Below are 457,440 nucleotides of genomic sequence, written 5' to 3'. Positions count from 1 at the left end.
TCGAGAACGTCGAACGCATCATGACCGAGGAAAAACTGCCACCCAAGCAGGCAACGCAGAAGGCGATGACCCAGATCACCGGTGCGGTGGTGGCTATCACCGTCGTGCTGGCGGCGGTGTTCATTCCGTCGGCCCTGCAGGGCGGTGCGGCTGGTGAGATCTACAAGCAGTTCGCGCTGACCATCGCCATCTCGATGGCGTTCTCCGCGTTCCTCGCACTGGGCTTCACCCCCGCGCTGTGTGCCACGTTCCTGAAGCCGACGCACAACGACAACCCCAACATCGTCTATCGCACCTTCAACAAGTACTACGACAAGATCAGTGGCACCTACGTGGGCCACATCACCTCGGCGGTGAAGCATGCACCGCGCTGGATGATTCTGTTCGTGGTGCTGGGTGCGCTGTGCGCCTTCATGTTCACCCGCATACCGGGCAGCTTCCTGCCTGAAGAGGACCAGGGCTACGCACTGGCCATCGTGCAGTTGCCGCCGGGGTCGACCAAGGGCCAGACCAACGAAGTGTTCGCGCAGATGCGTGGCATCCTGGAGAAGCAGGAGGGCTTCGAAGGCCTGCTGCAGATCGCCGGCTTCAGCTTCGTGGGTTCGGGCGAGAACGTGGGCATGGGCTTCATCCGCCTCAAGCCATGGGCCGACCGCGAGGTCACCGTACCCGAGCTGATCGGCAACATGAACGGCGCGTTCTACGGCATCAAGGAAGCACAGATCTTCGTGGTCAACCTGCCGACCGTGCAGGGTCTGGGCCAGTTCGGCGGCTTCGACATGTGGTTGCAGGATCGTGCCGGTGCCGGCTTCGACCAGCTGACCAGCGCGCGCAACACCCTGCTGGGTGCGGCGGCACAGAAGAGCGACCTGCTGACCGGCGTGCGTCCCAACGGACTGGAAAACGCCCCGCAGTTGGCCTTGCACGTGGATCGTGTGCAGGCGCAGGCGATGGGTATGTCGGTAACGGACGTGTACAGCACCATCCAATTGATGCTGGCCCCGGTGTACGTCAACGACTTCTTCAGCGAAGGCCGCATCAAGCGCGTGACCATGCAGGCCGATGCGCCGTACCGCACCGGCGAAGAATCGCTGAAGAGCTTCTACAGCCCATCGACGCTGACCCAGAATGCCGATGGCACCAACTCGATGATCCCACTGAATACCGTGGTGCGTTCGGAATGGGTGTCGGCACCGCCGTCGCTGAGCCGCTACAACGGCTATTCGGCGGTGAACATCGTCGGCTCGCAGGCGCCGGGACGCAGTTCCGGTGAAGCGATGACGGCGATGGAAGACATCGTCAGCAACGAGCTGCCGGCCGGCTTTGGTTACGACTGGTCTGGCATGTCCTACCAGGAAATCCTGGCGGGTAACGCGGCGACCCTGCTGATGGTGCTGTCCATCGTGGTGGTGTTCCTGTGCTTGGCCGCCCTTTATGAAAGCTGGTCCATCCCGGTGGCGGTGCTGCTGGTGGTGCCGCTGGGCGTACTGGGCTCGCTGGTGTTCTCGATGGCCCGTGGCCTGCCCAACGATCTGTTCTTCAAGATCGGCCTGATCACGGTGATCGGCCTGGCGGCGAAGAACGCGATCCTGATCGTGGAGTTCGCAGTGGAACAGCGTGCGGCCGGCAAGACGCTGCGCGATGCGACCATCGAGGCGGCGCGCCTGCGCTTCCGCCCGATCCTGATGACGTCCTTCGCCTTCATCATGGGCGTCATCCCGATGGCGATCAGTACCGGTGCCGGCGCCAACTCGCGTCACGCCATTGGTACGGGCGTTATCGGCGGCATGGTGTTCGCCACGTTTTTGGGCCTGCTGATGATCCCGGTGTTCTTCGTCGTGGTCCGCCGCATGCTGGGCGACAAGATCGACGAGCCGTCCAAGGAGTTCCTGCAGAGCCAGAGCGAGGCCAATGGCCCGCACCGCCCGGATCGTTGATGCGCTGCGGTTGAGATGAAAAGGCCCCGGAGCGATCCGGGGCCTTTTTCATTTTCGGGTGACACTCAACGTACGGCGGCGACTACCGCACAGACGACCACGATGGCCAACGAAGGCCACTGCATGGGCAGGTAGAAGAAATGATGCTTCGCCGGCTCGCCTTCCGCCCGCACGCCACGATTGAGCACGAAGCCCAGCAGCGTATTGATCGCCGCACCGATGCCGCAGCCCAGCAGGAACTGCGGCAACGTCATGTTGCCCTTGGCCACGGTCGGATCCTGTTGCAGCCACATCAGCAGCAACACAGCCACGATGGGAGTGAGCAGGGTGAAGAACCCTGCGCCGCGGTAAATGATCATGCCCGTACCTGCTTTGAAAGGACGGGCATTCTAGGTGATCAGCGACACGAAGCGGGTCATGGACCCGCTTCAGCGCGCTCGCCACTGGGTCAGCGCAGGCCCGTTTCGTTGCGGGCGATCACCAGCCGCTGGATCTCCGACGTGCCTTCGTAGATCTCGGTGATCTTGGCATCACGGAAGTAACGCTCCAGCGGCATTTCCTTGGAGTACCCCATGCCGCCATGGATCTGCACGGCCTGGTGGGTGATCCACATCGCAGCTTCCGATGCAGTCAGCTTGGCGATGGCCGCTTCGTTGCTGAAGCGCTTGCCCTCGCCCTTCACCCACGCCGCGCGCAGGGTCAGCAGCAGGGACGCGTCCAGCTTGCACTTCATGTCCGCGATCTTGGACTGGGTCATCTGGAAGGTGCCGATCGGCGCGCCAAAGGCCTTTCGCTCCTTCACGTATTCCAGCGTGGCTTCGTACGCCGCACGCGCGATGCCGATGGCCTGCGACGCAATACCGATACGGCCCGCGTCCAGTACGCCCATCGCGATCTTGAAGCCCTCGCCTTCCTGGCCGAGCACGTCGTCTGCCTGCGCAACGTAGTCATCGAACTCGATTTCGCAGGTGGCCGACGCGCGGATGCCCAGCTTCGGCTCGGTCTTGCCGCGGCCGAAGCCGGCGTTGTCGGTGTCGATCAGGAAGGCCGTAATGCCCTTGGCACCTTTGTCCGGGTCGGTCATCGCGAAGAGCACGATGTACTTTGCCACCGGACCGGACGTGATCCAGCTCTTCTTGCCGTTGATCACATACGTGCCGTCAGCCTGCTTCACCGCGCGGCAGCGCATGGCGGTGGCGTCCGAGCCCGACTGCGGCTCGGTCAGCGCGAACGCCCCGATGGCCGTACCTTCGGCGATGGCGCGCACGTACTTCTGCTTCTGCGCTTCGGTGCCGTAGGTCAGGATGCCGTTGCAGAACAACGAATTGTTGACCGACATGATGGTCGAATGCGCGGCATCACCCGCGGCGATTTCCACCATCGCCAGCACATAGGCGATCGGGTCCATGCCCGCGCCGCCGTACTCCGTTGGCACCTCGATCCCCATCAGCCCGTTCTCACCGAGCAGCTGGATATTGGCCAGCGGGAACTCGCCGGTCTGGTCATGGTGTTCGGCGCTGGGGCCGATCTTTTCCTGCGCAATGCGGCGCGCAACGTCCTGCAGCATCAACTGCTCTTCGGTAAAGCTGAAATCCACAACAACCCCTCCCGGGTAACGAATACGGGATTGTACTGGGGGCGCCGTGATTGCAGCTGACTGCGCGGCGACAACCCCGTCCGGTAGCGCCGAGCCACGCTCGGCGGAATCTTCCTGCCCACGGCCCGCTGCGCTCGCCGACCGTGGGTCGGCGCTACCGACCCCAGGCGCGCTGGCGGAATCCCTCCGGTCACTGCCTCCCTGCCACCTCGGTAGCGCCGAGCCACGCTCGGCGGAATCTCTCCGCCCACAGCCCGCTGCGCTCGCCGACCATGGGTCGGCGCTACCGGTCCCGGATGCTGGTGGAATCCGTCCGGTCACTGCCTGCCTGCCACCTCGGTAGCGCCGAGCCGCGCTCGGCGGAATCTCTCCGCCCACAGCCCGCTGCGCTCGCCGACCATGGGTCGGCGCTACCGACCCCGGATGCTGGTGGAATCCGTCCGGTCACTGCCTGCCTGCCACCTCGGTAGCGCCGAGCCACGCTCGGCGGAATCTCTCCGGTCACAGCCCGCTGCGCTCGCCGACCATGGGTCGGCGCTACCGACCCCGGATGCTGGTGGAATCCGTCCGGTCACTGCCTGCCTGCCACCTCGGTAGCGCCGAGCCGCGCTCGGCGGAATCCCTCCGCCCAGAGCCCGCTGCGCTCGCCGACCATGGGTCGGCGCTACCGGTCCCAGGCGCGCTGGCGGAATCCCTCCGGTCACTGCCTGCCTGCCACCTCGGTAGCGCCGAGCCGCGCTCGGCGGAATCTCTCCGCCCACGGCCCGCTGCGCTCGCCGACCATGGGTCGGCGCTACCTGCGCTGCGCTTTTCACGGATGCAGGGGCCAGCGGCACCAGGCGTAGGGGTAGTCGCCGAGGTTCTCGGATAACCCGGCGCGCACAGGATTGGCCACGATGTAGAGGGCCTGCGCACGCAATGACTCTTCCGATCGCAAGGCGTGATCGAAGTAGCTGGGCTGCCATAGCCGCGCTCCGTATCCAGACGTCCTGCCGATCAACCGGCTGCTTCGGGATTTGAATCGCTGCATGCAGGCGCCCAGGGTGCCTTGACGCAATTGCAGCAGCCAATGCACATGGTCGGGCATGACGACCCAGGCGAACGAGCGGCTGATCGCTGCCCGCTCCACGTCACGCAGCGACTCGATAACGATCCGAGCGTTGCAAGGGAACTCGAAGACCGGGCGGCGGCAGTGGGTGACTGTGGTCAAAACGTAATACCCACCGGGGATGGACGCACGACCGCGCTGGAGATGACGGCTGGACATGGGTCCAGTGTCCGGGGATGCACCACACGTCACGATCAGGGAACGCGATTTGCAGGCGTGGGAAATGCTCCCGGTGGCGCCGAGCCGAGCTCGGCGGATCCCTCCGCCCACGGCCCGCTGCGCTCGCCGACCATGGGTCGGCGCTACCGGTCCCGGACGCTTCCCGGACGCTGGGTTTCACTGAACACCCGTTTCGTTACCGCCTTGACCGAGAGACGGTTGGCGGTGAAAATATCTCTCTATCGCGATAGGTGGATATTTATGGATCTCGAGGATTGGTCGGTTCGGCTGAAGGTGTTTGCCGACGCCACCCGGGTGCGGCTGCTGGCGCTGCTGGAGCAGGAAGAACTGACGGTGGCCGAGCTCTCGGCAATCACCCGTCTGGCGCAGCCGCGGGTGTCGACCCATCTGGCCCGGCTCAAGGAAGCCGGCCTGGTGCGCGACCGCCGTGCAGGCGTTTCGGCGTACTACCGCTTCGATGACGCGCAGCTGGATCCTGCGCAGCGCGCATTGTGGCATGCCTTGAGCACCGGCAGCGATGACCCGCTGCTGCGTCAGGACGCCGAGCGCGTGGCCTCGGTGCTGGCCAGTCGTGCGGCTGACCAGAACTGGGCGGACAGCGTCGCCGGCGACATGGAACGCCACTACTCCCCCGGCCGGACCTGGGAAGCACTGGCGCGCACCGCGCTGCCACTGCTGGAAACCGGAGATGTGCTCGACATCGCCTCGGGCGATGGCGTGCTGGCCGAGTTGGTGGCCCCCCATGCCAGCCGCTATGTCTGCATCGATACCAGCGCGCGCGTGGTCGCTGCTGCGAGCGAGCGCCTGCGCCGTCTGCCGAACGTGGAAGTGCGTGAGGGTGATATGCATGCCCTGCCCTTCAAGGACCGCAGCTTCGACCTGGTCGTGCTGATGCACGCGCTTACCTATGCAGCCAAACCGGCGCAGGCCGTCACCGAGGCAGCGCGCGTCCTGCGTCCCGGCGGTCGCCTGCTGCTGTGCAGCCTGGCCCGCCATGAACACAAGGCGGCGGTTGACGCGTATGGCCACGTGAATCTTGGCTTCAGCGACAAAGAACTGAAGAAGTTCGTCGACAAGGCCGGCCTGCAGGTATCCAGCCTGGAAACGGTGACACGTGAAAAACGGCCACCCCATTTCGAAGTCATTTCGCTGATTGCCAACAAACCCTGAGGTTGCCGTGCCCGCCCTACCCTGGTTGCATCCCGAACGTGCTACGTCCCTGCTTGCCGCACTCGGCGAGCGCATCCTGATCATCGACGGTGCAATGGGCACGATGATCCAGCGCCACGGCCTGCAGGAAGCGGACTACCGCGGTGAGCGCTTCAGCGACGGGAGCGACACGCACGCGGACCATCACGTGCACGGTGCCGGTTGCGATCATGGGCCGGTGGAGGAGCAGGATCTGAAGGGCAACAACGATCTGCTGCTGCTGACGCGGCCGGAGATCATCGCCGGCATCCACACCGAGTATCTGCAGGCGGGCGCGGACCTGGTGGAAACCAACACGTTCAATGCAACGTCGGTCAGCCAGGCGGACTACCACCTTGAGCATCTGGTTTACGAGTTGAACAAGGCAGGCGCAGCTGTTGCCCGTGCCTGCTGCGATGCGATGACGGTGACCACGCCGGACAAGCCACGTTTCGTCATAGGCGTGCTCGGACCGACCAGCCGGACGGCCTCCATCAGCCCGGATGTCAACGATCCCGGCTTCCGCAACACCAGCTTCGACGAACTGCGCGGCACCTACCGCGAGGCCATTGAAGGGCTGATCGATGGCGGCGCGGACACCATCATGGTCGAGACCATCTTCGACACGCTCAACGCCAAGGCCGCTTTGTTCGCGGTGGAAGAAGTCTTCGATTCACGCGGCGGCCGCTTGCCGGTGATGATCTCCGGCACGATCACCGATGCGTCCGGACGCACCCTGTCCGGCCAGACGGCAGAGGCGTTCCATGCTTCGTTGGCGCATGCCCGCCCGCTCTCCATCGGCCTGAACTGTGCGCTCGGCGCGGACGCGATGCGTCCGCACGTGGAGACCTTGTCCCAGGTAGCGGACTGCTTCGTCAGCGCTCATCCGAACGCCGGCCTGCCCAACGCCTTCGGCGAGTACGACGAGACGCCGGAGGAAATGGCGGCGACGCTGCGTGGATTCGCCACCGACGGCCTGCTGAACCTGGTAGGCGGCTGCTGTGGCAGCACGCCCGCGCATATCCGCGCCATCGCCGACGCCGTGTCCGGGCTGCCACCGCGCGCCCTGCCGCGCGAGCGGGAGCAGGCGGCATGAGCACCCACGGCCCGTACACCCGCCTGTCCGGCCTGGAGCCGCTGGTCATTACCCCGGACCTGCTGTTCGTCAACATCGGCGAGCGCACCAACGTGACCGGCAGCGCGCAGTTCCGCAAGCTGATCAAGGAAGAGCGCTACGAGGAAGCCGTGGACGTGGCACGCCAGCAAGTAGCCAGCGGCGCGCAGATCCTCGACGTCAACATGGATGAAGGGTTGATCGATTCGGAAGCCGCGATGACGCGCTATCTGAACCTGATCATGTCCGAACCGGATATCGCGCGCATCCCGGTGATGGTCGATTCGTCCAAGTGGAGCGTGATCGAGGCCGGCCTGAAGTGCCTGCAGGGCAAGAGCGTGGTCAACTCGATTTCGCTGAAGGAAGGCGAGGCGCAGTTCATCGAGCACGCACGCAAGGTGCTGCGCTATGGCGCCGCGGCCGTGGTGATGGCCTTCGACGAGGAAGGCCAAGCCGATACCTGTGCACGCAAGGTGGAAATCTGCACGCGCGCCTACCGCATCCTCGTCGATGAGGTCGGCTTCCCGCCGCAGGACATCATCTTCGACCCCAATATTTTCGCCGTAGCGACCGGCATCGAAGAACACGACAACTACGCCGTCGACTTCATCGAAGCCACCCGCATCATCAGGCGCACCTTGCCGCACTGCCATGTCTCCGGCGGCGTATCGAACGTGTCGTTCTCGTTCCGCGGCAACGAAACCGTGCGCCAGGCGATCCATTCGGTGTTTCTGTACCACGCCATCGGCGCGGGCATGGACATGGGCATCGTCAACGCCGGTGCCATGCCGATCTACGACGATCTGGATCCCGAACTGCGCGAGCGCGTCGAGGATGTGGTCCTCAACCGCCGACCCGATGGTACCGAGCGACTGCTGGAGACCGCCGAGCGCTACAAGGGAAAGAAGGGAGCGGCGCGCGTAGAAGATCTTGCGTGGCGCGACAAGCCGGTCACCGAGCGTCTTGCACATGCACTGGTGCACGGCCTGGATGCCTTCGTAGAGCTGGATACCGAGGAAGCGCGACAGGCCTCGACGCGGCCGCTCGATGTGATCGAGGGGCCGCTGATGAATGGCATGAACGTGGTCGGCGATCTGTTCGGCGCCGGCAAGATGTTCCTGCCCCAGGTCGTGAAATCAGCGCGGGTGATGAAGAAAGCCGTGGCCTACCTGCTGCCCTACATCGAGGCAGAGAAGGCGCGCAGCGGCGACACCGCACGCAGCAACGGCAAGATCATCATGGCCACCGTCAAGGGCGACGTGCACGACATCGGCAAGAACATCGTCGGCGTGGTCCTGGCCTGCAACAACTTCGAGGTGATCGATCTGGGGGTGATGGTGCCCGCGCAGAAAATCCTGGATGCCGCGCGCGCCGAGAACGCCGACATCATCGGATTGTCCGGCCTGATCACCCCGTCACTGGAGGAGATGAGCCATGTCGCCCGTGAGATGGAACGCCAAGGCTTCGACCTGCCTTTGATGATCGGCGGCGCGACGACGTCGCGCGCGCACACCGCGCTGAAGATCGATCCGCATTACAAAGCGCCCACGGTGTGGGTGAAAGATGCGTCGCGTGCGGTCGGCGTGGCGCAGTCGCTGATTTCGCGCGATCTGCGTGCGGATTTCGTGGCCGCCAACGAAGCGGATTATGCGGAGATCCGCAAGCGCCATCGCAACCGCGGCGATGCAAAACGACTGGTGAGTCTGACCCATGCGCGGGGGCAGCGCTTTGACGGCGGCTGGACGGATTACACGCCGCCGGCACCGAAGCAGCCCGGCCTGCACGTGTTCGACGACTACCCCCTGGCCGAACTGGTCGACTATATCGACTGGACGCCGTTCTTCCAGGCATGGGAGCTGGCCGGCAAGTATCCCGCGATCCTGACCGATGACATCGTGGGCAGCCAGGCGAGCGGGCTGTACCGCGATGCGCGCGAGATGCTGGCGCGGATCGTCGATGAGAAGTGGCTGCAGGCCCGGGCGGTGTTCGGTCTGTGGCCGGCCAACAGCGTTGGTGACGATGTCCGCGTGCAGCACCCCGACGGTGAAGCCACGCTGCATTTCCTGCGTCAGCAGGTGGACAAGCCCGTCGAAAGGCCGGACTTCTGCCTGGCGGACTTCATCGCCCCGGCCGACAGTGGTCGGCAGGACTGGATCGGTGCGTTTGCGGTTACCGCCGGCATCGGTATCGACGCGCATGTGGCGCGCTTTGAAGCGGCGCACGATGACTACAATTCGATCCTGCTGAAGGCACTGGCAGATCGGTTCGCCGAAGCCTTGGCCGAGCGCCTGCACCAGCGCGTGCGCAAGGAATTCTGGGGACATGCCAGCGCGGAAACGCTGGACAACGAAGCGTTGATCGCCGAGAAATACAGCGGGATACGGCCCGCACCGGGTTATCCGGCGTGTCCGGAGCACAGTGAAAAAGACACCCTGTTCCGGTTGCTGGATGCGCCGGGAAATGCAGGCATGCAGTTGACTGAAAGTTTCGCGATGCTGCCGACGGCGGCGGTATCCGGGTACTACTTCAGTCATCCTGGCAGCCAGTATTTCGTTGTCGGGCGCGTGAGCCGTGAGCAGGTCACCGATTACGCCAAGCGCAAGGGCGTGGATCGCATCCAGGTTGAACGCTGGTTGGCCTCGAACCTGGATTACGATCCGGAGTAAGGCCGGGTCTTGAACGTGGCCCCCTTGTCGGTAGCGCCGAGCCGTGCTCGGCGGATGCCTTCCGCGTAGAGCCCGCTGCGCTCGCCGACCATGGGTCGGCGCTACTCCTTGATGCGTCGCGCGGTAGCGGGGATGTGTTGCGCGGTAGCGGGCGTTGGTGCCGTCACGGTGTGCGGGTTAGGCTCGGGGTACGTCTTGAAAAAGGAATCGCCGATGCGCCTCAATCGCCTGTGGTCTGTGCTGCTTGCCGCGATCGCCCTGCCCGCTGCCGCCGAGCCGGTGTTGCTGGAGCATGCCCGCGTCTTCGATGGCACGCGCGATCTCGGTGTGACGCCGGTGCTCATTGATGGGACGCGCATCGTGCATGTCGGCGCGCCGCTGCCTGCGGCGGCAACCGGTGCCCGCCGCGTTGATTACAGCGGCAAGACCCTGCTGCCGGGACTGGTCAGCGACCATGCGCATGTCGGCAATACCGAAGGCCTGCAGCACGGCGATCGCTACTACACGCGCGACAACGTGGTGCGTGACCTGCGCCAGTTCCAGCGCTTCGGCATCACCACCGTCCCTGCGCTGGGCATGAACGGCCACGAATTTTCCGCCATCCGCACCGAGGTCAATGCCGATCCGACGCTCGGCGCGCAGTTGTACGGCGCAGGTGGGGGCATTGGCGCGGTGGACGGTGCACCGCCTGCGGCGGCGATGGGCCTGCAGCGTGATGCGGTGGCCCGCCCGCGCAATGCCGAGGAAGCCCGTGCCGCCGTTGCCACCCAACAGGCCGCCGGGGTGGACCTGATCAAGCTGTGGGTGGACAACCTCGGCGGTAAGGTGCCGATGATGCCGCCGGAGATCTATCGCGCCGCCATTGCCGAAGCGCACGCCCGCGACCTGAAGGTCGCCGCGCATATCCACGATCTGGACCAGGCCCGTGACCTGATCGATGCCAAGGTCGACATCATCGCCCATGGCATCCGCGACCGCGCGATCGACCCGATGCTGGTGCGGAAGATGCGCGAGCAAGGCACCGGCTACATCGCCACCGTCAACATCGACGAAGCCAATTACTGGTATGCGGAAAACCCGCAGCAACTGCAGACACCGTTCCTGCGTGCCGCCCTGCCGGCCGAGGTGCTTGCCCGTTGGCAGCAGCCGCAGTGGCAGAGCGAACAGTTGGCAGGCGCGAACATTGCCGGCGCACGCAAGGCGGTGGAGATGAGCCTGGAAAACCTGCGTCGGCTACATGCCGGCGGGGTCAGACTGGGCTTCGGTACGGATTCTGGCGCAATGCCGCAGCGGGTGATCGGCTTTGCCGAGCATCGTGAGCTGAAGCTGCTGACCGAAGCCGGCTTGACCCCGGCGCGTGCGCTGCAGGTCGCCACCGCCGATGCAGCGGATCTGCTGGGGCTTGCCGATCGCGGCAGGATTGCTGCAGGCAAGCGCGCGGATCTGCTGGTGCTCGATGCGGATCCGCTGGCGGATATCGACAAGACGCGGCAGATCCGCGCGGTGTGGCAGGCCGGTCGGGAAGTGAGCGGCCCGATCATCGAGTGATGCAAGAGGTGCGGGAAGATTGTCGCAGTAACGCCGAGCGCTGCTCGGCGGTTGGATTCCTGCGAAAGGCCCGCTGCGCTCGCCGACCAGGGGTCGGCGCTACCGCAACCGCTACTACCAGACCAGGTCGTCAGGCACCTGGTACTGCGGGTCCGCATAGGGATCGTCTTCGGCAGGCGCGTTCGGATCTACCTTCAGCGCGACAGCCTGGGCGAAGATCGCCTCGGTCTGCAGCACCAGTTCGGCGGTGACCAGGATGTAACGCCCCGCCACCTGCACGACGCCCAGTTCACCGGCATTGAGGGCCTTCAACTGATCGGCGGTGACGTAGATGCGCTTGATCTTGCCACCGTACGGGAAGTGTCGTGCGATGTCGGCTTCTTCGGCATTGAGCGACTTGTCCTTCAGCAGCTCTTCCAGCTTCGCCTTCGCCTCGCGGCGCACGCGTGCTTCTTCCTGCTTCAGGCGCTCGCCTTCGATGCGCTCTTCCTTCTCGCGTTGCGCACGGATGGCGTAGGCCTTGGCCAGATCCATTTCTTCCTGCGAACGCGGTTTGCGCGCACCCTGCGGACGGTTGGCGTTCGCACGGTTGCCAGGGTTACCGGCATTGCCCGGGCGAGAGGCCGGCGAGCGGTTTTCGCCCGGCTTGCCGCCGGGACGGGCACCGGCATGTGCCGGCTTGCCGCTGCCCGGTCGCGCATCGCGGCGCGCGTCCGGTTTGCGGTCCGGCTTGCGCTCATTGCTGCGTTCAGGCTTCGGCGCAGGCTTGAAGCCCAGGCCCATCAGCTGGTCGCGGAGGGAATCGGTCATAAGGGGGACGTCAGTAGTGCGGCGGTGGCGGCTCATCCACCGGATCAGAGGAATGCAGCGCATTGCGGACCTTGCCCAGGTCCTCCAGCAGCACGCGCATCAGGCCCGCGTTGCGGGTACCTTCCATGCGCGCGTCAGCCAACGCCTCGCTCAGCTCGGCCAATGCCTGCTCCTGGAAGGAGACACGCATTTCCAGCTCGACCAGACGCGCTTCCAGCGCCTGCTCGCGTTCGCTTGACGGAATATCAGACATGCAGTGAGGATCCCCGGCCAATGCCGAATCAGGCCAGTCCCGCCGATGCTGCACCGGCGGGCTTGGCAGGGCGCCTGCGTGCCTTACGGCTGCACGGACAGAAGTTCAACGTCGAAGGTCAGCGTGGCGTTCGGGCCGATCGGACCGCCCTGGGTGCCGTTTTCGCCATAGGCCAGCTCGCCGGGAATCCAGAAGCGGTACTTCGAGCCCACCGGCATCAGCGACACGCCTTCGGTCCAGCCCTTGATCACCTGGTCCAGGCCGAACTCGACCGGCTGGCCACGCTGGTAGCTGCTGTCGAACACGGTGCCGTCCAGCAGCTTGCCTTCGTAGTTGACCTTGACCTTGCTGGTCGGCATCGGACGTTCGCCGCTGCCCGGACGGATCACCTGATACTGCAGGCCCGATGCGGTGGTGACCACGCCGGGCACGGTCTTGTTCTTGGACAGGAACGCATTGCCTTCCTGACGGTTGGTCTGGCCCAGCTGCGCGGCCTTGGCCTGCATTTCCGCCTGCTTGCCGGCCATGAAGGACTGCAGGATGGCTGCGCCCTCTTCCTGGCTGATCTTCGGCTGGCCACCGGCGAAGGCGGTCTTCACCGAATCAAACAGCGCATCGAGCTCGATGTCACCCTTCAGCTCGGCCAGCGACGGACCGACCATGTAGCTGCCCAGCATCAGGCCGACCTGGCGGTTGTCCACCTTCGGCGCTGCGCTGCCCGGGGCACGGCCCGGTACCTGCTGGCCGCTGGCGATGGCCATCGACTCGCGCAGGGCGGCGTCGGTCTTCTGCGCGTCGGCCTGGGTGATCAGCGGCTGCTTGCCGTCGAAGGTGGCCTGCACGGCTTCGCGCATGGCGGCCAGATCGATGTGGGCCTTGATCGCTTCAAGCGAACGGGCGACGTCGGCGCCGATGGCGTAGCCGAGCTTCTGCTTTGAATTCAAACTGCTGGTCTCCTTGGCAGCTGCCGGGGCGGCAGCCGGTTGCTGCGAGAGCGCCACGCCCGTGGTGCCCATCGCCAGAATCAGAACCGACGCCGCGGCGCCACGCATTCCCATCTTCATGTGTTGCATTCCTGGAAGTGAAAAGACGCCGACGTCGGCGCTAAAACGTTCATTGTCGCACGCACGCTGGATATGTCGAGGCGCGCGCGCTGGTTTCAATGGCCCGCTGGCGCAGCCAGTGCGCGCTCGATGGCAGCGACCAGCTCCGGTGCATCCGGCTTGACCTTGCTCGGGAACTGGGCAATGACCTTGCCGTCCCGGCCAATCAGGTACTTGTGGAAGTTCCAGCCCGGCGCGACGCCGGTGGCGGCGGTCAGGCCCTTGTACAGCGGGGTAGCCTGGTCACCGATCACATGCACCTTCTCGAACATCGGGAACTTGACGCCATAGGTCAGCGTGCAGAAGTCCTGGATATCCTTTTCATCGCCCGGCTCCTGTCCCTTGAAATCATTGGACGGGAAGCCCAGCACGCTCAGGCCGCGCGGGGAGTAGTTCTTCTGCAGCGCCTCAAGGGCCTCGTACTGCGGGGTAAACCCACACTTGCTGGCCGTATTGACCACCAGCAGCACGCGACCGTGGTAACGCTGGGCCAGATTGACCTGCTCCTTGCCCGCCAACTGGCGGTAAGAGACATCCAGCAGGCCGGCGGCGGAGGCCACCAACGGCAGGGCCAGGCTGCCCGCCACGAGGAACGCGCCAAGCACGGAAGAAAGCGCGCGGGGAGTGCGGCGCTGGGAGGTTACGGAACGCAGCATGGCGGATGATCCTGGTGGGAAGTTTCGGGCCGGACGCGGGGCCCGGATTTCGCCGCGAACTATAGCACCGGGGCTTTCGCCGCCTTGCCCGGAGCACCGCGCGGTACGCCAGACAACACCGATGACGGGCGTCGAATCCAGAGCAGCACGCCGCCGACGCACGGCGCCCTGAACGCGCCGTCATCGAGGTGAAGCCTACGCGATGAGAGCGTCCTGTTTATATTCAACAGGTTACGTGGCCAAAGCGGCGGCGTCCGTCCTATTCCATCAGTTGGTCATACAGAAGGCTTGCACTCTGAATCGGTGGTGTTATAGTTGACTACAACACCAGTCACCTGAGACAGGGGCAGCCGATGAATACGTCATACCGACGTCGTACCACCCGCACAGCCGCCACCGCGGCGGGTCTGCTGCTGTTCTCATTGTGGTTTGGTGCAGCGCCGGGGGGCGCCGGCAACGTCGACACCTCCCCCGCCCTTCAAAGCCTGCAGGATGCGGGCGTGCCGGAAGCTGGGAAAGCACCGCCGGCACCCTCCCCCCCGCGGCGGCTGAACAGCTCTTTGTCCATGCCGTATTTTTCTTTCGCACAGTCGCTGAATTCCCGGAGCTGACCATGAGCGATATCCAGTGGAGCGATGGCGCTCCTATCTACCGTCAGCTGAAGGAGCGCGTGATCGCCATGATGCTTGACGGAATAATCAAGCCGGGCGACGCCCTGCCCTCGGTGCGCCAGGTGGCCGCCGATTACCAGTTGAATCCCATCACCGTGTCCCGTGCCTACCAGGAGCTCGCCGATGAGGGCCTGGTCGAGAAGCGCCGCGGTCTGGGCATGTTCATGACCGAAGAAGCGGCCACGCAGCTGCGCAGCAGCGAACGCGACCGTTTCCTCAACGAAGAATGGCCGGCCGTGCTCGAGCGCATCCAGCGCCTGGGCCTGAACGTCAACGATCTGCTGACCCAGGGGAAAATCCAATGAATGCCGTAGCAACCCAGGATGTGGATGTCATTACCGCGCGGGGCCTGCGCAAGGCCTACAAGCGCACGCTGGCCCTGGACAACACCAGTTTCAGCATTGCGTCCGGCCGCATCGTCGGCCTGATCGGACCCAACGGTGCCGGCAAGACCACCGCGCTGAAGGCCCTGCTCGGCCTGACCGCGGTGGAGGGCGAGCTGAGCGTACTGGGCAAGGATCCGCGCACCCACCGCGATGAGCTGATGAATGACATCTGCTTCATCGCCGACGTTGCCGTGCTGCCGCGCTGGCTGAAGGTGCGCGAGGCGATCGACTTTGTCGCCGGCGTGCACCCGCGCTTCGACCGTGCCCGCTGCGAACGCTTTCTGTCCACCACCAAGCTGCAGCCGAAGCAGCGGGTACGCGAACTGTCCAAGGGCATGATCGTGCAGCTGCACCTGGCCCTGGTGATGGCCATCGACGCACGCGTGCTGGTGCTCGACGAGCCCACACTTGGCCTGGACATCCTGTACCGCAAGGAGTTCTACCAGCGCTTGCTGGAAGACTATTTCGACGAACAGAAGACGATCATCGTCACCACCCACCAGGTGGAAGAGATCGAGCACATCCTTACCGACGTGATGTTCATCCGTGATGGCAAGGTCGTGCTCAGTGCCGAGATGGATGAAGTGGGCGAGCGCTACACCGAGGTGCTGGTGAACGCCGACCAGGTCGACAACGCCCGCGCGCTGAAGCCCATCGACGAGCGCGCGCTGCCGTTCGGCAAATCCGTGCTGTTGTTCGACAACGTACCGCGCACGCAGCTGTCCACCCTGGGCGAAATCCGCAGCCCCGGCCTGGCCGATCTGTTCGTTGCCATCATGAAGGGAACCTACGCATGAACGCCGTGAACCATCCCATCAGCAAGGTCTCCACGCTGCGCTGGCTGCTCAAGCGCGAATACTGGGAAAACCGCGGCGGTTTCCTGTATGCCCCTTTCATCGCGGGCATCGCCTCGCTGGTGATGAGCACGGTCGGCATCGTCATCGGCCTGTTCGTCCTGCGCCGCGCCGCCTCGCAGGGCGACCTGCACATCAACAACAGTGACATCCAGGTCAATGGCCTGGACCTGGACCTGCTGACCCGCCAGCTCGATCCGAAGGACCTGGTCGAACTGGGCAACGGCCTGGACGCCACCCTGGCCCTGAGCTCGGCATGGCCCTTCGTGGTGCTTGGCTTCGTGGTGTTCTTCTACTGCCTGGGCGCGCTGTATGACGACCGCCGCGACCGCAGCATCCTGTTCTGGAAGTCGCTGCCACTGTCCGACACCCAGACCGTGCTGTCCAAGCTGATCAGTGCCGTGCTGGTGGCGCCGATCATCGCCGTAGTGGCGTCGATCGTGACCATGCTGTGCTTCCTGGTGGTGATCTCGATCGTCGCCCTGACCCATGGCGGTGATCCGATGGCGCTGATCTGGGGGCCCTCCAGCCCGCTGCTGCTCGCCGCCGGCCACCTCAGCTGGATCCCGGTGTTCATGCTGTGGTCGCTGCCGACCGTGGGCTGGCTGCTGCTGTGCTCGTCGTGGGCCAAGAGCAAGCCCTTCCTGTGGGCAGTGATGCTGCCGCTGTTCGCCGGCATCGTGGTCAGCACGACCAAGGTGATGGGCCTGTTTGACATGACCAGCGGCTGGTTCTGGCAGCACATCGTCGGCCGCCTGCTGCTGGGCACCATCCCGGGCGTGGAACTGGCCTACCGGCCCGAGGCTGCGATGTCGCGTGATTCGATCGTCGAGCTGCTGTCGCCGTCGCATCAGCTGGGTGCACTGGCCCTGCCGGAGATCTGGATCGGCGCCGCCGTCGGCATCGTCTTCATCTTCATCGCCATCCGCCTGCGCCGTCGCGCTGGCGAAATCTAACTCCAAGGAGCCACCCGCCATGCGTACCCTGCTCGCTTTCACCACGCTGATGCTGCTGCCGCTGTCCGCCCTGGCCAACGACGCGCCCTGCAAGTTCACCGAGACCCGGGACCTCACCCTGCAGCTTGACGGTGCGAAGACGGTCGTCTTCGAGGTCAACCAGCACGACCTGCATCTGCTGGCCGGCAAGGGTCCCGCCCAGTTGTCCGGCCGGGCCTGCGCCTCCAATGCCGACTGGCTGCGCGAGTTGACGCTGAGCCAGCAGCGCAGTGGCGACAAGCTGGTGGTGAGCCTGCGCCGCGAGGGCAAGCAGTCGTGGTCGATGGGATCGGACAGCTATGCCTGGCTGGATATCCGCGGCAGCGTGCCGGCCGATGTGATGGTGCAGCTGAAGGTGGGTTCCGGTGATGCACACGTCGATGGCGCCAGGTCGCTGAGCGTGGACGTGGGCTCCGGCGATGCCGATGTCCTGCGCACGCAGGGCGCAGTGCACGCGACGGTGGGCTCGGGCGATCTCATGATCGACGGCGCCGAGAGCGTGAACCTGCTGTCGGTCGGCTCTGGCGACGCCAAGGTGTCGCATGTTCGTCGCGACCTGCGCGTGGGCACCATCGGTTCCGGCGATGCGGACCTGCGTGATATCGGCGGCAACGTGCGCATCGACACCATCGGATCGGGCGACGCGGACGTGCGCGTGGTAGGCGGCAATGCGGACATCGGCGTGGTCGGCTCTGGTGACGTCGAGCTGCGCGACATCACCGGCAACCTGAAGGTCGGCGCACACGGCTCGGGGGATGTACGCGTAAACGGTGTCGGCGGCAACCTGACCGTCGAACGCAGTGGCAGCGGCAGCATCCGCCATGACGGCGTGCGCGGCACTGTCAGCCTGCCGCGTGGCAAGTAACCCCTGATCCTTTGACACGGAATCCCATCATGAACCTGCGTCCCCTGCTCCTGCCTGCCCTGCTCGCCCTGTCCCTCACCGCCTGCGACCGGGCAGGGAACGATGCAGCCAAATCGGTCACCGACTCCACCAGCACCATCGGCCGCACGGTGCAGGAAGCCACCGACACGGCGCGCAAAGAAATGGCGACCACCAACTTCAAGCTGACCGTCGACGGGCTGCCGACGGCGGAGATCACCCCGCAGGGGGGCTTGCTGATCCAGGGCAAGGACGTGGTGACCACCGCCGAACAACGCGCCCAACTGCTGGAGTACCGGCACCAGATCGAACGCATTGCCGAAGCCGGCATGCAGATCGGCGTGTCCGGGGCGAACCTGGGCGTCAAGGCAGCCGGTGAGGCGTTGAAAGGGGTCTTCAGCGGAAAGACCGACGGCATCGAAGAGCGCATCAACGCCGAGGCCGAAAAGATGAAAGAACAGGCAAAAGGCATCTGCGACCAGCTGCCGGCGATGATGGCGTCCCAGCAGGCCCTCGCGGCGACGCTGCCCGAGTTCGCGCCTTACGCGAAGATGGACCACAACGACATCGTCGACTGCGGCAAATGAGCGCACCCGGCCGCCACCGCCCCTGCGGCGGCGGCCGGAGCGCGTTGCCGGTATTACACTAGGGGGCTCCCCTCCCCCTCTCTGGACCGCCATGAAGAAGCTGTTCCTGCTGCTGGCCGCCCTGTCCTGCCTGATGCTCGCTGGCTGTGACCAGGAGTACCGCAACCACCGCGTGGAGCGCAGCAAGCCCAAGATCACCGTCAGCGACACGATGGTCACCGTGCGCCGCGCGCCAGCGCCCAACATCATCATCCTGGCCAACGGCCACATGAAAGTGGACGAGATCGAGATACCGTTGCAGCCCAACCAGCAGCAGATGCTGCAGCAGATGTTCGGCCACCTGCAGGTACTGCGGCAGAACACGCTGGTCGATGCGCCGGCCGACCCGGACAGGAAGCCGGTGAAGATCGTGCCACCCGAAGGGGGCAATCCGATCCCGGCCGACCTGGTGCAGGTGATCCCGGAGTTCAAGGATTACACCGAGACGTTCGGCAACCTGCAGGCCGACCGCCGCTGAGGGCCCGCCGATCACGCAGGATCCGGACAGTCTGGAGCGCCGAGCCACGCTCGGCGACGCAGACCGTCCGGCGCCGGTAAATCAACCGCCGGCGGGGATTCCGCCAGCGGTCAAGGCCTTCGGATCCAGCAGCCGACGCAGCTCGGCTTCCTCCAGGCCGCTGTCTTCCAAGGCGACGTCCAGCACCGGACGCTGCTCCTTGTACGCGCGCTTGGCGATCGCCGCCGCTTTTTCATAGCCGATGATCGGATTCAGCGCGGTGACCAGGATCGGATTGCGGTCCAGCGCCTCACGCACGCGGTCCTCGCGCACGGTCAGTCCGTCGATGGCGCTGTCGGCAAGCAGCCGTGACACATTCGCCAGCAGATTGATGCTGTCCAGCAGGTTCACCGCGATCAGCGGCAGGGTCACGTTCAACTGGAAGTTGCCCGTCTGCCCGGCCACGGTGATCGCCGTGTGGTGGCCGATCACCTGCGCGCAGGCCATTACCGTCGCTTCCGGAATCACCGGGTTGACCTTGCCCGGCATGATCGAGCTGCCAGGCTGCAGCGCGGGCAGCTCGATCTCGCCCAGACCGGCCAACGGACCGGCATTCATCCAGCGCAGGTCGTTGGCGATCTTGATCAGCGCCACCGCGAGGGCGTTGAGCTGGCCGGAGATTTCCACCGCATCATCCTGCGCGGCGAGCCCTTCGAACTTGTTGGCGGCGCTCTCGAACTTCACCCCGGTACTGCTTTTCAGGACCTTGGCCACGCGCTCGCCGAAACGCGGGTCGGCGTTGATGCCGGTACCGATGGCGGTGCCTCCCAACGGCAGGCGGCGCAGACGCTTCAGGCTGTCGTCGAACCGGTCCTGTGCCGAAGACAACTGCGCCGACCACGCCGAGAATTCCTGCTCGAAGGTCAGCGGCATCGCATCCATGAGATGGGTACGGCCCGTCTTGACCACCTTGCGCAGGCTGCGGCCCTTGCGGTCGATGACCTTGCGCAGGTGGGCCAGCGCGGGCAGCAGGTCTTCCTGTGCCGCCAGCGCGGCAGACACCCGCAGCGCCGTGGGAATCACATCGTTAGAGCTCTGGCCCTGGTTGACATGGTCATTGGGGTGCACCGTGATGCGGCCCGCCTTGCCGGCGCGGTTGGCCAGCGTGGCGATGACCTCGTTAGCATTCATGTTCGAGGAGGTACCCGAGCCGGTCTGGTAGACATCGATCGGGAAGTGCGCGTCCCACTCGCCACCCGCCACTTCGGCCGCCGCCAACTGCACGGCCTTGGCGATGTTCTTCGGCAGGTGGCCCAGATCGGCATTGACCTCGGCGGCCGCGCCCTTGACCAGGCCGAGTGCGCGGATGAAGCCCCGCGGCATGCGCTGGCCGGACACCGGGAAGTTGTCCACGGCACGCTGGGTCTGCGCGCCCCACAGGGCGTCCGCGGGCACCTGCAGCTCGCCCATGCTGTCATGTTCGGTCCGGAAACCGGTGCTGGAAATGGTGCTGGAACGCTTGCTCATCGATCAACTCCGCAATCTTTCAGGGGGAAAGGGACACTGCGGCTGGCATCGGGCAGAGTCCCTGGCTGGCGTCTGCTTTCAGGATACCGCGTGGGGATGGCGACGGGCCGTCAACGCACGGGCGGCGGCAACCGGCGGCGGCCTGCGGGGCATGCCGTATGCCCAGCTGGATTAGACTATGCCCCCCGCCGTTTCCCAGCTGCCTGCCGACATGTCCGAATCTGCCCTGCTCGCCCTGTCCCCGCTCGATGGCCGTTATGCCGGCAAGGTCGATGCCCTGCGCCCGATCTTTTCCGAGTACGGCCTGATAAAGGCGCGCATCAAGGTAGAAGTGGAGTGGCTGCTGGCGCTCGCTGCCGAGCCGGCCATCGTGGAGCTGGCACCGTTCTCGGCAGCCGCCACCACCCGCCTGCGCGCGCTGGCCGATGGCTTCAGCCCCGCGCAGGCCGCACGCGTGAAGGACATCGAGCGCACCACCAACCATGACGTCAAGGCGGTGGAATACTTCATCAAGGAACAGCTGAAGGACGATGCCGAGCTGGCCCCGGCGCTGGAGTTCGTGCACTTCGCCTGCACCAGCGAAGACATCAACAACCTCAGCTACGGCCTGATGCTGGAGCAGGCCCGCCGCGAGGTGCTGCTGCCGACCCTCGATGGCATCGCGGCATCGCTGCGCAGCCTCGCCCATGCACAGGCCGCGCAGCCGATGCTGTCGCGCACCCACGGCCAGACCGCCTCGCCGACCACCCTGGGCAAAGAGCTGGCCAACGTGGTTGCCCGCCTGGAACGCCAGCGTCGTCAGATCGCCGCGGTCGAGCTGACCGGCAAGATCAACGGCGCAGTGGGCAACTACAACGCGCACGTGGTCAGCTACCCGGACGTGGACTGGCCGCTGTTCGCCCAGCGTTTCGTCGAAGGCCTGGGCCTGGTGTTCAACCCGTACACCACGCAGATCGAGCCGCATGACAACGTGGCCGAGATCGGTGATGCCGCACGTCGCGCCAACACCATCCTGATCGACCTCTCCCGCGACGTGTGGGGCTACATCTCGCTGGGCTACTTCAAGCAGCGCCTGAAGGAAGGCGAGGTCGGCTCGTCCACCATGCCGCACAAGGTCAACCCGATCGACTTCGAGAACGCCGAGGGCAACTTCGGCATCGCCAACGCGTTGTTCGAGCATTTCAGCGCCAAGCTGCCGATCAGCCGCTGGCAGCGTGACCTGACCGACTCCACCGTGCTGCGGGCACTGGGCACGGCGTTCGGCCACACCCAGGTGGCGCTGGATTCGTTGGCCAAGGGCATCGGCAAGCTGGAAGTGAACCCGCAGCGTCTTGATGCGGACCTGGACGGTGCGTGGGAAGTGCTGGCCGAGGCCGTGCAGACGGTGATGCGTCGCCATGGCCTGCCCAATCCGTACGAGCAGCTGAAGGCGCTGACCCGCGGCCAGGGCATCACGGCCGAGTCGATGCGCGCGTTCGTGGAATCGCTGGAACTGCCGGAAGACGCCAAGCAGCGCCTGCGCGAACTGACCCCAGGCGGCTACGCCGGCCTGGCGGCCGACCTCGCCCGCGCGATCTGAGTGTGTGCCGGGCTGCGCCCGGCACGTGCTTTCCAAGCAACGTCAAAGTCCAGAGCGACGGCTGCAGGGCTGTGATTGGGCGGGGCGCGGTAGGTTCGCGGGGGACGGCAAGAACCGCTCCTGCGTGCCTCGTTTCGCGCCATCCATGGCGGGGTCCACGTCATCGCATTCGCGCTGCCGCTCCCACGCTTTGCTGCGCAAACCGCGGGCCCCGTCTCACCAGCACCCACACCCCGCCGCTTCGCGGCCGCCCCTGACTCAGGGGCTCCCTCCACCGGACGGGATATCGTCATCGGTAGCGCCAATCCATGGTCGGCGAACGGTTCCCGCCAACGGCCCGCTGCGCTCGCCGACCATGGGTCGGCGCTACCGCTTTTCTTTTTTTTCATACGCGGCGGGCGGCCACGGAACCTGTCAGGGGCCGGGCGGTGGGGCTGGGCGGGGGCGTTGAGTGCCATGGATGGCACGAAACGAGGCACGCATGGATGCGGCTCTTGCCGTCCCCCGCACAGCCCCACCGCCCGGCCCCAAGCACGTAACCCGCTTTCGCAGCCCCCACCGCGAGGGGGTTCCACCCGTTCGACACCACCCCGCCCGAGCGCGGACAATAGGCCATCAGCGGCCCGACAGGCCGCCCCTGTTTCCGCTGCAAGGATCTCACCCATGGCCGCACGCACACCCGCCCCCCGCCCCAAGCCCTTCGCCATCGAAGTCCACGCGACCGCCGCCAAGCCGCTGGGCATGGCCCCCGCGACCTTCCTGCGCGACTACTGGCAGAAGCGCCCGCTGCTGATCCGCAACGCCTTCGCTGATTTCCAGACCCCGGTGACCCCGGAAGACCTGGCGGGCCTGGCCTGCGAGGACGGCGTGCTGGCCCGCCTGATCGAACACGACCGCGGCACCGACGGCTGGCGCGTGCGTACCGGCCCCTTCCAGGAAGCGGTGTTCCCTGCCCTGCCCGAACAGGACTGGACCCTGCTGGTGCAGGACGTGGACAAGTGGGACCCGGACGTGCGGGCGCTGATCGCACGGTTCGACTTCCTGCCCCGCTGGCGGATGGACGACGTGATGATCAGCTTCGCTGCCGCCGGCGGCTCGGTGGGCGCGCACGTGGACCAGTACGACGTATTCCTGCTGCAGGGCCACGGCCACCGGCGCTGGCAGATCGACGCCAGCGAATCGACCAAGGGCAAGCGGCCAGCGCTGGATTTCCGCCCGGACATCGAGCTCAAGCAGCTCACGAAATTCAAGCCGACCCATGACTGGGTGCTGGCGCCGGGCGACATGCTCTACCTGCCGCCGAACGTACCGCACAACGGCGTGGCCGAGGATGCGTGCCTGACGTTCTCCTTCGGCATGCGCGCGCCGGCCTCGGCCGAGCTGATCAGCGATTACCTGGATACGCTGGTCGTGGACGCCGACGAGTCCATCCGCTATCAGGACCCGGACCTCAAGCTGCCGGAAGATCCCAACGAAATCGACGTGGCGGCCATGAACCGGGTCGTCGCCGCGCTCAATGCCATCCGCATGAATGACCCGGACAAGCTGGGTGACTGGTTCGGCCGGTTCATCACCACCTACCGGGCCGCCGGTGAAGTCATGCCCAGCGGGCCGGCACCGTCGTTGGACGAGGTCGACCAGGCGCTGGCGCATGGGCTGCTGCTGGAGCGGCACCCCTGGGCGCGGCTGGCATGGCGTCGTGCCAAGCGCGGTGCCAGCCTGTATTGCAGCGGTCTGGACCTGAGTGTGCCGGTCAAGGACGCGCAGCGCATCGCGGCGGCCGAACGGCTGGACGAGGCAGCTTGGCGCGGCCTGTCGGCGAAGGGGCGCCAGGCGCTGCAGGAGCTGATGGTGCTGGGCTTCTACCAGCTCACCGATCCCCGCGATACGGACGACGAGCAGGACGACGTGCTGGATGCGAGCGCGGAGGTGGTCGAGGCGGTGGAAACGGTCGAGACCATCGAGGTCGACGACTTCTCCGACGATGTGCGCGAAGTCAACGTGCACGAAGACGGCGTGGAAGTGGTGGTGAGCTTCGACGAGGACGATGAAGAAGATGAGCAGGAGGACGGCGCCGGCCAGCGCCGCCACTGAGCATGACGGCCTTCCACGTCGAGCGCGCTGACTATGCGCTCCACCACGCCGACCTTCACCGCGTGCGCCAGCAGGTGTTCGTCGTCGAGCAGAGCGTGCCCGCTGATCTGGAGCGCGACGAACTGGACGCGGTCTGCGTGCAAGTGCTGGCCCGCGACGCCGACGGCGCGCCGATCGGCACCGGCCGTCTGCTGCCCGATGGCCGCATCGGCCGGATGGCGGTGCTGCCGGGATGGCGCAGCCGCGGCGTGGGCGAAGCGCTGCTGCAGGCCTTGGTGCAGGCAGCCATGGACGCCGGCCTGCCACAGGTCAGCCTGCATGCGCAGCTGCCCGCCTGCGAGTTCTATGCGCGGCAGGGCTTCGTGCCAGAGGGCGGCCGGTTCGAAGAGGCCGGCATCACCCACCTGCAGATGCGCCGCGCGCTGGGTGCACCGATGGCGGTCGACGGTCGAGAAGCCGCGCTGGCGGTGACCACGGCCATCATCCATCGCGCGCGCCGCCGCCTGTGGATCCACAGCCGCCAACTGGACCCCGGCCTGCTGGACGCACCCGCCGTGCAGCAGGCGCTGCGACGCTTTGCCACCCGTACGCACGACAAGCAGGTGCGGGTGATCGTGCACGATGCGGCCGCGGTGCAGGCGGGGGGCGCACCGCTGCTGGCGCTGGCGCAACGACTGCCCAGCGTCTTCCAGTTCCGCGAGGTCAGCGACCCGGTCGATCGCGCACTGGCATCGGCCTGTGCCTGCAATGACAGCGGCGACTACTACTTTCGTCTGATGGGCCATCGACTGGACGGCGAAGCGGGCATTGCCCTGCCATCACGTTCGCAGCCGTTCGAGCAACAATTGCAGCGGGTCTGGGACCGTTCGCGCGAATGCAACGAGCTGCGGGCTCTCGGGATCTGAGCCTGGCACCCCACTGCAACCTGTCTGCCAGCGGCACGGCAGGCCACCCAAAGCACCCCGCAGCGCCCCTTCATTCGGCGGATAGGGGTACAATTCAAGTGTTTGAACGCGCCCGTGCATGGCTATTCATCCAGTCGGCCGGGTACTTCCAGAGCCCTACCCCACAAGCGAATAATCACTCTCCATCGTGGACAATCTACTGAAGCAGTTTGCGCAATCATCGCAACTCGCCGGCGGCAACGCCTCCTATGTCGAGGATCTGTACGAGCAGTACCTCGTCTCGCCGGACAGTGTCGATCCCAAATGGAAGGCCTACTTCGATGGCTTCCAGGGTCGCGAAGCCGGTGACATCCCGCACTCGGCCGTCATCGCGCACATCGCAGACGCCGCCAAGGGTGCGCTGAAGAGCGGTACGGGCGAAGGTGCCGGTGACGAGCGCGAGCGCAATGTCGGCCGCCTGATCACCGCCTACCGTTCGCGCGGCCACCTCGGTGCGCGCCTGGATCCGCTTGGCCTGGCCGAACCGACCAACCCGCCGGACCTTGGCCTGCCCTTCCACAGCCTGTCCGATGGTGACCTGAACGCAGAGTTCAGCACCGGCGGCGTGGGTGGCCAGCCGCGCATGAAACTGCGTGACCTGCTGGCGCGCCTGAAGGCGACCTACACCGGTTCGATCGGTGCGGAGTTCATGCACATCTCCGAGGTCGAGCAGCGCCAGTGGATCTACAAAAAGCTCGAGCTCGCCGGTGGCGACTACGCGCTGGATGCAGAGACCAAGCGCCGCACGCTGGAGCGCCTGACCGCTGCGGAAGGCCTGGAACGCTACCTGCACACCAAGTACGTGGGCCAGAAGCGCTTCTCGCTGGAAGGCGGCGACGCGCTGATCCCGATGATGGACACCATCATCCGTGATGCCGGCAAGGACGGCGTCAAGGACGTAGTGATCGGCATGGCCCACCGTGGCCGCTTGAATGTGCTGGTCAACACGCTGGGCAAGAACCCGCGCAAGCTGTTCGACGAATTCGAAGGCAAGTTCGAGCACGACAACCATGCCTCCGCCGGTGACGTGAAGTACCACATGGGCTTCTCCGCCGATGTCAGCACTGACGGCGGCCCGGTTCATCTGGCGCTGGCGTTCAACCCGTCGCACCTGGAAATCGCCGATCCGGTGGTGGCCGGTTCGGTGCGGTCGCGCCAGGAACGCCGCAGCGACACCGAGCGCAAGCAGGTGATGCCGATCCTGATCCACGGTGATGCGGCGTTTGCCGGTCAGGGCGTGGTGATGGAGCTGTTCCAGATGTCGCAGGCGCGCGGTTTCGCCGTCGGCGGCACCGTGCACATCGTGGTCAACAACCAGGTCGGCTTCACCACGTCGAACCCGGAAGACTCGCGCTCCACGCTGTACTGCACCGATGTGGCCAAGATGATTGCCGCACCGGTCTTCCACGTGAACGGTGATGATCCCGAGGCCGTGGTGTTCGCTGCCAAGCTGGCCTTCGAGTTCCGGCAGAAGTTTGCCAAGGACGTGGTCATCGACCTGATGTGCTACCGCCGCTGGGGCCATAACGAAGCCGACGAACCGGCCATCACCCAGCCGTTGATGTACCAGGTGATCCGCAAGCACAAGACCACCCGTGAGATGTACGCCGAGCAGCTTGAGCAGGCCGGCGTGATCGAATCCGGTGGCGGCAAGGCACTGGTGGATGGCTACCGCGTCAAGCTGGACAGCGGCGAGTACACCACCGAGCTGGCCAAGGTGGAGAAGACCCCGCCGACCAGCCCGCTGTTCGTGGACTGGCCGAAGCTGCTGGACGGCAAGCTGTCGGACAGCATCAGCACTGCGGTAGGCATGGAGAAGCTGACCGATCTGGCCAAGCGGATCACCACCATCCCGGAAAGCGTGCAGGTCCATTCGCGCGTGGCCAAGGTGTATGACGACCGTCGCAAGATGGCCGCCGGCGAGATCCCGGGCGACTGGGGCTTTGCGGAAAACCTGGCCTACGCCACCCTGCTCGACGAAGGCCATCGCCTGCGTCTGGTCGGTCAGGACGTCGGCCGCGGTACGTTCACGCACCGCCACGCGATCCTGCACGACCAGAACACCGACAACTACTACCTGCCGCTGCGGCAGCTGGTGGACGCGCCGGAAAAAGCCACCATCATCGATTCGCTGCTCAGCGAAGAAGCCGTGATGGCATTCGAGTACGGGTTCTCCACCACCGACCCGGGCACCCTGTGCATCTGGGAAGGCCAGTTCGGCGATTTCGCCAACGGCGCCCAGGTGGTGATCGACCAGTTCATCGCCGCCGGTGAAGCCAAGTGGGGCCGCCTGACCGGTCTAACCCTGCTGCTGCCGCATGGGTATGAAGGCCAGGGTCCGGAACACAGCTCGGCGCGCCTTGAGCGCTTCCTGCAGTTGTGTGCGCTGGAAAACATGCTGGTGGTGGTCCCGTCCACGCCGGCGCAGGCCTTCCACATGCTGCGTCGCCAGCAGCACCTGACCACGCGCAAGCCGCTGATCGTGATGTCGCCCAAGTCGCTGCTGCGCCACAAGCTGGCCGTGTCGACGCTGGAAGAACTGGCCAATGGCGAGTTCCAGCACCTCATCGGTGATGCCAAGGCAGATCCGAAGAAGGTCAAGCGCGTGGTGCTGTGCTCGGGCAAGGTCTACTACGACCTGCTGGAAGACCAGACCAAGCGGGGCCAGGACGACGTGGCGATCATCCGCGTGGAGCAGCTGTACCCGTTCCCGCGCGCGCTGCTGGCTGCCGAACTGAAGAAGTACGGCAATGCCACCGACGTGGTGTGGACGCAGGAAGAGCCGCAGAACCAGGGTGCGTGGTACCAGATCCGCCACCACCTGCAGTTCTGCGTCGGCGAAGGCCAGAGCCTCCATTACGCAGGTCGTGCACGGTCGGCATCGCCGGCAGCCGGCCACATGGCTGACCACGTCATCGAGCAGCAGAAGCTGGTCGCCGATGCGCTGGTCAACCCGTTCGACGACTCGGTCGCCGAATAACCTCCCCATTCCACGAAAAAAGAACCCAGGAAGCCCCCGCATGGCCACCGAAGTCAAAGTCCCGGTACTGCCCGAATCCGTCTCCGACGGCACCATCGCCACCTGGCACAAGAAGGTCGGCGACGCCGTCAAGCGTGACGAGAATCTGGTTGACCTGGAGACCGACAAGGTCGTTCTGGAAGTCCCGTCGACCGTCGACGGCGTGCTGAAGGAAATCAAGTTCCAGGAAGGTGACACCGTCACCAGCTCCCAGGTGCTGGCGATCATCGAGGAAGGTGCAGTGGCTGAAGCCGCAGCCCCGGCCCCGGCCGCTGAAGAAAAGAAGGCCGAAGCTGCACCGGCACAGGCCACCGACGCACCGAAGGCCGCTGCCGCTCCGGCACCGGCTGCGAAGTCCGCCGCCGATTCGCTGCCCCCGGGCGCCCGTTTCTCGGCGATCACCGAAGGTGTGAACCCGGCTGACGTGGACGGTACCGGTCGTCGTGGCGCGGTGACCAAGGAAGACATCGTCAACTACGCCCGCAACGGCGGCGCTGGCAAGGCCGGTGGTGCGCGTCCGGAAGAACGCGTGCCGATGACCCGCATGCGCAAGCGCATCGCCGACCGCCTGATGGAATCCAAGAACGGCACCGCGATGCTGACCACCTTCAACGAGGTCAACCTCGCCAAGGTATCGGCCGCGCGCAAGGAACTGCAGGAAGAGTTCCAGAAGGCGCACGGCATCAAGCTCGGCTTCATGAGCTTCTTCGTCAAGGCCGCCGCCAACGCGCTGCAGCGCTTCCCGCTGGTCAATGCGTCCATCGACGGCAGCGACATCATCTATCACGGCTTCTCGGACATCTCCATCGCGGTGTCCACCGAAAAGGGCCTGGTCACTCCGGTGCTGCGCAACGTCGAACGCCAGTCGTTCGCCGATATCGAAAAGGGCATCGCCGAGTACGCCAAGAAGGCGCGTGACGGCAAGCTGAGCCTGGACGACCTGCAGGGCGGCACCTTCACCGTGACCAACGGCGGCACCTTCGGTTCACTGCTGTCCACCCCGATCATCAACCCGCCGCAGAGCGCCATCCTGGGCATGCACGCGATCAAGGAACGTCCGATCGCCGAGAACGGCCAGGTCGTGATCGCGCCGATGATGTACCTGGCCCTGTCCTACGACCACCGCATCATCGACGGCAAGGATTCGGTGCAGTTCCTGGTGGACATCAAGAACCAGCTGGAAAACCCGGGCCGCATGCTGTTCGGCCTGTAAGACCCGCCGACCCCTCCCGCCCGCGGGAGGGGTCTGTCGATTCAGGGGCACGGCCACCGCCCTGCCCGCCTCCCGGCGCCTCGCGCCACCGATCCGTTCCACGGGTCGAGGAATGCAACAAGGAACCTTCAAATGGCTGAACAATTCGACGTCGTCGTCATCGGTGCCGGCCCGGCCGGTTACCACGCCGCCATCCGTGCCGCGCAGCTGGGCCTGAAGACGGCCTGCATCGACGCGGCGCTGGGCAAGGACGGCAAGCCGGCGCTCGGCGGCACCTGCCTGCGCGTGGGCTGCATCCCGTCCAAGGCGCTGCTGGATTCCTCGCGCCAGTACTGGAACATGGGCCACATCTTTGGCGACCACGGCATCAGCTTCAAGGATGCCAAGATGGACGTCGAGGCGATGGTTGGCCGCAAGGACAAGATCGTCAAGCAGTTCACCGGTGGCATCGCCATGCTGTTCAAGGCGAACAAGGTGGCTGCGTATTACGGTTTCGGCGAGCTGCAGAAGGACAACGTGGTCAAGGTGACCCAGCACGACGGCTCGATCGTCGAGCTGAAGGGCACCAACGTGATCATCGCCGCTGGCTCGGACTCGATCGAACTGCCGTTCGCCAAGTTCGACGGTGAGACCATCGTCGACAACGTCGGCGGCCTGGATTTCACCGAAGTCCCGAAGCGCCTGGCCGTGATCGGCGCCGGTGTGATCGGCCTGGAACTGGGCAGCGTGTGGAAGCGCCTGGGGTCGGAAGTGACGATCCTGGAAGCACTGCCGGACTTCCTGGCCGCCGCCGACGCCGAAGTGGGCAAGGTCGCGTTGAAGGAGTTCAAGAAGCAGGGCCTGGACATCAAGCTGGGCGCCAAGGTGTCCAAGGCTGAAGTCACCGGCAAGGGCAAGAAGGCCGAAGTCGCGCTGACCTACACTGACAGCGAAGGCGAGAAGTCGCTGACCGTGGACAAGCTGCTGGTGGCCGTCGGCCGTCGCGCAGCGACCAAGGGCCTGCTGGCTGAAGGCACCGGCGTCAAGATCAACGAGCGTGGCCAGATCGAAGTGGACGCGCACTGCCACACCGGCGTCAATGGCGTGTGGGCGGTCGGTGACTGCGTGCGCGGCCCGATGCTGGCACACAAGGGCTTCGAGGAAGGCATCGCCGTGGCCGAGCTGATCGCGGGCCTGCCGGGCCACGTCAACTTCGACACCATCCCGTGGGTCATCTATACCGAGCCGGAGCTGGCCTGGGTCGGCAAGACCGAGCAGCAGCTGAAGGCGGAAGGCATTCCGTACAAGGCTGGCAGCTTCCCGTTCGCCGCCAATGGCCGTGCGGTTGCGATGATCGAGCCGACCGGCTTCGTCAAGGTGCTGGCACACGCCGAAACCGATCGCATCCTGGGCATGCACCTGGTCGGCGCGAATGTGTCCGAGCTGGTGCACGAAGGCGTGCTGACCATGGAGTTCAGCGGTTCGGCCGATGATCTCGCGCGCATCTGCCACGCCCATCCGTCGCTGTCGGAAGTGGTGCACGACGCCGCGATGGCGGTCAGCAAGCGCGCGATCCACAAGGCGAACTGATACCGCTTTGGTGGCGTAACGAAAAACCCCGCTTCGGCGGGGTTTTTTTGTGGCCTCAGGGGGCCGGCCGGCTGCTTTGCCCTGGGTAGAGCCGACTTCAGTCGGCTGCGGGCTACATGACCTACGACCGCCAGCCGACTGAAGTCGGCTCTACCGAGCGGCGGCTGGCTGTCGCCCACCGCCGAGCAGGCGCGCGGGCAGCATCAAGACCGCCGACAGGAACGCGAACACGGCCGACAGGGTCACTCCCACCAGGCGGAACGGCAGGCTGATCAACCACACGAACGGCCACGCGATCAGGGCGAGTATCGCCAGCGGCCAGCACAGCACGAACAGCAGGCACCACACGCCGAGCGCGAACAGGGTCTTCATGACAGGGGCTCCTACGACGGCACCGCGCCGCCTGGAGACCATCCTTCCCTCCCGCTGTGCGCGGTGCAAGCGGAATGCGACGAAACGCCGGATGCGCCGACGAACCCCGCGCGCGCATCCATGATGCTGGTAGCGCCGAGCAGGGCTCGGCGCTACGTCCCTTACTCGAACGACCCCACCGAATCGTGCGACAGGTTGTCGAACCGGGTGTACTCACCGAAGAACTTCAGTTTGCACGAGCCGGTGGGGCCACCACGGTGCTTGCCGATGATGATCTCGGCCAAGCCCTTGTCCGGCGAGTTTTCTTTGTTGTAGTAATCATCGCGGTAGATGAAGACGATCATGTCCGCATCCTGCTCGATAGCGCCGGATTCGCGAAGATCGGCCATCACCGGGCGCTTGTCGGTACGCGTTTCCAGCGATCGGTTGAGCTGGGACAGCGCGATCACCGGCACGTTGAGCTCCTTCGCCAGGCCCTTCAGGCCTCGCGAGATTTCGGAGATTTCCGTCGCGCGGTTTTCGCTGTTGCCCGGCACGCTCATCAACTGCAGGTAGTCGATCACGATCAGGCCCAGGTCATGCTCGCGCTTCAGACGACGGCATTTGGACCGCAGGATCTCCGGCGACACGCCGGGCGTATCGTCGATGAAGATCTTGGTCTCTTTCAGCATGCGGATGGCGCCGGTCACCCGGCTCCAATCCTCATCTTCCAGCTGACCGGTGCGCAGGCGCTGGGCGTTGATGCGGCCATTCGATGAAATCAGGCGCATCGCCAACTGCGAGGCCGACATTTCCATCGAGAAGATCGCGACGCCCTTCTTCGACTTGATTGCTGCGTACTCGGCGATGTTCAGCGCCAGGGTTGTCTTGCCCATCGCGGGACGAGCCGCGAGGATGATCAGGTCGGTCGGTTGCAGGCCGGCGGTCATCGCATCGAAATCGTTGTACCCGGTCGGCAGTCCGGTGATGTTGCCGCCGTTCTCGAAGCGGTTGCGCAGCTCCTCGAAGGCGTCCTTCAGCGCACCCGGCATCGCCACGAAATCCGTCCGCCCGCGAGCGCCCTGCTCGGCGATGGCGAACACGGATTTTTCCGCGCTGGCCAGCAGTTCGCTGCTTTCGCGGCCTTCGGGCTGGAAGCCGTCGTTGACGATGTCCGTGCCGACCTGGATCAACTGGCGCAGCACCGCCTTGTCACGCACGATCTCCGCGTAGGCCACGATGTTCGCCGCCGATGGCGTGGTGCTGGCCAGCTCGATGAGGTAGGCACCGTCGCCGACCAGCTCCATCTTGCCCTGCGATTCGAACCACTCGCCCAGCGTGACCGCATCGAACGGACGGTCACGCTCGGACAGCTCGCGGATGGCGCGGTAGATCATCTGGTGGTCGCGCCGGTAGAAGTCTCCCTCGGCCAGTTGCTCGTTGACGCGGTCGAAGGCCTCCGGCGCGAGCATCAGGCCGCCCAGCACGGCCTGCTCGGCTTCCACCGAATGCGGCGGCACACGCAGCGAATCAATGCGCGAGTCATCGCGGTCGTGGCGGTCGGAACGCTCACGACGGTCGGAACGGAAGCCGGAACGGGCAGACATACGGCGGAATTTCCTACGGGTTGGCGAGATCAGTGTAGGCACGCGCGAACCCCTGCCGCCATGGACAAGCCTGTGGATAAGCCGTGGGCAAACGGGGGATATCCACCGGTGCATGACCAACGTGGCGCTGCGATGTCGTGGTGCCGATGGCAGGCATCGTTGCGACGCCCGCGTGGTGCATTATCGCAGATCGCGGCCGCCAGCCGGCGACCGCGACCGGGGTGTTCAGACAGCCTTGGCGTGGACCTGCACCAGCGCGATGAAACGGTCGACGAAGTCCTGCAGGAACTTCTGCGTCCCTTCGTTGGTGATCGTGCCGTTGTCATCGATCAGCCCTTCCTTGAAATGCAGGAAGGCCTCTGGCTGACCCAGCACCTGCATGTCCAGGTAGGCCAGGATGTTGCGCAGGTGCTGCTGGGCGACCGCCGTCCCGATGACGCCGATGGAGGCACCGATCACGGCGGCGGGCTTGCCAGCGAACGCGCTGTGTCCATACGGCCGGGAGCCGATGTCGATGGCGTTCTTCAGCACACCGGGCACCGAGCGATTGTATTCAGGGCTGACGAACAGCACGGCGTCCGCCTGCTTGATCTGGTCCTTCAGCCGCTTGCCTTCGGCCGGATAGTCGCTGTCGAAATCCTGGTCATACAGCGGCAGGTCGCCGATCTGCACGAAGTCGAAGCGCGCCTTGCCCGCTGCCAGTTTTTCCAGCGCGCGCGCCAGCTTGCGGTTGATCGACTCTTTTCGAAGGCTGCCGACAAGGACGGCAATGGTGAACTCGGCCATGGGATGGTCTCGCGTTGGGGATGTTTCACCCTAGTGGCGGCCGCCTTGTGGCTGGGTGAAGGCACGCGAGCAGGCCCATGTTGCCCGCTCGCCCAGTCACACAGATCCGCCCTGCCGACTGGCTGCACGGATGCTGTCGCGTGTCTCGCGCCAGTGCGCCTGCCAAGCCTGGAACATCAGCACGTTCCACAGGTGGGTATGCCACTTGCGCTGGCCGCCGATGAACTGCTGCCACAGCGGCTGGATGGCCGCAGCGGACAGCACGCCCTCACGCTGCAGCCGGCCCGGATCCAGCAGCGCCTCGGCCCACGGGCGCAGGTCGCCACGCAGCCAGTCGCTGACCGGCGCGCCGAAGCCGCGCTTGGGTCGGTGCACCATCGACTGCGGCACATAGCGTCCGAGTACGCGCTTCAGCAGTACCTTGCTCACATCGTCCTGACGCTTGAACGCCAGCGGCAACGACCACGCAAACTCAGCCACCCGCCAGTCCAGCAGGGGCGCACGCGCTTCCAGGCTTACCGCCATCGAAGTGCGGTCGACCTTGCACAGCAGGTCATCGGGCAGATAGCTCACGAAGTCGGCCAGCATCATCGCGTCGGCGGGTGTGCCGGCGCCATGCAGCGGATCGGCCAGGTCATAGAAACTCCCCGCCCCGCGGGCACCCTGCACGGCAGCCAGCGGGTCGCGCCAGCGTGAGATCCGGTTGCGGTACACATCGCCGATGCCGCGCGCGCCGGTCTCGGCGAGCAATGCCGCAAGCCCCCCCGTGCGCGAGGCCTCGCCCTGCCCCGTCGAACGCGCACCCAGCCAGCGCCGCAGCGGGGCCGGGACACGGCCGAGCATCTGCCAGTTGCGCAGCGCGCGCACGTAGCGCATGTAGCCGAAGAACAGTTCATCGCCGCCATCACCGGACAACGCCACGGTGACACCCTGCCGCGCCAGTCGGGCCACCAGGGCCGTCGGTACCTGCGAGGCGTCGGCGAAGGGTTCATCGAACATCGTCGGCAGCTGCGGCACCACCGCCAGCGCATCGGCCCCACTGACATACAGCTCGGTGTGGTCGCAACCCAGGTGCGCGGCCAGCTCCTTGGCAAGCGGCGCTTCATCGTGGTGCGAATCACTGAAGCCGATGCTGAAGCTGTGCACCGGCTTGCTGCTCTGCGCCTGCATGAGCGCGGCGACCAGTGAAGAATCGGTGCCGCCGGACAAGAACACGCCGACCGGCACGTCGGCGACCATGCGCAGGCCAACCGCATCCTGCAACAAGGTATCGAGCTGCTGTTCGGCGTCGTCGATGCTGCCGCGGAAGGGGTTGGCCAAGGCAGCCTGCATGCGCGCACGCGCGTCCCAGAACGGACGTTGCGCCTGCTCCGGCCGATGCGCGGAGGCGCCCGCCTCCACCATGGCCGCATCCAGCCGCAGCACACGGCCCGGCATCATCTTGAAGCATGCCTGGTGGATGCTGTGCGGCGCGGGAATGTAGTCCAGCCGCAGCAGCAGGGTCAGCGCGTCGCGGTCAATGTCGTTGTCGAAATCGGGATGCTGCCACAGCGCTTTCAACTCCGATCCGAACACCAGCGTGCTACCCGCCCAGCCGTAATACAGCGGTTTCTTGCCGACGCGATCGCGCGCCAGCCACAGGCACTGCTCGTGGCGATCCCAGAGCGCGATGGCGAACATGCCGTTGCAGCGCTGCAGGGTATCGTCCAGCCCCCATTGCAGGATCGCCGCGAGCAGCACTTCGGTATCGGAGTGACCCCGGAACGGGTGACCATGCGGCTCCAGCTCGGCACGCAGCGCAGCGAAGTTGTAGACCTCGCCGTTGTAGGCCATCACGTAGCGGCCATCGGCCGAGGCCATCGGCTGGTGGCCCAGCGGTGAAAGATCGAGGATGCTCAGGCGACGATGTGCGAGGGCCACGCCCGCCGCTTCATCAGCCCACACACCGCGATCATCCGGTCCCCGATGCAGCAACGCATCGCCCATCCGCCCGGCCAGCGCCTGCAGGGGTCCGGCCTCCATCGAAGGTGCCGGCAACAGCATTCCCGCCAATCCACACATGCATCTGCTTCCTGCGCCCAGGGCGATGGGACGCTACCTGCACATTGTCGCCCGTGGCGCAGGGCGGGTCCATGACCGGCCCGGCTATTGCGCGTCGAACCGCGCCTGCACCTCGGCCGTCACCGCAGGCATCGGCACGAACCCAGGCTGCGCGCGGACACGGTGCAGCCATGCGCTGATCAACGGAAACGCCTGCAGGGAAATGCCGCCATCGCCCGCGACGTGCGTATAGGCGAACAGTGCGATGTCGGCGATCCCGTACTGGCGGCCACTGAACCACGATGCGCCGGCCAGGTGCTGCTCCATCACGGCGAGCGACTGCGCCGCGCGCTCGCGCAACTGCGGCAGCTCTGCATGCCGCGGCGAATCCGCAGCCACCCATCCGCGGATGAAGCGCGCCACGGCGACGTACGGTTCATGACTGTACTGTTCGAAGAACATCCAGCGCAGGGTCTGTGCGCGCTCCCAGCCATCACTGGACAGGAACGGCGTGCCTTCCGCCAACCAGAACAGAATGGCGTTGGACTCGGGCAGTACCCGCCCGTCATCGCGTACGACGACGGGTACCTTGGCATTCAAGTTGAGCGCCAGAAACCCGGGCTCGTGGGTCTGTCCGTGCGCGCTGTCCACCTCTACCCAGCGATAGCGGGTGCCGAGCTGCTCCAGCAGCAGGCGCACCTTGTGGCAGTTGCCCGATACGGACATCCCATGGACTGTCAGACCTACCCGCTCATCCGCCATCACTGCACTCCCTCTGGGCCGCCAGCCACGCCGGCGCGTGCTGGGCAGTCTGGCAACTGTGCGCCGCCTTGCCAAGCGGGCTGCGGCCACCGCTGGATACGGAAAAGGCCGGCTTGCGCCGGCCTCGTCCTTGCAGCGACTGCGGTCAGTGAAGCGCGTTACTGGTGGTTGCTCGCGGCTGCAGCGGTCTGGGTCACCAACTGGCCATCGACCACCGGCAGACGATCGCTGGCCGGCTTGTCGTTCATGCGGATGGTCTTCTCAGCGCCGTCGTAGCGATACGTCACGTCGTAGCCCTTGACCACATCGGAAGTCCCCATGGCGATCCGGGTGCCCGGCTTGCTGTCCATGCGCATCGTCCCGGTGGTGCCGTCTTCGTTGCGATAGGTCACGTTGTAGCCGGTGACCTGGCTGGACTCGGAGGTGGTGGTTTCGGTGTGGCACTGGCGCTCGGTGCGATTGACCACGCGACCGCCGACGTGGCGCTTGTCGACGTTGTTGCCGATCATGCCACCCGCCACGGCGCCCGCTGCGGTGGCGACCTTGCGGCCATTGCCGCCGCCTACCTGGTTGCCCAGCAGGCCGCCGATCACCGCACCGGCGACCGTGCCACCCACGTTGCCGTCGCGCTCGGGCAGTCGTTCCTGCACCACGACGTCTTCGCAGACTTCATGCGGCGTCTGGGTGCTGGAGGTCTGGCGCACCGCCTCGGTCCCGATCACGGTCGCATAGGCTTTTTCTTTCTGGGTGATCGGGGCGACTTTCATCACGTCGGCATATTCCAGGCCGCGCTTGGCATCGACATCCAGCGCGTCGGTGCGCGCGCCGTCATCGGCCAGCGCAGCGTCCGGCAGCACCGTTCCATCGGCGGCGGTCACGTAACCCGGGCTCTTGTCGCCGCTTTTCATGAAGGCAGCCGTGGCAATGCCACCGACCAGCAATGCACCTGCAGCGACCAGGACCGTAGTAGTAGTAGTTTTCATGACCTGCTCCTTGCGGACCACCCGCAACGTTCACAATGCGGATTGCAGCACGCGCTCCCTGAACGGAATCTCGACAAGACCTTTATCTTTCCGCCTCCCATTCAGGAAACGGCCATCCGGACGCCGTGGTAGCGTTTGCAGCCTGTCCTGCGAGGAAATCCAAGATGGCCAATCCGATGCTGCTGCCCGTGCTGGGCTGGGCGCGCCGCCTGCGCTTCCCCACCCTGTTCAAGCTCACTGCCGGGCTGTTTGCGATCACCTTGGTGGTGCCCGATCCGATTCCCTTTGTCGACGAACTCCTGCTGGGCATGGGCACGCTGTTGCTGGCGAGCTGGAAAACGCGCAAACCTGCGGCGCCGCCGTTGGAGCTGCGCTGACCGTGCTGATCGACAGCCATTGCCATCTGGACGCGGGCGAGTTCGATGTCGACCGCAGCGCGGTAGTGGCGAGGGCACGCGCGGCCGGGGTGCGGCAGCAGGTGGTACCCGCCGTCACCGCCGCCAGCTGGCCGAAGCTGCGGGCGGTCTGCCAGCAGGACACGGGGTTGTTCCCCGCCTATGGGTTGCATCCTGTCTTCCTCGCCGACCACGCCCCTGCCGATCTGGCGACGCTGCGTCAGTGGATCGAGCGCGAGCGTCCTTGTGCCATCGGCGAGTGCGGGCTGGACTTCTTCATCGATGACCTGGACCGCGAGCAGCAGCAGTTGTACTTCGTGGGACAGCTGGAGTTGGCACGCGCGTTCGATCTGCCGGTGATCGTGCACGCACGGCGCGCCGTCGATGCGGTGATCGCCGCCATTCGACGGGTCGGCGGGCTGCGCGGTGTGGTGCACAGCTTCTCCGGCAGCCCCGAGCAGGCCGCGCTGCTGCACAAGGCCGGCTTCCTGCTCGGCCTGGGTGGACCGGTCACCTACGACCGCGCGCAACGGCTGCACCGCTTGGTGCAGAACATGCCGCTGGAACAATTGCTGCTGGAGACCGATGCGCCCGATCAGCCGGACAGCGGCATACGCGGCGAACGCAACGAACCGGCGCGGTTGCATCACATCGCCAGCGAGATTGCGGCGCTACGCGGCATTTCGCTAGATGTCCTTGCGGAAGCGACCACGGCCAACGCGCAGCGACTGTTCGGCCTGCCTGTGGTGTAACCGGCATGGGATAGAGCCGACTTGGTAGAGGCGGCTTGGTAGAGCCGACTTCAGTCGGCTGCTGTCCTGCGCATTCGTATCGTGGCCCGGACCGCGCATCGTGATGACGCTGCCGCTGCGCTCGCCGAGCGTGGCTCGGCGCTACGGGGAAGGTCGTCCGAGCCGCCGGGGCGGTCGCACAAGCAGCCGACTGAAGTCGGCTCTACCTGGATCACCCCAACTGGATCACGCCGCCTGGCTCGCGCCGCCGATGGCGGCGGTCGTTAAAGCTTTGCCGGGGCCAGCAGCATCTCCAATGCCTTGGCCACGGCAACGAAGGCGAAGGCGCCGGTGATGTGGGTGGCTGCACCCAGCCCAGCACCGCAATCGAGCTTCATCGCCGCATCGGCGCCCAGGTTCGGGCGGATCCCGCAGACACTGCCATCGGCCTGCGGGTAACGCACGTTCTCCAGCGAATACACCGCCGGGACGCCGAAGTAGCGCTTCGCGTTCTTCGGGAAATTGAACTCACTGCGCAGCTTCTTGCGGATCATCGCCAACATGGCATCGTGCTCGGTGCGCGACACATCACGCACGCGCACCAGGGTGGGGTCGGTGCGTCCACCGGCCGCGCCCACGGTCAGCAGCGGCAGCTTGCGGCGGCGGCACCAGGCGATGGTTTCCACCTTCACCCGGAAGCTGTCACAGGCATCGATCACCAGATCGAATCCGTGGTCCAGCAGGTCCGCCATGTTCGCAGGCGTCAAGAACGACTCGACCGCGGCCGCGTCGATGGCGGGATTGATGGCGCGACACCGTTCCGCCATCGCGACCGCCTTGTTACGGCCGTAGTTGCCCTCCAACGCGGGCAGTTGCCGGTTGGTGTTGGAGACACAGATGTCATCGGCGTCGATCAGCGTCAGGTGGCCCACGGCCGACCGCGCCAGTGCCTCCACCACCCACGACCCCACCCCTCCCATGCCGACCACCGCGACCCGGCGTGCCTGCAGCGTCTCCAGTGCCCCCCGCCCATACAGCCGTTCAACGCCGGCGAAGCGCTCTTTGATCGATTCATTCATCGGCATAGTGTAAAGCGGCTCGCGCGTTCCCCCGCATCCCGCTCATTCGAGGGGTCGAGCTGAAACGGTTCATCCGCCAGCCATCTAAACCTGGCGTGGTTGGCGCTCCGTTCACGTTCAAAGCAGGACGATCCCCCCACGCGCACCAGACGCTCCACCACCTCATTCTGGCCAGGAGAACCACCATGAAGATCCAGCTCATCGCCGCAAGTGCTATTGCCACGCTCGCCCTGGCCGGTTGTGCCACCTCCCCGGGTTACGGCGGCGGCGGTTACAACAACAACAACAGCTACGGCAACAGCGGCGGCAACTACAACACCAATCGCTGTGCGGACTGCGGCATCGTGACCCGCATCAACACCGTCGCCTCCGGCCGCGCTGCACCGACCGCCACCGGCGCCGTGCTGGGTGGCATCGTCGGCGCCGTTGCCGGCCATGAGATCTCCGACCACACCGGCGGCAGCCGCGGCAACAAGAACATCGCCGCTGCAGCAGGCGCGGTCGGTGGTGCCCTGGCAGGCAACCAGATCCAGAAGAACGTCACCAGCGATACCTACGACATCTCGGTGCGCATGGACGACGGGCGCACCATCGTGGTCAACCAGCGTGACCTGGCCGGCATCCGCGAGAACACTTACGTTCGCGTGGTGAATGGCCGCGTGATCCTGCGCTGATCGTCCGCCTGCTCTGCATTCCAAGCGGATGAAAGCAAAGAAGGGCCCGCGCGAGCGGGCCCTTCTGGTGTCTCTCCCGCAGGATGTGCGGTGCGCGCTTAGAGCGGCTTCACCTTGTCCGCCTGCAGACCCTTCTGGCCGGTCACGACTTCGAACTCGACCTCTTGACCTTCCTTCAGGCTTTTGAAGCCTTGGGATTCGATCGCACGGAAGTGCACGAACACATCTTCGCCGCTCTCACGGCTGATGAAACCAAAGCCCTTGGCGTCGTTGAACCACTTGACGGTGCCCTTCTCACTCATCTTGCCTACTCCCTGACTGTCTTGTTGTTGGATACGCCCTGGCAGGCGGCTGACAGCAAGGGGGAAGCGAGGTGCAACGATGCAGCGGTTCGTGACGATCCACCAACACCAGGCCACGATCCACGGTGACCTTGCCAAGCTCAGCGAGGTCAACTTAACCCGAGCAAAACGAATTTGCAACGGGTAGATTTGCCGGGTGTCAAGACCATTTCGACCTCCCTACGGATAAGCATGGACCTTTCATTCATCTTGTACCTGCTAGCGGCACTCCTCGTTGTTGTCGGCATCGCGGGCATTGCCCTGCCCGCCCTGCCGGGTATCCCGCTGGTCTTCCTCGGCCTGCTGCTTGCCGCGTGGGCTGACGGATTCGTCCATGTCGGCTGGCCCACCCTGCTCGTGCTGGCCCTACTGACCGTACTGTCCTTCGTGGTCGACATCCTGGCGACGGTCGTCGGTGCCAAGCGGGTGGGGGCCAGTCGCAAAGCGCTGTGGGGCACCTTCGTCGGCAGCATCGCGGGGCTGTTCTTCATGCCGATCGGCCTGTTCCTCGGCCCGTTGGTCGGTGCGCTGCTGGGCGAGTACTGGCACACCCGCGAACTCGGCCGCTCTACGCGCGTGGGGCTGTCCACTTGGCTGGGTATCCTGCTGGGCCTCGCGCTCAAGCTTGCGTTGGTGGTGGCGATGCTGGGCCTGTTCGCCTTTGCCTGGTTCCTCTGAACGCGCCGCCTTCACGGTCACCTCACGATAGTGGCGGGCATATCGCCGCCGGTACTGGCCTGCATGCATCGCAGGCAGCACACTGTCGCCCATTCTCCTTACTTCGCATCCTGTGCAAGGGCCCGCAGCAATGACCCTCACCTCTCACTTTCCCCGCATCGCCCCGCTGGTGCTCGCCATGGCCAGCGCGCCGTTGGCCGCGCAGGAGTTCACTTCCTCTGCAGCGACCACGCCCACCGGTTGCGCCGCCATCACCGTCGATGCCGCGCGCCTTGCGTGCTATGACCAGCTGTTTGGTCCGACCCAGGAAACCACCGCGCAGGCCGACGCGGCTGCCGAAGCGGCCAAGCAGGACCGGCGCGAAGAACGCCAGACCGTGCGGGTGAGCGAGGGCGAGGAAAAGATCCGCTCGCGCGTGGGCGATCTGTTTCGCCCCGCCCCGCACGATGAAGCGGTGGCCAATGCCGGTCGCGGCTCGCTGCTGGACAGCCGCTGGGAACTGGCGGAGGCCTCCAAGCTCGGCCCCTTCCAGCTGCGCGCCTACAAGCCGGTCTATCTGCTGCCCGCCTTCTGGACCAGCGACAAGAACCTGATGCCGCAGTCGCCGAACCCGGCCAACACGGTGACCACGCCGCAGCTGCTGGACAGCAACGAGCTGAAGTTCCAGCTCAGCTTCAAGACCAAGATCGTCGAGAACCTGTTCGGCGACAACGGGGATATCTGGGCCGGTTACACGCAGAGCTCGCGCTGGCAGGCCTACAACGCGGACAACTCGCGACCGTTCCGCGAAACGAACTATGAGCCGGAGGTCATGGCCGTGTTCCGCAACGGTTACTCCATCGGCGGCTGGCGTGGCCGGATGAGCACGATCGGCGTCAACCATCAGTCCAATGGACGCTCCGATCCGTTCTCGCGCAGCTGGAACCGGGTGATCGTCAGTGTCGGCCTGGACCGCGAGAACTGGGCCCTGACCCTGCGTCCGTGGTACCGCATTCCCGAGTCGCGCAGCGAAGACAACAATCCGGACATCGAAGATTACATGGGCCGTGGCGATGCCACCTTGGTCTGGAACCACAAGGGCCACGAGGTCGCGCTGCTGGCCCGCCACTCGCTGCGCGGCGGCGACCGCTCGCACGGCGCGCTGCAGCTGGATTATGGCTTCCCCATCAGCAACCTGCTGCGCGGCCATGTGCAGGTGTTCGACGGCTATGGCGAGAGCATGATCGACTACAACCACAAGGCCACCTACATCGGCGTGGGTGTTTCGCTGCTGGAATGGTTCTGATGGCGGTGACGATCTGGCACAACGCGGCGTGCGGCAACTCGCGCGGTGCGTTGAAGCTGATCCGCGATGCCGGCGTGGAGCCGGTCATCGTGGACTATGTGGCGACACCGCCCGATGCGGCGACGTTGCGCCGGGTGCTCGACGATGCCGGGCTGGGCGCGCTGGAACTGGTGCGCAGCAAGGAGCCGCTGTTCACCGAATTGGGGCTGTCCGGTGCGGACGAGGCTGCTCTGGTGGCGGCAATGGCCGCCCATCCGCGGCTGATCAACCGGCCCATCGTGATCACCGACAAGGGCACGCGCCTGTGTCGCCCGCCGGAACGGGTGCTGGACATCCTTTGAGTACTCGCGGGTAGAGCCGACTTCAGTCGGCTGCCCTGGCTCTGCAAAACCCCGCTGCGCTCGCCGAGCATGGCTCGGCGCTACCGTGCGGATCCTTGCCGTGAGGCCGCTGCGCTCGCCGAGCATGGCTCGGCGCTACCGTACCGATCCTTGCCGGGAGCCCGCTGCGCTCGCCGAGCGTGGCTCGGCGCTACCGTGGAATGCACGCGCATTGCGGGCGTGGTGGCTTACACCACCACGAGCGGGATCTTGCCGATGCGGGCCTGCCACTCGCGCGGGCCGGTGACATGCACCGATTCGCCGGTGGAATCCACCGCCACGGTCACCGGCATGTCCTCCACCGTGAACTCGTAGATGGCTTCCATGCCCAGGTCGGCGAAACCCACCACCCTGGCAGCCTTGATCGCCTTGGACACCAGGTACGCCGATCCGCCCACGGCCATCAGATAGGCCGACTTGTTGTCACGGATCGCCTCGATCGCCGCCGGGCCGCGCTCGGCCTTGCCCACCATGCCCAGCAGGCCGGTCTGTTCCAGCACCTGACGGGTGAACTTGTCCATCCGCGTTGCGGTGGTCGGGCCGGCCGGGCCCACGACTTCGTCGCGCACCGGATCCACCGGGCCGACGTAGTAGATGAAGCGTCCCTTCAGGTCCACCGGGAGCGGCTCGCCCTTGTCCAGCATCTCCACGATGCGCTTGTGCGCTGCGTCGCGCCCGGTCAGCAGCTTGCCGTTGAGCAGCAGAGTCTGGCCCGGCTTCCAGCTGGCCACGTCGTCCGGGGTGATCGTATCCAGGTCAACGCGCGTGCCCTTCGACGCGTCATAGGTGATCTGCGGCCAGTCGGCCAACGACGGCGGGTCCAGCATCACCGGGCCGCTGCCATCCAGGGTGAAGTGCGCATGGCGGGTCGCCGCGCAATTCGGAATCATCGCCACCGGCAGATTCGCCGCATGGGTCGGGAAGTCCTTGACCTTGATGTCCAGCACCGTGGTCAGGCCGCCCAGGCCCTGCGCGCCGATGCCCAGCGCGTTGACCTTGTCGAACAGCTCAAGGCGCAGTTCTTCGGCGCGGTTCGACGCTCCGCGTGCCTTCAGTTCGTTGATGTCGATCGGCTCCATCAGCGACTCCTTCGCCAACAGCATCGCCTTTTCAGCCGTGCCGCCGATGCCGATACCGAGCATGCCCGGCGGGCACCAGCCAGCCCCCATGGTCGGCACCGTCTTCAGCACCCAGTCGACGATCGAGTCGGAGGGATTGAGCATCGCGAACTTGCTCTTCGCTTCCGAGCCACCGCCCTTGGCCGCGACGATGACGTCCACCGTATTGCCCGGCACCACCTTGACGTTGACCACGCCCGGAGTGTTGTCCTTGGTGTTGGTGCGCTTGCCCGCGGGATCAGCCAATACCGAAGCGCGCAGCTTGTTGTCTGGATGGTTGTAGGCACGGCGCACGCCTTCGTTGGCCATGTCTTCCACGCCCATCGTGGCGTCGTCCCAGCGCACGTTCATGCCGATTTCCAGGAACACGGTGACGATGCCCGTGTCCTGGCAGATCGGCCGGTGGCCCTCGGCGCACATCCGCGAATTGATCAGGATCTGCGCCATCGCTTCCTTGGCCGCCGGCGATTCCTCGCGCTCGTAGGCAGCGGACAGGCTCTTGATGTAGTCGACCGGGTGGTAGTACGAAATGTACTGCAACGCGTCGGCGATGGACTGGATGAGGTCTTCCTGCTTGATCGATGTCACGGGCTGCTCGCTTGCTGGGGGCTGGCGGGGTAATCCGCCCATTTTACCCCCGCGCGCCCGCGCATGTGGCTTCAACCGTTCGCGCCGCCGGTAGAGCCGACTCCCGCCATCCCGCAAACGCGAACCGTGCTTCACTTGCCGCCATGGCTGTCACACCGCATGCCGCCGCCGCGTCCTGGGTCCATGAGCACCGAATCCGCTTTCCATGAGCACCGCCCCCGCCTGCTGGCGCTGGCCTATCGCCTGCTGGGCAGCCGTGCCGATGCCGAGGACGTGGTGCAGGATGCGTGGCTGCGCTGGGCCGGCGCCGATCATGCCCACATCGTCGATCCGCTCGCATGGCTGGTGACCGCAACCACCCGGCTGGGGCTGGACCGCCTGCGCGCCGTCAAGCGGCACCGCACGGACTATGTGGGCCCTTGGTTGCCCGAACCCCTGCATATCGCCCTCGACCTGCCACCTGAGCCCGATCCGGCACAGGTGCATGCCGTGGCCGAAGACGTCTCACTGGCCTTCCTCGCGTTGCTGGAGCAACTGGCCCCGGAAGAGCGCGCGGCCTTTCTGCTGAAGGAGGTCTTCGACCACGACTACCCGCAGGTGGCCGCCCTGCTGGGGCACAGCCAAGCCAACTGCCGGCAGATGGTGCATCGGGCGCGCAGGCGCCTGCAGGAAGGCCGGCCGCGCTTCAGCGCCGATGCCGGACAGCATCGCCGCCTGCTTGCGCGCTTCCTGGACGCGTCCCAGCGCGGCGACAGCGAGGCGATCCAGGCACTGCTGCATGCCAATGCACGTCACGTTTCCGACGGCGGCGGCGTGGTCACCGCCGGTATCCGCCCGCTGCTGGGCGCCGAACGCATCGGTCGCTTGTACTGGGCGATCGCGCGTCGCGGTGGTGCGTTGCCGGCGCGGTTGGGGACGGTGAACGGCGAGCCGGCCATCCTGCGTTTCGACGGTACGCGGCTGCAGTCGGTCACCACCATCGTGGTGGACGACGGACGCATCAGTGCGGTGTACAGCGTGCTGAATCCAAACAAATTGCGCGGGGCTGTCACAGCGCGCGATGGCGACGCGTCTTTGGCATGAGAGGCGGCCATTCCGGCTCGCCCTTGGAGCTTTGACATGAGTAACACCACCCCGCGCGTGCCCTACACCCGCCTGTCGGCCGACGCCTATAACGGCCTGCTGGCGGTCAGCCGTACGGTCCATGGCAGCACCTTGGACAGTGAGCTGCAGCAGCTGGTGTTCCTGCGCGTTTCGCAGATCAACGGCTGCGCTTACTGCCTGGACATGCACGCGTCAGCGCTGCGGAAAGCTGGCGTCGAACCGCGCAAGCTGGATACCGTTGCGGCGTGGCGCGAGAGCCGCTTCTTCGATGCACGCGAGCGCGCGGCCCTGGGCTGGGCCGAGGCCCTCACCCGGCTGCCCGACGGTGCCCCGTCCGATGCCGCGTTCAATGCGCTGGCACCGCATTTCGATGAGCAGGCGATCAGCGACCTGAGCATGGCAGTGGCCGTGATCAACGCATGGAACCGGCTGGGCGCCGGGCTGCTACCGCCGCTGGCATAAGCCCGCTGCGATGCCCGCCGGTTGCGCCGACGGGTTGCGCCGACGGGTTGCGCTGACGGGTAGAGGCGGCGGGTAGAGGCAACGGGTAGAGCCGACTTCAGTCGGCTGTGGGCAACGCAGCCGACTAAAGTCGGCTCTACCGGTCGGCTCTACCCGGCGGCTCTACCGTCGGCTATACCCTCGTCACGCCATGACGGCGCACACTACCGGCATGCCCGATATCCCCGCGTCCGCCCGCCCCAGCCTGCGCCAGCGCTTCTCCGCCATGCGCAACCTGCCACCGTTCCTGCGCCAGGTGTGGCAGACCAGTCCGGGCCTGGCCAGTGCCAGCCTTGGCCTGCGCATCATCCGCGCGCTGCTGCCGGTGGCGATGCTGTACGTCGGCAAGCTCATCATCGACTCGGCGGTGCAGCTCAGCCAGCACGATGCCGGCTTCCCGCCTTTCGGTGATGCCCTCGCCAGCGGCCTGCTCAATCCCCTGTTGTATCTGCTGGCGCTCGAGTTCGGCCTGGCGATCGCGTCGGACCTGTTGGGGCGCATCGTCAGCTACGCCGACGCCCTGCTGTCGGAGCTGTTCACCAATGTCACCAGCGTGCGCCTGATGGAGCACGCCGCATCGCTGGACCTGGAAGACTTCGAAGACCCGGAACTGCAGGACAAGCTGGACCGTGCGCGGCGCCAGACCATGGGCCGGATGAACCTGATGAGCCAGCTGTTCGGCCAGGTGCAGGATGCGATCACCGTGGCCAGCCTTGCCGTGGGCCTGCTGGTGTATGCGCCCTGGCTGATCGTGCTGCTCGCCCTCGCCCTGGTGCCGGCGTTCATCGGCGAGTCGCACTTCAACGCCGCCGGCTACAGCCTCAATTTCCAGTGGACGCCCGAGCGCCGTCAGTTGGATTACCTGCGTCAGGTGGGCGCCAGCGTCGAGACCGCGAAAGAGGTGAAGATCTTCAACCTCCACCGCTTCCTGATCAACCGCTACAAGCTGCTCGCCGACCGCTTCTTCCTGGCCAACCGGACGCTGGCACGGCGCCGTGCGATATGGGGCACGCTGCTGGCCGCGCTGGGTACGCTGGGCTACTACACCGCCTATGCGTACATCGCATGGCGCACGGTGCGCGGCGATTTCAGCATCGGCGACCTCACCTTCCTCGCCGGCAGCTTCCTGCGCCTGCGGCAACTGCTGGAAGGGCTGCTGATCGGCTTCTCGCAGGTCGCCAGCCAAGCGCTGTACCTGGATGACCTGTTCACGTTCTTCCAGATCCAACCGGAGATCCACAGCCGCGCCGATGCCGTGCCGATACCGCGCCCGATCCGCCAGGGCTTCGTCTTCGAAGACGTGGGGTTCCGATACCCGGATGCAGAGACCTGGGCGGTGCGCCATCTGGATATCCAGCTGCACGCTGGCGAAGTGTTGGCGCTGGTGGGTGAGAACGGGGCAGGCAAAACCACGCTGGTGAAACTGCTGGCCCGTCTGTACGACCCCGATGAAGGGCGCATCCTGCTGGACGGACGTGACCTGCGCGACTACGACCTGGACGACCTGCGGGCGAACATGGGGGTGATCTTCCAGGACTTCGTGCGCTACAACCTGACCGCCGGCGAGAACATCGGCGTGGGCCAGGTCGACGCGCTGGATGACGAACAACGCATCCGCGAGGCCGCCCGCCGTGGCATGGCCGCCGATGTCATCGAGGCACTGCCGGGCGGCTACCAACAGGTCATCGGCCGGCGCTTCAAACAGGGTGTGGACCTGTCGGGCGGCCAGTGGCAGAAAATCGCCATTGCCCGTGCATACATGCGCCAGGCGCAGGTGATGATCCTCGACGAGCCCACCGCGGCGCTGGATGCACGGGCCGAGTACGAGGTGTTCCAGCGCTTCCGCGAACTGTCCGAACAACGTACGGCAGTGCTGATCTCGCATCGTTTCTCGTCGGTACGCATGGCCGACCGCATCCTGGTGCTGGCCGATGGTCGGATCGAGGCCAGTGGCAGCCATGCGCAGCTGATGGCCGAGGGTGGCCGCTATGCCGAACTGTTCGAACTGCAGGCTGCGGGCTACCGCTGAGCGACCATCACGAACGACTCTCATTTCCCTCAATGAGAACCTGTCTCATTTGAGGTAGAATGGCGCGGACGATTTCCTGGATACGCTACCCCCATGTCTGCTGCTTTCGGCGCCGAGACGGTGCTTGAGGTCCGCCACTGGACCGATGCCTACTTCAGTTTCACCCTCACCCGTGACAGCGGGTTCCGCTTCGAGAACGGCCAGTTCGTAATGATCGGCCTTGAAACCGAAGCGCGCCCGCTGCTGCGTGCGTACTCGATCGCCAGCGCGAACTGGGAAGAGAACCTGGAGTTCTTCAGCATCAAGGTGCAGGACGGCCCCCTGACCTCGCGCCTGCAGCACATCAAACCGGGTGACAAGGTGCTGGTGGGCAAGAAGCCGACCGGCACGCTGCTGATCAGCGACCTGCACCCGGGCAAGAACCTGTACCTGCTGGGCACCGGCACCGGCATGGCACCGTGGCTGTCGATCATCAAGGACCCGGAAACCTACGAGCGTTTCGACAAGGTGATCCTGACCCACGGCGTGCGTTACGAAAAAGACCTCGCTTACCGCGATTACTTCGAGAAGGAGCTGCGCGAGCATGAGTTACTGGGCGAGATGATCGGCGACAAGCTGCTGTATTACCCGGCGGTCACGCGCGAACCGTTCGCGAACCAGGGCCGCCTGACCTCGCTCATGGAGAGCGGCGAAATGCAGCGCACGCTGGGCCTTGCGGAACTTGATCCGGCCAATGATCGCGCCATGATCTGCGGCAGCCCGCAGATGCTGGCTGACCTGCGTACGGTGCTGGATGCCAAGGGCTTCCAGGTCTCCCCACGCATCGGCAGCCCCGGCCACTACGTCTTCGAACGCGCCTTCGTCGAAAAATAAGCAGAAGCTGGCTGAAGCGGCCGGCCGGCTCTGAAAAAGGGGACGGAGGGGATTAAGTCGCATCTGGCCCATGGGCCAGATGCGACTTAATCCCCTCCGTCCCCTTTTTCACGTTTCAGAAGATCTGCTCCGGCTTCGTGGTCGGGGCAAAGCGTGCCTCGACCTGGCCCTCGCGGTCGATGAGGAACTTGGTGAAGTTCCACTTGATACGCGCGGTGCCCAGCACGCCACGCTTCTGCGTGGACAGCCATTGCCAGAGCGGGTCGGCGTGCGGACCGTTGACGTCGATCTTGGCCGACAGCGGGAAGGTCACCGGATACTCCAGCGAGCAGAAGGCACGGATCTGCGCGGCGTCGCCCGGTTCCTGCGCGCCGAACTGGTTGCACGGAAAGCCGATGACCACCAGCCCTTGTCCGCGCCGCTCCTGCCACAGCTGTTCCAACCCCGCGTATTGCGGGGTGAAGCCGCAGCGGCTGGCCACGTTGACCAGCAGCAAGGGCTGACCGCGATACCGGGACAACGCGTACGTTTCCCCCTCCAGGGTCGTGATGTCGAAGTCGTAGGCACTGCCCATGGCGGTCCGGTCCGGAAAGGAGACAGCCCAGCCTGAACGTCCATGCCTTTCGACACAAGCCGCCCCGTTCAACGCCGGGTTACCCTCGGGGACTTGTTTTCGTGGAGTACTGACCTTGACCACCCGCCTTGCCCTTGCCGTGGCCATGACCCTCGGCCTTGCCCTGCCCGCCTATTCGGCCGGCGCCGCCACCCCGGCAGCCAGCCCTGCCGCACAGCAGGCCAACCCGTTCTTCGCTGACAGCCCCCTTGCGCTGCACTACCCGCAGTTCGACAAGATCACCGATAGCGACTTCGCCCCGGCCTTCGACGCCGGCATGGCGCAGCAGCTGAAGGAAGTGGAGGCGATCGCCAACAACAAGGCCAAGCCGACCTTTGAAAACACGCTGATCGCGCTGGAAAAGAGCGGTGAGACGCTGGATCGTGCCACCACCGTGTTCTTCTCGCTGGTCGGTGCCGATACCAACGATGCGCGCAAGAAGCTGCAGGCTGACTACTCGGCCCGCTTCGCCGCGCACAGCGACACCATCGCACTGAACGGCAAGTTGTTCGCCCGCATCCAGGCGCTGTACGACGGCCGCCAGAAGCTGGGTCTGGACGCCGAGGGCGTGCGCCTGGTCGAGAAGTACTACGAGAACTACGTCCGCGCCGGGGCCAAGCTGTCCGAGGCGGACAAGACCAAGCTCAAGGAAATGAATGCCGAGCTGGCCAACCTGGGCACGAAGTTCAGCCAGAACGTGCAGTCCGAAGTGAACGCCTCGGCGCTCACCGTGGATGACGTCAAGGAACTCGACGGCCTGTCGCAGGAGCAGATCAGCGCCGCTGCCGAAGCCGCCAAGGCACGCGGCCTGGACGGCAAGTACGTGATCACCCTGCTCAACACCACCGGCCAGCCGCCGCTGACCAACCTGGCCAACCGTGCGCTGCGCCAGAAGATCTTCGAGGCATCGACGACCCGCGGCAGCCGCGGCGGTGAGTTCGACAACACCGCGCTGGTATCGCGGATCATGCAGCTGCGTGCCGACAAGGCCAAGCTGATGGGCTTCCCGAATTTCGCTGCCTACAACCTGACCAACCAGACCGCGAAGACGCCGGAAGCGGTCAATGCGATGCTGGGCCAGTTGGCACCGGCCGCCGTGGCCAATGCCAAGCGCGAAGCCGCCGACCTGCAGGCGATGATCGACCAGGAGCAGAAGGCCGCCGGCAAGCCGACCTTCAAACTGGAAGCCTGGGACTGGGCGTTCTACAGCGAGAAGGTGCGCCAGGCGAAGTACAACTTCGACGAATCGCAGCTGAAGCCGTACTTCGAGATGAAGAACGTGCTGGAAAACGGCGTGTTCCATGCCGCGCAGCTGGAGTTCGGCCTGACCTTCAAGCAGCGCACCGACCTGCCGGTGTACCACGACGATGTCACCGTGTATGACGTGTTCGATGCCGATGGCAGCCAGCTGGCGATCTTCATCTTCGACCCGTATGCGCGCGCGTCCAAGCGCGGTGGTGCGTGGATGAACTCATATGTGTCCCAGTCCGAACTGACCGGCTTCAAGCCGGTGGTGGCCAACCACCTCAACATCCCCAAGCCGCCGGCCGGCAAGCCGACGCTGCTGACCTGGGACGAAGTGACCACCACCTTCCATGAGTTCGGCCACGCCCTGCATGGCATGTTCTCCGATGTGAAGTACCCGTACTTCTCCGGCACCGCCGTGCCGCGCGACTTCGTCGAGTTCCCCTCGCAGGTCAATGAAATGTGGGCCGACAATCCGGTCATCCTGAAGAACTACGCCAAGCACTACCAGAATGGTTCGGCGATGCCGCAGGCGCTGCTGGACAAGGTCGTGGCGGCTGCCAAGTTCAACCAGGGCTTCGCCACCACCGAGTATCTGGGTGCGGCCATGCTCGACCAGCGCTGGCACCAGATCAGTGCCGACCAGGTGCCGGCGCCAGCGGATGTGATGAAGTTCGAAGCCGATGCGCTGGTCAAGGACGGCATCTTCTACGCGCCGGTTCCGCCGCGCTACAAGACCCCGTACTTCAGCCACATCATGGGCGGCTACTCGGCCGGCTATTACGCCTACATCTGGTCGGAAGTGCTGGATGCCAACACCCAGAAGTGGTTCAACGAGAACGGCGGCCTCAGCCGCAAGAACGGTGACCATTTCCGCAAGACCCTGCTGTCGCGCGGCGGTAGCGTCGATGCCATGCAGCTGTTCCGCGATTTCGCGGGCCACGAGCCGCAGATCGAGCCGCTGCTGGAGAAGCGTGGCCTGACCGGCGCTGGCAACTGAGCGACTCAGCGTAAAACGTAACGTGTGACCAGAATCGCCCGGGAAACCGGGCGATTTTTTTTCAACGTGCCGCGGTGTAACCGCCTGGCACGCCATCAGGCGACAGGACCAGCTGCCACAACTGGGCGTGGCGACAGCGGAAGCTGGCCATCGACGCCGCAAGATAGAATCGCCACATCCGCTTGAACCGCTCGTCGTAACGCCGGGGATCCAGCGACGCCCACGCGCGTTCAATGTTGCTTCGCCACGCCTGCAGGGTGAGGTCGTAGTCCGCGCCGAAACCGTGCCAGTCCTCCAACACGAAGCGTCCTTCGAATGCGCGGGTGATCTGCGCGGCGGATGGCAGCATCGAGTTGGGGAAGATGTAGCGGGCGATCCAGGGATCGGTGCGATAGCGGCTGACATTACCGCCGATCGTGTGCAGCAACAGCAATCCGTGCGGTGCCAGGCAGCGCCGTGCCACGTCGAAGAAATGCCGGTAATTGCGCACGCCGACATGCTCGAACATGCCGATCGAAAACACCGCGTCGAAGCGTTCGTCCAGTTGGCGATAGTCCTGCAGGCGGATCTCCACCGGTAGCCCCGCACACAGCTCGCGTGCGTGCGTCGACTGCTCCTCGGAGATGGTCACCCCGACGCCGCTCACGCCATACCGTTCACTGGCGAACTTCAGTGCCTCGCCCCAGCCACAGCCGATGTCCAGCACACGCTGCCCTGGGCGCAGGCCAAGCTTGCGGCACACCAGGTCCAGCTTGGCCTCCTGCGCGACATCCAGGTCGCGCGCCTTTGTCCAGTAGCCACAGCTGTAAACCAAGCGTCGGCCCAGCATCGCCTGGTAGAGATCATTGCCCAGATCATAATGTCGCCGACCGACCTGGTAGCTGCCCTGCCCCGCCTGCGCATTGAGCACCCGTGCACGCACTGCATCGGCCAGGTCGCGCCATCCCTGCACGCGCTGGTCCAGATGCGCCTGCATCAAACGCAGCAGCAGACCGTCAAGCTGGCGCGCGTCCCACCAGCCGTCCATGTAGCTTTCGCCCAGCGCCAGCGAACCACCGGCGATGACCCGCGCGAAGAAGCGCCGGTCATGCACCTGGATATCGTGTCCACATGGCCCGCCGACCTCGATGCCGGCGTCATGCAGGAGGGTGGTGACACGTGCCTGCAGCGCCGCGTCCACCCCGTCCCCCGGTCAGCTGTGCGCGAACAAGGGGGCGTACTCCGGCGCGACCAGCGGCGCGAGTACGGCCGCCGGCACGTCGGCGGTCTGCGTGCCTTCGGAATACGGTCCCACCTGATAGGGCGGGAACACGAACCGCAGCGCGGTGACCTTGCCGCTGGCGTCGGTCAGCGGTTCGAACTGACGGAAATTGTCCGCCTTCGCGCCGGTACCATCGGCGATCATCCGCGATGCGCTGCGCAACGACTCCTGCAGTTCGCCGGGCTCCATATCCTCGCTGCTCAGGCGGGTCGCCACGCGCTCGCGCAGCTGGTCGGCCACGTGATCGCTGATCGCCTTCCATCCCTTCGCATCGGCCACCAGCTCATCGGCAGTCAGCATCCGGCCCTGCTGCGGCAGCCAGACGAAGCGTGCCACCAGGGGTTCACCGTGAGCGCCACCGGTGTACCGGCTTCCCTCCGCTTTGACCACAACCAGGTCAGCGGTCTCCAACTGCTTCTCGAAGGCCAGTGACAGCTCGTACGGCATGCTCGGTTTGTCATTGCCCAGCCCGTCCACCGCCTGCTGCAGCTCGCCACGCGCGGCGGCGGCGTAATCCTGCAACGCCTTGGCCAGACCGGGGTAACGATCCAGCCCGGCGGCATAACTGATGCCTACCACCGCTTGTCCGCTGGTCTCGATGACATCGGTCAACGCAACCGGTGCGTCGGCCGGGGCCTCGGCCACCGGTGCAGGCAGGGCGCTCTCCGCCGACGACGCCGGTGCCTGCGCGGTGCCGTCTGCATCGCTCTGCCGACCGCAGCCGGCCAGCAGCACGACGGTGACCGCCAGGCTCAGCAGCGAGGCGGTGAGAATTCGGCGCGGTGCCGGCTCCATGCATTTCCCCTGATTTTCAGACAACATCACTGTGGTTCCCTTGCTAGAACGGACCCTGCCGGGTCATCCGGCCAACAGGTCATGAAACTCCTCGTGGCGGTCGAAGAACGCCTCTGCGTATGCGCAGGCGGGGACCACCTTGTATTTGTTCTCGCGCGCCCAGCGCAGCGCCACCCTGGTCAGCTCGCCGGCAACACCGCGGCCCCCGATCGCCTCGGGCACTTCCGTATGGGTGATCACCATGCGGCGGCGCTTCAGCTGGTACTCCAGCAACGCCAGATGCCCGCGGACACGGGCGGTGAAGCGGTGGCCGGCCAGATCATGGTCGACCTCATAGGCCAATCCGGGGGGCGTGACCGAAGCCATGGACCGTACTCCTTGGGCGGCACTGCCGATGGTGCGCAGCCAGCCGCCATGATCGTGTGAAGCCTGAACAGGGGCAAGGGATTTCGTGGGGTCGCAGGCGGCCACGCTAAAGAAAACCGGCGCGCGGCCGCTTACAGGGTCGATGGGGTGGCTTGCCGCTGCACCCCGCCCCCGTACCAAGGAGGTTCTGATGCGCCACTACCCCACCCCGGCCCCCGACGGAACAGCCAGCGATGCCACCCTGCTGGAAGGGCTGCTGCAACTTGCCGTGGAAGGCCATACCGACGACCGTCAGTTCCAGCAGATCGGCGAGGAAGTCTTCACCCGCCTGCTGGACACCTATGGCGTAGACACCGTCTCACGGTAGCCGCCAGCCCCGGGAGGTAGAGCCGACTTCAGTCGGCTGATGTTGCACGCGCCCTGCCCTGGTAGAGCCGACTTCAGTCGGCTGACGTTCCACGCGCTCCGCCCAGCCGACTGAAGTCGGCTCTACCCGCGCGCGTGTCAGCCGCCGAGGCCGAAGCGCGGGTTCGCCAGTTCGGTCAGGAAGTGGTTGAAGATGCTCGGCTGCATCGCGAGCATGAACAGCACGCCGAACGCGGCGCCGGCCAAGTGGGCACTGTGGTTGACCTGATCGCCACCGCGCTTGTCCATCCAGATGCTGTAGCCGACATAGAAGACCGCGTAGAGGATCGCCGGTGCCGGGATGAAGAACACGAAGATGAGTGTCCACGGGCTGAGCAGGATGAAGGCGAACAGCACCGCCGACACCGCGCCCGATGCACCCAGGCTCAGGTAGTTCGGGTTCTTCTGGTTCTTGATGTAGCTCGGCAGGATGGAAATCACCAGCGCACCCAGATAGAACGCCGGATACGTCAGATAGCTGCCTGACAACTGCACCATCAAGCCTTCGATCTGACCACCAAAGAAAAACAGCGTGATCATGTTGAAGATCAGATGCGGCCAGTCCGCATGCAGGAAGCCATACGTGATCAGGCGGTCGTACTGACGATGGCGGTCAACCGCCGGCGGCCACAGGATCAGCCGGTCCGCCAGCTTGCGGTTGTTGAATGCCATCCAGGACACGATGACGGTGATGGCGATCAGGAGAAGATTTACGGGCGTCATGTCAGGCTCAGGCAGCGCGGTAGTTGTCGACCATGCGGTAACGGCGTGCATACCAGCCGAAGGCCAGTGCCGCCACGAACGCAAAGCCAGCGAAGAAGAACATCAGGAAAGCGGCTTCGCTCAAGCCTGTACTGGCAATCCGATGGGTCACCGTATCGTTGCGCACTGCGGCGTTGGACAGCAGCACCCACAGGTTGCCGATTGTCGTGGTCAGGTTCCAGAAGCTCATCACCACGCCCTTCATCGCCTGCGGGGCCTGGCTGTAGGCGAACTCCAGGCCGGTGGCCGAGACCAGCACTTCGCCGAAGGTCAACAGCGCATACGGCAGCATCTGCCAGAAGATGGACATCGCGTTGCCGCCGTCCATCACCACCTGGATGCCACCCACCACGATCCACGCCAGCCCACTGAAGGCGATGCCCACGGTCATCCGGCGCAGCGCGGTCGGCTCGAAACCGAAGCGACGCAGTGCCGGGTACAGCACCAGGTTGTTGAACGGGATCAGGATCATCACCAGCAGCGGATTCAACGCCTGCATCTGCGAGGCGGTGAACCAGCTCGGCATGTCCATCTGCTGCCCCTGCAGCACCCACGTGGATGCTTTCTGATCGAACAGCGAGAAGAACGGCGTGGTCAGCGCGAAGATCACCAGCACGCGCAGGACCGAGCGCACGCCCTCCACCGCCTCGGCCGGATGCACGCTGCGTGCGCGATCCAGCTGCATCCACGTACCGCCGCCGATGCCCGCCAAGATGGCCACCAGCGCCAGGCACAGGCAGATCACGATGCCCAGCGATCCCACCAGGCCGAACGAGGCGACCGCGAGCACGATGCCGGCCACCGCAATGGCCAGGCCGGGGCGACCGCGGCCCGGTACGCGCGCGGTCAGTGCCGTGCGCACCACGTTGGAGAAGGAATGCGGGTCCTTCGGCGGCAGCGGAGTCAACACGTAGCGCTTGCGCCCCAGCCAGAACACGAAGGTCGCGATGAACATCAGGATGCCGGGGATGCCGAAGGCCCACTGCGGGCCCCAGTTCTTCAGCACCAACGGAATCAGCAGCGAGGCGAACAGCGAGCCGAAGTTGATGATCCAGTAGAAGGCATCGAACACCAGTTTCGCCAGGTGCTTGTTGCTCTGGTCGAACTGGTCGCCCATGAACGAGGCAACCAGCGGCTTGATGCCACCGGCACCGAGCGCGATCAACCCAAGGCCGAAGAAGAAGCCTTCGCGGCTGCCTTCAAACAGCGCCAGGCACAGGTGCCCCAGGCAGTAGATAAGGCTGAACCACAGAATGGTGTGGTACTTGCCGAAGAACTTGTCGGCCAGCCAGCCACCGAGCAGCGGGAAGAAATACACGCCGATCATGAAGCTGTGCATGATGTCTTTGGCCTCACCGGCGCGCCCTTCCGCGGTGAGCTCCTGCAGCAGCAGCGAGGTGATCAGGAACTGCACCAGGATGTTGCGCATCCCGTAGAAACTGAACCGTTCGCAGGCCTCGTTGCCGATGATGTAGGGAATCTGGCGCGGCATGGTGCCCTTGCCGGCGGGGGCGGCTGCGTTATGGCTCATCCTGTGATGCTTTCCTGCGGACACGAAAGCGCCAAGGTTACCGGAATGGGCCAGCCCTGCGCACGCTGCAGGGCTGCATGACACGCACATGAAAGCGTGGCAGGCGCAGCTGTGGTGGATCCGGGGTCACGATACCTGCACGGCACAAGCGTAAACTTATCGTTATGCGCGCCCTGCCCTCCCCCGTGTTGCTCTGCCTTGGCCTTCTGCTGACTCCGTTGGCATTACGTGCGCAGCCTGCCGCGTCCGCGCCGGTTCCCGAGCTCACTGTGGCCACCCTGCATCTTCCCGCACAGGACGATCCGGCCTGGCTGGCGCGCCGGGAGGCCATCGCGCAGTTGCTGTCCACGCTGCGGCCGGATGTCATCTCGGTACAACAGGTACTGCAGGAGGGTCGACGCAATCCGGCCTGCTGGTTGGCCAGCCGCCTGCGTTACAGCTGCGATTTCATTACCGCCGATCCGCCCAGCCAGGCAGAACGCCATGGCAGTGCGCTGCTCAGCCGCCTGCGGGTCGAAGAAGACGGGGTGACCCTGCTGCATCCGCCGGGGCCCTACAGCGCGGCCGGCATGATGCGGGTGGCACTGGGCGAGACCCAGGTCAACATCTATGCGGCGCGGCTGCGTACGGATCCGGACTCGGCCGCCAACCGGCAGCACCAGGCCAACGACCTGATGGCCTGGATCGCGGCCACGGCGGAAGGACATCCGAGCCTGATCGTGGGCGACTTCGGCGCAGGCAGCAGTGAAGTGGTGCGGGGTATGCCCGGATTCCAGCCCTCGCGGCGAAATCCGTCCGCGCATCCGGACAGAAACAATGGCAGCCAAGGCAGCCATGGCCTGGATGTGTTGTTCCAGGTGAAGTCGTTCAGTGGCCAGCGTCAACAACGCGTTGAACTTTCCGCGGAGGGCGAGCAGCCCCTGTTGCCGCTGGGCGTCATGGCGGTGCTGAGGCTGCAGAGTCCGGCAGGCTGATGCATCGGCAGTGACCTTCGCTGCCCGTCAAACAACAAAAAAGGGCCGCGCATCGCTGCACGGCCCCTGCATTTCACCCAGCCACTGCGATCAGGCGATCGCGGCCTGGTAACGGCGCTCGACTTCGTTCCAGTCGATGACGTTGAAGAACGCGCCGATGTAATCGGGGCGACGGTTCTGGTACTTCAGGTAGTACGCGTGTTCCCACACGTCCAGGCCCAGGATCGGCGTGTTGCCTTCCATCAGCGGGCTGTCCTGGTTGCCGGTGCTTTCCACCACGACCTTCTTGTCCGGGGTGACGCTCAGCCACGCCCAGCCGCTGCCGAAACGGGTCAGCGCGGCCTTGGTGAAGGCGTCCTTGAACTTGTCGAAACCACCGACATCGGCGTCGATCGCCTTGGCCACGTCGCCCACCGGATTGCCACCGGCATTGGGGGCCATCACGGTCCAGAACAGCGAGTGATTGGCATGGCCGCCGCCGTTGTTGCGCACCGGGCCCTGCAGGTTTTCCGGCAGCGACTTCAGCTTCTTCACCAGCTCTTCAACCGGCAGATCGGCGAACTCGGTGCCTTCCAACGCCGCGTTGACGTTGTTGATGTAGGTCTGGTGATGCTTGGTGTGGTGGATTTCCATGGTGGCCGCATCGATATGCGGTTCCAGGGCATCGTAGGCGTAGGACAGCTTGGGCAGGGTGTAGGCCATGGTGCATCTCCTTGTAGCTTGGGGACCCGGCGACTGCCGGGCGGTGCGCAGTAAAGGATGGGGACAGGCGTGAAGATTACCAAGTGGGATGTAAAGGAAACTTCGTCCTGCAGGTGACCGTGGTGCGACAGCCGCCGTCTCATCCCCGGTGCAGCGGACAGACGCTACGATATTCCCCTTCCTCCCTTTCTCCGTCGCCACCATGCGCAACCCCCGGCTGTTGATCACCGCCATCGGCCTGCTGCTGCTGGGCCTGATCGGCAATCACTACCTTCAGCGCCCGGCCAAGCCGCAGTTCGCGCCCTCCTTGTCGGCGCCTGGCGCGCCGACCGCCTCCGATGCAAAAGCGAGTGGCAGTACACACGACGCGTTTCCGTCGTTCCTGCCGCCCGAGGCGCGGGACACCATCGCACTGATCCAGCGCGGAGGCCCCTACCCGCATGCGCAGGATGGCAGCACATTCGGCAACCGCGAGCAGCAGTTGCCGCAGCGTCCGCGCGGCTATTACCGCGAGTACACGGTGCGCACGCCTGGCGCCTCGAACCGTGGCGCGCGCCGCATCATCACCGGCGGTGATCCGCCAGACGCCTGGTATTACACCAGCGACCACTATGCGTCGTTCCGCAGCTTCAGCGTCCCGGCGCGGGAGACCACACGATGAGCCAGGATGCATTCGGCCTCGGCCTGCACGACATCAACAACGCCGGCGTCTATGCGATTGCCGAAGGCGACGAAGCGGCACTGGCTGCGGCGATGCGCGATGCCGGGTTGCAGGTGCGCCGCATCGATCTGCAGGGTGTGGCAGACAAGCGCACGCTGCTGGCGCGGCTGTCGGCCCAGCTGGATTTCCCGGCCGGCTTCGGTGGCAACTGGGATGCGCTGGCGGACAACCTGCGTGACCTGCAGTGGTTGCGCTCGGAAACGGGCCATGCCCTGTTCTTTGACCGCATCGATGCACTGCGCGCACAGGACAGCAAAAGCTTCGACACGTTGCTGGATATCCTGGACGAGGCCAGCCAGTTCTGGCTGGGGCAGGATGTGCCGATGTGGGTGTTTCTTTCCGCCGCGCCGGATCCCGACGCAGGGTGACGACACCCTCGTGTGCTCCGGTAGCGCCGAGCGGTGCTCGGCGGAACAGCAAAGGCGCCGCGCTGCGCGCTCGCCGAGCGTGGCTCGGCGCTACACCGGCCCGATCACCGTAGCCAGGTAGTGACGGCCGCTGGCCGTCAGCGGCTGCCGTTGTCTTCCTGCAGCTCTTTCTTGAACGGGATATCCGGCGGCGGGCGGGCGATGGCGGGCTGCTCCTGCATGTTCGGATCGTTCAGGCCGCAGCCGCCACCGAACTGCAGCACCGAGATGACGCACGATATCTTGGTGCTCGTGCCGGGAATCGGGATCTCCACCGACTGCACCCCCTTGCGTACCCACTCCGCCAACAACGATTCCTGCGGCACCCAGTACTTATCGAACGAGGTCGGCGTGTAATCGTACGGCGGCCGTTTCAGCCATGTACCGGAGGCGGCGATGCGCTCACGCGACCAGCCGTCGCTGTCACCGCCCGGCGCGCCCCGTTCGCTGTCGCCCTTGCCGTCCTGGCCCGGCACGCGGGTGCTGCCATCGGCGTTGAACAGACCGTCGCCCTTGCCGGCTGCGCGGCCCGCCTGCGCGCCCGCTGGAGCACCTGCCTGGTTGCGATTGGACGCGCCCCAGTCATCGCCGCGCGCCGGTGTCGCCCAGTTGCCCGGCGTCGGGCTGGGCTGAGCGCCAGCGCGCGCCGGCGCAGCGGCAGCACGGTCACCCGTGCGCTGCTGTGCAGCGGTCTGGGAGGCGGCATTCGATGACGACGACGAGGAGGCGGATGACGCGGCAGGCGATGGGCGTGACGGAGACGGCGCCACTGCGTTGGCCACGCTGCGCTCGCGCACCGCCGCCACAGTGGCGGGGCGCGGCTGCACCACCGGCTCATTGCCCTTCAGCGTCGGCAGCGTGATGGTCGGTGCCGTCACCGTCGTGACCTCGCGCTCGCGCACAGGGGCAGGCTCACGCACCGGCACGCGAACGGTCACCTCGGCCGGTGCAACACGCAGGGGCGTTGGTGCCTGTACCGGCAGCGTCACTTCCCGCTCGCGCACCGTCGGCGCGACCTCGCGCGGTACGACCGTGACCTCGGTACGCGGCACAGTGACCGGCGGCACGATGAAATCGGTTGTCGGCTCGACCACCGTGGTGGCCTGCACCGGGGGAGCGGGATCGGCCGGCACAGGCGGAGCGGGCGCAGGCTGTGGCGGCAACGGTTGCGTCTCGGCCGGCGATGCTGCCGAAGCAGACGCCGGCGCGGTCTCGGCCGGCGGCGGGGACGCATCGGCGGCAGCGTTCGACGCAGGCGACGGCTCAGCCGCGGCCTGCGCTGCGCTGGCGGCGGCGGCCGCAGCGGGATCGCCACCCGGCTGGTCTCCTCCGCCTTCCTGCGCGCCCTGCCCGACGAACTCGACCTGCACGCGCTCGCCATCACCGCCCTGTGTTTCAGGCGTAGGCGACCGCACCAGGGCGACCCACAGCAGCAGGAATGCGAAGAGCAGATGCAGCAGGACACTGACGGCCGCCGAGGTCCAGCGCATCCAGCGCTGGTCGCGGGGTGCCGGTTCCCATTGCTGCCACGCCAGCCGACGCAGGGCCGTCCACGCACCGAGTTGCGGCAACCGGCCGGGCGGTGCCGGCAGCGGTCGTGGTACCAGGACGGCGACGATCTCGCGTGCATGCTGCGGACGCGGCAACGGAGACAACGCACGGAACCAGATCGCCCAGCCATAAGGCAGGCGGGTCTTTTTCTCCAGGATGGGCGGCTCCTGCTGGCGTGCCAGCAGGGCGTCGATCAACTGTGTCGCCCGGGCTGACGGCACGCAGCGGGCGTCAGGCGGCGTTGCCGCGGGGGATGTACGGCGCCTGGCCACTTTCGTGGTCGGTGGCGTCGCGCACTGCGGTGATGCCCGGCACGCGGCCCATCAACGTCTTTTCAATGCCCTGCTTCAGGGTGACATCGGCCATGCCGCAGCCCTGGCAACCGCCACCGAAACGCAGCAGGACGACCCCTTCGGCCGACACCTCCTGCACCGCGACTTTGCCACCATGCGAGGCAAGCTGCGGGTTGATCTCGTTCTCCACGACCCAGTGCACGCGTTCGACCAGGGAAGCCGCATCGCCGGGCGCTTCGCCCTTGATGCGCGGCGCCTTGATGGTCAGCTGCTGGCCGCCGGCCGCACCGGTGACGATGTCGATCTCCGCGCCATCCAGCCAGCCCACGCTGTCTGCGGCGACGTACAACGTAAAGCCATTACAGTCCACGGCCCACTCATCGCCCTGCAGGTCGCTGGGGTCAGCGAACTCCAAGCGCGCGTCGGCACGCGGCGTACCGGGATCGACCGCGCTCAACCGCACGCCCATTCCGGGCACGCCTTCGCGTTCGATCAATCGACTGAAATGGGTCTGGGCAGTGTCGGATATCTGGATCATCGGGCTATTCTAACCAAGTACCCTGTCAGGCGATCATTTCGCGCTCATTCGGTTTATACACCTGACCGCGCACTGTTCAGTCAACTTTTTCACACGTGGAGCGTCCCATGAACGACCTGGTCCCCTTGGCACAGGCCCACTGCATCCCGCGCCGCGGCAACGAACACCGCTTGGGCCAGGCCCGGGTGACGGAACTGCTGCCGCAGATCCCCGGGTGGGAACTGGTGGAGAACGGCCAGGCCCTGCAGCGCACGTTCCGTTTCAGCGATTACCACCGCACGATGGCCTTCGTGAACGCGCTTGCGTTCGTGGCCCACCGTGAAGACCACCACCCGGACCTGGGGGTTCATTACGACAGGGCCGTGGTGCGCTTCTCCACCCATGACGTGGGCGGCCTCAGCGAAAATGATTTCATCTGCGCCGCCAAAGCATCGGCCCTGACGGAGTGAGCCCCATGAAACTGCGCCTGTTGATCGTCCCCTTGGCCACCGCGGCGCTGTTGGCGGCGTGTGGTGGCACCGGCACCGCGGAGGCGCCGGCTGCACCCCGTACGCCCCCGACGGAGGTGGCCGCGGTGAAGACCCCGCCGCCGCAATACCCCATCGAGCTGGCCTGCACCGGCGTCGGTGGCACCAGTACGCTGAAGGTCGTCGTCGGTGTTGAAGGCAAACCGACCGAAGTGACCGTGCTGACCGGCAGCGGCAATGCGCAGCTGGATGAAAATGCCCGCACCGCCGTGCTGGCGTGGCAGTTCAATGCGGCCAGCCGCAACGGCCAGAAGGTGCCGGCGACGATCCAGGTACCGGTCAGCTTCAACCCGCCCGAACCGCGCCCCACCGAATGCTTCGCGGTGGAAGAGCGCCTGCGTCGCGGCGGCTGACGTCCTTTCCTGACACCCAAGGCCAGCCAGCGCCCGCCTTCCCTGCCCATTGCGTCCCGCCTCTGCGGGGCGCGCACTCCCTGAAGGATCGCGCTGGCCCATGTTGCAGATTTCCACTGAAAACGTCTGGATGGCGCTGGGGGTCACCCTCGCCGCCGGATTGGCGACGGCCCTCGGCAGCCTCATGGTGCTGTTCGCCAAGCGGCCGAACCCCCGACTGCTGGCATTCGGCCTGGCATTCGCCGGCGGTGCCATGGTGTATGTGTCGTTGTCGGAGATTCTCAACAAGTCCATCGACTCGTTCACCCAGGCCTACGACGCGCGGCTCGGCTTCACCTTCGGCACGTTCGCCTTCCTGCTTGGCATCCTGCTGATCATGGGCATCGACCACCTGATCCCGAATCCGCACGAAAGCCTGGACAAGAAAGACCCGGCGTTTCGCGACGACAACAAGGCCTACATCAAGCGGGTCGGGCTGCTGACCGCCGTTGCGATCACCGCGCACAACTTCCCCGAAGGCCTTGCCACGTTCTTCGCGACGCTGGAAAGCCCCTCGGTCGGGATGCCACTGGCCTTCGCCATCGCGATCCACAACATCCCGGAGGGCATCGCGATCGCGATCCCGGTGTACTTCGCCACGCAGAACAAGTTCTATGCGTTCGCCGCGAGCCTGCTGTCCGGCCTGGCCGAGCCGATTGGCGCGGCCATCGGGTATTTCCTGCTTTCCGGGTCACTCAACCACGCGACCTTCGGCTGGGTGTTCGGCCTGATCGCCGGCGTGATGGTGTTCCTGGCCTTGGACGAGCTGCTGCCGGCCGCGAAGCGCTACGCCAAGGGTCACGAAACGGTCTACGGGCTGGTGGCCGGCATGATGACGCTGGCGTTGAGCCTGGTGCTGTTCAAGTGGTGAGTGGGTAGGCGAACGGGTGAGATCCCCTCGCGGCTGGCTGGAGTGCATCTCGGGCTGGGCCGGGCGGCGGGACTGGGCGGGGGACGGCAAGAGCTGCGTCCTGCGTGCCTCGTTTCGCGCCATCCATGGCGCTCAACGCCCCCGCCCAGCCCCACCGCCCGGCCCCTGACAGGTTCCGTGGCCGCCCGCCGCGCATGAAAAGAAAAAAAAGCGGTAGCGCCGACCCATGGTCGGCGAGCGCAGCGGGCCGTTGGCGGGAACATTACGCCGAGCACGGCTCGGCGCTACCACAGGCTGCATTGATCGGTCAGGCGGAGGGAGCCCCTGAGTCAGGGGCGGCCGCGAAGCGGCGGGGTGTGGATGCTGGTGAGACGGGGCCCACGGTTTGCGAAGCAAAGCGTGGGAGCGGCAGCGCGAATGCGATGACGTGGACCCGTGCCGTTCGCTGCCCCTACTTCAGCCGATCCAGCGCCTCGACCAGCTCCTCGGCCAGCGGCGCAGTGAGCAGATAGGGGGTCTTGCCGGCGTCCAGCGAGAACTCCAGCGACGCGGCGTGCAGGAACAGCCGCTTCAACCCGATCTGCTCACGAAAGCGCTTGTTGACTGCAGGATCGCCGTACTTGTCGTCACCGGCTACCGAATGCCCGAGATGCTGGGCGTGCACGCGGATCTGGTGGGTGCGGCCCGTCTCGATGCGCACCTCGCAATATGAATGGCCACCGCGACGCTCAAGCACCTTGAAGTGGCTGATGGACTCCTTGCCGATCGCATTCACCTGCACGTGACGCTCCCCGCCTTGCCGCAGGCCGACGTGCAACGGCGCATCCACGGTCATCGTGCCATCGGGCATGCGCCCGACCAGCAGGGTCAGGTACTTCTTGCGGATGCCCGCGCCATGGTCTTCCCGCAGCAGGGCCTGCAGCTCGCTCAGTGCCGAGCGCTTCTTGGCCACGATCAACAGGCCGGAAGTGTCACGGTCCAGTCGGTGCACCAGCTCCAACGTCCTGCCCGGGCGCAGGGCCCGCAAGGTCTCGATGGCGCCGAAGCTGATCCCGCTGCCGCCGTGGCTGGCCACGCCGGACGGCTTGTTCAGTGCGAGCAAACGCTCGTCCTCGTAGACGATGGCCTGTTCCAGCCGCCGCATGAACGATTCCGGTGGACCGGTCTTGTCGCCCTCCTCGCTGAGATGAACCGGCGGGATGCGGATCACCTCACCGCCCTCCAGCTTGCGCTCGGCCTTGGCGCGGCCGCCATTCACCCGCACCTGGCCGCTGCGGACGAGCTTGTAGACCAGGCTGCGCGGAGCGCCCTTCAGTTGTCCGAGCAGGAAATTGTCCAGCCGCTGTCCCGCCCGGTCATCGGGAACGGTGATCATGCGCACGGAAGGCTTGTCGGAATTGGGGCTTGCGGGGTCTTGAGCAGTCATCAGCCTGTTTATTCTGTTACACTCGGGCGGCGAGATAAGGGATTGATTTCGTTGGAAGTTACTCCAGGCCAGAAGCCTGTCTTCCGACGAATCCGGCACAGTGCGCGACCACCGCCCCCGGGGCGGCCATGTTAGCGGCTCATCGGCACTCCCGGCCATCGCCGATTGCCTGACACGTAATCGCGCTGAACTTGTCCCGCGTGGCGCTCCAGTTTTGGCTGACAGCTGCCGCCGGTCCCGTACTACCAAAACCAGATAAGAAGAGCGCTCCCGCGGCCTGCCGTGGTGTCGTAGCGCTGGAAACCCGGGCCTCCCTCCCCGCGCCTGCGCGAATGGGCGGCCAGCCGTGTCCAGAGGCGAAACTCCATGGCGTTCCGCGCGGTAGCCGCTTGCGAGGAACGCAACAATGAAGCGAATGCTGATCAACGCTACGCAGGCTGAAGAGCTGCGCGTCGCCATCGTGGATGGCCAGTCGTTGTATGACATCGACATCGAGCAGCCGGCCAAGGAACAGAAGAAGTCCAACATCTACAAGGGCCGGATCTTCCGCATCGAGCCCTCGCTGGAAGCGGCTTTCGTTGAATACGGCGGTGGCCGTCATGGCTTCCTGCCGCTGAAGGAAATCTCCCGCGATTACTTCCAGGCCGGTGTGGACCACAACAAGGCCGGCATCAAGGAGCTCCTGCGCGAAGGCCAGGAAATCGTGGTGCAGATCGACAAGGATGAGCGCGGCAACAAGGGCGCCGCCCTGACCACGTTCATCTCGCTGGCCGGCCGCTACATGGTGCTGATGCCGAATTCGCCGAGCGCCGGTGGCGTGTCGCGTCGGATCGAAGGTGAAGACCGCGCCGCCCTGAAGGACGCGCTGGACAAGCTGAACATTCCCGACGAAATGGGCGTGATCATCCGTACCGCCGGCGTCGGCCGTGATGCCGAAGAGCTGCAGTGGGATCTGGATTACCTGCTGAACGTGTGGCGCGCCATTGCCGAAGCCGCACTGAGCAAGCCGGCCCCATTCCTGATCTACCAGGAATCGCGCCTGATCGTACGTGCCCTGCGCGATTACCTGCGTGCGGACATCGGCGAGATCCTGGTCGATACCGAAGAAATGTACGAGCACGCCCGCGAGTTCATGCAGCAGGTGATGCCGCAGACCCTGCGCAAGCTCAAGCATTACACCGACGACATCCCGCTGTTCAACCGCTTCCAGATCGAATCGCAGATCGAGGGCGCCTACGAGCGCAACGTGCGTCTGCCGTCGGGCGGATCGATCGTGGTCGACCAGACCGAAGCGCTGACCGCCATCGACGTCAACTCCTCGCGCGCCACCAAGGGCAGCGATATCGAGGACACCGCGTTCCAGACCAATCTGGAAGCGGCTGACGAAGCGGCCCGCCAGTTGCGCCTGCGCGACCTGGGCGGTCTGGTCGTGATCGACTTCATCGACATGTCGTCCAACAAGCACCAGCGCGAGGTCGAGAACCGCCTGGCGCAGGCCCTGAAGTACGACCGTGCCCGCGTCCAGGTCGGCCGCATCTCGCGCTTCGGCCTGCTGGAAATGAGCCGCCAGCGCCTGCGTCCGAGCTTGGGCGAATCCAGCCAGTTGGTCTGCCCGCAGTGCGACGGCCATGGCCGCATGCGCAGCGTCGAATCGCTGTCGCTGTCGATCATCCGCGTCGCCGAAGAGCACGCGATGAAGGAGAACACCGGACAGGTGCTGGTCCAGGCCCCGGTGGAAATCGCCAACTACCTGCTCAACGAAAAGCGCAGCGCATTGCGCGAGATCGAGGCGCGTCACGAAGCCCCGATCGTCATCGTGGCCGACGAGCAGCTGCACACGCCGCACTACACCGTCACCCGCCTGCGTGAGAACGAGCTGGGTGAAGAAAGCGGCAAGCCGAGCTACCAGCGCGGCACCCCGCGCAAGCTGCCGGTGCATGCCCTGACCAAGGGCCAGCTGAACATCCCGCCGCCGGCCGTGACCCAGGTGCAGCACAACTCGCCCGCCCCGATCCGCGACGAAGCCGCACCGCAGCCGACCCCCGCGCCCGTCGCGGCTCCGGTTGCTGTCGCACCGGCCGCTACCGGCGGCGTGGTCGGCTGGTTCAAGCGCATCTTCGGTGGTGAACCGGCCGCCGCGCCGGCACCGGCACCGGCCGCGCGTTCGAACGGCAACGACAGTGGCCGCAAGGACCGCAGCGGCAAGGATCGCAACGGCAAGGACCGCAAGGACCGCCGTGATGAAGGTCGCAACGGCGCGGCAGCCGGCAACGCTGCTGCACCGGGCCAGGGTCGCAACAAGGACCGTGGCGAGCGCGGTGAACGTGCCGAACGCGGTGAACGCCGCCAGGGCAACGCGCAGGGTGGCAATGCGCAGGTCGCCGCCCAGCCGGTTGCCGGAAACGGTAACGGCAATGGCCAGCAGCAGCCCAAGCAGCGCCAGGAACAGGGCAAGCCGCGTGGCGAACGCAGCGAGCAGGCCGCAGGCCAGGCGCCCGCACAGGGCCAGCAGCAGCCGAAGGTGAAGCAGCCGCGCCAGCCGCGTCAGCAGGATGGCGAGCGTGCCAATGGCGAGAAGCCGCAGCGTGATGCGGCCGAGCAGATCGACACGGCCGCCATCGCCGCCACCGTTGCGACCGCGACGGCAGGCGTTGCTGCCGCATCGACTGCGGCCGACCCGTCCAGGCCGGACGTGGCGGCAACGCCGGTCATGCCGGCCGCACAGGACATTGCTGCGGTTTCCCATGCTGTTGCCGACAACGCAGCGGACACGGACGAAACCAACGCGGTCACCCAGGCCGACGGCGAACTGCCGCCCGCCGGTGATGAAGGTGCAGGCGAAGGCGGCTCGCGTCGTCGTCGTGGTCGTCGTGGTGGTCGTCGCCGTCGTCGTGGCAATGCCGAAGGCACCGCCACCGATTCGCTCGGCCAGGATGATGCGGACGAGGATGACAACGAGGACGGTGACGTCGCCCAGGGCGCTGAGGCGCAGGACGGCGATTCGGCCGAACCGCGTGCACCCAGGTCGTCGCGTCCGCAGCCGGAGTTCGACTTCGATGACGAAGGCGATGCGCCTGCGCCCGCCGAGCGCGAGAAGCGTGCGGCAGCGGTGATGACCACGGCGGCGATCGTGCCGGTCGCGGCCAGCCCGGCAGCCAGCAGCGCACCGGTCGCCTTCGTGGCTCCGGCCGCGCCGAAGGTCGAGGCGCCGAAGGAAGTAGCACCGAAGGCTGAACTGCCCAAGGTCGAGACGCCGATCGTTGCCGCAGCTCCGATGGCCCCGCCGGTCGCGGCCGTCGAGGCACCGAAGGTCGAAACGCCGGTCGAGGCTCCGAAGGTTGAGGCTCCGAAGGTTGAGGCTCCGAAGGTTGAGGCCAGCAAGGTTGACGCCCCGTTGGCTGCTGCGACGCCGGCAGCTGCTACCGACACCGCCCCGACCTGGCAGCCGGCACCGTCGGCTCCCGCCCACGTGCCTGCCGCCGAACCGGAAGCCGTCAAGCCTTCCCCGGTGGCATCGCCTGCCCCGGTGCAGACCACCATGCTCGACGCGGTGAACGCACCTGCCGCCCGTGCGCCGGTGGCTGCACAGGAAGCTGCCGCGGTTGCACCTCCGGTCGCCAGCACGCCGGCCGTACAGCCGACGGTTGAGCCGGCTGCGGATCCGCTGCCTGCAGCGGTCGCCACCCCGGCCGTGGTCGAAGCCGTTGCGGCTGCCGAACCGGCGATCCTGGCCGGCGGCACCGACGCCGCCGAGCAGGCCGCGATCGTCAGCCAGACCAACGCACAGGCTGCCGACGCGGATGAAGAGAAGGCCAAGCCGGACAATCTGCCCCAGGGCTGATCTCCAGCGGTGACGCAAACGAAAACAGCGGCCCTCGGGCCGCTGTTTTTTTGTGGCCGGCGCAGCCGATATCCCCGGTAGAGCCGACTTCAGTCGGCTGAGCATCGGGTAGACCCGCGGGTAGAGCCGACTTCAGTCTGCTTGCGGCATGAGCCGACTGAAGTCGGCTCTACCAACGGAATGCGCCCAGCCGACTGAAGTCGGCTCTACCAAAAGCCAGCCGACTGAAGTCGGCTCTACCCGCGGCTCTACCCGGCGCTCAGCGCGGGGGATCCGGCGCGAACTGGAGGCGCGTCCACACGCCATAGTGATCCGACGCCCAGCGGCCGCCTTCGTCGGGCGTGTCGAACAGGATCCGCGCCTCGCGCGCCAGCATCACGTCCTGCTGGAAGAAGATATGGTCGATCCGCGACGGCGATTGGAAGTAGTGGCGGTTGAGCGTGCTCACCGTGCTCAGGTCATTGTTGACGTGCACGCTGCCGTAGCTGTCGCCGTAGTGGCTGCGCAGCTCACTGAGATCGCCCGCGTCCACCAGTGCGTTGAAGTCACCGGCGATCACCACCGGCGCTCCGGCCGAGGTGGCGCTGATGAAACGCAGCAGGTCTTCCACCTGCTCGCGACGGATCCGCTTGCCTGCGTCGTCCGCCCGTTCGTTGAGATGCGTGGCGTAGACGTTCACCGGCCGTCCGTCCACATCGATGCGGATATGAGCCACCGTGCGGTAGTCACCCAGCGGCGCCAACAGGTGCTCGCCACGCGCCAGTACCGGACGCCGTGTCAGCAAGGCATTGCCATAGCGCTTCACCGACCCGGCGGGATCAGTGGAAACAAACTGGTAGCTGTAACCGAGTTTCGCCGCCAGCCATTCGGCCTGGTTGCGCACGTCGCGCTTCTGGATGACCTCCTGCAGTGCGATCGCATCGGGCTGCAGGCGCTTCAGCCCGGCGAGGATGGTCTTCCGGCGTTCCGGCCAATCCTCGCGATCATGATGCAGGTTGAAGGTCACCATGCTCATGCCCGCATCGCGCGTGGCGTCGCCCGCGACGGTGGGGTTGGCTGCAGCGATGGCGCGCGAAGGCGGATCTGCCGCTCCTGCAGCACCGGGCAGCAGCAACGCCAACCCCACCACCCCGCCCAGCGCGCGCCCGACGAGCGGATGCGCGACCTTCGTTTCCCTCACCCGCATGCTGTTACCCCTTGCGCTCGGCCCGGCGCACGGCCGCCGGGACCTCGATCTCGATCTTCGCCGGCACCTGATGCACGTGCAGTTCGCCGTCAACCCATTGCACCGGCTCGCCATTGAGGGTGGCCGCACCGGGCTCACCGGCATACGGCCAGGGCAGTACCAGACCGCCGGCGGGCGGCACGATGCCGGCACGCACCTCCAGCACCAGTTGCTTGTCGCTGCGCTGCAGGCGGTAGTCCAGCTGGCCCTGCGGCGTGCGCAGGCCCTTCACCGCGATGCCCTGCCCTTCGAACCAGCGCACCGGGACGCCGGCAGCCAGCACCAGCGACTGATCGATGTCGCGGTTGTAGGCGAACATGTCCAGCGCGGAGCGGACGAAGTCCGATGCCACCCAGGCGTGCGGCAGGTCGCCGACAAAGAACGGCTTGCGCGGGGTGCGCGAGACGACTTCGGCCCACTGGTTCCAGGCCTGCGGCGAGCGATCCTTGAAGAAGAATTCGGTGGCCTGCCAGGCGCGGTCGCGCCAGCCCAGCCGCACGAAGGCCGCCACATTGCGCCATTCGTAGGGGGTGTAATCCTTCCACTCGCGCGTGCCGTCGCGACGCGCGACGAACTCGGTCCAGTAGCGCTGGAAGGTGTTATCCAGCTGCGGTTGCGGCAAGCGACCCTGCTCGCCGCCCGGTGCCAGCGCGATCGTGGTCGAGGTAGCGTCGAAGTCGCCCAGCTCGGCCGAACCGGGCAGGTAATCGATGTGATGCTGCTCCATCGCCGAATACAGCGACGCCTGCAGGTCGGCGCGGAATTCATCGCGCGCGCCGGTGATCGCCAGCACTTCCATCTTCTGCAGATGCTCGGCGATGATCGCCGCGTCCTTGTAGCCACGCAACGCCCAGAAGTTGTCCCAGTACGAGTGCATCGGCTTGGCCGAATACCCTTCGTGGCTGATGGACGCCGGCATCATGCCGTAGAACGCCGGATTGAGTGCGCGGTTCTCTTCCGTGCGCTCGCTGGCGCGCAGACGCTCCATGTAATGGAAGGCGCCGGCCACGTGCGGCCACATGGCCTCGAGGAACGCGTCATCGCCGGTGTAACTCCAGTACTCGGCGATGTTGTAGATCAGCTCGCCATGGCTGTCGTTTTCCGGTACCGGATCGCTGCCGCGGTCGTCCACGCAGCACGGCACCTTGCCGTTGTCGAACTGGAACGGGGCATACCACTGCACGTAATCGCGCACCGCATCGCTGCGGCCCATGCGCAACAGGCCTTCGGAAATCATCGCGCCGTCGCGGATCCAGCTGCGTCCGTAGGAACGCGTGCCGGGCTGCAGGCGCGGACCCACGCGCGATATCAGCATGTGGGCCAGCGCCGTGCGCAGGGTATCGGCCAACGGCTGGCCTTCGCGGGGCAGCTGCAACTGCAGGCCGTCCAGCTTCTGCCGCCACATCGCCGCCACCTGCGCCTGTGCCTTGCCGGCATCGAAGCCGCGCGGATTGAAGTTGCCGACCTGCGGCAACACCAGCGCGATCTCGCGGCTCTGGCCCGGCTCGAGCTTGATGGTGTACAACAGCGCGCCGGACGCCATGCCCGTCGGGTCCTTGACCGAGGTGGTTGTCGGCAGCTTGCCGTCGGCCAGGTGCATCACCTCCAGCTTGCCGTCGAACGGGGTGGCGAAGCGTGCGTCCGGCACCTGCAGCGGATACAGCCGCGGCTCGCCGTTGACCTTCACCAGGCCCTCTTCCACGTCCAGACTGTCGATCCGGCTGAAGCCACCCACCGTATTGAGGAACTGGGTGGGCGGGTTGACCTGCCACGGACGGATCGCCAGCGCGAGCGTGTACTCGTGGGCCACCTTGTCGGGATTCTTCAGCGAGTAACGCGCCACCAGCTGCGAAGCATCCGGCGTGCCCTGCACGAAGCCGGTCACCGCCAGCGATGCCTTGTCATGCTGCCAGTCCACGCTGGCCACGGGCAGGTAGCCGTCCTGCAGTGACTGGATCGGCGTGGTGTCGGCCCAGCTGATCAGCTTGCCGTCGAGCTTCAGGAAGGGCTCGACACTGAAGCTGCCGCGTGCCATTTCGAGCGCGCCGTCTTCGCTGATCAGCGCCTGTTCGCGGCCGCCGTCCAGGCCCAGCAGGGTCCACGTCGGCTGCTCGCCCACATAGGCACGGGGCAGTGAACCGCGCGGCAGATCGGCCGCCACCGAGGACAGGAATGCGTTGGGCGTGGCGGCGAACGCCAGCGGCTTCAGCGCGATATCGCGGATGCCGTAGCGCCAGTTCGGGCCGCCCTGCAGGTCGAAACGCAGGTAGCGGGCATCGGTTTCCGGCAGGGCCAGCCAGTCACGGCCGCCACTCCCGGCAGTGACTTCGCGCACGGTGTGCCAGTCACGTCCGTCCTGCGATGCGCGCACGGTGTAGCGCGTGGCCTCCAGGCCGGGCAGCCAGTCGATCACCGCCCCGCCGACTTCGCGCGGCTTGCCCAGGTCCAGGCTGATGGTCTGCTCCTTGACCCCGCCACTGACCCAGAAGGTATCGGATTTACCGTCGATCATCCGGTCCTGCAGCGCAGTCGCCGTATCGGTCAGCACCTGCGGATGCAGCGGCGAATCATCCTGCGCGGGCAAGCCCTGCAGGGTCAGCTTGTCGAAACAGACCGAGCCCCGACCACCGACCTTGCTGTAGACGGTGAACTCCATCGCCGCGCTGCGCTTGAGCTCCTTCTCCGGCGAAGGGCCCCATGCCTTGTCGATGTGCCGTTTGCGGAATTCCACCGGCGTCCACGCCTTGGGGAAGCGGTAGGCCGGGCGGTTGACCCACCAGACGTTGTCGCCGCTGGCGTCGATCAGCTTGAACTGCAGGTCGTTGGACGGCGAATCACCGCGCAGCTGGAAACCGAACCGGTAATTGGCCGGGTACTCGATGTTCAGCGCGCGGCGCACGCCGACGTAGCCGGACACGTCGTGAAAATCGTAATCCAGGCACATCGCACGCACGCCGCCAGCACCGGCGACGTTGCGCAGGGAACCACTGACCTGGTCGGACAGGACCAGTTTCCACTGGCCCATGTCGTCGAAATCATCGATGACCTTCGGTGCAGGTGCGGCAGGAGGCGGGGCAGCAACTGCCACGCAGGACCACAACAACGCCAGGCCAGCGATGATTTTCCGGTTCACCCTTTGACACTCCCCAACATCAGACCTTGAATGTAATAGCGCTGCAGCAGCAGGAACAACGCCAGCACCGGAATCACGGTGACCACCGCGCCGGCCATCATCATCTCAACATCCATGATGTGTTCGCGTGACAATGTCGCCAGCGCCACCGGCAGCGTGTAGTGCTCCTGGTCGGTCAGCACGATCAGCGGCCACATGAAGTCGTTCCAGGCGCCCATGAAGGTGAAGATCGACAGTGTCACCAGCACCGGCTTGAGCATCGGCAATACGATCTGGAAGAAGATCCGCAGCTCCCCTGCCCCGTCCATGCGCGCTGCTTCCAGCAGCTCATCCGGAATGGAGCGCGCGTACTGGCGCACCAGGAAGATGCCGAACACCGTGGCCAGCGCCGGCACGATCACCCCGCCGAAGCTGTTGACCAGGCCCAGCTGCTTCATCAGCAGGAACAGCGGCAGCATCGCCACCTGTGCCGGGATCACCAGGGCCGCCATCAGCACCTGGAACAGACGCTCACGGCCAACGAACCGCAACTTGGCGAAGGCATACCCGGCCATCGTGTTCATCAACAGCGAACCGAGGGTGATGGACACCGACACCAGCAGGCTGTTGGCGAAGTTGACGCCCATGCCGGTCCGTGCGAACAGCTCGTGGTAGTTGGCGAAGGTGATGTGGGACGGGGTCAGCGGCGGCGGGAACGTGGTGGCCTCGCCAGCCGGCATCACCGACACCGAGACCATCCACAACAGCGGCGCCAGGCTGACCAGCGCCAGCACCAGCAGCCCGCCGTTGATCCACCATCCGTGCCAGCGTGACTGGCCGATTTCGCGACTCATACCATCTGCCTTTTGCGCCCGAAGCGCAGCATCACCGACGTCACCGCCAGGATGATCAGGAACAACAGGAACGCCACCGCCGACGCGCGGCCGAGGTTCCACCACTTGAAGCCTTCTTCAAACATGAAATACAGCACGCTGACGGTGCTCTGCAAAGGATCGCCGCGGGTCATGACGTAGGGTTCGGCGAACAGCTGGAAGTAGCCGGACACCGTGATCACCCCCACCACCAGCAGCACCGGGCCGAGCATCGGCAGGGTGATGTGCAGGAACTGCTTCCAGCGCGATGCGCCATCGATGCGCGCCGCCTCGTACAGGTCATGCGGGATCGCCTGCAGGCCGGCCAGGAAGATCACCATGTTGTAGCCGAAGTTCTTCCACACCGCGAACAGCATGATGGTCGGCATGGCCCAGTTCGGGTCGCCCAGCCAGTCGATCGGGCTGATGCCGATGTGGCCCAGGCCGTAGTTCACCAGCCCGTAGCTGGTATGGAACAGATAACGCCAGATCACCGCCACCGCCACCAGGGTGGTCACCACCGGGGCGAACAGCGCGGTGCGGAACAGCGCCTTGAAGCGGGCGGCCGGTGCATTGAGCAGGATGGCCGCACCCAGCGACACCGCGATGGACAGCGGCACGCCGATCACCACGAAGTAGGTGGTATTCCACAGCGACTTCCAAAACATCGGGGTCTGCAGGAGGTCGATGTAGTTGCCCAGCCCGACAAAGCGCAGGTTGCTGCTGTCGGCCAGCGAATACAGGTCGAAATCGGTGACACTCAGCGCCAGCGCCGAAGCCACCGGCAGGCCGAAGAACACGCCCAGCACGATCACCGCCGGTGCGGCGAAGATCCAGCCGGCAAGGGAAGAACGGTTCATGGCAGGCCTCCTTCGACCGCCGATGCATCGCCCTGCGGCGGTGCCTCCTGCAACGATTGCTCATGCATCCAGCGACGCTTGGCCAACACCTTGTCCACGCGATCATCCAGTTCGGTCACGGCCGCATCCTGCGCCTGTCCACCGCGGACGACCTTCTCGGTCACGATGCGCATTTCCTGCACGATGCGCTCCCACTCCAGCACCTTCGGCGTAGGCTTCACGCGCTCGAGCTGGTCACGGAACGCAGCCGCCAGCGGGTCATTGGCCAGCGAGGGCGCTTCCCAGGTGCTGCGACGCGGCGGCAGGTCACCGATGATGGAATGGAAGCGGGCCTGGATTTCCGGACGCGACAGGAACTCGATCAGCTTCCATGACGCCTCCTTCTGCTGCGACTTGCGGAAGATCACCAGGCTGGTGCCCCCGGCGATGCCAGCACCCAGGCCGTCCGGACCCGGCAGCGCGGCCGTGCCCCACTGGCCCGCCAGCTCCTTGGGTTCGAGCTTCTTGAACTCACGGATGTTCCAGGGACCAGAGATGTAGAACACATTGAAGCCGCGGAAGAACTCATCCCAGACATTGGAGATCTGGGTTTCGGACATCTTCGGCGCCCAGCCCATCTCGAACATGTTGGCGTAGAAGCCCAGCGTGCGACGGAAGCCCGGGCTGCGGAAATTGCCACGGGTATCATCGTCGCGCAGCAACGGATCGGGCTGCTGCAGGGCGAAGGACAGCTGCTGCTCGAACTCGTTGATCGGCATCAGCACCGCATAGCGGTTCGCGCCCTGCATCTTCTTGATGTCGGCCATCTGCTGCTCGAACTCGGCCCAGGTGCGCGGCGGCGCATCGTGCCCGGCCTTGGCCAGCAGGTCCTTGCGGTAATACAGCAGGCGCGTGTCCACGTACCACGGCACGCCGACCACTTCGTCGTGGATGACGTTGGTGTCCCAGATGCCGGGGAAATAGTCATCCGGCTTAACCACGCTGGAGCGGTCGATGTAGGGCTGCAGCGGGACCAGCGTATTGAGTTCGGCGAACTCGGGGATCCAGGTGTTTCCCAGCTGGCAGACGTCGGGCAGCCCATCGGCGGCGAACGCGGTCAGCAGCTTTTCATGCGCCGCCGTCCACGGGATGTTCTGCACATCCACCTTGATACCCGGGTTTTCCGCTTCGAACTCATGGATCAGCTCGGCCACTACTTCGGCTTCGCGCCCCATTGCCCAGAAGCGCACCGTGGTGCCCTCGTCCTGCCGACCGCAGCCGGCCAGCGCCAGCATGGCGACCAGCACGGCGGCACGGCGCCAACGCCGGGCGACGGATTTCACTGCGGCCACCGGCTTACTTGCCGGGGTTGTTGTTGCGGGATGCATTCTTCTGTTCCTGTGCCGCGGCAGCGCGCGATTCTGCAATACCAACAGCGCGTGCGCCGGCGGCCTGTTCGTCCTTCTCCAGCTGCAGCGGTTGCTGCTCGCCTTCGGGGGTCAGCCAGCCGCCGCTGAATCCAGCGCGCTCCAGCCCCTTGCGGATGTGGGGGTTCTTCTTCATCACCTCCCACACGAAATCATTACGGTAGTTGGCGATCATGGTCAGGATCGGGCCCTGGTCGATGCCGATGTAATCACTGGCCACCCAACCGCGATCGGGCACCATCCGCCCGGTCTTGATCGGGATGTCGTAGTTGAAGCTGGGGTTGAACGAATCCAGGAACCCGTAGCTGGAATAGATGTAGTCACCGAAGCGCTTGTGCATTTCCTGGGTGGCCGGGATCACCTCTTCGGGGGCGAACACGATCGACGAGATCGCAGCAGTCGGGGCGATCGTGCCGTCGTCGAAATTCTCGCGCAGGCCCGCGCCACGCGAAGAGTAATGGCGGAACTGGCGCTGCTCGCCGCGATACTCCTGCGTGGTGTTCTGCGGCCCGTCGCTGGCCGTCAGGCCCCACACGTTCTGGCCGTATTCCTTCCAGTTCATCGGGTTGCTGATGGCGTACTCGCGCTGCGCCAGCGCCGCCGAACGGCTGTTAAGGAAATAGGTGCTGCCACGCTCGCGCATGTACGCATCCTGGATATCACGGAAGTCGATCCAGACGTGGCTGTACTGATGACCGAACAGCGGGCCGAAGGACAGGTACTCCTGGCCCTGATACACGCCCCAGTCGTTGTCATAGGTCCGTGTCCACACCGTCCACGCGTCCGGGCTGACCGGATGGGTGGGCGACCCCAAGGCCAGGATGTAGACGATCATCGCCTCGTTGTAGCCCATCCAGTCGTGTTCGATGGTGCCGCTTTCCGGGAACCAGCCCATCGAGATCAGCGGGGCGCGTTCCTGCAGCCACGGCCAGTCCACCCGCTTGTACAGGGTGTCGGCGATGTCACGGATTTCCTTCTCACGGCTGTCGCCACCGTCGTAATACGACTGCGCGAACAGCACGCCCATCATCAGCAGCGCGGTATCCACCGAGGACAGCTCGACCCAGCTGTCGTAACGCTGCCCCTGCTGCATGTCCAGGAAGTGGTAATAGAAGCCCTTGTAACCGCCCTTGCCGGTGCGCTGCGGGCCCATCGGCACGTCGCGCAGGAATCGCAGGGTGGTCAGCGTGCGCTCGACCGCCTGGTTGCGGCTGACCCAGCCATTTTCGATGCCGATCGGGTACGCCGTCAGCGCGAAACCGACCGAGGCGATGCTGGCGAACGGACGCGAAGGATAGCGATCCGGGGTGAGCCCGTTGATCTCGTTGGTGGTATCCCAGAAGAACTGGAACGTGCGGCGCTCGATGTCATCGAACAGCGGCGGCAGTTCCGGCTTCATCGGCCGCGGCGGCAGGTCCGCCTCGACCAGGATCACCTGGGGGGCTGGCTTGACCGGCTCCGGCGCCGCTTGTGGCTTGCAGCCGACGGTGGCCAGGCCGAACAACGCGACAGTCAACACGTGGCGTACCCGCATCGGCCCCTTCCTTTTTTGCTGTTCAAGAGTACAGAGCATAACGTCCCATGACTTGAAATCGTTTACATATCTGCCCCGAAAAAAACCACCTGCGGTGGTCGGGACCGATGGATCATTGCCCAGCCCGCTGCCCCCTCACTGGCAGCGGGCTGGACAATGGACGGATCCGAAGATCCGCCATTGCCTGCCCACGGTACCGCCCGAAGGCGGCACCGCGGTTCCTCTCAACTCCCCTGGATCAGAAGCGGAAGCCGACTTCGGCCTTCACCTGACGCGGGGTACCGACGATGTCGCCGGTCTCGTTGTAGCTGGCCAGCAACTTGCCGTTGGTCTTGGTGTAGTTGTAGTTCGAGAAGTTGTCGAAGTTGAACACGTTGATGATGTCGATACGAGCGTACAGCTCGGTCTCGTGCGCCATCTTGAACGTCTTCGTCGCCTGCAGGTCGACCGAACGGTAGCCGAAGATCTTGCCACCGAGCAGGAACTTGCCGTTGCCGTTGGGCACTGCGGCGCCCGGGGTCGGCAGGTCGAAGCCCGTCGACTGGGTCACCGGGTACCAATCGTTCACCGCGGTCGGCGTGGCCAGGGTGACCTTGCCGCCGAAGGTGATGCCCCAGAAGCCGGCATACGAACCGGTGACCACCAGGCGGTGACGCGGGGCGCCGTTGGAGCGGATGGTCGGGTAGTCCTCGATCAGGCCACGGTCGAACGCGTACTTCTCATTGATGTCGCGGTTGTGGCGCGCGGTGGTCCAGGTGTAAGCGATCGAGGAGCCCCAGCCGCTTTCCTGGGTGAACGGCTTCTGCGCCGACAGCAGCAGCTGGGTCGCGCGGGTCTTGATGCCCTGCTGGCCGATGATCAGGCTGCCGAAGCCCGGCACGTTGCAGCTCCAGGCCTGGCTCAGGCCCGGGTCGGAGCCACCGCACAGACGCGGGTCATCGAAGAACTGACCGGTCGGGTAACGGTTGCCCAGCGTGAAGGCGAAGCCGTCGTAGCTCAGGGTGCGGGAGATGGTCGCATCGGTCAGCCAGTCACCGACCTGGTTGCTCATGCCGAAGCTGAACTGATCGGAGTACGGCACCTTCAGATTGTTGTTCAGCAGGTCCACTTCCAGGCCGGCATTGCTGGTCGAACCGACCAGCGACTGCAGGTTGCCGATGCCGTTGAGCAGGTTCGGGTTCCAGTCATAGCAGGCGGCCTGGCCATTGAGGCAGGTGCCGGTGTTCGGATTGCGGAAGTAGATGGTCGGCTGCGGCAGGGCCAGCTTGGTGGTTTCCAGCTGCAGGTTGTCGAACAGGTCGCGATCGTACGAACGACCGGCACCGCCGTGGAACACGTGCTGCTCGTCGGCGTTGATGTCGTACGAGAAGCCGATGCGCGGCTGCCAGGCATCCTTGAACGCCTTGCGGTTCTTGCCGGTGCTGATGTACTGGCTGATGTCCAGGCCACCCAGCGCCAGCGAATCGGCGTAGGTCTGGCCAGCAGCAGCGCGCGGATCCTGCGAGTAGATCGCGTCGACCACTGCCTGCGGGGTCACGAAGTCCAGGTAGGCCGGGGTCTTTTCGTAGTCCCAGCGCAGGCCGAGGTTCAGCTGCAGGTGGTCGTTGACCTGCCAGTCGTCCTGGATGAACAGGCCGATCTGCTTGGACTTCGAACGCACTTCGCCGGACACGCCCGACACGCCGGTCACCGGCTTGACGAACTGCGCCTTGTACGGAATGTCGGACGGGAAGTCCGGATCGCCCAGCGTATAGGTGAACGCCGGGTTGATCTGTGCCGCATCCGATGCGTACAGGTCGATTTCCTTGTACTTGGCGCCCATCTTGATGGTGTGGTCACCATTCCAGGTGATGCCATCCAGGGTCAGGTTGTCTTCAATCGCCCAGCCCTTCTGGCCCTTTACCTGCGAATCCAGCGCCGATGCGCCACCGATCTTCACCAGGGTGCGGTCTTCGGTGCCGTCCGGTGCGGTGTAGGTGAAGCCGTTGGCCAGCGTCAGCGGGGTCGGATTGTTGAACGAGTCTTCGTGGGTGAGCATCATTTCGTTGTAGAAACGCTCACCGCTGTGGTTCCAGCGCAGCGCATAACGACGGTCGGTGTTGACCACTTCACGGCCGGCTTCCGGCGCGGTCTGACCACTGAACTGCTGCTGGGTCTCGTCGCGATCCTGGAAGCTCAGTTCGATGCGATCGTTATCGGTCGGCTCGAAGTCGATCTTGGCGAAGATCAGGTCCTGCTGGAACGGCTGGCTGGCCGGGCCGAGGCCGGCGGCGGCGTCTGCCGGCAGCAGGCCGACGCGGTTGGTGACCGAACCTTCCGGGGCGATGGTGACCGGCAGGTCGAAGCGCTTGGCTTCATAGGTCACGAAGAAGTGGGCCTTGTCCTGGATGATCGGGCCACCCAATGCAAAGCCGTATTCCTTCTCGGCCGACGCTTCCTTGCTCTGGCCCGGCTGACGCTCCGCCGGGGTCTTGGCGCGCATGTCTTCGTTGGTGTAACGGTAGAAGGTTTCACCCTTGAACTCGTTGGTACCGGACTTGGTCGCTGCGGTCACGGCCGCGCTGGAGACCTGACCGTATTCGGCCTTGTAGTTGCCGCTGATGACCTTGTATTCACCGATCGCCAGCTGCGGGAACGGGTTGCCGGCGCTGCCGGACTGGCCGGCCACGCCGCCGCCCTTGACGTAGCTCTTCTGGCCCACGCCGTCGATGTACACGTTGGTGCCGTCGGAGTTGGTGGCACCGCCGCGCAGCGAGGTGTTGCCCTTCGCATCACGGGTGAAGATCAGGCCCGGAACCGCGTCGGCGAATTCCAGGAAGTTGCGCGACACCTGCGGGGTGGTCTGGATCTGCTGCAGGCTGACGGTCTTGCCGACTTCAGAGGTGCGCACTTCCTGCAACAGGGTCGGTGCCACGACGGTGATCGCATCGAGGTTGGTCGCGCTGCCATCGGCCGGCGCAGCCGCCTGGGCGCCGCTGAAGTTCAGCGTCGCGGTCGAGGCCACGGTCACGGTGACCTTCTGCGTCTGGCCGTTGGCCACCACGTCATAGGTGCCCGGGTCCAGGCCCATCAGCGAGTAGCTGCCGTCGGCGCGGACAGTGCCGCGACGCACGGTGCCGGTGGCCACGTTGGTGGCGACCACTTCGCTGCCGGCCTGTGCCGAAGCGACCTGGCCACGCAGGCTCGCGTTGGCCGACTGGGCCATCACGTCCGGGGCAGCGGCGAACACCAGGCAACTGGCCAGGGCACAGGTCAGCAGGCGGCGAGCCGGCATCCGACGATGGTTATTGAGATGCATCATGAAAATCTCCGGGGGTGGTGGCGACCGTCATGGCCGCCCCTTTCATGTCAAACAAAAAGGTAATGCCTCCGGCTTCAGCGGCCGGATGGCGTCTCGTTCCTGGGCTTGCACTTACTTGAATCACGCACGATCAGTCGCGGCACCAGCGTCTGCTTGTCGCCCGCTCCTTCCGTGGTTTTTGAATCCATCAACTGCATCAGGCGCGTCATCGCCATGTCACCAAGCTCGGCGATACTCACCTGCATCGTCGTCAAAGACGGGTGAACGAAACGGGCCAGCGGAATGTCATCGAATCCGGCCAACGCCACATCGTCCGGCACCTTCAGTCCTGCCTGCGCGAACGCATACAGACACCCCAGCGCCATCATGTCGTTGGCTGCGAACACCGCGTCGGGCAGCGTCCCCGCTGCCAGCAACTCCTGACCGGCACGATGGCCGGAAGCTTCGTCGAAATCACCGGGCAACTCGATCCCCTGCGCCTGCGCGCCGAAGGCAGTGAGCGCGTCACGGAAGCCTCGCAGGCGTTCGCGCGCATCGTAGTTGGAGTCCGGGCCTGAAATGAATGCAATGCGTCGGTGACCGACGTCCAGCAGATGGCGGGTCATCGCCACCGCACCGGCATGGTCATCGATGCTCAACACAGGGTGGTCCTGGTCGGGCAGATAGGTGTTGATCAGAACGGTGGGCAACGACTGCGGCAGATTGTCGGTCAGGAAACCCGGGCTTTCGGCATACGGCGACAGCACCAGCAGGCCATCCACGCGGCCGCGCATCGCGCGCAGCGCTGCACCCTGCTGTTCCTGGTCACCGTGGTAACTGGACACCAGCAGATGCTGGCGGCGCACACGGGCGATCTGGTCGATGCCACGCATCAATTCGGAGAAGAACTCGCCGTAAAGATCAGGCAGCACCACGCCCACCGTATTGGTGCGGCGGCTGCTGAGACTGCGCGCCGCCGCATGCGGGGTGTAGCGCAGGCGCGCAGCCACCTCCAGCACCAGCTGGCGAACCGGCTCGGCGACATTTTCGTGTCCGTTGAGCGCGCGCGAAACCGTGGCCACTGAGACCTTGGCTTCCCGTGCGACATCCTTGATGGTGATCGCTGCCTTGTTCACGAAGTCGCCCTCCACGACTTGAGCCATTCGGCTTGGCGCGGAATGTAAGCGTTTCCAATGTCCAATGTAAACACTCCGTTAGTCCTGATTGTCATTCGACGTCCGCCCGCTGTCCTGGCGGGACGTCACCACGACGCCACGGGACAAGAGCGGACAGGGATCAGCCAGCCTCGGCCGGGGTCTGTGCGTTGATCGACAACGCATGGATATCGGTATCCATCATGCTGCCAACGGCAGCGTACACGGCCCGATGCCGCGCAAGTGCGCCCATGCCTTCGAAGGCGGTACTGACCACGTGCACGTTGAAGTGACCGCGCCCGTCACGGGCCCCTGCATGGCCCGCATGGCGGTGGCTGTCATCCTCGACATCGAGGTGCACAGGGGCCAGCGATTGCTGCAGTGCCGCACGAATACGCTCCACCCGTTCCGCATTGCTCACGGCAGCACCTTCCGGAACGGGCGGACATCGGTCCGCGCATACACGCCAGCGGCCACGTAAGGATCGGCATCGGCCCACGCGCGCGCCTGCGGCAGCGAATCGAACTGGGCGATCACCACGCTGCCGCTGAATCCTGCCGGGCCGGGATCTTCGCTGTCGATTGCCGGGCACGGGCCGGCCACCAACAAGCGCCCCTGCTCCACCAGGGCCTGCAGCCGCGCAAGATGCGCAGGCCGCGCCTCCAGACGCGCCGGCAGGACATCCGGAGCGTCATAGCCTTCGATCACGTACCACATGGTTGTCTCCTCACTGTCCCGGGACGGGAATCGCCGGTGATTCTAGCCCCAGCGGGAACAGCGCCGCCGACCACGGCGCGGCGCCACCGCCTTATCGCTCTATCGCTTTTTTTATTCTTCATCCGCGACCGGCGGCGCCCGTAGCCGGTCAGGGGGCCGGGCGGGTGGGGGCAGGGGGACTGTTGGAGCCCATGGATGGGCGGAAACAAGGCTACATGGATGTACTTGCGCCGGGTCCCCCTGCCCCCACCCGCCCGGCCCGCCCCCATAACCCGCTTCTGCTCCAGCCAGTCGCGAGGGGGCTCAGCCCGTTCGCCCCCCTGCCCCGCGCACGCTGGACAGCAGCCAGGCAAAGCCGTAACCTACTTCCATTGCACGTGTTGCACGTGGCTGGACGCAGCGTCCCGTCGGATCAGTGGCCCTACAAGCCCCCGATGATCGATCCGCTGCCCCCGACCAGACCATGTAGACGACCTCCCCGTAGTTTCGTCGCTTCCGCAGATGCGGTGCGTCCTGCTTCATTGATGTGTGGAATCGCGCCGACTCCGGCGTGTCCTGGTTCCCGCGATCGCCTGTCAGGTCATCTCCTGTTGGCGCTGCGCGGTACCGCGACCGGTCCGTTGCAATCCTGATGTCCCTAGATGACCTCTGAAACCGCGCCCAGCGCGAATCCGTCAACCCGGCCGCCCCATCCACAGCAGCAGGAAATGCCGCTGGCCGTGGTGCATGGGCAGCCGGTCCTGCAGATACCGCAGGACCTGTACATCCCGCCGGATGCACTGGAAGTCATCCTCGACGCGTTCGAGGGACCACTGGACCTGCTGCTGTACCTGATCCGCCGCCAGAACCTTGACGTGCTGGACATCCCCGTCGCCGAGATCACCCGGCAGTACGTGGAATACATCACCGTGATGCGCGAGCTGCGTTTCGAGCTGGCCGCGGAATACCTGGTGATGGCGGCGATACTGGCCGAAGTGAAGTCGCGGATGCTGTTGCCGCGGCCGATCAGCGAGGACGGCGACGAGGCCGATCCGCGCGCGGAGCTGGTGCGTCGGCTGCAGGAGTACGAACGTTTCAAGCAGGCGGCCGAGGATATCGACAGCCTGCCCCGGCAAGACCGCGACACCACCGTGGTGCATGCCTTCGTCCCCGATCGTGCAGCGATAAAGCTGCCACCGCCGGTGGACCTGAAGGAAATGCTGATGGCGCTGCATGACGTGCTCAAGCGCGCCGAGCTGTTCAGCGGCCACGCGATCAAACGCGAGGCGCTGAGTGTGCGCCAGCGGATGGGCGACCTGCTGGGCCGCATGGACGAAGGCGTGTTTTACCGGTTCGAGTCGTTGTTCGGCGCCGAGGAAGGAAAACTCGGCGTGCTGGTCACCTTCCTGGCAATGCTGGAACTGGCCAAGGAGCAACTGCTGGATATCGTGCAGGAAGCCCCGCTGGCGACGATCTACGTCAAGTCGCTGGCGGCGGGAAACACCAATGAGCCGCTGTCCTTCAGCAGCGAATTCGACGACAACGACGCTGAGTGAGCCCGAACTGCCGATGGATCAACCGCTGATCAACCGTATCGTCGAAGGCGCCCTGCTGGCATCTGCGCAGCCGCTGACCCTGGTGCAGCTCAAGGAGCTGTTCCCGGAAGACGAGCCGGCACCGGCCGGCAGTGTCGAGCGCGCGCTGGAATACCTGCGTGAGGCCTGTGCGGAACGCGGCGTGGAACTGGTGGAGGTCGCCTCCGGCTTCCGTTACCAGGTCACCGCTGAAGTCCACAGCCATATCAGCCGGCTGTGGACCGAACGCAAGACCCGTTACACGCGTGCCACGCTGGAAACCCTGGCGTTGATCGCTTACCGGCAGCCGATCACCCGCGGCGAGATCGAGCAGGTGCGCGGCGTAGCGGTCAGCAGCAATATCATCCAGGCCCTGGAAGAGCGCGAATGGATCCGCGTGGTCGGCCACCGCGACGTGCCCGGCAGGCCGGCCCTGTTCGGCACGACCAAGGGATTCCTGGATTACTTCGGCCTGAAGCGGCTGGACGAGCTGCCGCCGCTGTCCGAGCTGCGCGACCTGGCCGACCTGGAACCGCAGTTGCCGCTTGGCGCGGATGGGCAGCCCGACGCGCCCCTGACGGCCAGTGCAGGCAGCCCGGACCTGGCCGCAAACGATGACACTGCCGCCGATGGCAGTGACGACCAAGGCACCCTGGCCGCCGATGGCGCCGATGCCGCACCCGATTCATCCGACGCTCCCGTGGCGGCGGACCCTGATGAGCAAGCACCTTCGCCCACCGAAAACGGGCACCCCGAAACCGCGCCGGGAACGCGCGCGGCGCCAGTGAACGAAAGCGAAGACAACGCCGTCGCGATGACGACCGTGGCTGTTGACCTAGCCGATTCCGAACCAGAGGCCGATGACGAAACGTCGGCTGGAGCCAAAGTTAATGAGTGACACCCCCCGTAAGCCTTCGTTGAACAAGCTCTCGCTGAAGCGTGAAGCCACCTCCGAACAGTTCAAGCTGGAAGAGCGCCTGCACAAGGTGCTGGCGCAGGCCGGCCTGGGCTCGCGCCGCGCGCTGGAACAGCGCATCGCCGAGGGCCTGGTCAAGGTCAATGGCGAAGTCGCGCAGACCGGCATGTCCGTGCGCAGCGGCGACCGTATCGAGCTGGATGGCCGCGGCTTCGTCGCCACCGCCCTGGCCGAGCCATCGCGCGTGCTGGTCTACAACAAGCCGGAAGGCGAAGTGACCACCCGCGAAGATCCCGAAGGCCGCCCGACCGTGTTCGAGTCGCTGCCGGCACTGAAGGGCGCACGCTGGATCGCCGTCGGCCGACTGGACATCAACACCACCGGCCTGCTGCTGGCGACCACCGACGGTGAGCTGGCCAACGCCATGATGCACCCGTCCTTCGAAGTCGAGCGCGAGTACGTGGTGCGCGTGCGTGCCCCGGAAGGCCAGGACAAGGTCGACGACAACACCATCCTGCGCCTGCAGCGCGGCGTGGCACTGGAAGATGGCCCGGCCAAGTTCGACGAAGTCGAACGCATCGGCGGCACCGATTCCCACGACTGGTTCCGCGTGGTGGTGAAGGAAGGCCGCAACCGCGAAGTCCGTCGCCTGTGGGAATCCCAGGGCTGCCAGGTGAGCCGGCTGAAGCGCACGCGCTACGGCAAGGTCAGCCTGCCCCGCGAACTGGTCCGTGGTCATTCCGTGGAGCTGACGACCGCACAGGTCGACGCCCTGCGCGCCGACCTGAAGCTGGAAGAAGGCGCGCCCTCGGCGCTGACGCTGCAGCCGGTGATCGGTCAGCGTCGCGCTGCCAAGACCACGGTGCGCATCGGCCGTGACGGGGGTCGGGGTACGGCCTACGTCAATGGCCACAACACCGCCGATGAAGGCCGCGAACTGCGCCGCTTCGACAACGTGCGCGAAGACCGCGGCCGCGGTCGCGGCGGCAAGCCGGGTGGCGGCTTCAAGGGCGGCCTGACGGTCAGCGGTGAAGCGGCTGCCAAGCAGTCGCAGCGCCCGTTCAAGGCCCGCCCGCAGAAGAACGACCGTGGCCTGCCGGAAGGCAACCCGGCTGCGTTCCGCAGCTGGTATGTGCCGGACGGCGTCAGCACCGGCCCGAGTGGACACCGCAATGCCGGCCCGGGCGCTGCCCGCGGTCCGGGTGCCCGTGGTCCCGGTGGCCCCGGCGCGCGCGGTCCCGGTGGTCCGGGTGCCCGGGGTCCGGGTGCGCGCGGTCCAGGCCAGGGTGGCGGTTACGGCCAGGGCCAGGGTGAAGGCGCTCGTGGCGGTTATGCCAAGCCGAAGTCACCGGGTGCCGGCGCCGGTGGCAACCGCGGCGGCCAGGGCCAGGGTGGCCAGGGCAACAAGCATCCCTACGGGCATCCGGGCAACGCCCCGTCATTCCCGTCCGATCATGCCAACCCAGGCTTCAGCCCGTACGGCAGTGCCCGTCCGGCCAGCGGCAACCGTGGCCCGGGCGGTAACCGCTCGGCGGGTGGCCCCGGCGGCAACCGGGGGCCGGGTGGTCCCGGTGGCGGCAATCGTGGTCCCGGCGGCCCCGGTGGCGGCAATCGCGGTCCCGGCGGCCCCGGTGGCGGCAATCGCGGTCCGGGTGGCCCCGGTGGCAACCGCGGACGTGGCGGCGGCCCGCGCGGCGGCTGATCAATAAAAAACCCGGCCTCGCGGCCGGGTTTTTTGTGTCGGGTAGTGACGGCCGCTGGCCGTCAAACGATCCCATCTTGACGGCCAGCGGCCGTCACTACCGTGTCTTTCAGCGGCGCTCGATGGTGAACGCGGTGCCGTCGATGCCCAGGTCCCAGCCCTTGCCGGTGCCGGCCAAGGCAAGCGAGATGTCGCCCTTGGTCATCGCCGCTGCACCGCTGGAGCGGATCACGCCCGCATGTGCGCCAACGGCGGCATAGGTGCCGAACAGATCATTGGGCGAGTACGCGCCGCTGAAGCGGCCGGTCCCATCGACGATCTTCGATTTGCCGATCGTCAGCCCGCCGCCCTTGACCTTGAGCTTGACCGGCATCGTCATGCCGTTGTCGCAGGTGATCGTGCCGGTACCGGACGCCGTCTTGTAGAACACCGACCAACCGGACATGTCGTAGCGCAGGTTGCATTCGATGTTGCCCGCTGCCTGCGCGGCGGGCGCGACGAAAGCAGAGGCAGCGAGCACGAGCAGCAGGGAAACGGTGGACTTCATGATAGGGGTGCTCCGCGTTGTGGAATGCGCGAAATCTAGCAGTGCCCCCCTCCTCCGGACAGGGGCAGCTGCGCCATCCGCGTCCTGTGGTTCAGTCAGCCGTCGGCTGCTCCAGCACGAAGGCATCGGCATCGAGCATCGCCGGGAAACGGGCGCGGTGTGCCGCCAGCGCACCGGCCGACAGCGTGGTCGTCACGACCTGTTCGACCTCACGCACCTCCACCTGCGCCTGGCCCAGGAAATCGATCACCGCGCTGTCGCCGGCATAGTGCAGATCGTTGCCGTCCACGCCCACCCGGTTGACCGCGGCGACGAAGCAGAGGTTTTCGATCGCACGCGCACGCAGCAGGGTCTTCCAGGCATAGGCACGCGCCGAGGGCCAGTTGGCCACGAACAGCTGCAGGTCGAAGTCCAACTGCCCTGCCCGCTCCACGTCGTACCGGTTGCGGCAGAACACGGGGAAGCGCAGGTCGTAGCAGACCTGCGGATTGATCCGCCAGCCCTTCCACTGCACGCTCAGGCGCTCGCGGCCGGCGGCATAGCGCTCATGCTCGCCGCCGTAACGGAACAGGTGGCGCTTGTCGTACTGCTGCACCTCGCCATCGGGCGTGGCGAACAACAACCGGTTGTAGACCGCCTCGCCTTCGCGCAGCTGCACGCTGCCGGTCACCGCCGCATCCAGCTGCGCGGCCTGCTGGCGCATCCAAGCGACGGTCGGCCCCTGCATGTCTTCGGCCTGCGCAATCGCCTCGTTGGAGAAGCCGCTGGTGAAGGTTTCCGGCAGCACCACAAGGTCGGTGCGGCCCGCCAGCGGCGACAGCAGGTCACCGTAATACGTGCGGTTGCCGGCCGGATCGTGCCAACGCGTGTCGCCCTGCACCAGGCTGATACGCAGGTCCTGCACAGCACCCTGTGCGTTCGTCGGCACCGCGCTCACAGCCGTGCCAACCGTTCGATGGCCGCATCCAGCGTCGTTTCGTTCTTGGCGAAGCACAAACGCACGATGCGCTGGCCGGCCGGCGGCGTTTCGTAGAACGGTGACAGCGGAATCGCCGCCACGCCTTTTTCGATCGTCAGCCACTTCACGAATTCATGGTCCGGCAAGTCGCTGATCGCCGAGTAATCCACCAGTTGGAAGTAACCGCCCGGCACCGGCAGCGCCTGCAGGCGCGTCTGCGCCAGCTGCTCACGGAAGCGGTCACGCTTGGCCTGGTAGAACGCCCCCAACTGCAGGTGGTGTTCCGGCTCGTCACGGATCATCGCCGCGAAGCCATACTGTGCCGGGCCGAAACTGGTGAAGGTGTTGTACTGGTGCACCTTGCGGAATTCCGCGCTCATTGCGGGCGGGGCGATGGCGTAGCCGATCTTCCAGCCGGTGCAGTGGTAGGTCTTGCCGAAGCTGGAGATCACGAACGCGCGCTCGCGCAGCTCCGGATGCCGCAGGGCGGACTCGTGGCGACGGCCATCGTAGATGATGTGCTCGTACACTTCATCGGAAATCAGATAGATGTCCGTGCCGCGCAGCAGATCGGCCAGGGCCTGCATGTCCGCCGCATCGAGCATCGCGCCGGACGGATTGTGCGGTGTGTTGACCATCAGCATCCGCGTGCGCGGGGTGATCGCCGCACGCACGCGATCCCAGTCGACGGCGAAGGTATGCGGATCCAGCGGCACGTGCACCGCGCGCGCGCCGGCAAGATCGATCGCCGGCTCGTAGCAGTCATACGCCGGGTCGAGCACGATCACCTCTTCGCCGGCACGCACCACGGCGTGGATGGCGTTGAAGATCGCTTCGGTGGCACCGCTGGTGACGGTGATTTCCGTATCCGGGTCCACCTCCGCGCCGTACAGGTCCAGCGATTTCTGCGCGATGGCCTGGCGCAGCGGCGCCACGCCGGTCATCGGCGGATACTGGTTGAGACCGTCGGCCATGGCCGCCGTGGTGGCATCGATCAGCCGCTGCGGCGCGCTGAAGTCGGGAAAGCCCTGGCCGAGGTTCACGGCGCCGTGTTCGGCTGCCAGCTGGGACATCACGGTGAAGATGGTGGTGCCCACCTTGGGCAGCTTGGTCTGCGGTTGCATCGGCCTGTGCGGGGTTGGAAGACAGGCATGTGAGTGTAGCGCCTTGACGGCCAGCGGCCGTCACTACCGACGCGCGGCCGTCACTACCCTTTACAATCGGGGCCCGTGTTCGGCGCAGAGAATCGCCCCTTGGATACCCCTGCGCTGCTGGCCGCCCGTGGCCTGTGTTTTTCCCGCGACGAAGAAACGGTGTTTGGTCCGCTCGACTTCCATGTCGATGCAGGCGAGGCCCTGCTGGTGCAGGGCGACAACGGCGCCGGCAAGACCACCTTGCTGCGTGTGCTGGCCGGGCTGCTGCGCCCGGCGGCAGGCACGGTCGAGATCGATGGACGCGCCGCAGGCATCGCCGAACGTGCGCACTTCGTCGCCTACCTGGGCCACCTTCCCGCGCTGAAGGCGGATCTGGATACCCTGGAAAATCTGCACTTCCTGTGCGGGCTGCATGGGCGGCGCGCGCGCCAGATGCCGGGCAGTGCGCTGGCCGTGGTGGGCCTTGCCGGATATGAAAACACCCTGGTGCGGCATCTTTCCGCTGGGCAGAAGCGCAGGCTGGCGCTGGCCCGCATGTGGCTGTCGCCGGCACCGTTGTGGCTGATGGACGAGCCCTACGCCAACCTCGATCTGGAAGGCATCAACCTGGTGAACCGGATGATTTCCGCCCACCTGCGCGGCGGTGGCGCGGCGCTGGTCACCACCCACGGTGCCTACGCTGCGCCGCCGGTGCGGACGCGCCAACTGCAGTTGCCGCTGCAGGTGATCGCATGATCGCCCCGGGCACCGAACCTGGCCTGTGGCAGACCGCGCGCGCCCTTGCCAGCCGCGACCTGCGTCTGGTCTGGCGGCGGCGGGGGGATGCGCTGCAACCGGTGCTTTTCGCCCTGCTGGTCGTCGTGCTGTTCGCGTTGGCGCTGGGCCGCGATCCGCAGGTGCTGGCGGCCAATGCGGTGGCCGTGTTGTGGCTGGCGGTGCTGCTGGCAGGCCAGTTGGCGCTGGATTCGCTGTTCCGTTCCGATGCCGAAGACGGCTCGCTGGAGCAATGGCTGCTGGCCCCGGTACCGCTGTCCTGGCTGGTGCTGGTCCGCGTGCTGATGCACTGGCTGACCACCGCCCTGCCGTTGATCGTAATCAGTCCGCTGCTGGCGGAAATGCTGCATCTGCCACATGACCAATGGCCGATGCTGCTGGCATCGTTGCTGCTGGGAACCCCCCTGCTGAGCCTGATCGGTGGCATGGTCGCCGCACTGACGGTGGGCATCCGACGCTCTGGTATCCTCGTTGCACTGTTATCGTTGCCGCTGTACGTACCGGTGCTGGTGTTCGGTGCAGGCAGTGTCGCCGCCGCCGCACGCGGCCAGGATCCGCTGGGTGCGCTGCTGATGCTCGCCGCCGGCCTGGTGGTCGCGCTGGTGCTGGCGCCCCTGGCCACGGCAGCGGCGATCCGCATCTCGTTGAGCTGATTGTTCTTGAGCCGAGCCACACCGACCACCCGGGATAGCCGCTACCGCATGCAACCGATCGTCCGCTGGTTCCACCAACTCGGCTCGCCGCCCACCTTCGACCGCTTCGCTCGTCGCTGGTCCCGTCTCTTCCTCATCGCCTCGTTGCCGGTGCTGGCCCTGGGCCTGTGGCAGGCGCTGTTCGTGGTGCCCGCCGACTACCAGCAGGGCGACAGCTTCCGCATCCTGTTCGTGCACGTGCCCAGCGCGTGGATGAGCCTGTTCGTGTTCGCGCTGATGGCCCTGTATGCCGCCATCGCGCTCATCTGGAAGATCAAGATCTGCGAAGTGCTGGCCATGGCCTGCGCGCCGATCGGCGCCGGTTTCACCGCCGTCACCCTGCTCACCGGCAGCATCTGGGGCCGGCCGATGTGGGGTACGTGGTGGGACTGGGATCCGCGGCTGACCACCGAACTCATCCTGCTGTTCCTGTATTTCGGGGTGATCGGCCTGTACATGGCCATCGAAGACCGGCGCAATGCCGCGCGCGCCGCGGGGCTGCTGGCCATCGTCGGCGTTGCCCTGTTACCGGTAATCCGCTATTCGGTGGACTGGTGGGGCAGCCTGCACCAGGGCCAGACGATCCGCCTGTTCGGGCCGTCCACACTGGATGCGAGCATGCAGTTGCCGCTGTGGCTGATGGTCATCGGCACCAAGCTGTGGTTCGTCGGCTCGCTGCTGGCCAAGGCGCGTGCGGACAACCTGCAGCGCGAGGCCGGCAAGGACTGGGTACAACGCCAGCTGGGAGGCGCGCCATGAGCTATCTCGGTTACGTCGTCGGCGCCTATGCGGTATTCGTCGGCCTGCTGGTCGTCGATGCCATCGGCTCGCGCCTGCGCCTGCGCCGGGCCCTGCAGGTCGCACGGCAGCGCCAGCAACGCCAGGACGCGCGGCGCAGTGCCGCGACCGGGCCGCTGGAGCTGGAGCGATGAACCCGCAGCGCCGCCGTCGCCTGCTATGGGTAGTGCTGTTGCTGGCCGCTTCGGGGCTGGCCACCGCGCTGGTGGCGATGGCCCTGCAGCGCAACGTGGCCTATCTGTATACGCCGGCCGAAGTGCTGCGTGGCGAAAACGGCAATGCCGAGCGTTTCCGACTGGGTGGCATGGTCGCCAAGGGTTCCCTGACCCGTGAGCCTGGCTCGCTGGTCGCCCATTTCACCGTGACCGATGGCGATGCGGACCTCGTCGTGCGCAGCGACCAGATCCTGCCCGATCTGTTCCGCGAAGGCCAGGCCGTGGTGGTCACCGGACGTCTGCAGGGCGGCCAGTTCGTCGCCGAAGAAGTACTGGCCAAGCACGATGAAACCTATATGCCGAAGGAACTGGCCGACAAGATGGGCGAGGCGCACGTGAAGCACGATGTGCCCGTGCCCGTGCCCGAGGTGCGCTGAGTGCTGCCCGAACTCGGACAGATCCTGATGCTGCTGGCCCTGCTGGCCGCGCTGCTGCAGTCCAGCCTGCCGCTGGTGGGTGCGCATCGCCGCATCGGCAGCTGGATGCAGGTCGCCCGGCCTGCCGCGTTCGCGCAACTGGTGCTGGTGCTCGCGGCGTTCGCGGTGCTGACGGCCGCCTTCGTACAGCAGGATTTTTCCGTCCGCTACGTCGCGGAGAACTCCAACAGCCTGCTGCCGATGGTGTACCGCTGGTCCGCAGTGTGGGGTGCCCATGAGGGCTCGCTGCTGCTATGGGCGCTGGTGCTGGCGGCATGGACCGGTGCGGTGGCGCTGGGCTCGCGGCAGCTGCCCGACGACGTGCAGGCGCGCGTGCTGGCGGTGATGGGTCTGGTCAGCGTGGGCTTCCTCGCCTTCCTGATCTTCACCTCCAATCCGTTCACCCGGTTGATTCCGGCGCCGCTGGAAGGCCGCGACCTCAATCCGCTGCTGCAGGACCCCGGATTGATCATCCATCCGCCGATGTTGTATCTGGGTTATGTCGGATTCTCGGTACCGTTCGCCTTCGCGGTCGCTGCGCTGCTGGACGGTCGCGTGGACACGCGCTGGGTGCGCTGGACGCGGCCGTGGACCAACGTCGCTTGGGCGTTCCTGACCCTGGGTATCGCACTGGGCAGCTGGTGGGCCTACTACGAACTCGGCTGGGGCGGCTGGTGGTTCTGGGACCCGGTGGAGAACGCCAGCTTCATGCCGTGGCTTGCCGGCGCGGCGCTGATCCATTCGCAGGCAGTGACCGAGAAGCGCGGAACGTTCGCCAGCTGGACGCTGCTGCTGGCGATCACCGCCTTTGCGCTGTCCTTGCTGGGTACGTTCCTGGTGCGCTCCGGCGTGCTGACCAGCGTGCACTCGTTTGCTGCCGATCCGTCGCGCGGCATGTTCATCCTGCTGTTCCTGGCCATCCTGGTCGGCGGTGCGCTGCTGCTCTACGTGCTGCGCGCCGGCCGCATGGGCGTGGACAGTGCCGATCCACGCAGAGGCTTCACCGCGACCTCGCGCGAAACCCTGTTGATGGCCAACAACCTGCTGCTGGCCTGTGCCTGCGCCATGGTGCTGCTGGGCACGCTGTATCCGCTGCTGGCCGATGCCTTGGGCATGGGCAAGATTTCCGTGGGTCCCCCCTACTTCGGCAGTCTGTTCCTGCTGTTGATGGCGCCGCTGGTGCTGCTGCTGCCGTTCGGACCGCTGGTCAACTGGCAGCGCGACCAGCCGTCGCGCGCACTTGCGCTGCTGGCCCCGTGGCTGCTGCTGGCCGTGCTGCTGGCGGCCGTCGCCTGGTGGCACGCACCGCAGAATGGCTGGAAGGTCGGGCTGGGCGTGGGCGCGGCCGCCTGGGTGGGACTCGGCACTGCACGCTTCATCTGGCAGCGGCTGCGCGGCAACGGCCGCTTTACTGCCGAGATGGTCGGCATGCTGCTGGGCCACGCCGGGGTCGCGGTGTTCCTGGCCGGCGCGTTGCTGGTAGAGGCGCTGAACGTGCAACGCGAGGTGGCCCTCGCACCGGGACAGACCGTGGTGGTGGGTGACCACGAAATCCGCTTCGAAGGCGTGGACCACCGCGAGGGGCCGAACTTCAGCGCGGACCGCGGCCACCTGCGCGTGTTCCGCGATGGGCGTGAGCTGGCCCTGCTGCACCCGGAAAAACGCCTGTACGCCAGCGGCGGGCAGGTGATGACCGAAGCCGGCATCGATGCGCGGCTGTCGGGTGACGTGTACGTAGCAATGGGCGAACCGCTGGGCAACAATGCATGGGCCGTACGCGTGCATATCAAGCCGTTCGTACGCTGGATCTGGCTCGGAGCGCTGTTGATGGCGCTCGGTGGCCTGGTTGCTGCGGCTGATCGTCGTTTCCGTCGTCGTTAGGAGTTGTGTTGTCCATGTCCGAATCCCCTGCCCCCCGCCCCTCCCGCCCGCTGCCGCCGGTAGCCATCGTGATCGGCGTGCTGTTCTTCTTCGGCCTGCTCGGGCTGATGGTGTACGGGGTGATGAAGAGCGACGATCCACAGCGTGATGTGCTGCCCTCGCCGCTGATCGGCAAGCAGGCACCGGCGTTCAGCCTGCCGGTGCTGCATGACCCGGACATTAGGGTGCGCAGCGAAGAACTGCGGGGCGCACCGTACCTGTTGAACGTATGGGGGAGCTGGTGTGCGGCCTGCCGCGAAGAACATCCGGTGCTGACCCGCTTTGCCGAAAGCAAGCGCGTGCGCGTGATCGGCTACAACTGGAAGGACGAGCCCACCGATGCACTGCATTGGCTGGAGCAGCTGGGCAACCCGTTCATGGTGGTGCTGAGCGATATCGAAGGCCGCACCGCGATCGACTGGGGCATCACCGCCGCACCGGAGACCTTCCTGGTGGACGGCAGTGGCGTGGTGCGCTGGAAATACAGTGGTGCGATGACCCAGGCCGTCGTCGACCAGAAGCTGATCCCGGCACTGGAACAGATCGAAAAGGCCCAGGCCGATGCCGGTAATGCGCTGCGCGCCACGCCCTGACCGCCGCGGCCTGGGCCTGCTCGCCAACGGCCTGCTGATGGCCGTGCTGCTGGTGGCCTCGCTGTTCTGCACCGCCACGCGTGCGCAGCAGCCGGTGCACGATGCGCGCCCGCTGCAGTTCGCCGATGCCGCCGAAGAGGCGCGCTTCCATGCCTTGGCCGCGCAGTTGCGCTGCGTGCAGTGCCAGAACCAGTCGCTGGCCGATTCCAACGCGCAGATCGCGCAGGATCTTCGCCGCGAAGTGCTGGAGCTCATCCACCAGGGCCATGACGATGCCGAAGTGAAGCAGTTCCTGGTGCAGCGCTACGGTGAGTTCGTGCTCTATCAACCCACCCTGCAACCGGGCACCTGGTTGCTGTGGGGCGGGCCGCTGCTGTTCCTGCTCGGCGGCGGCGTGCTGTTGTGGCGGCTGGTGCGCCGTCGCGGCAGCGCCGTGGTGGTGGATGACGCACGCGGAGATGGCTGGTGACGCTCTGGCTTGTCCTGCTGTCCGGGCTGGCCGGCGTCGTGCTGGCCGCCTGCGTGCTCTGGCCGTTGCGACGGCGCGGGCGCACCGGCTTCATGGCGGCGTGCCTCAGTCTGGGTATCGTCAGCGCCAGCCTGTACCTGCTGGTCGGCGATCCACGCGCGGCGCAGCAGCCCGCCGCACCGTCCATGGCCGATCTTCGACAAGGCGTGGAAGCGTTGGAGGCATCGCTGCAGCGCGAGCCACAGCGCGCCGACGGCTGGGCACTGCTGGGCCGCTCACGCAGCGAGCTTGGCCAGAATACGGCGGCGGCCGATGCGTTCGCCCGTGCGGCCGCCCTGGCACCGGATGATGCCGGTCTGCTGGTCGAAGCGGCACAGGCACGCGCGCAGGCCGACGCCGCGAAGCGGTTCGATGACACGGCACTGCAGTGGCTGCAGCATGCACTGACGGTGCAACCCGACGCCGAGCGCGCCGCCTGGCTGCTGGGCATCGCGCTGCGCCAACGCGGGCGCGATGCAGAAGCGGTCGAGGTGTGGGCGGCGTTGTTGCCGCGGCTGCAGCCCGGTGCGGCCACGGCACTGGAACAGCAGCTGGCGATCGCACGCGCCGCGGCCGGCACCGAGGCACCCGCTACCAGCCCGGACCCGGCACAGCGAAACGCCGATCCGCTGCTGAGCGTGCGCATTGCGCTGCCCGCTGGCTTCGATCCCGCGCAGTGGCCGCAGGGCACGGCCCTGTTCGTACTGGCGCGTGCCCCCGGAGGCCCGCCGATGCCGGTGGCGGTGCGCCGTTATCCCCTTGACGCGTTGCCGTCCAGCGTCACGCTCAGCGACGCCGACAGCCCGATGCCGACCCAGCCGCTGTCTGCCCACGCACGCGTGGAGGTATTGGCCCGCCTGTCGCGCGCAGGGACGGCGTCGCACACCGAGGGTGACCTGGAAAGCGAACCGGTGACCGTGCAGCTGCCGCAGTCCGGCGAGCTGCAGCTGCAGCTGCGGTGACACGGTCCGCCGACGGCCCGCTGCGCTCGCCGACCGTGGGTCGGCGCTACCCTCGCCTGATACCGCACGCGCGGTAACGGCCTGCGCCGAAGGCCCGCTGCGCTCGCCGACCATGGGTCGGCGCTACCCTCGCCTGATGACGCACGTGAGCCTCGCCTGGTAGCGCCGAGCCGTGCTCGGCGGAATCCTGCCGCCCACGAAAAAGCCCGGCGTGAGCCGGGCTTTTTGATTCCGCTTGCGCAGGCAGGGCTTAGTCGCCCTGCTGCTTCTGCATGTGTTCCCAACGTTCCTGGGCGTCGATGGTGCGCTCAGCGGTCAGGCGCGCCTCAAGGCGATCCAGGCCGATTTCTTCACCGGTATCCACGCAGTAACCGTAGTCACCGGCTTCCAGGCGCTTGAGCGTGCTGTCGATCTTGCCGATCAGCTTGCGGTAGCGGTCGCGGGTACGCAGTTCCAGCGAGTTCTCGGTCTCGCGGGTCGCGCGCTCGGCTTCATCGCCGATGTCACGCACTTCCTCACGCAGGTTCTCGATGGTCTGCTTGGATTCTTCCACCAGGTCGGCGCGCCAGTCCTGCAGGCGCTTGCGGAAGTACTCCTGCTGCAGCGGGCTCATGTATTCCTCTTCCGCACCCGGCTTGTAACCGGTGGGCAGGATCGGACGGCCGGTGGCTTCGTCGGTCTTGTACTCGACCACCTTGTACTTGCTGCGCGGCGCGGGAGCGGTCGAGCGGGCGGTCACTGCCACGGCAACCTTGCCCACCGGGCGGGTTGCGGTCTTCGGGGCGGTATCGGATTTCACTGGAGTTTTCGCGGGCGATTTCGAAACGGGCACGGGATTCTTGATTTGCGGGGCCTTCTTGGCAGTTGCGTTGGCAGCCTTTGCAGGTGCCGCAGCGACCGCGTTACTGGCCGGGACAGACTTGGCCGGAGCCGGCGGGGCCGGCTTCGGTACGGACTTCACTGCGGGCGCCGCCGCCGGCTTGCCTGCCGGCTTGCTCGCGGCCTTGCCCACCACCGGCGAGGCCGGTGCGGACTTCTTCACCGCCGGACGGGCCGACGGCTTGTTGACGGACGCCTTGCCGGTAACCGGTTTGGCGGCCTTGGTCGCCGTGGCGACCTTGGAAACCTTCTTTGCCGGGGCCGTACTGGCCGCGGTCTTCTTTGCCGCCGACGTGCTGACGACGCCCTTGCCGGCCGTCGTTCTGCCGGTCGACTTCGCAGGCTTGGAGGCCACCTTGGCCGCCTTCGCCGGCGTGCTGGCCGTCTTGACCGCCTTGACGGGTGCTGCCTTGACGGGTGCTGCCTTGGCCACCGCCTTCTTTGCCGGCGCCTTCGCTGCCGGGGCCTTTTTTGCCGCCGTCCTGGCTGTTCCCTGCTTGCTCGCTGTCTTCACTACCGGCTTGGCCGGCTTCTTCGCTACAGACTTGGCCGCCGTTTTCTTCGCAACAGGGCTGGCGGTTTTCTTGGCGGCCTTGACGGCCTTCTTTGCAGTTTTTTTAGCAGCCACGAAACGCTCTTCCTTGGATTCCCCGGGGCCCGGGAAAGCGGGCCTTTATAGCCTACCCGGCCGACAGCAGCAACCGCGTGACAGGACGCACACACGGCCCTCCCACTGCAGGACCCCATGCTGTCCCTGACCCGCTTCACCACCCGCGCGGCACGGAACGTGGCCGGCGGATCATGCCACCGGCATGGCTGCGGCGCAGGACGCGCGCGGCAGCCAACGGCCCATCCTGCGACAAATCCTCGCCGCTGCCAACCATGCCGGCTGCGTCGCCTCTACTGAATGGGCGACATCGTCCTTGTGGGGGGCCTGAGGCCGCCGACTGCCATGCCGCCGCGATTCACCCCAAAGGACGGACCACGTTTTACTATGAACGGGTGATCTCCCACCTGCTCATCGCCGTGCTGCGCTTCTACAAGCGCTTCATCAGCCCGTTGCTCGGGCCGCGTTGCCGCTTTTTCCCCAGCTGTTCCGAATATGCCATGCAGGCCATCGCCGGCCACGGGCCGCTGCGCGGCAGCTGGCTTGCCGTGCGCCGCATCGGCCGCTGCCATCCCTTCCATCCCGGCGGATTCGATCCGGTGCCCGAGCGCACCGACGACCCTGCCTGCCGCTGCAAAGGAAACCACTGACATGTCGTCCACCCTGATCACCAATGCCCGCCTGGTCAACGAAGGCCGGGTCTTCACTGCCGATCTGCGCATCGAGAACGGCCGCATCGCCCGCATTGACGGCAGCCTGGCCGCCCGCGATGGCGAACAGGTCGTCGACGCCGCTGGCCGCTGGCTGCTGCCCGGGATGATCGATGACCAGGTGCATTTCCGCGAACCCGGCCTGACCCACAAGGGCGACATCGCGACCGAATCGGCGGCGGCCGTGGCCGGTGGACTGACCACCTTCATGGACATGCCGAACACCAATCCGCCCACCTTGAACGCCGATGCACTGCAGGCCAAGTACGATGCCGCCGCAGGCCGCGCGCGCGCCAATTACGGCTTCTACATGGGTGCAAGCAACGACAACCTGGAGCACATCCAGCGGCTGGATCCGAAGACCGCGCCGGGCATCAAGGTCTTCATGGGCGCATCGACCGGCAACATGCTGGTGGACAACCCGGACACGCTGGATGCGATCTTCCGCGATGCGCCGACGCCGATCATCACCCATTGCGAAGACACGCCGATGATCGACGCGCTGGCCAAGCAGTTCCAGGCGCAGTACGGCGATACGCTGAGCGCTGAACAGCATCCGGACATCCGTTCGCGCGAAGCCTGCCTGAAGTCATCGCAGCTGGCGGTGGCGCTGGCGAAGAAACACGGCACGCGCCTGCACGTGCTGCATATCTCCACGGCCGACGAATTGATGCTGTTCGAGCGCGGACCGATGATCCGTGCCGATGGCAGTCGCAAGCAGATCACCGCGGAAACCTGCATCCATTTTCTGCGCTTCGACCGCACCGATTACGCGCGGCTGGGCAACCTGATCAAGTGCAACCCGGCCATCAAGGACGTGGCCGACCGAGAGGCACTGACCCGCGCTCTGGTGGAGGACATCATCGATGTGCTGGCCACCGACCACGCCCCGCACACTTGGGAAGAAAAGCAGAAACCCTACCCGCAGGCACCGTCCGGCCTGCCCCTGGTGCAGTACGCCCTGACGGCCGCGCTGGAACTGGTGCACGAAGGCAAGCTCGACATCACGCGCGTGGTGCAGAAGTTCGCGCATGCGCCGGCGCAGCTGTTCGACGTGGCCGAGCGCGGGTTCCTGCGCGAAGGCTATTTCGCCGACCTGGTGCTGGTGGAAGACAAGCCGTTTACCGTGAAGCGCGAAGACGTGCTGTCCAAGTGTGGCTGGTCGCCCTTTGAAGGCACCACGTTCCAGTCGCGCATCGCGTCCACCTGGATCAATGGCCAGCTGGCCTGGGACGGTAGCCAGATTGTCGGTGCGGCCAACGGCCAGCGTCTGGCGTTCAGCCGCTGATGCGCGGGACGTTGCTGGCGTCGATCCTGGCCGGCGCCCTGCCGCTCGTGCTTGCATTTCCGATCTCGCCGGCCGCCGCGCAGTCCGCCGAGGCCCGGGTGGTGTTCCCGGCAAGTGCATCGCAAGGCGCGATGGTGATCGGGAAAGTGCCCGCGGGCAGCACCGTGCGTTTCGGCGGACGCACGCTGCGCGTGAGTGGTTATGGCAGCGTGGTGTTCGGCATCGGTCGTGACGAGAAGGGTCCGCTGCAGGTGGACGTGCAGCGCCCCGACGGCGGCAGCGAGACCGTGCGTATCGCCGTCACGGCCCGCGACTGGCCGGTGGAGCGCGTCAACGGCGTCCCGCCGAAGACGGTCAATCCGCCCGCCGCCATTGCCGAGCGCATCAAGCGGGAGCAGGCGCAGGTCACTGCCGCCCGCGCCCGCGATGACAACCGCGCCGACTTCGCGCAGCCGTTCACGTGGCCGGTGCAGGGGCGCATCAGCGGGCGCTTCGGCAATGCACGCGTGTACAACGGTCAGCCCGGTTCGGGCCACTCCGGCATGGACATCGCGGTGCCCACCGGCACCCCGGTGAAGGCACCAGCCGCAGGTGTGGTCACATTCGCCGCGCCTGACCTGTATCTCACCGGCGGCACCTTGCTGCTGGACCATGGTTTCGGGGTCAGTTCGAATTTCCTGCACCTGTCACGCATCGACGTAAAGGTGGGGGACCGTGTCGAGCAGGGTCAGGTGATCGCCGCCGTCGGCGCGACCGGGCGAGCGACCGGTCCGCATCTGCATTGGGGCATGAACTGGTTCGACACCCGCATGGATCCGCTGCTGGTGCTCGAACGGAAATAACGGTTGCGCCGAGCCACGCTCGGCGGAATCGTCCAGGCAACGGCCCGCTGCGCTCGCCGACCATGGGTCGGCGCTACGGATTACGGACGTCGCGGATTCTGCATCGGTAGCGCCGAGCCACGCTCGGCGGAATCGTCCAGGCAACGGCCCGCTGCGCTCGCCGAGCGTAGCTCGGCGCTACCGTCGACGCGCTGGCATCAGCCCCGCGCGGCCCACCACACACGCAACAAGGTGCGCACCGGGGTCGCTTCTATCGGCTTGCCATCGGCCTGTGCCTGCAGCCGGGCACGGGCCAATGCCGCCCAGATCCGACGCGGCCGCGGGCCGGCAACGCGCCGACGCCACGGCTTCAACAGCATGCTGGCCCAGCGCTGGGCTGCCCCCGTCGCGTCCTGCTCCAGCAGTGATCGCGGGATGCCGGCAACACCGGCATCGAACAGCCGCTGCGCCATTGTCTGCGTCAGCACGGCCTGCCCTGCCCCACTGCGCAATCGATCTTCGAACAGCACCGCCTCCACGCCTGCCACGGCGTTGGCGTAGTCGCCCAGCGCGCGTTCCGCGGCCGGCGCATCCGGCGCAACGGCACGCGCATCGACCAGCGACGGCAGTGCATCAGCCAGCTGCGCCCACGGCGCACGCACCGGCTCCAGCACGCGCCCCAGCGGATGCCGTGAGCGCTGTGACGCCCAGCTGCGCAGCTCCTCGCCCCACCAGGCCAGCTTGGCATCGGCCGGCAGCGGGTCGCCGCTGGTGTTGAGCATGTCGTCGAATTCCTGCAGCAGCGCGAACCACGCCACCGTGCGCGCGCGAAGGTCTGGCGCCACGAATGGCTCGGCGACCGACCATTCCGGCCAGCGGGCTCGCCATTTGTCGAGGAAACTGTCCAACGCACTGCTGTTCACTACACGTCCTTCAAATAGAACCCGGCATGGCCGGGAAAGTGGGCCACTGCGAGGCCTGTTGCAGGGAGACCGCATCTTCAACGTTGGTGTCGGCCTGCCAGGTCGCTGGATCGTCCTCGGCGAGGCGGTAACCCCAGAGCGCGGCGATTGATCGCATGCCCGCCGCGCGTGCCGCGATGATGTCGCGCTCGTCGTCGCCGACATAGACGCAGTGCGGGGCGCTGACGCCCATCAGCTGCGCGGCGTGGAGCAGCGGCAGAGGATGCGGCTTGCGCTGCGGCAGCGAGTCGCCGCCGACCAACACCGCACACCGGTCCTGCCAGTGCTGCTGGGGCAGGATCAGTCGTGCCAGGTACTCCGGCTTGTTGGTGACGATGCCCCAGCGCGCGCCATCGGCGTCCAACGCATCGAGCATGTCCGCCACTCCGTCGAACAGCACGGCATGCTGGCCGATCAGGCCTTCATAGCGCTGCAGGAACTCCGGCACCAATCCATCGCGTGCGGTGTCGGGCAGCTCGGGGAACGCAACCGCCAGCATGGCGCGCGCGCCCTTGGACACCACGGGACGAAGCTGCTCCAGCGACACCGCCGCGCGGCCGCGTGCCGCCAGCATCGCCGTGGTGGCGGCCACGAAATCCGGCGCGCTGTCCAGCAGGGTGCCGTCCAGATCGAACAGCACCGCGCGCGGGAAGCGCGCTGCGGTCATGCGGGCTTGACCGCGTGGGCGAGGTAATTGATGTCGGTACGGCTGCTCAGGCGCGCACGGTTGCGCCACGGCTCGTAGGCCATGCCACTGACATCCTGCAACTGCAGGTCCGCTTCGCGCAGCCAGCGCGAGAGCTCGGCCGGCTTGATGAATTCCTGGTAGTGATGCGTCCCCTTCGGCAGCAGGCGCGCCACGTACTCGGCACCGACAATCGCCACCGCGAACGCTGCCGCGGTGCGGTTGATCGTGGACAGGAACAGCTGCCCGCCCGGCTTCAGCAGCTGCTTGCAGGCCTCGATGATGGCGGCGGGATCGGGCACGTGCTCCAGCATTTCCATGCAGGTGACCACGTCGAAACCTGCCGGCTGCTCGGCCGCCAGGTCCTCGGCTGCCTGTACCCGGTAGTCGACGGTCACTCCACTTTCCAGCGCATGCAGCCGGGCGACCTTGACCAGCTCCGGGGCAAGGTCGATCGCGGTGACTTCCGCACCGGCCTGGGCCAATGCTTCGCTCAACAGGCCACCACCGCAGCCGATATCCAGCACGCGCAGGCCGCGCAGCGGAGCGCGCTCGGCCACGTACTGCAGGCGCACCGGATTGAGTGCGTGCAGCGGTTTCTGCGGGCCGTCGGCATCCCACCAGCGGGTCGCCAGCGCGGCGAATTTGTCCAGCTCGGCCTGGTCGAAATTGGAAGAAGGATTGGGGGCATTCATGTCGGGAGTCCTTGCGGCGCTAGACGCACGCGGATGGGCAGTTCAGGCACGTACGTGGCGGATGCGCTCGCGCCACTGGCGTGCGTTGGCGATGATGCCCGGCAGGTCCATGCCAACCAGCTCGCGCTGCACCAGCTTGGGCTGTCCGGCAATCCAGACGTCGCTCACCTGCTGCCGGCCGGTGGCATACACCAGCTGGGACAGCACGTTGTGCAGCGGCTGGGTTTCCAGTGCGGACAGGTCCACGCAGACCAGGTCGGCCTGCTTGCCGACTTCGATCGAACCGATGCGCTCGCCGAAGCCCAGCGCGCGCGCACCGCCCAGTGTCGAGGCACGCAGCGTGGTCGCCGCGTCCAGTGCGGTGGCATCGTTGGCGACGGCCTTGGCCAGGATCGCCGCGGTGCGGTTCTCGCTGAACATGTCGAGGTCGTTGTTGCTGGCGCAGCCATCGGTGCCGATCGCGAGATTGACGCCGGCCCGCTCAAGCGCGCACGCCGGACAGAAGCCGGACGCCAGCTTGAGGTTGGATTCGGGGCAGTGCACCACGCTCACGCCACGTTCGGCGCACAGGTGGATCTCCGCCTCGGTCAGCTGGGTCATGTGCACGGCGATCAGGCGGTCGTTGACCAGGCCCAGGCGATCGAGTCGCGCGAGCGGACGCTGGCCATGCAGCTTGATCGAATCGGTGATCTCCTGAGCGGTTTCATGCGTGTGCAGGTGCACCTGCATGTCCAGCTGGTCGGACAGCATGCGCACGCGCTCGAAGTTCGCATCGTTGACCGTATACGGCGCGTGCGGGGCGAACGACGTGCCGATCAGCGGATCGTTGCGCCACTGGTCATGCAGCTCGCCGGCCTTGGCGAAGTACTCGTCATCGGACTTCGCCCACGCCGTGGGGAAATCGATGATCACCGCGCCGACCAGCGCGCGGAAACCATGTTTCTTGTAGACAGCCGCCTGCACGTCACCGAAGAAATAGTTCTCGTTGGCGCACGTGGTGCCGCCGCGCAGCATCTCGGCGATGGCCAGCGTGGTGCCGTCGGCCACGAATTCCGGCCCGATCACCGCCGCTTCCACCGGCCAGATGTGCTGCTGCAGCCAGGTCATCAGCGGCAGGTCGTCGGCCACCCCGCGCAGGAGCGTCATCGGATTGTGCGTGTGGGCATTGACCAGCCCGGGCATCAGTGCAGCGTCCGGACGGCTCACTACCTGGGCGGCGCTGAAGCGCTCGCGGGCATCGGCGCGCGGCAGGACGGCGATGATCTCTCCGTTGCGGATGGCCACCGCATGGTCTTCCAACACAACCGCATGCGGCTCGATCGGGACCACGTAGCCGGCTTCGATCAGCAGGTCACAGGCTTCGGGGGTGCACAGGGTATCGGTCATGCGGGCTCACTTGGCTGGGGGCGGCGGGCCTGCCGTGGGGGCGGCCGTTGGCCGTCCACCCTGTAGAGCAGGTAGCAGACTGCCGGCGGCCGTCTGCCAGGTGGAGCAGCAGCAGACGGCCAGCGGCCGTCTCTGCCGTAATCCGGCTTGGCCGGATTACTTTACGCGTGCGGAGTATTCGCCCGAACGCGTATCGACCTTGATGATTTCTTCCTGGTTGACGAACAGCGGCACACGCACCACTGCGCCGGTTTCCAGCGTGGCCGGCTTGCCGCCGCCGCCGGAGGTGTCGCCGCGCACGCCGGGATCGGTCTCGGTGATCTTCAGCTCGACGAAGTTCGGCGGCTGCACGAAGATCGGCGAACCGTTCCACAGGGTCACGATGCAGGACTCTTCGCCCTTCAGCCACTTCTCCGCGCCGCCCATGCCGGCCTTGTCGGCCTGGACCTGCTCGAAGGATTCCGGATCCATGAAGTGCCAGTACTCGCCGTCGCTGTACATGAAGTCCATGTTGGTGTCGACGACGTCGGCCACTTCCACGTTGTCGGTGGCTTTCATGGTCAGTTCGACCGTACGGCCGGACTTGATGAAGCGGTAGCGCACGCGGGTGAAGGCCTGGCCCTTGCCCGGCTTGATGAATTCGGTTTCCGAGATGACCGCCGGTTCATTGTTGACCAGGATCTTCATCCCGTTCTTGACATCGTTCATGCCCGCAGTGGCCATGCTCAAGCTCCTCAAATGGCGAAACCGCCGCATGTGCGGCGAGCCGGATAGAATGGAACGCCCACCGGAGGCCGGTGGGCGCTGATTTATATCCCCATGATAACCGCAGGCCCCCTGTCCATGCAGCTCTCTGCCGCTCCCCGCCCCGTCTCCGCCCGCTGGCAGCAGCTCTGGCGCCAGGCGATCCGCGACCCGGCCGAGCTGTTGTCCCGGCTGGGGTTGGATCCGGTGGCACTGGGCGTATCCGAGGCCGCGCTGCAGCAGTTCGCGCAGCGTGTGCCGGAGGGCTTCGCCGGGCGCATGCGCCATGGCGATCCGCACGACCCCCTGTTGCGCCAGGTACTGCCGATCAACGAGGAAATGCGGCAGGTCGAAGGATTCAGTTTCGATGCCGTGGGCGACGGTGCCGCAAAGAAGGCCACCGGCGTCATCCAGAAGTACCGCGGGCGGGCGCTGCTGGTCACCACCGGCAGCTGCGCGATCAACTGCCGCTACTGCTTCCGTCGCCACTTCGACTACGGCACGGAAAACGCGGCCAAGGGCGGATGGCAGGATGCGGTGCAGGCAATCGCCGAAGACCCGTCCATCGATGAAGTCATTCTGTCCGGGGGTGACCCGCTGTCGCTGGCCACGCACAAGCTGGTCGAATTGACCGACGCCCTGCGTGCCATCCCGCACATCCGCCGCCTGCGCATCCACAGCCGCCTGCCGATCGTGCTGCCCGAGCGCGTGGATGACGAACTCATCGCCTGGCTCGGCAGCCTTCCCTGGCCGCTGGCCTTCGTGGTGCACGCAAACCATGCCAATGAGTTCGACGACAGCGTGGACACCGCGATGGCGCGACTGCGTGCGGCCGGCGTCCAGCTGCTCAACCAGGCCGTGCTGCTGCGCGGCGTCAACGACAGCGTCGAAGCCCTCGCCGCGCTGAGCGAACGCAGCTTCGCCGCCGGCGTGCTGCCCTACTACCTGCACCAGCTGGACAAGGTGGAAGGCGTAGCGCACTTCGAAGTCGACGACGCCCGCGCCAAGGCGCTGCTGGCCGCGCTGACCGCCCGCCTGTCCGGCTACCTCGTGCCCAAGCTGGTCCGCGAACTCCCCGGCGACCCCAGCAAGCGCCCGCTGTAGAAAAAAGGGGACGGAGGGGATTAAGTCGCATCTGGCCCACGCGGGCCAGATGCGACTTAATCCCCTCCGTCCCCTTTTTTCAGGCGCCGGAGTCGATCATCTGCACGATCGCCGTGGCGGTGACCGGGTGACTCAGCCAGTAGCCTTGGGCGAGGTCGCAGCCGCGCTGGCTCAACAGCTCGAACTGCACTTCCTGTTCGATGCCTTCGGCGACCACGGTGATGCCCAGCGCATGGGCCATGGCGATGATCGCAGTAGTCAGGGCCAAGTCGTCCGGGTCGCGCTGCATGTCGGCCACGAAGCTCTTGTCGATCTTCACCCCGTCCACCGGCACTTGGCGAAGATGACTCAGGCCAGAGAAACCCGTACCGAAATCGTCCAGCCAGACTTTGACGCCTGTCCGGTGCAGCTTGTCCAACAGCTGTGCGGCGAGCATTTCATCGCCGATGACCGCGGTTTCGGTCAGCTCCAGGTGCAGGCGCGAGGCGGGCAGACCGGATTCATGCAGGCACTGCGCGACCAGATCCGGCAACTCGCCCCCGCGCAGCTGCCGCGGCGACACGTTGACCGACACGAAGAGACCCTCGTCATCCACGTTGCGGGGCCACTGCGCCGCTTCCATGCAGGCCGCGCGCAGGACTTTCGGGCCGATGACTTCAATCAGCCCACTCTGCTCGGCCACTTCGATGAACACCGAAGGCGGAATGGTGCCCATCGTCGGGTGCTGCCAGCGCAGCAGCACTTCCACGCCGACCATGCGGCGATCCCGCGTGCGGAAGATCGGCTGGTAGGCCAGCCGCAGTTCACCGCGCTCCCATGCACCGCGCAGCTCCTGCTCCATGTGCACGCGACGCTCCACCGCATGGTCCATCGCGCGGCTGTAGTACCGGTGGCAGTTCTTTCCCGCCATCTTGGCCTGGTACATCGCCACGTCCCCGTTCTTCAGCAGCGCGGTGGCATCGGCTGCATCATCGGGGAACAAGGTGACGCCGATGGAGGCGCCCAGAAACAGTTCCTTGCCGTGCACCCGGAGCGGCTTGCCCAGCTCGTGCACCAGACGGTCGGCCAGCTCGCGCGCACGTGCCGCCACGTCGCCCTCGCCAAGCAGGATCACGAATTCATCGCCGCCGAAGCGGGCAAGCAGCGCATCGTCGCCCCCCGCCTCTGACACGGCATCGCCGATACGCTGCACGAACTGCAACAGGGCCTCGTCACCGGCATCGTGACCCAGCGTGTCGTTGACCCGCTTGAAATCATCCATGTCGGCGAACAGCAACGCCAAGCGCTGGCCCGACGCACGTGCGGCCATCAGGCGATGGTCCAGCGCTTCGCGGAAGGCGAGCCGGTTGGTCAGGCCGGTCAGGGCATCGGTGTAGGCCATGTGGCGGACCTCGCGGTCGTGCCGCGCAATCGCATCCCGCATGCGGGCGAAAGCGCGCACCAGCTCACCTACCTCGTCATCGCGATGGTTCTCGCGCAGTGGCACCTGGTAATCGCCGGCTTCGATCTGCCGTGCGGCAAGCGCCAGCCCTCGTATCGGGGCGACCAGCGTGCGCTGTACATACATCACCACGGCCACGCCGATCGCCAGCAGCAGCCCCAGCATCAGCAGCAGCCAGCCGAGGTGGCGCGTGCCTACCTGCTGCAGACGCTGGGCCAGGGTCTGGCTGGCCTGCGCCTCCAGCGCCTGGATCTCCTGCAAGGCCATGCCGACGCGCACGCCCCCAAGGCGCTGGTTGCCGATCATGATGGGCATGCTGTTTTCCAGCACTTTCGGCGACTCCTGCACCAGCGGACCGGTGGCCGCGATCGCGCCGGCCGCCAGCGGATCGGACATCGCCCGCCCGTAGCCGGGCACCGCGACGGTGCCGTCGTGCAGCAGACGGCCCTTGCCATCGAACACCAGCACATACCCCACCGCGCGTTGGCGGGCGATGTTGCGCACCAACGCGCCGACCTGCTCCAGGTCGTTGTAGTAGATGGGATTGGCCAGCGCATCCGCCAGCTCGCGCGCCATGATCTCGCCACGGCTGCGCGTGCTGCGATCGAACAGCTCATGGATCACCGTGCCGCTCAGCCGCGTTACCTCCCGCTGCGACGCCGCCTGCCGCCCCAGCAACACACCGAGGATCGCCACCACCACCAGCATCGCCCCGCCCATCGCGAGCACGAAGCGCGCCTGCATCCCAGACCCTAGCCGCCTCATTCCACTTCCATCCGCACGCGTACCAAGCCTCGTTTCAAATCATCCAGGCGCTGCTGCATCCGCGCATCGACGCGATGGAAGCCGGATGTACCAAAAAACCGTTGAAGCGCACCGCGCGCAGCGGGATCGTTCGCTGCATCCAGCAGCACCTGCTGCAGCCGGTCGCGCACGCGCACGTCCAGGTCGGCGCGCACCACTTCCACTGCGCGCGGATACGGCGCGGTGCGGAAGATCACCCGCAGGTCATGCTTGAACGCCGGCGGCACGCGCCGCTCGTCGTCCCAGTCCACGCTGCTGACCACGCCGCCGTCCACCATTCCCTTCTGCACGAAGGTCGCGATGTTCAATTCGGTACGGGCGAACACATACCCCACCGCGTCAGCGGTCGGCACATCGTCGGGCGACTGCAGGATCTGCGGCACCATCCCGTGCTCGAGCAGGGTCATCGCCGGCACCAGGTACGCGCTGGTGGAGGCCACGTTCTGCAAGGCCACCGTGTGGCCGCGCAGATCGGCGAGCTGGCGCACCGGGCTTTCCTTCCGCACGAAAAACACGCTGTGGTAATCGCGCACGCCACTGCGCTCGGTGAGCAGCAGCGGGCGCGCGTCGGCACGCTGCCCGAGCGCGACGGCGGTGCCGGCGGTTTCTGTGACCCAGTCGACCCGACCCCGGCGCAGATAGCTGGCCATCTGCTGGGCATCGCGTGCCATCAGCACGCGGCCCTCGCGGATGCCAAGGTCGTGCATGTGCGCTACCACGTAGTCCAGCAACGGCTGCAGCTGTGGGTAATGCGCCTGCGGGTCATCGGTGATGCGCCCCAGCACCAGCACATGGCTGTCGCCCTGGCGGTTCGTGGGCACGGGTGCGGACGCAGCAAAGCACGTGCCTGCCGACAGCAGACACGCCAGGCCCAGCAGTCCCCACTGCATGCGTCCCAGCCAACCGATCACGATGACCCCCTTGGTGTAGGGGAAAGACTACCCGAAAAAGTGAGAACTGCGTCAGGCTATTTGTCGCCCTCGTGGGCGATCCGGGCCATCCGCTGGGCGTCGGCCAGGATGCCGCGCAGCAGGCGGACTTCCTGTTCGCTCGGCGCACTGCGCAGGAACAGGCGACGCAGCTTGCGCATCGCCGATTCCGGCGCCCTGCCCTTGTGAAACTCGATCTCTTCCAGCGTCTCACCCAGCTGACCGAAGAAGCTCTCCATCTGCTCGTGGCTGGCAGGCTGCTCGCGCAGGCCGGGCTCGACCACCGGCGCGGCGGCATCGCCCAACAAGCGCATGCGCACTTCGTAGGCCAGCACCTGCACTGCGGCAGCCAGATTGAGCGAACTGAAGGCCGGATCGGACGGAATGTGCACCGCGACGTGGCACAGCTGCAGCTCCTCGTTGGTCAGGCCGGTGCGCTCCCGGCCGAACACCACCGCCACCTCGGCCCCTTCGGCCGCCTTGCCAGCCACCCGTTCGGCAGCCAAGGTGGGCAGCAGCTCTTCCAGCTGCACCCGGCGGGCGCGGGCCGTGCAGCCGAGCACCAGGGTGCAGTCCGCGACGGCGTCCGCCAGGGTCGCCACCACCGGCGCGTCGCCCAGCACGTCCTCGGCCCCGGCCGAGCGGCGGAAGGCTTCTTCATCAAGCGGCTTTTCCGGGGCGACCAGGACCAACCGGCTCAGGCCCATGGTCTTCATGGCACGTGCGGCGGCACCCATGTTGCCGGGATGCTGGGTGCCCACCAGGACAAAACGGATACGGGGAGCTAGGGATGGATCGGACATGAACGCAGTAGTCGAGCTGGACGGCCTGCAATGGTAAACTGTGCGGCCGGCCACTGCGCCGGACCTGCTCTTTTCCCCCGCCAATCCCCCCCTCTGCCCTCCCGGGAGCTATTACCATGCAGAAACCCGCCGTCACCGTCATGGTCAAGGCCGCCCGCCTCGCCGGCAATGTATTGCTGCGCAACATCAACAAGCTCGAGACGCTGAACGTCGTTCAGAAGGGCCGCATGGATTATGCGAGCGAGGTGGATGGCGATGCGGAAAAGGTCATCATCAAGGAACTCAAGCGCGCCTACCCCGAGTACGGCGTGATCGGCGAAGAGGGCGGCATCCAGGGCGCCAACCGCTGCATGTGGGTGATCGATCCGCTGGACGGAACCAGCAACTACCTGCGCGGTTTTCCGCACTACTGCGTGTCCATCGCACTGGTCGAGAACGGCGAGCCGATCGATGCGGTCATCTTCGACCCGCTGCGCAATGAGCTGTTCACGGCCAGCCGTGGCGCCGGCGCGGTGTTCAACGATCGCCGCATCCGCGTGTCGGACCGCAAGGACCTGGAAGGCACGATGATCCACACCGGCTTCGCGCCGCGCGAGCGCGCCCGCGCCAGCGTCCAGCTGAAGACGCTCGATACGCTGTTGGTGCAGGCCGAAGACGTGCGCCGTACCGGCTCGGCGGCACTCGACCTGGCCTACGTGGCCTGTGGTCGCGCCGATGCCTACTTCGAAGCCGGCGTGAAGTCGTGGGACATCGCGGCGGGTGTGCTGCTGGTACGCGAGGCGGGCGGCAAGGTCTGCGATTACAAGGGCGCCCCCCTGGGCCGCATGGACAACCGCGGCCCGGAAAACCACCAGGTGGTCGCCGGTAACCTGAAGGTAGCCGAGGCGCTGCAGAAGGTGCTGGTCAACACCGGCTACGCCGCCGAGTTCGACGCGAAGTTCTAACGCTTCGCTTCAACATCCGGCTGGTCGAACGGCGCCTGCGGGCGCCGTTCTGCTGTCTGGTGCAACAGCAGGATCGACACATCCATGGTGGCCAAGGAGCCGCCAGGCATACCTACATGGGTAGCGCCGACCCGTGCTCGGCGGAATCTTCCCGCCAACGGCCCGCTGCGCTCGCCGACCATGGGTCGGCGCTACCGCTTCAACATCTGGCAGTTCTGCTGTCTGGTGCAACAGCAGGATCGACCGGTCCCTGGCGGCCAAGGAGCCGTCGGGCATACCGACATGGGTAGCGCCGAGCCGTGCTCGGCGGAATGTTCCCGCCAACGGCCCGCTGCGCTCGCCGACCATGGGTCGGCGCTACCGCTTTTCCTTTTTCTTCATCACGCGGCTGGCGGCCACGGAACCTGTCACGGGGCCGGGCGGTGGGGCTGGGCGGGGGCGTTGAGCGCCATGGATGGCGCGAAACGAGGCACGCAGGAGCGGCTTTTGCCGTCCCCCGCCCAGCCCCACCGCCCGGCCCCCAGCTGCAGCGTGAAAGCAGCCAGCCGCGAGGCGGTCTCACCCGTTCGACCAACCCGCCTCAGACGGCAGTAGAAGCACGCAGTGCGGCAATGCGCTCGTCCAGCGGCGGATGGCTAAGCATCAGCTTGCGCATGCCCTGCCCGATGCCACCGGCGATGCCGAAGGCCGCCACCTGCGTGGGCAGCGTGCTCTGGCCATGATTGGCCTTCAGACGCTCCAGCGCCGCGATCATCTTCTGGCGACCGGCCAACTGCGCACCGCCCGCGTCCGCACGGAACTCGCGGTGACGCGAGAACCACATCGCGATCATCGTGGCGAAGATGCCGAATACCATTTCCAGCACGAACACGATCACGTAATACCCGATGCCACGCCCACCGCCTTCGCGGTTGCCCGACATCGCACTGTCGATCACGCCGCCGACCACGCGGGCCAGCACGATCACGAAGGTGTTCAACACCCCCTGCAGCAGCGCCATGGTGATCATGTCACCGTTGGCCACGTGGGCGATTTCATGGCCCAGCACCGCTTCGGCCTCGTCCTCGCTCATGTTGTGCAGCAGGCCGGTGGACACGGCGACCAGCGCCTTGTTGCGATTGGCACCGGTGGCGAACGCGTTGATTTCCGGACCGTCGTACACCGCCACCTCCGGCATGCCGATGCCGGCTTCGCGCGCCTGGCGCTCCACGGTCTTCAGCAGCCAGCGCTCGGTTTCGTTGCGCGGCTCGGTGATCACCACTGCGCCGGTGGAGCGCTTGGCCATCCACTTGGACAACAGCAAAGAGATGAAGGAACCACCAAAGCCAAAGATCGCGGCCATCACCAGCAGGCCGCTCATCTGGTTGGGGTTGACCCCCAGCACCGACATCACGATACCGGCCAGCACCAGCACTGCGAGGTTGGTCAGAAGGAACAAGCCAATACGACTGAACATGGGGAAGGTAAGCTCTGATGAGGATGTCGACGCTCAATCTGCGGTGACTTCAGCTTGAATTCAAGCGCCAACCTGACCGACGATTCAGCCTCCATGACGCCCCCTATTCACTGCGGCCGCTTCGCGCCCTCGCCTACCGGCCCCCTGCACACCGGATCGCTGCTGGCGGCGTTCGCTGGCTGGCTGTTCGTTCGCCAGGCCGGGGGACGTTGGCTGGTGCGCATCGAGGATGTGGATCCCCCCCGAACCGTCGTCGGCGCAGCCCAGGCGCAGCTGCGCGTGCTGGATCATTTCGGCCTGGGCAGCGATGGCCCCGTGCTCTGGCAAAGCCAGCGCGCCCCGGCCTATCAGCAGGCCCTGGATGCCTTGCTGACCAGCGGCGAGGCGTTCATCTGTCACTGCAGCCGCTCCGAGCTGGCCGCCAACGGCGGCATCCACCATCGCTGCATCAGCCGCCGACCGCGACATGATCCCGCCGTGCGCCTGCGCGTGCCGCCTGGCAGCGTGGTGACGTTCAACGACGCCGTGCGTGGACCGCAGCAGCAGGACGTCCACACGGAGGTCGGCGATTTCGTGCTGCGCCGGGCAGATGGCTGCTGGGCGTATCAGCTGGCCGTCGTGGTGGACGATGCGGCGCAGGGCATCACCGACGTTGTCCGCGGTGCCGACCTGCTCGAGTCGACCGCAAGGCAGGTGCTCCTGCAGCGCGCGCTGGGACTGCACACCCCGCGCTATGCGCACCTGCCGCTGCTGCTGGGTACAGACGGCCGCAAACTGTCCAAATCAGATGCCGCACTGCCGGTGGACGCAGGCGACCCTGTCCCTGTACTGAGGCAGCTTTGGCATCTGCTCGGCCAGGCACCGGAGGCCCTTGTCGATGCAACGGATCGGGATGATCTGCTGCGGCGCGCGGCATCGGCGTTCGATGCCGGGCGGATTCCCGATCACGACATTCTGCTGACCTGAAGGCGCACGCGGTGCGCTGATCATGCAGAATCCCCTTTCCCCTCCTGAATCGGAAGCGCAGCATGACTCCACGCGTCGCACTGGTCACCGGTGGTACCGGCGGCATCGGCACGGCCATCTGCCAACGCCTGGCCGACCAGGGCCACCGGGTCGCCACCAATTACCGTGACCACGAAAAAGCCTTGGCCTGGCAATCCGCCATGGCAGCGCGCGGCTTGTCGATCGGCATTTTTCCCGGTGATGTTTCCACCCCGGACAGCGCAGAGGCCATGGTGCGGGCAGTGGAGGCCGAACTGGGCCCGGTGGAGATCCTGGTCAACAACGCAGGCATCACCCGCGACACCACTTTCCACCGCATGCGCGCCGAGCAGTGGCACGAGGTCATCAACACCAACCTCAACTCGGTGTTCAATGTCACCCGCCCGGTCATCGAGGGCATGCGCCGCCGCGGCTGGGGCCGGGTCATCCAGATCAGCTCGATCAACGGCCTGAAGGGCCAGTACGGCCAGGCCAACTATGCGGCTGCCAAGGCCGGGATGCACGGCTTCACCATCTCGCTTGCGCGCGAGAATGCTGGGTTCGGCATCACGGTCAACACGATTTCGCCCGGTTACGTCGCCACCGACATGGTGATGGCCGTCCCCGAGGAAGTGCGGGCGAAGATCATTGCCGACATCCCCACCGGGCGGCTGGGCAAGCCTGGGGAGATCGCGTACGGCGTGTCCTTCCTGGTAGCCGAAGAGGCGGCGTGGATCACGGGCAGCAACCTGGACATCAACGGCGGCCATCACATGGGCTGGTGACGAGGGGATGCCCGCCGCGCAGCGGCAGGTGGCCCGCCATGGGGGCCGCCGCCGTGGCAACGGGCATCAAATGTTGCGCAACATGAAAACCCTTGTTGCGCAACATTGTTAGACGCATCCGGCACGTTTGAGGGGCATTCGGCCGTTGCAACAGCTGCTGCGCTGCGCCATGCTGCGCATCTATTGTGACGAGTGCTTGCTTCATGGCTGCTACACGCATCATCAAGAAGTATCCCAATCGCCGTCTCTACGACACCGAGATTTCCAGCTACATCACCATAGAGGATGTGCGCCAGCTGATCCTGGATGGCGAGGACTTTGAAGTCCGCGATGCCAAGACCGGCAACGACCTGACCCGTTCGGTCCTGCTGCAGATCATCGCCGACCAGGAGCAGGACGGTGAGCCGATGCTCTCCACCCAGCTGCTCAGCCAGCTGATCCGTTTCTACGGCGATTCCCTGCAGGGCTTCATGGGCAATTACCTGGAGCGCAGCATGCAGGTGTTCCTCGACCAGCAGCAGCAGTTCCGCCAGCAGATGGGCAACCTGCTGGGCCAGACGCCCTGGGCCATGATGAACCAGCTGACCGAGCGCAACCTGGAACTCTGGCAGGAGTTCCAGCGCAGCATGGGCACCGGTTTTGGTGGCCCGCGTCCGGGCGGCACCGCACCGAATCCCGGCCCCGGCCTGGGCCCGCGTCCGGGCCAGTCCTCCGGCCCCACCGCGCACAAGCCCGGCGAAGCGCCTGGCCCGACGGGCAGCAAGCCGCGCGGTCGCTGACAGCTCCGCTGCGCAGATACGAACGGCGCGTCCTGGCAGGCGCGCCGTTTTTCGTGCGGCCATCACGCAGCAGGCGACGTCGACTGACGTCGGCCCTGCGGGTTACACGCCAGCAGCTCAGCGCTTGGCGCGCACCCGCTCCACCTTGTACCCCTTGGCACGCAGCTTCTCGACCACGCCATCACTGCCCAACAGATGCAGGGTGCCCACCACCACCAGGGTACCGCCCTGCCCCGCCTGCAGGTATGGCTGCAGCTTGGGCAGCCACGCGTCGTTGCGATCGGTGTTGATGCGCTGGTAGAGCTGCGGGTACTGGCGCTTCATGTCCACCGCCATGCGGTTCCACATCAGGGCATCGTCACCGCGCCGCCACGCGTCGTGCAGCGCGCGGATCTCCGCATTGCCCTTGTCCGACAATTCAAGCGCTTCTTCCACCATCTGCCGCTGCTCGGTGATGCTCATGCCGGCGAGCACCGCGATCTGCGTGTCGATGCTCTCCAGGCCGGAAATCGGCTTTCCGGCCTTTGCCGCGCGCTCCATGAAATGCTTGTCCAGCCCAAGGGCAGGATCCAGGCCCATCGCCTGCATCTGCCCGATGCTGATGCTCAAGCCCACGAACCAGGGCTTCATGCCCTGCATCTGCGCAAGCGGCAGCGGGTGCTTGGTCGCATAGTCCTGCAGCTTCGCCCAGGTCGCATCGCCCAGGTCACTGCGCAGCTCCGTGCCGTCGGTCCGCACGGCGGCCTGCACCATCTTCTTCGCCAGATCGGGCGACTCGATATCCGCCGCCGACAGCTCGAAGACCACGCGGTTCGCGGCGTCGAACGCGTTGTCCGCCTCCGCAGCGAGGGGGTAGTCGTCAGCGCGCAGCAGGTGAAACGAACCCAGCAGGTAGAGCCGCGCATCGCCTGCGCCGGTCACCTTCCACAGCAACGGTACGGGCGGGGCTGGCCAGGTGGTGCCGGCAGGCTTTGCTGCTGTTGCCGGGGCCGCTACCGCCCCTATGCTGCAGCAGGCCGCCAACATCAGCAGCGATGCACTCATCCAGCGGGAAACAGGTCGCTTCACTCAGCACTCTCCTTGGGCAGGTGGTAAGCGCGCTCGCCCGCCTCGACACGCAGGTCCAGCCGGTTCTCCGGTGGCGCCAACGGACAGGTTGCGAAAGGGGTGAACGCACAGGGGGGATTGTAGGCGTGGTTGAAATCCACCAGGACATGGCCATCCGCCCCCGGCGCGTCGGTATCCAGATAGCGTCCGGCGGGATAGCTGCCGTGGCCACTGGTCCGGTCGGCGAAGATCAGGAACAACGGCGCGCCGGGCTCGCCGATCGCCTCCAGCCGATACGCTTGCCCGTCGCGCTCGAAGGTCACCGTGCCGGCGTTGGGCATGGCGGTGGTCAGGCCGGTGATGTCCACGATCGGCAGGGTGCGGCCGGGGGGGTGCGGCAGGAACCGGGCACGCACCTGCCAGTCGGCACCTCCCGGCCAGTACTCCAGTCCGGTGAAGCCCGTGCGCGATGCCGCCTCGGCGTGCTTGATGCGCAGCGCGAAGCGTTCACCGCGATGGATGAGGCTGAGCTGGCCTTTACCCTGGTCGAAGGCGATGCGCGTGGGCTGCGCGTCGTGGTCGCTGTTGAAGGCGATGCGCCCCGTAAGGGGCTTGCCGTCCACGCTCAGCGCCACCCCGCGCTCGGGTGTGAATGACCAGCGATCGCCCTGCCGGCTGACCATGCCCAGCTTGTCTGGACCGACGGCGAGGCGAATGCCGCTGCCGGGCCCGCGACCGATGTAGTGCGCTTTATGTTCCAGCCAATGCAGTCCGACCAGGGCGGTCCAGCCGTCAGCGGCGGTGAGCTCGGTGTAACGCTGCATGCGCCATTGCTGTTGCTGTGCGGCGAACGCGGGATCGTCCGGCACGGCGGCAGCCGGTTCCGGTGCCTTGCCGCCGCACCCTGCCAGAAGCATCGCCATCGCGATGACCGCCATGGACGCCACTCCCCGCGGCCTCCCCTTGTGCTGCATCCCCATTGCCGCCCCCTTCAACGACCGCGCAGGAACCAGCGGTCGATTTCTGCCAGTGAAAAACGCGCCCAGGTCGGGCGTCCATGGTTGCACTGCCCCGAGCGCTCGGTGACTTCCATGTCGCGCAGCAGGGCGTTCATTTCCGGTACCGTCAACCGCCGATTGGCACGTACCGCACCGTGGCAGGCCATCGTGGACAGCAGCTCATCGCGGGCCGTGGCGATGCGGCGCGACTGCCCGTGCTCACGCAGGTCGCCCAGCACATCGCGCAGCAGTCCTTCCGGCTCGGCGTTGGCCAGCAGCGCGGGAATGCTGCGCACGTGCAGCGCGCCGGGGCCGGCGCGGGTGATGTCGAAGCCCAGCGCGACCAGCGTATCGACTTCGCGCTCGGCGGTGTCCGCTTCGCGCTCTCCTACGGCCAAGGTGATCGGCACCAGCAGCGGCTGCGCGTGCAGGCCGATCCCATCGTGCGCGGTCTTCAACCGCTCGTAGCCGATGCGCTCGTGGGCGGCATGCATGTCCACCACGATCAGGCCTTCGGCGTTCTCCGCCAGGATGTAGATACCGTGCAACTGCGCGATCGCGTACCCCAGCGGCGGCACGCCCGCGTCGGCGCTGGTCACCGGCAGACCGTATTCGCTGGAACGGGTCTGCAGCATCGTGTCGCCCTGCGGGCCCATCCCCGGCCCCGCAGGCCCGCCATACAGGGCAGCGTAGGCGGCCGGCGCATCAGCGACCTGCAGGCCGAGCGGTGATTGCTGCGCCCCCCAGGAGCCGCCGCCAGCGCCCGATCCACTCCGCGCCAGACCCCACCCTGCGCCTTGCTGCAGCGGCGCACCTGCTGCGATGGCCGCACCGCCGCCAGCACCGATCTCCTGCACCGACATGCCAGCGCGGGTGTCGGCCAACGCGTCCTTCAACGTGCGGTAGACGAAGTCGTGGATCAGGCGCGCATCACGGAAACGCACCTCATGCTTGGCCGGATGCACATTGACGTCCACCCGGGTGGGGTCCAGCTCCAGGAACAGCACGTACGCCGGCTGCCGGCCGTGGAAAAGCACATCGCCATAGGCCATCTTCACCGCATGGGCGACGCTGCGGTCGCGCACCGAGCGGCCGTTGACATAGAGGTACTGCTGATCCGTGCTGGCGCGCGAATAATGCGGCTGGGCGATCCAACCGTGCAGGCGCAGGCCGGCGCCACTGTGATCGACACGCACCGCCTGATTGGCGAAGTCCTCGCCCAGTGTTTCGCCAATGCGCGCGTCGGAATACAGATCACCCGGTTTGTACCGGCGCGAGGCCTTGCCGTTGTGCGACACGCGCAGTTCCACGTCCGGGCGGGCGAGCGCCAGCGAACGCAGCCATTCTTCGATGTGGCCCAGCTCGGTGCGCTCGGCGCGCAGGAACTTGCGCCGCGCCGGCACGTTGTAGAACAGCTCGCGCACCTCGACCGTGGTGCCCGGTGCGTGCGAGCGCGGCATTACTTCGCCCAGCTTGCCGCCTTCGATCTGCAGCGCGGCACCGTGTTCGTCATCGGCGCGACGCGAGGACAGGGTGAAGCGACTGACCGAGGCTATCGACGGCAGGGCTTCCCCCCGGAAACCAAGCGTGGCCACGGCTTCCAGGTCGTCGAGGCTGAATATCTTGCTGGTGGCGTGGCGCGACACGGCCAACGCCAACTGATCGGCCGCGATACCGCTGCCGTTGTCGCGGATGCGGATCAGCCGCACACCGCCTTCTTCGAGGTCGATGTCCACCCGGGTCGCACCGGCATCGATCGCGTTTTCGACCAGTTCCTTGACCACCGATGCCGGCCGCTCGACGACTTCGCCGGCGGCGATCTGGTTGATCAGGATGTCCGGCAAGGGCCGGATGGTGGCGCTCATGCAGGCCCCCGGCGGCATGATGCGGGCGGGAACGAAAAAGAGGGGAAACGGAGATCTGACTTCATCTGCTGATGATAGCGGATGCCTGACGCAGGCCGCGCTGCGCGCTCGCCGAGCATGGCTCGGCGCTACCGGGGGGTGCGAATGCCTGACGCAGGCCGCGCTGCGCGCTCGCCGAGCGTGGCTCGGCGCTACCGGGGGGTGCGGATGCCTGACGCAGGCCGGGCTGCGCGCTCGCCGAGCGTGGCTCGGCGCTACCCGGGGATGCGGATGCCTGACGCGGGCCGCGCTGCGCGCTCGCCGAGCGTGGCTCGGCGCTACCTGCGTTGTCGGGTGTTACTTGCTGCCGCCGGCGACGGTGCTGGCTGCTTCCATTTCCGCCTGTGCGCGTGCGGCGTACAGCGTGCCCGGGGGCGGCTGGCGGGTAAAGAACACATTGACACCGTCCAGCACCGCTGCGGCGATCTTGCGCTGGTAGGCCGGGTCCATCAGCCGCCGCTCTTCGTCCGGGTTGGAGATGAACGCGGTTTCCACCAGCATCGCCGGCATGTCCGAGGTGCGCAGCACCGCGAAGTTCGCGCGCTCGATGTTCGGCTTGTGGTTGTTGCCGATGCGCTTCAGGCCACCCAGTACGTGGCTGGCCGCATCTTCGGATGCCTTCATGTAGCCGCTCTGTGCCAGGTCGAGCAGCACGTTCGCGAGCGTGCCTTCGGTACGCTGCAGGCTGACGCCACCGATCAGATCCGCCGCGTTCTCCTTGTCGGCCAGCCAACGGGCGCGTTGCGAGGACGCGCCCTTGGTCGACAGCACGTACACCGACGAACCGCGCGCTGCGCGGTTCTCCGCGGCATCGGCGTGGATCGAAATGAAGATGTCCGCTTTCGCAGCGCGTGCTTTCTGCGCGCGCATCGGCAGCGGGATGAAGACGTCGCTGTCGCGGGTCATGTAGGCCTTCAGCCCCGGCATGGCGTTGACCTGGCGCGCCAGTTCACGGCCTACCGCGAGGGTGATGTCCTTCTCACGCTTGCCACTGGGTCCGACGGCACCCGGATCCTGGCCACCGTGGCCCGGATCGATCGCCACCACCAGCGGGCGCATGCCCGCCTGCATGCGCACACGCGATGCCTCGCTCGGCATCGCCGGGCGCGGCGGTGGTGCGGCGTCCGGGGTGGGTGCAGGCGGTGCAGTGGCCACGGCGGCCGCGGCCGCGCCGGTGCGGGTCGGCATCGTACCGGCGATGGTGGTGTTGGGCGGTCGCTGGCCGGTGGGCTGGCCGGCGAGAATGGCAGCCGGCGATGCGGCGGCAGTGCCGCTGCTGGCAGTAGTGCCAGCCGCGACCACGTTGGCGGTCGCGGCAGTGGGTACCGGCGCCGGTGCGGCGGAGACGGCCGCCGTGGCGCTCGCCTGCTGCTGTACCTGCGCGGTCAGCAGGGCCGTGGCCCGGGCGGCATCGCTGCGCGACTGTGCCGGGGTGACGGCGCCTGAAACGGGAACCGTGGCCGCAGGGGCAGGTGCCGGTGCCGGTGCCGGTGTCGGGGTCGGCGCAGCCGACGCCACAGGCGCAGACGTGCTGCCCGGCGCATCGCCTGGCCATTCGATGACCAGCTTCGACTCGTTGCCCTGCTGCAGCATCTGCGGCTTGAACGGTGCCACGTTGTCGGCCAGATCAAACACCACACGGAACGTGCCCGGCACGGGCTGGCCCGTACGCACGGCAGTCACCACGCCCTGCGCGGCAGGCAGCTTCAGCCCCCGCACCGCGCTGGAATCCGGAAAGTCGACCACGAGCCGGTTCGGCGCGGACAGGGCGATGGTCTTGTAGCCGCCCTTGCCCGCCAGCGCGATCTCGGCGCGCGTGCCGGTAGAGCCGGTGTCCAGCCGAACCTGATGAATCTCGCCCGCCCACGCGGCTGCGCTCGCCAAAGCGAAACCGATGGCGGCACAGACGGCAAGAGAGAGGGGTCCAGATCGCATGCTCAGGATTCAATCACTGCGCTGAACGAAATGCAAACCTTTTCCCTTAATAATCCGTAACTTTCATCGGTTTGTTCTGGTTAATCGACAGAAAGGACACGCAACTGATCCTGCTCGCGCAAACGCGTCACCCAACCTTCACCTGAATCGCTCAGCGGAATGAGACGGGCATGCCGCCCGGCCCCTTCAATACGCAGCTCGACGCGCAGATCGGTGGGTGGCAGCGAGCCTGCACCGCGTTCGGGCCATTCCACCAGCCACAGCGATGCGGCGTCGTCGTCCAGACCCAGGAAATCCAGTTCGCCGGCGCCACCGATCCGGTACAGATCCATGTGCCACGCCTCGCGGCCGTCGGCCAATGGGTAGCGCTCCACCAGCGTATAGGTCGGGCTGCGAATGGCGCCGGTGACGCCTAGCGCGCGCAGCAGGGCGCGGGCTGTGGTGGACTTGCCCGCTCCCAGGTCGCCCTGTAGTTCCAACAGCGCGTGGGCTGGGCGCGTGGTGGCCAGCGCCGCACCGAGCAGATCGGTGTGGTCAGGGTCGGGAAGATACAGTTCAAACATCACGCGGGTCCGGGTTGCAGAGCCGGCGCAGGGGCGCCAGCAGATCAGTGGGAAGCAGGCCCCGCGCGCCGTCGCGTGCCGCGACATCGCCGGCCAGGCCATGCAGGAGGGCGCCGCCCGCCGCCGCAGAGAAGGGCTCCAGGCCTTGCGCACGCAGGGCGGCGATGATGCCGGTCAGCAGGTCTCCCATGCCGCCCACGGCCATGCCGGGGTTGCCGGCGGCAATCACCGCAGGGCACCGACCGGGCGCGGCGACCAGGCTGCCTGCCCCCTTCAGCACCACAACGGCGTGGAAGCGGTCGGCCAATGCGGCGGCGGCGGCGAAGCGATCGGCCTGTACCGCCGCCGTCGTCGAGTGCAGCAGGCGTGCCGCCTCACCGGGGTGCGGGGTCAGCACGGCCTGCGGCAGGGGCTGCGGATCCTGCGCGAGCAGGTTCAGTGCATCGGCGTCCACGATCAGCGGCTTGCCGCTGTCACGCACGCCACGCCAAAGGGCGCGCGCCCAGTCGTCCTGGCCAAGGCCGGGGCCGATCGCGACGACGCTCGCGCGTTGCAACACGTCCTGCAGTGCCGCGTCGCTGTCCACGGCATGACACATCGCTTCGGGCAGGCGGGCCAGGGCCGCCGCCACGTGCTCGGCCCGCGTGGCCAGGCTGGCCAGGCCCGCACCCGCTCGCAGCGCTGCATGCGCGGTCAGCAGAAGCGCGCCACCGCTGCCATGATTCCCGCCCACGCACAGCACGTGGCCCGAACTGCCTTTGTGGGCGTTGAGGCGGCGTGGGGGCAGCAACGCAGCCGCACGGTCCTGGTGCCAGAGCGCCGCAGCCGCCGGCACGCTGGCACGCACGCTGTCGGGCACCGACAACGGCGCCAGCCTGCGTTCGCCGGCGTGCTCGAGCCCGTCCCCTGTATAAAGCCCACGGTGGGCCACGATGAACTGCAGCGTCAGCGTTGCGCGCACCGCTGCACCGGGCGCGCTGCCGCGGTCGGCGTCCACGCCACTGGGCACGTCCAGCGCGAATACCGGGGCCGGATGCGCGTTCATCGCCTCGATCAGCGCGGCGGCATCGGCGCGCGGCGCGTCCTGCAGGCCGATGCCGAACAACGCATCCACCAGCACGTCGGACACGGGTAACGAGCCGGAAAACGCGTTGATCACACCGCCTGCTTCGAAGAACGCGGACGCCGCCCACGCAGCCAGGACGGTCGCTGGCGGCTTTCCGCTCAGCCCCATCACCGTGACGTGGTGCCCGGCCTGCAGCGCATGCAGGGCCAGCACCAGGCCATCGCCGCCGTTGTTGCCTGCGCCGACCACCACGCAGACGTGCCGCGCTTCCGGCCATTGCTGCATCAGGCATTGCCAGGCGGCGTGTCCAGCAGCCGCCATCAGCGTCTGGCCATCGTCGCCCGCCATGGCGGAAGCGCGTGCGTCCAATGAACGGGCCGCAGCGGAATCGAACAGATCGGAAAGCTCATGCATGCAGGGATTCTATACTTGCCCCCATGTCGCCCGCCCCTGCCCCCGTCGATCCCCATCTGGCCGTACAGCGCATCCGCGCCCTCGCCCGCGCGCATGGCTTCCAGCGCTGTGGCATTGCGGGCGTCGATCTGGCCGAAGACGAAGCGCATCTGGCGGACTGGCTGGGCCAGGGCCTGTACGGCACGATGGACTGGATGGCCCGCCACGGCACCCTGCGCGCGCGCCCTGCCGAGTTGCTGCCGGGCACCGTCCGGGTGATCTCGCTGGGCATGGATTACAGCCACAAAGATGACACCGAAGCCTGGGCGACCCTGGCCGACCCGGGCCGCGCCTATGTGGCGCGCTATGCACTGGGGCGTGATTACCACAAGCTGATGCGCAACCGGCTGCAGAAGCTGGCAACGCAGATCAGCGATGAGGTCGCACCGCTGGGATTCCGCGTCTTCGTGGATTCGGCGCCCGTGCTGGAACGCGCCCTGGGCCGCAATGCGGGGCTGGGCTGGATCGGCAAGCACACCTGCCTGATCGACCGTAACGGCGGCTCGTGGTTTTTCCTGGGCGAGATCTACATCGACCTGCCGCTGCCCATCGATATACCCGCGAGTGCGCACTGCGGCACCTGCACCCGTTGCATCGAGGTCTGCCCCACCCAGGCGATCATCGCGCCGCAGCGGCTGGACGCGCGCCGCTGCATCTCCTACCTGACCATCGAGCATGACGGTGCGATACCAGAGGACATGCGTCCGCTGATCGGCAATCGCATTTACGGCTGTGACGATTGCCAACTGGTCTGTCCCTGGAACAAGTTCGCCAAACGTACCGACGAAGCCGATTTCCGTGCCCGCAACAATCTCGACCGGGCGCGGTTGGACGAACTGTTTGCCTGGGACGAAGCGGAGTTCCTGCAGCGTACCGAGGGCAGCCCGATCCGTCGCAGCGGCCACCAGCGCTGGCTGCGCAACATCGCCGTCGCGCTGGGCAATGCGCCCACCTCCGCGCCGGTGGTGGACAGCCTGCGCACGCGCGCAGCCGACCCGTCCGAGATGGTGCGCGAACACGTGCACTGGGCGCTGGCCCAGCACGGCGCGGGATGATCCACGCGGGGTGACGTGCGACCATGAGCGCCTGATCCACGCTGGTCCGTGATTCCCATGCAACAACGCAGCATCGATGTGCTTACTCCCAGCCAGCTGAACACGCTGGCGCGCGACCTGCTGGAAGGCAGCTTCCCGGCCATCTGGGTGGAGGCCGAACTGGGCAGCGTGGCGCGGCCGTCATCAGGCCATATGTACTTCACGCTGAAGGATGCGCGGGCGCAGCTGCGCGCGGCGATGTTCCGCATGAAAGCCAGTGCGCTGCGCTTCGTGCCGCGCGAGGGCATGCGCGTGCTGGTGCGTGGCCGGGTGACGCTGTACGACGCGCGCGGCGAGTACCAGATGGTGCTCGATCACATGGAGGAAGCCGGCGAAGGGGCCCTGCGCCGTGCGTTCGAGGAACTGCAGGCGCGGCTGGAAGCCGAAGGCCTGTTCGCCAGCGAACGCAAGCGCGCGTTGCCCGCGCACGTCGGCCGGCTGGCGGTGATCACCTCGCCCACCGGAGCCGCGGTGCGTGACGTGGTCAGCGTGCTCGCCCGCCGCTTCCCGCTGTTGCAGGTGGATGTTCTGCCCAGCCTGGTGCAGGGCGCGACGGCAGCAGCGCAGATCGCTCGCCTTCTGCAGGCAGCCGATGCCAGTGGCCGCTACGACGTGATCCTGTTGACCCGCGGTGGCGGATCGCTGGAAGACCTGTGGGCGTTCAACGACGAGGCGCTGACCCGTGCGGTGGCCGCCAGCACCACGCCCGTCGTGTCGGCGGTCGGCCACGAAACCGACTTCAGCCTGACCGACTTCGCCGCCGATCTGCGCGCGCCCACGCCGTCGGTGGCGGCCGAGCTGCTGGTACCTGACCAGCAGGACCTGGCGCGACGCCTGCGCCGTGATGCCGCGCGCCTGCAGCAGCTGCACCGGCAGACGATGACGCAGGCCATGCAGCGCGCGGACCGGCTGATGCTGCGGTTGAATGCATGCAGTCCACAGGCCCGCCTGCAGTTGCTGCAACGTCGCCATGCCGACTTGGGGCGGCGCCTGCAGGCGGTAGCGGCGCAGCAGCGGCACCAGCGCACGGCGCGTCTACGCCACGCATCCGCAGTGCTGCGCGGTCATCACCCGCAGCGCCAGCTTGATGCCCTGCGCCAGAGACTGCTCGCACTGCGCGGACGTCCGGATGCGGCGATGCAGCGCCAACTGCAGCGCGACGCGCTGCGCCTGCGGGGACTTGCGCGTTCAATGGAGGCGGTCAGCCCGCTGGCGACTGTTGCGCGTGGCTACAGCATTCTGACCCGCCACGACGATGGCACGCTGGTACGCAGCGTGGAGCAGGTGCAGGTCGGCGACGCGCTGCAGGCGCGCGTGGGCGATGGCGTGCTGGATGTGCAGGTGACCGCCGTCAAGCGCTGAGTCCAGATCGACGGCAAGGATTGACGGCAAGGATTGACGGCCAGCGGCCGTCACAACCCGGTCATTTCTGTTCGCAGAACGTCTGCCGGTATTCCATCGCCTTGGGCATCAGCGCCTGCAGGTTCTGGATACGGGTGCCGGGATTGGGATGGGTGGAGGAAAACTCCGGTTGCGACTGGCCGCCGCTGGCCTGCCCCATCCGTTCCCACAGCGGCACGGCTTCGCGCGGGTCGAAACACGCGGCTGCCGCCAGCATCAGGCCCACTTCGTCGGCCTGTGTTTCATGGCCACGCGCATACGGCAGCAGGTAACCGTAGCCCATCGCCGCCATCACCATCTGCTGTTGCTGCGGGTCCATGCCGCTGGCTGCGCCGGCCATCTGCCCGATCTGCGTCAGCTTCTGCTGCGCCATGCGCTGTGCGCCATGACGCAGCAATGCGTGGGCGATTTCATGGCCCATCACCACCGCCATGGCATCGCGCGTCTGCGCGACCGGTACCAGCCCGGTGTAGACCGCCATCTTGCCGCCGGGCAGGCAGAACGCATTGGCCTGCTCGGACTCGATGACGTTCACTTCCCAATCAAACCCGCGCGAAAAATGACCCGGCTGCAGGCCGTGTTCCTGCGCCAGCGCGGTTTCCACCACGTCCACCTTGGCGATCAGGCGCTGAGCGATGTCACGCACGTCGCGCGACATCGGCGCGTTGGGATCCAGCGGCCGCTCCTGCGCGAGGATCTGCTGGTAGGCCTGCAGACCGAGGGCCTTTTCCTGATCGGCATCCAGCGCGCTGTCGATCAGCACCGATTCGCCGGTGTACGGATCCACCGTGCGGTTGGAAAACCAGTAGAACGCCGCGTAACCAGCGAAGGCCAGCAGCACCCACCAGCGGATGTTGCCGAACAGGCCGCGACGCGGACGCTGCTGCGGGGATCGGGAAAAGGGATCGTTGCGCATCACCGAGCGTCCTGGCCAAGACCCGCCGGAACGGGCGGGAACGCCGCCATCCTAGCTCAGATGCCGCGCACCAGGCGGAAGCCGATACGCGCGCTGGTGGTGTCCGAATCCTGGGACTGCCGCCATGCCGCACGGGTCTGTTCAGGCGAGTTGGCCCAGTTGCCGCCGCGTATGACGCGTGCCCGGCAGCCCGGGTTGTACCAGGCCGCGCCATCGGCGGGCGCGCGGCGGTAACTGGCGTGCCAGCAGTCGGCCACCCACTCGCTCAGGTTGCCCGCCATGTCATGCAGACCCCAGGCGTTGGGCTTGAACATTGCCACCGGCGCCGCGCCCCAGTACCCGTCGCCGTACCCGATGAACGCATTCGCCCAGCGTCGACCGGACGGCGACACGTCCAGGCTGCCGGTGAAGTTGCCCGAGTCCTCCGGCGGCTTCCCGCCATCGCCCCAGGGATAGCGCCCGGCGTTGCCCGCACGCATTGCATACTCGAACTCGGCCTCGCTGGGCAGCCGATACGAGCGGCCGGTCTGTTCGCTCAGCCAGCTCGCATAGGCTTCTGCGTCGCGCACGCTGACGTGCATCACCGGCTGGTTGGCCAACGCGCGGCCGCCATCGTAATCGGACTGCCAGTCCACGCCGCTGCGGCGGATGAAGTTGCCACTGCGCTCGTCATAGACGATGGAATGGCCGCGCCGGGTCGCACGCGGACGTGCATTGGCCGATTTCACGAAGCGCGCAAAATCGTCCACCGTGACCTCCGTGATCGCCATCGCAAAGCCGCGCTCGAAGCGGACGTAATGCGACGGGCGTTCGGCATCGGTGGCACCGGGCTCGGTCGGCCCGGCGCCCATCTGGAAGCCGCCATGCGGCACGACGGTCATCTGCGGCCCGCGCCCCCCATCCCGCAGCGCGTCGCTGAACACCTGCCCCGGGCGGAAGCTCCCGTAGTGGGTGGCCAGTTCAATGCGCTCGCGCAGCAGGGCTACCGCCGGGTCACCGGGCAGCGCGATGCGCATCGCGGCTTCCAGCTTCTCCCGTGCCGGCTTCAGGCCCTGCGGGGTGACCAGGTCACGCAGGCCCTGGTCGCGCAGCGTGGCCAGCGTGGCGGCGCGGATCGCCTCGATCCGCTCGAAGGCGTCGGAAATGGTGGGGGACGCGTCATGGACCTTGCTCGCCTCGGCCAGCCAGCGCCCAGCAGCGGCGAAGTCCGCTGACCGGGCGGCACGCTCGGCACGGCCGATCAGCCCGCTCTCCGCCGCGGCGAGACCCTGGCGAGCGCGTCCATTGTCTTTGTCCAGGGCCAGTGCCTCGCGGAAATTGACGATCGCGCCGTCGCCGTCTTCGCCGATCTGCCCGGCCCGCAGGTCATCCTCGCCCGCGCGGTTGAAGGCCACGACACGCTGGGCACGCTCTACACGCTGCTGCAGCGCGCGCACCTTTTCATCATCGGGCGCGATGGTCATCAGGACCAGCGCCAGCTGGGTGGCTTCGGCCAGGGCCATGCGCTGCTGCAGCGGCTGCGCCAACAGCGCATCGGCCTGCGCCAGCAACGCACCACGTGCACGCTGCAGTCCCTGCCGCGCACGGCGGTCGTCCGGATCCTGTTGCAGAAGCGCCAGCCAGATCGGAATGGCATCCTCGGCGGATTCGTACAGACGCCCCTCACGCAGGGCCTCATCGGCGGCCCGGCGCGCCGCAGCGCCATCGGCGGCATCGATCTGTACCGACGGCGGCGTCCAACGCTGCACCGTCTCAGCCTCGTCCTCGCCCCCTATGGTGACCGTGCCGCTGCTGGCCTCCTGCGCATCCGGCGCCGGGGCAGCCGGTGCGGCCTTGCCCGGCGGCGTCTGCGCCGGGGGCGGTGGTGGCTCTCCGCAGCCGGTCGCGCCCAGCAGCCACAGGGCGGTCAACAGCAGGTGCAGGCGCGGCAAACGCAAAACCATCTCCTTCATGCCGGGGGTGACGGCCGACGTTAGGCTATTCTCCCCTGCCTGAGCAAACGCGAGAAGTCGAACGCCCCGTGGCAATCTGGATCACCACCCCCGCAGACCTGCAGGCGCGCCATGCGCAGCGCCCCACCCGCATCGGCCTGGATACCGAGTTCATCCGCGAACGCACCTTCTGGCCCCAACTGGCCCTGGTGCAGATGGCGGTCGGCGAAGAGATCCTGCTGATCGATCCGCTCGCCCCCGGCATGGCCGAGGCCCTTGCGCCGTGGCTCACCGATACCTCCATCGTGAAAGTGATGCACAGCGCCAGCGAAGACCTGGTGGCGTTCAAGCACACCTGTGGTGCCCTGCCCCGACCACTGTTCGATACCCAGATCGGCGCCTCACTGGCGGGCATCGGCGGTGGCATGGGCTACCAGAAACTGGTGCAGGAAATCACCGGCGTGGCGTTGGCGAAGGGCGAAACCCGTTCGGACTGGATGCGCCGCCCGCTGTCGGACTCCCAGCTGCAGTACGCCGCCGACGATGTGGAGCACCTGTTCGCCCTGCACGATGCCATCAGCGCCAAGCTGGAGGCACAGGGTCGCCTGCAGTGGCTGGCTGACGACGGCGAGCGCCTGCTGGCCAGCGTGGCCAACGACGAAGACCTCTGGCCGCACCTGGGCATGCGCTCTGCGCAGTTCCTCGATGTGGCTGCCCAGCATCGGCTGCTGCGCCTGCTGCGTTGGCGTGACGTGCAGGCCCGCGCAAGCGATCGCCCGCGCAGCTGGATCCTGGACAACGAGCTGGCGGCCACGCTGGCACGCGTCCCGCCTGTCGACGAAGCGGCGCTGGGCCGGCTGTTCGACCAGTTCCCGAAGGCGCCGCGCAAGCTGGCCAGCGCGGTGTGGCAGGCATTGAATACCCCGCTGGCAGATGAAGCCGAGGCACCGCGGATCCTGCCGGCCACCGACACCAACAAACAGGCGCTGAAGAAACTGCAGGATGCCGTTGCCGAATGCAGCCGCGAACTGGACCTGCCGGACGGCGTGCTGGCATCGCGCAAGCACCTGGAAAGCTACCTGGAACGCCGCACCTGGCCTGCCCCGCTGGCCGGCTGGCGCCAGCAGGTGCTGGAGCCGAAGCTGCAGCCGTTGCTGCCCTGACGAACCCGGTAGTGACGGCCGCTGGCCGTCAAGCAGTGGTAGTGACGGCCAGCGGCCGTCACTGCCGGTTATCCGTTACCAGTTCATGTTCAACGACACGCCGATGGTGCGCGGCTCGTTGTACACCGCAGCCATGTAGTTCTCGATCACACCCTTGAGATTCTTCTCGTTGGTGATGTTGCGCGCGAACAGCGCCACTTCGTACGCGCCGTAGTTGCCGGAGTAGCCCAGCTTCAGGCCGCCTTCGAAGTCGCCCTTGGAATTGAACTCCGCCGAGTCATACAGCACGAAGCTGGTGTAGCCCTGCTTGTTCCAGTCCGTCGATACGAACAGCGTGTCGGCGTCGTTGAGCGGGATGTCATAGCGCGCGGCAAGGTTGATCCCGTACTTCGGCGCGTTCGGCAGCGGATTGCCGTTGATCTGCGCGAACGTGTTGGCCCCCACCTTGATCGTCGGGTCGGCCAACGTACACACCACCACGCCGTTCAGGGCGCAGACCTGTGCATACACACGGTCGTCCTGGATCTCGCTGTGCAGCAGGCTCAGGCCGGCACTCAGGGTCAGGTTCGGGATCGGGCGCAGCTCCATGTCCGCCTCCAGGCCGTAGGCGCGCGCCTTGTCGGCGTTGAACAGCACGCCGTTGCCGTCCGAATCGTTGCCGTTGAGCTGGATATCGTTGACCGCGTAGGTAAAGGCCGTGGCGTTCAGGCGCAGGCGGTTGTCCCACAGGCTGCTTTTCACGCCGGCTTCCCAGGACAGGATGGTTTCCGACTCGGCGGTGGTGAAGTCCGAGTTGAACACCGCCGAGCGACCCTGGATCGTCGGGCCCCGGAAGCCCCGCGCGACCTTGGCGTAGACACCCACCTGGTCGTTGACCTGGTACATCGCACTGAGGTCCCAGCTGGGCGTGGTGTCGCTCATTTCCACGTCGGTGCGGCCACGATAGGTGACCAGCCCGGCCGCCGTCTCGGCGGTCTTCAACAGGCGTGTGCGCTTTTCGTCACGGGTCTGGCGCAGGCCGGCGGTGAGGGTCAGCTTGTCGGTAGCGGCATAGCTGAGCTGGCCGAAGCCCGCGAAGGACGTATTGGTATTGCGCAGGCGCACCCAGTTGTTCGGGTTGCGCGCCGCACCCTGCAGGAACCAAGCCCGCTGGTAGAAATCGGTGGTGTCACGGCCATCGAAGTAGAACGCACCGACCTGCCACTTCAGGCGGTCTTCGCCGACGCTGGCCAGCCGTACTTCCTGGGTCCACTGGTCCAGGTCGCGCACCTGGCCCATCGACTGGCCAAAGCCGTTGGGCACGCCGTTGACCGGGAAGTTGGCCGCCGCACCGCCATCGGTGTCGCCACGGCTGTAGCCGGAGGTGGTTTCGTAGGCGGTGATCGAGGTCAGTTCGATATTGCCGAAATCGTAGGTGGCCTTCACCGATCCGCCGTACGTCTTGTACGCCTGCGGATTGTTGGCGGCCTCGTCATACGCCACCCGATCGCGCGGCGCGGTGGGCTGGTTGGAGCCCTTGCTGATCGCATTGCGCAGGAACAGCGTGGAGGTACCTTCGTAATCACGCGCATGGGCCGAGGCCAGCACCGAGAACGCCTCGGTCGGGTTCAGCAGCAGCTGCGCGCGCACGTTGCGATCGTCGAAGCCTCCCATCGCGTTCTTGCGCGGCGCTACCGTGCCATCCGCACTGGAGCCGGCGTAGGTGTTGTCGACGTAGTCATCGCGGTGCTGGTAAAGCGCCGACACGCGGAACGCCGCGATGTCGTTGATCGGCGCCCCGAAGCCGGCATCGACGGCCACGCTGTTGTGGGTGCCGTAGCTGGCATTGACGCGCCCGCTTGGATCCTGGCTGGGCTTGATGGTATCGAACTTGACGATGCCGGCGGTGGTGTTGCGGCCGAACAAGGTACCCTGCGGGCCGCGCAGCACCTCGATCTGGTCCACGTCGTAAACCGGATTGGACTTCAGCACCACGTGCTCCAGCACCACGTCATCCTGGATGATGGATACCGGCTGCGAGGCACCCAGGTAGAAGTCGATGTTGCCCAGGCCACGGATGTAGAAGCGCGGGAAGATGCGGCCCGTGGTGGTTTCGGCATAGAAGCTCGGCACGCGGCCGGACAGCGCCAGCAGGGTGTCATCGCCACCGGCGGTGTAGTCGCGCAGCTTCTCGCCCTGCACTACGCCCACCGATACGGGCACCTCCTGCAGGTTCTGCTCGCGCCGCTCGGCGGTCACGGTGATGGCGTCCAGCGCCGTGGCGCTGGGGGCCCCGCCGGCCTGCTGGGCGAAAGACGGTGCCGCCATGCCCAGTGACAATGCAGCGCAGGCCAGCGCCAGCGGGTGGCGACGGAAGGATCGGTAATTGGGGTGCATGGAGAGGATTCGAGTGAGCGTCCGTGCGGCCTGCGCGAGCCGGGCGGATGAGGAAATCAAAGCGCGCAGGCGCACAGTATGGCGATTGCGTTTCAATTTGGTGGCAACCCCGCCCCCTGAGGGCGCCGCGCTGGGCGCGGCGCCGCCTGTCGTGCCGGAACTACGCCGCCGCCATGCTCCCGCGCGCCAGCATGAAACGTGCGGTCGCCTCGCGAAGGGCCTGCGCCTGCGCCGTCATCGCCTGCGCGGAAGCGGAGGTTTCCTCCACCAGCGCGGCATTCTGCTGGGTCACCCCGTCCATCTGCACGATGCTCTGGTTGACCAGTTCGATGCCCGCGGCCTGCTCCCGCGAGGCGGCGGCGATGCCGCCGATCACACCGCCCAACTCACCCACCGCGGCGACGACCTGCTGCAGCGTCTGCCCGGCCTGCGCGGCAAGCGTGGTGCCCGTGCCCACCTGCTCCACTGAATCATCGATCAAGCCCTTGATCTCGCGCGCGGCCTGCGCCGAACGCTGTGCCAGGGTGCGCACCTCGCTGGCCACCACGGCGAAGCCCCGTCCCTCTTCGCCGGCGCGGGCGGCCTCCACCGCTGCGTTGAGTGCCAGGATGTTGGTCTGGAACGCGATGCCGTCGATCACCGTAGTGATATCGGCGATCCGCCGCGACGACGCCTCGATCAGCGCCATCGTCTGCTCCACCTGCGATACCGCCTGCCCGCCCTGGGTCGCCACGGCCGATGCCTGCAGCGCCAACCGGTCCGCGCGCGCGGCATGATCGGCGCTCTGCCGCACGGCCGCCGTCATTTCTTCCATCGACGCGGCCGACTCCTCCAGGTTCGCGGCCTGCTGTTCGGTACGCCGCGACAGGTCTTCGCTGGCGGCTGCGGTTTCCGCTGCCGCCGCCGATACGCCGTCGGCCGAGCGCTGGATGCCGGCAATGATGCCGCCCAGGCTGTCCACCGTGGCATTGGCATCGTCGCGCATCTCGGCGAACACGCCCTGGAAATCGCCTTCGATTCGGCTGCGCAGGTCGCCACGTGCCAGGTTGCGCAGCAGGTCCGACAGCGCCGACAGGTTGTGGTCGGCGGTGGTCATGAGCGTGTTGAGGCCTTCCACCATCTCGCGGAAATCGTTCTCGAACGCCTGCGCATCACCGCGCGCACTGAAGTCACCGGCCGCCGCGGCCGCGACCAGGCGCTTGATCTCACCGTTGATGGACAGCAGCCGTGAACGCACGCCGTTGACGGCCGTACTGATCTTTGCTTTTTCACCCGGCAGTTCGGCCATCGACGCAGACAGGTCACCGGCCGCGTACTGCTGCACCAGTTCGACCATGTCCAGCTTGGTGCGCACATGGGAATCCACCAGTGCATTGGTGCCTTCCACCATGCTGCGGAAGGCGCCCTCGAACGGGGCGGCATCGATGCGATAGCTGATGGTGCCGTCGGTGTGCTGCTGCGCCATCTGGTCCTGCGCGGCGGAGACGGCGCGCAGGGTGGACTGCATGCGCTGCATCGACGCCAGCAGGCGCCCGACCTCGTCGGCACGGCGTTGCGGGATGTGGCGGTCCAGACGCCCGGCGGACACATCGACAGCGACCTGTTCGGCCTCCTGCAGCGGGCGTCCCAGCAGGCGGCGCATGGCCAGCACGGTGGCCGCGATCACCGCCAGCAGGGCCAGTGCGGAAATGCCGGCGATCTGCAGCAGCAGCGTGCGCAGCACGTCCTGCAGGACCGACACCGGTTCCAGCCCCAGCACCATCCAGCGCCACGGCCCATGCGCCTGCGCGGAAACGAAATAGTCGCGCGTGCCGGCACCATCGGCGGTGCGCAGGCGCAGCGTCGCCGAGGCCTCGCGGCCTTCCAGCAGCGCCTGCAGCACGGGGCGGTCCTCCACAGCCACCCGCTCGCTGAGCGCGGTGCCTTCTCCGGCAGCCGCAGCGATCACCTTGCCGAAGCTTTCGCCCGGGCGGGTGTCGACCGCCATGAAGTAGCCTTCGCGGCCCAGGGTGGATTCGCGCAGGCTGGATTTGAGGGCGGCAAGGCCGGCGGACTGGTCCTGGCCGACGAAGGCGATGCCGACGACCTCGCCTGCGGCGTCCTTCATCGGCATGTAATACGTCATGTAATCGGTGCCGAACAGATGCGCCGGGCCGCTGAAGGCCTCACCGGCCATGATCTTCGGGTAGGCCAGATGGGCGTGGTCCAGCTTGGTACCCAGCACACGCTCGCCCGCCGCATTGCGCAGCGAGGTCGCCACGCGGATGAAGTCATCCCCTTCGCGCACGAAGATGGTGGCGACGCCGCCGGTGGAGGAGGCAAATCGGTCCACCGATGCGTCATCCAGGGCCAGCGGCGTAGCGCCGAAGCGCAGCTGCGGCGCGGACTGGCCGGCCACCTCGACACGCTGCTCGGCGTCGACCGAGGGATCGCCGGGCGGCAACGCACTGCGGAACAACTCGGCCATATGGCGCGTGCTCTCACCCAGGCTGCGGTCATACAGCGCCACGGAGTCGCGCATCAGGCTGGCCGACGTGGTGAGTCCCGCCTCTACCCGCTGCTGGTAGCTGGCTGCTGTCTGCCGGTAGATCAGCAGGGCGAGCAGGATGAAGGCCGTGGCCGTGATCGCGGCGAGCAGAAGCGCCAGGCGGCTGGAAATGGACATCGTGGAACCGGTGGCGGCAGAAGTCGTCATCGAGAGGCACTTTGGTTGGAAGGGGAAGGCGCGTGTTGCGCGTCACACTTCTATCGGCACCATTTCGGTCCTCTTAAGCCTTGGATCGATCCAAGGAGTCTGCGATTCATCTGCAAGCTGTTGATCGGAATCGAAATAGCCGTGTAACCGGTTACATCACCGCGATGTGCGCCCTTCCGGGTGAGGTGTGGATGCTTGGCAAGTATTCAGCAGTTGGATAGACTCGACCACGCCATGGGGCCATAGCTCAGCTGGGAGAGCGCGTCGTTCGCATCGACGAGGTCAGGAGTTCGATCCTCCTTGGCTCCACCATGATTACAACGAAAAACCCCGGGAGCGATCCCGGGGTTTTTTGTTGTCGCGGCCGGCACGGCTCAGGCCGGCTCGCCGCCGCCATCCTTGCGCTCCGGTTTCTTCGAGTGCGCGTCACGCACTTTCTCGTCCTGCTGGCCTGGGCGCTGCTTGGCCACGTCGTCGTGGCGCTGGTCCTGCTGGCTTTCCTGCACGCCGGCCTTGTCGTCCTGGTTCTGCTTGTCATCCACCATGAGTGCTGCCCTGTGCTGATGCGGCGGCACGATGCCCCCGCCTGCCGACCACGCTAGCGACGTGCTCGTGAGCCGCACATCACGACGACGCGATGGCGCCGTGCAGCGCGCTTGGCGCGGCAGCATGACCGCGTCACACTGGGCGCCTGCCATCGAACACGGACGTCCCATGCGCATCACCCTGCTGCTCCCTACCCTGCTGCTGTGCGCCAGCTGTGCCCATCACGGCAGCGTTGCGCCGCCACCGCCGCCAGCGATGGCTGGCTGGATCACCCCTGCCGAAGCGGTGCACGCCGCCAACGATGATCCGCAGCGCGGCATCAGTGGCACCTTCGTGATCCACGTGCGCACTGTCGATCTGACCGACCACGGGTTGTACCTCAACAGCGAAACGGACTACCGCCACCAGGCCAACCTGACCGTGTGGCTGGCGCCCGACCAGGCCGATGCGCTGCGCGCACGGCTGGACAATCTGCCGCTGGACCGGCTGGTCAACCGCCGCCTGCTGGTACAGGGCACCGCCCGCCGCGAGAAGATCGTCTTCAGCCGCGATGGCGTGCCCAGCGACAAGTACTACTACCAGACGCAAGTGCGCCTGAGTGACCCGCGCCAGGCCCGCTTCGCCCCCTAAACGCGGCGGCTGATCAATCCAGCTTCACCACCAGCTTGCCGAAGTTGCGTCCCTGCAGCAGTCCGAAGAAGGCATCCGGGGCCGCATCCAGCCCCTGCACGATGTCTTCGCGGTACTGGATGCGGCCTTCGCGCAGCCACTGCGCCATGTCCTGTTCAAAGCGCGGGAACAGATCGTTGAAGTCGGACTGGATGAAGCCGCGCACGTTCAAGCGCTGACGCAGGACCTGGCTGAAAAAGCCGGGCAGCCGGTCCGGTCCCGGCACCTGCACACCGCGCGCGTTGTAGGTGGCGATGGTGCCGCACACGGGCACGCGGGCGAAGTCGTTGAGCAGCGGCAGCACCGCATCGAACACTTTGCCGCCGACGTTTTCGAAATAGACATCGATGCCGTCGGGCGCAGCGTGGCGGAGCTGCTCGGCGAAGTCATCCGCACGGTGGTCCAGTGCCACATCCGCGCCCAGTGTTTCCACATACGCGCGCTTGGCCTCGCCACCGGCGATGCCCACCACGCGCGCGCCCTGCTGCTTGGCCAACTGCACCACCGTAGCGCCCACCGGGCCACTGGCGGCGGCAACCACCAGGGTTTCGCCGGGCTGCACACGGCCGATTTCCTGCAGCCCCGCGTAAGCGGTGAAACCCGGCATGCCATGCACGCCCAGCGCGGTGCTCAGCGGCAATCCCGCGGGATTCAAGCGGCGGCTGATCGATGCGGCATCCACCACGGCATGGGTCTGCCAGCCACCGGGCGCGATCACCAGCGTGCCGACCGTCAGCGCATCGTCGGCTGACGCCACCACCTCGCTTACCGTGCTCCCCTCCATCACGGCATCCAGCGCAACCGGCGGTGCATACGATGGTCCCTCTTCCATCCGACCGCGCATGTACGGATCCAATGAGAGATAGCGATTGCGCAACAGCACCTGCCCCGGTTGCAGCGGAGGAAGTGCGGCCTGCTCACGACGGAAGTTGGCCGCCACCGGCGCCCCGTTGGGTCGCGAGGCAAGCACGATGCGGTCGGTACTGCTGACAGAAACGCTCATCGTTCATATCCATTTTCTGAAAGGAGACCACCGACGTTACGCTCCTCGGCCGCAGCAGAGTGCGACACGAAAACAGCGTTCCATGGCGTGCTGTGCATCTGCACGCGTGCGGCGCCTGTCACAGCAGCATTGCCCACGCACGCGTTGCGACAGTTTTCCACGCAGGGCATCGCACGCGCAGAAGGCGGGTTGCAGCGACGCAGGATCAACCACTTGCATGCGCATCCGCAGCGCGCAGACACGAATGTGAAGTTTTTTCTGCAAAAGGCTTGCCGAACTGCTTCGACGTCCGTAATATGCGCCTCCTCGGCAGCGACATCGCTGCAACGAAACAAGTGGCCGAGTAGCTCAGTTGGTAGAGCAGGGGATTGAAAATCCCCGTGTCGGCGGTTCGATTCCGTCCTCGGCCACCATTAGTTTCGAAGGGTCTGCGTACATGCAGGCCCTTTTTTTTTGCCCGTTGCTTGAGATATACGATACATATACGATACATATACGATTCGTATATTCCGTAATCAGGTACTTCCATGGGCATCGTCAACATCGACGACGAACTGCACGATCAGCTGCGTCGCGCGTGCACCGTCAGCCACCGCTCGATCAATGCGCAGGCCAACTTCTGGATCAAGGTGGGCATGCTGTGCGAAATGCACCCGGAGACGAGCTTCCAGGACATCGTCGCCAGCGAGCTGCGCGCTGCCGGCGTGCAGCCGAAGCGACTCAGTGAACCGCGCACATGATCAAGAGTGCGCAGGAAATCGCCTTGATGGGCACGTCCGGCGCCCTGCTCGCGCAGGTGTTCGATCGCCTGGACCGGCTGCCCCTCGAGGGCCGCAGCACGATGGAGATCAATGATCTGGTCGAACGGATGATCGTCGACGACCTGCAGGCGCGACCGGCCAGCAAGGGGCAGTACGATTTCCCGTTCGTGCTAAATGCGTCCATTGACGACATCGTCTGCCACGGCATGCCGTCAGCAGATGACGTGCTGCGCAGCGGGCAGATCGTCAACCTCGATATCACCCTGGAAAAAAATGGCTACATCGCCGATTCCAGCACGACGTATCTGGTGGGCGAAGTTGCCTATCCGGCGCGTCGCCTGGTGCGCGCGACGTACCTGGCGATGTGGAAAGGCATCGCGGCGGTGCGGCCGGGTGCACACACCGGCGACATTGGCCACGCCATCGCCCGCTTCGCGCGCGAAATGGGCTACAGCGTGGTCAAGGAATACTGCGGTCACGGCATCGGTACGGAGATGCACGAGGAACCCCAGATCCTGCATTACGGCCATGCCGGCACCGGCGTGGAACTGGAAGAGGGGATGGTGTTCACCATCGAACCGATGCTCAACCAGGGCAAGGCCGCGATCCGGCACCGCCCGGACGCATGGCCCGTGCATACGCGCGACGGCAAACTGTCAGCGCAGTTCGAACACACCGTGGCGGTGACACGCGAGGGTGTGCAGGTACTGACCCTGCGACAAGGCGAGAGCGCTCCCGCCTGAGCGCAGCGCCCGCACCTGCCGGCAGTTCGCGCGGATCAGGTCGGCGCGAAGCTGCGGGTTGCCTTCTTTTCGGTCTTTTCCGCCTTCTTTTCCTTGGCCGTCTTCGCCGGCTTCTTCTTCTGGTCTTTCTTCTGGTTCATACCCTTGCTCATTACGGCATTCCCTTTGTCGGTAGCGACGGCCGGAGCATGGCACATCCGGGGCGGAGGCGGATCGCGCACTTCACATCGGTGGAGCTGCCGGCATGGCTAAGATCGACCCCTACGACCTTGGGCCCCCACCATGAAAAATCGTCATGCCCTGCCTCGCCTGCTGGCATCCGCTGCGCTGCTGTGCCTCACCGTGAGCGCATACGCGGCCGAGCCGGTGCGCTCGGTTGCAGCGCTGGATATCGACCGCTACGCCGGCCAGTGGCATGAGATCGCGCACCTGCCCGTGTCGTTCCAGAAAAAGTGCGTGGGTGACATCACCGCGACCTACAGCCTGCGCAGCGACGGGCGCATCAGCGTGCTCAACGGCTGCCGCGTGGAAGATGGCAGCCGGCTGCAGGCCGAGGGCGTGGCGCGCCCGGTCACCGGCGAGCCCGGACAGCTGCAGGTGCGCTTTGCGCCAGACTGGCTGTCGTGGGTACCGCTGGTATGGGCGGATTACTGGGTGATCGCGCTGGACCCGGACTACCAGTGGGCGGTGGTCGGCGAGCCGGATCGCAAATACCTGTGGATCCTGTCGCGCTCGCCAAGCATGCCGCGGGCGCAGTTGGACGCCCTGAAGGCACGTGCCGAATCGATGGGCTACGACCTGGCGCCACTGCGGGTGTTGGCGCCCATCGAATAACGGGCTCGCCACGATGATCCAGGGGCCGGATACCGCTTGCGGCACTGCAGAGGGCGCTGGCCCCGTCGTCGTGCGTACCGATTAGGATTGGCGTTCAGCCGAAGCCCTGTGCACGGCACCATACGCCGTAGTATCTTCCTTCCCACGCACTCTCTTCCGCGAGGACCTGCGCCCATGTTCCGCCGCTTCCGTACTGCCCTGATTCTGCTTTCCCTGCTCGCCCTGACCGCCTGCGGCGAGGGCGTGGTGAAGCGCGTTTCCGAACCCGCCACGCGCCTGCAGCAGCTCACCGTCAATGCCGACGGGAGCTGGAAGATCGCGCTGCGCCTGCAGAACTTCAGCTCGATGCCGATGCACTTCGATGACGTGGAACTGAAGCTTTCGGTCGGCGACGCCGACGCCGGGACGCTCAGCGCCAAACCCGGCGTGTCCATCGGCGGCACATCGGCCGACGTGATCGAACTGCAGGTACAGCCCGCTGCACAGGCGCGCCTGATGGTGGCCGATGCACTGGCCGGCAACCACACCCTTTCCTACACGTTGGAAGGATCGGTCTCAGCCACGCCGGAAGAGAAAAAGCAGCGCACGTTCCAGATCAACAACCGCAGCACCCTCAACCCCGCACCGGGCCTGCCCGGCGTGCTGCGCTGATTCCCGCCTTCCCTGCCCCCCGCCCCTGATCGAGACGCTTCACGATGAGCAGCTATACCGCACCGCTTTCCGACCTGCGCTTCGCCCTGCATGACGTGCTCAAGGTGGAGGCACTGTTCGCCCGCCTGGGCTTCAGTGATGCCACCGCCGACGTGGTGGATGCCGTACTCGAAGAGGCAGGCCGCTTCAGTGGCTCGGTGCTGGCGCCCTTGAACAGCGTCGGCGACGAGGTGGGCTGCGTGCTCGACCAGGCAAGCGGTGAAGTCACCACGCCGCCCGGCTTCAAGCAGGCCTACGACCAGTTCGTCGAGGGCGGGTGGACGGGCCTGACCGCGTCGCCCGACGTTGGCGGACAAGGTCTGCCGCATACGCTGGGGGTCCCGCTCAATGAAATGATCAACGCGGCCAACCTGGCCTGGGGCAATTTCCCGCTGCTGTCGCACGGTGCGATCGAGGCGCTGAAGCACCATGGCGAAGCGTGGCAGCACCAGGCGTTTCTGAAGCCGCTGATCGAAGGCCGCTGGACCGGCACCATGTGCCTGACCGAACCCCACTGCGGCACCGACCTGGGCCTGCTGAAGACCAAGGCCGAGCCGAATCCGGATGGCAGCTACGCGATCACCGGCACCAAGATCTTCATCACCGCCGGCGAGCACGACCTGACCGACAACATCGTGCACCTGGTGCTGGCCAAGCTGCCCGGCGCACCGGCCGGCGCGAAGGGCATTTCGTTGTTCGTGACGCCCAAGTTCAAGGTCGACCGCGAGGGCCAGGTTGGCGAACGCAACGCGCTGCGGTGTGGCTCGATCGAACACAAGATGGGCATCAAGGGCTCGGTCACCTGCGTGATGAACTTCGATGGCGCCGAAGGGTATCTCGTCGGCCAGCCGCACAAGGGCCTGCAGGCAATGTTCACCATGATGAACACCGCGCGCCTGGGTGTGGGCCTGCAGGGTATCGGCCTGTCCGAGCGCGCGTATCAGAATGCGCTGAAGTATTCGCGTGAGCGGCTGCAGTCGCGCTCGCTGAGCGGCGCGAAGTTCCCGGACAAGCCGGCTGATCCGATCATCGTGCACCCCGATGTGCGCCGCCTGCTGCTGACCATCAAGTCGCTGCTGGAAGGCAGCCGCCTGCTCGCGCTGCATGCCGGCACGTTGATCGACATCGCCCACGGCGCGCAGGACCCCGCAGAGCGCGAGCGTGCCGACACGCTGGTGAGCTTCCTGACCCCCATTTCGAAGGCATGCCAGACCGAATGGGGCATCGAGAATACGTACAACGCCCTGCAGTGCTTCGGCGGCCACGGCTATATCCGCGAACACGGCATGGAGCAATTGGTCCGCGATGCCCGCATCACCACGCTGTATGAAGGCACGACCGGTATCCAAGCCCTTGACCTGATCGGCCGGAAGACCGCCTCCAGCCAGGGCGCAGGCCTGAAACTGTTCCTGGCAGAGATCGAAACCTTCGCGCAGGCGCACCAAGGGGATGACGCGTTGGCGGAGTTCATCGCACCGCTGCGTGCGAAGGCCAATGAGTGGGGCGCATTGACGATGGACGTCCTGCAGCGTGCGGCCAGCAATCCCGACGAACTCGGCGCAGCCAGCCACGACTACCTGTTCTATTCCGGGTATGTGGTGCTGGCGTACTGGTGGGCCCGCAGCGTGGCCGCCGCTGATGCCAGCGCACAGAGCGATGCGTTCAAGCAGGCCAAGCGCGAAACGGCACGTTTCTACTTCGCGCGCGTGCTGCCACGCACCCTGGCCCACGCCGCCGCGATCCAGGCCGGCGCCGACACGCTGATGGCGATGGACGACGCGCGCTTCGGCTGACGGCCAGCGGCCGTCACTACCCGGTAGCGCCGAGCCATGCTCGGCGAGCGCAGCGGCCGTCATGACCGTGCGGGGGGCTGTTACACAAAGCGTCATCTTTCGGGTATAAGCTGTTATTCCGATGGAGACAGACACTACACGCCTGGGTCTGATCACGACCGGAGCTGCCTCATCCGCTCCGGAGGCCGGGTCATCGCCGCTCGCCAGCGCACTGCATCGCCCCGGCACCGTCCGCCTGCTTTCCCTTGATGCCCACGGCCGGGTTCTGGACTGGATCAACTGGCAGGACGCGTCGTGCCTGTATGCCCGCGGTGCGGTGTCGTGGACGCTGGGCGACCCCTGCCTGCACATTCACGGCGGCGTCAACCGGCTCAGCGGCCTGCGCAGCGGGATGGACCTGCACCCCATCATCGCCACCCGCGGGCACGCGCGTTCGCGGTCGCCCGCTCCCACGCCCAACCTCACCAATGCCGCGCTGTTCGCGCGTGATGCCCATCTTTGCCTGTACTGCGGGCAACAGCATTCACGTCCGGTTCTCACCCGCGACCATGTGATGCCGCTGTCCAAGGGCGGCCTGGATGTCTGGGAAAACGTGGTCACCGCCTGCTTCCATTGCAACTCGCGCAAGAGCAACCGCACCCCGCAGCAAGCGGGCATGCCCTTGCTGGCCGTGCCTTTCCGGCCGAGCTGGATCGAACACCTGATCCTGTCCAACCGCAATATCCTGGCCGATCAGATGGCCTTCCTGAAAGCGCAGCTGCCGAAGAAATCCAAGCTCTCGGCGTGAACCGGCAGGCATCAGAACTCACTGGGCGATCACGGATGTCGGCGTCTGCTTGCTCCACCTTGGAATGAGCGCGAAAATAGACGGTCAGCACAAGTACGAACATGATGATCGACTCTGCCCGCTATCCCCGTCTCTCGCGCATCCAGACACCGGATGACCTGCGCACGTTCGAAGAATCCGAACTGAGGGCGGTCGCCGACGAACTGCGCGCCTATCTGATCGAATCGGTAGGCCGCAGCGGGGGGCATTTCGCCGCCGGCCTGGGCGTGATCGAGCTCACTGTCGCCCTGCATTACCTCTATCAGACGCCGCACGACCAGTTGGTATGGGACGTGGGCCACCAGACCTATCCGCACAAGATCCTGACCGGACGGCGCGATGAGATCCATACGGTAAAGCAGAAAGACGGCGTCGCTCCGTTCCCCAAGCGCGAAGAGAGCGAGTACGACACCTTTGGCGTCGGCCATTCGTCGACCTCGATTTCGGCCGCGCTGGGCATGGCGATCGCCCGCCAGCGTGAAGGCGATGATCGCCGCGTGGTGGCTGTGATCGGTGATGGCGCGATGACGGCAGGCATGGCCTTCGAGGCCCTGATGCACGCCGGCGGCATGGAACCGGAGCCGAACCTGCTGGTGATCCTCAACGACAACAATATGTCGATCTCCGAAGCCGTGGGCGGACTGACCAAAGTGCTTGGCCGCGCAACGGGCAGCCGCACGCTCAATGCCCTGCGCGAAGGCGGCAAGAAGATCCTCGGCGACAAACGCAACAATCCCGCGCGCTTCGTCAAACGTTGGGAAGAACACTGGAAAGGCATGTTCGTGCCGTCCACGATGTTCGAAGAGATGGGCTTCCATTACACCGGCCCCATCGATGGCCATGACATGCCAGCGCTGCTGTCCACGCTGAAGACCCTGCGCACGCTGAAGGGCCCCAAGCTGCTGCACGTGCTGACCACCAAAGGCAAGGGCTACGAGCCAGCCGAGGGTGACCAGATCGGTTACCACGCAGTGGGGCCGTTCGATCCGGTCAAGGGCCTGGTGGCCAAGGGCGGCGCGAAGAAGCCCACCTACACCGATGTCTTCGGCGACTGGCTGTGCGACGCCGCCGCCGCAGAGCCGCGCCTGCACGCCATCACCCCGGCCATGCGCGAGGGCTCCGGCCTGGTGCGTTTCAGCCGTGAGTATCCCGACCGCTACAACGACGTAGCGATCGCCGAACAACACGCGGTGACACTGGCAGCCGGCATGGCTACGCAGGGCGCCAAGCCGGTGGTGGCGATCTATTCCACCTTCCTGCAGCGCGCCTATGACCAACTGGTGCATGACGTGGCGATCCAGAACCTCGACGTGCTGTTCGCCATCGATCGCGCCGGCGTAGTGGGTCCGGACGGTGCCACGCATGCCGGCAACCTGGACCTGAGCTTCCTGCGCTGCGTGCCGAACATGGTGGTGATGGCGCCGTCCAACGAAGCCGAATGCCGGCAGATGCTGAGCACGGGCCTGAAACACGCGGGTCCCGCCGCCGTGCGTTACCCGCGCGGCAGTGGCACCGGCGTGGCCGCCGGCACCGATCTGTCCACCCTGCCGATCGGCAAGGGCGAGGTCCGCGTGGAGGGCAGCCGGATCGCGTTGCTGGCCTTCGGCAGCACGGTCAGCGATGCCGAGGCCGTCGGCAGCGCACTGGGCCTGACGGTGGTCAACATGCGCTTCATCAAGCCGCTGGACCGCGATCTGCTGCTGCAGTTGGCTGCGCGCCACGAGGGCTTCGTGACCATCGAAGACAACGTGGTGGCCGGTGGTGCCGGGTCCGCCGTGGCTGAGCTGCTCAGCACAGAAGAGGTGCTGAAGCCGTTCCTGCACCTCGGGCTGCCGGATGCCTTCCAGCATCACGCCAGCCGCGAAGATCTGCTGGGCGAAGCCGGCATCGATGCCGCCGGGATCCGGGCGGCGGTGCTCAAGCGCTGGCCGACGTTGGCGGCGGGCAGTACGCCGCTGAGCGCGGCAGGCTGATCGGGTAGCGCCGACCCCGGGTCGGTGGCGTGTCGCGTGGCTCCCGCCGAGCATGGCTCTGCGCTACACGCATTTCGATGGATCGTCACGCCGCCCGTAGCGCCGAGCCATGCTCGGCGGGCCCCTGTATCCGCTGGCTCAGCGGACCTGGAACTGGCCGCGGCAGCCGTTGCTGACCCACACACCGTTGCGATCCCAGCCCCAGCTTTGCCCTTCGATGCAGGCGGTACCGGATTTCTGCTTGATCAGGCGCGCGTCCTGCCGGATGGTGACGTTGCAGCGGCGCTGGCGGCGATCATTCGAGTCGCAGTCGATCACCTGCCCTGCCGAGCCCCAGCCGTTACCATTGCCATTGCCGCCGCCCCAGTTGCCGCCGCCGTGGCCCGGGCGTGAGGGACGTCCCCGCTCGCCAACGAACTCTGCACGGCACCCATTGCTGACCCACACGCCGCCGCGCGACTGGCCCCAGCTCCGCCCTTCAACGCAGGCAGCGCCGGACAGCTGGCGTACCAGCCGTGCACGGCCGTCGAGTCGGCATTCCTTGTTGCGGTTTTTCACCGATTCGCAGCGGATGGTGGTGTTGCTGTTGCCATACCGATCCTCCGCGTAGCGATCATTGTCACGATACTGCGCGTGTGCCGTGCCGGCGATGCCGGCACCGACCAGCAGCGGCAGGCAGATCGCCCACAAGGAGGCCACGGGGCGGCGTGAGGAAGACAGTTCCTGGGTCATGTGAAGCGTCCTGATCGATCGGTAGGCCGAGCATGGCGCAAGTTCAGCCCGACGCAAAGCCTCCACGGGCGGAACCGGTCAGCCTCCGTTGTACTACCCCTACGCCCTGTTCAGCCTTGGGGCACGCCTGCCTCACGCTGCACTGCGATTTCAGCCGTAGCGGACGGTGTCAACGTAACTGTCGGGGGTCTCCACGCGTACCGCGCAGGCCTGGCCGGTGCGTGCGTGCAGATCGCGCGCAAGCGCATCGGCGAAGTCGAACGCGGCCGTGCCTTCGTGGAACGAAACGGTTTCAGTCTTCTGGGGATGGAGCACGCGCCAGTGGCGCTGCTCGTTCTGGACGCGGATCAACATGTCGGTCTCTCTCCATGAGCAAACGGGATGCCACGACATACGGCACGGGAGGGAAGCCTTCGCGCTGCCCTCGCCGTCCTGCCCTGTGCCTGGCACCAATGGCCCCCGCCAACCACCGAGACTAGGGGATGTCTGTCTCGGACTCCATCAGGGTTTTCTGATTTTCAGGCGCGGCCACTGCCACTGATACGCAGCGCCTCCACGCCCGCCTGGAACGCTTCGACACGCACCACGACATCCTGGCCACCCTCACGGTGGCAGGAGCGGGCCAGTGCAGCCGCCACGTCGAATGCATCGCTGCCGCTGGCGAAATCCTGGTGCAAGGGATGCTGGGGGTGGACGACACGCCAGCGGCGTTCGACCTTTTCTACGACGATGACCATGGGGGAGCTCCTGGCAGGTAGGTGTGGGTCGGGTCAAGGCTGATGACGACAGCCCAGCCGTTGAGCAGATGCTAGGCGCCGGGCTTCCCTGACCCCATCGGTCCGGTCTGAAAGGCCCGCCCTGCCGGGAAATCACATCCCTGAGTCCGTTCACCGTGAACGCTACGTGATGCTTGTCACGTACCGGTGTTTTATTTCACACTGCGTACACCACAGGGGGCCCCTTCCACATGCGCACCTACTTCGCTCAACGTCCGTCCTTGATCAAGTTCTACTTCGTCGCCAGCTATCTGGTCCTGGTCGAAGAGCTGCTGCGCGCCACGGTGTTCTAACCCGCGATGCAACCGCAGTGGACGTGGTGACCGGGCCGTTGAACAATCCCGGTTCTTCCCCGTTGACCGGTGCCGCCATGTCCGACCTCCCCGCCCTGCCTCACCTGACACCGGGGCGCTATCGTCATTTCAAGGGCGGGCTCTATGAGGTGGTCGATGTCGTGCGCAGCAGCGAGTCGCTGCAGCCGATGGTGTTGTATCGCGCCCTGTACGGCGAAGGCGGTCTGTGGGTACGCCCGTACGACATGTTCGTCGAAACGATAGCCGGCGCAGAGGGTCCGCAGCCCCGCTTTGCCCGCTTGGTCGATTGACCCGGGTATCGCGGCGGTCGCATCATCCGCGCACCGTTCCTGCAGGACATCCCATGCGCACTCCCCTGTTCGTCGCCTCCTTGCTGGGCCTGCTGCTGAGCGGCACCGCCGCCGCGCAACAGGCAGACGATGAGGAGGTCCCCGCGTTCGATCGTCCGGGTCTCGGGCTGGGGACCGGTATCGTGCCGCGTGGCGCCATGGCACTGGAACTCGGCCTGCCGTCCTACACGCGCGATACTGATCGCGACGGCGTCCGCAGCGAACAGTTCGGCAGCGAGGTCACCCTGCGCACGGGGCTGGCGCCACGGCTGGAACTGCAACTGTCGGGGTCACCCTGGCAACGCGAGCGCATGCGTGCACCGACGGAACCGAGTCTTCGTGAGCGCGGCACCGGCGATACCCAGGTCGCACTGAAGTGGCTCGCCCCTCTGCGCACCGAGAACGACCGCTTTGCCGTGCTGGCGTATGCGACCCTGGCGCGGGGGAATGCCGCGTTCAGTGAGGGCAGGCAGTACGCGCTGGCCGGCAGCTGGGAACATGATTTCACTGAGGATCTGACCAGCGATCTGTATGTCAGCCACAGTAGAGGCGACGGGCAGCGCGCTACGGTGTGGTCACCCAGCCTGTCACTGGCCTTGGGGCCGCGCTGGTCAGCTTTCATTGAAGCGGGTTTCACTCATACGCGTGGCGAGCCCAATGAATCGGTCGCGGGCGGCGGTGTCACCTTCCTGTGGAGCGAACGCATCCAGCTGGATGCGTCACTCGATGCCGGTCTGGACGCTGACAGCCCGGATCTGCAGGCAGGTGTGGGGCTGGCGGTCTACTTCGACTGAAGGAGACCGCGCGTTACCAGGGATTGAACATGGTGATGAACACGATCACCAGTACGACTGCAAAGGCGACCCAGAGGTAGCGGCCCTGACGCCACGAAGGCTTGGGCTTGCCGGGAGTATTCATGTGGCTCCGATCAGATGAAGGACATTCCCAGAGTGCGTGAGTGGCAGCATCCGCAAGGTGCACGCCGCGTGCAGGGCGCGTCAGCATCGACGAGCCACACCTGTCCGCTCCGCACCCCAAAAAAGGGCCCGCGCATCGCTGCACGGGCCCTTCTCATTTCATCACTGCTGGCTCAGCGCGGTCAGCTGCGTGTGCCATCCAGCCAGTTCGGGCCCTTGTTCTTCAGGAAGAAGATATAGACCACCAACGACACGGCAATGACCGCCGTGATGTAGATGATGAATTCATCCACGCGGCCCGTCGCGAGCGCGCCCTGGTACAGCAGCGGCGCGGTGCCACCGAACAACGAGTTGGCCAGTGCATAACCCAGGCCGACGCCCAGCGCACGGATGTGTGCCGGGAACAGCTCGGCCTTCACCACGGCGTTGATCGAGGTGTAACCGGTCAGGATGACAAAGCCGGTGGCCAGGATCAGGAACGCCGACAGGGCCGAGGTCTGCTGCGGCAGTGCCGTGATCAGGTACCAGGTGTAGAGCACGCCACCGATGCCGAAGAACACCAGCAGGCTCTTGCGGCCGATCCGGTCGGACAACAGCCCGCCCAGTGGCTGCAGCAGCATCAGGAACGTCAGCACGCCCAGGTTGATCAGCGTACCGGTGATCACGTCATCGCCAGCGAAAGCGGTCTGGATCATCTTCGGGCCATTGATGGTGTAGGTGTAGAACGCCACCGTACCGCCGGCCGTGATCAGGAAGCACAACAGCAGCGGACGCCACTGGTTGACGAACAGCTCACGCATGGAGCCCGTGGCCTTCGCCTTGCCGTCCTTCGCCGCTTCGATCGATTCCGCGCTCAGCGATTCGTCCATCGTGCGTCGCAGCCAGAACACGACCAGCGCGCCGATGCCGCCGATACCGAAGGCCACACGCCAGCCCCATTCAGACACGTGCGTCGCGTCCCAGGACAGCAGCATCACCAGCAGTACCGCCTGTGCGAGCACATGGCCGCCGACCAGGGTGACGTAATGGAACGAGGACAGGAAACCGCGCCAGCCGGGAACGGCCGCCTCGGACATGTACGTCGCACTGGCGCCGTATTCGCCGCCGGTGGCGAAGCCCTGCAGCAGGCGGGCAAACAACAGGATCACCGCCGCCCAGATGCCGATGGAGGCCGCCGTAGGCGCGATGGCGATCAGGAACGAACAGGCGGCCATCACGCTGACCGACACGGTGAGCGCAAGCCGGCGGCCGTAACGGTCGGCGAAACGACCGAAATACCACGCGCCGATCGGGCGCATCAGGAAGGTCGCGGCAAAGATGCCCCAGATGTACATGTTGGAGTTCTTGTCGTCGGCCGAGAAGAACTGGGATTCGAAATACTTGGCAAACACCGAGTAGACGTAAACGTCGTACCACTCGACCAGATTGCCGGCAGAGCCTTTCAGGGTATTGGATACCGAGCGCCGGAGAGCACCGGGCGCCAGGGGGATGGGGGAATTGCTCATGGGTGGATCATGCCCTCGGATGAAAAACAGATGGTCCTTTCGGCCCACGTCACACGTCGTTTCAAACGACACAGGTGAGCGCAGGCAACGCGGTACCTTACCTCACGTCAATAACACCTGTCCGGTGAAGCCCCTGAATACGCAGCACTTTCTGATCTGGACTATCGGCGTGACGCGGCGTTGATGTCGCAAGGTGCACGCTGTGCGCATGGCACCGGGACGTGACGGGGGGTGGCGGGATGCTGCAGCGGAACACTCGGTCCGGGTCTGCACCACGCCTGTGTACTGAACGATTTAGCCGGCTTGCCGATGATCTGAGCATGCATCTGCCGCTTCTGCCCTCAGTGCGGCACTATCGAATCGTTCCTTGCAGTCCAAGAGCCTTGCACCACCCATGACGCCGATGTCAGAGGAACTGAAAACCCAGGAACGGATGACCGCAGTGGGTGCCCTGCAGGTGCTGGATGCGGCGGCGGGCGCATCCCTGGACCGCATCACGCAGCTCGCCGCATTCGCGTTCAATGCGCCGGTCGCGTTCGTTTCTATCGTGGGTACGGACTCCCAGCGCTTCATCTCCAAAGTCGGCCTGGACATTCCTGGAACCGATATCCGCTCTTCTGTCTGCTCCTACACCATCACCGCTGCCGACGTCATGGTAGTGCCGGACCTGCGCGCAGATCCCCGTTTTGCGGGTAACGGCCTTGTGTGCGGTCCGCCGCACCTGCGCTTCTATGCCGGTGCCCCGCTGGTGGCCAAGAACGGGGTGCCGATCGGCGCGATCTGCGTGATGGCGCGCGAGCCGCGCGAGCTGAGCGAAGACGACCGCCAGCACCTCAAGACTCTCGCCGCCATGGCCATGAGCCAGTTGGAGCTGCGGCGCCTGTCCGGGCGGCAGGATCCGGTCAGCGGCCTGCCCAACCGGCACCAGTTCCATATTGATTACGACGGCCTGGTATCGCGTGCGCGGGGCCCTGTGCACGCCGTGCTGCTGGATGTGCTGGATGTACCGCGGCTGGAAGAAGCAGGCCAGGCGTTGGGCATGCCGCCGCTGGAGGCGATGATCCACCGCTCCGGGGTTCGCCTGCGCGTCGCCCTGGAGGACATCGCCGATATCTACCACGTCGGCACCAGCCGCTTTGTTTTTCTGGTCGATCAGCCGTTGGCGGAGGATGTAGAGACGCTGCTGCTGGAACTGAAGCAGCGCATCACCCGCCCGGTGATGGCCGCCGCCGTGCCCATGTCACCGCAGTTCCATGCCGGCATCTGCACGTTCGATCCGGCCAAGGACAGCAGCAACGATGTGCTGCGCAAGCTGCTGGTCAGCCTGCAAGCGGCCATCACCGGGCGCCTGGACTTCTGCTGGTACTCCGAGCGCCGCGATGAGCTGCTGCGGCGTGGTTACCGTCTGGCAGCGGATGCGGAGCGCGGCCTGCGGCGCGAGGAGTTCTACCTGTTGTTCCAGCCACGCGTGGAGGCGATCACGCAGAAGATCGTTTCGGCCGAAGCGCTGATCCGCTGGAACCATCCCCGCCTGGGGCCGGTAGGGCCGGCCGAGTTCATTCCCGTTTTCGAGCGTACGGCGCTGATGCCGGCGGTCAGCGGCTGGGTCGTCGATGCGGCGCTGGACCAGCTGGCGGCGTGGCAGCTGGCCGGCCTGTCGCTGTCGGTCAACCTGGCCGCGTCGGACCTGTCCACCGAGGGCATGGCCGAGCGCCTGCTGCAGAAACTGGCCGCGCGCGACCTGGCGCCTTCGCTGTTGGAAATCGAGATTACCGAGGGAGAATGGCTGCGAGCCAATACCGTGGCGGGCGAGCAGTTGGCGCGCCTGGCGGGCGTGGGCGTGCGGATTGCAATTGATGACTTCGGTAGCGGCTACAGCAACTTCGGGTATCTCTCACGGCTGCCCATTTCCACGATCAAGATGGACAAGTCGCTGGTGGATCACCTGGCGGATGATCCGGGTGCACGTTTGAAGGCGAAGGCGATCATCGAGCTCGCCAAGGGCCTGGGTTATACAACCGTGGCCGAAGGCGTGGAAACCGCAGCGCAGCGGGACGTGCTGACTGACCTGCACTGCGACCAGCTGCAGGGATTCCTGTTTGCCGCCCCCCTGTCGGCTGATGAGCTGGCGACGATGGTGGGCATCGGCGGGTAACGCCCCCGCTGATCACCGGGTAGCGCCGCGCCATGCTCGGCGAGCGCGAAGCGCGGCCTGTGTCCCACATCGCGGTGCCGGACGAAGTCCACCGAGCAGGGCTCGGCGCTACATGCACAGGCTGCCGGTCCGGTAGCGCCGAGCCATGCTCGGCGAGCGCAGCGGTAGTAGAAACTCCGAAAACGAAAAAGGCCCGCGCATTGCTGCACGAGCCTCCTCGTTTACATCAACAGTGGTCGGGACGGCCGGATTCGAACCGACGACCCTCTGCCCCCCAGGCAGATGCGCTACCAGGCTGCGCTACGCCCCGAATATCTGCGATGTTGCCCCGCCGTTGATGCGGGCCGTGAAGTATAGCGGATCAGCGCGAAAAAGGAATCAGCGGCGAAGCAGTTGCAGCACTTCTTCCAGTTCCACGCGTACCTGCTTGATGATCTGCTGGCTCAACGCGGCTTCGCCGCGCGCATCGGCGCCATCCAGCCGCAGCCGCGCGCCGCCGATCGTGTAGCCCTGTTCGTACAGCAGGCTGCGGATCTGCCGGATCATCAGCACGTCATGGCGCTGGTAATATCGGCGGTTGCCCCGTCGCTTGGCCGGCTCCAGGCTGGGAAATTCCGTCTCCCAGTAGCGCAGCACATGCGGCTTGACGTCACACAGCTCGCTGACCTCACCAATGGTGAAGTAACGCTTGGCCGGTATCGGCGGAAGTTCTCGGTTACTGCCCGGATCCAGCATACGCTTCCACCCTTTCCTTGAGCTTCTGGCCTGGACGGAAGGTGACTACCGTGCGGGCGGAAATCGGAATTTCCTCACCGGTTTTCGGATTGCGACCGGGGCGCTGGTTCTTGCGCCGCAGATCGAAATTGCCGAAGCCGGACAGCTTTACCTGACGTCCCTGTTGCAAGGCGTCACGCAGCACATCGAAGAACGCATCGACGAATTCCTTGGCTTCACGTTTGTTCAAGCCCACTTCGTCGAACAGTTTTTCGGCCATTTCGGCCTTGGTCAGTGCCATCGCCTGCTTACCCCTGGATGCTGCCCGCTCAACCGCGGATCCGGGCGTGGTGTTCACGCTCGATGGCGGTGACCACCTCGGCCACCACCGCGTCCACGTCGCGGTCCGTCAGAGTGCGCGACTTGTCCTGCAAAATCAAGCCCATAGCGAGACTCTTGAAGCCCGGCTCTACCCCCTGTCCGACGTATCGATCAAACAGGTTGAGCTCGCGCAGCAAGGGGCCGGCGGCCCGTCGCACGGTGGCCGCCAGATCGGCCCAGTCGACAGCGTCGGGGGCCAGCACGGCCAGGTCGCGACGCATCGCCGGGAAGCGCGACAGCTCGCCGGCACGCGGCAGTTCACGGGCCGCCAAGGGCGCCAGATCCAGCTCCAGACCGTAGACGTCCACGTCGATCTCCATTGCCTTGGCCAGACGCGGATGAATCTGCCCGATCCACCCCAGCCGCACCTCACCGCGGTACACATCGGCCGATCGCGCCGGGTGACCGAAGGGCTGCACGGACGGCTTGAAGGTCAGCTCAGCCCCGCTGGCAGCGGCCAGCGCTTCCAGATCGCCCTTCAGGTCGTGGAAATCGACCTTGCGCGCCGCCACGCCCCACTGCTCGGCATCGGCGTCGCCGCACACCGCAACGGCCACGCGCTGCGTTTCCAGAGGTGCGGGAGCGCCCTCGCCGGCCTGCGCGGCGAACGCGCGGCCGATTTCGAACAGCCGTACGCGACCGGCCTGACGCGCCACGTTGCGGCCCAACGTGGCGACCAGACCCGGCAGCAGCGCCGGACGCATGATCGCCAGCTCGGCCGACAGCGGATTGGCCAGCGGCACCAGACTGTCATTGAGCTGCCACTGCTGCAGCAGCTGCGCATCGACAAACGCGAAATTGATGGTTTCCTGCAGTTCGCGCGCCAGCAACTGGCGACGCACGCTCAACTCTTCCAGACGGGTCTCGCTGGGCATCGCCACGCGCGCGGCGCCACCGGGCAACGTGGTCGGGATCTGCTCGTAGCCATGGATGCGCGCCAGCTCTTCGATCAGGTCTTCTTCGATGGCCACATCGAAGCGGCGGCTCGGCGAAGTAACCTGCCAGCCATCGGCTGCGGCGGCGACCTCCATGCCCAGCGCGCGCAGGATACGCTCTACTTCCGCATCGGAGATGGTGATACCAAGCACGCGGGTAATGCGCGCACGGCGCAGGCCGATCACCGCCGGCGACGGCAGGTCGGACGCACGCACCGCTTCGGTCACCGGGGCGGCCGTGCCACCGGCCAGCTCCAGCACCAGCGCGGTGGCATGCTCGATGGCGGTGCGCGGCAGCGCCGGGTCCACGCCGCGTTCGAAGCGGTGCCCGGCATCGGTATGCAGGCCGAGCTTGCGGCCGCGGCCCATGATGGCGGCCGGCGCGAAGTGCGCGGCCTCCAGGAATACGTCGGTGGTGGTGTCGGTAACGCGCGTGTCGAAGCCGCCCATCAGGCCGGCCAGGCCGACCGGACGGTCTGCATCGGTGACCACCAGGAAGCTGTCATCCAGCGCGGCGTCACGACCGTCGAGCAGCTTCAGGGATTCGCCGGCACGCGAGCGACGCACGGCGATGCTGCCCTGCAACGTGCCCAGATCATAGGCATGCATCGGCTGGCCCAGTTCCAGCATCACGTACTGGGTGATATCGACCAGCAGCGACACCGGCCGCACACCGCTGCGACGCAGGCGCTCGGCCATCCACAGCGGGGTCTTGGCGGCCGCGTTGACGCCTTCGATGACACGACCCAGATAACGCGGCGCTTCGGCACCGGCATCCAGCGAGATCGACAGCTCGCGCGTGGCGGTGGCCGGTACCGCATCAGCGGCAAACGGCACTACGTCGCTGCGGGTGGCAGCGGCCACGTCGAAGGCAATGCCGCGCACGCTGAAGCAGTCGGCACGGTTCGGGGTCAGCTTGATCTCGATGCTGGCGTCGGGCAGACCCAGGTACTCGACCAGGCCTTGGCCGATCGGTGCGTCATCAGGCAGTTCAAACAGGCCGGACGCATCGCTGTCCAGGCCCAGTTCCTTCGCCGAGCACAGCATGCCATTGGAGTCGACGCCGCGCAGTGTGGCGGCACTGATCTTCAGGCTGCCGATCTGCGCACCGACCAGCGCCAGCGGCGCGACCAGGCCGGGGCGCGCGTTCGGCGCGCCACAGACGATCTGCAGCAGTCTGCCCTGCCCCGCATCGACCTGGCAGATCTGCAGCCGGTCGGCTTCGGGATGGCGCACGGCCTCGACGATGCGGGCCACGACCACGTGGTCCAGGCCCGCGCCCAGCGCGTCGACCGCTTCCACTTCCAGGCCGATGGCCGTCAATACCGCGCTGAGCTCATCGCGCGATGCGGCGGTCGGGACGTGGCTGCGCAGCCAGTTTTCGGAGAATTTCATGAGGTTCAACCTGGTTGAATGGAGCAACCGAGCAACAGCCGCCGAGCATGGCTCGGCGCTACGGATCGGGATTACGCGAACTGCTTCAGGAAGCGCACATCGTTCTCGAAGAACGCGCGCAGGTCGTTGACGCCATAGCGCAGCATCGCGAATCGCTCCACGCCGAGGCCAAAGGCGAAACCGGTATAGCGCTCCGGATCAATCCCGACACTGCGCAGCACGTTCGGGTGCACCATGCCGCAGCCCAGCACTTCCAACCAGCGCGTGCTGCCATCGGGCTGCTGCCAGGCGATGTCGACTTCCGCACCCGGCTCCACGAAGGGGAAATAGCTCGGCCGGAAGCGCATCTCGAAGTCACGCTCGAAGAAGGCGCGCACGAACTCGGACAGCGTGCCCTTGAGGTCGGCGAAGTTGGAATGCTCGTCCACCAGCAGGCCTTCCACCTGGTGGAACATCGGCGAATGGGTCTGGTCGCTGTCGCTGCGATAGACCTTGCCGGCCGCGATCATCCGCAGCGGCGGTGCGTGGTCACCCATGTAGCGCACCTGCACACCGGAGGTATGCGTGCGCAGCAGGCGGCCATCACCGAAATAGAAGGTGTCGTGCATGGCGCGCGCCGGGTGGTGCGGCGGGAAGTTCAGCGCCTCGAAGTTGTGCCAGTCGTCTTCGATCTCCGGCCCTTCGGACAGCTCGTACCCCAGCCGCGCGAAGATCTCGGTGATGCGCTCCAGCGTGCGGGTCACCGGGTGCAGGCCACCGCGACCACTGCGACGGCCCGGCAGGGTGATGTCGATGGCTTCGGCGGACAGGCGCGCGTCCAGCGCAGCGTCTTCCAGCACGGTCCTGCGCGCAGCCAGCGCAGCGCCCAGTGCGTCACGTGCGAGGTTGATGGCTTCACCGGCGGCCTTGCGCTCGTCGGCCGGCAAGGCGCCGAGCTGCTTGAGCTGCGCGGTGATACTGCCACTCTTGCCCAGCAGGGAGACGCGCAACTGCTCCAGCGCCTCGGGACTCTGCGCGGCAGCCACATCGGCCAGTGCCTGGTGGGTCAGGGATTGGATGTCACTCATAGGGTGCCGAAACCTCGGGTCGGATGTGCCCTCGCGATGCGCGAAGGGCCGACCCCCGTCGCCACCGCCGTCCGGCCGCCGCGCATTGCGCTGGCCACCGCACAAAAAAGAATGGGGAAGGACTTGCGCCCTTCCCCATGCATTGCCTCAACCACCACCGTTGCGCGCGAACGGCAACGGCGGGGATGGGGACTTATGCCGCCAGTGCGCCCTTGGCCTTTTCAGCCAACGCGGCAAAAGCTGCCTCGTCGTGCACGGCGATATCAGCCAGGACCTTACGGTCAAGGGTGATGCCCGCCTTCAGCAGACCATTCATGAAACGGCTGTAGCTCAGGCCGTTGATGCGGGCTGCTGCGTTGATACGGACGATCCACAGCGAGCGGAAATTACGCTTCTTCTGCTTACGACCGATGTACGCGTACTGCTGGGCCTTGATGACGGCCTGCTTGGCAACGCGGAAGACCTTGCGACGGGCATTGTAGTAGCCCTTCGCCAAAGTCAGGATTTTCTTGTGGCGGCGACGCGCCTGTACGCCACGTTTTACTCGTGCCATGTGTCAGTTCCTCAGAGGTAAGGGAGCATGCGGTCCAGACGGCCGGCGTCTTCTGCGCGGACGTGATTCGTCTGCCGCAGGTTACGCTTCCGCTTGGTCGCTTTCTTCGTGAGGATATGGCTACGGTTTGCGTGGCCGCACTTGTACTTGCCCGAGGCGGTCTTGCGGAAACGCTTGGCCGCCGCCCGGTTGGTCTTGATCTTGGGCATTGCAATGTCCTTGATGGGATATGACCCTGGTTTCTGACTGATCTGGCGGTGGCCGTGGCCACTCTTTCCGTCCTGCCATGATCCGCGTACGACCCCTCCTGATGGGTCGAGCCGGCAATCATACAGGGGAAATGGGCCTCGGGCAACGCGATTGATGTCAGCGAACGGGTGACACCCCCTCGCGCCGACGCATGCAACGCGGTTGCCGGGGCTGGGCCGGACGGGGCAGGCTGCACGGGGCACGCTGCAAGTACGTCCATGTAAGCTCCTTTCCGCCCGTCCGGGGCTCCAAGGGCCCCGTGCAACCTGCCCCGCCCGGCCCGCTGACGGTTTCCGCAATCCGCCGGCCGCGCAGAAAAAAAGAAAAGCGGGCAAAGCAGATGCCTGCCCGCTCGTCATCCCCGGAAAAGCAGAAAGGCGCCATGAGCGCCTTTCCACCGTGACGATTCAGCCGCCAGGCGCCCCGCAGGGCAGCCCGTCAGGCTTTATGTCTTCTTCTTCGGAGCAATCATCATCACCATCTGACGGCCTTCCAGGCGCGGACGGGATTCGATCACGATGTCCTCGCCCAGATCGGTCTCGATCCGGCTGGCGATTTCACGACCCAGTTCCTGATGGCTCATTTCGCGGCCACGGAAGCGGATGTTGACCTTGATCTTGTCGCCCTCTTCGAGGAAACCGCGCATCTTGCGCAGCTTGATCTGGTAGTCGCCCTCATCCGTGACCGGACGGAACTTCACTTCCTTGATCTCGACCTGCTTGCTCTTTTTCTTGGCCTCGCTGGCCTTCTTCTGGGCTTCAAACTTGAACTTGCCGAAGTCCATGATCTTGCACACCGGCGGATCGGCCTGCGGCTGGATCTCGACCAGGTCCAAGCCCTCGTCTTCGGCCATGGACAGTGCTTCGTCGCGCGTCAGCACGCCGATCATCTCACCGTCACTACCGATCACGCGGACGCGCGGGACACGGATTTCCTGATTCCTGCGATTCTGTTTGTTGTCAGGGGTACTGATATTGCGATCTCCCAAGGGGGTTGAACCGACCCGCGCGCCTTTGCGCACGGGTCGGACCTTTTGATTACGCGCCTTCGGCCTGCAGCCGCTCAACGAAGGCCTGGAGACTCATGCTGCCCAGATCCTCGCCGGAGCGCGTACGCACCGCGACCGCGCCGTTTTCCTTCTCACGGTCACCAATGACCAGGAGGTACGGCACGCGCTGAAGCGTGTGCTCGCGAATCTTATAACCGATCTTCTCGTTACGCAAATCGGCGGTAACGCGGAAGCCTTGATCCGCAAGGGATTTGCGCACCTCGCTCACGTATTCAGCCTGTGCATCGGTGATGTTGGCCACCACCACCTGCGTCGGCGCCAGCCACGCCGGGAACTGGCCGGCGTGGTGCTCGATCAGGATGCCGATGAAACGCTCCATCGAGCCCACGATCGCCCGGTGCAGCATGACGGGGTGCTTCTTCTGGCTGTTCTCGTCCACATACTCCGCCCCCAGGCGTCCCGGCATCATGAAATCGACCTGCATGGTGCCCAGCTGCCAGGTACGGCCGATCGCGTCCTTCAGGTGGTACTCGATCTTCGGCCCGTAGAAGGCGCCCTCGCCCGGCAGCTCCTGCCATTCCACGCCACAACTGGACAGCGCCGAGCGCAGCGCGCCTTCGGCCTTGTCCCACGTGGCGTCGTCACCCAGGCGCGATTCCGGGCGCAGTGCGATCTTGATCTGGATGTCCTCGAAACCGAAGTGCTGGTACACCGCCAGCGCCTGCTGGTGGAACGCCGTCACTTCGTCTTCGATCTGCGATTCGGTGCAGAACACATGGCCGTCGTCCTGGGTGAAACCGCGCACGCGCAGGATGCCGTGCAGCGCGCCGGAGGGCTCGTTGCGATGGCAGGAACCGAACTCACCGTAGCGGATCGGCAGGTCGCGGTAGCTGTGCAGGCCCTGGTTGAACACCTGGATGTGGCCCGGGCAGTTCATCGGCTTGACCGCGTAGGTGCGCTTCTCCGATTCGGTGAAGAACATGTTCTCTTTGTAGTTGTCCCAATGGCCGGACTGCTTCCACAGCGACACGTCCAGGATCTGCGGGCAGCGCACCTCGCCATAGCCACTGTTGCGGTAGACCTTGCGCATGTACTGCTCCACCACCTGCCACAGCGCCCAGCCCTTCGGGTGCCAGAACACCAGGCCCGGCGCCTCTTCCTGCAAGTGGAACAGGTCCTGCTGCTTGCCGATTCGGCGGTGGTCGCGCATTTCCGCTTCTTCGATGCGCTTGATATAGGCATCCAGCTGCTTCTTGTCGGCCCACGCGGTGCCGTAGATGCGCTGCAGCTGCTCGTTCTGCGCATCGCCGCGCCAGTACGCGCCCGAAATGCGGGTCAGCTTGAACGCTTTGAGGAAGCGCGTGTTCGGCACGTGCGGACCACGGCACATGTCCACGTATTCCTGATGGTAATACATGCCCATCGCCTGGATGTCGTCGGACATGTCTTCGATCAGGCGCAGCTTGTAGTCCTCACCACGCGCTTTGAAGATTTCCACGACTTCGGCGCGCGGGGTCACCTTTTTCACCACGTCGTAGTCCTGCGCGATCAGCTCGCCCATGCGCTTTTCGATCGCGGCCAGGTCATCCGGGGTGAACGGACGTTCGGACTGGATGTCGTAATAGAACCCTTCGGCAATGACCGGGCCGATCACCATCTTGGCGTCGGGGTACAGCTGCTTCACCGCGTGGCCGACCAGATGCGCGCTGGAGTGGCGGATGATCTCCACGCCCTCCTCGTCCTTGGCGGTGATGATGCGCAGGGTCGCGTCATGATCGATCACGTCGCTGGCATCGACCAGCACGCCATCCACCGAGCCGGCGATGGTGGCCTTGGCCAGGCCGGCGCCGATCGACTGGGCGACGTCCATGACGCTGACGGGATGTTCGAATTCGCGGCGGCTGCCGTCGGGAAGGGTGATCGTGATCATCGGGATATTTTTTCTGGCAAGGCCCGCGCAGGGGCTGGAATGCGGATCCGGGCAGCGCCCGGATAATAAAAAAGCGCCACGAAGGCGCCTGCAAGTGGGCCGTCGGGGCAGGTCAGCGGTGGGCGGTGGTAGTGCTCATGTCACACGCTCGGCCGGCGCTGGGCGCGGGCCACCTTGGTTCCAGTCAGGGTATCCACGCTGATCTTAAACCAGCCTGCCGCAAAGCCCAAGGTCAACACCGTGTCCGGCCTGAATAGCCGAGGCTGGCGGCGGCAAATGGCAATGATTACCATGCTCAGGCAATCGGCCCTGCCCTTCCTTCCGGCTCCCCCATGACCCCCTCTTCTGATCGTCCGTCCACACGCGCCATGGGCTTGATCGCCGCATGATCCAGGTTCCCACCATCGGATTGTCTTCGTTGGGTTTCTGTTCGCTTGCCTTGGCAGCGTCGATATTCTCCACGATGGCCTTCTATGCCGCCTCCCGGCACTGCCGGTGGCCGCGCGCGCACCGTGCCGGCCGGCTCGGCCGCGAGATCGGCACGGTCGCAGCGGTGGCTTCGCTGTGGTTGTGGATGGCCAACCTGGGTGTCGGCGCAGGCCTGGTGGTGATGCTGTGCAGCTGGATGGCCATGGCGATGCTGCTGCCCGCCCTGGCCGCTTGGCACCGGCCGCACGCACACCCCGCCAAGGCGCGGCGCTGATGTGGGGCCGCGCATCGGCGGGCATCGTCGTCGGCTTCCTGGTCGCCGCCGGGCTGACCGGTCTGGTCGCCTGGCTGCCCCCCGGGCACTGGCAGGCCGCGCTGGTGCCGAGCCTCATCGCCTTCATCCCGCTGTGGATGCTTGCAGCGATCTGGGCCTTCAGCTTCCGCACTGCGGCACGCGCATGGGCGCTGTTGGGCGCAAGTGCGGCAGGCGTCTTCCTTCTTCTATGGCTGCTGCGCCTGTCCGGCGCGGTGCAGTGAGTAATCGCGCATGAAGTTCAGCTCGCAGACCCTGCGAACGTTCACCACGCTGCACACCTGGGTTGGGCTGGTGGCAGGGTTTGCGCTGTTCGTGGCGTTCTATGCCGGAGCCCTGACGGTATTCCACCATGACGTGCCGTTGTGGCAGACACCGCAGGCCGTGACCCAGGCGCCCGCCACGCTGGCGGACACCCAGCGATTGCTTGACGGGGTGCTGCAGCGCCATCCGGCTGCACGCACGCACGTGGGCATGACCTTCCCCGGCGGCGACCACCCGCAGCCGATCGCCTACTGGCAGGACGCCAAAGGCGTCTGGCAGTACGCCTGGCTGGATCACTACGACGGCAGTGTCACCCCGCCGCAGACCGGCTTGGCTGAGCTGGTCAATGAGCTGCACTACACGCTGGGCCTGCCGGTGGCCGGCATCTACCTGATGGGCATCGTCAGCCTGTTGTATGGCGTGGCCCTGCTCAGCGGCCTGGTGATCCACCTGCCCAAGCTAGCCGGCGATCTGTTCGCGCTGCGGCCGGGCCGCAACCTGAAGCAGTTCTGGCAGGACGCCCACAATGTGGTCGGTGTGCTCAGCCTTCCCTTCCACCTGATGTTCGCGGTGACCGGGGCGTTGCTGTGCCTGGTCTTCCTCCAGATGGCTCTGCTCAACCCGCTGGTTTACGACGGCAAGCTGCTGCAGGCCGTACCGGCGGCGATGGACACCGCGCCCGTCCGTGCCCCCAGCGGCACCACAGGACGAGGCGTGGACCTGGCCGACCTGCATGCCCGTTCATTGCAAGCCGCCCGCGACCAAGGTGTGCAGGGCTTTGAACCGGCCTATCTGAAGCTGGCCCATGCCGGCGACGTGATGGCCACGATCGAGATCACCGGCGAATCGGAGGGCACACTGGGGCCGGCAGGCGCGGTTGCCTTCGACGTCGCCAGTGGCAGACTGCTGGCCAGCCAGCTGCCGGGCCAGCGTGATGCGAACCATGCCACCCTCAGCGCGGCCTATGCCCTGCACTTCGGGGAGTTCGGCAATGGACTGGTGGCGTGGTTGTATTTCCTGATGGGCCTGGGCGGCGCCTTCCTGTTCTACTCCGGCAACCTGTTGTGGATCGAATCGCGGCGCAAGCGGCGGCAGGTCGAGCAGGGGCGCGCGCAGGTCAACATGGCGCGGGCGACCGTCGGCGTGTGCATCGGCTTGGTGGTCGCTATCTCCGCGGCCTTCGTCGCGGCACAGCTACTGGAACGGTTCGCTCCGCACAGCGTCGACGCGGGCATCCGCTGGGTGTGCTTCGGCAGTTGGGGAGCCTGTGTACTTTGGGCTGCGCTGCGGCGCCCTGCGCAGGCAGCACGTGAACTGCTGTGGGCGGCTGCGATCGTGACCGCTGCAGTGCCTGTAGCGCATGGTGCGCTCACCGGATACTGGTGGTGGACCAGCGCCGGCCAGGGCTACTGGCCGCTGTTCTGGGTGGACGCGGTGGCGATGGCGATGGCGACCGGCTATGCGGTGCTGGCGCGTGCGACGACGCGACGGGCCCGGCATGGCGATCCCTACAGCGTGTGGGCAGACTGACAGCCACTGCACTCGCCCTCCGGCCCGCCGCGCGTGCCGCCTTCCGTATGGGAGCGCCTGCGTCGCGCGCTGCCCAAGACTGCCGGTGATCCAACGGGATTGCCCTAGTCGTCACTGCGCGGTTCCACCGGCCTTCCCCGGGATCTCTCCCGCTGCCCGCAACGAGCCGATGACCGGAAGATTGATGCACGAACCGGTCCGTCAAAGCGAGGTCAGCCAATGAAGCGTCACGATTTCCCTCCTGCCGATAGGGCCCCGGGCGCTCCCCAGGACCCTGTCCGCAGAACACTGATGACCGCCGCCGTGATCGGATGCTCGTCACTCGCGACGAGCTCGCTGGCGGCCTCGCCATCGAGGGCGGCGCTCGGGATGGAGTCTCTGTCACCCACCGGAGTGCCGCGGGCCGAGCCAACCGGCGAGCTCTACGACGTGATGCGCGAGTCAACGCTTGGCGCCCTTCACCAAGCTCCCGTGGTGGGTGGACTGCTGTCCTACGTGGGCGCCTTGATTCTCCCCCCCGAAGGCGAGACGCCGGAGCAGATGTGGCGGAAATATACCGACAGGCGAATCTCCGAAACCGTATTCAATCTGGTGCAGGCCGATCTTGAGGGGTTGACCAGCGTGTCCCGACTCTATCGGAATGCGGTAGCCGCACAGGATCTCAAAACGATCCATTCGCAGAGCGTTTCAAGCAATACCCATTTCTCCGGGGTGATTGAACGCTTTAAGCTGCCGGCGGAGCGGATCACGCTACTCCCTCTTTTCGTCGTCGCCGCAACGTTGCACCTGGCGCTGCTGAGGGATATCGCGCTGAAAGGAATGTCTATCGGTTTCAACGCGGAGTCCGTGCAGAGCTACAAAACCGAACTCGCCAACCGGATCAAGGCCTACACGCTTCACGTGGACCATACAGTGGAGGCGGCCATCGCCAAGGCACGCAGGGATAACCCGAACGACGGCGCGCCCATTCGACGCAACGAGCCACTTTCTGCGATGCTGGCCGAGAAGGCGCGGCTGCAGCTTGAAGCAATTGATCTGCGTGACACTTGGTTTGCCTTTGACGCGGCAAAGTATCCGGACAAGAAACGCGTAACGCTGCTGCGTGAGATATTTTCCCCTATCGCGGGCTGGTGGGATCTCGGATCACGCGCGCCTGACGAAATTCCGGACTGGAAGACCCCAGGGACACGCATCAACCGGATGGAATTCTGGGTTCGTGCGCAGTGGAATACCCGGTGGTTGTCTGCAGTAAAGCTGTACTACGACCAGACGGACGAGACATTGCAGACCGGCGATATCGTGGGGGATCGTCATGAATTTGTAATCAATGAAACTTGGATTAAACACGCAGTGACGTCGTACACTGCCGGAGTCGCCCGGATCGGCCTAACCACGAATCGTGGCGGGTTCGTGGCCGTGGGTCGCGAGCTTCAGGGCAACGAGATGAAGGTGAGCAGCGGGTACGCGAGGCACAAGCTTCAATCAATCCGCAGCATCGGTAAGGGCCGCGGCGATGAAGCGGCGCATGACGCGATCAGCGGCCTCGTCTACGGCTTTGGCTTGGAACAACCCAGCGTCACCAGCATCCACCCGGAAACCGACGCACGGATTGTCCCCGTCATTGCCCCCCACCTGATCGATTGGATACGCAGACCGGTGGACTGACAGCGAACTCCAACGCGTGTTCCACCGGGAGAAAGCGGGTTTTGTGCTCGCCTTCTCTTCCAGAGACCACCGCCGACGTGTCGGCTCCTTGCAATGAAGGGCCTTCAGTGAACGTGACTCCGGCAGACAACCTCGACCAGCAGGCGCGATCAATTTGCTTCAGTCCGCAAGCCACTTGAGCGATTGATGAGCGATGTTGGGCGCCAACCGGTCGTAGGCATCCAGACTGATTGGGCCGGCCTCCTGGTTGAGCAACTGAAGGCCCACGTTAAGGTTGCCTCCTGAAACAGCGCGGACGCCTGGCCATAGCCAACCGACCTCATGGATGCCACGCGATGCCCCGCGTCGATATGGACTGGTGGGGCTGCGGCGCCCTGGGCAGGCAGCACGTGAACTGCTGTGGGCGGCTGCGATCGTGACTGCTGCCGTGTCGGTAGCGCATGGTGCACTTACCTGATACTGGTGGCGGACCAGCGCCGGCCACGGCTACTGGCCGCTGTTCTGGGTGGGCGGTTGCAGCGGCGATGGCCGTGGGTTTTGCGGTGATTGCACGCGCGACCGCACGGCGCGCGCGTGACGGTGACCCGCACAGTGTCTGGGCGAATCCGCAGTGAGCACTGGTTCTCGCAAACTACCCGGCAGCGGCCCGCCGCGCGGTAAACAGATGGCGCTGGAACCCCGCCGAATGACGGAATGAGTCAGGACCAGCTTGCTACCGACAGCACCCTGCGTGCTTGTCCGTGGCACGTTGCGAACAGCGCCGATAACCTGCAGGTGAGCAGAACGGGATAGTGCGATTGCGCTCCGCGCTTCGACTTTCCACGTAGGCCAGCCCTCATGAAACGACCCTCGCTTTTCCCCGTACCCGCTACCGCGGCCTCACCCACGCATCCTGATCGACGACGCTTTCTGCTGACGACGTCTGCAGTTGGCATGGGCTGCATGCTCGCTCCGTGGGCCAGCGCCTACCGCGGCCTGACAGACCCCATGGGCGTTCCCTTGTCGAACGCATCGCTCAACGCCAGCAATGCCACGATCAATACGCTCCGCGCATTACTCATATCCAGTCTCGCGAAAACCTCACCATTGATAGGAGGCTACCTGGTTAGCCTGGGTAATCTATTCGTTCCTATGGCTGGAGAGGATCCAGAGGCGTTGTGGCAGCGTTATACAGATGAGAAGATTTCCGAGACGGTGACGAATCTGGTGAAGGCGGACCTCGCCGGCATCAGCGACGTCGCACGGCTTTATCGCGATGCCGTTCGTGACGGTAACCCCGATACGATCAAAACACAGAGCATCGCAGCACGCACCGTGTTTGCCCAACGCATGCCACAGTTCCAGCTGACCGGACACGAGGGCTCTCTCCTGCACTACTTTGCCATGGCCGCCACGCTCGAACTGGCCCTGCTCAGGGACATGGCGCTCACCGGCAAGCAGATAGGACTATCAGATGCGGACGTTGAGTCGGTCAAGGACGACCTCACCGCGCGTATCTCACGCTACGAACGTTACGTTGACGAGATCGTTCCAAAAGTCGTCGACAATGCACGTCGAGACAACCCCTACAGCAATACGCCCTACGGCAGAAATCAACCGCTGAGCGCGATTCATGAGGCGCTTTATGCACTTACGCCTTCCGTCATCGACGTGCGGGCAACATGGAATGCATTTGACGCAAGAAAATTCCCCAACGGGTCGCGCATTCGCCTGGAGCGCGAGCTTCTCAGTCCTGTTGTAGGCTGGTGGCATCCCGACACATCGCCGCCCAAGGCTCGCCCTGATTGGAGCACACCGAAATCGGACGTCCGCTCGATCGAGTTCTGGATTGCAAAACCCTACAACGCTGAGTACATGTCGGGATTCAAGGTGAACCATTCCGACGGCAGCAGTGTAATGACAGGCCAAGCATCAGGCAGGAAGCTGGAGCTGGACCTAAATCAACGATACGTCACCAGTATTGCCGCGTTTTCTACTGCCGCCATCGGAGGGATGACGTTTCTGACTCAACCCGACAAAGAAATCAGCACGCTGGGGCCTCCCAAGGACAAGGTCGCCAGGACCCTTTACGCGCACGCTCCCCGAGGACATCGCCTATCGTCCCTGCGCAGCATTGGTACGGCCAAGGATCATGCCGTCGGCGGCGTCAGCGGCTTCGTCGCAGGATTCCAGCTGATCGACAAGGACGCCGACGCGATGGCGAGGGGGATCATCCAACAGCTCCCACCCGATCTACCGCACCAGGTAGCCCGGTGGCTCGCCACATAGAACGATGTACCGGCAAAGAAAAAGCGGGCCGAAGCCCGCTTTCTCATTCCAGCAGAAGTGCAGCGGCCGATTACTCGGCAGACACACCCTCGCCTTCTTCGACGGCCTTCATGGACAGGCGGATACGGCCCTGCTTGTCCACTTCCAGCACCTTGACCTTGACCACATCGCCTTCCTTCAGCACGTCGCCGACCTTCTCGACGCGGTCGCTGGAAATCTGCGACACGTGCACCAGGCCATCCTTGCCCGGCAGGATGGTGACGAATGCACCGAAGTCCATGATCTTGGCGACCTTGCCTTCGTAGATGCGACCCGGTTCGACGTCCGAGGTGATCTGCTCGATGCGTGCCTTCGCGGCCTGGGCAGCGATGGCGTTGACCGACGCGATGACGATCGTGCCGTCATCCTGGATGTCGATCTGCGTACCGGTTTCCTTGGTGATGGCCTGGATGGTGGAACCACCCTTGCCGATCACTTCGCGGATCTTGTCCGGGTGGATCTTGATGGTCAGCAGGCGCGGCGCGTAGTCCGACAGCTCCTGACGCGGCGCGGACAGGCCACTGGCCATCTCGCCCAGGATGTGCAGACGGCCGGCCTTGGCCTGCTGCAGTGCCTGCTTCATGATCTCTTCGGTGATGCCTTCGATCTTGATGTCCATCTGCAGGGCGGAAATGCCCTCAGCGGTACCAGCGACCTTGAAGTCCATGTCACCCAGGTGATCTTCATCGCCCAGGATGTCGGACAGGACGACGAAGCGCTCGCCTTCCTTGACCAGACCCATGGCGATGCCGGCAACCGGCGACTTGACCGGCACGCCGGCGTCCATCAGGGCCAGCGAGGAACCGCAGACCGATGCCATCGACGAGGAACCGTTCGACTCGGTGATTTCCGACACGACGCGGATGGTGTACGGGAAGGATTCCAGCGACGGCATCACTGCCAGCACGCCGCGCTTGGCGAGACGGCCATGACCGATTTCGCGACGCTTCGGGCCCATCATGCGGCCGCACTCACCCACCGAGTAGGGAGGGAAGTTGTAATGGAACAGGAAGTTGTCCTTGTACTCACCGGACACGGCGTCGATGACCTGACCGTCGCGAGCGGTGCCCAAGGTGATCGCGACCAGGGCCTGCGTCTCACCGCGGGTGAACAGCGCCGAGCCGTGGGTACGCGGCAACACGCTGGTGCGCACCGAAACCGGGCGCACGGTGTCCAGCGCACGGCCGTCGATGCGGACCTTGGTGTCCAGCACCGAGTTGCGCATGGTGCTGTATTCCAGCTCGCCGAATTCCTTCGACAGTTCGGCCGGGTTCCAGCCTTCAGCGGCCACGCGGCCTGCCAGCGACTCGACCACGTCCTTCTTGATCGACGAGATGGCGTCACGGCGCTGCAGCTTGTCACGCACCTGGAAGGCTTCGCCCAGGCGCGGGCCGATTGCTTCCTGCAGGGCGCTGATCAGGGCATCGTTCTTGGCCGGGGCAACCCACGTCGACGGCTTGGTACCGGCTTCGGTGACCAGTTCGTTGATGATGTGGATGACCTTCTGCATTTCGCGGTGACCGAAGGTCACGGCGCCCAGCATCACGTCTTCGGACAGCAGCGCGGCTTCGGATTCCACCATCAGCACGGCGTTGGAGGTACCGGCAACCACCAGTTCCAGCTCCGAATCCTTCAGCTCGGTCACGGTCGGGTTGAGGATGTACTCACCGTTCTTGTAGCCGACCTTGGCAGCGGCGATCGGACCCTTGAACGGGGTGCCGGCCAGGGCCAGTGCAGCGGAGGCGCCGATCAGGGCCGGGATGTCACCGTCGATGTCCGGGTTCAGCGACATGACCGTGGCGATGATCTGCACTTCGTTCTTGTAGTCTTCCGGGAACAGCGGGCGGATCGGACGATCGATCAGACGCGAGATCAGGGTTTCCTTCTCGGTCGAGCGGCCTTCGCGCTTGAAGAAGCCACCCGGAATACGGCCACCGGCGTAGAACCTCTCCTGATAATCAACGGTCAGCGGGAAGAAGTCCTGGCCCTCACGCGCGCTCTTTGCAGCAACGGCGGAGACCAGCAGTACGGTGTCGTCGAACTTGACGATGACCGCGCCGCCGGCCTGGCGCGCGATTTCGCCGGTCTCAAGCGTGACGGTATGTTTGCCGTACTGGAAGGTTTTGGTGATTTTTGCCACGGAGGGTGTCCTTGGGGATGCTGTCTGCGAATGGACCGTCGGCGACCCATGCCGCCTGCGGGTGACCGGTGTCCCGGTCTGAATGCGATGAAAAACGATGCTGCAAAACAAAACCGCGGCGCATCACTGCGCCGCGGAGGATTTCTTGCTTAGCGACGCAGGCCAAGCTTTTCGATCAGACCCTTGTAGCGGGCAACGTCTTTCTTCTTCAGATAGTCGAGCAGGCTGCGGCGGCGGTTGACCATCTGCAGCAGGCCACGACGGCTGTGGTGATCCTTCTTGTGGGTCTTGAAGTGGCCGGTCAGCAGTTCGATGCGTGCGGTCAGCAGGGCAACCTGGACTTCCGGGGAACCGGTGTCGGTGGCGCTGCGCTTGTTGTCTTCAATTACCTTCTGGGTGTCGATCGACATTGCTTTTTCTCTTTTGATGCGGGGCCAGCAGGAACGTGTTCACGCACCGCTTGGCTCGCCGTAGGCTGATGATGAACCTGCGGGACGCAGGCTGCCCTGTAAAGGGCCGCAAAATTGTAACGGGAGCGACCTCCCGGAACAAGGACCTGGGCTGAATCGCCCGGTTGCATGTCACAGATTGAAGCGTCGCTGCGAGGCCAACAGGCCGGTTTCGTCTACCTGGCCCAGGCCGCATACGCCGCCGGCGGCGTCATGTACCACGACCAGCCCGCTCGGCCATGACGTATCGCGCAGCCGCTGGCCCACGCAGAATCGCGCTGCCTGCTGTTCATCCAGATGTACAGGCGGATACGCAACCAGGCCGGCTGCCAAGGGCAACAGATGGGCTTCCATCCCCGCCTCATCGCCGGCGTCGGCCAGCGTACGCAGTTGGTCCAGGGTCACCATCACCGGATCGAGGAAGGGTTCGACCCAGAGGCGTCGCAACGCGCCGATGTGCGCGCCACACCCCAGCGCCTCGCCAAGGTCACGGGCGATGCTGCGGATATACGTCCCGGAGCCACAGGTCACGCGCAGGCGCAGACGATCAGCCTGCTGCTCAAGCACCGTGATCGACTGGACATGGACGTCGCGCTGGGGCGCATCGATCACCTCGCCACGCCGCGCCTTGAGATACAGCGGCTCGCCGCCCTGCTTCAACGCCGAATAGACCGGCGCGCGTTGGCGGATGTGACCCACGAACGGAGCCAGCGCAGCCTGCAGCGCATCGGCACTGATGGACGGCACCGGCCGTTGCAGCAGTACCTGGCCTTCGGCGTCGTCGGTGTCGGTGCTCTGCCCCAGCACGATGTCGGCGTCATACGCCTTCGCCGAGCCCAGCAGCAGGCCGGCGATCTTGGTCGCCTCGCCAAAGCACAGCGGCAACAGCCCGGTAGCCAGTGGATCCAGACTGCCGGTGTGGCCGCCCTTCTCTGCCCGGAACAGGCGGCGCGCACTCTGCAGCGCAGCGTTGGAGCTCATGCCGGTCGGCTTGTCGAGCAGCAGAATGCCGTCGAGGCGACGGAATTGAATACGGGGTTTCATTGTGGAACGCCAACGTTGTGAGCGCCGAGCCATGCTCGGCGGGCAGGATCCGTGCCCACGGGCAGTCGCCGAGCAGCGCTCGACGCGACGGAGTCCTTATTCTTCGTTGCCTTCGCGCTTCTTTTCCGCCGCCAGCGTATCGGGCAGCTCGCGCAGCAGGTTGTCGATGCGTTCGCCGCGATCGACTGAATCATCGTAGTGGAAGTGCAGTTCGGGCACGTGGCGCAGCTTCATCGCGCGCGCCAGGTCCATGCGCAGCTGCCAGGCCAGTTCCTTCAGGCCCTTCATTGCTTCTTCGGATCGTTCCGCCATCAGCGCGGTAACGAAAATCTTGGCATGAGACATGTCGCGGGTGATTTCCACATCGGACACGCTCACCGAGGGCAACCCGTGTACACGCACGGCGTTGTGCACCAGGGTGCCGAGCTCGCGGCGGATCTGGGCGGAGACACGGTCGGTTCGATGGAAAGTCTTGGGCACGCGGCAGGGCTCTTTGTATTTGGAGTAATGACAGCAGTCTAACGGGTGGTGCCTGAAAGCAGGACCGGGCCTTTCGGCCCGGTCCCTTGCAGCCGTTACAGGGTGCGCGGCACTTCGATACGCTCGAAGCACTCGATCTGGTCACCCGGCTTGACGTCGTTGTAAGCCTTCACGCCGATACCGCACTCGGTACCATTGCGGACTTCGTCGACGTTTTCCTTGAAGCGGCGCAGCGATTCCAGCTCGCCCTCGAACACCACGACACTGTCGCGGAGCACGCGGATCGGCTTGTTCCGCTTGACGATGCCTTCCACGACCATGCAGCCGGCCACTGCGCCGAACTTCGAGCTGCGGAAGACGTCGCGCACATCGGCGATACCGATGATCTCTTCGCGGATCTCCACGCCCAGCAGACCGGAAGCCACCTGCTTCACCTGATCGATCACGTCATAGATGATCGAGAAGTAACGCAGGTCGACGCCGTTGGATTCAATGAGGCGACGGGCCGAAGCGTCCGCACGCACGTTGAAGCCGATGACGGTGGCCTTCGAAGCGACCGCCGAGTTGGCGTCCGATTCGGTGATGCCGCCCACGCCGGAGTGGATCACGTTGATGCGGATGTCGTCGTTGGACAGACCGACCAGCGCCTGGCTGAGGGCCTGCACCGAACCCTGCACGTCGGCCTTGATGACCAGGTTGAGGACCTGCTGGCCCTCGCCCTTGCCCAGCTGCGCCATGATGTCTTCCATGCGGCTGCCGGCAGACTGCACCAGGCGCGATTCGCGGCGCTTGGTTTCGCGCTGCTGTGCAACGTCCTTGGCCAGACGCTCGTCGTCGACCACGGTGAAATCATCACCCGCTTCCGGCACGCCGGACAGACCCAGCACCTGCACTGGAATGGACGGACCGGCCTGGTCCGGCTGCTTGCCGGTTTCGTCGAACAGCGCACGCACGCGGCCGTACTGGATACCGCACACCAGGTAATCGCCCTTCTTCAGCGAGCCCTGCTGCACCAGCACCGTCGCGACCGGGCCACGGCCCTTGTCCAGCGAGGATTCGATGACCACGCCACTGGCGCGACCATCAGACACGGCCTTCAGCTCGAGCAGCTCGGCCTGCACGGAAATGGCTTCCAGCAGGTCGTCGATGCCCAGGCCGGCCTTGGCCGAAATCTCGACCATCTGGATGTCACCACCGAAGTCTTCGGACACGACCTGCTCGGTGAGCAGTTCGTTCTTCACACGCATCGGATCGGCACCGGACTTGTCGATCTTGTTGATCGCCACGATCAGCGGCACGTTCGCCGAACGGGCGTGCTGGATCGCTTCCTTGGTCTGCGGCATGACGCCGTCATCGGCGGCCACGACCAGCACCACGATGTCGGTCAGCTTGGCGCCGCGGGCACGCATCGAGGTGAAGGCAGCATGGCCCGGGGTATCCAGGAAGCTGATCACGCCCTTCGGCGTTTCCACGTGGTACGCACCGATGTGCTGGGTGATGCCACCCGCTTCGCCGGTAGCGACCTTGGTGCGGCGGATGTAATCCAGCAGCGAGGTCTTGCCGTGATCGACGTGACCCATGATGGTGACCACCGGCGGACGCGAGACGGCTTCGCCGCGCTCTTCACCGGTAGCGGCCAGCAGCGCCTCTTCCACGTCGTCATTGCCGGCGCGGACCACGACATGGCCCAGCTCTTCGGTCACCAGTGCCGCGGTGTCGTGGTCGATGCTCATGGTGATGGTCGCCATGACGCCCATCTTGAACAGCGCCTTGACCACTTCGCCGCCCTTCAGCGCGAGCTTCTGCGCCAGGTCGGCCACGGTGATGCTGTCACCGATCGCCACTTCACGCACGACCGGTGCGGTCGGCCGCTCGAACGCGTGCGGACCACTGTTCTGGCTGCCGCGCATGTCACGACGGCCCGGCTGCGGGCGGCTGCCCGGACGGCCACGGTTGTTGTTGTTGTTGCTGTTGCCACGACGCGCGCGATCGGCGGCCGACAGGTGCATCTGGCCAGCGAAACGATCGCCGCCCGGACGGTCGGTACGTGCCGGACCCCGGTTGTTGCGGTCATCCGAACGCGGCGGTGCGGCGCCACGCGGCGGCGCGGACGGGCCACCGGCCGGCGGACGCGCAGCACGCGGGGCGGCAGGCGCAGCGGCATCGGCCGGTCGCGCAGCCGGACGGCTGGCGGCTTCGGCTTCGGCCGCCTTGGCCGCGATGGCAGCTTCTTCAGCGGCCTTCTTGTCAGCCTCGGCGCGCTCCTTGGCAGCGACCTCTTCTTCGCGCTTGCGCACGATGGCTTCATCGCGCAGGCGGTCTTTCTCCGCCAGCGCTGCCTGTTCATCAAGATTGCGCTGGCGGGATTCCTCCAGCTTGCGCAGGATGTCGGCGCGCTCCTCATCCGGGGTCATGCGCGCAGCCGCCTTGTCGTAGGTGCGCTTCTGGCGCACTTCCACGTTCACGGTGGTCTTGCTGCGACCCGCATTCACCGTCACTTCCTGGTGCTTGCGGCGGTTCAGGGTGATTTTCTTGGAGGCCTCGGTGGCTTCTTCGACGGCCTGCTCGGGCTTGCCATGGGCACGGCGAAGGAAGCCCAGGAGCTTCACCTTCTCGGTGCTGGTCACGACCTGTTCTGGGCCGCTGAACTTCATGCCGGCACCCGCCAGCTGTTCCAGCAGTTTTTCAACCGGTGTATTGACCAGTTCGGCAAGCTTGCGGATGGTGGTTTGCTGCGACATTCGGATCCTATGATCTTGAGGGCGCCCCCCCGTTTTTGGAGGTAGCGCGGATTCTACGCCCTGATCGGCTCAGGGCCCTGTTCATTGCCGGCTCATTCGCCGCGTTCCAATCGGGCGATTTCCTCGGCACGGGCGGACAGGATCAGCGCCGCGGCGCGCTCCTGGTCCAGCCCCTCGATGCCGAATTCAACCACCTCGTCGGCAGCCAGGTCCGACAGGTCCTCACCGGTGCGCACGCCATGGCTGGCCAGGGCGTAGGCGGTAACCTCGTCCATGCCTTCCAGGGCCAGCAGGTCGTCGGCAGGAACGCCGTCTTCCAGGCCTTCTTCAACGGCCAGCGCCTCGTTGAGCAGCGCGTCACGGGCTCGTGCGCGCAGTTCCTCGACGATGTCCTCGTCGAAGCCTTCCACCGCCAGCAGCTCGCCGACGGGTACATACGCGATTTCTTCGACAGTGCCGAAGCCTTCGCTCACCAGGATGCTGGCAATCTCTTCGTCCACTTCCAGCTTGTCCATGAACAGCTGGCGGGCCGAGGTCTGCTCGGCTTCGGACTTGGCGGTCACCTGATCCTGGGTCATCACGTTCAACTGCCACCCGGTCAGGCGGCTGGCCAGGCGAACGTTCTGTCCGCCCTTGCCGATGGCCTGGGCCAGGCGGTCTTCCGCCACGGCCAGATCCATGGAGTGCTTGTCTTCATCGACGATGATCGACTGCACTTCGGCCGGCGCCATCGCATTGATGACGAAGTTGGCCGGATTTTCGTTCCACAGCACGATGTCCACGCGCTCGCCATTGAGCTCGTTGGACACGGCCTGCACGCGCGAACCGCGCATGCCGATGCAGGCACCGATCGGGTCGGTACGGGTGTCGTGGGCCAGCACGGCGATCTTGGCGCGGTCGCCCGGATCACGTGCGCAGGCCATGATTTCCACCAGGCCCTGGCCGACTTCCGGCACTTCCAGCTTGAACAGCTCGATCATGAACTCCGGCGCGGCGCGGCTGATGAACAGCTGCGGGCCACGGGGCTCGGAGCGCACTTCAGCCAGGTAGCCGCGCACGCGGTCACCGGCACGCAGCACGTCGCGCGGGATGCCCTTGTCCTTCGGGATGAAGCCCTCGGCGTTGCCGCCCAGGTCGACGAAGATATTGCCGCGCTCGGCACGCTTGACCACACCGGTGATCAGCTCGCCGACGCGATCCTTCCATGCATCCACCACCTGCTGCCGCTCGGCCTCGCGCACACGCTGCACGATGACCTGCTTGGCGGCCTGGGCCGCGATGCGACCGAAGTCCGGGTTTTCGATCTGTGCTTCGACATAGTCACCGACTTCGGCGCCTTCCTGTTCGTCGATGGCATCCATCAGCCGGATCTGGCGGTCCGGAGACTCCATGACCACGTCGTCGGCGACCACTTCCCAGCGGCGGAAGGTTTCGTACGTGCCGTCCTTGTGGTCGATGACCACGCGCGCCAGCACTTCCTCGTCGGGGTAGCGCTTCTTCGCGGCCGACGCCAGAGCGGCTTCGATCGCGTCGAAAATCACTTCACGCGGCACGCCTTTTTCATTGGCGACCGCGTCAACTACCAGCAGAAGTTCCTTGCTCATTGGCTCACTCCGCGCGCGGCTTCTTGGCCGCAGGCTCGTTGGATGGATTCTTGTTCGGCTTCGGCTGCTTGGCAGGACCGGTCGGCTTGCTCGGGGCCAGCCCCAGCGCCACCCAGTCCGGCATGATGCGTGCCTTGTCGATGTTGTCGGCCGACACCACCAGCGTGGTCTTGTCGACAGTGAAACTGATCGTGCCCTGCTCTGCGTCGACCGAGTCGATACGGCCCTGCAGACGGCGACGATTCTCCTGCGGCAGCTTCAACTGCACCTTGGCGTTCTGCCCCAGGTGCTGACCGAACTGCTGCAGGTTGAACAGCGGACGATCCACGCCAGGCGATGAAACCTCCAGCGTGTAATTTCCGCTGATCGGATCTTCGACGTCCATCTGCGCGGACACTTCGCGACTGACGCGCTCGCAGTCCTCGACGTTGATGGTGCGCTCGTCCTGCTCGGCGATCAGCACGTCGATGTACAGACGCAGCGTGGCGCCGCCGGGTGCGGGCAGATACTCGACGCCCAGCAGTTCCAGGCCCAGCGCATCGACGGTGGGGCCGAGCAGATTCGCGATTTCGGTTGCCTTGTCGCTCACAGCCTGCCTTGTTGTTGAATGTGGATGGTGTCCGGACCCGCAGTGGGCCCGTTCCGGAAACGAAAAAGGGCCCGCTGGGCCCTTTGTCCGGTGAAATCCGGTGATTGGATTCCGGCCGCAGGGCGCGCTGACGCGATCCCCTGCGAAGCCCAGCTTCTGGTCGAAGCCGGTGGCGGGATGGTCGCACTCATTGCAGAGCCCACCATCAGATATACCGCCAGCCCGCTGATGATAGACCTTGCACCGGGTTGGTGCAAGCTGCGGATGCTGTCTGTGCTTGCGGAGGCCCCTCCCTGCAAGGCTCCAACGAAAAAAGCGACCCCGTTTCCGGAATCGCTTTTTCGTCTGATGCCTAGTTGGTAGCGGGGGCAGGATTTGAACCTGCGACCTTCGGGTTATGAGCCCGACGAGCTGCCAGACTGCTCCACCCCGCACCAGAAGCGGAATTATGCAGCATTCTGCTGCGCCGCGCAACCCCCGCTCAGCTTTTCCTGTTGGTTTGGGTGGTCGAACGGGTGGAAACCCCCTCGCGGCTGGCGGGAAAGCCGATGCTGGAGCTGGGCCGGGCGGTGGGGCTGGGCGGGGGACGGCAAAGACTGCATCCATGCGTGCCTCGTTTCGCGCCATCCATGGCGCTCAACGCCCCCGCCCAGCCCCACCGCCCGGCCCCTGACAGGTTCCGTGGCCGCCCGCCGCGTATGAAAAAAGAAAAAAGCGGTAGCGCCGACCCATGGTGGGCGAGCGCAGCGGGCCCTTGGCAGGCACATTCCGCCGACCATGGGTCGGCGCTACCAAGGCGTTGCAGGCCCCAGCAAGGTAACAAAGGATCAAACCCGGTAGCGCCGAGCCTAGCTCGGCGGAAACCATCAGGCCCCCTCCCCTTCAACCTCCGCCGACCACGGGTCAGCGCTACAGAGGACAGTAATCCGTCGGATGAAGGGAGCCCCTAAGTCAGGGGCGGCCGCGAAGCGGCGGGGTGTGGGTGCTGGTGAGACGGGGCCCATGGTTTGCGAAGCAAAGCGTGGGAGCGGCAGCGCGAATGCGATGACGTGGACCCGCGCCATGGATGGCGCGAAACGAGGCCCGCATGGATGCGGCCCTTGCCGTCCCCCGCCAACCCACCCCGTCCCACCCAACCAGCAGCCCTGCAGCTTTTGCTTTTGCCGTTGCCGTTGCCGTTGCCGTTGCCGTTGCCGTTGCCCTGGCTTCTGCATGCGCGGCCAGCGCATCCGAACCCCCATAACGAAAAAAGCGACCCCGTTTCCGGAGTCGCTTGTTCGTCTTGGTAGCGGGGGCAGGATTTGAACCTGCGACCTTCGGGTTATGAGCCCGACGAGCTGCCAGACTGCTCCACCCCGCATCAGAAGTGGTTGAATTGCTGCCCCGCGAGGGAGGCCTCTTGCAACGATGTTCTGGCAGAACCGCTGCAGTCACAACTCAGGAGATGAATATTACACGATTAACGCAGTTTTGTATCGCTTTTTAAGAAATATGTGCAAATGCCTGCTGGCACCACACCATGATCGGGTTCCATGCCAGGCCCAACGCCAGCAGTGCCAACGCATTCACGCCCAGCACCACACCCAGCACGCGGTCGGTGTTGCGCGGCAGCGGCTCGCCCACCGGTTCATCGAAGTACATGACCTTGATGACCCGCAGGTAGTAGAACGCGCCGATCACGGCACACAGCACACCCAGGATCGCCAGCCACAGCATGCCGCCGTTGACCGCTGCGCCCAGCACCGCCAGCTTGGTCCAGAAACCGAGGAACGGGGGAATACCGGCCATCGACGCCATGATGCACAGGATCAGTGCCGCCATCCACGGATTACGGGCATTGAGGCCCTTGTAATCGTTGATGTTCTCGGCCTCGAAGCCATTGCGGGACATCGCGATGATCGCGCCGAACGCGGCAGTAGACATGATCGCGTAGCTGAGCGCATAGAACAGCGCGGCCGCGTAGCCCTGCGAGCCGCCACCGGCGATGCCCATCAGCAGGAAACCGATGTGCGACACGGTGGAGAACGCCAGCATGCGCTTCAGGTTGTGCTGGGCGACCGCCATCAGGTTGCCGATCACCAGCGACAAGGCCGCCAAGCCACCGATCAGGATCTTCCACTCATCCGAGAGCGGACCGACGCCCACTTCCAGCAGGCGGTAGGCCATGCCGAACGCCGCCAGCTTCGGGGCCGAACTGATGAACAGTGCGACCGGCGCCGGAGCGCCCTGGTACACGTCAGGCAGCCACATGTGGAACGGCGCCGCGCCCAGCTTGAACGCCACGCCGGCGATCATGAAGACCGCGCCGGTGAGCAGCAGCATCTTCTCGTCGGAATGCGGGATGGCCGCATTGATCGCATCAAGGTGCAGCGAGCCCGTTGCGCCGTAGATCAGCGACATGCCGTACAGCAGCAGGCCCGATGCCAGCGAACCCAGCACGATGTACTTCATCGCCGCTTCGGACGCCAGGCCGTTGTCACGGTTGCTGGCCACCAGTGCGTACGAGCACAGCGCAAGCAGTTCCAGACCCAGGTAGACCATCAGCAGGCTGCCGGCGGACACCAGGATCATCATGCCGGCCGTGGCGAACAGCACCAGCACCGGGATCTCCCCCTGGAACAGATTGCGTTCGCGCAGGTAGCTCCAGCCGTACACCAGGCTCAGCCCGCTGCACAGCACGATCACCACCTTCATCACGTCGGCCGCGGTATCGCGCACGAACATGCCGTGGAAGACCTCGCCCTGCCCGCCCGTTCCGGTGGCCAGCATGACCAGCACTACCGCCAGGGCGGCGAGCGAGAACAGATGGGTGATCAGCTTGTTCTGCTTGCTGACGAACAGATCGAGGATCATCAGGGCGAAGGCGCTCGCAACCAGCACCAGCTCGGGAGCGAGCGGGGGCAGGTCAGCGGCGGTCAGTGGCAGCAACGGCGAGGTGGTCATTATCAAATCCTGGAATCAGTTCGCTCGGCAGGCCGATCAGAGCAATTTGCTGGAAGCAATCTGCATCGCCAGCTTGGCGATCGACGGCTCCATCAGGTCGGTCAGCGGCTTGGGGTAGATGCCCAGGGCCAGTACGCCGATGGCGAACACCCCCAGCACCAGCCACTCGCGGCCGTTGATGTCCTTCAGTTCGGCGACGTGCGCATTGGCCACTTCGCCAAAGAAGATGCGCTTGTACAGCCACAGCGTGTAGGCCGCGCCGATGATCAGGGTGGTGGCAGCGCCCAGTGCGATCCACGGATTACGCTGGAAGGCGGCCAGGATGACCATGAATTCACCGACAAACCCGGAGGTACCCGGCAGGCCGGCGTTGGCCATGAAGAACAGCATGGCGAAGGTCGCAAACCACGGCATCACGTTCACCACGCCGCCGTAATCGGCGATGCGGCGGCTGTGCATGCGGTCGTACAGCACGCCCACGCACGAGAACATCGCGCCGGACACGAAGCCGTGCGAAATCATCTGCACCATCGCACCCTGCAGGCCCAGGCGGGCGGCGTCGGCATTGCCGGCCTCACGCACCAGCCACAGGGCGATGAAGGTACCCAGGGTGACGAAGCCCATGTGTGCGACAGACGAATAGGCGATCAGCTTCTTCATGTCGTCCTGGACCAGCGCGACCAGACCCACGTAGATCACCGCGATCAGCGACAGGGCGATGACCAGCCACGCCCATTCCTGCGACGCGTCAGGGACGATCGGCAGGTTGAAGCGCAGGAAGCCGTAGCCACCGATCTTCAGCGCGATGGCCGCCAGGATCACCGAACCGGCGGTCGGGGCTTCCACGTGGGCATCGGGCAGCCAGGTGTGCACCGGGAACATCGGCACCTTGACCGCGAAGGCGATCAGGAAGGCGAAGAAGATCCAGGTCTGCTCGGTCGCGGTGAGCTGCAGTGCGTACAGGTCGGCCAGCTGGAAGCTGCCGCCCTTCAGGTACAGGTAGACCAGCGCCACCAGCATCAGCACCGAGCCGAGGAAGGTGTAGAGGAAGAACTTCAGCGCGGCATAGATGCGGCGCGGGCCGCCCCAGACACCGATGATCAGGAACATCGGGATCAGCATCGCTTCGAAGAACACGTAGAACAGCATCGCATCGGTGGCGGCGAAGATGCCGACCGTGACGCCTTCCAGGATGAGGAAGGCGGCAACGTACTGGTTCACGCGCTTGTCGATGGCACTCCATGCGCCGATCAGGGCCAACACGCTGACCAGCGTGGTCAGCGCGATCAGCGCGATGGCGATGCCGTCGACGCCGAGGTTGTAGCCGATGTCGTAAGCCGGGATCCAGGCGCGGGTTTCGACGAACTGGAGCGCGTCGATACCCGGGTCATAACCGGTGAGCAGCGGGATGCTCAGGGCGAAGGTCAGCAGCGCGACACCCAGCGACGCCCAGCGGGCGGTCTGCGCATCACGGATGGCAAGGACCAGGGCGCCGCCGATGATCGGCAGCCAGATGAGGACACTAAGTAGGGGCCAGTTCGACACGTTTTCTTATTCCGTACAGGTCATCAACGCAGGTAATGCATCAGCAGGCCCAGAAGGGCAATCAGGCCGATGATCATCGCGAAGGCGTAGTGATAGAGGAAACCGGATTGGGTACGACGCAGCACATTGGCTGCCACGTCCGCCCCACGTGCGACCAGGTTGACGGTGCCATCGACGATGTTCGTGTCGATCCAGCGCGCCACCTTGCCCAGCTTGACGCTGCCGCCGGCGAAGCCGTCGATCCACAGCGTGTCCATGCCGTACTTGTTTTCCAGTACCGAAACAATCGGAGCAAACGTCCTGCGCGCCTTGCCCGACAGGTCCGGCTTCCACAGGTAGAAGATCACGGCCAGCAGGAAGCCTGCCACGGTCAGGAAGAACGGCGGCAGGGTCATGCCGTGCAGCGCGAACGCCACCGGGCCATGGAAGTGCTCACCGAGGAAGCCGACCGTGTTCTTTGCGGGGTCGTAGAAATCGACGATACCGGTGAAGAAGTTGGTGGCCTGGCCCTTGATGCCTTCGTGTGCGTGATGCCCGGCCCAGTCGGTGCCGTGCAGCATCGGACCGATGCTGAAGAAGCCGATCACGATCGAGGGGATCGCCAGCAGGATCAGCGGCAGCGTCACCACCCACGGGGTTTCGTGCGGCTCGTGCGGACCGTGGCCATGGCCGTGGTCGTCATGACCTGCATGGGCATCGACCGCATGCGCGTCGGCGGCATGCGCATGGTCATCGTGCGCAGTCGCAGCGTGGCCGTGACCATGGTCATCATGCGCCACGTCACGGAAGCGCTCCTTGCCATGGAAGGTCAGGAACAGCAGGCGGAAGCTGTAGAAGCTGGTGACCAGCACGCCGCCGAGTACCGCCCAGTACGCATAGGTCGCAACCCAGCTGTTGGACATGTGCGCGTGGATCTCGGCGGCCTCGATGATGGTGTCCTTCGAGTAGAAGCCGGAGAAGAACGGCGTGCCGACCAGGGCCAGCGTACCGATCCACATGGTGATGAAGGTGATCGGCATGTACTTGCGCAGGCCGCCCATCTTGCGCATGTCCTGCTCGTGGTGCATGGCGATGATCACCGAGCCCGCGCCGAGGAACAGCAGTGCCTTGAAGAAGGCGTGGGTCATCAGGTGGAACACAGCGGCCGAGTACGCCGACACACCCAGCGCGACGGTCATGTAACCCAGCTGGGACAGCGTGGAGTACGCGACGACGCGCTTGATGTCGTTCTGCACGATGCCGATGAGGCCGGTGAAGAACGCCGTGGTCGCACCGATGAACAGCACGAAATTCAGCGCAGTCGGCGACAGCTCGAACAGTGGCGACATGCGCGTCACCATGAAGATGCCGGCGGTGACCATGGTCGCGGCGTGGATCAGCGCCGAGATCGGCGTCGGTCCTTCCATCGAGTCCGGCAGCCACACGTGCAGCGGGACCTGGGCCGACTTGCCCATGGCGCCGATGAACAAGCAGATGCAGATCACAGTGGCACTGCCCCAGATGACCGGCTGGTCGAGTACCTGGATGGTGTGCAGGCCGAACAGGCTGATCGACCCGGACCACACCTGCAGCGCACCGTTGGCCAGTTCCGGATCCATGATCTTGGCGAACACGGTGGCGTAGTCGAGGGTGCCGAACACCCACATCACGCCGCCGATGCCGAGCAGGAAGCCGAAGTCACCGACACGGTTGACCAGGAAGGCCTTCATGTTGGCGAAGATCGCGGTCGGGCGCTTGAACCAGAAGCCGATCAACAGGTAGGACACCAGACCCACCGCTTCCCAGCCGAAGAACAGCTGCAGGAAGTTGTTGCTCATCACCAGCGTAAGCATGGAGAAGGTGAACAGCGAGATGTAGCTGAAGAAGCGCTGGTAGCCCGGATCTTCTTCCATGTAGCCGATGGTGTAGATGTGCACCAACAGCGACACGAAGGTCACCACCACCATCATCATCGCGGTCAGCTTGTCGACCATGAAGCCGACGTGTGCCGAGTACTGGCCCACTTCGAAGAAGGTGTACAGGTTTTCGTTGAACGGCTGCGCGCCGCCCCACAGCAGCTGGTAGAAGGTGTACATCGACAGGGCGCAGCTGACGGCCACGCCGAGGATGGTGATGGTCTGCGCGCCGAGGCGCCCGACCTGACGACCGAACAGGCCGGCGATGATGCTGCCGAACAGCGGTGCAAGCACCACTGCGATCAACAGACTCTTGGCGAGTGTGATTTCCATCTGTTAATCAGCCCTTCAACGAATCGACTTCGCCGACATTGATCGTTCGACGTGTACGGAACAGGGTCACCAGGATCGCCAGGCCGATAGCGGCCTCGGCGGCTGCCACGGTCAGGATGAAGAACACGAACAGCTGGCCGGCCGTGTCACCCAGTTCCCGCGAGAACCCGACGAAATTGATGTTCACCGACAGCAGCATCAGCTCGATGGACATCAACAGGACGATGACGTTCTTCCGGTTGAGGAAGATGCCGGCCAGGCTGATGCAGAACAGCACCGCGCCCAGCGCCAGGATATGGCCCAACGTGATCATGGCTTGGTCTCCTCGCCGGCGGCCGGCATGTCGACGGCAGCCTTGGTGTTGCTGTGCACGAACGGCGTTTCGACGTCCATCTTCACCACCGTCAGGCGGTCACGCGACTTGACCATCGTCTGCTCGCCCGGGTTCTGCGTCTTGATGCCGGTGCGCTGGCGCAGGGTCAGCATCACGGCGGCGACCACGGCGACGGTCAGGATGACCGCAGCGAACTCGAACGGCAGCAGGTATTCAGTGAACAGGCTGCGTGCCAACCAGGTGATGTTGGAAGTGTCAGCCGCCAGCGCCGCCGCGTTATCGGCCGGGAACGGCGTCACCGCCCTGCCCCGCACGCCGATCAGGGTGACGATCTGCACCAGCATCACCACCGCGACCACCAGCCCGACCGGCAGGTAACGCACCCAGCCCTCGCGCAGGTTGTCGGTGTCGATGTCCAGCATCATCACCACGAACAGGAACAGCACCATCACCGCGCCGACATACACCAGCACGAGCGCCACGCCGAGGAACTCGGCACCGACCAGGATCCAGATACAGGCGACGGAGAAGAAAGTCAGCACCAGGCAGAGCACGGCGTTGACCGGGCTGCGCGCACTGATCACCGCCGCTGCCGACACACTGGCTGCGATGGCGAAAACCCAGAAAGCGATATTTACCCAATCCATGTCTCGACCTCAGCGGTAAGCGGCGTCGGCGGCACGGCGCTCGGCGATTTCGGACTCAAGCCGATCACCCAGGGCCAGCAGCTGCGGCTTGGTAACGATGTTCTCGCCACGATTCTCGAAGTGGTACTCGAGGATGTGGGTCTCGACGATCGAGTCCACCGGGCAGCTTTCTTCGCAGAAGCCACAGAAGATGCACTTGAACAGATCGATGTCGTAACGCGTGGTGCGGCGGGTGCCGTCCTCGCGCTTGGCCGAATCGATGGTGATGGCCAGCGCCGGGCAGACCGCCTCGCACAGCTTGCAGGCGATGCAGCGCTCTTCACCGTTCGGATAACGGCGCAGGGCGTGCAGGCCGCGGAAGCGCGGGGACTGCGGGAACTTTTCCATCGGGTACATCATCGTGTACTTCGGCTTGAAGCTGTACTTCAGCGTCAGCCACAGACCGGCCAACAGCTCCAGCAGCAGCAGGCTCTTGAAGTAATGGGTAATCCTGTTCATTACGTTAGACACCCTTTTGAATCACGCCGAAGAACACCATCAAGGCGGTGACCGCGATCCAGAAAATGGTCAGCGGGATGAAGACCTTCCAGCCCAGCCGCATGATCTGGTCGTAGCGGAAACGCGGGAAGCTGGCACGGAACCAGATGTAGGCGCTGGCGAAGAAGAAGACCTTGATGAACAGCCACGGCCAGCCACCCGTCCAGATCCAGTCGATGAACGGCGAGATCGCACCCGGATTGACCCAACCCTGGATCGGGCTCAGCCAGCCACCGAGGAAGAAGATCGCGATCAGGAAGCTGATCAGGATCATGTTCGCGTATTCGGCCAGGAAGAACAGCGCGAATGCACCACCGGAGTACTCAACCATGTGACCGGCAACGATTTCCGATTCACCTTCCACCACGTCGAACGGCGCGCGGTTGGTTTCGGCCACGCCGGACACCCAGTACACGATGAACAGCGGGAACAGCGGCAGCAGGAACCAGTCGAGGAAGCCGGAGCTGCCGGCCTGCGCCATGACGATGCCGGTCAGGTTGAGGCTGCCCGAAGCGATCATCACGCCGACCAGGGCAAAGCCCATGGCGATTTCGTAGCTGATCATCTGCGCCGAGGCGCGCATCGCACCCAGGAACGCATACTTCGAGTTGGATGCCCAGCCCGCGAGGATGATGCCGTACACACCCAGCGAGGTCATCGCCAGCAGGTACAGCAGGCCGGCGTTGGCATTGGACAGCACCAGCTGCGCATCAAAGGGCACCACCGCCCAGGCCGCGAAGGCCGGTGCGAGGGTGATCAGCGGGGCCAGCAGGAACAGCACCTTGTGCGCGTTGGCCGGCTGCAGCACTTCCTTGAACAGCAGCTTGAAGACGTCGGCGAAGGCCTGGAAGATGCCCATGCCCACGTACATCGGACCGTGGCGGACATGCATCCAGCCGATCAGCTTGCGTTCCCAGACCACATAGAAGGCCACCGAGATGATCACCGGCATGGTGATCACCAGGATCTTCAGGATGATCCACAGCAGCGCGCCGATGTCACCGAGGCCAAGCAGCCACTGGTGCAGCGGGTCCACTGCGTTCAACAGCAATTCGTTCATGCAGCCACCACCGTTACACGAGCGGCACCCAGCGGTGCGGTTGCACCGTGGCCCGATTCAATCCAGACCGACCCTGCCGCGACGCGCCGGTCGACCACCACCGGCAGCGTGGCACGGCCGGCGTCGGTGCCGACCTTCGCCATCTGCCCTTCCTGCAGCTGCAGGCGCGCGGCATCGTCGGCATTGAGCACGATGCGCGGGGCAGTGTTCAGCGGATGCGACTGCAGCGCCGGGGCGCGGCGGACGACGGCGTCGGTACGGTAGATCGCCGCGGTCGACGCGACTTCCAGACCCTCGTCGCTCACGGCAACGGCGGTGGAAGCAGCCACGTTCACGCTCACCGGGGCCAGGCTGGCGCGCAGGCCGGCCAGGTCGGTGAATTCGAAGCCAGCCAGCGCCATCTCGCCACCCAGTGCACGCAGCACGCGCCAGCCCTCGCGGGCCTCACCTGGCAGCTTGCCGCCGGCACGTGCCGACTGCGTGCGACCATCTAGATTGGTCAGCGTGGCGTCGATTTCCGGCAGCGCACCGATCGGCAGGATCACGTCGGCGACGTCGCGGGTCGAGGCACAGGCGAACTGGCTGAAGGCCACGACCTGCGCACCGGCCAGCGCCTTGCGGGCGGCAGGGGCGTCGGCGAAATCCAGGCCCGGCTCGAGGCCGTAGACCACGTACGCCTGGCGCGGCTGCGCCAGCATGGCGGCCACATCCTTGCCCGCCGGGAGCACGCCGGCACGGGTGAGGCCAATGGCATTTGCGCCCTGCGGGATACGGCACAACCGGGCGCCGGTTGCAGCAGCGAAATCACGCGCAGCAGCGCGGATCGCAGCAGCCTGCGGATGGCTCTCGGCAATACCGCCGACGATCACCACGGTGTTGCGACCGCCCTGCACCGCCGTACGCAGCTCGGCATTGGCCAGCGCGTCGACGAACTTCGACGGAGCGACGATCTGCTTGCCGGCAATGCTGAAGGCGAAGTCGAAGTCGACGGGGTTGACCACGTGGATCTTCGCGCCGTTGCTGGTCTGCGCCTTGCGCAGACGGGCGTGCAACAGGGGCAGCTCGTGGCGGACATTACTGCCCAGCACGACGATCTGGTCCGCACCTTCGATCTCGGCCAGCGGCAGGCCGAAGACCTCGGCCGTGGCGGCGTCGGAGAAGTCGCGGTTGGTGATGCGGTGATCAAGGTTCGTGCTGCTCAGGCCCGATGCCAGACGAGCCAGCAGCGCACCCTCTTCATTCGAGGTGGACGGATGCACCAGCACGCCCAGGGCATCGCCCTGGTTGGCCTTGAGGATGTCCGCGGCGGCGGCCAGACCTTCGGCCCAGCTCACTTCCTTCCACTCACCATTGACCTTGCGCAGCGGCTTGACCGCACGGTCTTCGCTGTACAAGCCCTGGTGCGAATAGCGGTCACGGTCGGACAGCCAGCACTCGTTGACCAGCTCGTTGTCGCGCGGCACGGTGCGCAGCACTTCGCCGCGACGTACGTGCAGGAACAGGTTCGAGCCCATCGCATCGTGGTAGCCGAGCGATTCACGCGCGGTCAGTTCCCACGGACGCGCGCGGAACTGGAACACCTTGTTGGTCAGTGCACCGACCGGGCAGACGTCGACCACGTTGCCGGACAGTTCGGTCGTCAACGGCTTGCCGTCGTAGGTACCGATCTGCAGATTCTCGCCGCGGTACATGCCACCCAGCTCGTAGGTGCCGGCCACGTCGGCGGTGAAGCGGACGCAGCGCGTGCACTGGATGCAGCGGGTCATTTCGGTGGCCACCAGCGGCCCCATGTCCTCGTCCACCACCACGCGCTTGCGCTCGTTGAAGCGGCTGACCGAACGGCCATAACCCAGCGACACGTCCTGCAGCTCGCACTCACCGCCCTGGTCACAGACCGGGCAGTCCAGCGGATGGTTGATGAGCAGGAACTCCATCACCGAACGCTGGAATTTGAGTGCCTTTTCGCTGCGGGTGGCGACCTTCATGCCATCCATCACCGGCGTGGCGCAGGCAGGCGCCGGCTTCGGCGACTTCTCCACGTCCACCAGGCACATGCGGCAGTTGGCCGCGATCGGCAGCTTCTCGTGGTAGCAGAAGCGCGGGATCGGAATGCCGGCTTTGTCGGCCGCCTGGATGATCATCGAGCCCTTCGGCACGACCAGCGACTGGCCGTCGATTTCGACGGTGACGTGATCCGGTGGCACGCTCTGATTTACGGGTTGCGCGCTCATGCGGCAGCAGCCTCCACCTTCTTGCCGTCAACCATCGAATGACCGTTGACGATGTAGTACTCGAATTCGTCCCAGAACTGGCGCAGGAAACCCTGGATGGGCCATGCCGCCGCTTCACCGAACGCGCAGATGGTGTGGCCTTCGATCTGGCCGGCCACGGCCTTCAACTGGTGCAGGTCTTCCATCGTGGCCTTGCCGGCGACGATGCGCTCCAGCACCCGGTGCATCCAGCCGGTGCCTTCGCGGCACGGCGTGCACTGGCCACAGGATTCCTTGTGGAAGAACTGGCTGATGCGGCAGGCGAACTTGACGCAGCACACGCTGTCATCCAGCACCACGATGGCACCCGAACCCAGACCGGTGCCCAGGGCACGCAGGGTGTCGTAGTCCATCTGCAGGCCCTTCAGCTCTTCGGCCTTCAGCACCGGCATGGACACACCACCCGGCACTGCGCCCTTCAGCGTGCGGCCCGGCTTCAGGCCACCGGCCATTTCCAGCAGCTCGTCGAAGGTGGTGCCCAGCGGCACCTCGAAGTTGCCGCCCTGCTGTACGCAGCCGGACACCGAGAAGATCTTCGGACCGCCGTTCTTGGTCAGCGACAGACCGGCGAACCACTCCGGACCGTTGCGGATGATCGCCGGCACCGAGGCATAGGTCTCGGTGTTGTTGATCGTGCTGGGCTTGCCGTACAGGCCGAAGTTCGCCGGGAACGGTGGCTTGTAACGTGGCTGGCCCTTCTTGCCTTCCAGCGATTCCATCAGCGCGGTTTCTTCGCCGCAGATGTAGGCGCCAGCGCCCAGTGCACCGTAGATGTCGATGTCCACGCCGCTGCCGAGGATGTCCTTGCCCAGCCAGCCGTTCGCATACGCGTCGGCCAGTGCCTGTTCGAAGTTCTCGAACGGCTCGTGGTGGAACTCACCACGCAGGTAGTTGTAGCCCACGGTACTGCCGGTGGCGTAGCAGGCGATCGCCATGCCTTCGACCACCGAATGCGGGTTGTAACGCAGGATGTCGCGGTCCTTGCAGGTACCCGGCTCGGATTCATCCGAGTTGCACAGGATGTACTTCTGCATCGTGCCCTTGGGCATGAAGGACCACTTCAGGCCGGTCGGGAAACCGGCGCCGCCACGGCCGCGCAGGTTCGACTGCTTGACCATCTCGATGACCTGCTCCGGGCTGATCTTCTCTTCGAGGATCCTGCGCAGGGCGGCATAGCCACCGGTCTTGAGATAGCTTTCGTACGACCACGGAGTGTCGTAATGCAGCGTGGTGTAGACCACCTGGTGCGGCAACGGTGCGGGACCGACCGGACCACTGGGTGCGTGATGATGTGCCATGGCTTACTCCAACCCGTCCAGCAGCTCGTCGACTTTCTCGACGGTCAGGCGCTCGTGGTAATGGCCATTGATGACCATCATCGGCGCTCCAGCACAACCGGCCAGGCATTCTTCTTCGCGTTTCAGGTAGATGCGGCCGTCGGCGGTGGACTGGCCGGTCTTGCAGCCGAGCTTCTTCTCGGCATGCGCAACCAGGTCCTCGGCGCCATTCAACCAGCAGCTGATGTTGGTGCAGAAGGCCACGTTGTGGCGGCCGACCTTTTCCAGCTCGAACATCGAGTAGAAGCTGGCGACCTCATAGGCCCACACCGGCGGCAGGTCCAGGTACTTGGCCACGCCGGCGATCAGCTCGTCGGTCAACCAACCGCCGTTCTGCTCCTGCGCGGCGTGCAGGCCCTGCAGCACAGCCGAACGCTTGCGGTCCGGCGGGAACTTGGACAGCCAGTGCTCGATGTGAGCACGGGTCTTGTCGCTCAGCACCACCATCGGATCGACGTCGCGCGCCGCCTCGAAATTACCTGTCGCCTTCATCGGCCGACCTCAGCGAAATGCATGTCTTGGAATTCCATATGCTGCGGCGCCGGCTTGCGCCGGCTGCCTGCAGGAAAGAGGGTCAGGGCGGCCGGATTCACCGGTCGACCTCGCCGAACACCAGGTCGTAGGTGCCGATCATCGCCACCACGTCGGCCAGCATGTGGCCGCGCACGATCGAATCAATCGAGGACAGATGGGCGAAGCCCGGCGCACGCAGATGCACGCGGAACGGCTTGTTCGCGCCATCGGACATCAGGTAGCAGCCGAACTCACCCTTCGGCGCTTCGACGGCGGCATAGGTCTCGCCAGCCGGCACGCAGTAACCTTCACTGAACAGCTTGAAGTGGTGGATCAGCGCTTCCATGTCGTCCTTCATCGCCTCGCGGCTGGGCGGCGCGACCTTGAAGTTGTTGACGATAACCGGGCCCGGGTTGGCCTTCAGCCACGCCACGCACTGCTTGATGATGCGGTTGGATTCGCGCATTTCCGCCACACGGCACAGATAACGATCGTAGCAATCGCCTTCCTTGCCCAGCGGGATGTCGAAATCGACGGCATCGTACTTCGCGTACGGGCGCTTCTTGCGCAGATCCCAGGCGATGCCCGAGCCACGCAGCATCACGCCGGTCATGCCCCACTGATGGGCCAGCTCCGGGGTGACCACGCCGATACCGACGGTACGCTGCTTCCAGATACGGTTGTCGGTGAGCAGGGTCTCGTATTCGTCGACGCGACCCGGGAATTCGTTGGTGAAGTTCTCGATGAAGTCCAGCAGCGAGCCTTCGCGCGATGCATTGAGCTGCTTCAGGGCATTGCCCTTGTGCCAGCGCGACTCCTTGTACTTCGGCATATGGTCCGGCAGGTCGCGGTAGACACCGCCCGGCCGGTAGTACGCAGCGTGCATGCGTGCGCCGGAGACCGCTTCATAGCAGTCCATCAGCTCTTCGCGCTCACGGAAGGCGTACAGCATCACCGCCATCGCGCCCAGATCGAGCGCATTGGAGCCCAGCCACATCAGGTGGTTCAGGATGCGGGTGATTTCGTCGAACATGGTGCGGATGTACTGCGCACGCTCCGGCGCCTCGATTCCCATCAGGGTCTCGATGGCGCGCACGTAAGCGTGCTCGTTGCACATCATCGACACGTAATCCAGGCGGTCCATGTAACCGATGGACTGGTTGAACGGCTTGGATTCGGCGAGCTTTTCGGTACCACGGTGCAGCAGGCCGACGTGCGGATCGGCACGCATGATGGTCTCGCCGTCCATTTCCAGGATCAGGCGCAGCACACCGTGCGCGGCCGGATGCTGCGGACCGAAGTTCATCGTGTAATTGCGGATTTCCTGCCGACGCTCGGCCGTGTTGCTGGCGAACGCCTGGTGCGCCTGCTCGAACTGACTCACTTCACTGCCTCCTGCGAACGCTCGCCGGCCGCGGTCTGCAGGCGGGCGTCGTCACGGATCACGCGCGGCACGCCGACGCGCGGCTCCACCGAGGTGACCGGCTCATAGACCACGCGCTTCTTTTCTTCGTCGTAGCGCACTTCGACGTTGCCGATCAGCGGGAAGTCCTTGCGGAACGGATGACCGACAAAGCCATAGTCGGTCAGGATGCGGCGCAGGTCCGGATGGCCTTCGAAGATCACGCCGAACAGGTCGAACGCTTCGCGCTCGAACCAGTTCAGTCCCGGCCAGATGTCGGTCAGCGACGCGACCACCGGCAAGCCTTCGTTCGGCGCGAAACAGCGCAGGTGCATCATCAGGTTGTGCTGGTAAGAGCGCACCTGCACCACCACGGCGAAACGCTGGGTCGGCATGTGCTGCGGCTGCGCGCCACCGGCATCCTCTTCGCTGGGGAATTCACCCCAGGCGAAGCGACCGGCGCCCTTGCCTTCGACACCGCGACTGAAGCCCTGCGAAGACACGTCTGCGGTGTCCCATTCGTCAGAGCCGTAGCCGAGATAATCGACACCGCACAGGTCAACGGCCTGCTCGAAACCAAATTCGTCACGCAGCGCCAGCGCGGTGGCGTGCCAATCGGCGGCAGGCACTTCCAGCGTCACTTCGCCGCGGGGTTCGACCACGATGACCTGGCCGCCAGCGAAGCGGGCGGAAAGTCGGTCGATGAAGGATGCTTGCTCTGCCATGGGGGCTTGGCGCGCTCTTGATAAGGTGGGAAGGGTCAGCGGGCGATGGTCTGCGTACGCCAGATCTTCTTCTGCAGCTGCAGGATCCCGTACACAAGCGCCTCGGCAGTCGGCGGGCAGCCCGGGACATAGATGTCCACCGGGACCACGCGATCGCAACCGCGGACCACCGAATACGAATAATGGTAATAACCGCCGCCATTGGCGCAGCTACCCATCGAGATGACCCACTTCGGGTCCGGCATCTGGTCGTAGACCTTGCGCAGCGCCGGGGCCATCTTGTTGACCAGCGTACCGGCCACGATCATCACGTCGGACTGGCGCGGCGACGGGCGGAACACCACACCGTACCGGTCCAGATCCAGGCGCGCAGCGCCGGCGTGCATCATTTCAACGGCGCAGCAGGCCAGACCAAAGGTCATCGGCCACATCGAACCGGTACGTGCCCAGTTCAGCAGGGCATCGACGCTGGTGGTGACATAGCCTTTTTCCAGCAGCGGATTATCGCCGGCCGGCCGCAGGATGTCGTCAACCCGCCCTTCGGGGCTCGGGTTGTTCATCAGGCCGTCGAGAGTTTGGATCACTCCCATTCCAGCGCTCCCTTCTTCCAGACATAAATGAAGCCGAGGAACAGCATGCCGACGAACAGACCCATGGTGACCAGCGAACGGGCGCCGAGCTCCATGAAGACCTGGGTCCAGGGCACGATGAAGATGATTTCCAGATCGAAGACGATGAACTGGATCGCGATCAGGTAATAGCGCACATCGAACTTCATGCGCGCGTCTTCAAAAGCCTCGAAGCCGCATTCGTACGGCGAGAGCTTCTGCAGATCGGGACGGCGTGGGCCGAGGAATCGGCCAATCAGCATCAGCGTAATGCCGATACCGGTGGCGACGATCAGAAACAGCAGAGACGGCAAATATTCGGCCAGCACAGCGATTCTCTCTTGCCTCTGCCGCCGCGCCTGCAGGCGCTTTGGCATGGGGGAGTGGACGGGGACAACGCTACCCGGCGCAGAGCGCGCCGGACGTACCCGCTTTACTTACTAAATGGTGCCCAAGAGGGGACTCGAACCCCTACGACCTAAGTCGCTACCACCTCAAGGTAGTGCGTCTACCAATTCCGCCACCTGGGCTTACGATCGCGCTGGACTATCATTCCAGTGCGCGGCGTATTGTAACCGTCTTCAGTCTTTCTGGGAGCCTTCCGGCTGCTTTTCTTCACCAGAATTTGAAGATTCCGCCTGAGCCGGCACAGTCGCGGCCGGAACCGACTGCTGCGCGGGCTGCTGGACCGGCACGGCATTGGCTGCCGGCACCGTGGCCGGACGCTCGCCTGCCGGGGCGGCCGGCACGCTGGCGGCCGGCGCGGCCATCAGACCGAGATCCTGCTGCGCCGCCGGGCGGCTGCCATGGCCGGCGTACCAGGCCATGAACAAGCTGATACCGAAGAACACCACGGCCAGCCATTTGGTCGACTTCGACATGAAGTTCGAGGCACCACGTGCGCCGAACACCGTGCCCGAGGCACCGGCACCAAAGCCCGAACCGGCGGCCGCACCGGAACCACGCTGCATCAGGATGAGCGCGATCATGGCCACTGCCACCAGCACGTAAACGACATTGAGGATCAACATCAGCATCTGGAATCCGTCCTCGGACTACTTCTAATCAGGTTGCAGCCGCCGCCTGGGCGATGGCCAGAAAATCGGCAGCCACCAATGAGGCGCCACCTACCAGCCCACCATCGACGTCGGGCTGTGCGAACAGCTCTGCGGCATTGTCGGGCTTCACGCTGCCACCGTAAAGGATGGTCAGGGAATCGGCAATTCTAGCATCGACCTTGGCCACTTCGCCACGGATGAACGCGTGCACGTCCTGCGCCTGCTCCTTGCTCGCGGTGCGTCCGGTGCCGATGGCCCACACCGGCTCATAGGCGACGACGGCGTTCTGGAAGCCCTGCCCGCCCACCAGCGCGAGCACCGGGGCCAACTGGCTGGCGATCACCTTCTCGGTCTGTCCGGCTTCGCGCTGCTCCAGGGTTTCCCCCACACAGAGGACCGGTACCAGGCCGGCATGCAGCGCTGCAGCGAACTTGCGCGCCACCAGCTCACTGCTTTCGTGGTGGAACTGCCGCCGCTCGGAGTGGCCCACCAGTCCGTAGCGCGCGCCCACCTCGTGCAGCATCGCGGCGGAAACTTCGCCGGTGTACGCGCCCTTTTCATTGCTGCTGACGTCCTGCGCGCCAAAGGCGACGGCGGTGTCGGCGAAATCGTCGACCAGTTCGCCCAGGTACGGCAAGGGCGGCAGGATGACCAGTTCAACGCCCTGCTCCGGTGCGCCGTTGGCGATGTCGGTGACCAGGGACGTGGCGAATTCGCGGCTGCCGTGCAGCTTCCAGTTTCCGGCGACGATCTTGCGGCGCATGGGCGATGGCTCCGTTTCGTATCAGCTGGACATGATAACGAATGAAATTATTAGCCGTTGGGTAGTAACCGGTTACACGTTGGTTTGAGGGTGGTCGAACGGGTGGTACCCCCTCGCGGTGGGCTGCGTAAAGCTGCATCTGGGGATGGGCCGGGCGGTGGGGCTGGTCGGGGGACGGCAAAAACTGCGTCCATGCGTGCCTCGTTTCGTGCCATCCATGGCACTCAACGCCCCCGCCCAGCCCCACCGTCCGGCCCCCTGACAGGTTCCGTGGCCGCCCGCCGCGTATGAAAAAAGAGAAAAGCGGTAGCGCCGACCCATGGTCGGCGAGCGCAGCGGGCCGTTGGCGGGGACATCCGCCGACCATGGGTCGGCGCTACCGCAGGCCCCGTTGACCCGTCGGGTGGAGGGAGCCCCTGAGTCAGGGGCGGCCGCGAAGCGGCGGGGTGTGGGTGCTGGTGAGACGGGGCCCGCGGTTTGCGAAGCAAAGCGTGGGAGCGGCAGCGCGAATGCGATGACGTGGACCCGTGCCCCGCATAGCCGCCCCGCCCCGCCAGCACGCAGGCCTACAGCTTTTGAGGTTGCCGTCGCTGTTGCCGTTGCTGTTGCTCTGAAGCGGCCCGGCCGCAGGCCGGACACTCCACTACTTCAGCTTGATCTCGCGCAGGCGCTCTTCGAGGAAACCGTGGGCGGTGATCGGTTCCGGGTACCGGCTCGGATTCTCCGGGGTGATGCAAGAGGGCAGCACGTCGATCAGATAATCCGGGTTCGGGTGCAGGAAGAACGGCACCGAATAACGCGGCTGGCGCGCAAGATCACCCGGCGGATTCACCACACGATGGATCGTCGACGGATATACGTGGTTGGTCAGCCGCTGCAGCATGTCGCCGATGTTGACCACGATGGTGTCCGCGTCCGACGTAAACGGCACCCACTTGCCATCGTGCGACTGCACTTCCAAGCCGGCGGCACTGGCACCCACCAGCAGGGTGATGAAATTGATGTCGCCATGCGCGCCGGCGCGCACGTTCGGCACGTCGTCGGTGGTGATCGGCGGGTAATGGATCGGACGCAGGATCGAGTTGCCCTGGTTGGTCTTGTCGGCAAAGAAGTCCTCCGCCAGACCGATGTGCAGCGCGAGCGCGGACAGCACGCGCGAACCGAGGTGATCCAGCGCTTGGTACAGGCCATAGCCCGCCTCACGGAAGCCCGGCACTTCACTCGGCCACAGGTTCGGCGGCATCACCTCACGGTACGGTGAATCATCCGGAATCTCCCGGCCGATATGCCAGAACTCCTTCAGATCGAAATGCTGCGAACCCTTCGCCGTCTCGACGCCGAACTGGGTATAGCCCCGCGCACCACCGCCACCGGCCACGTGGTACTGGCGCTTGGTTTCGTCGGGCAGGGCAAAGAAGGCTTTGAATACCTGGTAGGCCGCATCGATCTCGGCCTGCGGAATGCCGTGATTGCGGATGCCGGCGAAGCCCCACTGGCGGTACGCGGCGCCCAGCTCGGCCACGAAGGCGTCGCGGTCGCTGTCAAAACGGGTGATGTCGAGGGTGGGGATCTGGCTCACGAACATGTCCTGGCTGGCAATTGAACGGTCCGCGCAGAGACGCTGGCGCGGATGGCCATTGTGACAGATCGGCCCCTTGCCGCCAGCCAACCAGAGGATACAAATCGATACAATGCGCGCGCCCCGGCGCGCGCTATCTGCCGACTCCCGCCCTGATTGCGCAGGATACCCCGACCGACATGGACACCTCAGCACACCCTGTGACACGCCGAGCCCGAGTGACCTGGGCATCGCTGTTCACCCTCCTAAACGCGCTGATCGCCATCGCCATCGTGGCGTCCTACGCGCCGTGGTCCGCCAATCCGGGCGGAACCCTCGGCAAGGCCTACTTGGCTATCGCCCTCCCCGGCCATTTCCTCGCATTCGCCGCGGCGACGATGCTGCCTGCCCTGTTGATCGGACTGTGGCCGCGCCGCACGCGCGCACTGACCGTTACTGCCGTTATCTGCCAGGGCCTGTGGCTGTGCCTGCTGCTGGTCGATGCGAAGGTGTTCGCGCTCTACCGGTTTCACCTCAATGCCATGGTGCTCAACATGGTCTTCGGCGGCGCGCTGCACGATCAGGTCAGCCTGTCATGGACGAACTGGCTGCAGGTGGCCGGCGTGCTCGTGGCGGTCTTCATCACGCAAGGCCTGCTTGCCTGGAGTTGCTGGCGGCTGCTGCCGGCCCGCCTGCCGCAGCGCTTACTGTCCGCTACGTTGCTGGTGGCAGCCCTGGTGATGGGCATCGGCCAGCTGGCAACGGCCTACTACGATGCACGGGGCGAGCGCGCGGTGGTCAGCCAGTGGGCGTACATTCCCTGGGCGCAGCCCATCACGGCCAAGCGCCACATGCGCGCACTCGGTGTCCCCGTGCTCCAGCCCGCCAGCGCCCTGCCCGACCCACGATTCAGCGAGCTGGACTGGCCGCTGGCGCCACTGCACTGCCAGAGCCACCAACGCCCGAACATCTTGATGGTCGTGATGGAATCGCTGCGCGCCGACGCGCTCGATCCGCAGACGATGCCCAACACCTGGGCACTGGCTGCGCGCTCGCAGGTGTTCGACCACCATCACAGCACGGGCAACGCCACGCGTTTTGGCCTGTTCGGCCTGCTATATGGCCTGCCCGGCAGCTACTGGCAGCCGATGCTGGCCGAGCAGCGTGGCTCGCTGCTGCTGCAGGTGATGAAACAACAGGGGTATGCGCTGCACATCCATGGCAGTGCACCGTTGTACAGCCCGGAGTTCGACCGTACCGCCTTTGCCGATGTGCGAGACCTGCTGCAGACCGCGCCGTCGGCACTGTCCGTCGCCGAGCGGGACCGCCATGTGGTGCAGACGTTGCAAGCGGAGATCAAGGCAAGCCCGCCCGGCACGCCGTGGTTCGGCTTTGCCTTCCTGGACGCCACCCACGCACCCTATCACCTGCCGAAAGACTATCCGCCGCTGGTCAGCCCGATGGCGCCGGACATTGATTTCCTTGCCTTGGACAACGACCACGACGCGACGCCCGAACGCAATCGGTACCGCACGGCAGTGCACTACGCTGACAGCCTGCTGGGTGAACTGCTGCAGGGTCTGCGCGATGCGGGCATGGACGAGAACACGATCGTGCTGGTCACCGGCGATCATGCCGAAGAGTTCAATGATCTCGGCCTGAACTACTGGGGCCACAACGGCAACTTCTCCGACTACCAGTTGCAGGTGCCGTTCGTGCTGCATTGGCCCGGGCGCGATGCAGCGCCTGACGCACGCATGAGCTCGCATGAAGACTGGGTGCCTACGGTGCTGCGCCATGCGCTGGGGTGTGAGAATCCACTCGAGGATTTCAGCACGGGACAGGACCTGCTGGCCCCGCCACCGCCGGGAACGCGCTCGCTGCTGGTGGAAAGCTGGTCACAGCGCGGCATCCGGCGTGGCCACGATACGTACGTGTTCGACAAGTTTGGCCATGCCACCGCGCTGGGAGCGAACTATCTGCCGCTGCCCATGCAGCAACCTGACAAGGCCAGCGTGCGCGAAGCATGGGATGCGCTGACGCGTTTCCGCCGTCACTAGGGCAGCCATTGCATTCACGCCGTGGCCGCATCGCCTGGTAGTGCTGGCTTCAGCCGGCACCGCACGAATCACGCCCTGGTAGTGCCGGTTTCAGCCGGCACCACGCCAAAGACCAGCCGACTGAAGTCGGCTCTACCGCAGCGCGAGAACCTCGGGCGCGGACGACGCTCTGTGTCAGGCGGCGGCCGCCTGCACCGCGGCGGACAGCTGGTCCAGCGTGTCCTGCATCAGCCCCGCTTCGTCCGCTTCCACCGTTACCCGGACGACCGGCTCGGTGCCCGAGGGCCGCAGGAAGGCACGGCCGCGGCCAGCGACTGCCTCTTGTGCCCGCGCGAGCGCATCCTGCACGCTCGCCGCCTGCACCGTGGCCTTGGCGGACACATTGCCCAAACGCACGTTGACGGTCTTCTGCGGCACCTTGACCAGCGGCTGCAGCGACTCACGCAGGGTCTGCCCGCTTTGGCGCAGCGCTACCAGGACCTGCAGCGCACTGACGATCGCATCGCCGGTAGTCGCCCGGTCCAGGCACAGCAAGTGGCCGGACGCCTCGCCCCCCAGAACACCGCCACGTTCGGTCAGCGCCTGGTGTACGTAGCGGTCGCCCACATTGCTGCGGATGAACGGGATCGCCAGTTTTTCCAGCGCCTGCTCGAGACCGAAGTTGGTCATCAGCGTGCCGACCACGGGGCCACGAAGACGGCCTTCGGCCTGCCACGAGCGCGCCAGGATGTAGAGCAGGTCGTCCCCATCAACCGGGTTGCCCTGGTCGTCGGCCATCAGCACACGGTCGCCATCGCCATCAAAGGCGATGCCCAGATCCGCGCGCATCTCGCTGACCTTGGCCGCCAGACTGTCGATGTGCGTGGAGCCCACCCCGGCATTGATGTTCAGCCCGTCCGGCGCAGCGCCGATGGCGATCACCTCCGCACCCAGCTCGCGGAACAGCAGCGGTGCGATGTGATACGTGGCGCCATGCGCGCAGTCCAGCACCAGACGCATGCCACGCAGGTCGAAACTGCGCGGAACGCTGGACTTGCAGAACTCGATGTAGCGGCCGATCGCTTCGCGCGCGCGCATCGCCTTGCCAAGCTTTTCGGACTCCGTCGTGCTGAACGGCTCGTCGATGCTTGCCTCGAGCGCCAGCTCGGTGGCGTCGTCGAGTTTCTCGCCCTGCGCGGAGAAGAACTTGATGCCGTTGTCATAGTGCGGGTTGTGCGACGCACTGATGACGATGCCGGCGTCGGCACCCAGGGTAAGGGTCAGGAAGGCAACCGCCGGCGTCGGCATCGGCCCCAGCAGTTGCACGTCCACGCCCGCAGCGACCAATCCAGCTTCCAGCGCCGCCTCAAACATATAGCCGGAAATACGGGTGTCCTTGCCGATCACCACGATCGGTCGGCGGCCTTCGTTGCGCTTCTGGGCAACCAGTACGCGCCCGAAGGCGTTGCCGAGCCGCAGCACGAAATCCGCCGAAATCACCCCTTGGCCGACACGACCGCGGATGCCGTCGGTACCGAAATACTTGCGCGCGCCCATCAGGATTCGGCCGCCGCAGGTGCCGGTTCACTGCGCAGCATCGCCAGCAGATCTGACAGGCGGTCGCGCAGTTCGCGGCGATCGCAGATCTGGTCGATGGCGCCGTGCTCCAGCAGGAACTCCGAGCGCTGGAAGCCTTCCGGCAGTTTTTCGCGCACGGTCTGCTCGATCACGCGTGGACCGGCAAAGCCGATCAGTGCGTGCGGCTCGGCGATATTGATGTCACCCAGCATCGCGAACGATGCCGACACGCCACCGGTGGTGGGATGAGTGAGCACCGAAATATACGGAAGCCCGGCTTCGCGCAACTTGCCCAGCGCGGCCGACGTCTTCGCCATCTGCATCAGCGAGAACAGGCCTTCCTGCATGCGTGCGCCGCCACTGGCGGAGAAGCTGACATACGGTGCGCCGATCTCCAGCGCGGTCTCGGCGGCAAGCGCGAAACGCTCACCGACCACCGAGCCCATCGAACCGCCCATGAAGGCGAAGTCGAACGAGGACGCGACCAACGGGCGTCCCTTCAGCAGACCGCGCATGGCGATCAGGGCGTCGTACTCGCCGGTGTTTTTCTGCGCGACCTTGATGCGCTCGGCGTACTTTTTCTGGTCCTTGAACTTCAGCAGATCGGTCGGGCCAAGACGTGCGGCGATTTCGGTGGTGCTGTCCGCATCGAACAGTGCCGCCAGGCGCGCGCGCGCGCGGATCGCCATGTGATGGCCGCACTTGGGGCAGACTTCCAGATTCTCTTCCAGCTCGGGGCCATACAGCGCGCTGCCGCAGCTGCTGCACTTTTCCCACAGGCCCTCGGGGACGCTGCGCTTCTTGCTGGGGACGTTGTCGGTGCGGATGCCCGACGGCATCAACTTGCTGAGCCAACTCATGCGGGATGCTACTTCCGTTCAGGGCGGCCCGAAGGCCGCAAAGGCCGACAGTCTAGCTCAGGCCTTCCCTGCCCGTGCACCCCTGCGACGGCGTATGGGGTGGGTGAAAACCCTACTGCTGCGTACGCTGGACGGCCGCTGCGCTTGCCGAGCATGGCTCGGCGCTACCTCGATGGAGCGGGCTGCTGCGCTTGCCGAGCGTGGCTCGGCGCTACCTCGGTGGAGCCGGCCGCTGCGCTCGCCGAGCGTGGCTCGGCGCTACCTGCATGCGGGACGGTCAGCCGTCGAGGGCCTGGCGCAGCGGTGCCAGGAACCGGGTCGCGGCCTGTACTGCGGCGTCGATCGAATCGGCTTCGGCAAGCACGGCCACGAGGGCACTGCCTACGACCACGCCGTCGGCCTGTCGCGCCATTGCCGCTGCGCTGGCCGCGTCTTTGATGCCGAACCCGGCCACCACCGGCACGCTTGCACGCGCACGCAGGGCCGCCAGACGGGTGCCTGCCGCATCGTGGTCAAGCCGTTCGGAGGCACCGGTCACCCCGGCGAAGCTGACGTAGTACAGATAGCCACGTGCCAGGCCCAGCAGGGTCTCGGCGCGGGCCGTGCTGGTGGTCGGCGACGCCAGCAGCACCAGGGCCAGGCCCGCCGCATCAAATGCCACGTTCGCCTCTTCGGCCTCTTCCGGCGGCAGATCGACCAGCAGGACGCCATCCACGCCCGCCGCGACCGCTTCGGTGGCGAATCGCGCGTAACCATGGATCTCCACCGGATTGAGGTAACCCATCAGTACCACCGGCGTGCGTGCATCCTGCTCACGGAATGCCGCCACCGTCTGCAGCACGTAACGCAGGCCGGCGCCACGCGCCAGGGCCCGCTCCGAGCTGCGCTGGATGGTGGGACCGTCCGCCATCGGATCGGAGAACGGCACGCCAAGCTCGATCACGTCGGCCCCCGCTGCCACCAGCGCGTGCATCACCGGCACGGTCGCTTCCAGCGACGGATCGCCGGCAGTGATGAACGGGATCAGCGCCTTGCGCTGCTGCGCGCGCAGGGACTCGAAACAGGCGTCAAGTCGGGAAACAGGCATATCAGGCACATCCTTCAATCAGTTCAACAGCGTCACTGGTTCCCCAGTACATGCGGGTCACGTTTCCACGTTTCCACGGTGCAACTCCCACCTCAGCATCAGGTCCAAGCCCGGATGGCGCAGGGTGAGCTTCTCGTCGTTCGCGGGGGGATGGCGCCCGGTCCCCGCAGCACCGCACGGCCTTGGTACACCGTGGGATTCACAGGATCAGGCCGTCACGTGCCGCGATGGTGTGTACGTCCTTGTCGCCGCGACCGGACAGGTTGCACAGCACCAACTGGTCACGCGGGCGCTCACGGGCCAGTTTCATCGCCTGCGCAAGCGCATGACTGGACTCCAGCGCGGCCAGGATGCCTTCGGTCCGCGCCAGCAGATGGAACGCCTCCAGCGCCTCGTCATCGGTGATGCCCAGGTAGGTGGCACGGCCACTGTCTGCAAGGAACGCGTGCTCCGGCCCGACCCCGGGGTAATCCAGGCCTGCCGATACCGAGTGGGTTTCGATGATCTGGCCATCGTCGTCGCACAGCACATAGGTGCGGTTGCCGTGCAGAACGCCCGGGCGACCGGCCGCGATAGAGGCCGCGTGGCGACCGCTTTCAATGCCGTCACCGGCCGCCTCGGCGCCGAAGATCTGCACCTGCGGATCGTTGAGGAAAGCGTGGAACAGGCCGATGGCGTTGCTGCCACCGCCGACGCAGGCGGTGATCGCATCGGGCAGCCGGCCGTACTCCAGCAGCATCTGCTCACGCGCTTCGCGGCCGACGATGGCGTTGAAATCGCGCACCATGCGCGGGTACGGGTCCGGGCCAGCCACCGTGCCGATGATGTAGAACGTGTCCTGCACGTTGGTCACCCAGTCGCGCATCGCTTCGTTGAGCGCGTCCTTCAGCGTCGCCGATCCGGAAGTCACCGGAATCACCGTCGCGCCGAGCAGCTTCATCCGATAGACGTTGATCTTCTGCCGCTCGATATCGGTGGCGCCCATGTACACCACGCATTCCAGTCCGAGCCGCGCGGCTACCGTCGCACTGGCGACACCGTGCTGGCCGGCACCGGTCTCGGCGATGATCCGCTTCTTGCCCATGCGCGAGGCGAGCAGCGCCTGGCCGACCGTATTGTTGATCTTGTGCGCGCCGGTATGGTTCAGGTCTTCGCGCTTGAGCAGGATCTGCGCACCGCCAACGTGGTCGCTGAGACGGCATGCGTGATAGATCGGGCTGGGTCGCCCCACGTAGTGCGCCAGGTCATGGTCGTATTCGGCGATGAATGCCGGGTCCTTGCGTGCCACATCGTAGGCTGCCGCGAGCTCCTGCAGCGGGCCAACCAGGGTTTCAGCGACGAAGCTGCCGCCGTAACGGCCGAAATGACCGCGAGCATCGGGATAGGCGTGGAAATCAGTGATCGGGGGAAGCGACATGTCGGCAACCGGTGGTGCAGGTGGATGGATACTTTAGCGCACGCTCCAGCGGGCGAATATCGATATTTCCGGCGTGACATGTCAGTATTTCTCACATGAACAGTAGACCGCTACCTCCTCTCAACGCCCTCCGCGCCTTCGAGGCCACGGCGCGGCTCGGCGGCGTCGGGCGCGCAGCCCACGAGCTCCACGTCACCCATGGCGCGGTCAGTCGCCAGATCAAGCTGCTGGAAGCGGACGTGGCGACGGTGCTGTTCCAGCGTGAGGGCCGCGGATTGCGGCTGACCGATGCCGGACACGTGCTGCACGCTGCCTGCCGCGAGGCATTTGGCCGGCTGCACGAGGCGGTCGACGCCGTGCGCCGCCCCGTCCGGGCGGCCGCGCTGGTACTCGGCTGCAGCAGCAGTGTGCTGGCGCGCTGGATGATTCCACGGCTGCCACGCCTGCAGGCCGCGCTGCCGGCCGTGCACGTGCACTGGTCGGCTCTGGATGGCAGCTTCAGCGAGGAACAGGCACAACTGGATGCGGTCTTGCTGCTGGCCGAGCCACCGTGGCCGAGTGGCTGGCAGGTCATCGAACTCGCAGCGGAGCGCGTGGGCGCGGTGATATCCCCGGGCCACCCGGCAGCACAGCGGCTGCAGGGACAGCCTCCTGCGGCCTTGCTGCCAGAAGCAGTGCTGCACACGATGTCACGGCCGCAGGCGTGGCCCGCATGGGCCGAGGCGCAGGGGCTTGATCCGCGTGCCATCCAGCTTGGCCAAGGCTTTGAGCATCTGTACTACCTGCTGGAAGCTGCGGTCGCAGGCTTGGGCGTTGCGATTGCGCCGGAACCGCTGGTCGCCGAAGACGTGGCGAGTTCACGCTTGCTGGCCCCGTGGGGATTCGCCGGCACGGGCGGCATGTGGGTGCTGGCCCGCCCGACGGGACGTGAGGACGCGCGCGTGGATGCGCTGGCGGTGTGGCTGAAGGGGCAACTGGCAGGGACGCCGTGAAAGCCGGGCCGCTGCGCTCGCCGAGCGTGGCTCGGCGCTACCCTCGGTAGGCCGTCAGATAACGGTAATGACGGCCGCTGGCCGTCAGAAGCGGCCGCTGCGCTCGCCGAGCGTGGCTCGGCGCTACCGGGGCGGGATGACGCGATGCGGCCGCTGGGCGTATCGCGGGAAACTCAGTCCAGGCTGGCGCAGTCGGCGCGGCGGACTTCTTCGACGAACTTGCGCATCGAGTATCCGTCCTTGATGCCCGGCTCGGATTCGATCCCGCTTGACACGTCCACGCCCCACGGCAGGGTCGCCACCGTCGCTTCGTAGACGTTGTCCGGGGTAAGCCCACCGGCCAGCAGGAAGGGGCGATGCAGGCCGCTGGGAATGCGCGTCCAGTCAAACGCTACGCCCGTTCCACCACCACCACCGGGGGCGTGGCTGTCGAACAGGAAGCCAGCCGCGCTGGGGTAACGGAGCTGCAGCGTCCGCGCGTTGACTTCCTCGCGCCCGCCCATCGCGATGGCTTTCAGGTACGGCATGTTGAAGCCGCGGCAGAAACTCTCGTCTTCGTCGCCATGGAACTGCAGCAGCGTCGGACGCACCGTGCGCAATACTTCGCGCACCTCCTCGCGGGTGTTGTCACGGAACAGCGCCACCACGTCCACCATCGGCGCGATGGCCTGCCGCATCGCGCGTGCCTCCGCCGGGGCGACCCGGCGCTTGCTCTCGCGCGCGAAAATGAAACCCACCGCGTCGACGCCGAGTTCGCCCGCCAGGCGCACATCGCCGGCGCGTGTCATGCCACAGAACTTGATGCGGGTGCGGTAGTAGGAACGACTCATAAAGTGACCTCGGCGGGCAGTTGCCAGTTATCGGGGTACAGCGGACCCAGGAACACCAGACCCTGCGGTGGGGCCGTCGGTCCTGCCACGGAACGATTGCGGCCGGCCAGCAGTTCGCCGATCCATTCCACTGGCCGATCCCCGGTGCCGACCAGCATCAGCGAGCCCACGATATTGCGGACCATGTGATGAAGGAATGCATTGGCCTGCACCGACACTTCGATGATGTCCTCATGCCGGGTCACCGCCAACGCGTGCAGGGACCGACGCGCATGCCGCGCCTCGCACTGGGTGCTGCGGAAGGCGCTGAAGTCGTTCTCGCCCAGCAACGCCTGTCCGGCTTCGTGCATCAACGCCGCATCCATCGCACGCCGATCCCAGCTCAGGGTCTGCCGTTGCAGCGCGGGACGGACCGGCCGGGTCAGCAGGCGATAGCGGTAACGACGCGCGCGCGCCGAGAAGCGGGCATGAAAATCGTCCGCCACCGGCACACACCAGCGCACTGCGATCGCATGCGGCAGGCGGGCGGTGGTGCCAAGCACCCAGCCGCGCGGGTCCCGCTGGGCCTCGGTATCGAAATGGACCACCTGGCATTGACCGTGCACGCCGGTATCGGTTCGACCGGCACAGGTGACCCGCACGGGCGCATCGGCAACGGAGGAAAGGGCCTTTTCCAGGCTGGCCTGCACGCTTGGACCGGCATCACCCAGCGTCTGCCAGCCATTGAATCCGCTGCCGTCATATTCGACGCCTAGCGCGTAACGCATGGTGCTACCTCTGTATCTGAAAAAGGGCGCGCAGGCACGCGGCCGACGCGTCCTACGTGGCGGGGTCGCGCTCGGACCACACGGCAAGTTCATTGCCACCGGGCTCGCGGAACTGGAACCGGCTGCCGCCAGGGAACGAGAAAACCGGCTTGAGGATGTGTCCCCCAGCGGCCACCACGGCATCCATCACCGGCTGCAGGTCGTCGGCATACAGCACCAGCAGGGGCGCCCCCGTCGACGAACCGCCGGGTTCTCCGCTGAAGAATCCCCCCTGCAACCGACCATCGTCGAAGGCGGTGTAATCAGGGCCATAGTCCTGGAACGTCCAACCGAATACCGTCTCGAAGAAACGACGGCTGGAAGCAGGATCGTGCGAGGCGAACTCGACATAATCGATGCGATTGTCGTGGTGCATGTCGGGAACTCCGTTTGTCCTTGCTGATGGATCAACCCAGGCGGGCCAATAGTTCACGTGCCTGCGCACGGAGGTGCGGATCGTCTGCAGCGGCGACCTCCTCCAGCAACGCGCGCGCGGTCTGCGCATCACCCAGGTCGAGATAGGCGATGGCCAGCTCAAGGCGGTCATGGCCCGCGGCGTGCGGTGTCGATGATGCCGGAGTCTCGTGTGCCACGGGTGCATCGACAGATGCGGGCGCGGAGTACACGTCGTCTGCCGGCAGCTCGAACACACCGCGGAAGTCGTCCTGCTGCTCCGCGTGACGGGCATAGGCGGGCACCGGATCGGGGCCGGCATCGGCGTTGTCCACCGCGACCGCAGACGACCCGATATCTTCCCCCTGCGACACGGCATCGGCCGGCGTGGCCGGGTCATCCCCCAGTGGGGACAGCGTCGCTACGGCAGGCGGCGCCGCAGCAGCGTCCACTGCCATCGGGCCCGCATCGTCCGACGCGGGCGCCGCGTGCAGGTCATCGTCGTTCCAGCCCTCACGCTCGGCCAGTACATCCAGTCCGGCACCGGCGGGAAGGCTGGTCGCCAGCGCACTGTCATCATGGTCGTCGCGTCGCAACGGCGGCAACGGCGACGGCTTGCGGCGCCGGGCAAGCCACCAGGCTGCGCCGGCCAGCAGCAGAAGGGGTAAACCCAGCCAGTACCACGGGCCACCCGCTTCCTGCACCGGCGGCGGCGCCTGGCCAAGGCGCTGTTCGGCCGCGGCCAGCTGGCTGTCCTTTATCTGCACCAGCGTCTGTTGATCGGTCCGCAGCTTCTCCAGCTCCGCGACCCGTTGCTTGAGTTCATCGATTTCGGCATCGCGCGTGGCGACGTCTTCCCTGGCCTGACGCAGCTGTTCGTTGCCGAGCATGTCACCCTCGTTGCCATCACCGGTGCCGGTGGTTGAGCCCGCCGTGGCGGCCGCAGCCGCCACCGCCGGAGCGATTTCAAGACGGGCGCCGCTGTCCGACGCGGCCACTGCGGGCGTTGCGGTCGCCGGCCCCTGCACGGCGGCCACAACGGCAGCCGGCTGCGGAACAGCACGGGCCTGGCGCCACTGCGCGGCATGCTCGCGCACCATTGCAGCGGCTTCGTTGTCATCCACGGCAGCAAGCGCTGCCGCATCGGGCATGCGCAGCACCGCCCCCTGCTTGAGCTGGTTGATGTTGCCGCGGATGAACGCGTCTGGATTGGCGCGCAGCAGGGCAATCATCGCCCGTTCGCGACTGGTCTGCTGGCTGGTGGCGAGGGCCTGTGCGATCCCGGACAACGTCTGGCCCCGCTTTACTGCAGCGCCCTCCGCTGGTGCGGCAGCGCTCTCTGCGCGTGGCGCGGCGGCTGTGGACGCGGGCCGAGCGACTGGCATCGGAGCACGATCACTGGCTGCAGCCATGGAAGGTGCCTGTGCTTCACGGATGATGGCATTCGACATCGCCCCGGCCGGCGCGATGATCTCCGGTTCGCTGACGGCCATGGCACTGGTCGGCGCATCCATCAGGGCGGAGTACTCGCGCACCAGCCTGCCCTGCCCCCAATCCGCCTCGATCAGGAAGGCCAGCGCCGTCGTCTCCACCGGAGAGGACGAGGTGACACGCACCACCGCCCTTCCCTGCGCATTGCGGCTGAGTTCGAACTGCAGTTCGCTGACCAGCCCGGAGGGACGCTGCAGGCCCACCCGTTCAAAGGTTACCGGCGAGGCCAGTCCTACGCGCAGGTTCTGCAGCTCGGACGGATCGGCGGAAATCACCGGGATCTCGGCCAGCAGGGGCTGCCCTGGCTTGGACAGCACCCGGATGTCACCCAGCCCCAAGGCCATGGCCGAGCTGCTGGCAAGCGCCAGCAGCAGGGTCGTCAGATACGTGAGCGGTCGCATAACGCCGCGGGCCCCTTTGTTCATGGCGGCCAATATACCGGTTGGCCGCCACTTACCGATAGCACAGGGTCCGGCGCTCCCTATCGGCCAGGCCGGGCCCTGTGCAGCCGGCGCCCGGCCCGCGGATCAACGCGCTTCGGCGGCAACCAGCTCGGCGATCTGCACGGCGTTGAGCGCGGCGCCCTTGCGGATGTTGTCCGACACGATCCACAGGTTGAGGCCACGCGGATGCGAGATGTCTTCGCGGATGCGACCGACATACACCGCATCGGTACCCGACGCATGGGTCACCGGTGTCGGATAGCCACCGGCTTCGCGACGGTCCACCACTTCCACGCCCGGCGACTGCGACAGCAGCTCGCGTGCGGCCTCGGCCGTGACCTTGTCGCGGGTTTCAATCGCCACTGCTTCAGAGTGGCCGTAGAACACCGGCACGCGAACGGCGGTCGGATTGACCATGATGCTGTCGTCACCGAGGATCTTGCGGGTCTCCCAGACCAGCTTCATTTCTTCCTTGGTGAAGCCGTTCTCAAGGAAATCGTCGATCTGCGGGATCAGGTTGAAGGCGATCTGCACGGGGAAGCGCTGCGGGTCGATTTCCTGGAAGCTCAGCAGCTGGCCGGTCTGCTTGCCGAGCTCCTCCAGCGCAGAACGACCGCCGCCGGACACCGACTGGTAGGTCGCCACGTTGATGCGCTCGATGCCGTATCGGCGGTGCAGCGGGGCCAGTGCCACCAGCATCTGCATGGTCGAGCAGTTCGGGTTGGCGATGATCCCGCGCGGGCGGTTGGCCACCTGCTCCGGGTTGACCTCCGACACCACCAGCGGCACGTCGTCGTCGTAGCGGAACGCCGATGAGTTGTCGATCACCACCGCACCCGCGGCGGCGAACTTCGGGCCGTATTCCTTGGACACGCTGCCGCCTGCGGAAAACAGCGCGATGTCCACGCCGCTCGGATCGAAGTCGGCCAGGTCCTTGATGGTGTGCTTCTGGCCGTTGAACTCCACTTCGCCGCCCGCCGAGCGCGACGAGGCGACCAGGCTCAGGCTGGCGATCGGAAAATTGCGCTCGGCCAGGATGGACAGCATCGCCTCACCGACGGCGCCGGTGGCACCCACGACGGCGACATGGAAGGAACGTGGTTCGGTACTCATGGGATGTTTCTCGACAAAAAAGGGGGGATTCACGCAATGCGGCAGGGTTCGGGGAACCTCCTCGTGCAGGCGCGGAGGCTCCCTATCGTTTTTTGCTTTTGTCGCCCGAGGCAGTGCGCGCCGCGAAGGCGGCCTCTGCGTTGATCGCGCTGGGCATGCGGGCCGCTGCGCCGTCCACATTGAGCGCGGCCAGCAGGTTGTCCGCCGCCAGCTGCACCATCGCCTTGCGCGTGGCCAGCGAGGCACTGCCGATATGCGGCGTCAGCACGATGTTGTGCAGCGCCAGCAGCTCCGGGCGCACGGCCGGCTCGCCTTCGTATACGTCCAGTCCGGCCGCGGCCAGGCGGCCAGTGGCCAGCGCATCGGCGAGCGCCAGCTCGTCGACGATGCCACCGCGGGCGATGTTCACCAGCGTCGCGGTCGGTTTCATTTTCGCCAATGCCACTGCATCGATGATGTGGTGCGAGGAAGCGGTATACGGAAGTACCAGAACAAGATGATCGCTCTGCGCCAGCAGCGTATCGAAGTCGGCGTACTGCGCCCCCACCTCGCCTTCGGCCGCTTCCGGCAACCGCGATCGGTTGTGGTACAGCACGCGCATGCCGAACCCGTGTGCACCGCGGCGCGCGATGCCTTGGCCGATGCGGCCCATGCCGAGGATGCCCAGCGTGCTGCCATGGATATCGGCGCCGAGCATGGTCTGGAAGGACCACTGACCCCACTGGCCCTCGCGCAGCCAGCGCTCGGATTCAGTGATCCGGCGCGCCGCTGCCATCAGCAACGCAAAACCCAGGTCCGCCGTGGTTTCAGTCAGCACGTCCGGGGTATTGCTGGCGACGATACCGGCAGCGCTCAGCGCCTCGACATCCAGGTTGTTGTAGCCCACGCCGACATTGGCGATCACCTGCAACCGTGTGGCACCGGCGACCTGCGCCGCCCCCACCCGCTCGTTGAGCGTGATGATCGCACCGTCCACGTCGGCCAGACGCGCAGCCAGCTGTTCCGCCGTCCAGGCAGTGACCTCATCGGTGGTGATCAGCTCGACCTGCGCGCGCAGGGGCTCGATCACCGCATCGATGAGCGGTTGACTGACCCAGACGCGCGGCCGCGGCTCAGCCACCGATCATGCCCGGAATGCGCGGGGTGATGCTGCCGACGTCGCCACATTGCGCGCGGTGACGCAAGGCCTGGTCCATCAGCACCATGGCCATCATCGCCTCGGCGATCGGTGCGGCACGGATACCGACGCACGGGTCGTGGCGACCGACGGTGACGACTTCAATGATGTTGCCTTCGCTGTCCAGCGACGCACCCGGCAGGCGCAGGCTGGAGGTCGGCTTGAGCACGATCGAGGCCGTTACCGGCTGGCCGGTGGAGATGCCACCCAGGATCCCGCCGGCATGATTGCTGGCAAAGCCCTGCGGGGTCAGCAGGTCGCGGTGCTCGGTGCCCTTCTGTGCGGCGCTGGCGAAGCCGTCACCGATCTCCACGCCCTTCACCGCGTTGATGCTCATCAGCGCGGAGGCCAGTTCGCCATCGAGCTTGCCGTAGATCGGCTCGCCCCAACCCGGCGGCACGTTGTCGGCCACCACGTCTACCCGCGCACCTACCGAGTCACCGGATTTGCGCAGGGCATCCATGTAGCTTTCCAGTTCCGGCACCTGGGCGGCGTCGGGCCAGAAGAACGGATTGTCTTCCACCGCCGACCAGTCGAACCCACGCGGGGTGATGCTGCCCAGCTGCGACAGGTAGCCGCGCACGGTCACGCCGAAGCGCTCGCCCAGCCACTTCTTGGCTACCACGCCGGCGGCCACGCGCATGGTGGTTTCGCGCGCCGAAGAGCGTCCGCCACCGCGCGGATCGCGGATCCCGTATTTGTGCCAATAACTGTAATCGGCGTGCCCCGGACGGAACTGCTGGCCGATGGCGGTGTAATCCTTGCTGCGCTGGTCGGTGTTGCGGATCAGCAGGGCGATCGGCGTGCCGGTGGTCAGCCCCTCGTACACCCCGGACAGGATCTCCACCTCGTCAGCTTCGCGCCGTGCCGAGGTGTGCCGGCTTTTACCGGTGGCCCGACGCTGCAGGTCATGCGTGAACTCGGCCGCATCCAGCGCCAGCCCCGGCGGACAGCCATCGATCACGCAGCCGATGGCAGGACCGTGCGACTCGCCGAAGGTGGTGACGGTGAACAGCTTGCCGAACGAATTGGAGCTCACGGTCGCTGCGCCGCCAGTTCGGTGATGCGGGCGCTGTGGGCGATCAGGTCGCGGCATTCCACCGCGAAGATGCCCATCTGGCCGACCTTGAACTCCACCCAGGCGAAGTCCACTTCCGGCAGCAGCTTGATCAGGTGCTGTTCGGATTCGCCCACTTCACAGATCAGCAGGCCATCTTCGCTGAGGTGCAGCGGCGCATCACGCAGGATCTTCAGCACCAGGTCCAGGCCGTCGTCGCCGGCACGCAGGCCCATGTCCGGCTCGTACGAATACTCCTGCGGCAGCGCATCGGTCTCGTCGTTGGTGACATACGGCGGATTGGTCACGATCAGGTCGTAGTGGCGCCCGCCAAGGCCATTGAACAGGTCCGACTTCAACAGGGTCACGTTGTGCGCCTGCAGGCGGTCCTTGTTCTCATGCGCCAGACTCAACGCGTCATCGCTCAGGTCCACGCCGTCCACTTCCCAGTTCGGGTAGTAATGGCCCATGGCAATGGCGATGCAGCCCGAGCCGGTGCACAGATCCAGCGCGCGCTGCACGTGGCGGCCGGCCAGCCAAGGCTCGAAGCCGGTTTCGATCAGCTCGGCGATCGGCGAACGCGGCACCAGGGCACGGGCGTCGCTCTTGAAGCTCAGCCCGGCAAACCATGCCTCACCGGTCAGGTAGGCGGCCGGAATGCGCTCATCGATGCGGCGCTGGAACAGTTCCAGCACCTGCTGTTTCTCCGACTGCAGCAGGCGGGCCTGGCCATAGGCCGGGCCGAGGTCGTGCGGCAGGTGCAGGCTGTGCAGCACCAGCTGGGTCGCCTCGTCCAGGGCATTGTCGTAGCTGTGCCCGAAGGTCAGGCCAGCAGCATTGAAACGGCTGGTGCCGTAGCGGATCAGGTCGATGATCGTGTGGAGTTCGGCGGCCGTTTCGGCAGTCATGGCGGTACGACGGGGAAATTGGCCCCCGATTATAGGGGCTGGCGCCTGCCTCGGCATCCGTTGCAGGGGAAACCGCCACCGTACAGCCGTTATGATGGGGGCCGATCCCTCGGCAGCGCAGGCCCTCATGTTCAACCGCAACGTCGGCATCATCCTGCTGATCGCCCTGGCAGCCGGTCTCGGCCTGCTCGTGGCGCAGAAGGTCTTCGCTCCGAAGGCCCCCAGCGGGCTGCCGGCCACCGAATCGATCACCTTCTACCCGCAACCCCGCCCGCTGCCTGACTTCAACCTCGCCCAATCCGATGGCACCCGCCTGATCCCCGGCGAGCTGAAAGGTCACTGGACCCTGGTGTTCCTGGGCTTCACGTTCTGCCCCGATGTGTGCCCGACCACGCTGGCCGAGCTGGCCGGGGCGCAGAAGCAGTGGGAAACCGTGCCGGAGAGTCTGCGCCCGCGCGTGTTGTTCGTGTCGGTCGACCCGGAACGCGACAGCGCCACCCGTCTGGGTGAGTACGTCCATGCCTTCCACAAGGACACCCTGGCCGCCACCGGCGACGTGCCGTCGCTGGAGAAGTTCGCCACCGCCCTGGGCTTCGTGTTCCAGAAGGTGCCGGGGACGCATTTCGACGAGAACCCGGAAGATTACTCGGTCGAGCATTCGGCCACCCTGGCGGTGCTGGATCCCGAAGGCCGCCTTGCCGGCATCATTCGCCCCCCATTCAACGCGCCGGCCATGGCCCGCGACCTGCATAAGCTGACCGAGAAATCCGCCCCATGAGCCTGATGACCACCCTGAGCTACGCCCTGCCGCACCGCCTGCTGTCCTCGATGGCGCGTTCGCTGGCGTACTCGGACAATCCGCGTGTATCGCAGTGGCTGATCGACACGGTGACGGCGAAGTTCGGCGTGAACCTGGACGAGGCAGCCAACCCGGACCCGCGCAGCTATCCCACCTTCAACCAGTTCTTCACCCGTGCATTGAAGCCCGGCGCGCGCGTGGCCGATGCTGATCCGCGCAACTTGGTGATGCCCGCCGATGGTCGCATCAGCCAGCTGGGCCTCATCGACGCCGGTCGGATTTTCCAAGCCAAAGGCCAGTCATTCACCGCCGCCGAACTGCTGGGCAGCGAAGCGGATGCCAAGCCGTTCAACGAGGGTCTGTTTGCCACGGTGTACCTGTCACCCAAGGATTACCACCGGGTGCACATGCCGTGGACCGGCACGCTGCGTGAGACCGTGCATGTGCCCGGCCGCTTGTTCAGCGTGGGCCCGGCTGCGGTCAACAAGGTGCCCGGCCTGTTCGCCCGCAACGAGCGGCTGGTCTGCCATTTCGACACGTCATTCGGCCCGATGGTCAGCGTGATGGTCGGCGCGTTGCTGGTGTCCGGCGTGGAGACGGTCTGGAGTGGCGAGGAGATCCCCCACTACGGCGATCGCATCACGCGCAAGGATTATCGTGGCCGCGGCATCGTGCTGGACCGCTTCGCCGAAATGGCGCGCTTCAATTACGGCTCCACGGTGATCGTGCTGCTGCCCCCGGGCGTGGCGGACTTCGCCGCGCACCTGGATGCCGAGCATGCCGTGCAGCTGGGACAGGCGTTGGCCACGCTGCGCTGATCGAGGGGCGTACCGCTGCGCCCGCCTGGCACCTGGTAGCGCCGAGCCATGCTCGGCGAGCGCAGCGGCTAGAATGCCGCCATGACTGAATTCATCCCGCCCGGCACCCGCTTCCACGCCCTTCCCTCCCCGTTTGCGTTCAAGCGAGGCGGCGCCCTGCACGGCGCCCGTGTTGCGTTCGAAACGTGGGGAACGCTGGATGCCGACGCCGCCAATGCGATCCTGATCGTCACTGGGCTGTCGCCGGACGCGCATGCCGCATCCAACGCAGCCAATCCGGCCCCGGGTTGGTGGGAGGCCATGGTCGGTCCCGGCAAGGCGATCGACACCGACCGCTGGTTCGTGATCTGCGTGAACTCGCTGGGCAGCTGCAAAGGCTCCACCGGCCCTGCCAGCATCAACCCCGACACCGGTGAGCGTTACCGTCTTACGTTCCCGGAACTGTCGGTGGAAGACGGAGCGCGTGCGTCGGTGGAGGTGGTGCGCGCACTGGGTGTGCAGCAACTGGCCTGCGTGGTTGGCAACTCGATGGGCGGCATGACTGCGCTGGCGCTGCTGATGGTGCACCCTGGCATCGCACGCAGCCACATCAACATCTCGGGCAGTGCACAGGCACTACCGTTCTCCATCGCCATCCGATCCTTGCAGCGCGAAGCCATCCGGCTGGATCCGCAATGGAACAACGGAGACTACGACGACGCGCATTACCCGGAATCGGGTATGCGCATGGCACGCAAGCTGGGCGTGATCACCTATCGCTCGGCGCTGGAATGGGACGGACGTTTCGGTCGCGTGCGACTGGACTCCGATCAGGCCGACGACGACCCATTCGGCCTTGAGTTCCAGGTCGAGAGTTACCTCGAAGGCCACGCGCGACGCTTTGTGCGCTTCTTCGATCCGAACTGCTATCTGTATCTCAGCAGGTCCATGGACTGGTTCGATCTGGCCGATGAAGGTGACGGCGACGTGCTGGCCGGCCTGTCTTCGATCAAGGTGGAACAGGCGTTGGCCATCGGGGCGAACACGGACATCCTGTTCCCGGTGCAGCAACAGCAGCAGATCGCGGACGGGCTGCGGGCAGGCGGTGCCCGGGCACGCTTCATCGGGCTGGATTCACCGCAGGGCCACGACGCGTTCCTCGTCGATTTCGAGCGCTTTGCCCCCCCCGTGCGCGAATTCCTCGACGCACTGTGAGCCGCCGTCCCGCGCCCCGCCGTCGGCCTGTCGCACCGCGCCCCGAACCGCGCCTGTCGCCCCGTACCGCGCTGGCGCTGTGCGTGGCCGGTGGACTGCTGGCCTGCACGGTCGTGGGCTGGCTGCCGGGATGGCTGGGGGTGTGGCTGCTCATCGCAAGCCTGTGGACATTCGGTCTGTACTGGCGTGACAAACGTGCCGCCATGCGCGCCACGCAACAACGCACGCCTGAGCGCACCCTGCAGATGCTGGCGCTTGCCGGCGGCTGGCCCGGCGCCTTGTTCGCGCAGTCACTGCTGCGCCACAAGAGCCGCAAGGCCAGTTTCCAGCAGGTGTTCTGGGTGTGCGTGGTGGCCAACGTGGCCTCGGTCATCGTGCTGCTGCGTGTTTTTGTGTCCGTCCCTTGATGCGGATCAGGGTACGACGTTGTTGAAGTGCTGCTTCACCTGCGGCCAGATGAGATCCATCCTTGATCCGGAATTGGTGCAGTTGGACCAGCCGAGGTGGTGAAGCGCGACCACGCGGTTGGTGGCGCGTCCGACGACCGGCGAACCGGAGCTTCCGCTTTGGGTATCGCAACTGTAGCTGGCATCGCGCCCGCCCCTGACACTGTTGCTGATGATGGTGCAGCGCCCGCCGCCCTGCGCGTCGCTGCGCACTGCCAGTTCCTTCAGGCGACCGCCGGGATGCTGCGGGATGTAGATCTCCTGGCCGGGAAGGGGCGTGCCGACGTCCAGCCCCAAATAACCGAAGCCGGCAATGGTGGCGAACTGGTTGACGGTGAAAAGACTGTAGTCGAGGGGGCCATCGGTTTGCAGCAGGCTGCCGCCACTGACTTTGGTTACCACTGCGGCAGCGGCGCTGCCACAGCGCTCAGCCTGATGATTGAACCAAACCTCGGTGGAGGCGACACCGGCGGCACTATTGAAGCAATGATTATTGGTGAAGAGGCGATTGTCGCTGCCCACCCGCCAAGCAGTGCATAGCGAACGCCCGCCGATCAGCAGACGCGCCACCGGCCTGGCTCCGTTGTATGCCTGGTCGTCAACTCCAGCCAGGCACGCGACCGGCTGCAGATCCTTGGCACCGCAGATTGCGCGCGGCTGCCCGATTGCGTCGTCCGACAGGCGGGCGCCAGCGGTCCGGGCGACCTGCTCCAGCGGCAAGCCTTCGTCATAGTGCGCTACCTGGACGCCGCGATGACCGATCCAAGGCGCTTCGGCCGTTCCGGTCAAGCGCAGGATGGCGGTGTCGCCGTGGATGGACATCACGCCGAAGCGGGAGCGACCATCTTCATCGAGGGCCGCATCCACGGTGTAGGCATCGCGGGCCTGGCTGCTGTAACGGTGGACTTCTGTTCCGTCCGGGCTGGAGATCTCCAGCGTTACACCCTGCGGCAGATCGAACTGGCCCAGATGGACCTTGATGTAGGTGGCATCACGTGCGGACACGACGATGGGCTTGGCTTCACCCGCATCGCGTGACGCATGGGGGACCAGCCGCAGGTCCGTCGCGCGGGTAATTCCTGCGAGAACCGGCTCAGCTGCGCTGGCAATCAAGGGGAGCGTTGCACCCAGTGCCAGGATGAAGCTCAGCCGACGGAGGTTTGATGCTGCATGTTTCATTGCGCGCTCCAAGGAAAAGACACGGTTCGACTGTGCAGCGCTGCACCATGAAGCGACCTCGGGCAAACACCCGACGCCTGCCGGGCAGTTGGCCCTGGCAGACATCGGAGTTCGCCGGTCGACGTCCTGTCGGGTGATCAACGTGCGCCAGTGGCGGCATCTGCCGCACCGGGCTGGCGCGTCACGATTTCAGCCGCGAACGCCCCTGCCCGCGCTGCACGCAGGCGTCAGGTCACGGCATACCAGCAAGCCGGTCCAGCGCCGCGCGCAGGTTGGGCAGGGGGCCGATGTGGCCATTGTTGCCGACCTGCGGCGTGCCGGTTTCCACCAGCAGGCTGCGCATCTGCAGCGGTGTGAGCGTCTTGCCGCGGGCCTTGGCCGCACCCGATACCGCAGCAACCGCCGACGCCACGATCGGTCCCGCGCTGGAGGTACCGTTGAAGCGCTGCGTGTAGCCCGCGTTGGGCCCACCGTTGTACAGGTCGCGGCCTCCGGTGGTGGCCACGCAGCCGCCCCACCCCTGCAGGTTGACCCGGCGTCCGTGCGTGGAGAAGCCCAGCCGTGAACGGGGTACCACGCTGTCCCTGCACCACTGCGTGGCCGCCGCGCCGCCAGCGCCCGCCAGGATGGCGCCGGAGTCAGGCCGCCCGCGCGGGAAACCGGGGCCGAAGCAGCCGGCGTCCAGGTTGACGTTGCCGTTGCCCGCGGTCTCCACCACGTGGATGCCACGCCTGACCGCCGATACCACCGCGTCGTAGATCGATGGGATCCATTCGGGCGCCACGTAGCCGCTGCAGGGCCCCGGGCCGGGGAACTGCTGTTCGATCAGGATCACATCGCCTGGTCCCAGCTTCGCCGCCGCCAGCGCCACGGCATTGGCTGCGTTGTAGCCGGTCTGTGGACTGGTGACATTGACGTAGTGCGGCGTGGCACCACTGACCAGCCCGCGCACCCCGAAGCCGTTGTCATCGGCGATCATCTCGCCAAGCACCGATGTGCCGTGGCTGTTGTCATTGAACGGATCGGTGATGCTGGCCCCCTGCTTGATCCAGGTTCCCGGCACGCGCAGTTTGGTCAGGTCCTCGTGCTGCCAGTTCCAGCTGTATTCAATATCGACTACGCGTATGCCCTTTCCGTCGCCCCCCGGCACCGTGCGTGCGTGGGCAGCATCGATACCGGACGCGGCAGCCAGCGCGTACCCCTGCCGCTCGACGAACAGCGGTGACGCCCACTGCGCTGTGGCGGGCGCTGGATCGGCCGATGGCGGTGGCGCCGGCAGCGGTGCGGCGTAGGCGATTTCCACCGCGTCCATGTCATTCAACAGGTCGATGACGGCTGCCGCGTCCTGACCAGCTTTCATTTGCATGCGGTACCACTGGCCCAGTGCAGGCAGGTCCACGCGATCGGAGGTGTCGTGCACGACATCGGCGGAGAACAGCGGGGTGACGCGCAGTACCGGTCCATCCGCTGCCGTCAACGCGTCAAGCCGGGGCAAAGCGCCACTGCGCCGGGAGGTCCAGCCGGCCTTGCCAGGCGCCGTGCGGTCGGCATTGCGGAACTTCACTTCGATGAGGTCCTGCGAGTAGCCAGGGCCGATCCGGGTCTGCCTTGGTTTGTCGATGGTCCACGCCGGATCATCGGTGCTGGCCTGCGCAACGGCGGTAACGGGCGACAGCAGCAGGGAGCAGGCAGCGCTGGCGAAGAGGGCCTGGGACAAGGTCAGGCGCATGGAAAATCCTCCTGGGGACGTTGGCGCGGACCGTAGCCCGCACACGCCACGGGGTGGCGCATCTCCAGTGTGCTGAACGCCCGGATTGCTTCCATCGGACAACGCGGTGGCGCCAGCTCCGGAAATCACCTGACGGTGTCGGGGTCAGCCGGGCTCCACCGCGTGCAGCCGTCCAGCCTGCAGCCGGTACACCTGGTCCACCACGCCGTCAGGCAGCGGATCATGGGTGATGACCAGCAGGCTGCGACCTTCGAGCAGCGCGGGCAGGTCAGCCAGCAGGGCATGCGCGGCATCCACGTCCAACCCCTCGGTGGGTTCGTCCAGTACCAGCACGGGCGCGCCGCGGAGCAACGCGCGCGCCAGCGCCAGGCGACGCGCCTGCCCAGCCGACAGCGTGGCGCCGTTTTCGCCGACCCAGCCGTCCAGTCCGCCGACGGCACGCGCCCACTCCCCCAGCCGGACCCGCTCCAGCATCGCCCACAGCACCGCATCGCCGGCGTGGGGATTGCCCAGCAGAAGGTTGTCGGCGACGCTGCCGGCAAACACCGGGGCATGCTGGGGCAGCCAAGCCAGTTGCCGGTGCCAGTCTTCCTGCGCATACGCACGCAGGTCCACGCCACCATGGGTGATGCGGCCCGCATCCGGGTCATACAGACGCAGCAGCAAGCTGGACAGCGTGGTCTTGCCGCTCCCGCTGTCGCCGCGGATGGCGATGCGACGGCCAGGCTCCAAGGTCAGATCGATCCCTTCCAACAGCGTGCGACCGCCGTGCTCCCAGCCGAACGAAACGCCTTCCCACTTCACCACGGCGGCTACGTCGGGCATCGCAACAGGCGCGGCAGGCTCATCGACCATCGGCGGCTGATCAACGATGGACTGCAGGCGCGCGACGGCCACCTGGCCTGACTGCAGCGACTGCCACGCCAGGCCCAGGCCTGCCCACAGCTCGATCATCGCCACGGTCAGGAACAGCAGACCGGCGGCCAGCGGTGCATCCAACCGTCCGTGCTCATGGGCCGACAGCACCAGCGCCAGCATGGCCAGCAACCCACCACCGGTCACTACGCCATGCAGGGTGGTCGCCCCCAGCAGCCGCCAGCGTCGCCGCCGATCCCGCGCGCGCAGTTGCCGCGCCGCGACCTCCACCCGGCCCTGCCAGTGATCCACCGCGCCCAGCGCGGTCAGATCGGCAGCGCCCTCGATGCCTTCAAACGAAAGATTGCGCAGCTGCGCCCGATGCTGGGCGCGATCACGCTCTTCCTCATCGCGCCCACGCACGCCCAGCCACGGCACGCCCAGGCCAACCAGCACGCTCATCGCGGCCAGCAGTGCAGCAGCGCTGGGCAGGATCAGCCACGCCGATGCCATCGCCACCCCGCTGAGTGCCGCCAATGCCAGCAGCGGGCCAAGCGCGCGCACCCACAGGCCATCCACCTCGGCGATGTCGCCGAGCAGCCGCGCCAGTAGTTCGGCCGTGCGTGTCGTGCCCAGCCGCGCCGGTGCCAAGGGCAGTGCGCGGCGGAAAAACCACACGCGCGCATCACGTGCGATGCGCAGGGTGACGTCGTGTCCCACCAGCTTTTCGAAGTAACGCGATGCGATGCGCGCCATCGTCAGGCCGCGGATACCGGCCGAGGGCGAAAAGAAATTGAAGCCACTGCCCAGTCCAGCAGCACCGGCCAGCGCCGCCGCGGTAAGGAAGCCGCCGGACAGCCCCAGCAGGGCACTGCCTGCCAGCATGGTGGTCCACAACAGCAGCACCGTCAGCAGCAGCCGCGGTGTGTGCCGGCGGAACACCACCCGCAGCGTGTCGCGCTGCGCGGCGCTCATGCCGGCACCTCGGGCGCGCCATCGTGCAGCTGTCCCTGCGGCAGGACCAGCGTGCTGTCTGCCCATGCCATCACGACCGGACTGTGGGTCGCGACGATCACGCTGCGGCCGCGGGCGAATACCGCCAGTGCCTGCAGCAGTGCGGCCTCGGTGCGCGGATCCAGGAACGCGGTAGGTTCGTCCAGCAGCAGGATGCCGGGATTGCGCAGCAGCAACCGGGCCAGGCCGATGCGTCGTGCTTCCCCCCCCGACAAGCCGAATCCGCGCTCTCCGATCACCGTGTCCAGACCGGCCGGCAAGCGCTCAGCGAAGGCCAGCACCTGCGCCGCGTCCGCCACCTGGCGCAGCGTCGCCATGCTGGCGGTGGGATCGGCCAGGCGCAGGTTGTCGGCGATGCTGCCGTGGAACAGGTAGGGCCGTTGCCCGGCGTAGCCGACCTCTATACCCGGGCGCAGGATGACACTGCCCCCGCGTGGCGGCAGCCAGCCTGCCAGTGCCTCCAGCAGCGTGCTCTTGCCGCTGCCACTGGGCCCGACCAGGGCCAGTCGCTGGTTCTGTTCCAGCTGGAAGCTGATGTCGCGCACAACATCGTGAGCGGCACCCAAGGGCCGCAGCACCAACGCGCGGGCCCGCAGAGGCGGCGCGTGCAACTGCAGCGGCTCGGTGGCCACCACCGTGGCCCGCGGTGCGGCGGGCGCGGTGGCCGCTGCCGGCAATCCGCCGAGCAGACGCTCGATCTCGGCGGCGGCGGCCAACGCGTTGGCGCGATCGTGGTAGTGCGCTGCCAGCCGCCGCAGCGGCGCATAGAATTCCGGCGCCAACAGCAGGCAGAACAGGCCCGCTCCCAAGGTGGGGACCTGCGCGTGCAGCGACATCATCCCCAGGTAGCTGAGGCCCAGGTACAGCGCCACCATGGCCACGCTGACCGAAGCAAAGAACTCCAGCACCGTGGACGACAGGAACGCGATGCGCAGTACCTTCATGGTGCGCTCGCGCACCCCCTCCGCAGCGGCCGCCACGCCATCCAGCTCGGCTTGCCCACGCCCGTAGAGGCGCAGCAGGCCCAGGCCTTTGATGCGGTCGGCGAAGTGGCCGCTCATGCGCGCCAGCTCGCCCAGCTGCGCGCGCCCTGCCGCCTCCGCGCCCCAGCCCACCAGCATCATGAAGAACGGCACCAGCGGCGCGGTGGCGATGAAGATGACCGCCACCACCCAGTCCACCCAGGCGACGGCCAGCGCGATGACCAGCGGCACGACGACCACTTCGATGCGCACCGGCTGGAATCCGCTGAAGTAGTTCTCGATGGCATCGGCATGGGCCAGCATCACCTCCCCCAGTTCGCCGCTGCGCTGCTGCCGCAGCCACAGCGGCCCCTTGCCCAGCACGCTGGCGTAGGCGCGCTCGCGCAGCGCGAGGCGTGCCGCATCGGCGACATCCCCCGCGGCGGCCTGGGTCACGCTGCCCAGCAGGGTGCGCAGCAGCAGTACCCCGCCCAGGGCGGCCAGCACCCCCATACCGTCCGCCAGGGGCGCCCGCTCGAACAGCACGTGCTGGACCAGCCAGGCGATGGCGGCGGCCTGCGCGACCAGCAGGATGCCCGACAGGCTGATCGACACCGCCGCCAGCCGCCGCTTGCCCGCCGCTGCCGTTGCCAGCCCCTCCAGCCACTGCTGGCCATCTTTGCGCTGCGCGGTCTCGCGCTGGTGCTGCTGCGCCTGCTGCTGTTCGTTGTCGATGGCCTGGCTCACTGGATTCTGGGCTGGGAAGAAGGTGCCGGGGTCGGCCCCCTGCGGGGATCCGGACACGGTAGCTGGGCGCATTGTAGGCCGTGGCCGCGGCGGTACTGCGGCAGTCGGTCGCATCGCCTGCGGTGTTGGCATACGATCGGCCCGGGGATCCATCCGCACATTGATCTGAATCAAGGCTGTTCGAAGTCGTCGGTCACATCATCACTCCACGTAGACCCACCTTCCCGCACCCCACACGGCTTTATCCCACGAGGTAGCCAGGCCATGATCGATTCGACAGTCGTAGAACTGTCGCGGCTGCAGTTCGCCCTGACCGCGATGTATCACTTCCTCTTCGTCCCCCTGACCCTTGGCCTGTCGTTCCTGGTGGCCATCATGGAAAGCGTGTACGTCATGACCCGCAAGCCGGTCTGGCGGCAGATGACCCTGTTCTGGGGCACGCTGTTCGGCATCAACTTCGCCATCGGCGTGGCCACCGGCCTGGTGATGGAGTTCCAGTTCGGCATGAACTGGTCCTACTACAGCCATTACGTCGGCGATATCTTCGGTGCGCCACTGGCCATCGAAGGCTTGATGGCGTTCTTCCTGGAGGCGACCTTCATCGGCCTGTTCTTCTTCGGCTGGAAGCGCCTGACACCGGTCAAGCACCTCACCGTGACCTGGCTGATGGCACTGGGCACCAACCTGTCGGCGGTGTGGATCCTGATCGCCAACGGCTGGATGCAGAACCCGACCGGCGCCATCTTCAATCCGGAAACGATGCGCATGGAAGTGGTGGATTTCGCCGCCGTGCTGCTCAATCCCGTGGCGCAGGCCAAGTTCGTGCACACCGTCAGTGCCGGCTATGTGACCGGCGCGATCTTCGTGATGTCCATCAGTGCACTCTACCTGCTGCGCAACAAGCACAAGGACATGGCGCGGCGCTCGTTCGCCGTTGCCGCCGCCTTCGGCCTGCTGTCCTCGCTGTCGGTGGTGGTGCTGGGCGATGAAAGTGGCTACGCCGCCAGTGAACACCAGAAAATGAAACTGGCCGCGATCGAAGCGATGTGGGAGACCGAGCGTGCGCCGGCCGACTTCACTGCCTTCGGCATCCCCAACCAGGCCACGCAGGAAAACGACTACGCGATCAAGATTCCTTACCTGATGGGACTGATCGCCACCCGCTCGCTGGACCAGCCGATCCCGGGCATCCTGGAACTGGTGGAGCGTGCCGAGCACCGCATCCGCGGCGGACAGATCGCCTACGGCGCCCTGCAACGGGTGCGTGCCGACAAGAACGACCTGGAAGCACGCGAGGTATTCGATCGCCACTGGCAGGACCTTGGGCATGGCCTGCTGCTGAAGCGCTATCGCGACGACATCGGCAACGCCACCCCGGACGAGATCGCCAAGGCGGCGATGGATACCGTGCCGCGGGTTGCCCCGCTGTTCTGGACCTTCCGCATCATGGCCGGGCTGGGCTTCTATCTGATCGCGTTCTTTGCGCTCGCGTTCTACTACTCCTGCCGCAACAACTTCCACGACAAGCGCTGGTTCCTGACACTGGCCGTGTGGTCGCTGCCGGCGCCGTGGATCGCCATCGAGTGTGGCTGGTTCGTCGCCGAGTACGGTCGCCAGCCCTGGGCCGTCGATGGCGTGCTGCCCACGTTCTACGCCGCATCGGGCCTGGCCCTGCACGAGATCCTGACCACCCTGGCCGTGTTCACCCTGCTCTACACGGTGCTGCTGGTGATCGAGGTCAAGCTGATGCTGAAGGCGATCAGAAAGGGACCTGACGAGATCCTGCCCTCCCTGCAGGCGCCGCGTGCGTCCGTTTCCCATACCGCCCACCCGGCCCCAGGCCTGGCATAAGGCAGGAGAACCCGAATGGAAATCCTTGGACTTGATTACACCACCCTGCGCATCATCTGGTGGCTGCTGCTGGGCATCCTGCTGATCGGTTGGGCCGTGATGGATGGCTTCGATCTCGGCGTCGGCACGCTGCTGCCGTTCGTGGCCAGGACCGATGACGAACGCCGGCTGGTGATCAATACCGTCGGTCCCGTGTGGGAAGGCAACCAGGTGTGGCTGGTGCTCGGTGGCGGCGCGATCTTCGCCGCTTGGCCGCCGCTGTATGCGGTCAGCTTTTCCGGCTTCTACCTCGCGGTGTTCCTGATGCTGTTCGGGCTGATCCTGCGCCCGGTCGCCTTCAAGTACCGCAGCAAGATGCCGGGCAAGCGCTGGCGGGAAAACTGGGACCGTGCGCTGTTCGTCGGCGGCCTGCTGCCGGCACTGATCGCCGGCGTGGCGGTGGGCAACGTGCTGCTCGGCGTGCCCTTCCACTTCGACGACAGCATGCGCATCTTCTACACCGGCACCTTGATTGGCCTGCTCAACCCGTTCGCGCTGGTGGCCGGTCTGGTGAGTGTGGCGATGGTGGTCTCGCACGGGGCGGCGATGCTGGTGCTCAAGACAGACGGTCCGGTCGCCGAGCGCGCGGCCCGTTACGGCAGCGTCGCGGCGCTGCTGACCTTCGTCCTGTTCGCCCTGGCCGGTGTCTGGGTTGCGTTCGGCCTGCCCGGCTATGAGATCACCTCGCAGGTGGTCACCGATGGGCCGACCAATCCACTGCTGAAAACCGCGGCCGTGGGGGCCGAAGCCGGGGGGTGGCTGCGCAACTACGGCAGCATGCCCGCCACCCTGCTCGCGCCGATCATCGGCCTGGCGGGTGCACTGGCCAGTGCAGCCCTGCTGCGCGCTCGCCGCGGCGGGCTGGCCTTCCTCGCCTCGGGTGCATCGATCACCGGCATCATCCTGACCGTCGGCTTTGCGATCTTCCCGTTCCTGCTGCCTTCCTCCAGCCAGCCCGGCTCCAGCCTGACCGTCTGGGACAGCTCGTCCAGTCATCTCACCCTGGGCATCATGCTGGTCGCCACGGCGATCTTCCTGCCGATCATCCTGGCCTACACCACCTGGGTCTACCGGGTGATGAAAGGCAAGACCAGCGCCGAAGAAATGGGCGACAACCCCAACGCGTATTGACTGACCCTGCCGGCCTGCGGGCCGGCACCTACCTAGGAGCACACCATGTGGTATTTCGCCTGGATTCTTGGCACCGGTTTGGCCTCGGTCGTCGCCATCCTCAACGGCATGTGGTTCGAAGCGCGTGAGTCGGGCAGCATCGACGATCGAGACGGCAATTGATGTAACAAAAGTGTTGCCGCCTTGGCCTTCACACGGTATCTTAGGCGGCTCCTTCGGGGTGTAGCTCAGTCTGGTAGAGCGCTACGTTCGGGACGTAGAGGTCGCAGGTTCGAATCCTGTCTCCCCGACCACTCAGGTGATCGGAACGACCGAAGGAAAAAACGATTTCCCTTGCCGCCCTTCGCGGAAATCGATATGATAGGCGGCTACCCTTCGGGGTGTAGCTCAGTCTGGTAGAGCGCTACGTTCGGGACGTAGAGGTCGCAGGTTCGAATCCTGTCTCCCCGACCACTTGTTGGTCGTGACAAAGCCTGGAAGACGACGGTCTTCCGGGCTTTTTCATGTCTGCCGTCCTGATATCGAGCCGCCACCGCGCTCGCCGGGCCAGGATCGGCGGGGGGCGACCGGTCGACGTACAATGATGCCCTCCCCCACCTGCCGCACCGGCCTCTGCCCGGTGCCGCTGCTGCATCCGGTCGCTGCCACGCGCCGCCGGCAAGGATCCATGATGACCCCCGCCTCCTCTCCGCTGTCCCCCGCGCCTTCGCTGCTGCACGGGCGTGCGCTGGTATTCGCTGCTGTCCTGCTGGCGGCGGTCAACCTGCGTACCGCCGTGACCTCGGTCACTCCGCTGCTGGACGTCCTCGGCCAGGCCTTCAGCTTCGGCACGACCATGACTGGCGTACTGGGCATGCTGCCCACCGCGTCGTTCGCCTTGTTTGGTGTGTGTACGCCGATGCTGGCGCGGCGGATCGGGCTGGAGCGCGCCACCCTGCTGGCGATGGCCCTGGCCGCCGTCGGTCTTCTGCTGCGCTCCAGTGCCGTCGGCGTGGGCAGCCTGCTGGCCGGTTCGATCATCGCCCTGGCGGGCATGGGCATCGGCAACGTCGTGGTGCCCCCGTTGGTGAAGCGCTACTTCGCCAACAAGGTCGGCGCCATGAGTACGCTGTACATCAGCGTGCTGCAACTGGGCACGATGCTGCCGGCGTTGCTGGCGGTGCCGGTGGCCAACGCGGTCGGCTGGCGGGTGTCGCTGGGCATGTGGGCGCTGCTGGCGCTGGCCGCCATGCTGCCGTGGCTGATGCTGGTCCGGCGCACGCCACGCCACGACACGATCAACGACGCACCGGATCCGTCCGCGCAACCCCATGGCAAGGTCTCCCGCACGTCGCTGGGCTGGGGCATGACGCTGATGTTCGGCATGACCTCGCTGATGACCTACTCGATGTTCACCTGGCTGCCACGCATCGTTGTCGAAGCCGGTGCGACGCCTGCCTTTGGCGGGCTGATGGTCGCCATGTTTTCGGCCTTGGGCCTGCTGCCGTCGCTGGTGATTCCCTCCTTGGCGGTACGCATGCAGAATCCTTTTCCGCTGGTGCTGATCGGCTTCAGTGCATTCACCATCGCGTTCGCCGGGCTGCTGCTCGCCCCCATGAAGGCGCCCCTGCTATGGGCCTGCTTGCTTGGCGTGGGGCCGTCCACGTTCCCGCTTGCACTGACGCTGATCAACCTGCGCACGCGCACCCCCACCGGCTCGGCCGCCCTGTCCGGATTCATGCAGGGCGTCGGCTACAGCTTCAGCTGCCTGGGCCCGTTCGTGGTCGGCTGGCTGCATGACCTCAGCGGCAACTGGACGGTGCCGTTCGGCTTCCTGTTCTGCTGTGCGCTGGTGATGCTCTGCGCATCGTGGTTCGCCTGCAAGCCACGTAAACTGGAAGACCTGTGGGGTCCGGCGCCCGTGTGATGGACGCCTGGATGGCCGCCAGGCCGGTTCGGGCCGGATACCGATAGCGCCGAGCCATGCTCGGCGAGTGCGTAGCGCGGCGTGGTGATCGCAGCCGGCAGTGCCGACAGCAGCCGACTGAAGTCGGCTCTACCGTCGGCTTTGCCACCTACGCGCGGACCTGCCCTTCGCCACGCACGACGAAACGCTCCACGGTCAGCGACTCAAGGCCCATAGGGCCATACGCATGCAGGCGGGTAGTGGAGATGCCGATCTCGCTGCCCAGCCCCAGCTGGCCGCCGTCCGAGAACCGCGACGACGCATTGACCATCACTACCGCCGACCGCAATGCCGTGATGAAGCGCTCGGCGTGCGCGGCGTCGCGGGTCGCGATGACTTCCGTGTGATCGGACGTGAAGCGCCGGATATGTCCGATGGCCGCGTCCACGTCATCGACCACCTTGACCGCGATGACCAGGTCCAGGAACTCCGCGGCATAGTCATCTTCCGTCGCCGCCACGCTGCCTGGCAGCAACGCCTCTGACGCCACGTCGGCACGCAGCTGGACACCCCGTTCGGTCAGCGCCTTGCCGGCCAACGGCAGGAACACATCGGCGATATCGCGGTGGACCAGCACCGTCTCCAGCGAATTGCACGCGGAGGGCCGGCTGCACTTCCCGTCGACCAGCAGGTCGACGGCCTGCGCCACGTCCGCACTGGCATCCACGAAGAGATGACACACGCCCTTGTAGTGCTTGATCACCGGCACGCGCGCGTGTTCGGCGACGAAGCGGATCAGGCCCTCACCGCCACGCGGAATGGCCAGATCGATCAGCTCGTGCAACTGCAGCAGTTCCAGCATCGCTTCCCGGCGCAGGTCGGTCAGCACGGTGACTGCCGCCTCGGGTATTCCCTGTTCGCGCAAGGCGCTGCCCAAGGCCGCAGCAATCGCGGTATTGGAATGGATCGCTTCGGATCCGCCGCGCAGGATCACCCCGTTACCCGCTTTCAGGCACAACGCCGCCGCTTCCGCCGTGACGTTGGGGCGCGCTTCGTAGATCATCGCAATCACACCCAGCGGGACGCGCACCTTCTGCACGCGGATGCCGTTGGGACGCACTTCGTCGCGGGTGACCTGTCCGACCGGATCAGGCAGTCCCGCCACTTCACGCAGCGCCTCGGCCATGGCGAACAGACGCGGAGGATCCAGCGCCAGCCGGTCCAGCATCGCACTGCCAACGTCCTTCGCGCGTGCCGCCGCGAGGTCGCGCGCATTGGCGGCAAGAATCTGTCCGGCGTGACGCTCCAGCGCGGCAGCCATCGCCTGCAGCAGGGCCGTACGCTGCCCCGCATCCAGGCCAGCCACTACGGTAGCTGCACTGCGGCAGGCACGTGCCTGCTGTTCAATTCCAGTCATGGTTGGACCACGCAGAAGAGCAGAAAAGGCAAAAAGGCGACGGCGTCATGGCAGAACCTGCTGAAGACTGAGGTAGGCACACACTGGCGTCGAGTATAGCGAAGGCCCGGCGCGCCGATCCGCGTGCCTTGCCCGCAACCGTGACGCTCGCTTCCGGCCTGCCTGGTTGCTGCCTGATCCGATGCCGACGTTCTCGGATGGTCATTTGTTTCCGCCCCCGGCTCAATCGAATGCGCAGCGCCTTTGTGCATGCAATCTTGCAGACGAGCCTCGCAACCGGCAGAACCTGTCTGCCTGACGATGCCAGGAGGAACGACCGATGACGACCAGACCCGTTACAGACACCCCCTCTGTCCCTACCACGGATCTCCAGATCGAACTGACCATTGATTCGGTCACGGTGGCGCCCGAGGGCAATGCCGCGATCGACTTCAAGATCACTGCCAAGGCAAACGTAGCTCACGTGGACGGCTACCAGCTGTGGAGTGAAGACGAATCGGGAGGCTTCTTCCGACACAGCAGCACCAAAGATAACGCTGAAATGCACCAGCGGCCCTTCGGGACGCGCCTATGGTGGGCTCACGCCATACGGCATACGGCAACGACCATGCGGTTCTTCGCCGCCTGGAGTCGGGAGAATCCGGTACGCGTCAGCAACTACGTGGATATCGTGCTGCCAGCACTGCCGGCTCCTACGGAGTTTTCTGCACGAGATGGTGGGTTGAACGTCATATGCACCGGCAGGGCGCTGCCTTACGGAGAAGTACTGCTGCGTCTGGACAAGACGTCCAGCAAGGTTGAGGCGGGGAAAGATGGGACATGGCGCGCCATTATCGACACAGCCCCAGGCACGTACACGGCCAGCGCCCAGTGCCTCGGTGGAACGCTTCCAGACTCGCCCAGGGTCTCTGTGCAGGTGGTGGTGGCCGAAGCCCCCGCCATTCCCTTGCGGCTGCTGTTCCCCGAAGAAGGAAGGAAGATAAGCCGGCTCACCCGCGTCACCGGTACCGCCAGGCCGAAGACGCGGGTAGAGGTGTCGGTGGGCGGCGGTCCGGTCGCTGTCACGGAGGCCAATGCCGGAGGGGCGTGGGAAGTGTCCGAGGCGCGTTCAGACACGCCGGGGCTGGTGGACGTGTTCGTGGAGACCCCGGATACGGGTGAGGCCTTGCGACGCAGTGTGGACGTGGAGTCTTTTCCCGTGTGGGAGGTCACCCACCTGTTCGCCGGACCGATCGTTGACGAAAGCGGACTGGTGACCCGCGCCGGTGCCGTTGCCGAAGGACGCGGCGAGCAAGGAGACACGATCCAATACAGCGCGCGCGGCGAAGAGCCTTGGACCGACCTGGCGACGGTGGGCGAGGACCTGCGCTGGCGGTTCGAACACGTGGCACCACCTCCCCCGCCGCCGCCCTTCCGGATCGGCAGACTCTATCTCCGCTGCCCAGGTGATCCCCTGATTCGTGATTACACGGTAGAACTGCAACCGCCCGTCATCACGTCGCCAGAGGAAGGCGCCGTCACCGGACCCAGCGTGGAATTCAGCGGCTTTGCAGCACTGAAGTTCGATATCGAACTGCCAGATGGATCGAAGCAGCGGGTAAGGCCCGACAAGGAGTACGCCTGGAAGGTCGTACTGGGTCCCTTTGCACCCGGCATACACACCGTGATCGCACGATCTGCCGCAACCAACCACAAGCGGGAGCAGACGCGTCGCACCTTCCTGGTCGAAGACGTCCCAGGTACCGACGACACGTGACCTGACCCGGCGCATGTGCCATCGCGTGGCAGGCCGCAATGCGATCAGAGCAGGACCAGGTCATCACGATGGACCACGCTGCCACCGTAGTTGTATCCCAGCGCAGTTTCGATATCGCGCGAGTGGCGGCCAGCGATACGCCTGACATCGCTGGCCGCATACTGGCTGACGCCGCGCGCGACGCGGGACGCGGCGCCTTCGCAGCGGCTGCGTATCTCCACCATGTCACCCCGGCGGAAATCGCCATCGGCGCCGGTGATACCACCGGGCAACAGCGACGCGCCTTTTGTCCGCATGGCCTGTGCCGCACCGTCGTCGATCCAGATCACCCCGGGCTCGACCGGCGCGTGGCGCAACCAGTACTTGCGTGCCGCCTCGCGGCTCTGTGACGCATGCAGGCGTGTACCGTGCAGCCGGCCCTGCGCAAGGGCACGCACCACATCGCCATCGCGACCGTTGAACAGAATGGTTTCGATGCCCAGCCGCGCCGCCTTGGCGGCGGCCTCCAGCTTGGTGCGCATGCCACCGGTGCCCGCACTGCTGCCGCTGCCACCGGCCATCGCCAGCACCTCGGCGGTGATCTCGCGCACGTCGATGATGGGGCGAGCGCCCGGGTCGCGGCGCGGGTCGGCGCTGTACAGGCCATCGATATCGGTCGCGATGAACAGCACATCGGCGTCGACCAGCGCAGCGACGGTCGCCGCCAGGTTGTCGTTGTCGCCGAGCTTGAGTTCATCCACCGACACGGTGTCGTTTTCGTTGACCACCGGCAGCGCACCGAGCCGCAGCAGTTCAGTCAGCGTGGCACGGGCATTGAGATAGCGACGCCGATTGCGCAGGTCATCGTGGGTGAGCAGGACCTGCGCAACCGGACGCTCGAAGAACCGCTGCCACAGGCCGATCAGCTGCGCCTGGCCGAGCGCGGCGAGCGCCTGGCGGGCGGCCATCGCGGCACCGGCGGCCTCTACCTTCGGCAGGATGGCGCGACCGGCCGCTACCGCACCGGACGACACGATGACCACCTCTCGACCTGCCAGCACGTGGGCAGACACGAACTGCGCAAGCCCCAATGCGTAGCGCGGCGACAACCCGCCACCATCGGCAGCGAGCAGGCTGCTGCCGACCTTCAACACCGCCCGTCGCCAAGGTGGCAGGGGCTGCTCGACGAAGGGCGATGTACTCATGAGCGGCTCATCGGGTGATCCACTCGTGCACGGTCAGGTCCGACGTCTCCATCGTGACGAGCGGATCGCGCGCGACGATCGCGCGTGCTTCCTCCAGGCTGCCCACATTGCACAGCACGTAGGCACCGCCGCTGCTGTCACTGAAACCGCCGGTGAGCTGCAGTTGCCCCGCGTCACGCAAGGCGTCAAGGAACGCCACATGCGGCGGTATGGCCTGCGCGTCGAAATCAGGCCGGCGCAGCGCCACGACCAGATACAGGGTGCCGGCCATCAGCCCAGCGCCTGCCAGCGCGCGCGCAGGGCATCCAGCTGCAGGTCCGCTGCCGCACCGGGCGAGACGCGCGCGGCCAGGCTGCCTTCCGGTGTCCGCCCCTGCCCTGCGCTGTCGGCGCCTGCCGCAGCGGCCTTGTAGGCTTCGCGGAACGGCACGCCGGCCACCGCGGCCTCCACCGCCACGTCGGTGGCATACATGCCCGAATCAATGCCCGCCAGCAACTTGTCGTTGCGCCATTCCAGATTGGCCAGCAAGGCGGGCAGCAGCTCCAGCGCAGCGAGTCCGCGGCCGAAGCCGTGGAAAATCGCCCCCTTGGAGCCCTGCAGGTCACGGTGGTAGCCCGACGGCAGCGACAACAGCTGCTCGATCTCGGTACGCGCGGCGGCCACGCTGGCATGGGTGGCGCGCATCAGCTCGATGACATCCGGATTGCGCTTGTTGGGCATGATCGAACTGCCGGTGGTGTACTGCGCGGGCAGTGCGACGAAGCCGAACTCGGCGCTGGTGAACAGTGACAGGTCCCAGGCGATGCGGCGCAGGTCCAGGGTGGCGCTGCCCAGTGCTTCCAGGGCGGCCATCTCGAACTTGCCACGCGACAGCTGCGCGTAGATCGGCGAGATCTGCATGCGCGCAAAGCCCAGCGCCGCCGTGGTGTGCGCCCGGTCCAGCGGCAGGTTGACGCCATAGCCGGCTGCGGTACCCAGCGGATTGGCATCTACCAGTGCATGCGTGTCGCGGGCGCGGATGGCGTTGTCGATGAAGGCTTCGGCCCAGCCCGCCCACCACATGCCAGCCGACGAGACGACCGCGCGCTGGATATGGGTGTAGCCGGGAATCGGCAGGTCTTTCTCCGCCTCTGCACGCTCCAGCGCCACCTTGGCGATCTCCGCGCTCAGCTGGGACACGCGCAGCAGTTTTTCTTTCAGCCAGAGGCGCGTGGCCACCAGCACCTGATCGTTGCGGCTGCGGCCGGTGTGTATCCGGCGGCCTGCGTCGCCCAAGCGCTCGGTGAGGCGCGCTTCGATGGCCGAATGACCATCTTCGTACTGCTCGTCCAGCACGAAGCGTCCGCTGCGGAAGTCGTCGGCCAGTACCTCCAGCTCGCGTTGCAGGCCGGCCAGCTCGTCCGTGCTGAGGATGCCGATGTGCTGCAGTCCCTGCGCGTGCGCCGCACTGGCGGCGATGTCGTGCAGGAAGAATTCGCGATCAAGGATCACGTCATCGCCGGCAAGGAAGGTCTGGATCTTTGCGTCGACCGCGACGCCCGGCTTCTGCCACAGAAGGTCTGCCATGTTGTGCTCCATCGGCGGCCACGGCCGCCTGTCGATGTCAGTCAGTGCGGGATCGAGATGAGTTCGTCGATGCCCAGCGCGAGGTTGAGGTTCTGCATGGCCTGGGAGGCCGCGCCCTTCAGCAGGTTGTCCAGCGTGGCCACCACCACCACCCGCTTGCCGCCCGGCGCCAGGGTGAAGCCACCGATCTGCACGCCATGGCGGCCGACGATGCGGCTGACCCACGGCGCTTCATCCACCACCTCGATCAAGGGCTCGGCGGCATAGGCATCGGTGAAGCGCGCGACGATCTGTTCGCGGGTCTGCGGCTGGTTGAGCCACAGGTTGACGGTCATGGTGATGCCGCGGAAATGGGGCGCCACATGCGGCATGAACTCCACCGGCACGCGCAGGTGCGCGGACACTTCGCGCTCATGCACATGGTTGGTGAGTGCATACGGCATCAGGTTGTCGGCCAGCAGGGCCGGATCGTTCTTGTCGGAAGGCGTGGTGCCTGCACCGGAATATCCCGATACGCCGAAACACTGCGGCGGACCGGCCAGCAGGTCGAGCAGCGGATGGATCGCCAGCTGCATCGCCGTGGCGTAGCAGCCCGGATTGCTGATGTGCTTCTCGCCGTTGTAGCCGCTGCGGGTGAGCTCAGGCAGGCCGTAGTACCAGCTGCCCTCAAAGCGGTAATCGGCCGACAGATCCACAATCACCGTGTCCGGCCTGATCGCCTCCAGCGCAGCCACGAAGGGCGCCGCCAGGCCATTGGGCAGGGCCAGGATCACGGCGTCCACGCCCTTGCCGGCCACCGCGTCGGCGTCCAGGCTCTCGTACTGCAGATCGCCCTCGATCTCCGGATGATGATCGGCCAGGCGCTGCCCTGCCCGCTCGCGCGAAGAGACAAAGGCCAACGCCAGCCGCGGATGGGCGGCGACCAGCTTGATCAGCTCCGCGCCGGTATGGCCGCGGGCCCCGACAATGCCAAGGGTGAAGGTCGTGCTGTCATTCATGAGTGGCTGTCCAGGCGGAACTGCAGGTGGCGCTTCACCCCTGTCCATTCCGCATCGATGATGGAAAAGATGACGGTGTCGCGTGGCGTGCCATCGGGATGTCGCCGGTGATTGCGCAGCACGCCATCCTGTTTGGCACCCAGGCGCGCAATCGCCGTGCGCGATGCGTGGTTGAACCAGCTGGTCTCGAACACCACGCTCAGGCAGCCCAGCGTCTCGAACGCATGCTGCAGCAACAGCAGCTTGGCTTCGGTATTCAGGCCGGTGCGTTGTACGCGCGGCGCGTGCCAGGTATAGCCGATGCTCAGCGTGGGAACGCTGGCATCCAACCCGTAATAACGGGTGCTGCCGACGATATCGCCCGCTGCGTCACGGATGACGAAGGGGAGCACGCGGCCTTCTGCCTGCGCCTGCAGCGCCGCGTCCACATACGCCGCCACGTCGGGCGGCGCTGGCACCTGGGTGAACCACAACTGGTCCAACCCGCTGCCCTGCACGGCCTGCTGCAGCCCCGGCACATGCGACGGCTGCAGCGGTTCCAGGCTGACATGGCGGCCGCGAAGCGTGGGCACCTGCACCCAGTGGTCAGCGCTGCTCATCCCTGCAGGCTCGGTGCACGTTGCGCACAATGCTCGACATACGCCCTGATGCGGTCAAAGCCATCCGCACCGTACCAGAACGTCTTCCAGCTGCCCTGCTTGTAGCAGCCATCGGATTCGGCGTAGTAGAAGTGGTTGATCGGGTTGCCGTTGCGCGACCGCCAGAACAGCTGCGGCGTCTCGTCCAGCATGACATTCCAGACCGCACGGCCCAGCCCCTCGCCCTGTGCATCATCGAGCACGGCGAACTTGTCCAGATACACGCCTTCCGCTTCATCGGTCAGGATCACCGCCGCCCGGTAGTTCTCGCTGACATAGGCACGCAGCAGCCGGGTCCTGTCGAAGTAATCCGCGACCAGCACGCGACCAAAACTGGATTCGATCAAGCCCCGCAGGCGTGGCAGGTCCAGTTCGTCCCACGAGGTGGCGCGCAGCACCTTCTCGCCCTTGCGCACCAGCGTGCCCGATCCTTTATGGGTGAACAGTTCCTTGGCCAGATCGGCCGGCCGGGTGATCGACACCGACGACTCCAGCGGCAGACGATCCAGCAGGTCCTTGATCTGTTCGATCTTCACCTTCATGCCGCCGTGGATCCACGGCTGGGTCATCAGGTCGGCGTACTCGGTGGAGAGGTTGATCGAATCGATCACCTTCCCGTCCTCGTCGAGCAGGCCGCCGGTGCCCGTCAGGAAAATGATCTTGTACGGCTGCAGCTCCTGCACCAGCTCGTTTGCCGCGAAGTCCGCGTTGACGTTGAGGATCTGCCCACTGCGCGTTTCGCCCAGGCTGGTGATGACCGGAATCGACCCGGCCCGCAGGCTGGCCTCGATCGGGGCAAGGTTGACCTTGCGGACTTCACCGACCAGACCGTAAACGTCCTGGTCCATGTACTCCGCTTCAAACACGCCACCGGTGATCGAGGTGGCGCGCGCACCGTTCTGCTGCAGCGCCTCGACCAGTCGCAGGTTGGACTGCTGGAACACTTGGCGCACGATCGCCAAGGCCTCCGGCGAGGTCACCCGCAGGCCGTTGACGGTCTGCTTCTCGATGCCGGCCGCGGCCAGTTCGGCATCCAGCTGCGGGCCGGCGCCGTGCAGCACGATCGGCGTCAGGCCGACTTCCTGCAGGAACGACAGCGAAGACGTCAGCGCATCTAGGTCATCGCGCAGCACGGCACCGCCGACCTTGACCACGGCGAAGCGCTTGGCATCGAGCTGCGAGAAGCGCTTGAGGTACTGGCTGATCTCCTTCGCGCTGGCCATGCTGGAAAGCAGGCGCACGATGGTCTGGCGGGTCTGGCGATGAGGCTGGAGGGCTGGGGACATTTCGGTTTCGTCACAGGCGGCTGGGCCGCGTTGCAGGTCCGCCGTACCAAAGGCACGACGGCAGTGGAGGTACTCAGGCGCCGGCGCTGATGATCCGGTGCACGGCATCGGTGTAACGCCGCAGTTGCTCCAGCGTCACGAACTCGTCGGCGGTGTGTGCCTGGGCGATGTCGCCCGGGCCGAACACCATCGTGGTGTAGCCACCTGCAGAGAACAGCGACGCTTCGGTCCAGAAGTCCACCGCATTGCCGATCGGCAGGTCCAGTGCATCGGCCACGTCGCGCGCGGCAAGGCGTCGGTTCTCCGCATCGGCGATGTCGCCGGCCGGCAGGCTGGGGCCACGAAAGGTCTCAGTGAACTGCGCCGCGTCCGGTTGGGCCAGCCCGGCAAACGTGGCCAGCAAGGCATCGATATCCATCGACGGCAGCGGCCGGAAGCCGAAACGCACTTCCGCAGCGGGCGCGATCATGTTGGCCTTGATCCCACCTTCCACGCGGCCGATGTTGAAGCGCAGGCCCGTCAATCCGCCGAAGCGCGCCGACGACAGCGACTCCACATGGTCCAGCGCCCGGTTGCCCCAGCGCATTGCCTGGTGCAGCGCGCTGGCCGCCGCATCCTGCTTGCCCGATGCGTGGCCGGCGCGGCCGGCAAACTGCATCAGCACCGAGCTGATGCCACGGTGGGCCAGCACCGCCTCGCTCATGGTCGGCTCGGCGACCAGCACCGCTTCGTAGGGAATGCCGCGCGCCAGGAACGCGGCGATACAGCGCGGATCATTGGCTTCTTCATCGCTGGAGAACAGGAACGCGGCATCGCCGTCGCTGGCATTGGCCGCAGCCACCAACGCCGCCGCTGCACCCTTGATGTCACACACACCGAGCCCCACCACGCGATCGTCCAGGCGCCGCATCACGTGAGGGTCCGCACTCCAGTGTGGCGAATCCGGCACCGTATCCAGATGCACGTTGAACAGATACTTCGGCGTACCGCGCACCGCATACAGGCTGACCGCTCCGTCGCCGTGGTCGATCACCTCCACCTGGAAGCCAGGCAGGTGGTCACGCAGGTAGTCGAAGATCCCCCCCGTGCTGATCGCGCGCGGTGGATTGCGGGTGTCGAAAGACACCAGGGCCTGCAGGTGATCGAGCGTCTGTTCAAGCATGAATCAACAATCCTGTGGAATTCCGCCGGGCATGGCCCGGCGCTACCGGAACGCGTCTGGTGGAGAACCCCCTTCTTGTTTAAGGGGGTGCGCCAACGGCGCGGGGTTAAGGTGGAATGCGTGGGCAGGTCAATCGCTGCTTAACCGCGGTTGACCTGCGCGTAAACGGTCGAGCTCATGCCGAACAGCTTGATGAAGCCTTCGGCTTCTTCCACGCCCCAATCGGCCGACTGCGCATACGTGGCGCCCTTGGTGTTGAGCAGGTGCGGCGAACGCACGGCCACCGCATCGACACGGCCACCGCGGGTTTCCAGCACGACTTCACCAGTGACCTTGGCCTGCGACGACTTCAGGAACGCTTCGATGTCGGTCTTCAGCGGGTCGTGGTAGAAGCCCTCGTACACCAGCTCCACCCACTTGCGCGCCACGTCCGGCTTGAAGCGGTTCTGCTGTTTGGTCAGCACGGCATCTTCCAGCGCGCGATGCGCGGCCAGCAGCGAGACCAGGCCCGGCGCTTCGAACACGATACGGCCCTTCAGGCCGATCACGGTATCGCCGGTGTACACGCCACGACCCACGCCGTACGGTGCGAACAACGCGTTCAACGTGGCCAGGATCTTTTCACCCGGCAGCGCCTTGCCATCCAGCTCGACCGCTTCGCCGTCAACGAATTTCAGGGTGACCGTCAGCGCCTGCTCCGGCCATTCGCTGCGCGGTGCGCACCAGCCACGGGCCCCTTCGCCCGGCGCTTCCCAGCGGTCGATCTCACCGCCGGACATGGTCAGGCCCAGCAGGTTCTCGTTGATGGTGTAGGCCTGCTGCTTGGCGCGCACGCCGAAGCCGCGCTCTTCCAGGTACTTCTGCTCGTAGGCGCGGGTCTGGGTGTGTTCTTTCTGGATCTCGCGGATCGGGGCGATGATCTGGTAGTCGCCCAGCGCCTTCACGGCCAGGTCGAAACGCACCTGGTCGTTGCCCATGCCGGTGCAGCCGTGGGCGATGAGGTGGGTACCCAGCTCGGCGGCGCGCTTGAGCGCGGCATCGACGATCAGGTAACGGTCCGACACCAGCAGAGGGTACTGGCCTTGGTAGCCTTCGCCGGCCCAGACGAACGGCTTGACGAAGCCTTCCCAGATCGCCGGGCCACCGTCGACGGTGACATGGCTGGTGACGCCCAGCTCGGCGGCGCGCTTTTCGATGAAATCGCGCTCTTCATCATCCACGCCGCCGGTATCGGCGAACACGGTGTGCACGTTGTAGCCGCGCTCCTGCAGGTAGGGCACGCAGAAGCTGGTATCAAGGCCGCCGGAGAAGGCGAGGACGACGTCTTTGTTGCTCATGGGGGTAGGATCCTGGTAGCGCCGGGCCGTGCCCGGCGGAAGGGTTCAATCAGAAAGAACTCAGCGGCCGGCCAGCGCGGCCATGATCGCCTTCTGCACGTGCAGTCGGTTCTCGGCCTCGTTGATGGCGATGCACTGCGGCGAATCCATCACCGCATCAGTGGCCTTGACGTTGCGGCGGAGCGGCAGGCAATGACTGAAGACGCCATTGTTGGTCAACGCCATCTTCTGCTCGTCGACGATGAAGTGCTTGTAGTTTTCGCGGATCGGCTTTTCCGGCTCCCAGTTGCCAAAGAACGGCAGCGCGCCCCAGCTCTTGGCATACACCACGTCCGCACCGGCGTAGGCACTCTGGATGTCGTGGCTCACCTGCAGCGAGCCACCGTTCTCGGCCACGTTCTGCTCGGCCCAGCCCATGTACCGCTCATCCAGGATGTACTGCTCGGTCGGGCACAGCAGGGTCACGTCCATGCCCATGCGGGTGGCGATGGTCAGCGCGGAATTGGCCACCGCGGTGTTCAGCGGCTTGGGATGGTAGGTCCAGGTCAGCACGTATTTCTTGCCGCGCAGGTCCTGCGTACCGAAGTGCTCCTGCAGAGCCATCACGTGCGCCAGTTCCTGGCACGGGTGGGTGATGGTCTCCATGTTGATCACCGGCACCGGCGAGTACTTCGCAAAGCTCTTCAGCACGGTGTCTTCGCGGTCGACCGACCAGTCGACGAACTTCGGGAAGGCACGCACGGCGATCATGTCGCAGTACCGCCCCAGCACCTTGGCCACTTCGGCGATGTGCTCTTCGGTGTCGCCATCCATCACCGTGCCGAGGTTGAACTCGATCGGCCATGCGTCCTTGCCCGGCTGCAGCACCACCGCGTGGGCACCCAGCTGGAACGCACCGAGCTCGAAGCTGGTGCGGGTGCGCATGGAGGGGTTGAAGAACACCAGTGCGATCGACTTGCCCTTGAGCTGGTCGCCGAGCTTGTTGCGCTTGAACAGCGCCGCCTGGGTCAGCAGCGCATCAAGCTCGCTGCGGCTCCAGTCCTGGGTGTTCAGGAAATGCTTGAGGGACATCAATCGATCCTTGCGTTGGGCACGGGCGGGGCGGAGCGTCCAGTGCGCGGGGGTGGGAATGAGTGCAGATGTAACTTTTCAGACGCTGAAACGAAAAAACCCAGCCGGGGGGCTGGGTTTTTTACCGAACAGACAGCACGAAGCTCCGGTCACCCAGCGGAAATGTGGGATTCCGGTCGGCGGGCACGCGACGTCATGCCGGTGGCCTGTCGGGCGGCGCTCGTGTCGTGCTGGAAGTCGGTTGCGTTCATTTCCGCCCATGGTGGCATGGCCGATGGTGCGGTGCAAGAGGCTGATCAGGGATTTGCGGCGGCGCCCTGCTCGGCCCCCACCCACGGGGTGATCGATACGCGGATCTTCAACCGGTTGCCCGGGTCTTCGGCCAGCCGCGAGCGGTACTTGGTGCCCTTGTAGACGTAATCCACATCGTAGGCGATGGGCCGGCGGAACTCGCGCCCCACCGGGACGATCCGGCAGTCACGGGTAAGCATCGGCGCATTGCTGGACGGCGTCTCGGACGGCGCGACCGGCGGGGCCGCCGGATCCTGCTCGCCCGGCTTGAAGATCGACCGGACCGACTCCCACAGCCGTCCAAACCGCCCCTTGTCCTCCACCGGCTCTTCGCCGGTGACATTCACCGGTGGCAGGTTGCGCGTGGTCACCGGCTCGCAATGCTCCTCGGTGCGTGTCGCACGCAGCGTCTGGAACACTGGCTCTACGTTCAGCACCTGCGCGTAGTCGAACTTCAGGTTCTCGACGATCACCACCCGGTTGCGCGGTTCGCCCTCTTCGGACTGGGCCACGGCAGGCCCGGCCAGCAGGCAGGCCAGCGCAGGCAGGAGGGCGGTTCTCATTGGCGAGGGGATCAGATGCACGGTAATAGTGTAGGCAGCACGGACGCCAAGGGGCTGAACATTACCCGTCCGTTGCGCGCGGGGCCACCCCGCGCGGTCGCGCGCAGTGCCCGGCGGTACCCCGCAGGCCCTTGCGGCGCTAGAATCAACGGCTTGTCCCCCAGTCCTCCCGCCATGACACTGCGCCTGCACAACAACCTGACACGACAGCTCGAAACGTTCGCCCCGCTCGATCCTGCCTGTCCGACCTTGTATGTGTGCGGCCCTACTGTCTACAACTACGTGCACATCGGCAACGCGCGTGGCCCGGTGGTATTCGGCGTGCTGGCCGACCTGCTGCGCCGCCGCTTCGGCAACCTGCGCTATGCGCGCAACATCACCGACGTGGACGACAAGATCAACACCGCTGCGCGAGAGCAGGGCGTGCCGATCAGCACCATCACCGACCGCTTCGCCGCTGCCTACCGCGACGACATGGCCGCACTGGGCGTGGTACCGCCGGATATCGAGCCGGAAGTCACCGCGCACATGGCGCAGATCATCGCCATGATCGAGCAGCTCATCGCCAACGGCCATGCCTACGCGGCGGAAGGCCACGTCCTGTTTGCCGTGGACACCTTCGAGGGCTACGGCAAGCTGTCGCGCCGCGACCCGGAGGAAATGCTGGCCGGTGCCCGCGTGGAGGTGGCGCCCTACAAACGCGCCGCGGGTGATTTCGTCCTGTGGAAGCCGTCGAGCGACGACCTCCCGGGCTGGGCGTCCCCGTGGGGGCGTGGCCGCCCCGGCTGGCACATCGAATGTTCGGCAATGGCCGCCGCGCACCTGGGCCCGACCATCGACATCCACGCCGGCGGCGTGGACCTGCAGTTCCCGCATCATGAAAACGAAATCGCGCAGAGTGAGTGCGCGCATGGCGGTAAGGTCTTTGCGCGCTTCTGGCTGCACAACGGCATGCTGAATTTCGGCGGTGCCAAGATGAGCAAATCGCTCGGCAACATCGAACGCGTGCACGACCTGGTGCGCCAGCACCCTCCGGAAGCGCTGCGCCTGGCGCTGCTGTCGGCGCATTACCGGCAGCCGCTGGACTGGTCCGACGCCGTGATCGAGCAGGCAGGACGCACCCTGGACCGCCTGTACGGCACGCTGCGTGATCTGGCCGACGTCGACGCGCAGGCACGGATTCCGGCAGCCATCGAAGCGGCGCTGGATGACGACCTCAACACGCCCTTGGCCCTGGCCGAACTGGCACGCATCGCCGGTGAAGCGCGCAAAGCCGTCGATCCTGCTGCACGCCAGCAGCTGAAGCAGGAGCTGCTCGGCGCCGGCCTCGCGCTGGGCCTGTTGCAGCAGGATCCGGGCATGTGGTTCGGCAACGCCGCTGGCGACAGCGACGACGATGCCCGCATCCAGGCGCTGATCGACGCGCGGGCGGCCGCCAAGCAGAACCGCGATTTCGCCCGTTCCGACGCCATCCGCGACCAGCTGGCGGCCGAAGGCATCGTGCTGGAAGACACCGCCCAGGGTGTGCGCTGGGTACGCAAGCGCGCCTGATGGTCCCTCGGTCGGCCGCTGCGGCCGGCTGTTCCGCCCTTTGAAGACTGAAATGACTGACTCCCCCTTTCCCCTTGAAGCCACCGCTGCCGAGGCACAGACCACGATCGCCGACGAGTTCTCGTTCTTCAGCGACTGGTCCGAGCGCTACCAGTACCTGATCGACCTGGGCCGCAAGCTGCCGACCTTCCCTGAGGCATGGAAGACCGAAGAGCATCGCCTGCTCGGCTGCCAGTCGATGGTGTGGATCGTGCCCGAGGGCAATGCAGACAACCTGCGCTTCCATGCGATCAGTGACTCGGCGATCGTGTCCGGCCTGATCTTCCTGGCCCTGCGGGTGTATTCCGGCAGGAGCGCAAGCGAGATACTCGCCACCGAACCGACCTACATCCAGGACATCGGTCTGTCGCGCCACCTCTCGCCCACCCGCAGCAATGGCGTGGCGGCGATGCTGTCCTTCATCCGTGAGACTGCACAGGCCCAGCAACCGCACCCTGCCCCGTGAGCGTGCCGGCCCCCACCGAAGAAAGCGCGCGCACGCTGCTGGCCCGTCCCGGCTTCACCAAGCTGCTGGCCTACCGCATCTTCGCGATGCTGTCGTACCAGATCGTGGCTGTCACCGTGGGGTGGCACATCTACGAGGTCACCCGGAATCCCTTTTCGCTGGGCCTGGTCGGCCTGGCCGAAGTGCTGCCGTTCTTCTGCGTGGCGCCGTTCGCGGGCTATCTGGTCGACCACCTGCCGCGGCGCCGGCTGGGCATGGCCGCGTGTGCCGGCCTGGTCGCCACCGCGCTGGTGCTGTGCGCGGTAGCCTTCGGCTGGCTCCCCTTCCACGGCGTCTGGCCGATCTATGCGGCCATCGCGTTGACCGGCATGGTCCGCGCCTTCCTGTCACCCATCTACAACGCACTGTTTGCCCGCGTGCTGGAGCGCCATCAGTTCGCACGCGGCGCCGGGCTGGGCAGTGTGTTCTTCCAGGCCGGCATGGTGGTCGGTCCCGCGCTGGGCGGCGTGCTGGTCGGCTGGGGCGGCAAGGGCGTGGCGTACGGTGTGGCGACCGGGTTTGCGGTGGTGGCCATGGGCTGCCTGGCCTCGCTGCGCGTCTCCGAGCCGGTGCACACGGGGCCGGCCGCGCCGATCTTCCGCAGCATCGCCGAAGGGGCACGCTTCGTGGTCGGCAACCGGATCATGGTCGGGGCGATGGCGCTGGACATGTTTTCAGTGCTGCTGGGCGGCGTGGTGGCGATGCTGCCCGCCTTCCTGCAGGAGATTCTGCATTACGGCCCGGAAGGACTGGGCATCCTGCGTGCGGCCCCGGCATTGGGTTCCATCGCGGTCGGGCTGTGGCTTGCGCGCCACTCGCTGCAGCAGCATGCCGGCCGCGTGCTGCTGTTCGCCGTGGCCGGCTTCGGCGTATGTGTGATCAGCTTCGGGTTGTCCCACCACTTCTGGCTGTCGGCGCTCATCCTGCTGTTCTACGGCGCGTTCGACGGCGTGTCGGTGGTGGTGCGTTCGACCATCCTGCAGCTGGCGACACCGGAAGAGATGCGCGGTCGCGTGTCGTCCATCAACGGCATCTTCATCAGCTCGTCCAACGAACTCGGCGCGTTCTACGCGGGCACGATGGCGAAGTGGCTGGGACTGGTGCCTGCGGTGGTACTGGGCGGCTTCGCCGTGCTCAGCGTGGCGGGCATTACCGCCTGGAAGAATCCCACGTTGCGGCGATTGAACCTGCGCGACCTGCAGTAAGACGGCTTTGCTCGCGCCGAGCCATGCTCGGCGCGTTTGCCCGTTGACGGCCAGCGGCCGTCACTACCGTCATTCTGTGCGACATCCGATGCGGGCCCGCCGAGCGTGGCTCGGCGCTACCGGGTATCCCGCCATCGCGCGCCCTTGGACGCGACCCTCGCTTCAGTTGCCACAGCCCTGCAGCTTCAACGTCTGGCCTTGGCGCAGGCTGTACGCGGGCGCTTTCAGCCCATTCGCGCGGGCCAGCGTCGGCACATCGCAGCGGAACTTCGCCGCGATCCTGCCAAGCGTGTCACCCTTTCCCACCTTGTGGGTGCGCACCGGCTGTGGACGCACTGCGGCAGGACGCGGTGCGACCACCGGCGCGGCCGGTGCCGTGCCGACCACGCTCGCTTCCGCAGCCGCCACCGGCACCACGCCCCCCACCGCCACGCTGCCGGTGAAGCTGGCTGCGCTGGGACGCACGATCGCCGCATTGAGATCGGCGGTGATCAGCGTACGTGCCAGGTCGGCACGCGGGCCGCTGACGCAGTTGCGCGTGTACAGACCGGCGATGCGGGTGGTGGCATTGATCAGCGTACCGGCCGGGATCCAGCCGTCCGCCTCGTAGCGCGGGTTGAGGTTGCGCAGCGTCCGCATGTAGCCATCACGCGTGCCTTGGCTGCCCAGGCAGATGGTCAGCTCGTAGATCGTCGTCGACTTGGCCAGACGCACCGTGGCCGGCTGTGCGTTGACCTTCGGGAACTCGACGCCGTACTGCTGCGGATGCAGGAAGATCCAGGCCGCCGCGATCACCATCGGCACGTAGTCTTTGGTTTCTGCCGGGAACTCGCTGTACACGCTGTCCACCCAGAAGCTCTGACCAGCGCCCTGGCGGAACACACGCAGCGCCCGCCCTTCCCCGCCGTTGTAGCCGGCCAGCGACAGCTCGATATTGTTGTTGAGCTGGCGCATGCGCTCATTGAGGTAGGTCGCGCTGGCTTCAGCCGCGCTGCGCGCATCGAACCGGGTATCGAAGCCGGTGCCATCCGGGCCCAGGCCGAACCGCCGACCGGTAGCTGGCATGAACTGCATCAACCCGGCCGCGCCCGCACGCGATGACGCATGCACGCGCCCGTTGGATTCCTTGGCCATGATGCCGAACAGCAGCGCCTCGGGCAGACCGCGCTTCTCCCACTCCGGCCACATCACCGCGCGCACGTTCTGGTAATTCTCGTAGCTGGTCAACAACGCGGGGCGCATGTCGGTGAGCCAACGGCGGATGCCGGCCTGGATGGCCGGGTTGTACTCCACCATGCTGTCGAAGGCGTGGCGCTTGTCGTTGAGCAGGGCGGCGGCACGCGCGGCCTCGGGCACGTCGGCGGCCAGCGGCCCGATGTGGTCGGGGTCGGCCTGCAAGGTGTCACCCGCCTCGTCGGCCACGCTGTCCTCGCCTTCCGCATCGGCATCCCGCTTGAGCAGCCGCTTGTACGTGGCCAGCAGGTTGCTCATCTGGCAGCCCTTCTGCGCCACGCACGCGCTCAGCACGTCCTCCATGTCTTCCAGTGCCGCATCGGCTTCGGCGGCCCCCTTGGGATCGGCATTGGCCACGCGCAGCAGCGCGTCGGTGTAGCGTTTCTCGGCCACGCCCATGCGCTGCTGCAGCGCATCGGCCTTGGCCCGGTCACGGTTGGATACACGCTGCGCATGGGCGTCGGGGACGGCAACCAGCAGGCTGGCGAGCGCCAGGACGGGCAAGGCACGAGCAAGCAGGACAGGAACGGGCATTTTTGGCACTGTGTGCGGATCAGACGGGCAGAGTAGCGGTGCCGCCAAGGTCGGGGCAACCCGGGCAACGACAGCGCGGCGCGGCCCGTTAACATTGCGCGTACATTGCGCGTATTCATCAGAGAGGCTGGACCATGGACCCGATTCTGCTCGGCAACGGCATTACCGACGACATAGCGGTCACCCTGTTGCCGAAACTGGGCAATCGCCATGGCCTGGTCGCCGGCGCCACCGGCACCGGCAAGACCGTCACCTTGATGACGCTGGCCGAGGGCTTCTCGCGCATCGGCGTTCCGGTCTTCATGGCGGATGTAAAAGGCGACGTATCCGGCCTGGCGGTTGCCGGGGCCGGCGGTGATGCCCTGCTGCAGCGCGCGGCGCAGATCGGCGTGGCCGACTACGCACCGGCGGCCAGTCCGGCCATCTTCTGGGACCTGTACGGCAAGCTGGGACACCCGGTACGCACCACCATCAGCGAAATGGGGCCGACCCTGCTGTCACGGATCCTGGAACTGAGTGACACCCAGTCCGGCGTGATGGATATCGTGTTCAAGCTGGCCGATGACCGCGGGTTGCTGCTGTTGGACATGGATGACCTGCGCGCCCTGCTTGGCCTGGTTGCTGAAGAACGCAAGGACATCTCCACCGAATACGGCCTGGTCAGCGCGCAGTCGGTCGCGGCGATCCAACGCGCGCTGCTGCGCCTGTCCCAGGACGGCGGTGAAGCGTTCTTCGGCGAACCGGCACTGGAACTGGCTGACCTCATGCGGGTCAACCATGACGGACGCGGCGTGATCGGCATCCTTGCAGCGGACCAGCTGGTGCTCAAGCCCAGGCTTTATTCCACCTTCCTGCTGTGGTTGCTGTCGGAGCTGTTTGAAACGCTGCCGGAAGTGGGCGACCTGGAGAAGCCGAAGCTGGTCTTCATCTTCGACGAGGCGCACCTGCTGTTCAACGACGCACCGTCGTCCCTGGTGCAGCGTATCGAACAGGTGGTGCGGCTGATCCGTTCCAAGGGGGTCGGTGTGTATTTCTGTTCCCAGTTCCCCGACGACGTGCCCGCCAACATCCTCGGCCAGCTGGGCAACCGGGTGCAGCATGCGCTGCGCGCCTTCACCCCGCGCGACCAGAAGGCGGTCAAGACCGCCGCAGAGACGTTCGTTCCCAATCCGAAGCTGGACGTGGCACGCGTCCTTGCCTCGCTTGGCACCGGTGAAGCGCTGGTGTCCACGCTGCAGGACAAAGGCATTCCGATGCCGGTGCAGCAGACCCTGATCGCCCCACCCCGCTGCCGGATGGGGCCGGTGACCGACACGGAACGTGCGCAGGTGCGTGCAGGCAGTCCGGTCGGGACGCGCTATGACACTGCCATCAACCGCGAATCGGCAGCGGAACGGCTGGCACAGCGGGCGCAGAAAACCGTGGAAACGAGCGACGCGCCCAAGGCCCGCACGCGCGAACAGGATGACGCCCAGGGCGGCGGCTTCGGCCAGACCATCAAGGACGCCATCTTCGGCACCAAACGCCGCCAAGGCATGATCGAGACCATGGCCAAACAGACCACGCGGACCGTCGGCACCAAGCTGGGCAACCAGATCGTACGCGGGATTCTCGGTGGCATCTTCGGCGGCAAGCGCTGATGTCGCGTTGGCGTCCACCGGCAGAGAAAAGTACTGCGTTGATCACCTCCAGCGGCCATGCGCGCCTGAAAGCAGAGCTGGACGACCTGTGGCGGGTGCGCCGCCCGGAGGTGGTGCGGGCCCTGGCGGCGGCCGCCGCTGAAGGAGATCGTTCGGAGAACGCCGAATACACGTACCGCAAAAAGCAGCTCGGCGAGATCGACCGGCGCGTGCGGTACCTGAGCAAGCGACTGGAAGCCCTGCGCGTGGTCGACGGTGAACCCAGCGACCCACAGGCGGTCTTCTTCGGCGCGTGGGTGGAACTGGAGAACGTGGACAGCGGCGAAGTGCGTCGGCACCGCATTGTCGGCCCGGACGAAACCGACGCCAGCACCGGCTGGATCAGCATTGATTCGCCCCTGGCCCGCGCCCTGTTGAAGAAGCGCGTCGACGACGAGTTCGAAGTCGACCTGCCCGGGGGCCGGCACGGCTTCGTGATCGTATCGGTGGCGTACAACAGCGGCTGACGCCGACGGTTGGCCGATGGGTAGAGCCGGTGGGTAGAGCCGACTTTAGTCGGCTGCCTTAGCTCCGCGCGGAAAGCAGCCGACTGAAGTCGGCTCTACCTGCGGCTCTACCGGGAGCGGGTAGACACGGCCGTCGCGCAGCGGTCGGAAATACGCTGCCTGGCGATAGAATCCGGCGTCCTGCGGGGCATGCCATCCGGGAATCCCGGCCAACGGCAGGGGCCGCAGTTGCAGGGGGTCTGTCAGGACGTCCTGATGCCCGATCGCCTGCGCCACCGCGTCGACGCACATCGCATCCTCCTCGCCTTGCACCACCACGCATTTGCCGACCAGCAGACGGCCCGGCAGCAGCGCCTGCTCCATCAGCGCGTGGCCGATCACCGCAACCACGCTGATGTCGCCGTTACGCCACGATCCAGCGTGCTGGACAAACAGACCCTGCCAATCGTGCGCATTCCACGCTGCCATCACCGCAGCGTCGCGCACCCGGACGATCACGCCCGTTTCGTCGAAGTGGGTCAGCGCGGCCTGCGCGCGATTGCGCTGGCTGGCCCCCATGGCCGCAATGTGCATGCACTGGCACGCGTTGAGGGCAAGTTTGATGGCCGGGTAGCGCGCCCAGACCAAGGCATTGAACAGGTCATGCCAGTTTTCCGCGCGGGTCGCGATCTGCCCGCGCTCGGCAATGCGGCACTCATAGTGCAGGCCATCGGCCAGCAGCCTCTCATCCTGCGGGACAAGATGCTTGCCAGGCAGCAGCAGACGGTTGGCAAGACCATCGATCGCTGGCCAGTCACGTGCGGTCAGTAGTTCGCCGTATGCGCGCACCGCGTCGAACAGCGGGTGCGCAAAGCAGGACATATCCACGTCCTGTCGCTGCGGGGCAACGAAGCGCCGACGCGGCCCGTCTGGCGCCACAGCGTGACAGTCACTCGTTGCCACGCACGACGCCCCCGGGGCCCGACAGGGTCACAGCATCTTCAGGTCGAGCGACTTGCGTGCGGCAGGCACGGCCGCCGGCGGCAGCGCGTCGCCGTACAGATCATGCTCATCGCTTTCGGTGATCTCCACGTCGACGAAATCGCCCACCCGCAAGGTCACCTCGTCGGCGTTCTGGATATGCACCAGTCCATCGATCTCCGGTGCATCGGCCTTGGAGCGGGCCACCGCGATGTCGCCTTCAATGGCGTCTACCAGGCATTGCTGCACAGTGCCGATCTTGGCCTCCAGCCGCGACGCGGAAATCTGTGCCTGCTTCTCCATGAAACGCGCCAGACGCTCCTGCTTCACCTCTTCCGGCACTGGATCAGGCAGGTTGTTGGCGGTCGCGCCTTCCACCGGCGAGTATGCGAACGCACCGACACGGTCCAGCTGCGCCTCGTCCAGGAACGACAGCAGTTCTTCGAACTCCGCCTCGGTCTCACCGGGGAAGCCCACGATGAAGGTCGACCGCACGGTGATGTCCGGCGCGATGCGGCGCCAGTTCTGCACGCGTTCGAGGGTCTTTTCCACGGCACCCGGGCGCTTCATCAGGCGCAGGATGCGCGGACTGGCGTGCTGGAACGGAATGTCCAGATAGGGCAGGATGCGATTTTCCGCCATCAGCGGCACCATGTCGTCCACGTGCGGATACGGGTAGACATAGTGCATCCGCACCCAGGCATCGAGTTCGGACAAGCCTTCGCAGAGCGACTTCATGCGCGTCTGGTAGGCCTTGTCACGCCACATCCGCTCGGCGTACTTCACATCCACGCCGTAGGCCGAGGTGTCCTGCGAGACCACGAGCAGTTCGCGCACGCCACCCCGCACCAGCCGCTCGGCTTCGCGAAGCACGTCGTCGACCGGCCGCGAGACCAGCTTGCCGCGCATCGACGGAATGATGCAGAAGCTGCACTTGTGGTTGCAGCCTTCGGAGATCTTCAGATAGGCGTAGTGGCGCGGCGTCAACTTGATGCCGTAATCCGGCACCAAGTCCACGAAGGGGTTGTGGCGTGGCGGAATCGCCGCATGCACCGCTTCCATCACGCTCTGGTAGTCCTGCGGACCGGACACGGCCAGCACGTCCGGATACGCCGCGCGGATCTGTTCGGGGCGCTTGCCCAGGCAGCCGGTGACGATCACCTTGCCGTTGGCATTCATGGCCTCACCGATGGCGTCGAGCGACTCGGCCACCGCCGAATCGATGAAGCCACAGGTATTGACCACCACCACGTCGGCGGCGTCGTAGGTCGGCACGATGTCGTACCCCTCCACCCGCAACTGGGTGAGGATGCGTTCGGAATCGACGAGGGCCTTCGGGCAGCCAAGGCTGACGAAGCCGACTTTGGGGTTCAGCTGGGACATGGATCGGGGACTCTGGGGGCCTGGGCCGGGCGTGGCCTGGGGGCCTGGATCGGGCAAGTATACCGGGCCAGCCGCCGCCCCCTGAACCACGGCGAGCAGGACGGCGGGATCGAGGTGCCGCACCGCCTCCCTGACAGCCTGCTTACGCCGCCGAAGGGGATAATGGTGCGCCAACCCTATTGAAGAGGCCTCGCACCATGGGCAACTGGATCAACCTTGATACCCACCACGGCAAGGCACGCGCCTGGGAAGTCCTGCCGGAAGGCACGCCCCGTGGCGGCCTGGTGGTCATCCAGGAAATCTTCGGGGTGAACCCGCACATGCGCTCGGTCGCTGAACGCTTTGCCGCCGAGGGCTACGCGGTCCTCGCGCCGTCATTCTTCGACCTGCTCAGCGATGACGCGGACGCCCCGCCGGTCGAGCTGCCCTACGACGGTGACGGCGTGAAGGCCGGGCTGGAAAAGGTGGACGCCGTCGGTGTGGAGAAGTCACTGGTGCTGGTCCGCGCCGCGGCCAGCCGGCTGGCCGTGCATGGCAAAGTGGGCACGGTCGGCTATTGCTGGGGTGGCAGCATCGCCCTGCTCGCCGCGCTGCGGCTGGGCCTGCCGTCGGTCAGCTACTACGGCGCCCGCAACGTGCAGTTCCTGGATGAAGTCCCCAAGGCACCGGTGATGTTCCACTTCGGCGCACAGGACAAGAGCATCCCGCCGGAGGCCATTGCCGCCCACCGCGAGAAGCTGCCCAAAATGGAGACCTTCGTGTACCCGGCCGACCACGGCTTCAACCGGGACGTCGGACATGCGTATGATCCAGACAGCGCCGCCCTGGCGCTGGACCGCACCCTGAAATTCTTCAAGGAGCATCTTGGATGAGTGATTTCGAACTGCATTCGCGCCTGGCCAACGACAGCGTACTGGTCGCCGAGGGGCCGTTGTCGCAGATCCGGTTGATGAATGATGAACGTTACCCCTGGCTGCTGTTGGTGCCGCGCCTGCCCGGGGTCACCGAATGGATCGACCTGGATGGCGAGCAGCAGGACAAGCTGCGCACCGAGCTCAACCGGGTATCCAAGGCGCTGAAGGTCGAAGACGGGGTGCAGAAGATCAACATCGGTGCGCTTGGCAACATCGTGCCGCAGCTGCATTTCCATGTGATCGGGCGCCATGAAGGCGATCCGGCATGGCCGGCACCGGTGTGGGGCCACGGCGAAGCACATCGTTTCGCGCCGGAGGTGCTGGAACAACGTGTCCTGCACTGGAAGGACAAGCTAGGATATCCGCCCCACCCTTGAGCGTTAGCAGACCCCGATGCGTTTCAATCTAGTCGCCGCCATCCTGCTGATCCTGGTCGGGCTGTTCATGCTCGCCACCAACCTCGGTTGGACCAACATGAACTTTACCCGCCTGCTTGCCACGTGGTGGCCCGTGGGCCTGGTGGCGGTCGGCATCGGGATGCTGTTCGGCCGCGGCAAGTAACTGCGCGGATCGCGCGCATGCCGACCTGGCCGGTCGGCATGCGACGTTGATCAGGTGCGCGGCAGCGTCACACCGGTCTGGCCCTGATACTTGCCGCCGCGATCCTTGTACGAGGTCTCGCAGACATCGTCCTGGTCGGCCTGGAAGAACAGCATCTGTGCCACGCCTTCATTGGCGTAGATGCGTGCGGGCAACGGCGTGGTGTTGCTGAATTCCAGCGTCACGTGCCCTTCCCACTCCGGCTCCAGCGGGGTCACGTTGACGATGATGCCGCAGCGCGCGTACGTGCTCTTGCCCAGGCAGACGACCAACGTGTCGCGTGGAATGCGGAAGAACTCCACGGTACGTGCGAGCGCGAAGCTGTTCGGCGGAATGATGCACTCATCGGCCACCACGTCGACGAAGCTCTTCGGATCGAAGTGCTTGGGGTCGACGATGGTGGAGTTGATGTTGGTGAACACCTTGAACTCGCGCGAGCAGCGCACGTCGTAGCCATAGCTCGAGGTGCCGTAGCTGACGATGCGCTCGCCGTTGGCCTGCTTGACCTGCCCGGCTTCGAACGGCTCGATCATGCCGTGCTGCTCGGACATGCGGCGGATCCAACGGTCACTCTTGATGCTCATGCTTGATCCTGGCTGGGGAGGGAGGCAATAACCCGGGGCCTGATTCTACAGCTGCGGCCACGGGGTGACGACCAGCGGCCGCTCGCGCGCCGTTCTGGCGGCCAGCGGCCGTCAGACCAGCGAGGATAGGATCGGAATCGAGGCCCGCGGACGCTTGGCCAGCTCTTCCAGCAGGCGCGTCGCGGCGACGCGGTAGGCCTGCGCGGCGGTCGAATCCGGCTGCGCGGCGGTGATCGGCGTGCCGGCATCCCCCTGCTCGCGGATGTCGATCTGCAACGGCAACGAGCCGAGCAACGGTACAGCGTACTGCGCGGCCATCTTCTCGCCGCCGCCCGCTCCAAAGAGGTGCTCGACATGACCACAGCTGCTGCAGGTATGCACGGCCATGTTTTCCACGATACCCAGCACGGGCACTTCGACCTTCTCGAACATCTTCAGCGCCTTGCGCGCGTCGAGCGTGGCGATGTCCTGCGGCGTGGTGACGATCACCGCACCGGCCAGCGGAATTTTCTGGGTGAGGGTGAGCTGGATGTCACCGGTGCCGGGCGGCAGATCGATCAGCAGCACGTCCAGGTCGTCCCACAGGGTGTCGTTGAAGAACTGGGTCATCGCCGAGGTGGCCATCGGGCCGCGCCAGATCATCGGAGTCTCATCGTCGATCAGGTAGCCGATCGACATCGTGTCCACGCCGAATGCACGCGGCGGCTCGATGCTCTTGTTGTCCGGACTCTCCGGCCGGCCGGACAGGCCCATCATCGCCGGCACCGACGGACCATAGATGTCGGCATCCAGCAGGCCGACGCGGGCGCCCAACTGCTGCAGCGCGACGGCCAGGTTGACCGACGTGGTGCTCTTGCCCACCCCGCCCTTGCCAGAGCCCACGGCCACCACGTTGCGGATGCGCGGATGCGGCGTCAGCCCTTTCTGGACCTGGCTGACGTGCGGGCGGCGTGGCGGGTTGTTCACTTCGGGACTCCGGGGGAAATAGTGCGGGACATAGAGATGATACGCGTGGCCCCGCGCCTTCGTTCCGGCCCCATGGCCCGCCGCCGCCCGTCATGACACGAATCCCACAGCCAACAACGTGATCGAAGTTGACTCACACTCACGCTTCGTTCATCTTCGCAGCCTCATTGCAACGGACGCTTTTCACCATGCACCTCACCCGATCGCTTCGCTTCTGCACCGCGCTGTCGCTGCTTGCCGCCTCTGTCTCGCAGGCGATGGCCGCCCCCCTGCCGGTCGATGACTTCTCGAAGATCCCGGCCATCCAGTCGGTGACCATGAGCGCCGACGGCAAGCAGCTGGTCGCCATCATCTCCGCCCCGGGCAGCAACAACGGCGACACCGCCCTTGCCAACTGGGACATGGACAAGCTGGATGCCGGTCCGGTGGCGATCACCCCGTCCGGTGACCGCATGAAGTTCGTTGCCGCCAGTGCGCTGAAGGCCGGCAAGAACCTGGTGCTCAGCCGCCAGGAGCTGACCGCGCAGCTGTCCGGCTGCGGCGAAGGCAATTCGATCGGCTCCACCAAGACCTTCCTGACCAAGGCCTACCTGACCGATTCCAGCCAGGTGAAGTTCGACGAAGCGTTCGCCGACAACACGCGCAAACTGGGTATCAGCGAGCAGACCCAGCGCTGCCTTGAGATCGCCGGTTCCGCGTCGCTGGTGCACGCGCTGCCGCTGGACCCGGACAAGGTCGTCATCTCCCAGGTCAACCAGACCACCCTGTCGGCGAACTACTATCTGTTCAACCTGCGCACCGGGCAGACCGAACTTCTGTTCCGCGGCGGCGCGCGTTCCTCGCCCGGGCTGTTCAATCCGCGCAACGGTGAACTGCTGACCCGCGTGCAGATCGAGCCAGCCGGCGCCAACGAGTACGAGCAGCAGATCCTGATCAAGAACCCGGCCTCCGGGCAGTTCGAGAAGCACGATCCGCTGACCACCAAGCTCACCGATCGTTACACGATGGACATCGTCGGCATCGATGAAGCATCGAAGAAGCTCTACATCCTGACCGATCGCTTCTCCCCGCAGGTGCAGGCGCGGATGTACGACCCGACCACCCGCGCCTTCGATCCGGAGCCCCTCGCCGCGCACCCGACCTATCCGATCGGCGGCCTGGTGCTGGGTACGCGCCCGAGCAACTTCAACCAGGTGCTGGGCTTCCACGTCGATGGCCCCACCCGTGAAACGATCTACGTCGATCCGCAGATGAAGGCCCTGCAGGACGGGCTGAAGCAGGCTTACCCGGGTCTGGATGTCACCATCACCGGCTACAACGACGATCTGTCACGCGTGCTGTTCACCACCGACAGCGCGCAGTCGCCGGTCAGCTATTACGTGCTGCGCGACCGCAAGAACGTGACCACCCTGGGCAGCGAACGTCCGTGGATCGATGGCAAGAAGATCGGCGAGCAGCGCTGGGTGACTTACACCGCACGGGATGGCCGCAAGATTCCCGCCATCGTCGACCTGCCGGTTGGCTGGAAGGAAGGCAGCACCGCTCTGCCCACCCTGGTGCATCCGCACGGCGGCCCGTGGGCACGCGACTACACCGGCTGGGACCGCTCGGGCTGGGTGCCTTACTTCACCTCGCGTGGCTATGCGGTGATCCGCCCGCAGTACCGCGGCTCCACCGGTTTCGGCCGCGAGCACTGGATTGCCGGTGACCGCGAGTGGGGCCAGAAGATGCAGGACGACAACGACGATGCGGCGGCCTGGATGGTGCAGCAGGGCATTGCCGCCAAGGATCGCATCGCGATCTTCGGCTATTCCTACGGTGGCTTCGCGGCGGCGGCAGCCACCGTGCGCAGCCCATCGCCCTACCAGTGCGCCATCGCCGGTGCACCGGTGACCGACCTGGCACGACTGGGCGTGTCCTGGAGCGAAAACCGGCTGCAGCGCATCCTGCAGGGACAGACAGTGAAGGGCATGGACCCGATGCAGAACACCGCCAAGGCGACCATCCCCGTGCTGCTCTACGTAGGTGACCGCGATGTACGCACGCCTTCGTTCCATGCGCGCAGCTTCTACAACGCCGTGCAGGGCAAGGTGCCTGCCAAGTTCGAGCTGATCCCCGACATGCCGCACAGCATGCCGTGGTACCCCAGCCACTATCAGAAGACGTTGCCGCTGATGTCCGACTTCCTCGCCAAGGAGTGCGGTCCGGGCGGCCTGTAAATCGATCCAGCGCGACGCAATGGTCAGCACAGAGCTCCGGCGATCACCTCGCCGGAGCTCTTTTCGTGTCTGCGAACCTGAATCAGTGATTACGACAGTGTGATGAAAATGTCGCAACATTTACGTTGCATTTAGCAAATAGCGCTCATAGACTCGGTTAACCGGAGCATAACAACTGGGAAGTCAACGCAATGCGCAAAGCCAATCGCCACCTCTCGCCAAGCCGTGTCCCTCTGACCCTCGCTGTGCTGGCCTGCCTCACCGCCGCACCTGCCTTCGCGCAGGAGAGCAATCAGAGCAACACCGCCAAGTCAACGGCCGCCTCCGCTGAGCCGACGACCCGGGATCTGGACAGAGTCTCTGTCACCGGCTCGCTGATCCGCCGTGCGGATTACGAGACCGCCTCCCCCGTGTTCACCATTGACACCGAGAAGAACGCCGCTCAGGGCCAGGTGAACGTTGGCGAATTCCTGCAGCGCTCGGCCATCGGCGCCGCTGAAACGCAGATCACCCACCAGTTCGGCGGCTTCGTCGTCGACGGCGGTACCGGCGTGCAGACGTTCTCGCTGCGCGGCCTGGGCGCGAACCGTACCCTCGTGCTGCTTGACGGCCAGCGTCCCGGCCCGGCCGGCACCCGCGGCGCCGTCGGCGCTTTCGATCTGAACGTGATCCCGACCGCCGTGCTGCAGCGCGCTGAGATCGTGAAGGACGGTTCGTCCTCGATCTACGGCTCCGACGCCGTCGCCGGCGTGGTCAACCTGATCACCAAGAAGAACTTCGATCGTCCGGAACTGACCGTGACCTCGCGCATCCCGACCCAGGGCGGCGGTGAAGTGTTCGCCGCGTCGCTGGCCAATGGCTGGAACTTCGAAACCGGCAGCGTCGTCGCTGCGGTCGAGTGGTACCGCCACAACGAGCTGACCCGCGGTGACCGCGATTACCTCAAGTGCGGCGAAGATCTGATCAAGGATGCCGACGGCAACCGTATCGATCGCCAGGATCGTTCCATCAATGCCGGCACTCCGCTGGCGAACTGCAACAACCTGCTGCACAACGTCATCGACGAATACGATTCGCCGATCCGCTACGTGCCCTCTGCTGATGGCAGCACGGTCGGTCCGTTCGCCGGTTATCGCCCGCGCGCCAACCAGACCTATGCCGGTGGCAACCCGGTTGCGTTCTATCAGGAACCGCTGAACTTCTCGCGCTGGGGCGAGAGCCACATCATGAACCGCCAGGAGCGCAAGTCGGCTTACCTGGCCACTGATTTCGGCTTCGATTCGTTCAACTGGAAGACCCAGTTCCTATACAACAAGCGCACCACGGACAACTTCCAGTGGCGCCAGTTCTTCCCGACCGTGGAAGCGCCGGGCACCACCAACGGCTATGCCCAGCCGGTGCTGCCGTTCAAGTCGCAGTCCCACACCGAGGTCGACTACTTCTACGGCGCCACCAAGTTCGATGGCCTGTTCAAGGGCACCGAGTCGTGGGGCTGGGAAGTCAACGGCAACTACAGCCGTTCCAGCGGCAAGTACAACACGCTGGGCATCAAGAACTCGATCACCGGTGACCTGCTCACCGAAGGCGCAGGCGAAACGCCGGCTGCCAATTACTTCGATCCGGGCTACCTGAGCGGTGCCAAGGTCGACGAGCTGGTCGACATCCTGGGCGTGTGGGCCCCGGGCAAGACCACCTACGACCAGTACAGCATCAACGCAGTATTCACCGGTGAGCTGTTCGACCTGCCGGCCGGCGCGGTCGGCACGGCCATCGGCTTCGAGTACCGCAACTACAAGATCAACGACCAGCCGGGCGTCGAGTACAAGGATCTGTGGGGCGCGTCCACCGCTGACCAGACCAAGGGCGAAGACAAGGTCAAGGAAGCCTTCGTCGAGTTCGACGTTCCGCTGCTGAAGGGCATCACCGGCATCGAATCGCTGAGCGCCAACGCCTCCGGCCGTATCTTCGAATACGACTCGGTCGATGGCAGCGATTCGGTCTGGAAGCTCGGCCTGAACTGGCAGATCAATTCGGCGTTCCGTGTCCGCGGCACCTTGGGTACCTCGTACCGCGCACCGGGCCTGTATGAGCTGTACCTGGGCAACCAGACCGGCTTCCAGGCACAGACCGCGATCGATCCGTGCATCCGCTGGGGCGAGAGCAACAACACCAACCTGCAGACCAACTGCGGCGCGGCGGGCATCCCGGCGGACTACACCGGTGCAGGCTCCAGCGCTACGGTGTTCACCAGCGGCGGCGCCGGCAACCTGACGCCGGAAACCTCGCGGGCGAAGAGCGCCGGTATCGTGTTCACCCCGTCGTTCACCGACCTGAGCATCGCGATCGATTACTTCGACTACAAGGTCAAGGGTCAGATCACCGCGCTGGGTTCGGCCGACATCGTGGATGGCTGCTATACCTCCAGCACCTTCCCGAACCGTTACTGCGAACTGCTGGTGCGCAACCCGACCACCGGTCCGGATGCCAACTCGATCCGCGAGATCTACGCCCAGTACCTCAACATCAACCAGCAGCGCACCCGTGGTTGGGACCTGACGGCAAACTGGGAACGTGAGTTCGGTTTCGGCACCTTCGCGGTCGACACCCAGGTCACCTACACGATGGAAGACGTGGCGCAGATCTTCGACACCGCCGAGGCCAGCGGCCTGTCTGATTCGGACCAGCTGGGCTACATCGGCCGACCGGACGTGGTGGCCAACCTGGGCCTGAGCCTGACCCGTGGCGACTGGAGCTACAACTGGCTGACCCAGTACATCGGCTCGACCGAGAACAAGGACTTGAACAATGTGTTCACCTACCAGGGGCGTCCGAACTCCTACCGCGACCTGACCGCCGACGCACGCCTGTACCACACCGCGTCGCTGAGCTACGAGCAGTCGGATTGGGAAATCCTGGTCGGTGTGTCCAACGTGTTCAACACCAAGCCGGCCCTGATCTCCACCGGTGCCGGCACGCGTTACGGCAACACCGCCGCGTTCGCTACGCAGTACGACCTGTACGGCCGCACCCCGTACGTGCGTCTGAAGTACAAGTTCTGATAATCCGCACGACGTGACACCCGAAGGAGGCGACCCCGGTCGCCTCCTTTTTTCATGGGCGCCGGTCGGTATGTTGCCAACCTTGTCCGTTCGCCCACTTGCGTCCCGGCATGACCTTCGACACCCTTGCGGGCCGGGCTGGAGGCGTATCGTCCGCCCTACGGCCCCTGCGGGGTCTTTCTCAGCTATCACGCGGCCTGGAGGCCAAACAAAGTGACCCGTACTCCCAAGATCGTCCTGCTGACCCTGGCCGTTTCGGCCGCGCTGGTCGGCTGCGGCAAGAGCGAAGCCCCGGCCACGGAAGGCGCCGCCTCCACCCCGGCCGCCACACCCGAAGCCACCACCTACACCCTGGACCAGGCCAAGCTGCCGGCGTACAACGCCTTCCAGCCCAGCGACCTGGACAGCACGCTGGACGCCTGCACGGCCTTCGGCGACTACGTCAACAGCAAGTGGCTGGCCGCCAATGAAATCCCGGCCGACCGCACCAGCTGGGGCGCCTTCACCATCCTCGACGAGCGCTCGGTGGCCGCGCAGCACCAGCTCGCCGAGCAGGTCGCGCAGGTCAAGAACCCGAACCACATCGAAAAGGTGGTCGGTGACCTGTGGGCCACCGGCATGGACGAAGCGAAGATCAATGCCCAGGGCATCGAACCGTTGAAGGCGGACCTTGCTGCCATCGATGCGCTGAACGACAAGGGCGCCATCGCCGCTTACCTGCGCGACAGCGCGGCCAAGGGCGAGAACGTCCTGTTCGGCTTCGGCGCCGAAGCGGACTTCAAGAACTCCGCGGTCAACATGGCTTACGCCAGCCAGGGCGGCCTGGGCCTGCCGGACAAGACCTTCTATACCGAAGCCAGCAAGGCCGACAAGCTGAAGGCCTACCAGGCCCACGTGGCCAAGGTGCTCGAGCTGGCCGGCGTGCCGGCGGCCGACGCCGCCAAGCAGGCACAGGACGTGGTCGCGCTGGAAACCCGCCTCGCCAAGGCCTCCAAGTCCAGCGTTGAACTGTCGCGCGATGTCTCGCTGTTCTATCACCCGGTGACCTTGGCCGATGCGGACACGCTGACCCCGAACTTCAGCTGGACCGAGTTCTTCAAGGCGCAGGGCGTGGCCGCGCCGGAGAAGTTCTCGCTGGCCATCCCGAGCTTCCACGAGGAAGTGAGCAAGGCGCTGGGCGATACCGATCCGGCCGTGTGGAAGGCCTACCTGCGCTTCCACACCGTGGACAGCGCCTCGCCGTACCTGAGCGATGCCTTCGCCAACGAGAACTACGAGTTCTACGGCAAGACCCTGAACGGTCAGAAGGAACAGAAGCCGCGCTGGAAGCGCGTGCTCGGCACCATCGAAAACGGTGCGGGCGAAGCGTTCGGCCAGCTGTACGTCAAGGTCGCGTTCTCGCCGGAAGCCAAGGCGAAGATGGAAACGCTGGTGAAGAACCTGGCCGCCGCCCTCAAGGAACGCATCCAGGGCCTGTCGTGGATGAGCGCTGAGACCAAGGCGAAGGCCATTGCCAAGTGGGAGACCTTCACCCCGAAGATCGGTTACCCGGACAAGTGGCGTGACTGGTCGGGCCTGGACACCGGCCGTGACAGCTTCCTCGGCAACGTGCGTGCGGCCAATGCCTTCAACTACAAGTTCAACCTGGCCAAGATCGGCCAGCCGGTGGACAAGACCGAGTGGGGCATGACCCCGCAGACGGTCAACGCCTACTACAACCCGCTGCAGAACGAGATCGTGTTCCCGGCCGCCATCCTGCAGCCGCCGTTCTTCGATCCCAACGCGGACGACGCGCTCAACTACGGCGGCATCGGTGCAGTGATCGGCCACGAAATGACCCACGGCTACGATGACCAGGGCGCGCGCTTCGGCCCGACCGGCAACTTCGAAGAGTGGTGGGCCGACGCCGACAAGAAAAACTTCCAGGGCCTGACCGGCAAGCTGGTCAAGCAGTTCGATGGCTACAAGGTCGACGGCCAGGCCGTCAACGGCAGCCTGACGCTGGGTGAGAACATCGCCGACCTGGGTGGCCTGGCCACCGCTTACGATGCGCTGCAGAAGGCATCGGAAGGCAAGGAAGATCCGAAGATCGATGGCTTCACCCGCGATCAGCGCTTCTACTTCAACTGGGCCACCGTGTGGCGTACCAAGTACACCCCGGAAAACGCCAAGGTCCGTCTGGCGACCGATCCGCACGCACCGGCGCAGTTCCGCGCGATGGGCGCGCCGTCGAACCTCCCGACGTTCGCGGCGGCGTTCCAGTGCAAGGCCGGTTCGCCGATGGTGCGCGCAGGCGATGCACAGGTGGTGATCTGGTAAGCCACGGCTGACCGCTTGTTGCCATGGAGGCCCGGGGAAACCCGGGCCTTTTCGTTGGCAGCCCTGCACACCGCGGTGTATCGCCGCGTCTGCATGCTCTGCACATGCAGGGCTTGCTATAGTTCGCCCGCCCTTAATCCTCGACGGATTCGCTCTTCCATGCCCAACCTTCGTCCGCTTGCCATTTCCCTGGGCGTCAGCCTGGCCTTCCTGGTTCCCGCTACCGATGCCCTGGCGGCGAAGAAGAAGGCGGCGCGTGCACCGGCCGTCAGCGCCCAGTGCACGGATTTCTACGACGCCAGCAACGCAACGTGGTTGAAGGCCAACCCGGTCCCGCAGAGCGGCGCCACCACGGCCATGGGCCAGTTGGTCGACCGCAGTCGCGCGCAGCAGCGCGAACTGCTGGATGCCGCAATGAACAGCCCGCAGGGCAACGTGCAGAAGCTGCTCGGTGACTTCTGGGCCAGCGGCCTGGACGAAGCTGCGGTTGAAGCCGACGGCTCCAATCCGATCGCCCCGCTGCTGACCCGCATCAACGCGATCAAGCGCGCCAAGGATGTGCCGGCATCGATCGCCGCCCTGCACCAGGTCGGCATCCCGGTGGCCTTCAACTTCAGCCCCGACGTGGACCTGAAGGCGCTCGACCGCCACATCGGTTACTTCATGCAGGGCGGCATGGGCCTGCCGGACCCGGCGTTCTATACCCGCACCGACGCCGATACCGTGGCCGTGATGGGCCGCTACCGCGCCTACGTCAAGCAGATCCTGGCACTGACCGGCACCGCGGCGGACAAGCTGGATGCCGAGTCGCAGGCCGTCATCGCGCTGGAGACCGAGCTGGCCCGCAACGCGCAGTCGCTGGCCGACCTCAACAACCCGTTCCGCAACTACGCGCCGATCTCCACCAAGGATCTCAACGGCCGCTACAAGAACCTGCAGCTGGATGCCTTCCTGAAGGCACAGGGCGTGAACGACGATCTGGTGTCGCTGTCCGACGAAGCCCTGTTCCGCGCGCTGGATGGCATGGTCACGCGCATCAAGCCGGACCAGTGGAAGGCCTACCTGCGCTGGCGCGTGGGCGATGCGATGGCGCCGTACCTTTCCAAGGCCTACCGCGATGCCGAGTTTGAGTTCCGTGGCCGCGTGCTGCGCGCACAGACCCTGCCGGCCGCGCGCTGGGAGCAGGTGCTGGACGCGATCAACGTCGCCGCCGGTCCGATGGTCGGCCGCGAGTACGCCGCCAAGCACCTGTCGGCGGAAGATCGCCGCCAGGCCGCCTGGATCATCGACAAGCTGCGCGAAACGCAGATCGAAGCCGTAAAGCGCAGCACCTGGCTGAGCGCCGAGGCGAAGGCCGAAGCAGAGGCCAAGCTGGGCGCGATGAAGATCGAAATCGGCACCCCGCGGCGCGATCTGGATTACAGCGTGCAGCCGATGGGCCGCGGCAGCTTCGGTGGCAACATGCTGATCGCCTCCACCTGGCGCCATCGCGAAGAAATGAAGCGCATCGGCAAGGGCAACGCGGATCGTCGCTGGGACGTCCTGCCGCAGCAGCCGTCGCTGGCCTATGATCTGGCGCAGAACCGCCTGATCGTCACCGCCGCCGCGCTGCAGGGCCCGATCTTCAACGCACAGGCCAGTGCCGCCGACAAGTTCGGCAGCTACGGCGCGTTGGTCGGCCATGAGCTGACCCGTGCGATCGATGCGAAGGGTTCGCTGATCGATGCCAAGGGCGAACTGCGCAGCTGGTGGACGCCGGCCGACAAGACCGCCTGGACCCTGCTGGGCAGCCGCGTGGCCGCGCAGTACGGCGCGTACGAGTTCCCGGGCATCAAGGGTGCCAAGGTCAACGGCACGCTGACCCAGGAAGAGAACCTGGCCGACCTGGCCGGCCTGGAGCTGGCGTGGGACGCCTACCGCACCGTCGAAGCCAACGCCAAACCGGCGGACCAGCAGGGTTTCTTCAGCGCATGGGCCACGCTGTGGGGCCAGCAGTTGTCGCCGAACGAAGCGGCTGCACGCCTGAGCACGGACGTCCGCGCACCGGGCAAGTGGCGCACCAACGGCCCGCTGTCCAACCTGCCGGCCTTCTCGGCCAGCTTCAGCTGCAAGCCGGGCCAGCCGATGCAGCGTACCGACGCCGAACAGCTGCGTATCTGGCGCTGATCAAAGAATGGGGACGGAGGGAATTAAGTTCGCTTAATTCCCTCCGTCCCCTTTTTCTTTGAGGGTGCCGCGGTACGCGACGATGCGACCGACCAGCGGTGCGGCGATCTCCACGTCGAAGACGAACTGACCGTCGCGTTCTGCTTCAAAACTATTGCCACCGGGCAGCAGACATGTGGGCAGGGGAATGCCCAGCAGCGACCAGCGGCGTGGCAGCAGCCGCAGCCTGTCTCCCTCTACCACTACGGCCAGCGCTACAGCGATTGTGCCGAACCGCTCGACCAACAGCGCCTCGTCACGCCCCGTGCCGGCCGTCTGCAACGAAGAAAAACGGCGACCCTCGAAGGTGCGCGTCCAACGCTCGCCACCGGCTTCCGGCGTGAACCTTACGCTGACGGGTACGTTGTCGCCTGCCGCGGGAAATCCGAACACGCGGGCGATCAGCCGCGACAACACGCCCGTTCCCCGCTCCACCGTCGCGATGCCCGTCCAGCACGCCGGTGCCGAGGGTGCGTGCAAAGCCTGCACGCTGGTGGGCAACGTGGCGTACGCGCAGCCCAGAAGGCGCTGGTACAGGCTGGCACCGGGGATGTCGTAGCGGAAGCCCGTGGCGATGGCGCGGCCAGCAAACAGTCGGGCGTAATCGGCAAGCTCCAACGCCCGCGTGGCGGCGCGCGCGCCGATGTCCGGCCGCTCTCCCTGCACGAGCTTGCGGACCACCGCTTCGATGGCCATCGAGGGTATATAGGGCCCGTCGTCGCCCTCGGCCAGCAGATGCCAGCTCTGCTCCACCCGCACCTCATCACGCGTGCCAAGCGCGCGCACGATCATGCCACCGCGGTGCTCGCCGAACTTCATCCAATTCAACACCGTGTAGAACAAGCGCGACAACGGCACCAGCGACGGGAGCCGCAGTCGCCGGCGCGCCTTGGCCAGCAGGTTCAACAGGCGGTGTAATAGCTCCGGCACGGGGCCGGCGCCGACCCAGATATCGGTCAGGGTGGGATGCTCGGGCGGCAGCACCTGCAGGTCGGGCACATCCACCAGCGAAAAACGCAGGTTGCGCAACGGCACTTTACCAGGCACCGCTACCGTGAAACGGCGGCTTTCGGCCAGGCCGATACCGTGCCCATCACGACCGTTTCGACGCAGCTTCACCGGCGAACCCGCATAGCCGACCACCGCGCGCATCACGTTCAAGCCAATGCCGGCATACGGTGACGGCGCAATGCCAGCCTCCACGCTGACGATGTCCATCTGCTGGGCCATCTGCCGCAGCACGGCGGCCGTGAGCACGGGAAAGCTGCTTACGCCCGACAGCACGAACACCCCGGCCGCCTTGGCCGCCGCGTCGTACTGCGCGACACCCGCGACGAACTCCGCGGCATCGGCGAAGTCGAGGTAGTCCACACCGGCAGCGATGCAGGCCTGGATCACCAGGTAGCGGTGCGTACCGTAGTCCTGGAAAGGCCCGGAGGCATCAATCAGCAGATCGGGCAGATGGGTATGCAGTGCCTCAGCGATGTTCTGCCGATCCACCTGCAGCGGCGTCACCCTTGCCTGCCCCACGTACGCCATGCAGAACGCCTGTGCCGCCGCCAGGCTGCGACCGCAGATGATCAGCTCCAGCATCGGCAGGTCGCCAAGCAAGCGCGCCAGACGCCCGCCGAACACCCCATACCCCCCCAGCAGCAGGATCTTCACGACAAAAAGGGGACGGAGGGGATTAAGTCGTTTCCGGCCCCCCTGCATCGCGGGCGGGCCGAAAACGACTTAATCCCCTCCGTCCCCTTTTTCATTGTCAGACGCTGCGCAGGTGGTTGGGGCGCTTGGGTGGGCCGGGGGGGCGGCGCTTGAACGGGGGTTGGCCGCGCCAGTAGCGGATCAGCAGCCAGCCGAACAGCATGCCCCCCAGGTGCGCGAAATGCGCCACACCCGGCTGCCAGCCCGTAGCGCCCAGCACCAGCTCGCCGATGCCGAACAGGATCACGAACGTGCGCGCTTTCATCGGGATCGGTGGGAACAGCAGCATCACCCGCTGGTTGGGGAACAGCATGCCGTAGGCCAGCAGCAGCCCGAACACACCGCCGGATGCGCCCAGTACGGTCGCCGGGTTGTCCATCAGGCTGCCCACCAGCAGCTGGCACAGGCCGGCACCGGCCACGCACACCAGGTAATAGATCAGGAAGCGCTTCTCGCCCCAGGTCTGCTCCAACGCGGCGCCGAACATGAAAACGGCGAACATGTTGAAGAACAGGTGGCTGAAACTGCCATGCAGGAAGCCGTAGGTCAGCAGCTGCCAAGGCTGGAAATTACCGCCGGGTGAGAAGGCATCGAAGCTGCCCTGCAACGGCTGCAGCATGAACGGCGCGAACGTCGCATCGCCCAGCAGGAACGGTTGCTGCAGGAGGAACAGGATCGCATTGGCGATCAACAGCGCCTTGGTGACGGTAGGCAGTCGCGGAAGCATGGGGGTACCCTCGGGAACGGCCTCCATCATAGCGGCAGCGCCGCGGCGCGTCGGCACGCCCGGGCGAGGACAGGTTCAGCACGCGGCCAGGGTCAACCGGGCCCCCACAGCGCGGCATCCAGCGATGCGGACGGGTCGACGGCCTGCATCCGCACCCTCCCCCGCTCCACCGCCACGCCCTCGGCGCGCAGGCGCCGACTCTGCTCGCGCCAGCCTGTCGACCCTTCGGGCATGGCGATACGTCCGTCGGCACGCAGTACGCGATGCCACGGCAGCTCCGGGTCGTCATTCATTCCCAGCACGCGGGCAGTCAAACGCGCGCGTCCTGGCAGCCCCGCACGTGCCGCGACCTGGCCGTAGCCCATTACCTGGCCGACCGGGATGGCACGGATCACCGCCAGGATGCGCTCGCGCGCCTGTTCCGGCGTCAGCGCCGGAGCCGGGTCACCAGCAGCACCCCGCACAGCACCAGGACGGTGCCGGCGATCTGCGCCGGGCCCATGGGTTCGTCGAGCAGCCATAGACTCATCACGATGGTGGACACCGGCCCGAGCATACCGACCTGCGCGGCCAACGACGAGCCGATGCGTTTGACCGCCAGCATGATCGCCAGCACCGGTAGCACCGTGCAGGCCGTGGCATTGATCAGCGACAACCAGTGCACCGCGTGCGGTGCCTGCCATAGCACAGGCCACGGATGTGTCAGGCCGAAGTGCAGCAGCACCAGCGCGCAGGCTACGCAACTAGCCTGCGCGGTCAGTCGCACGGCACCGATGCGGGCCACGATCTGGCCGCTGCCGAACAGATACAAGGCGTAGCTGATGGCACTGCCCAGCACCAGCAGGCTGCCGAGGATGATCTGCCCGCCCTCGCGCTGCAGATCATGGCCGAACGCCACCAGCACGCCGGCGTAGCTGAGCGCCAGCGCCACCAGTTGCCAGCGGCCTGGTCGCTGTCGCGTCAGCACGACATGGATCAGCAATACCAAGGTGGGATTGAGGTACAGGATCAGCCGTTCCAAGGTCACGCTGATGTACTGCAGGCCCTGGAAGTCCAGCCAGCTGGACAGGTAGTAGCCGGTGAAGCCGAGCCACGCGATGCGTCCGCGGTCGGCCCAGGACAAGGGCGCGGCGCGGCGCGACGACCACCAGGCCAACAGCAGAAACAGCGGCATGGCCATCGCCATCCGCAGCGCAAGCAGCGTCGTGGCGTCCACCCCATGACGCAGACCCAGCTTGACGATGATCGCCTTGCCCGACGCGGCGATGGCGCCGATGGCTGCCAGCCCTACGCCGCCCACGGCGAGGCGGGCGGAGGACGTGGGGAAGGTCGAAGGGGTGTTCATGAGGCCGGTTATTGTCGCACGGGTTACGGGCGGGCCTCGCCTGTGGTGCTTTGGTGGGGTGCTTTGGCTTCGGTGTGGGGGCGTGGTGTGGTGCCCCGCGGTAGAACCGACTTCAGTCGGCTGGCGCTGACAGGCAGCCGACTGAAGTCGGCTCTACCATTGCCGCGCTCAGCGATGCATCAACACGATTTCCTCGGCCGACGTGGGATGGATCGCTACCGTTGCGTCGAACTGCGCCTTGGTCGCGCCCATCTTCACCGCGACCGCGAAGCCCTGCAGTATTTCGTCCGCGGCTTCACCGAGCAGGTGCACACCCACCACGCGTTCTTCCGGGCCGACGCAGACCAGCTTGAACATGCTGCGCTGGGTGCCGTCGGCCAGTGCCTGCAGCATGGGCCTGAAATTGCTGTGGTAGATGCGGACGTCGTCGAACTGCTGGCGGGCCTCTTCTTCGCCAAGACCGACTTTGCCCAGCGGTGGGTGCGAGAACACCACACTGGGAATGTTGTCGAAATCCATCTTCGCCTGCGGCTTGCCGCCGAACAGGCGGTCCATGAGGTGGCGCGCCGTGGCGATCGCCACCGGCGTCAAGCCTTCCTTGCCGGCCAAGTCGCCCACCGCATGCACGCTGGGAACGGAGGTCGTCTGCCACTCGTCGACCATCACTTCGCCGCGCTCGCCGATCTGCACGCCAACCTGCTCCAGCCCCATGTCCCGGGAGTTGCCACGTCGGCCGATCGCAAAGAACACCTTGTCGAACACACTGTCCAACGGGCCGTCGTGGCCCAGTACACGCACGCGATCGCCCTCGCTGTCGCGCTGGAGTTCGCGCAGCCGGTAAGTGAACTGGATCCGTACCCCCTGATGGCAGAGATTATCCGCCAACTGCGCGGCGAGTTCGCCATCGAAGCGGTCCAGCAGGCGACTACCGCGCACCAGCATGGTCACGCGACTGCCCAGCGCCTGCAGCAGGCCAGCCAACTCCACGGCGATGTACCCACCGCCGACGATGGCAACGTGCGCCGGTGCATCGCACAGGTTGAAGAAGTCGTCCGAGACGAGGCCCAGTTCCGCACCGGGAATGTCCGGGCGCTGCGGGTGAGCACCGGTGGCCAGCACGATGTGCTCGCCGCTGATGCGCACGCCATCGCTGCACTCCACCGTGTGCGTGTCCACCAGTCGCCCGCGGCGCGGCACGCGCACCACGCCCGTCTCGTCCAGCCGCTTGCGATAACTGACGTGGATGTTCTCGATATACCCCTGACGATGGACGATCAGTTCTTTCCAGGACAACGCGGGACGCAGCGGCACGTCGAATCCCATCGCGCGTGCCAAGCCGATACGGCCGACGAGATCGGCGGCCAGCCACATCGCCTTCTTCGGCACGCAGCCGACATTGACACAGGTGCCACCGAGCTCATCCGGCTCCAGCATCGCGACGCGCTTGCCGTGCTGTGCGGCGCGGAAGGCAGCCGCCAGGCCACCGGAACCGCCACCGAGGACAATCAGGTCGTAGTCATGGGAAGTCGTGGTCATCGGCATCGCTCGCGTCGTTACGTATCAGGGGCCTACAGGGCAAGAGCATGCCATGTCCCGCTGCGCGGCAGACGTGACGACGCCCGCTCAGCGGGCTGCCACCGTGCGGCGCATCGGCGGCAGGCGCAGGTAGGTGAGCGCGCGCCACACCCATTCCATCGGCCCGTGGCGGAAACGCGCCAACCATGCATGGCTGATCACCACCTGCGCGGCGAACACCGCCGATGCGAAGGGCAACTGCCAGACTCGCGACATCTGCTCGAACAAACCCAAGCCGGGCGCGTAGAACACCCACGTGCACAGCAACGACTGCAGCAGATAGTGGGTGAGCGCCATGCGTCCTGGTGCTGCCAGCCAGCCCAGCGCCTGGCGCGCTTGCACGATCCACGCCAGGTAGCCCAGCGCCATCAGCAGGCTCGCGACCGCCGCCAGTGCATAGGACAGCCCGGTCTGTACGGTGAACTCGCCGGGCGCCAGATACGGATTCCACACTGCGCTGATCACCATCAGCAGCAGACCAAGTGGCATCGCGATCCAGCGCAGGCGTGCGTACAGCGTCGCATGGCGCTGTGGATCGGACAGTGCGCCGCTGCGCGTGAACCATGCGCCCAGCAGGAACATGCCGAAGATCTCTGGACCGGTGATCAGGATGCCGCCGACCATGTGGCGCACATCGGCCAGCCGCTGCAGGGTGCCTTGCCTCCACGTGCCATGACCGTAGGCCTGGCGCTGCGCTTCAATGATGTCCTGCGCCGTACGCAGGCTGCCTGCGCTGTCCAACGCAGTGCCGCCCTGCGCGGCCGCCCATACCAGCAGGGCGAACAACAGGGTCAAGCCGACCGCGAAGGCGTACACCAGGACGCCGGCGACGGGCAGCACCGGCACCGGCCAACGCCGTGTGCCCAGCAGCAGAAAAGACAGCAGGCCGTACACCATCAGGATATCGCCGGACCACACCAGCAAGGCATGGCAGGCACCGATCAGCATCAGCACCAGGCTGCGCCGCAGGTAGATCGGCGTGAACGCGCGGCCGGCCTCGTCGGCACGTCGTGCCATCACCGCGAAACCCGCACCGAACAGGAAGGAGAACAACAGGAAGAACTTGCCCTGCACCAGCACGTAGACCAGCGCGTCCGCCGCGTAATCCAGCCCTTGCCAGTGCGGGTCGATGCCGGTGAAGGAAAGATCGAGCGGCCCGCTGAACGCTTCGATGTTCATCAGCAGGATGCCGAACAGGGCCACGCCACGCAGGATGTCCATCACCGTAATGCGGTCGGCGTCCGCGAACGGCGGCAGGGAGGAAGTCGCGATGGTCACGGGGAATCCGGGAAGGCGGGGCATCATTATGAGGTGAGGGTGGATCGAACGGGATAGACCCCCTCGGGGGCGGCTGCCTCAAAGCTACGTGCCAGAGGCCGGGCGGTGAGGCTGGGCGGGGGACGGCAAAAACTGCGTCCATGCGTGCCTCGTTTCGCGCCATCCATGGCGCTCAACGCCCCCGCCCAGCCCCACCGCCCGCCCCCCCTGACAGGTCCTGTGGCCACATGCCGCGTAGAAAAAAGAGGAAAAGCGGTAGCGCCGACCCGTGGTCGGCGAGCGCAGCGGGCGCTTGGCGGGAACATTCCGCCGACCATGGGTCGGCGCTACCTATCCGCCGCCTCGCCGACCCACCGCCCTGCAGCTGTTGACGTTGACGTTGACGCTAAAAAAAACGGCCCGCTTGCACGGGCCGTTCGAAACACTGCAACCACTGGCACTCAGTGCTGGTGGCCGCCGTCGCCGTGCACGTGGCCGTGCTGGACTTCTTCTTCGCTGGCTTCGCGCACGTCGATGATTTCAACGTCGAAGTGCAGATCCTTGCCGGCCATCGGGTGGTTGAGGTCGACGTCGACCACGCTCATGCCCACCTTCTGCACCGTCACCGCACGCGCACCGAAGTTCGTCTGCAGCACGACCTGCGCGCCCGGCGCCAGCTTCTCTTTCCCGAAATGCTTCTTCGGCACGCGCTGGGTCAGGCCCTCGCGGCGTTCGCCGTAGGCATCGGCCGAGGCAACGTCGACGCCGAAGGTGGCGCCCGCTTCCTTGTCTTCCATCGCCTTTTCCAGGCCCGGAATGATGTTGCCGTGGCCGAACAGGATGGCCAGCGGCTCACGGTCCTTGGACGATTCGATCGGCTCCTTGCCGACTTCGGAAACGGTGTAGTGGAAACGGACGACGCGGTCTTTTTCGATCTTCATGCGTAACTCTGTCTGGTAGCTGCCGAGGGCAGGCGGGAGGGGGCGGGTTGCCGCCCGACGGGTACGCCGCCATCATGGCGGCCTATCTGAGGTCGCGCATTATCCGGAGATCATGGACATGACGCCAGTTTCGTGCGGCCTGCGCCGTTTCTTTTTCCTCGCCGCGACGCTCGCCCTCTCCGCCACACTGAGCGGATGCGGTGGCGGCAAAGCGTCCCGCCCCGCCCCGCCCCCTGCCCCGTCCGTCACCCAGGTCTGGCCCAGCGTGTCGCCGGCCAACCCGCAGGTGGCCAACGCCGTGCTGATGCGCGCCATCGGTCTGGTCGGCACACCGTATCTCTACGGGGGCAACACCCCCGAGTCGGGCTTCGACTGCAGCGGCCTGGTGACATATGTCTATCGTGAAATGGTCGACCTGAAGCTGCCACGCACCTCTCGCGAGCTGGCGGCCGTGCAGGGCCCGAAGATCGAACCCCAGCGCTTGGCGACGGGCGACCTGGTCTTTTTCGGCAGCCGCGGCAACGTCAGCCACGTGGGCATCTATGTCGGCGAAGGGCGCTTTGTGCATGCCCCGAGCACCGGCGGCACGGTCCGGCTGGATTCGCTGGGCGGACACTACTGGAAGGACCACTACACGGGAGCCAAACGCGTCCTCCACTAACGTGAATAGGACAAATGACCCAAAACGTGATGGACATCACACTCATTCCAACGAAACTTTAACGGAATTTGTACTTATTTGACGCTTTCGCAAGGCATGATTGCCCATCGCTTCCAACCCTGTGACCGCCGAGTGACGACCGACGAACTGATGTGTGAAGGCCAGCGCGCCGTAAATTCACCTCGCCTGACCCAGCGCATCACGCGCGTCGCCCTGCTCTCGCTGACCCTTGCACTCACCAGTGCACCGGCCTGGGCACAGAGCGCACCGGTCGCCGTACCGACCGACACCGCCATCACCGCAGTGAAGGCTGCTGCCAAGGCCGAGCCGGTCGCTGCCACCCGCAGCCGCGCCGATGCCGCCGCCAGCGCCACCCTCGCCGCCCTCCTTCCCCACCTTGCCGCCAACGACAGCATTCCGCTGATGGACCGTTCGGCGATGGTTGCCGGCGACCTCAGCCGCCTTCTCGCCAACTACGACACCAGTGCCTCCGGTTCGATCGTGGTCGGTGGTGCCGAAGAGAACGGCAAGATCCAGTCCGTCCTGCGCCGCGCGATGACCCTGCTGGGCACGCCCTATCGCTGGGGCGGCAACACCCCGGACAGCGGCTTCGACTGCAGTGGCCTGGTCGGCTACGTCTTCCGCACTGCGCTGGGCATCGAACTGCCGCGCGTGTCGCGTGACATGGCCAGCGACCGCCAGAACGAACTGATTGCCGACCGTACGGCGCTGAGCGAAGGCGATCTGGTCTTCTTCGGCCGCAAGGGACGGGTGGACCACGTCGGGATCTACGTCGGCGAGGGCCGGTTCCTGCATGCGCCGAGCACCGGCAAGGACGTCCGCGTGGACACCCTGCTGACCGGCTACTGGGGTAACAAGTTCATGCAGGCACGCCGCGTCGACCTGTAACCGGTCACGCCGTACCCGCTCCGAAAGCCGCTGCCCTGCAGCGGTTTTTTTTTGCCTCCCACCTGCGAGCTGCGTGGCCGGTCCTGACCGCAGACCGCGTTCGCATGGTGTATCCCCCGGATTGGATCCAGGGGTGGCTGTGGCAGCAATGCCCGGCCGGGGGCGCGGCGTGGGGCGGCACGTACGCACTTTTTTCATCCAGGGCCGCCCCTCTACAAGGACAGGTGAGGCATGGCGGTGGTCTCTGATATCCAGGCACGTTGCGCGATCTGGTTCGGCCAGCCACTTGCGACCGAGCGGGCAGCGCTGGCGGCGGTCGGCTGGCAGGTGCGCAGCGTGGATCCCCTGCAGCCGCAGGCCGTGGGCTTGCGTGGCCGGGACCAAGTGGTTGGCGTCATCGATCTCCGGCAGATTCCCGCTCTCGCGCTGACGGCGGTGACCGAGTGGACGCAGCGGCACGATCACCTGCCGCTGCTGGCCGTGCTGCCTTCAGGGGTAAGCAGCCCTCCCCCCAGTTGGCAGCCGCTTCTTGATGCGTGCCAGGGTCACTTCAGCCTGCCGCTGGAACAGCAGGCACTGCTTGAGCAGCTTGCGCATCATCCACAGCACACCAGCACCGACGCCGACAGCCCTGCACAGCGCCTTATCGGCGACAGCCCCGCGCTGCTGGCCACCCGTGCATCGCTGTTCAAATTCGCCCCGGTCGACCTGCCGGTCCTGGTGACCGGCGAAACCGGGACCGGCAAGGAGCTCGCCGCACACGCGCTGCATGCCATGTCCGCGCGCGCGGATCATCGGTTCATGGCCGTCAACTGTGGCGCGATCCCGGCCAACCTGGTGCAGTCGGAACTGTTCGGCCACGAGCGCGGCGCGTTCACCGGCGCGGCGCAGCGACGTCTGGGCCTGTTCGAAAGCGCGAGCGGTGGCACGGTGTTCCTCGACGAGGTTGGCGACCTGCCTCTGGATGCGCAGACCAGCCTGTTGCGCGTGCTGCAGGAGGGCACCATCGAGCGCGTGGGCAGCAGCCAGCCGTTGCGGGTGGATGTGCGTGTGCTGGCGGCCACCCATGTCGATCTGGAGCAGGCCGTCGCCCAAGGACGCTTCCGCCGCGATCTGTTCTACCGCCTCAACGTGCTGCGGCTGGCCATGCCGGCCTTGCGTGAGCGCAGCGGGGATGTGCTGGTGCTGGCGGAGCATTTCCTGCGCCAGTTCCGGGCGCGCCACCCCGGTCGTGCACGGGGCTTCAGCAGTTGCGCGCGGCAGGCCATGCAACGCTTCGACTGGCCGGGCAACGTGCGCGAGCTGCTCAACCGGGTGCAACGTGCGGCGATCGTGGCCGACGGTGAGCTGATCGAGCCGTCGGATCTGGATCTGGTTGCGACCCTGCCGGCGGCTGCGCGTGCGCTGCTGCAGAACGCACGCGAGCAGGTGGAGCGCGATCTGCTGGTGCAGGCGTTGCGCGAAAATGAGTTCAATGTCTCTGCCTGCGCACGGCACATGCAGGTATCGCGGGTGACGGTGTATCGGCTATGCCGCAAGCACCAGGTGGAGTTGCCCGCGATACGGTGAATCCATGTCTGTCGTCGCCGGTAACGCCGAGCCATGCTCGGCGGGAGAACAAAGGCCCCGCGCTGCGTGCTCGCCGACCATGGGTCGGCGCTACCGGGATCCGTGCCCATTCAACGCTCGCGGAATGTAGCGCCGAGCCATGCTCGGCGGGAGAACAAAGGCGCCGCGCTGCGCGCTCGCCGACCATGGGTCGGCGCTACCGGGATCCGTGCCCATTCAACGCTCGCGGTTGGTAGCGCCGAGCCGTGCTCGGCGGGAGAACAAAGCGCCGCGCTGCGCGCTGGCCGACCATGGGTCGGCGCTACCGGGGTCCGTGCCCATTCAACGCACGCGCGTGGTAACGCCGAGCTGTGCTCGGCGGGAGAACAAAAGCGCCGCGCTGCGCGCTCGCCGACCATGGGTCGGCGCTACCGGGATCCTTGCCCATTCAACGCTCGCGGTTGGTAGCGCCGAGCCGTGCTCGGCGGGAGAACAAAGCGCCGCGCTGCGCGCTCGCCGACCTTGGGTCGGCGCTACCGGGATCGGTGGGCATTCAACGCTCGCGGTTACAGCATGTACGGCACCTTGAAGGCCAGGCTGAAGTCGGGCGCGTCCGGGGTGAGGCCGATGCCCAGCAGGCTGACCAGGGTGGTCTTCTGGTTCAGTGCATAGGTAACGCCCAGGTTGAATGTCGCGGCATTCGCATCACTGCCGATCACCTTCATCCACTGCCCGTTGCTGTACCGCGTGGACGCACGCGCACTGAGCTTGTCGCTGAAGGAAATGCTCAGGCTGGTACGCTCGTTGAACGCAAACGCCACGCCGGCGCCGAAGTAGTACGAGCCCCCCAGCTTCACATCCCCGGGATTGACCGTATCCGGATTACCGTCGATGTCATCGAAACTCTGTTCGAATGAGTGGATGTAGCCCGCATTCGCGAACAGGATCGCCGGGTCTGCCGTCTTGACGATGGACAGGCCGATGTTGGCTTGCCATACCCCGTTACCGGTGGGCTGGTCCTTGGGCACGGCGAACCGGATGTAGTCATCGTCATCGCGTTCCAGCACCGTCCAGTCCACGCCGTACGGCGCGCGCCCGGTGGGGGCGGTGACGCCGGCAGTCAGCACGGTCTCGGGCCGCCAGGCGCGTTCGCCGAATACCTTATAGTTGGCCCCCAGACTGACGTCGCCGATCCCGTTGCCGCTCGTCTCTTCTTCGGCGATCGCCGCAGCCGAGCCCCCTGCGCCCCCCTTCTGGTACACGGTCTTGCGTGCGATCCACGGAACATCCATGTTGACCGTCAGGGTAGGACTGATGCCCCAGCGTGCCGCCAGGTTGTAAGTGATCGAATCGGATTCGACGTTCTCGATGCCGATGTTGCCCAGGAAAATCGCGTCCAGTGCGAGGAAGCCATTCAAGGTCAGCTGCTTTCGGTCATACCGTGCATAGGTAATGCTGTTTTCCACGGTGAACCGACGCGAGAACAATGCGGCCTGCTGCTGCTTCACATCATCCACGCTGCGTCTGGCGGCCTGTTTTGCCTGCTGTGCTTCGGCTGCAGAGCTGGCGTACCCCTCGCCACCGCCCGCTGAGACAGGGGGTTGGTCAGGCACGGGGGGCGGAGCGGGCGGGCCCGCCGTGGCGACCGACGCCTTGCCCGACAGGCGCGCCTGCATGGCCTGCACCTGCATGTCGAGCTCGCGCAGCCGACGCACTTCCTGCGCGTAATTGGCTTTCAGTGATTCCAGTTGAGCCATCAGAGCCTGCACATCAGCGTGTTCGCCTGACGTCGCCTGTGCGTGGACCGTGGCGGTACTTCCGATGTAGACCAGCGCCGCCAGCGCCAGTGGGGTGAAGCGGTGTGTGGTGTGCATGTCCCTTTTCCGGTGAGTGCCATTCCCCCTTTGCCCGACCGATCTATTGGCCCGGCCCGATCCCGCGCGTCAGTGCCATTGCCTGCGCGATGTTCTGCGTCAACGGGGTGTTGCTGGCCAGGTTCTGCCGGACCAGTTCAATCTGCAGGCGATTGCCCACCTGTTGGCCATCGCCGGCCAGGGCGATGCTCTGCCCTACGCTGCCGTTGCGGATCCACTGCTGCACTTCGCCGACGCCGTCCAGCTGCAGCAGCAGGCGCGCCTGGTTGTTGTCGAAGGACGCCGTAGCACGCGCTCCGCCCTGCTGGGCGCTCGCCGTGCCGACCTCACTGCCGGTCATGGCCGGTACCTCACCATCGCGCAGGGTCAGCGAGGTGACATTGCGCGCGACGTTGCCATCACCGGCCACCTGCACGCTCTGCACCAGCCCGGATGCGTTGGCCAGACCACTACTGTCCACGCTGGCGATGCTGCCGCCCTGCGGCAGCGGCGCGTCGACAGCGGTGATGCTGACGCTGGGGGTGAAGCTCACTTTCGGCGTCCTGCCCTGGCGGAAGTCCATGCCCAACGTCAGCGCGCCCTGCATGGCGGTGCCGTTGGCGGCCTGCCACTGCGAAATCATGGTTACGCCGAACCAGGCCACGTTGTTGCCGCCGACCGTGTAGCGCCCGCGCATCAGGTTGAGTTCCGGATCGGGTATTTCGGTCAGTCCATTGCCACGCGGTTGCTCGGCCAGTACCGCAGCGGGCATCAACCCCAGCAGCGCGGTGGCCAGTAGCAGAAGACGGGTATCCATGGCGGTTCTCCTTCAGAACAGGTCGGCGTGGCTGAAGCCGAAGTCGACCAGTTCGGCATCGGTGATCGGCCCTTGCCGCGCGTACAGTGCGCGGGCGCTGGGTCGTTCGCTGGGTTGCAGCAGTACGCTGTTGCGATCGAAGTCACTGCCGATGACGATGAAAACGGCACGCGACGGCCATGCTTCAAGAAATTCAGCCAAGGGCAGGCTGCGGTTGCCAAGGATCGGGTCGGCGACTTCGACGATGTCGCCGCGCACCTGCTTCATCACCACGAAATGGCGGAAGCCACGCACGTCCATCAGTACCAGGCCGGGCACGCGCAGGTTGCGCAGGCGGGCTTCATCAACGCGGTAGCCGCGGCCCCGCATGCCCATTGATTCGACATAACGCTTGATATCCAGCAACGAGAAGCCGCGATCACGTACCAGCTGTTGATCGGACACCCCCATCATTCCTTCAATCACCGTCGCTTCGTCGGCATCCAGGTGATAGGCGTACTTGAGGATGGTTGCCAGCGCCGCAGCGCCGCAGCTGTAGTCCGTGTGCTGTCGCACCAGGTTGCGGAAACGCCGTTCCTGCATGCTCTCCACGCGTTGTTCTATCAGTGCGCCATTGGGCAGCACGCCACTGAACCTCACTTCGCCGGCCCGCGCCGCAACGGCGCTGCTCGACACGACCACGCCCAGCAGCAGGCTTGCGATCCAGGACACGTGCATTGCAACGGCTCCTTCCAAGAAAGGAGCCCCTGCCCCAAAGGGGGAGATGGAACAGGGGCTCCCGGGGAGCCCGGTCATTGGCGGATGACCGGGTTTGTTGCGCTCAACGCAGTCAGCCTGCGAAAGCGGTCACGCCTGGTCGTTACTCGCCGCCGCCGCCGCCCGGTGCCGGACCGGTCGAGGGCTGTGCGACGGCCAAGGCCAGGCTGTTGGCCTGCAGGTTGCCGCTGCCGGAGGCCACGTTCACGCCGATGTTGCCCGACGCGTTGGAGAACGCACTGCCGTTGAGGCCAGCGGTGTTGGTGGCATTGACTGCCACCCAGCGCGAGGTGCGGACGGTGCCGCTCAGGCTGGCATACAGGTCGGCCACGCCCAGTTCGACGAACTGGCTGGTGCCTTCCTCATCGGTGTCGAACGCGATGCCACCGACGCCGTCACGGTACGGGTTGTCGGTTGCGTTCTGGATTTCGTCATCCAGGTCGATGTGCCCGGTGGGGTTGCCACTGGCGTGCGGCAGTGCGCCGCTCCAGCTGTCCAGGTAATAGTTGTCCTGCTGGTAGGCGTTGCCGGTTCCCTGATAGGTGCCAGCACCGATAGCAAGCGTGGCGCCGGCCACACGACCACGCAGGCTGACTTCAGTGGTGTCACTGAAGCGCTGCACGTAACCGGCGTTGGTCACCGAGTTGCCGCTGGATACCTGGTTGGAGGAAATGCTCGACTGCGCCATGGCGGCGGTCGCTACGGAAGCGGCAAGCGCGTTCTTCTGCGCGTTGTTGTTGCCCGACGCGACGTTGACACCGATGTTGCCCGAAGCCCCCGAGAACGCATTGCCACCCAGGCCGGCCGCGTTGGTCACGCCTTCGTTCATGGTGGTGTTGCCGCCCACACCCTGGTTGACGAACACCTCGGCATCGGCCATGCCGAAGCTGAAGGAGGCATCGGCCGCGGAAAGCGAAGCGGCGTTGTCCTGCGCGTTGTTGTCGCCAGCGGCGACGTTGAAGCCCAGGTTGCCCGAGGCACCCGAGGCGACGTCGTCGGAGATGGTGGCGGTGTTGTCCAGCATTTCGTTGGACGCATCGTTGGCGCTGATGGTCTGGCGGTTGTCGATGACGGCGATGGCGGCCGAATCGAGATCGATGGCACCGGTGATCTCCGGATCGCCGGAGAAGTTGATGTCCGAGCTCAGGCGCAGGTCCTTCTCCAGGTTCACGTCCACGCCGTGGTTGTTCTTTTCCTTGCGCTCATCGGCGGAGATGTTGCTGGTCTCGTTGACCGTGACATCGCGGGTGTGGTCCACGTCGGAGAAATCGACGTTGGACCGGTTGGTGGCGGTATTGGTCGTGGTGCTGCTGTAGCGCACGTTCGACGTGGTGTTGGCCGTGTTGTTGGTGGTGCTGGTGTTGTTGGTGGTATTGGTGTTGCGCGTGGTGTTGCGCACCAGGTTGCGGCTGTCGTTCAGCGCGTAGTTGTCGTTGTCGGTATCGGTGTTGGTGTTGCTGGTCACGTTGTTGCGGGTGACGTTGCGGGTATCGTTCAACGTCCAGTTTTCATTGACGTTGTGGTTGTGGTTGATGTTCGCGCTCTGGTTCTGGTTGTCAGCTGCAGAGGCGGTTGCCACGACGCCTGCAATGGCCATGGCGAGTACAGTCCCTTTTACGATCGCTTTCATGGTGCCTTCTCTCTCATCAGTGGTGTAACGGGTGGGTACCACTCACGGGGTGCCGTGCACGGCCATACCGAGGATGTTGGCCGTATCGTTTCCTGCTCCCGCGATTTGATTGAGTTGCAGGACACCATCGAACCCCTGCAACGCCGACGCTGCCACGCCGACGTTGCGGGTGCCCATGGCGTCGCCGTCACCGGCATTGCCCTGCCCCCCTGCTGACGCGGGTACGCGCGCTGCGGCAAGTGCCGCGTCGTCGGACTCGCGTATTCCTTCACGGGCCAGCGTCGCGCTGACGATGTTCACCATCGTGTTGGCGATGCCGCTGGCCTGGTTGATCGTTGCGATGCCACTGGCGCCCTGCAACGCCTGGCCGTCGATGTGCGCGCTGGCATGCAGCGGGCCATCCAGCAGCACGGTGTTGCGTGCCGAGGTGCTCCGCGCATCGATATCCACGCGCGCCTGCCCCCCCTGCGCCATGCCGATCAGGTTGGCTTGGGCATTGAGATCACCGGCGGCCTGGTTGATCGCGATGAGGCCGTTGGCACCTGCCAGCGCGTGGCCCTCGATGCGTGATTGATTGAGGTAGCCCAGCATGCCGGCGTACTCGTCGGCAAAAGCCGCACACGGCAGCAGCAGGCCCGCCATCAGCCATGCGCCGCACCGCTTCATTTGCCACCTGCCGGGGCGCCGCCCATCGGGAACTGGGCCAGCGCACCGCGCACCGTATCGCCGATGCCGCGGGTACTGTTGCCCATCGCACTCAGTGGGCCGCTGAGCGCGCCGCTGATCTGGTTGCCGGAAATCATGCCGCCGTTGCCGCTGCCCAGCCGGCCTACCGCGCCGCCGAGCGCCGTGGTGGTGACCCGCTCCACGGTGGTGCTGCCGGTATGCGCGGGACCCACGCCCTGGCCAGCACCCAGCCCAGCGAAATCGTCGTCGCTGAGCTCGGCCATGCCGTTGGAGGTGCCCAGTGCCGCGCTGACTTCGCGCTGTGGCGAGGGATCGGCGATCAGGGCAATGCCCGGAGGCGCCGGACGGTAGGCGGTGCGGGCGTGCACGTCACGCAGCAGCACCATCTCACCTGGACGCGCGTTGACACCTTGACGCGCACCGGAGGCCCCGGCAACGGCGGGGCATGCCGTCAGCACGATCAGGCTGGCCATCAGGTAGGTATTGCGCGTGCTGCTGTCCATGCCGCTCTCCCGTTACGTATGGAGAGGGGAACGCAGCATTCGTGCCAACTACGCAAGGCCCGCCTGGCAAGCGTATTCGTGGCTCAGGGCGGGGCGTTGTGGATGCCGACCGTTACACCCGGGTGAATGCCGGGCGCTCGATGAATCAGCGAAGGCGACCGCCCCGCATGGCGCGGGCGCGGGTGTATCACCCCTGTTACAGGGGATGACACACCCCCGTACGCCCCCGCTTCAGCTGCCGATGTTCGTACTCCGGTAGTGACGGCCCATGGGCTGCCAGTGGCCGTCAATGCCGGCGCAGGGGCTGACGGTGCTCACGCGCGTGGCGCGGGATCCGGGTCGTCGATACCCACGTTGGTGGATGGATTGTCATACACCGCCTGGTCCAGCAGGCCGGTCTCCTTGGCCACCAGCACCGGCACCAGCATCTGCCCGGTGACATTGGTCATGGTGCGCATCATGTCCAGGATGCGATCGATGGCGTACAGGTAGCCGATGGTCTCCAGCGGCAATCCGGCCGCACTCAGCACCACCGTGGCCATCACCACCGCCGTGCCCGGTACACCGGCGGTACCGAAGCTGCCCAGCACCGAAGCAATCAGCACGATCACGTACTGCTCCACCGACATCGGCACACCGCTGTACTGCGATATGAACACTGCACACAGCGCCGGATAGATCGCCCCGCAACCATCCATCTTGATGCTGGCACCCAGCGGCACCGCGAAGGAACCGTAATCTTTGTTGACGCCCAGGTTGTGGGTGATCGAACGCAACGCGACCGGCATCGCCGCGAAGCTGGACGAGCTGACGAACGCCACCTGCATGCCCGGCGCGGCCCCGCGGAAGAACTTCAGCGGGTTCAGGCCGTGCGCCAGCAGCAGCGTGCTGTACACCACCACGATGTGCAGGGTGCACGCGATGTACAACGCCAGCACGAAGTTGCCCAGCGGCAGCAGCTTCTCGAAACCGTAGCTGCCTACCAGCGCGGCGATCAGGCCGAACGTCCCGATGGGGGTGACCTCCAGCACGAAGCGGGTCACCTGGATCATGATCTCGCTCATCTGCCCGACCAGCAGGCGGGCCTGGGTGACTTTCTCGCCCAGCTTGACGATGGCGAAGCCGACCAGCCCGGCGAAGAAGATCACCGGCAGGATCGAGCCCCGTCCGGCGGCCAGCACGGTCTCACCGGCGGCATTGACGCGCGTGCCGATGCCACTGAGCGCATAGAAGACATTCGACGGCACCACATCCAGCAACACCTGGATCACGCTGGGGACTTCGCGCTGCACGTAGTTGTGCGGCATCGCCAACTGCAGTCCACCGGCACCGGGCTGCATCACCGTGCCGACCAGCAGGCCGATACCGACGGCCAGCGCAGCGGTGATGACGAACCACAGGAACGTGCGGCCACTCAGCGCGGCGACCGATTTCTGGCCACTGAGCGAGGAGATGGCATTGATGACCGCGAAGAACACCAGCGGCACCGCGATCATCTTGATCAGCGTCACGTACAGGTCGCCCAAGGGGCCGAACCAGGTTTCGGCAGCCGGGCCCATCAACCAGCCGGCCAAGGCGCCAAGGACGAAGCCTGCGACCACGCGTTGCCAGAACGGGATGCGCAGCCAGGCAGAGACCAGCTTCATGGAAATTCCAGGGGGAGAGAATACTGATCGCACCTTAGCCCAACCCAGCTTCGGGTACGACAGGCCGAGCGGCAAATCAGCGTGTCATCGGCGTGCCTTGTCGTACGCGTCATAATGAACGCCTGTTCCGTTTCGTGAGGGCCCGCTGTCCATGATCCGTATCACCACCCTGCTCGCCGCCACCGCCGCCACCCTGCTGCTGGGCGCCTGTTCCAGCACGCCGCAGGCAGCGGGACCTGCCGGCCTGACGGTCGCGGTGCCTGCCGTGACCCACCCGGATGGCGAGACCCCGCAGTGGTGGTACCGCAGCGGCGCCGCCCAGGCCGCCGGCAATGGCGCCATGAACGGCAAAGCGAAGAACGTGATTCTGTTCCTCGGCGATGGCATGAGCCTGACCACCGTGGCCGCCGCGCGCATCTTTGAAGGCCAGCGCAAGGGCAGCTCGGGTGAAGAAAACCTGCTGTCCTGGGAGCACTTCCCGGCGACGGCGTTCAGCAAGACCTACAACGTCGACTCGCAGACCCCGGATTCGGCCGGCACCATGACCGCCATCACCACCGGCGTGAAGACCCACATGGGCGCCATCGGCGTCAGTGCGGGCAAGCGTCCGGACTGTGCCGACAGCCTGCAGAAAGGCCTGTTGAGCTGGCTGCAGCTGGCCGACAGCGCCGGCATGGCGACCGGCATCGTGTCGACCGCGCGGCTGACCCACGCCACCCCGGCCGCCACGTACGCCCATTCGCCCGAGCGCAACTGGGAAAACGACACCGACCTGACCGAAGAGGCCAAGGCCGCCGGCTGCAAGGACATCGCCCAACAGCTGCTGTCCACTGCACGCTTCGGCCGCGGCCCGCTGGTCGCCCTGGGCGGTGGCCGCGGCGAGTTCACCACCGTGGAAGAACGCGATCCCGAATACGACGACAAGGTCGGCCAGCGCCTGGACGGGCGCAGCCTGGTCACCGAATGGCAGCAGGCCCATCCGCAGGGTGCCTACGTGTGGAATGCCGCGCAGCTCAAGGCCGCCGACAACGCGCCGGCGATCCTCGGCCTGTTCGAGCCGGACCACATGCAGTACGAGCACGAGCGCGCGCAGGATCCGGGCGGCGAGCCCAGCCTCGCCGAGCTGACCCGCACCGCCATCACCAACCTGTCCCGGCACCAGGAAGGCTACGTCCTGATGATCGAAGGCGCGCGCATCGACCACGCCAACCACAGCGGCAACGCCTACCGTGCGCTGACCGACACCGTAGCGATGTCCGACGCGGTGCGGGTGGCGACCGAACTGACGAAGGATGACGACACGCTGGTCATCGTCACCGCCGACCATTCGCACACCCTGAACTTCGTCGGCTATCCGGCGCGCGGCAACCCGATCCTGGGCAAGGTGAAGGACAAGGGCGGCGAAGACGGGCTGGGCGCACTGGATCTGGCACGGGACGGGGGCGGCCAGCCGTACACCACGCTGACCTACGCCAATGGCCCGGGCTTCACCGGCGCGACCAACCAGCAGCCGGCCGGCCCGAAGCGCTACCCGCACAATCCGTCCAGCTTCGACCCGTCCACCGGCCGTCCCGACCTGACCGCGGTGGATACCGAGCACCCGGATTACATGCAGGAAGCGCTGGTGCCGGGCAAGAGTGAATCGCACGGTGGCGAGGACGTGGGCATCTGGGCGCGCGGTCCGGGCAGCAAGGCGATCCGCGGCACGCTGGAGCAGAACGCGATCTACCACATGATCGTGCAGGCTACCCCGCGCCTGCGTGCGCGGCTGTGCGAAGCCGGCACCTGTGATGGCAACGGTGTGCCGGTGGAACTGCCGGCGCCGGTGAAGTTCGAGCGGATCACGCCCGCCCAGTAAGCGCCCGGCGGGACTGGAGCAATACGAAGGCGGCGACCATACTGGTCGCCGCCTTTTTTCTTCCTGCCCATGATCCGCTTCCCCAGCCTTGCCCCCCTCGATGCGCCCCTGCTGGTCGGCTACAGCGGCGGGCTGGATTCGACCGTCCTGCTGCATTGGCTGCTGCAGTCCGCGCAGGCGTGGGGGTTCACGCTGAGGGCGGTTCACGTCCATCACGGACTGCAGGCAGCGGCTGATGACTGGGCGGTGCATTGCCAACGCCAGTGCGATGCCTTGGGCGTGGCGATGAGCGTGCGCCGGGTAGAGGTGGATCTTTCTTCCGGCATCGGCATGGAAGCGGCAGCACGCCAGGCACGGCGCGATGCCTTCGCAGCGGAACTACGCGCTGGCGAGACGCTGGCCCTGGCGCAGCACCAGGATGACCAAGCCGAAACCTTCCTGCTGCGCGCGCTGCGCGGTTCCGGCGTGGATGGGCTGGCGGCGATGTCGCCCGTGTCGGCGCTGGGTACACATCGGCTGTGGCGACCGCTGCTGCAGACGCCGCGCTCGGCGTTGTTGAGCTACGCGCAGCAACACGGACTGAAGTGGATCGAGGACCCCAGCAACAGCGACGATGGCCCCGATCGCAACTTCGTGCGGCTGCACGTGCTGCCGCTGTTGCGCGAGCGGTGGCCGCACGCTGCCGCCGCGCTGGCCGCGAGCGCCGCCCACTGCGGTCAGCTGCGCGACATGCTGGACGAAGAAGACGACGAGCTGCTGCAGCATGTGCAGGCCGCCGCGCGCGTGGTGTCGGTGGAGCGCCTGCAGCAGGTATCACCGCCCCGCCGTGCCCGCGTGCTGCGTCGCTGGGTATCGACCCAGGGCGCTGCCGCCCTGCCCGCGCGCGTGCTTGCGCAGCTGGAAAACGAAGTGCTGCCGGCCGGGCCTGACCGCGAGGCACAGGTGCGCTGGCAACAGCACAGCATCCGCCAATGGCGCGGCCACTGGTACCTGTTGCCGGCCGAGCTGCCGCAACTGCCTGCCGGATGGCAGGTCACCTGGGATGGCCGCGCACCGCTGGCCCTGCCCGACGGCGGCCAACTGCAACTGCAGGGTGCGGCGGCATTCGATGCGCCGATGCAGGTGACGGGCCGGCAAGGCGGCGAACGCATCCAGCTGCCCGGCCGCCGCCACCAGCATGCGCTGAAGGACTGCCTGCAGCGTGAGCACCTGGCCCCATGGCGACGCCGCCAGCTGCCGCTGCTCTTCGCCGCCGATGGCCAGTTGCAGGCCGCCGCCGACGTGGTGCTGTCCGCGCCGCTGCAGGCTTGGCTGCAGCAGCACGATGCCCAGTTGCACTGGCGTCCTGGCGGCTGGTGAATTGACCCCTGCGCGCGGGCCGTCCACACTTGTCGCATGGCTAAGAAAACCCCCGAAAATGCGTCCCCGGTAGCCCAGTTCGAGCAGTCGCTCGAATCCTTGGAGCAGCTCGTCGAGCAGATGGAAACCGGAGAGCTCAGCCTGGAAGCGTCGCTCAGCGCCTACGAACGCGGCGTCGGTCTGTACCGCCAGTGCCAGCAGGCGCTGGAACAGGCCGAACTGCGCGTGCGCCTGCTCACCGATCCGGCCCAGCCGGAAAACGCCGAGCCCTTCGACCCGCCGTCCCATGACGGTTGAAGCGATGTTCGCGCGCCTGCGCGATCGCATCGAAAGCCAGCTCGACGCCGCCCTGCCCTCGGCCACCGACGCCCCGCATCGGCTGCACCAGGCCATGCGCCATTCGGTGCTGGGCGGCGGTAAGCGCATGCGTCCCCTGCTGGTGTACGCGGCTGGCGACGTGTTCGGCACCGACCCGCACCAGTTGGATGCCCCGGCGATGGCGGTGGAATTGATCCACGCCTATTCGCTGGTGCACGACGACCTGCCGGCGATGGACGACGACGCCCTGCGCCGTGGCAAGCCGACCACCCACATCGCGTTCGACGAAGCCACGGCCATTCTTGCCGGGGATGCGTTGCAGACCCGCGCCTTCAGCCTGCTGGCCGAGGCGGCACTGCCGGCGGAACTCCGCGTTGCCTGCCTGCAGGCGCTGGCTCACGCCTCCGGCGCGGCCGGCATGTGCGGCGGTCAGGCACTGGATATCGATGCCACCGGCCAACTGCAGTCGCTGGACGCACTGACCCGCATGCATGCGCTGAAGACCGGTGCGCTGATCCGCGCTGCCGTTCGCATGGGCGCGTTGTGCGGCCACGCCCCGGCAACCGATCTGGCCCGTCTGGACCAGTTCGCCGATGCGCTTGGTCTGGCCTTCCAGGTGCGCGATGACATCCTGGACGTGGAAGCCAGCTCCGAGCAGCTGGGCAAGACCGCCGGCAAAGACGTAGCGCAGGACAAATCCACCTTCCCCGCCCTGCTGGGAATGGACGGCGCCAAGGCCAGGCTGGCCGAACTGAGCACAGTGATGGACGACGCCCTGGCCCACTACGGCGAAGAAGCCAACGCCCTGCGCGCCCTCGGCCGCTTGGCTATAGAACGCAATCACTAGCCGGTAGTGACGGCCGCTGGCCGTCAACCTTCGATACTGACGCCCGCTGGTCGTCACGCTTCACCGCCCGGTCCATAATCGCCCACACCCCCTGCCAGTATCGCCCTAGCGAAAGGACGCCTAGACCATGCTGAGCCAGCACTTCCTGTTCTTCTTCGCCATGCTTGGCGCGTTCATGGGGCTCGGCCTGGCCAGCTTTCTCTGGTGGCGTGCCAAGGGCGAACCCACCCAGCGCTGGCTGTCCCTGCTGGTGCTGGCGGTCGGCGTGCGCACCGGCAAATCCGTGGTCTTCCACTTCTGGCCCGACATCCCGCGCATCGCCCTGCAGCTCGGCCTCACCGCCTGTTTCCTGATCGGGCCCTGCCTGTACTTCCTTATCCGCTCCACCCAGGGCAACACGCCCGGCGCCAGCCGCGTGGACCGCTGGCATATCACCGCGCTGGTCATCATCATCCTGGCGGTGAACCTGTTCCTGCCCTACGCAGGCAACGATCTGCTGTGGCGAAACCTCATCACCCCCGGCATCAATTACGCCTGGCTGGCCTACCTGCTGCTGACCACCGTCGAGGTCTACCGCCACCGCCCGCGTCTGGCACGAAGCACGTCAGGCCCGCTGCTGCTGGGCGCGCTGGCCGGTATCTGGTTGATCTGGACCGCCTACTACACCGCCGGCTACACCTCCTACATCGTCGGCGCGCTGTGCTTCACCTTCGTGCTGGTGTCCAGCGTGCTGGTCTACCTGCGGCTGCGCTCCGGGAAGGCCGCCATCGAGCCCTACCAGGACCGCCGCATCCCGACCGACGAGGCCGCCACCCAGTTGCAGGCGCTGGCCGAATTGATGGCCCGCGAGCGCCTTCATCTGGATCCCGGCCTCACCCTGCCGCGCCTGGCCCGTCGCATGGGCGTGCCGCAGACCCGGCTGTCGCAGCTGCTCAACGCCGACAACCAGACCTCGTTCAAGCAGTACCTGGCGCAGCTGCGGGTGGCCGAAGCCAAGTCGTTGCTGCTGCAGGTGCCGATGAAGCCGCTGGAGATCGTGGCAACCGAAGCCGGCTTCCAGTCGATGTCGACCTTCCACAGCGCGTTCAAGAAGCACGAGGGCATCACCCCCGCCGCCTTCCGCAGTCGCCGCACGGACTCCGGAAATGCATTCCAGCACTCCTGAAACACGACGCAACATATTGATCTGAAAGGGATGAACTAACGTGCGGACTCCTTCCCGTGAGTCCGCACCATGTACACATCCCGCTTCATCCGCCCCCTGCTGATGCTGCTGGCCGCCTGCCTGGGCGCGGTCTACACAGTCCAGGCGGCCACCCCGCAGCGCATTCTGTTCGTCCTTTCCAGCAGCAAAGTCCACGGCAGCTCGGCGCTGCCGGCCAGCGTCAGCTTCGGCGAGGTCGTCCACGCATGGGATGTCTTCCACGAAGCCGGGTATGCCGTGGACTTCGTCTCGCCCGATGGCGGGGCCGTGCCGATCCTGGATTCCTACGTCAGCGACGATGTGGCCGCGCGCCAGCAGGACCCGCGCATCATGACCGGGCTGCGCAACACCACCACGCCCGCACAGGTTGATCCGTCGCTCTATCGCGCCGTGTACTACGTCGGCGGCAGCAACGCCATGTACGGCGTTGCCGAAAACCCGCAACTGCAGCGCATCGCCGTGCATGTCTACGAGCGCAACGGTGGGGTGGTGTCGGCCGTCTGCCACGGCACCGCCGGCATCGTGGACCTGACCCTCAGCGGCGGCCAGCGCCTGCTCGCCGGCAAACGCATCACCGGCTATCCGGAACAGCACGAACAGCAGGACGCGGCCTACTTCAAGCAGTTCCCGTTCCTGATCGGCCAGACGGTCGCCGCACGCGGCGGCACCTTCAGCGCGATCGACAGCGAACAGCCGTACATCCAGGTCGATGGGCGGGTGGTCACCGGCCAGAACTACGCCTCGGCCGCGCCGGTGGCCAAGGCCGTGGTGGAGGTGCTGCGCGGTGGTCGCGCCGAGGTGGAGAAGGTCATGCAGAAGGTCGTGCAGGCGTTCGAAGCCGGTGACGCCAACCGGATGTTCGAGGTCCTGCGACGCGACGGCGTCGTGCTCGGCTACTCGGCCGGGCAGCGCCGCGTGGTCACCCAGAGCGCCGAGGAATGGGCCACCGGCTTTACCGGCGTGGCCGCTGACGAAGACCAGCGCTACCGCCGCTACGAAATCCTCGACGTCAGCGAAAACGCCGCCGTGGTGAAGCTGATCCTCGATTACCCCCGCTGGAAAGGGCAGGACTATCTGGCGCTCTCCCGCATCGACGGTAACTGGATCGTCGTCTCCAAATCCTGGTCAGGCCAGGTTAAATCCTGATTCGTTGAACCAACGCGCGTCGCCACACACCCACCATCGAGAATCCCCATGAAGACCCTGATCCGATCCGTTGCACTCGCAGGCAGCCTGCTCCTGCTGCTCCCCACCTACGTCATGGCACAGGCCAGTGACCGTGATGCCGTCGACGAGGTCATGCAGACCTTCATGCGTGCCTACACCACGGCTGACAACGCACGCGCCAAACAGGTCTTCCGCAGCGACGGGGTGATGATCGGCTACTCGGCCGCCCGCGGCAGCGGCCTGGTCACGCGTACCGGAGAGCAGTTCGCCGAAGGCTTCAACGGCAAACCGGCGGCCAACGAAGCCCAGCGAAAGCGCAGCTACGAAATCGTCGACATCGCGCAAAACCTGGCTGCCGTCAGAGTGACGCTGGACTATCCCGGCTGGGATGGCGTGGACTACGTCGTGCTGCTGAAGACCGACGGCAAGTGGATGATCATGAGCAAATCGTGGACCGGACAGGCCAAGCCCTGACGGTTCGCGGGCAGGATGGAGTCCGCCGAGCGTGGCTCGGCGCTACAACGGCCGAGGCAGATCGGTAGCGCCGACCCACGGTCGGCGAGCGCAGCGGGCCGGACGACCACGCATACCGCCGAGCACGGCTCGGCGCTACAGCGGCCACGGCAGATCGGTAGCGCCGACCCACGGTCGGCAAGCGCAGCGGGCCGGACGACCACGCAGTCCGCCGAGCACGGCTCGGCGCTACAACGACCGAGGCAGTTCGGTAGCGCCGATCCACGGTCGGCGAGCGCAGCGGGCCGGACGACCACGCAATCCGCCGAGCACGGCTCGGCGCTACAACGACCGAGGCAGATCGGTAGCGCCGACCCACGGTCGGCGAGCGCAGCGGGCCGGACAACCACGCAGTCCGCCGAGCACCGCTCGGCGCTACAACGGCGTGGATGCCGTCAGCGGGTAACGTCCATCTTTGGCTTGGCTGCTGATCACCAGCTTGCCGCCCTTGCACGCATCCACGTTGGGATACACCACCTGCTGGCCGTTGCGGAACGCAACGCGCAGATCGTAGCGGCAACCGGTGTTGGCCACCGCGAGCCGGGTGGCCCCACCGCCGCCAGGCAGCAGGTCGATGTCGACCTGCCGGAAGCGGTCGGTACCGGCCGGTGCCACCGCGACACCCGTGACGCTGTCATGGGCGCGGTTGAGCAGTTCGAGATAGCGGATGCCCTCGCCTGCGTGCACAGTGGCTGCAGCGGAGAGAAGGGAAAGGACAGCGAATCGGATCATGGGCATGTCACGGGTTCCAGTAGGTGGCGGTGGGCCAGTCGCAGCGACGTGGCGGCGCGGTCCGGCCTCTGCATCACGCGCTGCACGCACTCGCCCCACAAGCGATCCGGGACCAATCGTCAGCCAGCGCGGACCAATCGCAGCCGGCCGCCACAGCGCTTCCGCCCGCTCCCCACCGGGCCTAGGATGGGCCAGCTCCGAACGTCGGGCGCACGGGATACCGCAATGAAGATCCGCCTCGGCACGTCCCGCATCGGATGGGTGCCCTACCTCGCCATCTGGACGGCGGTGGCCATCGTGTTCGCCCTGCAGAACGCACTCACCCGCTCGCTCAATGGCGAGGCCGCTGCCCTGTTCGATCACCTGCGCTGGTCGATGATCCAGTGGTACAGCTGGGCTGCGCTGGCGCCGTTGGTGTTCCGGCTGGCCGTGCGTTATCCCCTGCAGCCAGGGCGGCACCTGCTCGGACTGGGCCCACAACTCGTCGCCAGCCTCGCCGTCACCTTCATGGCGATGATCACCGGCGCACTGGTCTCCACGCTGTTCGAGCCCAGCGGCTTCGCAGATCAGCTGGGCTATTTCCTTGCCCAGCATTTCGCGGTGGGGATGCTGACCTACTGGGCCCTGTTTGCGATACAGCAGGCGATGCACTTCCATGCCGAGCAGGCGCAGCGCACGCTGGAGGCCAGTCAACTGGCCACCGATCTCGCGCAGTCACGACTGGTTGCTCTGAAATCCCAGCTGCAACCGCATTTCCTGTTCAACACGCTGCACGCCATCATTACCCTGCTTGACGAAGACAAGGTATCGGCCGAAGACATGCTGCTGCGGTTGAGCGAGCTGCTGCGCGCCTTCCTGGAGGACTACGACGGCCAGGAAATCACCCTGCGCCAGGAGCTGGAGCTGATCGAGCTGTATCTCGGCATCCAGCGCACGCGGTTCAAGGACCGGTTGCAGAGCCGCATCTACATCGCACCTGACACGCTGGACTGCGCCGTGCCCAGCCTGTTGTTGCAGCCCATCGTGGAGAACGCCGTGCGGCATGGCATCGGCAACCGTGTGGGCAGCGACACCATCGAGATCGAGAGCCGCCGCGAGGGGGACACGCTGTGCATCGAAGTGCGTAACCGCAACAGCACCCTGTCCACCGAACCGGAACCGTCCGCCGGCCACGGTATCGGCCTGTCCAACACGCGCCTGCGCCTGAAGGAGCTCTACGGCGCTGCCGCCGATGTGCGCTTGGACATGATCTGGCCAGAGGGCGTGGTCTGCCGCATCCGCGTGCCCTTCCGCGAGCTCGAAGGGCCGGATGAGGGACCCGAGTTCAGCGCCGGGCTCGCCCCCGCATGAGCATCGCCACGCTGGTGGTGGACGATGAACCCATCGCGCGGCATGCGATCGTCCGGTTGTTGCGCGATGATCCGCAGACCGAGATCGTGGGTGAGTGCGGCGACGGCGTGTCCGCAGTGAAAGCGATCCGCGAGCACTCGCCGGACCTGGTCTTCCTCGACATCCAGATGCCTGCCATCACCGGGCTGGACGTGGTCGCCACCATCGGCGCGGAGCGCATGCCCGCTACTGTGTTCGTTACCGCCTACGAGCAGTACGCGGTGAAGGCGTTCGAGGCGAACGCGGTGGACTATCTGGTCAAACCTTTCAGCCGCGAACGCTTTGCCGCCACGCTGCAGCGCGCGAAGGACCGCCTTTCCGCACGTACGGGCATGGGACCCGAGGCGTCGGCCCGCATCCTGCAGGCACTCGATGCGCTGCGTCCGCGTGAGGATTACCTGGAGCGGATTCCGCTACGCGTGGACGAGCACGTGGTGCTGGTGCCGGTGGATGACATCGTCTGGATCAAGGCGGACCGCAACGTCGTGCAGATCCACGTGGCCGACCGCATCCATGAACTGCGCGAGACCATGACCGCCCTCGCCGCCCGGCTGGATCCGCGGCACTTCGCGCGCGTGCACCGATCTGCCATCGTCAACGTACGGCGCGTGAAGTCCATCCACCCGTGGTTCAACGGTCACCACGTGGTGACGCTGGATACTGGGCAGCAGCTGCGCATGAGCCGTTATCAGAACGAGGCGTTCATGAGGCTGGTGTCGATGCGTGGGGAGCGGTGAGACACGGAGGGGAGCCGACTGGAGGGGAAGCCGACTGAAGTCGGCTCTACCTGTCGGCTCTACCGCGTTACGCAACTGGATGCGAGGATTGGTGGCGGAACTTCCGCGACAACCATTCACCCAAGTCATCGACCACGGTGAACGCGGCCGGGATGACGATCAGGCTGAGCAGCGTGGAGGTGATCAGTCCACCAATCACGGCGATCGCCATCGGTGCGCGGAAACTGGAGTCACCGGCAAACCCCAGCGCGATGGGCATCATGCCCGCGCCCATCGCCAAGGTGGTCATGATGATCGGCTGCGCACGCTTGCGGCAGGCATCCACCAAGGCGTCGTGCTGACTCATGCCGTGCTGGTCCTCGGCGATCACCGCGTAATCCACCAGCAGGATGGAGTTCTTGGTGGCGATGCCGATCAGCATCAACAGCCCGATCAGCGCTGGCAGGGACAGCATGTTCTGGGTGATCAACAGCGCACCAAAGGCACCGCCCGCGCATAGCGGCACCGCCGCCAGGATGGTGATCGGCATCAGCGCATGGTTGAACAGCAGCAACAGCACCATGTAGATGCAGACCAGGCCGGCCGCCATCGCCAGCATGAAGCCGATGAACAGCTCGACGAAGACTTCCGCATCGCCGGTGTTGAGGAAGCTCACGCCCGGCGGCAGCTGCTTGACGCTGGGCAGCGCCTGCACTTCGGTCATCACCTCGCCCAGCGGACGTCCGTTGAGTTCGGCGGTAAGGGTCACGTTGCGCTGGCGCTGGTAGCGCGAGATCTGCGACGGCCCACTGCCCTGCTGGATCTCGGCCACCGCCGCCAGCGGCACCGGACCGTTGCGGCCGGGCACCCGCAGCTGTCCGATCAACGCCGGATTGGCCAGCGTGGCCTCAGCGAAGCCCACCCGGATCGGGACCTGCCGGTCCGGCAGGTTGAGCTTGGCCAGCCGCTGTTCGTAATCACCGGCGGTCGCGATGCGCGCGGCCTCGGCGATATCAGCGGTCGCCACGCCCAGATCGGCTGCGCGGGCCGCATTGGGCACGATCTGCAGCTCCGGGCGCAGCAGCGACGCGGTGGACGACACGCTGCCCAGGCCCTGCAGACTCCGCAGGTCACGCTCCAGTGCGGTGGACGCATCCTGCAGCCGCTGCGGGTCGTCGCCGGACAGCACCAACTGCAGCAGGTTGCCGGGCTCGGAGCTGACATAGCTCACGCGCACGCCCGGCAGGTTGGCCAGCCGCTGGCGTGCGTCACGTTCGAGTTCCTGCTGGCCACGGTCGCGCGTATCGGCGGTGCCCCAGTCCAGCACCAGGGTGGCCTTGCGCGGCTCACCCACGCCCGTAGCACCCGGGTCGCCGAGGTCGAGCACGCTGCCTACCGCGGTGTACACCTGTTTGAGTTCCGGCATCCCGGTCAGCAGCGCGCGGGCGCGCTCGGCCACCGCGACGGTGTCCTGCAGCCGCGTGCCTGGCGGCAGTTCCAGGTTGAGGTTGCTGCGGCCCAGATCGGATTGCGGGATGAAGGTCGCCGGGATGAAAGGCACCAGCGCAAGCGATGCCACGAACAGCCCGGTGGCCAGCCACAACGTGCGGCCGCGATGACGCAACGCGGCGTCCACCCAGCCGAGGTACCAGACCATCAAACGGGAGTCGGGCTTCTCTTCGCCGTGCGGCTTGAGCAGGTAGGCGGCCATCATCGGCGTCAGCAGGCGCGCCACCAGCAACGAAAACAGCACCGCCGTGGCGGCCGTCCAGCCGAACTCGCGGAAGAACTTGCCGGCGATGCCAGGCATGAACGCCACGGGCACGAACACCGCGGCCAAGGTCAGCGAGGTCGCAATGACCGCGTTGCCGATTTCACCCGCGGCCTCGCGCGCCGCCTCCAGCGGCGGCTTGCCCATGCGCAGGTGGCGCACGATGTTCTCGATTTCCACGATCGCATCGTCCACCAGGATGCCGACCACCACCGACAGCGCCAGCAGCGTGATCATGTTCAACGTGAAGCCGAAGAAGTGCATGACCGCGAAGGTGGGAATGATGGACAGCGGCAACGCGAGTGCCGCCACCCACGTCGCACGCCAGTCGCGCAGGAACAGCCAGACCACCAGCAGGGCCAGCAGCGCGCCTTCCCACAGCATGGTCATCGACGAATCGTAGGAGCGGTGGGTCTCGTCGATGGCCGTGGTGACCAGTCGGAAATCGATCCCGGGATGCGCTGCCTTGATCTGGTCCAAGGCCGCATGTACGCCGGCCTCTACCTTGACCTCGCTGGAGCCGCGCGTGCGCGACATCGAAAATGCCACGACCTCACCGCCATCCAGCAGCGCCGCCTCGGTCGGATCCGCCGCCGCATCGGTGATCGTGGCTAGCGTCGACAGGCGTACCGCACGGCCATCCGGCAAGGCAATGGAGTAATCGCGCAGGGCCTGCGCATCGCCTACCGTGCCCAGCGTGCGGATGGTCTGCTGCGCCCCGGCGATTTCCGCCTTCCCGCCCGCACGCTCTACCTGGATCCGGGCCAACTGCTGCGATACATCGCCGGCGGTGATGCCCATCGCGATCAGCGCATTGGGATCCAGGTCCACGCGCACTTGCCGCTGTACGCCGCCCACGCGGGTCACCTGTGCCACGCCGGGTACGCCGTACATGGCGCGGGCGATGTCGCGGTCGACGAACCAGCTCGCCTCATCCGGCGTCATGTGCGGAGCAACCAGCGCATAGGTCATCAGCGAACCGCCGATGTCGACCTTGGAGATCACCGGCTCCTGGATGTCCTGCGGCAGATCCGTGCGGATGCGGGTGACGGCATCACGGGTATCGTCCAGCGCGGTGGCCAGGTCGGCCTCAAGCTGGAACTCGATGGTGGTGGTGCTGACGCCTTCGCTGACCGACGACATCACCCGCTTCACGTTGTTCACCATGGCGACCGAGTCTTCCACCTTGCGGGTGACTTCGGCTTCCAGCTGGCTCGGCGACGCACCGGGCTGGGTCACCGTCACGGTAGTCATCGGGAAGGCGATGTCCGGGAAGCGCGCCACCGGCAGCTGATAGAACCCCCACAGACCCGCCACGCACAACACGAAGAAGATCAGCAGCGCAGGCAGCGGGCGCTTGATCGCCCAGGCAGAGAAGTTCATCGTGCGGCCGCCTTCGCCGCGCTGACCACGCGCACGCGATCCCCCTCGCCGAGGAAGCCAGCGCCCTCCACCACCACCTTGTCACCCGCCTTCAGGCCGTGGAGGATCGCGGTGCGGCCTTCCACGGCCTGTCCGGTACCTACCCGCAGGCGCGCTGCCTGCTGCGTGTCGCTCACGCTGAAGACATAGCTGTGGCCATCACGCTGCACGATCGCCGCGGTCGGAATGGTCAGCACCTCGCCGTCGCCGGTGACGATGCGGCCTTCGACGAAGACGCCGGGCTTGAGGGGACCGGGCGTGGGCAGGTCGGCGTACAACGTGCCGGTGCGCGTCTGTGCATCCACCCCCGGAGTGACCGCACGGATGCGGCCGGTGACCACCTGCCCTGCATAAGGCAGCTCGATCGCATTGCCGACCGCCACATCGGCGAGCTGGTTTTCCGGCAGCTCAGCACGCCACTCCAACCGACCATCACGGATCAGGCGCAGCAGTTCGGTGCCGGCCGACACCACCTGGCCGGGCTGCACCAGCCGCTTGGAGATCAGTCCATCGGCCGGGGCACGCAGGTCGGCGAACTCGCGGCGCAGGCGGGCCGCATCGCGTGCGGCGCGTGCGGTCGCGGTCTGCGCTTCGGCATTGATGCGGCTGGCCCGCAGTTCATCCAGGCTGCTGGCACTGATGAGTTGCTGGGCAGCCAGCTTCTCGCTGCGATCGAAGTTCAGGCGGGCCAGTTCCTGCGCGGCCTGTGCCTGCTTGAGCGATGCGTCGGCCTGCGCCAGTTCGCTGTCCAGCGTGCGATGGTCCAGTTGCAGCAGTACCTGCCCCTTCTTTACCCACTGGCCGACATCCACCGGCAACGCGGTAACGCGCTGACCGCTGATCTCCACGCCCAACTGCATTTCCTCATACGCGGTGACCGGGCCGGACACCAGCACGGTGCGCGCCATCACCTGCTGCTCCGCCGTAGCCAGCGAAACCGGCAACGCCGAGGTTGCCGCCGCGGCCTCGGCAGTCGTGTCCTCCTTGCCAGCGCATGCGCTGAGCAGGATCGCGATCAGGAGCAGAGGGGTAACACGCACGAAGGGTGCACGCATGAGGGGGATTTCCGGGTCAGAACAGCGGAGAGGGATGCAGTCAGGAGGCGCGGGCAAGGCGCAGTTCGATGCCATCCAGCATCAGGCCCAGCCCTTGTTCAAAGCGGGCGTCGAAATCGACTTCACGCCAGATGTCGCGGGCCTGCCAGCAGCGTGGGAAACGGGCTTCGGCCAATGCCATGAAGGTCGCGCCCAGCGCTTCCATGCTGCCGTCGCCCGGCCACGATTGTTCTTCGATGACGAAGCCCATCGTGTAGTAAACGAGATCCATCCCGGTGGTTGCAGCGAAAGGCACCGGCGCGCCCGCGCCGACCAGCGCGGCAATGCTTGCCTCGGCCACCCGCAGCATGTTCTCAGTGGCGAGGAAGGTCCCCACATAGACGCGCGCACCATCGCGGCGCGCCTTGAAGGCCAGACGGAACTCGCGGGCGATCTGCAGCAGGGTCTGCCGCCAAGGCTGGCCGTCAGGGATCACCCGCGCCACGTCGGCGATCATCGCGTCGGCCATGGCGTCGATCAGCGCCTGCTTGCTCTTGAAGTGCCAGTACAGCGACGGCGCGCGGATGCCCAGCGAGCAGGCCACTTTGCGCAGGGTAAGGCCCTCCAGACCCGCCTCGTCGAGGATCAGGAAAGCGGCCTCGACGATGTGTTCCCGGGCGATTGCCTGGCGCATGGACAGCCTTACCTAACGTTGTTAGGGGCGAATCTAACAGTGTTAGGTTGGGGTCGCAAGTGAGCTCATCTGACATCGCGCGGTGGGCATATCGGCTCGGTGCAACCGGGCGACCGGCCGGTCGTAGACACACCTCAGCCATGTGTCGCGGCGCACAACTCCACAACTTTGCTCATGGACGCTGGCGGATGGCATGCGCACGATGTGCGTGCTGAAGCCGAAAGGCTGCAGCCGGGATTGGCGTCCTGAGTAAGAATTTACCAACGGAACTCTGTTTTGCCTCCGGGCACGGCGGAGAATGAACTGCACTGCTCTCCGGTCATACGGCGGGCGGTGTGTGGGGGTCCATGATCCGCCGGTTCTTTGGTATTTTCTCCCGGTACGCCAACCCGCATCGCCCGCCACCTCGCGCCTCGGCGCGGGTGGTTACACGCCATGTGAGGTACCCGGATGGAGACGACCCACCCGCCTGATGCGCAGCGCCTGTACGCGTTGCTCGGCGACCGCATGTACCAGTTCCCGCCCCGGATCATCAGGCAGCTCGAGCACACGCTTGAGGCCTACGAACGGGAGTGTCTGGCCACCGTGCGCGTGCCGCACCTTCAGTTGGTGGGCGATGTTCGCGCCCCGCCTCCCCTATCAGACGCGGACCGGCTCGCTGACATGCAACGCCGAAGCGAGGTGCCCGTTTCGCCGGGCATCCTGCAGGGACTGGCCTCGATTTTCGAGATCCTGCATGCGGTGCAACTCGCCCGCCATGAGGGAGATCACGAAGGCGTGCTCAGCGAGCATCTGGTCGAGGGCTTGATCGTATCCGGACGTGCGTTGATGAAAGCTGCCCAGCCATGCCACGCGGACTGATGCCTGCTGCACCCACGATGTGTCGCATCGAGGCGCAGAACAGGCAGATCACGGCCTAACCAGCGTCCTTCTTTTCCCGCGCCAGCTGTGCGCGGACGAGTCGGCTGAGGCCCCACCCGGCGAAGTAAAGGACGACCAGCGTCAGGCTGCCGATTCGTATGTACGCCTGCACCCACGAGGTGCCAGAGAACCAGTCGCGCAGTCCGACCAGTTCCAACGCGTTCATCTGCAGTACGAGCGGCAATTGCAATGCAACGAATCGCCCTTTGTGGTCGCCGCCGGCGTCGTCGGCAGCGGAGATGAAGACAGCGGCGATGGCCATGTAGAGAACGCAAAACGCGATACCGGTCCTGCTCATGCTCGCTCCTCCATGAAGATCTCGGATGGTAGGTCAGCGGTACGGGGTCGACAATGGGGGGGACGCCACGGCGGCAACGGCAGCAACAGCGGCAACGGCAGCCGACTGAAGTCGGCTCTACCGGGCGTACGTGACCTGGGGGTACGTGACCGGGGATACGCGACCGGGGGTACGTGTAGCCTGGGGTACGTGTAGCTGGGGCTGCGGGCAAAAAAAACGCCCGGCAGTGCCGGGCGTCGTCTGCTCCACAGGAACAGGCTTACTTGATCAGGCGCAGGGTGAACGGGTAGCGGTACGCTTCGCCGTTGTTGGCCTTCACTGCAGCGATGATGCAGAACACCACGTTCAGCACGCCGACCACCGGCATCAACAGCGCGCCAATGAAGACGATCATCAGCACTACGCAGATCGCCATGGCGATGGCGATGGTGATCTGGAAGTTCAGCGCTTCCTTGGCCTGGTCGGTGACGAACGCCTTGCTGGCGTCATCCTTGTTGATCAGCCAGATGACCAGCGGGCCGATGAACCAGGTGAAGATACCCAGCAGGTGGGCAGCCAGTGCCATGGTGCGTTGATCAGCCGGGGCCGGATCGAGGCTGGTCGGCGGCGGCGGCGGGGCGGTGACATTGTCGAATTCGCTCATGGAAAACTCCTTTTAAGGTAATGGGTCAGCGTGGCCCGCTCCCCGCAGGCCGTCGCAGCCCGGCAAGAGTACGCCATTCACGACATCAATCGTTACCGGCCACCGTCATTTTTCCGACCAGCAGCGAGCCCATCGAAACGTGCGAGCGGGGGTCGATGTCACTGCCGATCGCCTCGATGGACTGGAACATTTCCCGCAGGTTGCCGGCGATGGTGATGCCGTCCACCGGGTACAGGATCTCGCCGTTCTCCACGCGGAAGCCACCGGCGCCGCGCGAGTAGTCGCCGGTCACGGCATTGACGCCCTGCCCCATCAGCTCGGTCACCAGCAGGCCATTGCCCATCTGCCGGGCGATCGACCGCATGTCCAGGCCCGCTTCGCTGGCGGCGACCTGCAGGTTGTGCACGCCGCCGGCATTGGCGGTGGTCTGCAGGCCCAGCTTGCGTGCCGAATAGCTGCCCAGGATGTAACGCTGCAGTACGCCATCACGCACGATGGCCGAGGTGCGGGTGGCCACACCGTCGCCATCGAACGCGGCCGATCGACGACCACGGCGCAGGTGCGGCAGCTCGTCGATCTGCATCCAGGACGGGAACAGCGTCGTGCCCACGCTGTCCAGCAGGAAGCTGGCTTCGCGGTACAGCGCCCCACCGGACACCGCCGACAGCAGGTGCCCGATCAGGCTGCGCGCCACTTCCGGGGCGAACAATACCGGCATGCTGGCCGTCGCCAGCGAGCGCGGCTGCAATCGGGCGATGGTGCGCTCGGCCGCCTTGCGCCCAACGGCCGCGCCGTCCTCCAGGTCCTCGCGGGCCAGCGCACTGGTGTACCAGCCGTCCCGCTGCATGCCATCGCCGTGGCCGGCGATCAGGGCCACGCTCATGGAATGATGGGTACCGCGCTCGCGGCCGAAGAAACCGTGCGAGTTGGCATACACCGACAGGCTCTGGCCAGTGGACACCGAGGCGCCGTCGGTATTGCTGATGCGGGCATCGCTCTCGCGGCCGGCCGCTTCGCAGGCCAGCGCCAAGTCGATGGCGTGCTCGGCCTGCAACGCCCACGGGTGCCAGCCATCCATATCCGGGAATTCACGGGCCATCAGCTCGGCATCAGCCAGACCGGACGCGACGTCATCTTCGGTGTGGCGGGCAATGGCGCAGGCCTGCTCCACCGTGGCCACCAGGCTGGACGGCTGCAGATCGGCGGTGCTGGCACTGCCCTTGCGCTTGCCGAAGTACACCGTAACCGCGATGCCGCGGTCGGCAGTGGATTCCACTGTCTCCACTTCGCCCAGGCGGACATTCACATCCAGCCCGCGATCCTCGCTGCAGGACACCTCGGCCTGGCTGGCGCCCAGTCGGCGCGCATGGTCCAGCAACTGCTGGGAAATGTCGGCCAGCTGTTCCAGCCGGGCCTCGGGGCCAGTGGCAACGGCCGCTTCAGGGGCGATGACGTTCAATGCTTTATCCTGTACAGGTTGGGCCCGGCACGGCGCCGGGCGACGTATTTACGAAAGTAGGAAAGACGATGCGCGGACGCGACGAAGAAACCGGTGAATTCCACGATAAAAGCCGCAAGCAGAAGCGCAACGATGCGCTGGACGTGCTTGCGCTGGGCGAAAAGCTGGTTTCGCTGACACCGGCGCAGCTGGCGCGCCTGCCGGTGCCGGAGGATCTGCTGCCGCACATCGCCGAATGCAAGCGCATCACCGCGCACATCGCGCACAAGCGGCAACTGGCGTTCCTGGCCAAGCACATGCGGCGCGAGGAAGAATCGGCGCTGGATGCGATCCGCGAGGCGCTGGACGCCAACAGTGATACCGGTCGCCGCGAAGTGGCGATGATGCATCGTGCCGAAGATTGGCGCGAGAAGCTGATGAACGACGGTGACGCGGCGCTGTCCAAGCTGCTGGGCGAATATCCGCAGGCGGACCGGCAGGAACTGCGCACGCTGGTGCGCAATGCCCAGGCCGAAAAGGCGAAGAACAAGCCGCCGCGTGCGTACCGCGAGATCTTCCAGGTGCTGCGTGCGTTGATGCTGCCGGCGGCGCTGGGGTTGATCGTGGCCGACAGCGACGAAGACGTGGACGCTGACGAAAGCAGCGACGCGACCGAAGACGCCCAGGACTGAGGTCCGCCGGGGCGGGAAAGCCGCCGAGCCTGGCTCGGCGCTCCCCAGGTTCAGCACCGCAGGCATCACGCCTGGGTGCCACCCACAGTGAGTCCGTCGATCAGCAGCGAGGGCTGGCCCACGCCTACCGGCACACTCTGGCCGTCCTTGCCGCAGATGCCGACGCCTGCATCCAGTGCCAGATCGTTGCCGATCATCCGCACCTTCTGCATGGTCTCCGGACCGTTGCCGATGATCGTGGCGCCCTTCACCGGGGCGGTGATGCGGCCGTCTTCGATCAGGTAAGCCTCGGTCGCGGTGAACACATACTTGCCGCTGGTGATATCGACCTGGCCACCGCCGAAATTGACCGCGTACAGGCCCTTCTTCACCGAACGGATCATTTCCTGCGGGTCGTGCTGACCGGCGCGCATGTAGGTATTGGTCATGCGCGGCATCGTCAGGTGCGCGAAGGACTCGCGGCGGCCGTTGCCGGTCGGCGCCATGCCCATCAGCCGCGCGTTGAGCGAGTCCTGCATGTAGCCGACCAGGATGCCGTCTTCGATCAGCGTGGTGCACTGCGTCCGCTGGCCCTCATCGTCGATGTTGAGCGAGCCACGGCGACCTTCCAGCGTGCCATCGTCGACGATGGTCACCCCGGGCGATGCAACGCGCTCACCCAGGCGACCGGCGTACACGCTGGTGCCCTTGCGGTTGAAGTCACCTTCCAGCCCATGACCCACGGCTTCGTGCAGCAGCACACCGGGCCAGCCCGGACCCAGCACCACCGGCATCACGCCTGCCGGGGCCGGTACGGCCTCCAGGTTCACCAAGGCCTGCCGCAGCGCTTCGCGGGCAAAGGCTTCCGGGCGGCCATTGGCGAACAGCTCGGTGTAGTCGTAGCGACCGCCACCGCCGGAATAACCGGATTCGCGGCGACCGCCCTGCTCCACGATCACCTGCACGTTCAAGCGTACCAGCGGGCGGATATCCGCCCCCAGCACGCCGTCGCTGCGGGCGATCAGCACGGTGTCCACGCCGCCGGACAGGCTGACGGTGACCTGCTTCACCCGTGGGTCGGCCGCGCGCAGGTAGCTGTCCAACCGCTTCAGCACCTCCACCTTGGCTTCGTTGCCCAGGCTGTCCACCGGATCCAGCGCGGGGTACAGCGCGCGCGCATCGCCGCGCAGTAGCGACTTGCCGGTCTGCGCCCCGCCCTCGCGCGAAATCGCGCGCGCGGACTGCGCTGCACTGGACAATGCGTCGCGGTGGATGTCATCGGAGTAGGCGAAGCCGGTCTTCTCACCGGAAATCGCGCGCACGCCGACGCCTTGCTCGATGGAATGCGCACCGTCCTTGACGATGCCGTCTTCCACGCTCCAGCTTTCGCGGCGGGCATGCTGGAAATACAGGTCACCAAAGTCGATGCCCGGGCCCAGCAGGTGGCCGAAGGTGTTTTCCAGGAGGCCGGCATCCAGCCCGGCGGGCTGCAGCAGGCGGTCGGTAGCGAGGGTCAGGGCGTTATCGGTCATGGGCTTCAATCTGGGGGCGGATGGCGGCATTGGCAAGCCACCGCGCCGCCGTTGTGAGGGAGGACGGCGCTCAGCGCGCCTTCGGCTTGGGCGGCGGAGGCGCGGCGGCATCACGCTCCACCACGTCCACCTTGGGCTCTTTCCACGGCCCGGTTACCCGGTAGGTCTTGGCACCGATCTCGCCCAGCGGCTTGGACAGCACCGCATTGGTGGCCGCGCCCAGCGCGGCGCCCACCGGGCCGCCGGCCACCGCACCGACGACGGTCAGCAGGTTGCCCGAGCGCGGATTGACATCGATGGTCTGGTCGAACTGCTGGTTGCGCAGGTCGGTCCGGCCGCGGATGCGGATGTTTGCCGCCGGCCCTTCGATCATCACCTTGTCGGTGGTGGCCGACCCGTCCGCGAAGGCCAGCGTGCCGCCGATCTGGTTGAAGGCGAAGCCCTTGGAGAAGAAGTCGCGGAAGTCCAGCATCAGCCGCCGCGGCAGCTGGGTGATGCTGAGCAGGCCCAGCACGCGCCCGGCGCCGGGCTCCAGTTCCAACAGCTGGCCATTGCGCGCATCGACGGTCATCGTGCCCTGCAGGTTGCCCAGCTGGAAATCAGAGGGACCGCCCTGCCAGCCGGCCTGCAGGTCGATGCGGCCCTGGCCGCCGCGCAGCTGGCCGCCGTAGTCCAGGTCACGCAGCAGGTCACCGAGGTCTTCGCTGCGCACCTGCGCGGTCAGCGCGGTACGCGCTGCGGGCCCTTTGCCCAGCCAGTCGCCGCGCACGTCGATGGCCTGCTTGGGTGAGCGGAAATCCAGCTGCTGCACGCGCAGTCCATTCGCCACCGGCTGGGTGCGCAGTGTCGCCTGGCCCAACGTGATCTTGCCGAACTGCAGGTCGGCGATGTCCAGCGACAACGGCGGGATGCCGGCCGGATCGGTGTCGTTGGCCGTGGCCTGCACCCGCGCGGCCATCACCTCCCCGTCGGGCATCACGATCGGCGCACCGTCGCGCGGACGGGGCTGCACCGGGCCCGGCAGCGATTTCCAATGCACGCGTTGCAAGGCGCCACTGATGGTGCCGCCGCGGGCGCTGGGCACCTGCAACTGGCCGGCCAGCGAAGGGCCATCCAGACGCACATCTAGGAATTGCGGGGTCGGCCGCAACTGCAGTCGCGTCTGTTCGAACACCCCGCCGATCAGCAGCAACTGCGCCACCTGCACATCCACCGAGCGCAGCGGCATGGGGTCATTGCCTGCCCCACCGCTGCTGTCTGCAGCCGAACCCCGTGCCAGTCCGATCCACTCCAATGCGTCCAGCGACCCGCTGCGGCCGTTCACCGCCAAGCCGCTGGCGGGCGGATCCCGGTCGACCCGTGCGCTGCCCAGCGTGACCTGCACGCCGGTCTGGCCCTGGTGGGTGCGCGCGGCCAAGGCGAGACGGTCACCGAACGCCACCTCGATGCGGCCATCGCCCATCGGCAGCTGCGCAGCCACGCGCGTATCGAGCGCTTCACCGGCGGGCTTGTCCAGCGGCGCGGGAAAGCTCAGCACCGTGCCCACCAGGTCCGACTGCAGGTGCAACCGTGCGGGCGGCACCGGTGCCGGCGCACCGCCAGTGGCGGCAGCGGCGACGGCCTTCGGCATGTCCACGCCGATCGTCCAGTTCGAGCGGCCGGTGATGTACGGCTTCAGCCAGGCCATCTCCGGCGCGCGATCCAGCAGCACGCCGGCATCCAGGTTGGCGTCCAGCTGCGATTCGAAGGCCAGTTGCGGATCGCGCACGAAGCCGCCCGCGCGCAGGCTCAGCGTGCCCGCTGCGCCCAGGTGACGAACCGCCAGGTTGTCGGCACCGAAACCGCCGCCGGCGTACTGGGCCACCCCGCGCACGTCGTCAAAATCCAGCGCATAGCGCTTGTCGGCCAGCTTCACGCCCTCCAGCGTCACGCTGCCCTTCAGGTGCCCCGGCTGACCCGCACGCAACGGCTGCAGCAGATCGAAGTCCACCGCGGCGGGGCCACTCACGCTCAGCGCATCCAGCGTGTCACCGTACTGCGCGTGCAGCGGGCTGCGACGCAGCATCGCCAGCAGCTTGCTGGACTCACTGCGGCTCTGCGCGCGCACGTACAGCGGCGTCTCGCCGAAATCTTCGATGCCTGCCTGCATCGCATCCACGTTCACGCCCGCCAGATCACCACGTCCCGTCAGCGAGAAGCCGGGGCCAATGAAGGCGATGTCCGCATCCACGGCGGTCATGTCGGGCCAGGTTTTCTGGAAGCGGATGGTGCCGTCTTCAATATGTCCGGTCGCTTCGAAGCGCCCGTTGTTGCGGTCGAACGGCCAGTCGTCCAGGTCGCCGGCCACCAGGCCGATGCCGTTGCGCACGCGGCCCGCCTGCAACGCGGTATCCAGCCAGTCACGGGCGTGCTCGCTCATCCTCGAACGGATCCAGAAACGCTTGGCGGCGGTCATCGGGACATCGTCGATCTTCGCTGCCAGCTGCATCCACGGCCGCGTGCCGTCGCCCTGGAACCACAATGCCCCACGGACATCGGCAGCGTAATCGGTGCCCTGCACGCGCAGCGCCGGCGTGCCGACCCGCCAACCGCCCGCTTCGTCATGCCAACCGACGATCTCACCGGCGAGTCGCACGTCGTGGCGCACGCCGAATCCCTTTGGCCAGTCCAGCTGCATCTGCTGTCGGGACTGCAACTGCAACGAGAACCCTTCGGCATCGCCTTGGAACCGGCCGCCGATACCGACCAGGCCGGGGCCCCCATCCACGCTGGAAAACGCCAATGTGTCGAGGTCGCCCTGCACCCACAACGGACCGTTGCGCTCACCGCGTGCCTGCAGTTGGCGCACGCGCAGCTGGGGATGGGCGCGGTACAGCCAGTCGCGCAGGCCGGCATCCACCCGGTCGGTCAGCGCCAGGCCACGAAGCAGCACGTTGCCGTCTATGTTGTTGGCTACCAGCGCGGTGTGCTGTCCTGCACCGATCAGCAGTCCATCCAGTACCTGCTCACGATCTTCCGCCCGCACCCGCAGGCGTGGGGCTTCTGCCCGCCAGCCACCGGCGCTGTAACGCCAGCGCGCACGTACCTGCAGGCGCTCGATGTCCAACGTGGGCTTGGCCACGTGGGCCGTCGGCGTGCCGGCAAGCCGCAGTCCGGACAGATCCGAGTCCGTGGTGACCATCACCGGGCGGAAATCACGCAGTGCCACCCAGGCGTTGAGCTCGCCGCGGCCCTGCAACAGCTGTACGCCGGCACCGGACAGCAGCGGCGACCAGGCCTGCAGGTCCACCGGATCGCCGCCCAGCCACGCCTCGCCATTGCCGGCGCGACGATCTACATCCAGTACTGCCGCCAATGGCAGCGCATCGGCTTGCGCCCAGGCCCGCACGCCAACGCGCAACCGATCAGCGTCCACCCGAAGGCGCAGATCCAGGCGCGGCAAGGTTGTCTGCAGCCCTATCGATGGTGCCTCGATGGTCAGGCGACCCTGCTCCACCTGCAGTTCGCCCAGCCGACGCAGGCCGTCCAGCGGGTCGCCGGCTTTCGCCGCCGGCAATCCACGCACGCTCCAGCGCCCGTCATCGGCCCGCTGCAGGGTCAGCGCCAGGCCACGCAGGCGCAGCTCGGTCAACGATCGGCCCGGCAACAGGCCGGCGTACATCGCCACCTGCACCTCGGCCTGGCCGATGCGCAGGCCTTCGCCGGTGCCGATACGCAGTCCATCCAACTGCAGCAGCGGCCCGCGGCGGGTCCACTGCGCTTTCAACGCATCGAAGCGCACCGGCTGCCCGGCACGCGTGCTCAACCACGCAGAAACTTTGTCGGGATTACGCTCAACCAGCGGCAACAGCTGGCTGAGGCTACCCACCAGCAACGCCACCACCACCAGGGTGATGGCGAGCGCGTACAGGGCAAGACGGCGGATCCTTCGCAGTCGCAGGCGCGGCGGCGCGCTCATCGGCCTTGGCCGGCAACCGGCCGGATTGGATCAGAGCAGGACCACATCGAACTGTTCCTGCAGGTACTGGTCGTCAGCTTGGAAGCTGATGCTCTTGCCGAGGAATTCCTCCAGCTCGGCGACTGCCGTGGATTCTTCATCGGTGATCCGCGCCACGACCTTCGACGAAGCGATCACCAGCAGGCGCGCCGCTTCGAACTGACGCACCGCGCGGGTGATCTCACGGAAGATCTCGTAGGTCACCGTTTCGGTGGTCTTGATGCTGCCGCGGCCACTGCACTGCGGGCACGTCTCGGAAAGCTGGCGCTCCAGGCTCTCCACGGTGCGCTTGCGGGTCATCTCCACCAGGCCCAACGGCGAGAAATCATAGACCGTGGTCTTGGCGTGGTCGCGCGCCAACGCCTTTTCCAGCGTGCGCAGCACCTGACGACGATGCTCGGCATCCACCATGTCGATGAAGTCGATGATGATGATGCCGCCCAGATTGCGCAGCCGCAGCTGCCTGGCCACGGCCTGGGCCGCCTCCAGATTGGTGCGGTACACGGTCTCTTCCAGGTTGCGCTGGCCGACGAACGAACCGGTGTTGACGTCGATGGTGGTCATCGCCTCGGTCTGGTCGATCACCAGGTAGCCCCCGGACTTCAGCGGCACCTGCTTGTCCAGCGCGCGGCCGATCTCGTCCTCCACCCCGAACATGTCGAAGATCGGACGGTCGCCGGCATACAGCTCCAGCTTTTCAGCCAGCACCGGCATGTACTTGGCGACGAACGCCTGCAGCTGGACGAAGGTTTCCTTGGAATCGACCTTGACCTTGTCCACGTCCTTGCGGATCAGGTCGCGTACCGAGCGCAACGGCAGGCTCAGGTCTTCATAGATCACGCTGCACGACGCGGCCTCACGGCCACGGCGCTCGACCACGTTCCAGACGCGCGACAGGTAGGCCACGTCTTCGGCGATGGCCTCGGCAGGCTGGCCTTCGGCATTGGTGCGCACGATATAGCCGTAGCCGCCGTGCTGGGCTGACAGCTCGGTCACCAGCGTCTTCAGCCGCGCCCGCTCGGTTTCGTCTTCGATCCGCGCCGAGACACCGACCACCTTGGACTGCGGCAGCAGCACCATGTAGCGCGATGGAATGCTGATCTGCGTGGTCAGGCGCGCGCCCTTGGTGCCGATGGGATCCTTCACCACCTGGACCACGATGTCCTGGCCGTCGCGCAGCAGCTCGACAATCGGCACGGACGATGGCGGCGGCAGCGTGGTGCCATCGGTATCCGGGCTGGCCACGGGCGCCGGGCGCACCACGTCGTTGGCATGCAGGAACGCAGCGCGGTCCAGTCCCACTTCGACGAACGCGGCCTGCATGCCGGGCATGACCCGCTGCACTTTGCCCTTGTAGATGTTGCCGACCACACCGCGCCGCCAGCCGCGCTCGATATGCAGCTCCTGCAGCATGCCGTTCTCGATCACCGCTACCCGGGTTTCGCGGGGAGTTACGTTGACCAGTATTTCTTCAGACATGTACGGCAGCCTCCGTGGCGGCAACAGGGTGGGAAGGCAAGCCGGCACCGGCAAGCAACCGGTCGGTCTGGTACAGCGGTAATCCCATCACGCCGGAATAGCTCCCGGCCAGATGGGTGATGAAGCGCTCTGCTTCCCCCTGGATGGCATAGGCACCGGCCTTGCCGATCGGCTCGCCGGTGGCCACATAGGCTGCGATGGAGACATCGTCCAGCGTGGCGAAGCGAACCTCCGACACCACCACGTCAGCGTGTACGCCCTGCGCGTCGACCAGTACCACGGCGGTCATCACCTGGTGGCTTCGGCCGGACAACGCACGCAGCATCGCGGCGGCATCGTCGGCGTCGGTCGGCTTGCCGAACACCCGCTCGCCCAACACGACTTCGGTGTCTGATCCCAGCACCTGGGCGCGCGGATCCCTCCCGGCTACCGCGAGCAGGCCCGCACGGGCCTTGTCGGTGGCCACCCGCAGCACATAATCACGCGGGCTTTCGCCAGCCAGACGCACTTCAGGCACGTCCAGGTCCAAGGACTGGAACGGGCGGCCAAGGCGGGCAAGCAATTCACTGCGGCGTGGGGAGCGGGAGGCAAGATAGAGCATCCACACAGCATACCCTGCGCGCAGCGCCTGAATCGTCGGCAACACGGCGGGAAAACCGGCAACCCCGTTCCGGCTCACAACGCGTTCATCCCTACGCCAGCAACCTCGATGGCCTTCAAGGAGATCACCATGCGTCGCCCTGCTCTTTCCCCGCTTCTGCTCGCCCTGTCCCTCGCCCTGGGAGCTTCCGTGACCGCAAACGCCGCCGTACCGGCCCCTGCCATCGCGCCGGTGGAAGGCACCCTGCTCAACGTGTCCGCCAATGCCGAAGCCAGCCGGGTACCCGACGTGGCCACCCTGTCGGCCGGCGTCGTCACCCAGGCCGTGGACGGCAACACTGCCATGCGCGAGAACGCGCAGAAGATGGACAAAGTGCTTGCTGCGATCAAAGCGGCGGGTATCGCCGAGCGCGACGTGCAGACCAGCGGCGTGAACCTGAGCCCCCAGTACCGCTATGCCGAAAACGAAGCGCCGAAGATCACCGGCTACCAGGCCAGCAACACGGTCAGCCTGAAGGTCCGTGACATCGCCAAGCTGGGCAAGGTACTCGACGGACTGGCGGCGCAGGGCGCCAACCAGATCAACGGGCCGAGCTTCGAGATCGACCAGCCGGAACCGGTCTATGACGAAGCCCGCCTGGCCGCGCTGAAGAAAGCGCAGGCTCGCGCGCAGACCTATGCCAAGTCATTGGGGCTGCAGGTCCGTCGCATCGTCAGCATTTCCGAAAGCAGTGGCGGCGGTTTCCGCCCGGTGATGATGCGCGCGCAGGCCGCCCCGATGGCCGCCGACATGAGCACGCCGGTAGCCGCAGGTGAGACCACCGTCTCGGTGAACCTGGACGTCGTGTTCGAACTCGGACGCTGATGCCCTGATCCAGGCGGGTCCTCGTCGCCCCCCGCGAAGAGGACCTGCCCGGACACCCCACCGCTCCGCTGCCTGACCCGTAGCCAAACGCTGCCTGCGCGCCCACTGGGCACAGGCTGCTCAGCGCGCTATTCCTGCATCACCGGCACCGGCCGGCAAGACGATGTTCCCTCGCTGTCCCGCATGGAGGTGGATCATGGTTCGTGCATATCCGGCTGTACCGCAACACGTCGATCCGGTCAGGATCACCGCCTGGAGTGCGGCAATCGCACTGCATCTGCTGGCCTTTCTGCTGCTGATCATTCCCGCTGCCTACGTGGCCCTGCCGCTTACGCGCGAGGCGCCGCAGATCCGCTGGATCACGCCGGAAAAGCCGCTGCCGCCCACGCCCGTGCCACCTGCAGATCCGGTGGCGGTGGTGCCGCCGCAGACGAGTGTGCAGCCGCTACCGACGCCGTTGCCCTTGCCCCCTGCGGTCATCGATTCGGCACCGGTGCTTGCGCTGCCCGCGTCCACGTCCGCAGTCGCTGCGCCACAGGCCGTCCCGTCACCGACCGAGGCGCCCGCCATGGGCGGTGCAGGTGCCTACCTGAGCTATCGCAGCGCCCCGCCGCCGTCGTATCCGATCGCTGCCCTGCGCAACCAGGAGCAGGGCACGGTACTGCTGCGCGTGGAGGTGGATGCGAAGGGTCAGCCCACACGCGTGACGATCGAGCGCAGCAGCGGCTCGCGTGCGCTGGACACTGCGGCGCGCCAGCAGGTGCTGCGTCGCTGGACGTTCGAACCGTCGATGCGTGATGGCGTGGCGACCGCATCCGTGGGCCTGGTCCCCATTGATTTCTCGCTGCCGCAGTAAGCCGATCGCCGGGGCAGGCGTGCCCTGCCCCGGCCGCACCGTTTGACGCAGATCACAGAGCGGTGCGAATTAAGCAAAATTTCACTCTTGCATCACCTGATACGAACCTAGATTGACGCCATCGCGGGGCAAGGGGGCCCGCGGTCGAACGACGCCATCAAGGTTTCCCAGTCAGGAGAGAGCTGTGAATCATCCGACCCGTTGCCCCGCCACCCGCCGCACCCCGCTTGCCGCCTCCATCACCCACATTCTGACCGGCGGCGCACTGCTGCTGGCCGCAGCCGTCTCCCCCAGCGCCTTCGCGCAGGAGCAGGCCACCAACCTGGACCGTGTCACGGTCACCGGCTCGAACATCCCCCGCACCGACACCGAAACCCCATCGCCGGTCCAGGTGGTCACCCGCCAGGAAATCGACCGCACCGGCAAGACCACGGTTGCGGAGTACCTGCAGACCCTCACCTCGGATGGCTCTGGTTCCATCCCCAAGACCTTCGGCAATGGGTTCGCTGGCGGCGGTGCAGGCATCTCGCTGCGCGGTCTCGGCGCCGGCTCCACCCTGGTGCTGCTCAATGGCCGCCGCATGGCCACCTACGGCCTGGCCGATGACGGCCAGAAGGTGTTCACCGACCTGAGCACCATTCCGCTGGATGCGGTGGAGCGCGTGGAGGTGCTGAAAGACGGCGCGTCGGCTACCTACGGGTCCGATGCAATTGCCGGCGTGGTCAACATCATCCTGCGCAGTGACTTCGAGGGCGTGATCCTGCGTGGGTCGTACGGTCTATCCGGCGACAGCGACGGCGATGCGAAGAAGGCGACGCTGACGGCCGGTACCGGCAACCTGTCCACCGACGGGTGGAATGCGTTCTTCAGTCTGGACGTCGGCAAGACCGACGGCATCCGGGTCAGCGACCGCCGCAACCGTGACTGGATCGGCACCGGCGATCTGCGTCGTTGGGGCTACAGCGCCGGCGGCAGCCAGTTCCTCGGCGGCGCGATCACCGGCAACGGCAGCGGCGGCGGCAACTCACCGGCCGGCAGCATCTTCAACCCGACCACCGGGCTGCTGGAATCACTGCCTGGCTGCGCCCAGTTCTCCGATGTCAGCCCGCAGGATCCGGGTGGCGGCTGCCTGTGGGACATGGCCAACTTCCGTGATCTCAGCCCGGAAGAGAAGTACGTCAACGTCTTCAGCCGCGCGACCTTCGCCTTCAACGACAGCGCCGAGGCGTACGTGGAGATGGGCTACTCGAGCAAGGAAACCACCTTCAACAACACGCCCTCCAACGTATCCGGCGCCTGGGGGTTCCAGGGCGGCCCCGTCAACGCGAACAGCGGACCCGGTGCCACCGTGCTCGCTGTTGGCCACCCGGACAACCCGTATGCCACGCCGGTGCGCGTGCGCTACAACGCCTTCGACGTCGGTCCACGGGTGACCAACAACAAGAACGAGTTCATCCGCTTCCTGGCCGGGGTCAAGGGCACCTGGGGCGAGTGGAGCTACGACACCGGCTATCTGCACTCGTCGACCAACCTGGTCAACAAGCGCGATGGTTTCCTGCGCTACAGCGCGGTCCAGTGCGTGCTCGGTGACCTGGCCTGCCCGGCCGGCACCTGGAACATCGGCGCCGGATCGGATGCGAATCCGCAAAGCCTGTACGACTACATCTCGCCGACCATCCAGGCCAACGCCAAGAGCAGCCTGGACATGTTCGATTTCAAGGTGAACCGCTCGCTGATGGACCTGGCCGGTGGCCCACTCGGCCTGGCCATCGGTACCGAGTGGCGTCGCACCACCAACAGCCTCACGCCGCAGACCTACACCGATGTGGGCGACATCATCGGCTTGGGCTACTCCGCCTATGACGGCACCCAGAACGTATACGCCGGCTACGCAGAGCTTGCAGCGCCGGTGCTGGAATCGTTGGAGTTGACGGCCGCCGCACGCTACGACAAATACGAAAGCGGTGACGACTCGGTGACCCCGAAGGTCGGCTTCAAGTGGACGCCGGCCGAGTGGTTTGCCCTGCGTGGCACCTACGCCGAAGGCTTCCGTGCGCCAAACCCGGCCGAGAACGGAGATGGCGGACTGGCCGCGTTCTCCAACGCACTCGATCCGGTCCGCTGCCCGGGCGGCAACCCGGCACCGGGCGGCACGCAGGACGACTGCGGCCAGCAGCCTGTTGCGATCATCACCCGGCCGAACCCGGACCTGGAAGCTGAAGAGTCCAAGAGCTACTCGGTCGGCATCGTGCTGCAGCCGACCCGCAGCACCTCGATCACCGTGGATGCCTGGCGGATCAAGCGCAGCAACGAAATCGCACAGGGCTCTACGGCCGACGCCATTGCATCGGGCAACGTGCTGCGCGATACCGATCTGCTCAATGGCGTGCCGGGGACCGGCTCGATCCTGGCCATCAACACCAATTACGTAAATGCCAGTGCGTCGAAGGTCGAGGGTATCGATACGGACATCCGCCAGGACATTCCGCTGGGTAACGCGGGTGATCTGCGGCTGGACCTGCAGTGGAGCCACACCAGCAAGTTCGAGCGGACCGAGGGCGGCACCACGCACGAGTACGCGGGCACGCATGGCAACTGCGACGTGACCAACTGCATCGGCACGCCGAAGGACCGCATCAACTTCGGCGCTACCTGGAACTACCACGACTGGTCGGTCAGCGGCATCGTCAACTACATCAGCGCGATCGACAATCTGGCTGAGACCGGCGGTACCAAAGAAGACGACTGCTTGAACTTCCGTGCCGATGGCAGTCCGGCCCCGGGCAACTGCTCGCTGGCCTCGTTCACCACCTTCGATCTGTCCGCCAACTGGAAGGTGGCCGACAGCATGGAGATCTTCGGTTCGGTGGCCAACGTGTTCGACCGCACCGCCCCGCTGGATCCGGCCACCTACGGCGGCATCAACTACAACCCGCTGCACTTCAGCGGCGCGATCGGACGTTACTTCACCGTGGGGGCGAAGTACACGTTCAATTGAGGGAAGGCTGTCGCTTGAATGAAAAGGCCCGGGCCACGCGCCCGGGCCTTTTTCAATGTGTGACGGTCGCGCCGTGCTCGGCGGCTTTGCGTCTGCACGCCCGCGAACGGTGACGCGCTCCGCCGAGCGTGGCTCGGCGCTACAACGCAGTGACGCACTTCGGTGGCTTTGCGTCTGCACGCCCGCGAACGGTGACGTGCTCCGCCGAGCGTGGCTCGGCGCTACAACGCGGTGACGCACTTCGGTAGCGCCGAGCCATGCTCGGCGGCTTTGCGTCCGCACGCACGCGAACGGTGACGCGCTCCGCCGAGCGTGGCTCGGCGCTACAGCGCGGTGACGCACTTCGGTGGCTTTGCGTCTGCACGCACGCGAACGGGGACGCGCTCCGCCGAGCGTGGCTCGGCGCTACTGGATCTGCGCCAGCGCCCTGCGCAGCGGTGCGTCCGATACCTGGATCGGGCCGTCGAACGGCACGCTCATGTCCAGCACGAAGTAGACGGAAACGGCGATCAGGGCAGCAGACACCACGAACACGCCGACCACCATCGGATTGCGTGGGGCGCGGTAGCCGAAGCTGCCGTAGATCAGCGTCATCCAGGCCATCAGCATCCAGATGATCAACCGCGGCACGCTGGCTTCGGATTGCTCGACGATGCTCCAGCGCTGCCGCACGACCGACTGGAACTGCTGACGCGCGTCTGCAAGCAGGCCTTCGTGATACCGGTCAGACGGTGAGATGCGGTCCAATGCTCCCCCGACCTGATCCAGCGCGTTTGCCGCCGGGCTCCGCCGATGCGACAGCGCGTCATCGCCACGCGCGGGATCGGCAATCGCCAGCTCGATGTATTCGATCAGCCGCGTACGGGTCTCATCGGTTTCCGCACCATACGTGCGCAGTGATCGATCCAACATGATCAGGCTGGTCGAAAACGCGTGCACATTGGTGTCAATGGTCTCGAAGGTGTTCTTCGAGGAATTGATCAACAGACCGAACACCAGCGAGGTCATCACCACGAAGATGTTGGCCACCAACCTCAGCACCGTATTGGTGTCATCGTCGCGATGCCGGGCAGAGAGCCTGGGGTACAGGTAGAGCATGCCGATGGACGCCGTGCACAGGCAGGCAAAAACGACCACCGCTGTCATGATCTCGCCCATCGTGACGCTCCGGCCAAGGGATGGACGGAGCATGCCACGAGTCGACCGGGAAAGCGCCCTCAGGCGTCTACCGCTGCCCGCTACCGACCGTAGCGTAACGGGAAGAAACGGCAGGCGCGCGATGCGGAAGAAGGGGTGCACTCCCTGAACGAGTCTCCGGCCGCGTCGTCGGGATCACGCAGCCACTCGGTCTTGTCTTCCACATGCACGTAAAGGTTGCCGAGCTGCCCTTCCGACCCGTCCGGCTGGTAAGCGAGGTCGATTTCTTGTCCCGACATCAGGCCATAGGTGCAGTTGACCAGGATGGCGTCGGTTCCCGCACCCTGTGTATACAGGAGTGCGCTTTCCAGGCGGGATACTGCGCTCGATGGCCGCGCCGGCGACACCCATTCGCCCTCCCAGCCGCCCAGCGTCTCGCGTGCGTGGTAGCGACCGTCCTGCACGTGTACCCGGGCTGCCGGTGGGCATGCCATCAGCGCGACAGCGTTGTTGCGGCCCGACGTCGGTTCGGCCGCAAGAACGTCCGATGAGCACGCGGCGACAAGGGCAACAGTGGCAGCTACAGCGATGAAAGGAGTCATCGACATTACCTCTCGGAGGGTGTGCTTCATCAGAACAATGCTGCCCCACGATCGCCATACAGTATTTTTTAAAAAGTGGCATGCCCTTCTTGGCGCATCCGACCAGGCAAAAAAAAACCTGCATCTCACGATGCAGGTTCTCAAAATGGCGCCCGAAGTTGGACTCGAACCAACGACCCCCTGATTAACAGTCAAGTGCTCTAACCGGCTGAGCTATTCGGGCAGACGGCAAGTATAACGACTCTTCACGCGCGATGGTAGGGGTGATTGGCCAACATCGCGGCCGCGCGATACAGCTGTTCGGCCACGACCAGCCTGACCAGCATATGCGGCAAGGTCAGCGGTCCGATCGACCACTTTTCATCGGCCAATGCGGACACTTCGGCGGAGTGCCCTTCCGGCCCACCGATAAGAAACGCCAGGTCCCTGCCCTGCCCGCGCCAGTGCTCCAGGCGCTGCGCCAGCTGCTCTGAACTGAGCTGCTTGCCCGGCACATCCAGCGCAACCACATAGGCATTTTTTGGCAGCGCGGCAATTACCCGCTTGCCCTCGTCATCGGTAGCGCGGCGCGCGTCTCGCCCTTTGCCGCGCAGCCCCGGCTCGATCTCCACGAGATCAAACGGCAGCCAATGCGACAGACGTTTCTGATATTCGGCGAAGCCCTGCGCCACCCAAATGGGGGCACGTTCACCGGTCGCGATCAGGCGTGCTTTCATCCTGGCTCCTCATAACGTCCAACGGCGCCATCGGCGCCGTCAGAGTGCAACGTCAACGCGGCAGGGCCGCTCAGACTTCGTCTTCAATCTCGTCGCGCGAAGACGGCTGGTCGCCGACCGTCCACAGGCGCTCGAGCGCATACAGCTCGCGCATGCGCGGCAGCATGACGTGGACGACGACGTCGCCCAGGTCCACCAGCACCCATTCGGCTTCGCGCTCGCCCTCGGTGCCCAGCGGCATCTGGTCGATCTTCTTGGCGAAGCGCACTACTTCTTCGGCGATGGATTTGACGTGGCGTGAGGACGTGCCCGACGCGATCACGAAATAATCGGCGACGCTGGACTTGCCGCGCACGTCGATGGTCACCACGTCCTTGGCCTTCAGCTCTTCCGTGGCTTCCATGACACAGGCCAGCAGCTGCTCCACGGAGGGCGGCGGGCTGGGCAGATCGACCTTGATGGTCTGGGGTTGGGACTGGGTTTCGGGCTGGTTGCTCAAAGCGGGTCGACTCGATAAACGTAAGGGGGATTATACGGCCACAGCGGCAGCGTGCCATTCATGGCGATGTTCAGCCGGCAGTACGGTACAGGCCGTTGGCGGCGATGTAATCGGCCACGGCCGGCGGCAGCAGATCGCGCCCTGCCCCGCCACGGGCAATCTGGGCCCGCACCGCGCTGGCCGACTCGCCGCGCAGGGGCTGATGCAGGCGTAGTACCCGACCGGCCGCGGCAGCTGCCAAGTCCTGGCCCCGATCGGTCCAGCGTCCCTGCAACGCCTGGCCGAGCTCGCCGGCCACCACCTCCGGCAGCGGACTACCAGGGCGTTCGGCCACGATGAAATGGGCCAGGTCCAGCAGCTCGCGCCACCGGTGCCACGTGGCCAGCGACAACAGGCTGTCAGCCCCTACCAGCCACGCCAACGGACACTCCGAGCCGACCTCGGCGCGCAGGCCGGACAGCGTATCGAACGTATAGGAGGGCACGCCCGGCGTGCGCGCGGCGCGCTCCAGTTCCAACCGGTCCAGCTGCAACCCGGGTTCGTCGGCCAGCGCCAACTGCAGCATCTCGCATCGCTGGACGGCCGTGGCACCCGGCGCTTCCCGATGCGGAGGGTCCGCGGACGGCAGCAGGCGCACGCTGACCTGTAACTGGTCGCGCGCAGCGCGCGCAATGGCCAGATGACCCAGGTGAACCGGGTCGAACGTGCCGCCGTAATAAAGGCGCAGGCCCTTCGCCATGGGTCAGGCCCGGGCGAGCAGACGCACCGCACGCGCCTCGGACACGGCCACCAGCAGACGCTCCAGCGCGAGCCAGGCATCGCCGTCGGCGCGCCCCTTTGCGATACGGTCGACCAAGCCCGCTTCAGCCACGAACCGCTCCCACCGCTTGGCCTCGGGATGGCGCTGGAGCGCACGCTTGTAGGGCGCCTGCCGCGATTCCCAGATGCCGCGGGATTTCATCTCCGCCGCCAGGTTGCCACCGCGTGCTTGCACCTGTGCCAGGCCCGCCCCCGCCAGCAGCTCACGGATGACGATCGGCATCAGCGCCGCCACCGCTTCACCCTCCGCACGCAGGCCAGCGACCATGCGCAGCACAGCCTTGGGCTGGCCGGAGAACGTGGACTCCACCAACCGGAACACGTCGTAGCGGGCCGCGTCGGCGACCAGCGCATCCATCTTTTCAACATCCAGCACGTCGCCACCGTCCACCAGCAGCGCCAGCTTGTCGATTTCCTGCGCCGCAGCCAACAGGTTGCCTTCCACGCGCTCGGCCAGTCGCTGTACCGCCTGCGGATCCGCACGCAGGCCCTTGCTGCGTAGCCGGCGCTCGATCCAGTCGGGCAGCTCGTGCGGCTTGATCGCCCATGCCACGGAAATCACCCCGGCACGGCCCACGGCATCGGCCCACTTGCCCTGGTGCGATTTGCTCCACTCGTTGGTGGTGATCAACAGCACCACGTCCGGCGGTGGGGACGCGCAGAAATCACTGATGACCTGCCCGCCCTCCTTGCCCGGCTTGCCGTTGGGCAAGCGCACTTCGATCAACCGTCTCGCACTGAACAGGCTGGGCGCATTGAAGCCCGCCTCCAGCCTGCCCCAATCGAAATCGCGGCCATCGGCGTCGAACACTTCACGCTCGCTGATGCCCTCGGCCCGTGCGCGGCTGCGTACGGCGTCGGCGGCTTCCAGCACGCGCAGGGTCTCCGGCCCGGCGACCAGGTAGACCGGCGCCAGCGGCTGCCCGCCAGCGGCACTGGCCAACTGCTCCGGGCGCAGTTCCATGCCGGGGCCGGCTCAGTCCTGCACCGGCCGGGTGGCCGGTTCGGATGCGGGCTTGGCCGTCGGCACGGTGGTCTGGATGGCCGGCACGCCCGCCGGCGCGGGACCGGCCGGAACCACCACGCCATCCACCGGCGCGGACAGGCTGCGGCCTTCGCGCAGTTCATTACGCACCACGCTGTCGATGCGGCGGATGATCGACGCCGACATTTCGCGGCGCAGTTCGTCAGCCAGGATCTCACGCTCGGTCGTGGTACCGGTGGCGTCGGTCGGCGGCGACACGTAGTCCCGCGACAATTCGATCACCTGCTGCGGCACCAGTTCGCTGCCATCTTCGCGGCGGAAGATGAAGATCACCGCGTAGCGCAGGCTGTACTCCTGGGCACGGCCCTGCGCGTCGATCGCGATGGGCAGGTCGCCCCAGCGCTCGGACAGGACCTGCAGCTGTGCAGCCGGTGCCTTGGAATCCTCGTCGGCCAGTTCGGCGCCCGATGCCAGCAGGCTGCGGCGCAGCAGCTTGGCCAGTTCGCTGTAGGGCGCGCTGGAGACGACCTTCACCGCCGCCGTATCGGCCGGCAGCATCAGCTTGTTGCGCATGTGGAAACCGCAACCGGCCAGGCCGAGGGCAAAGAGAAGCGCGAGCAGGATTCGGGTCATGGGCACAGTCTGTAGTAGCCGGGCAGTTGCGGCAACATAGCCTGCCCGATGATGCGTGAATGGGGATTGATATTCTGACGCCGGAACGCGCGGTGACGACCCAGGGCCGTCACCGCCCGTCCCGCGATCAGCCGACCACGATGTTCACGATCTTGCCGGGCACGATGATGATCTTGCGTACGGTAAAGCCGTCCATGAACTTGGCCGCGTTCGGTTCGGCCAGTGCCAGCGCCTCGATCTGCTCACGCGCCGCCTCGGCGGCGACCTCGATCGTGCCACGCAGCTTGCCGTTCACCTGAACCGCCAGGGTCAGCGCGTCGCGGACCAGCGCCGCCGGATCAGCCTGCGGGAAGACCTGGTCTTCCAACAGCGTCTCACCGTGGCCCAGCACCTGCCACAGCGCATGGCTGGCATGCGGGGTGATCGGATTGAGCATCAGTACGATGGCCTGCAGTGCCTCGTGGCGTACCGCACGGCCCTGCACGCTGCTGTCGTCGAACTTCGTCAGGGCGTTCATCAGCTCCATCACCGCCGCAATCGCGGTGTTGAAGCTGTGGCGGCGCCCGTAGTCGTCACCCACCTTGCCGATGGTCTCGTGGGTCTTGCGACGCAGGGCTTTCTGCCCGGCGTCCAGCGCCGCTACGTCCAGCGCGGCCGCAGCGCCTTCGCCGGCATGCTTGTGCACCTGCACCCACAGACGGCGCAGGAAGCGGGCCATGCCATCCACGCCAGCCTCGTTCCACTCCAGCGACTGTTCCGGCGGCGCGGCGAACATGGAGAACAGACGCACCGTATCGGCGCCGTACTTGCCGACCATGGTCTGCGGGTCCACGCCGTTGTTCTTCGACTTGGACATCTTTTCGGTGCCGCCGATCTCCACCGGCAAGCCGTCGGCGATCAGCGTGGCGCCGGTGATGCGGCCGCGGTCGTCACGCACCACCGCCACGTCCGCCGGGTTGATCCAATCCTTGCTGCCGTCCGGGTTCGGGCGGAAGTAGGTCTCGGCGATCACCATGCCCTGGCACAGCAGGTTCTGCGCCGGCTCGTTGCTGTCCACCATCCGCGCGTCACGCAACAGCTTGTGATAGAAACGGAAATACATCAGGTGCAGGATCGCGTGCTCGATGCCGCCGATGTACTGGTCCACCGGCAGCCAGTAATTGCCACGCTTGTCGACCGCGTCGCGCGCGCCGGGCGAGGTGTAACGCGCGTAGTACCAGCTCGATTCCATGAAGGTATCGAAGGTATCGGTCTCGCGCTCGGCGGCGGCGCCGCACTCCGGGCAGGTGGTCTTGCGCCATTCCGGATCGGTCTTGATCGGCGAACCGGTGCCGGCGAAGGCCACGTTTTCAGGCAGCACGACCGGCAGTTGTTCTTCCGGCACCGGTACCGCACCGCATTTTTCGCAGTAGATCACCGGAATCGGGCAGCCCCAGTAGCGCTGGCGGCTCACGCCCCAGTCGCGCAGGCGGTAGTTGACCCGACGCTGGCCCTGCGCCTTGCGCTCGAAACGCTCGGCCAGTGCCTCGAACGCGCCCTGGAAATCCAGGCCATCGAACTCGGCGGAGTTGACCAGCTCGGTCTCACGGGTCTTGTCGCTGTACCAGTCCTGCCAGCGGGCGGAATCGTAGGCGCCCTCGTCCTTGCGCGGTGCCTTCAGCGCGATGACCTGGCGTATCGGCAACGCGTACTTGTTGGCGAACTCATTGTCGCGCTGGTCATGGCCGGGGACGGCCATCACCGCACCGGTGCCGTAGCCCATCAGCACGAAGTTGGCGACCCACACCGGGACCTCTTCACCGGTGACCGGATGGACAGCCTTCAGGCCCGTGTCCATGCCCCGCTTTTCCTGGGTTTCCAGCTCGGCTTCGGACACACCGCCCTGCTTCAGGCCGCCCAGCAGCTCGGCCAGCGCCGGATTGGTCTTCGCCGCGTGCAGGGCCAGCGGATGCTCGGCGGCGATCGACACAAAGGTCACGCCCATCACCGTGTCCGGACGGGTGGTGAACACCCGCAGCGGGTCCAGCGTGCTGCCGTCCACGTCGCGCACCGCGAACTGGATTTCCAGCCCTTCGGACCGGCCGATCCAGTTGCGCTGCATGGTCTTGACCGATTCCGGCCAGCCCGGCAGCTCGTCCAGGCCGTCCAGCAGCTCCTGGGCGTAATCGGTGATGCGCAGGAACCACTGGGGGATCTCGCGCTTTTCAACCAGCGCGCCGGAACGCCAGCCGCGCCCATCGATGACCTGCTCGTTGGCCAGCACGGTGTGATCCACCGGATCCCAGTTCACCACCGCGTTGCGACGGTACGCCAGGCCCTTGCGCATCAGGCGGGTGAACATGCGCTGCTCGTGGACGTAGTAATCCGGGCGGCAGGTGGCGAACTCGCGCGACCAGTCGATCGCATAGCCCAGCGATTTCAGCTGGGTGCGCATGTGATCGATGTTCTTGTAGGTCCACTTGGCCGGTGCGGTCTTGTTCTTGATCGCGGCGTTCTCGGCCGGCAGGCCGAAGGCATCCCAGCCCATCGGCTGCAGCACGTTGTGCCCGGTCATCCGCTTGTAGCGGCTGATCACGTCACCGATGGTGTAGTTGCGCACATGGCCCATGTGCAGCGCCCCGGACGGGTACGGCAGCATAGACAGGCAGAAATACTTCGGCTTCTCCGAGGTCTCGTTGACTTCGAAGGCACGGGTGCCGTCCCAGTACTGCTGGGCGGCGGATTCAACCTGCTGCGGATCGTAGGCGTTTGGTTCGACGCTGGTCATGGAACACACAAGTGCGGCGGCAAAGCGGCACAGGGTACCGCAGTACGGCTAAAGCAACCATATGGCGATACGTCGGCATCGTCACTGAAATAGGCCTGATCAGATTGATACCGAGCGCCTTGAGCATCACGCTTTTCGAGCTACGAATAACTCTAGCGCTAATGCTCACGAAGCACTAACAATCAGGAATCTTTAGAATCATGAAAATTCGCCCCATCATTACTGCTGCATGCCTGTTCGCCCTCTCCACTGGTGCTGTGCAAGCAGCCGAATTCACGTGTGGCGTGAAAGTGTATCTTCCCAACGGTGTTTCCTCATGGCAGTTCCCGACGGTGGACGTTACCAGCGAGGAGGACGCTGCCGAGACGGCGCTCCAGGTCGTGCGCACACAATTTCCCAACCCGACACTGCGATTCGAAGTTGTAGAGTGCTTCTGAGGAAGCCTTGGGCAACTGCGACCTTGACGAGCCGACGTGCAGCGTTTGATCGGTCAAGGTCGTAGCCCCAATGGGCTAGTCAGGCTGAGGGTGCTCCAAGCAGCTCCAGCCTGACTCAGCTCTACGTTACGGAAAGGCAAAACGAAGCGCCGCTAGCGCCGGCGCAGACGGTTTCAACGTACAGGAGCCCGACGCCTGCAGAATCCCGTAACGTCTTAGTGCGATTTATCCCAGAAGTAGCTTTAGTGCGAAAGTGCGGCGTGCTTATTCTGGGCATTGCCGCGCATCAAGACGCGATCATGAACGTGAAGCAAGGCGGGGGGTGACCGCCGTGCAGCGGGTGGAGGCGATCTGGCGCGGACGGTGCTGGCCATGCACCCGCTCCCGCCAGGCCTGGTCGGCCAGCGCGGCCGAGTCGGCGTGCATCCAGCCGGAGACCGCCTTATGCCGCCCGTCGCCGGTGGTTATGTTGGCCCTGCAGACGAAGGCCTCCGCATGGGCCACCTGGACCAGTTGCAGGATCGCAACGGCCACGACCAGCAACTGCAGTGAATGACGGAACTTCATGGGACGCCCTCCTGCGGTGATGCAGGCAGAATGGCCACCCAGGCCCATTCACGACATCAGACAAGGACGAAAATCCGCGTCTGCGGCAAGCAACCGCTTCACCGGTGGGGCGACGACCGCCCCGTCATCGGCAGGGCCAGGCCCAGCCATATCGCCCAAGCCAGGAAGGTGACGCGTTGTGCGATCGGTGCCGGCAGCAGGCCCTGCAGGGCAAAGGCACTCACAGCCGCGACCAGGCCGCAGGATAGCGCCAGCCGCGCCAGCGGCGGCATGGTCTTCCAGCTGCCGATGCCCAGCATCAGGGTGCCGGCGATGAAAGCCAGCGCCCAGACCATCCACGCACTGGCATGAGCCTGGCTCGCCGGTCCATCCAGGTCCGCCACATCCAGCGGCAACAGGCCCATGCCGGTGAACGCCATGCCCGCCAGCACCAGCAGTTGGCCCGCAACCCGCTGCGCCCAGTGGCTACCCACCGGCAGACGCAGCAGCAGGTAGACCGCTACGGCCACCGCCAGCAAGCCCGGCACCGCCCAGCCGAGCACGTTGAAGGCCAGTGCATGGGGCATTCCCCCGGCGCCGAGCAAGGCCACCGGATGGCGGGCCTGCACATACCCGTCCAGCGCTGCGCCGAAGCCGACCACGGCGAGGATGAAGATCGCGGCGGCGATGGCGCCCAGCGGGTTTTCGATACGTCGCGGCGAGTGCAGGGGCATTGATGCAGGCTCCAGAAGACAATGCGCAATTGTGGGCCATTGCGGCGCAGGCGGGTTGCGTCAGGCGTGGGGCGTCACCATAGAATCGTTTTCCCGCCGTAGATCCAGAGCTTCCATGAGCGAACTGCCGAACGTATTCGACGCCATCACCGAAACCTTCGAAACCGAAGTACTGCAGAAATCGCTGCAGACGCCGGTGCTGGTCGACTTCTGGGCACCGTGGTGCGAACCCTGCAAGACGCTGGGCCCGCTGCTGGAGAAGCTGGCCGCCGAATACAACGGCGCCTTCCATCTGGCCAAGGTGGACGTGGACAAGGAGCAGCAGATCGCAGCGGCGTTCCAGATCCGCTCGGTGCCGACCGTCTTCCTGGTCAAGGGCGGGCAACTGGTTGACGGTTTCCCGGGTGCGGTGCCCGAAGGCCAGCTGCGCGAATTCCTGGCCCAGCATGGCATCAGCCCGGCCGAGCCCGTGCCCGAAACGGAACCGGAACCCCTGGATCCGCAGGCACAGGTCGATGTGCTGCGCGCGCAGATTGCCGCTGAACCTGGCAATGAAGCGCTGAAGCTGGACCTTGCCGTGGCCCTGCTGCAGATCGGCGGCGTGGACGAAGCACGCGGCCTGATAGATGGCCTGCCCGCCAACCTGGCTACCGATGACCGTGCCGTGCGCGCCCGCGCGCGCCTGACATTCGCCACCGCGCTGAAGGACGCCCCCGCCGCCGAGGCACTGGACGCACGGATCGCCGCGGACGAGGCAGATCTGGCGGCGCGGCATCTGCGCGGCGTGCAGCATCTGTTGGCCGGTGAGGACCAGGCCGCGCTGGACCAGTTCCTGGCCATGCTGCGCCTTGATCGCACCTACGATGACGGACTGCCGCGCAAGGCATTGATCGACGCGTTCAATGTCATTGAAGACCCCGCTCTGGTCAGCCAGTACCGCCGGAAGATGGCGGCGCTGCTGTTCTGATGCTGAATGCGTTAAGAATCTGGCGCAGGACGTAGCGCGATACTGCGGACGCTGGGGTGACTGCACGCCAGCGATCACGGCGGGAACGACCACCGACCATCGGGTCGTGCGGCGGCTCCGCCGATCTTCCGGGGGGAGGATCGCGTGACACCTGTCGATGGCCAAGCACCTGATGCGCCCGATGTCGCACATTGGGCTGCGCCGCGGTGGCCGTTGCGCCTGCTGCTGGTCGTGCTGGCCGGGCTGCTGGCTGGGGCGGCAAGCTACGGTCCCTGGTTGCAGCCACTGGACACGACGATCTACGACCGGCTGACGCGCCACTGGCGCGCCAGCGCCGACGCGAGCGTCCTGCTCATCGCGATCGATCCCGCCAGCCTGCGGAAGATCGGTCCGTGGCCATGGCCGCGGACCGTCCACGCGCGGCTGCTGGACCGGCTTACCGACGCGGGTGCACGTCGCATCGTCCTTGACCTGCCGCTGCAGGAGCCCGATCCGCAGCCGGGTGCCGATGCCGACCTTGCCGCCGCGATCCGGCGCAATGGGCATGTCGTACTGCCGGTACTCACCACTTGGCCCCAAACGGCCGCGCTGCGCGAAGATCAGTGGCCGATTCCGTTGTTCAGCGCCAGCGCCGCCGCGTTGGGCCACGCCATGGCGCACCCCGATCGCGACAGCGTACTGCGTGATGTGTCACTGCAGCAGGGCGTCGGCGCACCTTACTGGCCAGCGCTTGGCGTGGCGCTGGTCGCTCCGGACCCCCGCATCATCGACCGGCATGCCGCGACCGTCCGCCCCCGACTGGTGGGTCCGCCCGGCACATTGGCACGCGTCTCCTATGACGATGTGCTCAGCGGCCGCATCGCGCCCTCTCGTCTGCAGGGCCGCAGGATACTGATCGGACTGACAACGCCGCCCCTGGCCGCCGGGCCACGCATGCACAGCCCACTGCCACCGGCCATGAGCGAGATCGAGTTCCAGGGCAACCTCGCCTCGGCGCTGCTGCAGCAGCAGACCGTGCTCGTGCCGCCAAGGCGCTGGCACGGTGCCGCGACCGCCTTGTTGGTGGCGGCCAGCGTGCTCGCCCTGGCCAGTGGCGGTGCCATCGCCCGCACGGCAGCGGTAGCCGGGCCGCTGGTGCCCCTGCTGATCGCAGCGGCGATGCTGCGTGCAGGCCACGCCTGGTGGGCACCGGCCACCGCGATGGCGTGCATCTCGGTCGCAGGGGTCGCATGGGCAGCGTGGCGGATCGTGGGGCGGCGCCCTTCGGGCATGGACGCGGCGACCGGCCTCGCCGGAAGATCGCGATTCGACCAGGCGCTGGGACACGCCTGCGCAGCGGCGCATGCCGCCCAGCGCCCGCTGTCGCTCATGCTGGTGGAGGTCGCAGGCGTCGACCCGACCAACGATCGCCAATTGAAGTGCCTGGCGAGGGGCATCAGCGCCCATGCGCGGCGCCCGCGCGACACGGCCGCCCGCCTCGGCGCCGGCACGTTCGCCCTGATCCTGCCGGACACGCCCTGCAGCGGCGCCACGCAGGTCGCGGAAGCGCTTCTCGGCGATCTGCACGGCGTGCAGCCCGAGCACGGCACGACCCGTGCAGCGCGCATCGTCCGCATCGGCATCCACTGCCGGGTGCCCAGCGCGGAAGGGGTCGCACCCGCTGTCCTCGCCGACGCCCAGAACGCACTCCAGGAGGCCAAGGCGGATCCGCGCCTTCCCAGCGCCATCTCCAGCAACGGCTGAGCCCGTCCACGCACCGTCTGATGACGTGACTGCCTCTTGTCGCTCCGCGGGAAAATGCCGACGGTCGAGGCTCACCCCGACGCCGCGAGCTGCCCATGACGTTGTCCAGTCTTCCGCTGACCCTTGCGTTGTTGCAGGCCACCAGCCCTTCCGCAGTCGCCCTGCCCACCGCGGATCCGCTCCAACCAGGCCATGCAATCGCGGTGCACCAACTGCATTACCGCAAGCTCTACGAGGAAAAGCCGTTTCCGGACGCACGCCTCGTCCATTACGACAACGGCATGTACCGCATCACCTCCGAGGGTGAAGACCACTGGGGCGTCTACGTGCTGCAGGGCGCGTTCGACGACCAGACGTTCACCGTCCGCTACATCTCATTGCCCTCTCCGGACTGGGGAAACCGCACCGCGTTCCATCAACTCACCTTCATCCAGGACAGCGGCACGGCGGGCTTCTTCATACAGGACGCGATCACCGACAAAGGGGAGGCAATCCCCCAGCAGAACGGAACGTACGTCTGGCGACTGCCGCACCCGCCGCAACCGTGATGGCAGACAGGCCTTTTCCATACGCATGCGCATGGTTAGACTGGACGCCTCCCGCCCCGGTATGCGTCTCGATGAAAGCCAGCCTGTTCCGCCACGGCATCAACCTGTGGCCCCCTTTCCTGTTCGCCGGCATCCATGTGCGTCACATTGCGGCCGATTACCGCGACATCACCGTCGAGCTGCGCATGCGCCCGTGGAACCGCAATTATGTCGGCACCCATTTTGGCGGCAGCCTGTTCGCGATGACCGATCCGTTCTGGATGCTGGGGCTGATGAACAACCTGGGTCGCGACTACTACGTATGGGATCGTGCGGGCGCGATCGAGTTCCTCAAACCCGGCCGCGGCACGGTCAGCGCGACGTTCCACATCGACGAGGCCATGCTTGCCGAGATCCGCGAGGCCGCCGCCGATGGCAGCAAGCAGTTGCGCTGGTACAGCAACGATGTGATCGACGCCAGCGGCGAAGTGGTCGCACGCGTGCGCAAGCAGGTTTACATCCGGCTCAAACCGCAGGCAAGGCAGGCTGGCTGAGTCGAATTTCCGACACGGATTGTCTTTTTGCATACCGGGAAGCAACGCACACCCGCGCATTTCCTTGCTGTTGATGATGTCCACGAGTCGCACTTCCCGGTGCGGCCGGCGACAGATCAAGGAGATCCCGTATGTCCGACACCATGACAACCCGGCGCGGTGCGCTGAAAGCGGCAGCCTGTGCGGCGGCTGCACTGCTGACCGCTTCCGCGTCCGCACGTGCCCAGCAGCAACGCCGTCCCACGGTGGCCGACATCATGGGACCGTTCTATCCCATCGTGCGCCCGCTGGACCAGGATGCCGACCTCACCCGCGTGGCCGGCCAGCCTGGCGTTGCACAGGGACGCGTGCTGGATCTGCGCGGCAGGGTCCTCGATACTCTGGGTCACCCCGTTGCCGGTGCCCGCATTGAAATGTGGCAGGCCAACACGCATGGCCGCTACGCCCATGCCAGCGATACGAACGTTGCGGCCCCGCTGGATCCCGCATTCCAAGGCTTCGCGCGACAACGCACCGATACGGAGGGCCGCTTCCGGTTCCTGACAGTGATACCGGGCGCCTATCCGGTCCCCGACCCCGAATCTCCCTGGCTGCGCACGCGGCATATCCACTTCGACATCCGCGGCCAGCACGATCGGCTGGTGACCCAGATCTACTTCGCCGGCGAGCCACTCAACGATACGGACCGGCTCTATCAGGCGCTGACCCCTGCAGAACGGGATACGGTCACCTTGGACCCGCGTCACGCCGTGGCCGGTGCGCCGGCTCCGCTGATCGGCGAATGGACGGTGGTGCTGGCCAGCGGCTAGGCCGGTATCTGGCGCACACTGCGGGGCGCTGCGAAGTCGACGCGGCGCCGTCTGCATCACCGTTGGCACAACGGCCCCTGAGCAGCCGTGCGTCGTTCCACATGGACCCCGTAAGCGGGCTCCAGCGACCGCTACAATGCGCGGATGTCACTCCCTGCCCCCGAACTTGTCCCCCGTCCTTCCCTGCAGCGCCTGTTCCTGACCGGCCTGTTGACCCTGCTGCCGATCTGGCTCACGTGGGTCGTGGTGAAGTTCGTCTTCGTGCTGCTGTCGGGGATTTCCAGTCCCTTGGTGGTGCCGATGTCCGAGCGCATCGCGACCTGGTTTCCCAATTCACTGGGCTGGGTGCACGCCGAGTGGATCCAGAACGTGGTCGCCCTGGTCGCCACGCTGCTGGTGATCCTGGCGGTAGGTGTGCTGAGCCGCCGCGTGGTGGGACAACGCCTGCTGCGCTGGGTCGGTGCGGTGATCAAGCGCATTCCCCTGGCCAGCATCATCTACGAAAGTGCCAAGAAGCTGCTTGACATGCTGCAGACCGAGCCGGGCACCACCCAGCGCGTGGTGCTGATCGACTTCCCGCACCGTGACATGAAGGCAGTGGGGCTGGTGACGCGGGTCATCCGCGAACAGGGCACGGGCCGCGAACTGGCCGCCGTCTATGTGCCAACCACGCCGAATCCCACCTCCGGTTACCTGGAAATCGTGCCGGTGGAACTGCTCACGCCGACCGACTGGACCGTGGACCAGGCCATGAGCTTCATCATCTCCGGCGGCGCGGTAGCACCGGAAACCGTGCCGTTCACCCGCGCAGGCGAACGCAACGCGTAAGCGCCTTGCGACATGGGCATGCGTCATCGCCCAGCTGACTGACGGCCAACGCGTCGCAAGCTGACTGCGGCGGCAGCGCTGGCCGTATCCGCACAGATCGTGCAAGCTCCACGGTCTGTGTTCCACGGAAAGACCCGATGCCCCAGCTTGCCCGCGCCTTGGCGGTCGCTCTTGCCTCGCTGATGTTGTTCAGCGCTGCGCCGCCGGCCGATGCCGCGAAGAAGAAAGCCACCCGCCCCGCTGCCGCGCAGACGCGGCAGGCCGCAAAACCCAAGGCAAAGCCGCGTGCGCGTCCCGCCGCTGCCGCTGCCGCCCGGCAACCCGCCGCGCAAGCCACCAAGGCTGCCCAGCTGGAGCGGTTGTACGAGGAATACTGGGATGCGTCGATGCGGTTCAATCCGCTGCAGGCGACCTTCCAGGGCGAAACGCGCTACAACGCCGAGCTGCCCAACATCCTGTCAGCCACCTGGCGCCAGCAGTCGCATGACTTCACCACCCAATGGTTGGGCAAGGTGGAGAAGATCGGCAGCGCCGGCCTGCAGGGCCAGGACCTGCTCAGCTACGACATCTTCGTGCGCGACGCACGCGCCTCACTGGCCGCCGAACAGTACCCGTCGTGGATGCTGCCGATCAGCCAGTACTACAACCTCGGCAGCATCATGGCGATCCTGGGCGCCGGTGCGGGCGCACAGCCGTTCAACACGGTCAAAGACTACGATGACTGGTCCAAGCGCTCGCTCGGCATTCCCGAGCTGTTCGACCAGGCCATCGCCAACATGCGTCAGGGCATGGCCGCCGGCGTGGTGCAGCCACGCGAGTTGATGGAAAAAGTCCTGCCACAGCTCGATGCCGTGATCAAGCCCACGGCTGAAGAGAGCATCTTCTGGACGCCGGTGCGGACCATGCCAGACAGCATTCCGGCCGAGGAAAAGGCCCGTATCAGCGCAGAGTACAAGCGCATGATCGAGTACCGGATCATGCCGGCGTATCGCGCGCTGCGCGGTTTCATCGCCACCGAATACCTGCCCGCCTGCCGCGCCAGCGCCGGTATCGGCGCACTGCCCAACGGTGCGGCGTGGTATGCCGGCACCCTGCGACAGGCAACCGCCACGGCACAGGATCCGGCGCAGCTGCATGCCTGGGGCGAGCAGCGGGTGCAGGCCCTGCATGCGCAGATCGCCACGGTGATGAAAGACAACAAACTGCGTGGCAACGAGGCCAAACTGCTGCGCAGCATGCGCAGCGACAAGCAGTTCCAGTACAACGACGCCAATGCGTTGCTGGGCCGCTATCGCCAGGTGCAGCAGCAGGTCAGCGGCAAACTGCCTACGGTGCTGCAGACCCTGCCCAAAGCGACGCTGGATATCCAGCCGGTGGAGCAGGAACGTGCCGCCACCGCAGCGGCCGCCTTCTACCAGCAGGGTGTGCCCGGCGCGCGTCCTGCCTTGTTGTACGTGAACACCAGCAGCCTGCCCACGCGACGCCGCTGGAGTGTGCCGATGCTGTACTTGCACGAGGCAGTCCCCGGCCATCACGTGCAGCTGGGGCTGCAGCAGGAAATCGAAAAACTGCCGCGGTTTCGCCGCCTCGGTGGTGATCTGGCCTTCATTGAAGGCTGGGGGCTGTATGCCGAGTCGCTGGGCGAGCCCTTGGGCTTGTACACCGATCCGTACGACCACATCGGCTACCTGCACGCGGCACTGACGCGCGCGGCGCGCGTCGTCGCCGATACCGGCATCCACGCGCAGGGCTGGAGCAAGAGGCAGGCCGTGGAGTATCTGGAAAAAAACACGGCGATGACCACCGAAGACGCCAATGCCGAGGTCGAGCGGATGATGGCGCAGCCTGGCCAGGCCTTGTCGAACGTACTGGGTGAGGCGAAGATCGTCGAACTGCGCGATCGTGCGCGGCAAGCGCAGGGAGCGGCCTTCGATCTTCGCGCGTTCCATGCCGAACTGCTCAAGGACGGTTCGATGCCGCTGGACATCCTGGAACAGCGGATGATCCGCTGGATGGGACAGCCCGCGCGGTGAACGGACCAGGTCCCTTCCCTGCCGGGGAAGGGACCTGACTGCTGCTTGGCTCAGAAGTAGACGCCGACGTCTTCCTCCTTGGCCTGGTCGGGCAGGAAGCACGCATTCCACTCGTCCTCCAGGTGCTCCACCTTCTGCAGCAGGTGCTCCAGTTCCTGCTTGCGGCGAAGGGTGCGTGCGGTGCCTTCCTCCCCGCCAAGGTTGAGGAGGAGCTGCGCCTTCATCTCGTCCTCAAGTTGCTCCACCTTCTCCATCACGTGATCCAATTCCTGCTCGCAACGAAGGGCGCGGGCGGCGGGGTCGCTGTGATCCAGGATTTGCAGGCCCTGCATCGGCGAGACATACGTTTCGTCTGACCGAGTGTGCAGGAGGGGCCATTCGTCATCCCGACCAAGGTCGGTCCAGAGCGTGCTGCCTTCGGCAACGTCCGCGTGCGGCGGGGCCTGGTAAGCGTCAGTCGAGGGCATCACGAACCCTGCATCAGCGTCCGCGCGCTTCAGCACACTACGGGGCGCATCCTCCATGGAGGACACGCTCACAGTGCGGCGTGACGCACCCCGCTGACCTGCTGCCCGGTGCTGCGTGACCTGCTCGGGCGCGAGCGCCACGGGCAGTCGCTTCGGCTTGGACTTCCCGTCGAACACCTTGGTCAGGTACACCTGGTCGCTGCTGGACACGAGCTCGTCCGACACCGGGTCGAGCGTATAGACCCGCGTGACTTCATGCTCGTGAAACCCCAGACGGCGTGTGCGCTCAGCCACATCCTGTGCCGTTTCACTCGCCTCGTCCTGGAGCGCCTCGTTGGCCTGCTTGACGCGGTCAGTCCGGTACTTCGCCAACTCGAACCGCGGCATCGTGCCAAAGCACTGGTGTGGCTCGTCGTGCTCATCCTCATGCGGCGCGGCCGATGGTTGATCGTTGGTCTGGTAGATCTCGGCCCACTGTTCGAGCTCCTCGTCCAGCGCGTTTTCTTCAACGTCGAGCGCGATGTCCTGCATTTCCGGCTGGGATACCCGCCGCAGCAGGGTGGCCGGCTCCGGCGGAGCACCGACGGGGCGTGCTGATATCGGCTCGTCAGTCCCGCCCCCATCACTGGGCGGTGCAACGCGTGCTGCCATGGGCAGTGACGCAGGCTTCGCACTGCAGGCCGGATCAACGGGCGTCGGGGTGCGAAGGAACGCGAGCATCTGCCTGACACTGACATGGGCCGGTGAGACCACACCGTCCTCGGGATCATTGCAGCTGGCACCGGGAACATTGCCTCCCCGCTGCAGATGGTCCACGAAGCACCTCCATTCGCCGCGGTCGGTAACGAGCGGTGCCTCAGACCCGCCACGCGGGGGCGGGCGGGGTGCCACCCCGCCACTGGGGGGCGCGGCTGAAAGGCTCGTCACCCTGCCAGGCGAGGGCTGGTTGGCAACTGATATCAGCGCACGCGGCGGCGGCGGCGGCGGCGCAGTGGGCTTGATCGTCAGTTGCCCGGCAAGGAACGCGGCGGTGTGCCTGAACAACGGTTCGGCGTTGGGTGTCGCGGTGGCTGTCACGGGGGTACTCGTTTGCGGATTGAGGAAGCCTCAGACTGCCCGCGCCGCGCTGCGCGTACTTTCGCATTTCGTCCTTGCACACTGGCCAATCGCCCCGCGCTGCGCCCTGTTCTGCGAACATGGCATGCCCTTACTCAGTGCACGCCCATGGCCCACGGTCTGCAAGGCATTCACCATGTCGCCCTCATCTGCAGCGACTACGCCCGCTCACGCGCGTTCTATGTCGACGTGCTCGGACTGACCGTCCTCGGCGAACATCACCGTGCCGCACGCGACTCCTGGAAGCTGGACCTGGCACTGCCCGACGGCGGCCAACTGGAACTGTTCTCCTTCCCCACGCCGCCGCCCCGCCCCAGTCGCCCGGAGGCCCAGGGACTGCGCCATCTGGCCTTCCGAGTGGACGCACTGGAGCCGTTCATTGCCCAGCTGGCCCACCACGGCGTGGCCTGCGAGCCGATCCGCGTGGACGAGTACACCGGCAGGCGCTTCACGTTCTTCGCCGACCCGGATGAACTTCCGCTGGAACTCTACGAAGGCTGAGGCGGGCGCGTGGTCGATGAGGGAAAGCCTTGCACCATACCCACCCGGATGGGTATACAGTCAGCACACGTCGGCACCCATGCCGATCTCGAATCAATGCCCTGGGAGGGGACCATGCGCAAGACCTTCAAGACCCTGCTGCTGGCGCTGCCGCTGTGCGCGGCCGCGCTGTCGGCGAACGCCGCCGACTCTGCGGTGGGCCGCTGGAAAACCATCGACGACAAGACCGGCAAGGTGAAGTCGATCGTCGAAATCGCCCAGGCCGGCAATGGCACGCTGAGCGGCAAGGTGGTGGACATCCTGCATTCCGACAAGGGCCCCAACCCGGTCTGCAGCGACTGCAGCGGTGCCAACAAGGACAAGCCGGTCAAAGGCATGACGATCCTGTGGAACCTGAAGTCCGATGGCGCGGGCAGCTGGTCCGGCGGCACCATCCTGGACCCGGCCAACGGCAAGACCTACAAATCCAAGATGAAGCTGCAGACCGGCGGCACCAAGCTGGATGTGTCCGGCTGTGTCGCCTTCATCTGCCGCGCGCAGACCTGGCAGCGCGAATAAGCCCGACGGGGCCGACGGGGTCGGATCGGGTTCGCGTCGCGAGCGGGATCCGACCCCCCATCCGTGGGGGCCATGCGATAATCGTCGCTTCCCCTCGCTGCACCCCGTGACCATGACCCGTACCGCGCTTGTCACCACCGCCCTGCCCTATGCCAACGGCCCCCTTCACCTGGGCCATCTGGTGGGCTACATCCAGGCTGACATCTGGGTGCGCGCGCGGCGAATGAGTGGCGGGACCGCCTGGTTCGTCTGCGCCGACGATACCCATGGCACGCCGATCATGCTGGCGGCCGAGAAAGCCGGGGTCACCCCGGAGGCCTTCATCGCCAACGTGCAGGCCAGCCACGAACGCGACTTCGCCGCGTTCGACGTCGCCTTCGATCACTACGATTCGACCAATTCCGATGCCAACCGGGCGCTGACCGAAGCCTTCTACCTGAAGCTCGAAGCGCAGGGCCACATCGGCCGTCGCTCGGTGGCGCAGTTCTATGACCCCGCCAAGGGCATGTTCCTGCCGGACCGCTACATCAAGGGGATCTGCCCGAACTGCGGCAGCGCTGACCAGTACGGCGACAACTGCGAAGTCTGCGGCGCGACGTACAGCCCTACGGACCTGAAAGAACCGAAGTCGGTGATCTCCGGGGCGACACCCGAAATCCGCGATTCGGAGCATTTCTTCTTTGAAGTCGGCCGTTTCGAAGGCTTCCTGCGCGAGTGGCTGTCCGGCGATGTCGCCCTGCCCGGCGTCAAGGCCAAGCTGATGGAGTGGCTGGATGCCGACGGCGGCCTGCGTGCGTGGGACATCTCGCGCGATGCGCCCTACTTCGGCTTCCAGATCCCCGGCCACCCGGGCAAGTATTTCTACGTGTGGCTGGACGCGCCGATCGGTTACCTGTCCAGCTTCCAGACGCTGTGTGCGAAGACCGGCGTGGATTTCGAATCACACCTGCGTGCCGGCACGTCCACCGAGCTGCATCACTTCATCGGCAAGGACATCGTCAATTTCCATGGCCTGTTCTGGCCGGCGGTGCTGCATGGCACCGGCCACCGCGCGCCGACCCGCCTGCACGTCAACGGCTACCTGACGGTGGACGGGGCGAAGATGAGCAAGTCGCGCGGCACCTTCATCATGGCGCGCACGTTCCTCGATGCCGGGTTGGAACCGGAGGCCCTGCGTTACTACTACGCTGCGAAATCCTCTGGCGGCGTGGACGACCTGGATCTGAACCTCGGCGACTTCATCGCCCGCGTCAACGCCGACCTGGTCGGCAAGTTCGTCAACCTGGCCAGCCGCTGCGCCGGCTTCATCGCCAAGCGCTTCGATGGCCAACTGGCCGCGCAGCTGCCTGACCCGGCGCAGTACGAACGCTTCGTCGAAGCGCTCGCGCCGATCCGCGAAGCCTACGAGCGCAACGACCCGGCGGCGGCGATCCGGCAGACCATGGCACTGGCGGACGAAGCCAACCGGTACATCGACGACGTCAAGCCGTGGGTGATCGCCAAGCAGGAAGGCGCCGACGCGCAGTTGCAGTCGGTGTGCAGCCAGGGCTTGAACCTGTTCCGGGTGCTGGTGACCGCGCTGAAGCCTGTGTTGCCGGCCACCTCGGCACAAGCCGAAGCCTTCCTCGCCGCGCCGGTGACCGATTGGACCGCGCTGTCGCAGCCGCTGCTGGCCCACCGCATCAACGAGTACGTTCCGCTTTTCACCCGTATCGACCCGAAGAAAATCGACGCCATGACCGACGCCTCCAAAGACACCCTGCAGCCGACCCCGGCCGCGCCCGCTGCTGCTGCGAATGCCGTAGCCAAGCCGGCTGCCGCAGTTGCCGCTGCCCCCACGCCGACGAAAGAAGACGGCGCGCCGGCCTACATCGGCATCGATGATTTCGCCAAACTCGACCTGCGCATCGGCAAGGTCGTCGCGTGCGAATTCGTGGAAGGCTCGGACAAGCTGCTGCGCTTTGAACTGGATGCCGGCGAGCTGGGCACTCGGCAGATCTTCTCCGGCATCCGCGCCAGCTACGGCGAGCCGGAAAAGCTGGTTGGCCGCAGCGTGGTGTTCATCGCCAACCTGGCGCCGCGCAAGATGCGCTTCGGCCTGAGCGAAGGCATGATCCTTTCGGCCGGTTTCGACGGCGGTGCCCTGGCCCTGCTGGACGCCGACAGTGCCGCGCTGCCGGGCATGCCGGTCCGCTGAAGCCCGCCATGGTCGCTACGGAGGGTGCGATGGAACTGGCGCTGTTCGACTTCGACCACACCATCACCACGCGCGATACCTACAGCCGTTTCCTGCGTCGTGTCGCGACGCCGGAACAGCGCGCACGCGCGTGGTGGACGGTGGGCCCGTGGCTGGCCGCGTACCGGCTACGGCTGATCTCTGCCGCGCGTATCCGCGCACGGGTCACTGCGCTGGTGATGCGGGACCGCCACGCAGACGATATCGCCGCGCTGGCCGCCGGCTATGCGCGCGACCTGCTGCCGGACATGGTGCGGCCGGAGATGCTGGAGCAGATCCGATGGCACCAGTCGCAGGGGCATACCGTGGCCGTGGTTTCGGCGTCGGTGGACCTGTACCTTCAGCCTTGGTGCACGGCGCTGGGCCTGCAGTTGATCTGCAACCGGCTGGAAAGCCGCGATGGTCGCCTGACCGGGCGTTACGCCGGCACCGATTGTGGTCCACGCAAGGCGCAGCAGGTCCGTCAACGGTTCGACCTGGACCGCTACGCACGCATCCACGCCTACGGTGACAGCAGCGAAGACCGGCCGATGCTGGCCCTCGCCCATGACCGCTGGTACCGCGGAAAACCCCTGACCCCATGAGTCCCCTGCGCAGCCTCCGCCCCGCATGAGCACGATGCTTCCGCCATTGGTCGAGCGCCTTGACCGCCTGTTGCCGCAGACCCAGTGCGGGCAGTGCGGATTCGAGGGCTGCCGCCCGTACGCCGATGCGATGGCCCGCCGCGCCGCTGGCGTGGAGCGCTGCCCGCCGGGCGGCGACGCCGGCGCACGCGCACTGGCCCAGGTGCTGGGCGTGCCGGCCGTACCCTTCGACCGCACCCGCGGCGCACACAAGCCACCGCAGGTCGCGCTGGTGGTGGAAGCGGACTGCATCGGCTGCACCAAGTGCATCCAGGCCTGTCCGGTGGATGCCATTGTCGGTGGCGCCAAGTACATGCACACGGTGATTGCCGATCTGTGCACCGGCTGCGAGCTGTGCATTCCCCCGTGCCCGGTGGACTGCATCGTGCTGGTGCCCGGTCGAAGGGACTGAGCCCCTCACGACGCCCCCCATTTCCAGTCGCCGCAGGACGGTAGCGCCGACCCATGGTCTGCGAGCGCAGCGGGCCGTTGGCGTGGACATTCCGCCGACCATGGGTCGGCGCGACAGGTCAGCGCAAGCCCGCCGCCAACCCACCCCGCCCTACCTGCAGGCAGCCCCGCAGCTCCGGGCCTCGCGTTGACAGCGGGGCCCGGGCAACTGCGCTTACGGGACGGCGGCCGTCACCACGATCTCGACCTTCCACTCGGCGTGCGCCAGCTTGGCTTCCACGGTCGCGCGGGCGGGTGTCATCCCAGCCACGACCCATTCGTCCCACGCCGCGTTCATGCCATCGAAATCCGCCATGTCGGCGAGGAAAATCTCCGCGCGCAGCACGTGCTGCTTGTCACTGGCCGCCTGCCCGAGCAACTTGTCGATCTCTTCCAGCACCTGCCGGGTCTGCCCGGTGATGTTCTGGCTGGTGTCCTCGGGAATCTGTCCGGACAGGTAAGCGACCTTGTTGTGCACGGTCATCTCGGACATGCGCGGACCAACATCGAAACGCTCCAACATGGGCGTGGCTCCTCTTTGGACGAAACGGACCCCCATTGTCCTCCACCACGGCGCGACTGTGGGCAATACATGGACATCAACGAGCGCTCATCCCCTGCGCGCCAATCCGCTGGCAAAATCATCCAACCCGGCGCAAAGTGCGCAGCTTCGACGCATTGACGCCTCCGTCGCCATCCCTGGCCCACCTTCTCCCCATGACCGACACGACCGCGCCTTCTTCCACGACGTCACTGCGCGTCAAACGTGTGTTCGCCGTGCTGTTTCCGCTCGCGGTGCTGGCCTTGGCCCTGCATGGGCTGGCAGGCGCCTTCGATGCGCATGGGTACCGTGCCGTGCGCCAGGCCTTCCACGATTTCAGTGCAGGCCAACTGCTGCTGGCCGTGCTGTTGGGGCTGGCCAGCTATGCCTGCCTGATCGGCTTCGATGCGATCGGACTGCATCGCAGTGGCGTCCGCGTGCACCCCGCGCGCATCGGCATTACCGCGTTCCTCGCCCACGCGCTTGGCCAGACCGTAGGATTCGCCGCGTTGACCGGCGGCGCCGTTCGCCTGCGGGGCTACCGCAGCGCTGGCTTGGACCTGGCACAGATCGGCCAGGTGGTGCTGATGAGCACGCTCGGTTTCGTCTTTGGTGCCTGGGTGCTGCTCGGTGTTGCCCTGAGCTTGGAACCGGCCGCGGCCGCGCTGGCGCTTCCCCTGCACAGCGGCGCGCTGCAGGCACTCGGCGTGCTGCTGCTGTTGGCGTATGCCAGCGCGGCGTTGCTGGTCGGCCGTCAGGGGCGCACCTTCTCGGTGCTCGGCCACGGCCTGTGGCTACCGGACCGCCGCACGATGCTGGCCGTCACCGCGCTCAGCATCGTGGAACTGGTCCTGGCCGCTGCGGCGTTCTATGTCCTGTTGCCCGACTCCGCACCGACCGGCCTGCCCGGCTTCGTCGGCCTATACCTGGTCGCCGTGCTGGCGGGCCTGATATCCACGGTACCCGCCGGGCTCGGCGTGTTCGAGTGGAGCCTGCTGAAACTGCTGCCGCAGGTGGCCCCCGGCGCGGTACTGGCCGCCGCCCTGGTCTATCGCATCACCTACTACGTGTTGCCGCTGCTGCTGGCCACCGTGCTGGCCGCAGCGCCCACGTTGCGTCGTCCCTTGCGTGCCAGCGCCGGCGTGACGCGCGCAGGCTGGAAGACCCTGCGCCCCTGGCTACCGAACATCATCGCGCTGGCGGTTTTCAGCGTGGGGGCGGCATTGATCGTGGACGGCACCCTGCCGGCCACCCATCGCTACCTGCGTACCGCGTCGCTGCCGCTGCTGGAGACCTCGCACCTGCTGGGCAGCCTGGCGGGCGTGGTCCTGCTGTTGATCGCCCAGGGCCTGGCGCGACGCAGCCATGCCGCCTGGATGTTGGCAGTGGCGATCTGCGTCGCGTCGCCGCTCCCGATCTGGCTGCGCGGCGGCCAGGTACTGATCGCGCTGGCCGCACTGGTGGTCGCGGTGGCGCTGTGGAGCGCGCGGCGCGAGTTCTACCGCGAGGGCGCGTTGCTTGACCAGGCGTGGTCGTGGCCGTGGATCCGCAACCTGGGTCTGGTGCTGGTTGCGGTGGTGTGGCTGCTGTTCTTCGTCTACAGCCACGTCGAGTACCAGAATGAACTCTGGTGGCAGTTCGCCCTGTCCGGCAACGCCCCCCGCGCGCTGCGTGCGCTGCTGGTGGTGGCGATGGCCGTGGCCATCTTCGGCCTGGGCCGGCTGCTGCACAGCACGCGGGGCCCGTTGCCCCCGGCAGACGACGCGACACTGCAGGCCCTCACGCCGGTGCTGGCACAGGCGAAGGATACGCAGGCCTGTCTGGTTCTCACCGCAGACAAAGCGGTACTGCGCGATGCGCAGGGCCTGGGCTTCGTGATGATGCAGCGCCATGGCGGCTCGTTGATCGCCATGGGGGATCCGGTGGGCCCGCCGGACGTCGCGCGCGCCCTGATCTGGCAGTTCCGCGAAGAGGCGGACCGGCTGGGGCTGCGGCCGGTGTTCTACCAGGTCGGCGAAGCGTACTGGCAGACCTACTTGGATCTGGGCCTCGGGCTGGTGAAGCTGGGCGAGGAAGCCATGGTGCCGTTGCAGGATTTCACCCTGGAGGGCCGCGACCGTGCTGATCTGCGGCAGGCCTGGAACCGGGGCAAGCGCAGTGGACTGACGTTCCGCGTCGCCGCCGCCGACGAAGTTCCTGCATTGATTCCGGCGCTCTCGCTGGTTTCCACCGCGTGGCTGGACGACAAGGCGGGCGAAGAGAAAGGCTTTTCACTGGGCAGTTTCGACCCCACCTACCTAGCCCGCTTTCCGATCGCGCTGGTCGAGGCAGAGGGGCGCATCGTGGCGTTCGCCAACCTATGGCACGCACCAGCGGGGCATGAGCTGTCCGTTGATCTGATGCGCCACTTGCCCGAAGCACCGAAAGGCACGATGGACTTTCTTTTCATCGAGCTGTTCCTGTGGGCCCGCGCACAGGGCGATACACGGTTCTCGCTGGGCATGGCGCCATTGTCCGGGCTGGCCACCCATCGCCTTGCGGGCCGGTGGAACCGCGTCGCTTCGCTGGTGGCGCGCCATGGTGAACGCTTCTACGGGTTCAGCGGGCTGCGCCGCTTCAAGTCCAAGTTCGCGCCGCAGTGGCGACCGCGCTACCTGGCCGCACCGGGTGGCGTCCACCTACCCGCTGCCCTGCTGGATGCCACCCGATTGATCTCGCTGGAACCGCGACGGTAGAGCCGACTTCAGTCGGCTGCTTTTGCACCACGGTGCCGACTGAAGTCGGCACTACCGGGCGGCTGCTTGTACTTCACGTTCGGGTTGACGATCAGCGGCCTGCCGCTTTCAGGATCTCGGCGGCCAGACGGTCGTGGTCGCCGTTGAAATGATGATCACCCGGCAGCTGCAGCACCCGCACGCTGCCCGGCGGCAGGTCCGGGCAAAGGGCATCGGTATCCTTGGCCCCATAGATGCACAGCGTTTTCGCAGCAGGCAGCTTCGCCACTTCGGGGGCAATCGGCAGGCCATCGTCGTTGCTGCCCAGCCAGTTGCTTACGTGGAACTCGAAGTCCGCCGTGCGACCCACTGACATCAGCGCAATCAGATCGACCCGTGCCCGCAGCGCCGGGTCCAGCTTGTTGATGCTCGCGGGCAGTACATCCGCGCCTTGCGAGAAGCCGATGAGCAGCAGATTGGGGCGCTGCCAGCGCTGCTGGTAGTGTGTCGCGATGCGGGCAAGATCAGCAGCGAATCCCGCCGGTGTACGTGCACTCCAGAAATAACGCAGTGAGTCCACCCCGGCCACGGCGACCCCGCGCGCGGCCAGTGCGGCGGCGACGTCCTTGTCCAGCCCGGCCCAGCCCCCATCGCCGGAGACGAAGATCGCCATCGTGTCACCTGCGCCCACCGCAGGCACTTCCACCACGGGCAGGTCGTCGAGCCCGGCCGGTGGCGGCGCAACGCTGACTCCCGGTGCCGCACCGATCACCCGCGCTGCGGCACGCAGCCCCGGCACCGCGTCACCGTCCGCGGTTCGCCGGAAGGACCGGGCACGCGCCACGTCGCGCAGCAGCGCGTGCTCTGCGTGTCCTTGCGCATCGCGTGCGTCCAACCAAGGCAGCGACAAAGCGCTGGCCTGCAGACGCCCTGCTGCCATACCGGCGCCGCAGGTCATCCGCTGCCGTACAGGCGCCTCCGGTAGCTGCATGGTCAGCAGTCCGGCGAACACGCCCGTATCGGCCTGGGCCGCCAGCGCATACGCGAAGGCCGCGCCCTCGCCGTCACCCGCCAGCAGGGGTAACCGATAACCGGGCAGCCGCAGGTAGGCCTGCAGCCAGCGGGAAAAATTCTCGACATCACCGGAGCCGAACGCACAGTCGCCCGCGTGCTCTCGGCGCAGTGCGGCCTGCAACTGGCCCAGGTCGACCGCCACCACCAGCGCACCATCGTCGGCGAGCGCAGCACGTTCCCGCTGCGCAAGCGCCGCGTTGCCGGCTGCATGGAACCAGATCACCACCCGCTGCGGCGCCGTTTCCGGCTGCTGTACCGGCACCTGCTGGAAGCGGCCATGGCTGACCTGCAACGTGCCGGCATCGGCCGGCAGCGCGCCCAGCATCGTCAACATCAGCAGCATCCCGCTGCACGTCCCCGCAAACCGCATGCACTGCTCCCGACATCGGACAATGCCGCAACGATACGCCTGCGCGCGTGCGCTAGGCGATGCCGTTCCTGTCGTGGTCATCCACCGGCAGGGCCCCGCGCCGCCACCCGGCCCATGCCACTGCCACCAGCCACGCGACGATGACCGCGATCACCAGCTTCTGTCCCGCACCGCGGGGCGGTGCACGCCACAGGACGTGCATCCACAGCAGCCCGAAGGTCAGCCACGCCCACCACCACAACCGGGTGGCGATGCGTTTCCAGCCGGGCTCGCAGCGCAGATACCACGCCTGCAGCAGCATCCCCACGCTGGCGCACAGGAACGCGGTGTTGGCCGCCACACCGTGGGCCAAGGGCCACATCAGCGGCGCATGGGTGGGCAGCCAACTGTCCCCGACCGCCACGCCGAGCAGCCCCAGGGCCGCCATGGCGAACAGCAACGGCGCCGCCCCACTACGGCGAGGGCCGCGGGCATACCGGAACAGGGCGGTGCCGAGCAGCACGAGCGCCAGCGCCAGCAGCGCATAGGCCAACCGCAACATGAGCCCCCACGGCCCGCGCAGGTAGAGGCTCAACGTCGCCTGCATCCAATCCAGATCATCACGAAGAAACTGCGTGGACAGTGCAATGACGATGAAACCCGCCAAAGCGAACAGTGCAACCCCGCTCGCCGTGCGCAGCCCATCCTGGCGACTCACCTGGCGGCATCCTCAGGGTGCCGCGCCTGCCACTCGGCCAAGGCCTGCCGGTAACGCTGCAGTTCGTCGCTATACAGGTCCAGCACGCACAGGGGGCAGCCGCTCCCGCAGCACTCGTTCGGGCCGGGCGCTTCAGGGGGAACAGGACGCGGATCGGAATCAGGATCAGCCACGCAGGCACGCCGACAACAAAAGGGCGGTCAGTGTAACGAGCCGATTCAGCGGCCCGCCACCCGCTGCAGGTTGTCCCGCGCAGGCGCATCGAAACGCTGGTGGAAGGTGTCACTGAGGAAAATGCGCGGCTGCCGCAGCACGCCGCGCAGGAAGCGCCGCCGTCCCGCCCGGTACAGGAAGCCGGGAACCGTCCCGGCATATTCCTCCGCCACGCCCCTATCATAGGCATCGAAGACCTCGGCGGGCGCGCCGAGGATGGCCATGTCGCAGTCCAGGAAGAGCGCGGCGTCCGCATCCACATCGGCCGGCTGCAGCCCACCATGCTGCGCCGTCAGCAGGATGAGCTCGTTCACTCTGCCCGCGTCGATACCTTCATCCGGCAACCAGCGGGTGATCGCCTCCACCGCCAGGGCGGCAGAGCGCGCCTCGTTGTCCTTGCGACCGCTTTCGTAGACGGCATCGTGGTACAGCACGGCGAGATACACCTCGCGTGGCTGTGCCCAGCCGGGGCCATCGGCAACCCACTGGCAGTGCTGCAGCAGCGCGCGCACATGGCCGAAATGGTGATACGCACGCGGCGGCGAGGCGTAACACGCTTCGAGCTCGGTCCATTGTGCGGCAGGCAGAGCGATAGGCTGGAATTCCATGACCGCAGCATGGCCCGCCAGTCCCTGCGCACGCAAGCACTGGCTAGTTTTTCACCACCCCTTCACGATGCTTGCTGCGCTTGGGGCGAGAGCACTTATGCACAGCTTTATGGAGCGCTCGTCCACACCCGCTGTGGATGACGCGCAACCGGCCGACGGGCGGTCTTGCGGGGGCACGCGCCGGCGCTAGACTCGCCCGAAGAGGCACCCGCGTGCCCACGGAGAACCGCCATGACGCGCTGGCCGGTGCTGCTGCTCGCTTTCTTCAGCGTGTCCGCCTTCGCGCTGCCCGTGGCGCAGGGCGTTCCGGTGCAGGCACTGGCTGCGGACACCCCACCATCGGCGTCGCAGATCGTCGCGGTGCCGCCCGGCCTGCAGGCGCTGCTGCGGCAACGGGTGATCTCCGCCGGGCCCGACCGCGAAGCGCGCCTGCAGCAACTGGTCGAGATGATCTTCGCCCGCGACGGCATGGATCTTCAGTACGACGCCGCTGCAACGCTCACCGTCGGCGAGACCTGGCAGCAGCGACGCGCGAACTGCCTGTCCTTCACCCTGTTGTTCGTTACCCTCGCGCGCAGCGCTGGCATCCAGGCCCGCGTGCAGGAAGTGGACCAGGTGGTGTCGTGGTATCAGGAGGAAGGCGTGCTCTACAACGTCGGCCACGTCAATGCGGGGATCGAGGTCAACGGACGAAGCGGCACGGTGGACCTCGACCGCAACGTCCTTTATGACCGCAAAGGACCGCGCCCGATCGACGATGCGCGGGCCCTCGCCCATTTCTACAACAATCGCGGCGCAGTGCAGCTGGAGGCGGGCAACGTGGTCGCCGCGCGCGCATGGTTCGACGCTGCCCTGCGGCAATCGGCCGGCTTCAGTGCAGCCCTGAACAACCTCGCCGTGCTGGAAGGCCGCCAGGGAAACCTGTCCTTGGCGCGAGCGCATTACATGGAAGCGCTGCGCATTTCGCCCCGCCACACCCCCAGCCTGATCAACGCGAGCAGCCTGTTGGCCCGCATGGGCGACCGCGCGGGAGCAGCGCGCCTGCAGCAGCGCCTGCAGCACGTGCGGCAACGTGATCCCTTCGTGCAGTACCTGCTGGGCACGCAGGCCGAACGCGCAGGCGACAGCGATCGCGCCATCCATTTCTATCGCAGGGCGTTGCGGCTGTACGACAGCGCCCACCAGTTCCACTTCGCGCTGGCACGTGCCTACGTGATGGCCGGTGACCTGCCGCGCGCGGGCCGCGAATTGCAGCGCGCGCAGCAGCTGGGTGGAGCGGCGCAACAGTCGCGTTACCAGAGCAAACTGGACAGCCTGCAGCGCTGGCGACACCAGCAGGCCGCCCATGCGGCGTTGTAGCGCCGAGCCCCGCCCGGCGGCGCGCGCATCAGGCTTTCTTGAGGAAGCAGACCTTCAGCACCAGGCCCTTGATCTTCTCCGAGTTGCCTTCGATGTGTTCGGCATCGTCTTCCACCAGGCGGATGTTGCGGATCACCGTGCCCTGCTTCAGCGGAATCGACGAGCCCTTGACCTTCAGGTCCTTGATCACGGTGACCGTGTCCCCAGCCGCCAGCACGTTGCCGTTGCTGTCCCGCACCACCACGCTGGAGCCGACACTCTCTTCAGCCGTCCACTCGAAGCCACAGTCGGCGCAGATCATCAGCGCACCATCGGCGTAGGTGTTTTCCAGGGTGCATTGCGGGCAGGCAGGGGTGGCGGACATCGGGCGGGACCTTGCAGAATTTCGACAGCCCCCATTGTAACCGGGCGGCCCCCGCGCCCTGCCCTACCGCTGCGCTGGCCGGCGCGCTACAGTGCGCGGCCCTTGCAATCACGGAAGCCCCAACATGCGCCTGGGCATCGACTTCGGCACCAGCAACTCCGCCGCGGCCATCGTCCGCGATGGGCGGGTGGAGCCGATCCGCTTCGGCGACGCCGACCAGTTCCGGACCACGGTGTACTTTCCCGGCATCATGCAGGACCCCGGTGAGTTCACCCTTGAGCCAGGGCAGGAGCATGAGCTGCAGGAGCTGATCGACACCGCCGCGCGCGAAGCCCGTGCCGCCGGCCATCCGCGTCCGCTGGAAGCCCTCCGTCGCGAGGCCCTGCGCACCCTGCGCCGGCAGTGGATGGAGCGCCGCATGGCCGAACCACGCAGCTCCAGCCAACTGCTGCAGAACGCGGTGTATGGCGATGAGGCGCTGGAAGCCTACTTCGAAGAGAACGAGGGCAACCTGGTGCAGAGCCCGAAGTCGATGCTGGGCTACAACCTGCATCCGCGTGCTCGCCAGACCATCACCGGCATCGCCACGCACATCCTCGAGCACATCCGGCTCACCGCCAGCGCCCAACTTGGCGTGCCCGTGCGCGAGGCGCTGCTGGGCCGCCCGGTGCAGTTCCGCAGCTCGATCGGCGATGCCGGTAACGACCAGGCGCTGGACATCCTGCGCGAGGCAGCGGTCGCGGCCGGCTTCGACCAGGTCGACTTTCTGGAAGAACCCGCAGCGGCGGCCATGCACTACCACGCCACCAGCAGCGACGCCCATGACGCCGTGATCGTGGACATCGGCGGTGGCACCACCGACATCGCCCATGCGCGGGTGGGCGGCGGTGAAGCCCCGCGCATCCATCGGGCCTGGGGCATCGCCCGCGGCGGCACCGATATCGATCTGGCGCTGAGCCTGGCGGCGTACATGCCGTTGTTCGGCCGCGGCATCACCCGCGTGCCAACCCACCACTATGTGGAGGCGGCCACGGTGCAGGACATGACGCGCCAGCGCGACTTCCGCCAGCACACCTACGATCACGTTGAAAACCCGTACGGCAGCCGCCTGCAGGCCCTGCAGGACACCGGCAATACCGCACGGCTGTACCGTGAAGTGGAGCGGGCCAAGATCAGCCTGAGCAGCACGCCCGCCCATGCCAGTCCGCTGCCGTTCATCGAAAAGGGCCTGCAGGCTGACACCTCGGCCGACGGCTTGGGACAGGCCGCACATGCCTACCTGGGGCAGTTGCAGGCGCTGCTGGCCCAGGTCCGGCAGGACATCGGGCATGACCCGGATGCGGTTTTCCTGACCGGGGGCATGTCCCGCGCAGGCTATCTGCGGCAGGTCGCGGCAGCGGCCTTCCCGGATGCCCGGCAGGTCCACGGCGATGCCTCGTTCGGCGTGGTGCAGGGGCTGGCATTGGCGGCAGCCGGCACCCCTTAACATATCCCGAAGCGATCCGCGTTAAACTCGACCGGCTTGACAATCACCGCATATTCCGTCGGCGCACGTTCTACCTGCGTGCGCGACGTGTCACTGCGTGCAACGGCCCGTCCGCGGGCCTTCCGGCCATGGCTCCTGGCTCTGCCATGGCCACGCTTCCGAGCCGCGATCGAGACCATCCTTGGGCATTACGAAGGCCCACGAGGCCGTACAACCTGAGCAGGCACCCGCCCCCATCGACTGCCGTCGATGCGATGCCGTCTGTTGCCGGCTGCCGGTGTGGTTGATGCCGGGCGATGACGTCCCCATCTGGTTCGTGGAAAGTGACGGCCGGGGCGGCCGTCGCATGGCGCAGAACGAAGAAGGCTGGTGCGCAGCCATCGACCCGTACCACCTGCGTTGCAGCATCTATACGCAGCGCCCCGCGATCTGTCGCCAGTTCAAGATGGGCGGCGATGACTGCCAGCGCGAACGGCAGGATTACCAGCACCAGGCAGATGCCTGGACCTCCCCCCACCCTTCACCCTGACAGGAGCAACCATGCCCCGCAAGGCAAAGACCCCCGCGAAGGCCAGCAACACCATCCGCAATGAGCGCAAGAGCGGTTCGTCCAGCTCTACGCCCAGCAGCAACAGCATCGCCGCCGACCTGGCCGCGTTCCGCAAAGCGGGTGGCAAGATCGAAGTGCTTGGCAACACCTGGTCGCTGAAGAAAGCCAGCTGACCGTGTCGGCGACCGCGGCGGCTGCACCGCCGCGGCCGGCCTGCATGCCCTGCCGCTCAGCGGTCCAGGCGCACGCGTACTCCGCCCGAATGTGACTGCAGGCTGATATCGCCGTCGCCGCTCCCCAGCCGCGTGTCCAGCGTGCTGCCGGGACCATGCCGGGGCCGCTCCACGTTTCCGGCATCACTCTGGATGTTCCCACTGAAGCTGTCGATCGACAGCTGGGCCGACACGGTGGCCGGCACCCGCAGGGATATGGACGCACTGACCGATTGCGCGCTGATCCGTCCGCCCGGTGCCAACGTCGCCGCTGACAGATCGATGCGGCCGGACACCGTTTCCACCACCAGCCGCTGCGTGCGGCCCGCCTCTACGCCGACCTGACCCGACACCGTGGTCGCGCCGATCTCCCCCGACAGTCCGCCACCGGCACGGATGCTGCCGCTGACCGTGCGCGCCTCCATGCGGGTGGTCTGCAACTCGGTGTCCACGTCACCGCTGACAGAGTTGAGAGTGCCTTCCGCACTGCGTCCGGCCGCTCGCACATCGCCACTGACCGTGTTGGCCTGCACCCGCTTGACGTCGATGCCGGCGATATCGATATCCGCGCTGACCGTCCCCAGCTGCAGCTCCACCCCGCGCGGCACGAAGACCTCAAGCGTGGCCCCACCGCTGTTGCTGCGGCGGGGGTAGACCACTTCCCAGCGCACGCGGCTGGCACTCTTTTCCGGCTTCAGCGTCAGCCCGTCGGACAACGTGCCGGTCAGCTGCACGTCGCGGCGATCCCAGCCGCGCACGGTGACCTTGCCGGCGATGTTGCTGATTTCGATCCGTCCGCCGGGCGCGATGGCATGGCGCTCATCGACACGCGTATCGGCCCATGCCGGTGACGCAAGCAGCGCGAACGCAGACAACAGGAGAAAGGGGCGCATGGTCGTTACCTCGGGAAACAGGATCAGGTGGGCAGGCCGGAGGCAGCGCGTGTTGCCTGCCGGGTCAGTTCCAACCGCAATGCGTAGGTGCGCTGCAGCTGTTCAAGAAGATGGCGCGAGCGCGGGCTCTGCTGCAACGCGTCGCGGATCTGGTCGGCGCCGTGGTCGAGTTCCACCAGCGCCGGCCGCCACTCCGGCGCATCCACCGGCGGCAGGGCCGCCATGGCCTGGCGGTACGCGTCGGTCATGACGGCCGCCTGCTGCTGCAACACCGTGGGCGCCGGCGGCGCGGCGGGTTGCAGTGGCAAGGGCAACACCCAGTACAGCGCCAGGCTGGCGGCCAGCGCAGCGCCTGCGGGCAGCGACCAGCGTGCATGGCGCAGGCGCCGCAACGGGATCACCTTCGCCCCGGGCTGTTCCTCCGCAGCGCGCACCGGCAGCGCGGCCTGCAAGCGGGTCCAACCGTCGGCAGGCACGCGCATCTCGCGCGGCAGGTCCTGCAGTTGGCGTAGCAGCGCCGTGTCCCGCGCGTGGTCAAGGTCATCGTGGTGCGTCATGTCATGTCTCCCAGTCGCGTACGAAGCAGGCCGCGCGCACGGTGCAGCTGCGCTTTTGAAGTACCCACCGCCATCTGCAGCTGTTCGGCGATCTCGTGGTGTTTCCAGCCCTCGATGTCATGCAGCACCAGCACCGCACGTGCACGTGGCGGCAAGCGGGCCAGGGCGCGTTCCAGGTCACGCTCGGTGCCGGCACAGGGATCATCGATGCCCATCCCGGGCAGCTCCCGGTCCCTGTCCTCCAGGCTGTCATGGTCGTGGCGCCCCTGCGCACGCAGGTCCATCAGGGCGGCATTGACGCCGAGCCGATGCAACCAGGTGCCCAGGCTGCTCTCCATGCGGAACGCGGGCAGTGCTTTCCATGCCTGCAGGAAGGCCTCCTGCAGCGCATCTTCGGCGCGCGCCTGCTGCCCACCGCACAGTCGCCACAGCACCGCGAACAGACGCGGGGCATGCTGGCGATACAGCTGCTCGTAGGCCGCCACATCGCCGGCAACCGCCGCGCGTACCACGGCGTGCTCGTCGTAGGCGGCGGGGGAAGCGGTGTCGCGTTCTAGCATCAACGTATCGAACATGACCCTTGGATGCCGCCACGAAAGAAAAGGTTTAAAGCCGCCGGATTCAAACCTTTCTGCCGGTCGGGGCATCCAAGCCGTACACCCCACCGGCCCGCCATGGCCACGGAGCGACATGATGTCCACCCCTGCAGTCAGTGGCCTGCTGGCCATCCTCGTCTGCGCGCTGCTGCAGGGCAATCCCCTGCATCTGCGGATCAGCCTGCAGGCGCAGCAGGCCTGCCTGCTGCGTGGCGCCCACACGCTGGCCTGCACCGGCCCAGCCGCAACGTGGCCGAAGGTCGAATCACGGCCAGTGCGCGCGTAACATCGTGCTCCCCCGTGTCTGATTGGATGTTGTTGCATGGAGAAGTACCTGCCGCCGTGGACCCATGCCTGGCTTGAACAGGCCGAGCTGATCGGCATGGTCCTGTTGACCCTGCTGGCGGCATGGCTGCTGCGCTTCATCGCCCGGCGGCTGATCCGCCGCTTCGCCGCCCATTACACGCTGCCGCTGGAAATGGTGATGGGCGCGCGGCGCTTGACCAGCTTCATCGTCTACTTCGGCGCGCTGCTGGTCATCCTGCACATCCTGGGCACGTCGGCGTCCGTGCTGTGGACCGCCTTCACCGGCTTTGCAGCGGTCGGCGCGGTGGCCTTCTTCGCCGCGTGGAGCGTGCTGTCGAACATATTCTGCACCCTGCTGATCTTCACCACGCGGCCGTTCCGCCTGCATGACTACATCGAAGTCCTCGAGAACGGCGAAAAGCCGGGCCTGAAGGGGCGCGTGATCGACGTCAACCTGATCTACACCACGCTGCAGGAAACCGGCGACGGCCATGAGGGCACGGTGCTGCAGCTGCCCAACAATCTGTTCTTCCAGCGCACGGTACGGCGTTGGCGGGATCCGTCCACCGCGCCTGGCGGCATCCAGGGCGACGGCTGAGCCCGTCCTACCCCGAGCCACCGTACCTCAACCTGCCCTACACCTTCCCAGGCCTACGCTGTCTGCTGGCAAACACGTGGAGGACAGGCCATGGCCACCGGATGGGCACAGGACGGCGCGGTACAGGACCAGATCGACGCCACCGTCGATGACGCCATCGCACGCGCGCGCAGCCAGCTCAAGCAAGGGCCTGGGCTGGAACACTGCGAAGCATGTGATGCACCGATTCCGCTGGCCAGGCGCCAGGCAGTGCCCGGCGTGCGCCTGTGCGTGTCCTGCCAGCAGGCACACGATGAAGACGAGCACGCCCAGTCCGGTTACAACCGGCGGGGCAGCAAGGACAGCCAGCTGCGCTGAGGGCGGCCCCGGCGGCAGTTACCAGACCAGGTCGTCGGGAATCTGGAACTGCGCGTAGTAGGCGTCATCTTCGGCGTTGCCGGTCGATGCCACCGTGCTCTGGCCGGCCTCGCCATGATCGACCACCACCAGCTCCGGCGCACGCTCGCGCACCTTCTCCGCCGCAGCGCGCGGCAGCAGCGCATGGCCCTCACCGTTGGCCACGATGACCAGCGCACCGGCGGAAAGCGCCTTGCGCAGCTTGGCATCGATCCACAAGGTGCGGATCGCATCGCCGTCGCTGAAGCGATACTCGCTCTCGCCTGCATGCGGCACCGCGTGGGTCTTCACGATCTGCCGTGCCTGCGCCTTCTGCTCGGTCGCCCGCAGCTGCGCGTTGCGCTCGGCGGCGATGGCGCGGTCACGCTCGACCTTTTCCAGCCGGACCCGCTCGGCCTCACGCTGGACCTCGGCCGATGCATCCGGCGCTTTGCCCTGCCGGGCCTTGGCCTGCTCACGGGCCGCGGCACTGGCCTGCGACTTCTTCGCCAGCCCGGCCTTGAGCAATTGTTCCTGCAGCGCGTTGGGCTTTGCCATGATCGTGCCTGCAACTGTTCTATCGTAGGAGGCCCCCATGATACCGGAGCCCCGGCGGCCCCATGCCTTCGCTGAAATACCTGACCGGCTACCCCGACGCCCTGCTCGACCAGGTCCGCACCCTGTTGGCCGAAGACAAGCTGGGTGCCGTGCTGCAGCGCCGCTACCCGGAGCTGCACGAGGTGCGCAACGACCGCCAGCTGTACGACTACACCCAGGAGCTGAAAGACCGCTACCTGCGCAAATCGGTGCACCTGAACAAGGTCTGCTACGACAGCAAGCTGGAGGTGGTGAAGCATGCCCTCGGTACCCACACCGCGATCTCGCGCGTACATGGCGGGCGTCTCAAGGCCAGCCGTGAGATCCGCGTGGCCAGCGTGTTCCGGGAGGCACCGGCGGCGTTCCTGCGCATGATCGTGGTGCACGAGCTGGCCCACCTGAAAGAGGCCGACCATAACAAGGCGTTCTACCAGCTGTGCCAGCACATGGAACCGGACTACCTGCAGCTGGAATTCGATACCCGGCTGTACCTCACCGAACTCATCAACCGCAGCGGCTGAAGCAGCCACGCGCCGCGGCAGGTACACTGCGCGCCCCTTGGAGATCCCTGCCCCATGCTCCCGACCCGTCTGGACAAACGCCTCGCTGAACTGCTCGGTTGCCCCCGTGGCGAAGCCCGCCGCTACATCGAAGGCGGCTGGGTGCGCGTGGATGGGCAGGTGGTCGAGCAGCCGCAGGCGCAGGTGACCACGGAAACGGTGGAGCTGGATCCGGCCGCGCGCGACGAGAAGTCCGAGCGCGTCACGATGCTGCTGGCCAAGCCGATCGATGCGGCCGCGCACACGCTGAGCGCGCTGATCACGCCCGAATCGCAGAGTCCGCTGGACCTGGGCAGCATCCGCCCGCTGCAGCGACACTTCCACGGCCTGCAGTTGGCGGCCTCGCTGCCGGCGTCGGACAGCGGGCTGGTGGTCGTCAGCCAGGATCCGCTGATCATCACCCACCTGCAGCAGCAGCTGTCCCGCACCGAACAGGAGTTCCTGGTCGATGTGCAGGGCGAACGGGCCATGTGGGACGTGGCGCGCCTGCAGACCGGGCTGAAGGAAAACGGCCGAACGATTCCCGGCTGCAAGATCAGCTGGCAGAGCGAACAGCGTCTGCGCTTCGCCGGCAAGGGTCTGCATCCGCGCATGCTGCGCGAAGCCTGCGCCATCGCCTCGATGGAGGTGGTTGCGATCCGCCGGCTGCGCATCGGCCGCGTATCACTGGGCAAGCTGGCACCGGGCCAGTGGCGCTATCTCGGCTCTGACGAGCGCTTCTGACGGCTGCACTCCCTCTGCACTGCGGTGCCGGTTACAGTCAGGGGATGACTGAACCCTTGCCCCTGTGGCGCCGGCTGCTGCGTGTACTGGCCATCCTGATCTGCCTGTTGGTGCTGCTGGTGCTGTCGGGCCTGCTGCTGGCGGACCGGCTGACACCGCAGGCCCGTGGCACACCGTCGAGCGTGCTGCCGCTGCAACCGGCGCAGACCCGCATCGATCGCGAAATCAGCGCACTGCAGGCCGCCCATCCCGGCCAGTCCGGTGTGGCGTTCCTGTCCGATGGCCTGGACGCCTTCGCGGCCCGGGCGGTCATCACCGAACGCGCCGAGCGCAGCCTGGACCTGCAGTACTACATCTGGCAGGACGACCTGATCGGCCACCTGATGGCGCGTGCCCTGCACGATGCCGCCGCGCGCGGCGTGCGCGTGCGCATCCTGCTTGACGACATGAACGCGCAGGACAAGGACGCGCTGATGATGGCGCTCGACAGGCATCCCAATATCGAGATCCGCCTGTACAACCCGTTCCGCAACCGCGCCGGGCTGTGGCGGCTGGTCGAAATGGTGCAGCGGTTTTTCTCGGTGAACCATCGCATGCACAACAAGAGCTGGATCGCAGATGGCCGCGTCGCCATCGTCGGCGGCCGCAACATCGGCGAGGAATATTTCAGCGCGCGCCCGGACGTCAATTTCCGTGATCTGGATCTGCTGGTTGCCGGCGAGGCCGTGGACGGCGCCAACCGCGTATTCGACGACTACTGGAACAGCGAGGCCGCCGTGCCGATCGGCGCGCTGGCCTTCCACACGCCGGCCGAGCTGCGCCTGCTGCTGCGCGAGTCCGACAACGAGGCCAAGCGGGATGCCGCCACGCCCTACCTGAAGGAAGTGGCCGCATCGCGGCAGCGCGTCCGCGCGAGTGCGGCACCGCTGCACTGGAGTGCCAACGTCCGCATCGCTTCCGATCCGCCGATGAAGCACAATCGCGACGACCAGCACAACTGGCTGGTCACCGATCTGGTGCGCATGATGACAAGCGCCCAGCACAAGGCGCTGCTGATCTCGCCCTATTTCGTGCCCGGCAACGAGGGGCTGGACGGCCTGTCGATGATGAGCGAGCGCGGCGTACAGGTGGGCGTGGTCACCAACTCGCTGGCGGCCAATGATGTGGTGGCCGTGCACGGCGGATACATGACCTACCGGGCACCGCTGCTGCAGGCCGGCGTGCAGCTTTACGAACTGAAAGCGCATGGCAAGGCAACCAGCTCGGGCCTGTTCGGCAGCAGTGGCGCCAGCCTGCACACCAAGGCCTTCGTGCTCGATGACCGGCATGGTTTCGTGGGCTCGTTCAACCTGGATCCACGTTCGGCCTACCTCAATACGGAAATGGGCGTGATCTTTGACGACCCGGTGCTGGCCGCGCAGCTGACGCAGGAGTACCTGCGCCTGTCCAGCCCGCAGCAGAGCTGGTGGCTGGGCCTAGATCCGGCCGGCGACGTGCGCTGGCTGGAACGCGATAAATCTCCGCACTGGGTCACCACCGAGCCGGACAGCAGCCTGCGCATGCGCGCGAGTGCGCGCGTGATCAGTTGGTTGCCGCTGGAGTCGCAGCTCTAGACCGCGGTGCGCCGCTACGCTCGCCGAGCGTGGCTCGGCGCTACCGGGCGTGCGGCGTGTCGGTGCGGAGTGCCTGTAGCGCCGAGCCGTGCTCGGCGGATGTGTCAGGCGTCGGCGTGCTCGTCCGCCAGGGTTTCCACTGATCGTCCATGCAGGCGGCGCCAGATCCACAACAGGGCATGCGGCGGGGTACCCGGCAGTTGCTCCAGCCAGGCCAGCCCCTGGCTCTGACCCATATGCCCATGTCGTGCCAACAGGCTGGCCGCTGCCGCCGCCCGTGCGAAGCGCAGGCTCTGTGCCAGGCCACTGCCGGCATGCTCGGGTTCCAGCGCCTGATGCACAGGCAGGGGCAGCTCCCAGGCGGCGGCGATACGCTGCGCCACCGGCAACGTCCATTGGCGCAGCAGTGCTTCTGCACTGGGATAGTCCACGGCCACCCGCAGCGTCTCCGCTTCCTGCACCAGCGCCTTCATGACCAGCGCCGCGCCCAGCCCTTGGGTCAGCCCCAACCACTGGGCCGCAAACGGATCGCACTGGCTGACCGTACGGGCATGGTCAGCGGCCGCGCGCGACGACAGCAGCGCGTGCTCCCAGATGATGGTGCTGAACTGCGGAAACGCCTGGCACTGGATGTGCATCACCGGCTGTACCAGCACCGCGCTGATGATCTGTCGGATGCCTTCGGTGCCTACCAGGGTGATCGCGCGCTGCAGGCTGTCGACCGGTCGCTCCTGCATGCGGAACGCGGGACTGTTGGCGATCCGCAGCAGGTTGCCGGTCAACACCGGATCCTGGCCGATGATGGCGGCCGTGGCACGCGCCGAACCATCCGGATCGTTGACCGTCTGGATCAGCTGCGGCAGCAGTTGCGGCCGTCGCGGCAGCTGGCGGGCATTCCAGTCACTGCGCTGCAGGGCCTGCCGTGTCGCCTCCAGCAGGGCTTGGTTCGGCGGGCAGCCGCCGTCGAGCGCCGGGTGCAGGGCCAGCGCGTACAGGCCCGCATGCAGTCGCGCCTCCGCATCGTCCTGCGCGACCGGTGCAAGGGAGTCGGCAACGCGCTGGACCTGCTCTGCATAGTCAGCGCGCTGATGCAGCCGCGATGAGGTCCGCCCGGGCGGGCGCCCGAACAGGCCCCACCACCAGCGCGCAAACCCCGTCATCGACCGGCCCCGCCGGGTAGCAGGCGGACCCGCGCCGTGCCGCAGCAGCCGACCCACCCCATATTGGTCACCACACCTGCCACTGCACCCATCCTTTCGCATGGCGGACATCGCCGTGTCTCCAGCATCGGCCCCACGGGCGGCTTCTTTAGGCCGCTACATGCCAGCGCCGGGATGTGAACAGCGGCGCGGCGGGGAATGGACTAGAATGGCGCCGCGCGACCCGTCTCCAGAACTGACGAAGTCGCTTTTTTTGTTTCTGCACCCTCATCGTTGCCGGCGTGTTCGAAGTGGTTCGCCGCTGATCACGTCAACGGAGTCGCCATGTTATTCGAAACCCTCGCAACCACCGGTCATGAACAGGTGGTGTTCTGCCACAACCCGGACGCCGGTCTGCGGGCCATCATCGCCCTGCACAACACCACGCTGGGCCCCGCCCTGGGCGGTGTGCGCATGCGCCCGTACGCCAGCAGCGACGAGGCGCTGGCCGACGTGCTGCGGCTCAGCCGGACGATGACGTACAAGAACGCGCTGGCCGGCCTCAATGTCGGTGGCGGCAAGGCGGTGATCATCGGCGACCCGCGCACCGACAAGACCGAAGTGCTGCTGCGCGCGTTCGGCCGCCAGGTCGATGCGCTGGGCGGTCGTTACATCACCGCCGAAGACGTCGGCACCGATGTCAACGACATGGAAAACATCTACCTGGAAAGCCAGTTCGTCACCGGCGTGCACCAGGTGCACGGCGGGTCCGGTGATCCGGCGCCGTTCACCGCCTACGGCGCGCTGCAGGCCCTGATGGCCTCGCTGCAGACCAAGCTGGGCCATGAAGAAGTGGGCAAGACCAGTATTGCCGTGCAGGGCCTGGGCCACATCGGCATGGAGTTCGTGAAGCTGCTGCGTGACCGGGGGGCGAAGCTGTTCGTCACCGATCTCAACCCCGCGCTGGTCGAGCGCGCCGTGACCGAGTACGGCGCGGAGGCGGTCAAACCCGATGAAATCCACGAGGTGAACGCGGACGTGTTCGCACCCTGTGCGCTGGAAGGCGCGATCAGCCTGGATGTGCTGCCGCGCCTCAAGGCACGCATCATCTGTGGCACCGCCAACAGCCAGCTGGCCAGCCCCGACGTGGGCGACGAACTGCATGCGCGCGGCATCCTGTACGCACCCGACTACGCCGTGAATGCCGGCGGCGTCATGAACGTCTCGCTGGAAATCGACGGCTACAACCGCGAGCGCGCCATGCGCCTCATCCGCAGCATCTACCACAACCTCGGCCGCGTCTTCGAGCTGTCGCAGCGCGAGAACATCGCCCCGCCGCGCGCCGCTGATCGCATCGCAGAAGCGCGCATCCAGTCCATCGGCAAGCTCAAGATGCCGCTGGGCCGCGCCACGCCGCGCCTGGGTGACCTGCGCGCCGGCTAAGCCTGCCGCGCCAGTAACGCCGACCGGTAGAGCCGACTTCAGTCGGCTGTCGTTTGCTGTCGCCGCAGCAGGTGCAGCCGACTGAAGTCGGCTCTACCCGTCGGCTCTACCCGCCCGCTGCCAATCAGAACCCGGCGGCGTAGCGCATGGCCACCTGCGATACATCCAAACCGCCGCCAAAGCGCTGGTCATACCCAAAGGTCAGCCGCCCTTGGCGACTCAGCCAGGTTTCCAGCCCAATGCCTGCCAGCCCGGATGCGCGCGGCAAGCCACCCGCCGTCAACGGCGCGAACGCATCAATGCCGGTGAAGCTGGCCTGCGGATCGAATCCATCGCGGGACAATTCCTGCTGCCATTCGGTATAACCGCGCAACGTCCATGCATGCCACTGGCGTTCGGCTCGCAGGCCCAGCATCGCCAGGCTGCGACGGGCCGTATTGTCCTGCGTGCGCAGGCCGAAGCCCAGACCGCCCTGCTCGCTGAAACCGTCCGAGCGGACCTGCACCACGCTTGCCGCAAGATAAGGGGTCAGCGCAGCACGCGCGGTGCCAAACCGCAGGCCAGATTCGACGCTCGCGCTGCCGAAACGGCCGCCGTAGCGCGCACCCGCCGCCAACGCCGTACTGCCCAGCAACAGCTGCCGATCCACCTGCCGCTGGAACTGGCCGACCCCCAGTTGCGCCAGGGCATAGCCGCGTCCCGCCGTCCATCCTGCGTAGAGCTGCCCCTGCGCCTGCCGATCACGCCCGGTGCCGCCGTTGTCCGTGCCACCGGCCGCAGTGCGTATTTCGCCGAAGGCCACGCCCAGTACACCGTTGCCGGCCAGCGCCGTTTCCTGGCCGACCATCCAGCCATCACTCTGCGTCGCGTTGCCGGCGAAGTGGCCCTGCCCCGCTTCACCCAACGCGCTCTGCCACGCACCGCGCACCGCAGGCGCGGCCTGCACTTGGCCGAAGCGGCTGGCGATCGCGCGCCGGCTCATGTCGATGCTGTCGAACGTCGCCTGGGCCGCCACCGCGTGCGCCTTGCCGGACAGGCTGTCCAGGCTCTGCGCCAGCCCGCCAGCGCCGCCGTTCACGCGCTGCAGGTCGGCAGCCGCACCGGCAAACGCAGTGGCCTGCGCAGCGCCATTACCATCAAGCTGTTCAAAAGCCCGCTCCACCCGCTGCGCGGAAGCCATCGCCTGCGCGTCCAATGACGCCGCGCCTGCGGCCGCCACCACGCTCACCCGCGTCAGCTCCAGCCATGCCGACGTGCTGTCATAGCCGTAGCGCGATTCCAGAAGCGAAACCCCGTTCTGCCCACTCGCGGCCGTATTGAACTGCCCGGACAATCCCCCCTGTGCGCGCAGCAGCGCCTGCCGGCTGCCATCGGCCGGGACGTAGCCGGCGATGACGCCGTTGACCATCACCCCCCCGCCCTGCAGCGTGGCCGTGCCGGTCACCTGCAGTGGATTCACGCCCAGCGCCACCATCAACTGCGCCCCGTCACGCTGCACGTAATTGCCCTCGATCGTGGCGTCGGCGTTCGCACTGGTCAGGATCACGCTGGCCCCGTTGTCCACGTTGCCGATCACCCGGGTACTGCCGTTCATGAACTGCAGCCCCGCGCCACTGACATTGCCGGACTGCGGCAGGATGCTGACGCTGGAGCTGATCGAGGAGCCTTCCCGCAGGGCCAGCGTGCCCTGCTCGATGCGCGTGCTGCCCGAATAGGTGTTGCGTCCCGCCAGACCCAGCGCGCCTGCGCCCTGTTTGATCAGGCCACCCGTGCCACTCATATCGTTGCGCCACACCGAATCCAGTCCGAGCTGGTTGACGTTGACGGTGACGTCGCCCCAGTCGAGGCGGCCGGGCCCGTCCACCGCCTTGCCGACGTTGAGCAGCCCATTGCCGAACACCGGATCGACGCCGGCCGCGCCGAGATCGGTGGCAGTGCCGAGCAGAGTCTGCCGGACCAGGTCATTGCTGAAATAAGGAAAACGCTGCCACACCAATGCAGCTGCGCCGGAGACCAGGGGGGCGGCATACGACGTGCCCCAGCCGTAATAAAACGTAGCGGCCTGCGTGGTCGCCTGCGGATCCGGATACACCGCCGTGCCAGGCGCGGCCAGGCAGTAGCTGGCCGCCTCGCCGCACGCATTGGCGTAGTTCGCCAGCTCGGTCGGATTCACCGTGTCGACGGCGGTCACTGCCAGCCAGCCGCGTGCCAGGTCCGCAGCGGGCAACGTGCCGCCGCTGCCGGGGCGGCTGGGCAGGGCCGCCATGTTGGAGGGGGTGTTCCTGCCGTCGTTGCCGGTGGCGAACACCACCAGCCCATCGTGGCCGATGATGAAGGACCGGTACTCGTCGGCGATCTGCGCGGTGGTCGCGGGGCTGGTCCAGTACAGGCCGCCCCAGGAGTTGTTCATCACTTTCACACCGGCCGCGATCAGGTCGCGGTGAACACCGGCCAAGCCGATCGGGCCGTCAACCTGGTTACCGGAGCCGGACCCATCATCCACCGGCCGCGTGTCGGCGATGATCCGTGCCGACACCACCTCGGCGCCGGGCGCCACGCCCACCTGCGCACCGGCGTAAGAGCCACCGGCGGCCAGCATGGCGACGGTGGTGCCGTGCCCGACCACATCGTCACGCGTCAGGTCGTTGGCCCGTGGGTCGACGTAGCTGTAACTGGCCGCGACACGTCCCGCCAGCGCGGGATGGCTGCGATTGACCCCGGAGTCGACAACGCCGATGCGTACGCCCTGGCCGGTCAAGCCGGTACCGAGCGCATTCACCGCCGTCAGGTGGCCTTGCAGGGTGGGTTGCGGCGGCGGCGGTGGATCCGGCGTCACCGGCGGCGGCGTGGTCGGCGGCGGCGTGACAGGGGGTGTCACCGGCGGCGGCACAGGGGGATCCACGCGGACATTGCCGCCCCCGCCACCTCCGCCACATGCCGTCAATGCAGCCACCAGTGCAACGGCCAGTGCGGACCGGATGGCCCCGCGATACGACTCGTGAACGTGCGTCATCCCTGCATCCCCGTCGATGGTGTCGAGTAGTGCCGTCGCCGCTGCGTGTGAGCCTGCGTGGACAGCAGCGGTCAGGGGCACCGCCTATACTGGGCGTCCCCCACGCAGTCTGCCGGGATTTGCGTCGCTATCCAACGCCTCGCGTCTCCTTTTCCGAATTTGCTCACGCAACAACGAGATTGCCATGTCCAACATCGTCATCGCCGCCGCCAAGCGCACCGCCATCGGTTCCTTCCTCGGCCAGTTCACCGGCGTGCCCACCCCGACCCTCGGCGCAGCGGCCATCGCCGCCGCGCTGGAACAGTCCGGTGTCCCTGCTGCGGATGTTTCTGAAGTCATCATGGGCTGCGTGCTGCCGGCCAACCTGGGCCAGGCCCCTGCCCGCCAGGCGGCCATCGCCGGCGGACTGCCGCTGTCCACCGGCGCCACCACGCTCAACAAAGTCTGCGGTTCGGGCATGAAGGCGATCATGCTGGGGCACGATCTGATCAAGGCCGGCTCGGCCCGCATCGTGGTGGCCGGTGGCATGGAATCGATGACCAATGCGCCGCACCTGCTGCCCAATTCGCGCACCGGCAACCGCTTCGGCAACTTCCAGGCTGTCGACCACATGGCCCACGATGGTCTGGTCAACGCCTACGACGGCAAGGCGATGGGGGAGTTCGCCGAATGTGCGGTGGACAAGTACCAGTTCACCCGCGAAGAACAGGACGCCTACGCGATCGAGTCGGTAAAGCGCGCGCAGGCCGCGCAGGCCAACGGCGCATTCGCTGACGAGATCGTCGCGGTGAAGGTCACCACCCGCAAGGGCGACGTCGAGGTTTCCCTCGACGAACAGCCGACACGCGCCGACATCGGCAAGATCCCGACCCTGCGTCCGGCGTTCAAGAAGGACGGGACGGTCACGGCCGCCAGCTCGTCCAGCATCTCCGACGGTGCGGCTGCGGTCGTGCTGCTGTCGGAAGACGATGCCAAGGCGCGCGGCCTGCAGCCGCTGGCGCGCATCGTCGCCCACGCTACCCACTCGCAGGAGCCGGAGTGGTTCACCACCGCGCCGATCGGTGCGATCCATACGCTGCTTGAAAAAGCCGGCTGGGCGCTGGAGGATGTGGACCTGTTCGAAATCAACGAAGCGTTCGCCGTGGTGGCGATGGCGCCGATGCGTGAACTGGGCATCGCCCACGACAAGTTGAACGTCAACGGCGGCGCCTGCGCACTGGGCCATCCCATCGGTGCCTCGGGCGCGCGACTGGTGGTCACCTTGGTGCACGCATTGCGCAGCCGCGGTGGCAAGCGCGGCATCGCTACGCTGTGCATCGGCGGTGGCGAAGCAACGGCCATTGCCATCGAATTGATTTGATTGAGTTTAACGCCCGTTTCGCAAAACTGAATGCGGGATCGCTTGACAGCCAATCTTGGCTTGTCATCATGTTGACGGCGCGCAACTGCGCGTTGCCTATCTAACGACGACGAGGATTCACCAAATGAGCATCAACAAGCTGCTGGTTGCTATGTCCCTGGCCCTGGCCCTGGCTGCCTGCTCGAAGCAGGAAGCTGCCCAGGACGCCGCCGCTTCGGCCAACGAAGCTGCCACCGAAGCGCAGGCCGCTGCTGACCAGGCTGCTGCTGCTGGCTCGCAGACCGCTGACGCTGCTCAGCAGGCTGCTGACACCGCCGCTACCGCTGCTGACGCTTCGGCCGACGCTGCTGGTCAGGCTGCTGGCGCTGCCACCGACGCTGCTGCTGACGCCGCTGCCGACGCTGCCAAGGCTGCCGAAGGCACCGCCGAGCAGGCCAAGGACGCTGCTGAAGAAGCCAAGAAGTAATAACTTCTTTCTTCACGCTGTTCTGAAGAAGCCGCTGGTTCGCCAGCGGCTTTTTCTTTGCCCGTCGTTCGGGTGGTCGAACGGGTGAGACCCCCTCGCGGCTGTCTGCGGTGAAGCAGTACGTGGGATAGGCCGGGCGGCGGGGCTGGTCGGGGGACGGCAAAAACTGCGTCCATGCGTGCCTCGTTTCGTGCCATCCATGGCACTCAACGCCCCCGCCCAGCCCCACCGCCCGGCCCCTGACAGGTTCCGTGGCCGCCCGCCGCGTATGAAAAAAAGGAAAAAGCGGTAGCGCCGACCCATGGTCGGCGAGCGCAGCGGGCCGTTGGCGGAAACATTCCGCCGAGCACGGCTCGGCGCTACCGCAGGCGTCGTTGACCCGTCGGGTGGAGGGAGCCCCTGAGTCAGGGGCGGCCGCGAAGCGGCGGGGTGTGGGTGCTGGTGAGACGGGGCCCGCGGTTTGCGAAGCAAAGCGTGGGAGCGGCAGCGCGAATGCGATGACGTGGACCCGCCATCCATGGCACTCAACGCCCCCGCCCCACCGCCCGACCCCCTGACAGGTTCCGTGGCCGCCCGCCGCGCATGGAAAAAAAATAAAAGCGGTAGCGCCGACCCATGGTCGGCGAGCGCAGCGGGCCGTTGGCGGAAACATTTCGCCGAGCACGGCTCGGCGCTACCGCAGGCGTCGTTGACCCGTCGGGTGGAGGGAGCCCCTGAGTCAGGGGCGGCCGCGAAGCGGCGGGGTGTGGGTGCCGGTGAGACGGGGCCCACGGTTTGCGAAGCAAAGCGTGGGAGCGGCAGCGCGAATGCGATGACGTGGACCCGCCATCCATGGCACCCAACGCCCCCGCCCCGCCCCACCGCCCGGCCCCCTGACAGGTTCCGTGGCCGCCCGCCGCGCATGGAAAAAAAAAAAAGCGGTAGCGCCGACCCATGGTCGGCGAGCGCAGCGGGCCGTTGGCGGAAACATTCCGCCGAGCACGGCTCGGCGCGACCGCAGGCGTCGTTGACCCGTCGGGTGGAGGGAGCCCCTGCGCTCAACGCCCCCGCCCTGCCCCACCGCCCGGCCCCCTGACAGGGTCCGTGGCCGCCCGCCGCGTATGAAAAAAGAAGAAAAGCGGTAGCGCCGACCCATGGTCGGCGGAAACCATCAAACCCCATTCCCCACGAATCCGCCGACCATGGGTCGGCGCTACCGATTCGAGGGCCGCCATGGACCTGTCGAAGGTGGGGCGGGGTGGGTTTGCGGGGGTGTTGAGCGCCATGGATGGCGCGAAACAAGGCACGCAGGAGCGGCTTCTGCCGTCCCCCGCCACCCCACCCCGCCCCGCCATCACGCGGCCCTGCAGCCGTTGCCGTTGCTCGTGCCGTTGCCGCTGCTCTTGCCCTTGCCCTTGCCTTCAAGCCGCGCGCACGCGCAAACAGACTTCACCCGCCATCGACCCTCACATGAATAGGCTGGCGCTCACTGAAACCCTGACCTGGAGCGCGCCATGACCATCCGCACCCTCACCACCTCCCTGCTGGCCGCTTCCCTCGTCTTCGGCCTTGCTGCCTGCAAGGGTCCGGAAGCCGAGCAGGCCCGCCAGGACGCCGCACAGGCCGCCGACAGCGCCGGCGTGGCCGCGCGCGATGCCGTTGACCGCGCCGCTGCCGCTACCCGCAACGCCGCCGATGATGCCTCCGCTGCCTCGGCGACGGCCGCTGCAGATACCCAGCAGGCGCTGGACCGCGCGGCGGATGCCACGGCCAATGCAGCAGCAGAAGCCAAGGTCGCCGCCAAGGATGCTGCCGCCCATGCCAGCGAAGCGACCGCCACGGCCGCGCAGAACGTGGCCGACAAAGCACGCGATGTCGCCGACGATGCCAAGGACACCGCCGACCACGGCAAGCACTGAATCACGCAGCTCTTCCACGTGGCAGGCGCCGGAGGCATCCGGCGCCTTTTTCATGCCACCGCTCAGGGCAGCGCGCGCGCCAACATCGCGCCGAAATCGAGATCGGCGGGCAAGGTACCGAACGCCAGGCCGTGCTGCGCGCATAGACGGCTGCGCACGAAGGCCGCCGCGAACGGACTACCCGCGCGCAGCAGGATCGCAGCCTGCAACAGCAGCGCAAGCCGCTCGCAATGCAGGCGTGCCATGACCGGTGCGACCGGCACATCGTGCCAGCAGCGTGAGAGCGCCTCGTCGAAGTGGCTGTCCAGGCCCGTGGCGGACAGCAGTTCGTCGTACAGGGCTTGGCGCGCCTGCGGCTCACGCTGCAGCGTACGCAACAGGTCCAGGCATTGGATGTTGCCGCTGCCTTCCCATATCGAGTTGAGCGGCGCCTGCCGGTACAGCCGGGGCAGCATCGACTCTTCCACGTAGCCTGCCCCGCCCAGGCATTCCTGCGCCTCGTTGACGAACACTGCGGCGCGCTTGCAGACCCAGTACTTGCCCAGTGCCGTGCCCACCCGGGCCATCAGCGCGCGCTGCGGATCGCGCGATGCAGCATCCACCGCCGCGGCGACGTGCAGGGCCAACGCCGTAGCGGCCTCGGACTCCAGCGCCAGATCGGCCAGCACGTTGGCCATCAGCGGGTGGTCGCACAGGCGCTCACCGAAGGTGCGGCGATGGCGCGCGTGGTGCAGGGCCTGGGCCAGCGCCATGCGCATCTCCGCCGCCGCCCCGAGCATGCAGTCCAGGCGGGTCATCATCACCATGTGGATGATGGTCGCGACACCGCGCCCTTCTTCGCCCACCCGCCACGCCTGGGCGCCGGTGAACTCCACTTCGCTGGATGCGTTCGCCCAGTCACCCAGCTTGTCTTTCAACCGCATCAACTGGAACGCATTGCGATCGCCATCGGCAAGCCGCCGCGGCATCAGCAGGCAGGTCAGGCCCGCCGGTGCCTGCGCGAGTACCAGGAAGCCATCGGACATCGGCGCAGAGAAAAACCATTTATGCCCGACGAGCCGATAGCTGCCATCCGCGCAGGGCTCGGCATGGGTCTGGTTGGCACGTACGTCCGAGCCGCCCTGCTTCTCCGTCATGCCCATGCCCAGCGTGATGCCGGCTTTGTCGGCCACCGGCACATCGCGCGGGTCGTACACCGGCGCGGCCGCCTTGCGCGCCCAGTCGGACAGCACCGGGTGGTCGGCAAGTACGGCGACCGCCGCGTGGGTCATGGTCAAGGGGCAGCTGGTGCCGGCCTCTGCCTGGTGGTGCAGATAGCTCAAGGCCGCGCGCGCCACGTGCGCCCCCGGCTGTGGCTCATGCCAGGACAGGCCAGCAACGCCATGTTCCTTTCCCAGTTGCAGCAACTGATGGTAGGCCGGCGTGAACTCGACGGTATCGATGCGATGGCCCTGTGCATCGTGGGTGCGCAGCCGTGGCCGGTCACGATTCGCTTCGAAGCCCAACCGATACAGCGTGTCACCGGCCAACACGCCGTACGCCGCCAGCCGCGGCACGAACGACGACGCGCCGGCACGATCCACCGCCTCCACCAGTGCCGCGTCGTCCGACCACAGGTGCCGCCCGGCAAAGGGCGGGGGCTGGTTCTGAACCCCGTGGGTCTGGAACGCGGCAGGATCGGTGCGCATGGCGGAGGCCTCCTTGGCAGCAGCAAAGCACGATTCTGCCGCACTGCCGTGGCCCCTGCTGTTCAGGCGGATTCTCACCTCCTGCACGAATGCATCGGCACAGTGCGGGCATGAGCAGACGCGACGATCTGGTGGTACTGCGGCCCGAAGGACTGTATTGCCCCGCTGGCGACTTCCACATCGACCCATGGCGGCCGGTGCCGCGCGCGGTGATTACCCACGGCCATGGCGACCACGCCCGGGGCGGCATGGGCGAGTACTTCTGCAGCCTGTCCAGCGCGGCGATCCTGCGCTGGCGACTGGGTGATGTCCGCATCCACACCCACGGCTGGGGCGTGCCCTTCCGCATGGGCGCGGTCGAGGTGTCGCTGCATTCGGCCGGCCACGTGCTGGGCTCGGCCCAGGTGCGCATCGATGATGGCGAGCAGGTCTGGGTGGCCTCGGGCGACTACAAGCGGCAGCCCGATCCCACCTGCGACCCCTTCGAGGTCGTGCCCTGCGATACCTTCATCACCGAAGCGACCTTCGCCTCGCCGATCTACCGCTGGCCCGATACCACCGAGGTGGCCGCCGACATCGTGGCGTGGCGCCGCGAATGCGGTGAGCGCGGCGAGGCGGCGATCCTGCTCTGTTACTCGCTGGGCAAGGCGCAACGCATACTGGGCGAACTGCTGCCACTCGACGATCAGCCTGCCTGGTTGCACGGCGCCATCGACAACGGCGTGCAGGTCTATCGGCAGGCCGGCATCCCGATGCTGGCCACCGAAGCCGTCGCCGAACAGGGACGCCAGCCGGACTCCGCGGGTCGCCTGGTACTGGCACCGCCGTCGGCGGCCGGCACGCCGTGGGTGCGGCGTTTCGGTCGCCATCAATTGGCCTTCGCCTCTGGCTGGATGCACCTGCGTGGCAACCGGCGCCGCCGTAACGTCGACCGCGGCTTCGTGGTGTCCGACCACGCCGATTGGCCGGCGCTGCTGCAGACCATCGCGCAGACCGGCGCGTCGCGCATCATCGCCACCCATGGCAACACCGATGCGCTGATCCGTTACCTGCGCGAGAACGGCACTGCTGCCGAGGCCTTCCGTACCGATTACGGGAGCGAAGAATGAAGGCCTTCGCCGCGCTCTACCAGCGCCTTGACCGCAGCACCGCGACCGGCGACAAGCGCGCCGCGCTGGTCGACTACTTCCGTTCCGCCCCGCCACACGATGCGGCCTGGGCGCTGTACCTGCTCAGCGGCGGCAAGGTGGGCGGTGCACGCAGGAAGATCGCCGCCAGTGGCGAACTGCGCGCGTGGTTGGTCGAAGCCACTGGCCTGCCCGCCTGGCTGGTGGAGGACAGCTACGAACAGGTGGGTGATCTTGCCGAGACACTTACCCTGCTGATCGATGAGCCCGCGCAGGCCGCGGCGGACCGCTCGCTGGTGGAGTGGATCGAAGGCCACCTGCTCGCCGTGGCGAACAGGGATGAAAGCGTGCGCCGCGCGGCCGTCGAACTCGGCTGGCAGTCGCTGCCGGCACCGCAGCGACTGGTCTTCAACAAACTGCTGACCGGGGCGCTGCGGGTCGGTGTTTCGCAGCGCCTGGTGCAACAGGCCCTGGCGGAACTGTCGGGGCTGGATATCGCGCGCATCGCCCAGCGCATGCTGGGTGAGTGGGTGCCCTCACCGGATCTGCTGGGCACCCTGCTGACGCACGAAGAACTGCCCTTGGATCGGCAGCAGCCCTATCCGTTCTACCTGGCCTCGCCGCTGGAAGCCGAGGCGCAGACGCTGGGCCCGGTGCAGGACTGGGTGCTGGAATGGAAATGGGATGGCATCCGCCTGCAGTTGCTGCGCCGCAAAGGCGAAGTCGCCCTGTGGTCGCGCGGCGAAGAACGGCTGGACGGGCGCTTCCCGGAGATAGAACAGGCCGCCGCCGCCCTGCCTGATGGCTGCGTGATCGATGGCGAACTGTTGGCGTGGGACGCCGACGACGACCTGCCGCGCGCTTTCACCGCCCTGCAGACCCGTATCCAGCGGCGCAAACCGGGGCCGGCCACCCTGCGCAGCACGCCCGTGCGGGTGCTGGCCTATGACCTGCTGGAACAGGATGGCGAAGACCTGCGCGGCGTACCCCTGCAGCAGCGACGCGAGCGTCTGGCCGCGCTGCTGGAGCGCTTGGCCGACCCGCGCATCCAGCTGTCCCCGCAGGTGCAGGCCGACGACTGGCAGCAGGCGGCCACGCTGCGCGAAGAGGCCCGCGTGCGCGGCGTGGAAGGCCTGATGCTGAAACGGCGCGACTCGGTGTATCAGGCCGGGCGCCGACGCGGTGACTGGTGGAAATGGAAGGTCGACCCGCTGACCATCGATGCGGTGCTGCTGTATGCACAGGCCGGCCATGGCCGGCGCAGCACGCTGTACACCGATTACACCTTTGGCGTCTGGCACGGCGAAGAACTGGTACCGGTGGCCAAGGCCTACTCCGGCCTGGACGACAAGGAAATCCTCGCCCTCGACCGCTGGATACGGGCCAACACCCGCGAACGCTTCGGGCCAGTGCGCAGCGTCCGCGCCGAACAAGTGTTCGAACTGGGCTTTGAGGCAGTGAACATCAGCAAGCGGCACAAGTCCGGCATCGCCGTGCGCTTCCCGCGCATCCTGCGCTGGCGCCACGACAAGCCGGCCAGCGAAGCCGACCAGCTGGCACAGCTGCAGGCCCTCGCTCGATGACCCGAAGCGAGGCGCTGGCCCGTTTGACGGGATTCTTCAGCGAACGTGGATGGCGCCCGCTGCCGTTCCAGCGCACGATGTGGCGGCACTACCTGGGCGGTGCCTCCGGCCTGCTGCACACGCCCACCGGCAGCGGCAAGACGCTGGCGATGTTCGGCGGACCGCTGTTGCAGGCCCTGCTGGATCCATTGCCCACACCGGCCCGTCGCAGCGCCGTACGGCCGTTGCAGGTGCTGTGGGTGACGCCCCTGCGCGCGCTGGCCACCGACACCGCACGCGCGCTCCAGGAGCCGCTGAAGGCCATCGGCCTCGACTGGCAGGTGGGCCTGCGCAGCGGCGACGCCAGCAGCCGTGACAAACGCCTGGCGCGCGAAGGACGGCTGGACGTGCTGGTGACCACGCCGGAATCGCTGGCGCTGTTGCTGAGCTACCCCGATACGCTGGCCCGCATGCGCCAGCTGCGCTGCATCGTCGTCGACGAATGGCACGAGCTGCTGGGCAGCAAACGCGGTGTGCTGCTGCAGCTCAACCTGGCACTGCTGCGCGATGCCGCTCCCGCAGTGCAGCTTTGGGGGCTGTCGGCCACCCTCGGCAACCTTGATCAGGCCCGTGCGGTGCTGCTGCCTGATCGTCACGATGCACTGAGCGTGGAAGGCGCGCGGCCGCGCCCGGTGCGCGTGCGCAGCCTGCTGCCCGAGCCCGGCGAACGCTTTCCCTGGGCCGGCCATCTCGGGCTGCGCCAGCTGCCGCGCGTGCTGCAGACGGTGATGGCTGCACGCAGCAGCCTGCTGTTCACCAACACCCGCGCGCAGGCCGAGCTGTGGCATCAGGCATTGGCCGCCGTGTGGCCGGAAGACCTGCACACCCTGGCCCTGCACCACGGCTCGCTGGACCCGGCCCTGCGCCAGCAGGTGGAAGATGGCCTGCGTAACGGCACGCTGCGCTGCGTGGTGGCCACCTCCAGCCTTGACCTGGGCGTGGACTTTCCCGAAGTCGACCAGGTGCTGCAACTGGGCAGCCCGAAGGGCGTGGCGCGCTTGCGGCAACGCGCCGGTCGCGCCCGCCACCGCCCCGGCGCCAGTGGCGAGATCGTGTGCATTCCCAGCCACGCATTGGAGCTTGCCGAATATGCCGCCGTCCGCCGCGCGCTGGACGACGGCGTGGTGGAAGCGCGGCGGCCGTTGCAGTTGTCGCTGGACGTGCTGGCGCAACACTGCATCAGCCGCGCCCTGGCCGGCGGCTTCGAGGCCGACGCGCTGTTGGCGCAGGTGCGCCGCACCCATGCCTTCGCCAAGGTCACCGATGCGCACTGGCAGGCCGTACTCGAGTTCATCGTGCAGGGCGGTCGCGCGTTGTCGCAGTACCCTGACTTCCACAAGGTGGTGCGCGACGACGATGGCCAGTACCGCGTGCATGACCGCCGCCAGGCGCTGCGCCATCGGCTGTCGATCGGCACCATCAGCAGTGACGGCAGCGTACGCGTGCAGTTCATGCGCGGCGGCGGGTTGGGCGCAGTGGAGGAACAGTTCGCCAGCCGCCTGCGCCGCGGCGACCGCTTCCAGTTCGCGGGCCGGCTGCTGGAACTGGTGAAGCTGCAGGACATGACCGCCTATGTGCGCCTTGCCCGTGGCGGCGAGGGGGCGGTACCGCGCTGGCAGGGTGGCCAGTTGGCGCTGTCCCCATCGCTGGGGCGCGAACTGGAGGCCGTGCTCGGCGGCGCCGACGACAGCCCCGAGTCGCAGTGGCTGCACCCGCTGCTGGGCCTGCAGGAGCGGCTGTCGGCGCGTCCGTCGCCGGCCCATGTGCTGATCGAAGACGTGCGTCGGCGCGAGGGCCAGTACCTGTTCCTGTATCCCTTTGCCGGCCGCCATGTGCACGAGGCCCTGGCGGCCCTGCTGGCATTGCGCTGCACGCGGCTGCAGCGCAACAGCATCGGCTACGCGGTGAACGACCATGGCCTGGTGCTGGCCCCGGCGCTGCCGCAGGCGCTCGACGAACTGCAGTGGCGCGCCCTGCTGTCCGCCGACGCCCTGCTGGATGACCTGCGCGCGGCGGTCAACCTGGGCGAACTGGCACGCCGCCAGTTCCGCGGCATTGCCCGCGTCGCCGGCCTGCTGGTACCCAGCCTGCCCGGTGGCATGCCGCGTTCGCTGCGCCAACTGCAGGCATCGTCAGGCCTGCTGTATGACGTGCTGCGCGAGCACGATCCCGATCACATGCTGCTGCAGTTGGCCGAGCACGAAGTGCTGCATGACAGCCTGGACATCGACGGACTGCACGCGACGTTGCAGCGGCTGGGTGCACGGGCCCTGTGCCTGCGTGCGCCGACCTCACTCACGCCACTGGGCTTCCCGCTGTGGGCCGAGCGCCTGCGCGGCCAGCTGAGCAACGAAGACTGGCGCACGCGGGTGCTGCGTGCGTCGCAGCAACTGGAGAAGCGGCATGGACGATGACGTACGCGTGCACCTGGGGGACGAAGAGGCAGTGCTGGTGGGCGAGCGTGCGCTGTGGCTTCCCCAGCGCGGCGCGGTGCTGATCGCCGACCTGCACCTGGGCAAGGCGGACATCTTCCGCCGCGCCGGCATTGCCTTGCCGGTGGGCGGCACGCACAGCGACCTGCAGCGTCTGCAGCAGTTGGTAGAGCGCACCGACTGCAATCAGCTTTGGATCCTGGGGGACGTGCTGCACGGCCCGGTGCATCGCGCCCCATGGCATGCGCAGTGGCTGGGCTGGCGCGAGCAGCAGCCCGGCCTGCAGGTCCATGTGGTGCGTGGCAATCACGATCGCGCCCTGTCCAAGGCGACGCTGGCAGTGGACGTGCATGAGCGCCAGGCGATGCTTGGGCCTTTCGTGCTGCGGCATGAGCCGGAACCGGCCGAGGACGGCGCGCATGTCATTGCAGGCCACCTGCACCCGCAGGCTGCCCTGCCCGGCCTTCCGCGACGACTGCCGGCTTTCTGGCTGCGTCGGCAAATGACAGTCCTGCCTGCCTTCTCGGCCTTCACCGCCGGCGTGGTGCCGCGCCTGCAGACGGGCGAGCAGATGGCGGCCTGTGGTGATGGGGCGGTGTTTCTGCTGCCAAAGCGCGTTTAGCGTGTCCTGCGCCCAGAGTGGGACCCCGCGCGCATCGCTCGCGGGATCCTACCGATGAGGCGTGGTGCTTCAGGCGACGGCGAGCATCTCAGGCATCAACCGAAAGTCCACGTCACGCTCTTCTACCCGCCGGGGCAATGCGCGGATGGTCGCGAGCATCTCCTGCGCGCAGGTACGGACATATCCGTGGTGCTCTGGCGAAGAATGGCTGATCAGACTACCGACATGGAACTCGAACACGTCTTCGAGCACGTCCGGCTGGTCTTCGTGCAGCATCTGCAACAGTCCGCGCAGCTTGCAGATTTCCGATTCCAGCGCTTCGGCCGAGAACAACATGACAGACTCCTTTGCATTCGGCTCACCCGAGCCAACTGGGGCAGCAGCGCCGGGCCGCAGGCGGTGCGCGATGCAGGATCACGTATCACAGGGGCCACACGCGTGTGCGTACCCACTTCTTGTGCCATGAACCAGGTGAGCCGGCTGTCAACTTATTGCAGTGCGGCATTAACATCAGGCGGCAGGGGCGTGTCCACGGACCCCGCAGGGCGTCTTTCAAGTGCATCAATGAATTCGGCCTCCAACGGCAACGTACCCAGCCACCCCTGCTGGGTGCCGCTGAGCACGCGCAGCATGTGGCCGCGCCCTCCCGGCATGCGCCCCATCGGGCCCAGCAGGACGTCACGGGCCTTTGCCCAGGCATCGCGGTCAGACTGGAACAGCGGCGTCAGCCAGCGGCTCCAGCGCTGGTACACGGCCACGTGGGCTCGCCGCTGGGCCTGATAGGCCTGCAAGGCCGCTTCGCCGCGCCCGTGCACCCGCAGCGTGTCACGCAGCACCAGCGCATCCATCAGGGCCATGTTGACCCCCTGCCCCAATTGCGGACTCATCGAATGCGCTGCATCGCCGGCCAGCACCAGCCGCCCCGTGTGCCAGCGGTGCACCACGGCATCGCGGTAACTGGCGCGGGCAAGCTGGCCGGCGTCCTGCAGGTGGGCAAAGCGGGCCCCCGCTTCGGGCCACAACGCGTGGAGTTCATCCAGCCACGGCTGCAGGCCGTCCTGCTCCCAGCGCGCGAAGTCGTGGCACGGCAGGCTCCAGAAGAAGCTCAGCCGCGGCGTGTCATCGCCGGGCCGGGTGCCCACCGGCAGCAGCCCGATCATCTTGCGCGCGGCGACGTAGCGCTGCCTGAGTTCATTCACGTGGGGCCAGTCTTCGGCAGGCAGCAGGCACCACAGGGCGCCCCAGGGATACACCCGGTCCAGGGTGGTGCCGCCCACCTGCGCGCGCAGCACGGAGGCGGAGCCGTCGGCGGCGATGACGAGGTCATAGGGGCCATGCTGCCGCCCCTGCGCGTCACGCAGCAGGCCGCGTTCGCTGTCCACCGCGGTAATGGCGGTCCCCGCGTGCAGGGCACCGGTGCCTTCACGTGCCTGGTCCAGCAGCTGGAACAGCGCGCCGCGCTGCATGCCCAGTCCGTGCAGGCGCGGATCCAGCCCGTCGTAGCCCATGTCCATCACCGCCCGCCCGCAGGGCGTATCGCCGTGCAGGCGGTGCACCGGGGCCGCGTGCGCGCGCACCGCATCCAGCAGCCCCATGCGCCACAGCACCTGCAGGCCACTGGGCTGGAGCAGGAACCCGGCGCCCACCGGGCCCGGCGCGGGTGCCCGTTCGAAGATATCGACGTGATGGTCGTCACGCCCCAGCAGGATGGCCAATGCCTGGCCGGCGGTTCCGTAGCCGATGACGGCGATGCGCATGCGGGAGTCCATTCGGAGAGTGTGCCTGATCTGCGCAGCGGGCAAAAAAAACCCCGCCGAAGCGGGGTTTTTCAACACGCAGACGCGGAAATCAGGCAGCCTGGATGTTGGAAGCCTGGTCGCCCTTCGGGCCCTGGGTCTTTTCGAAGGTCACTTTCTGGCCTTCCTGCAGGGACTTGAAGCCGCTGCCAGAGATGGCGGAGAAGTGCGCGAACAGATCAGCGCCGCCGTCGTCCGGAGTAATAAAGCCAAATCCTTTGGCGTCGTTGAACCACTTAACGGTACCTGTTGCCATGTTGATGCGAGACCTTTGCAATGAATGGGTGGTGTGCGCAAAAACCCTGCGCACTGGGCGAGTATGCAAACCTTGCCCGAGGATGACAATCACCCCCTTGCCAATTCACCAATCAATTCGGGCAATCCGTTGGACGCAGCCTGCACATTGGCGAGCACTTCGGCCATGGTGATTTCCTCTCCGGACCCACACCCAGCGGCCCAATTGGCCACAATTGCGAGGCAGGCATAGTCCAGTCCGAGCTCGCGGGCGAGGGCTGCTTCGGGCATTCCGGTCATGCCGACCAGATCGCACCCATCCCGCCGCATGCGCGCGATTTCCGCGCTGGTTTCCAGCCGTGGACCCTGGGTCGCGCCGTAACAGCCGCCGTCGTGGACTGTGACACCAGTCACTTTTGCGGCGGCGAGAATTTTGCTCCGCAGCATCGGCGTGTAGGGGTGGCCGAAATCCACGTGAAGCACCTCGCTGCCCGGTTCTTCACACAGGGTGGAAATACGCCCCCACGTGTAATCGATCAGCTGGTCCGGACAGGCCAGCACGCGCGGACCGAAGGCATCGCCGATACCGCCGACCGTATTCAGCGCCAGCACGCGCTGCGCGCCGATCTGCTGCAGGGCCGCCAGGTTGGCCCGGTAATTGATCTTGTGCGGCGGCAGCGAGTGCCCCTCGCCGTGCCGGGCGAGGAACGCCACGCGATGGCCCAGCAGCGTGCCGACTCGGATCGGGCCGGAGGGGGTGCCGTAGCGGGTATCGACCTGGTGCGTCTGCACGTCGTCCAACTGGGCGAGCGAATACACGCCCGTCCCGCCGATGACCGCCAATGCGATCTGCTGCATCAGCCTTCCTTCATCGCATAGATGGCCGGCAGGCAGCGCAGCGTCTCGTTCACGTCCATGCCGAAGCCGAATACATAGCGGTCCGGCAGGTCCACGCCCGCGTAATCGGCGTGCACGTCCGGCAGCGCGCGATCGTGCTGCTTGACCGTCAGCGCGGCGATGCGCACGTCGGTGGCGCCCTGTTCCAGGCACCACGTGCGCACGCCCTGCAGCGTATAGCCCTCATCGAGGATGTCATCGACGAGCAGCACCCGGCGACCGAACAGCGCGGTGGCCGGCTTGTGCTTCCACACCAGGTCGCCGCCGGTGGTCTCACCCCGGTAGCGCGTGGCATGCAGGTAATCGAACTGCACGTCCTGGCCACGGGCACCCAGCTCCAGTGCAAGCTGGCCGGCGAACGGCAGCGCACCGTGCATGATCGACAGGAACAGCGGCACTTCGCCCTTGTAGTCCGCCGCGATGGCGTCGGCAATGCGGCCGATGGCCTGGTCGATGGTGGCGCGGTCGACCAGCAGGTCGGCCTGTTCCAGCGCCTGGGAGATGGTGAGGTTGGGCATCAGACGGTTCTTCCAGAAAGTTCAAGCAGATGGGTTCGTGTATCGCCATGGCGGGCGTCGGCCAACAGGCCGTCCCAGCCAAGCGCGCCGCGGCCAATCAGGCCCAGCAGCGCGGCGGTGTTGCAGGTGCGGTGTTCGACCGCACGCAGGGATTCTTCCACCAGTTCAGGATGGCATACCAGCACGACATCGCACCCCGCGTCGAGGTGCGCGTCCACGCGCGCCTTCACTCCACCGGCGCTGAACGAAGCCGCCATGCCGATGTCGTCGGAGAACACGACGCCACGGAAGCCCATTTCGCCGCGGAGGATCTCCTCGATCCAGCGCCGCGAGTAGCCTGCCGGCTCGGGCGCTACACGGGGGTAGACCACATGCGCCATCATCACCGCATCGGCGCCCGCGTCGATGCCCGCGACGAAGGGGACCAGGTCGCCCGCGCGCAGCTCGTCCAGCCCACGGGGATCGATTGCGGTGTCCACGTGGGTGTCCTCGATGACCGTGCCGTGTCCCGGGAAATGCTTGAGCGTGGCGGCCATGCCGGCGCTGTGCATGCCACGGACATACGCCGCGGTGAACGCCGCGACCGTCTGCGGATCATCGCTGAAGGCACGATCGCCTATCGCACGGTTGCCATGGCCGAGATCCACGACGGGTGCAAAGCTGAGGTCGACGCCACTGGCACGTATCTCGCTGGCCATCAGCCAGGCGTGCTGCTCGGCCCGGGCCAGCGCCGCCTGCGGATCGTCCGCATAACCGGCGCCGAGCTGTTGCAGCGGCGGCAGCGCACTGTAGCCCTCGCGGAAGCGCTGCACGCGCCCCCCCTCCTGGTCCACGCAGATCAACTGCGGGCGCGGCGCCGCGTCACGGATGGCAGCGGACAACGCTGCCACCTGCTGCCGGTCCTGGAAATTCCGCTTGAACAACACCACGCCGGCCACCGCATCGTGCTGCAGCCAGTCACGCTCCTGCGCAGTCAGTTCAGTTCCGGCAACGCCGATCAGCAGCATGGTCAGGTCTCCACTCCGGGCGCCGCATTGTCTCAGAGCCACTCAAAAAAGGGGACGGAGGGGATTAAGTCGCATTCACCCCGCCCGCGGTCCCACAGCCAGAAACGACTTAATCCCCTCCGTCCCCTTTTTGCCATCGGGTGTAGGGGTGGGAGGCCAAGGCGACGTTGTAGTAGCGGGCCTGGTCGGTCACGTCTTTGCCGGCCCAGGGGGGCAGCGGTACGGGCTGGTCGGGATCGTCGAGTTCGACTTCGGCAACCACCAGGCCGGCGTTTTCGCCCAGGAACTCATCCACTTCCCACAACAGGCCTTCGTGGTGCACCAGATGGCGGCGCTTGTCGATCAGGCCACCCACGCACAGCGCCAGCAGCGCCCGCGCGTCGTCGAGAGGGATCGGGTACTCGAACTCCTGCCGGCTGCGGCCCAGCGTGCGGGATTTAAGGTTGAGCGCGGCAACATCGCCTTCGATGCGCACCCGCACCGACGCGTTCTGGTCGCCGCGATCCAGCGCGCCCATGTCGTTGATGTAGCCCTGCGCCATCGGGATGACGGCGTGCGCGGCAGCGCGCCAGCCTTCACCGGTCACCAGGAATTTGCGTTCGATTTCAATGCCCATGCGGCGATTATGAAGCAACGGCGTTACGACAGACGCGCGTCACGCCCCTGCCCGGTCACAGGCGTTCAAACACCGCGATGCTTTCCACGTGTGCGGTGTGCGGGAACATGTCCATCGCCCCCGCACTGATCAGGGTGAAGCCGCGCTCCTTGACCAGATAGCCGGCATCGCGCGCCAGCGAACCCGGGTGGCAGCTGACGTAGACGATGCGCTTGAACTGCTCCAGCGGCAGTTGCTGCAGGACTTCGATCGCGCCGGAGCGCGGCGGATCCAGCAGCAGTTTGTCGAAGCCTTCCAGCATCCACGGCGCCTGGGTCTGGTCCTGGGTAAGGTCGGCGGCATGGAAGCTGGCGTTGCCCAGCCCGTTGCGCTGTGCATTATCCTTCGCCCGCGCCACCAACCCGGCATCGCCCTCCACCCCCACCACTTCGCGCACCCCGCGCGCCAGCGGCAGGGTGAAGTTGCCCAGGCCGCAGAACAGGTCCAGGACCCGCTCATCCGGACCGGCGTCCAACAACGCCAGCGCATGCTCGATCATCTTCACGTTCAGGTTCGCATTGACCTGGATGAAGTCCAGCGGGCGGAACGCCAGCTCGACGTCCCACGGCGCCAGCCGGAAAGACAGCGGCACTTCCTGCGGCCACAGCGGATGGACCGAATCCACGCCATCAGGCTGCAGGAAGATCGCAAACCCGTGCTCCTGCCCGAACGCGGTCCACGCTGCACGATCGGCCGCGCTGAGTGGCTGCATGTGGCGGATGGTGAGTACGATGGCGTCGTCACCTGCGATGAATTCGATCTGCGGGATGTCGCGCTTGCCGTCCAGCGACTCGACGAACGCCGCGATCACCGAGACCTTCAGACCGATCTCCGGAATCACCGTCAGGCACTGCGACAGGTCCGCCACGAACCGTGGATCCAGCTCGCGGAAACCGACCAGCGTCTTGTCTTTCTTCTCTACGCGACGCACCGAGAATCGGCCCTTGCGGCGGTAGCCCCAGCTCTCACCGACCAGCGGCGGCAGCACCTGTTGCGGCTGCACATGGCCGATGCGCTGCAGGTTGTCCATCAGCACACGCTGCTTGGCCACAATCTGCTCGCTTTCCTCCAGGTGCTGCAGCACGCAGCCGGAGCACACACCGAAATGCGGGCATTTCGGCTGCACGCGCAGCGGCGACGCCTGCACGACCTCGACCGTGCGTGCCTGGTCGAAATGCTTGCTGCGCGCGGTCGGCTCGGCTTTCACCACCTCGCCGGGCAGAGCGCCGGTGATGAAGGTGACCTTGCCGCCCTCGCCTTCACGGCGGGCAACGCCGCGGCCGTCGTGGCTGAGGTCGAGGATGTCGGTTTCGAAAGGGGTACGGTCGATGCGGGAACGGTGACGGGCCACGTGGCGGAGGGCTGCGTGAGAAAAAGGGCGCGTATTGTCTCAGATAGGGCACGCAACCGCCTCTCCGCGCTTGCATGGTGGCCCGCGGCGTTTAATATGCGCATAGCTGACATGGAGGCAGCACTTATGCAGACGAGCCCGTCGCGGTCACCGCGCCCCCGTTTCCTGCTGGTCGAGGACGACATCATTACCTGCGGGTTCCTGAAAGCCGCATTGGAAACCCTGCCGGCCGACGTGGACACCGCCGATTCCCTGCGCGCGGCGACGGCCTGCGTGCAGCAATGCCGGTATGACCTGTGGCTGATCGATGCCAACCTGCCCGATGGGCACGGCAGCGAGCTGCTGCAGCGCCTGCATCCGCTGCACCCCGATACACCGGCGCTGGCCCACACCGCAGACCGTGACTCCCGCCTGCATGTGCGCCTGCGCGAAGCGGGCTTCAGCGAGGTGCTGGTCAAGCCGCTGGGTCGCGAAGACCTGCTGAAGGTGGTGCGCCGCAGCCTGGGGCGCGGCGCCGCGTATCGAACGACACCGTTGGTATCGACGGGGCTGGTGCTCAACGAAGCGCAGGACTGGGATGAAATCACGGCACTGGCCGCGCTGAACGGCCAGCGGACCCATCTGGTTGCCCTGCGCGAGCTGTTCCTGGCCGAACTGCCCAGTGTGCGCGATGCGGTGGACATGGCCGTGGACCGTCATGACGAGCCGGCGCTGCGCAATCAGCTGCATCGCCTGCAGGCCAGCTGCGGCTTTGTCGGCGCGGCGCGGCTGAGCCGTGCGGTGCGCACCCTGCACCAGATGCCGGCCTCGCACCAAGCGCAGGCGGGGTTCCGCGACGCGGTCGCGGCATTGCTGCACTGAAAGTGCGGGCCTAGCGCCGGCGCGCCAGGTCGTCCAGCATCTCCCAGGATTTCAGCCCGCGGCCCCCCAGGTGGTGGGCCAGCACGGTGCGCATCGGCAGCCGCAGGCTGGCCAGGTCGTCAGCGGCGGGTTCTTTGTCGCGGCCCAGCGCCAGCAGCGCCGCTCCAGTCGCGGTACCCCGCCGCCCCTGCCCGTCGCGCTCGCTGAGCAGCCGACGCGGCCCGTCCTGCGGATCCAGCTCATAGCGCGCCGCAGGATCCAGCGCGACACCGTCGTCCGCGCAGGCCAGGTCGAATCCAACACCCAACGATTCCAACAGATCACGCTCGAACCGGCGCAGGCTCCATGCCAGCGAGAGCTCCAATCCGAGCCTCGCCCGCACTTCGCCGTAGGCCCGATACAGATCGGGCACGGCATCGTTGCGGGGCGCCAGCCGCATCACCAGTTCACTCACATAGAAGCCGGCCAGCATGGTGTGCCCGGCCAGGCGAGGTGCGGCATCCAGCGCTTCCGCTGCGCGCAGCTGCGCCAGCTCACCCCGCTGCACTGCATCGAAGCGTATCCACTGCAGCGGCTGCAGGGCGGCGCGCAGCACCTGCCCTTTCGCACTCGACACGCCACGTGCCAACAGCCCCAGCCGACCATGCGTGGCGGTCAGTACATCCACCAGCAGGCTGGTCTCGCGGTAAGCCCGCGCATGCAGGACAAAGCCCGGCTCGGCTGCGATGAGCATCGACCCGGGCGCTCCGCCGCTTACTCGTAACCGAAGGCCTTCAACGCGGCCTCGTCGTCCGACCAGCCTTCGCGCACGCGCACCCAGGTCTCCAGGAACACCTTGGCACCGAACAAGCGCTCCATCTGCAGGCGCGACTTGGCACCGATCTCTTTCAGGCGGGTACCGCCCTTGCCGATCACGATGGCCTTCTGGCCTTCGCGCTCGACCCAGATCACCGCACCGATGCGCAGCAGGTTGCCGTCTTCGGTGAAGCGTTCGATTTCCACCGTGGTGGCATAGGGCAGCTCTTCGCCCAGCTGGCGCATCAGCTGCTCACGCACCAGTTCGCCGGCCAGGAAGCGCTGGCTGCGGTCGGTGATTTCATCCTCGCCAAACATCGGCGGGGCTTCCGGCATCAGCGCGAGCACGTCGTGCACCAGCGCTTCCAGCCCGTTGCGCTTCTGCGCGGAAATCGGATGGACGGAGGAAAACTCGCGCCCCTCGGTCACCTGCTGCAGGAACGGCAGCAGCGCCGCCTTTTCCTTCAGGCGGTCGACCTTGTTGACCACCAGCACCACCGGGATGCCCGAATCACGCAGCACCTTGAAGGCCATGGCGTCTTCTTCGTCCCAGCGACCGGCTTCGATCACCAGCAGCCCGGCGTCCACGCCCTCCAGCGAACCGCGCGCGGCACGGTTCATGACCCGGTTCATCGCCCGCTTCTGCACCTTGTGCAGGCCGGGGGTATCCACCAGCACCAGCTGGCCCTGCGGATACGTGGCGATGCCCAGCAGCCGGTGCCGCGTGGTCTGCGGCCGGTTCGAGACGATACTCACCTTGGCCCCGACCAACGCATTGGTCAGGGTCGATTTGCCCACGTTGGGGCGGCCGATGACGGCAACGCTGCCGCAACGATGGGGCGTTTGTTCGCTCACTTTGAATCCACCAATAGGTCTAACGCGGCCGCGGCCGCCTGTTGTTCTGCCAATCGCCGCGAGGAGCCTTCGCCCTCGGTGCTGACGGTTGGTTCGGTCAAGATGCAGCGTACCTGGAAGGTCTTGGCGTGGTCGTCACCGGATTCTGACACCAGTTCGTACTGCGGCAGCGCCTTCTGTCGGCCCTGCAGCCATTCCTGCAGGCGGGTCTTGGGATCTTTGCCGGGCTTTCCGGTCGCCGGCAGCGCATCCATGGCGGCGTCGAACCAGGGCAGCACGCGGGCACGGCAGGCGTCGAAGCCGGCATCCAGGTAAATCGCGGCCACCACGGCTTCAAACGCATCGGCAAGGATCGAATCACGGCGATGACCACCAGTCTTCATTTCACCGGCGCCCAGCGTCAGCCGGTCGCCCAGCATCAGTTCGCGCGCGCGTTCGGCCAGCGCGCCTTCGCGCACCAGCTCGGCTCGGCCGCGCGTCAGCGCGCCTTCGTCGGCCTTCGGCCAGCGTTCGTACAGGGCCTGGGCCACCAGCATGTTGACGATGCTGTCGCCGAGGAACTCCAGCCGTTCGTTGTGTGGCACACCCGCAGAGCGGTGCCGCAGGGCCTGCACGAGCAGGTCCGGCGTGGCAAAAGGGTGACCGATCAGATCACCGCGTTGGAAAGTTTTATTCGACACCGCTACGGGTAAGGTCCTGGCTGGCGTCGAACTTGCCGACGACGTCGAGGTTGCCGATCAACGGGCGCCGCACTTCATAGTTCACACGCAGGGTCCAACCGTTGTTCTTGCGGTCGAATTTCACGTTGGCGGGCTTCACGTTGTCGGAGTAATTGATGTACAGGCGCTTGAAGAGCAGCGACTGGATGTTGGCCGGCTGCATCGTCCCGATGCCCGGCTCCTTGGCCAGGCTCTTCATCGCCGAGCGCACGGCATAGTTTTCCTGGTACATCGGGAACAGCTTCATCCCCACGTACAAGAAGAACCCCACCACGATCAGAACCACTAGGAAGGAGGTCAAGGTCAGGCCGCGCTGCGCTTTCATGTTGTTCATTGCGTTCTCCCCAGATACGCGTGGATGAATCAATTGACGCCCGAACCGATCCGCGACGGCTCGAAACCGTCCTTGCAGAACCAGCCTGAGCAGTTCAGCCAGATCAGGAACGCCTTGCCGCGCAGGTTCTCCTCTGGCAGCAGGCCCCAGAAGCGGCCGTCGTCACTGTTGTCACGATTGTCGCCCATCACCAGGTACTGGCCCGCCGGAACGGTCCATTCCCCCTGCCCGGCAGGATACGCCGTCTCCAGCACGGTATGGGTGCGGCCCGGCAACTGTTCCACCAGCAGGTTGGCGCCTTCGCCGTGGCCCCGATGGCCGGCGTACAGGCCCTTGTCTTCGTACTTCACCGGCTGGCCATTGAGGGTCAGCGCGTTGCCTTCGAAGCGGATCTCGTCGCCCGGAACACCGATGACACGCTTGATGAAGTTCTCGCCCTTCGCCGGATCCTGGTCGTTGTGGCCGGGGAAATGGAACACCACGACATCACCGCGCGACGGCTCGCCCACCGGGATGAACTTGGTGTTGGTCAGCGGCAGGCGCAGGCCGTAGGCGAACTTGTTGACCAGGATGAAATCACCGATCAGCAGGTTGGGCATCATCGAGCTGGACGGGATCTTGTACGGCTCGGCGATGAAGCTGCGCACCACCAGCACGATGGCCAGCACCGGGAAGAAGGCCCGCGAGTAGTCCACCAGCGCCGGCTCGCTGTCCAGCAGGCCGGCGCGACGGGCGCGACGACGGGCGAAGTACAGTTTGTCAGCCAGCAGGATCAAGCCGGAGGCCAGGGTCAGGGCAACCAGGAGGAACTCAAACGCTTTCATTCAGGGTCCTTAGCAACGTATCGAAGGCAGGGCGGCCCTACCCCGGGCCAGGGGGGCCAAACGCTACCTTACTTGTCCATCTGCAGCACGGCGAGGAAGGCTTCCTGCGGAATCTCCACGCGGCCGACCTGCTTCATGCGCTTCTTGCCTTCCTTCTGCTTCTCCAGCAGCTTCTTCTTGCGCGACACGTCACCACCGTAGCACTTGGCAAGAACGTTCTTGCGCATGGCCTTGACGGTGGTGCGGGCAATCACCTGCGCGCCGATCGCGGCCTGGATGGCCACGTCGAACATCTGCCGGGGAATCAGCTCTTTCATCTTGTCGCACAGCTCGCGGCCACGGCGATCGGAGTGCGACCGGTGGACGATAAGCGACAGGGCATCGACCTTGTCGCCGTTGATCAACACATCCACGCGCACGAACGGGCCGGCGTCGAAACGCACGAAGGCGTAGTCCAGCGAGGCGTAGCCGCGGCTGACGGATTTCAACTTGTCGAAGAAGTCCAACACCACTTCGGCCATCGGCAGCTCATAGCTGATCTGCACCTGGCTGCCGAGGTAATTGATGCCCAACTGGCTGCCGCGCTTTTCTTCGCACAGCTTGATGATGCTGCCGATGTATTCCTCGGGGGTGAGGATGTTCGCGCGGATGATCGGCTCGCGCACTTCCATCACCTGGTTCACCGGCGGCAGCTTGGCCGGATTGTCCATGTTGACGATGCTGCCATCGGTCTTCAGCACTTCATACACCACGGTCGGCGCGGTGCTGATCAGATCCAGGTTGTATTCGCGCTCCAGGCGCTCCTGCACGATTTCCATGTGCAGCATGCCGAGGAAGCCGCATCGGAAGCCGAACCCCATGGCTTCGGAGCTTTCCGGCTCGAAGCGCAGCGCGGCATCGTTCAGGCGCAGCTTGTCCAGCGCTTCGCGCAGATCCGGGTAATCTTCGGCATCCACCGGGAACAGGCCGGCGAACACGCGCGGCTGCATTTCCTGGAAGCCCGGCAGCGGCTTGGCCGCCGGATCCGACGCCAGGGTCAGGGTGTCACCCACCGGTGCACCGTGCACGTCCTTGATGCTCGCCGTCACCCAGCCCACTTCGCCCGCGCCGAGCTTGGCCAGCACTTTGCGCTTGGGGGTGAACACGCCGACGTTGTCGACCTGGTGGTTACGGCCGGTGGACATCACCTGCAGCTTGTCACCGGCTTTGATCTCGCCCTGCATGACGCGTACCAGCGACACCACGCCAAGGTAGTTGTCGAACCAGGAATCGATGATCAGCGCCTGCAGCTTGTCGGTATCGCGCGGCACCGGCGGCGGAATGCGCTTGACGATGGCTTCCAGCACGTCGCGCACGTTCAACCCGGTCTTGGCGCTGACAGCGACGGCGTCTTCCGCGTCGATGCCGATCACCGCTTCGATTTCCGCCTTGGCGCGCTCGATATCGGCGGTGGGCAGGTCGATCTTGTTGATCACCGGCACCACTTCCAGGCCCTGCTCCACCGCGGTGTAGCAGTTGGCGACGGACTGCGCTTCCACGCCCTGGGCCGCATCCACGACCAGCAACGCGCCTTCGCATGCCGCCAGCGAACGGCTGACTTCATAGGAGAAGTCGACGTGCCCGGGCGTATCGATGAAGTTCAGATGGTAGGTCTGTCCATCCACGGCCACGTACGGCAAGGACACCGATTGCGCCTTGATGGTGATGCCGCGCTCGCGCTCGATCGGATTCGAATCGAGCACCTGCGCTTCCATCTCGCGGGCCTGCAGGCCGCCACACAGCTGGATGATGCGGTCCGCCAGCGTGGACTTGCCATGGTCGACGTGGGCGATGATGGAGAAATTGCGGATGTTCCGCATCGAATCAGAGGACATAGAGGTGGCGGCGGCGCCGGGCGTCGTCAGGGTAACGTTGGATTATCGCACGGGAAGGGGGTCCCCGGTGGATGGTGACCGCCCGTGGTGCGCGACGCGTCGTGCCGCTGCGCTCGCCGAGCATGGCTCGGCGCTACCCAGGACTCGTGACCCGTGACCGGGTCAGCTGCCGGTCTTCACGGCCACGAAGGCGCTGTTGCCGCCGCTGCGCACCAGCAGCATGACCACGTCACCTTTCTTGTACCCCGCCAGCGCGCGGTTCAAGGCATCCACACTGCCCACCGAGGTGCGCCCGACCTGCAGGATCACCATCCCCGGCGACAGCCGCGCGTCGCGCGCTGCCTGCCCGTTGACCCGGGTCACGCGCACGCCCTCGCCTGCTTCCAGGCCCAACTGCGTGCGCTGCGGGGCGGTCAGCTCGGCCACGTCCAAGCCCAGCAGGGCATTGGCACCGGCCTGCGGTGCGGCGGCGTCATTGGCCGCTGACGGGCGATTGGCCGCCGCCTGCGCATCTTCCGCCAGCTCGGTCAGGGTGGCACCCAGCTCACGCTCCTTGCCATCGCGGACCAGCCCGATGCGTACCTTGCTGCCCGGGGGCAGCGCACCGATCAGCGGCGGCAGGTCACTGAACGAGTTGACCGCACTGCCATTCACCGAGCGGATCACGTCACCGACCTGGACACCGGCCTTGGCCGCTGCACTGCCGACCACGATCTCGTTGACCAGCGCGCCCCGGCTGTCCGGCAGCCCCAAGGCCTGCGCATTCAACGAATCGATCTGCTGTACCACCGCACCCAGCTGACCGCGGCTGACCCGGCCGGTCTTCTTGATCTGCTCGACGGCCCCCATGGCCAGGTCGATCGGGATCGCGAAGCTGATGCCCATGTAGCCGCCGGAGGCGGAGAATATCTGCGAGTTGATGCCGACGACCTCGCCACGGGTATTGAGCAGCGGGCCGCCCGAATTACCCTGGTTGATCGCGACGTCGGTCTGGATGAACGGCACGTAGCGCTGTTCGGCGCCGCCGGTGCTGCGACCGACCGCGCTGACCACGCCGGCGGTGACCGAGTGATCCAGACCGAACGGCGAGCCGATCGCGACAACCCACTGTCCGGGCTTGAGCGAATTGGAATCACCCACGCGCACCGTGGGCAGGCCCTTGGCGTCGATCTTCAGCAAGGCCACGTCGTACTGCTGGTCGCTGCCCACCACCTTGGCGGTGAACTCACGGCTGTCCCCCAGCTTGACCTTCACCTCGGCCGCATCGGCCACCACGTGGTGGTTGGTCAGCACGTAGCCATCAGCGGAAATGATGAAGCCCGAACCCATGCCGCGACCCTTGATGCTGGGACCGCCGTCCGGATCACCACCGGGACCACCGGGGCCGCCCGGACCGGGCATGCCGAACTCCGGCCCGAAGAAGCGGCGGAAGATTTCCGGAATCTCGTCCTGGCTCGGGCCGGCACCGCCGCCACGGGCCTGGCGGTTGCTGCGCACGATGGTGGTTTCGATGTTGACCACACCCGGCCCGACCTGCTCCACCAGGTTGGTGAAGTCAGGCAGTCCGGTCACCAGCGGCTGCGCCGGTGCGCGCGGCGCGGCGGCGGCAGTCTGCGCAGCGACGTCCTGCGCCAGCGGCGACGGCGACTGCGCGCAGGCGGCCAGCGGCAGGGTCATGGCCAACAGGCCCAGTGCCTGGGTACGGAACGAACGGGTGAGCGGCATCATCGGATTACAACCTCCGGTCAGATCAACGGAATACGGGGAAACGCACCTGCCGAGGTGGCAGGCGCGAGGGGGACGGCGCGATCAGTCACGCCGTCCCGGCACCTGCAGTTCTTCCTGCAGGCGCGGTTCGAAGGGGTAGAACGTGGCACCGGACGCGGTGCCCGGGTAGCTGGCATTGAGTGCGCCACCGGCTGCCGGGCCCACGCTGGAGCGCGGCCAGGGCCGTGCCTGCAACGCCCCGACATTGCCGAAGGACAGGTCGCGATGGTTGGCCGCGGCCAACGACGGCAGCGACGCCGGCTCGCGGGAGGCGACGGCGGTCTGCGGCACGTCGCCGCGTTGCGCAGCACGGGCGACCTGCTGGCTGCGGGTCGCACTGGCGCGGCGGGCGGCCGCGTCCTGGCGCCGGCTGGCTGCGGCGACAGCGGCAGCTGGGACGCTGGCCACCAGCGCGGCGGCCTCGCTGCCCGTACCGGTCGCATCGCCGCCCGACGGCGCCTGCACGGGGGGGGCAAGCTCGGCCTGGCTGGCGATCACCTGGGTCGGCGCATCGACGGGGGGTTCCGGCGCATCCAGCGACTGCCGTCCCATGAACAACGCCACGGCCGCCACCGAGGCAGCCAGTGCAGCACCGCCACCCCAGCGCATCCAGCCGCGCGGCAGCTCACGTCGTGGTTCAGCCTGCGGTGCCGGCTCGGCGGCCAGCGCCGCACTGACCCGTGCGGCGAAATCAGCAGGCGCCGGCGCAACGGCCTGTCCCCGCAGCGCATCTCCAAGCAGCGCCCAGCGCTCCTGGCAGGCCTGCAGCTCCGGATCGTGCTGCAGGCGGCGCAGCAGGAAACGCGCCTCGTCGGAGGACAGCTCGCCGTCCACCAGCGCAGACAACTGCTGCCGGTTATGCATGTCGATCTTGTCGACCGGTTGCTGATGCGTGTTCATGCGCGGCTTTTCTCCCGTGTTGCGCTGCCAACGTCCAGCAACGGCCGGAGCTGGATATCGATGGCGTCGCGGGCGCGAAATATCCGCGAACGTACGGTGCCGATCGGGCACCCCATCTTCAGCGCGATGTCTTCATAGCTCAGGCCCTCCACCTCACGCAGGGTGATGGCCAGACGCAGTTCTTCCGGCAATCCGGACACCGCCTTCATGACCGTGTTCTCCAGCTCCTGGCGCATCAGCTGGCGCTCGGGCGTGTCGTTATCGCGCAGGCGGGTGCCCGAGTCGAACTGTTCGGCATCCCCGATCTCGATGTCATCGGTGGGCGGACGGCGGTTGCTTGCGGCTAAGTGGTTCTTGGCTGTATTCACGGCAATCCTGTGTAACCAGGTCGAGAATTGGGCATCGCCACGAAAACTGTTGATCGCGCGGTAGGCGCGGATGAACGTGTCCTGGGCGACGTCCTGGCATTCACTCCAGTCGGCGATGTAGCGCCCCACGAGCGACACGACACGGTGTTGATGCTTGCGCACCAGCACATCGAATGCCGCGCTCTCGCCGCGCTGCACGCGCCGGACCAGTTCCAGGTCCAGCTCCTGTGGTGTTTCAACCTCGGCCATTCGGGACCGCACTCCTGTCAGCCCAACCGACGTCAGGCAATGAGACTGCCAATCCCGGAAAAAGTTCAGCGCCGCACATGCGGGCACCGCACCAGCTTTTAACCAACGTTCCGTTAACGTATGCGTTCACGATATGAACCAGCCTGCCCTATCCCACGTAATTGATTGGGATTTGACGGAACGGAAACAACCTCTGGATCATAGCCCCTTCTCCATACACAACCGGATGGAACGTCCATGCTCTCAGGCTTCGATGGGCTTCGCCTCGCGCACTGGCACCCGGAGATCCGCGACGACGGTGTCGTGGTGCTCAATCTCGACCGCCAGGACGCCAACGTCAACGCGATGTCCCAGGACGTCCTGCTCGAGCTGGGCGACCTGATTGAACGCATTGCGATCGATCCGCCCAAGGGCGTGGTGATCCAGTCGGTGAAGAAAGCCGGCTTCATTGCCGGGGCCGACCTCAAGGAATTCCAGGAGTTCGACCGCCGTGGCACCGTGAACGATGCGATCCGTCGTGGCCAGGTCACCTACCAGAAGCTGGCCGAGCTGCCCTGCCCCACCGTCGCGGCCATCCACGGCCATTGTCTGGGCGGCGGCACCGAGCTGGCCCTGGCCTGCCGTTACCGCGTGGCGTCCAGCGACAGCAGCACCCGCATCGGCCTGCCGGAGACCCAGTTGGGCATCTTCCCCGGCTGGGGTGGCAGCGCGCGCCTGCCGCAGCTGGTCGGCGCACCGGCGGCGATGGACATGATGCTCACCGGCCGCACGCTGTCGGCATCGGCAGCGCGCAACATCGGTCTGGTCGACAAGGTCGTGGCCCCGGCGCTGCTGCTCGACACCGCGGTTGCGTTGGCGCTGAAAGGCACGACGCGCCCGTTCAAGCAGCGCGCCACCGCGTGGGCGACCAACACCTGGCCGGCGCGCAAGCTGTTGGCCCCGCAGATGGCCAAGCAGGTCGCGCGCAAGGCCCGCAAAGAACACTACCCCGCGCCGTATGCACTCATCAGCACGTGGGAGCGCACAGGGGGCAAGCCGGTGCAGGCCCGCTTGGATGCAGAGCGCCGCGCAGTGGTCAAGCTGGCCAGCACGCCGACCGCGCGCAACCTGATCCGCATCTTCTTCCTGACCGAGCGGCTGAAAGCCCTCGGTGGCGGCGACCACGGTATCCACCATGTGCATGTGGTCGGCGCCGGGGTGATGGGAGGCGACATCGCCGCCTGGTCAGCGTACAAGGGCTTCAACGTGACCCTGCAGGACCGCGAGCAGCGCTTCATCGACCCGGCCATGCAGCGTGCGCAGACGCTGTTCGAAAAGAAGGTCCGTGACGAGAGCAAGCGCCCCGCCGTGGCCGCACGCCTGCAGGCCGACCTGGCCGGTGCCGGCGCCGCACAGGCGGATCTGGTGATCGAGGCGATCATCGAGAATCCGCAGGCCAAGCGTGACCTGTACCAGACGGTGGAGCCGAACATGAAGGCCGACGCGCTGTTGACGACCAACACCTCGTCCATCCCCCTGATTGAACTGCGCGACCATATCCAGCGCCCGGCGCAGTTTGCCGGCCTGCACTACTTCAACCCGGTGGCGCAGATGCCGTTGGTGGAGATCATCCATCACGATGGCATGGCGCCTGAGACCGAGCGCCGCCTGGCGGCATTCTGCAAGGCGCTGGGCAAGTTCCCGGTACCGGTGGCCGGCACCCCCGGCTTCCTGGTCAACCGCGTGCTGTTCCCGTACATGCTGGAAGCGGCGACCGCTTATGCCGAAGGCATCCCGGGCCCGGTGATCGACAAGGCCGCAGTGAAGTTCGGCATGCCGATGGGGCCGATCGAGCTGCTCGATACGGTGGGTCTGGACGTGGCCGCGGGCGTGGGCGAAGAACTGGCCCCGTTCCTGGGGCTGCAGATTCCTGCGGCGCTGCAGACGGTGGAACAGGGCAAGCGCGGCAAGAAGGATGGCCAGGGGATCTACACCTGGGAAAACGGCCGCGCCAAGAAGCCTGAAGTGGCCAAGGACTACCAGGCACCGGCTGACCTGGAGGATCGCCTGATCCTGCCGTTGCTCAACGAAGCGGTGGCCTGCCTGCACGACGGCGTGGTGGCAGATGCGGACCTGTTGGATGCGGGCGTGATCTTCGGCACCGGGTTTGCGCCGTTCCGTGGCGGTCCGGTGCAGTACATCCGGGCCACCGGCGCGGACGTGCTGGTGGAGCGGCTGAAGGTACTGCAGCAGCGCCATGGCGATCGTTTCTCGCCGCGACCGGGCTGGGACAATCCGGCATTGCGCGAGCCGGTGGTGTGAGCACAGGCCTGCTCAGGGACTGATGCGTGTACGGCAGTACTCCGCGAGCGACACCGCCGAGCAGGAAATCAGAAGCATAAAAAAAACGCGGCGCTGGGCGCCGCGTTTTTTCGTGTTCTGCCGGTCAGCGATCAGCTGGCCTTGGCGACGGCCTTCTTGGCAACGGCCTTCTTTGCCGGGGCCTTGGCCACGGTCTTCTTGGCTACCGGAGCAGCGGCGCCGACGGCGGCCTTGCTCACGATGTGCAAACGGGCGTTGCCGTAGCTGGCGTTGAAACGCTTACCCTTGGCGGTCTTGCGGTCACCCTTACCCATGTCTTGAACTCCTGGCTATGTTGATTCTGATTACCCCGTGCTGACACGGGTTTGGCGGGGCCGTCTTGCTGGACGCCCCCGCGCACGATCGGAAAGCCTACCACGACGGCCTCAGTGCGCGCAGCTCGCGTCATGCACATGGCCGTGGTTCAGCCGCAGGTTCACCAGGTGCGCCACTCCTACCAGCAGGCCGCCCAAGGTCATCACCACCGCGTGCGGAACAGGGTCGTGGTGCAGCGGGGAGTACAACAATCCCGCCCACAACGCGACCAGACCAGGCAACAGGAACCCCAGCGCGCGCAATGCGCCATGGCGGCGATAACCCCACACCAGGCTGAACAGCCCCAGCAACGTCACGAACACCACCAGCGCCGCTTCCACGCCGTCACCCAGCCACACCGACAGGCCCAGCGAAGGCGCCGCGGCCAGCACGATGGGAATCACCGCACAGTGCACGGCGCACAGCAGCGAGCCGGTGGCACCGAAGCGGTCGAGCAGATGGCGAAGGCGTTGGATGAGGGGCATGACTTCAAGCAGGGTCGGCGAAGCGTTATGGAATAATATAACATCCCTTCTGAACCCGCACGGCCCGTTTGCGTCAGCGTCTCTCTCTCCCGCTGCACTCGACGGGATTCGTGCGCCCCCTTGTTGATACGTTATAACAATTCATTGGATAGCCCATGACTGCTCTGCGTTTCCGGCCCCGCCCGCATGCCCTCGCGTTGGCGCTGGCCGCTGCCCTTGTTCCCGCGTTGGCGATGGCGGCCGACGCGCCTGCTGATCGCGATCGCCACCTGACCGAACTGTCCGAAGTGAAGGTCACCGCCTCCCCACTGCAGGGCGATGCCGAATCACTGGCGCGTCCGGTCGAGGTGCTGTCCGGCGAGCGCCTGGACGACGCCAAGGCCGGCACCCTGGGTGACACCGTCGCCAAGCTGCCCGGCGTGCAGAGCACCTTCTTCGGCCCAGGCGTCGGCCGCCCGATCATCCGCGGCCAGGAAGGCCCACGCGTGGCCGTGCTGTCCAACGGCATGGGCAACATGGATGCCTCCACGGTCAGCGCCGACCATGCCACCAGCATCGAGCCGTTCCTGGCCGATCAGATCGAAGTACTGAAGGGCCCGGCCACCCTGCTGTTCGGCAGTGGCGCGATCGGTGGTGCGGTGAACGTCGTCGATGGCCGCATCGCCCGGGAGATCCCGGATCGCCCGCTGAGTGGCCGCGCCGAAGTCCGTGGCAACAGCGTCAATGACGAGCGCAGCGGCATGTTCCGGCTGGACGGCGTCAACGGCAACTGGGTGCTGCACGTGGACGGCCTGGTACGCAATGGCGACGATTACCGCATCCCCGGCTACGCCGTGGTCGATGCATTGGAAGAACACGACCATGCGCATGACGATGGCGACGCCGCCGAGCCGCGGCGCGGCACGCTGGACAACAGCTCCATCCGTACCCGCGCCGGCGGCGTGGGCGCGACGTGGCTGGGCGATGGTGGCTTCTTCGGCCTGTCTGCCAGCACCTACCGCACCAACTACGGCATTCCCAACGGCGCGCACGTGCATGCCGACGGCGATGACCACGATCACGACCACGATCATGGCGGCGAGGAAGAAGAAGGGGACGAGCACGACGTGCGCATCGACATGGTGCAGAACCGCTTCGAGTTCAAAGGCGGCCTCTACAACCCGACCTCGTTCCTGAAGAGCGTCACCCTGCGCACCGCTTTCACTGACTACGAACACGTCGAACTGGAAGCCGGTACCCCGGCCACCCGCTTCACCAACCAGGGCATCGAAGGTCGCCTGGAAGCGGTGCAGAATGAAATCGCCGGTTGGAACGGCGCCTTCGGCCTGCAGTTCGGCAACAGCGATTTCGGTGCGAAGGGCGAAGAGGCGTTCGTGCCGGACACCCGCACCGAAAACGCCGGCCTGTTCGTGCTGCAGGAAAAGCAGTTCGGCCCGTTCAAGCTGGAGCTGGGCGCACGCCATGATCAGGTCAAGCTGGACCCCACCGGCGATTACCAGCAGCGCAAATTCGATGCCACCAATCTGTCTGCCGCCGGTATCTGGACGCTCAACGATGCCGTGGACCTGCGCTTCGGCGTGGACAGCTCCGAGCGCGCCCCGACCAATGAAGAGCTCTACGCCGCCGGCGCGCATATCGCCACGCGTTCCATCGAGCTGGGTAACCCTGACATGAAGACCGAGCGCGGCCAGCGCATCGAACTGGGTATCCATACGCACAGCGAACGCGTGGACTTCTCGGCTTCGGTGTACCAGACGAAGTTCAAGGACTTCATCTATCTGGCCGACACCGGCGTGGTGGAAGACCTGCCGGTACGTCTGTGGGCGCAGCAGGACGCCACCTTCAAGGGTGCCGAAGCCGAGGCACTGGTCCATCTGTTCGAAGGCGGCGCCGGCGATTGGGACCTGCGGGTGTTCGGTGACTACGTCAAGGCCGAGCTGGATGGCAGCGGCAGCCGCAACGTGGATATCGCAGTGCCTCATGGCGACCACAACCACAACTACACCGTGGAACTGGCCAACGGCGGTTACCTGCCACGCATTTCGCCGGCACGCGTGGGCGCGGACCTGCGCTGGGCGAAGGACGGCTGGCGTGCATCGCTGGGCGCCGTGCGCTACAGCAGCCAGAAGGACACCGCGCAGAACGAACAGGCCAGCGACGGCTATACCCTGGTCGACGCGCACGTGGCCTACCGCTGGGACCGCAGCGACAGCAACAGCTACGAGGTGTTCCTGGACGGCAACAACCTGACCAACCGCGAAGTACGCCCGCACACGTCCCTGCTCCGCGATTACTCGCCGCTGCCGGGACGCGGCGTGGCGTTCGGCATCCGCGCCTACTTCTGATGCACGCGTGACAAAGCGGGGTCCGGCATGCAGCCGGGCCCCGCCTGCTTCCCTCGGGATCACTGCCCTCTCACGAAGCCCACCGGACGCCAACGCGGGCGCCCGATGACGCAAACGGCCATCGCATTTCGGACACTTTTGTCCGAAAATAGCGTCATGACCTCTTTACGTGCCGACGCGGCAGCACGCCGCGCACAGATCCTGGATGCCGCCGACCATGTGTTCGGCAACCACGGCGTCACCGCGCCCTTGGACCTGGTCGTCGAGCGCGCGCAGGTAGGGCGGGCCACGTTGTACCGCAACTTCCCCGACCGCGCGGCGTTGATCGAAGCACTGCTGCAACGCACCGTCGAGCGTATCCGGCGACAGGTGGTTGAACTGGGTGACCGGGATGATGCGCTGTTCGAACTCCTGGACGGCATGGGTCGCCGTATCGTCGACTCGCCCGCACTGGCCGATTACTGGCGCGCGGTGCATCCGGACGATCCGACCGTCACCATCGCCCGCGAAACCGTCCGCACCCTGATGGAAGCGCCGATACAGCGCGCCATCGCGGCGGGCCTGTGCCGGCCCGACCTGACCTCCACGGACATTTCACTGATTTCAGGCATGCTGGGGGCCGCGCTGCGCGGCAAGGACCGCGCCGAGCGCACTGAACTGGCACGACGTGCGCTGCAGCTGCTGCGCGCGGGCCTGCAGGGAACCGACGCCGCGGAGGCCTGATGTCGCAGTACCTCAAGCCCATCCCGGACTGGGAAGAACACGAAAAGCCGACCCTGCCCGGGTCCGCTTCAATGCCGTGGCACCCGCCGCACCGGCGCATGGCCTATGCGATGGTATCGGTGCTGGTGGCGATCACCGGCGGCCTCGGCACCGCGCTGGTCACTGCCAACCTGCCCTTCCTGCAGGGTCAGCTGGGCCTGACCCCGGCCCAGGGCAGCTGGCTGGTGGCGTCGTACGTGATGGTCAACGTTACCGCCAACCTGCTGGCGTTCAAGTTCCGCCAGCAATATGGCATCCGCCTGTTCGCGGAGATCGGGCTCGGTCTGTACGCCGCACTTGCGCTGCTGCACCTGGTGGTCGGCACGTTCGAAACCACGGTACTGCTGCGCGCGGCCAGCGGCTTTGCCGGTGCCGCCTGTTCGACGCTCGGCACGCTGTACATGCTGCAGTCGCTGCCGCGCCGCTATACCGGCAACCTGCTGGTCATCGGGGTGGGGCTTTCGCAGTTGGCGGTGCCCTTGGCGTGGGTGATTTCCCCCAGTCTGGTCGGCACCGGCCAATGGCACCTGCTGTACTTCTTCGAAGCCGGGCTTGCCCTGTGCGCGTTCGCAGCGGTGGTCCTGTTGAAGCTGCCGCCGGGCGTGCAGATCAAGGCCTTCGAGCCGATGGACTTCCTCACCTTCGCCCTGATGGCACCGGCCGTCGGCCTGCTGGTCGTGGTGCTGGCGCAGGGCTATGTGCGCTGGTGGCTGGATACGCCGTGGCTGGGCTGGGCCTTGGTGGCCTCGATCGCGCTGGCCACCACGGCGTTCGTCATCGAACACCATCGGCGCAATCCGCTGCTGCAGACGCGCTGGCTTTTCAGCCTGCCTGTGATGCATTTCATCGTCGGGGCGTTCCTGCTGCGTTTCCTGACCACCGAGCAGTCCTACGGCGTGGTCGGGCTGATGCGCATCCTCGGCATGGGGCCGGACCAGATGCGGCCGTTGTTCGCGGTGATCCTGGCCGGCGTGGTCACCGGCATCGCCGCCAGCTCGCTCACTTTCGGGCCGAAGCGGCTGATCCCCCAGCTGCTGATGGCCATCCTGCTGCTCGGCAGCGCCGCGCTGCTGGACCAGCACCGCACCAGCCTGGACCGTCCGCATGATTTCTTCGTCAGCCAGTTCCTGGCCGCCGTGGGTTCGGGCATGTTCATGGGCCCGCTGATCATGCTCGCCATCACCGCCGTGCTGAAACAGGGCGTGGACCACATGATCACCTTCCTGGTCACCCTGTCGATCACCCAGACCCTCGGCGGACTGGCCGGGTCGGCCGTACTGGGCACCGTGCAGCTGCACCGCGAACAGATCTATTCCAGCGCCCTGGTCAGCCAGCTCGACCCCGCCGATCCGGTGGTGGCGCAGCGGCTGCGGCTGCAGCAGCAGATCTACGCCGCACAGATCACCGATCCGATGCTGCGCAGCGCACAAGGCACAGCGCAACTGGCGCAGATCGCCCGACGCGAGGCCAACGTGCGCGGCTTCAACGATGTATTTACGGTCACCGGCTGGATCGCGCTGGGGTTCCTTGGATGGCTGTTGCTGCTGTCCACGTGGACCGCGGTGATGAAGCAGTGGCGCAAGCGCCGTTCCTCTTCTTTCCCTCCTGTGGCGCCGCCTCCGGCCGCTGCACCACGCTGAGTCGATTCCATGTCCCCACAACAGCCTCCCCGCGATGACGATGCAGCGGACAACGTCAACCCGCCGCCGCCTACCGATGCCGCGCCTGCACCCGCGCCACCGCCACCGGTGACCCGCACGGCCACCGGCGACGGTGCGCCGAAGTACCTCACGCCCAGCAACCGCGCGGTGATCCTGGCGGTGGTGATCGCCCTGATCGGCATCGCGTTGATCCTGCGTGCATGGCAGCTGTGGCCGTTCACCACGGCCATCGCGACCACCGACAACGCCTACGTGCGTGGACAGGTGACGGTGCTGGCCCCGCAGGTCAACGGCTATATCACCGAAGTGCTGGTCAAGGACTTCCAGCATGTGAAACAGGGGGAGGTGCTGCTGCGCATCGACGACCGCATCTACCACCAGCGTGTCGCCCAAGCGGAAGCCGCGTTGGACAGTGCGAAGGCGGCCTTGGCCAACTCCGATCAGTCGCAGGCACAGAACCGCGCGCAGATCGCCTCGGCCAAGGCCACGCTGGCGGCCGGACAATCCGAGCTGCAGCGTTCGCGTGCGGAACTGGCACGGTATGAGCAGCTCGCCGCGCAGCAACTGGTCGCCCTGAACGACCGCGACAAGTTCCGCACCGGCCAGGCCTCGGCGCAGGCCGGTGTGCAGCAGTCGCAGGCACAGATCCAGATCGCCGAAGAGACCCTGGTGTCCACCCGTGTGGCGCGCAAGGGACTGGAAGCGCAGGTGGAAAGCGCCGAGGCTGCCTTGGAACTGGCGCGCATCGACCTGGCCAACACGGTCATCCACGCACCGCGCAACGGACAAGTCAGCGAGGCCAGCGCGCGCGCCGGGCAATACGTTGCAGCCGGTTCACAGCTGCTGTTCCTGGTGCCGGACACGTTGTGGGTGGTGGCCAATTTCAAGGAAGGCCAGACCTGGCCGATGCGCATCGGCCAGCCGGCCACCTTCGCGGTGGATGCGTTCCAGGGCGAGGTGCTGCGCGGCCATATCGAAGAAATCGCCCCGGCGACCGGTTCGGAGTTCAGCGTGCTGCGGCCGGACAACGCCAGCGGCAACTTCACCAAGGTGGTGCAGCGGCTGCCGGTGCGGATCGCGATCGACGCCGATCAACCGCTGGCGGTGCGCCTGCGGCCGGGGATGTCGGTGATCGCGAAGGTGGATACGTCGGTGGAGCCGACGGCACCGGTGATCGCGCGTTCCGCGCAGTGAGGAGGTCGAACGGGTGACCCCCCCGCGGTTGGCTGCTGCGAAAAGCAGGTTACGTGCTTGGGGCCGGGCGGTGGGGCGGGTCGGGGGACGGCAAGAGCCGCATCCATGCGGGCCTCGTTTCGTGCCATCCATGGCACTCAACGCCCCCGTCCCCCCCCACCGCCCGGCCCCCTGACAGGTTCCGTGGCCGCCAGCCGCGTAATAAAAAAAGAAAAGCGGTAGCGCCGACCCATGGTCGGCGAGCGCAGCGGGCCGTTGGCGGAGACATTCCGCCGAGCACGGCTCGGCGCTACCGCAGACCCCATTGACCCATCTGGAGGAGGGAGCCCCTGAGTCAGGGGCGGCCGCAAAGCGGCGGGGTGTGGGTGCTGGTGAGACGGGGCCCACGGTTTGCGAAGCAAAGCGTGGGAGCGGCAGCGCGAATGCGATGACGTGGACCCCGCCATCCATGGCGCTCAACGCCCCCGCCCCGCCCCACCGCCCGGCCCTCTGGCAGGTTCCGTGCCCGCCAGCCGCGTAATAAAAAAAGAAAAGCGGTAGCGCCGACCCATGGTCGGCGAGCGCAGCGGGCCGTTGGCGGGAACATTCCACCGACCATGGGTCGGCGCTACAGATGGCGATGATCCGTCGGGTGTAGGGAGCCCCTGAGTCAGGGGCGGCCGCGAAGCGGCGGGGTGTGGGTGCTGGTGAGACGGGGCCCACGGTTTGCGAAGCAAAGCGTGGGAGCGGCAGCGCGAATGCGATGACGTGGACCCTGCCATCCATGGCACTCAACGCCCCCGTCCAGCCCCACCGCCCGGCCCCCTGACAGGTTCCGTGGCCGCCAGCCGCGTAATAAAAAAAGAAAAGCGGTAGCGCCGACCCATGGTCGGCGAGCGCAGCGGGCCGTTGGCGGAGACATTCCGCCGAGCACGGCTCGGCGCTACCGCAGACCCCATTGACCCATCTGGAGGAGGGAGCCCCTGAGTCAGGGGCGGCCGCGAAGCGGCGGGGTGTGGGTGCTGGTGAGACGGGGCCCACGGTTTGCGAAGCAAAGCGTGGGAGCGGCAGCGCGAATGCGATGACGTGGACCCTGCCATCCATGGCACGAAACGAGGCACGCATGGATGCGGCCCTTGCCGTCCCCCGCCAACCCAGCCCGCCCCACCTACACGCAGCCCTGCAGCCTTTGCTCTTGCTGTTGCTCGAAAACGCAGGTGCCGGGCCGCAGGCCCGGCAACACCACAAAAACTCACCCCGCGCAGCGGGCGCAGAGTCCGTGCACTTCCAGCGTCTGCGCCTGCGGCTGGAAACCCAGCTCCTTGGCGCGCTTTTCCAACTGGCTGACGATCTCGCGGTCTTCCAGTTCCACCGCGCTGTGGCAGCTGTTGCAGATCAGGAACGGCACCGAATGTGCGGCACTGCTGGGGTGATGGCAGGCCACGAACGCGTTCACCGATTCCAGCTTGTGCACGAAGCCATTGGCCATCAGGAAATCCAGCGCGCGGTAGACCGTGGGCGGCGCATCGGCCCCCACGCCCTTGCCGCTGCGTACCCACTCCAGCAGCTCATACGCCTTGACCGGCTTGCCCGCCTCGGCGATCAGGCGCAGCACGTTGGCCCGGATCGGGGTCAGCCGCAGTCCACGCTCGCGGCAGACACGCTCGACCACCCCGACGAAATCCGTTGCGTCATGGACGTGGTGATGCGGGGCCGTACAGGCGTGCTTGGCGGACATGCGGGTTCTCCGGTTCGGGGCGGGATCAGGCCGCTGCTATCTTGGTGATGGCAACATCGATGCGTTTCAAGGCCTCATCGCGTCCGGCAAGGTACACCGTCTGCGAAATATCCGGGCTCACCTGGGTGCCGGTAATGGCCACGCGCAGCGGCTGCGCGACCTTGCCCATGCCGATCTCCAGCGCCGCGGCCGCATCGTGCAGCGCCACCCCCACGCTCTCGGCAGTCCACTCCGGAAGGGCCGCCAGCAGCTCACGCGCCTTGCCCAGCGGGCCGTCCGCGCCCGCCTTGAGGTGCTTGGCCACGGCAGCGTCGTCGTAGGTAGTCAACGGCTGGTACCAGACCACGGCCTTCTCGGCCATTTCCTTCAGGGTCTGCACCCGCTCGCGCAACGCGATCACGACATCCTCCGGCGACGGACCTGCGTTCAGGTCCACGCCCAGCTTTTCCAGCTGATAGTCCAGTGCCGGCGCGATCGACGCAGGCGCTTCGGTCTTCAGGAAGTGCTGGTTGACCCAACCCAGCTTGGCCATGTCCAGCCGCGCCGCCTTGGAATTGCAGTTGGTCACATCGAACAGGTCGATCAGCTCCTGGCGGCTGAAGATCTCCTGGTCACCGTGCGACCAGCCCAGACGGGCGAGATAGCTCAGCAGCGCTTCGGGCAGATAGCCGGCATCCTTGTACTGCATCACATCGGCCGCGCCGGTGCGCTTGGACAGCTTGGCCCCCTGCTCGTCCAGGATCATCGGCATATGGCCGAACTTCGGCACCGGTGCCCCGATGCCTTCGTACAGGTTGATCTGCCGCGGGGTGTTGTTGATGTGGTCATCGCCACGGATGACCTCGGTGATGCCCATGTCCCAGTCGTCCACCACGACGGCAAAGTTATAGGTCGGGTATCCGTCCGGACGGAAGATCACCATGTCGTCCAACTCACTGTTGGCGATCTCGATCGGGCCCTTGATCAGATCGTCGAACACCACCGTGCCTTCAAGCGGGTTCTTGAAACGGATCACCCGGTTCGGATCCTCGCGGTAGGCCAGGCCCTGCTCACGCGCCGCGCCGTTGTAGCGGGGCTTCTCCTGCTTGGCCATCGCGGCTTCGCGCATCGCGTCGAGCTCGTCTTTGGTCTCGTAGGCGTAGTACGCCTTGCCGTCAGCCACCAGCTGCTCGGCCACTTCCTTGTAACGCGCCACGCGCTGGGTCTGGTAGATCGGACCCTCGTCATAGCCCAGGCCCAGCCACTCCATCGCCTCCAGGATCGCGTCGATGGCGCCTTGGGTGCTGCGCTCGCGGTCGGTATCTTCGATACGCAGCACGAACTCGCCGCCACGGTGGCGGGCCTCCAGCCAGCAGTACAACGCGGTGCGGGCACCACCGATGTGCAGGTAGCCGGTGGGACTGGGGGCAAAGCGGGTGCGGCAGGTCATGGGACGCTCGGAGCAACGGTTGTCCCCCGATTTTACCAAAAGGGGACGGAGGGGATTAAGTCGCAATCCACCCGCCCCCTTCTGTTCATCAATTCAAGCCAGATACGACTTAATCCCCTCCGTCCCCTTTTAGGGTCTTGCGCGGGAACAGGTCGTCGCGGGTGGCGGCGTTGTACACGAACGAGGCGACGATGGCGGCGGCCTGCTTGAGGTCTTCCGGCTCGGCGTGGTCCCAGGTGTCCAGGTGGCTGTGGTGGACGTTGCTGAAGTAATCCAGCTTGTCCTGGATGAACTGGAAGCCCGGCAGGCCGACGCGGTCGAAGCTGATGTGGTCGGTAGACCCGGTGTTACGGCTGGCTACCGTGGTGGCGCCCACGTCGTTGAAGGGCTTCAGCCAGGCTTCGAACACCGGCATCGCGGCCAGGTTTTCCTGCGCGTAGATACCGCGGAAGCGGCCGGAGCCGTTGTCCATGTTGAAGTAGACGGAGAACTTGTCGTAGTCGCGGCGCTTGAGCAGCGCACCGGTGGGCTCGCGCAAAGAGGCCGGCAGCGCTTTCTGCGCCGGATCGGTGGGCTCCGGGAACTGCGCGAAATGCTTGGCTACGTAGGCCTGCGAGCCGATCAACCCCTGCTCTTCGCCACTCCACAGCGCAACCCGGATCGTGCGCTTCGGTTTGGCCCCGACCGCTTTGAGGATGCGCATCGCTTCCATCATCACCGCCACCCCCGCCGCGTTATCCGCTGCGCCGGTGCCGGTATGCCATGAATCCAGGTGCGCGCCCAGCATCACCACTTCGTCGGCCTTGCTGCTGCCGCGTAGCTCGGCCAGCGTGTTGTAGCCGGGCTGGTTGGCTGCATCGGTGAAGCGCGCTGCCACGTCCACGCGCAGCTTCACCGCCTGCTTGTTGGCCAGCGCCCGCACCAACGGATTGAAGTGCTCGGAAATCATCGCCAGCTCGGGGATGCCGGCCGACTCACCGGCGCTGCGCGAACCGCCGCCGGCGACGCGGATGATGCCGTTGTCCCAGCCGCTGATGCTGATCGCGGCCAATGCGCCCTCTTCCACGAAGAAGGCATTGGTGGCCTTGGCCAGCGCCTGCCGCTCGCTGTACTCCTTGACCCGCTTCTCCTTCTCGGCCGCTGCATTCTTCGGCAGGGTGAATTCCTGCAGGCCCTCCAGCGAGGTCGCATCATGGCGGTGCGAGTCCGGCTCGGTGCCACGCTTGTACTCGCGTGCCTCGCCCAGCAGCAGGATCTTGCCGCGCAGCGTGCCTTTGTACTTTTCCAGGTCCGCCAGCTTCTTGATGTCCACCTGGACAAGCTCGCCTTCCACCGGTCCGTTGGTACCCGGCGTCCATGCCTTGGGCAATGCATGCAGCGGCTGCACGCGCTCACCCAGCATCTCCACGCGGGCGGAGGTGAACTCCCAGCCACGGCCGAAATCATCGAAGGCTTCGTCATGCACGTTGCTCAGCCCCCATTCGCTGAACTTGCCGCGCGTCCACGCGTTGGCCTGCGCCATCGCCGGTGAGTTGGTCAGCCGCGGGCCAATGGACTCGGTGAGGTGGCTGAAGGTATCCATCACCTGCGAGCGATGGAATGCCTCCTGGCGGATCTTGCTGACCATGTCCAGGTCGACCGGCTCGGCGCGCTGCGCCATCGCCGGATTGCTCACGGCCAGCGCAACGGCCAGCACTCCCCACTTCAACATCGGCTTCCCCCGGCTCACACCATCATTGGTCAACCATCGAGTGTAGAGGCGACCCCGCCAGGTCGCAGATGCCTAAGGTCACGCAAAGAAGCAGGGCCACATTCCGATCCGGAATGTGGCCCTGCCAGGGTGATGCATCAGGCCGGCTTCAGCGCACGCCGGTGCGCGCGTCATCGTCCGCAGGCAGGGCCGGCGGCCCGCCCATCCCCAGTGCATACCAGTCGACCCGGCGGGTCACCCACATCACCAGCGCCAGGATGCCGAACAGCAACAGCGAACCCATCAGCAGTGCATTGTTTTCCGACACCAGCAGGCCATACAGCGCGCCGTACAGCACCGTCAGCATCAGCGCGAAGCCTGCCCCCCGCCTCCAGTGCCCCAGCACGTTGGCCAGGTACACCGCCTGCAGCCCGATACACGCCAGCGCGGAAACCAGATACGCCTGCCAGAAGGCGATGTGCTCGGACAGACTGATCAGCAGCAGGAAGAAGATCGCCAGCGCCAAGCCCACCATCAGGTACTGCAGCGGGTGGATGCGCAGCTGTCGGATCAGTTCGAACAACAGGAAGCCGACGAAGGTCAGCAGGACGAACAGCACGCCGTACTTGGATGCGCGGTCGGCCTGGGTGTACACGTCCACCGGGTCCACCAGCGACACCTCCACCGACTGCGCCGAGGAATCGCCAGCACGCAGCTGGCGCTGTGCATCCGAGGCCAGCGACGAGACCGCCCAGCGGGCCTCGAAGCCCTGCGCATCGACGCGGCGCTCGTTGGGGAGGAAAGCACCGGCAAACGAGGGATGTGGCCAGGTGGAGCGCAGGGCGATCTGGTTGTCATCGCCTACCGGCACCACGGCCAGCGAGCGGCTGCCATCGACCTGCAGCTCCAGCTCCACGCGGCTGGCCGCCAGCATGCCACCGGCGGAATCGCTGAAACCGGCGACCTCGGCCTGCAGTCCACGACCCAGCTCATCGGCCACGCCCACGCCGGGCTGCAGGCGCAGCGGCGCACCGTTGACCCGCAGATTCGGCGTGCCGACCAGACCGCGCACGTCGCTCAGCCCGACCGCCAGATACGGCGTGCCATACGTGCGGCCGGTCTTGATCGGGTAGTCATCGGCGGGGAATGCAGCCGTGATCTTGCCCTGCCAGCTGTACACCGGCACCTTGAACAACCCGACCGAGCGCTGGTCCGGCAGCATTCGGCCATCCACGGTCAGCTGCTGCGGCATCTGCAGCCAATGCCCCTGCGTGGTCTGCACTTCGGTGGTGGTCTTGCCCGCCTTGTCGACGACGGCGACCGTGGTGCGCTCGATCCAGGGCACCACGCGCACCGGCCCGACCAGTTGCTGCGTACCCGCACGGCTTTCGGCCACGCGACGGAAGGCTTCTTCGCGGTACTCGCTACGGTCGGTGATGACGCTGCGGATCATCATCAGCGGAACCAGCAGCAGCAGGATCAGTCCGCCGACAATGGCGAAGCGCAGGAACAGGTGCAGGGATTTCATGGTCCATCCTCGTTGGAGAGAACTGCAGGATGGACAGCGCCGGTGTGCGCAGTTTGAAGTGAATGTGAAGTGGAGCGACTCGCGGCGCACGTCCGTTGCGGTCATGCCACCGTGGAAACGCAGCGATGGCGATGCGGCGGTGGCAATGACGCCGTGGAAACGCCGCGCGGTGTCGAGCTGCCGCGTTAGAGCTGCCGTGGTAGAGCCGACTTCAGTCGGCTGCCGTTTGCGGGCAAGCACAACGCAGCCGACTGAAGTCGGCTCTACCAGAACGGCATCATCCCGCCAGGCAAAGCGGCATCATCCCGCCCGCCATACCAGCATCAACCCGGCAGCCACAACGTGGCCACGGTGCCCCCGCCGTCGCGGTCCTCCACCCGCACCCGGCCACCATGCAACCGGGCCACTTCGTGCACGAACGGCAGCCCCAGCCCAGAGCTGCGCCGTCCCGTGGCAGGCCGTGGCAGCGAATAGAACCGTTCGAAGATCCGCTCGCGTGCGTAGTCCGGTACGCCCTCCCCGTGATCCACTACCTGCAGCGCCACGCCATCGCCCTCCGCCAGCGCACGCAGGTGCACCCTGCCGCCCACGGGCGAAAAGTCGATCGCGTTGTCCAGCAGGTTGTGCAGCGCCTGGCGCAGCAGGTACCCGTCACCGCGCACCGTCAGCGCAACAGACGCATCGATGTCCAGGCTGACCTGCGCCGCCTGCGCGCGCAGCTGCAGGGACTGCGACACGCCGTCCAGCAACACCGATGCCGGCAGCACCTCGCGCGTCTGCAGCCATCCGTGCTGTTCCACTTCCGCCAGCGCCAGCAGTTTGTCGATCGTCTCGGTCAGCCGTTGCTGCTGGTCGACGATGCTGCGCGCGAAGCGTGCCCGATCCTCCTCGGCCATGGGCTCCTGCAGCAGCTCGGCCGCGCCGCGGATCGCTGCCAGCGGGCTCTTCATTTCGTGGGTCAGCGACTGCACGTAGTGCTCCACGTACGCCTTCCCCTCCAGCTTGCGCCGCATGGTCTCCAGCGCCTGGCCCAGGTCGCCGATCTCATCGCGCCGCGGGCGGGGCGGCGGTACCGGCTCGCCCGCGCTCACCGCCTGAGCGTAGCGATTCAAGCGCCGCACGCCGGTCATCAGCCATGCTGTCATCAGGATGCCGATCAGCGCCGACAGCCCGATCAGCCACGCGCCGCGCAGCATGATCTGGCGCTGGCTGGCGGCGATGAAGGGGTCGATGCTGCGATTGGGCTGCGACAGCGACAGCACCCCGATCAGCCTGTGCCCATCGGCCGGGTCGTACACCGGTGCCGCCACGTGCATCACGGTGTGGGTGGGATCGCCGGGCACTTCGGGGCTGGACCGCGCACCGTACTCACCGCGTAACGTGCGATGGACATCATTCCAGCGCGAGTTGTCACGCCCTACGTCGCGCCCCAGCGAGTCATACACCACGATGCCCTTGGCATCGGTAATGGTCACCTGGTAATCCAGCGCGCGCTTGGGGAAGCGCCACACCATCGCCTTCGGGTCGCGGCGCTGGGCGCGTGCCAGGCTGGCAGTGAAACCGCCCCCGGCCAGCGTCCCCGCCTTCAGCTCCGGTGCCGCCATCTCGGCCAGCACGTTGGCCGCATCCACCAGCGTGGATTCCATGGCCTGCCGCACACCCGGCTTCACTTCATCCACGAATATCCGCATCACGAAGAAGGCCGCCAGGCCCACGATCAGGAAGAATCCCAGGAACAGCTTCAGCCCCAGCCGCATGCTCAGACCTCCAGCGCGTAGCCGAGGCCACGATGGGTGCGGATCGGATCGTCCTGCGCCCCCGCCGCCCGCAGCTTCGCGCGCAACGTCTTGATATGCGTGTCGACGGTGCGGTCCGCACTGTCACTGGTAGCGTCCCAACCGCGGTCCATCAACTGGTTGCGGCTGAGGATGGCCCCGGGCCGCTGCAGCAACGCCGCCAGCAGTGCGTACTCATAGCGGGTCAGGTCGAGCACCCGCCCTGCGTAATGGATGCGGTGGCTCTCCGGGTCGATCCGGAATGCACCGTGCTGCTGACCCTTCTCGTCAGGTACCACCGTGGTGGCCACCGACGCACTGCGGCGCAGGCGCGCACGCACCCGCGCCACCAGTTCGCGCGGTGAAAACGGCTTGGTCACGTAGTCGTCGGCGCCCAGCTCCAACCCCAGCACCCGGTCGATCTCCTCGCTGCGCGCGGTCAGGAAAATCACCGGCACCTGCCCTGCCGGACCCGGCAGCGCGCGCAGCCGGCGGCATACCTCGAAGCCGCCCAGGTCGGGCAGGCCGACATCCAGCATCACGAGGTCCACGCGGTGTGCCTGCAGGTGCTGCAGGGCCTGCCCGCCGAGCAGGCAGTGGGTCGCCGCGTAGCCTTCGCTGCGCAGCGCATACAGCACGGTTTCGGCAATGGCGGTCTCGTCTTCGACCACCAGTACGTGGGCAGCAGCTTCTGTCATGGCGGCAGCATAGCCGCTGCGCCTGCCTACCCGTACACTGCGCCCCATGAACTACCGCCACGCCTTCCATGCCGGCAACCATGCCGATGTCCTCAAGCACATCGTGCTGCTCGCCCTGATCGACAGCTTCAAGCGCAAGGACAGCCCGTTCTTCGTGCTCGACACCCATGCCGGCCGCGGCCGCTACCTGATGGCCAGCGAAGAGGGCCGCAAGACCCTGGAGGCCGAAGAGGGGGTGATGCGCCTGATGTCCCAGCCCAAGCTGCCCGAGGTGGTCGAGCGCTACCTGAAGGCGGTGCAGGCCGATAATCCGGTCGGCGCGATGATCAACTACCCGGGCTCGCCGCTGCTGGCCGCCCAGGCGCTGCGTCCGCAGGACCGTCTTGCGGCCTGCGAACTGCAGCCCGAAGAAGCCGCTGCCCTGCGGAAGGTGTTCGCCAACGATGCGCGGGTCGGCGTCTACGAAGGCGACGGTTACGAAAAAGTGCGGGCCCTGGTGCCGCCGAAGGCCAACGGGGCCAAGATCGGCCGCGGTCTGGTGTTGATCGATCCGCCTTACGAAGGGCAGGACGCTGAGTACATCCGCATCCTGGCCACGTTGAAGGAAACCTACGAGCGTTGGCCACAGGCCACCTGCGCGGTCTGGTTCCCGATCAAGCAGCGCCGCACCATCCTCCACTTCCTGCGCAAGGCAACCGCGCTGCCGTTCAAGTCCGCCCTGACCATCGAGCTGCTGGTGCGCCCGGACGAATCGCCGTTGCGCCTCAACGGCAGCGGCATGCTGATCCTCAATGCCCCCTTCCAGTTCGACCGGATCGTCGGCCCGGCCCTGCCGGCGCTGAAGCAGCACCTCGGTGAAACGGGTGCCAGCACCCGCATCGATTGGTTGAAGACCGCCGAATAGGCCCCTGTGACGCCGCGCATCGCCGTGAACCATTCGTTCACGGTGTGCGGCCATGGGAATGCCACAATCGCTGGACCACCAAGGAACAACCCGGTATGGCCACTCGCAACCGCATGCCGCCCTGGCACGAGATCTTCAAGGCCCCCAGCGGCCACGAACTGCTGATCCGTCCGATCCGGCCAGAAGACGGCCCGCCGCTGCAGGCCGCTTTCAGCCTGTTCGGCCCGGAGGAAATCCGTGACCGCTTCCTGCAGGCGGTCACCGAGCTTTCGCCGGAGACCACCCAGCGGCTCACCCACCCCAATCCGAAGACCGAAATCACGCTGGTCGCGGCCGAATCGCTGCCGGCCGGTGAAGCCGTGGTCGGCGCGGTAGCCCGCGCCTCGATCATCCAGGGCACGCGTGAAGCCGAGTACGCGATCCTGATCAGCCGCTTCCTGATCGGCCAGGGGCTTGGCCGGCAGTTGATGCGCAAGCTGGTGAAATGGGCGCGCGGCAAGTACCTGGATCGCCTGTATGGCGATGTCGCCGAAGAGAACGAGCCGATGAAGCAGCTGGCCGACTCGCTGGGCTTCAAGCCGGTGCCGCACCCGCAGGGCACGCCCGGCCTGGTGCGGATGGTGCTGGAACTGGATAACTGAGGCGCGTACGCCGGGCGCTGCCCGGCGATCCATCCCGGGCCGCCGCGCGCACCGGGCATGGCGCGGCGCCGCGTTCGGGCTTGTTGCAGCGTTGTCCCGGTCTGCACAACGGCCTCTGATAGAATCAGCGGCCAATGTCGCGCTCTCCTTATCCCATTCCGCCGCTGCCCCGTCCCGGCCAGCTCCGCGCCTGGTGGCGCGCTCCCAGCTCCGCCACGGCGCTCGCGTGGTACCTCGCCCGTGCGGCGCAGGCACACGACGGCCCGCTGCTGGTCGTCGCTCCGGACAACCACGGTGCCAACCAGATCGAAGCCGATCTGCACACCCTGCTCGGTGCCGACGACAGCTTGCCTGTGGTGGCGTTCCCGGACTGGGAGACGCTGCCCTATGATCGTTTCAGCCCGCATCCGGACATCATTTCCCAGCGCCTTTCCGCACTGCATCGCCTGCCCGGTCTGAAGCGCGGCCTGGTGGTGGTACCCGTGCAGACGCTGATGCAGCATCTGGCACCGAAGCAGTACGTGATCGGCGGCAGCTTCGATCTGCAGGTTGGCCAGCGACTGGACCTTGATGCGGAAAAACGCCGTCTGGAAAGTGCCGGCTACCGCAATGTGCCGCAGGTGATGGACCCGGGCGATTTCGCCGTGCGCGGTGGCCTGCTGGATGTCTATCCGATGGGAGCCCGCGAGCCGCTGCGGGTGGAACTGCTGGATGAAGACATCGACACCATCCGTGCCTTCGACCCGGAGACGCAGCGTTCGCTGGACAAGGTCCAGGCCGTGCACATGCTGCCCGGGCGCGAAGTGCCGATGGACGACGCCAGCATCTCGCGGGTGATGGACGCGCTGCGCGAGCGCTTCGACGTGGATACCCGTCGCAGCTCGCTCTACCAGGATCTCAAGTCCCGCTTGGCACCGGCGGGCATCGAGTATTACCTGCCGCTGTTCTTCGACCGCACCGCCACGCTGTTCGATTACTTTTCCGCCGACGTGCTGCCGGTCATGGCGCCGGGCGTGGGCGAGGCGGCCGCTGCGTTCTGGGCACAGACCAGCCAGCGCTACGAACAGCGCCGGCATGACGTCGAACGCCCGCTGCTGCCGCCGGACCAGCTGTATCTGTCGCCGGATCTGCTGCGCGAGAAGCTCAACGACCTGCCACGGGTGGAAGTGTGGCCGCCCGAACACGCACGCATCGAGCAGGCCCAGCCCCTGGGCGATACCAAGCTGCCGCCACTGCCGGTGGCCGCACGTGATGCAACGGCGGGCCAGGCACTGGCCTCGTTCGTCAAGGAATACCCGGGCCGCATCCTGATCGCCGCCGATACGGCAGGCCGACGGGAAGCGCTGCTGGAAGTACTGCAGGCCGCTTCATTGAAGCCGCCCGTCGTGGTCGACCTGCCCTCGTTCCTTGCCGGCAGCGAGCGCTTCGCGATCACCGTTGCACCGTTGGAAGACGGCTTCGAGCTGGACGATCCGCGCATCGCGGTGCTGACCGAACGCCAGCTGTTCCCGGAGCGCGCGGGCCAGCAGCGCCGCTCGCGCCGCGCCGGTCGCGAGCCCGAAGCGATCATCCGCGACCTTGGCGAGCTGACCGAAGGTGCACCGATCGTCCACGAAGACCACGGCGTAGGTCGCTACCGCGGCTTGATCGCAATGGACGTGGGCGGAATGCCCGGCGAGTTCCTCGAGATCGAGTACGCGAAGGGGGATCGGCTGTATGTGCCGGTTGCCCAACTGCACCTGATCAGTCGCTACTCCGGCGCATCGGCCGATACTGCGCCGTTGCATTCGCTGGGTGGCGAACAGTGGACCAAAGCCAAGCGCAAGGCCGCGGAGAAGGTGCGCGATGTCGCCGCCGAACTGCTGGAAATCCAGGCACGTCGTCGCGCGCGTGCAGGCTTGGCGCTGGACGTGGACCGTTCCATGTACGAACCCTTCGCGGCCGGCTTTCCGTTCGAAGAGACTCCCGACCAGCTGGCCGCCATCGACGCCACCCTGCGCGATCTTGCCAGCAGCCAACCGATGGACCGCGTGGTCTGCGGTGACGTGGGGTTCGGCAAGACCGAAGTGGCCGTGCGTGCTGCCTTCGCTGCGGCCAGCGCCGGCAAGCAGGTCGCGGTGCTGGTGCCGACCACGCTGCTGGCAGAACAGCATTACCGCAACTTCCGCGACCGCTTCGCCGACTATCCGATGAAGGTGGAAGTGTTGTCGCGCTTCAAATCCACCAAAGAGATCAAGGCGGAACTGGAAAAGGTCGCCGAGGGCACCATCGACGTGATCATTGGCACGCACCGGCTGCTGCAGCCGGATGTGAAGTTCAAGGATCTTGGCCTCGTGGTGGTCGATGAAGAACAGCGTTTCGGTGTGCGGCAGAAGGAAGCGTTGAAAGCGATGCGCGCCAACGTGCATCTGCTGACCCTGACGGCCACGCCGATCCCGCGCACGCTCAACATGGCCATGGCCGGCCTGCGCGACCTGTCGATCATTGCCACGCCGCCGCCGAACCGGCTGGCGGTGCAGACCTTCATCACCCAATGGGACGACGCGCTGCTGCGCGAAGCCTTCCAGCGCGAGCTGGCGCGCGGCGGGCAGCTTTATTTCCTGCACAACGACGTGGAGAGCATCGGCCGCATGCAGCGCGAGCTGTCCGAGCTGGTGCCGGAGGCGCGCATCGGCATTGCCCACGGGCAGATGCCGGAGCGCGAGCTGGAACGGGTGATGCTGGAATTCCAGAAGCAGCGCTTCAATGTGCTGCTGTCGACCACGATCATCGAATCGGGCATCGACATCCCCAACGCGAACACCATCATCATCAACCGGGCGGACCGCTTCGGGCTGGCGCAGCTGCACCAGCTGCGTGGCCGCGTCGGTCGTTCGCACCACCGCGCGTACGCCTATCTCGTCGTGCCGGACCGCCGGTCGATCACACCCGACGCAGAAAAGCGGCTCGATGCGATCGCCTCGATGGATGAGCTGGGCGCCGGCTTCACCCTGGCGACCCACGATCTGGAGATCCGTGGTGCCGGCGAGCTGCTGGGCGAAGACCAGAGCGGCCAGATGGCTGAAGTGGGCTTCAGCCTGTACACCGAGCTGCTGGAACGCGCCGTGCGCAGCATCCGGTTGGGCAAACTGCCCGATCTGGATGCGGGGCAGGAAGTCCGCGGCGCCGAGGTGGAACTGCATGTGCCGTCGCTGATTCCGAATGACTACCTGCCCGACGTGCATACGCGCCTGACCCTGTACAAGCGCATTTCCAGCGCGCGTGACAGTGCATCGCTGCGCGAACTGCAGGTGGAGATGATCGACCGCTTCGGCCTGTTGCCGGATCCGGCCAAGCATATGTTCGCCATTGCCGAGCTGAAACTGCAGGCCAGTGAACTGGGCATCCGCAAGCTCGATCTGGGCGAATCCGGCGGTCGCATCGTCTTCGAAGCCAAACCGAACATCGATCCGATGTCCGTGATCCAGCTGATCCAGAAGCAGTCCAGTCTGTACAGCATGGACGGTCCGGACAAGCTGCGGATCAAGCATCCGTTGCCATTGCCGGAAGACCGCTTCAACGCAGCGCGCGCGCTGCTGACCACGCTGGCCCCGGGCTGACGTCAGTCGGCTGCCGCTGCGCTCGCCGACCATGGGTCGGCGCTACCGCAAACGCACCGATGCATGACCTGACCTGCCGCTGCGCTCGCCGACCATGGGTCGGCGCTACCAATGGCCATGCCTCATCTACACTCCATCCTCTGCATCACAACACGGACGCATCACCATGCACGGACTCACGCGCCTCCCTGCCCTGCTTGCTTGCCTGCTCATGCCCTTGGCAGGCCACGCCAAGACGGTCGATCAACGTGCGGCGGGCAACCTGCAGGCAACCCGCTCGCTGCCCTGCACCGCGCTGAAGGATGTCACCGCCAACGACTCGCCAGCCGACCTGATGGCCGCCATCCCCAGCTGCATCCAGGCCGGGCGCAATACCGACGGCGCAGACCTTTTCTCCATCGCCGGTGTGTTCGCTCACTTCGATACGCAACGCGTGGCAGACAGAACCGCACACGGTGCCTACGGCGCGCTCAAGATGAACCTGGTCGCCAGCTTCGAGTCTGCTGGAGACGGGCCGATGGCTGCGTTCAGCGCCGCGCTGCAGGACCGCATGGCCCACGCGGACGCCTACCAGAAAAGTCTGTGCCTCCTCGCAGAGCGCCTGGGTCCTCCGCGCTACGTCCCCACCTACATGCTGAGCCACGGCATGTCGGCGTTCACCGGCAAGGACACCGGACTGGTTCCGGGATTCGATGCCGCTGCCGCATGGAAGATCACGCAGCAGGAGTACCTGAAGTGCGACGAGGTCGCGGCCAGCTGATGGATCTGCCCAGAAAAAACCCGGCTTTCGCCGGGTTTTTCATTTCTCAGCACACGCGTGCGATCACCAGATCACAACGCGCTTGTCATCGGCACGCACCATCGGTTGGCCCGCCTTGCATTCGAACGCTGCCGCGAACGACGGCATGTTCGACGGCGCACCATTGGCGCGGAAGTTCGCCGGTGCGTGCGGATCGGTGTTCAACCGCACGCGCAGTTCGCCGTCGGTGAAGTTGCGACGCCACACGGTGGCCCAGTTCATGAAGAAGCGCTGGTCCTGGGTGTAACCGTCCACCGGTGCGTTCTTCGAGGGATCTTCCTTCAGCGCCATCTGCAGCGCGTCATAGGCCACGGTGAGGCCACCGAGATCGCCGATGTTCTCGCCCAGGGTCAGCTTGCCCTTGACGTTCACACCGGGCACGGCCTCATAGCCATCGAACTGCGCGACCAACTGGTCCGCCCGCTGGGTGAAGGCACTGCGGTCGGCGTCGGTCCACCAGTTGTCGAAGTTGCCGTTGGCCGCGAACTGGCTGCCGGAGTCGTCATAGCCGTGCATCATTTCATGGCCGATCACCGCGCCGATGCCGCCGTAGTTCAACGCCGGGTCAGCCTTGGCATCGAAGAACGGTGCCTGCAGGATCGCAGCGGGGAACACGATCTCGTTCTTGGTGGCGTTGTAGTACGCATTGACCGTCTGCGGGGTCATGCCCCACTCGGTTTTGTCGACCGGCTTGCCGATCTTGTCCAGCATGTAACGGTAGTTGTACGCGCGCGCCGCCTGCATGTTGCCGAGGAAGCTGTCACCGTTGGTCTGCAGGCCCGACCAGTCACGCCACTTGTCCGGGTAGCCGATCTTCGGGGTGAAGCTGGCCCACTTCTCCAGTGCCTTCCTGCGGGTGTCTTCGCCCATCCATTCCAGCTTCTCCAGGCGGGCCTTGAGCGCTTCGGACAGGTTGTCCACCAGATGCTGCATCTGTTCCTTGCTCTCGGCCGGGAACACCGCATCCACATACAACTGGCCCAGCGCTTCGCCCATGCCGTTGTTCACCGAATCCAGCACCCGCTTCCAGCGCGGCTGCATTTCCTGCTGGCCCCGCAACGTCTTGCCATAGAAGTCGAAGTTGGCCTTTTCCACGTTGCTGCTCAGATAGGGCGCGGCATCGTCGATGGTATGGAAACGCAGGTAGGCCTGCCAGGTCGCTGCCGGCACATCGGCCAGCATCTTGTCGACCTCGGTGAAGAACTGCGGCTGGGCCAGCGAGAACTTCTGCACGGCCGGTACCTTGAGCGTGTCGAACAGTGCGGTCCAGCTGAAGTTCGGCGTCAGCTTGTCTGCATCGGCGGCACTGACCGGGTTGTAGCGCTTGGACGGATCACGCAGTTCGATGCGTGACAGCGAGGCGGCAGCCAATCGGGTTTCAAACGCGAGCACGGCCTTGGCCTGCTCGGCCGCCTGCGCCGCGTCCACGCCGGACAGCGTCAGCACCTGGGTGATGTAGGCCACGTACGCATCGCGGATCTTCGCCTGCGATGCATCGGTGTAGTAGCCCTTCTCGGGCAGGCCCAAGCCACTCTGGCCGACATAGGCGATGACGTTCGCCGAATCCTTGTAATCGGCATTGGCCGACAACGAGAACAGCACGCCCTGCCCCTGCGCCTGGCTGTCGCGCAGGTACTGGGTGATGGCCGCGGTATCGTTCAGCCCGGCAATGTTGTCCAGCTGCGGCTGCAGCGGTGCCAGGCCGGCCGCATCGATCTTCGCTTCATCGCTGCCGGTCTTCCAGATGTCACCGATCTTCGCTTCCACCGAGCCCGCCTTGGCGTCGCTGTCGGCGGCCTGCTTGACCAGCGCGTGCTGCACTTCCAGCGAGCGCTCGCGCAGGATTTCGAAGCTGCCCCAGGTGGTCTGGTCACCCGGCACGGGATTGGCGGTAAGCCACTTCTGGTTCACGAACGCGTTCAGGTCCGTACATGCGGAAATGGCCGTATCCAGATCCGCGCTGTTGAGCGAAATCAGCGGCGTCTTGATCAGCGACGGGTCGAAGGCCGACGTGCTGGCATCCGCCGTGGCAGTGGGCGCCGTTTCGGATTTGCCACAGGCAGCCAACGATGCCGCGATGGCGACGGTCAGGCCCAGCGGGGCCAAGGTGCGCAACTTCATGGGACTCTCCAACAGGTAATCCCCGAGGGTAGCCCGGACATGCAAGACCGGGGACCGCCAAAGGTCACACCCGAATCCATCGGGGCGTGGGACACTGGGCTGGACCTCCCGATCAACTGGCCAGCGTGACCTTCATGACAGCACCCGACAGCAGCAAGGACCGCAAGGTGATCGACGACATCCAGCAGCACGGCTGGCATTGCCTGCATGTGCTGCCCGGTCCGGACGGTGAATCCGGGTTCTCTTATTCGATCGGATTCCAGGCGACCTACGGCGCGCCGGAAGTCATCGTCTTCGGCCTGCAGCGATCCAAGGCACAGGCGCTGCTTGGCGAATGCGCCGCCCTGCTGGCCGCAGGGCACAAGATCCAGACCGACGTCGAAGACGGCGAGGTCCTCGATGGCGGTTACAAGGTCATCTTCCGCACCGTACGCGCGGACTGCCACGATGAGTACCTGGCCACTGCCGTGCGCCATTGCGGCCCGCAGCCGCTGCAGGCGGTGGTGATGTTCCTGCCCGACAGCGCGCACCGCTTCGCGTGGCAGGCCGGGTATGACGATGCACAGGCCGATGAAGCGCTGGGCATCGTGCACGCCAACGCCCGGTAGTGCCGTCGGTCATGCCGACGGTAGAGCCGACTTCAGTCGGCTTGCTTAAAGCAACGGTAGAGCCGACTTCAGTCGGCTGCTTTCATCAAGCCGACTGAAGTCGGCTCTACCGGGCAACCAGCCGGCCGATCGGCCGCCGCCGTTACTTTGCTTTGCCTTGGTTGGCCACGGCCTCGGCCGCCTTGCGCGCCGCTTCCGGGTCACCCAGGTAACGGAACGATTGCACGGTCAGGTCGTCGTTGAGCTCGAACAGCAACGGGATGCCGGTGGGAATGTTGAGTTCGAGGATCTGCTCGCGCGACACACCGTTGAGATACTTGTACAGCGCGCGCAGCGAATTGCCGTGCGCGGTGACCAGTACGGTCTTGCCGTCCTTCAACTGCGGCGCGATGGCATCGAACCAGTACGGCAGCACCCGGTCCAGCGTGGTCGCCAGCGACTCGGTGCCCGGCAGCGCATTGCGGTCCAGCGTGGCATACCGGCGGTCGTGGATCGGATGGCCCGGATCCTCAAGGTCCATCGGCGGCGGCGGGATGTCGTAGGAACGACGCCAGATCTTGACCTGCTCCTCGCCATGCTTGGCCGCGGTTTCCGCCTTGTCCAGGCCCTGCAGTCCGCCGTAGTGGCGCTCGTTCAAGCGCCAGCTCTTGCTGACCGGCAACCAGTCCTGGTCCATCTCGGCCAGGGCGCCCTGCAGCGTATGGATGGCGCGCTTGAGCACCGACGTGTGCGCCACATCGAACTGCAGGCCCTCCTCGCGCATCAGGCGACCGGCAGCGGCAGCCTCCTGGCGCCCCTTGTCCGTGAGTTCGACATCGACCCAACCGGTGAAACGGTTGTCCAGGTTCCACTGGCTCTGGCCGTGGCGCAACAGTACGAGTTTACGGGTCACTGCAGGGTCTCCAACATCGGGAAGGCAGGCCGATAGTGTAGCGCCGAGCCGCGCTCGGCGGCATTGCCCCGGTAGAGCCGACTTCAGTCGGCTGACAGCCCTTGGTAGAGCCGACTTCAGTCGGCTGGTCCATCGCGAAACGCAGCCGACTGAAGTCGGCTCTACCACCACCACCGGCGTCAGTGGTGCACGTGACCGTGATGACCGTGATCGTGCGCTTTTTCCGTCGGTCCGACCGCGCAGGCGTCGCCGCAGTGGTCGGCTTCCAGTTGCAACGTGACGTGGTCTATTCCGTGGCGTTCGTGCAACGCATCGGCCAGTTCCCTACGTACCTGGTCGGTGTCCGCCCCTTCGGCCACCACCACGTGCGCGCTCAGCGCCGGGGTGCTCGACGCCAGCGCCCACACGTGCAGGTCGTGCACATCCACGACACCGGCATGGCTGCACAGACTGCCTCGAACCTCAGACAGTACGATGCCCTTCGGCACACCCTCGAGCAGCACGTTTATCGCTTCGCGCATCAACACCCACGTGCGTGGCAGCACCCACAACCCGATCAGCACCGCCAGGATCGGATCGATGACTTTCCAGCCTGTCCAGCGGATCAGCAGCGCGCCGATGATCACCGCCACCGAGCCGAGCATGTCCGCCCACACTTCCAGGTAGGCCCCTTTCACGTTCAGGCTCTCGCCGCTGCCCGCTTTCAGCAGGCGCATCGCAATGAGGTTCACTGCCAAGCCGATCGCCGCGATGACCAACATGCCGGTCGACGCGATCTCCTGCGGCTGGCGGAACCGTGCGATGGCCTCCCACAGGATGTATCCGGCCACGACAAACAGCATGCCGCCGTTGAACATCGCGCCGAGCGCTTCCAACCGGGCGTAGCCATAGGTGCGTCGCGCATCGGGCGGCCGGCGACTCAAGCGCACTGCTACCAGCGCGATCATCAACGCCAGCGTGTCGGTGGCCATGTGCGCAGCGTCGGACAGCAGCGCCAGACTGTTGGTGACAAACGCGCCGATCACCTCGACCAGCAGGAAGGCGGCCGTCAGGCCCAGTGCCCACCACAGCGGCTTCTCGTGGCGGATTTCGTTCGGAAGATGGTTGTGATCGTGTCCCATCGGGATCTCCAGTGCGATGCGTGCAGGCTACGCGCGCAGGGCGGTGGACACCATCACACGCGTTATAACATCGCGCCTGCGCGGCACAGCGAACGGGCCGGCACGACGGGACACGACGCGGCCGGTCAACAGAGGGGCGCTTTGCAGCATCCTGCATGGAAGCAGGACCTGCGTGGGATCCAGCATTTCCTCACGCCTCCGCTGGAGAAGCACCGCATGCCCCTGCACCATCACCTCGGTCCGCGCAGCCACGAGGACCGCCCCCTGCTGCCGACTGGCTGCACTTTCGATGCGCCGGACTGGTACCTCATGGCCCGCTGCTGGTTCCCGGTGATGCGCAGCGAAGACCTGCGCGCCGCGCCCCAGGCCGCCCGGCTGCTGGACCAACCGCTGGTGCTGTACCGCGCGGCAGGGAGTGTCGTCGCAGCCGCCGATGCCTGTCCGCACCGGGGTGTGCCGCTGAGCATGGGCACGGCGGATCCGGGCGGTATCCGCTGCCGCTACCATGGCCTGCTGTTCGGCGCAGAAGGGCGCTGCCTGGATGTCCCCTGCCAGCCCGGCCACCCGGTGCAGGCGCAGTTGCACCTGCGCACCTATCCCACCGTCGAGCGCTATGGACTGCTATGGACCTGCCTGTGGCCGCAGGAGGGCATGCGGCCCGATATTCCCGTGATGCCTCACTGGGACGAAGCGGGCTTCCAGCAGGCCGTGTGTCCCTGCTACCCGATGGACTGCTTTGCAGGCCGCCAGCTTGAGGGCTTCATCGATGTGGCTCACCTGCCCTGGGTGCACGCGGGCACCTTCGCCGATCCGGACCGGCGCGGTGTGCCGTCCTACGACGTGCATCCCCGCAGCGATGGGTTCGCGATGGACTACGACAGCGACATGCCCAACTACCCCGTCGACTCTGGCCGCCGCGCCCCGGAGGGTCACGTGTGGCGACGGCACTTCGAGGTGCATCCTCCCTTCGCCGCGTCGCTGACCCTGCACTTTCCCGGCGCTGATCGTGCAGTGGTCATGAACATCGCCACGCCGGTATCGGCGCTGCGTACCCACCTGTTCTGCCCGGTGTCACGCAACTTCGACACGGATCGTCCGGTGGAAGAGATGATCGCCTTCAACCTGCGCGTGTTCGACGAGGACAGGGCGCTGACGGAGGCACAGCGACCGCGCAACCTGCCGCTGGACGTCCGCGTCGAAGCACATACGCGTGCCGACCGCATCACCTTGGCGTATCGACGCAGACTGCTGCAGCTCGGCTACCGGCGGTTCTTCGTCGATATCGCCTGAAGGCCATGTCAGCTGCCGCGGTATGTCGAATAACCGTAAGCGCTGAGCAACAGCGGGATGTGGTAGTGCGGCAGCTTCCCGTCGACATCCACGATCACCTGGACCTCCGGGTAGAACGTGGTTCCGCCGTGCTGCGTGTACCACGCACCGGTCAGAAAGGTGACCTGGTAGCGGCCAGGATCGAGCGCCTTGCCCGGCGGATAGAGCGCGGCCACGCGGCCGTCGACGTCGGTGGTGCCGTTGCTGATCACCGCCCAGCGATCCCCTTCCGCTTTTGCCAGCATCACCTGCACCCCTTCAGCCGGCAAGCCGGTCTGCTGGTCCAGCACATGCACGCTCATCGGATTGCGCGGGGCCGCGCTGACGCTGGCCACGGTGAACAGGGCCAACAGCAGCGCCGCGACCCGGATGATGTTCTTCTTCACGTTGGGTGACCTTTCCATCGGACGGTGCTGCATGGTGCGATGGGCACGCATGCAGCACTATCGGATCGGTCCTGATCCGCAACGCGTCGCGCGCTTCAGAGCCTGAAGCGCGCACCCACGGTGTAGGTCCGCTCCGGCGATGCGAAATCGCGCGGAAACTGTGGACTGCCGAAGTAGTTGCGGGTCGAGCCACCCAACAGGTTGGTTGCCTCGGCAAACACGGTGATGTGGTCATTGATGTCGTAGTTCAACGCCACGTCCAGCCAATCCTCGTCACCCTGGCGGATCTCGCTGGGCTGGTCACCGGAGCTGTTGAAACTGGTCGCATAGTCGGTGCGCCGGTTCCACGCCAGGCGTGCGGAGAAGCGGTCGTACTGATACATCAATACCGCATTGAACGCGTGCTTGGACACGTTGGTCAGCGGCTGGACCTGTCCCGTCGGCGATTCGGCTTCGGCGCTGATGCGCGTGTAGTTCAGCTGCGTGCCGAAGCCGGACAGCCAACCCGGCAGGAAGTCATAGAACTGGCTGTAGCCCACCTCGAACCCTTTCAGCGTGCCCTCGCCGGTGTTGCGCGGCCGGGTGATGGAGTAGGTCGTTCCGCCGATGGTCTCGTCGTCCGCATAGCTCTGCACATAGCCATCCAGTTTGCGGTGGAAGCCTGCCACCGACAGCAACGAGCCCGGCTTGAAATACCACTCCAGCGACACGTCCAGGTTCTTCGATTCCACCGCCTGCAGATCGGGATTGCCGCCGCTGCCACGCGCCGGCAGGCTGTCGGTGGATTCGAACAGGCTGAGCTGCGGATTGAGGTCGGCAAAGTTCGGCCGAGCAATCGTTTCACTGCCGGAAAGGCGCAGGATCAGGTCCTCGCGCAGCGAAAAGTTCGCGCTGGCGTTGGGCAGGTACTTTGTCTGGGTGGTGTCGATCTGGCTGGCACGGTCAACCCCATCCACCGTCCGCGTGCCGGCGAGCTGGGATTCCAGGCGCGTTGCGCGCACGCCGATGCGGCCGTCCACCGGAATGCTGCCCAGCGTGGTGCCCCAGTTGAGCTGCACATACGCGGCGTAATTGTCTTCGCGTGTGTCAAAGAACAGCGACGCCAGCTCCGGCGGCGCTTCCGGTGACTGCCCCATCACCTGCCGTACCTGTTCGGTCTGCTGCAGCAGATAGGCCGCGTTGGCGACTGCCCAACGGTCCGTGGAGAACGCGCGTGCACCGTCCAGCATGCCGCCCGGCGATACATCGGCCAGCCCCGGCACCTCGTTGGCGTACACGCGGCGGCCGGTCACGTTGTCCATCGCACCCGGACCGCCACCATGATTCGACGCCGTGCGGCGGCTGACCCGGACGCCGGCATCCAGCGAACTGAACGGACCGGCCTCGAAGGCGAACGTGCTGTCGCCACGCCACGCCCATTCCTCGCCTTTCTGCTCGTCCCAGCTGTCGTAGTACTGGCTCAAGTACCAGTTGGCCGGGTTGGTGACATCGTAGGGAGACCCGTCGGCCTGGGTCACCCAGGTATCGGGCACACCGCCTGCATCCCGCATGTGCATCAACGGCGCGTCCATGCCCATGTCCAAGGTCATGGCACGGTGTTTGTTGGTGCTCCACGTGTAGGCCAGCTCGGTCGACAGGGTGACGTTTTCGTTGTTCCACTTTCCACCCAGTGCGGCCTGGAACGTATCCGAAGTCTGTTTGTGCGCCTGCGTGCTGGACAGTGTGTAGAGATCACGGGCCACGAAGCCGTCCATGACGTCGGTCCCGGGCCGCAGGCTGACCGACTGCACATTGCCTGCGTTGACCAGGCCCGGGAACGGCATCCAGTAGTTGACGTTGTTGCGGCCTTCGTAGTTCACGTAGAACGTGTCGAAGTAAACCTCGCTGTTGTCGGTCGGTGCCCACTGGAAGGTGAAGTTCGCCGAGCGGCGCTTGTGCGTGTTGCGCGCGACCAGCCCGCCTGCGTTGTAGGGCACGAAGATCTGCTGCGCAGGGTCAGGCGGATTCGCGACGCGGTCATACGTGCCGTGGAAACTGTTGCTTTCCTGATAAGGGCGTTGCTGCAGCGACACACTGCCCAGCACGCCCATTCGACCATGGCCACTGTCCCAGTTGTGCGCGGCCGTCAGGCTGCCGTTCGGCTTTGTCTCATCGGCCTGATCCCCTTGCACAGCACTGATGCTGCCCGCCAGTGTCGTGTCCTTGTCCAGATCAAAGGGCTTGCGCAGGTGGACGTCGATGGTGCCACCGATGCCGCCTTCGATGAACTTCGCGCTGCCGGTCTTGTAGACGTCCACGCTCTGCAGCAGGTCGGCCGGAATATCCTGCAGCGCGATGCCCCGGCCGCTGGCGGTGAACACATTGCGACCATCAAACGTGGTCACCACGTCGGGCAGTCCGCGCACCAACACGGTACCGACCTCCGCGCCACCCCGCGCGACCTGGACGCCGGTCACCCGCTGCAACGCCGCGGCGACGCTGTTGTCCGGCAATTTGCCGATATCTTCGGCCACCACCGAGTCGCTGATTTCCGCCTTCGACTGCTTGGCGTCGACCGCGCCGGTTGCACTGCCACGCACGCCCCGGACCTGCACGGCATCCAGATCCTGCGCACCCGCGGCGGCAGGCGTCTGCCCCTCGGTGGAGGCCGGTGTCTGCGCCTGGGCGTGGGCCACGCTCACGATGCCGAAGATCATCGAAGGCAGCAGCGCGCGTCGCAGCAGGCGGTGCGTCGGACGGAAGCGGGGCGCAACGGGCAAGGGCGAGGATGACGTCATGCGGGCAAGGCCTTTCAATGCGTGCCGCGTAGCGAAGGCGCGCACCTGCCCTGCCCGCAGCGTCGGGCGCACAGGTCGATCAAAGGGGCGCACGCAACGACGTTGCGGCGATATGGATACTGGTTGTGAGCCGATCACGACAGAATCGGTGGCGGCATTAGAGCAACCGGAAACTTAATTTTCCGTTCGCTGACGGTGAGGCAGTTGTTGTGCGTGCCGATGTGGATCGCTGTTCGCTCCCATCTGTCGCGCAGGAGACGCCACCATCGCGTGCCGACGCGCTACGCTCTGCCCCTGTCATCAACCAAGGTCTCTCCATGAATTTCGGCAGCGACAATCAATCCGGTGTTTCCCCGCGGATCCTTGACGCGCTGGTACGTGCGTGCAGCGGCACCGCCGCACCTTACGGTACCGACATGTACACCCGACAGGCAGAGCAGAAAATCGCCGAACTGTTCGAGCACGATGTGCAGGTCTTCTTCGTCGCGACCGGGACCGCCGCCAACTGCCTGTCGCTCTCAGCACTGGCGCAGCCCTGGAATTCGATCCTGTGCCACGCGCAGGCGCACCTGATCAGCGACGAATCCACGGCGCTGGAGTTTTTCACCGGCGGCGCACGACTGCTTCCCATCGCAACCGACTCTGGCAAGATCACCCCTGCGGCCCTGCGCGACACACTGCAGCGCTTGCCGGATGCGCGCCCGCACAGCGTCAGGCCGTCTGCCCTGACGCTGACCCAGGCAACCGAGAACGGCCTGGTCTATACGCCCGGCGAACTGCAGGCACTGACCTCCCTCGCCCATGAGCGCGGGCTGCATGTGCACATGGATGGCGCACGCTTTGCCAATGCAGTGGCCTACCTGGGCTGCACACCGGCCGAACTTTCGGTGAAGGCCGGCATCGACGTGCTGTCCTTCGGCGCGTCGAAAGACGGCGCACTGGTGGCCGAAGCGGTGGTGTTCTTCAACACATCGCTGGCGCAGGACTTCGATCTCCGCCTCAAGCGCGCGGGCCAGCTTGTATCAAAGGGACGGCTGTTCGGCGCGCAGTTCAGCGCGTGGCTGCAGGACGGCCACTGGCTGGAACTGGCCCGGGCGGCGAACGATCGCGCCTCCGCGCTTGCCACCCTCCTGCAGTCCCACCCTGCAGTGCGCATGGCGTGGCCAGTGCAGGTCAACGAGGTCTTCGTGGTGATGCCCAAGACCCTGCTTGCCCACCTGCATGCCGCCGGCGTGCTGTGCTACGACTGGTATCCGGACAGCCTGCCGACCGGCTTCGTGCTGGGCGAGGACGAGCTGCCCGTGCGCTTCGTCACTGCGTGGTCCACGAGCAGCGAGGAACTCGACGCGTTCGCGGCCGCTCTGGCCGGATAAGGGACTGCGGCGCGCATGAAAAAAGCGGCAGCCCAGAGGGCTGCCGCTTGTTCGATTCAAGACAGAGCGCGCTGCAGGGGTTACCTGTATTCGCGCTCGCAGCGGCGCTCTACCACGCGGTCGCCGTTCTTCTGCTGCTGACGACCCTGGATGTTGCGCCCGGCCGCGCCGCCTGCCACCGCGCCAGCCACGGTGGCCAGCTTCTTGCCGTTGCCGCCGCCTACCTGGTTGCCCAGCAGGCCGCCCACCACCGCACCGGTCGCGGTGCCGACGATGCGATTGGAATCCTTGCTGTTGCGCTGCACTTCGACATTGCGGCAGACCACGCGGCTGCCATCGTCGAAGCGGCGTCCTTCATCGCGAGGACCGTAATTCTGCGCCGAGACCGCCGTGGAAACGGCCATCAGGGCGCCAGCGCACAACAAGGGGATGGACATCTTCATGGAGGACTCCTGATACGGTTCGTTAACGTGGTGCCAGTCTTCGCCCCGCCGGTGCAAACCCGCGTGAATTCGCGTGCAGGCCGCGTGCACGACGACAGTCCCATTCAGCTCGCGTCCAAGCTGGGCGTCACGGGAGCGTGTCCCGCTTCTGGATCTGCCAGACAACGTGGCAGACTGGAAACATGAAAAAACACGACGACTTCGTCCGCGTGCGCGGCGCCCGCGAACACAACCTCAAGGACGTGGATGTCGATATTCCGCGCGATGCGCTGGTGGTGTTCTCCGGTGTATCCGGCTCGGGCAAATCCTCGTTGGCGTTCGGCACCTTGTACGCGGAAGCCCAACGTCGCTACTTCGAGTCGGTCGCTCCTTATGCGCGTCGACTCATTGATCAGGTCGGCGTTCCGGACGTCGACTCCATCGAAGGCTTGCCGCCTGCGGTAGCACTGCAGCAGCAACGCGGCACGGCCAGCGTGAGGTCATCGGTGGGCAGCGTGACCACCCTGTCGAGCCTGCTGCGCATGCTGTACTCGCGCGCAGGCAGCTATCCCGCGTCGCAGCCGATGCTGTATGCCGAGGATTTCTCGCCGAACACCGCGCAGGGCGCGTGCCCGGAGTGCCACGGACTCGGCCACGTCTACGCCGTGACCGAGGCCTCCATGGTGCCGGATCCTTCCTTGAGCATCCGCGAGCGCGCCATCGCCGCATGGCCGCCTGCCTGGCATGGCCAGAACCTGCGCGACATCCTGGTCACGTTGGGCTACGACGTCGATGTTCCCTGGCGCGACCTGCCGAAAAAACAGAGGGACTGGATACTCTTCACCGAAGAGCAGCCCGTGGTGCCCGTCTATCCCGGCTTCACGCCGGCGGAGACGCGCACCGCACTGCGTCGCAAGACCGAGCCGGCCTACATGGGCACCTTCAGCGGGGCCCGCCGCTACGTGCTGCACACCTTTGCCAGCACGCAAAGCGCGTTGATGAAGAAACGCGTCTCTCGCTACATGGTGGGCAGCGTCTGTCCTCTCTGCGATGGCCGTCGCCTCAAGCGCGAAGCGCTATCGGTCACCTTCGCTGGACGGGATATCGGATCGCTGTCGCAGCTTTCGCTGGATCGCATGGCCGAGGTGCTGCGGCCTGCATCGGAAGGCCGCTTCGAGTCGACCCGTGAAGACGGCAGGGCCACGCTGAGCCGCAAGGCCTCTGGCAAGGCCACGGCGCGACGCGTTGCCGCGGGCGGCTCAGCGCACGCCGGTGGCTCAGATGTACGCCGCACGCCGGAGCTCAGCGAAGACAAGCGTATCGCCGCACAGCGCATCACTTACGACCTGGTGCAGCGCATCGCCACACTGCAGGGGCTCGGTCTGGGCTACCTGTCGATGGATCGGGCCACGCCCACGCTGTCACCCGGCGAACTGCAGCGCCTGCGCCTGGCCACGCAGATCCGCTCCAACCTGTTCGGCGTGGTCTACGTGCTGGACGAACCGACGGCCGGGCTGCATCCGGCGGACAGCGCCGCGCTGCACGCATCGCTGGATGCGCTCAAGCAATCGGGCAACACGGTGTTCGTCGTCGAGCACGATCTGGAGATGATGCGGCGGGCCGACTGGCTGGTGGACGTGGGCCCGGATGCGGGCCAGCACGGCGGACGGATACTGCACAGCGGCCCGCCGGCCGGATTGGCGGCGGTCGAACAGTCGCGCACCGCGCGCTATCTCTTCAACCAGCAGCCGCCTGCGCCGCGTACCCCACGCACCGTAGAGGCCTGGCTGCAGCTCGAGGGGCTGCAGCGCAACAACCTGCAGGGGCTGTCCGCCCGCATCCCGCTGGGCGTACTGACCGCCGTCACCGGCGTCTCCGGATCGGGCAAATCCAGCCTGGTAAGCCAGGCGCTGGTGGAACTGGTCGGGCTGCAGCTGGGTCATGAGCCGCAGGTCGAAGAAAGCGAGGGGGATGATCCGCGCCCGAACCTGCTGGTTCAGTCCGCCGGGCGTATTGCCAGCGGCGGCGAAGGTATCCGGCGGCTGGTGAACGTTGACCAGAAGCCGATCGGACGTACCCCACGCTCCAACCTGGCCACCTATACCGGGCTGTTCGACCACGTGCGCAAGCTGTTCGCCGCCACCCGGCAGGCACGCGCGCGCCGTTACGACGCCGGGCGCTTTTCGTTCAACGTCGCAAAGGGCCGCTGTGACACCTGCGAAGGCGAAGGCTTCACCAGCGTCGAGCTGTTGTTCATGCCCAGCGTCTACGCGCCCTGCCCCACGTGTCACGGTGCGCGCTACAACGCCAAGACGCTCGAAGTGACCTGGGAAGGCCGCAACATCGCCGAGGTGCTGGACATGACCGTCGACGACGCCCTGGTTTTCTTCGATCAGCAGCCCGCCGTGCACAAACCGCTGGCGCTGCTGCAGGCGATCGGGCTGGGCTACCTCCGGTTGGGTCAGCCGGCCACCGAGCTGTCCGGCGGCGAGGCCCAACGGATCAAACTGGCGACGGAACTGCAGCGCGCGCAGCGCGGCAACACGCTGTACGTGCTGGACGAACCGACCACGGGGCTGCATCCGTCCGACGTGGACAAGCTGATGGTGCAGCTGCACGGATTGGTCGATGCGGGCAACACCGTGGTCACCGTTGAACATGACATGCGCGTGGTGGCCGATGCGGATTGGGTGATCGACATGGGGCCGGGCGCCGGTGAGCGTGGCGGGAGGATCATCAGCGAAGGCACACCGCGGCATGTGGCAAAGGCCAAGGACAGCATCACCGCCCCCTTCCTGAAAGCCACACTCGACCGCACTCCGTAGGCCCGAGCCACACTCGGCGGAGGACCGACCAATACCAAAGGGCCTACCGACCCCGCTCCACCAACGCATTCGCGCGTCGCATCAATTCTGCGGCGGCGAACGGTTTGGCGAGCACCTCCATCCCGTCTTCCAGGTGCCCCGCCCCCACTGCCGCGGTGGCCACGTAGCCAGTGATGAACAGCACCGGCAGGCCGGGGCGGCACTGCCGTCCGGCATCGGCCACCTGACGCCCGTTCAACGGGCCGGTCAACCCCACATCCGTCACCAGCAGATCAATCGCCTCCACCGAGCGCAGCATGTCCACGGCCGGAGGGCCCTCCGATGCTTCCAGCACCCGGTAGCCCGCCGACACCAGCACCTCGCTGACCAGTACCCGCACTGCGGTCTCATCTTCCACCAGCAACACGGTGCGCAAGGGACGGCCCTGCAGGGCGCGCTCTCCCGTCTCCACCGGTGCGATGCCTGCCGGCTGCACATCACCCACCAACTGCGGCAGGTAGAGATGCATCGTGGTGCCCTCACCCGGCCGGGAATCCACCCGCACCTGACCACCGGACTGGCGGGTGAACCCATAGATCATCGACAACCCCAGGCCCGTGCCCTGCCCGATCGGCTTGGTGGTGAAGAACGGCTCGAATACTTTCTCGACCACCTCCGGCTCCATGCCGGTGCCACTGTCTTCCACCGACAGGCGCACGTACGGGCCGGGCGGCACCTCCAGCGCGGCAGCCTCCACCGCTGCCAGATCCATGGCCTCGCTGGTGATGGCCAGCGTGCCGCCGGCGGGCATGGCATCCCGCGCATTGATGCACAGGTTCAACAGCGCATTCTCCAGCTGCGGTCCGTCCACCTGCACCGCGGCGCCGCCATCGTGGAAACGGGTGCGGATGGCAATGGAAGGGCCCAACGAGCGCGAAATGATCTCCAGCATGCCCTGCACCATCGTCTCCATCACCACCGCCGTCGGGGCCAGGGTCTGCCGACGGGAGAACGCCAGCAGGCGCTGGGTCAGCGCTGCGGCGCGGTCTGCACCGGAGCGCGCCATCTCGACATAACGACCAAGGTCATCGAAGCGGCCCTGGGCGACACGCATCTCCAACAGCTCGAGCCCCATCGAGACCGCAGTGAGCAGGTTGTTGAAGTCATGGGCGATGCCACCGGTAAGCTGGCCCACCGCCTCCATCTTCTGGCTCTGGCGCAGTTTCTCCTCGGTCATCAGCAATTCGGCGCTGCGGTCGCGCACGCGCTCTTCCAAGGTAATGGTCAACTGCTGCAGGCGCTCCTCCGCCTCGCGTTTCTCGGTGACGTCGGTTGCCGTGCCGAACCATTCGCTGACGTTGCCATCGGCATCCAGCATCGGCACCACGCGCATCAGCACCCAGCGATGGCTGCCCTTGTTCAGCGGCGTACGGTGGTGGATCTCCAACGGCTTCTTTTCTGAACTCGCCTTCGCGATCTCGGCGGCCAGCAGCGCATGGTCATCGGGATGGACGAACGCCTCTCGCCAGTTCCAGTCCGGCGGCAGCAGACGCACTGTATCGCCCTGGCGCAGTATCTGCCGACGTTCCGTCCAGTCGGCCGACAGCGCATACAACACCTGGGATGACGCGCCGACCAATGCACCCAGTCGCCGCTCGCTGTCGGCCAACGCATCGATGGCGGCGCGCTCGGCGCTGCGATCACGCAGCACGATGACAAACCCATGCGCCGTACCGTCCTCGTCCCGCAGCACGGTCATCGCGCCCTGCGCCGAGAAGGTCTCGCCCGACCTGCGCACGAACGGCCGCTCGCCGGTCAGTCCTCCCTCGGCCAGCGCGACGCGCATGCCGTGCTGGAAACGCTTGGCGCGGCGATCCACCTCGTTGTACAGCCGCTCCGGGGTCTGCCCCAGCATCTCTTCTTCTGTCCAGCCCAACGTACGTCGCGCCCCCTCGTTCCACAACGTGATGCGCCCCTGCAGATCCGTCGCGAAGATGGCGTAGTCCATCGCGCTGTCCATGATCTGCCGGTGGCGGGATTCGCTGGACTTCAGACTCCGCTGCAGGTCGACCTGCGACGTTACGTCCAGCCCCTGCACGAATATGCCAAGCGGGGCTCCCTGCGCATCCTTGACCGGCTGGAACACGATATCGAGCAGGCGTTTGTCGCCCAGTCTGCCGTCTACCGAGAGGGGCGCGTAAGAGACTTCGGTGCCGATGTAGGTTTCGCCGGTACGGTACACCTCGTCCAGCAACGGCAGGTAGCCTTGGTCGATGGCTTCCGGCACTGCGTCGACCAACCGCTGCCCGATCAGATCGCGATGGCCGACCAGCTCGGTATAGCGCGGGTTGGCCAGTTCGATCCGGTGCTCGGGCCCGTTGAGAAAGACCATGAACATCGGCGACTTCTCGAACAGCGCAATCAGGCGCTCGTTCTCGTGCGCCAGCCGTTGCTGCGCGACCACGATCTGCGTGACCTCGCGCGTCACGCAGAACACGCCCCCTATGCGTCCTTCATCGTCATGGATGGGCGAAAACGAGAAAGTCCACCAGGTATCTTCCGGTTCGCCTTGACGGTTCATCTGCACCGGCACGCTGTCGAAGCGTGAGCCCTCGCCCGCCAACGCCTGTTCGATCGGCACCCGCACCGCGTCCCATGCATCGGCCCACACTGCGCGCAGCGGCTTTCCCATGGCCCCGGCAAGGCGCGGACCCAGGATAGGGGTGTACGCATCATTGAACAGGAACGTCAGATCCTCACCCCATGCGATGTACATGCTTTCCGGCGAAGACAGCATCAAGCTGGTGGCTTGGCGAAGCGCAGCCGGCCACTGCGGCGGCGGCCCGATGGCCGTGTCGGCCCAGTCCCGCGCACGGATCTGCGCCGCCGCCGGGCCATCGTGGAAAGGGAACGTGCGGGGGGTGACGCTGGAGGAAAACGAGATGGACAACCTGCGTACGCCACAGCCTTAATGGTGGCAATTTATTCCAGCCGCGCGAAGAACATGTCAACGTCCACCCCGCCCAGGAGAGCCAGATGACCGACCGCTTCATCATCGAAGGATCCCGCATCACCGACATACCGGCACTGTATGCCGAGCTCAACCGGGTGTTCATGGAGGACGAAGACTGGACGTTGGGCGCCAGCCTCGATGCGCTGGACGACCTGCTGTACGGCGGCTACGGGAAGCTGCTGGGCATGGAGCAAGCCACGGTGGTGTGGCGGGACATGGACATCAGCAGGGCGTCTCTCGGCCTTGAAGCCACCCGCGAATGGCTGCAGCAGAAACTCGCGCAACCCGGTTTTTCGACCACCCGCATAAACCAGCAACTGCAGGCGCTGGAAGACGGTACCGGTCAGACCTATTTCGACATCGTGCTGGACATATTCGCCGCCCACCCGAACATCCACCTGCAACCCAGCAGGTAGAGCCGACTTCAGTCGGCTGCATATCGGCGAAGCCGACTGAAGTCGGCTCTACCCTCCGCCGGTTACACTCGGTCCTGCACCGTCAGAGGAAACAACACACGATGATCTGCTGGTCCTGCAACCACTGTGGCGCCGCCGTTCCGCAGGAATCCGACGTCTGTGGCAACTGCGGATTTGATTCCACCGCACCGCTGGCTGCGCATCCCGGTGCTTACGCGCCCGAGCGCTGCCTGCGCTGCGCATCGCCCATGCAGTTCGCCGGCACCCTGCAACTGCATGAAGGCACGCGCATGTGGCCTCTCCTGCTGGGTAACATCGGTGAGCTGCTGGTCAACCGAAAGCGCTTCGAATCGTTTCTCTGCACGGGCTGCGGCAAAGTGGAGTTCTTCATGCCGCCCGAACCGGACGCGACCCCGTAGCGGGAATGGGACGGGGTGGGAGCAATGGGGCTGGGTGGGGACGATGGGACGGGATCGGGCGATGGGGCGATGTGGGGACGGTGGGACGGGATCGGGCGATGGGACGGTGTGGGGGTGGTAGAGCCGACTTCAGTCGGCTGGTTGAAGATCAGCCGACTGAAGTCGGCTCTACCTCGGCCTTGCTCCAAAGCAGCCGACTGAAGTCGGCTCTACCACGCGGCTCTACCGGCCTGCATGCGTTACGGGTCGGTTTTGCTCGGCCCGGGCAGCAGATACTTCAAGCCCAACGTGAACCCACGCGGGGCGACCGTCAGGTGGTCTTCATCGTTCAACACGTCCAGCCGCAGCTTCAGTGACGGATACTTGCGCGCGCGCAACGTGCGCTCCATCCGGCGGGCATCCTCCACCATGTCATCGTCCTGCAGGTAGCGCGGGTCACCGACCTTCTTGGCCTCGTACTCGCCGATGTAGAAATACACATTGGCCGGCATGTCACGCAGCGTCTGCGTAGACTCCCGCTCCATGCGGTCCATGACGTGGTCGTCGTACCAGTAGGAGGGGCTGCCGAGCACGTAGCCGGAGAAAAGCGCGGGATCGCTGAACAGGATCTGCGTACCCAGCAGTGCCCCGTAGGAGTGCCCCAGGAACAGCCGACGCGTTTCATCCGTTCGGAAACGCTGCGCGACGAAGGGCAGCACCTGGTCCCGCAGATAGGCGGCGTGTGCGGCACCACCGCCATGCACCGCGCCATCCGGCGCATCGGCCGCGCCCAGCGCCGTGGGCGTGTAGTCGCGACGCCGGCTGGTCGTGCCCTCTTCGCCTACCGCGTAGGACACGCCCACCAGAATGAATTCCTGCACCGAACTGCCCAGCCGCCTGCCCACCTGGCGCAGGACCGGGAAAGCATAGTCGGCGTCGGTGACATACAGCACGGGGTAACGGCGTGCAGGGTCCTTCGCATACGACGCCGGCAGGTTGACGAACACCTGGTACCCGCGGCCCGACACCGGATCGGGCACGTCCCACACCTCGCTGCCAACGATCTCATACGGCTGCCCCTGGCCCCGCTGCGCGACCGGCACGGATGCCGATGCCGATCCGCATCCCACAAGAAAAACCGCCAGCACGGCAGTCAACACCATGTTCATCCCGCTATCTCCGATACGTCTGAATCCAAAAGCAGGGACGATTCCCTTTCGGCAGGCGAAAGAGTGCCGACGCCTGCGCGTGCAGCCTTACAGCGCGCTGCCGATGCGTTCCAGCATCGGCGAGGCGGACATGTCATTCGGATTGGTTCCCGGTGCACCCTGTGGAACCTCCATACCCTTGCTCTTGTAGAAATCCACCCAGTACGACGATATCTCGCCCGTCTGCAGATTCTTGAAGTTCATCGGCTGGGTAGCGAACACGTGCTGTGCACGAAACGCGCGCTCGATGAAATCAGAACAGTAGTAACTGCCTTCGTCCTGCACATAGGTGAAGTTGTACGGCTTGCCCAGCAACGTACGCGCACGTGCGATGGCCGCCGGGATCGCCGTGCGCGCTTCGCCTTTCAAACGGTAGACGATGACCTGTCGATGTTTGGCCCGCGCATCGGCGAGGAAGCTGTCCAGGTCCTGCGCGCGGGAACCTTTCTCGTCCGCATGCAGCACCACCTCGCCCTCCTCTTCGTGCGCGACCAGTGCAACGTGGTCGTAACTCGCCGCCCCCTGTTTGCCGGTGGCATCGTGGATGGCCCCGCTGAGCCCGGTACGGGCGGCGGTGACGAACAGCAGATCGCCGTTCTGCGGCTGGACCGGCGCGGCCTGGGCCGACAGCACGGGCGCAACCAGCATGACGAGGAAAAGCAGCAGGCTTGGCATGAACACTCACCGGGGCTGGGGCAAGGCGGTGATGATGCCATGTCGTAAACGGCATGGCGCAGCCGTCGGTGGCGCGGGCCCGTGCCGTCCTGTGTGTCGGATCGGCTGCGCGGCTCTACCCTGCAGGTTACGTCCCGATAGGGGTGGCGGCGCCACATCACAGCTTTTCTCATGGACGAAAGCGCAGTCCGCTGCCCACGATGGCCCTGCTGACGTGGCAACACGTCAGTCGGGATTGGCGTCCCGTGCTTGAAACAAGTCTTGGACTCTGTTCTGCCCCTCGGGGCACGGCGGAGAATGCATCGTCCTGCCGATCCTGCGGCGGGTGATGTGTGGGGATGTCTCTCAATCCGCCGGTTTTTCGACTTGTTTCTCCCGGTACGCCAACCCGCATCGCCCGCCACCCTGCGCCTTGACGCAGGGGGCGTCACCGCCTGCGAGGTCCGCCGATGCCCCCCTATTCCCTCTGCCCCGATCCGCTGTCGGCAGCCGCGCAAAGCCGGCTGCAGGGGTTGGCCGCCCTTCTGGAAATCCTGCATGCCGCACACATCGCCCAGCGCGACGGAGACGTCGATGGCACGCTCAGCGAGCACCTGCAGGAGGGCCTGATCGTAGCGGCCAGGCAGCTCGTGCGCGCGTCATCGGCCACCGACTGGTGCGCGCCCTGATCCCTGCCCCCCGGCTAGTACTTCGGGTACACCGCCAGCACCTCACAGCCCGGCCGCGCGAAACGGGGCGTGCTGGCGCGCAGGTCACCGATGATGCCCGACGGCGTCATCACGATGCGGTCGCCCGGGTTGCCGCAGATCAGACCGTTCTGGAAGCCGGACTGAAAGTCCACCGACTGTGCGCCGGCAAGAATGCTGCAGGACCCGCCCAGCTCCACACGGTAGTAACGCACGCCGCCGTTGCGGCGTGGATTGGTTTCAACCACCACACCCTGCGGATCTTCATTCCAGCTGCGTACATGGCGGGTGGCAAAGCAGAAATCGGGCGTGCCTTGGAACGTATGCCGCGCACTGCGGCGTGCGCTCTGGGCGTCAACGTCGCCGGTCACCGTGATGCCCGGCAGCGTAGCGGCGAACTGACGGCTGCTTTCACGGGCAGCCTCAGCGAAATCCCGGTTGTCGATCACCGTCACCGCACTGATGCCGCAGTTCCGCCCATCCACGACAACCTGCTCGCTGGGGCGGCCGCAGGCCCAGCCCGCCGGTGCGTCCAGCCGCACTTGACTGGCTTCGTTGATGCCCGGGCATCCCTCCCCGCTGAAATCAATCCGATACGCCTGCCCATTGCCGCCGCGCACCGCGATGGACTCCGCGCTGGCCTGTTCTACCTGACGGATATCGCGCGCATCCAGGCAGTGGGAGGCCGGCGGCACCCGGTCGGCGGGGCCCTGCTGGGCAAGAACCACGCCCGGGACCAGCCCGGCCATGGCAAGGGAAACAAGGCGTAGGGTCTTGATCACGATGCTGTCCTTGCACGGGGATGGGTCGAACCTAGCATGCACCCTGTAGACGGAACATTGCCGCCAGATTACCGCCGCCCCGCCGTGCACGCAGTCGGCACAGCCCGTTGTCGATGATGGGCCTCCCCACCGGTTCCCCCACCATGGCCAAGCCCTCCGGCTCCCGTCTCGTCATCTATGCCGCCCTCGCCGGCAACCTCGCCATCGCCATCGCCAAGTTCGTCGCCGCCGGTATATCGGGCAGCTCGGCCATGGTCAGCGAGGGTGTGCACTCGCTGGTCGACACCATCAACGAGGTGCTCCTGCTGTACGGACTGCGCCGCGCAGAGCGCAAGCCGGATGCGGCCCACCCCTTCGGCCACGGTCGCGAGCTGTATTTCTGGAGTTTCATCGTGGCCCTGCTGGTGTTCGCGGCCGGTGCAGGCGTATCAGCCTACGAAGGCATCCAGCACATCCGCCATCCGGAGCCGGCCACGAACCACACCGTGAGCTATGTGGTGCTGGGCGTCTCCATGGTGTTCGAAGGCGCTTCGTGGTGGATCGCGCTGCGCGAGTTCCGCGCTACGAAGGGCAGCATGGGCTACTTCGAAGCGTTCCGCCGCAGCAAGGACCCCACCACGTTCACCGTCCTGCTGGAAGACAGCGCCGCCCTGCTCGGGCTCTTCTTTGCGATGGCCGGCCTGCTGGCCGCGCAGGTGCTGGACATGCCCGTCCTGGATGGCGTGGCGTCGCTGTGCATCGCCGGCGTGCTGGCGCTCACGGCCTTCCTGCTCGCCCGTGAAACCAAGGGTCTGCTCGTCGGCGAACCGGCGCACCCGCACGTGGCCGAACGCATCATGGCCGTAGCCAACGCCGATCCTGACCTGCGCCACGCCAACGGCCTGAGCACCATGCAGATGGGGCCCAATCAAGTCGTGGCGATGCTGAGCGCGGAGTTCGAAGATGATTGCACCACGCCGGAAATCGAGGCCTGCATCGCGCGCATCGAGACCACGGTGAGAAGCGAGTATCCGGAGCTGACGGCCCTGTTCATCAAGCCGCAGACGCCGGAAACCTATCGCGCACGACGTGCCGCGATGCTGGCCGGTCCCGCACCGACGGAATGACGGACGCCTGCTTGGCATGCCCCGCCGTTCGCGGCACCATGATGCTATCCACTCGAGAGACTGCTGATGTACCTGGAACGTTTCTTCGGCACGGGCGGCAGCCCGCATCCCTGCGCGGGCTGCCAGGGTGACAACCGACTGGATTTCGACGTCCGCATGGCCTTCCAGCCCATCGTGGACGCCCGCGACGAATCCATCTTCGGCTACGAGGCGCTGGTGCGCTCGATGGACGGCGGCAGTGCGGGCGATGTCATCGCCCAGGTGCGCCCGGAGCAGCTGTACCGTTTCGACCAGACCTGCCGGGTCAAGGCCATCGAAACCGCCTCGCGCCTCGGGCTGCGTGAACGGCTGTCGATCAACTTTTTTCCCAACGCCGTGTATGAGCCGGCCACCTGCATCCGCCTGACCTTGAGCGCTGCGCAGGCCTGCGGATTCCCCACCGAAAAACTGATCTTCGAGACAACCGAAGCCGAGCAGATGCGCGACCGCCTGCACATCACCCGCATCTTCCGCGACTACCGCGCCCGCGGGTTCCTGACCGCGATCGATGACTTCGGCGCCGGTTATGCCGGGCTGACCCTGCTCGCCGATTTCCAGCCGGACCTGTTGAAACTGGACATGGCACTGATCCGTGGCATCGACACCGACCCGGTGCGCCAAGCCATTGTCAGGGGGGTCGTGGACATCGGCACGTCGGTCGGCTCGACGGTGCTGGCCGAGGGGGTGGAGACCGTGGCGGAGTACCAGTTCCTGCACTCGCTGGGCATTGCGTTGTACCAGGGCTACCTGTTCGGGAAGCCGCAACTGGAGGCACTGGGCACCGTCGATGGGTCGCTCTGGGAACAGCTGCGCCTGCCTGCCACGGCATCGGAGTGATGGCGCCCGTGTGCGCGAAGCAGCGCGCGCATCCCGCATCGTGGTCAATATCCTCACAGCGACGCGTTAAGGTGTCGGGCCTTCTTCCGCTTCCTGGAGCCCGACGGCGCTATGAAGAGAGCACTCCCGTTGTTGCTGGCCACCGCGTGGTCCAGCACTGAACTACGCGCAGAGGATGCGCCGTCATCCACTACCGCGCCCTACGCGGACATCGGCGGCGCGGTACGCTTCAACTACGGGTGGCTGGACTATGGCCCCACCAGCAGGCTGCAATTGGAGCTGCTGCGCGCGGACATCAAAGCAGGCAGCGGGCCGCTTACGTTCTCGGCACAGTATCGCTGGTACGACGGCTTCGACGCGGTGCATCACGCGCAGGTCGGATGGCAGGCCACGGAATCCACGCTCGTTACCGCCGGCATCCAGCAGGTGCCCTTCGGCCTGCTGCCCACGGTGTCGCAGAGTTTCTGGTTCGGTGCGGGCTATTACCTCGGTATCGAAGACGACTACGATCCCGGCGTGGTGGTGAGTCACCAGCGGGGTGCGCACGCGTGGCACATCGGCTGGTTTGCCGGCGACGAATACGGCACCGGCTCCCGCACGGATCGGTATTCCTTCGACGTGGCGCAGGTGCCGGGGCTGCCCTACCGAGAACGCGACCGTGTGCACCTGCGCTACGAGCGGAACACCGACTGGGCGGGCGGTGAGGTGTTGGTGGGCGCGTCGGGCTTCAGTGGCACCGTGCAGAACACACAGACGCGCCGCCATCAAGGTCACCACGGTGCTGCCGTGCATGCGCAGTGGCAGCGCGAAGGCTGGACGGCGCAGGTGCAATGGGCGCGCTACCGCTACGACGTCCCCGGTGAGCGCATCGCGCTGTCCGCCTTCCAGGCGCCGTTCGAGATCGCCGCGCACGCGGATGTGCCGTCGGTGAACCTGGCTTATTCGTTCGGCGAGCAGCGCTGGCTGGATGACATCACCTGCTACAACAACCTGAGTGCGGCGCGCCCGGTGCAGCGCACGGCGGGCACGCGCACCTCCGTGCAGAACGTCAGCGGCTGCAGCCTGCAGAAGGGCATCATGCTGACCTACGTGGACTGGATAGCCGGCAAGGACATGTGGTTCGCTGGGGGTGAAGGCATCGGCATCAATGACGGGGGACCGTCGCGCTGGCGCTCGCGGTTCAATCTCAATGTGGGGTTCTATTTCTGAATCGGTCGCGTCGGCACCATTCTGGTGCTTTCGTCCGCATGGACGCATAAAACCGCTCGCGATGGCGCCCTGAAGAGCCCGGTTTTGCACAAGGGTTGCCCAGCGCAGCCGTAGCCATCGCCCCCATCGCCCCCCTCCCCTACAATGGTCCACCCGCGGCCACCCCGTGCCCGCACCCGTATCCCGATGGCCCCCGCGTGACCCAGAAGCAGCCCGAACACACCCCGCTCATGAAGCAGTTCTTCGCCGCAAAGTCCGAGTTCCCGGACCTGCTGCTGTTCTTCCGCATGGGCGACTTCTATGAGCTCTTCTACGACGACGCCCGCAAAGCCGCCCGCCTGCTGGACATCACCCTGACCCAGCGCGGCAGTTCAGGCGGCGCGCCGATTCCGATGGCCGGCGTCCCCGTCCACGCCTACGAGGGCTACCTGGCCCGGCTGGTCGCGCTGGGCGAGTCGGTCGCCATCTGCGAACAGATCGGCGATCCGGCCCTGGCCAAGGGGCTGGTTGAACGCAAGGTCGTGCGCATCGTCACTCCCGGCACGGTCACCGACGAAGCGCTGCTAGATGAGCGTCGTGACACCCTGCTGATGGCGTTGTCGCGCAGCAAGTCCGGTTACGGGCTGGCATGGGCCGATCTGGCCGGTGGCCGCTTCCTGGTCAACGAAGTGGACACCGACGACGCGCTGGAGGCAGAGCTTGCCCGTCTGGAACCGGCCGAACTGCTGGTGCCCGACGAAGACAACTGGCCCGAGTTCCTGCGCCAGCGCAAGGGCGTGCGCCTGCGTGCGCCGTGGCTGTTCGACGCCGATAGCGGCCGCCGCCAGTTGCTGACTTTCTTCAAGCTGCATGACCTCAGCGGCTTCGGTATCGATGACAAACCGCGTGCCACCGGCGCGGCCGGTGCGCTGCTGGGCTATGTGGAAGAAACGCAGAAACAGCGCCTGCCCCACCTGACGTCCATCGCGATGGAAGACGCGGGCGAAGCGATCGCCATGAACGCTGCCACGCGCCGTCACCTGGAGCTGGATACGCGCGTGGACGGTGATACGCGCAACACCCTGCTCGGCGTCCTGGACAGCACCGTCACCCCGATGGGCGGCCGTCTGCTGCGCCGTTGGCTGCATCGCCCGCTGCGCCTGCGCGATGTGCTGGTGCAGCGCCACCACGCGGTGGAAACGCTGATCGACCGCGGCGCGGAGGCGGACATCCGCGAGCAGTTCCGTCGCCTGGGCGACCTGGAACGCATCCTCACCCGCGTGGCCCTGCGCTCGGCGCGACCGCGCGATTTCTCCACGTTGCGCGATGGACTTGGCCTGCTGCCGGCAGTGCGCGAGGTGCTGGCGCCGCTCGATTCGCCGCGCCTGCAGGCGCTGCATCAGCTGCTGGGCGAGCATGACGACTGCGCGCGCCTGCTGGCCAGTGCGATCGCCGAAATGCCACCGCTCAAGCTCAGCGATGGCGGCGTGCTGGCCGATGGCTTCGATGACGAGCTGGACGAACTGCGCCGGCTGTCCACTCATGCGGACCAGTTCCTGGTGGACCTGGAGCAGCGCGAGCGCGAGAGCAGCGGCATCGCCACGCTGAAAGTCGGCTACAACCGCGTGCACGGTTACTACATCGAAATCAGCAAGGGACAGTCCGATCGCGCGCCGGTGCATTACACCCGCCGCCAGACACTGACCAATGCCGAGCGCTACATCACCGAAGAACTGAAGACCTTCGAAGACAAGGTGCTGTCTGCGCGTGACCGCTCGCTGTCGCGTGAGAAACAGTTGTACGAGCAACTGCTCGACACGGTGGGCGAGTGCCTGGAACCACTGAAGCAGTGCGCCGGCGCCCTGAGCGAACTGGACGTACTGGCCGGCTTCGCCGAACGCGCGCAGGCGCTGGACTGGTCGCGCCCGGAGCTGGAAACGGCGCCATGCCTGAAGATCGAGCGCGGTCGCCATCCTGTGGTGGAAGCGGTGCGTGACCAGCCCTTCGAACCCAATGACCTGGATCTGCATCCGGACCGCCGCATGCTGGTCATCACCGGCCCGAACATGGGCGGTAAATCCACCTATATGCGGCAGAACGCGTTGATCGTGCTGCTGGCCCATATCGGCAGTTTCGTGCCGGCCAGCCGCGCGGTGATCGGTCCGATCGACCGCATCCTGACGCGCATCGGTGCAGGCGACGACCTCGCGCGCGGGCAGTCCACCTTCATGGTGGAGATGGCCGAAACCAGTTACATCCTGCACCACGCCACGGCGCATTCGTTGGTGTTGATGGACGAGATCGGCCGTGGCACATCGACGTACGACGGACTGGCGCTGGCCGATGCGGTGGCCCGTCATCTGGCGTGGCACAACCGCTGCTACACGCTGTTTGCCACGCACTATTTCGAGCTGACCGCCTTGGCCGACGAACAGCACGAAGGTGGCCGCAGCGGCATCGCGAATGTGCATCTGGATGCGGTGGAGCACACCGACCAGGGCGGCAACGAGCGACTGGTGTTCATGCATGCCGTAAAGGACGGGCCGGCCAACCGCAGCTTCGGCCTGCAGGTCGCGGCGCTGGCCGGCCTGCCGCGGGCAACGGTGGCGCAGGCGCGTCGCCGTCTGGCCGAGCTGGAGCAGCGTGGGGGCGAGACCCAGTCGGCTGCGGTTGCACCGCAGGCGCTGGATGCACCGCAGCAGTTCGGCTTGTTTGCCGCGCACAATACGGCCGCGCTGGACGCCCTGGCGGCGGTCGATCCGGACGAGCTGACACCGCGCCAGGCGCTGGAAGCGCTGTACCGGCTGAAAGCGCTGATCTGAGTCCTGCCGGAGCGGTAGTGACGCGCCGGAATCAGCCAGGCAGGCGGCAGCGGTAACGTTGCCGCCGTCGCACCCAGGTAGAGCCGACTTCAGTCGGCTGTCGCGACGCAACGCCAGCCCAACCGTTTTCAGCACTGTCGTGCCTGCCCCTTGTCCGGGCAGACCATCGTTCTGATCCTGTGGCCTCGCCTGCCACGGATTCATCCATGTCCTACACGACACCACGCCGTGACAATGCTATCGACGGCCTACGCGCGCTCGCCGTCATCGCGGTGATTTTATTCCATGTCGACGCCACGCTGCTGCCCGGCGGCTTCACCGGCGTCGACCTGTTCTTCGTCGTCTCCGGCTTCGTCATCAGCCAATCATTGGCCTCACGGCCGAACGACCACGCGGGCCGCTTCCTGCTGGATTTCTATCGGCGGCGGGTACTGCGCCTGCTACCAGCGCTGCTGCTGGTGCTGTTGGTCACCTTCCTGTTGTCCGCACTGCTCATTCCGCGTGCATGGCGGAACGAGCAGTTCGACCAGACCGGCCTGGGCGCACTGCTGGGCGTCAGCAACTTCGTTCTGGCTTGGCAGGGGGGCGATTACTTCTCACCCGGTGCCGATCTCAACCCCTTCCTGCACACCTGGACGCTGGGTGTGGAAGAGCAGTTCTACCTGCTGTTCCCGCTGCTGTTCCTGGTCTGGCTGCGCGGCAGACACACACAGGCGTGGTCGCAGTGGCTGCTGCCGGTGCTCGCACTGGCATCGCTGTGCTTCGGCGCCTGGCAGACGCGTTCTGCGCCGGTGTCGGCGTTCTACCTGCTGCCCGCACGATTCTGGGAACTGGCCTCGGGCGCGCTGCTGTATCAGTTCGTCGCCACGCGTCGGCTGCCCCCCCACTGGCAGGGCTGGGCGCTGCCGGGGATGCTGCTGCTGGTGGTCGGTTTCCTGTTCGTACCAGAGTTGCTGTCCCCTGTCCCAGGGGTGATAGGCACCGTCGTCGGCACGCTGATGTTGCTTGCAGCGGCGACGGCGGCCGCCAGTGCCCAGCGGGCCCAGCCACTGCTGCGCGCGCTGCAGTGGCGTCCGCTGGCCTACCTTGGCCGCCTTTCCTACGGACTGTATCTGTGGCACTGGCCGCTGCTGGTGCTGCTGCGCTGGACCTACGGCATGCAGGGCATCGCATTGTGGGCCTATCCGGTGCTGTTGCTGATGCTGGCCAGCGCGTCCTACCACTGGGTGGAATGCCCGGTGCGCGCGGCAGGCTGGGGCAAACGCTGGCATCCCGGCAAGATCCTGCTCGTCGCAATGGCCGGGCTGGGTGTGTCCACGGCAGCCGCCTGGACCACCGTCCAGTACACAGACAGTCTGTCACTGAGCACCACCGGCGACGGTTACACCTGGCGGGCGCAGCGGCAACCGAAGTGGATGCCGGTTGAAACGATCGATGCACCTGCACTGGCGGGACGCAATCTGTTCGTGGCGGGCGACTCGCACGCGGCGGCGTATCGCAACATGGTGAGCATCGCGGCGCGGCAGTTCGACCTCAACCTGCACATGGATGAGCGAGGCGGTTGTAGCATCGTCAATCTGTTGCGAGCCAGCAGCGACCAGTGTGCGCCATACCTGGAACGCGTGCTGTCCGGGATCGAACGCGATGCGCGGCCCGGCGACATCGTACTGCTCGCGTCCCTGCGCATGCCGGAACTGCGCGATGTGGACTTCAGCGGTGGAGAGGAGGCAGCCTTTGCCACGCTGCGTAATAAGCGCAGTGCGACTGATGAAGCTGCTGCCGAGCGTGAGGCGGATGACGTGCTGGCGCGACTGGAACCGCTGAAGGTGCAGGTCATCATTGATGCCCCCCTGCCAGTGTTTCGTTCGGCCGCTTACCGGTGCTCTGACGCTTTCAACCGGATGAATCCGGCCTGCGCCGGTGGGCTGAGCGTGCCCCGCGCACAGATGGAAGCACTGCGGGCCCCACAGATGGCACTGCTGCAACGCTTGGCCGCGCGGTACCCCGCCGTGCACATATGGGACCCCATGCCACTGCTATGCACAGCAGAGCGCTGCACGGCGATGGATGGCGAGCAGCCGTTGTTCTTCGATCAGGATCACCTCAGCGGGCACGGCAACCGGGTACTCCTGCCTGATTTCGACCGACTGCTGCTGCGGATTGGCCAAGGCACCGAGGAGTGACAGGGGCCAGGCTTGTGGTTGGCGTGTTCGAGCGCGGCGTGAGGCCTTCGCACCGGGCTAGTGCACGCAGCGCTATGCTCGGGCGGTTTCCCATCCACCGCCCAGGAGCTCCGCCATGAATGCTTCCTCGCTCACTTCCACGCTCCTCCAGCAACTGCAGCAGGGCCCTGCCCTGCAGCAGGTATCCAAGACGCTGGGCGTGGACAGCAACCAGGCAAGCCAGGCCATCCAGTCCGCCCTGCCGCTGCTGATGGGGGCTCTGGGCAACAACGCCAGCAACCCCCAAGGCGCGCAGTCGCTGCTGAATGCCTTGCAGCGAGACCATTCGACCGTCAGCGCGGCCGCTCCAGCGGCTGCGTCCGGCGGCCTCGATCTGGGGGGCCTGCTCGGTGCGGTGCTGGGCGGCGGCGGTGGCCAGGCCACCAACGGTGCAGGCATCCTCGGCCATGTGTTCGGTGGCCAAACGCCGCAGGCTGCCCAGTTGCTGGGTCAGAAAACCGGCCTGGACAGCGGCAAGTCCAGCCAGTTGCTCGCCCTGCTCGCGCCCCTTGTCATGTCGTACCTGGCACAGCGTTTTGCACAGCAGGGCAATGCCGGGCAGCTCAGCCAGGAATTGGGTCAGGAGGCGCAGGCCTCGGGCATGGCCGGCGGTGGCCTCGCTGGCCTGCTGGATCAGGATGGCGACGGCAAGTTCGGCATCGGTGACGTCATGAAGATCGGCAGCGGCTTGTTCGGCAAGCGCCCCTGAGTCGATTGCGAACACGCATGACGTATAGGCCATGTCCTATAGCCCACACCTATCAGTATGTTTGAATAAATCGACTGTACCGATTGTGCGTGCGTGTTTAGGTTGGTTCGGTCGATCCTCCTCGCCAGTACACAGGTAGCTACCGATGAAAAGCGAAGCAAAATGTCCCTTCAACCATGCCGTCACCGGTGAAGGCACCACCAATCAGGACTGGTGGCCCAAGCAGCTGCGCGTTGACCTGCTCAACCAGCATTCCGCGCGCTCCAATCCGCTCGATCCCCAGTTCGATTACGCCAAAGCGTTCACGCAGCTCGATTACGCTGCACTGAAGTTCGACCTCAAGCGGCTGATGACCGATTCGCAGGACTGGTGGCCGGCCGACTTCGGCCATTACGGCGGCCTGTTCGTGCGCATGGCGTGGCACAGCGCGGGCACGTATCGCGTCGGCGATGGCCGCGGTGGTGGTGGCCGGGGTCAGCAACGCTTCGCTCCGCTGAACAGCTGGCCGGATAACGTCAGCCTGGACAAGGCTCGTCGCCTGCTGTGGCCGATCAAGCAGAAGTATGGCCAGGCCATCTCCTGGGCCGACCTGATCATCCTCACCGGCAACGTCGCACTGGAGTCCATGGGCTTCAAGGTGATCGGCTTTGCCGGCGGTCGTGCGGACAGCTGGGAGCCGGACCAGGACGTCTACTGGGGTCGCGAAACCACGTGGCTGGGCGGTGACGAGCGTTACAAGCACGGGTCGGAAGGCGTGGAGAAAGCCGGCGGCGTACTGGTGTCCGATGACGATGCCGATGGCGATGTGCATTCGCGCAAGCTGGAAAACCCGCTGGCCGCGGTGCAGATGGGTCTGATCTACGTCAATCCGGAAGGTCCGGACGGCAACCCGGATCCGGTGCTCGCCGCGCATGACATCCGCGATACGTTCGGCCGCATGGCGATGGACGACGAAGAAACCGTGGCCTTGATCGCCGGTGGCCATACGGTTGGCAAGACGCACGGCGCCGGCCCGGCCGACAATGTCGGCGTTGAACCGGAAGCGGATGACCTGGAACACCAGGGCCTGGGCTGGCGCAACCGCTACGGCAGTGGCAAGGCCGGCGACACCATCACCAGCGGCCTCGAAGTGACGTGGACGCGCACGCCGGCGCAGTGGAGCAACGACTTCTTCGAGCACCTGTTCAAGTACGAGTGGGAGCTGACCAAGAGCCCGGCCGGCGCACACCAGTGGGTGGCCAAGGACGCCGAGGCGGTCATTCCCGATGCCTTCGATCCATCGAAGAAGCACCGCCCGAGCATGCTCACCACCGACCTGGCGCTGCGCTTCGACCCCGCGTACGAGAAGATTTCGCGGAAGTTCCTCGCCGATCCGCAGGCCTTCGCCGATGCCTTCGCACGTGCGTGGTTCAAGCTGACCCACCGTGACATGGGGCCGCGTGCGCGCTACCTGGGGCCGGAGATCCCGGCCGAAGAATTCGTCTGGCAGGATCCGGTGCCCGCCGCAACGCAGCCGCATATCGATGCCAAGGACATCGCCACGCTGAAGCAGAAGATCAGCGCAACCGGCCTGAGCATCGCCGAGCTGGTGTCCACGGCGTGGGCCTCGGCATCGACCTTCCGCGGCGGCGACAAGCGCGGTGGCGCGAACGGTGCGCGTGTTCGCCTCGCCCCGCAGAAAGACTGGGCGGTCAACCAGCCGCAGCAGCTCGCCAAGGTGCTGGCCGCACTGGAAACGGTGCAGTCCGAGTTCAATGGCCAAGGTGGCCATCAGGTTTCATTGGCCGATCTGATCGTGCTCGCTGGCGGTGTCGGCATCGAGCAGGCCGCCAAGGCGGGGGGCCATGACGTCAGCGTACCGTTCACCCCGGGCCGTACCGATGCCCGCCAGGAACAGACCGATGTCGACTCGTTCGCGGTGATGGAGCCGGCGGCCGATGGCTTCCGTAACTACCTGAAGGGCCGTTACAGCGTCCCAGCCGAATCACTGCTGATCGACAAGGCGCAGCAGCTGACCCTGACCGCGCCCGAACTGACCGCTTTGGTCGGTGGCCTGCGCGTGCTGGGCACGACGGTGGACGGCAGCAAGGACGGCGTACTGACCGACCGGCCGGGCACGTTGAGCAACGACTTCTTCGTCAACCTGCTGGACCTGGGCACGCAATGGAAGGCTGCAGGCGATGGCTATGAAGGCATCAGCCGCAGCGGCGGCACCACGCGCTGGACCGCAAGCCGTGCGGATCTGGTGTTCGGCTCTCACTCGGTGCTGCGTGCGCTTGCCGAGGTATATGCCAGCAACGACGGGCAGAAGAAGTTCGTGCAGGATTTCATCGCCGCCTGGACGCGGGTGATGGAACTGGACCGCTACGACCTGCACGCGTAAGCCTGCGCAGTGCGGACGACAGGTACTGGTGTGATGCCGGTACCTGTCGGCAAGGCCGGGCGAGCGTGTTCGCTGAAGCGGCGCGCGTCCGTGATGCAGTTCCATTACGGTCACGTCATAGGTAGACGCGTCGGTTCCTGACCTATGCGATTGACGCCATGACTGCTAGATAGCGTCCAGATCACCCAGTGCACGGATCAACTTGCGCGCCCGCTTGTCCGGCTTGTGTTCCGGCGCCTGGTAGCCATCACGCGCGGCGATGCGCAGTGCACGTGTCTCGGCACGCCGCGCCTTGGACGCTTCGGTTTCCACATACAGCTGCTGCGCCATGGTCGCCGGCCCGCGTTGATCACTGAGCGCGGCCACCGCGATCTCGAAGTGCTCTTCGCCCCGCTCGATCGTCAGCTGCTCACCCACGCGCACCGCACGGGATGACTTCGGTCGCTGTCCGGCCACGGCCACCTTGCCGGTGTCCACCGCCTGCTTGGCCAGGCTGCGGGTCTTGAAGAATCGTGCCGCCCACAACCAGATGTCCAGACGGACGCTGGGCTGCGGCAGGGAAAGCTCGGTCATCGACAGGGGTTGCTCCGTTCGCGGATTCAAGGTGATTGTGCTCAGGACATGCGGGCTTCCCACCAGCAATCAAGGTTCCCCCCGTCTACCTGCGGTGCCCATCGGTGAATGATTCACCGCCACATCCTGCAGACCCGCCAAGTGCTAGTGTTCGCGTACGTCCGTTCGATCTCCAGCCCATGGCAAAAGCGCCCCTTGACCTGACCTCCGGCCCGATCGGCCGCAACCTGCTGCTGTTCTCGCTGCCGATTCTGGCGGGCAACATCGCCCAGTCGTTGAATGGCTCGGTGAATGCGGTCTGGGTCGGGCGCTTCCTCGGCGAAGCCGCGTTGACGGCGACAGCCAACGCCAACAACATCATGTTCTTCCTGATCGGTTCGGTCTTCGGCATCGGCATGGCGTCGACGATCCTGATCGGGCAGGCCATGGGCGCCAAGGACATCGGCCAGGCGCGTCGGGTGATGGGCACCAGCGCCACCTTCTTCATCGGCCTGTCGGTGGTGATCGCGGTGGCCGGTTGGTTCCTTGCGCATCCGCTGCTTTCCGCGATGGGCACGCCGGCCGAGTCGCTGCCCCTGGCCGAGGCCTACCTGAAAGTCATCTTTCTCGCGATGCCCACGCTGTACGCGTTCGCCTTCCTCAGCGCCGCCATGCGCGGTGCGGGCGATTCGCGCACGCCGTTCCGCTTCCTGCTGGTTTCGGTCGCGTTGGATATCGTGTTCAACCCGTTGCTGATCTTCGGCCTGGGCCCGTTGCCCGAGCTCGGCATCGCGGGCGCCGCGTGGGCGACCCTGATCGCGCAGACCCTGTCGCTGATTGCGTTGCTGCTGTACATGCGCCACAAGCGCCACGTGCTGTGGCTGGGTCGCAAGGATATGGCGCTGTTCAAAGTGGACCTGCCGATCCTGAAAGCGCTGGTGGTCAAGGGCGTGCCGATGGGCCTGCAGATGGTGCTGATCTCGTTGTCGATGATCATGTTGATGACCATGGTCAACCAGTACGGCACCGATACCGCAGCGGCCTACGGCGCTTCACTGCAGCTGTGGACGTATGTGCAGATGCCGGCGATGGCGATCGGCGCGGCGTGTTCGTCGATGGCCGCGCAGAACGTGGGCGCGCTGCAGTGGGGACGGGTGCGCGCCACCGCGCGGCAGGGCGTGCTGTTCAATTTCCTGATGACCGGCGTGCTGATCGCCCCGCTGATCCTGCTCGATCGCTACACGCTGGCGTTGTTCCTGCCGGACGGCAGCCAGGCGCTGGAGGCCGCGCGCCACCTCAACCACATCGCGGTGTGGTCTTTCCTGTTCTTCGGTGTCAGCTTCGTGATCTCCGGCGTGGTGCGTTCCACCGGCGCGGTGCTGGCGCCGTTGCTGATCCTGGCCGGGTCGTTGTGGGGCGTACGCGTGCCCTTCGCCGAACTGCTGCAGCCCTATCTGGGCGTGGATGCGATCTGGTGGAGTTTCCCGGCCAGTTCGCTGGTGTCGATGCTGCTGTCGCTGGCGTATTACCGCTGGGGTGGCTGGCGCAAGGCGCGGATGATGGGTGCCCCGGCACAGGGCACGCCCGCCGAGGTTCCGGCCAGCCCGCCGTCGCCGGTCGCCGACCCGGATGCCGCGCTGGAGATGGCGGCACCGACGGCGGTGTCCCCGGCCGCCCCACCGCGCTGAGCCGCCGGTGGCACGCCACCACCGCCCGCGCCCACCGGATCCGGATCAGGGTAGAGCCGACTTCAGTCGGCTGCTCCATGCCCAGCTCCGGTAGAGCCGACTTCAGTCGGCTGCTCCATCGAAAAGCAGCCGACTGAAGTCGGCTCTACCGAGGCACGAGTCATCCCGCCGTGCCGATTTGCCCCGTCGCGTCGATTTGCCCCGCCGCATCACAGGCGCGGCGCAATCTCAGTGGTTGATTTCGCTCCACAACGGGAGCCCAAGGCGCTGGCGCTGGTAGCGCAGCAGCAAGGCCATGCAGACGCCGAACAACAGCCCCGCCAGCAATCCCGCGGCCACCATCGTCGCGCCGGTCATGCCAGTCGTGCGCCAGAACAGCAGCCACATCGCCAGTCCCCAGCCGGCACCGAACCACAGGCCGGTGGTGAGCACGTTGGTGGCGAAGCTGGCCAGTACCGGCGGTGCCACGTCCCAGCCCAGTCGCCAGAACAGGCGGTATAAGGGCGGTGCGGACATCGCGCGTTTAGCACCGGCGGCATCCAGTTTCTGCAGGGCGCGCCGCACCTGCGGTGGGTAATGTTCGGGAATCAGGGGAGGTTGTGCATTCATCCCCCGAACATAGCGGCTCCTGCCACCCAAACGCAAACGGCCGCCCGAAGGCGGCCGTTGCGGCGACAACCGAAGTTGTCGACGGGTATTACTGGGCCTTGGCAGCCAGGCGCGCGGCCTTGGCCTGCGCAGCAGCAGCCAGATCTTCCTTGATGCGGGCAGCCTTGCCTTCCAGGCCACGCAGGTAGTACAGCTTACCGGCGCGGACCTTACCACGACGCTTCACTTCGACCGAGTCGATGATGGCGCTGTGGGTCTGGAAAACGCGCTCGACGCCGTAGCCGTGCGAGATCTTGCGGACGGTGAATGCGGAGTTCAGGCCGCCGTTCTTGGTCGCGATGACAACGCCTTCATAGGCCTGCACGCGCTCGCGGTTGCCTTCCTTCACCTTCACGTTGACGACAACGGTGTCGCCCTGGCTGAACTTCGGCAGTTCGCGGGTGATCTGGGCAGATTCGAAATCTGCGAGGATGGACTTGTTCAGCTTGCTCATTGGGTTACACCGATTCGTATGTTCGGGTGGGCGTGTCGATTGACAACGTAGGGCTCATGCAGTCACTGGACTGTGCTGCACGTTTGTTATGTGTAATGCACGTCGGCGGTGAACGGCCGAGGTAATCCGCGATTCTAGCCCACTCCGGGGCCAGCGCGCTAGGGGTTTTGATCCGTTGGCGGGACCTGGCGGGCCAGCTCCTGCCTGCCCTGCTCCAGCAGCTTGCGATCCGCCTTGGACAAGGCAGCCTCGTCCAGCAGCTCCGGCCGCCGCTGTGCGGTGCGCACCAGCGATTGCTGGCGCCGCCAGGCAGCGATGGCCGCGTGATTGCCTGACCGCAGCACGTCCGGCACATTTCCCAGGGGATGCTGGGCCGGCTGGCTGAAATGCGGGCAATCGAGCAGGCCCAGTTCCCCTTCGAAGCTGTCCTGGGCGGCGGATTCGGCGTCATTCAACGCCCCCTCCTGCAGCCGGGCAACCGCGTCGATGATCACGGCGGCGCCGAGCTCGCCGCCCGACAGCACGTAGTCGCCGAGGGATATTTCCTCGTCGACCTCGCCCTGCAGGAAACGTTCGTCGATGCCTTCATAGCGGCCGCAGAGCAGGATCATCCGCGGCAACGCCGCCAGTTCCCGCACCTTGGCCTGGGTCAGCGGCCGTCCCTGCGGGCTGAGGTAAATCAGCCGCGCCGGCGTCGGATCTGCCGCCTGCACCGCGGCCAGACACGCCTGCAACGGTTCGATCAACATCACCATGCCGGGGCCACCACCGAACGGTCGGTCGTCCACCCGGCGGTAATTGCCTTCGGCGTAATCACGCGGATTCCAGCCATGCAGGCTGAAAAGCTGCTTTTCCTGTGCCCGTCCGACCACGCCCAGCCCAGCGGACTGGGCGAGGAATTCAGGGAACAACGTGATGACGTCGAACCGCATCAGAAGTCGGGATCCCAGTCGACCACGACCAGATTGGCGTCGAAGTCCACCGATTTGACGAACTCCGGCAGCACGAACGGAATCATCCGTTCACGGTCGCCGCGGGTGACCAGCACATCGTTGGAGCCGGTGGAAAACAGGTGCGACACCTGGCCCAGCGACACGCCCTCGACGGTTTTCACGTCAAGGCCTTCCAGATCGACCCAGTAATACTCATCGGGCTTCGGCGGCGGCAGCGCACTGCGGGCCACGTAGACCTCGGTGCCACGCATCGCTTCGACCACATCGCGGTCGTCGACGCCGGGGAACCGTGCGATCAGATGCTTGCCGGTGTCGCGTCCGCGCACGCCGGTCAGCGTCGATTCCTGCCCCGAGGGGCTGCGCACGATCCACGGTTGGTAATTGAAGATGGCGGAACGTGGCTCGGTAAACGACTCGAGCTTTATTTCGCCGCGCACACCAAAAGCGCCGGCAACCCTGCCCAGCAGGATCCGGCGCTCGATATCTTTCATCTGCGTAGGCCAGACGGGCCGCGCGGGGCGCGGCCCTTCATGATCAGGCCGCAGCGGCCTGGGACTTGGACGCTTCCTTGATCAGGTTGCGCACCTTGTCGGTCGGCTGGGCGCCGTTCTTGACCCAATGGTCAACGCGGGCCAGGTCCAGCTCGATACGCTTCTCGGCGCCCTGGGCAACCGGGTTGTAGAAACCAACGCGCTCGATATTGCGGCCATCACGGGCGCTACGGACGTCGGTCACGATGATGTGGTAGAAGGGACGCTTCTTGGCGCCGCCGCGGGTCAGTCGAATCTTGACCATGGTGTATTTTCCTATGTAACCCAGTCGCCAGGATGGCGCGGTAAGCCGGCGATTATAGCGGCAGCTTTCGTCCGCGCCAACCCCAGCGGACCTTTCCGGGCTGAATGGGCTGTCAGGCCGGAGGGCGGGACGGCACCGCTTGCTCGTCCAGTGATTGCCAGGCAACGGCGGCCATGACGCGCCGGGCCCGTTCGGCCAAGGCGATGGAATCCGGCAACAGACGCCCGTCAATGCCACCCAACGGCCAGATGCCGCTCGCGTTGCAGGCAAACGCCGCCGTGGCCGTGGCCAGTTCCGCCGCGTGATAGGCGCGCTGCACCTGAGGCCCCTGCCAATGCGCCTGCAGCAGTGCCTCGGCCGTACCGCGCAAGGCCGGCGCCTGCGGCCACACCAGCTGCTCGCCATCGAGAAATGCCACATTCCAGGTGGTGCCTTCACTGACCAGACCATCCGCGGTCAGGAACAGCGCATCGTCGAAGCCGCCCGCCATGGCATCGCGCCGCTGCTGGAACAGGCCGAACGTTCCCACGTGCTTCAGGGCCGGCATCTCACGCTGATAGCCGATGCTGCGCACCGCGCGCACGGCGGCCAACTGCACCGGCGCCCCCACGGCCACCAGGACGTCCACCGGCACGGCAGCCAAGGGTTCGCGGAAATCGAAGGCGCGGGAGAATACGGTGACCCGCATTGAAGCGTCCGCCATCTCCCTGTGTTCAACCGCATACGCCATCCAGCGCCGCACCTGCTGCGCCTCCAGCGTCGTGCCGAACAGCGTGCCGGTGGCCTGCACCAGTCGCTGCAGGTGCAGGTCCAATCCCTGCACCGCGCGATCGCGCACCTGCAGCGATGTGAAGTGACCGTAATTGACCAGTGCGGCGGACAACGCGGCGGCGTCTGCCGGCTCACCGTTGCACCAGACCGCGCTCATCACCGGGCGATGATCAGCGGAACGGCAGGCCGCGGCCGCCCATGGCGCCCATCATGCCCTTCATGCTTCGCATCATGCCCTTCATGCCGCCGCCGGCCATCTTGCTCATCATCTTTTCCATCTGCATGTACTGCTTCATCAGCTTGTTCACGTCAGACGGCTGGGTGCCCGAGCCGCGCGCGATGCGGGCGCGGCGCGAACCGTTGAGCAGGCCCGGATTGCGGCGTTCTTTCTTGGTCATCGAGCCGATGATCGCGATCATTCGCGGCACTTCCTTGCCCTGGCTGACCTGCTGCTTCAGGTGCTCCGGGATCTGGCCCAGGCCCGGCAGCTTGTCCATCAGGCCGCCGATGCCGCCCATGTTCTGCATCTGCTCCAACTGGTCACGCATGTCGTTGAGGTCGAACTTCTTGCCCTTGGCGACCTTCTCGGCCAGCTTCTGGGCTTTGTCCTTGTCGACCTGCTGTTCAACCTGCTCCACCAGCGACAGCACGTCGCCCATGTCCAGAATGCGGCTGGCGATACGGTCGGGATGGAAAACATCCAGGCCGTCGGGCTTTTCACTTACACCAACGAACTTGATCGGCTTGCCGGTGATGTGACGCACGCTCAGCGCAGCACCGCCACGCGCATCACCGTCGGTCTTGGTCAGCACCACGCCGGTCAGCGGCAACGCATCGCCGAAGGCTTTCGCGGTATTGGCCGCATCCTGGCCGGTCATGGCATCGACCACGAACAGGGTTTCCGCCGGATTGACCGCTGCGTGCAGGGCCTTGATCTCGGCCATCATCGCTTCGTCGATCGCCAGTCGGCCGGCGGTATCGACAATCAGCACATCGACGAACGACTTGCGCGCATCGTCGATGGCCGCGCGGACGATCGCTTCCGGCTTCTGGTCGGCGCTGGACGGGAAGAACAGCACGCCCACCTGGTCGGCCAGCGTCTTCAACTGCTCGATAGCGGCCGGACGGTAGACGTCGGCCGACACCACCATCACCTTTTTCTTGCGCTTTTCCTTCAGGTGCTTGGCCAGCTTGCCCACCGTGGTGGTCTTGCCCGCACCCTGCAGGCCGGCCATCAGGATGATCGCCGGCGCCGGCACATTGAGGTTCAGCTCGCTCGCTTCAGCGCCCATCACCGCGGTCAGCTCATCGCGGACGACCTTGATCAGCGCCTGGCCCGGGGTCAGCGACTTCAACACTTCCTGGCCGACCGCGCGCTCTTTGATGCGCTCGATCAGGGCCTGCACGACCGGCAGGGCAACGTCCGCTTCCAACAGCGCGATGCGTACTTCGCGGGTAGCGTCGCGGATGTTTTCCTCGGTCAGGCGGCCACGGCCACGCAGGCGCTCGATGGTGCCGGAAAGGCGCTGGGTCAGGGACTCGAACATGCGATGCAACCTGTCTGGAACGGGGAACAATGAGGCATACAGTATAGCCGGTCCGGGAAACGGGACCGGCAGCGCCGAGCCGTGCTCGGCGGACGCTGTGCGGGATTGTCGTGCCTGACGCAGGCCGCGCTTCGCGCTCGCCGACCATGGGTCGGCGCTACCGGGATTCGGGGCCTCGGTGCCGCCGCCCCGGGTGCGACCGACGGGTCGTCGCTACTGTGCTGGGGGTGTGCGAAACTTCTACGATGACAATCGTTCTCATCGCTGCCCTGCTCTACCTGACCGCCTCCGTGATGCTGGTGCGCGCGGTCGGCAGCGATGCGCCCCGCCCCGGTCGCGGCTGGGTGTGGGCGGCGGTGCCTGCCACCTTGCTGCATGCTGGTTACCACGTGCAGGTGGCGCTGCAGAATGCCGGCGGCCCGGACATGCACTTCTTCGCCGCACTCTCGCTGGTGGGCCTGGGCATGGCCGGCCTGACCTCGCTGGTCGGTGCGCGCGGGCGCATGGCGGCGCTCGGCGTGGTCGTGTTCCCCTTGGCCGCGCTGCTGCTGGCCGCGTATCACGGCTATGGACACGAACCAAGCCGGGAGCTGGGCTGGCGCTTGGCCAGCCATGCCTGGCTGGCCCTGCTGTCCTACGCCACGCTGAGCATCGCCGCCCTGCTGGCCATCATGCTGTGGCTGCAGGAACGCGCCCTGCGCCGCCGCGAGTTCCGTCCGTGGCTGCGCGCCCTGCCGCCGCTGGCCGATCTGGAATCACTGCTGTTCCGGGTGATCACCGTGGGCTTCGCCCTGCTGACCCTGACGCTGGTCACCGGCGTGCTGTTCGTTGATGACCTGCTGGCACAGAAGCTGGTGCACAAGACGGTGCTCAGCGTGCTCTCGTGGCTGGTCTTCGGTGTGCTGCTGATTGGCCGTCGCCGTTACGGCTGGCGCGGGCTGAAGGCCGTGCACTGGACCCTCAGCGCGATGCTGCTGCTGTTGCTGGCGTTCTTCGGCAGCCAGTTCGTGATCGAACTGGTATTCGGGCATACGACCCGGTAAAGCATCGGGCCGTATGCCCACGCATTCCACCTTATCCCCGCGCCGTTGGCGCGCCCCCTTGAACAACAAGGGGGCTGCTCACCAGAAAGTCTGCGCACGTACCCGGCGGATCGCATCACAGGGCCGGTAACGCCGTGCCGGCAGGTTACGCGCCAGCGGCTTCCAGCGCTTCGGACAGCCGCTCCACGGCGATCACTTCCATGCCCTTCACTGCCCCACCCTTCGGCGCGTTCGCCTTGGGCACGATGGCGCGTTTGAAGCCGTGGGTGGCCGCTTCACGCAGGCGGTCTTCGCCATTGGGCACCGGACGGATCTCGCCGGACAAACCGACCTCACCGAAGGCGATGGTCTTTTCCGCCAGCGCGCGATCCTGCAGGGACGACAGCACCGCCAGCAGCACCGGCAGGTCCGCCGCGGTTTCCTGCACGCGGATGCCGCCGACCACGTTGACGAACACGTCCTGGTCGCCCACCACCACACCACCGTGGCGGTGCAGCACCGCCAGCAGCATCGCCAGCCGGTTCTGTTCCAGCCCCACCGCCACGCGGCGCGGATTGGACAGCGGCGAGGAGTCCACCAGTGCCTGCACCTCCACCAACAGCGGGCGGGTGCCCTCGCGGGTCACCATCACGCAGGAACCGGGCTGGCGCGTACTGCCGCCGGACAGGAAGATCGCCGACGGATTGGAGACCTCTTTCAGGCCCTTGTCGCCCATCGCGAACACGCCCAGTTCGTTGACCGCGCCAAAGCGGTTCTTGAATGCCCGCAGCAGGCGGAAGCGGCTGCCGCTCTCGCCCTCGAAATACAACACCGCATCCACCATGTGCTCCAGCACGCGGGGCCCGGCAATGCCGCCCTCCTTGGTGACATGCCCGACCAGAAACACGGCCGTGCCGGTCTCTTTGGCAAAGCGCACCAGCCGCGCGGCGCTCTCGCGCACCTGGCTGACCGATCCCGGTGCGGCGGTCAGCGATTCGGTCCACAGCGTCTGGATCGAGTCGGCCACGATCAGCCGCGGCTTGGCCTTCCCGGCATGCTGCAGGATGGTTTCCACGCAGGTTTCGGCCAGCGCGTTGACGCCTTCCAGCGGCAGTTCCAGACGGTGCGCACGGCCGGCCACCTGTGCCAGCGATTCTTCGCCGGTGACGTACAGCACCGGCAACTCGGCCGCCATCAGGGCCACCGCCTGCAGCAACAGAGTGGACTTGCCGATGCCGGGATCGCCACCGACCAGCACCACTGCACCTTCCACCAGGCCGCCGCCGAGCACGCGGTCGAACTCGCCGATACGGGTGCTGACCCGGATGTGGTCGGTCTGCGCCACGTCCTTCAGCGCGGTGACCTTCGGCGGGTCGATCTTGCCGGCCCAGCCACTGCGCCGTGACGCCGGTGCGCCGGCAGCGGCGGCGCTTTCCACGACGATCTCCGACAGCGTGTCCCAGGCCTTGCACTCGGTGCACTGACCCTGCCATTTGCTGTAGTCGGCGCCACATTCGCTGCAGACGTAGGCGGTACGGCTCTTGGCCATGATGATTCCGGTTGCGCGTTGGACGGCGAGCATAGCCGAGCGCCGTCGCAGGTGCTGCGACCGGGCGACCTGACCGTCACCTGACCCGTCGTGTGAGGCAACGCTCAGGTTGAAGCCGGACCGGTCGATAAGATACGCGCCGCCTTGCCCGCACCCCCACGTTTCCCAAGGATTCCCCATGACTGGCAGCTACAGCCAGAGCCTCGTCCTGTTCTCGCTGCTGGTCGCGATTCTTGCGTCCTATACCGCGTTGGACATGGCCGGACGACTCGCGACAACCCAGGGGCGCGTGGCGCGCTGGTGGCTGGCCGGCGGCGCGACGGCAATGGGCCTGGGCATCTGGTCGATGCACTTCATCGGCATGCTCGCCTTCAAGCTGCCCATCCCGATCGGCTACGACCTGGCCATCACGTTCTATTCGCTGTCCGTGTCAGTGGGCGCTTCCGCGTACGCGCTGTGGCTGGTCTCACGCCCGCTGCTGCCGACCCACCGCCTGGTCGCCGGCGCGGTGCTGCTCGGGCTGGGCATTGCGACCATGCATTACCTGGGCATGGCGGCGATGCGCATGCAGCCGGGCATCGACTACGACCCGCTGTGGTTCACCGTCTCCATCCTGATCGCCATCGGGGCCGCCGGTGCGGCGCTATGGATCGCCTTCCGCCTGCGCGCCGAGCGGCGCAACACCCGCAGCCTGCGTGGACTGGCCTCGCTGGTGATGGGCGTGGCCATCGTCGGCATGCATTACACCGGCATGGCCGCCGCGCGCTTCCCCGCCGACAGCCTGTGCGGCGCGGTGATCGATGGCGGCATCGATGCGCAGTGGCTGGCAGTGCTGGTGATCGTCACCACGCTGGGCACCATCGGCATCGCGCTGGTCGCCTCGCTGTTCGACCGGCAGATGCGCGAACGCACCGGCCTGCTGGCCGAGTCGCTGGAACGCGCCAATGACAAGCTGCTGCAGGCCGCCCTGCACGACCCGCTGACCCAGCTGCCGAACCGCTCGTTGCTGCAGGACCGCATCGAACAGTCCATCGAAAAGGCACGTCGCCGCCACCATGGCGTCGCGGTGATGTTCTGCGACCTGGACGGCTTCAAGACCGTCAACGATGCCTACGGCCACCAGCTGGGTGACCGCCTGCTGGTGAAGGTAAGCCAGCGCATCGGCTCATTGTTGCGGCCGCAGGACACCTTGGCGCGGCTGGGCGGGGACGAGTTCGTGATCGTGCTGCCCGTGGACGAACCGGACGATGCCGTAGTGGTGGCAGAGCGGATCATTGCCGCAGTGGGCAAACCCTTCAGCATCGAATCGGCCGAACTGCAGGTCACTGCCAGCCTGGGCATTGCGCTGTATCCCGACGATGCCAACGACGAGCGCCAGCTGATGGCCAACGCCGATGCGGCGATGTACCACACCAAACAAGGCGGACGGAACGGGTATACGTTCTTTACGCCGTCGATGCAGGTCAGTGCGAACCGCCAGTTGCGGCTGCTGCAGGACCTGCGCCGCGCGACCGACCGCGGCGAACTGCTGCTGCACTACCAGCCGAAGTTCATGGCCTCCGGCGCACCAGCCGTGGGCGCCGAGGCCCTGCTGCGCTGGCAGCACCCGGAGCTGGGGATGCTGGGACCGGATGTCTTCATTCCGATCGCAGAGCGCAGCGGGCTGATCCTGCCGATCGGTGACTGGGTGCTGGACCAGGCCTGTGCGCAGCTGCGTGCGTGGCACGACGCCGGTCATCCGCACTGGACGATGGCAGTGAACCTGTCCCCGCTGCAGTTCGCCGCCCCCGGCCTGGTGGAAACGGTGAAGGAAACGCTGCAGAAGCACGGCCTGGAAGCGGACCGGCTGACGCTGGAGATCACCGAAACCACGGCGATGAAGAACGTGGAAACCAGCCTGCAGATCCTCAATGCGCTGACCGGGCTGGGCGTGCGGATCTCCATCGATGATTTCGGCACGGGGTATTCCAGCCTGCTGTACCTCAAGCGCATGCCCGCGACCGAACTGAAGATCGACCGCGCCTTCGTGCGCGACCTGGAGCAGAACGCGGAAGACGCGGCCATCGTGTCGTCGATCGTGGCGCTGGGCCGTTCGCTGCAGCTGAAAGTGGTGGCCGAGGGCGTGGAGACGGCGGGCCAACGCGATTACCTGAGCAACCTGGGCTGTGATCAGTTGCAGGGCTATCACCTGGGCAGGCCGATGGCCGCCGAGGATTTCCTGCGCAAGGTGGGATAAGCCACCGGGCCGCTGCGCTCGCCGAGCATGGCTCGGCGCTACCGATGAACACACCAGGCACCATGCACGGTAAAGCCGACTTCAGTCGGCTGCTCGTCCCAGACCGATGAAGCGCATCACCCAAAGCAAAAGGCCACCCCGAGGGGTGGCCTTTCGCGTTCTGCGGCAACGTCGACTGGACGTCAGTGCATCATGTGCACGTTCATGTTGTGCATGACCCACAGGGTGCCGGCGACGATGATGCCGATCACCACGACGGTGAACACCGCCGCGTTGACGTTCCAGCGGCTCTCCGACGAGCGGTCCAGGTGCAGGAAGAACACCAGGTGGACCAGCATCTGCAGGACCGCCGATACGGCAATCACCACACCGCTGACGGTGCGCGAGAAGTCACCCGACATCACCACCCAGAACGGGATGACGGTCAGGATCACCGCCAGCACGAAGCCGATCAGGTACGACTTGACGCTGCCGTGGCTCTCGCCGCCGGTGCCATGCGCGTGGTCGTGTGCGTTGTCATGTGCCATTACAGCGCTCCGTTGAGGTAGACGACCGAGAACACGCCGATCCAGATCAGATCCAGGAAGTGCCAGAACAGGCTCAGGCACGCCAGGCGGGTCTTATTGGTCGGGGTCAGGCCGTTCTGCTTGACCTGGATGAACATGACCAGCAGCCACAACAGGCCCGCGCTCACGTGCAGGCCGTGGGTACCGACCAAGGCGAAGAACGCCGACAGGAAGGCACTGCGGTCCGGGCCGTAGCCCTGATGGATCAGGTGATTGAACTCCCACACTTCCATGCACATGAAGCCGAAGCCCAGCAGCCAGGTGATGCCCAGCCACAGGTACAGCTGACCGACCTTGTTCTTGTGCATGGCGATCATGCCCAGGCCGAAGGTCAGCGAGGAGGTCAGCAGCAGCGCGGTTTCCCACGCGACGAACGGCAGCTCGAACAGATCGCCCGGGCCGGGGCCGCCGTCGGTACCACCGACCAGCACCACGTAGGTGGCGAACAGCGAAGCGAAGATGAGGCAATCGCTCATCAGGTACACCCAGAAACCGAAGACGGTGTTGCCGCCGGTGTCGTGGTGCTCGTGGTCGTCATGGCCATGGGCCGCCGCGTGTGCGGCGTGCCCGTGGTTCACGGTAGGGGTATGGGTGCTCATGCCTTCAGCTCCGACTTCACCAGACCCTGGGCAACCAGGTGCTTGCGGTGTTCGTTTTCAATGCGCTCCACCTCGGCAGCCGGGACCCAGTAGTCCACGTCCTTGTCGAAGGTGCGGTAGATGAACGTGCCGATCATGCCGACCAGTCCGATGATCGCCAGCCACCAGATGTGCCAGATCATCGCAAAGCCGAACACCATGCTGAAGGCACCGATGACCACGCCCGTGCCGGTGTTGCGCGGCATGTGGATGTCGGTGTACTTGGACGGCTTCGGCCAGGCTTCACCGCGCTGCTTGCGGGCCCAGAAATCGTCCAGCTCGGTGACCTGCGGCAGCGTACCGAAGTTGTAGAAGGCCGGCGGCGAAGAGGTTTCCCACTCCAGCGTACGGGCATCCCACGGATCGCCGGTCAGGTCCATGTTCTTCTTGCGGTCGCGGACCGAGATGAAGATCTGGATGAGCTGGCACAGGATGCCGGCACCGACGATGAAGGCACCGCCCGCAGCGATCAGCAGCAGCGGCTCGTAGGCCGGGTTGACCGTGCTCTGCAGGCGACGGGTCATGCCCATGAAGCCCAGCACGTACATCGGCATGAAGGTCACATAGAAGCCGATGAACCAGCACCAGAACGCACACTTGCCCCAGAACTCATTGAGCTTGTAGCCGAACATCTTCGGCCACCAGTAGGTGATACCGGCGAACATGCCGAACACCACGCCGCCGATGATGACGTTATGGAAGTGGGCGATCAGGAACAGGCTGTTGTGCAGCACGAAGTCGATGGCCGGGATCGCCAGCATCACGCCGGTCATGCCGCCGATGACGAAGGTGATCATGAAGCCGATGGTCCACAACACCGGAGTGGTGAAGTGCACGCGACCGCGGAACATGGTGAACAGCCAGTTGAAGATCTTCACACCAGTGGGAATGGAGATGATCATCGTCGTTATGCCGAAGAAGGCATTGACGTTGGCACCCGAGCCCATGGTGAAGAAGTGGTGCAGCCACACGATGAAGGACAGCACGCCGATGGCGGCCGTGGCGTACACCATGCCCTTGTAGCCGAACAACGCCTTGCGCGAGAACGTGGCGATCACTTCAGAGAACACGCCGAAGGCCGGCAGCACCAGGATATAGACTTCCGGGTGACCCCAGATCCAGATCAGGTTGATGTACAGCATGGCGTTGCCGCCACCGTCATTGGTGAAGAAATGCGTGCCCAGGTAACGGTCCAGGGTCAGCAGCACCAAGGTGATGGTCAGCACCGGGAAGGCGGCGACGATCAGGATGTTGGTGATCAGCGCCGTCCAGGTGAAGATCGGCATCTGCATCAGCTTCATGCTGGGCGTACGCATCTTCAGGATGGTAATGAAGAAGTTGATGCCGCTCAGCGTGGTGCCCAGGCCTGCGACCTGTAGACCCCATATGTAGTAGTCCATGCCGACGCTTGGACTGTACTCGATGCCGGACAAAGGCGGGAACGCCAGCCAGCCGGTAGCGGCGAACTCACCGATCCACAGCGACAGCATGATCAGCACCGCACCGGACACGAACAGCCAGAAGCTGAGCGAGTTCACGAACGGGAACGCGACGTCGCGCGCACCGATCTGCAGCGGCACGGCCAGGTTCATCAGGCCGGTGATCAGCGGCATCGCCACGAAGAAGATCATGATCACGCCGTGCGCGGTGAAGATCTGGTCGTAGTGATGCGGCGGCAGGTAGCCTTCGGACCCGCCGACGGCGAGCGCCTGCTGGGTACGCATCATGATCGCGTCGGAGAAACCACGCAGCAACATGACGAAGGCGACGATGAGGTACATCACGCCGATCTTCTTGTGATCCACCGAGGTGAACCACTCCTTCCACAGATAGCCCCACAGCTTGAACTTGGTGATCAGGGCAACAACGCCCAGACCGCCAAGCATCGCGCCGATCAACGTCGTCAGGACGATCGGATCGTGGGGGATCGACTCAATAGAGAGCTTACCCAGCATGTTCATTCTCCCGAGCCCTCGTGGCCGGCGTGGCCCGCGTGCTCGTGTTCGTTGGTGTTGGCGTCGAGGTTCTCGCCAGACGCCTTGGACTCGTGGTCGTCCATGGGGGCGTGGCCCTCATGCTCTTCCTGCGTGCCCGCATCGGCTGCAGCGGCACCCGGGTGCGCGTGCTTCATGCCGTAGTGCCGGTTATCGCCCATGTGCTTGGCGATGACCCAGTCGAACAGGCCTTCTTCCACCTGACCGTAGTAGGTGACCGGATGCCAGTCCGAATTGCGCTCTTCGCCCAGCGCCTTGAACGTGTCCTTGTTCAGGCTGTTGCCCTGCTCGGCACGCACCTGGTCCACCCACGCACGGTATTCCGGCTCGGTGACCGAATGGGCCGTGAAGTGCATCTTGGCAAAGCCCGCGCCACTGTAGTGCGAGGACATGCCCGGGAATTCACCGGTCTCATTGGCGATCAGGTGGAGCTTGGTCTCCATCGCAGCCATCGAGTAGATCATGCTGCCCAGGTGCGGAATGAAGAACGCATTCATCACCGTATCGGACGTGATCTTGAAGTTCAGCGGGGTGTCGACCGGGAACTTGATCTCGTTGACCACGGCGATCTTTTCTTCCGGATAGACGAACAGCCACTTCCAATCGAGCGAGATCGCCTCGATGACGACCGGCTTGACGTCCGATTCAATCGGGCGATACGGGTCCAGCGCGTGCGAGGAGCGCCAGGTCAGCACGGCCAGCACCAGC

General features: G+C 66.0%; 400 protein-coding genes, 9 tRNA genes and 1 pseudogene (2 of these 410 running past the window's edge). 178 read left to right on the top strand and 232 right to left on the bottom strand.

The annotated features are described in order from the left end of the window. On the top strand, positions 1–1,937 hold the 3' portion of the coding sequence (locus tag ABRP17_RS15985) for a multidrug efflux RND transporter permease subunit (protein ID WP_349986263.1). It extends 1,237 nt beyond the left edge of the window; the window shows 1,937 of its 3,174 coding nt (coding positions 1,238–3,174); its start codon lies off the left edge, out of view; the stop codon is at positions 1,935–1,937. 65 nt (positions 1,938–2,002) lie between these two features. Here the strand turns inward: ABRP17_RS15985 and ABRP17_RS15980 are convergent, their stop codons facing one another. The 3 genes from ABRP17_RS15980 to ABRP17_RS15970 form a co-directional block, all read right to left on the bottom strand. Continuing rightward, a complete protein-coding gene (locus tag ABRP17_RS15980) occupies positions 2,003–2,296 on the bottom strand; it encodes a hypothetical protein (protein ID WP_349986264.1) in 294 nt (97 codons plus the stop codon). Between the two features lie 89 nt (positions 2,297–2,385). Next, positions 2,386–3,558 carry an acyl-CoA dehydrogenase family protein gene (locus tag ABRP17_RS15975; protein ID WP_372487019.1) on the bottom strand — a complete coding sequence of 391 codons (1,173 nt, stop codon included), beginning with the start codon at positions 3,556–3,558 and terminating at the stop codon, positions 2,386–2,388. A gap of 787 nt (positions 3,559–4,345) precedes the next feature. Continuing rightward, a complete protein-coding gene (locus tag ABRP17_RS15970; protein WP_349986266.1) occupies positions 4,346–4,801 on the bottom strand; it encodes a transposase in 456 nt (151 codons plus the stop codon). 261 nt (positions 4,802–5,062) lie between these two features. On the opposite strand from ABRP17_RS15970, the gene ABRP17_RS15965 reads away from it, so the two are divergent. From ABRP17_RS15965 to ABRP17_RS15950, 4 genes are all read left to right on the top strand, one after another. Then, a complete protein-coding gene (locus ABRP17_RS15965; RefSeq protein ID WP_188326897.1) occupies positions 5,063–5,992 on the top strand; it encodes a metalloregulator ArsR/SmtB family transcription factor in 930 nt (309 codons plus the stop codon). Between the two features lie 7 nt (positions 5,993–5,999). After that, positions 6,000–7,106 (top strand): homocysteine S-methyltransferase family protein, encoded by a 1,107-nt coding sequence (locus tag ABRP17_RS15960; RefSeq protein ID WP_349986267.1) that lies wholly within the window; start codon positions 6,000–6,002, stop codon positions 7,104–7,106. After that, positions 7,103–9,790, top strand: a complete 2,688-nt coding sequence (gene metH / locus ABRP17_RS15955) for a methionine synthase (RefSeq protein WP_349986269.1) — start codon at positions 7,103–7,105, stop codon at positions 9,788–9,790. Before ABRP17_RS15960 ends, metH begins: the two co-directional genes overlap by 4 nt. A gap of 213 nt (positions 9,791–10,003) precedes the next feature. Continuing rightward, the gene (locus ABRP17_RS15950) at positions 10,004–11,338 is read left to right on the top strand and encodes an amidohydrolase family protein (protein ID WP_349986270.1); all 1,335 of its coding nucleotides are present in this window, start codon (positions 10,004–10,006) and stop codon (positions 11,336–11,338) included. Positions 11,339–11,452: 114 nt separating this feature from the next. Here the strand turns inward: ABRP17_RS15950 and ABRP17_RS15945 are convergent, their stop codons facing one another. From ABRP17_RS15945 to ABRP17_RS15930, 4 genes are all read right to left on the bottom strand, one after another. Then, positions 11,453–12,148 carry a DUF2058 domain-containing protein gene (locus ABRP17_RS15945; protein WP_188326893.1) on the bottom strand — a complete coding sequence of 232 codons (696 nt, stop codon included), beginning with the start codon at positions 12,146–12,148 and terminating at the stop codon, positions 11,453–11,455. Positions 12,149–12,158: 10 nt separating this feature from the next. Further along, complete coding sequence (locus ABRP17_RS15940; RefSeq protein WP_188326892.1) at positions 12,159–12,401, bottom strand: SlyX family protein; 243 nt, start codon at positions 12,399–12,401, stop codon at positions 12,159–12,161. An 83-nt stretch (positions 12,402–12,484) separates the two neighbouring features. Beyond that, on the bottom strand, positions 12,485–13,465 hold the full coding sequence (locus ABRP17_RS15935; RefSeq protein WP_192080040.1) for an FKBP-type peptidyl-prolyl cis-trans isomerase: 981 nt from the start codon (positions 13,463–13,465) through the stop codon (positions 12,485–12,487). Positions 13,466–13,560: 95 nt separating this feature from the next. Then, positions 13,561–14,160, bottom strand: coding sequence for a glutathione peroxidase (locus tag ABRP17_RS15930; RefSeq protein ID WP_188326890.1), 600 nt, complete (start codon positions 14,158–14,160; stop codon positions 13,561–13,563). A gap of 613 nt (positions 14,161–14,773) precedes the next feature. On the opposite strand from ABRP17_RS15930, the gene ABRP17_RS15925 reads away from it, so the two are divergent. From ABRP17_RS15925 to ABRP17_RS15900, 6 genes are all read left to right on the top strand, one after another. Beyond that, the gene (locus ABRP17_RS15925; RefSeq protein WP_188326889.1) at positions 14,774–15,136 is read left to right on the top strand and encodes a GntR family transcriptional regulator; all 363 of its coding nucleotides are present in this window, start codon (positions 14,774–14,776) and stop codon (positions 15,134–15,136) included. Next, on the top strand, positions 15,133–16,014 hold the full coding sequence (locus ABRP17_RS15920) for an ABC transporter ATP-binding protein (RefSeq protein WP_349986274.1): 882 nt from the start codon (positions 15,133–15,135) through the stop codon (positions 16,012–16,014). The genes ABRP17_RS15925 and ABRP17_RS15920 overlap by 4 nt, the downstream gene beginning before the upstream one ends. After that, positions 16,011–17,027: an ABC-2 transporter permease gene (locus ABRP17_RS15915; protein ID WP_192094586.1), complete on the top strand. Its 1,017-nt coding sequence runs from the start codon at positions 16,011–16,013 to the stop codon at positions 17,025–17,027. The genes ABRP17_RS15920 and ABRP17_RS15915 overlap by 4 nt, the downstream gene beginning before the upstream one ends. A gap of 19 nt (positions 17,028–17,046) precedes the next feature. Beyond that, positions 17,047–17,931, top strand: a complete 885-nt coding sequence (locus ABRP17_RS15910) for a GIN domain-containing protein (protein WP_349986276.1) — start codon at positions 17,047–17,049, stop codon at positions 17,929–17,931. Positions 17,932–17,960: 29 nt separating this feature from the next. Beyond that, positions 17,961–18,536: a hypothetical protein gene (locus ABRP17_RS15905; protein WP_349986278.1), complete on the top strand. Its 576-nt coding sequence runs from the start codon at positions 17,961–17,963 to the stop codon at positions 18,534–18,536. Between the two features lie 91 nt (positions 18,537–18,627). Continuing rightward, positions 18,628–19,053: a hypothetical protein gene (locus tag ABRP17_RS15900; RefSeq protein ID WP_188326884.1), complete on the top strand. Its 426-nt coding sequence runs from the start codon at positions 18,628–18,630 to the stop codon at positions 19,051–19,053. 81 nt (positions 19,054–19,134) lie between these two features. Here the strand turns inward: ABRP17_RS15900 and ABRP17_RS15895 are convergent, their stop codons facing one another. Then, positions 19,135–20,559 (bottom strand): aspartate ammonia-lyase, encoded by a 1,425-nt coding sequence (locus ABRP17_RS15895; protein ID WP_188326883.1) that lies wholly within the window; start codon positions 20,557–20,559, stop codon positions 19,135–19,137. A 211-nt stretch (positions 20,560–20,770) separates the two neighbouring features. Here ABRP17_RS15895 and purB point away from each other — a divergent pair, with 211 nt between their 5' ends. The 6 genes from purB to lpdA all read left to right on the top strand — a co-directional run bounded on the left by purB (position 20,771) and on the right by lpdA (position 30,977). After that, positions 20,771–22,138 carry an adenylosuccinate lyase gene (gene purB, locus ABRP17_RS15890; RefSeq protein WP_188326882.1) on the top strand — a complete coding sequence of 456 codons (1,368 nt, stop codon included), beginning with the start codon at positions 20,771–20,773 and terminating at the stop codon, positions 22,136–22,138. A 663-nt stretch (positions 22,139–22,801) separates the two neighbouring features. Next, positions 22,802–24,232: a cupin domain-containing protein gene (locus ABRP17_RS15885; RefSeq protein WP_188326881.1), complete on the top strand. Its 1,431-nt coding sequence runs from the start codon at positions 22,802–22,804 to the stop codon at positions 24,230–24,232. Between the two features lie 2 nt (positions 24,233–24,234). Continuing rightward, the gene (locus ABRP17_RS15880; protein ID WP_349986527.1) at positions 24,235–25,137 is read left to right on the top strand and encodes a GNAT family N-acetyltransferase; all 903 of its coding nucleotides are present in this window, start codon (positions 24,235–24,237) and stop codon (positions 25,135–25,137) included. Between the two features lie 187 nt (positions 25,138–25,324). After that, complete coding sequence (locus ABRP17_RS15875; protein ID WP_188326879.1) at positions 25,325–28,156, top strand: 2-oxoglutarate dehydrogenase E1 component; 2,832 nt, start codon at positions 25,325–25,327, stop codon at positions 28,154–28,156. 40 nt (positions 28,157–28,196) lie between these two features. Then, positions 28,197–29,408, top strand: a complete 1,212-nt coding sequence (gene sucB, locus ABRP17_RS15870) for a dihydrolipoyllysine-residue succinyltransferase (RefSeq protein WP_188326878.1) — start codon at positions 28,197–28,199, stop codon at positions 29,406–29,408. Positions 29,409–29,540: 132 nt separating this feature from the next. Beyond that, the gene (gene lpdA / locus ABRP17_RS15865) at positions 29,541–30,977 is read left to right on the top strand and encodes a dihydrolipoyl dehydrogenase (protein WP_188326877.1); all 1,437 of its coding nucleotides are present in this window, start codon (positions 29,541–29,543) and stop codon (positions 30,975–30,977) included. A 150-nt stretch (positions 30,978–31,127) separates the two neighbouring features. On the opposite strand, the gene ABRP17_RS15860 is transcribed toward lpdA, so the two are convergent. The 6 genes from ABRP17_RS15860 to ABRP17_RS15835 all read right to left on the bottom strand — a co-directional run bounded on the left by ABRP17_RS15860 (position 31,128) and on the right by ABRP17_RS15835 (position 37,506). After that, positions 31,128–31,349, bottom strand: a complete 222-nt coding sequence (locus ABRP17_RS15860; RefSeq protein ID WP_188326876.1) for a hypothetical protein — start codon at positions 31,347–31,349, stop codon at positions 31,128–31,130. A 161-nt stretch (positions 31,350–31,510) separates the two neighbouring features. Then, a complete protein-coding gene (locus tag ABRP17_RS15855; RefSeq protein ID WP_188326875.1) occupies positions 31,511–32,935 on the bottom strand; it encodes a replicative DNA helicase in 1,425 nt (474 codons plus the stop codon). Positions 32,936–33,160: 225 nt separating this feature from the next. Next, positions 33,161–33,721: an NADPH-dependent FMN reductase gene (locus ABRP17_RS15850; protein ID WP_188326874.1), complete on the bottom strand. Its 561-nt coding sequence runs from the start codon at positions 33,719–33,721 to the stop codon at positions 33,161–33,163. 96 nt (positions 33,722–33,817) lie between these two features. After that, positions 33,818–35,782, bottom strand: a complete 1,965-nt coding sequence (asnB, locus tag ABRP17_RS15845) for an asparagine synthase (glutamine-hydrolyzing) (protein ID WP_188326873.1) — start codon at positions 35,780–35,782, stop codon at positions 33,818–33,820. A gap of 84 nt (positions 35,783–35,866) precedes the next feature. Then, entirely contained in the window at positions 35,867–36,523 is a 657-nt protein-coding gene (locus ABRP17_RS15840; RefSeq protein WP_192080056.1) for a glutathione S-transferase family protein, read from the bottom strand. A gap of 158 nt (positions 36,524–36,681) precedes the next feature. Beyond that, positions 36,682–37,506 carry a glycine zipper 2TM domain-containing protein gene (locus ABRP17_RS15835; protein WP_274602778.1) on the bottom strand — a complete coding sequence of 275 codons (825 nt, stop codon included), beginning with the start codon at positions 37,504–37,506 and terminating at the stop codon, positions 36,682–36,684. Between the two features lie 164 nt (positions 37,507–37,670). Here ABRP17_RS15835 and ABRP17_RS15830 point away from each other — a divergent pair, with 164 nt between their 5' ends. Both ABRP17_RS15830 and ABRP17_RS15825 read left to right on the top strand, forming a co-directional pair. After that, positions 37,671–37,883 carry a DUF6116 family protein gene (locus ABRP17_RS15830; RefSeq protein WP_188327238.1) on the top strand — a complete coding sequence of 71 codons (213 nt, stop codon included), beginning with the start codon at positions 37,671–37,673 and terminating at the stop codon, positions 37,881–37,883. Further along, on the top strand, positions 37,880–38,653 hold the full coding sequence (locus ABRP17_RS15825; protein WP_188327237.1) for a TatD family hydrolase: 774 nt from the start codon (positions 37,880–37,882) through the stop codon (positions 38,651–38,653). Before ABRP17_RS15830 ends, ABRP17_RS15825 begins: the two co-directional genes overlap by 4 nt. A 263-nt stretch (positions 38,654–38,916) precedes the next feature. Here the strand turns inward: ABRP17_RS15825 and ABRP17_RS15820 are convergent, their stop codons facing one another. Continuing rightward, on the bottom strand, positions 38,917–39,711 hold the full coding sequence (locus ABRP17_RS15820; protein ID WP_349986532.1) for a tRNA threonylcarbamoyladenosine dehydratase: 795 nt from the start codon (positions 39,709–39,711) through the stop codon (positions 38,917–38,919). Between the two features lie 185 nt (positions 39,712–39,896). On the opposite strand from ABRP17_RS15820, the gene ABRP17_RS15815 reads away from it, so the two are divergent. After that, positions 39,897–40,385, top strand: coding sequence for a glycine zipper 2TM domain-containing protein (locus ABRP17_RS15815; protein ID WP_192081365.1), 489 nt, complete (start codon positions 39,897–39,899; stop codon positions 40,383–40,385). Between the two features lie 98 nt (positions 40,386–40,483). On the opposite strand, the gene ABRP17_RS15810 is transcribed toward ABRP17_RS15815, so the two are convergent. Beyond that, positions 40,484–40,687: a cold-shock protein gene (locus ABRP17_RS15810; RefSeq protein ID WP_188326869.1), complete on the bottom strand. Its 204-nt coding sequence runs from the start codon at positions 40,685–40,687 to the stop codon at positions 40,484–40,486. Between the two features lie 231 nt (positions 40,688–40,918). Between ABRP17_RS15810 and ABRP17_RS15805 the strand changes: the two genes are divergently transcribed. From ABRP17_RS15805 to arsC, 3 genes are all read left to right on the top strand, one after another. Next, positions 40,919–41,404: a DUF456 domain-containing protein gene (locus ABRP17_RS15805; protein WP_192081366.1), complete on the top strand. Its 486-nt coding sequence runs from the start codon at positions 40,919–40,921 to the stop codon at positions 41,402–41,404. A 130-nt stretch (positions 41,405–41,534) separates the two neighbouring features. Then, positions 41,535–42,689: a phospholipase A gene (locus ABRP17_RS15800; protein ID WP_349986535.1), complete on the top strand. Its 1,155-nt coding sequence runs from the start codon at positions 41,535–41,537 to the stop codon at positions 42,687–42,689. Next, the gene (gene arsC, locus ABRP17_RS15795; RefSeq protein ID WP_192081368.1) at positions 42,689–43,030 is read left to right on the top strand and encodes an arsenate reductase (glutaredoxin); all 342 of its coding nucleotides are present in this window, start codon (positions 42,689–42,691) and stop codon (positions 43,028–43,030) included. The genes ABRP17_RS15800 and arsC overlap by 1 nt, the downstream gene beginning before the upstream one ends. Before the next feature lie 227 nt (positions 43,031–43,257). Here arsC and ABRP17_RS15790 read toward each other — a convergent pair whose 3' ends face one another. Next, on the bottom strand, positions 43,258–44,775 hold the full coding sequence (locus ABRP17_RS15790; protein ID WP_188326865.1) for a fumarate hydratase: 1,518 nt from the start codon (positions 44,773–44,775) through the stop codon (positions 43,258–43,260). A gap of 183 nt (positions 44,776–44,958) precedes the next feature. Between ABRP17_RS15790 and sigJ the strand changes: the two genes are divergently transcribed. From sigJ to ABRP17_RS15770, 4 genes are all read left to right on the top strand, one after another. After that, positions 44,959–45,858, top strand: a complete 900-nt coding sequence (gene sigJ / locus ABRP17_RS15785; RefSeq protein WP_349986537.1) for an RNA polymerase sigma factor SigJ — start codon at positions 44,959–44,961, stop codon at positions 45,856–45,858. Positions 45,859–45,894: 36 nt separating this feature from the next. Further along, positions 45,895–46,341 carry a carboxymuconolactone decarboxylase family protein gene (locus tag ABRP17_RS15780; protein WP_349986539.1) on the top strand — a complete coding sequence of 149 codons (447 nt, stop codon included), beginning with the start codon at positions 45,895–45,897 and terminating at the stop codon, positions 46,339–46,341. Between the two features lie 211 nt (positions 46,342–46,552). Next, positions 46,553–48,409, top strand: a complete 1,857-nt coding sequence (locus ABRP17_RS15775) for an ABC transporter ATP-binding protein (RefSeq protein ID WP_349986542.1) — start codon at positions 46,553–46,555, stop codon at positions 48,407–48,409. A 93-nt stretch (positions 48,410–48,502) separates the two neighbouring features. Next, entirely contained in the window at positions 48,503–49,282 is a 780-nt protein-coding gene (locus ABRP17_RS15770) for a ferredoxin--NADP reductase (RefSeq protein WP_349986541.1), read from the top strand. A gap of 115 nt (positions 49,283–49,397) precedes the next feature. On the opposite strand, the gene ABRP17_RS15765 is transcribed toward ABRP17_RS15770, so the two are convergent. After that, positions 49,398–49,856: a glutathione peroxidase gene (locus ABRP17_RS15765; protein WP_192081374.1), complete on the bottom strand. Its 459-nt coding sequence runs from the start codon at positions 49,854–49,856 to the stop codon at positions 49,398–49,400. Between the two features lie 115 nt (positions 49,857–49,971). Here ABRP17_RS15765 and ABRP17_RS15760 point away from each other — a divergent pair, with 115 nt between their 5' ends. Continuing rightward, the gene (locus ABRP17_RS15760; protein WP_192081375.1) at positions 49,972–52,140 is read left to right on the top strand and encodes a M3 family metallopeptidase; all 2,169 of its coding nucleotides are present in this window, start codon (positions 49,972–49,974) and stop codon (positions 52,138–52,140) included. A 61-nt stretch (positions 52,141–52,201) separates the two neighbouring features. On the opposite strand, the gene cfa is transcribed toward ABRP17_RS15760, so the two are convergent. From cfa to ABRP17_RS15745, 3 genes are read right to left on the bottom strand one after another with little or no spacing between them, the layout of a single operon-like run. Beyond that, entirely contained in the window at positions 52,202–53,320 is a 1,119-nt protein-coding gene (gene cfa / locus ABRP17_RS15755) for a cyclopropane fatty acyl phospholipid synthase (RefSeq protein ID WP_349986739.1), read from the bottom strand. Between the two features lie 12 nt (positions 53,321–53,332). Further along, a complete protein-coding gene (locus ABRP17_RS15750; RefSeq protein ID WP_349986737.1) occupies positions 53,333–54,223 on the bottom strand; it encodes a DUF3298 domain-containing protein in 891 nt (296 codons plus the stop codon). Positions 54,224–54,259: 36 nt separating this feature from the next. Next, positions 54,260–54,562 carry a GNAT family N-acetyltransferase gene (locus tag ABRP17_RS15745; RefSeq protein ID WP_192081377.1) on the bottom strand — a complete coding sequence of 101 codons (303 nt, stop codon included), beginning with the start codon at positions 54,560–54,562 and terminating at the stop codon, positions 54,260–54,262. 190 nt (positions 54,563–54,752) lie between these two features. Between ABRP17_RS15745 and ABRP17_RS15740 the strand changes: the two genes are divergently transcribed. Further along, on the top strand, positions 54,753–54,929 hold the full coding sequence (locus ABRP17_RS15740; RefSeq protein WP_188326856.1) for a hypothetical protein: 177 nt from the start codon (positions 54,753–54,755) through the stop codon (positions 54,927–54,929). A 137-nt stretch (positions 54,930–55,066) separates the two neighbouring features. Here the strand turns inward: ABRP17_RS15740 and ABRP17_RS15735 are convergent, their stop codons facing one another. Together ABRP17_RS15735 and ABRP17_RS15730 are read right to left on the bottom strand one after the other, a co-directional pair. Continuing rightward, the gene (locus tag ABRP17_RS15735; protein ID WP_188326855.1) at positions 55,067–55,690 is read right to left on the bottom strand and encodes a rhomboid family intramembrane serine protease; all 624 of its coding nucleotides are present in this window, start codon (positions 55,688–55,690) and stop codon (positions 55,067–55,069) included. Between the two features lie 7 nt (positions 55,691–55,697). Further along, complete coding sequence (locus ABRP17_RS15730) at positions 55,698–57,260, bottom strand: oligopeptide:H+ symporter (protein ID WP_349986734.1); 1,563 nt, start codon at positions 57,258–57,260, stop codon at positions 55,698–55,700. Positions 57,261–57,424: 164 nt separating this feature from the next. Between ABRP17_RS15730 and ABRP17_RS15725 the strand changes: the two genes are divergently transcribed. Beyond that, positions 57,425–58,234 carry an endonuclease/exonuclease/phosphatase family protein gene (locus ABRP17_RS15725; RefSeq protein WP_188326853.1) on the top strand — a complete coding sequence of 270 codons (810 nt, stop codon included), beginning with the start codon at positions 57,425–57,427 and terminating at the stop codon, positions 58,232–58,234. A 90-nt stretch (positions 58,235–58,324) separates the two neighbouring features. Here ABRP17_RS15725 and ABRP17_RS15720 read toward each other — a convergent pair whose 3' ends face one another. Next, positions 58,325–58,936: a superoxide dismutase gene (locus ABRP17_RS15720; protein WP_188326852.1), complete on the bottom strand. Its 612-nt coding sequence runs from the start codon at positions 58,934–58,936 to the stop codon at positions 58,325–58,327. Between the two features lie 202 nt (positions 58,937–59,138). On the opposite strand from ABRP17_RS15720, the gene ABRP17_RS15715 reads away from it, so the two are divergent. After that, entirely contained in the window at positions 59,139–59,597 is a 459-nt protein-coding gene (locus ABRP17_RS15715) for a ribonuclease domain-containing protein (protein ID WP_349986731.1), read from the top strand. After that, positions 59,594–60,025, top strand: coding sequence for a barstar family protein (locus tag ABRP17_RS15710; RefSeq protein WP_188326850.1), 432 nt, complete (start codon positions 59,594–59,596; stop codon positions 60,023–60,025). The genes ABRP17_RS15715 and ABRP17_RS15710 overlap by 4 nt, the downstream gene beginning before the upstream one ends. A gap of 137 nt (positions 60,026–60,162) precedes the next feature. On the opposite strand, the gene ABRP17_RS15705 is transcribed toward ABRP17_RS15710, so the two are convergent. Both ABRP17_RS15705 and ABRP17_RS15700 read right to left on the bottom strand, forming a co-directional pair. Next, a complete protein-coding gene (locus ABRP17_RS15705; RefSeq protein WP_349986729.1) occupies positions 60,163–61,812 on the bottom strand; it encodes a hypothetical protein in 1,650 nt (549 codons plus the stop codon). Positions 61,813–61,846: 34 nt separating this feature from the next. Continuing rightward, the gene (locus tag ABRP17_RS15700; protein WP_188326848.1) at positions 61,847–62,446 is read right to left on the bottom strand and encodes an NfuA family Fe-S biogenesis protein; all 600 of its coding nucleotides are present in this window, start codon (positions 62,444–62,446) and stop codon (positions 61,847–61,849) included. Between the two features lie 107 nt (positions 62,447–62,553). Between ABRP17_RS15700 and ABRP17_RS15695 the strand changes: the two genes are divergently transcribed. The 3 genes from ABRP17_RS15695 to zupT all read left to right on the top strand — a co-directional run bounded on the left by ABRP17_RS15695 (position 62,554) and on the right by zupT (position 64,236). Then, positions 62,554–62,895, top strand: coding sequence for a 4a-hydroxytetrahydrobiopterin dehydratase (locus tag ABRP17_RS15695; protein ID WP_188326847.1), 342 nt, complete (start codon positions 62,554–62,556; stop codon positions 62,893–62,895). A gap of 5 nt (positions 62,896–62,900) precedes the next feature. Further along, entirely contained in the window at positions 62,901–63,326 is a 426-nt protein-coding gene (locus tag ABRP17_RS15690) for an energy transducer TonB (RefSeq protein WP_349986726.1), read from the top strand. 100 nt (positions 63,327–63,426) lie between these two features. Further along, positions 63,427–64,236 carry a zinc transporter ZupT gene (gene zupT / locus ABRP17_RS15685; protein ID WP_188326845.1) on the top strand — a complete coding sequence of 270 codons (810 nt, stop codon included), beginning with the start codon at positions 63,427–63,429 and terminating at the stop codon, positions 64,234–64,236. A gap of 451 nt (positions 64,237–64,687) precedes the next feature. Here zupT and ABRP17_RS15680 read toward each other — a convergent pair whose 3' ends face one another. Beyond that, complete coding sequence (locus ABRP17_RS15680) at positions 64,688–65,662, bottom strand: RluA family pseudouridine synthase (protein WP_188326844.1); 975 nt, start codon at positions 65,660–65,662, stop codon at positions 64,688–64,690. Between the two features lie 406 nt (positions 65,663–66,068). Between ABRP17_RS15680 and ABRP17_RS15675 the strand changes: the two genes are divergently transcribed. Beyond that, positions 66,069–69,503, top strand: coding sequence for an Rne/Rng family ribonuclease (locus ABRP17_RS15675; protein ID WP_349986246.1), 3,435 nt, complete (start codon positions 66,069–66,071; stop codon positions 69,501–69,503). A 259-nt stretch (positions 69,504–69,762) separates the two neighbouring features. Here ABRP17_RS15675 and ABRP17_RS15670 read toward each other — a convergent pair whose 3' ends face one another. From ABRP17_RS15670 to ABRP17_RS15625, 10 genes are all read right to left on the bottom strand, one after another. Continuing rightward, positions 69,763–70,689 carry an endonuclease/exonuclease/phosphatase family protein gene (locus tag ABRP17_RS15670; RefSeq protein ID WP_349986245.1) on the bottom strand — a complete coding sequence of 309 codons (927 nt, stop codon included), beginning with the start codon at positions 70,687–70,689 and terminating at the stop codon, positions 69,763–69,765. A 4-nt stretch (positions 70,690–70,693) separates the two neighbouring features. Next, positions 70,694–73,861, bottom strand: a complete 3,168-nt coding sequence (locus tag ABRP17_RS15665; RefSeq protein ID WP_372486817.1) for a discoidin domain-containing protein — start codon at positions 73,859–73,861, stop codon at positions 70,694–70,696. Further along, positions 73,858–74,694, bottom strand: coding sequence for a carbohydrate ABC transporter permease (locus ABRP17_RS15660; protein ID WP_188326840.1), 837 nt, complete (start codon positions 74,692–74,694; stop codon positions 73,858–73,860). The genes ABRP17_RS15665 and ABRP17_RS15660 overlap by 4 nt, the downstream gene beginning before the upstream one ends. After that, positions 74,691–75,572, bottom strand: coding sequence for a carbohydrate ABC transporter permease (locus ABRP17_RS15655; protein ID WP_188326839.1), 882 nt, complete (start codon positions 75,570–75,572; stop codon positions 74,691–74,693). The genes ABRP17_RS15660 and ABRP17_RS15655 overlap by 4 nt, the downstream gene beginning before the upstream one ends. After that, complete coding sequence (locus ABRP17_RS15650; RefSeq protein ID WP_349986252.1) at positions 75,569–76,846, bottom strand: sugar ABC transporter substrate-binding protein; 1,278 nt, start codon at positions 76,844–76,846, stop codon at positions 75,569–75,571. The genes ABRP17_RS15655 and ABRP17_RS15650 overlap by 4 nt, the downstream gene beginning before the upstream one ends. 61 nt (positions 76,847–76,907) lie before the next feature. Beyond that, positions 76,908–78,512 carry a glucoamylase family protein gene (locus tag ABRP17_RS15645; protein WP_188326838.1) on the bottom strand — a complete coding sequence of 535 codons (1,605 nt, stop codon included), beginning with the start codon at positions 78,510–78,512 and terminating at the stop codon, positions 76,908–76,910. Positions 78,513–78,750: 238 nt separating this feature from the next. Further along, complete coding sequence (locus ABRP17_RS15640) at positions 78,751–81,813, bottom strand: TonB-dependent receptor domain-containing protein (RefSeq protein WP_192081390.1); 3,063 nt, start codon at positions 81,811–81,813, stop codon at positions 78,751–78,753. A gap of 74 nt (positions 81,814–81,887) precedes the next feature. Next, positions 81,888–82,943 carry a LacI family DNA-binding transcriptional regulator gene (locus ABRP17_RS15635; protein WP_188326836.1) on the bottom strand — a complete coding sequence of 352 codons (1,056 nt, stop codon included), beginning with the start codon at positions 82,941–82,943 and terminating at the stop codon, positions 81,888–81,890. A 145-nt stretch (positions 82,944–83,088) separates the two neighbouring features. Beyond that, positions 83,089–83,367 carry a BolA/IbaG family iron-sulfur metabolism protein gene (locus ABRP17_RS15630; protein ID WP_192094555.1) on the bottom strand — a complete coding sequence of 93 codons (279 nt, stop codon included), beginning with the start codon at positions 83,365–83,367 and terminating at the stop codon, positions 83,089–83,091. Next, positions 83,364–83,663, bottom strand: coding sequence for a YciI family protein (locus ABRP17_RS15625; RefSeq protein ID WP_188326834.1), 300 nt, complete (start codon positions 83,661–83,663; stop codon positions 83,364–83,366). The genes ABRP17_RS15630 and ABRP17_RS15625 overlap by 4 nt, the downstream gene beginning before the upstream one ends. 641 nt (positions 83,664–84,304) lie before the next feature. On the opposite strand from ABRP17_RS15625, the gene ABRP17_RS15620 reads away from it, so the two are divergent. The 3 genes from ABRP17_RS15620 to ABRP17_RS15610 are packed head-to-tail and all read left to right on the top strand — an operon-like array spanning position 84,305 to position 87,834. Further along, positions 84,305–85,198 (top strand): ScpA family protein, encoded by an 894-nt coding sequence (locus ABRP17_RS15620; RefSeq protein WP_188326833.1) that lies wholly within the window; start codon positions 84,305–84,307, stop codon positions 85,196–85,198. Positions 85,199–85,211: 13 nt separating this feature from the next. Beyond that, on the top strand, positions 85,212–86,114 hold the full coding sequence (scpB, locus tag ABRP17_RS15615) for an SMC-Scp complex subunit ScpB (protein WP_188326832.1): 903 nt from the start codon (positions 85,212–85,214) through the stop codon (positions 86,112–86,114). Next, complete coding sequence (locus ABRP17_RS15610; RefSeq protein ID WP_349986241.1) at positions 86,107–87,834, top strand: pseudouridine synthase; 1,728 nt, start codon at positions 86,107–86,109, stop codon at positions 87,832–87,834. Before scpB ends, ABRP17_RS15610 begins: the two co-directional genes overlap by 8 nt. Before the next feature lie 109 nt (positions 87,835–87,943). Here ABRP17_RS15610 and ABRP17_RS15605 read toward each other — a convergent pair whose 3' ends face one another. The 3 genes from ABRP17_RS15605 to ABRP17_RS15595 form a co-directional block, all read right to left on the bottom strand. Beyond that, positions 87,944–88,381, bottom strand: coding sequence for a hypothetical protein (locus ABRP17_RS15605; protein WP_188326830.1), 438 nt, complete (start codon positions 88,379–88,381; stop codon positions 87,944–87,946). Positions 88,382–88,472: 91 nt separating this feature from the next. Further along, positions 88,473–89,285, bottom strand: a complete 813-nt coding sequence (locus ABRP17_RS15600) for an amidohydrolase (RefSeq protein ID WP_188327234.1) — start codon at positions 89,283–89,285, stop codon at positions 88,473–88,475. 29 nt (positions 89,286–89,314) lie between these two features. Beyond that, a complete protein-coding gene (locus ABRP17_RS15595; RefSeq protein WP_188326829.1) occupies positions 89,315–90,463 on the bottom strand; it encodes a pyridoxal phosphate-dependent aminotransferase in 1,149 nt (382 codons plus the stop codon). A 129-nt stretch (positions 90,464–90,592) separates the two neighbouring features. Between ABRP17_RS15595 and ccmA the strand changes: the two genes are divergently transcribed. The 9 genes from ccmA to ABRP17_RS15550 are packed head-to-tail and all read left to right on the top strand — an operon-like array spanning position 90,593 to position 97,371. After that, positions 90,593–91,228: a heme ABC exporter ATP-binding protein CcmA gene (gene ccmA, locus ABRP17_RS15590; protein WP_192094554.1), complete on the top strand. Its 636-nt coding sequence runs from the start codon at positions 90,593–90,595 to the stop codon at positions 91,226–91,228. Next, on the top strand, positions 91,225–91,920 hold the full coding sequence (gene ccmB / locus ABRP17_RS15585) for a heme exporter protein CcmB (protein WP_188326827.1): 696 nt from the start codon (positions 91,225–91,227) through the stop codon (positions 91,918–91,920). The genes ccmA and ccmB overlap by 4 nt, the downstream gene beginning before the upstream one ends. 48 nt (positions 91,921–91,968) lie before the next feature. Continuing rightward, positions 91,969–92,718: a heme ABC transporter permease gene (locus ABRP17_RS15580; RefSeq protein WP_188326826.1), complete on the top strand. Its 750-nt coding sequence runs from the start codon at positions 91,969–91,971 to the stop codon at positions 92,716–92,718. Further along, a complete protein-coding gene (gene ccmD / locus ABRP17_RS15575; RefSeq protein ID WP_188326825.1) occupies positions 92,715–92,891 on the top strand; it encodes a heme exporter protein CcmD in 177 nt (58 codons plus the stop codon). Before ABRP17_RS15580 ends, ccmD begins: the two co-directional genes overlap by 4 nt. Then, positions 92,888–93,349, top strand: a complete 462-nt coding sequence (gene ccmE / locus ABRP17_RS15570) for a cytochrome c maturation protein CcmE (protein ID WP_192081392.1) — start codon at positions 92,888–92,890, stop codon at positions 93,347–93,349. Before ccmD ends, ccmE begins: the two co-directional genes overlap by 4 nt. Then, the gene (locus ABRP17_RS15565; RefSeq protein WP_188326823.1) at positions 93,350–95,269 is read left to right on the top strand and encodes a heme lyase CcmF/NrfE family subunit; all 1,920 of its coding nucleotides are present in this window, start codon (positions 93,350–93,352) and stop codon (positions 95,267–95,269) included. Between the two features lie 14 nt (positions 95,270–95,283). Next, positions 95,284–95,901 (top strand): DsbE family thiol:disulfide interchange protein, encoded by a 618-nt coding sequence (locus tag ABRP17_RS15560; RefSeq protein WP_188326822.1) that lies wholly within the window; start codon positions 95,284–95,286, stop codon positions 95,899–95,901. Next, positions 95,879–96,370 carry a cytochrome c-type biogenesis protein gene (locus ABRP17_RS15555; protein WP_372486815.1) on the top strand — a complete coding sequence of 164 codons (492 nt, stop codon included), beginning with the start codon at positions 95,879–95,881 and terminating at the stop codon, positions 96,368–96,370. The genes ABRP17_RS15560 and ABRP17_RS15555 overlap by 23 nt, the downstream gene beginning before the upstream one ends. After that, a complete protein-coding gene (locus ABRP17_RS15550) occupies positions 96,367–97,371 on the top strand; it encodes a cytochrome C biogenesis protein (RefSeq protein ID WP_349986238.1) in 1,005 nt (334 codons plus the stop codon). The genes ABRP17_RS15555 and ABRP17_RS15550 overlap by 4 nt, the downstream gene beginning before the upstream one ends. Positions 97,372–97,621: 250 nt before the next feature. Here the strand turns inward: ABRP17_RS15550 and dksA are convergent, their stop codons facing one another. Further along, on the bottom strand, positions 97,622–98,878 hold the full coding sequence (dksA, locus tag ABRP17_RS15545; RefSeq protein WP_349986237.1) for an RNA polymerase-binding protein DksA: 1,257 nt from the start codon (positions 98,876–98,878) through the stop codon (positions 97,622–97,624). Positions 98,879–99,252: 374 nt separating this feature from the next. Between dksA and yidD the strand changes: the two genes are divergently transcribed. Genes yidD through ABRP17_RS15530 form a run of 3 tightly spaced genes read left to right on the top strand, consistent with a single transcriptional unit; the run spans position 99,253 to position 101,697 of the window. Then, positions 99,253–99,507, top strand: coding sequence for a membrane protein insertion efficiency factor YidD (yidD, locus tag ABRP17_RS15540; RefSeq protein ID WP_223203044.1), 255 nt, complete (start codon positions 99,253–99,255; stop codon positions 99,505–99,507). Between the two features lies 1 nt (position 99,508). Beyond that, entirely contained in the window at positions 99,509–100,855 is a 1,347-nt protein-coding gene (locus ABRP17_RS15535) for a dihydroorotase (protein ID WP_188326818.1), read from the top strand. Further along, the gene (locus tag ABRP17_RS15530; RefSeq protein WP_188326817.1) at positions 100,855–101,697 is read left to right on the top strand and encodes a M23 family metallopeptidase; all 843 of its coding nucleotides are present in this window, start codon (positions 100,855–100,857) and stop codon (positions 101,695–101,697) included. Before ABRP17_RS15535 ends, ABRP17_RS15530 begins: the two co-directional genes overlap by 1 nt. 197 nt (positions 101,698–101,894) lie before the next feature. On the opposite strand, the gene ABRP17_RS15525 is transcribed toward ABRP17_RS15530, so the two are convergent. The 5 genes from ABRP17_RS15525 to efp all read right to left on the bottom strand — a co-directional run bounded on the left by ABRP17_RS15525 (position 101,895) and on the right by efp (position 106,127). Further along, complete coding sequence (locus ABRP17_RS15525; RefSeq protein WP_188326816.1) at positions 101,895–102,599, bottom strand: squalene/phytoene synthase family protein; 705 nt, start codon at positions 102,597–102,599, stop codon at positions 101,895–101,897. A gap of 10 nt (positions 102,600–102,609) precedes the next feature. Next, positions 102,610–103,305, bottom strand: coding sequence for a phosphoglycolate phosphatase (locus ABRP17_RS15520; protein ID WP_349986234.1), 696 nt, complete (start codon positions 103,303–103,305; stop codon positions 102,610–102,612). Beyond that, the gene (gene ubiG, locus ABRP17_RS15515; protein ID WP_192081401.1) at positions 103,302–104,018 is read right to left on the bottom strand and encodes a bifunctional 2-polyprenyl-6-hydroxyphenol methylase/3-demethylubiquinol 3-O-methyltransferase UbiG; all 717 of its coding nucleotides are present in this window, start codon (positions 104,016–104,018) and stop codon (positions 103,302–103,304) included. The genes ABRP17_RS15520 and ubiG overlap by 4 nt, the downstream gene beginning before the upstream one ends. 42 nt (positions 104,019–104,060) lie before the next feature. After that, positions 104,061–105,404: a TRZ/ATZ family hydrolase gene (locus tag ABRP17_RS15510; RefSeq protein ID WP_349986233.1), complete on the bottom strand. Its 1,344-nt coding sequence runs from the start codon at positions 105,402–105,404 to the stop codon at positions 104,061–104,063. Between the two features lie 156 nt (positions 105,405–105,560). Continuing rightward, positions 105,561–106,127, bottom strand: coding sequence for an elongation factor P (efp, locus tag ABRP17_RS15505; RefSeq protein WP_188326812.1), 567 nt, complete (start codon positions 106,125–106,127; stop codon positions 105,561–105,563). Between the two features lie 120 nt (positions 106,128–106,247). Between efp and epmB the strand changes: the two genes are divergently transcribed. Beyond that, on the top strand, positions 106,248–107,252 hold the full coding sequence (epmB, locus tag ABRP17_RS15500) for an EF-P beta-lysylation protein EpmB (RefSeq protein ID WP_349986250.1): 1,005 nt from the start codon (positions 106,248–106,250) through the stop codon (positions 107,250–107,252). A gap of 79 nt (positions 107,253–107,331) precedes the next feature. Here epmB and ABRP17_RS15495 read toward each other — a convergent pair whose 3' ends face one another. Genes ABRP17_RS15495 through ABRP17_RS15485 form a run of 3 tightly spaced genes read right to left on the bottom strand, consistent with a single transcriptional unit; the run spans position 107,332 to position 111,229 of the window. Continuing rightward, positions 107,332–109,458, bottom strand: a complete 2,127-nt coding sequence (locus ABRP17_RS15495) for a putative bifunctional diguanylate cyclase/phosphodiesterase (RefSeq protein WP_372486814.1) — start codon at positions 109,456–109,458, stop codon at positions 107,332–107,334. Continuing rightward, positions 109,455–110,405, bottom strand: coding sequence for a phosphate/phosphite/phosphonate ABC transporter substrate-binding protein (locus ABRP17_RS15490; RefSeq protein WP_372487015.1), 951 nt, complete (start codon positions 110,403–110,405; stop codon positions 109,455–109,457). The genes ABRP17_RS15495 and ABRP17_RS15490 overlap by 4 nt, the downstream gene beginning before the upstream one ends. Positions 110,406–110,464: 59 nt before the next feature. Next, positions 110,465–111,229: an RNA methyltransferase gene (locus tag ABRP17_RS15485; RefSeq protein ID WP_188326809.1), complete on the bottom strand. Its 765-nt coding sequence runs from the start codon at positions 111,227–111,229 to the stop codon at positions 110,465–110,467. A 116-nt stretch (positions 111,230–111,345) separates the two neighbouring features. On the opposite strand from ABRP17_RS15485, the gene ABRP17_RS15480 reads away from it, so the two are divergent. Further along, the gene (locus tag ABRP17_RS15480; RefSeq protein WP_349986232.1) at positions 111,346–112,173 is read left to right on the top strand and encodes an inositol monophosphatase family protein; all 828 of its coding nucleotides are present in this window, start codon (positions 111,346–111,348) and stop codon (positions 112,171–112,173) included. Between the two features lie 580 nt (positions 112,174–112,753). On the opposite strand, the gene htpX is transcribed toward ABRP17_RS15480, so the two are convergent. Next, positions 112,754–113,629: a protease HtpX gene (gene htpX, locus ABRP17_RS15475; protein ID WP_192082649.1), complete on the bottom strand. Its 876-nt coding sequence runs from the start codon at positions 113,627–113,629 to the stop codon at positions 112,754–112,756. A gap of 93 nt (positions 113,630–113,722) precedes the next feature. Here htpX and gluQRS point away from each other — a divergent pair. From gluQRS to phaR, 3 genes and pseudogenes are all read left to right on the top strand, one after another. After that, a pseudogene (gene gluQRS, locus ABRP17_RS15470) lies at positions 113,723–114,638 on the top strand (tRNA glutamyl-Q(34) synthetase GluQRS); the annotation flags it as partial. A gap of 19 nt (positions 114,639–114,657) precedes the next feature. Further along, positions 114,658–115,398 (top strand): acetoacetyl-CoA reductase, encoded by a 741-nt coding sequence (gene phbB, locus ABRP17_RS15465; protein ID WP_188326804.1) that lies wholly within the window; start codon positions 114,658–114,660, stop codon positions 115,396–115,398. A gap of 203 nt (positions 115,399–115,601) precedes the next feature. Then, a complete protein-coding gene (gene phaR / locus ABRP17_RS15460; protein ID WP_249405208.1) occupies positions 115,602–116,177 on the top strand; it encodes a polyhydroxyalkanoate synthesis repressor PhaR in 576 nt (191 codons plus the stop codon). Positions 116,178–116,294: 117 nt separating this feature from the next. On the opposite strand, the gene ABRP17_RS15455 is transcribed toward phaR, so the two are convergent. The 6 genes from ABRP17_RS15455 to ABRP17_RS15430 form a co-directional block, all read right to left on the bottom strand. Next, entirely contained in the window at positions 116,295–117,221 is a 927-nt protein-coding gene (locus ABRP17_RS15455) for a TraB/GumN family protein (RefSeq protein WP_349984877.1), read from the bottom strand. Positions 117,222–117,241: 20 nt separating this feature from the next. Further along, on the bottom strand, positions 117,242–118,162 hold the full coding sequence (locus tag ABRP17_RS15450; protein ID WP_349984849.1) for a DUF1684 domain-containing protein: 921 nt from the start codon (positions 118,160–118,162) through the stop codon (positions 117,242–117,244). Positions 118,163–118,215: 53 nt separating this feature from the next. After that, positions 118,216–120,087: a DNA mismatch repair endonuclease MutL gene (mutL, locus tag ABRP17_RS15445; protein ID WP_349984850.1), complete on the bottom strand. Its 1,872-nt coding sequence runs from the start codon at positions 120,085–120,087 to the stop codon at positions 118,216–118,218. Positions 120,088–120,423: 336 nt separating this feature from the next. Further along, entirely contained in the window at positions 120,424–122,061 is a 1,638-nt protein-coding gene (locus tag ABRP17_RS15440; RefSeq protein WP_349984851.1) for an N-acetylmuramoyl-L-alanine amidase, read from the bottom strand. An 80-nt stretch (positions 122,062–122,141) separates the two neighbouring features. Beyond that, positions 122,142–122,624, bottom strand: a complete 483-nt coding sequence (gene tsaE / locus ABRP17_RS15435) for a tRNA (adenosine(37)-N6)-threonylcarbamoyltransferase complex ATPase subunit type 1 TsaE (protein WP_349984852.1) — start codon at positions 122,622–122,624, stop codon at positions 122,142–122,144. Then, complete coding sequence (locus tag ABRP17_RS15430) at positions 122,617–124,104, bottom strand: NAD(P)H-hydrate dehydratase (RefSeq protein ID WP_349984853.1); 1,488 nt, start codon at positions 124,102–124,104, stop codon at positions 122,617–122,619. Before ABRP17_RS15430 ends, tsaE begins: the two co-directional genes overlap by 8 nt. A gap of 23 nt (positions 124,105–124,127) precedes the next feature. Between ABRP17_RS15430 and queG the strand changes: the two genes are divergently transcribed. Together queG and xseA are read left to right on the top strand one after the other, a co-directional pair. Then, entirely contained in the window at positions 124,128–125,198 is a 1,071-nt protein-coding gene (gene queG / locus ABRP17_RS15425) for a tRNA epoxyqueuosine(34) reductase QueG (RefSeq protein WP_349984854.1), read from the top strand. Between the two features lie 57 nt (positions 125,199–125,255). Beyond that, positions 125,256–126,599: an exodeoxyribonuclease VII large subunit gene (gene xseA, locus ABRP17_RS15420; RefSeq protein WP_349984855.1), complete on the top strand. Its 1,344-nt coding sequence runs from the start codon at positions 125,256–125,258 to the stop codon at positions 126,597–126,599. Between the two features lie 61 nt (positions 126,600–126,660). On the opposite strand, the gene ABRP17_RS15415 is transcribed toward xseA, so the two are convergent. Next, the gene (locus ABRP17_RS15415) at positions 126,661–127,554 is read right to left on the bottom strand and encodes a M48 family metallopeptidase (protein WP_192082630.1); all 894 of its coding nucleotides are present in this window, start codon (positions 127,552–127,554) and stop codon (positions 126,661–126,663) included. Between the two features lie 56 nt (positions 127,555–127,610). After that, the gene (locus ABRP17_RS15410) at positions 127,611–129,497 is read right to left on the bottom strand and encodes a formylglycine-generating enzyme family protein (RefSeq protein ID WP_349984856.1); all 1,887 of its coding nucleotides are present in this window, start codon (positions 129,495–129,497) and stop codon (positions 127,611–127,613) included. Between the two features lie 77 nt (positions 129,498–129,574). On the opposite strand from ABRP17_RS15410, the gene rnd reads away from it, so the two are divergent. Then, entirely contained in the window at positions 129,575–130,648 is a 1,074-nt protein-coding gene (gene rnd, locus ABRP17_RS15405) for a ribonuclease D (protein ID WP_349984857.1), read from the top strand. Positions 130,649–130,723: 75 nt separating this feature from the next. Here rnd and ABRP17_RS15400 read toward each other — a convergent pair whose 3' ends face one another. Together ABRP17_RS15400 and ABRP17_RS15395 are read right to left on the bottom strand one after the other, a co-directional pair. After that, positions 130,724–133,024: a TonB-dependent receptor domain-containing protein gene (locus ABRP17_RS15400; protein WP_349984858.1), complete on the bottom strand. Its 2,301-nt coding sequence runs from the start codon at positions 133,022–133,024 to the stop codon at positions 130,724–130,726. 160 nt (positions 133,025–133,184) lie between these two features. After that, a complete protein-coding gene (locus tag ABRP17_RS15395) occupies positions 133,185–135,719 on the bottom strand; it encodes a Cache 3/Cache 2 fusion domain-containing protein (RefSeq protein WP_349984859.1) in 2,535 nt (844 codons plus the stop codon). 236 nt (positions 135,720–135,955) lie between these two features. Between ABRP17_RS15395 and ABRP17_RS15390 the strand changes: the two genes are divergently transcribed. Continuing rightward, positions 135,956–136,031, top strand: a tRNA-Ala gene (locus ABRP17_RS15390). Positions 136,032–136,093: 62 nt separating this feature from the next. Here ABRP17_RS15390 and ABRP17_RS15385 read toward each other — a convergent pair. Further along, a complete protein-coding gene (locus ABRP17_RS15385; RefSeq protein WP_188326792.1) occupies positions 136,094–136,264 on the bottom strand; it encodes a hypothetical protein in 171 nt (56 codons plus the stop codon). 169 nt (positions 136,265–136,433) lie between these two features. Here ABRP17_RS15385 and ABRP17_RS15380 point away from each other — a divergent pair, with 169 nt between their 5' ends. Then, positions 136,434–136,895 carry a hypothetical protein gene (locus tag ABRP17_RS15380; protein ID WP_349984860.1) on the top strand — a complete coding sequence of 154 codons (462 nt, stop codon included), beginning with the start codon at positions 136,434–136,436 and terminating at the stop codon, positions 136,893–136,895. 13 nt (positions 136,896–136,908) lie between these two features. Here ABRP17_RS15380 and ABRP17_RS15375 read toward each other — a convergent pair whose 3' ends face one another. After that, positions 136,909–137,937 carry an NADP-dependent oxidoreductase gene (locus ABRP17_RS15375; protein ID WP_349984861.1) on the bottom strand — a complete coding sequence of 343 codons (1,029 nt, stop codon included), beginning with the start codon at positions 137,935–137,937 and terminating at the stop codon, positions 136,909–136,911. A 337-nt stretch (positions 137,938–138,274) separates the two neighbouring features. On the opposite strand from ABRP17_RS15375, the gene ABRP17_RS15370 reads away from it, so the two are divergent. From ABRP17_RS15370 to dxs, 8 genes are all read left to right on the top strand, one after another. Continuing rightward, a tRNA-Phe gene (locus tag ABRP17_RS15370) sits at positions 138,275–138,350 on the top strand. Positions 138,351–138,464: 114 nt separating this feature from the next. Further along, positions 138,465–138,677: a ParD-like family protein gene (locus tag ABRP17_RS15365; RefSeq protein ID WP_192082620.1), complete on the top strand. Its 213-nt coding sequence runs from the start codon at positions 138,465–138,467 to the stop codon at positions 138,675–138,677. Then, a complete protein-coding gene (gene map / locus ABRP17_RS15360) occupies positions 138,674–139,441 on the top strand; it encodes a type I methionyl aminopeptidase (protein ID WP_188326788.1) in 768 nt (255 codons plus the stop codon). Before ABRP17_RS15365 ends, map begins: the two co-directional genes overlap by 4 nt. A gap of 282 nt (positions 139,442–139,723) precedes the next feature. Continuing rightward, a complete protein-coding gene (locus ABRP17_RS15355; protein WP_188326787.1) occupies positions 139,724–140,275 on the top strand; it encodes a lipocalin family protein in 552 nt (183 codons plus the stop codon). Between the two features lie 174 nt (positions 140,276–140,449). Further along, complete coding sequence (locus ABRP17_RS15350; protein WP_188326786.1) at positions 140,450–140,926, top strand: LEA type 2 family protein; 477 nt, start codon at positions 140,450–140,452, stop codon at positions 140,924–140,926. A 44-nt stretch (positions 140,927–140,970) separates the two neighbouring features. Further along, entirely contained in the window at positions 140,971–142,758 is a 1,788-nt protein-coding gene (locus ABRP17_RS15345; protein WP_349984862.1) for an acyl-CoA dehydrogenase C-terminal domain-containing protein, read from the top strand. Positions 142,759–142,879: 121 nt separating this feature from the next. After that, a complete protein-coding gene (locus ABRP17_RS15340) occupies positions 142,880–143,545 on the top strand; it encodes an HNH endonuclease (protein ID WP_188326784.1) in 666 nt (221 codons plus the stop codon). A 104-nt stretch (positions 143,546–143,649) separates the two neighbouring features. Then, entirely contained in the window at positions 143,650–145,557 is a 1,908-nt protein-coding gene (dxs, locus tag ABRP17_RS15335; protein WP_349984878.1) for a 1-deoxy-D-xylulose-5-phosphate synthase, read from the top strand. Positions 145,558–145,695: 138 nt separating this feature from the next. On the opposite strand, the gene ABRP17_RS15330 is transcribed toward dxs, so the two are convergent. The 3 genes from ABRP17_RS15330 to ABRP17_RS15320 all read right to left on the bottom strand — a co-directional run bounded on the left by ABRP17_RS15330 (position 145,696) and on the right by ABRP17_RS15320 (position 147,026). Beyond that, entirely contained in the window at positions 145,696–146,289 is a 594-nt protein-coding gene (locus ABRP17_RS15330; protein ID WP_188326783.1) for a DUF3011 domain-containing protein, read from the bottom strand. Positions 146,290–146,439: 150 nt separating this feature from the next. Continuing rightward, a complete protein-coding gene (locus ABRP17_RS15325) occupies positions 146,440–146,643 on the bottom strand; it encodes a hypothetical protein (protein WP_188326782.1) in 204 nt (67 codons plus the stop codon). 164 nt (positions 146,644–146,807) lie between these two features. Continuing rightward, the gene (locus ABRP17_RS15320) at positions 146,808–147,026 is read right to left on the bottom strand and encodes a hypothetical protein (RefSeq protein WP_349984863.1); all 219 of its coding nucleotides are present in this window, start codon (positions 147,024–147,026) and stop codon (positions 146,808–146,810) included. A gap of 409 nt (positions 147,027–147,435) precedes the next feature. Between ABRP17_RS15320 and ABRP17_RS15315 the strand changes: the two genes are divergently transcribed. Together ABRP17_RS15315 and ABRP17_RS15310 are read left to right on the top strand one after the other, a co-directional pair. Continuing rightward, positions 147,436–147,669: a DUF1653 domain-containing protein gene (locus ABRP17_RS15315; RefSeq protein ID WP_188326780.1), complete on the top strand. Its 234-nt coding sequence runs from the start codon at positions 147,436–147,438 to the stop codon at positions 147,667–147,669. Positions 147,670–147,722: 53 nt separating this feature from the next. Next, entirely contained in the window at positions 147,723–148,502 is a 780-nt protein-coding gene (locus ABRP17_RS15310; RefSeq protein WP_349984864.1) for a transporter, read from the top strand. Between the two features lie 305 nt (positions 148,503–148,807). On the opposite strand, the gene ABRP17_RS15305 is transcribed toward ABRP17_RS15310, so the two are convergent. After that, positions 148,808–150,130 (bottom strand): MFS transporter, encoded by a 1,323-nt coding sequence (locus tag ABRP17_RS15305; protein WP_188326778.1) that lies wholly within the window; start codon positions 150,128–150,130, stop codon positions 148,808–148,810. A 394-nt stretch (positions 150,131–150,524) separates the two neighbouring features. On the opposite strand from ABRP17_RS15305, the gene ABRP17_RS15300 reads away from it, so the two are divergent. Next, a complete protein-coding gene (locus ABRP17_RS15300; protein ID WP_349984865.1) occupies positions 150,525–152,285 on the top strand; it encodes a sensor domain-containing phosphodiesterase in 1,761 nt (586 codons plus the stop codon). 233 nt (positions 152,286–152,518) lie between these two features. On the opposite strand, the gene ABRP17_RS15295 is transcribed toward ABRP17_RS15300, so the two are convergent. The 9 genes from ABRP17_RS15295 to thrS form a co-directional block, all read right to left on the bottom strand. Then, positions 152,519–152,595, bottom strand: a tRNA-Pro gene (locus ABRP17_RS15295). Positions 152,596–152,663: 68 nt separating this feature from the next. Further along, positions 152,664–153,020 carry a MerR family transcriptional regulator gene (locus tag ABRP17_RS15290; protein ID WP_042612987.1) on the bottom strand — a complete coding sequence of 119 codons (357 nt, stop codon included), beginning with the start codon at positions 153,018–153,020 and terminating at the stop codon, positions 152,664–152,666. Continuing rightward, the gene (locus tag ABRP17_RS15285) at positions 153,001–153,300 is read right to left on the bottom strand and encodes an integration host factor subunit alpha (RefSeq protein WP_188326777.1); all 300 of its coding nucleotides are present in this window, start codon (positions 153,298–153,300) and stop codon (positions 153,001–153,003) included. Before ABRP17_RS15285 ends, ABRP17_RS15290 begins: the two co-directional genes overlap by 20 nt. A 28-nt stretch (positions 153,301–153,328) precedes the next feature. Beyond that, positions 153,329–155,710 (bottom strand): phenylalanine--tRNA ligase subunit beta, encoded by a 2,382-nt coding sequence (gene pheT, locus ABRP17_RS15280; RefSeq protein WP_349984866.1) that lies wholly within the window; start codon positions 155,708–155,710, stop codon positions 153,329–153,331. A gap of 71 nt (positions 155,711–155,781) precedes the next feature. Further along, the gene (locus ABRP17_RS15275) at positions 155,782–156,777 is read right to left on the bottom strand and encodes a phenylalanine--tRNA ligase subunit alpha (protein WP_188326775.1); all 996 of its coding nucleotides are present in this window, start codon (positions 156,775–156,777) and stop codon (positions 155,782–155,784) included. Between the two features lie 193 nt (positions 156,778–156,970). Next, complete coding sequence (rplT, locus tag ABRP17_RS15270; protein ID WP_166924555.1) at positions 156,971–157,330, bottom strand: 50S ribosomal protein L20; 360 nt, start codon at positions 157,328–157,330, stop codon at positions 156,971–156,973. Between the two features lie 11 nt (positions 157,331–157,341). Beyond that, positions 157,342–157,539 (bottom strand): 50S ribosomal protein L35, encoded by a 198-nt coding sequence (rpmI, locus tag ABRP17_RS15265; protein ID WP_002811096.1) that lies wholly within the window; start codon positions 157,537–157,539, stop codon positions 157,342–157,344. Between the two features lie 485 nt (positions 157,540–158,024). After that, positions 158,025–158,567 (bottom strand): translation initiation factor IF-3, encoded by a 543-nt coding sequence (infC, locus tag ABRP17_RS15260; RefSeq protein WP_188326774.1) that lies wholly within the window; start codon positions 158,565–158,567, stop codon positions 158,025–158,027. Positions 158,568–158,616: 49 nt separating this feature from the next. After that, positions 158,617–160,518, bottom strand: a complete 1,902-nt coding sequence (gene thrS / locus ABRP17_RS15255; RefSeq protein WP_192082601.1) for a threonine--tRNA ligase — start codon at positions 160,516–160,518, stop codon at positions 158,617–158,619. 385 nt (positions 160,519–160,903) lie between these two features. Here thrS and ABRP17_RS15250 point away from each other — a divergent pair, with 385 nt between their 5' ends. From ABRP17_RS15250 to ABRP17_RS15230, 5 genes are all read left to right on the top strand, one after another. Beyond that, complete coding sequence (locus ABRP17_RS15250) at positions 160,904–161,221, top strand: hypothetical protein (RefSeq protein ID WP_349984867.1); 318 nt, start codon at positions 160,904–160,906, stop codon at positions 161,219–161,221. Further along, positions 161,221–161,484: a hypothetical protein gene (locus ABRP17_RS15245; RefSeq protein WP_349984868.1), complete on the top strand. Its 264-nt coding sequence runs from the start codon at positions 161,221–161,223 to the stop codon at positions 161,482–161,484. The genes ABRP17_RS15250 and ABRP17_RS15245 overlap by 1 nt, the downstream gene beginning before the upstream one ends. Positions 161,485–161,494: 10 nt before the next feature. Then, on the top strand, positions 161,495–163,054 hold the full coding sequence (locus tag ABRP17_RS15240; RefSeq protein WP_349984869.1) for a PepSY-associated TM helix domain-containing protein: 1,560 nt from the start codon (positions 161,495–161,497) through the stop codon (positions 163,052–163,054). A 291-nt stretch (positions 163,055–163,345) separates the two neighbouring features. Continuing rightward, positions 163,346–164,719, top strand: a complete 1,374-nt coding sequence (locus ABRP17_RS15235) for an insecticidal delta-endotoxin Cry8Ea1 family protein (RefSeq protein WP_349984870.1) — start codon at positions 163,346–163,348, stop codon at positions 164,717–164,719. 837 nt (positions 164,720–165,556) lie between these two features. Further along, positions 165,557–166,987 carry an insecticidal delta-endotoxin Cry8Ea1 family protein gene (locus ABRP17_RS15230; RefSeq protein WP_349984871.1) on the top strand — a complete coding sequence of 477 codons (1,431 nt, stop codon included), beginning with the start codon at positions 165,557–165,559 and terminating at the stop codon, positions 166,985–166,987. Positions 166,988–167,057: 70 nt separating this feature from the next. Here the strand turns inward: ABRP17_RS15230 and pnp are convergent, their stop codons facing one another. From pnp to ABRP17_RS15095, 27 genes are all read right to left on the bottom strand, one after another. Beyond that, complete coding sequence (gene pnp, locus ABRP17_RS15225; RefSeq protein ID WP_192082595.1) at positions 167,058–169,166, bottom strand: polyribonucleotide nucleotidyltransferase; 2,109 nt, start codon at positions 169,164–169,166, stop codon at positions 167,058–167,060. Between the two features lie 149 nt (positions 169,167–169,315). After that, positions 169,316–169,576 (bottom strand): 30S ribosomal protein S15, encoded by a 261-nt coding sequence (rpsO, locus tag ABRP17_RS15220; protein ID WP_188326768.1) that lies wholly within the window; start codon positions 169,574–169,576, stop codon positions 169,316–169,318. Positions 169,577–169,747: 171 nt separating this feature from the next. Then, complete coding sequence (gene truB / locus ABRP17_RS15215) at positions 169,748–170,659, bottom strand: tRNA pseudouridine(55) synthase TruB (protein WP_349984872.1); 912 nt, start codon at positions 170,657–170,659, stop codon at positions 169,748–169,750. Positions 170,660–170,755: 96 nt separating this feature from the next. Beyond that, positions 170,756–171,139 carry a 30S ribosome-binding factor RbfA gene (gene rbfA / locus ABRP17_RS15210; protein ID WP_188326766.1) on the bottom strand — a complete coding sequence of 128 codons (384 nt, stop codon included), beginning with the start codon at positions 171,137–171,139 and terminating at the stop codon, positions 170,756–170,758. Between the two features lie 95 nt (positions 171,140–171,234). After that, a complete protein-coding gene (infB, locus tag ABRP17_RS15205; protein ID WP_349984873.1) occupies positions 171,235–173,880 on the bottom strand; it encodes a translation initiation factor IF-2 in 2,646 nt (881 codons plus the stop codon). A 92-nt stretch (positions 173,881–173,972) separates the two neighbouring features. Further along, positions 173,973–175,484: a transcription termination factor NusA gene (gene nusA / locus ABRP17_RS15200; protein WP_188326764.1), complete on the bottom strand. Its 1,512-nt coding sequence runs from the start codon at positions 175,482–175,484 to the stop codon at positions 173,973–173,975. 4 nt (positions 175,485–175,488) lie between these two features. After that, a complete protein-coding gene (gene rimP, locus ABRP17_RS15195; RefSeq protein WP_188326763.1) occupies positions 175,489–176,073 on the bottom strand; it encodes a ribosome maturation factor RimP in 585 nt (194 codons plus the stop codon). Between the two features lie 357 nt (positions 176,074–176,430). After that, a tRNA-Met gene (locus tag ABRP17_RS15190) sits at positions 176,431–176,507 on the bottom strand. An 849-nt stretch (positions 176,508–177,356) separates the two neighbouring features. Continuing rightward, a tRNA-Met gene (locus ABRP17_RS15185) sits at positions 177,357–177,433 on the bottom strand. A gap of 122 nt (positions 177,434–177,555) precedes the next feature. Further along, on the bottom strand, positions 177,556–179,016 hold the full coding sequence (gene nuoN / locus ABRP17_RS15180; protein ID WP_188326762.1) for an NADH-quinone oxidoreductase subunit NuoN: 1,461 nt from the start codon (positions 179,014–179,016) through the stop codon (positions 177,556–177,558). Positions 179,017–179,052: 36 nt separating this feature from the next. Next, positions 179,053–180,561 (bottom strand): NADH-quinone oxidoreductase subunit M, encoded by a 1,509-nt coding sequence (locus ABRP17_RS15175; RefSeq protein WP_188326761.1) that lies wholly within the window; start codon positions 180,559–180,561, stop codon positions 179,053–179,055. A 23-nt stretch (positions 180,562–180,584) separates the two neighbouring features. Continuing rightward, a complete protein-coding gene (nuoL, locus tag ABRP17_RS15170; protein WP_349986685.1) occupies positions 180,585–182,789 on the bottom strand; it encodes an NADH-quinone oxidoreductase subunit L in 2,205 nt (734 codons plus the stop codon). A gap of 7 nt (positions 182,790–182,796) precedes the next feature. Then, entirely contained in the window at positions 182,797–183,102 is a 306-nt protein-coding gene (gene nuoK / locus ABRP17_RS15165) for an NADH-quinone oxidoreductase subunit NuoK (protein WP_042614969.1), read from the bottom strand. Continuing rightward, a complete protein-coding gene (locus tag ABRP17_RS15160) occupies positions 183,099–183,770 on the bottom strand; it encodes an NADH-quinone oxidoreductase subunit J (protein ID WP_188326759.1) in 672 nt (223 codons plus the stop codon). The genes nuoK and ABRP17_RS15160 overlap by 4 nt, the downstream gene beginning before the upstream one ends. 9 nt (positions 183,771–183,779) lie before the next feature. Then, on the bottom strand, positions 183,780–184,268 hold the full coding sequence (gene nuoI, locus ABRP17_RS15155) for an NADH-quinone oxidoreductase subunit NuoI (protein WP_005417924.1): 489 nt from the start codon (positions 184,266–184,268) through the stop codon (positions 183,780–183,782). 4 nt (positions 184,269–184,272) lie between these two features. Further along, a complete protein-coding gene (gene nuoH, locus ABRP17_RS15150) occupies positions 184,273–185,367 on the bottom strand; it encodes an NADH-quinone oxidoreductase subunit NuoH (protein ID WP_188326758.1) in 1,095 nt (364 codons plus the stop codon). Further along, a complete protein-coding gene (gene nuoG, locus ABRP17_RS15145) occupies positions 185,364–187,598 on the bottom strand; it encodes an NADH-quinone oxidoreductase subunit NuoG (RefSeq protein ID WP_349986682.1) in 2,235 nt (744 codons plus the stop codon). Before nuoG ends, nuoH begins: the two co-directional genes overlap by 4 nt. Further along, complete coding sequence (gene nuoF, locus ABRP17_RS15140) at positions 187,595–188,935, bottom strand: NADH-quinone oxidoreductase subunit NuoF (RefSeq protein WP_188326756.1); 1,341 nt, start codon at positions 188,933–188,935, stop codon at positions 187,595–187,597. The genes nuoG and nuoF overlap by 4 nt, the downstream gene beginning before the upstream one ends. A gap of 3 nt (positions 188,936–188,938) precedes the next feature. Next, the gene (gene nuoE / locus ABRP17_RS15135) at positions 188,939–189,466 is read right to left on the bottom strand and encodes an NADH-quinone oxidoreductase subunit NuoE (RefSeq protein WP_188326755.1); all 528 of its coding nucleotides are present in this window, start codon (positions 189,464–189,466) and stop codon (positions 188,939–188,941) included. Between the two features lie 97 nt (positions 189,467–189,563). Continuing rightward, positions 189,564–190,871: an NADH-quinone oxidoreductase subunit D gene (locus ABRP17_RS15130; protein WP_188326754.1), complete on the bottom strand. Its 1,308-nt coding sequence runs from the start codon at positions 190,869–190,871 to the stop codon at positions 189,564–189,566. Further along, on the bottom strand, positions 190,868–191,614 hold the full coding sequence (locus tag ABRP17_RS15125; RefSeq protein WP_349986679.1) for an NADH-quinone oxidoreductase subunit C: 747 nt from the start codon (positions 191,612–191,614) through the stop codon (positions 190,868–190,870). The genes ABRP17_RS15130 and ABRP17_RS15125 overlap by 4 nt, the downstream gene beginning before the upstream one ends. Positions 191,615–191,649: 35 nt before the next feature. Continuing rightward, positions 191,650–192,204 carry an NADH-quinone oxidoreductase subunit B family protein gene (locus ABRP17_RS15120; RefSeq protein WP_182339617.1) on the bottom strand — a complete coding sequence of 185 codons (555 nt, stop codon included), beginning with the start codon at positions 192,202–192,204 and terminating at the stop codon, positions 191,650–191,652. Continuing rightward, positions 192,195–192,551, bottom strand: coding sequence for an NADH-quinone oxidoreductase subunit A (locus tag ABRP17_RS15115; RefSeq protein WP_042614960.1), 357 nt, complete (start codon positions 192,549–192,551; stop codon positions 192,195–192,197). The genes ABRP17_RS15120 and ABRP17_RS15115 overlap by 10 nt, the downstream gene beginning before the upstream one ends. A 116-nt stretch (positions 192,552–192,667) precedes the next feature. Continuing rightward, positions 192,668–192,752: transfer RNA gene (locus tag ABRP17_RS15110), tRNA-Leu, on the bottom strand. A gap of 51 nt (positions 192,753–192,803) precedes the next feature. Then, positions 192,804–193,259, bottom strand: coding sequence for a preprotein translocase subunit SecG (gene secG, locus ABRP17_RS15105; protein WP_349986677.1), 456 nt, complete (start codon positions 193,257–193,259; stop codon positions 192,804–192,806). 28 nt (positions 193,260–193,287) lie between these two features. After that, a complete protein-coding gene (tpiA, locus tag ABRP17_RS15100; RefSeq protein ID WP_349986675.1) occupies positions 193,288–194,043 on the bottom strand; it encodes a triose-phosphate isomerase in 756 nt (251 codons plus the stop codon). A gap of 643 nt (positions 194,044–194,686) precedes the next feature. Further along, positions 194,687–195,628, bottom strand: a complete 942-nt coding sequence (locus tag ABRP17_RS15095; protein WP_372486812.1) for an isopenicillin N synthase family dioxygenase — start codon at positions 195,626–195,628, stop codon at positions 194,687–194,689. 173 nt (positions 195,629–195,801) lie between these two features. On the opposite strand from ABRP17_RS15095, the gene ABRP17_RS15090 reads away from it, so the two are divergent. After that, positions 195,802–197,661 carry a sulfatase-like hydrolase/transferase gene (locus ABRP17_RS15090; RefSeq protein WP_349985077.1) on the top strand — a complete coding sequence of 620 codons (1,860 nt, stop codon included), beginning with the start codon at positions 195,802–195,804 and terminating at the stop codon, positions 197,659–197,661. 174 nt (positions 197,662–197,835) lie between these two features. On the opposite strand, the gene glmM is transcribed toward ABRP17_RS15090, so the two are convergent. The 4 genes from glmM to trpB all read right to left on the bottom strand — a co-directional run bounded on the left by glmM (position 197,836) and on the right by trpB (position 202,582). Continuing rightward, complete coding sequence (glmM, locus tag ABRP17_RS15085) at positions 197,836–199,197, bottom strand: phosphoglucosamine mutase (RefSeq protein ID WP_349985078.1); 1,362 nt, start codon at positions 199,195–199,197, stop codon at positions 197,836–197,838. After that, the gene (gene accD, locus ABRP17_RS15080) at positions 199,197–200,078 is read right to left on the bottom strand and encodes an acetyl-CoA carboxylase, carboxyltransferase subunit beta (protein ID WP_349985079.1); all 882 of its coding nucleotides are present in this window, start codon (positions 200,076–200,078) and stop codon (positions 199,197–199,199) included. Before accD ends, glmM begins: the two co-directional genes overlap by 1 nt. 277 nt (positions 200,079–200,355) lie before the next feature. After that, a complete protein-coding gene (gene trpA, locus ABRP17_RS15075; RefSeq protein WP_188326746.1) occupies positions 200,356–201,165 on the bottom strand; it encodes a tryptophan synthase subunit alpha in 810 nt (269 codons plus the stop codon). A gap of 199 nt (positions 201,166–201,364) precedes the next feature. Beyond that, positions 201,365–202,582 (bottom strand): tryptophan synthase subunit beta, encoded by a 1,218-nt coding sequence (gene trpB, locus ABRP17_RS15070; RefSeq protein WP_349985080.1) that lies wholly within the window; start codon positions 202,580–202,582, stop codon positions 201,365–201,367. Between the two features lie 95 nt (positions 202,583–202,677). On the opposite strand from trpB, the gene ABRP17_RS15065 reads away from it, so the two are divergent. Beyond that, on the top strand, positions 202,678–203,574 hold the full coding sequence (locus ABRP17_RS15065; protein ID WP_349985081.1) for a LysR family transcriptional regulator: 897 nt from the start codon (positions 202,678–202,680) through the stop codon (positions 203,572–203,574). A gap of 173 nt (positions 203,575–203,747) precedes the next feature. Here the strand turns inward: ABRP17_RS15065 and ABRP17_RS15060 are convergent, their stop codons facing one another. From ABRP17_RS15060 to prmB, 8 genes are all read right to left on the bottom strand, one after another. Continuing rightward, positions 203,748–204,404: a phosphoribosylanthranilate isomerase gene (locus tag ABRP17_RS15060; RefSeq protein ID WP_188326743.1), complete on the bottom strand. Its 657-nt coding sequence runs from the start codon at positions 204,402–204,404 to the stop codon at positions 203,748–203,750. Further along, entirely contained in the window at positions 204,401–205,171 is a 771-nt protein-coding gene (gene truA, locus ABRP17_RS15055) for a tRNA pseudouridine(38-40) synthase TruA (RefSeq protein ID WP_192081798.1), read from the bottom strand. Before truA ends, ABRP17_RS15060 begins: the two co-directional genes overlap by 4 nt. A 52-nt stretch (positions 205,172–205,223) precedes the next feature. Next, on the bottom strand, positions 205,224–205,586 hold the full coding sequence (locus ABRP17_RS15050) for a VOC family protein (RefSeq protein ID WP_192081799.1): 363 nt from the start codon (positions 205,584–205,586) through the stop codon (positions 205,224–205,226). A gap of 31 nt (positions 205,587–205,617) precedes the next feature. After that, positions 205,618–207,519 (bottom strand): FimV/HubP family polar landmark protein, encoded by a 1,902-nt coding sequence (locus tag ABRP17_RS15045; RefSeq protein WP_349985082.1) that lies wholly within the window; start codon positions 207,517–207,519, stop codon positions 205,618–205,620. A gap of 102 nt (positions 207,520–207,621) precedes the next feature. Further along, the gene (locus tag ABRP17_RS15040) at positions 207,622–208,650 is read right to left on the bottom strand and encodes an aspartate-semialdehyde dehydrogenase (RefSeq protein ID WP_188326739.1); all 1,029 of its coding nucleotides are present in this window, start codon (positions 208,648–208,650) and stop codon (positions 207,622–207,624) included. An 82-nt stretch (positions 208,651–208,732) separates the two neighbouring features. Next, positions 208,733–209,770, bottom strand: coding sequence for a D-glycerate dehydrogenase (locus tag ABRP17_RS15035; RefSeq protein ID WP_349985083.1), 1,038 nt, complete (start codon positions 209,768–209,770; stop codon positions 208,733–208,735). Next, complete coding sequence (gene aroC / locus ABRP17_RS15030) at positions 209,763–210,866, bottom strand: chorismate synthase (protein WP_349985084.1); 1,104 nt, start codon at positions 210,864–210,866, stop codon at positions 209,763–209,765. Before aroC ends, ABRP17_RS15035 begins: the two co-directional genes overlap by 8 nt. Then, a complete protein-coding gene (gene prmB, locus ABRP17_RS15025) occupies positions 210,863–211,792 on the bottom strand; it encodes a 50S ribosomal protein L3 N(5)-glutamine methyltransferase (RefSeq protein WP_192081804.1) in 930 nt (309 codons plus the stop codon). The genes aroC and prmB overlap by 4 nt, the downstream gene beginning before the upstream one ends. Before the next feature lie 127 nt (positions 211,793–211,919). On the opposite strand from prmB, the gene ABRP17_RS15020 reads away from it, so the two are divergent. From ABRP17_RS15020 to ABRP17_RS15005, 4 genes are all read left to right on the top strand, one after another. After that, a complete protein-coding gene (locus ABRP17_RS15020) occupies positions 211,920–212,570 on the top strand; it encodes an SCO family protein (protein WP_349985085.1) in 651 nt (216 codons plus the stop codon). Next, positions 212,567–213,409 (top strand): archaetidylserine decarboxylase, encoded by an 843-nt coding sequence (asd, locus tag ABRP17_RS15015; RefSeq protein WP_349985086.1) that lies wholly within the window; start codon positions 212,567–212,569, stop codon positions 213,407–213,409. Before ABRP17_RS15020 ends, asd begins: the two co-directional genes overlap by 4 nt. A gap of 81 nt (positions 213,410–213,490) precedes the next feature. Then, positions 213,491–214,603, top strand: a complete 1,113-nt coding sequence (locus tag ABRP17_RS15010; RefSeq protein ID WP_349985087.1) for a homoserine O-acetyltransferase — start codon at positions 213,491–213,493, stop codon at positions 214,601–214,603. A gap of 53 nt (positions 214,604–214,656) precedes the next feature. Then, on the top strand, positions 214,657–215,010 hold the full coding sequence (locus ABRP17_RS15005; RefSeq protein WP_349985180.1) for a DUF1294 domain-containing protein: 354 nt from the start codon (positions 214,657–214,659) through the stop codon (positions 215,008–215,010). Between the two features lie 6 nt (positions 215,011–215,016). Here ABRP17_RS15005 and ABRP17_RS15000 read toward each other — a convergent pair whose 3' ends face one another. The 4 genes from ABRP17_RS15000 to cydD form a co-directional block, all read right to left on the bottom strand. Then, positions 215,017–216,162 (bottom strand): serine protease, encoded by a 1,146-nt coding sequence (locus tag ABRP17_RS15000; RefSeq protein WP_372486810.1) that lies wholly within the window; start codon positions 216,160–216,162, stop codon positions 215,017–215,019. Between the two features lie 298 nt (positions 216,163–216,460). After that, positions 216,461–217,957: a S8 family serine peptidase gene (locus ABRP17_RS14995; RefSeq protein ID WP_349985089.1), complete on the bottom strand. Its 1,497-nt coding sequence runs from the start codon at positions 217,955–217,957 to the stop codon at positions 216,461–216,463. Positions 217,958–218,101: 144 nt separating this feature from the next. Further along, positions 218,102–219,787 (bottom strand): thiol reductant ABC exporter subunit CydC, encoded by a 1,686-nt coding sequence (cydC, locus tag ABRP17_RS14990; protein ID WP_349985090.1) that lies wholly within the window; start codon positions 219,785–219,787, stop codon positions 218,102–218,104. Continuing rightward, a complete protein-coding gene (gene cydD / locus ABRP17_RS14985; protein ID WP_372486809.1) occupies positions 219,784–221,607 on the bottom strand; it encodes a thiol reductant ABC exporter subunit CydD in 1,824 nt (607 codons plus the stop codon). Before cydD ends, cydC begins: the two co-directional genes overlap by 4 nt. 192 nt (positions 221,608–221,799) lie before the next feature. On the opposite strand from cydD, the gene ABRP17_RS14980 reads away from it, so the two are divergent. The 6 genes from ABRP17_RS14980 (at position 221,800) to ABRP17_RS14955 (ending at position 226,462) form a co-directional block, all read left to right on the top strand. Then, positions 221,800–223,386: a cytochrome ubiquinol oxidase subunit I gene (locus tag ABRP17_RS14980; protein WP_349985091.1), complete on the top strand. Its 1,587-nt coding sequence runs from the start codon at positions 221,800–221,802 to the stop codon at positions 223,384–223,386. 15 nt (positions 223,387–223,401) lie between these two features. Next, the gene (gene cydB, locus ABRP17_RS14975) at positions 223,402–224,556 is read left to right on the top strand and encodes a cytochrome d ubiquinol oxidase subunit II (protein WP_188326729.1); all 1,155 of its coding nucleotides are present in this window, start codon (positions 223,402–223,404) and stop codon (positions 224,554–224,556) included. A gap of 45 nt (positions 224,557–224,601) precedes the next feature. Further along, positions 224,602–224,718 carry a cytochrome bd-I oxidase subunit CydX gene (gene cydX / locus ABRP17_RS14970; protein ID WP_188326728.1) on the top strand — a complete coding sequence of 39 codons (117 nt, stop codon included), beginning with the start codon at positions 224,602–224,604 and terminating at the stop codon, positions 224,716–224,718. Positions 224,719–224,772: 54 nt separating this feature from the next. Next, a tRNA-Pro gene (locus ABRP17_RS14965) sits at positions 224,773–224,849 on the top strand. Positions 224,850–224,932: 83 nt separating this feature from the next. Next, positions 224,933–225,009 (top strand) — tRNA-Pro (locus tag ABRP17_RS14960). Positions 225,010–225,226: 217 nt separating this feature from the next. Next, entirely contained in the window at positions 225,227–226,462 is a 1,236-nt protein-coding gene (locus tag ABRP17_RS14955) for an MFS transporter (RefSeq protein WP_349985092.1), read from the top strand. 148 nt (positions 226,463–226,610) lie between these two features. On the opposite strand, the gene ABRP17_RS14950 is transcribed toward ABRP17_RS14955, so the two are convergent. Then, positions 226,611–227,858, bottom strand: a complete 1,248-nt coding sequence (locus ABRP17_RS14950; RefSeq protein WP_349985093.1) for a glutamate-5-semialdehyde dehydrogenase — start codon at positions 227,856–227,858, stop codon at positions 226,611–226,613. Positions 227,859–228,177: 319 nt separating this feature from the next. Between ABRP17_RS14950 and ABRP17_RS14945 the strand changes: the two genes are divergently transcribed. Beyond that, positions 228,178–229,614, top strand: coding sequence for a hypothetical protein (locus tag ABRP17_RS14945; protein ID WP_349985094.1), 1,437 nt, complete (start codon positions 228,178–228,180; stop codon positions 229,612–229,614). Between the two features lie 44 nt (positions 229,615–229,658). Here ABRP17_RS14945 and proB read toward each other — a convergent pair whose 3' ends face one another. The 10 genes from proB to ABRP17_RS14895 form a co-directional block, all read right to left on the bottom strand. After that, positions 229,659–230,798, bottom strand: a complete 1,140-nt coding sequence (gene proB, locus ABRP17_RS14940) for a glutamate 5-kinase (protein ID WP_188326720.1) — start codon at positions 230,796–230,798, stop codon at positions 229,659–229,661. A 7-nt stretch (positions 230,799–230,805) separates the two neighbouring features. Continuing rightward, positions 230,806–231,069: a YciI family protein gene (locus ABRP17_RS14935; protein ID WP_188326719.1), complete on the bottom strand. Its 264-nt coding sequence runs from the start codon at positions 231,067–231,069 to the stop codon at positions 230,806–230,808. Continuing rightward, positions 231,069–232,364 carry an argininosuccinate lyase gene (argH, locus tag ABRP17_RS14930; protein ID WP_349985095.1) on the bottom strand — a complete coding sequence of 432 codons (1,296 nt, stop codon included), beginning with the start codon at positions 232,362–232,364 and terminating at the stop codon, positions 231,069–231,071. Before argH ends, ABRP17_RS14935 begins: the two co-directional genes overlap by 1 nt. Positions 232,365–232,405: 41 nt before the next feature. Next, positions 232,406–233,362, bottom strand: a complete 957-nt coding sequence (gene argC / locus ABRP17_RS14925; RefSeq protein WP_349985096.1) for an N-acetyl-gamma-glutamyl-phosphate reductase — start codon at positions 233,360–233,362, stop codon at positions 232,406–232,408. Continuing rightward, complete coding sequence (locus ABRP17_RS14920; protein WP_188326716.1) at positions 233,359–233,961, bottom strand: GNAT family N-acetyltransferase; 603 nt, start codon at positions 233,959–233,961, stop codon at positions 233,359–233,361. Before ABRP17_RS14920 ends, argC begins: the two co-directional genes overlap by 4 nt. Further along, entirely contained in the window at positions 233,958–235,286 is a 1,329-nt protein-coding gene (locus ABRP17_RS14915; RefSeq protein WP_188326715.1) for an acetylglutamate kinase, read from the bottom strand. Before ABRP17_RS14915 ends, ABRP17_RS14920 begins: the two co-directional genes overlap by 4 nt. A gap of 73 nt (positions 235,287–235,359) precedes the next feature. Then, complete coding sequence (locus tag ABRP17_RS14910) at positions 235,360–236,448, bottom strand: acetylornithine deacetylase (protein ID WP_349985097.1); 1,089 nt, start codon at positions 236,446–236,448, stop codon at positions 235,360–235,362. A 140-nt stretch (positions 236,449–236,588) separates the two neighbouring features. Next, a complete protein-coding gene (locus tag ABRP17_RS14905) occupies positions 236,589–237,785 on the bottom strand; it encodes an argininosuccinate synthase (protein ID WP_188326713.1) in 1,197 nt (398 codons plus the stop codon). A gap of 60 nt (positions 237,786–237,845) precedes the next feature. Continuing rightward, positions 237,846–238,856, bottom strand: a complete 1,011-nt coding sequence (locus tag ABRP17_RS14900; RefSeq protein ID WP_188326712.1) for an N-acetylornithine carbamoyltransferase — start codon at positions 238,854–238,856, stop codon at positions 237,846–237,848. A gap of 296 nt (positions 238,857–239,152) precedes the next feature. Next, positions 239,153–239,710, bottom strand: a complete 558-nt coding sequence (locus ABRP17_RS14895; protein ID WP_188326710.1) for a hypothetical protein — start codon at positions 239,708–239,710, stop codon at positions 239,153–239,155. A gap of 174 nt (positions 239,711–239,884) precedes the next feature. Between ABRP17_RS14895 and cysS the strand changes: the two genes are divergently transcribed. The 3 genes from cysS to ABRP17_RS14880 are packed head-to-tail and all read left to right on the top strand — an operon-like array spanning position 239,885 to position 243,010. Continuing rightward, on the top strand, positions 239,885–241,261 hold the full coding sequence (cysS, locus tag ABRP17_RS14890; protein ID WP_349985183.1) for a cysteine--tRNA ligase: 1,377 nt from the start codon (positions 239,885–239,887) through the stop codon (positions 241,259–241,261). 52 nt (positions 241,262–241,313) lie between these two features. After that, on the top strand, positions 241,314–241,766 hold the full coding sequence (locus ABRP17_RS14885) for a SufE family protein (RefSeq protein ID WP_188326709.1): 453 nt from the start codon (positions 241,314–241,316) through the stop codon (positions 241,764–241,766). Beyond that, positions 241,763–243,010 (top strand): MFS transporter, encoded by a 1,248-nt coding sequence (locus tag ABRP17_RS14880; RefSeq protein ID WP_349985098.1) that lies wholly within the window; start codon positions 241,763–241,765, stop codon positions 243,008–243,010. Before ABRP17_RS14885 ends, ABRP17_RS14880 begins: the two co-directional genes overlap by 4 nt. A gap of 162 nt (positions 243,011–243,172) precedes the next feature. Here ABRP17_RS14880 and ABRP17_RS14875 read toward each other — a convergent pair whose 3' ends face one another. Then, positions 243,173–244,777 (bottom strand): transglycosylase SLT domain-containing protein, encoded by a 1,605-nt coding sequence (locus ABRP17_RS14875; RefSeq protein WP_349985099.1) that lies wholly within the window; start codon positions 244,775–244,777, stop codon positions 243,173–243,175. Positions 244,778–244,911: 134 nt separating this feature from the next. On the opposite strand from ABRP17_RS14875, the gene ABRP17_RS14870 reads away from it, so the two are divergent. Both ABRP17_RS14870 and greB read left to right on the top strand, forming a co-directional pair. Beyond that, the gene (locus tag ABRP17_RS14870) at positions 244,912–246,417 is read left to right on the top strand and encodes a helicase HerA-like domain-containing protein (protein ID WP_349985100.1); all 1,506 of its coding nucleotides are present in this window, start codon (positions 244,912–244,914) and stop codon (positions 246,415–246,417) included. After that, positions 246,417–246,923, top strand: a complete 507-nt coding sequence (greB, locus tag ABRP17_RS14865; RefSeq protein ID WP_349985101.1) for a transcription elongation factor GreB — start codon at positions 246,417–246,419, stop codon at positions 246,921–246,923. The genes ABRP17_RS14870 and greB overlap by 1 nt, the downstream gene beginning before the upstream one ends. Before the next feature lie 45 nt (positions 246,924–246,968). On the opposite strand, the gene ABRP17_RS14860 is transcribed toward greB, so the two are convergent. Together ABRP17_RS14860 and rimO are read right to left on the bottom strand one after the other, a co-directional pair. Next, positions 246,969–247,784 carry a DUF3025 domain-containing protein gene (locus ABRP17_RS14860; protein WP_349985102.1) on the bottom strand — a complete coding sequence of 272 codons (816 nt, stop codon included), beginning with the start codon at positions 247,782–247,784 and terminating at the stop codon, positions 246,969–246,971. Positions 247,785–247,892: 108 nt separating this feature from the next. Next, complete coding sequence (gene rimO / locus ABRP17_RS14855) at positions 247,893–249,266, bottom strand: 30S ribosomal protein S12 methylthiotransferase RimO (protein WP_349985103.1); 1,374 nt, start codon at positions 249,264–249,266, stop codon at positions 247,893–247,895. Between the two features lie 197 nt (positions 249,267–249,463). Here rimO and ABRP17_RS14850 point away from each other — a divergent pair, with 197 nt between their 5' ends. The 3 genes from ABRP17_RS14850 to ABRP17_RS14840 are packed head-to-tail and all read left to right on the top strand — an operon-like array spanning position 249,464 to position 250,741. Continuing rightward, a complete protein-coding gene (locus ABRP17_RS14850; protein ID WP_349985104.1) occupies positions 249,464–250,138 on the top strand; it encodes a dienelactone hydrolase family protein in 675 nt (224 codons plus the stop codon). Then, positions 250,135–250,557 carry an HIT domain-containing protein gene (locus tag ABRP17_RS14845; RefSeq protein WP_188326700.1) on the top strand — a complete coding sequence of 141 codons (423 nt, stop codon included), beginning with the start codon at positions 250,135–250,137 and terminating at the stop codon, positions 250,555–250,557. The genes ABRP17_RS14850 and ABRP17_RS14845 overlap by 4 nt, the downstream gene beginning before the upstream one ends. A gap of 16 nt (positions 250,558–250,573) precedes the next feature. Next, a complete protein-coding gene (locus tag ABRP17_RS14840) occupies positions 250,574–250,741 on the top strand; it encodes a LiaI-LiaF-like domain-containing protein (RefSeq protein WP_188326699.1) in 168 nt (55 codons plus the stop codon). A 50-nt stretch (positions 250,742–250,791) separates the two neighbouring features. Here the strand turns inward: ABRP17_RS14840 and dcd are convergent, their stop codons facing one another. Beyond that, the gene (gene dcd, locus ABRP17_RS14835; protein ID WP_188326698.1) at positions 250,792–251,364 is read right to left on the bottom strand and encodes a dCTP deaminase; all 573 of its coding nucleotides are present in this window, start codon (positions 251,362–251,364) and stop codon (positions 250,792–250,794) included. A gap of 111 nt (positions 251,365–251,475) precedes the next feature. Next, a complete protein-coding gene (gene apbC, locus ABRP17_RS14830; protein ID WP_349985105.1) occupies positions 251,476–252,330 on the bottom strand; it encodes an iron-sulfur cluster carrier protein ApbC in 855 nt (284 codons plus the stop codon). A gap of 188 nt (positions 252,331–252,518) precedes the next feature. Between apbC and ABRP17_RS14825 the strand changes: the two genes are divergently transcribed. From ABRP17_RS14825 to ABRP17_RS14810, 4 genes are all read left to right on the top strand, one after another. Then, positions 252,519–254,549, top strand: coding sequence for a prolyl oligopeptidase family serine peptidase (locus ABRP17_RS14825; protein WP_349985106.1), 2,031 nt, complete (start codon positions 252,519–252,521; stop codon positions 254,547–254,549). Positions 254,550–254,740: 191 nt separating this feature from the next. Further along, positions 254,741–257,608 carry a TonB-dependent siderophore receptor gene (locus ABRP17_RS14820; protein ID WP_188326695.1) on the top strand — a complete coding sequence of 956 codons (2,868 nt, stop codon included), beginning with the start codon at positions 254,741–254,743 and terminating at the stop codon, positions 257,606–257,608. A 213-nt stretch (positions 257,609–257,821) separates the two neighbouring features. Next, entirely contained in the window at positions 257,822–259,927 is a 2,106-nt protein-coding gene (locus tag ABRP17_RS14815) for a M13 family metallopeptidase (RefSeq protein ID WP_188326694.1), read from the top strand. Between the two features lie 159 nt (positions 259,928–260,086). Beyond that, positions 260,087–262,093 carry a M13 family metallopeptidase gene (locus ABRP17_RS14810; RefSeq protein ID WP_349985107.1) on the top strand — a complete coding sequence of 669 codons (2,007 nt, stop codon included), beginning with the start codon at positions 260,087–260,089 and terminating at the stop codon, positions 262,091–262,093. Between the two features lie 33 nt (positions 262,094–262,126). Here the strand turns inward: ABRP17_RS14810 and ABRP17_RS14805 are convergent, their stop codons facing one another. The 7 genes from ABRP17_RS14805 to ABRP17_RS14775 all read right to left on the bottom strand — a co-directional run bounded on the left by ABRP17_RS14805 (position 262,127) and on the right by ABRP17_RS14775 (position 269,681). Then, positions 262,127–263,797 (bottom strand): DUF4166 domain-containing protein, encoded by a 1,671-nt coding sequence (locus ABRP17_RS14805; RefSeq protein ID WP_349985108.1) that lies wholly within the window; start codon positions 263,795–263,797, stop codon positions 262,127–262,129. A 97-nt stretch (positions 263,798–263,894) separates the two neighbouring features. Continuing rightward, the gene (locus ABRP17_RS14800; protein ID WP_188326691.1) at positions 263,895–264,563 is read right to left on the bottom strand and encodes a rhomboid family intramembrane serine protease; all 669 of its coding nucleotides are present in this window, start codon (positions 264,561–264,563) and stop codon (positions 263,895–263,897) included. 92 nt (positions 264,564–264,655) lie between these two features. Further along, positions 264,656–265,084, bottom strand: a complete 429-nt coding sequence (locus ABRP17_RS14795; RefSeq protein ID WP_188326690.1) for an MGMT family protein — start codon at positions 265,082–265,084, stop codon at positions 264,656–264,658. Beyond that, the gene (locus ABRP17_RS14790) at positions 264,991–265,908 is read right to left on the bottom strand and encodes a DMT family transporter (protein WP_349985109.1); all 918 of its coding nucleotides are present in this window, start codon (positions 265,906–265,908) and stop codon (positions 264,991–264,993) included. The genes ABRP17_RS14795 and ABRP17_RS14790 overlap by 94 nt, the downstream gene beginning before the upstream one ends. A gap of 168 nt (positions 265,909–266,076) precedes the next feature. Beyond that, positions 266,077–267,444: a glutathione-disulfide reductase gene (gorA, locus tag ABRP17_RS14785; protein ID WP_349985110.1), complete on the bottom strand. Its 1,368-nt coding sequence runs from the start codon at positions 267,442–267,444 to the stop codon at positions 266,077–266,079. An 87-nt stretch (positions 267,445–267,531) separates the two neighbouring features. Further along, positions 267,532–268,785 (bottom strand): DUF418 domain-containing protein, encoded by a 1,254-nt coding sequence (locus ABRP17_RS14780; protein ID WP_349985111.1) that lies wholly within the window; start codon positions 268,783–268,785, stop codon positions 267,532–267,534. Between the two features lie 416 nt (positions 268,786–269,201). Further along, positions 269,202–269,681 carry a peptidylprolyl isomerase gene (locus ABRP17_RS14775; RefSeq protein WP_349985112.1) on the bottom strand — a complete coding sequence of 160 codons (480 nt, stop codon included), beginning with the start codon at positions 269,679–269,681 and terminating at the stop codon, positions 269,202–269,204. Between the two features lie 112 nt (positions 269,682–269,793). Between ABRP17_RS14775 and ABRP17_RS14770 the strand changes: the two genes are divergently transcribed. The 3 genes from ABRP17_RS14770 to ABRP17_RS14760 all read left to right on the top strand — a co-directional run bounded on the left by ABRP17_RS14770 (position 269,794) and on the right by ABRP17_RS14760 (position 272,820). Then, positions 269,794–270,342, top strand: a complete 549-nt coding sequence (locus ABRP17_RS14770; RefSeq protein ID WP_349985113.1) for a C40 family peptidase — start codon at positions 269,794–269,796, stop codon at positions 270,340–270,342. Positions 270,343–270,474: 132 nt separating this feature from the next. Beyond that, positions 270,475–271,251 (top strand): C40 family peptidase, encoded by a 777-nt coding sequence (locus ABRP17_RS14765; RefSeq protein ID WP_223202999.1) that lies wholly within the window; start codon positions 270,475–270,477, stop codon positions 271,249–271,251. 231 nt (positions 271,252–271,482) lie between these two features. Then, a complete protein-coding gene (locus ABRP17_RS14760; protein WP_349985115.1) occupies positions 271,483–272,820 on the top strand; it encodes a sigma-54 dependent transcriptional regulator in 1,338 nt (445 codons plus the stop codon). A gap of 545 nt (positions 272,821–273,365) precedes the next feature. Here ABRP17_RS14760 and ABRP17_RS14755 read toward each other — a convergent pair. From ABRP17_RS14755 to ABRP17_RS14725, 7 genes are all read right to left on the bottom strand, one after another. After that, positions 273,366–274,673 (bottom strand): transporter, encoded by a 1,308-nt coding sequence (locus ABRP17_RS14755; protein ID WP_349985116.1) that lies wholly within the window; start codon positions 274,671–274,673, stop codon positions 273,366–273,368. Between the two features lie 43 nt (positions 274,674–274,716). Further along, on the bottom strand, positions 274,717–275,469 hold the full coding sequence (locus ABRP17_RS14750) for a hypothetical protein (RefSeq protein WP_372486807.1): 753 nt from the start codon (positions 275,467–275,469) through the stop codon (positions 274,717–274,719). A 12-nt stretch (positions 275,470–275,481) separates the two neighbouring features. Continuing rightward, positions 275,482–276,186, bottom strand: a complete 705-nt coding sequence (locus ABRP17_RS14745) for a C39 family peptidase (protein WP_192094484.1) — start codon at positions 276,184–276,186, stop codon at positions 275,482–275,484. Positions 276,187–276,328: 142 nt separating this feature from the next. Then, a complete protein-coding gene (locus ABRP17_RS14740; protein ID WP_349985117.1) occupies positions 276,329–277,855 on the bottom strand; it encodes an adhesin in 1,527 nt (508 codons plus the stop codon). A 42-nt stretch (positions 277,856–277,897) separates the two neighbouring features. After that, positions 277,898–278,497 carry a hypothetical protein gene (locus ABRP17_RS14735; protein WP_249405649.1) on the bottom strand — a complete coding sequence of 200 codons (600 nt, stop codon included), beginning with the start codon at positions 278,495–278,497 and terminating at the stop codon, positions 277,898–277,900. Positions 278,498–278,517: 20 nt separating this feature from the next. Continuing rightward, entirely contained in the window at positions 278,518–279,045 is a 528-nt protein-coding gene (locus ABRP17_RS14730; protein WP_349985119.1) for a hypothetical protein, read from the bottom strand. A 314-nt stretch (positions 279,046–279,359) separates the two neighbouring features. Beyond that, positions 279,360–280,691 (bottom strand): dicarboxylate/amino acid:cation symporter, encoded by a 1,332-nt coding sequence (locus ABRP17_RS14725; protein WP_349985120.1) that lies wholly within the window; start codon positions 280,689–280,691, stop codon positions 279,360–279,362. Between the two features lie 151 nt (positions 280,692–280,842). Here ABRP17_RS14725 and ABRP17_RS14720 point away from each other — a divergent pair, with 151 nt between their 5' ends. From ABRP17_RS14720 to ABRP17_RS14690, 7 genes are all read left to right on the top strand, one after another. Beyond that, positions 280,843–282,549: an alkaline phosphatase gene (locus tag ABRP17_RS14720; protein ID WP_349985121.1), complete on the top strand. Its 1,707-nt coding sequence runs from the start codon at positions 280,843–280,845 to the stop codon at positions 282,547–282,549. A 69-nt stretch (positions 282,550–282,618) separates the two neighbouring features. Further along, positions 282,619–283,908, top strand: a complete 1,290-nt coding sequence (gene tilS / locus ABRP17_RS14715; protein WP_349985122.1) for a tRNA lysidine(34) synthetase TilS — start codon at positions 282,619–282,621, stop codon at positions 283,906–283,908. 36 nt (positions 283,909–283,944) lie between these two features. Beyond that, on the top strand, positions 283,945–284,205 hold the full coding sequence (locus ABRP17_RS14710) for an exodeoxyribonuclease VII small subunit (protein ID WP_042612267.1): 261 nt from the start codon (positions 283,945–283,947) through the stop codon (positions 284,203–284,205). Beyond that, entirely contained in the window at positions 284,195–285,073 is an 879-nt protein-coding gene (locus ABRP17_RS14705) for a farnesyl diphosphate synthase (RefSeq protein WP_349985123.1), read from the top strand. The genes ABRP17_RS14710 and ABRP17_RS14705 overlap by 11 nt, the downstream gene beginning before the upstream one ends. A 127-nt stretch (positions 285,074–285,200) precedes the next feature. After that, positions 285,201–286,238, top strand: coding sequence for a helix-turn-helix domain-containing protein (locus tag ABRP17_RS14700; RefSeq protein ID WP_349985124.1), 1,038 nt, complete (start codon positions 285,201–285,203; stop codon positions 286,236–286,238). A 69-nt stretch (positions 286,239–286,307) separates the two neighbouring features. Continuing rightward, positions 286,308–287,423: a nuclear transport factor 2 family protein gene (locus tag ABRP17_RS14695; RefSeq protein WP_349985125.1), complete on the top strand. Its 1,116-nt coding sequence runs from the start codon at positions 286,308–286,310 to the stop codon at positions 287,421–287,423. A 48-nt stretch (positions 287,424–287,471) separates the two neighbouring features. Further along, entirely contained in the window at positions 287,472–287,918 is a 447-nt protein-coding gene (locus tag ABRP17_RS14690; RefSeq protein WP_349985126.1) for a nuclear transport factor 2 family protein, read from the top strand. A 414-nt stretch (positions 287,919–288,332) separates the two neighbouring features. Here the strand turns inward: ABRP17_RS14690 and ABRP17_RS14685 are convergent, their stop codons facing one another. Next, positions 288,333–288,695, bottom strand: coding sequence for a hypothetical protein (locus tag ABRP17_RS14685; RefSeq protein ID WP_349985127.1), 363 nt, complete (start codon positions 288,693–288,695; stop codon positions 288,333–288,335). 219 nt (positions 288,696–288,914) lie between these two features. Here ABRP17_RS14685 and ABRP17_RS14680 point away from each other — a divergent pair, with 219 nt between their 5' ends. Together ABRP17_RS14680 and ABRP17_RS14675 are read left to right on the top strand one after the other, a co-directional pair. Next, complete coding sequence (locus ABRP17_RS14680) at positions 288,915–290,039, top strand: histidine kinase (RefSeq protein ID WP_349985128.1); 1,125 nt, start codon at positions 288,915–288,917, stop codon at positions 290,037–290,039. Continuing rightward, positions 290,036–290,815, top strand: a complete 780-nt coding sequence (locus ABRP17_RS14675) for a LytTR family DNA-binding domain-containing protein (RefSeq protein WP_192094473.1) — start codon at positions 290,036–290,038, stop codon at positions 290,813–290,815. The genes ABRP17_RS14680 and ABRP17_RS14675 overlap by 4 nt, the downstream gene beginning before the upstream one ends. Positions 290,816–290,882: 67 nt before the next feature. Here the strand turns inward: ABRP17_RS14675 and ABRP17_RS14670 are convergent, their stop codons facing one another. The 3 genes from ABRP17_RS14670 to ABRP17_RS14660 are packed head-to-tail and all read right to left on the bottom strand — an operon-like array spanning position 290,883 to position 295,715. Further along, positions 290,883–293,948 (bottom strand): efflux RND transporter permease subunit, encoded by a 3,066-nt coding sequence (locus tag ABRP17_RS14670; protein ID WP_349985129.1) that lies wholly within the window; start codon positions 293,946–293,948, stop codon positions 290,883–290,885. Then, positions 293,945–295,042 (bottom strand): efflux RND transporter periplasmic adaptor subunit, encoded by a 1,098-nt coding sequence (locus tag ABRP17_RS14665; RefSeq protein WP_349985130.1) that lies wholly within the window; start codon positions 295,040–295,042, stop codon positions 293,945–293,947. The genes ABRP17_RS14670 and ABRP17_RS14665 overlap by 4 nt, the downstream gene beginning before the upstream one ends. Positions 295,043–295,082: 40 nt before the next feature. Continuing rightward, complete coding sequence (locus tag ABRP17_RS14660; RefSeq protein ID WP_188326667.1) at positions 295,083–295,715, bottom strand: TetR/AcrR family transcriptional regulator C-terminal domain-containing protein; 633 nt, start codon at positions 295,713–295,715, stop codon at positions 295,083–295,085. Positions 295,716–296,165: 450 nt separating this feature from the next. Between ABRP17_RS14660 and ABRP17_RS14655 the strand changes: the two genes are divergently transcribed. Further along, positions 296,166–296,576 (top strand): hypothetical protein, encoded by a 411-nt coding sequence (locus ABRP17_RS14655; protein ID WP_188326666.1) that lies wholly within the window; start codon positions 296,166–296,168, stop codon positions 296,574–296,576. 55 nt (positions 296,577–296,631) lie between these two features. Here ABRP17_RS14655 and ABRP17_RS14650 read toward each other — a convergent pair whose 3' ends face one another. From ABRP17_RS14650 to pmbA, 3 genes are all read right to left on the bottom strand, one after another. Next, on the bottom strand, positions 296,632–296,934 hold the full coding sequence (locus tag ABRP17_RS14650; protein WP_188326665.1) for a hypothetical protein: 303 nt from the start codon (positions 296,932–296,934) through the stop codon (positions 296,632–296,634). A 259-nt stretch (positions 296,935–297,193) separates the two neighbouring features. Then, the gene (locus ABRP17_RS14645; protein WP_349985132.1) at positions 297,194–297,577 is read right to left on the bottom strand and encodes a DUF4870 domain-containing protein; all 384 of its coding nucleotides are present in this window, start codon (positions 297,575–297,577) and stop codon (positions 297,194–297,196) included. An 85-nt stretch (positions 297,578–297,662) separates the two neighbouring features. Beyond that, positions 297,663–299,036 carry a metalloprotease PmbA gene (gene pmbA, locus ABRP17_RS14640; RefSeq protein WP_349985133.1) on the bottom strand — a complete coding sequence of 458 codons (1,374 nt, stop codon included), beginning with the start codon at positions 299,034–299,036 and terminating at the stop codon, positions 297,663–297,665. A 68-nt stretch (positions 299,037–299,104) separates the two neighbouring features. On the opposite strand from pmbA, the gene yjgA reads away from it, so the two are divergent. After that, positions 299,105–299,707, top strand: coding sequence for a ribosome biogenesis factor YjgA (yjgA, locus tag ABRP17_RS14635; protein ID WP_188326662.1), 603 nt, complete (start codon positions 299,105–299,107; stop codon positions 299,705–299,707). Between the two features lie 65 nt (positions 299,708–299,772). On the opposite strand, the gene tldD is transcribed toward yjgA, so the two are convergent. From tldD to ABRP17_RS14615, 4 genes are all read right to left on the bottom strand, one after another. Beyond that, a complete protein-coding gene (tldD, locus tag ABRP17_RS14630; RefSeq protein WP_188326661.1) occupies positions 299,773–301,218 on the bottom strand; it encodes a metalloprotease TldD in 1,446 nt (481 codons plus the stop codon). A gap of 70 nt (positions 301,219–301,288) precedes the next feature. Then, positions 301,289–305,176 (bottom strand): YhdP family protein, encoded by a 3,888-nt coding sequence (locus ABRP17_RS14625; RefSeq protein WP_349985134.1) that lies wholly within the window; start codon positions 305,174–305,176, stop codon positions 301,289–301,291. A 30-nt stretch (positions 305,177–305,206) separates the two neighbouring features. Next, positions 305,207–306,694 (bottom strand): ribonuclease G, encoded by a 1,488-nt coding sequence (rng, locus tag ABRP17_RS14620; protein WP_188326659.1) that lies wholly within the window; start codon positions 306,692–306,694, stop codon positions 305,207–305,209. Then, the gene (locus ABRP17_RS14615; RefSeq protein ID WP_349985185.1) at positions 306,687–307,295 is read right to left on the bottom strand and encodes a Maf family nucleotide pyrophosphatase; all 609 of its coding nucleotides are present in this window, start codon (positions 307,293–307,295) and stop codon (positions 306,687–306,689) included. The genes rng and ABRP17_RS14615 overlap by 8 nt, the downstream gene beginning before the upstream one ends. A gap of 129 nt (positions 307,296–307,424) precedes the next feature. Between ABRP17_RS14615 and ABRP17_RS14610 the strand changes: the two genes are divergently transcribed. The 3 genes from ABRP17_RS14610 to ABRP17_RS14600 all read left to right on the top strand — a co-directional run bounded on the left by ABRP17_RS14610 (position 307,425) and on the right by ABRP17_RS14600 (position 312,013). Continuing rightward, complete coding sequence (locus tag ABRP17_RS14610; protein WP_349985135.1) at positions 307,425–308,159, top strand: SIMPL domain-containing protein; 735 nt, start codon at positions 307,425–307,427, stop codon at positions 308,157–308,159. A gap of 196 nt (positions 308,160–308,355) precedes the next feature. Further along, positions 308,356–309,015 carry an energy transducer TonB gene (locus ABRP17_RS14605; RefSeq protein ID WP_349985136.1) on the top strand — a complete coding sequence of 220 codons (660 nt, stop codon included), beginning with the start codon at positions 308,356–308,358 and terminating at the stop codon, positions 309,013–309,015. Positions 309,016–309,199: 184 nt separating this feature from the next. Continuing rightward, on the top strand, positions 309,200–312,013 hold the full coding sequence (locus ABRP17_RS14600) for a TonB-dependent receptor (protein WP_349985137.1): 2,814 nt from the start codon (positions 309,200–309,202) through the stop codon (positions 312,011–312,013). 405 nt (positions 312,014–312,418) lie between these two features. Here ABRP17_RS14600 and ABRP17_RS14595 read toward each other — a convergent pair whose 3' ends face one another. The 9 genes from ABRP17_RS14595 to leuS all read right to left on the bottom strand — a co-directional run bounded on the left by ABRP17_RS14595 (position 312,419) and on the right by leuS (position 320,171). Further along, positions 312,419–313,171, bottom strand: coding sequence for a hypothetical protein (locus ABRP17_RS14595; RefSeq protein ID WP_349985138.1), 753 nt, complete (start codon positions 313,169–313,171; stop codon positions 312,419–312,421). Between the two features lie 80 nt (positions 313,172–313,251). Next, positions 313,252–313,782, bottom strand: a complete 531-nt coding sequence (locus ABRP17_RS14590; RefSeq protein WP_349985139.1) for a DUF3757 domain-containing protein — start codon at positions 313,780–313,782, stop codon at positions 313,252–313,254. 116 nt (positions 313,783–313,898) lie between these two features. Next, positions 313,899–313,975, bottom strand: a tRNA-Asn gene (locus tag ABRP17_RS14585). 22 nt (positions 313,976–313,997) lie between these two features. Further along, a complete protein-coding gene (gene rlmH / locus ABRP17_RS14580) occupies positions 313,998–314,468 on the bottom strand; it encodes a 23S rRNA (pseudouridine(1915)-N(3))-methyltransferase RlmH (protein WP_349985140.1) in 471 nt (156 codons plus the stop codon). Positions 314,469–314,538: 70 nt separating this feature from the next. Next, a complete protein-coding gene (rsfS, locus tag ABRP17_RS14575) occupies positions 314,539–314,967 on the bottom strand; it encodes a ribosome silencing factor (RefSeq protein ID WP_188326652.1) in 429 nt (142 codons plus the stop codon). Positions 314,968–315,037: 70 nt separating this feature from the next. Beyond that, positions 315,038–315,706: a nicotinate-nucleotide adenylyltransferase gene (gene nadD / locus ABRP17_RS14570; RefSeq protein ID WP_349985141.1), complete on the bottom strand. Its 669-nt coding sequence runs from the start codon at positions 315,704–315,706 to the stop codon at positions 315,038–315,040. A 3-nt stretch (positions 315,707–315,709) separates the two neighbouring features. Beyond that, positions 315,710–316,750, bottom strand: a complete 1,041-nt coding sequence (gene holA / locus ABRP17_RS14565; protein WP_192081876.1) for a DNA polymerase III subunit delta — start codon at positions 316,748–316,750, stop codon at positions 315,710–315,712. Positions 316,751–316,762: 12 nt separating this feature from the next. Then, on the bottom strand, positions 316,763–317,404 hold the full coding sequence (lptE, locus tag ABRP17_RS14560) for an LPS assembly lipoprotein LptE (protein ID WP_349985143.1): 642 nt from the start codon (positions 317,402–317,404) through the stop codon (positions 316,763–316,765). 127 nt (positions 317,405–317,531) lie between these two features. Continuing rightward, a complete protein-coding gene (gene leuS / locus ABRP17_RS14555) occupies positions 317,532–320,171 on the bottom strand; it encodes a leucine--tRNA ligase (protein ID WP_349985144.1) in 2,640 nt (879 codons plus the stop codon). Positions 320,172–320,371: 200 nt separating this feature from the next. Between leuS and ABRP17_RS14550 the strand changes: the two genes are divergently transcribed. Next, on the top strand, positions 320,372–320,608 hold the full coding sequence (locus ABRP17_RS14550; RefSeq protein ID WP_349985146.1) for a hypothetical protein: 237 nt from the start codon (positions 320,372–320,374) through the stop codon (positions 320,606–320,608). 297 nt (positions 320,609–320,905) lie between these two features. Here ABRP17_RS14550 and ABRP17_RS14545 read toward each other — a convergent pair whose 3' ends face one another. Next, positions 320,906–321,175 carry a hypothetical protein gene (locus ABRP17_RS14545; protein ID WP_349985148.1) on the bottom strand — a complete coding sequence of 90 codons (270 nt, stop codon included), beginning with the start codon at positions 321,173–321,175 and terminating at the stop codon, positions 320,906–320,908. 98 nt (positions 321,176–321,273) lie between these two features. Further along, the gene (locus ABRP17_RS14540) at positions 321,274–321,888 is read right to left on the bottom strand and encodes a DUF998 domain-containing protein (RefSeq protein ID WP_349985150.1); all 615 of its coding nucleotides are present in this window, start codon (positions 321,886–321,888) and stop codon (positions 321,274–321,276) included. A gap of 115 nt (positions 321,889–322,003) precedes the next feature. On the opposite strand from ABRP17_RS14540, the gene trxA reads away from it, so the two are divergent. From trxA to ABRP17_RS14505, 7 genes are all read left to right on the top strand, one after another. Then, the gene (trxA, locus tag ABRP17_RS14535; RefSeq protein ID WP_349985152.1) at positions 322,004–322,855 is read left to right on the top strand and encodes a thioredoxin; all 852 of its coding nucleotides are present in this window, start codon (positions 322,004–322,006) and stop codon (positions 322,853–322,855) included. A gap of 144 nt (positions 322,856–322,999) precedes the next feature. Further along, positions 323,000–324,598, top strand: a complete 1,599-nt coding sequence (locus ABRP17_RS14530; RefSeq protein WP_349985153.1) for a CHASE2 domain-containing protein — start codon at positions 323,000–323,002, stop codon at positions 324,596–324,598. Positions 324,599–324,693: 95 nt separating this feature from the next. Then, positions 324,694–325,146, top strand: coding sequence for a hypothetical protein (locus ABRP17_RS14525; protein WP_349985155.1), 453 nt, complete (start codon positions 324,694–324,696; stop codon positions 325,144–325,146). Between the two features lie 71 nt (positions 325,147–325,217). Beyond that, entirely contained in the window at positions 325,218–325,679 is a 462-nt protein-coding gene (locus ABRP17_RS14520; RefSeq protein ID WP_349985156.1) for a DUF4442 domain-containing protein, read from the top strand. A 131-nt stretch (positions 325,680–325,810) separates the two neighbouring features. After that, a complete protein-coding gene (locus tag ABRP17_RS14515; RefSeq protein ID WP_349985157.1) occupies positions 325,811–326,488 on the top strand; it encodes a protocatechuate 3,4-dioxygenase in 678 nt (225 codons plus the stop codon). A 144-nt stretch (positions 326,489–326,632) separates the two neighbouring features. Further along, positions 326,633–327,316, top strand: a complete 684-nt coding sequence (locus tag ABRP17_RS14510; protein ID WP_188326640.1) for a DUF502 domain-containing protein — start codon at positions 326,633–326,635, stop codon at positions 327,314–327,316. 137 nt (positions 327,317–327,453) lie between these two features. Continuing rightward, positions 327,454–329,349, top strand: coding sequence for a DUF885 family protein (locus tag ABRP17_RS14505; RefSeq protein WP_349985158.1), 1,896 nt, complete (start codon positions 327,454–327,456; stop codon positions 329,347–329,349). Between the two features lie 50 nt (positions 329,350–329,399). On the opposite strand, the gene ABRP17_RS14500 is transcribed toward ABRP17_RS14505, so the two are convergent. Beyond that, a complete protein-coding gene (locus ABRP17_RS14500) occupies positions 329,400–330,632 on the bottom strand; it encodes a hypothetical protein (RefSeq protein WP_349985159.1) in 1,233 nt (410 codons plus the stop codon). 408 nt (positions 330,633–331,040) lie between these two features. Here ABRP17_RS14500 and ABRP17_RS14495 point away from each other — a divergent pair, with 408 nt between their 5' ends. From ABRP17_RS14495 to rnfB, 5 genes are all read left to right on the top strand, one after another. After that, a complete protein-coding gene (locus ABRP17_RS14495; RefSeq protein WP_188326637.1) occupies positions 331,041–331,433 on the top strand; it encodes a VOC family protein in 393 nt (130 codons plus the stop codon). Between the two features lie 114 nt (positions 331,434–331,547). Further along, entirely contained in the window at positions 331,548–331,991 is a 444-nt protein-coding gene (locus ABRP17_RS14490; RefSeq protein WP_349985160.1) for a DUF2147 domain-containing protein, read from the top strand. Positions 331,992–332,103: 112 nt separating this feature from the next. Then, on the top strand, positions 332,104–334,188 hold the full coding sequence (metG, locus tag ABRP17_RS14485) for a methionine--tRNA ligase (RefSeq protein WP_349985161.1): 2,085 nt from the start codon (positions 332,104–332,106) through the stop codon (positions 334,186–334,188). 29 nt (positions 334,189–334,217) lie between these two features. Continuing rightward, positions 334,218–334,811, top strand: a complete 594-nt coding sequence (locus tag ABRP17_RS14480; protein ID WP_188327222.1) for an HAD family hydrolase — start codon at positions 334,218–334,220, stop codon at positions 334,809–334,811. A 25-nt stretch (positions 334,812–334,836) separates the two neighbouring features. Further along, positions 334,837–335,262, top strand: a complete 426-nt coding sequence (gene rnfB, locus ABRP17_RS14475) for an Rnf electron transport complex subunit RnfB (protein WP_349985162.1) — start codon at positions 334,837–334,839, stop codon at positions 335,260–335,262. Between the two features lie 213 nt (positions 335,263–335,475). Here rnfB and ABRP17_RS14470 read toward each other — a convergent pair whose 3' ends face one another. Continuing rightward, positions 335,476–335,823: a RidA family protein gene (locus ABRP17_RS14470; RefSeq protein WP_349985163.1), complete on the bottom strand. Its 348-nt coding sequence runs from the start codon at positions 335,821–335,823 to the stop codon at positions 335,476–335,478. A gap of 194 nt (positions 335,824–336,017) precedes the next feature. On the opposite strand from ABRP17_RS14470, the gene mprF reads away from it, so the two are divergent. After that, positions 336,018–338,576 carry a bifunctional lysylphosphatidylglycerol flippase/synthetase MprF gene (gene mprF, locus ABRP17_RS14465; RefSeq protein WP_349985164.1) on the top strand — a complete coding sequence of 853 codons (2,559 nt, stop codon included), beginning with the start codon at positions 336,018–336,020 and terminating at the stop codon, positions 338,574–338,576. Positions 338,577–338,667: 91 nt separating this feature from the next. Here the strand turns inward: mprF and ABRP17_RS14460 are convergent, their stop codons facing one another. The 4 genes from ABRP17_RS14460 to ABRP17_RS14445 form a co-directional block, all read right to left on the bottom strand. Further along, positions 338,668–339,963 (bottom strand): virulence factor family protein, encoded by a 1,296-nt coding sequence (locus ABRP17_RS14460; RefSeq protein ID WP_372486805.1) that lies wholly within the window; start codon positions 339,961–339,963, stop codon positions 338,668–338,670. Between the two features lie 88 nt (positions 339,964–340,051). Further along, a complete protein-coding gene (locus tag ABRP17_RS14455; RefSeq protein WP_349985167.1) occupies positions 340,052–340,696 on the bottom strand; it encodes a DUF998 domain-containing protein in 645 nt (214 codons plus the stop codon). Beyond that, entirely contained in the window at positions 340,693–340,869 is a 177-nt protein-coding gene (locus ABRP17_RS14450; RefSeq protein ID WP_192081896.1) for an oxidoreductase-like domain-containing protein, read from the bottom strand. Before ABRP17_RS14450 ends, ABRP17_RS14455 begins: the two co-directional genes overlap by 4 nt. A 45-nt stretch (positions 340,870–340,914) precedes the next feature. Beyond that, positions 340,915–341,517, bottom strand: a complete 603-nt coding sequence (locus ABRP17_RS14445) for a hypothetical protein (RefSeq protein ID WP_349985168.1) — start codon at positions 341,515–341,517, stop codon at positions 340,915–340,917. 231 nt (positions 341,518–341,748) lie between these two features. On the opposite strand from ABRP17_RS14445, the gene ABRP17_RS14440 reads away from it, so the two are divergent. Then, the gene (locus ABRP17_RS14440) at positions 341,749–342,876 is read left to right on the top strand and encodes a tetratricopeptide repeat protein (protein WP_349985169.1); all 1,128 of its coding nucleotides are present in this window, start codon (positions 341,749–341,751) and stop codon (positions 342,874–342,876) included. Positions 342,877–342,904: 28 nt separating this feature from the next. Here ABRP17_RS14440 and ABRP17_RS14435 read toward each other — a convergent pair whose 3' ends face one another. Continuing rightward, positions 342,905–343,240: a zinc ribbon domain-containing protein YjdM gene (locus tag ABRP17_RS14435; RefSeq protein WP_349985170.1), complete on the bottom strand. Its 336-nt coding sequence runs from the start codon at positions 343,238–343,240 to the stop codon at positions 342,905–342,907. A gap of 124 nt (positions 343,241–343,364) precedes the next feature. Here ABRP17_RS14435 and ABRP17_RS14430 point away from each other — a divergent pair, with 124 nt between their 5' ends. The 3 genes from ABRP17_RS14430 (at position 343,365) to ABRP17_RS14420 (ending at position 345,449) form a co-directional block, all read left to right on the top strand. Continuing rightward, entirely contained in the window at positions 343,365–344,726 is a 1,362-nt protein-coding gene (locus ABRP17_RS14430; RefSeq protein ID WP_188326626.1) for an Hsp70 family protein, read from the top strand. A gap of 277 nt (positions 344,727–345,003) precedes the next feature. Next, positions 345,004–345,255, top strand: a complete 252-nt coding sequence (locus ABRP17_RS14425; RefSeq protein WP_372487012.1) for a YkgJ family cysteine cluster protein — start codon at positions 345,004–345,006, stop codon at positions 345,253–345,255. Positions 345,256–345,266: 11 nt separating this feature from the next. Then, positions 345,267–345,449 (top strand): hypothetical protein, encoded by a 183-nt coding sequence (locus tag ABRP17_RS14420; protein WP_188326625.1) that lies wholly within the window; start codon positions 345,267–345,269, stop codon positions 345,447–345,449. Between the two features lie 56 nt (positions 345,450–345,505). Here ABRP17_RS14420 and ABRP17_RS14415 read toward each other — a convergent pair whose 3' ends face one another. From ABRP17_RS14415 to ABRP17_RS14405, 3 genes are read right to left on the bottom strand one after another with little or no spacing between them, the layout of a single operon-like run. Continuing rightward, entirely contained in the window at positions 345,506–346,381 is an 876-nt protein-coding gene (locus tag ABRP17_RS14415) for a DUF4097 family beta strand repeat-containing protein (protein WP_349985171.1), read from the bottom strand. A gap of 23 nt (positions 346,382–346,404) precedes the next feature. Next, positions 346,405–346,938, bottom strand: a complete 534-nt coding sequence (locus ABRP17_RS14410; protein WP_188326623.1) for a hypothetical protein — start codon at positions 346,936–346,938, stop codon at positions 346,405–346,407. Then, on the bottom strand, positions 346,935–347,513 hold the full coding sequence (locus ABRP17_RS14405; RefSeq protein WP_349985172.1) for a sigma-70 family RNA polymerase sigma factor: 579 nt from the start codon (positions 347,511–347,513) through the stop codon (positions 346,935–346,937). The genes ABRP17_RS14410 and ABRP17_RS14405 overlap by 4 nt, the downstream gene beginning before the upstream one ends. A gap of 118 nt (positions 347,514–347,631) precedes the next feature. Here ABRP17_RS14405 and ABRP17_RS14400 point away from each other — a divergent pair, with 118 nt between their 5' ends. The 3 genes from ABRP17_RS14400 to ABRP17_RS14390 all read left to right on the top strand — a co-directional run bounded on the left by ABRP17_RS14400 (position 347,632) and on the right by ABRP17_RS14390 (position 348,795). Continuing rightward, complete coding sequence (locus ABRP17_RS14400) at positions 347,632–347,820, top strand: hypothetical protein (protein WP_349985173.1); 189 nt, start codon at positions 347,632–347,634, stop codon at positions 347,818–347,820. A gap of 36 nt (positions 347,821–347,856) precedes the next feature. Continuing rightward, positions 347,857–348,438, top strand: coding sequence for a mechanosensitive ion channel family protein (locus tag ABRP17_RS14395; protein WP_188326620.1), 582 nt, complete (start codon positions 347,857–347,859; stop codon positions 348,436–348,438). Between the two features lie 90 nt (positions 348,439–348,528). Further along, positions 348,529–348,795 carry a DksA/TraR family C4-type zinc finger protein gene (locus ABRP17_RS14390; protein WP_192081904.1) on the top strand — a complete coding sequence of 89 codons (267 nt, stop codon included), beginning with the start codon at positions 348,529–348,531 and terminating at the stop codon, positions 348,793–348,795. A gap of 18 nt (positions 348,796–348,813) precedes the next feature. Here the strand turns inward: ABRP17_RS14390 and ABRP17_RS14385 are convergent, their stop codons facing one another. Next, the gene (locus ABRP17_RS14385; protein ID WP_188326618.1) at positions 348,814–349,371 is read right to left on the bottom strand and encodes a DUF2058 domain-containing protein; all 558 of its coding nucleotides are present in this window, start codon (positions 349,369–349,371) and stop codon (positions 348,814–348,816) included. 62 nt (positions 349,372–349,433) lie between these two features. On the opposite strand from ABRP17_RS14385, the gene ABRP17_RS14380 reads away from it, so the two are divergent. The 3 genes from ABRP17_RS14380 to ABRP17_RS14370 are packed head-to-tail and all read left to right on the top strand — an operon-like array spanning position 349,434 to position 352,306. Beyond that, a complete protein-coding gene (locus tag ABRP17_RS14380) occupies positions 349,434–349,931 on the top strand; it encodes a M48 family metallopeptidase (protein WP_349985174.1) in 498 nt (165 codons plus the stop codon). Between the two features lie 54 nt (positions 349,932–349,985). Next, on the top strand, positions 349,986–350,693 hold the full coding sequence (locus tag ABRP17_RS14375; protein ID WP_188326616.1) for an RNA pseudouridine synthase: 708 nt from the start codon (positions 349,986–349,988) through the stop codon (positions 350,691–350,693). A gap of 44 nt (positions 350,694–350,737) precedes the next feature. After that, positions 350,738–352,306 carry a phospholipase D family protein gene (locus ABRP17_RS14370; protein ID WP_349985175.1) on the top strand — a complete coding sequence of 523 codons (1,569 nt, stop codon included), beginning with the start codon at positions 350,738–350,740 and terminating at the stop codon, positions 352,304–352,306. 104 nt (positions 352,307–352,410) lie between these two features. Here the strand turns inward: ABRP17_RS14370 and ABRP17_RS14365 are convergent, their stop codons facing one another. Further along, positions 352,411–353,466, bottom strand: a complete 1,056-nt coding sequence (locus ABRP17_RS14365) for an HDOD domain-containing protein (RefSeq protein ID WP_349985176.1) — start codon at positions 353,464–353,466, stop codon at positions 352,411–352,413. A 324-nt stretch (positions 353,467–353,790) separates the two neighbouring features. Here ABRP17_RS14365 and ABRP17_RS14360 point away from each other — a divergent pair, with 324 nt between their 5' ends. Beyond that, positions 353,791–354,888, top strand: coding sequence for a Glu/Leu/Phe/Val dehydrogenase dimerization domain-containing protein (locus ABRP17_RS14360; RefSeq protein ID WP_349985177.1), 1,098 nt, complete (start codon positions 353,791–353,793; stop codon positions 354,886–354,888). Positions 354,889–355,012: 124 nt separating this feature from the next. On the opposite strand, the gene ABRP17_RS14355 is transcribed toward ABRP17_RS14360, so the two are convergent. Beyond that, complete coding sequence (locus ABRP17_RS14355; protein ID WP_349985178.1) at positions 355,013–357,901, bottom strand: S8 family serine peptidase; 2,889 nt, start codon at positions 357,899–357,901, stop codon at positions 355,013–355,015. 184 nt (positions 357,902–358,085) lie between these two features. Between ABRP17_RS14355 and ABRP17_RS14350 the strand changes: the two genes are divergently transcribed. From ABRP17_RS14350 to ABRP17_RS14340, 3 genes are all read left to right on the top strand, one after another. After that, positions 358,086–359,261, top strand: coding sequence for an acetyl-CoA C-acyltransferase (locus ABRP17_RS14350; protein ID WP_349985179.1), 1,176 nt, complete (start codon positions 358,086–358,088; stop codon positions 359,259–359,261). Positions 359,262–359,385: 124 nt separating this feature from the next. Further along, positions 359,386–359,727: a hypothetical protein gene (locus ABRP17_RS14345; RefSeq protein WP_188326610.1), complete on the top strand. Its 342-nt coding sequence runs from the start codon at positions 359,386–359,388 to the stop codon at positions 359,725–359,727. A 1,493-nt stretch (positions 359,728–361,220) separates the two neighbouring features. Then, a complete protein-coding gene (locus ABRP17_RS14340; protein ID WP_188326609.1) occupies positions 361,221–361,625 on the top strand; it encodes a hypothetical protein in 405 nt (134 codons plus the stop codon). 62 nt (positions 361,626–361,687) lie between these two features. Here ABRP17_RS14340 and ABRP17_RS14335 read toward each other — a convergent pair whose 3' ends face one another. Further along, on the bottom strand, positions 361,688–363,313 hold the full coding sequence (locus ABRP17_RS14335; protein WP_349986639.1) for an acyl-CoA dehydrogenase family protein: 1,626 nt from the start codon (positions 363,311–363,313) through the stop codon (positions 361,688–361,690). A 110-nt stretch (positions 363,314–363,423) separates the two neighbouring features. On the opposite strand from ABRP17_RS14335, the gene ABRP17_RS14330 reads away from it, so the two are divergent. From ABRP17_RS14330 to pdeM, 4 genes are read left to right on the top strand one after another with little or no spacing between them, the layout of a single operon-like run. Further along, on the top strand, positions 363,424–364,422 hold the full coding sequence (locus tag ABRP17_RS14330) for a ligase-associated DNA damage response exonuclease (protein ID WP_188326607.1): 999 nt from the start codon (positions 363,424–363,426) through the stop codon (positions 364,420–364,422). Continuing rightward, entirely contained in the window at positions 364,419–366,023 is a 1,605-nt protein-coding gene (locus ABRP17_RS14325) for an ATP-dependent DNA ligase (protein ID WP_349986640.1), read from the top strand. Before ABRP17_RS14330 ends, ABRP17_RS14325 begins: the two co-directional genes overlap by 4 nt. After that, positions 366,020–368,476 (top strand): ligase-associated DNA damage response DEXH box helicase, encoded by a 2,457-nt coding sequence (locus ABRP17_RS14320; RefSeq protein WP_349986642.1) that lies wholly within the window; start codon positions 366,020–366,022, stop codon positions 368,474–368,476. The genes ABRP17_RS14325 and ABRP17_RS14320 overlap by 4 nt, the downstream gene beginning before the upstream one ends. Beyond that, the gene (gene pdeM / locus ABRP17_RS14315) at positions 368,466–369,116 is read left to right on the top strand and encodes a ligase-associated DNA damage response endonuclease PdeM (protein WP_349986643.1); all 651 of its coding nucleotides are present in this window, start codon (positions 368,466–368,468) and stop codon (positions 369,114–369,116) included. Before ABRP17_RS14320 ends, pdeM begins: the two co-directional genes overlap by 11 nt. Before the next feature lie 69 nt (positions 369,117–369,185). On the opposite strand, the gene ABRP17_RS14310 is transcribed toward pdeM, so the two are convergent. The 8 genes from ABRP17_RS14310 to rlmD form a co-directional block, all read right to left on the bottom strand. Continuing rightward, positions 369,186–369,452 (bottom strand): hypothetical protein, encoded by a 267-nt coding sequence (locus ABRP17_RS14310; protein ID WP_349986645.1) that lies wholly within the window; start codon positions 369,450–369,452, stop codon positions 369,186–369,188. Between the two features lie 152 nt (positions 369,453–369,604). Further along, positions 369,605–370,885: an NAD(P)/FAD-dependent oxidoreductase gene (locus ABRP17_RS14305; RefSeq protein ID WP_349986646.1), complete on the bottom strand. Its 1,281-nt coding sequence runs from the start codon at positions 370,883–370,885 to the stop codon at positions 369,605–369,607. Between the two features lie 79 nt (positions 370,886–370,964). Further along, a complete protein-coding gene (locus ABRP17_RS14300) occupies positions 370,965–371,168 on the bottom strand; it encodes a cold-shock protein (protein WP_188326601.1) in 204 nt (67 codons plus the stop codon). Positions 371,169–371,257: 89 nt separating this feature from the next. Then, a complete protein-coding gene (locus ABRP17_RS14295; protein WP_188326600.1) occupies positions 371,258–372,004 on the bottom strand; it encodes an S-methyl-5'-thioinosine phosphorylase in 747 nt (248 codons plus the stop codon). Then, the gene (locus ABRP17_RS14290; protein ID WP_188326599.1) at positions 372,004–372,561 is read right to left on the bottom strand and encodes a hypoxanthine-guanine phosphoribosyltransferase; all 558 of its coding nucleotides are present in this window, start codon (positions 372,559–372,561) and stop codon (positions 372,004–372,006) included. The genes ABRP17_RS14295 and ABRP17_RS14290 overlap by 1 nt, the downstream gene beginning before the upstream one ends. After that, positions 372,561–373,568: a beta-N-acetylhexosaminidase gene (gene nagZ / locus ABRP17_RS14285; RefSeq protein WP_349986648.1), complete on the bottom strand. Its 1,008-nt coding sequence runs from the start codon at positions 373,566–373,568 to the stop codon at positions 372,561–372,563. The genes ABRP17_RS14290 and nagZ overlap by 1 nt, the downstream gene beginning before the upstream one ends. Before the next feature lie 109 nt (positions 373,569–373,677). Then, complete coding sequence (locus ABRP17_RS14280) at positions 373,678–374,184, bottom strand: CYTH domain-containing protein (RefSeq protein WP_349986649.1); 507 nt, start codon at positions 374,182–374,184, stop codon at positions 373,678–373,680. Positions 374,185–374,239: 55 nt separating this feature from the next. Beyond that, positions 374,240–375,574 carry a 23S rRNA (uracil(1939)-C(5))-methyltransferase RlmD gene (rlmD, locus tag ABRP17_RS14275; RefSeq protein ID WP_349986650.1) on the bottom strand — a complete coding sequence of 445 codons (1,335 nt, stop codon included), beginning with the start codon at positions 375,572–375,574 and terminating at the stop codon, positions 374,240–374,242. A 126-nt stretch (positions 375,575–375,700) separates the two neighbouring features. Between rlmD and ABRP17_RS14270 the strand changes: the two genes are divergently transcribed. Then, on the top strand, positions 375,701–376,435 hold the full coding sequence (locus ABRP17_RS14270) for a response regulator (protein ID WP_349986651.1): 735 nt from the start codon (positions 375,701–375,703) through the stop codon (positions 376,433–376,435). A 10-nt stretch (positions 376,436–376,445) separates the two neighbouring features. Here ABRP17_RS14270 and recO read toward each other — a convergent pair whose 3' ends face one another. The 9 genes from recO to rpoE form a co-directional block, all read right to left on the bottom strand. Further along, on the bottom strand, positions 376,446–377,168 hold the full coding sequence (gene recO, locus ABRP17_RS14265) for a DNA repair protein RecO (protein WP_192081759.1): 723 nt from the start codon (positions 377,166–377,168) through the stop codon (positions 376,446–376,448). Between the two features lie 20 nt (positions 377,169–377,188). Next, the gene (era, locus tag ABRP17_RS14260) at positions 377,189–378,085 is read right to left on the bottom strand and encodes a GTPase Era (RefSeq protein WP_188326593.1); all 897 of its coding nucleotides are present in this window, start codon (positions 378,083–378,085) and stop codon (positions 377,189–377,191) included. Continuing rightward, positions 378,082–378,765, bottom strand: a complete 684-nt coding sequence (gene rnc, locus ABRP17_RS14255) for a ribonuclease III (protein WP_188326592.1) — start codon at positions 378,763–378,765, stop codon at positions 378,082–378,084. Before rnc ends, era begins: the two co-directional genes overlap by 4 nt. Continuing rightward, positions 378,755–379,138, bottom strand: coding sequence for a DUF4845 domain-containing protein (locus ABRP17_RS14250; protein ID WP_372486802.1), 384 nt, complete (start codon positions 379,136–379,138; stop codon positions 378,755–378,757). The genes rnc and ABRP17_RS14250 overlap by 11 nt, the downstream gene beginning before the upstream one ends. 29 nt (positions 379,139–379,167) lie before the next feature. Beyond that, positions 379,168–379,962: a signal peptidase I gene (gene lepB, locus ABRP17_RS14245; RefSeq protein WP_372486800.1), complete on the bottom strand. Its 795-nt coding sequence runs from the start codon at positions 379,960–379,962 to the stop codon at positions 379,168–379,170. Between the two features lie 68 nt (positions 379,963–380,030). Next, on the bottom strand, positions 380,031–381,821 hold the full coding sequence (gene lepA, locus ABRP17_RS14240; RefSeq protein ID WP_188327218.1) for a translation elongation factor 4: 1,791 nt from the start codon (positions 381,819–381,821) through the stop codon (positions 380,031–380,033). A gap of 177 nt (positions 381,822–381,998) precedes the next feature. Then, positions 381,999–383,561: a DegQ family serine endoprotease gene (locus ABRP17_RS14235; protein WP_349986750.1), complete on the bottom strand. Its 1,563-nt coding sequence runs from the start codon at positions 383,559–383,561 to the stop codon at positions 381,999–382,001. 84 nt (positions 383,562–383,645) lie between these two features. Beyond that, positions 383,646–384,503 carry an RseA family anti-sigma factor gene (locus tag ABRP17_RS14230; protein WP_349986746.1) on the bottom strand — a complete coding sequence of 286 codons (858 nt, stop codon included), beginning with the start codon at positions 384,501–384,503 and terminating at the stop codon, positions 383,646–383,648. Continuing rightward, positions 384,500–385,120 carry an RNA polymerase sigma factor RpoE gene (gene rpoE, locus ABRP17_RS14225; RefSeq protein WP_192081757.1) on the bottom strand — a complete coding sequence of 207 codons (621 nt, stop codon included), beginning with the start codon at positions 385,118–385,120 and terminating at the stop codon, positions 384,500–384,502. The genes ABRP17_RS14230 and rpoE overlap by 4 nt, the downstream gene beginning before the upstream one ends. Positions 385,121–385,357: 237 nt before the next feature. Between rpoE and ABRP17_RS14220 the strand changes: the two genes are divergently transcribed. Beyond that, positions 385,358–387,421: a 3-hydroxyacyl-CoA dehydrogenase NAD-binding domain-containing protein gene (locus tag ABRP17_RS14220; RefSeq protein ID WP_349986744.1), complete on the top strand. Its 2,064-nt coding sequence runs from the start codon at positions 385,358–385,360 to the stop codon at positions 387,419–387,421. A gap of 131 nt (positions 387,422–387,552) precedes the next feature. Here ABRP17_RS14220 and ABRP17_RS14215 read toward each other — a convergent pair whose 3' ends face one another. Continuing rightward, complete coding sequence (locus tag ABRP17_RS14215; protein WP_188326588.1) at positions 387,553–387,735, bottom strand: 30S ribosomal protein THX; 183 nt, start codon at positions 387,733–387,735, stop codon at positions 387,553–387,555. Between the two features lie 111 nt (positions 387,736–387,846). Beyond that, positions 387,847–388,260, bottom strand: a complete 414-nt coding sequence (locus ABRP17_RS14210) for a MerC domain-containing protein (RefSeq protein ID WP_188326587.1) — start codon at positions 388,258–388,260, stop codon at positions 387,847–387,849. 155 nt (positions 388,261–388,415) lie between these two features. Between ABRP17_RS14210 and ABRP17_RS14205 the strand changes: the two genes are divergently transcribed. The 4 genes from ABRP17_RS14205 (at position 388,416) to ABRP17_RS14190 (ending at position 394,222) form a co-directional block, all read left to right on the top strand. Next, complete coding sequence (locus ABRP17_RS14205) at positions 388,416–390,605, top strand: TonB-dependent receptor (protein WP_188326586.1); 2,190 nt, start codon at positions 388,416–388,418, stop codon at positions 390,603–390,605. 156 nt (positions 390,606–390,761) lie between these two features. Beyond that, complete coding sequence (locus ABRP17_RS14200) at positions 390,762–391,328, top strand: TetR/AcrR family transcriptional regulator (protein ID WP_192094426.1); 567 nt, start codon at positions 390,762–390,764, stop codon at positions 391,326–391,328. Next, positions 391,325–393,007 carry an MFS transporter gene (locus ABRP17_RS14195; RefSeq protein ID WP_349986748.1) on the top strand — a complete coding sequence of 561 codons (1,683 nt, stop codon included), beginning with the start codon at positions 391,325–391,327 and terminating at the stop codon, positions 393,005–393,007. Before ABRP17_RS14200 ends, ABRP17_RS14195 begins: the two co-directional genes overlap by 4 nt. 9 nt (positions 393,008–393,016) lie before the next feature. Next, the gene (locus ABRP17_RS14190) at positions 393,017–394,222 is read left to right on the top strand and encodes an HlyD family secretion protein (protein ID WP_349986741.1); all 1,206 of its coding nucleotides are present in this window, start codon (positions 393,017–393,019) and stop codon (positions 394,220–394,222) included. Between the two features lie 1,231 nt (positions 394,223–395,453). Here the strand turns inward: ABRP17_RS14190 and ABRP17_RS14185 are convergent. The 6 genes from ABRP17_RS14185 to creB all read right to left on the bottom strand — a co-directional run bounded on the left by ABRP17_RS14185 (position 395,454) and on the right by creB (position 403,059). Further along, positions 395,454–395,939 carry a Fur family transcriptional regulator gene (locus tag ABRP17_RS14185; protein WP_188326583.1) on the bottom strand — a complete coding sequence of 162 codons (486 nt, stop codon included), beginning with the start codon at positions 395,937–395,939 and terminating at the stop codon, positions 395,454–395,456. 25 nt (positions 395,940–395,964) lie between these two features. Further along, on the bottom strand, positions 395,965–397,368 hold the full coding sequence (gltX, locus tag ABRP17_RS14180) for a glutamate--tRNA ligase (RefSeq protein ID WP_349985670.1): 1,404 nt from the start codon (positions 397,366–397,368) through the stop codon (positions 395,965–395,967). Between the two features lie 109 nt (positions 397,369–397,477). Then, positions 397,478–399,079: a M20/M25/M40 family metallo-hydrolase gene (locus ABRP17_RS14175; RefSeq protein ID WP_349985669.1), complete on the bottom strand. Its 1,602-nt coding sequence runs from the start codon at positions 399,077–399,079 to the stop codon at positions 397,478–397,480. 148 nt (positions 399,080–399,227) lie between these two features. Next, the gene (creD, locus tag ABRP17_RS14170) at positions 399,228–400,586 is read right to left on the bottom strand and encodes a cell envelope integrity protein CreD (RefSeq protein ID WP_349985668.1); all 1,359 of its coding nucleotides are present in this window, start codon (positions 400,584–400,586) and stop codon (positions 399,228–399,230) included. A 323-nt stretch (positions 400,587–400,909) separates the two neighbouring features. Beyond that, positions 400,910–402,343: a two-component system sensor histidine kinase CreC gene (creC, locus tag ABRP17_RS14165; protein ID WP_349985667.1), complete on the bottom strand. Its 1,434-nt coding sequence runs from the start codon at positions 402,341–402,343 to the stop codon at positions 400,910–400,912. A 2-nt stretch (positions 402,344–402,345) separates the two neighbouring features. Then, positions 402,346–403,059 (bottom strand): two-component system response regulator CreB, encoded by a 714-nt coding sequence (creB, locus tag ABRP17_RS14160; protein ID WP_349985666.1) that lies wholly within the window; start codon positions 403,057–403,059, stop codon positions 402,346–402,348. A 46-nt stretch (positions 403,060–403,105) separates the two neighbouring features. Here creB and ABRP17_RS14155 point away from each other — a divergent pair, with 46 nt between their 5' ends. The 4 genes from ABRP17_RS14155 to ABRP17_RS14140 all read left to right on the top strand — a co-directional run bounded on the left by ABRP17_RS14155 (position 403,106) and on the right by ABRP17_RS14140 (position 408,963). After that, the gene (locus tag ABRP17_RS14155; protein ID WP_188326577.1) at positions 403,106–403,963 is read left to right on the top strand and encodes a 23S rRNA (adenine(2030)-N(6))-methyltransferase RlmJ; all 858 of its coding nucleotides are present in this window, start codon (positions 403,106–403,108) and stop codon (positions 403,961–403,963) included. 95 nt (positions 403,964–404,058) lie between these two features. Beyond that, a complete protein-coding gene (locus ABRP17_RS14150) occupies positions 404,059–404,604 on the top strand; it encodes a GNAT family N-acetyltransferase (protein WP_101098371.1) in 546 nt (181 codons plus the stop codon). 134 nt (positions 404,605–404,738) lie between these two features. Beyond that, the gene (gene mfd, locus ABRP17_RS14145) at positions 404,739–408,203 is read left to right on the top strand and encodes a transcription-repair coupling factor (RefSeq protein WP_349985665.1); all 3,465 of its coding nucleotides are present in this window, start codon (positions 404,739–404,741) and stop codon (positions 408,201–408,203) included. Positions 408,204–408,369: 166 nt separating this feature from the next. Continuing rightward, complete coding sequence (locus ABRP17_RS14140; RefSeq protein WP_349985664.1) at positions 408,370–408,963, top strand: hypothetical protein; 594 nt, start codon at positions 408,370–408,372, stop codon at positions 408,961–408,963. 63 nt (positions 408,964–409,026) lie between these two features. On the opposite strand, the gene ABRP17_RS14135 is transcribed toward ABRP17_RS14140, so the two are convergent. Continuing rightward, on the bottom strand, positions 409,027–411,123 hold the full coding sequence (locus tag ABRP17_RS14135) for a M13 family metallopeptidase (RefSeq protein WP_349985663.1): 2,097 nt from the start codon (positions 411,121–411,123) through the stop codon (positions 409,027–409,029). A 134-nt stretch (positions 411,124–411,257) separates the two neighbouring features. Here ABRP17_RS14135 and ABRP17_RS14130 point away from each other — a divergent pair, with 134 nt between their 5' ends. Beyond that, the gene (locus ABRP17_RS14130) at positions 411,258–411,731 is read left to right on the top strand and encodes a DUF4262 domain-containing protein (protein WP_349985662.1); all 474 of its coding nucleotides are present in this window, start codon (positions 411,258–411,260) and stop codon (positions 411,729–411,731) included. 142 nt (positions 411,732–411,873) lie between these two features. On the opposite strand, the gene gpmA is transcribed toward ABRP17_RS14130, so the two are convergent. After that, entirely contained in the window at positions 411,874–412,623 is a 750-nt protein-coding gene (gene gpmA / locus ABRP17_RS14125) for a 2,3-diphosphoglycerate-dependent phosphoglycerate mutase (protein ID WP_188326572.1), read from the bottom strand. A gap of 179 nt (positions 412,624–412,802) precedes the next feature. Continuing rightward, on the bottom strand, positions 412,803–413,744 hold the full coding sequence (locus ABRP17_RS14120) for a cation diffusion facilitator family transporter (protein ID WP_349985661.1): 942 nt from the start codon (positions 413,742–413,744) through the stop codon (positions 412,803–412,805). A gap of 216 nt (positions 413,745–413,960) precedes the next feature. Here ABRP17_RS14120 and ABRP17_RS14115 point away from each other — a divergent pair, with 216 nt between their 5' ends. Next, on the top strand, positions 413,961–415,034 hold the full coding sequence (locus tag ABRP17_RS14115) for a Rieske 2Fe-2S domain-containing protein (protein WP_349985660.1): 1,074 nt from the start codon (positions 413,961–413,963) through the stop codon (positions 415,032–415,034). Positions 415,035–415,042: 8 nt separating this feature from the next. Here ABRP17_RS14115 and uraH read toward each other — a convergent pair whose 3' ends face one another. After that, positions 415,043–415,510: a hydroxyisourate hydrolase gene (uraH, locus tag ABRP17_RS14110; RefSeq protein WP_372486798.1), complete on the bottom strand. Its 468-nt coding sequence runs from the start codon at positions 415,508–415,510 to the stop codon at positions 415,043–415,045. 44 nt (positions 415,511–415,554) lie between these two features. Next, positions 415,555–418,155, bottom strand: coding sequence for a TonB-dependent receptor (locus tag ABRP17_RS14105; RefSeq protein ID WP_349985676.1), 2,601 nt, complete (start codon positions 418,153–418,155; stop codon positions 415,555–415,557). Positions 418,156–418,553: 398 nt separating this feature from the next. On the opposite strand from ABRP17_RS14105, the gene ABRP17_RS14100 reads away from it, so the two are divergent. Then, the gene (locus ABRP17_RS14100; RefSeq protein WP_349985658.1) at positions 418,554–419,609 is read left to right on the top strand and encodes a low specificity L-threonine aldolase; all 1,056 of its coding nucleotides are present in this window, start codon (positions 418,554–418,556) and stop codon (positions 419,607–419,609) included. A gap of 80 nt (positions 419,610–419,689) precedes the next feature. On the opposite strand, the gene ABRP17_RS14095 is transcribed toward ABRP17_RS14100, so the two are convergent. Continuing rightward, complete coding sequence (locus ABRP17_RS14095) at positions 419,690–420,052, bottom strand: glycine zipper 2TM domain-containing protein (RefSeq protein WP_349985657.1); 363 nt, start codon at positions 420,050–420,052, stop codon at positions 419,690–419,692. A 182-nt stretch (positions 420,053–420,234) separates the two neighbouring features. Here ABRP17_RS14095 and ABRP17_RS14090 point away from each other — a divergent pair, with 182 nt between their 5' ends. Then, complete coding sequence (locus tag ABRP17_RS14090; RefSeq protein WP_349985656.1) at positions 420,235–422,856, top strand: excinuclease ABC subunit UvrA; 2,622 nt, start codon at positions 420,235–420,237, stop codon at positions 422,854–422,856. Between the two features lie 43 nt (positions 422,857–422,899). Here ABRP17_RS14090 and ABRP17_RS14085 read toward each other — a convergent pair whose 3' ends face one another. Then, the gene (locus ABRP17_RS14085; RefSeq protein WP_349985675.1) at positions 422,900–425,611 is read right to left on the bottom strand and encodes a PAS domain-containing protein; all 2,712 of its coding nucleotides are present in this window, start codon (positions 425,609–425,611) and stop codon (positions 422,900–422,902) included. 260 nt (positions 425,612–425,871) lie between these two features. On the opposite strand from ABRP17_RS14085, the gene ABRP17_RS14080 reads away from it, so the two are divergent. Both ABRP17_RS14080 and ABRP17_RS14075 read left to right on the top strand, forming a co-directional pair. Beyond that, positions 425,872–426,264 carry a ribonuclease inhibitor gene (locus ABRP17_RS14080; protein ID WP_349985655.1) on the top strand — a complete coding sequence of 131 codons (393 nt, stop codon included), beginning with the start codon at positions 425,872–425,874 and terminating at the stop codon, positions 426,262–426,264. Between the two features lie 101 nt (positions 426,265–426,365). Further along, positions 426,366–426,683 carry a hypothetical protein gene (locus tag ABRP17_RS14075; protein WP_349985654.1) on the top strand — a complete coding sequence of 106 codons (318 nt, stop codon included), beginning with the start codon at positions 426,366–426,368 and terminating at the stop codon, positions 426,681–426,683. Positions 426,684–426,922: 239 nt separating this feature from the next. On the opposite strand, the gene ABRP17_RS14070 is transcribed toward ABRP17_RS14075, so the two are convergent. Both ABRP17_RS14070 and ABRP17_RS14065 read right to left on the bottom strand, forming a co-directional pair. After that, entirely contained in the window at positions 426,923–427,831 is a 909-nt protein-coding gene (locus tag ABRP17_RS14070; protein WP_349985653.1) for an alpha/beta hydrolase-fold protein, read from the bottom strand. A gap of 87 nt (positions 427,832–427,918) precedes the next feature. Continuing rightward, a complete protein-coding gene (locus ABRP17_RS14065; RefSeq protein WP_349985652.1) occupies positions 427,919–428,545 on the bottom strand; it encodes a YiiX/YebB-like N1pC/P60 family cysteine hydrolase in 627 nt (208 codons plus the stop codon). A gap of 449 nt (positions 428,546–428,994) precedes the next feature. Here ABRP17_RS14065 and ABRP17_RS14060 point away from each other — a divergent pair, with 449 nt between their 5' ends. Continuing rightward, positions 428,995–429,213 (top strand): hypothetical protein, encoded by a 219-nt coding sequence (locus ABRP17_RS14060; protein WP_192081734.1) that lies wholly within the window; start codon positions 428,995–428,997, stop codon positions 429,211–429,213. Positions 429,214–429,227: 14 nt separating this feature from the next. Here the strand turns inward: ABRP17_RS14060 and ABRP17_RS14055 are convergent, their stop codons facing one another. Continuing rightward, positions 429,228–430,013, bottom strand: a complete 786-nt coding sequence (locus ABRP17_RS14055) for a DUF6491 family protein (RefSeq protein ID WP_349985651.1) — start codon at positions 430,011–430,013, stop codon at positions 429,228–429,230. Positions 430,014–430,156: 143 nt separating this feature from the next. Between ABRP17_RS14055 and ABRP17_RS14050 the strand changes: the two genes are divergently transcribed. From ABRP17_RS14050 to katG, 7 genes are all read left to right on the top strand, one after another. Continuing rightward, positions 430,157–431,119, top strand: coding sequence for a cation diffusion facilitator family transporter (locus ABRP17_RS14050; RefSeq protein WP_349985650.1), 963 nt, complete (start codon positions 430,157–430,159; stop codon positions 431,117–431,119). A 66-nt stretch (positions 431,120–431,185) separates the two neighbouring features. Next, entirely contained in the window at positions 431,186–431,995 is an 810-nt protein-coding gene (locus ABRP17_RS14045; RefSeq protein ID WP_372486797.1) for an EAL domain-containing protein, read from the top strand. Between the two features lie 111 nt (positions 431,996–432,106). Next, a complete protein-coding gene (locus tag ABRP17_RS14040) occupies positions 432,107–433,204 on the top strand; it encodes a hypothetical protein (protein ID WP_349985649.1) in 1,098 nt (365 codons plus the stop codon). 230 nt (positions 433,205–433,434) lie between these two features. Next, positions 433,435–436,005, top strand: coding sequence for a DNA mismatch repair protein MutS (gene mutS / locus ABRP17_RS14035; RefSeq protein ID WP_349985673.1), 2,571 nt, complete (start codon positions 433,435–433,437; stop codon positions 436,003–436,005). Between the two features lie 206 nt (positions 436,006–436,211). Further along, on the top strand, positions 436,212–438,188 hold the full coding sequence (locus ABRP17_RS14030) for an acyltransferase family protein (RefSeq protein WP_349985648.1): 1,977 nt from the start codon (positions 436,212–436,214) through the stop codon (positions 438,186–438,188). Positions 438,189–438,303: 115 nt separating this feature from the next. After that, positions 438,304–438,936: a DUF937 domain-containing protein gene (locus tag ABRP17_RS14025; RefSeq protein ID WP_349985647.1), complete on the top strand. Its 633-nt coding sequence runs from the start codon at positions 438,304–438,306 to the stop codon at positions 438,934–438,936. Between the two features lie 145 nt (positions 438,937–439,081). Continuing rightward, positions 439,082–441,319 (top strand): catalase/peroxidase HPI, encoded by a 2,238-nt coding sequence (gene katG / locus ABRP17_RS14020; RefSeq protein ID WP_349985646.1) that lies wholly within the window; start codon positions 439,082–439,084, stop codon positions 441,317–441,319. A 165-nt stretch (positions 441,320–441,484) separates the two neighbouring features. Here the strand turns inward: katG and ABRP17_RS14015 are convergent, their stop codons facing one another. Beyond that, the gene (locus tag ABRP17_RS14015; RefSeq protein ID WP_349985645.1) at positions 441,485–441,892 is read right to left on the bottom strand and encodes a S4 domain-containing protein; all 408 of its coding nucleotides are present in this window, start codon (positions 441,890–441,892) and stop codon (positions 441,485–441,487) included. 179 nt (positions 441,893–442,071) lie between these two features. Between ABRP17_RS14015 and ABRP17_RS14010 the strand changes: the two genes are divergently transcribed. Beyond that, the gene (locus ABRP17_RS14010; protein WP_349985644.1) at positions 442,072–443,559 is read left to right on the top strand and encodes an MATE family efflux transporter; all 1,488 of its coding nucleotides are present in this window, start codon (positions 442,072–442,074) and stop codon (positions 443,557–443,559) included. Positions 443,560–443,787: 228 nt separating this feature from the next. Here ABRP17_RS14010 and ABRP17_RS14005 read toward each other — a convergent pair whose 3' ends face one another. The 7 genes from ABRP17_RS14005 to ffh all read right to left on the bottom strand — a co-directional run bounded on the left by ABRP17_RS14005 (position 443,788) and on the right by ffh (position 448,727). Continuing rightward, positions 443,788–444,168, bottom strand: coding sequence for a DUF6404 family protein (locus tag ABRP17_RS14005; RefSeq protein WP_349985643.1), 381 nt, complete (start codon positions 444,166–444,168; stop codon positions 443,788–443,790). An 88-nt stretch (positions 444,169–444,256) separates the two neighbouring features. Next, positions 444,257–444,661 carry a 50S ribosomal protein L19 gene (gene rplS / locus ABRP17_RS14000; RefSeq protein ID WP_188326554.1) on the bottom strand — a complete coding sequence of 135 codons (405 nt, stop codon included), beginning with the start codon at positions 444,659–444,661 and terminating at the stop codon, positions 444,257–444,259. Positions 444,662–444,819: 158 nt separating this feature from the next. Then, positions 444,820–445,593 carry a tRNA (guanosine(37)-N1)-methyltransferase TrmD gene (gene trmD, locus ABRP17_RS13995; RefSeq protein WP_349985642.1) on the bottom strand — a complete coding sequence of 258 codons (774 nt, stop codon included), beginning with the start codon at positions 445,591–445,593 and terminating at the stop codon, positions 444,820–444,822. After that, positions 445,593–446,105 (bottom strand): ribosome maturation factor RimM, encoded by a 513-nt coding sequence (rimM, locus tag ABRP17_RS13990; protein WP_349985641.1) that lies wholly within the window; start codon positions 446,103–446,105, stop codon positions 445,593–445,595. Before rimM ends, trmD begins: the two co-directional genes overlap by 1 nt. Before the next feature lie 43 nt (positions 446,106–446,148). Then, positions 446,149–446,409 carry a 30S ribosomal protein S16 gene (gene rpsP, locus ABRP17_RS13985; protein WP_188326551.1) on the bottom strand — a complete coding sequence of 87 codons (261 nt, stop codon included), beginning with the start codon at positions 446,407–446,409 and terminating at the stop codon, positions 446,149–446,151. Positions 446,410–446,521: 112 nt separating this feature from the next. Then, entirely contained in the window at positions 446,522–447,337 is an 816-nt protein-coding gene (locus ABRP17_RS13980) for an aminotransferase class IV (protein ID WP_349985640.1), read from the bottom strand. Between the two features lie 13 nt (positions 447,338–447,350). Next, positions 447,351–448,727, bottom strand: a complete 1,377-nt coding sequence (ffh, locus tag ABRP17_RS13975; protein ID WP_188326549.1) for a signal recognition particle protein — start codon at positions 448,725–448,727, stop codon at positions 447,351–447,353. Positions 448,728–448,972: 245 nt separating this feature from the next. Here ffh and ABRP17_RS13970 point away from each other — a divergent pair, with 245 nt between their 5' ends. After that, the gene (locus ABRP17_RS13970; RefSeq protein ID WP_188326548.1) at positions 448,973–449,770 is read left to right on the top strand and encodes an inner membrane protein YpjD; all 798 of its coding nucleotides are present in this window, start codon (positions 448,973–448,975) and stop codon (positions 449,768–449,770) included. 145 nt (positions 449,771–449,915) lie between these two features. On the opposite strand, the gene radA is transcribed toward ABRP17_RS13970, so the two are convergent. Continuing rightward, positions 449,916–451,298 carry a DNA repair protein RadA gene (gene radA, locus ABRP17_RS13965; RefSeq protein ID WP_349985639.1) on the bottom strand — a complete coding sequence of 461 codons (1,383 nt, stop codon included), beginning with the start codon at positions 451,296–451,298 and terminating at the stop codon, positions 449,916–449,918. Positions 451,299–451,476: 178 nt separating this feature from the next. Here radA and ABRP17_RS13960 point away from each other — a divergent pair, with 178 nt between their 5' ends. Then, complete coding sequence (locus ABRP17_RS13960; RefSeq protein WP_349985638.1) at positions 451,477–453,534, top strand: EAL domain-containing protein; 2,058 nt, start codon at positions 451,477–451,479, stop codon at positions 453,532–453,534. Between the two features lie 182 nt (positions 453,535–453,716). Here the strand turns inward: ABRP17_RS13960 and cyoD are convergent, their stop codons facing one another. The 4 genes in view from cyoD to cyoA are tightly spaced (at most 2 nt apart) and all read right to left on the bottom strand, a layout consistent with a single transcriptional unit that may run on beyond the window. Further along, a complete protein-coding gene (gene cyoD / locus ABRP17_RS13955; RefSeq protein WP_188326545.1) occupies positions 453,717–454,061 on the bottom strand; it encodes a cytochrome o ubiquinol oxidase subunit IV in 345 nt (114 codons plus the stop codon). Continuing rightward, a complete protein-coding gene (gene cyoC, locus ABRP17_RS13950) occupies positions 454,061–454,699 on the bottom strand; it encodes a cytochrome o ubiquinol oxidase subunit III (RefSeq protein ID WP_188326544.1) in 639 nt (212 codons plus the stop codon). The genes cyoD and cyoC overlap by 1 nt, the downstream gene beginning before the upstream one ends. Next, positions 454,696–456,693, bottom strand: coding sequence for a cytochrome o ubiquinol oxidase subunit I (gene cyoB / locus ABRP17_RS13945; RefSeq protein WP_349985637.1), 1,998 nt, complete (start codon positions 456,691–456,693; stop codon positions 454,696–454,698). Before cyoB ends, cyoC begins: the two co-directional genes overlap by 4 nt. A 2-nt stretch (positions 456,694–456,695) precedes the next feature. Continuing rightward, positions 456,696–457,440, bottom strand: the 3' portion of a protein-coding gene (gene cyoA, locus ABRP17_RS13940) for a ubiquinol oxidase subunit II (protein WP_188326542.1). 302 nt of this gene lie beyond the right edge of the window; 745 of the gene's 1,047 nt are visible here — the last part of the coding sequence; its start codon lies beyond the right edge, outside the window — the gene reads right to left on this strand; the stop codon is at positions 456,696–456,698.

It is taken from the genome of Stenotrophomonas sp. WHRI 8082, from assembly GCF_040223995.2.
Taxonomy (GTDB): domain Bacteria; phylum Pseudomonadota; class Gammaproteobacteria; order Xanthomonadales; family Xanthomonadaceae; genus Stenotrophomonas.
Note: the sequence above shows the minus strand (reverse complement) of the source record. Positions and strands in the feature narration are given on the sequence as shown.

Excerpts from the sequence above, each read along its gene's own strand:
- ABRP17_RS14385 (WP_188326618.1), bottom strand. The coding sequence starts at position 349,371 with ATGGCAAAGCCCAACGCGCTGCAGGAACAATTGCTCAAGGCCGGGCTG.
- radA (WP_349985639.1), bottom strand. The coding sequence starts at position 451,298 with ATGGCCAAGAGCCGTACCGCCTACGTCTGCAGCGAATGTGGCGCCGAC.
- ABRP17_RS14065 (WP_349985652.1), bottom strand. The coding sequence starts at position 428,545 with ATGCCAAGCCTGCTGCTTTTCCTCGTCATGCTGGTTGCGCCCGTGCTG.
- ABRP17_RS15740 (WP_188326856.1), top strand. The coding sequence starts at position 54,753 with ATGCGCCACTACCCCACCCCGGCCCCCGACGGAACAGCCAGCGATGCC.
- ABRP17_RS15375 (WP_349984861.1), bottom strand. The coding sequence starts at position 137,937 with ATGAGCGTTTCTGTCAGCAGTACCGACCGCATCGTGCTTGCCTCGCGA.
- ABRP17_RS14445 (WP_349985168.1), bottom strand. The coding sequence starts at position 341,517 with ATGGAATTCCAGCCTATCGCTCTGCCTGCCGCACAATGGACCGAGCTC.
- ABRP17_RS15970 (WP_349986266.1), bottom strand. The coding sequence starts at position 4,801 with ATGTCCAGCCGTCATCTCCAGCGCGGTCGTGCGTCCATCCCCGGTGGG.
- ABRP17_RS15750 (WP_349986737.1), bottom strand. The coding sequence starts at position 54,223 with ATGTTGTCTGAAAATCAGGGGAAATGCATGGAGCCGGCACCGCGCCGA.
- ABRP17_RS15245 (WP_349984868.1), top strand. The coding sequence starts at position 161,221 with ATGTGGGGCCGCGCATCGGCGGGCATCGTCGTCGGCTTCCTGGTCGCC.
- ABRP17_RS15850 (WP_188326874.1), bottom strand. The coding sequence starts at position 33,721 with ATGGCCGAGTTCACCATTGCCGTCCTTGTCGGCAGCCTTCGAAAAGAG.
- pheT (WP_349984866.1), bottom strand. The coding sequence starts at position 155,710 with ATGAAATTCTCCGAAAACTGGCTGCGCAGCCACGTCCCGACCGCCGCA.
- holA (WP_192081876.1), bottom strand. The coding sequence starts at position 316,750 with ATGGAACTGCGCCCGGAGCAGTTGGCCAGTGCCGCTGGCGGGCAGCCG.
- ABRP17_RS15625 (WP_188326834.1), bottom strand. The coding sequence starts at position 83,663 with ATGTGGTACGTGATCGAAGGCTATGACGCTCCGGATGTCCTGCCGGCG.
- ABRP17_RS15440 (WP_349984851.1), bottom strand. The coding sequence starts at position 122,061 with ATGCGATCTGGACCCCTCTCTCTTGCCGTCTGTGCCGCCATCGGTTTC.
- ABRP17_RS14625 (WP_349985134.1), bottom strand. The coding sequence starts at position 305,176 with ATGAGCGCGCCGCCGCGCCTGCGACTGCGAAGGATCCGCCGTCTTGCC.
- recO (WP_192081759.1), bottom strand. The coding sequence starts at position 377,168 with ATGCTCATCGCAGCCGAGCCGGGCTTTGTCCTGCATGCGCGGGCTTAC.
- ABRP17_RS14885 (WP_188326709.1), top strand. The coding sequence starts at position 241,314 with ATGACTGACTCCCCCTTTCCCCTTGAAGCCACCGCTGCCGAGGCACAG.
- ABRP17_RS14700 (WP_349985124.1), top strand. The coding sequence starts at position 285,201 with ATGCTGAGCCAGCACTTCCTGTTCTTCTTCGCCATGCTTGGCGCGTTC.
- ABRP17_RS14735 (WP_249405649.1), bottom strand. The coding sequence starts at position 278,497 with ATGGCGGGCCTGCTGCTGCCGTGTGCGGCTTTTGCCGACGAGTACGCC.
- ABRP17_RS14750 (WP_372486807.1), bottom strand. The coding sequence starts at position 275,469 with ATGGATACCCGTCTTCTGCTACTGGCCACCGCGCTGCTGGGGTTGATG.
- purB (WP_188326882.1), top strand. The coding sequence starts at position 20,771 with ATGTCCGAATCTGCCCTGCTCGCCCTGTCCCCGCTCGATGGCCGTTAT.
- ABRP17_RS14595 (WP_349985138.1), bottom strand. The coding sequence starts at position 313,171 with ATGGGCGAGATCATGACAGCGGTGGTCGTTTTTGCCTGCCTGTGCACG.
- htpX (WP_192082649.1), bottom strand. The coding sequence starts at position 113,629 with ATGTTCAGTCGTATTGGCTTGTTCCTTCTGACCAACCTCGCAGTGCTG.
- rng (WP_188326659.1), bottom strand. The coding sequence starts at position 306,694 with ATGTCTGAAGAAATACTGGTCAACGTAACTCCCCGCGAAACCCGGGTA.
- ABRP17_RS14270 (WP_349986651.1), top strand. The coding sequence starts at position 375,701 with ATGCAGACGAGCCCGTCGCGGTCACCGCGCCCCCGTTTCCTGCTGGTC.
- truB (WP_349984872.1), bottom strand. The coding sequence starts at position 170,659 with ATGAAACCCCGTATTCAATTCCGTCGCCTCGACGGCATTCTGCTGCTC.
- ABRP17_RS15920 (WP_349986274.1), top strand. The coding sequence starts at position 15,133 with ATGAATGCCGTAGCAACCCAGGATGTGGATGTCATTACCGCGCGGGGC.
- lpdA (WP_188326877.1), top strand. The coding sequence starts at position 29,541 with ATGGCTGAACAATTCGACGTCGTCGTCATCGGTGCCGGCCCGGCCGGT.
- ABRP17_RS14845 (WP_188326700.1), top strand. The coding sequence starts at position 250,135 with ATGAGTGATTTCGAACTGCATTCGCGCCTGGCCAACGACAGCGTACTG.
- ABRP17_RS14105 (WP_349985676.1), bottom strand. The coding sequence starts at position 418,155 with ATGATCTTCGGCATCGTGAGCGTGGCCCACGCCCAGGCGCAGACACCG.
- cyoB (WP_349985637.1), bottom strand. The coding sequence starts at position 456,693 with ATGCTGGGTAAGCTCTCTATTGAGTCGATCCCCCACGATCCGATCGTC.
- ABRP17_RS15520 (WP_349986234.1), bottom strand. The coding sequence starts at position 103,305 with ATGACCGCAGCGCGCTTCCCGCGCGCGGTGCTGTTCGATCTGGACGGC.
- ABRP17_RS14015 (WP_349985645.1), bottom strand. The coding sequence starts at position 441,892 with ATGACCGAGCTTTCCCTGCCGCAGCCCAGCGTCCGTCTGGACATCTGG.
- ABRP17_RS15840 (WP_192080056.1), bottom strand. The coding sequence starts at position 36,523 with ATGGCGGATGAGCGGGTAGGTCTGACAGTCCATGGGATGTCCGTATCG.
- ABRP17_RS14330 (WP_188326607.1), top strand. The coding sequence starts at position 363,424 with ATGAGCAGACGCGACGATCTGGTGGTACTGCGGCCCGAAGGACTGTAT.
- leuS (WP_349985144.1), bottom strand. The coding sequence starts at position 320,171 with ATGACCAGCGTCGAACCAAACGCCTACGATCCGCAGCAGGTTGAATCC.
- ABRP17_RS15355 (WP_188326787.1), top strand. The coding sequence starts at position 139,724 with ATGAAAAATCGTCATGCCCTGCCTCGCCTGCTGGCATCCGCTGCGCTG.
- ABRP17_RS14875 (WP_349985099.1), bottom strand. The coding sequence starts at position 244,777 with ATGCCCGTTCCTGTCCTGCTTGCTCGTGCCTTGCCCGTCCTGGCGCTC.
- ABRP17_RS15485 (WP_188326809.1), bottom strand. The coding sequence starts at position 111,229 with ATGTCCGATCCATCCCTAGCTCCCCGTATCCGTTTTGTCCTGGTGGGC.
- nagZ (WP_349986648.1), bottom strand. The coding sequence starts at position 373,568 with ATGCTGCTGATCGGCGTTGCCGGAACTGAACTGACTGCGCAGGAGCGT.
- nuoN (WP_188326762.1), bottom strand. The coding sequence starts at position 179,016 with ATGACCACCTCGCCGTTGCTGCCACTGACCGCCGCTGACCTGCCCCCG.
- rpsO (WP_188326768.1), bottom strand. The coding sequence starts at position 169,576 with ATGTCGATCGACACCCAGAAGGTAATTGAAGACAACAAGCGCAGCGCC.
- ABRP17_RS14780 (WP_349985111.1), bottom strand. The coding sequence starts at position 268,785 with ATGCCCCGCCTTCCCGGATTCCCCGTGACCATCGCGACTTCCTCCCTG.
- ABRP17_RS14355 (WP_349985178.1), bottom strand. The coding sequence starts at position 357,901 with ATGACGCACGTTCACGAGTCGTATCGCGGGGCCATCCGGTCCGCACTG.
- ABRP17_RS14400 (WP_349985173.1), top strand. The coding sequence starts at position 347,632 with ATGTCCACCCCTGCAGTCAGTGGCCTGCTGGCCATCCTCGTCTGCGCG.
- ABRP17_RS14615 (WP_349985185.1), bottom strand. The coding sequence starts at position 307,295 with ATGCTCTATCTTGCCTCCCGCTCCCCACGCCGCAGTGAATTGCTTGCC.
- ABRP17_RS14980 (WP_349985091.1), top strand. The coding sequence starts at position 221,800 with ATGATCGATTCGACAGTCGTAGAACTGTCGCGGCTGCAGTTCGCCCTG.
- ABRP17_RS14420 (WP_188326625.1), top strand. The coding sequence starts at position 345,267 with ATGCCCCGCAAGGCAAAGACCCCCGCGAAGGCCAGCAACACCATCCGC.
- ABRP17_RS15660 (WP_188326840.1), bottom strand. The coding sequence starts at position 74,694 with ATGAGTCGCGAAATCGGCCAGTCACGCTGGCACGGATGGTGGATCAAC.
- ABRP17_RS15940 (WP_188326892.1), bottom strand. The coding sequence starts at position 12,401 with ATGTCTGATATTCCGTCAAGCGAACGCGAGCAGGCGCTGGAAGCGCGT.
- ABRP17_RS15060 (WP_188326743.1), bottom strand. The coding sequence starts at position 204,404 with ATGAGTCGTTCCTACTACCGCACCCGCATCAAGTTCTGTGGCATGACA.
- ABRP17_RS14005 (WP_349985643.1), bottom strand. The coding sequence starts at position 444,168 with ATGAATGCACAACCTCCCCTGATTCCCGAACATTACCCACCGCAGGTG.
- ABRP17_RS14360 (WP_349985177.1), top strand. The coding sequence starts at position 353,791 with ATGTTATTCGAAACCCTCGCAACCACCGGTCATGAACAGGTGGTGTTC.
- ABRP17_RS14370 (WP_349985175.1), top strand. The coding sequence starts at position 350,738 with ATGACTGAACCCTTGCCCCTGTGGCGCCGGCTGCTGCGTGTACTGGCC.
- ubiG (WP_192081401.1), bottom strand. The coding sequence starts at position 104,018 with ATGAATGCCCCCAATCCTTCTTCCAATTTCGACCAGGCCGAGCTGGAC.
- ABRP17_RS14340 (WP_188326609.1), top strand. The coding sequence starts at position 361,221 with ATGACCATCCGCACCCTCACCACCTCCCTGCTGGCCGCTTCCCTCGTC.
- ABRP17_RS15065 (WP_349985081.1), top strand. The coding sequence starts at position 202,678 with ATGAACAGTAGACCGCTACCTCCTCTCAACGCCCTCCGCGCCTTCGAG.
- ABRP17_RS15935 (WP_192080040.1), bottom strand. The coding sequence starts at position 13,465 with ATGAAGATGGGAATGCGTGGCGCCGCGGCGTCGGTTCTGATTCTGGCG.
- ABRP17_RS14490 (WP_349985160.1), top strand. The coding sequence starts at position 331,548 with ATGCGCAAGACCTTCAAGACCCTGCTGCTGGCGCTGCCGCTGTGCGCG.
- nuoK (WP_042614969.1), bottom strand. The coding sequence starts at position 183,102 with ATGATCACGTTGGGCCATATCCTGGCGCTGGGCGCGGTGCTGTTCTGC.
- sigJ (WP_349986537.1), top strand. The coding sequence starts at position 44,959 with ATGAGCACCGAATCCGCTTTCCATGAGCACCGCCCCCGCCTGCTGGCG.
- cydB (WP_188326729.1), top strand. The coding sequence starts at position 223,402 with ATGGAAATCCTTGGACTTGATTACACCACCCTGCGCATCATCTGGTGG.
- ABRP17_RS14310 (WP_349986645.1), bottom strand. The coding sequence starts at position 369,452 with ATGTTGTTCTCGGCCGAAGCGCTGGAATCGGAAATCTGCAAGCTGCGC.
- ABRP17_RS14230 (WP_349986746.1), bottom strand. The coding sequence starts at position 384,503 with ATGAACACGCATCAGCAACCGGTCGACAAGATCGACATGCATAACCGG.
- nuoG (WP_349986682.1), bottom strand. The coding sequence starts at position 187,598 with ATGAGCGCGCAACCCGTAAATCAGAGCGTGCCACCGGATCACGTCACC.
- ABRP17_RS15350 (WP_188326786.1), top strand. The coding sequence starts at position 140,450 with ATGTTCCGCCGCTTCCGTACTGCCCTGATTCTGCTTTCCCTGCTCGCC.
- ABRP17_RS14140 (WP_349985664.1), top strand. The coding sequence starts at position 408,370 with ATGCACGGACTCACGCGCCTCCCTGCCCTGCTTGCTTGCCTGCTCATG.
- ABRP17_RS14705 (WP_349985123.1), top strand. The coding sequence starts at position 284,195 with ATGACGGTTGAAGCGATGTTCGCGCGCCTGCGCGATCGCATCGAAAGC.
- ABRP17_RS15010 (WP_349985087.1), top strand. The coding sequence starts at position 213,491 with ATGACTGAATTCATCCCGCCCGGCACCCGCTTCCACGCCCTTCCCTCC.
- ABRP17_RS14895 (WP_188326710.1), bottom strand. The coding sequence starts at position 239,710 with ATGAGAACCGCCCTCCTGCCTGCGCTGGCCTGCCTGCTGGCCGGGCCT.
- ABRP17_RS14655 (WP_188326666.1), top strand. The coding sequence starts at position 296,166 with ATGGAGACGACCCACCCGCCTGATGCGCAGCGCCTGTACGCGTTGCTC.
- rplT (WP_166924555.1), bottom strand. The coding sequence starts at position 157,330 with ATGGCACGAGTAAAACGTGGCGTACAGGCGCGTCGCCGCCACAAGAAA.
- ABRP17_RS15040 (WP_188326739.1), bottom strand. The coding sequence starts at position 208,650 with ATGAGTACCGAACCACGTTCCTTCCATGTCGCCGTCGTGGGTGCCACC.
- ABRP17_RS14870 (WP_349985100.1), top strand. The coding sequence starts at position 244,912 with ATGGACCCGATTCTGCTCGGCAACGGCATTACCGACGACATAGCGGTC.
- truA (WP_192081798.1), bottom strand. The coding sequence starts at position 205,171 with ATGCGTTACGCGCTAGGCGTCGAATATGACGGCAGCGGATTCAATGGC.
- ABRP17_RS15895 (WP_188326883.1), bottom strand. The coding sequence starts at position 20,559 with ATGAGCAAGCGTTCCAGCACCATTTCCAGCACCGGTTTCCGGACCGAA.
- ABRP17_RS14345 (WP_188326610.1), top strand. The coding sequence starts at position 359,386 with ATGAGCATCAACAAGCTGCTGGTTGCTATGTCCCTGGCCCTGGCCCTG.
- ABRP17_RS14250 (WP_372486802.1), bottom strand. The coding sequence starts at position 379,138 with ATGAACAACATGAAAGCGCAGCGCGGCCTGACCTTGACCTCCTTCCTA.
- ABRP17_RS14120 (WP_349985661.1), bottom strand. The coding sequence starts at position 413,744 with ATGGGACACGATCACAACCATCTTCCGAACGAAATCCGCCACGAGAAG.
- ABRP17_RS15855 (WP_188326875.1), bottom strand. The coding sequence starts at position 32,935 with ATGTCTGCCCGTTCCGGCTTCCGTTCCGACCGTCGTGAGCGTTCCGAC.
- katG (WP_349985646.1), top strand. The coding sequence starts at position 439,082 with ATGAAAAGCGAAGCAAAATGTCCCTTCAACCATGCCGTCACCGGTGAA.
- ABRP17_RS14100 (WP_349985658.1), top strand. The coding sequence starts at position 418,554 with ATGAATTTCGGCAGCGACAATCAATCCGGTGTTTCCCCGCGGATCCTT.
- ABRP17_RS15315 (WP_188326780.1), top strand. The coding sequence starts at position 147,436 with ATGTCCGACCTCCCCGCCCTGCCTCACCTGACACCGGGGCGCTATCGT.
- ABRP17_RS14680 (WP_349985128.1), top strand. The coding sequence starts at position 288,915 with ATGAAGATCCGCCTCGGCACGTCCCGCATCGGATGGGTGCCCTACCTC.
- ABRP17_RS14710 (WP_042612267.1), top strand. The coding sequence starts at position 283,945 with ATGGCTAAGAAAACCCCCGAAAATGCGTCCCCGGTAGCCCAGTTCGAG.
- lepA (WP_188327218.1), bottom strand. The coding sequence starts at position 381,821 with ATGCGGAACATCCGCAATTTCTCCATCATCGCCCACGTCGACCATGGC.
- ABRP17_RS14825 (WP_349985106.1), top strand. The coding sequence starts at position 252,519 with ATGCACCTCACCCGATCGCTTCGCTTCTGCACCGCGCTGTCGCTGCTT.
- ABRP17_RS14175 (WP_349985669.1), bottom strand. The coding sequence starts at position 399,079 with ATGTTGAAGTGGGGAGTGCTGGCCGTTGCGCTGGCCGTGAGCAATCCG.
- ABRP17_RS14325 (WP_349986640.1), top strand. The coding sequence starts at position 364,419 with ATGAAGGCCTTCGCCGCGCTCTACCAGCGCCTTGACCGCAGCACCGCG.
- ABRP17_RS15805 (WP_192081366.1), top strand. The coding sequence starts at position 40,919 with ATGGACCTTTCATTCATCTTGTACCTGCTAGCGGCACTCCTCGTTGTT.
- map (WP_188326788.1), top strand. The coding sequence starts at position 138,674 with ATGATCAAGAGTGCGCAGGAAATCGCCTTGATGGGCACGTCCGGCGCC.
- ABRP17_RS15510 (WP_349986233.1), bottom strand. The coding sequence starts at position 105,404 with ATGACCGATACCCTGTGCACCCCCGAAGCCTGTGACCTGCTGATCGAA.
- ABRP17_RS14670 (WP_349985129.1), bottom strand. The coding sequence starts at position 293,948 with ATGAACTTCTCTGCCTGGGCGATCAAGCGCCCGCTGCCTGCGCTGCTG.
- rpoE (WP_192081757.1), bottom strand. The coding sequence starts at position 385,120 with ATGGCCGAGGTTGAAACACCACAGGAGCTGGACCTGGAACTGGTCCGG.
- ABRP17_RS14380 (WP_349985174.1), top strand. The coding sequence starts at position 349,434 with ATGCCTTCGCTGAAATACCTGACCGGCTACCCCGACGCCCTGCTCGAC.
- ABRP17_RS14505 (WP_349985158.1), top strand. The coding sequence starts at position 327,454 with ATGCCCCAGCTTGCCCGCGCCTTGGCGGTCGCTCTTGCCTCGCTGATG.
- ABRP17_RS15020 (WP_349985085.1), top strand. The coding sequence starts at position 211,920 with ATGTTCAACCGCAACGTCGGCATCATCCTGCTGATCGCCCTGGCAGCC.
- ABRP17_RS14550 (WP_349985146.1), top strand. The coding sequence starts at position 320,372 with ATGAAAATTCGCCCCATCATTACTGCTGCATGCCTGTTCGCCCTCTCC.
- metG (WP_349985161.1), top strand. The coding sequence starts at position 332,104 with ATGACCCGTACCGCGCTTGTCACCACCGCCCTGCCCTATGCCAACGGC.
- ABRP17_RS14645 (WP_349985132.1), bottom strand. The coding sequence starts at position 297,577 with ATGAGCGAATTCGACAATGTCACCGCCCCGCCGCCGCCGCCGACCAGC.
- rpmI (WP_002811096.1), bottom strand. The coding sequence starts at position 157,539 with ATGCCCAAGATCAAGACCAACCGGGCGGCGGCCAAGCGTTTCCGCAAG.
- ABRP17_RS14915 (WP_188326715.1), bottom strand. The coding sequence starts at position 235,286 with ATGTCCCCAGCCCTCCAGCCTCATCGCCAGACCCGCCAGACCATCGTG.
- ABRP17_RS14090 (WP_349985656.1), top strand. The coding sequence starts at position 420,235 with ATGAAAAAACACGACGACTTCGTCCGCGTGCGCGGCGCCCGCGAACAC.
- cydX (WP_188326728.1), top strand. The coding sequence starts at position 224,602 with ATGTGGTATTTCGCCTGGATTCTTGGCACCGGTTTGGCCTCGGTCGTC.
- nuoH (WP_188326758.1), bottom strand. The coding sequence starts at position 185,367 with ATGAACGAATTGCTGTTGAACGCAGTGGACCCGCTGCACCAGTGGCTG.
- ABRP17_RS15415 (WP_192082630.1), bottom strand. The coding sequence starts at position 127,554 with ATGCGCAACGATCCCTTTTCCCGATCCCCGCAGCAGCGTCCGCGTCGC.
- tilS (WP_349985122.1), top strand. The coding sequence starts at position 282,619 with ATGATCCGCTTCCCCAGCCTTGCCCCCCTCGATGCGCCCCTGCTGGTC.
- ABRP17_RS14435 (WP_349985170.1), bottom strand. The coding sequence starts at position 343,240 with ATGTCCGCCACCCCTGCCTGCCCGCAATGCACCCTGGAAAACACCTAC.
- lptE (WP_349985143.1), bottom strand. The coding sequence starts at position 317,404 with ATGACCCGAATCCTGCTCGCGCTTCTCTTTGCCCTCGGCCTGGCCGGT.
- asnB (WP_188326873.1), bottom strand. The coding sequence starts at position 35,782 with ATGTGTGGATTGGCGGGAATGCTGTTGCCGGCACCTTCGATGGAGGCC.
- ABRP17_RS14945 (WP_349985094.1), top strand. The coding sequence starts at position 228,178 with ATGACGACCAGACCCGTTACAGACACCCCCTCTGTCCCTACCACGGAT.
- ABRP17_RS15050 (WP_192081799.1), bottom strand. The coding sequence starts at position 205,586 with ATGCACCACGACAATCGCATCGATTATGTCGAGTTCGCCTCGCACGAT.
- gltX (WP_349985670.1), bottom strand. The coding sequence starts at position 397,368 with ATGACCTGCCGCACCCGCTTTGCCCCCAGTCCCACCGGCTACCTGCAC.
- ABRP17_RS14135 (WP_349985663.1), bottom strand. The coding sequence starts at position 411,123 with ATGAAGTTGCGCACCTTGGCCCCGCTGGGCCTGACCGTCGCCATCGCG.
- ABRP17_RS14045 (WP_372486797.1), top strand. The coding sequence starts at position 431,186 with ATGTACCTGGAACGTTTCTTCGGCACGGGCGGCAGCCCGCATCCCTGC.
- ABRP17_RS14375 (WP_188326616.1), top strand. The coding sequence starts at position 349,986 with ATGCTCCCGACCCGTCTGGACAAACGCCTCGCTGAACTGCTCGGTTGC.
- ABRP17_RS15230 (WP_349984871.1), top strand. The coding sequence starts at position 165,557 with ATGAAACGACCCTCGCTTTTCCCCGTACCCGCTACCGCGGCCTCACCC.
- infB (WP_349984873.1), bottom strand. The coding sequence starts at position 173,880 with ATGTCGCAGCAAACCACCATCCGCAAGCTTGCCGAACTGGTCAATACA.
- proB (WP_188326720.1), bottom strand. The coding sequence starts at position 230,798 with ATGAGTACATCGCCCTTCGTCGAGCAGCCCCTGCCACCTTGGCGACGG.
- ccmD (WP_188326825.1), top strand. The coding sequence starts at position 92,715 with ATGAGCTATCTCGGTTACGTCGTCGGCGCCTATGCGGTATTCGTCGGC.
- ffh (WP_188326549.1), bottom strand. The coding sequence starts at position 448,727 with ATGTTCGAGTCCCTGACCCAGCGCCTTTCCGGCACCATCGAGCGCCTG.
- trpA (WP_188326746.1), bottom strand. The coding sequence starts at position 201,165 with ATGCCTGTTTCCCGACTTGACGCCTGTTTCGAGTCCCTGCGCGCGCAG.
- ABRP17_RS15820 (WP_349986532.1), bottom strand. The coding sequence starts at position 39,711 with ATGAATGAATCGATCAAAGAGCGCTTCGCCGGCGTTGAACGGCTGTAT.
- ABRP17_RS14030 (WP_349985648.1), top strand. The coding sequence starts at position 436,212 with ATGTCCTACACGACACCACGCCGTGACAATGCTATCGACGGCCTACGC.
- ABRP17_RS15695 (WP_188326847.1), top strand. The coding sequence starts at position 62,554 with ATGAACGACCTGGTCCCCTTGGCACAGGCCCACTGCATCCCGCGCCGC.
- ABRP17_RS14050 (WP_349985650.1), top strand. The coding sequence starts at position 430,157 with ATGGCCAAGCCCTCCGGCTCCCGTCTCGTCATCTATGCCGCCCTCGCC.
- ABRP17_RS14430 (WP_188326626.1), top strand. The coding sequence starts at position 343,365 with ATGCGCCTGGGCATCGACTTCGGCACCAGCAACTCCGCCGCGGCCATC.
- ABRP17_RS15915 (WP_192094586.1), top strand. The coding sequence starts at position 16,011 with ATGAACGCCGTGAACCATCCCATCAGCAAGGTCTCCACGCTGCGCTGG.
- ABRP17_RS15905 (WP_349986278.1), top strand. The coding sequence starts at position 17,961 with ATGAACCTGCGTCCCCTGCTCCTGCCTGCCCTGCTCGCCCTGTCCCTC.
- ABRP17_RS14185 (WP_188326583.1), bottom strand. The coding sequence starts at position 395,939 with ATGTCCGCCAAGCACGCCTGTACGGCCCCGCATCACCACGTCCATGAC.
- ABRP17_RS14605 (WP_349985136.1), top strand. The coding sequence starts at position 308,356 with ATGGTTCGTGCATATCCGGCTGTACCGCAACACGTCGATCCGGTCAGG.
- ABRP17_RS15765 (WP_192081374.1), bottom strand. The coding sequence starts at position 49,856 with ATGGGCAGTGCCTACGACTTCGACATCACGACCCTGGAGGGGGAAACG.
- ABRP17_RS14155 (WP_188326577.1), top strand. The coding sequence starts at position 403,106 with ATGAACTACCGCCACGCCTTCCATGCCGGCAACCATGCCGATGTCCTC.
- trmD (WP_349985642.1), bottom strand. The coding sequence starts at position 445,593 with ATGCGGTTCGACGTCATCACGTTGTTCCCTGAATTCCTCGCCCAGTCC.
- ABRP17_RS15380 (WP_349984860.1), top strand. The coding sequence starts at position 136,434 with ATGCGCATCACCCTGCTGCTCCCTACCCTGCTGCTGTGCGCCAGCTGT.
- ABRP17_RS14115 (WP_349985660.1), top strand. The coding sequence starts at position 413,961 with ATGCCCCTGCACCATCACCTCGGTCCGCGCAGCCACGAGGACCGCCCC.
- ABRP17_RS14495 (WP_188326637.1), top strand. The coding sequence starts at position 331,041 with ATGGCCCACGGTCTGCAAGGCATTCACCATGTCGCCCTCATCTGCAGC.
- ABRP17_RS15530 (WP_188326817.1), top strand. The coding sequence starts at position 100,855 with ATGCGCGGGACGTTGCTGGCGTCGATCCTGGCCGGCGCCCTGCCGCTC.
- rimM (WP_349985641.1), bottom strand. The coding sequence starts at position 446,105 with ATGAAAGATATCGAGCGCCGGATCCTGCTGGGCAGGGTTGCCGGCGCT.
- argH (WP_349985095.1), bottom strand. The coding sequence starts at position 232,364 with ATGGCAGACCTTCTGTGGCAGAAGCCGGGCGTCGCGGTCGACGCAAAG.
- ABRP17_RS14760 (WP_349985115.1), top strand. The coding sequence starts at position 271,483 with ATGGCGGTGGTCTCTGATATCCAGGCACGTTGCGCGATCTGGTTCGGC.
- ABRP17_RS14200 (WP_192094426.1), top strand. The coding sequence starts at position 390,762 with ATGACCTCTTTACGTGCCGACGCGGCAGCACGCCGCGCACAGATCCTG.
- ABRP17_RS14210 (WP_188326587.1), bottom strand. The coding sequence starts at position 388,260 with ATGCCCCTCATCCAACGCCTTCGCCATCTGCTCGACCGCTTCGGTGCC.
- ABRP17_RS15885 (WP_188326881.1), top strand. The coding sequence starts at position 22,802 with ATGGCCGCACGCACACCCGCCCCCCGCCCCAAGCCCTTCGCCATCGAA.
- ABRP17_RS14900 (WP_188326712.1), bottom strand. The coding sequence starts at position 238,856 with ATGTCCCTCAAGCATTTCCTGAACACCCAGGACTGGAGCCGCAGCGAG.
- ABRP17_RS14795 (WP_188326690.1), bottom strand. The coding sequence starts at position 265,084 with ATGGCTGCTCGACGAACCCATGGGCCCGGCGCAGATCGCCGGCACCGT.
- ABRP17_RS14095 (WP_349985657.1), bottom strand. The coding sequence starts at position 420,052 with ATGAAGATGTCCATCCCCTTGTTGTGCGCTGGCGCCCTGATGGCCGTT.
- epmB (WP_349986250.1), top strand. The coding sequence starts at position 106,248 with ATGCAGCTCTCTGCCGCTCCCCGCCCCGTCTCCGCCCGCTGGCAGCAG.
- ABRP17_RS15670 (WP_349986245.1), bottom strand. The coding sequence starts at position 70,689 with ATGCGGGTGAGGGAAACGAAGGTCGCGCATCCGCTCGTCGGGCGCGCG.
- ABRP17_RS14235 (WP_349986750.1), bottom strand. The coding sequence starts at position 383,561 with ATGCCGCTCACCCGTTCGTTCCGTACCCAGGCACTGGGCCTGTTGGCC.
- ABRP17_RS15580 (WP_188326826.1), top strand. The coding sequence starts at position 91,969 with ATGCAACCGATCGTCCGCTGGTTCCACCAACTCGGCTCGCCGCCCACC.
- ABRP17_RS15610 (WP_349986241.1), top strand. The coding sequence starts at position 86,107 with ATGAGTGACACCCCCCGTAAGCCTTCGTTGAACAAGCTCTCGCTGAAG.
- ABRP17_RS15640 (WP_192081390.1), bottom strand. The coding sequence starts at position 81,813 with ATGATGCATCTCAATAACCATCGTCGGATGCCGGCTCGCCGCCTGCTG.
- ABRP17_RS14665 (WP_349985130.1), bottom strand. The coding sequence starts at position 295,042 with ATGCGTGCACCCTTCGTGCGTGTTACCCCTCTGCTCCTGATCGCGATC.
- cysS (WP_349985183.1), top strand. The coding sequence starts at position 239,885 with ATGACACTGCGCCTGCACAACAACCTGACACGACAGCTCGAAACGTTC.
- ccmE (WP_192081392.1), top strand. The coding sequence starts at position 92,888 with ATGAACCCGCAGCGCCGCCGTCGCCTGCTATGGGTAGTGCTGTTGCTG.
- nusA (WP_188326764.1), bottom strand. The coding sequence starts at position 175,484 with ATGAGCAAGGAACTTCTGCTGGTAGTTGACGCGGTCGCCAATGAAAAA.
- tldD (WP_188326661.1), bottom strand. The coding sequence starts at position 301,218 with ATGACCGATAACGCCCTGACCCTCGCTACCGACCGCCTGCTGCAGCCC.
- ABRP17_RS15950 (WP_349986270.1), top strand. The coding sequence starts at position 10,004 with ATGCGCCTCAATCGCCTGTGGTCTGTGCTGCTTGCCGCGATCGCCCTG.
- ABRP17_RS14070 (WP_349985653.1), bottom strand. The coding sequence starts at position 427,831 with ATGAACATGGTGTTGACTGCCGTGCTGGCGGTTTTTCTTGTGGGATGC.
- ABRP17_RS15730 (WP_349986734.1), bottom strand. The coding sequence starts at position 57,260 with ATGAGCCATAACGCAGCCGCCCCCGCCGGCAAGGGCACCATGCCGCGC.
- ABRP17_RS15310 (WP_349984864.1), top strand. The coding sequence starts at position 147,723 with ATGCGCACTCCCCTGTTCGTCGCCTCCTTGCTGGGCCTGCTGCTGAGC.
- argC (WP_349985096.1), bottom strand. The coding sequence starts at position 233,362 with ATGAATGACAGCACGACCTTCACCCTTGGCATTGTCGGGGCCCGCGGC.
- ABRP17_RS14540 (WP_349985150.1), bottom strand. The coding sequence starts at position 321,888 with ATGCCCCTGCACTCGCCGCGACGTATCGAAAACCCGCTGGGCGCCATC.
- ABRP17_RS15735 (WP_188326855.1), bottom strand. The coding sequence starts at position 55,690 with ATGACGCCCGTAAATCTTCTCCTGATCGCCATCACCGTCATCGTGTCC.
- ABRP17_RS14290 (WP_188326599.1), bottom strand. The coding sequence starts at position 372,561 with ATGCCCAACCTCACCATCTCCCAGGCGCTGGAACAGGCCGACCTGCTG.
- ABRP17_RS14675 (WP_192094473.1), top strand. The coding sequence starts at position 290,036 with ATGAGCATCGCCACGCTGGTGGTGGACGATGAACCCATCGCGCGGCAT.
- ABRP17_RS15830 (WP_188327238.1), top strand. The coding sequence starts at position 37,671 with ATGGCCAATCCGATGCTGCTGCCCGTGCTGGGCTGGGCGCGCCGCCTG.
- trxA (WP_349985152.1), top strand. The coding sequence starts at position 322,004 with ATGAGCGAACTGCCGAACGTATTCGACGCCATCACCGAAACCTTCGAA.
- ABRP17_RS14515 (WP_349985157.1), top strand. The coding sequence starts at position 325,811 with ATGTCCGACACCATGACAACCCGGCGCGGTGCGCTGAAAGCGGCAGCC.
- ABRP17_RS15535 (WP_188326818.1), top strand. The coding sequence starts at position 99,509 with ATGTCGTCCACCCTGATCACCAATGCCCGCCTGGTCAACGAAGGCCGG.
- ABRP17_RS14850 (WP_349985104.1), top strand. The coding sequence starts at position 249,464 with ATGGGCAACTGGATCAACCTTGATACCCACCACGGCAAGGCACGCGCC.
- creC (WP_349985667.1), bottom strand. The coding sequence starts at position 402,343 with ATGCGGCTGGGGCTGAAGCTGTTCCTGGGATTCTTCCTGATCGTGGGC.
- ABRP17_RS14690 (WP_349985126.1), top strand. The coding sequence starts at position 287,472 with ATGAAGACCCTGATCCGATCCGTTGCACTCGCAGGCAGCCTGCTCCTG.
- ABRP17_RS15395 (WP_349984859.1), bottom strand. The coding sequence starts at position 135,719 with ATGACGACTTCTGCCGCCACCGGTTCCACGATGTCCATTTCCAGCCGC.
- ABRP17_RS14395 (WP_188326620.1), top strand. The coding sequence starts at position 347,857 with ATGGAGAAGTACCTGCCGCCGTGGACCCATGCCTGGCTTGAACAGGCC.
- ABRP17_RS15235 (WP_349984870.1), top strand. The coding sequence starts at position 163,346 with ATGACCGCCGCCGTGATCGGATGCTCGTCACTCGCGACGAGCTCGCTG.
- dcd (WP_188326698.1), bottom strand. The coding sequence starts at position 251,364 with ATGAGCATCAAGAGTGACCGTTGGATCCGCCGCATGTCCGAGCAGCAC.
- nuoI (WP_005417924.1), bottom strand. The coding sequence starts at position 184,268 with ATGAACAGGATTACCCATTACTTCAAGAGCCTGCTGCTGCTGGAGCTG.
- mfd (WP_349985665.1), top strand. The coding sequence starts at position 404,739 with ATGTCGCGCTCTCCTTATCCCATTCCGCCGCTGCCCCGTCCCGGCCAG.
- ABRP17_RS15325 (WP_188326782.1), bottom strand. The coding sequence starts at position 146,643 with ATGTTGATCCGCGTCCAGAACGAGCAGCGCCACTGGCGCGTGCTCCAT.
- ABRP17_RS14650 (WP_188326665.1), bottom strand. The coding sequence starts at position 296,934 with ATGAGCAGGACCGGTATCGCGTTTTGCGTTCTCTACATGGCCATCGCC.
- ABRP17_RS14730 (WP_349985119.1), bottom strand. The coding sequence starts at position 279,045 with ATGGACAGCAGCACGCGCAATACCTACCTGATGGCCAGCCTGATCGTG.
- ABRP17_RS15400 (WP_349984858.1), bottom strand. The coding sequence starts at position 133,024 with ATGCACCCCAATTACCGATCCTTCCGTCGCCACCCGCTGGCGCTGGCC.
- ABRP17_RS15120 (WP_182339617.1), bottom strand. The coding sequence starts at position 192,204 with ATGGGAGTGATCCAAACTCTCGACGGCCTGATGAACAACCCGAGCCCC.
- ABRP17_RS15430 (WP_349984853.1), bottom strand. The coding sequence starts at position 124,104 with ATGCATGAGCTTTCCGATCTGTTCGATTCCGCTGCGGCCCGTTCATTG.
- xseA (WP_349984855.1), top strand. The coding sequence starts at position 125,256 with ATGCAACAACGCAGCATCGATGTGCTTACTCCCAGCCAGCTGAACACG.
- arsC (WP_192081368.1), top strand. The coding sequence starts at position 42,689 with ATGGCGGTGACGATCTGGCACAACGCGGCGTGCGGCAACTCGCGCGGT.
- lepB (WP_372486800.1), bottom strand. The coding sequence starts at position 379,962 with ATGAAAGCGTTTGAGTTCCTCCTGGTTGCCCTGACCCTGGCCTCCGGC.
- ABRP17_RS14800 (WP_188326691.1), bottom strand. The coding sequence starts at position 264,563 with ATGCTTCCGCGACTGCCTACCGTCACCAAGGCGCTGTTGATCGCCAAT.
- ABRP17_RS15305 (WP_188326778.1), bottom strand. The coding sequence starts at position 150,130 with ATGAGCAATTCCCCCATCCCCCTGGCGCCCGGTGCTCTCCGGCGCTCG.
- ABRP17_RS15495 (WP_372486814.1), bottom strand. The coding sequence starts at position 109,458 with ATGAGGCGGCTAGGGTCTGGGATGCAGGCGCGCTTCGTGCTCGCGATG.
- ABRP17_RS15780 (WP_349986539.1), top strand. The coding sequence starts at position 45,895 with ATGAGTAACACCACCCCGCGCGTGCCCTACACCCGCCTGTCGGCCGAC.
- thrS (WP_192082601.1), bottom strand. The coding sequence starts at position 160,518 with ATGATCACGATCACCCTTCCCGACGGCAGCCGCCGCGAATTCGAACAT.
- nadD (WP_349985141.1), bottom strand. The coding sequence starts at position 315,706 with ATGGCGAAGGGCCTGCGCCTTTATTACGGCGGCACGTTCGACCCGGTT.
- ABRP17_RS14350 (WP_349985179.1), top strand. The coding sequence starts at position 358,086 with ATGTCCAACATCGTCATCGCCGCCGCCAAGCGCACCGCCATCGGTTCC.
- ABRP17_RS14770 (WP_349985113.1), top strand. The coding sequence starts at position 269,794 with ATGGACATGACGCCAGTTTCGTGCGGCCTGCGCCGTTTCTTTTTCCTC.
- ABRP17_RS14295 (WP_188326600.1), bottom strand. The coding sequence starts at position 372,004 with ATGCAGCAGATCGCATTGGCGGTCATCGGCGGGACGGGCGTGTATTCG.
- nuoF (WP_188326756.1), bottom strand. The coding sequence starts at position 188,935 with ATGGCACATCATCACGCACCCAGTGGTCCGGTCGGTCCCGCACCGTTG.
- ABRP17_RS14995 (WP_349985089.1), bottom strand. The coding sequence starts at position 217,957 with ATGCGCCTGACCTTGTCCCAGGCCCTCTTCGCCAGCGCTGCCTGCTCC.
- ABRP17_RS14840 (WP_188326699.1), top strand. The coding sequence starts at position 250,574 with ATGCGTTTCAATCTAGTCGCCGCCATCCTGCTGATCCTGGTCGGGCTG.
- mutS (WP_349985673.1), top strand. The coding sequence starts at position 433,435 with ATGAAGCAGTTCTTCGCCGCAAAGTCCGAGTTCCCGGACCTGCTGCTG.
- ABRP17_RS14130 (WP_349985662.1), top strand. The coding sequence starts at position 411,258 with ATGACAGCACCCGACAGCAGCAAGGACCGCAAGGTGATCGACGACATC.
- ABRP17_RS15385 (WP_188326792.1), bottom strand. The coding sequence starts at position 136,264 with ATGGTGGATGACAAGCAGAACCAGGACGACAAGGCCGGCGTGCAGGAA.
- ABRP17_RS15090 (WP_349985077.1), top strand. The coding sequence starts at position 195,802 with ATGGACACCTCAGCACACCCTGTGACACGCCGAGCCCGAGTGACCTGG.
- ABRP17_RS14695 (WP_349985125.1), top strand. The coding sequence starts at position 286,308 with ATGTACACATCCCGCTTCATCCGCCCCCTGCTGATGCTGCTGGCCGCC.
- rnfB (WP_349985162.1), top strand. The coding sequence starts at position 334,837 with ATGAGCACGATGCTTCCGCCATTGGTCGAGCGCCTTGACCGCCTGTTG.
- ABRP17_RS14810 (WP_349985107.1), top strand. The coding sequence starts at position 260,087 with ATGCCCAACCTTCGTCCGCTTGCCATTTCCCTGGGCGTCAGCCTGGCC.
- ABRP17_RS14205 (WP_188326586.1), top strand. The coding sequence starts at position 388,416 with ATGACTGCTCTGCGTTTCCGGCCCCGCCCGCATGCCCTCGCGTTGGCG.
- prmB (WP_192081804.1), bottom strand. The coding sequence starts at position 211,792 with ATGACTGCCGAAACGGCCGCCGAACTCCACACGATCATCGACCTGATC.
- ABRP17_RS14335 (WP_349986639.1), bottom strand. The coding sequence starts at position 363,313 with ATGCGCACCGATCCTGCCGCGTTCCAGACCCACGGGGTTCAGAACCAG.
- ABRP17_RS14590 (WP_349985139.1), bottom strand. The coding sequence starts at position 313,782 with ATGAAGCACACCCTCCGAGAGGTAATGTCGATGACTCCTTTCATCGCT.
- secG (WP_349986677.1), bottom strand. The coding sequence starts at position 193,259 with ATGCTGATGTTGATCCTCAATGTCGTTTACGTGCTGGTGGCAGTGGCC.
- ABRP17_RS15925 (WP_188326889.1), top strand. The coding sequence starts at position 14,774 with ATGAGCGATATCCAGTGGAGCGATGGCGCTCCTATCTACCGTCAGCTG.
- tpiA (WP_349986675.1), bottom strand. The coding sequence starts at position 194,043 with ATGCGCCGCAAGATCGTCGCCGGAAACTGGAAGCTGCACGGCAGCCGC.
- greB (WP_349985101.1), top strand. The coding sequence starts at position 246,417 with ATGTCGCGTTGGCGTCCACCGGCAGAGAAAAGTACTGCGTTGATCACC.
- nuoL (WP_349986685.1), bottom strand. The coding sequence starts at position 182,789 with ATGGAAATCACACTCGCCAAGAGTCTGTTGATCGCAGTGGTGCTTGCA.
- phaR (WP_249405208.1), top strand. The coding sequence starts at position 115,602 with ATGGCTGCTACACGCATCATCAAGAAGTATCCCAATCGCCGTCTCTAC.
- ABRP17_RS14470 (WP_349985163.1), bottom strand. The coding sequence starts at position 335,823 with ATGTTGGAGCGTTTCGATGTTGGTCCGCGCATGTCCGAGATGACCGTG.
- gorA (WP_349985110.1), bottom strand. The coding sequence starts at position 267,444 with ATGACCACGACTTCCCATGACTACGACCTGATTGTCCTCGGTGGCGGT.
- scpB (WP_188326832.1), top strand. The coding sequence starts at position 85,212 with ATGGATCAACCGCTGATCAACCGTATCGTCGAAGGCGCCCTGCTGGCA.
- ABRP17_RS14725 (WP_349985120.1), bottom strand. The coding sequence starts at position 280,691 with ATGAAGCTGGTCTCTGCCTGGCTGCGCATCCCGTTCTGGCAACGCGTG.
- pdeM (WP_349986643.1), top strand. The coding sequence starts at position 368,466 with ATGGACGATGACGTACGCGTGCACCTGGGGGACGAAGAGGCAGTGCTG.
- cydD (WP_372486809.1), bottom strand. The coding sequence starts at position 221,607 with ATGCGCCCAGCTACCGTGTCCGGATCCCCGCAGGGGGCCGACCCCGGC.
- ABRP17_RS15720 (WP_188326852.1), bottom strand. The coding sequence starts at position 58,936 with ATGGCCTACACCCTGCCCAAGCTGTCCTACGCCTACGATGCCCTGGAA.
- ABRP17_RS15450 (WP_349984849.1), bottom strand. The coding sequence starts at position 118,162 with ATGGCGGTCATCGCGATGGCGATGCTTCTGGCAGGGTGCGGCGGCAAG.
- ABRP17_RS15680 (WP_188326844.1), bottom strand. The coding sequence starts at position 65,662 with ATGACTGCTCAAGACCCCGCAAGCCCCAATTCCGACAAGCCTTCCGTG.
- ABRP17_RS15655 (WP_188326839.1), bottom strand. The coding sequence starts at position 75,572 with ATGAACCGTTCTTCCCTTGCCGGCTGGATCTTCGCCGCACCGGCGGTG.
- ABRP17_RS15620 (WP_188326833.1), top strand. The coding sequence starts at position 84,305 with ATGACCTCTGAAACCGCGCCCAGCGCGAATCCGTCAACCCGGCCGCCC.
- ABRP17_RS15275 (WP_188326775.1), bottom strand. The coding sequence starts at position 156,777 with ATGAGTGACATCCAATCCCTGACCCACCAGGCACTGGCCGATGTGGCT.
- ABRP17_RS15945 (WP_188326893.1), bottom strand. The coding sequence starts at position 12,148 with ATGACCGATTCCCTCCGCGACCAGCTGATGGGCCTGGGCTTCAAGCCT.
- ABRP17_RS14510 (WP_188326640.1), top strand. The coding sequence starts at position 326,633 with ATGTCACTCCCTGCCCCCGAACTTGTCCCCCGTCCTTCCCTGCAGCGC.
- creB (WP_349985666.1), bottom strand. The coding sequence starts at position 403,059 with ATGACAGAAGCTGCTGCCCACGTACTGGTGGTCGAAGACGAGACCGCC.
- phbB (WP_188326804.1), top strand. The coding sequence starts at position 114,658 with ATGACTCCACGCGTCGCACTGGTCACCGGTGGTACCGGCGGCATCGGC.
- rpsP (WP_188326551.1), bottom strand. The coding sequence starts at position 446,409 with ATGGTCAAGATTCGACTGACCCGCGGCGGCGCCAAGAAGCGTCCCTTC.
- ABRP17_RS14410 (WP_188326623.1), bottom strand. The coding sequence starts at position 346,938 with ATGACGCACCACGATGACCTTGACCACGCGCGGGACACGGCGCTGCTA.
- ABRP17_RS14545 (WP_349985148.1), bottom strand. The coding sequence starts at position 321,175 with ATGAAGTTCCGTCATTCACTGCAGTTGCTGGTCGTGGCCGTTGCGATC.
- ABRP17_RS15595 (WP_188326829.1), bottom strand. The coding sequence starts at position 90,463 with ATGCAACCGCAGACCAAGCTGCCCAAGGTGGGCACCACCATCTTCACC.
- ABRP17_RS14685 (WP_349985127.1), bottom strand. The coding sequence starts at position 288,695 with ATGCCCATGATCCGATTCGCTGTCCTTTCCCTTCTCTCCGCTGCAGCC.
- ABRP17_RS15910 (WP_349986276.1), top strand. The coding sequence starts at position 17,047 with ATGCGTACCCTGCTCGCTTTCACCACGCTGATGCTGCTGCCGCTGTCC.
- ABRP17_RS15095 (WP_372486812.1), bottom strand. The coding sequence starts at position 195,628 with ATGTTCGTGAGCCAGATCCCCACCCTCGACATCACCCGTTTTGACAGC.
- ABRP17_RS15965 (WP_188326897.1), top strand. The coding sequence starts at position 5,063 with ATGGATCTCGAGGATTGGTCGGTTCGGCTGAAGGTGTTTGCCGACGCC.
- ABRP17_RS15725 (WP_188326853.1), top strand. The coding sequence starts at position 57,425 with ATGCGCGCCCTGCCCTCCCCCGTGTTGCTCTGCCTTGGCCTTCTGCTG.
- efp (WP_188326812.1), bottom strand. The coding sequence starts at position 106,127 with ATGGCCACTGCGGGCATGAACGATGTCAAGAACGGGATGAAGATCCTG.
- trpB (WP_349985080.1), bottom strand. The coding sequence starts at position 202,582 with ATGTCGCTTCCCCCGATCACTGATTTCCACGCCTATCCCGATGCTCGC.
- glmM (WP_349985078.1), bottom strand. The coding sequence starts at position 199,197 with ATGGGCGCGCGCAAGTATTTCGGTACCGACGGCATCCGCGGTCGTGTC.
- ABRP17_RS15455 (WP_349984877.1), bottom strand. The coding sequence starts at position 117,221 with ATGAGTGCATCGCTGCTGATGTTGGCGGCCTGCTGCAGCATAGGGGCG.
- ABRP17_RS15240 (WP_349984869.1), top strand. The coding sequence starts at position 161,495 with ATGAAGTTCAGCTCGCAGACCCTGCGAACGTTCACCACGCTGCACACC.
- ABRP17_RS15285 (WP_188326777.1), bottom strand. The coding sequence starts at position 153,300 with ATGGCACTGACCAAGGCCGAAATGGCCGAAAAACTGTTCGACGAAGTG.
- ABRP17_RS14610 (WP_349985135.1), top strand. The coding sequence starts at position 307,425 with ATGCGTCGCCCTGCTCTTTCCCCGCTTCTGCTCGCCCTGTCCCTCGCC.
- ABRP17_RS14520 (WP_349985156.1), top strand. The coding sequence starts at position 325,218 with ATGAAAGCCAGCCTGTTCCGCCACGGCATCAACCTGTGGCCCCCTTTC.
- ABRP17_RS15330 (WP_188326783.1), bottom strand. The coding sequence starts at position 146,289 with ATGACCCAGGAACTGTCTTCCTCACGCCGCCCCGTGGCCTCCTTGTGG.
- ABRP17_RS14745 (WP_192094484.1), bottom strand. The coding sequence starts at position 276,186 with ATGCACGTGTCCTGGATCGCAAGCCTGCTGCTGGGCGTGGTCGTGTCG.
- ABRP17_RS15770 (WP_349986541.1), top strand. The coding sequence starts at position 48,503 with ATGTCTGCTGCTTTCGGCGCCGAGACGGTGCTTGAGGTCCGCCACTGG.
- ABRP17_RS14440 (WP_349985169.1), top strand. The coding sequence starts at position 341,749 with ATGACGCGCTGGCCGGTGCTGCTGCTCGCTTTCTTCAGCGTGTCCGCC.
- ABRP17_RS14010 (WP_349985644.1), top strand. The coding sequence starts at position 442,072 with ATGGCAAAAGCGCCCCTTGACCTGACCTCCGGCCCGATCGGCCGCAAC.
- nuoE (WP_188326755.1), bottom strand. The coding sequence starts at position 189,466 with ATGAAGGCGACAGGTAATTTCGAGGCGGCGCGCGACGTCGATCCGATG.
- zupT (WP_188326845.1), top strand. The coding sequence starts at position 63,427 with ATGTTGCAGATTTCCACTGAAAACGTCTGGATGGCGCTGGGGGTCACC.
- ABRP17_RS15690 (WP_349986726.1), top strand. The coding sequence starts at position 62,901 with ATGAAACTGCGCCTGTTGATCGTCCCCTTGGCCACCGCGGCGCTGTTG.
- rlmH (WP_349985140.1), bottom strand. The coding sequence starts at position 314,468 with ATGAAAGCACGCCTGATCGCGACCGGTGAACGTGCCCCCATTTGGGTG.
- ABRP17_RS14935 (WP_188326719.1), bottom strand. The coding sequence starts at position 231,069 with ATGGCCGGCACCCTGTATCTGGTCGTGGCGCTGCGCCGGCCTGATTTC.
- ABRP17_RS15800 (WP_349986535.1), top strand. The coding sequence starts at position 41,535 with ATGACCCTCACCTCTCACTTTCCCCGCATCGCCCCGCTGGTGCTCGCC.
- ABRP17_RS15410 (WP_349984856.1), bottom strand. The coding sequence starts at position 129,497 with ATGGTTTTGCGTTTGCCGCGCCTGCACCTGCTGTTGACCGCCCTGTGG.
- ABRP17_RS15125 (WP_349986679.1), bottom strand. The coding sequence starts at position 191,614 with ATGGCAGAGCAAGCATCCTTCATCGACCGACTTTCCGCCCGCTTCGCT.
- accD (WP_349985079.1), bottom strand. The coding sequence starts at position 200,078 with ATGAGTTGGCTCAGCAAGTTGATGCCGTCGGGCATCCGCACCGACAAC.
- ccmB (WP_188326827.1), top strand. The coding sequence starts at position 91,225 with ATGATCGCCCCGGGCACCGAACCTGGCCTGTGGCAGACCGCGCGCGCC.
- ABRP17_RS14085 (WP_349985675.1), bottom strand. The coding sequence starts at position 425,611 with ATGTACATCGCATGGGGTGAGGATCTGACGTTCCTGTTCAATGATGCG.
- ABRP17_RS13960 (WP_349985638.1), top strand. The coding sequence starts at position 451,477 with ATGACTGGCAGCTACAGCCAGAGCCTCGTCCTGTTCTCGCTGCTGGTC.
- rimO (WP_349985103.1), bottom strand. The coding sequence starts at position 249,266 with ATGTCCCAGCTGAACCCCAAAGTCGGCTTCGTCAGCCTTGGCTGCCCG.
- uraH (WP_372486798.1), bottom strand. The coding sequence starts at position 415,510 with ATGCGTGCCCATCGCACCATGCAGCACCGTCCGATGGAAAGGTCACCC.
- yjgA (WP_188326662.1), top strand. The coding sequence starts at position 299,105 with ATGCGCGGACGCGACGAAGAAACCGGTGAATTCCACGATAAAAGCCGC.
- ABRP17_RS15345 (WP_349984862.1), top strand. The coding sequence starts at position 140,971 with ATGAGCAGCTATACCGCACCGCTTTCCGACCTGCGCTTCGCCCTGCAT.
- ABRP17_RS15340 (WP_188326784.1), top strand. The coding sequence starts at position 142,880 with ATGGAGACAGACACTACACGCCTGGGTCTGATCACGACCGGAGCTGCC.
- ABRP17_RS14025 (WP_349985647.1), top strand. The coding sequence starts at position 438,304 with ATGAATGCTTCCTCGCTCACTTCCACGCTCCTCCAGCAACTGCAGCAG.
- ABRP17_RS14075 (WP_349985654.1), top strand. The coding sequence starts at position 426,366 with ATGATCTGCTGGTCCTGCAACCACTGTGGCGCCGCCGTTCCGCAGGAA.
- cyoC (WP_188326544.1), bottom strand. The coding sequence starts at position 454,699 with ATGAGCACCCATACCCCTACCGTGAACCACGGGCACGCCGCACACGCG.
- ABRP17_RS15160 (WP_188326759.1), bottom strand. The coding sequence starts at position 183,770 with ATGGATTGGGTAAATATCGCTTTCTGGGTTTTCGCCATCGCAGCCAGT.
- rplS (WP_188326554.1), bottom strand. The coding sequence starts at position 444,661 with ATGAGCAAGCTGAACAAGTCCATCCTCGCAGATTTCGAATCTGCCCAG.
- ABRP17_RS15745 (WP_192081377.1), bottom strand. The coding sequence starts at position 54,562 with ATGGCTTCGGTCACGCCCCCCGGATTGGCCTATGAGGTCGACCATGAT.
- ABRP17_RS15710 (WP_188326850.1), top strand. The coding sequence starts at position 59,594 with ATGAGCCAGGATGCATTCGGCCTCGGCCTGCACGACATCAACAACGCC.
- ABRP17_RS15715 (WP_349986731.1), top strand. The coding sequence starts at position 59,139 with ATGCGCAACCCCCGGCTGTTGATCACCGCCATCGGCCTGCTGCTGCTG.
- ABRP17_RS14390 (WP_192081904.1), top strand. The coding sequence starts at position 348,529 with ATGGCCACCGGATGGGCACAGGACGGCGCGGTACAGGACCAGATCGAC.
- ABRP17_RS14060 (WP_192081734.1), top strand. The coding sequence starts at position 428,995 with ATGCCCCCCTATTCCCTCTGCCCCGATCCGCTGTCGGCAGCCGCGCAA.
- ABRP17_RS15645 (WP_188326838.1), bottom strand. The coding sequence starts at position 78,512 with ATGCGGGTACGCCACGTGTTGACTGTCGCGTTGTTCGGCCTGGCCACC.
- queG (WP_349984854.1), top strand. The coding sequence starts at position 124,128 with ATGTCGCCCGCCCCTGCCCCCGTCGATCCCCATCTGGCCGTACAGCGC.
- mprF (WP_349985164.1), top strand. The coding sequence starts at position 336,018 with ATGACCGACACGACCGCGCCTTCTTCCACGACGTCACTGCGCGTCAAA.
- sucB (WP_188326878.1), top strand. The coding sequence starts at position 28,197 with ATGGCCACCGAAGTCAAAGTCCCGGTACTGCCCGAATCCGTCTCCGAC.
- cyoD (WP_188326545.1), bottom strand. The coding sequence starts at position 454,061 with ATGGCACATGACAACGCACACGACCACGCGCATGGCACCGGCGGCGAG.
- mutL (WP_349984850.1), bottom strand. The coding sequence starts at position 120,087 with ATGAGCGCCACCATCCGGCCCTTGCCGGACATCCTGATCAACCAGATC.
- ABRP17_RS14300 (WP_188326601.1), bottom strand. The coding sequence starts at position 371,168 with ATGGCAACAGGTACCGTTAAGTGGTTCAACGACGCCAAAGGATTTGGC.
- ABRP17_RS14415 (WP_349985171.1), bottom strand. The coding sequence starts at position 346,381 with ATGCGCCCCTTTCTCCTGTTGTCTGCGTTCGCGCTGCTTGCGTCACCG.
- asd (WP_349985086.1), top strand. The coding sequence starts at position 212,567 with ATGAGCCTGATGACCACCCTGAGCTACGCCCTGCCGCACCGCCTGCTG.
- ABRP17_RS15700 (WP_188326848.1), bottom strand. The coding sequence starts at position 62,446 with ATGATCCAGATATCCGACACTGCCCAGACCCATTTCAGTCGATTGATC.
- ABRP17_RS14080 (WP_349985655.1), top strand. The coding sequence starts at position 425,872 with ATGACCGACCGCTTCATCATCGAAGGATCCCGCATCACCGACATACCG.
- ABRP17_RS14740 (WP_349985117.1), bottom strand. The coding sequence starts at position 277,855 with ATGAAAGCGATCGTAAAAGGGACTGTACTCGCCATGGCCATTGCAGGC.
- ABRP17_RS13970 (WP_188326548.1), top strand. The coding sequence starts at position 448,973 with ATGACAATCGTTCTCATCGCTGCCCTGCTCTACCTGACCGCCTCCGTG.
- ABRP17_RS14525 (WP_349985155.1), top strand. The coding sequence starts at position 324,694 with ATGACGTTGTCCAGTCTTCCGCTGACCCTTGCGTTGTTGCAGGCCACC.
- dxs (WP_349984878.1), top strand. The coding sequence starts at position 143,650 with ATGATCGACTCTGCCCGCTATCCCCGTCTCTCGCGCATCCAGACACCG.
- ABRP17_RS15930 (WP_188326890.1), bottom strand. The coding sequence starts at position 14,160 with ATGCTGCGTTCCGTAACCTCCCAGCGCCGCACTCCCCGCGCGCTTTCT.
- ABRP17_RS14220 (WP_349986744.1), top strand. The coding sequence starts at position 385,358 with ATGCTCTCAGGCTTCGATGGGCTTCGCCTCGCGCACTGGCACCCGGAG.
- ABRP17_RS14820 (WP_188326695.1), top strand. The coding sequence starts at position 254,741 with ATGCGCAAAGCCAATCGCCACCTCTCGCCAAGCCGTGTCCCTCTGACC.
- ABRP17_RS14755 (WP_349985116.1), bottom strand. The coding sequence starts at position 274,673 with ATGCACACCACACACCGCTTCACCCCACTGGCGCTGGCGGCGCTGGTC.
- ABRP17_RS14190 (WP_349986741.1), top strand. The coding sequence starts at position 393,017 with ATGTCCCCACAACAGCCTCCCCGCGATGACGATGCAGCGGACAACGTC.
- ABRP17_RS14950 (WP_349985093.1), bottom strand. The coding sequence starts at position 227,858 with ATGACTGGAATTGAACAGCAGGCACGTGCCTGCCGCAGTGCAGCTACC.
- ABRP17_RS15045 (WP_349985082.1), bottom strand. The coding sequence starts at position 207,519 with ATGAACAAAGGGGCCCGCGGCGTTATGCGACCGCTCACGTATCTGACG.
- ABRP17_RS15810 (WP_188326869.1), bottom strand. The coding sequence starts at position 40,687 with ATGAGTGAGAAGGGCACCGTCAAGTGGTTCAACGACGCCAAGGGCTTT.
- ABRP17_RS15290 (WP_042612987.1), bottom strand. The coding sequence starts at position 153,020 with ATGCTGGATCCGGGCAGTAACCGAGAACTTCCGCCGATACCGGCCAAG.
- ABRP17_RS15300 (WP_349984865.1), top strand. The coding sequence starts at position 150,525 with ATGACGCCGATGTCAGAGGAACTGAAAACCCAGGAACGGATGACCGCA.
- creD (WP_349985668.1), bottom strand. The coding sequence starts at position 400,586 with ATGAAATCCCTGCACCTGTTCCTGCGCTTCGCCATTGTCGGCGGACTG.
- ABRP17_RS15480 (WP_349986232.1), top strand. The coding sequence starts at position 111,346 with ATGCAGAAACCCGCCGTCACCGTCATGGTCAAGGCCGCCCGCCTCGCC.
- ABRP17_RS15605 (WP_188326830.1), bottom strand. The coding sequence starts at position 88,381 with ATGAAGTCCACCGTTTCCCTGCTGCTCGTGCTCGCTGCCTCTGCTTTC.
- ABRP17_RS14775 (WP_349985112.1), bottom strand. The coding sequence starts at position 269,681 with ATGAAGATCGAAAAAGACCGCGTCGTCCGTTTCCACTACACCGTTTCC.
- ABRP17_RS15775 (WP_349986542.1), top strand. The coding sequence starts at position 46,553 with ATGCCCGATATCCCCGCGTCCGCCCGCCCCAGCCTGCGCCAGCGCTTC.
- ABRP17_RS14920 (WP_188326716.1), bottom strand. The coding sequence starts at position 233,961 with ATGAGCAGCGCTGACCACTGGGTGCAGGTGCCCACGCTTCGCGGCCGC.
- ABRP17_RS14905 (WP_188326713.1), bottom strand. The coding sequence starts at position 237,785 with ATGAGCAACAAAGACGTCGTCCTCGCCTTCTCCGGCGGCCTTGATACC.
- ABRP17_RS15555 (WP_372486815.1), top strand. The coding sequence starts at position 95,879 with ATGCGCTGCGCGCCACGCCCTGACCGCCGCGGCCTGGGCCTGCTCGCC.
- ABRP17_RS14910 (WP_349985097.1), bottom strand. The coding sequence starts at position 236,448 with ATGCTTGAACAGACGCTCGATCACCTGCAGGCCCTGGTGTCTTTCGAC.
- ABRP17_RS14150 (WP_101098371.1), top strand. The coding sequence starts at position 404,059 with ATGGCCACTCGCAACCGCATGCCGCCCTGGCACGAGATCTTCAAGGCC.
- ABRP17_RS15980 (WP_349986264.1), bottom strand. The coding sequence starts at position 2,296 with ATGATCATTTACCGCGGCGCAGGGTTCTTCACCCTGCTCACTCCCATC.
- ABRP17_RS13980 (WP_349985640.1), bottom strand. The coding sequence starts at position 447,337 with ATGAGCGCGGTCTGGTGCAACGGTGAGCCGGCAGACGCCGCCGCGTTG.
- ABRP17_RS14955 (WP_349985092.1), top strand. The coding sequence starts at position 225,227 with ATGACCCCCGCCTCCTCTCCGCTGTCCCCCGCGCCTTCGCTGCTGCAC.
- ABRP17_RS15900 (WP_188326884.1), top strand. The coding sequence starts at position 18,628 with ATGAAGAAGCTGTTCCTGCTGCTGGCCGCCCTGTCCTGCCTGATGCTC.
- ABRP17_RS15320 (WP_349984863.1), bottom strand. The coding sequence starts at position 147,026 with ATGGTCATCGTCGTAGAAAAGGTCGAACGCCGCTGGCGTGTCGTCCAC.
- ABRP17_RS15650 (WP_349986252.1), bottom strand. The coding sequence starts at position 76,846 with ATGCTGGCGCTGGCCGGCTGCGGTCGGCAGGACGAGGGCACCACGGTG.
- ABRP17_RS14280 (WP_349986649.1), bottom strand. The coding sequence starts at position 374,184 with ATGGGCATTGAAATCGAACGCAAATTCCTGGTGACCGGTGAAGGCTGG.
- ABRP17_RS15815 (WP_192081365.1), top strand. The coding sequence starts at position 39,897 with ATGAAGATCCAGCTCATCGCCGCAAGTGCTATTGCCACGCTCGCCCTG.
- ABRP17_RS14305 (WP_349986646.1), bottom strand. The coding sequence starts at position 370,885 with ATGGACTCCCGCATGCGCATCGCCGTCATCGGCTACGGAACCGCCGGC.
- ABRP17_RS15365 (WP_192082620.1), top strand. The coding sequence starts at position 138,465 with ATGGGCATCGTCAACATCGACGACGAACTGCACGATCAGCTGCGTCGC.
- ABRP17_RS14860 (WP_349985102.1), bottom strand. The coding sequence starts at position 247,784 with ATGTCCTGCTTTGCGCACCCGCTGTTCGACGCGGTGCGCGCATACGGC.
- ABRP17_RS14040 (WP_349985649.1), top strand. The coding sequence starts at position 432,107 with ATGAAGAGAGCACTCCCGTTGTTGCTGGCCACCGCGTGGTCCAGCACT.
- ABRP17_RS15560 (WP_188326822.1), top strand. The coding sequence starts at position 95,284 with ATGTCCGAATCCCCTGCCCCCCGCCCCTCCCGCCCGCTGCCGCCGGTA.
- metH (WP_349986269.1), top strand. The coding sequence starts at position 7,103 with ATGAGCACCCACGGCCCGTACACCCGCCTGTCCGGCCTGGAGCCGCTG.
- ABRP17_RS15860 (WP_188326876.1), bottom strand. The coding sequence starts at position 31,349 with ATGAAGACCCTGTTCGCGCTCGGCGTGTGGTGCCTGCTGTTCGTGCTG.
- ABRP17_RS14660 (WP_188326667.1), bottom strand. The coding sequence starts at position 295,715 with ATGCGCCAGGCAATCGCCCGGGAACACATCGTCGAGGCCGCTTTCCTG.
- ABRP17_RS14480 (WP_188327222.1), top strand. The coding sequence starts at position 334,218 with ATGGAACTGGCGCTGTTCGACTTCGACCACACCATCACCACGCGCGAT.
- ABRP17_RS14320 (WP_349986642.1), top strand. The coding sequence starts at position 366,020 with ATGACCCGAAGCGAGGCGCTGGCCCGTTTGACGGGATTCTTCAGCGAA.
- ABRP17_RS14365 (WP_349985176.1), bottom strand. The coding sequence starts at position 353,466 with ATGACGGGGTTTGCGCGCTGGTGGTGGGGCCTGTTCGGGCGCCCGCCC.
- ABRP17_RS14215 (WP_188326588.1), bottom strand. The coding sequence starts at position 387,735 with ATGGGTAAGGGTGACCGCAAGACCGCCAAGGGTAAGCGTTTCAACGCC.
- cydC (WP_349985090.1), bottom strand. The coding sequence starts at position 219,787 with ATGAGCGCCGCGCAGCGCGACACGCTGCGGGTGGTGTTCCGCCGGCAC.
- ABRP17_RS14460 (WP_372486805.1), bottom strand. The coding sequence starts at position 339,963 with ATGTTGACGATGCTGGGCGCGCTGCCGGCCGATGCCGGCACGTTGCAG.
- tsaE (WP_349984852.1), bottom strand. The coding sequence starts at position 122,624 with ATGTTTGAACTGTATCTTCCCGACCCTGACCACACCGATCTGCTCGGT.
- ABRP17_RS15835 (WP_274602778.1), bottom strand. The coding sequence starts at position 37,506 with ATGAAAACTACTACTACTACGGTCCTGGTCGCTGCAGGTGCATTGCTG.
- ABRP17_RS15675 (WP_349986246.1), top strand. The coding sequence starts at position 66,069 with ATGAAGCGAATGCTGATCAACGCTACGCAGGCTGAAGAGCTGCGCGTC.
- ABRP17_RS14790 (WP_349985109.1), bottom strand. The coding sequence starts at position 265,908 with ATGAACACCCCTTCGACCTTCCCCACGTCCTCCGCCCGCCTCGCCGTG.
- ABRP17_RS15250 (WP_349984867.1), top strand. The coding sequence starts at position 160,904 with ATGATCCAGGTTCCCACCATCGGATTGTCTTCGTTGGGTTTCTGTTCG.
- ABRP17_RS14720 (WP_349985121.1), top strand. The coding sequence starts at position 280,843 with ATGATCCGTATCACCACCCTGCTCGCCGCCACCGCCGCCACCCTGCTG.
- ABRP17_RS14405 (WP_349985172.1), bottom strand. The coding sequence starts at position 347,513 with ATGTTCGATACGTTGATGCTAGAACGCGACACCGCTTCCCCCGCCGCC.
- ABRP17_RS15880 (WP_349986527.1), top strand. The coding sequence starts at position 24,235 with ATGACGGCCTTCCACGTCGAGCGCGCTGACTATGCGCTCCACCACGCC.